454 protein-coding genes, 7 tRNA genes, 5 pseudogenes and 3 riboswitches (1 of these 469 cut by a window edge) are annotated in these 453126 nt (G+C 70.6%); of the genes and pseudogenes, 316 read left to right on the top strand and 150 right to left on the bottom strand.

What is annotated here, in order from left to right:
• The first annotated feature begins 195 nt into the window (after window positions 1-195).
• Window positions 196-507, top strand: coding sequence for an integration host factor, actinobacterial type (gene mihF, locus KALB_RS41530; RefSeq protein WP_025361590.1), 312 nt, complete (start codon window positions 196-198; stop codon window positions 505-507).
• A 103-nt stretch (window positions 508-610) separates the two neighbouring features.
• Here mihF and KALB_RS41525 read toward each other — a convergent pair whose 3' ends face one another.
• The 8 genes from KALB_RS41525 to KALB_RS41490 all read right to left on the bottom strand — a co-directional run bounded on the left by KALB_RS41525 (window position 611) and on the right by KALB_RS41490 (window position 9891).
• A complete protein-coding gene (locus tag KALB_RS41525) occupies window positions 611-1876 on the bottom strand; it encodes an ADP-ribosylglycohydrolase family protein (protein WP_025361589.1) in 1266 nt (421 codons plus the stop codon).
• The gene (locus KALB_RS41520) at window positions 1876-2835 is read right to left on the bottom strand and encodes a YbaB/EbfC family nucleoid-associated protein (protein WP_025361588.1); all 960 of its coding nucleotides are present in this window, start codon (window positions 2833-2835) and stop codon (window positions 1876-1878) included. The genes KALB_RS41525 and KALB_RS41520 overlap by 1 nt, the downstream gene beginning before the upstream one ends.
• A gap of 204 nt (window positions 2836-3039) precedes the next feature.
• Complete coding sequence (locus KALB_RS41515) at window positions 3040-4236, bottom strand: L,D-transpeptidase (RefSeq protein ID WP_035975574.1); 1197 nt, start codon at window positions 4234-4236, stop codon at window positions 3040-3042.
• Window positions 4237-4403: 167 nt separating this feature from the next.
• Window positions 4404-6086 (bottom strand): potassium channel protein, encoded by a 1683-nt coding sequence (locus KALB_RS41510; protein WP_025361586.1) that lies wholly within the window; start codon window positions 6084-6086, stop codon window positions 4404-4406.
• Between the two features lie 122 nt (window positions 6087-6208).
• The gene (locus tag KALB_RS41505; RefSeq protein ID WP_025361585.1) at window positions 6209-6529 is read right to left on the bottom strand and encodes a hypothetical protein; all 321 of its coding nucleotides are present in this window, start codon (window positions 6527-6529) and stop codon (window positions 6209-6211) included.
• A 493-nt stretch (window positions 6530-7022) separates the two neighbouring features.
• Window positions 7023-9224, bottom strand: coding sequence for a heavy metal translocating P-type ATPase (locus tag KALB_RS41500; RefSeq protein ID WP_081789759.1), 2202 nt, complete (start codon window positions 9222-9224; stop codon window positions 7023-7025).
• A gap of 95 nt (window positions 9225-9319) precedes the next feature.
• Window positions 9320-9529, bottom strand: a complete 210-nt coding sequence (locus tag KALB_RS41495; RefSeq protein ID WP_025361583.1) for a heavy-metal-associated domain-containing protein — start codon at window positions 9527-9529, stop codon at window positions 9320-9322.
• Window positions 9530-9585: 56 nt separating this feature from the next.
• Complete coding sequence (locus tag KALB_RS41490) at window positions 9586-9891, bottom strand: metal-sensitive transcriptional regulator (RefSeq protein WP_025361582.1); 306 nt, start codon at window positions 9889-9891, stop codon at window positions 9586-9588.
• A 218-nt stretch (window positions 9892-10109) separates the two neighbouring features.
• On the opposite strand from KALB_RS41490, the gene KALB_RS46125 reads away from it, so the two are divergent.
• Window positions 10110-10349, top strand: a complete 240-nt coding sequence (locus tag KALB_RS46125) for a hypothetical protein (RefSeq protein WP_081789758.1) — start codon at window positions 10110-10112, stop codon at window positions 10347-10349.
• A 76-nt stretch (window positions 10350-10425) separates the two neighbouring features.
• On the opposite strand, the gene KALB_RS46120 is transcribed toward KALB_RS46125, so the two are convergent.
• Window positions 10426-11400, bottom strand: coding sequence for a DUF222 domain-containing protein (locus KALB_RS46120; RefSeq protein ID WP_148309861.1), 975 nt, complete (start codon window positions 11398-11400; stop codon window positions 10426-10428).
• 563 nt (window positions 11401-11963) lie between these two features.
• On the opposite strand from KALB_RS46120, the gene KALB_RS41480 reads away from it, so the two are divergent.
• The 8 genes from KALB_RS41480 to KALB_RS41445 all read left to right on the top strand — a co-directional run bounded on the left by KALB_RS41480 (window position 11964) and on the right by KALB_RS41445 (window position 17878).
• Window positions 11964-12036 (top strand) — tRNA-Glu (locus KALB_RS41480).
• A gap of 13 nt (window positions 12037-12049) precedes the next feature.
• Window positions 12050-12123 (top strand) — tRNA-Asp (locus tag KALB_RS41475).
• Between the two features lie 33 nt (window positions 12124-12156).
• Window positions 12157-12230 (top strand) — tRNA-Phe (locus KALB_RS41470).
• A gap of 439 nt (window positions 12231-12669) precedes the next feature.
• Window positions 12670-14196, top strand: coding sequence for a sugar transferase (locus KALB_RS41465; protein WP_042221379.1), 1527 nt, complete (start codon window positions 12670-12672; stop codon window positions 14194-14196).
• The gene (locus tag KALB_RS41460) at window positions 14151-15431 is read left to right on the top strand and encodes a class I SAM-dependent methyltransferase (RefSeq protein WP_236650131.1); all 1281 of its coding nucleotides are present in this window, start codon (window positions 14151-14153) and stop codon (window positions 15429-15431) included. Before KALB_RS41465 ends, KALB_RS41460 begins: the two co-directional genes overlap by 46 nt.
• Window positions 15428-16204 carry a sugar phosphate nucleotidyltransferase gene (locus tag KALB_RS41455; protein ID WP_025361578.1) on the top strand — a complete coding sequence of 259 codons (777 nt, stop codon included), beginning with the start codon at window positions 15428-15430 and terminating at the stop codon, window positions 16202-16204. The genes KALB_RS41460 and KALB_RS41455 overlap by 4 nt, the downstream gene beginning before the upstream one ends.
• Window positions 16201-16851: a PIG-L deacetylase family protein gene (locus KALB_RS41450; protein ID WP_025361577.1), complete on the top strand. Its 651-nt coding sequence runs from the start codon at window positions 16201-16203 to the stop codon at window positions 16849-16851. The genes KALB_RS41455 and KALB_RS41450 overlap by 4 nt, the downstream gene beginning before the upstream one ends.
• Before the next feature lies 1 nt (window position 16852).
• Window positions 16853-17878, top strand: coding sequence for an NAD-dependent epimerase/dehydratase family protein (locus KALB_RS41445; protein WP_025361576.1), 1026 nt, complete (start codon window positions 16853-16855; stop codon window positions 17876-17878).
• 2 nt (window positions 17879-17880) lie between these two features.
• On the opposite strand, the gene KALB_RS41440 is transcribed toward KALB_RS41445, so the two are convergent.
• Window positions 17881-18417 (bottom strand): dTDP-4-dehydrorhamnose 3,5-epimerase family protein, encoded by a 537-nt coding sequence (locus KALB_RS41440; protein WP_025361575.1) that lies wholly within the window; start codon window positions 18415-18417, stop codon window positions 17881-17883.
• Window positions 18418-18437: 20 nt separating this feature from the next.
• Between KALB_RS41440 and KALB_RS41435 the strand changes: the two genes are divergently transcribed.
• The 12 genes and pseudogenes from KALB_RS41435 to KALB_RS41385 all read left to right on the top strand — a co-directional run bounded on the left by KALB_RS41435 (window position 18438) and on the right by KALB_RS41385 (window position 30981).
• Window positions 18438-19562 (top strand): class I SAM-dependent methyltransferase, encoded by a 1125-nt coding sequence (locus tag KALB_RS41435; RefSeq protein WP_236650130.1) that lies wholly within the window; start codon window positions 18438-18440, stop codon window positions 19560-19562.
• The gene (locus KALB_RS41430; RefSeq protein ID WP_025361573.1) at window positions 19559-20515 is read left to right on the top strand and encodes a glycosyltransferase family 2 protein; all 957 of its coding nucleotides are present in this window, start codon (window positions 19559-19561) and stop codon (window positions 20513-20515) included. Before KALB_RS41435 ends, KALB_RS41430 begins: the two co-directional genes overlap by 4 nt.
• A gap of 53 nt (window positions 20516-20568) precedes the next feature.
• Window positions 20569-21393, top strand: coding sequence for a Wzz/FepE/Etk N-terminal domain-containing protein (locus tag KALB_RS41425; RefSeq protein WP_025361572.1), 825 nt, complete (start codon window positions 20569-20571; stop codon window positions 21391-21393).
• Window positions 21390-22715 carry an O-antigen ligase family protein gene (locus KALB_RS48060; RefSeq protein ID WP_025361571.1) on the top strand — a complete coding sequence of 442 codons (1326 nt, stop codon included), beginning with the start codon at window positions 21390-21392 and terminating at the stop codon, window positions 22713-22715. The genes KALB_RS41425 and KALB_RS48060 overlap by 4 nt, the downstream gene beginning before the upstream one ends.
• Window positions 22712-23674 (top strand): glycosyltransferase, encoded by a 963-nt coding sequence (locus tag KALB_RS48960; RefSeq protein WP_025361570.1) that lies wholly within the window; start codon window positions 22712-22714, stop codon window positions 23672-23674. Before KALB_RS48060 ends, KALB_RS48960 begins: the two co-directional genes overlap by 4 nt.
• Window positions 23671-24489 (top strand): glycosyltransferase family 2 protein, encoded by an 819-nt coding sequence (locus tag KALB_RS41410; protein WP_025361569.1) that lies wholly within the window; start codon window positions 23671-23673, stop codon window positions 24487-24489. Before KALB_RS48960 ends, KALB_RS41410 begins: the two co-directional genes overlap by 4 nt.
• Window positions 24486-25952 (top strand): lipopolysaccharide biosynthesis protein, encoded by a 1467-nt coding sequence (locus tag KALB_RS41405; RefSeq protein ID WP_025361568.1) that lies wholly within the window; start codon window positions 24486-24488, stop codon window positions 25950-25952. The genes KALB_RS41410 and KALB_RS41405 overlap by 4 nt, the downstream gene beginning before the upstream one ends.
• 8 nt (window positions 25953-25960) lie before the next feature.
• A complete protein-coding gene (locus KALB_RS41400) occupies window positions 25961-26740 on the top strand; it encodes a WecB/TagA/CpsF family glycosyltransferase (protein ID WP_025361567.1) in 780 nt (259 codons plus the stop codon).
• A complete protein-coding gene (locus KALB_RS41395; protein ID WP_025361566.1) occupies window positions 26737-27879 on the top strand; it encodes a glycosyltransferase in 1143 nt (380 codons plus the stop codon). Before KALB_RS41400 ends, KALB_RS41395 begins: the two co-directional genes overlap by 4 nt.
• Before the next feature lie 97 nt (window positions 27880-27976).
• A pseudogene (locus tag KALB_RS50375) lies at window positions 27977-28540 on the top strand (GNAT family N-acetyltransferase); the annotation flags it as partial.
• 126 nt (window positions 28541-28666) lie between these two features.
• Window positions 28667-30022 (top strand): glutamate-1-semialdehyde 2,1-aminomutase, encoded by a 1356-nt coding sequence (locus tag KALB_RS41390; RefSeq protein ID WP_420811843.1) that lies wholly within the window; start codon window positions 28667-28669, stop codon window positions 30020-30022.
• A gap of 44 nt (window positions 30023-30066) precedes the next feature.
• Window positions 30067-30981 (top strand): SDR family oxidoreductase, encoded by a 915-nt coding sequence (locus KALB_RS41385; RefSeq protein WP_236650129.1) that lies wholly within the window; start codon window positions 30067-30069, stop codon window positions 30979-30981.
• Here KALB_RS41385 and KALB_RS41380 read toward each other — a convergent pair.
• From KALB_RS41380 to yczE, 3 genes are read right to left on the bottom strand one after another with little or no spacing between them, the layout of a single operon-like run.
• Entirely contained in the window at window positions 30978-31949 is a 972-nt protein-coding gene (locus KALB_RS41380) for a helix-turn-helix transcriptional regulator (protein ID WP_025361563.1), read from the bottom strand. The two genes, KALB_RS41385 and KALB_RS41380, sit on opposite strands and share 4 nt — an antisense overlap.
• Entirely contained in the window at window positions 31946-32689 is a 744-nt protein-coding gene (locus KALB_RS41375) for a protein phosphatase 2C domain-containing protein (RefSeq protein ID WP_025361562.1), read from the bottom strand. Before KALB_RS41375 ends, KALB_RS41380 begins: the two co-directional genes overlap by 4 nt.
• Before the next feature lie 11 nt (window positions 32690-32700).
• Window positions 32701-33318, bottom strand: coding sequence for a membrane protein YczE (yczE, locus tag KALB_RS48050; RefSeq protein ID WP_030110564.1), 618 nt, complete (start codon window positions 33316-33318; stop codon window positions 32701-32703).
• Window positions 33319-33379: 61 nt separating this feature from the next.
• Between yczE and yczR the strand changes: the two genes are divergently transcribed.
• Complete coding sequence (gene yczR, locus KALB_RS41365; protein WP_030110563.1) at window positions 33380-34837, top strand: MocR-like transcription factor YczR; 1458 nt, start codon at window positions 33380-33382, stop codon at window positions 34835-34837.
• A gap of 401 nt (window positions 34838-35238) precedes the next feature.
• On the opposite strand, the gene KALB_RS48045 is transcribed toward yczR, so the two are convergent.
• Window positions 35239-36096 (bottom strand): hypothetical protein, encoded by an 858-nt coding sequence (locus KALB_RS48045; RefSeq protein ID WP_158510900.1) that lies wholly within the window; start codon window positions 36094-36096, stop codon window positions 35239-35241.
• Between the two features lie 286 nt (window positions 36097-36382).
• Between KALB_RS48045 and KALB_RS48040 the strand changes: the two genes are divergently transcribed.
• Window positions 36383-36964 (top strand): RNA polymerase sigma factor, encoded by a 582-nt coding sequence (locus KALB_RS48040; protein WP_025361559.1) that lies wholly within the window; start codon window positions 36383-36385, stop codon window positions 36962-36964.
• Complete coding sequence (locus KALB_RS48035) at window positions 36961-37134, top strand: hypothetical protein (protein WP_158510899.1); 174 nt, start codon at window positions 36961-36963, stop codon at window positions 37132-37134. The genes KALB_RS48040 and KALB_RS48035 overlap by 4 nt, the downstream gene beginning before the upstream one ends.
• A gap of 59 nt (window positions 37135-37193) precedes the next feature.
• On the opposite strand, the gene KALB_RS41350 is transcribed toward KALB_RS48035, so the two are convergent.
• Entirely contained in the window at window positions 37194-38357 is a 1164-nt protein-coding gene (locus KALB_RS41350) for a pyridoxal phosphate-dependent aminotransferase (RefSeq protein ID WP_025361558.1), read from the bottom strand.
• Between the two features lie 155 nt (window positions 38358-38512).
• Here KALB_RS41350 and KALB_RS41345 point away from each other — a divergent pair, with 155 nt between their 5' ends.
• Window positions 38513-39712, top strand: a complete 1200-nt coding sequence (locus tag KALB_RS41345) for a DUF445 domain-containing protein (RefSeq protein WP_081790059.1) — start codon at window positions 38513-38515, stop codon at window positions 39710-39712.
• Window positions 39713-39852: 140 nt separating this feature from the next.
• Here KALB_RS41345 and KALB_RS41340 read toward each other — a convergent pair whose 3' ends face one another.
• Window positions 39853-40398 carry a CGNR zinc finger domain-containing protein gene (locus KALB_RS41340; protein WP_030110561.1) on the bottom strand — a complete coding sequence of 182 codons (546 nt, stop codon included), beginning with the start codon at window positions 40396-40398 and terminating at the stop codon, window positions 39853-39855.
• 87 nt (window positions 40399-40485) lie between these two features.
• Here KALB_RS41340 and KALB_RS41335 point away from each other — a divergent pair, with 87 nt between their 5' ends.
• Window positions 40486-40845, top strand: a complete 360-nt coding sequence (locus KALB_RS41335) for a VOC family protein (RefSeq protein ID WP_025361555.1) — start codon at window positions 40486-40488, stop codon at window positions 40843-40845.
• On the opposite strand, the gene KALB_RS41330 is transcribed toward KALB_RS41335, so the two are convergent.
• Complete coding sequence (locus KALB_RS41330) at window positions 40846-41391, bottom strand: D-alanyl-D-alanine carboxypeptidase family protein (protein WP_030110560.1); 546 nt, start codon at window positions 41389-41391, stop codon at window positions 40846-40848. It abuts the gene before it with no gap.
• 128 nt (window positions 41392-41519) lie between these two features.
• On the opposite strand from KALB_RS41330, the gene KALB_RS41325 reads away from it, so the two are divergent.
• The 5 genes from KALB_RS41325 to KALB_RS41305 are packed head-to-tail and all read left to right on the top strand — an operon-like array spanning window position 41520 to window position 48051.
• Window positions 41520-42044, top strand: coding sequence for a PadR family transcriptional regulator (locus KALB_RS41325; RefSeq protein ID WP_025361554.1), 525 nt, complete (start codon window positions 41520-41522; stop codon window positions 42042-42044).
• Window positions 42041-42748, top strand: a complete 708-nt coding sequence (locus KALB_RS41320; protein ID WP_236650128.1) for an ABC transporter ATP-binding protein — start codon at window positions 42041-42043, stop codon at window positions 42746-42748. Before KALB_RS41325 ends, KALB_RS41320 begins: the two co-directional genes overlap by 4 nt.
• A complete protein-coding gene (locus KALB_RS41315; RefSeq protein WP_025361552.1) occupies window positions 42745-45138 on the top strand; it encodes an ABC transporter permease in 2394 nt (797 codons plus the stop codon). The genes KALB_RS41320 and KALB_RS41315 overlap by 4 nt, the downstream gene beginning before the upstream one ends.
• Window positions 45139-45156: 18 nt before the next feature.
• Window positions 45157-45729 carry a hypothetical protein gene (locus KALB_RS41310; protein WP_148309858.1) on the top strand — a complete coding sequence of 191 codons (573 nt, stop codon included), beginning with the start codon at window positions 45157-45159 and terminating at the stop codon, window positions 45727-45729.
• A 24-nt stretch (window positions 45730-45753) separates the two neighbouring features.
• Window positions 45754-48051, top strand: coding sequence for an ABC transporter permease (locus tag KALB_RS41305; RefSeq protein WP_025361550.1), 2298 nt, complete (start codon window positions 45754-45756; stop codon window positions 48049-48051).
• A 4-nt stretch (window positions 48052-48055) separates the two neighbouring features.
• On the opposite strand, the gene KALB_RS41300 is transcribed toward KALB_RS41305, so the two are convergent.
• The 3 genes from KALB_RS41300 to KALB_RS41290 all read right to left on the bottom strand — a co-directional run bounded on the left by KALB_RS41300 (window position 48056) and on the right by KALB_RS41290 (window position 51795).
• The gene (locus KALB_RS41300; RefSeq protein WP_025361549.1) at window positions 48056-50083 is read right to left on the bottom strand and encodes an NACHT domain-containing protein; all 2028 of its coding nucleotides are present in this window, start codon (window positions 50081-50083) and stop codon (window positions 48056-48058) included.
• 114 nt (window positions 50084-50197) lie between these two features.
• Complete coding sequence (locus KALB_RS41295) at window positions 50198-50641, bottom strand: RpiB/LacA/LacB family sugar-phosphate isomerase (protein ID WP_025361548.1); 444 nt, start codon at window positions 50639-50641, stop codon at window positions 50198-50200.
• A 14-nt stretch (window positions 50642-50655) separates the two neighbouring features.
• Window positions 50656-51795: a methyltransferase domain-containing protein gene (locus tag KALB_RS41290; protein ID WP_025361547.1), complete on the bottom strand. Its 1140-nt coding sequence runs from the start codon at window positions 51793-51795 to the stop codon at window positions 50656-50658.
• A gap of 111 nt (window positions 51796-51906) precedes the next feature.
• On the opposite strand from KALB_RS41290, the gene KALB_RS41285 reads away from it, so the two are divergent.
• From KALB_RS41285 to KALB_RS41265, 5 genes are all read left to right on the top strand, one after another.
• Window positions 51907-52329: a helix-turn-helix domain-containing protein gene (locus KALB_RS41285; RefSeq protein WP_025361546.1), complete on the top strand. Its 423-nt coding sequence runs from the start codon at window positions 51907-51909 to the stop codon at window positions 52327-52329.
• Between the two features lie 5 nt (window positions 52330-52334).
• Entirely contained in the window at window positions 52335-53003 is a 669-nt protein-coding gene (locus KALB_RS41280; protein WP_025361545.1) for a hypothetical protein, read from the top strand.
• Between the two features lie 85 nt (window positions 53004-53088).
• Window positions 53089-53385, top strand: a complete 297-nt coding sequence (locus KALB_RS41275; RefSeq protein ID WP_025361544.1) for a DUF2516 family protein — start codon at window positions 53089-53091, stop codon at window positions 53383-53385.
• Window positions 53379-54119, top strand: a complete 741-nt coding sequence (locus KALB_RS41270) for an alpha/beta fold hydrolase (RefSeq protein ID WP_025361543.1) — start codon at window positions 53379-53381, stop codon at window positions 54117-54119. Before KALB_RS41275 ends, KALB_RS41270 begins: the two co-directional genes overlap by 7 nt.
• A 9-nt stretch (window positions 54120-54128) precedes the next feature.
• Window positions 54129-54683, top strand: a complete 555-nt coding sequence (locus tag KALB_RS41265; protein ID WP_025361542.1) for a YbaK/EbsC family protein — start codon at window positions 54129-54131, stop codon at window positions 54681-54683.
• On the opposite strand, the gene purU is transcribed toward KALB_RS41265, so the two are convergent.
• From purU to KALB_RS41245, 4 genes are read right to left on the bottom strand one after another with little or no spacing between them, the layout of a single operon-like run.
• Window positions 54680-55555, bottom strand: a complete 876-nt coding sequence (gene purU / locus KALB_RS41260; RefSeq protein WP_025361541.1) for a formyltetrahydrofolate deformylase — start codon at window positions 55553-55555, stop codon at window positions 54680-54682. The two genes, KALB_RS41265 and purU, sit on opposite strands and share 4 nt — an antisense overlap.
• 29 nt (window positions 55556-55584) lie before the next feature.
• Window positions 55585-56331: a maleylpyruvate isomerase family mycothiol-dependent enzyme gene (locus tag KALB_RS41255; protein ID WP_025361540.1), complete on the bottom strand. Its 747-nt coding sequence runs from the start codon at window positions 56329-56331 to the stop codon at window positions 55585-55587.
• A 10-nt stretch (window positions 56332-56341) separates the two neighbouring features.
• Entirely contained in the window at window positions 56342-57169 is an 828-nt protein-coding gene (locus KALB_RS41250; protein ID WP_030110845.1) for a class I SAM-dependent methyltransferase, read from the bottom strand.
• A 9-nt stretch (window positions 57170-57178) separates the two neighbouring features.
• A complete protein-coding gene (locus KALB_RS41245) occupies window positions 57179-57688 on the bottom strand; it encodes a DUF2505 domain-containing protein (protein WP_025361538.1) in 510 nt (169 codons plus the stop codon).
• Between KALB_RS41245 and KALB_RS41240 the strand changes: the two genes are divergently transcribed.
• The gene (locus KALB_RS41240; protein ID WP_081789752.1) at window positions 57675-58805 is read left to right on the top strand and encodes a UDP-N-acetylmuramate dehydrogenase; all 1131 of its coding nucleotides are present in this window, start codon (window positions 57675-57677) and stop codon (window positions 58803-58805) included. The genes KALB_RS41245 and KALB_RS41240 overlap by 14 nt on opposite strands.
• Before the next feature lie 152 nt (window positions 58806-58957).
• Window positions 58958-59959 carry a chymotrypsin family serine protease gene (locus KALB_RS41235; protein ID WP_025361536.1) on the top strand — a complete coding sequence of 334 codons (1002 nt, stop codon included), beginning with the start codon at window positions 58958-58960 and terminating at the stop codon, window positions 59957-59959.
• Here the strand turns inward: KALB_RS41235 and KALB_RS41230 are convergent.
• Window positions 59956-60696 carry an SDR family NAD(P)-dependent oxidoreductase gene (locus KALB_RS41230; protein ID WP_236650127.1) on the bottom strand — a complete coding sequence of 247 codons (741 nt, stop codon included), beginning with the start codon at window positions 60694-60696 and terminating at the stop codon, window positions 59956-59958. The two genes, KALB_RS41235 and KALB_RS41230, sit on opposite strands and share 4 nt — an antisense overlap.
• Window positions 60697-60861: 165 nt before the next feature.
• Here KALB_RS41230 and KALB_RS41225 point away from each other — a divergent pair, with 165 nt between their 5' ends.
• The 6 genes from KALB_RS41225 (at window position 60862) to KALB_RS41200 (ending at window position 67910) form a co-directional block, all read left to right on the top strand.
• Window positions 60862-61995, top strand: a complete 1134-nt coding sequence (locus KALB_RS41225) for a L,D-transpeptidase (protein ID WP_148309857.1) — start codon at window positions 60862-60864, stop codon at window positions 61993-61995.
• A 316-nt stretch (window positions 61996-62311) separates the two neighbouring features.
• Window positions 62312-63172 carry an alpha/beta fold hydrolase gene (locus KALB_RS41220; protein WP_051913295.1) on the top strand — a complete coding sequence of 287 codons (861 nt, stop codon included), beginning with the start codon at window positions 62312-62314 and terminating at the stop codon, window positions 63170-63172.
• 5 nt (window positions 63173-63177) lie between these two features.
• Window positions 63178-64446: a D-inositol-3-phosphate glycosyltransferase gene (gene mshA / locus KALB_RS41215; protein WP_025361532.1), complete on the top strand. Its 1269-nt coding sequence runs from the start codon at window positions 63178-63180 to the stop codon at window positions 64444-64446.
• A 43-nt stretch (window positions 64447-64489) separates the two neighbouring features.
• On the top strand, window positions 64490-65017 hold the full coding sequence (locus tag KALB_RS41210; RefSeq protein ID WP_030110848.1) for a type III secretion system chaperone family protein: 528 nt from the start codon (window positions 64490-64492) through the stop codon (window positions 65015-65017).
• Window positions 65018-65091: 74 nt separating this feature from the next.
• Entirely contained in the window at window positions 65092-65943 is an 852-nt protein-coding gene (locus tag KALB_RS41205) for a DUF4349 domain-containing protein (RefSeq protein ID WP_158510897.1), read from the top strand.
• 398 nt (window positions 65944-66341) lie between these two features.
• A complete protein-coding gene (locus tag KALB_RS41200; RefSeq protein ID WP_025361529.1) occupies window positions 66342-67910 on the top strand; it encodes a 4-coumarate--CoA ligase family protein in 1569 nt (522 codons plus the stop codon).
• 69 nt (window positions 67911-67979) lie between these two features.
• Here KALB_RS41200 and KALB_RS41195 read toward each other — a convergent pair whose 3' ends face one another.
• On the bottom strand, window positions 67980-68291 hold the full coding sequence (locus KALB_RS41195) for a putative quinol monooxygenase (protein ID WP_025361528.1): 312 nt from the start codon (window positions 68289-68291) through the stop codon (window positions 67980-67982).
• Window positions 68292-68413: 122 nt separating this feature from the next.
• On the opposite strand from KALB_RS41195, the gene KALB_RS41190 reads away from it, so the two are divergent.
• Complete coding sequence (locus KALB_RS41190; protein ID WP_148309855.1) at window positions 68414-68707, top strand: hypothetical protein; 294 nt, start codon at window positions 68414-68416, stop codon at window positions 68705-68707.
• 4 nt (window positions 68708-68711) lie between these two features.
• On the opposite strand, the gene KALB_RS41185 is transcribed toward KALB_RS41190, so the two are convergent.
• Window positions 68712-69890: a hypothetical protein gene (locus tag KALB_RS41185; protein WP_148309854.1), complete on the bottom strand. Its 1179-nt coding sequence runs from the start codon at window positions 69888-69890 to the stop codon at window positions 68712-68714.
• Window positions 69891-69996: 106 nt separating this feature from the next.
• Between KALB_RS41185 and KALB_RS41180 the strand changes: the two genes are divergently transcribed.
• From KALB_RS41180 to KALB_RS41115, 15 genes are all read left to right on the top strand, one after another.
• Window positions 69997-70734, top strand: coding sequence for a phosphoglyceromutase (locus KALB_RS41180; RefSeq protein ID WP_030110850.1), 738 nt, complete (start codon window positions 69997-69999; stop codon window positions 70732-70734).
• A gap of 64 nt (window positions 70735-70798) precedes the next feature.
• Window positions 70799-71671, top strand: a complete 873-nt coding sequence (locus tag KALB_RS41175) for an oxidoreductase (RefSeq protein ID WP_025361524.1) — start codon at window positions 70799-70801, stop codon at window positions 71669-71671.
• 132 nt (window positions 71672-71803) lie between these two features.
• Window positions 71804-73060, top strand: a complete 1257-nt coding sequence (locus KALB_RS41170) for a sensor histidine kinase (RefSeq protein ID WP_025361523.1) — start codon at window positions 71804-71806, stop codon at window positions 73058-73060.
• A 73-nt stretch (window positions 73061-73133) separates the two neighbouring features.
• Window positions 73134-73814 carry a response regulator transcription factor gene (locus tag KALB_RS41165; protein WP_025361522.1) on the top strand — a complete coding sequence of 227 codons (681 nt, stop codon included), beginning with the start codon at window positions 73134-73136 and terminating at the stop codon, window positions 73812-73814.
• An 82-nt stretch (window positions 73815-73896) separates the two neighbouring features.
• On the top strand, window positions 73897-74883 hold the full coding sequence (locus tag KALB_RS41160; protein WP_025361521.1) for a Ppx/GppA family phosphatase: 987 nt from the start codon (window positions 73897-73899) through the stop codon (window positions 74881-74883).
• On the top strand, window positions 74880-76184 hold the full coding sequence (locus tag KALB_RS44700; protein WP_025361520.1) for an Rv0497 family membrane protein: 1305 nt from the start codon (window positions 74880-74882) through the stop codon (window positions 76182-76184). Before KALB_RS41160 ends, KALB_RS44700 begins: the two co-directional genes overlap by 4 nt.
• Window positions 76185-76192: 8 nt before the next feature.
• The gene (locus KALB_RS41150; protein WP_025361519.1) at window positions 76193-76978 is read left to right on the top strand and encodes a sugar phosphate isomerase/epimerase family protein; all 786 of its coding nucleotides are present in this window, start codon (window positions 76193-76195) and stop codon (window positions 76976-76978) included.
• Between the two features lie 72 nt (window positions 76979-77050).
• The gene (locus tag KALB_RS41145; RefSeq protein ID WP_025361518.1) at window positions 77051-77977 is read left to right on the top strand and encodes a proline dehydrogenase family protein; all 927 of its coding nucleotides are present in this window, start codon (window positions 77051-77053) and stop codon (window positions 77975-77977) included.
• A gap of 73 nt (window positions 77978-78050) precedes the next feature.
• Window positions 78051-78896: a thioesterase family protein gene (locus tag KALB_RS41140; protein ID WP_025361517.1), complete on the top strand. Its 846-nt coding sequence runs from the start codon at window positions 78051-78053 to the stop codon at window positions 78894-78896.
• Between the two features lie 60 nt (window positions 78897-78956).
• Window positions 78957-79763, top strand: a complete 807-nt coding sequence (gene proC, locus KALB_RS41135) for a pyrroline-5-carboxylate reductase (RefSeq protein WP_025361516.1) — start codon at window positions 78957-78959, stop codon at window positions 79761-79763.
• A gap of 222 nt (window positions 79764-79985) precedes the next feature.
• Window positions 79986-80204: a helix-turn-helix domain-containing protein gene (locus KALB_RS41130; protein ID WP_025361515.1), complete on the top strand. Its 219-nt coding sequence runs from the start codon at window positions 79986-79988 to the stop codon at window positions 80202-80204.
• Window positions 80205-80357: 153 nt separating this feature from the next.
• Window positions 80358-80459, top strand: a complete 102-nt coding sequence (locus KALB_RS46105; protein ID WP_015105422.1) for a 30S ribosomal protein bS22 — start codon at window positions 80358-80360, stop codon at window positions 80457-80459.
• 204 nt (window positions 80460-80663) lie between these two features.
• Window positions 80664-81707, top strand: coding sequence for an NAD-dependent epimerase/dehydratase family protein (locus KALB_RS41125; RefSeq protein WP_025361514.1), 1044 nt, complete (start codon window positions 80664-80666; stop codon window positions 81705-81707).
• 13 nt (window positions 81708-81720) lie between these two features.
• The gene (locus KALB_RS41120; RefSeq protein WP_025361513.1) at window positions 81721-82689 is read left to right on the top strand and encodes a lysophospholipid acyltransferase family protein; all 969 of its coding nucleotides are present in this window, start codon (window positions 81721-81723) and stop codon (window positions 82687-82689) included.
• 68 nt (window positions 82690-82757) lie between these two features.
• Window positions 82758-83252 (top strand): dirigent protein, encoded by a 495-nt coding sequence (locus KALB_RS41115; RefSeq protein ID WP_081789751.1) that lies wholly within the window; start codon window positions 82758-82760, stop codon window positions 83250-83252.
• On the opposite strand, the gene KALB_RS41110 is transcribed toward KALB_RS41115, so the two are convergent.
• Window positions 83239-84213 carry an FAD-dependent oxidoreductase gene (locus tag KALB_RS41110; RefSeq protein WP_236650125.1) on the bottom strand — a complete coding sequence of 325 codons (975 nt, stop codon included), beginning with the start codon at window positions 84211-84213 and terminating at the stop codon, window positions 83239-83241. The two genes, KALB_RS41115 and KALB_RS41110, sit on opposite strands and share 14 nt — an antisense overlap.
• A 71-nt stretch (window positions 84214-84284) precedes the next feature.
• Between KALB_RS41110 and KALB_RS41105 the strand changes: the two genes are divergently transcribed.
• Window positions 84285-84761 carry a YbjQ family protein gene (locus KALB_RS41105; protein ID WP_025361510.1) on the top strand — a complete coding sequence of 159 codons (477 nt, stop codon included), beginning with the start codon at window positions 84285-84287 and terminating at the stop codon, window positions 84759-84761.
• A gap of 174 nt (window positions 84762-84935) precedes the next feature.
• Here the strand turns inward: KALB_RS41105 and KALB_RS41100 are convergent, their stop codons facing one another.
• From KALB_RS41100 to KALB_RS41090, 3 genes are all read right to left on the bottom strand, one after another.
• Entirely contained in the window at window positions 84936-85793 is an 858-nt protein-coding gene (locus KALB_RS41100; protein WP_182840478.1) for an HAD family hydrolase, read from the bottom strand.
• A 155-nt stretch (window positions 85794-85948) separates the two neighbouring features.
• A complete protein-coding gene (locus KALB_RS41095; protein ID WP_030108265.1) occupies window positions 85949-87073 on the bottom strand; it encodes a DUF5667 domain-containing protein in 1125 nt (374 codons plus the stop codon).
• A gap of 120 nt (window positions 87074-87193) precedes the next feature.
• The gene (locus KALB_RS41090; protein ID WP_025361507.1) at window positions 87194-87793 is read right to left on the bottom strand and encodes a sigma-70 family RNA polymerase sigma factor; all 600 of its coding nucleotides are present in this window, start codon (window positions 87791-87793) and stop codon (window positions 87194-87196) included.
• Between the two features lie 193 nt (window positions 87794-87986).
• On the opposite strand from KALB_RS41090, the gene KALB_RS41085 reads away from it, so the two are divergent.
• Together KALB_RS41085 and KALB_RS41080 are read left to right on the top strand one after the other, a co-directional pair.
• Entirely contained in the window at window positions 87987-89471 is a 1485-nt protein-coding gene (locus KALB_RS41085) for an AMP-binding protein (RefSeq protein ID WP_030108267.1), read from the top strand.
• A 37-nt stretch (window positions 89472-89508) separates the two neighbouring features.
• On the top strand, window positions 89509-89727 hold the full coding sequence (locus tag KALB_RS41080) for a glutaredoxin family protein (protein ID WP_035967882.1): 219 nt from the start codon (window positions 89509-89511) through the stop codon (window positions 89725-89727).
• Window positions 89728-90085: 358 nt separating this feature from the next.
• Here the strand turns inward: KALB_RS41080 and KALB_RS41075 are convergent, their stop codons facing one another.
• Window positions 90086-90526, bottom strand: a complete 441-nt coding sequence (locus KALB_RS41075; RefSeq protein ID WP_201771871.1) for an XRE family transcriptional regulator — start codon at window positions 90524-90526, stop codon at window positions 90086-90088.
• 314 nt (window positions 90527-90840) lie between these two features.
• Here KALB_RS41075 and KALB_RS41070 point away from each other — a divergent pair, with 314 nt between their 5' ends.
• The 26 genes from KALB_RS41070 to KALB_RS40945 all read left to right on the top strand — a co-directional run bounded on the left by KALB_RS41070 (window position 90841) and on the right by KALB_RS40945 (window position 117771).
• The gene (locus KALB_RS41070; protein WP_236650124.1) at window positions 90841-92361 is read left to right on the top strand and encodes a molybdopterin-dependent oxidoreductase; all 1521 of its coding nucleotides are present in this window, start codon (window positions 90841-90843) and stop codon (window positions 92359-92361) included.
• 122 nt (window positions 92362-92483) lie between these two features.
• A complete protein-coding gene (locus KALB_RS41065) occupies window positions 92484-93131 on the top strand; it encodes a fasciclin domain-containing protein (protein WP_025361502.1) in 648 nt (215 codons plus the stop codon).
• Window positions 93132-93601: 470 nt separating this feature from the next.
• Window positions 93602-94318 (top strand): redox-sensing transcriptional repressor Rex, encoded by a 717-nt coding sequence (locus tag KALB_RS41060; RefSeq protein ID WP_236650428.1) that lies wholly within the window; start codon window positions 93602-93604, stop codon window positions 94316-94318.
• Window positions 94315-95640, top strand: coding sequence for a glutamyl-tRNA reductase (locus tag KALB_RS41055; protein WP_025361500.1), 1326 nt, complete (start codon window positions 94315-94317; stop codon window positions 95638-95640). Before KALB_RS41060 ends, KALB_RS41055 begins: the two co-directional genes overlap by 4 nt.
• Window positions 95637-96575 (top strand): hydroxymethylbilane synthase, encoded by a 939-nt coding sequence (gene hemC, locus KALB_RS41050; protein WP_025361499.1) that lies wholly within the window; start codon window positions 95637-95639, stop codon window positions 96573-96575. The genes KALB_RS41055 and hemC overlap by 4 nt, the downstream gene beginning before the upstream one ends.
• Window positions 96576-96591: 16 nt before the next feature.
• Window positions 96592-98139 (top strand): bifunctional uroporphyrinogen-III C-methyltransferase/uroporphyrinogen-III synthase, encoded by a 1548-nt coding sequence (locus tag KALB_RS41045; protein WP_236650123.1) that lies wholly within the window; start codon window positions 96592-96594, stop codon window positions 98137-98139.
• A 63-nt stretch (window positions 98140-98202) separates the two neighbouring features.
• Entirely contained in the window at window positions 98203-99177 is a 975-nt protein-coding gene (gene hemB, locus KALB_RS41040; protein ID WP_025361497.1) for a porphobilinogen synthase, read from the top strand.
• 130 nt (window positions 99178-99307) lie between these two features.
• A complete protein-coding gene (locus tag KALB_RS41035; RefSeq protein ID WP_148309851.1) occupies window positions 99308-99766 on the top strand; it encodes a hypothetical protein in 459 nt (152 codons plus the stop codon).
• Window positions 99766-100167, top strand: a complete 402-nt coding sequence (locus tag KALB_RS44695) for a hypothetical protein (protein WP_025361495.1) — start codon at window positions 99766-99768, stop codon at window positions 100165-100167. Before KALB_RS41035 ends, KALB_RS44695 begins: the two co-directional genes overlap by 1 nt.
• Complete coding sequence (locus tag KALB_RS41025) at window positions 100164-100589, top strand: transport-regulating membrane protein Mce1N (RefSeq protein WP_025361494.1); 426 nt, start codon at window positions 100164-100166, stop codon at window positions 100587-100589. The genes KALB_RS44695 and KALB_RS41025 overlap by 4 nt, the downstream gene beginning before the upstream one ends.
• A gap of 351 nt (window positions 100590-100940) precedes the next feature.
• The gene (locus KALB_RS41020) at window positions 100941-101627 is read left to right on the top strand and encodes an aminotransferase class I/II-fold pyridoxal phosphate-dependent enzyme (protein WP_148309850.1); all 687 of its coding nucleotides are present in this window, start codon (window positions 100941-100943) and stop codon (window positions 101625-101627) included.
• Between the two features lie 115 nt (window positions 101628-101742).
• On the top strand, window positions 101743-101895 hold the full coding sequence (locus tag KALB_RS49705; RefSeq protein ID WP_236650122.1) for an acyl carrier protein: 153 nt from the start codon (window positions 101743-101745) through the stop codon (window positions 101893-101895).
• Between the two features lie 273 nt (window positions 101896-102168).
• Window positions 102169-102438: a hypothetical protein gene (locus KALB_RS44690; protein WP_025361492.1), complete on the top strand. Its 270-nt coding sequence runs from the start codon at window positions 102169-102171 to the stop codon at window positions 102436-102438.
• Between the two features lie 919 nt (window positions 102439-103357).
• Window positions 103358-103660: a hypothetical protein gene (locus KALB_RS41005; protein ID WP_025361491.1), complete on the top strand. Its 303-nt coding sequence runs from the start codon at window positions 103358-103360 to the stop codon at window positions 103658-103660.
• A 272-nt stretch (window positions 103661-103932) separates the two neighbouring features.
• The gene (locus KALB_RS41000; RefSeq protein ID WP_042221363.1) at window positions 103933-105252 is read left to right on the top strand and encodes an efflux RND transporter periplasmic adaptor subunit; all 1320 of its coding nucleotides are present in this window, start codon (window positions 103933-103935) and stop codon (window positions 105250-105252) included.
• Between the two features lie 15 nt (window positions 105253-105267).
• A complete protein-coding gene (locus KALB_RS40995; RefSeq protein ID WP_030109868.1) occupies window positions 105268-106002 on the top strand; it encodes an ABC transporter ATP-binding protein in 735 nt (244 codons plus the stop codon).
• Entirely contained in the window at window positions 105999-107228 is a 1230-nt protein-coding gene (locus KALB_RS40990) for an ABC transporter permease (RefSeq protein ID WP_025361488.1), read from the top strand. Before KALB_RS40995 ends, KALB_RS40990 begins: the two co-directional genes overlap by 4 nt.
• Before the next feature lie 14 nt (window positions 107229-107242).
• Window positions 107243-108058, top strand: coding sequence for a DUF5666 domain-containing protein (locus tag KALB_RS40985; RefSeq protein ID WP_148309848.1), 816 nt, complete (start codon window positions 107243-107245; stop codon window positions 108056-108058).
• Entirely contained in the window at window positions 108051-109577 is a 1527-nt protein-coding gene (locus KALB_RS40980; protein ID WP_025361486.1) for an efflux RND transporter periplasmic adaptor subunit, read from the top strand. Before KALB_RS40985 ends, KALB_RS40980 begins: the two co-directional genes overlap by 8 nt.
• 29 nt (window positions 109578-109606) lie before the next feature.
• The gene (locus KALB_RS40975; protein ID WP_025361485.1) at window positions 109607-110206 is read left to right on the top strand and encodes a DUF5666 domain-containing protein; all 600 of its coding nucleotides are present in this window, start codon (window positions 109607-109609) and stop codon (window positions 110204-110206) included.
• Window positions 110207-110247: 41 nt separating this feature from the next.
• Window positions 110248-110949, top strand: a complete 702-nt coding sequence (locus KALB_RS40970; RefSeq protein ID WP_030111489.1) for a response regulator transcription factor — start codon at window positions 110248-110250, stop codon at window positions 110947-110949.
• Window positions 110946-112436, top strand: a complete 1491-nt coding sequence (locus KALB_RS40965) for a sensor histidine kinase (RefSeq protein ID WP_051913392.1) — start codon at window positions 110946-110948, stop codon at window positions 112434-112436. Before KALB_RS40970 ends, KALB_RS40965 begins: the two co-directional genes overlap by 4 nt.
• 633 nt (window positions 112437-113069) lie before the next feature.
• On the top strand, window positions 113070-114398 hold the full coding sequence (hemL, locus tag KALB_RS40960; protein ID WP_025361483.1) for a glutamate-1-semialdehyde 2,1-aminomutase: 1329 nt from the start codon (window positions 113070-113072) through the stop codon (window positions 114396-114398).
• Window positions 114399-114418: 20 nt separating this feature from the next.
• Window positions 114419-115024 (top strand): histidine phosphatase family protein, encoded by a 606-nt coding sequence (locus tag KALB_RS40955; RefSeq protein ID WP_030111487.1) that lies wholly within the window; start codon window positions 114419-114421, stop codon window positions 115022-115024.
• Window positions 115021-115602: a TlpA family protein disulfide reductase gene (locus KALB_RS40950; protein WP_025361481.1), complete on the top strand. Its 582-nt coding sequence runs from the start codon at window positions 115021-115023 to the stop codon at window positions 115600-115602. The genes KALB_RS40955 and KALB_RS40950 overlap by 4 nt, the downstream gene beginning before the upstream one ends.
• 108 nt (window positions 115603-115710) lie before the next feature.
• On the top strand, window positions 115711-117771 hold the full coding sequence (locus KALB_RS40945; RefSeq protein ID WP_025361480.1) for a phosphocholine-specific phospholipase C: 2061 nt from the start codon (window positions 115711-115713) through the stop codon (window positions 117769-117771).
• 54 nt (window positions 117772-117825) lie between these two features.
• Here the strand turns inward: KALB_RS40945 and KALB_RS40940 are convergent, their stop codons facing one another.
• Window positions 117826-118632 (bottom strand): alpha/beta hydrolase, encoded by an 807-nt coding sequence (locus KALB_RS40940; RefSeq protein ID WP_051913391.1) that lies wholly within the window; start codon window positions 118630-118632, stop codon window positions 117826-117828.
• A gap of 252 nt (window positions 118633-118884) precedes the next feature.
• On the opposite strand from KALB_RS40940, the gene KALB_RS40935 reads away from it, so the two are divergent.
• The 4 genes from KALB_RS40935 to KALB_RS40920 all read left to right on the top strand — a co-directional run bounded on the left by KALB_RS40935 (window position 118885) and on the right by KALB_RS40920 (window position 123638).
• Window positions 118885-119664 (top strand): cytochrome c biogenesis CcdA family protein, encoded by a 780-nt coding sequence (locus tag KALB_RS40935; protein WP_025361478.1) that lies wholly within the window; start codon window positions 118885-118887, stop codon window positions 119662-119664.
• Window positions 119665-121230, top strand: coding sequence for a cytochrome c biogenesis protein ResB (gene resB, locus KALB_RS40930; protein ID WP_042221357.1), 1566 nt, complete (start codon window positions 119665-119667; stop codon window positions 121228-121230).
• On the top strand, window positions 121230-122198 hold the full coding sequence (gene ccsB / locus KALB_RS40925; protein ID WP_025361476.1) for a c-type cytochrome biogenesis protein CcsB: 969 nt from the start codon (window positions 121230-121232) through the stop codon (window positions 122196-122198). Before resB ends, ccsB begins: the two co-directional genes overlap by 1 nt.
• A gap of 105 nt (window positions 122199-122303) precedes the next feature.
• On the top strand, window positions 122304-123638 hold the full coding sequence (locus tag KALB_RS40920; protein WP_148309847.1) for a MinD/ParA family ATP-binding protein: 1335 nt from the start codon (window positions 122304-122306) through the stop codon (window positions 123636-123638).
• Between the two features lie 33 nt (window positions 123639-123671).
• Here KALB_RS40920 and KALB_RS40915 read toward each other — a convergent pair whose 3' ends face one another.
• Together KALB_RS40915 and KALB_RS40910 are read right to left on the bottom strand one after the other, a co-directional pair.
• Window positions 123672-123863: a hypothetical protein gene (locus KALB_RS40915; RefSeq protein ID WP_025361474.1), complete on the bottom strand. Its 192-nt coding sequence runs from the start codon at window positions 123861-123863 to the stop codon at window positions 123672-123674.
• A 113-nt stretch (window positions 123864-123976) separates the two neighbouring features.
• Window positions 123977-124210, bottom strand: coding sequence for a BldC family transcriptional regulator (locus tag KALB_RS40910; protein WP_025361473.1), 234 nt, complete (start codon window positions 124208-124210; stop codon window positions 123977-123979).
• 152 nt (window positions 124211-124362) lie between these two features.
• Here KALB_RS40910 and KALB_RS40905 point away from each other — a divergent pair, with 152 nt between their 5' ends.
• The 3 genes from KALB_RS40905 to cds1 are packed head-to-tail and all read left to right on the top strand — an operon-like array spanning window position 124363 to window position 126249.
• Entirely contained in the window at window positions 124363-124845 is a 483-nt protein-coding gene (locus KALB_RS40905) for an Lrp/AsnC family transcriptional regulator (protein WP_025361472.1), read from the top strand.
• A gap of 11 nt (window positions 124846-124856) precedes the next feature.
• Window positions 124857-125147 carry a DUF4229 domain-containing protein gene (locus KALB_RS40900; RefSeq protein ID WP_025361471.1) on the top strand — a complete coding sequence of 97 codons (291 nt, stop codon included), beginning with the start codon at window positions 124857-124859 and terminating at the stop codon, window positions 125145-125147.
• A 10-nt stretch (window positions 125148-125157) separates the two neighbouring features.
• Window positions 125158-126249, top strand: a complete 1092-nt coding sequence (cds1, locus tag KALB_RS40895) for an L-cysteine desulfhydrase Cds1 (protein WP_025361470.1) — start codon at window positions 125158-125160, stop codon at window positions 126247-126249.
• A 65-nt stretch (window positions 126250-126314) separates the two neighbouring features.
• Here the strand turns inward: cds1 and KALB_RS40890 are convergent, their stop codons facing one another.
• The 4 genes from KALB_RS40890 to KALB_RS40875 form a co-directional block, all read right to left on the bottom strand.
• A complete protein-coding gene (locus KALB_RS40890; protein ID WP_025361469.1) occupies window positions 126315-127199 on the bottom strand; it encodes a 1,4-dihydroxy-2-naphthoate polyprenyltransferase in 885 nt (294 codons plus the stop codon).
• A 37-nt stretch (window positions 127200-127236) separates the two neighbouring features.
• On the bottom strand, window positions 127237-128187 hold the full coding sequence (locus KALB_RS40885; RefSeq protein ID WP_148309846.1) for a DUF8814 domain-containing protein: 951 nt from the start codon (window positions 128185-128187) through the stop codon (window positions 127237-127239).
• A gap of 148 nt (window positions 128188-128335) precedes the next feature.
• On the bottom strand, window positions 128336-129517 hold the full coding sequence (gene menE / locus KALB_RS40880) for an o-succinylbenzoate--CoA ligase (RefSeq protein ID WP_025361468.1): 1182 nt from the start codon (window positions 129515-129517) through the stop codon (window positions 128336-128338).
• Window positions 129517-130428, bottom strand: coding sequence for a 1,4-dihydroxy-2-naphthoyl-CoA synthase (locus KALB_RS40875; RefSeq protein ID WP_025361467.1), 912 nt, complete (start codon window positions 130426-130428; stop codon window positions 129517-129519). The genes menE and KALB_RS40875 overlap by 1 nt, the downstream gene beginning before the upstream one ends.
• Window positions 130429-130446: 18 nt before the next feature.
• Here KALB_RS40875 and menD point away from each other — a divergent pair, with 18 nt between their 5' ends.
• Window positions 130447-132138 carry a 2-succinyl-5-enolpyruvyl-6-hydroxy-3-cyclohexene-1-carboxylic-acid synthase gene (gene menD, locus KALB_RS40870; RefSeq protein WP_025361466.1) on the top strand — a complete coding sequence of 564 codons (1692 nt, stop codon included), beginning with the start codon at window positions 130447-130449 and terminating at the stop codon, window positions 132136-132138.
• Window positions 132139-132269: 131 nt separating this feature from the next.
• Window positions 132270-133754 carry a M1 family metallopeptidase gene (locus KALB_RS40865; RefSeq protein ID WP_035972046.1) on the top strand — a complete coding sequence of 495 codons (1485 nt, stop codon included), beginning with the start codon at window positions 132270-132272 and terminating at the stop codon, window positions 133752-133754.
• A 66-nt stretch (window positions 133755-133820) separates the two neighbouring features.
• Here KALB_RS40865 and KALB_RS40860 read toward each other — a convergent pair whose 3' ends face one another.
• On the bottom strand, window positions 133821-135068 hold the full coding sequence (locus KALB_RS40860; protein WP_025361464.1) for an isochorismate synthase: 1248 nt from the start codon (window positions 135066-135068) through the stop codon (window positions 133821-133823).
• 63 nt (window positions 135069-135131) lie between these two features.
• Here KALB_RS40860 and KALB_RS40855 point away from each other — a divergent pair, with 63 nt between their 5' ends.
• Window positions 135132-135662, top strand: a complete 531-nt coding sequence (locus KALB_RS40855; RefSeq protein ID WP_236650121.1) for a hypothetical protein — start codon at window positions 135132-135134, stop codon at window positions 135660-135662.
• Here KALB_RS40855 and KALB_RS40850 read toward each other — a convergent pair.
• Complete coding sequence (locus KALB_RS40850; RefSeq protein ID WP_025361462.1) at window positions 135634-136464, bottom strand: inositol monophosphatase family protein; 831 nt, start codon at window positions 136462-136464, stop codon at window positions 135634-135636. The genes KALB_RS40855 and KALB_RS40850 overlap by 29 nt on opposite strands.
• 177 nt (window positions 136465-136641) lie before the next feature.
• Here KALB_RS40850 and KALB_RS40845 point away from each other — a divergent pair, with 177 nt between their 5' ends.
• The 3 genes from KALB_RS40845 to KALB_RS40835 are packed head-to-tail and all read left to right on the top strand — an operon-like array spanning window position 136642 to window position 139580.
• A complete protein-coding gene (locus KALB_RS40845; RefSeq protein ID WP_025361461.1) occupies window positions 136642-137769 on the top strand; it encodes a glycosyltransferase family 4 protein in 1128 nt (375 codons plus the stop codon).
• Entirely contained in the window at window positions 137760-138866 is a 1107-nt protein-coding gene (locus KALB_RS40840) for a glycosyltransferase (protein ID WP_025361460.1), read from the top strand. The genes KALB_RS40845 and KALB_RS40840 overlap by 10 nt, the downstream gene beginning before the upstream one ends.
• Before the next feature lie 27 nt (window positions 138867-138893).
• Window positions 138894-139580 (top strand): demethylmenaquinone methyltransferase, encoded by a 687-nt coding sequence (locus KALB_RS40835; RefSeq protein ID WP_025361459.1) that lies wholly within the window; start codon window positions 138894-138896, stop codon window positions 139578-139580.
• A gap of 97 nt (window positions 139581-139677) precedes the next feature.
• Here the strand turns inward: KALB_RS40835 and KALB_RS40830 are convergent, their stop codons facing one another.
• Window positions 139678-140427 carry an SDR family NAD(P)-dependent oxidoreductase gene (locus tag KALB_RS40830; RefSeq protein WP_025361458.1) on the bottom strand — a complete coding sequence of 250 codons (750 nt, stop codon included), beginning with the start codon at window positions 140425-140427 and terminating at the stop codon, window positions 139678-139680.
• Between the two features lie 101 nt (window positions 140428-140528).
• Between KALB_RS40830 and KALB_RS40825 the strand changes: the two genes are divergently transcribed.
• Window positions 140529-141494: a helix-turn-helix transcriptional regulator gene (locus KALB_RS40825; RefSeq protein WP_025361457.1), complete on the top strand. Its 966-nt coding sequence runs from the start codon at window positions 140529-140531 to the stop codon at window positions 141492-141494.
• Here the strand turns inward: KALB_RS40825 and KALB_RS40820 are convergent.
• Window positions 141466-141783, bottom strand: a complete 318-nt coding sequence (locus KALB_RS40820) for a hypothetical protein (protein WP_025361456.1) — start codon at window positions 141781-141783, stop codon at window positions 141466-141468. The genes KALB_RS40825 and KALB_RS40820 overlap by 29 nt on opposite strands.
• Before the next feature lie 92 nt (window positions 141784-141875).
• Here KALB_RS40820 and KALB_RS40815 point away from each other — a divergent pair, with 92 nt between their 5' ends.
• The 19 genes from KALB_RS40815 to KALB_RS48030 all read left to right on the top strand — a co-directional run bounded on the left by KALB_RS40815 (window position 141876) and on the right by KALB_RS48030 (window position 165096).
• Entirely contained in the window at window positions 141876-143171 is a 1296-nt protein-coding gene (locus tag KALB_RS40815) for a geranylgeranyl reductase family protein (protein ID WP_025361455.1), read from the top strand.
• A 598-nt stretch (window positions 143172-143769) separates the two neighbouring features.
• Window positions 143770-144171 (top strand): NADH-quinone oxidoreductase subunit A, encoded by a 402-nt coding sequence (locus tag KALB_RS40810; RefSeq protein ID WP_042223125.1) that lies wholly within the window; start codon window positions 143770-143772, stop codon window positions 144169-144171.
• A gap of 11 nt (window positions 144172-144182) precedes the next feature.
• Entirely contained in the window at window positions 144183-144839 is a 657-nt protein-coding gene (locus KALB_RS40805; protein ID WP_025361453.1) for a NuoB/complex I 20 kDa subunit family protein, read from the top strand.
• 102 nt (window positions 144840-144941) lie between these two features.
• Window positions 144942-145571 (top strand): NADH-quinone oxidoreductase subunit C, encoded by a 630-nt coding sequence (locus KALB_RS40800; RefSeq protein ID WP_236650425.1) that lies wholly within the window; start codon window positions 144942-144944, stop codon window positions 145569-145571.
• Window positions 145568-146887 carry an NADH-quinone oxidoreductase subunit D gene (locus KALB_RS40795; RefSeq protein WP_025361451.1) on the top strand — a complete coding sequence of 440 codons (1320 nt, stop codon included), beginning with the start codon at window positions 145568-145570 and terminating at the stop codon, window positions 146885-146887. The genes KALB_RS40800 and KALB_RS40795 overlap by 4 nt, the downstream gene beginning before the upstream one ends.
• A complete protein-coding gene (gene nuoE / locus KALB_RS40790; RefSeq protein ID WP_025361450.1) occupies window positions 146884-147639 on the top strand; it encodes an NADH-quinone oxidoreductase subunit NuoE in 756 nt (251 codons plus the stop codon). Before KALB_RS40795 ends, nuoE begins: the two co-directional genes overlap by 4 nt.
• Before the next feature lie 10 nt (window positions 147640-147649).
• Window positions 147650-148951 carry an NADH-quinone oxidoreductase subunit NuoF gene (nuoF, locus tag KALB_RS40785; protein ID WP_030108213.1) on the top strand — a complete coding sequence of 434 codons (1302 nt, stop codon included), beginning with the start codon at window positions 147650-147652 and terminating at the stop codon, window positions 148949-148951.
• Window positions 148951-151425 carry an NADH-quinone oxidoreductase subunit G gene (locus KALB_RS40780; protein ID WP_025361448.1) on the top strand — a complete coding sequence of 825 codons (2475 nt, stop codon included), beginning with the start codon at window positions 148951-148953 and terminating at the stop codon, window positions 151423-151425. The genes nuoF and KALB_RS40780 overlap by 1 nt, the downstream gene beginning before the upstream one ends.
• Entirely contained in the window at window positions 151422-152777 is a 1356-nt protein-coding gene (gene nuoH / locus KALB_RS40775) for an NADH-quinone oxidoreductase subunit NuoH (protein WP_025361447.1), read from the top strand. Before KALB_RS40780 ends, nuoH begins: the two co-directional genes overlap by 4 nt.
• A complete protein-coding gene (nuoI, locus tag KALB_RS40770) occupies window positions 152764-153294 on the top strand; it encodes an NADH-quinone oxidoreductase subunit NuoI (RefSeq protein WP_025361446.1) in 531 nt (176 codons plus the stop codon). The genes nuoH and nuoI overlap by 14 nt, the downstream gene beginning before the upstream one ends.
• Window positions 153295-153302: 8 nt before the next feature.
• Window positions 153303-154136, top strand: coding sequence for an NADH-quinone oxidoreductase subunit J (locus KALB_RS40765; RefSeq protein ID WP_030108381.1), 834 nt, complete (start codon window positions 153303-153305; stop codon window positions 154134-154136).
• Complete coding sequence (gene nuoK / locus KALB_RS40760) at window positions 154133-154432, top strand: NADH-quinone oxidoreductase subunit NuoK (RefSeq protein ID WP_025361444.1); 300 nt, start codon at window positions 154133-154135, stop codon at window positions 154430-154432. Before KALB_RS40765 ends, nuoK begins: the two co-directional genes overlap by 4 nt.
• A gap of 13 nt (window positions 154433-154445) precedes the next feature.
• Complete coding sequence (gene nuoL / locus KALB_RS40755) at window positions 154446-156404, top strand: NADH-quinone oxidoreductase subunit L (protein ID WP_025361443.1); 1959 nt, start codon at window positions 154446-154448, stop codon at window positions 156402-156404.
• Complete coding sequence (locus KALB_RS40750; RefSeq protein ID WP_030108379.1) at window positions 156404-157972, top strand: NADH-quinone oxidoreductase subunit M; 1569 nt, start codon at window positions 156404-156406, stop codon at window positions 157970-157972. Before nuoL ends, KALB_RS40750 begins: the two co-directional genes overlap by 1 nt.
• 1 nt (window position 157973) lies before the next feature.
• Complete coding sequence (gene nuoN / locus KALB_RS40745; RefSeq protein WP_025361441.1) at window positions 157974-159491, top strand: NADH-quinone oxidoreductase subunit NuoN; 1518 nt, start codon at window positions 157974-157976, stop codon at window positions 159489-159491.
• A gap of 111 nt (window positions 159492-159602) precedes the next feature.
• Entirely contained in the window at window positions 159603-160886 is a 1284-nt protein-coding gene (locus KALB_RS40740; RefSeq protein WP_025361440.1) for an AAA family ATPase, read from the top strand.
• The gene (locus tag KALB_RS48955; protein WP_025361439.1) at window positions 160883-161623 is read left to right on the top strand and encodes an HNH endonuclease family protein; all 741 of its coding nucleotides are present in this window, start codon (window positions 160883-160885) and stop codon (window positions 161621-161623) included. The genes KALB_RS40740 and KALB_RS48955 overlap by 4 nt, the downstream gene beginning before the upstream one ends.
• A 167-nt stretch (window positions 161624-161790) precedes the next feature.
• Complete coding sequence (locus KALB_RS40730) at window positions 161791-162813, top strand: polyprenyl synthetase family protein (RefSeq protein WP_025361438.1); 1023 nt, start codon at window positions 161791-161793, stop codon at window positions 162811-162813.
• Window positions 162814-162906: 93 nt separating this feature from the next.
• A complete protein-coding gene (locus KALB_RS48030; RefSeq protein WP_025361437.1) occupies window positions 162907-165096 on the top strand; it encodes a sunset domain-containing protein in 2190 nt (729 codons plus the stop codon).
• A 55-nt stretch (window positions 165097-165151) separates the two neighbouring features.
• Here the strand turns inward: KALB_RS48030 and KALB_RS40720 are convergent, their stop codons facing one another.
• From KALB_RS40720 to KALB_RS40705, 4 genes are all read right to left on the bottom strand, one after another.
• Window positions 165152-166213 carry a 2-oxoacid:ferredoxin oxidoreductase subunit beta gene (locus KALB_RS40720; RefSeq protein ID WP_025361436.1) on the bottom strand — a complete coding sequence of 354 codons (1062 nt, stop codon included), beginning with the start codon at window positions 166211-166213 and terminating at the stop codon, window positions 165152-165154.
• Window positions 166210-168093: a 2-oxoacid:acceptor oxidoreductase subunit alpha gene (locus KALB_RS40715; protein ID WP_025361435.1), complete on the bottom strand. Its 1884-nt coding sequence runs from the start codon at window positions 168091-168093 to the stop codon at window positions 166210-166212. Before KALB_RS40715 ends, KALB_RS40720 begins: the two co-directional genes overlap by 4 nt.
• A 310-nt stretch (window positions 168094-168403) precedes the next feature.
• Entirely contained in the window at window positions 168404-169156 is a 753-nt protein-coding gene (locus tag KALB_RS40710; RefSeq protein ID WP_025361434.1) for an enoyl-CoA hydratase, read from the bottom strand.
• A 5-nt stretch (window positions 169157-169161) separates the two neighbouring features.
• Window positions 169162-169608, bottom strand: a complete 447-nt coding sequence (locus tag KALB_RS40705) for an Lrp/AsnC family transcriptional regulator (protein WP_025361433.1) — start codon at window positions 169606-169608, stop codon at window positions 169162-169164.
• A gap of 75 nt (window positions 169609-169683) precedes the next feature.
• On the opposite strand from KALB_RS40705, the gene ddaH reads away from it, so the two are divergent.
• Entirely contained in the window at window positions 169684-170559 is an 876-nt protein-coding gene (gene ddaH / locus KALB_RS40700) for a dimethylargininase (protein ID WP_236650120.1), read from the top strand.
• Between the two features lie 71 nt (window positions 170560-170630).
• Here the strand turns inward: ddaH and KALB_RS40695 are convergent, their stop codons facing one another.
• Entirely contained in the window at window positions 170631-170984 is a 354-nt protein-coding gene (locus KALB_RS40695) for a hypothetical protein (protein WP_148309845.1), read from the bottom strand.
• A gap of 311 nt (window positions 170985-171295) precedes the next feature.
• Here KALB_RS40695 and KALB_RS47310 point away from each other — a divergent pair, with 311 nt between their 5' ends.
• Complete coding sequence (locus KALB_RS47310; protein ID WP_148309844.1) at window positions 171296-171568, top strand: hypothetical protein; 273 nt, start codon at window positions 171296-171298, stop codon at window positions 171566-171568.
• A gap of 10 nt (window positions 171569-171578) precedes the next feature.
• Here the strand turns inward: KALB_RS47310 and KALB_RS47305 are convergent, their stop codons facing one another.
• The 3 genes from KALB_RS47305 to KALB_RS40680 form a co-directional block, all read right to left on the bottom strand.
• A complete protein-coding gene (locus KALB_RS47305; protein WP_148309843.1) occupies window positions 171579-172412 on the bottom strand; it encodes an Rv1352/Rv1906c domain-containing protein in 834 nt (277 codons plus the stop codon).
• A 182-nt stretch (window positions 172413-172594) separates the two neighbouring features.
• Entirely contained in the window at window positions 172595-173890 is a 1296-nt protein-coding gene (locus tag KALB_RS40685) for an ATP-grasp domain-containing protein (protein WP_236650119.1), read from the bottom strand.
• A gap of 278 nt (window positions 173891-174168) precedes the next feature.
• Entirely contained in the window at window positions 174169-174549 is a 381-nt protein-coding gene (locus KALB_RS40680; RefSeq protein WP_148309842.1) for a hypothetical protein, read from the bottom strand.
• 72 nt (window positions 174550-174621) lie between these two features.
• On the opposite strand from KALB_RS40680, the gene KALB_RS40675 reads away from it, so the two are divergent.
• From KALB_RS40675 to htpX, 4 genes are read left to right on the top strand one after another with little or no spacing between them, the layout of a single operon-like run.
• Window positions 174622-175062: an NADH-quinone oxidoreductase subunit B gene (locus KALB_RS40675; protein ID WP_035976903.1), complete on the top strand. Its 441-nt coding sequence runs from the start codon at window positions 174622-174624 to the stop codon at window positions 175060-175062.
• Entirely contained in the window at window positions 175059-175643 is a 585-nt protein-coding gene (locus tag KALB_RS40670) for an NADH-quinone oxidoreductase subunit C (RefSeq protein ID WP_025361426.1), read from the top strand. Before KALB_RS40675 ends, KALB_RS40670 begins: the two co-directional genes overlap by 4 nt.
• Complete coding sequence (locus KALB_RS40665; RefSeq protein ID WP_025361425.1) at window positions 175640-176128, top strand: 4Fe-4S binding protein; 489 nt, start codon at window positions 175640-175642, stop codon at window positions 176126-176128. The genes KALB_RS40670 and KALB_RS40665 overlap by 4 nt, the downstream gene beginning before the upstream one ends.
• Before the next feature lie 5 nt (window positions 176129-176133).
• A complete protein-coding gene (gene htpX / locus KALB_RS40660; protein ID WP_025361424.1) occupies window positions 176134-176997 on the top strand; it encodes a zinc metalloprotease HtpX in 864 nt (287 codons plus the stop codon).
• Here the strand turns inward: htpX and rfbA are convergent.
• On the bottom strand, window positions 176977-177858 hold the full coding sequence (rfbA, locus tag KALB_RS40655) for a glucose-1-phosphate thymidylyltransferase RfbA (RefSeq protein ID WP_025361423.1): 882 nt from the start codon (window positions 177856-177858) through the stop codon (window positions 176977-176979). The two genes, htpX and rfbA, sit on opposite strands and share 21 nt — an antisense overlap.
• Window positions 177859-177886: 28 nt before the next feature.
• Window positions 177887-178378 carry a YajQ family cyclic di-GMP-binding protein gene (locus KALB_RS40650; RefSeq protein ID WP_025361422.1) on the bottom strand — a complete coding sequence of 164 codons (492 nt, stop codon included), beginning with the start codon at window positions 178376-178378 and terminating at the stop codon, window positions 177887-177889.
• A 127-nt stretch (window positions 178379-178505) separates the two neighbouring features.
• On the opposite strand from KALB_RS40650, the gene KALB_RS40645 reads away from it, so the two are divergent.
• Window positions 178506-178587, top strand: a tRNA-Tyr gene (locus KALB_RS40645).
• A 343-nt stretch (window positions 178588-178930) separates the two neighbouring features.
• A complete protein-coding gene (locus tag KALB_RS40640; RefSeq protein ID WP_025357383.1) occupies window positions 178931-179824 on the top strand; it encodes an IS982 family transposase in 894 nt (297 codons plus the stop codon).
• Between the two features lie 779 nt (window positions 179825-180603).
• On the opposite strand, the gene KALB_RS40635 is transcribed toward KALB_RS40640, so the two are convergent.
• Entirely contained in the window at window positions 180604-181059 is a 456-nt protein-coding gene (locus KALB_RS40635) for a helix-turn-helix domain containing protein (RefSeq protein WP_148309841.1), read from the bottom strand.
• A 61-nt stretch (window positions 181060-181120) separates the two neighbouring features.
• On the bottom strand, window positions 181121-182008 hold the full coding sequence (locus KALB_RS40630) for a GNAT family N-acetyltransferase (RefSeq protein WP_025361420.1): 888 nt from the start codon (window positions 182006-182008) through the stop codon (window positions 181121-181123).
• Window positions 182009-182039: 31 nt separating this feature from the next.
• On the opposite strand from KALB_RS40630, the gene KALB_RS40625 reads away from it, so the two are divergent.
• The 7 genes from KALB_RS40625 (at window position 182040) to KALB_RS40595 (ending at window position 187345) form a co-directional block, all read left to right on the top strand.
• Window positions 182040-182801, top strand: a complete 762-nt coding sequence (locus KALB_RS40625; RefSeq protein ID WP_025361419.1) for a PhzF family phenazine biosynthesis protein — start codon at window positions 182040-182042, stop codon at window positions 182799-182801.
• Window positions 182802-183053: 252 nt separating this feature from the next.
• A complete protein-coding gene (locus KALB_RS40620) occupies window positions 183054-185663 on the top strand; it encodes a putative bifunctional diguanylate cyclase/phosphodiesterase (RefSeq protein WP_025361418.1) in 2610 nt (869 codons plus the stop codon).
• Window positions 185664-185741: 78 nt separating this feature from the next.
• Window positions 185742-185814 (top strand) — tRNA-Thr (locus KALB_RS40615).
• Window positions 185815-185958: 144 nt separating this feature from the next.
• Window positions 185959-186031: transfer RNA gene (locus KALB_RS40610), tRNA-Met, on the top strand.
• 141 nt (window positions 186032-186172) lie between these two features.
• Window positions 186173-186337: a 50S ribosomal protein L33 gene (gene rpmG, locus KALB_RS40605; protein WP_025361417.1), complete on the top strand. Its 165-nt coding sequence runs from the start codon at window positions 186173-186175 to the stop codon at window positions 186335-186337.
• 77 nt (window positions 186338-186414) lie between these two features.
• Window positions 186415-186870, top strand: coding sequence for a MaoC family dehydratase N-terminal domain-containing protein (locus tag KALB_RS40600; protein ID WP_025361416.1), 456 nt, complete (start codon window positions 186415-186417; stop codon window positions 186868-186870).
• A 49-nt stretch (window positions 186871-186919) separates the two neighbouring features.
• The gene (locus KALB_RS40595) at window positions 186920-187345 is read left to right on the top strand and encodes a MaoC family dehydratase (protein WP_025361415.1); all 426 of its coding nucleotides are present in this window, start codon (window positions 186920-186922) and stop codon (window positions 187343-187345) included.
• Here the strand turns inward: KALB_RS40595 and KALB_RS40590 are convergent.
• Entirely contained in the window at window positions 187332-188561 is a 1230-nt protein-coding gene (locus KALB_RS40590; RefSeq protein ID WP_201771870.1) for a pyridoxal phosphate-dependent aminotransferase, read from the bottom strand. The genes KALB_RS40595 and KALB_RS40590 overlap by 14 nt on opposite strands.
• A gap of 182 nt (window positions 188562-188743) precedes the next feature.
• On the opposite strand from KALB_RS40590, the gene KALB_RS40585 reads away from it, so the two are divergent.
• From KALB_RS40585 to rplA, 5 genes are all read left to right on the top strand, one after another.
• Window positions 188744-188816: transfer RNA gene (locus tag KALB_RS40585), tRNA-Trp, on the top strand.
• Window positions 188817-188847: 31 nt separating this feature from the next.
• The gene (gene secE / locus KALB_RS40580; protein ID WP_025361413.1) at window positions 188848-189294 is read left to right on the top strand and encodes a preprotein translocase subunit SecE; all 447 of its coding nucleotides are present in this window, start codon (window positions 188848-188850) and stop codon (window positions 189292-189294) included.
• Window positions 189295-189368: 74 nt separating this feature from the next.
• Window positions 189369-190196: a transcription termination/antitermination protein NusG gene (nusG, locus tag KALB_RS40575; protein ID WP_025361412.1), complete on the top strand. Its 828-nt coding sequence runs from the start codon at window positions 189369-189371 to the stop codon at window positions 190194-190196.
• A gap of 85 nt (window positions 190197-190281) precedes the next feature.
• On the top strand, window positions 190282-190716 hold the full coding sequence (gene rplK, locus KALB_RS40570; RefSeq protein ID WP_025361411.1) for a 50S ribosomal protein L11: 435 nt from the start codon (window positions 190282-190284) through the stop codon (window positions 190714-190716).
• Window positions 190717-190794: 78 nt separating this feature from the next.
• Window positions 190795-191511: a 50S ribosomal protein L1 gene (gene rplA / locus KALB_RS40565; protein WP_025361410.1), complete on the top strand. Its 717-nt coding sequence runs from the start codon at window positions 190795-190797 to the stop codon at window positions 191509-191511.
• Window positions 191512-191578: 67 nt separating this feature from the next.
• On the opposite strand, the gene KALB_RS40560 is transcribed toward rplA, so the two are convergent.
• The gene (locus KALB_RS40560) at window positions 191579-192094 is read right to left on the bottom strand and encodes a hypothetical protein (RefSeq protein WP_025361409.1); all 516 of its coding nucleotides are present in this window, start codon (window positions 192092-192094) and stop codon (window positions 191579-191581) included.
• 287 nt (window positions 192095-192381) lie between these two features.
• Between KALB_RS40560 and rplJ the strand changes: the two genes are divergently transcribed.
• From rplJ to KALB_RS40470, 18 genes are all read left to right on the top strand, one after another.
• Window positions 192382-192927: a 50S ribosomal protein L10 gene (gene rplJ / locus KALB_RS40555; protein ID WP_025361408.1), complete on the top strand. Its 546-nt coding sequence runs from the start codon at window positions 192382-192384 to the stop codon at window positions 192925-192927.
• A 63-nt stretch (window positions 192928-192990) separates the two neighbouring features.
• Window positions 192991-193377: a 50S ribosomal protein L7/L12 gene (rplL, locus tag KALB_RS40550; protein WP_025361407.1), complete on the top strand. Its 387-nt coding sequence runs from the start codon at window positions 192991-192993 to the stop codon at window positions 193375-193377.
• Between the two features lie 302 nt (window positions 193378-193679).
• Window positions 193680-194897: an ABC transporter ATP-binding protein gene (locus KALB_RS40545; protein WP_025361406.1), complete on the top strand. Its 1218-nt coding sequence runs from the start codon at window positions 193680-193682 to the stop codon at window positions 194895-194897.
• On the top strand, window positions 194894-195682 hold the full coding sequence (locus tag KALB_RS40540) for an MlaE family ABC transporter permease (protein WP_025361405.1): 789 nt from the start codon (window positions 194894-194896) through the stop codon (window positions 195680-195682). Before KALB_RS40545 ends, KALB_RS40540 begins: the two co-directional genes overlap by 4 nt.
• A gap of 5 nt (window positions 195683-195687) precedes the next feature.
• Window positions 195688-196515, top strand: a complete 828-nt coding sequence (locus tag KALB_RS40535; protein WP_025361404.1) for an MlaE family ABC transporter permease — start codon at window positions 195688-195690, stop codon at window positions 196513-196515.
• On the top strand, window positions 196512-197852 hold the full coding sequence (locus tag KALB_RS40530; RefSeq protein ID WP_025361403.1) for an MCE family protein: 1341 nt from the start codon (window positions 196512-196514) through the stop codon (window positions 197850-197852). The genes KALB_RS40535 and KALB_RS40530 overlap by 4 nt, the downstream gene beginning before the upstream one ends.
• Window positions 197849-198883, top strand: a complete 1035-nt coding sequence (locus KALB_RS40525) for an MCE family protein (protein WP_025361402.1) — start codon at window positions 197849-197851, stop codon at window positions 198881-198883. The genes KALB_RS40530 and KALB_RS40525 overlap by 4 nt, the downstream gene beginning before the upstream one ends.
• Window positions 198880-199863 (top strand): MCE family protein, encoded by a 984-nt coding sequence (locus KALB_RS40520; protein WP_025361401.1) that lies wholly within the window; start codon window positions 198880-198882, stop codon window positions 199861-199863. Before KALB_RS40525 ends, KALB_RS40520 begins: the two co-directional genes overlap by 4 nt.
• Entirely contained in the window at window positions 199860-201044 is a 1185-nt protein-coding gene (locus tag KALB_RS40515) for an MCE family protein (protein WP_025361400.1), read from the top strand. Before KALB_RS40520 ends, KALB_RS40515 begins: the two co-directional genes overlap by 4 nt.
• Window positions 201041-202225: an MCE family protein gene (locus tag KALB_RS40510; RefSeq protein WP_025361399.1), complete on the top strand. Its 1185-nt coding sequence runs from the start codon at window positions 201041-201043 to the stop codon at window positions 202223-202225. The genes KALB_RS40515 and KALB_RS40510 overlap by 4 nt, the downstream gene beginning before the upstream one ends.
• Window positions 202225-203481, top strand: coding sequence for an MCE family protein (locus tag KALB_RS40505; protein ID WP_025361398.1), 1257 nt, complete (start codon window positions 202225-202227; stop codon window positions 203479-203481). The genes KALB_RS40510 and KALB_RS40505 overlap by 1 nt, the downstream gene beginning before the upstream one ends.
• 35 nt (window positions 203482-203516) lie before the next feature.
• Window positions 203517-204062 carry an Rv1363c family protein gene (locus KALB_RS40500; protein WP_025361397.1) on the top strand — a complete coding sequence of 182 codons (546 nt, stop codon included), beginning with the start codon at window positions 203517-203519 and terminating at the stop codon, window positions 204060-204062.
• Window positions 204063-204095: 33 nt separating this feature from the next.
• On the top strand, window positions 204096-204974 hold the full coding sequence (locus tag KALB_RS40495) for a hypothetical protein (protein ID WP_025361396.1): 879 nt from the start codon (window positions 204096-204098) through the stop codon (window positions 204972-204974).
• 57 nt (window positions 204975-205031) lie between these two features.
• Window positions 205032-205844, top strand: coding sequence for an SAM-dependent methyltransferase (locus KALB_RS40490; protein ID WP_025361395.1), 813 nt, complete (start codon window positions 205032-205034; stop codon window positions 205842-205844).
• Window positions 205845-206023: 179 nt separating this feature from the next.
• Window positions 206024-206575: a DUF2017 family protein gene (locus KALB_RS40485; RefSeq protein ID WP_158510895.1), complete on the top strand. Its 552-nt coding sequence runs from the start codon at window positions 206024-206026 to the stop codon at window positions 206573-206575.
• 632 nt (window positions 206576-207207) lie between these two features.
• Window positions 207208-207822 (top strand): hypothetical protein, encoded by a 615-nt coding sequence (locus tag KALB_RS40480; protein WP_025361393.1) that lies wholly within the window; start codon window positions 207208-207210, stop codon window positions 207820-207822.
• A 298-nt stretch (window positions 207823-208120) separates the two neighbouring features.
• The gene (rpoB, locus tag KALB_RS40475; RefSeq protein WP_025361392.1) at window positions 208121-211603 is read left to right on the top strand and encodes a DNA-directed RNA polymerase subunit beta; all 3483 of its coding nucleotides are present in this window, start codon (window positions 208121-208123) and stop codon (window positions 211601-211603) included.
• Between the two features lie 92 nt (window positions 211604-211695).
• Complete coding sequence (locus KALB_RS40470; protein ID WP_025361391.1) at window positions 211696-215595, top strand: DNA-directed RNA polymerase subunit beta'; 3900 nt, start codon at window positions 211696-211698, stop codon at window positions 215593-215595.
• 61 nt (window positions 215596-215656) lie between these two features.
• Here KALB_RS40470 and KALB_RS40465 read toward each other — a convergent pair whose 3' ends face one another.
• The 3 genes from KALB_RS40465 to KALB_RS44675 are packed head-to-tail and all read right to left on the bottom strand — an operon-like array spanning window position 215657 to window position 218288.
• Window positions 215657-216868: a WXG100 family type VII secretion target gene (locus KALB_RS40465; RefSeq protein WP_148309840.1), complete on the bottom strand. Its 1212-nt coding sequence runs from the start codon at window positions 216866-216868 to the stop codon at window positions 215657-215659.
• Window positions 216865-217698 (bottom strand): WXG100 family type VII secretion target, encoded by an 834-nt coding sequence (locus KALB_RS44680; RefSeq protein ID WP_025361389.1) that lies wholly within the window; start codon window positions 217696-217698, stop codon window positions 216865-216867. The genes KALB_RS40465 and KALB_RS44680 overlap by 4 nt, the downstream gene beginning before the upstream one ends.
• On the bottom strand, window positions 217698-218288 hold the full coding sequence (locus tag KALB_RS44675) for a YbaB/EbfC family nucleoid-associated protein (RefSeq protein WP_025361388.1): 591 nt from the start codon (window positions 218286-218288) through the stop codon (window positions 217698-217700). The genes KALB_RS44680 and KALB_RS44675 overlap by 1 nt, the downstream gene beginning before the upstream one ends.
• A gap of 552 nt (window positions 218289-218840) precedes the next feature.
• Between KALB_RS44675 and rpsL the strand changes: the two genes are divergently transcribed.
• The 38 genes from rpsL to KALB_RS40265 all read left to right on the top strand — a co-directional run bounded on the left by rpsL (window position 218841) and on the right by KALB_RS40265 (window position 242525).
• Window positions 218841-219215: a 30S ribosomal protein S12 gene (rpsL, locus tag KALB_RS40450; protein WP_025361387.1), complete on the top strand. Its 375-nt coding sequence runs from the start codon at window positions 218841-218843 to the stop codon at window positions 219213-219215.
• A complete protein-coding gene (gene rpsG, locus KALB_RS40445; protein WP_025361386.1) occupies window positions 219215-219685 on the top strand; it encodes a 30S ribosomal protein S7 in 471 nt (156 codons plus the stop codon). The genes rpsL and rpsG overlap by 1 nt, the downstream gene beginning before the upstream one ends.
• Window positions 219686-219766: 81 nt before the next feature.
• Complete coding sequence (gene fusA, locus KALB_RS40440; protein WP_025361385.1) at window positions 219767-221866, top strand: elongation factor G; 2100 nt, start codon at window positions 219767-219769, stop codon at window positions 221864-221866.
• A gap of 148 nt (window positions 221867-222014) precedes the next feature.
• On the top strand, window positions 222015-223208 hold the full coding sequence (tuf, locus tag KALB_RS40435; protein ID WP_025361384.1) for an elongation factor Tu: 1194 nt from the start codon (window positions 222015-222017) through the stop codon (window positions 223206-223208).
• Between the two features lie 436 nt (window positions 223209-223644).
• Window positions 223645-223950 carry a 30S ribosomal protein S10 gene (gene rpsJ, locus KALB_RS40430; RefSeq protein WP_003938093.1) on the top strand — a complete coding sequence of 102 codons (306 nt, stop codon included), beginning with the start codon at window positions 223645-223647 and terminating at the stop codon, window positions 223948-223950.
• Window positions 223951-223983: 33 nt separating this feature from the next.
• Entirely contained in the window at window positions 223984-224634 is a 651-nt protein-coding gene (gene rplC, locus KALB_RS40425; protein ID WP_025361383.1) for a 50S ribosomal protein L3, read from the top strand.
• Window positions 224631-225320, top strand: a complete 690-nt coding sequence (gene rplD, locus KALB_RS40420) for a 50S ribosomal protein L4 (RefSeq protein WP_182840472.1) — start codon at window positions 224631-224633, stop codon at window positions 225318-225320. Before rplC ends, rplD begins: the two co-directional genes overlap by 4 nt.
• Window positions 225317-225616 (top strand): 50S ribosomal protein L23, encoded by a 300-nt coding sequence (rplW, locus tag KALB_RS40415; RefSeq protein WP_025361381.1) that lies wholly within the window; start codon window positions 225317-225319, stop codon window positions 225614-225616. The genes rplD and rplW overlap by 4 nt, the downstream gene beginning before the upstream one ends.
• A gap of 22 nt (window positions 225617-225638) precedes the next feature.
• Window positions 225639-226472: a 50S ribosomal protein L2 gene (gene rplB / locus KALB_RS40410; RefSeq protein ID WP_025361380.1), complete on the top strand. Its 834-nt coding sequence runs from the start codon at window positions 225639-225641 to the stop codon at window positions 226470-226472.
• Window positions 226473-226490: 18 nt separating this feature from the next.
• Window positions 226491-226772 carry a 30S ribosomal protein S19 gene (gene rpsS / locus KALB_RS40405; RefSeq protein WP_025361379.1) on the top strand — a complete coding sequence of 94 codons (282 nt, stop codon included), beginning with the start codon at window positions 226491-226493 and terminating at the stop codon, window positions 226770-226772.
• Window positions 226773-226801: 29 nt separating this feature from the next.
• Complete coding sequence (gene rplV / locus KALB_RS40400; protein ID WP_030107789.1) at window positions 226802-227227, top strand: 50S ribosomal protein L22; 426 nt, start codon at window positions 226802-226804, stop codon at window positions 227225-227227.
• Entirely contained in the window at window positions 227227-228057 is an 831-nt protein-coding gene (rpsC, locus tag KALB_RS40395; RefSeq protein ID WP_025361377.1) for a 30S ribosomal protein S3, read from the top strand. Before rplV ends, rpsC begins: the two co-directional genes overlap by 1 nt.
• A 3-nt stretch (window positions 228058-228060) precedes the next feature.
• On the top strand, window positions 228061-228480 hold the full coding sequence (rplP, locus tag KALB_RS40390; RefSeq protein WP_025361376.1) for a 50S ribosomal protein L16: 420 nt from the start codon (window positions 228061-228063) through the stop codon (window positions 228478-228480).
• The gene (gene rpmC / locus KALB_RS40385) at window positions 228480-228728 is read left to right on the top strand and encodes a 50S ribosomal protein L29 (RefSeq protein ID WP_025361375.1); all 249 of its coding nucleotides are present in this window, start codon (window positions 228480-228482) and stop codon (window positions 228726-228728) included. The genes rplP and rpmC overlap by 1 nt, the downstream gene beginning before the upstream one ends.
• The gene (gene rpsQ, locus KALB_RS40380) at window positions 228725-229003 is read left to right on the top strand and encodes a 30S ribosomal protein S17 (protein WP_025361374.1); all 279 of its coding nucleotides are present in this window, start codon (window positions 228725-228727) and stop codon (window positions 229001-229003) included. Before rpmC ends, rpsQ begins: the two co-directional genes overlap by 4 nt.
• A gap of 64 nt (window positions 229004-229067) precedes the next feature.
• Entirely contained in the window at window positions 229068-229436 is a 369-nt protein-coding gene (gene rplN, locus KALB_RS40375; RefSeq protein ID WP_025361373.1) for a 50S ribosomal protein L14, read from the top strand.
• Complete coding sequence (rplX, locus tag KALB_RS40370) at window positions 229436-229750, top strand: 50S ribosomal protein L24 (protein WP_025361372.1); 315 nt, start codon at window positions 229436-229438, stop codon at window positions 229748-229750. The genes rplN and rplX overlap by 1 nt, the downstream gene beginning before the upstream one ends.
• Window positions 229751-229752: 2 nt before the next feature.
• Window positions 229753-230316 (top strand): 50S ribosomal protein L5, encoded by a 564-nt coding sequence (gene rplE, locus KALB_RS40365; RefSeq protein WP_025361371.1) that lies wholly within the window; start codon window positions 229753-229755, stop codon window positions 230314-230316.
• The gene (locus KALB_RS40360; RefSeq protein ID WP_025361370.1) at window positions 230316-230501 is read left to right on the top strand and encodes a type Z 30S ribosomal protein S14; all 186 of its coding nucleotides are present in this window, start codon (window positions 230316-230318) and stop codon (window positions 230499-230501) included. Before rplE ends, KALB_RS40360 begins: the two co-directional genes overlap by 1 nt.
• 99 nt (window positions 230502-230600) lie before the next feature.
• Window positions 230601-230999, top strand: a complete 399-nt coding sequence (rpsH, locus tag KALB_RS40355) for a 30S ribosomal protein S8 (protein ID WP_025361369.1) — start codon at window positions 230601-230603, stop codon at window positions 230997-230999.
• Between the two features lie 16 nt (window positions 231000-231015).
• A complete protein-coding gene (gene rplF, locus KALB_RS40350; protein ID WP_025361368.1) occupies window positions 231016-231555 on the top strand; it encodes a 50S ribosomal protein L6 in 540 nt (179 codons plus the stop codon).
• A gap of 2 nt (window positions 231556-231557) precedes the next feature.
• Window positions 231558-231959 (top strand): 50S ribosomal protein L18, encoded by a 402-nt coding sequence (rplR, locus tag KALB_RS40345; RefSeq protein ID WP_025361367.1) that lies wholly within the window; start codon window positions 231558-231560, stop codon window positions 231957-231959.
• A gap of 35 nt (window positions 231960-231994) precedes the next feature.
• Entirely contained in the window at window positions 231995-232603 is a 609-nt protein-coding gene (gene rpsE / locus KALB_RS40340; RefSeq protein WP_025361366.1) for a 30S ribosomal protein S5, read from the top strand.
• Window positions 232604-232608: 5 nt separating this feature from the next.
• Entirely contained in the window at window positions 232609-232791 is a 183-nt protein-coding gene (gene rpmD / locus KALB_RS40335; RefSeq protein WP_025361365.1) for a 50S ribosomal protein L30, read from the top strand.
• Window positions 232788-233234, top strand: a complete 447-nt coding sequence (gene rplO / locus KALB_RS40330) for a 50S ribosomal protein L15 (RefSeq protein WP_148309839.1) — start codon at window positions 232788-232790, stop codon at window positions 233232-233234. The genes rpmD and rplO overlap by 4 nt, the downstream gene beginning before the upstream one ends.
• Before the next feature lie 308 nt (window positions 233235-233542).
• Window positions 233543-234856 (top strand): preprotein translocase subunit SecY, encoded by a 1314-nt coding sequence (secY, locus tag KALB_RS40325; protein WP_025361363.1) that lies wholly within the window; start codon window positions 233543-233545, stop codon window positions 234854-234856.
• Entirely contained in the window at window positions 234856-235407 is a 552-nt protein-coding gene (locus tag KALB_RS40320; RefSeq protein ID WP_025361362.1) for an adenylate kinase, read from the top strand. Before secY ends, KALB_RS40320 begins: the two co-directional genes overlap by 1 nt.
• A 4-nt stretch (window positions 235408-235411) precedes the next feature.
• The gene (gene map, locus KALB_RS40315) at window positions 235412-236203 is read left to right on the top strand and encodes a type I methionyl aminopeptidase (protein ID WP_030107788.1); all 792 of its coding nucleotides are present in this window, start codon (window positions 235412-235414) and stop codon (window positions 236201-236203) included.
• Window positions 236204-236348: 145 nt separating this feature from the next.
• Window positions 236349-236816, top strand: a complete 468-nt coding sequence (locus KALB_RS40310; RefSeq protein WP_051912867.1) for a DUF1707 SHOCT-like domain-containing protein — start codon at window positions 236349-236351, stop codon at window positions 236814-236816.
• A gap of 240 nt (window positions 236817-237056) precedes the next feature.
• Complete coding sequence (gene infA, locus KALB_RS40305) at window positions 237057-237278, top strand: translation initiation factor IF-1 (RefSeq protein ID WP_005166804.1); 222 nt, start codon at window positions 237057-237059, stop codon at window positions 237276-237278.
• A gap of 97 nt (window positions 237279-237375) precedes the next feature.
• A complete protein-coding gene (gene rpmJ / locus KALB_RS40300; protein ID WP_010148647.1) occupies window positions 237376-237489 on the top strand; it encodes a 50S ribosomal protein L36 in 114 nt (37 codons plus the stop codon).
• Window positions 237490-237726: 237 nt separating this feature from the next.
• Window positions 237727-238107, top strand: a complete 381-nt coding sequence (gene rpsM / locus KALB_RS40295) for a 30S ribosomal protein S13 (RefSeq protein ID WP_025361359.1) — start codon at window positions 237727-237729, stop codon at window positions 238105-238107.
• Window positions 238108-238140: 33 nt separating this feature from the next.
• The gene (rpsK, locus tag KALB_RS40290; protein WP_025361358.1) at window positions 238141-238548 is read left to right on the top strand and encodes a 30S ribosomal protein S11; all 408 of its coding nucleotides are present in this window, start codon (window positions 238141-238143) and stop codon (window positions 238546-238548) included.
• Window positions 238549-238571: 23 nt separating this feature from the next.
• Window positions 238572-239177 carry a 30S ribosomal protein S4 gene (rpsD, locus tag KALB_RS40285; protein ID WP_025361357.1) on the top strand — a complete coding sequence of 202 codons (606 nt, stop codon included), beginning with the start codon at window positions 238572-238574 and terminating at the stop codon, window positions 239175-239177.
• Between the two features lie 124 nt (window positions 239178-239301).
• Window positions 239302-240360 carry a DNA-directed RNA polymerase subunit alpha gene (locus tag KALB_RS40280; protein WP_025361356.1) on the top strand — a complete coding sequence of 353 codons (1059 nt, stop codon included), beginning with the start codon at window positions 239302-239304 and terminating at the stop codon, window positions 240358-240360.
• A 53-nt stretch (window positions 240361-240413) separates the two neighbouring features.
• Window positions 240414-240950 (top strand): 50S ribosomal protein L17, encoded by a 537-nt coding sequence (rplQ, locus tag KALB_RS40275; RefSeq protein ID WP_025361355.1) that lies wholly within the window; start codon window positions 240414-240416, stop codon window positions 240948-240950.
• A complete protein-coding gene (truA, locus tag KALB_RS40270) occupies window positions 240947-241798 on the top strand; it encodes a tRNA pseudouridine(38-40) synthase TruA (RefSeq protein WP_025361354.1) in 852 nt (283 codons plus the stop codon). Before rplQ ends, truA begins: the two co-directional genes overlap by 4 nt.
• Before the next feature lie 241 nt (window positions 241799-242039).
• Entirely contained in the window at window positions 242040-242525 is a 486-nt protein-coding gene (locus tag KALB_RS40265) for a hypothetical protein (RefSeq protein WP_025361353.1), read from the top strand.
• Between the two features lie 84 nt (window positions 242526-242609).
• Here the strand turns inward: KALB_RS40265 and KALB_RS40260 are convergent, their stop codons facing one another.
• Complete coding sequence (locus KALB_RS40260; protein ID WP_025361352.1) at window positions 242610-243344, bottom strand: hypothetical protein; 735 nt, start codon at window positions 243342-243344, stop codon at window positions 242610-242612.
• Window positions 243341-244525, bottom strand: coding sequence for a type VII secretion protein EccE (gene eccE, locus KALB_RS40255; RefSeq protein ID WP_025361351.1), 1185 nt, complete (start codon window positions 244523-244525; stop codon window positions 243341-243343). Before eccE ends, KALB_RS40260 begins: the two co-directional genes overlap by 4 nt.
• Before the next feature lie 272 nt (window positions 244526-244797).
• Here eccE and eccB point away from each other — a divergent pair, with 272 nt between their 5' ends.
• The 3 genes from eccB (at window position 244798) to KALB_RS40240 (ending at window position 247917) form a co-directional block, all read left to right on the top strand.
• Window positions 244798-246489: a type VII secretion protein EccB gene (eccB, locus tag KALB_RS40250; RefSeq protein WP_025361350.1), complete on the top strand. Its 1692-nt coding sequence runs from the start codon at window positions 244798-244800 to the stop codon at window positions 246487-246489.
• A 64-nt stretch (window positions 246490-246553) separates the two neighbouring features.
• The gene (locus tag KALB_RS40245; RefSeq protein ID WP_025361349.1) at window positions 246554-246868 is read left to right on the top strand and encodes a DUF2563 family protein; all 315 of its coding nucleotides are present in this window, start codon (window positions 246554-246556) and stop codon (window positions 246866-246868) included.
• Entirely contained in the window at window positions 246868-247917 is a 1050-nt protein-coding gene (locus KALB_RS40240) for a WXG100 family type VII secretion target (RefSeq protein WP_042223120.1), read from the top strand. The genes KALB_RS40245 and KALB_RS40240 overlap by 1 nt, the downstream gene beginning before the upstream one ends.
• A 94-nt stretch (window positions 247918-248011) precedes the next feature.
• Here the strand turns inward: KALB_RS40240 and mycP are convergent, their stop codons facing one another.
• Both mycP and eccD read right to left on the bottom strand, forming a co-directional pair.
• Entirely contained in the window at window positions 248012-249481 is a 1470-nt protein-coding gene (gene mycP / locus KALB_RS40235) for a type VII secretion-associated serine protease mycosin (protein ID WP_236650118.1), read from the bottom strand.
• A gap of 17 nt (window positions 249482-249498) precedes the next feature.
• Window positions 249499-250893 (bottom strand): type VII secretion integral membrane protein EccD, encoded by a 1395-nt coding sequence (gene eccD, locus KALB_RS40230; RefSeq protein ID WP_025361346.1) that lies wholly within the window; start codon window positions 250891-250893, stop codon window positions 249499-249501.
• A 197-nt stretch (window positions 250894-251090) separates the two neighbouring features.
• On the opposite strand from eccD, the gene KALB_RS40225 reads away from it, so the two are divergent.
• The 11 genes from KALB_RS40225 (at window position 251091) to KALB_RS40175 (ending at window position 264767) form a co-directional block, all read left to right on the top strand.
• Entirely contained in the window at window positions 251091-255089 is a 3999-nt protein-coding gene (locus KALB_RS40225) for a type VII secretion protein EccC (RefSeq protein ID WP_025361345.1), read from the top strand.
• A gap of 1 nt (window position 255090) precedes the next feature.
• Complete coding sequence (locus tag KALB_RS40220; protein WP_025361344.1) at window positions 255091-256923, top strand: type VII secretion-associated protein; 1833 nt, start codon at window positions 255091-255093, stop codon at window positions 256921-256923.
• A gap of 14 nt (window positions 256924-256937) precedes the next feature.
• Entirely contained in the window at window positions 256938-257351 is a 414-nt protein-coding gene (locus KALB_RS44670) for a hypothetical protein (protein ID WP_148309838.1), read from the top strand.
• 138 nt (window positions 257352-257489) lie between these two features.
• Window positions 257490-257807 (top strand): WXG100 family type VII secretion target, encoded by a 318-nt coding sequence (locus tag KALB_RS40210; protein ID WP_025361342.1) that lies wholly within the window; start codon window positions 257490-257492, stop codon window positions 257805-257807.
• A gap of 84 nt (window positions 257808-257891) precedes the next feature.
• The gene (locus tag KALB_RS40205; RefSeq protein ID WP_025361341.1) at window positions 257892-258182 is read left to right on the top strand and encodes a WXG100 family type VII secretion target; all 291 of its coding nucleotides are present in this window, start codon (window positions 257892-257894) and stop codon (window positions 258180-258182) included.
• Window positions 258183-258474: 292 nt separating this feature from the next.
• Window positions 258475-258918: a 50S ribosomal protein L13 gene (gene rplM, locus KALB_RS40200; protein WP_025361340.1), complete on the top strand. Its 444-nt coding sequence runs from the start codon at window positions 258475-258477 to the stop codon at window positions 258916-258918.
• Window positions 258919-258932: 14 nt separating this feature from the next.
• The gene (rpsI, locus tag KALB_RS40195; RefSeq protein WP_025361339.1) at window positions 258933-259481 is read left to right on the top strand and encodes a 30S ribosomal protein S9; all 549 of its coding nucleotides are present in this window, start codon (window positions 258933-258935) and stop codon (window positions 259479-259481) included.
• 116 nt (window positions 259482-259597) lie between these two features.
• Window positions 259598-260935, top strand: a complete 1338-nt coding sequence (gene glmM, locus KALB_RS40190) for a phosphoglucosamine mutase (protein ID WP_025361338.1) — start codon at window positions 259598-259600, stop codon at window positions 260933-260935.
• 186 nt (window positions 260936-261121) lie between these two features.
• Window positions 261122-261439 (top strand): type VII secretion target, encoded by a 318-nt coding sequence (locus tag KALB_RS40185; protein ID WP_025361337.1) that lies wholly within the window; start codon window positions 261122-261124, stop codon window positions 261437-261439.
• Window positions 261439-264384 (top strand): WXG100 family type VII secretion target, encoded by a 2946-nt coding sequence (locus KALB_RS48145; protein ID WP_025361336.1) that lies wholly within the window; start codon window positions 261439-261441, stop codon window positions 264382-264384. The genes KALB_RS40185 and KALB_RS48145 overlap by 1 nt, the downstream gene beginning before the upstream one ends.
• Complete coding sequence (locus tag KALB_RS40175) at window positions 264381-264767, top strand: hypothetical protein (RefSeq protein WP_025361335.1); 387 nt, start codon at window positions 264381-264383, stop codon at window positions 264765-264767. The genes KALB_RS48145 and KALB_RS40175 overlap by 4 nt, the downstream gene beginning before the upstream one ends.
• A gap of 37 nt (window positions 264768-264804) precedes the next feature.
• Here KALB_RS40175 and KALB_RS40170 read toward each other — a convergent pair whose 3' ends face one another.
• Complete coding sequence (locus KALB_RS40170) at window positions 264805-265626, bottom strand: dienelactone hydrolase family protein (RefSeq protein WP_025361334.1); 822 nt, start codon at window positions 265624-265626, stop codon at window positions 264805-264807.
• A gap of 172 nt (window positions 265627-265798) precedes the next feature.
• Between KALB_RS40170 and glmS the strand changes: the two genes are divergently transcribed.
• The 6 genes from glmS (at window position 265799) to tsaE (ending at window position 272616) form a co-directional block, all read left to right on the top strand.
• A complete protein-coding gene (gene glmS / locus KALB_RS40165) occupies window positions 265799-267661 on the top strand; it encodes a glutamine--fructose-6-phosphate transaminase (isomerizing) (RefSeq protein ID WP_025361333.1) in 1863 nt (620 codons plus the stop codon).
• Between the two features lie 11 nt (window positions 267662-267672).
• Window positions 267673-269097 carry a bifunctional ADP-dependent NAD(P)H-hydrate dehydratase/NAD(P)H-hydrate epimerase gene (locus tag KALB_RS40160; protein WP_025361332.1) on the top strand — a complete coding sequence of 475 codons (1425 nt, stop codon included), beginning with the start codon at window positions 267673-267675 and terminating at the stop codon, window positions 269095-269097.
• Window positions 269094-269807, top strand: coding sequence for a hypothetical protein (locus tag KALB_RS40155; RefSeq protein ID WP_025361331.1), 714 nt, complete (start codon window positions 269094-269096; stop codon window positions 269805-269807). Before KALB_RS40160 ends, KALB_RS40155 begins: the two co-directional genes overlap by 4 nt.
• A 111-nt stretch (window positions 269808-269918) precedes the next feature.
• A complete protein-coding gene (alr, locus tag KALB_RS40150; protein ID WP_030112015.1) occupies window positions 269919-271061 on the top strand; it encodes an alanine racemase in 1143 nt (380 codons plus the stop codon).
• Window positions 271058-272158, top strand: coding sequence for an alpha/beta fold hydrolase (locus KALB_RS40145; protein WP_025361329.1), 1101 nt, complete (start codon window positions 271058-271060; stop codon window positions 272156-272158). The genes alr and KALB_RS40145 overlap by 4 nt, the downstream gene beginning before the upstream one ends.
• On the top strand, window positions 272155-272616 hold the full coding sequence (tsaE, locus tag KALB_RS40140) for a tRNA (adenosine(37)-N6)-threonylcarbamoyltransferase complex ATPase subunit type 1 TsaE (protein WP_035977767.1): 462 nt from the start codon (window positions 272155-272157) through the stop codon (window positions 272614-272616). The genes KALB_RS40145 and tsaE overlap by 4 nt, the downstream gene beginning before the upstream one ends.
• A gap of 138 nt (window positions 272617-272754) precedes the next feature.
• On the opposite strand, the gene KALB_RS40135 is transcribed toward tsaE, so the two are convergent.
• On the bottom strand, window positions 272755-274182 hold the full coding sequence (locus KALB_RS40135; protein WP_025361327.1) for an acyl-CoA synthetase: 1428 nt from the start codon (window positions 274180-274182) through the stop codon (window positions 272755-272757).
• Between the two features lie 55 nt (window positions 274183-274237).
• Between KALB_RS40135 and tsaB the strand changes: the two genes are divergently transcribed.
• The 4 genes from tsaB (at window position 274238) to KALB_RS40115 (ending at window position 278885) form a co-directional block, all read left to right on the top strand.
• Entirely contained in the window at window positions 274238-274918 is a 681-nt protein-coding gene (gene tsaB / locus KALB_RS40130; protein WP_025361326.1) for a tRNA (adenosine(37)-N6)-threonylcarbamoyltransferase complex dimerization subunit type 1 TsaB, read from the top strand.
• A complete protein-coding gene (rimI, locus tag KALB_RS40125) occupies window positions 274915-275400 on the top strand; it encodes a ribosomal protein S18-alanine N-acetyltransferase (protein WP_236650117.1) in 486 nt (161 codons plus the stop codon). Before tsaB ends, rimI begins: the two co-directional genes overlap by 4 nt.
• Window positions 275397-276452, top strand: coding sequence for a tRNA (adenosine(37)-N6)-threonylcarbamoyltransferase complex transferase subunit TsaD (tsaD, locus tag KALB_RS40120; protein WP_025361324.1), 1056 nt, complete (start codon window positions 275397-275399; stop codon window positions 276450-276452). The genes rimI and tsaD overlap by 4 nt, the downstream gene beginning before the upstream one ends.
• Before the next feature lie 216 nt (window positions 276453-276668).
• Window positions 276669-278885 (top strand): hypothetical protein, encoded by a 2217-nt coding sequence (locus tag KALB_RS40115; RefSeq protein ID WP_025361323.1) that lies wholly within the window; start codon window positions 276669-276671, stop codon window positions 278883-278885.
• 61 nt (window positions 278886-278946) lie between these two features.
• Here KALB_RS40115 and KALB_RS40110 read toward each other — a convergent pair whose 3' ends face one another.
• Window positions 278947-279291: a hypothetical protein gene (locus KALB_RS40110; protein WP_025361322.1), complete on the bottom strand. Its 345-nt coding sequence runs from the start codon at window positions 279289-279291 to the stop codon at window positions 278947-278949.
• 90 nt (window positions 279292-279381) lie between these two features.
• Here KALB_RS40110 and KALB_RS40105 point away from each other — a divergent pair, with 90 nt between their 5' ends.
• The 3 genes from KALB_RS40105 (at window position 279382) to groL (ending at window position 282018) form a co-directional block, all read left to right on the top strand.
• Complete coding sequence (locus tag KALB_RS40105; protein WP_025361321.1) at window positions 279382-279843, top strand: MarR family transcriptional regulator; 462 nt, start codon at window positions 279382-279384, stop codon at window positions 279841-279843.
• Window positions 279844-280011: 168 nt separating this feature from the next.
• The gene (gene groES / locus KALB_RS40100; RefSeq protein WP_025361320.1) at window positions 280012-280305 is read left to right on the top strand and encodes a co-chaperone GroES; all 294 of its coding nucleotides are present in this window, start codon (window positions 280012-280014) and stop codon (window positions 280303-280305) included.
• A 93-nt stretch (window positions 280306-280398) separates the two neighbouring features.
• A complete protein-coding gene (gene groL, locus KALB_RS40095; protein ID WP_025361319.1) occupies window positions 280399-282018 on the top strand; it encodes a chaperonin GroEL in 1620 nt (539 codons plus the stop codon).
• 119 nt (window positions 282019-282137) lie between these two features.
• Here groL and KALB_RS40090 read toward each other — a convergent pair whose 3' ends face one another.
• Both KALB_RS40090 and KALB_RS40085 read right to left on the bottom strand, forming a co-directional pair.
• Window positions 282138-282383 (bottom strand): PLD nuclease N-terminal domain-containing protein, encoded by a 246-nt coding sequence (locus tag KALB_RS40090; RefSeq protein WP_025361318.1) that lies wholly within the window; start codon window positions 282381-282383, stop codon window positions 282138-282140.
• A gap of 101 nt (window positions 282384-282484) precedes the next feature.
• On the bottom strand, window positions 282485-282784 hold the full coding sequence (locus KALB_RS40085; RefSeq protein WP_025361317.1) for a WhiB family transcriptional regulator: 300 nt from the start codon (window positions 282782-282784) through the stop codon (window positions 282485-282487).
• Window positions 282785-282997: 213 nt separating this feature from the next.
• Between KALB_RS40085 and KALB_RS40080 the strand changes: the two genes are divergently transcribed.
• The 5 genes and pseudogenes from KALB_RS40080 to KALB_RS40060 all read left to right on the top strand — a co-directional run bounded on the left by KALB_RS40080 (window position 282998) and on the right by KALB_RS40060 (window position 287560).
• Complete coding sequence (locus tag KALB_RS40080) at window positions 282998-284023, top strand: MerR family transcriptional regulator (protein ID WP_042221320.1); 1026 nt, start codon at window positions 282998-283000, stop codon at window positions 284021-284023.
• Window positions 284020-284877: a hypothetical protein gene (locus KALB_RS40075; RefSeq protein WP_025361315.1), complete on the top strand. Its 858-nt coding sequence runs from the start codon at window positions 284020-284022 to the stop codon at window positions 284875-284877. Before KALB_RS40080 ends, KALB_RS40075 begins: the two co-directional genes overlap by 4 nt.
• A 145-nt stretch (window positions 284878-285022) precedes the next feature.
• Window positions 285023-285618: pseudogene (locus tag KALB_RS40070) on the top strand (response regulator transcription factor).
• Between the two features lie 322 nt (window positions 285619-285940).
• Window positions 285941-286513, top strand: coding sequence for a sigma-70 family RNA polymerase sigma factor (locus KALB_RS40065; RefSeq protein ID WP_025361314.1), 573 nt, complete (start codon window positions 285941-285943; stop codon window positions 286511-286513).
• On the top strand, window positions 286514-287560 hold the full coding sequence (locus KALB_RS40060) for an anti-sigma-D factor RsdA (protein ID WP_025361313.1): 1047 nt from the start codon (window positions 286514-286516) through the stop codon (window positions 287558-287560).
• A gap of 91 nt (window positions 287561-287651) precedes the next feature.
• Here the strand turns inward: KALB_RS40060 and KALB_RS40055 are convergent, their stop codons facing one another.
• Window positions 287652-288038, bottom strand: a complete 387-nt coding sequence (locus tag KALB_RS40055) for a DUF5319 domain-containing protein (RefSeq protein WP_025361312.1) — start codon at window positions 288036-288038, stop codon at window positions 287652-287654.
• A gap of 114 nt (window positions 288039-288152) precedes the next feature.
• On the opposite strand from KALB_RS40055, the gene guaB reads away from it, so the two are divergent.
• From guaB to KALB_RS40030, 5 genes are read left to right on the top strand one after another with little or no spacing between them, the layout of a single operon-like run.
• Window positions 288153-289664 carry an IMP dehydrogenase gene (gene guaB / locus KALB_RS40050; protein ID WP_025361311.1) on the top strand — a complete coding sequence of 504 codons (1512 nt, stop codon included), beginning with the start codon at window positions 288153-288155 and terminating at the stop codon, window positions 289662-289664.
• A 48-nt stretch (window positions 289665-289712) separates the two neighbouring features.
• On the top strand, window positions 289713-290846 hold the full coding sequence (locus KALB_RS40045) for a GuaB3 family IMP dehydrogenase-related protein (protein ID WP_025361310.1): 1134 nt from the start codon (window positions 289713-289715) through the stop codon (window positions 290844-290846).
• Complete coding sequence (locus KALB_RS40040; RefSeq protein WP_025361309.1) at window positions 290843-291352, top strand: GNAT family N-acetyltransferase; 510 nt, start codon at window positions 290843-290845, stop codon at window positions 291350-291352. Before KALB_RS40045 ends, KALB_RS40040 begins: the two co-directional genes overlap by 4 nt.
• Window positions 291353-291399: 47 nt before the next feature.
• On the top strand, window positions 291400-293139 hold the full coding sequence (locus KALB_RS40035; protein WP_081789743.1) for a GMC family oxidoreductase: 1740 nt from the start codon (window positions 291400-291402) through the stop codon (window positions 293137-293139).
• Between the two features lie 58 nt (window positions 293140-293197).
• Window positions 293198-294769, top strand: a complete 1572-nt coding sequence (locus tag KALB_RS40030) for an FAD-binding oxidoreductase (protein ID WP_081790055.1) — start codon at window positions 293198-293200, stop codon at window positions 294767-294769.
• 62 nt (window positions 294770-294831) lie between these two features.
• Here KALB_RS40030 and KALB_RS40025 read toward each other — a convergent pair whose 3' ends face one another.
• Window positions 294832-296289: an aldehyde dehydrogenase family protein gene (locus KALB_RS40025; RefSeq protein ID WP_025361306.1), complete on the bottom strand. Its 1458-nt coding sequence runs from the start codon at window positions 296287-296289 to the stop codon at window positions 294832-294834.
• Between the two features lie 278 nt (window positions 296290-296567).
• Between KALB_RS40025 and guaA the strand changes: the two genes are divergently transcribed.
• Window positions 296568-298130: a glutamine-hydrolyzing GMP synthase gene (guaA, locus tag KALB_RS40020; protein WP_025361305.1), complete on the top strand. Its 1563-nt coding sequence runs from the start codon at window positions 296568-296570 to the stop codon at window positions 298128-298130.
• A 71-nt stretch (window positions 298131-298201) separates the two neighbouring features.
• Here the strand turns inward: guaA and KALB_RS40015 are convergent, their stop codons facing one another.
• Window positions 298202-298408 (bottom strand): hypothetical protein, encoded by a 207-nt coding sequence (locus tag KALB_RS40015; protein WP_025361304.1) that lies wholly within the window; start codon window positions 298406-298408, stop codon window positions 298202-298204.
• Window positions 298401-299669 carry a PspC domain-containing protein gene (locus KALB_RS40010; RefSeq protein WP_052360519.1) on the bottom strand — a complete coding sequence of 423 codons (1269 nt, stop codon included), beginning with the start codon at window positions 299667-299669 and terminating at the stop codon, window positions 298401-298403. The genes KALB_RS40015 and KALB_RS40010 overlap by 8 nt, the downstream gene beginning before the upstream one ends.
• A gap of 132 nt (window positions 299670-299801) precedes the next feature.
• Between KALB_RS40010 and KALB_RS40005 the strand changes: the two genes are divergently transcribed.
• Both KALB_RS40005 and KALB_RS40000 read left to right on the top strand, forming a co-directional pair.
• Complete coding sequence (locus tag KALB_RS40005) at window positions 299802-301124, top strand: ATP-binding protein (protein ID WP_025361302.1); 1323 nt, start codon at window positions 299802-299804, stop codon at window positions 301122-301124.
• A complete protein-coding gene (locus tag KALB_RS40000; RefSeq protein ID WP_025361301.1) occupies window positions 301121-301810 on the top strand; it encodes a response regulator in 690 nt (229 codons plus the stop codon). Before KALB_RS40005 ends, KALB_RS40000 begins: the two co-directional genes overlap by 4 nt.
• Here KALB_RS40000 and KALB_RS39995 read toward each other — a convergent pair.
• Both KALB_RS39995 and KALB_RS39990 read right to left on the bottom strand, forming a co-directional pair.
• Window positions 301753-301965, bottom strand: coding sequence for a hypothetical protein (locus tag KALB_RS39995; protein WP_025361300.1), 213 nt, complete (start codon window positions 301963-301965; stop codon window positions 301753-301755). The two genes, KALB_RS40000 and KALB_RS39995, sit on opposite strands and share 58 nt — an antisense overlap.
• Before the next feature lie 91 nt (window positions 301966-302056).
• Window positions 302057-302998 carry a DMT family transporter gene (locus tag KALB_RS39990; RefSeq protein WP_025361299.1) on the bottom strand — a complete coding sequence of 314 codons (942 nt, stop codon included), beginning with the start codon at window positions 302996-302998 and terminating at the stop codon, window positions 302057-302059.
• Window positions 302999-303080: 82 nt separating this feature from the next.
• Here KALB_RS39990 and KALB_RS39985 point away from each other — a divergent pair, with 82 nt between their 5' ends.
• Window positions 303081-303998 (top strand): LysR family transcriptional regulator, encoded by a 918-nt coding sequence (locus KALB_RS39985; RefSeq protein WP_025361298.1) that lies wholly within the window; start codon window positions 303081-303083, stop codon window positions 303996-303998.
• A 1-nt stretch (window position 303999) separates the two neighbouring features.
• Here the strand turns inward: KALB_RS39985 and KALB_RS39980 are convergent, their stop codons facing one another.
• From KALB_RS39980 to KALB_RS39950, 7 genes are all read right to left on the bottom strand, one after another.
• A complete protein-coding gene (locus KALB_RS39980) occupies window positions 304000-305667 on the bottom strand; it encodes a serine/threonine-protein kinase (protein WP_025361297.1) in 1668 nt (555 codons plus the stop codon).
• A gap of 238 nt (window positions 305668-305905) precedes the next feature.
• Window positions 305906-306826 (bottom strand): hypothetical protein, encoded by a 921-nt coding sequence (locus KALB_RS39975; protein WP_025361296.1) that lies wholly within the window; start codon window positions 306824-306826, stop codon window positions 305906-305908.
• Window positions 306827-307023: 197 nt separating this feature from the next.
• Entirely contained in the window at window positions 307024-307845 is an 822-nt protein-coding gene (locus KALB_RS39970; RefSeq protein WP_025361295.1) for a hypothetical protein, read from the bottom strand.
• Window positions 307846-308023: 178 nt separating this feature from the next.
• Window positions 308024-308992, bottom strand: coding sequence for a hypothetical protein (locus KALB_RS39965; RefSeq protein ID WP_025361294.1), 969 nt, complete (start codon window positions 308990-308992; stop codon window positions 308024-308026).
• A 205-nt stretch (window positions 308993-309197) separates the two neighbouring features.
• Entirely contained in the window at window positions 309198-309509 is a 312-nt protein-coding gene (locus KALB_RS39960; RefSeq protein WP_025361293.1) for a hypothetical protein, read from the bottom strand.
• 95 nt (window positions 309510-309604) lie between these two features.
• Complete coding sequence (locus KALB_RS39955) at window positions 309605-310687, bottom strand: IS110 family RNA-guided transposase (protein ID WP_025354812.1); 1083 nt, start codon at window positions 310685-310687, stop codon at window positions 309605-309607.
• A gap of 330 nt (window positions 310688-311017) precedes the next feature.
• Window positions 311018-311287, bottom strand: a complete 270-nt coding sequence (locus KALB_RS39950) for a chorismate mutase (protein ID WP_025361292.1) — start codon at window positions 311285-311287, stop codon at window positions 311018-311020.
• Between the two features lie 221 nt (window positions 311288-311508).
• On the opposite strand from KALB_RS39950, the gene pcrA reads away from it, so the two are divergent.
• Both pcrA and KALB_RS39940 read left to right on the top strand, forming a co-directional pair.
• The gene (gene pcrA / locus KALB_RS39945; protein WP_025361291.1) at window positions 311509-313872 is read left to right on the top strand and encodes a DNA helicase PcrA; all 2364 of its coding nucleotides are present in this window, start codon (window positions 311509-311511) and stop codon (window positions 313870-313872) included.
• Between the two features lie 92 nt (window positions 313873-313964).
• Window positions 313965-315116, top strand: coding sequence for a Fic family protein (locus KALB_RS39940; RefSeq protein WP_025361290.1), 1152 nt, complete (start codon window positions 313965-313967; stop codon window positions 315114-315116).
• A gap of 167 nt (window positions 315117-315283) precedes the next feature.
• Here the strand turns inward: KALB_RS39940 and KALB_RS39935 are convergent, their stop codons facing one another.
• Complete coding sequence (locus KALB_RS39935; protein WP_148309836.1) at window positions 315284-315583, bottom strand: DUF6191 domain-containing protein; 300 nt, start codon at window positions 315581-315583, stop codon at window positions 315284-315286.
• Window positions 315584-315777: 194 nt separating this feature from the next.
• Here KALB_RS39935 and KALB_RS39930 point away from each other — a divergent pair, with 194 nt between their 5' ends.
• The 3 genes from KALB_RS39930 (at window position 315778) to KALB_RS39920 (ending at window position 321908) form a co-directional block, all read left to right on the top strand.
• Entirely contained in the window at window positions 315778-316401 is a 624-nt protein-coding gene (locus KALB_RS39930; protein ID WP_025361288.1) for a helix-turn-helix transcriptional regulator, read from the top strand.
• A 160-nt stretch (window positions 316402-316561) separates the two neighbouring features.
• Entirely contained in the window at window positions 316562-319588 is a 3027-nt protein-coding gene (locus KALB_RS39925; protein WP_025361287.1) for an AfsR/SARP family transcriptional regulator, read from the top strand.
• Between the two features lie 67 nt (window positions 319589-319655).
• A complete protein-coding gene (locus tag KALB_RS39920; RefSeq protein ID WP_148309835.1) occupies window positions 319656-321908 on the top strand; it encodes a hypothetical protein in 2253 nt (750 codons plus the stop codon).
• Here the strand turns inward: KALB_RS39920 and KALB_RS39915 are convergent.
• Window positions 321898-323046 carry an FAD-dependent oxidoreductase gene (locus KALB_RS39915; protein WP_025361285.1) on the bottom strand — a complete coding sequence of 383 codons (1149 nt, stop codon included), beginning with the start codon at window positions 323044-323046 and terminating at the stop codon, window positions 321898-321900. The two genes, KALB_RS39920 and KALB_RS39915, sit on opposite strands and share 11 nt — an antisense overlap.
• Before the next feature lie 84 nt (window positions 323047-323130).
• On the opposite strand from KALB_RS39915, the gene KALB_RS39910 reads away from it, so the two are divergent.
• The gene (locus KALB_RS39910) at window positions 323131-323673 is read left to right on the top strand and encodes a TetR family transcriptional regulator (RefSeq protein WP_158510891.1); all 543 of its coding nucleotides are present in this window, start codon (window positions 323131-323133) and stop codon (window positions 323671-323673) included.
• Here KALB_RS39910 and KALB_RS39905 read toward each other — a convergent pair.
• From KALB_RS39905 to KALB_RS39880, 6 genes are all read right to left on the bottom strand, one after another.
• Window positions 323654-324043, bottom strand: a complete 390-nt coding sequence (locus tag KALB_RS39905) for a hypothetical protein (RefSeq protein ID WP_025361283.1) — start codon at window positions 324041-324043, stop codon at window positions 323654-323656. The genes KALB_RS39910 and KALB_RS39905 overlap by 20 nt on opposite strands.
• Before the next feature lie 147 nt (window positions 324044-324190).
• Window positions 324191-327028, bottom strand: coding sequence for an AfsR/SARP family transcriptional regulator (locus KALB_RS39900; protein WP_025361282.1), 2838 nt, complete (start codon window positions 327026-327028; stop codon window positions 324191-324193).
• A 452-nt stretch (window positions 327029-327480) separates the two neighbouring features.
• Entirely contained in the window at window positions 327481-328755 is a 1275-nt protein-coding gene (gene glyA, locus KALB_RS39895) for a serine hydroxymethyltransferase (RefSeq protein WP_025361281.1), read from the bottom strand.
• Window positions 328752-329138, bottom strand: a complete 387-nt coding sequence (gene gcvH, locus KALB_RS39890) for a glycine cleavage system protein GcvH (RefSeq protein WP_025361280.1) — start codon at window positions 329136-329138, stop codon at window positions 328752-328754. The genes glyA and gcvH overlap by 4 nt, the downstream gene beginning before the upstream one ends.
• Before the next feature lie 15 nt (window positions 329139-329153).
• Entirely contained in the window at window positions 329154-330263 is a 1110-nt protein-coding gene (gene gcvT / locus KALB_RS39885) for a glycine cleavage system aminomethyltransferase GcvT (RefSeq protein WP_025361279.1), read from the bottom strand.
• A gap of 24 nt (window positions 330264-330287) precedes the next feature.
• A riboswitch (glycine riboswitch) is annotated at window positions 330288-330376 on the bottom strand.
• Window positions 330377-330471: riboswitch (glycine riboswitch) on the bottom strand.
• A 132-nt stretch (window positions 330472-330603) separates the two neighbouring features.
• Window positions 330604-331227 (bottom strand): helix-turn-helix transcriptional regulator, encoded by a 624-nt coding sequence (locus KALB_RS39880; protein ID WP_025361278.1) that lies wholly within the window; start codon window positions 331225-331227, stop codon window positions 330604-330606.
• Window positions 331228-331500: 273 nt separating this feature from the next.
• On the opposite strand from KALB_RS39880, the gene KALB_RS39875 reads away from it, so the two are divergent.
• Both KALB_RS39875 and KALB_RS39870 read left to right on the top strand, forming a co-directional pair.
• Window positions 331501-332139: a hypothetical protein gene (locus KALB_RS39875; RefSeq protein WP_025361277.1), complete on the top strand. Its 639-nt coding sequence runs from the start codon at window positions 331501-331503 to the stop codon at window positions 332137-332139.
• Between the two features lie 159 nt (window positions 332140-332298).
• Window positions 332299-335004 carry an AfsR/SARP family transcriptional regulator gene (locus tag KALB_RS39870; RefSeq protein ID WP_051913114.1) on the top strand — a complete coding sequence of 902 codons (2706 nt, stop codon included), beginning with the start codon at window positions 332299-332301 and terminating at the stop codon, window positions 335002-335004.
• A gap of 95 nt (window positions 335005-335099) precedes the next feature.
• Here KALB_RS39870 and KALB_RS39865 read toward each other — a convergent pair whose 3' ends face one another.
• Both KALB_RS39865 and KALB_RS39860 read right to left on the bottom strand, forming a co-directional pair.
• Window positions 335100-335852, bottom strand: coding sequence for a M23 family metallopeptidase (locus KALB_RS39865; RefSeq protein ID WP_236650115.1), 753 nt, complete (start codon window positions 335850-335852; stop codon window positions 335100-335102).
• Between the two features lie 229 nt (window positions 335853-336081).
• Window positions 336082-337017, bottom strand: a complete 936-nt coding sequence (locus tag KALB_RS39860; RefSeq protein ID WP_025361274.1) for an esterase/lipase family protein — start codon at window positions 337015-337017, stop codon at window positions 336082-336084.
• A gap of 105 nt (window positions 337018-337122) precedes the next feature.
• Here KALB_RS39860 and KALB_RS39855 point away from each other — a divergent pair, with 105 nt between their 5' ends.
• The 7 genes from KALB_RS39855 to purH all read left to right on the top strand — a co-directional run bounded on the left by KALB_RS39855 (window position 337123) and on the right by purH (window position 346027).
• Window positions 337123-338847 (top strand): hypothetical protein, encoded by a 1725-nt coding sequence (locus KALB_RS39855; RefSeq protein ID WP_148309834.1) that lies wholly within the window; start codon window positions 337123-337125, stop codon window positions 338845-338847.
• Between the two features lie 166 nt (window positions 338848-339013).
• On the top strand, window positions 339014-340183 hold the full coding sequence (gene sucC / locus KALB_RS39850; protein ID WP_025361272.1) for an ADP-forming succinate--CoA ligase subunit beta: 1170 nt from the start codon (window positions 339014-339016) through the stop codon (window positions 340181-340183).
• Between the two features lie 3 nt (window positions 340184-340186).
• Window positions 340187-341077 (top strand): succinate--CoA ligase subunit alpha, encoded by an 891-nt coding sequence (sucD, locus tag KALB_RS39845; protein WP_025361271.1) that lies wholly within the window; start codon window positions 340187-340189, stop codon window positions 341075-341077.
• Window positions 341078-341242: 165 nt separating this feature from the next.
• The gene (locus tag KALB_RS48020; protein WP_025361270.1) at window positions 341243-342046 is read left to right on the top strand and encodes a DUF5336 domain-containing protein; all 804 of its coding nucleotides are present in this window, start codon (window positions 341243-341245) and stop codon (window positions 342044-342046) included.
• Between the two features lie 108 nt (window positions 342047-342154).
• Window positions 342155-343762 carry a cell division protein PerM gene (locus tag KALB_RS39835; protein ID WP_148309833.1) on the top strand — a complete coding sequence of 536 codons (1608 nt, stop codon included), beginning with the start codon at window positions 342155-342157 and terminating at the stop codon, window positions 343760-343762.
• A gap of 79 nt (window positions 343763-343841) precedes the next feature.
• A complete protein-coding gene (gene purN, locus KALB_RS39830) occupies window positions 343842-344456 on the top strand; it encodes a phosphoribosylglycinamide formyltransferase (protein ID WP_030111863.1) in 615 nt (204 codons plus the stop codon).
• Entirely contained in the window at window positions 344453-346027 is a 1575-nt protein-coding gene (gene purH, locus KALB_RS39825; RefSeq protein WP_025361267.1) for a bifunctional phosphoribosylaminoimidazolecarboxamide formyltransferase/IMP cyclohydrolase, read from the top strand. The genes purN and purH overlap by 4 nt, the downstream gene beginning before the upstream one ends.
• Before the next feature lie 66 nt (window positions 346028-346093).
• Here purH and KALB_RS39820 read toward each other — a convergent pair whose 3' ends face one another.
• Entirely contained in the window at window positions 346094-346273 is a 180-nt protein-coding gene (locus KALB_RS39820; RefSeq protein ID WP_148309832.1) for a hypothetical protein, read from the bottom strand.
• 276 nt (window positions 346274-346549) lie between these two features.
• Here KALB_RS39820 and KALB_RS39815 point away from each other — a divergent pair, with 276 nt between their 5' ends.
• The 3 genes from KALB_RS39815 to KALB_RS48015 are packed head-to-tail and all read left to right on the top strand — an operon-like array spanning window position 346550 to window position 348974.
• Window positions 346550-347236 (top strand): DnaE2-dependent mutagenesis accessory factor ImuA', encoded by a 687-nt coding sequence (locus KALB_RS39815; RefSeq protein ID WP_025361265.1) that lies wholly within the window; start codon window positions 346550-346552, stop codon window positions 347234-347236.
• Complete coding sequence (locus KALB_RS39810) at window positions 347233-348801, top strand: DNA polymerase Y family protein (RefSeq protein WP_025361264.1); 1569 nt, start codon at window positions 347233-347235, stop codon at window positions 348799-348801. Before KALB_RS39815 ends, KALB_RS39810 begins: the two co-directional genes overlap by 4 nt.
• Window positions 348802-348803: 2 nt before the next feature.
• Complete coding sequence (locus KALB_RS48015; protein WP_158510890.1) at window positions 348804-348974, top strand: hypothetical protein; 171 nt, start codon at window positions 348804-348806, stop codon at window positions 348972-348974.
• Window positions 348975-349101: 127 nt separating this feature from the next.
• Here KALB_RS48015 and KALB_RS39805 read toward each other — a convergent pair whose 3' ends face one another.
• The 5 genes from KALB_RS39805 to KALB_RS39785 all read right to left on the bottom strand — a co-directional run bounded on the left by KALB_RS39805 (window position 349102) and on the right by KALB_RS39785 (window position 352574).
• Window positions 349102-349731 carry an HD domain-containing protein gene (locus tag KALB_RS39805; protein ID WP_025361263.1) on the bottom strand — a complete coding sequence of 210 codons (630 nt, stop codon included), beginning with the start codon at window positions 349729-349731 and terminating at the stop codon, window positions 349102-349104.
• The gene (locus tag KALB_RS39800) at window positions 349728-350972 is read right to left on the bottom strand and encodes an RNA polymerase sigma factor (RefSeq protein WP_201772085.1); all 1245 of its coding nucleotides are present in this window, start codon (window positions 350970-350972) and stop codon (window positions 349728-349730) included. The genes KALB_RS39805 and KALB_RS39800 overlap by 4 nt, the downstream gene beginning before the upstream one ends.
• Window positions 350960-351316 (bottom strand): YciI family protein, encoded by a 357-nt coding sequence (locus KALB_RS39795; protein WP_025361261.1) that lies wholly within the window; start codon window positions 351314-351316, stop codon window positions 350960-350962. Before KALB_RS39795 ends, KALB_RS39800 begins: the two co-directional genes overlap by 13 nt.
• Window positions 351317-351405: 89 nt before the next feature.
• A complete protein-coding gene (locus tag KALB_RS39790; RefSeq protein ID WP_025361260.1) occupies window positions 351406-351906 on the bottom strand; it encodes a DinB family protein in 501 nt (166 codons plus the stop codon).
• Between the two features lie 11 nt (window positions 351907-351917).
• Window positions 351918-352574: a class I SAM-dependent methyltransferase gene (locus KALB_RS39785; RefSeq protein WP_025361259.1), complete on the bottom strand. Its 657-nt coding sequence runs from the start codon at window positions 352572-352574 to the stop codon at window positions 351918-351920.
• Between the two features lie 36 nt (window positions 352575-352610).
• Between KALB_RS39785 and KALB_RS39780 the strand changes: the two genes are divergently transcribed.
• Together KALB_RS39780 and KALB_RS39775 are read left to right on the top strand one after the other, a co-directional pair.
• Window positions 352611-353030 (top strand): nuclear transport factor 2 family protein, encoded by a 420-nt coding sequence (locus KALB_RS39780; protein WP_236650114.1) that lies wholly within the window; start codon window positions 352611-352613, stop codon window positions 353028-353030.
• Window positions 353031-353067: 37 nt separating this feature from the next.
• Window positions 353068-353535, top strand: a complete 468-nt coding sequence (locus KALB_RS39775; RefSeq protein WP_025361257.1) for a DUF5990 family protein — start codon at window positions 353068-353070, stop codon at window positions 353533-353535.
• A 9-nt stretch (window positions 353536-353544) separates the two neighbouring features.
• Here the strand turns inward: KALB_RS39775 and KALB_RS39770 are convergent, their stop codons facing one another.
• On the bottom strand, window positions 353545-353928 hold the full coding sequence (locus KALB_RS39770; protein WP_025361256.1) for a tautomerase family protein: 384 nt from the start codon (window positions 353926-353928) through the stop codon (window positions 353545-353547).
• A gap of 161 nt (window positions 353929-354089) precedes the next feature.
• Between KALB_RS39770 and KALB_RS39765 the strand changes: the two genes are divergently transcribed.
• The 4 genes from KALB_RS39765 (at window position 354090) to KALB_RS39750 (ending at window position 356276) form a co-directional block, all read left to right on the top strand.
• Complete coding sequence (locus KALB_RS39765) at window positions 354090-354467, top strand: DUF2089 domain-containing protein (protein WP_201771868.1); 378 nt, start codon at window positions 354090-354092, stop codon at window positions 354465-354467.
• Entirely contained in the window at window positions 354467-354724 is a 258-nt protein-coding gene (locus KALB_RS39760) for a hypothetical protein (RefSeq protein WP_035976767.1), read from the top strand. Before KALB_RS39765 ends, KALB_RS39760 begins: the two co-directional genes overlap by 1 nt.
• A gap of 11 nt (window positions 354725-354735) precedes the next feature.
• Window positions 354736-355158, top strand: coding sequence for an SHOCT-like domain-containing protein (locus KALB_RS39755; RefSeq protein ID WP_025361253.1), 423 nt, complete (start codon window positions 354736-354738; stop codon window positions 355156-355158).
• 323 nt (window positions 355159-355481) lie between these two features.
• The gene (locus KALB_RS39750) at window positions 355482-356276 is read left to right on the top strand and encodes an alpha/beta fold hydrolase (RefSeq protein WP_025361252.1); all 795 of its coding nucleotides are present in this window, start codon (window positions 355482-355484) and stop codon (window positions 356274-356276) included.
• 29 nt (window positions 356277-356305) lie between these two features.
• Here KALB_RS39750 and KALB_RS39745 read toward each other — a convergent pair whose 3' ends face one another.
• Together KALB_RS39745 and KALB_RS39740 are read right to left on the bottom strand one after the other, a co-directional pair.
• Entirely contained in the window at window positions 356306-356638 is a 333-nt protein-coding gene (locus KALB_RS39745; RefSeq protein ID WP_025361251.1) for a winged helix-turn-helix domain-containing protein, read from the bottom strand.
• On the bottom strand, window positions 356625-357125 hold the full coding sequence (locus KALB_RS39740) for a hypothetical protein (protein WP_025361250.1): 501 nt from the start codon (window positions 357123-357125) through the stop codon (window positions 356625-356627). Before KALB_RS39740 ends, KALB_RS39745 begins: the two co-directional genes overlap by 14 nt.
• Window positions 357126-357337: 212 nt before the next feature.
• On the opposite strand from KALB_RS39740, the gene KALB_RS39735 reads away from it, so the two are divergent.
• Window positions 357338-360637 (top strand): error-prone DNA polymerase, encoded by a 3300-nt coding sequence (locus KALB_RS39735; protein WP_025361249.1) that lies wholly within the window; start codon window positions 357338-357340, stop codon window positions 360635-360637.
• On the opposite strand, the gene KALB_RS39730 is transcribed toward KALB_RS39735, so the two are convergent.
• Window positions 360634-361806: an FAD-dependent oxidoreductase gene (locus KALB_RS39730; RefSeq protein ID WP_025361248.1), complete on the bottom strand. Its 1173-nt coding sequence runs from the start codon at window positions 361804-361806 to the stop codon at window positions 360634-360636. The genes KALB_RS39735 and KALB_RS39730 overlap by 4 nt on opposite strands.
• 108 nt (window positions 361807-361914) lie before the next feature.
• On the opposite strand from KALB_RS39730, the pseudogene KALB_RS50020 reads away from it, so the two are divergent.
• Together KALB_RS50020 and KALB_RS39725 are read left to right on the top strand one after the other, a co-directional pair.
• Window positions 361915-362085 (top strand): annotated as a pseudogene (locus KALB_RS50020) (TetR/AcrR family transcriptional regulator); the annotation flags it as partial.
• Between the two features lie 3 nt (window positions 362086-362088).
• Window positions 362089-362490: a hypothetical protein gene (locus tag KALB_RS39725; RefSeq protein WP_025361247.1), complete on the top strand. Its 402-nt coding sequence runs from the start codon at window positions 362089-362091 to the stop codon at window positions 362488-362490.
• A gap of 33 nt (window positions 362491-362523) precedes the next feature.
• Here KALB_RS39725 and KALB_RS39720 read toward each other — a convergent pair whose 3' ends face one another.
• From KALB_RS39720 to KALB_RS39710, 3 genes are read right to left on the bottom strand one after another with little or no spacing between them, the layout of a single operon-like run.
• Complete coding sequence (locus KALB_RS39720) at window positions 362524-362919, bottom strand: YciI family protein (RefSeq protein ID WP_025361246.1); 396 nt, start codon at window positions 362917-362919, stop codon at window positions 362524-362526.
• Entirely contained in the window at window positions 362916-363434 is a 519-nt protein-coding gene (locus KALB_RS44665; RefSeq protein ID WP_025361245.1) for an SRPBCC family protein, read from the bottom strand. Before KALB_RS44665 ends, KALB_RS39720 begins: the two co-directional genes overlap by 4 nt.
• Window positions 363431-363802 (bottom strand): VOC family protein, encoded by a 372-nt coding sequence (locus KALB_RS39710; protein WP_025361244.1) that lies wholly within the window; start codon window positions 363800-363802, stop codon window positions 363431-363433. Before KALB_RS39710 ends, KALB_RS44665 begins: the two co-directional genes overlap by 4 nt.
• 274 nt (window positions 363803-364076) lie before the next feature.
• On the opposite strand from KALB_RS39710, the gene KALB_RS39705 reads away from it, so the two are divergent.
• Genes KALB_RS39705 through KALB_RS39695 form a run of 3 tightly spaced genes read left to right on the top strand, consistent with a single transcriptional unit; the run spans window position 364077 to window position 366095 of the window.
• Window positions 364077-365027 (top strand): reverse transcriptase family protein, encoded by a 951-nt coding sequence (locus KALB_RS39705; protein WP_025361243.1) that lies wholly within the window; start codon window positions 364077-364079, stop codon window positions 365025-365027.
• Between the two features lie 13 nt (window positions 365028-365040).
• Window positions 365041-365499 (top strand): universal stress protein, encoded by a 459-nt coding sequence (locus tag KALB_RS39700; RefSeq protein WP_025361242.1) that lies wholly within the window; start codon window positions 365041-365043, stop codon window positions 365497-365499.
• On the top strand, window positions 365496-366095 hold the full coding sequence (locus tag KALB_RS39695; protein WP_025361241.1) for a pentapeptide repeat-containing protein: 600 nt from the start codon (window positions 365496-365498) through the stop codon (window positions 366093-366095). The genes KALB_RS39700 and KALB_RS39695 overlap by 4 nt, the downstream gene beginning before the upstream one ends.
• Window positions 366096-366099: 4 nt before the next feature.
• On the opposite strand, the gene KALB_RS48950 is transcribed toward KALB_RS39695, so the two are convergent.
• Complete coding sequence (locus KALB_RS48950) at window positions 366100-369180, bottom strand: glycohydrolase toxin TNT-related protein (protein ID WP_025361240.1); 3081 nt, start codon at window positions 369178-369180, stop codon at window positions 366100-366102.
• 265 nt (window positions 369181-369445) lie between these two features.
• On the opposite strand from KALB_RS48950, the gene KALB_RS39685 reads away from it, so the two are divergent.
• The 6 genes from KALB_RS39685 (at window position 369446) to KALB_RS39660 (ending at window position 374417) form a co-directional block, all read left to right on the top strand.
• Entirely contained in the window at window positions 369446-370699 is a 1254-nt protein-coding gene (locus tag KALB_RS39685) for an MFS transporter (protein WP_025361239.1), read from the top strand.
• On the top strand, window positions 370696-371682 hold the full coding sequence (locus tag KALB_RS39680; protein WP_025361238.1) for a DMT family transporter: 987 nt from the start codon (window positions 370696-370698) through the stop codon (window positions 371680-371682). The genes KALB_RS39685 and KALB_RS39680 overlap by 4 nt, the downstream gene beginning before the upstream one ends.
• A 22-nt stretch (window positions 371683-371704) precedes the next feature.
• Entirely contained in the window at window positions 371705-372565 is an 861-nt protein-coding gene (locus KALB_RS39675) for a bifunctional methylenetetrahydrofolate dehydrogenase/methenyltetrahydrofolate cyclohydrolase (protein WP_025361237.1), read from the top strand.
• Between the two features lie 29 nt (window positions 372566-372594).
• Window positions 372595-372894: a DUF3017 domain-containing protein gene (locus tag KALB_RS47285; protein ID WP_030108129.1), complete on the top strand. Its 300-nt coding sequence runs from the start codon at window positions 372595-372597 to the stop codon at window positions 372892-372894.
• 93 nt (window positions 372895-372987) lie between these two features.
• Window positions 372988-373236, top strand: a complete 249-nt coding sequence (locus KALB_RS39665; RefSeq protein ID WP_051912921.1) for a type II toxin-antitoxin system Phd/YefM family antitoxin — start codon at window positions 372988-372990, stop codon at window positions 373234-373236.
• A gap of 194 nt (window positions 373237-373430) precedes the next feature.
• A complete protein-coding gene (locus KALB_RS39660) occupies window positions 373431-374417 on the top strand; it encodes a malate dehydrogenase (protein WP_025361235.1) in 987 nt (328 codons plus the stop codon).
• Window positions 374418-374465: 48 nt separating this feature from the next.
• On the opposite strand, the gene KALB_RS39655 is transcribed toward KALB_RS39660, so the two are convergent.
• The 3 genes from KALB_RS39655 to KALB_RS39645 are packed head-to-tail and all read right to left on the bottom strand — an operon-like array spanning window position 374466 to window position 377830.
• Window positions 374466-375665: a cytochrome P450 gene (locus KALB_RS39655; RefSeq protein WP_025361234.1), complete on the bottom strand. Its 1200-nt coding sequence runs from the start codon at window positions 375663-375665 to the stop codon at window positions 374466-374468.
• A gap of 59 nt (window positions 375666-375724) precedes the next feature.
• Entirely contained in the window at window positions 375725-377113 is a 1389-nt protein-coding gene (locus KALB_RS39650; protein ID WP_030108130.1) for a sensor histidine kinase, read from the bottom strand.
• Window positions 377114-377116: 3 nt separating this feature from the next.
• Window positions 377117-377830, bottom strand: coding sequence for a response regulator transcription factor (locus tag KALB_RS39645; RefSeq protein ID WP_236650113.1), 714 nt, complete (start codon window positions 377828-377830; stop codon window positions 377117-377119).
• Between the two features lie 111 nt (window positions 377831-377941).
• Here KALB_RS39645 and KALB_RS39640 point away from each other — a divergent pair, with 111 nt between their 5' ends.
• On the top strand, window positions 377942-379915 hold the full coding sequence (locus tag KALB_RS39640) for an endo-beta-N-acetylglucosaminidase (RefSeq protein WP_081789740.1): 1974 nt from the start codon (window positions 377942-377944) through the stop codon (window positions 379913-379915).
• A gap of 56 nt (window positions 379916-379971) precedes the next feature.
• Here KALB_RS39640 and KALB_RS39635 read toward each other — a convergent pair whose 3' ends face one another.
• From KALB_RS39635 to KALB_RS39615, 5 genes are all read right to left on the bottom strand, one after another.
• A complete protein-coding gene (locus KALB_RS39635; RefSeq protein ID WP_025361232.1) occupies window positions 379972-380166 on the bottom strand; it encodes a DUF1918 domain-containing protein in 195 nt (64 codons plus the stop codon).
• Window positions 380167-380233: 67 nt separating this feature from the next.
• Window positions 380234-380593, bottom strand: a complete 360-nt coding sequence (locus KALB_RS39630; RefSeq protein ID WP_148309831.1) for a DUF8711 family protein — start codon at window positions 380591-380593, stop codon at window positions 380234-380236.
• Between the two features lie 4 nt (window positions 380594-380597).
• Window positions 380598-381566, bottom strand: coding sequence for an ABC transporter ATP-binding protein (locus tag KALB_RS39625; protein WP_025361230.1), 969 nt, complete (start codon window positions 381564-381566; stop codon window positions 380598-380600).
• Complete coding sequence (locus tag KALB_RS39620; RefSeq protein ID WP_025361229.1) at window positions 381563-382357, bottom strand: ABC transporter permease; 795 nt, start codon at window positions 382355-382357, stop codon at window positions 381563-381565. The genes KALB_RS39625 and KALB_RS39620 overlap by 4 nt, the downstream gene beginning before the upstream one ends.
• Window positions 382350-383150 carry an ABC transporter permease gene (locus KALB_RS39615; protein WP_025361228.1) on the bottom strand — a complete coding sequence of 267 codons (801 nt, stop codon included), beginning with the start codon at window positions 383148-383150 and terminating at the stop codon, window positions 382350-382352. The genes KALB_RS39620 and KALB_RS39615 overlap by 8 nt, the downstream gene beginning before the upstream one ends.
• A gap of 87 nt (window positions 383151-383237) precedes the next feature.
• Between KALB_RS39615 and KALB_RS39610 the strand changes: the two genes are divergently transcribed.
• Entirely contained in the window at window positions 383238-383855 is a 618-nt protein-coding gene (locus KALB_RS39610; RefSeq protein WP_042221301.1) for a DUF1707 SHOCT-like domain-containing protein, read from the top strand.
• A gap of 119 nt (window positions 383856-383974) precedes the next feature.
• Here the strand turns inward: KALB_RS39610 and KALB_RS39605 are convergent, their stop codons facing one another.
• Both KALB_RS39605 and KALB_RS39600 read right to left on the bottom strand, forming a co-directional pair.
• Entirely contained in the window at window positions 383975-384424 is a 450-nt protein-coding gene (locus tag KALB_RS39605) for a VOC family protein (RefSeq protein ID WP_052360518.1), read from the bottom strand.
• 3 nt (window positions 384425-384427) lie between these two features.
• On the bottom strand, window positions 384428-384769 hold the full coding sequence (locus KALB_RS39600; protein WP_030108159.1) for an ArsR/SmtB family transcription factor: 342 nt from the start codon (window positions 384767-384769) through the stop codon (window positions 384428-384430).
• 64 nt (window positions 384770-384833) lie between these two features.
• On the opposite strand from KALB_RS39600, the gene KALB_RS39595 reads away from it, so the two are divergent.
• Window positions 384834-386039, top strand: a complete 1206-nt coding sequence (locus KALB_RS39595; protein ID WP_025361225.1) for an MFS transporter — start codon at window positions 384834-384836, stop codon at window positions 386037-386039.
• Here KALB_RS39595 and KALB_RS39590 read toward each other — a convergent pair.
• The gene (locus KALB_RS39590) at window positions 385944-386786 is read right to left on the bottom strand and encodes a metal-dependent hydrolase (RefSeq protein WP_025361224.1); all 843 of its coding nucleotides are present in this window, start codon (window positions 386784-386786) and stop codon (window positions 385944-385946) included. The two genes, KALB_RS39595 and KALB_RS39590, sit on opposite strands and share 96 nt — an antisense overlap.
• A 137-nt stretch (window positions 386787-386923) precedes the next feature.
• Between KALB_RS39590 and KALB_RS39585 the strand changes: the two genes are divergently transcribed.
• The 3 genes from KALB_RS39585 to KALB_RS39575 all read left to right on the top strand — a co-directional run bounded on the left by KALB_RS39585 (window position 386924) and on the right by KALB_RS39575 (window position 389508).
• A complete protein-coding gene (locus tag KALB_RS39585; RefSeq protein WP_025361223.1) occupies window positions 386924-388147 on the top strand; it encodes an NADP-dependent isocitrate dehydrogenase in 1224 nt (407 codons plus the stop codon).
• 147 nt (window positions 388148-388294) lie between these two features.
• Window positions 388295-389074, top strand: coding sequence for an SGNH/GDSL hydrolase family protein (locus tag KALB_RS39580; RefSeq protein ID WP_025361222.1), 780 nt, complete (start codon window positions 388295-388297; stop codon window positions 389072-389074).
• A gap of 140 nt (window positions 389075-389214) precedes the next feature.
• A complete protein-coding gene (locus KALB_RS39575; RefSeq protein ID WP_035967694.1) occupies window positions 389215-389508 on the top strand; it encodes an SH3 domain-containing protein in 294 nt (97 codons plus the stop codon).
• Here the strand turns inward: KALB_RS39575 and KALB_RS39570 are convergent.
• Window positions 389475-391403, bottom strand: coding sequence for an APC family permease (locus KALB_RS39570; protein WP_025361220.1), 1929 nt, complete (start codon window positions 391401-391403; stop codon window positions 389475-389477). The two genes, KALB_RS39575 and KALB_RS39570, sit on opposite strands and share 34 nt — an antisense overlap.
• 161 nt (window positions 391404-391564) lie before the next feature.
• Between KALB_RS39570 and KALB_RS39565 the strand changes: the two genes are divergently transcribed.
• Window positions 391565-392362: an exodeoxyribonuclease III gene (locus KALB_RS39565; protein WP_025361219.1), complete on the top strand. Its 798-nt coding sequence runs from the start codon at window positions 391565-391567 to the stop codon at window positions 392360-392362.
• Window positions 392363-392553: 191 nt separating this feature from the next.
• Window positions 392554-395079, top strand: a complete 2526-nt coding sequence (locus KALB_RS39560) for a bifunctional FO biosynthesis protein CofGH (protein WP_025361218.1) — start codon at window positions 392554-392556, stop codon at window positions 395077-395079.
• Between the two features lie 113 nt (window positions 395080-395192).
• Here the strand turns inward: KALB_RS39560 and KALB_RS48945 are convergent, their stop codons facing one another.
• Window positions 395193-395741: a hypothetical protein gene (locus tag KALB_RS48945; RefSeq protein WP_182840338.1), complete on the bottom strand. Its 549-nt coding sequence runs from the start codon at window positions 395739-395741 to the stop codon at window positions 395193-395195.
• On the opposite strand from KALB_RS48945, the gene KALB_RS47280 reads away from it, so the two are divergent.
• The 3 genes from KALB_RS47280 to KALB_RS39545 all read left to right on the top strand — a co-directional run bounded on the left by KALB_RS47280 (window position 395731) and on the right by KALB_RS39545 (window position 397476).
• Complete coding sequence (locus KALB_RS47280; protein ID WP_148309830.1) at window positions 395731-395883, top strand: LPXTG cell wall anchor domain-containing protein; 153 nt, start codon at window positions 395731-395733, stop codon at window positions 395881-395883. The two genes, KALB_RS48945 and KALB_RS47280, sit on opposite strands and share 11 nt — an antisense overlap.
• A gap of 225 nt (window positions 395884-396108) precedes the next feature.
• Window positions 396109-396396 carry a hypothetical protein gene (locus KALB_RS39550; RefSeq protein ID WP_148309829.1) on the top strand — a complete coding sequence of 96 codons (288 nt, stop codon included), beginning with the start codon at window positions 396109-396111 and terminating at the stop codon, window positions 396394-396396.
• 48 nt (window positions 396397-396444) lie between these two features.
• On the top strand, window positions 396445-397476 hold the full coding sequence (locus tag KALB_RS39545) for a YhjD/YihY/BrkB family envelope integrity protein (protein WP_025361215.1): 1032 nt from the start codon (window positions 396445-396447) through the stop codon (window positions 397474-397476).
• 61 nt (window positions 397477-397537) lie between these two features.
• Here KALB_RS39545 and KALB_RS39540 read toward each other — a convergent pair whose 3' ends face one another.
• A complete protein-coding gene (locus KALB_RS39540; protein ID WP_025361214.1) occupies window positions 397538-398803 on the bottom strand; it encodes a D-alanyl-D-alanine carboxypeptidase family protein in 1266 nt (421 codons plus the stop codon).
• Window positions 398804-398997: 194 nt separating this feature from the next.
• Between KALB_RS39540 and KALB_RS39535 the strand changes: the two genes are divergently transcribed.
• The 3 genes from KALB_RS39535 (at window position 398998) to KALB_RS39525 (ending at window position 402841) form a co-directional block, all read left to right on the top strand.
• Entirely contained in the window at window positions 398998-399240 is a 243-nt protein-coding gene (locus KALB_RS39535) for an SCO4848 family membrane protein (RefSeq protein ID WP_025361213.1), read from the top strand.
• 61 nt (window positions 399241-399301) lie between these two features.
• Window positions 399302-399472: riboswitch (M-box (ykoK) riboswitch) on the top strand.
• A gap of 219 nt (window positions 399473-399691) precedes the next feature.
• On the top strand, window positions 399692-401386 hold the full coding sequence (locus KALB_RS39530) for an NRAMP family divalent metal transporter (protein WP_025361212.1): 1695 nt from the start codon (window positions 399692-399694) through the stop codon (window positions 401384-401386).
• A gap of 57 nt (window positions 401387-401443) precedes the next feature.
• The gene (locus KALB_RS39525; protein ID WP_042221295.1) at window positions 401444-402841 is read left to right on the top strand and encodes a S8 family peptidase; all 1398 of its coding nucleotides are present in this window, start codon (window positions 401444-401446) and stop codon (window positions 402839-402841) included.
• 90 nt (window positions 402842-402931) lie between these two features.
• Here the strand turns inward: KALB_RS39525 and KALB_RS39520 are convergent, their stop codons facing one another.
• On the bottom strand, window positions 402932-404053 hold the full coding sequence (locus tag KALB_RS39520; protein ID WP_025361210.1) for a trans-sulfuration enzyme family protein: 1122 nt from the start codon (window positions 404051-404053) through the stop codon (window positions 402932-402934).
• A gap of 59 nt (window positions 404054-404112) precedes the next feature.
• Here KALB_RS39520 and KALB_RS39515 point away from each other — a divergent pair, with 59 nt between their 5' ends.
• The gene (locus KALB_RS39515) at window positions 404113-404598 is read left to right on the top strand and encodes an Lrp/AsnC family transcriptional regulator (protein ID WP_025361209.1); all 486 of its coding nucleotides are present in this window, start codon (window positions 404113-404115) and stop codon (window positions 404596-404598) included.
• Here the strand turns inward: KALB_RS39515 and KALB_RS39510 are convergent.
• From KALB_RS39510 to KALB_RS47275, 10 genes are all read right to left on the bottom strand, one after another.
• Window positions 404585-405232, bottom strand: coding sequence for a DsbA family protein (locus tag KALB_RS39510; RefSeq protein WP_025361208.1), 648 nt, complete (start codon window positions 405230-405232; stop codon window positions 404585-404587). The genes KALB_RS39515 and KALB_RS39510 overlap by 14 nt on opposite strands.
• A gap of 126 nt (window positions 405233-405358) precedes the next feature.
• On the bottom strand, window positions 405359-406153 hold the full coding sequence (locus tag KALB_RS39505; RefSeq protein WP_025361207.1) for a succinate dehydrogenase iron-sulfur subunit: 795 nt from the start codon (window positions 406151-406153) through the stop codon (window positions 405359-405361).
• A complete protein-coding gene (gene sdhA / locus KALB_RS39500) occupies window positions 406153-407907 on the bottom strand; it encodes a succinate dehydrogenase flavoprotein subunit (RefSeq protein WP_025361206.1) in 1755 nt (584 codons plus the stop codon). Before sdhA ends, KALB_RS39505 begins: the two co-directional genes overlap by 1 nt.
• 50 nt (window positions 407908-407957) lie before the next feature.
• Window positions 407958-408368: a succinate dehydrogenase hydrophobic membrane anchor subunit gene (locus KALB_RS39495; protein ID WP_030110651.1), complete on the bottom strand. Its 411-nt coding sequence runs from the start codon at window positions 408366-408368 to the stop codon at window positions 407958-407960.
• A 2-nt stretch (window positions 408369-408370) separates the two neighbouring features.
• Window positions 408371-408814: a succinate dehydrogenase, cytochrome b556 subunit gene (sdhC, locus tag KALB_RS39490; RefSeq protein WP_025361205.1), complete on the bottom strand. Its 444-nt coding sequence runs from the start codon at window positions 408812-408814 to the stop codon at window positions 408371-408373.
• A gap of 159 nt (window positions 408815-408973) precedes the next feature.
• The gene (gene nfi, locus KALB_RS39485) at window positions 408974-409642 is read right to left on the bottom strand and encodes a deoxyribonuclease V (RefSeq protein WP_025361204.1); all 669 of its coding nucleotides are present in this window, start codon (window positions 409640-409642) and stop codon (window positions 408974-408976) included.
• 49 nt (window positions 409643-409691) lie between these two features.
• Window positions 409692-410528: a toxin-antitoxin system YwqK family antitoxin gene (locus tag KALB_RS46085; RefSeq protein WP_025361203.1), complete on the bottom strand. Its 837-nt coding sequence runs from the start codon at window positions 410526-410528 to the stop codon at window positions 409692-409694.
• 3 nt (window positions 410529-410531) lie between these two features.
• Window positions 410532-410879, bottom strand: a complete 348-nt coding sequence (locus KALB_RS39475; RefSeq protein ID WP_030110653.1) for a toxin-antitoxin system YwqK family antitoxin — start codon at window positions 410877-410879, stop codon at window positions 410532-410534.
• A gap of 2 nt (window positions 410880-410881) precedes the next feature.
• A complete protein-coding gene (locus tag KALB_RS39470; protein WP_025361201.1) occupies window positions 410882-411250 on the bottom strand; it encodes a toxin-antitoxin system YwqK family antitoxin in 369 nt (122 codons plus the stop codon).
• 5 nt (window positions 411251-411255) lie between these two features.
• A complete protein-coding gene (locus KALB_RS47275) occupies window positions 411256-412557 on the bottom strand; it encodes a YwqJ-related putative deaminase (RefSeq protein WP_148309828.1) in 1302 nt (433 codons plus the stop codon).
• A 260-nt stretch (window positions 412558-412817) separates the two neighbouring features.
• On the opposite strand from KALB_RS47275, the gene KALB_RS39460 reads away from it, so the two are divergent.
• The 6 genes from KALB_RS39460 (at window position 412818) to KALB_RS39435 (ending at window position 419636) form a co-directional block, all read left to right on the top strand.
• Complete coding sequence (locus KALB_RS39460; protein WP_025361199.1) at window positions 412818-413957, top strand: BMP family lipoprotein; 1140 nt, start codon at window positions 412818-412820, stop codon at window positions 413955-413957.
• Between the two features lie 102 nt (window positions 413958-414059).
• Window positions 414060-415634, top strand: coding sequence for an ABC transporter ATP-binding protein (locus KALB_RS39455; protein WP_148309827.1), 1575 nt, complete (start codon window positions 414060-414062; stop codon window positions 415632-415634).
• Window positions 415631-416707 carry an ABC transporter permease gene (locus KALB_RS39450; protein ID WP_025361197.1) on the top strand — a complete coding sequence of 359 codons (1077 nt, stop codon included), beginning with the start codon at window positions 415631-415633 and terminating at the stop codon, window positions 416705-416707. Before KALB_RS39455 ends, KALB_RS39450 begins: the two co-directional genes overlap by 4 nt.
• The gene (locus tag KALB_RS39445; RefSeq protein ID WP_025361196.1) at window positions 416704-417960 is read left to right on the top strand and encodes an ABC transporter permease; all 1257 of its coding nucleotides are present in this window, start codon (window positions 416704-416706) and stop codon (window positions 417958-417960) included. The genes KALB_RS39450 and KALB_RS39445 overlap by 4 nt, the downstream gene beginning before the upstream one ends.
• Complete coding sequence (locus KALB_RS39440; RefSeq protein ID WP_025361195.1) at window positions 417961-418350, top strand: cytidine deaminase; 390 nt, start codon at window positions 417961-417963, stop codon at window positions 418348-418350. It abuts the gene before it with no gap.
• Complete coding sequence (locus KALB_RS39435; RefSeq protein WP_025361194.1) at window positions 418347-419636, top strand: thymidine phosphorylase; 1290 nt, start codon at window positions 418347-418349, stop codon at window positions 419634-419636. Before KALB_RS39440 ends, KALB_RS39435 begins: the two co-directional genes overlap by 4 nt.
• Before the next feature lie 15 nt (window positions 419637-419651).
• Here KALB_RS39435 and KALB_RS39430 read toward each other — a convergent pair whose 3' ends face one another.
• Window positions 419652-420233, bottom strand: coding sequence for an SMI1/KNR4 family protein (locus KALB_RS39430; protein ID WP_025361193.1), 582 nt, complete (start codon window positions 420231-420233; stop codon window positions 419652-419654).
• Window positions 420234-420362: 129 nt separating this feature from the next.
• On the opposite strand from KALB_RS39430, the gene KALB_RS39425 reads away from it, so the two are divergent.
• Entirely contained in the window at window positions 420363-421580 is a 1218-nt protein-coding gene (locus KALB_RS39425) for a SatS C-terminal domain-containing protein (protein ID WP_025361192.1), read from the top strand.
• Here KALB_RS39425 and KALB_RS39420 read toward each other — a convergent pair.
• The gene (locus tag KALB_RS39420; RefSeq protein ID WP_042221291.1) at window positions 421525-422745 is read right to left on the bottom strand and encodes an MFS transporter; all 1221 of its coding nucleotides are present in this window, start codon (window positions 422743-422745) and stop codon (window positions 421525-421527) included. The two genes, KALB_RS39425 and KALB_RS39420, sit on opposite strands and share 56 nt — an antisense overlap.
• Before the next feature lie 85 nt (window positions 422746-422830).
• Window positions 422831-424231 (bottom strand): alpha/beta fold hydrolase, encoded by a 1401-nt coding sequence (locus KALB_RS39415; RefSeq protein WP_030110656.1) that lies wholly within the window; start codon window positions 424229-424231, stop codon window positions 422831-422833.
• Between the two features lie 147 nt (window positions 424232-424378).
• Between KALB_RS39415 and KALB_RS39410 the strand changes: the two genes are divergently transcribed.
• Together KALB_RS39410 and KALB_RS39405 are read left to right on the top strand one after the other, a co-directional pair.
• Entirely contained in the window at window positions 424379-425515 is a 1137-nt protein-coding gene (locus KALB_RS39410) for a sensor histidine kinase (RefSeq protein WP_025361189.1), read from the top strand.
• On the top strand, window positions 425512-426195 hold the full coding sequence (locus KALB_RS39405; RefSeq protein WP_025361188.1) for a response regulator: 684 nt from the start codon (window positions 425512-425514) through the stop codon (window positions 426193-426195). The genes KALB_RS39410 and KALB_RS39405 overlap by 4 nt, the downstream gene beginning before the upstream one ends.
• Before the next feature lie 64 nt (window positions 426196-426259).
• On the opposite strand, the gene KALB_RS39400 is transcribed toward KALB_RS39405, so the two are convergent.
• Window positions 426260-427348, bottom strand: a complete 1089-nt coding sequence (locus KALB_RS39400; RefSeq protein WP_025361187.1) for an adenosine deaminase — start codon at window positions 427346-427348, stop codon at window positions 426260-426262.
• Window positions 427349-427727: 379 nt separating this feature from the next.
• On the opposite strand from KALB_RS39400, the gene KALB_RS39395 reads away from it, so the two are divergent.
• The 3 genes from KALB_RS39395 to KALB_RS39385 all read left to right on the top strand — a co-directional run bounded on the left by KALB_RS39395 (window position 427728) and on the right by KALB_RS39385 (window position 430105).
• Complete coding sequence (locus KALB_RS39395) at window positions 427728-428894, top strand: hypothetical protein (protein ID WP_030110658.1); 1167 nt, start codon at window positions 427728-427730, stop codon at window positions 428892-428894.
• Window positions 428895-429002: 108 nt separating this feature from the next.
• Entirely contained in the window at window positions 429003-429536 is a 534-nt protein-coding gene (locus KALB_RS39390) for a Panacea domain-containing protein (RefSeq protein ID WP_025361185.1), read from the top strand.
• Window positions 429533-430105, top strand: a complete 573-nt coding sequence (locus KALB_RS39385; protein ID WP_025361184.1) for a Fic/DOC family protein — start codon at window positions 429533-429535, stop codon at window positions 430103-430105. The genes KALB_RS39390 and KALB_RS39385 overlap by 4 nt, the downstream gene beginning before the upstream one ends.
• Here the strand turns inward: KALB_RS39385 and KALB_RS39380 are convergent.
• From KALB_RS39380 to deoC, 3 genes are read right to left on the bottom strand one after another with little or no spacing between them, the layout of a single operon-like run.
• Window positions 430102-430962 (bottom strand): aldehyde dehydrogenase family protein, encoded by an 861-nt coding sequence (locus tag KALB_RS39380; RefSeq protein ID WP_025361183.1) that lies wholly within the window; start codon window positions 430960-430962, stop codon window positions 430102-430104. The two genes, KALB_RS39385 and KALB_RS39380, sit on opposite strands and share 4 nt — an antisense overlap.
• Window positions 430955-432394: an aldehyde dehydrogenase family protein gene (locus tag KALB_RS39375; RefSeq protein WP_025361182.1), complete on the bottom strand. Its 1440-nt coding sequence runs from the start codon at window positions 432392-432394 to the stop codon at window positions 430955-430957. The genes KALB_RS39380 and KALB_RS39375 overlap by 8 nt, the downstream gene beginning before the upstream one ends.
• A gap of 9 nt (window positions 432395-432403) precedes the next feature.
• Complete coding sequence (deoC, locus tag KALB_RS39370) at window positions 432404-433339, bottom strand: deoxyribose-phosphate aldolase (protein WP_025361181.1); 936 nt, start codon at window positions 433337-433339, stop codon at window positions 432404-432406.
• Window positions 433340-433398: 59 nt separating this feature from the next.
• Here deoC and KALB_RS44945 point away from each other — a divergent pair, with 59 nt between their 5' ends.
• Window positions 433399-434142: a DivIVA domain-containing protein gene (locus KALB_RS44945; protein ID WP_025361180.1), complete on the top strand. Its 744-nt coding sequence runs from the start codon at window positions 433399-433401 to the stop codon at window positions 434140-434142.
• On the opposite strand, the gene KALB_RS39360 is transcribed toward KALB_RS44945, so the two are convergent.
• The 5 genes from KALB_RS39360 to efeU form a co-directional block, all read right to left on the bottom strand.
• The gene (locus KALB_RS39360; RefSeq protein WP_025361179.1) at window positions 434117-434407 is read right to left on the bottom strand and encodes a CU044_2847 family protein; all 291 of its coding nucleotides are present in this window, start codon (window positions 434405-434407) and stop codon (window positions 434117-434119) included. The genes KALB_RS44945 and KALB_RS39360 overlap by 26 nt on opposite strands.
• Window positions 434408-434576: 169 nt before the next feature.
• The gene (locus KALB_RS39355; RefSeq protein ID WP_025361178.1) at window positions 434577-435194 is read right to left on the bottom strand and encodes a DUF1707 SHOCT-like domain-containing protein; all 618 of its coding nucleotides are present in this window, start codon (window positions 435192-435194) and stop codon (window positions 434577-434579) included.
• Window positions 435195-435219: 25 nt separating this feature from the next.
• Entirely contained in the window at window positions 435220-436452 is a 1233-nt protein-coding gene (efeB, locus tag KALB_RS39350) for an iron uptake transporter deferrochelatase/peroxidase subunit (RefSeq protein ID WP_025361177.1), read from the bottom strand.
• A 26-nt stretch (window positions 436453-436478) separates the two neighbouring features.
• Complete coding sequence (efeO, locus tag KALB_RS39345) at window positions 436479-437621, bottom strand: iron uptake system protein EfeO (protein ID WP_025361176.1); 1143 nt, start codon at window positions 437619-437621, stop codon at window positions 436479-436481.
• Complete coding sequence (gene efeU, locus KALB_RS39340; protein WP_025361175.1) at window positions 437618-438460, bottom strand: iron uptake transporter permease EfeU; 843 nt, start codon at window positions 438458-438460, stop codon at window positions 437618-437620. Before efeU ends, efeO begins: the two co-directional genes overlap by 4 nt.
• Window positions 438461-438683: 223 nt before the next feature.
• On the opposite strand from efeU, the gene upp reads away from it, so the two are divergent.
• Window positions 438684-439307, top strand: a complete 624-nt coding sequence (gene upp / locus KALB_RS39335; RefSeq protein ID WP_025361174.1) for a uracil phosphoribosyltransferase — start codon at window positions 438684-438686, stop codon at window positions 439305-439307.
• 125 nt (window positions 439308-439432) lie between these two features.
• Here upp and KALB_RS39330 read toward each other — a convergent pair whose 3' ends face one another.
• On the bottom strand, window positions 439433-440017 hold the full coding sequence (locus KALB_RS39330; RefSeq protein WP_025361173.1) for a TetR/AcrR family transcriptional regulator: 585 nt from the start codon (window positions 440015-440017) through the stop codon (window positions 439433-439435).
• Between the two features lie 82 nt (window positions 440018-440099).
• On the opposite strand from KALB_RS39330, the gene KALB_RS39325 reads away from it, so the two are divergent.
• The 5 genes from KALB_RS39325 to KALB_RS39305 all read left to right on the top strand — a co-directional run bounded on the left by KALB_RS39325 (window position 440100) and on the right by KALB_RS39305 (window position 443349).
• Complete coding sequence (locus KALB_RS39325) at window positions 440100-440300, top strand: ribbon-helix-helix domain-containing protein (protein ID WP_236650422.1); 201 nt, start codon at window positions 440100-440102, stop codon at window positions 440298-440300.
• A 4-nt stretch (window positions 440301-440304) separates the two neighbouring features.
• Window positions 440305-440697 carry a type II toxin-antitoxin system death-on-curing family toxin gene (locus tag KALB_RS39320; protein ID WP_236650112.1) on the top strand — a complete coding sequence of 131 codons (393 nt, stop codon included), beginning with the start codon at window positions 440305-440307 and terminating at the stop codon, window positions 440695-440697.
• 239 nt (window positions 440698-440936) lie between these two features.
• Window positions 440937-441335 (top strand): MerR family transcriptional regulator, encoded by a 399-nt coding sequence (locus KALB_RS39315; protein ID WP_025361170.1) that lies wholly within the window; start codon window positions 440937-440939, stop codon window positions 441333-441335.
• The gene (locus tag KALB_RS39310; protein WP_042221287.1) at window positions 441332-442318 is read left to right on the top strand and encodes an aldo/keto reductase; all 987 of its coding nucleotides are present in this window, start codon (window positions 441332-441334) and stop codon (window positions 442316-442318) included. Before KALB_RS39315 ends, KALB_RS39310 begins: the two co-directional genes overlap by 4 nt.
• Window positions 442319-442353: 35 nt before the next feature.
• A complete protein-coding gene (locus KALB_RS39305; protein ID WP_201771867.1) occupies window positions 442354-443349 on the top strand; it encodes an aldo/keto reductase in 996 nt (331 codons plus the stop codon).
• A gap of 51 nt (window positions 443350-443400) precedes the next feature.
• Here the strand turns inward: KALB_RS39305 and KALB_RS39300 are convergent.
• Window positions 443401-443655 (bottom strand): annotated as a pseudogene (locus KALB_RS39300) (flavodoxin family protein); the annotation flags it as partial.
• Window positions 443656-443804: 149 nt separating this feature from the next.
• Here KALB_RS39300 and KALB_RS39295 point away from each other — a divergent pair.
• The gene (locus tag KALB_RS39295) at window positions 443805-444221 is read left to right on the top strand and encodes a hypothetical protein (protein ID WP_148309825.1); all 417 of its coding nucleotides are present in this window, start codon (window positions 443805-443807) and stop codon (window positions 444219-444221) included.
• A gap of 53 nt (window positions 444222-444274) precedes the next feature.
• Here the strand turns inward: KALB_RS39295 and KALB_RS39290 are convergent, their stop codons facing one another.
• Both KALB_RS39290 and KALB_RS39285 read right to left on the bottom strand, forming a co-directional pair.
• Window positions 444275-444727, bottom strand: coding sequence for a flavodoxin family protein (locus tag KALB_RS39290; protein ID WP_025361165.1), 453 nt, complete (start codon window positions 444725-444727; stop codon window positions 444275-444277).
• A gap of 98 nt (window positions 444728-444825) precedes the next feature.
• A pseudogene (locus KALB_RS39285) lies at window positions 444826-445029 on the bottom strand (flavodoxin family protein); the annotation flags it as partial.
• 101 nt (window positions 445030-445130) lie between these two features.
• Here KALB_RS39285 and KALB_RS39280 point away from each other — a divergent pair.
• The gene (locus tag KALB_RS39280) at window positions 445131-445457 is read left to right on the top strand and encodes a hypothetical protein (protein WP_148309824.1); all 327 of its coding nucleotides are present in this window, start codon (window positions 445131-445133) and stop codon (window positions 445455-445457) included.
• Here the strand turns inward: KALB_RS39280 and KALB_RS39275 are convergent.
• The 3 genes from KALB_RS39275 to KALB_RS39265 are packed head-to-tail and all read right to left on the bottom strand — an operon-like array spanning window position 445454 to window position 449653.
• Window positions 445454-447097 carry a phospho-sugar mutase gene (locus tag KALB_RS39275; protein WP_025361162.1) on the bottom strand — a complete coding sequence of 548 codons (1644 nt, stop codon included), beginning with the start codon at window positions 447095-447097 and terminating at the stop codon, window positions 445454-445456. The genes KALB_RS39280 and KALB_RS39275 overlap by 4 nt on opposite strands.
• Window positions 447094-447915, bottom strand: coding sequence for a purine-nucleoside phosphorylase (locus tag KALB_RS39270; RefSeq protein ID WP_411931048.1), 822 nt, complete (start codon window positions 447913-447915; stop codon window positions 447094-447096). Before KALB_RS39270 ends, KALB_RS39275 begins: the two co-directional genes overlap by 4 nt.
• A gap of 19 nt (window positions 447916-447934) precedes the next feature.
• The gene (locus KALB_RS39265; RefSeq protein WP_025361160.1) at window positions 447935-449653 is read right to left on the bottom strand and encodes a serine/threonine-protein kinase; all 1719 of its coding nucleotides are present in this window, start codon (window positions 449651-449653) and stop codon (window positions 447935-447937) included.
• 94 nt (window positions 449654-449747) lie between these two features.
• On the opposite strand from KALB_RS39265, the gene KALB_RS39260 reads away from it, so the two are divergent.
• The 4 genes from KALB_RS39260 to KALB_RS39245 form a co-directional block, all read left to right on the top strand.
• Window positions 449748-449981, top strand: a complete 234-nt coding sequence (locus tag KALB_RS39260; protein WP_025361159.1) for a hypothetical protein — start codon at window positions 449748-449750, stop codon at window positions 449979-449981.
• Between the two features lie 184 nt (window positions 449982-450165).
• Complete coding sequence (locus tag KALB_RS39255) at window positions 450166-451371, top strand: M20 family metallopeptidase (protein ID WP_030111524.1); 1206 nt, start codon at window positions 450166-450168, stop codon at window positions 451369-451371.
• A complete protein-coding gene (locus KALB_RS39250; protein ID WP_025361157.1) occupies window positions 451368-452660 on the top strand; it encodes an amidohydrolase in 1293 nt (430 codons plus the stop codon). Before KALB_RS39255 ends, KALB_RS39250 begins: the two co-directional genes overlap by 4 nt.
• 142 nt (window positions 452661-452802) lie before the next feature.
• Window positions 452803-453126 carry the beginning of a DUF559 domain-containing protein gene (locus KALB_RS39245; protein ID WP_025361156.1) on the top strand. Its footprint extends 567 nt past the window's final position, so 324 of the gene's 891 nt are visible here — the first part of the coding sequence; the start codon lies at window positions 452803-452805; its stop codon lies beyond the right edge, outside the window.

Genomic DNA, 453126 nt, shown 5'->3' with positions numbered 1-453126 from the left:
AGCTGTGAGCTGGGCGTAAAGAGCCCTTCACCTGGATGAACTTCCCAGTGTCCCGCCACGTCACCCCGTCGGCTGGCGTAGCGTCACCCACGGGGTTGCCCCGACGCGCCAGGAGACGTGAACGCTGACGAAAGACGTGGTCAGCGTGCATGATGGCCGTCGAGCAGCTCCTTGTCGCAAGAAAGGACCATGAAGTTGGCTCTGCCCACACTGACCCCCGAGCAGCGCGCGGAAGCGCTGGCGAAGGCCGCTGAGGCCCGCAAGGCCCGCACGGCCCTGCTCGCATCGATCAAGTCCGGCGAGACGACCTTCGCCGAGGTGCTCAAGCGCGCCAAGGAGGACAAGACCGTCGGAAAGACCAAGGTCGCCCAGCTGCTCAAGGCCGTTCCCGGCCTGGGCGCCGTGAAGGTGGCCAAGCTCCTCGAGGAGACCGGCATCGACGTGGACCGCAGGGCCGCCGGGCTCGGTGACCGTCAGCGCCAGGCCCTCCTCGACGCGATCGGCTGAGCACGGTCATGTGCTCGATGACCGATAAAGGTCCGGTAGGCCGATATCGAGTCACTCCGGTCCGGTGGCGCAAGTACGTCACCGGACCGGAGAATTGCCGTTCTCACCAGCTCGGGTAGCGCTGCACCCAGCGGTCCTCGGTGGGTGGGTGGGCACTGAACTCCGTCAGTGCGTCCTCCCCCAGAGTGGTGATTACCTGCCGCAGTTCGAGCCGGTCGAGCCAGTCGGCCGGGATCGATCGCACCCCGTAGAGCGCGCCCGCCAGGTTGCCGCAGATCGCCCCCGTCGAGTCGCTGTCCCCCGAGTGGTTCACCGACACCAGCAGTGCGTCGGCCAGGGTGTCGGTCACCAGCATCGCGTAGACAGCGATCGCCAGCGCCTCCTCACCGATCCAGCCGCCGCCCAGCTCCTCCGCGATGCGCTCGGGGCTGACCCTTCCCTCGTCGGCCAGCCGAACCGCCCGCTCCAGGGCTGCGAGCTGCTCCTCGTGGCCTGCCCAGCGCTGCAACACCCTCGTCAGTGCCGCGATCGCCGCAGGCAGCGAGGACGAGGTGAGCAGACCGTGCACCAGGAAGGCCAGCGCCCCCGCCGAGATATAGCCGGTGGGGTGGCTGTGCGTCAGCGCCGCTGTCGCCGCACCGAGCGAGAACACCTCGACCGGGTCGGCGGACCACAGCGCCGCGGGTGCCGCCCGCATGACGCCACCGCAGCCCTTGGAGTCGTTGATCCGGTTGGTGAACGTGCCTGGTGGACTGCCCGCGGCGAACTTGCGCAGCGCGGACAGGCAGGTATTGCCGGGCGCGGCGACCTCGAACAGGCCCCGTTCGGTGATCAGCCAGCCGTCCGGATGCGGCACTCGCTCAGCGAACGGCCCGCCCGCCTGCGGCCACTCGACGCCCTGCGTGTGCAGCCAGCGCTGGTAGGCGTGCTGCACGATCGGCAGCGGATCTCCTGGTCCGGACACGCGGTCGCGCACGTGTGCCCGGATCAGTCCCTCCAGCGTGAACAAGGTCATCTGCGTGTCGTCGGTGATCAGGCCGCTCGCGCCAGGTCCGGTGACCCCCTCCGGGCCGTGCTGCCCGCGGATCGACTCGATCGAGAGGAACTCGATCGGCGCTCCCAGCGCGTCGCCCACCGCACCGGCCAGCAGGCTGCCCATCACCCGCTCCGACCAGGACGGGGCCTGGCTTGGCACCGGGAACTTCCGATCGGACTCGTCCAGACCGATCGGGAAGTCGTGACGGCTCGGATCGGCCAGTCGCACGCGCTGCTCCTGGGGCACGGCGAGGCTGTCCCGGTGGAACTTGATGATCTTCACCGTGTGGTCCACCGGGGTGCCCGGCGCCCACTCCCACTCGCTGACCGCCATCAGCCCAGCTCCTCCAGTGCGATGTCCCAGCCGCGCATGCTCGGGTAGTACCGCTTGCCGGTGATCCGGAACCGGCACCCCGGTCCGAAGACGACCTCGCCGAAGGCCTCGCCGTCCTGCGAGATGCCACCGATCAGCTTGCCGTTGTGCTTGGCCTCGATCGTGTACCTGACCAGGCCGTCCCCGGTGTAGGCCGGGTTGGCCGAGGTGCTCAGGAAGGTGCGCTCGATGATCGTTTCCCCGGGTACGTACTGACTGGCGATAGCCGCCGCGCGCTCCGGATCGCGGACGCCGAGCACCCTGGTCACGATGCCGGTGTAGGAGGGCAGGCGGCTCAGTGCGGACACGACGTGGTCGATCTGGCTGTTGCCGCTGTCCGGTACTACGTCGACCGGGCGTGGCGGCGGGTCCTGGATCGCCACCGGGGCGGGCACCGGTACGGGGTCGTCCGACAGCGCGGGTGGCGGAGCAGTGACGACCGTGCGTTGCTCGTCAGCTTGAGCCGACACCGCCACGGGCTGGTCGAGATCGACCGCGGTCGACGAGGTCGGCGTCGGCGGTTGTGGTGCGGGCGCGACGATCTGCTGCGCGGTCGCCGTCGACGACGGCTCGTGCGTTGCTGCAACGCTCACGCGTTCGAGCTCCGCGTCGTCATTGCTGGTGAGCTGACGCACTGCGTCACGCGCAGCCTTGGTGACCGCGCTGGCCAAGCTCATCGGCGTGTGGTGTTCGAAGGTGTCCCGGTCGAAGGAGACCTGCCTCAACGCCCCGGTCCCGTCGACGGTCACCGTGACCATCCGGTCCGGCGACTGCGCATGAGCGGTGCGCTCGCCCAGCTCCTGCGTCAGACGCGTGACCTCGGCCAACTGCTGCTGCGAGTTGGCCAGCAGCACTCGCATCGACTCCAGCGTCGCCGCGTTGGCGGCCAAGAGCGCGGCCACCTGTTCGGGGTCGGTCATCCTCTGCCTTTCTCATCCGGCAGGGTGACGCTACCCAGCCAAATCCACCATCGTGGGAATCTTGTCCCAAGTTCCCCGCGGCGCGGCTGTCGAGCTGCCCGAACACGGGGACGTGACGTCTGACACCTGGTGGATCTCTGGCTTGAACGCACTCGTGGGGTGGTCGCATCGCGACCACCCCACGAGGGGAAAACGGGTCTTGGTTCAGTGCAGCGCCGACTTGGCCTGCCACTGGTCCCACGGCACTGCCCAGTCGTAGAAGTCGCCGTCCTCAGGACCCAACTGCTCCGTGGAACCGCTGATCTCCACCGGGTCGCCCGGGATGACCTCGTCGAACACCGTCTTGGCGTTGTCGGGCGCCAGGTTCACACAACCGTGCGAGACGTTGGTGTTGCCCTGCGCCCAGATGCTCGGTGCGTAACCGTGCACGAATTCACCGTTGTTCGAGATGCGCACAGCCCAGGGCACGACCACGTCCTGGTAGTGGTACTTTGGGTTGGTCATCGAGAACGTGGTGCTCTTGGACATCACGACATGGATGCCGCTGTTCGTGACGCGACCCGGGTCGCTGTCGAGCCCGAAACTGGCCGGGTAGTCCGCCGTCACCTGGTTGTTGGTGATCACCTGGAGCCGGTGCGTCTGCGTGTTCCCACGCAGGATGAGCATGCGGCCGATGGTGAACGAGGTGCTGACATCGTCCATGCCGTAGGCGCCGCTGCCGAACGGCGTGCCGTGCAGCTTGGCGGTCACGGTCACCTTCGTACCGGGGACCCAGTAGTTCGTCGGCCGGTAGTGAACGGTCTTGTCGTCCATCCAAGCCCAGGACCCACTGGTCGGGACCGAGGTCTTCACGACGAGTGCCTTCTCGACCGCGGCCTTGTCCCGCACCGGTGAGCTGAAGGTGAGCACGATGGGCATAGCCACGCCCACGGTGTCCCCGTCGGCGATGTTGAGCTGGCCGCTGATCTGGTATGCGGGTTGCACCGTGCTGAACGTGCCCCCCAGCGAGACCTGCTTGCCGTCCGAGCCGACAGCACTACCCGCCCAGGTGTAGCTCCTGCCGTAGCCGAGCGGCTCGGACGCGGTCCAGGTGTGCTTGTCGGCCGCGAGCGTGCCGGCGACGTCCTTGCCCTGCTGGTTGGTGAGGTGGACCTCGGAGATCGCCCCGTCCTTGACCGTCACCTGCACGGCGTCGGCGGGCGAGACGTTCTGCGCCCCGTCGCCGGGGACCTGGGTCACCTTCGCGGGCTGGGACACCGCGGCGGGTGACACCTTCTGCTCGGTCGACTTGGGCGGCGTGGTGCTCGGCGAGGTGCTCGAACTGCACGAGGCCAGCCCGACCGTTGTGACCAGTGCCCCCAACACCACCAGCCAGCGCTGGACTCTCCCGGTCCGCCTCACGGTCACCCCTTCCCCCCGACCTGGTGCTTCTCCACTCAATCGACGCGGCGGGCAACTGCCACGTTGACTACCTCAAACGTGACTTGCGTCACAGTACCGGCGAGTGGTCCCTCTGCGCAGCACCGTACCTCCATCGTCCGACACCGGTGCTCTCGATTAGATCAAGATCAGGAGCCGGACTCCTGGCCCGCGTTGGTGCTCTTGAACAGCACGTGGCTCAGCCCTGTCCTGGTCGCGACCACCATCAGCCGGTCCTTGGGCTCCAACACGTGCGAGGGCGGCGGCTGCCAGTCGACCGTGTCGGTGTTGCGTCGTAGCAGCCCGATGACCCGCACCTCGCCCTGCTCCTCCGCCGCGCGGACGGTGCTGCTGTGCAGCACGGTGCCTGCCTTGATCGGAACCTCCGCGATCAGCAGCACGCGGCGTCCCACCGGGATCGTGCCGATCACCTGGTGCTCCACCATGGCGGCCGCGAAGGCAGGGGCGGCGAGGAAGGACACGCTGCGCGAGACGTCGATGTCGAAGCGCCGTTCCACGAGCTTGGCGAAGTCGTTGTCGAACAGGCGCAGCACCACGAGCAACTCCTCGCGGATCGCTCGTGCCGTCAGAGCTGCTTCCAGGTTCACGATGTCGTGCGAGCTCAGAGTGACCAGCGCCCGGCAGGTACCGATGTAAGCGGACCGCAGCGTGTCCTCGCGGCTGGCGTCTCCGAACACCACCGGCAAGCCGAGCCTGCGGGCCAACGGCACGCCACGTGCATTCTCGTCCTTGTCAACGCACACAAGAGGGACCCCGAGGTCGTGCAGCTGTGCGACCACCCTGGTGCCCACCTGGCCAAGGCCGACCACCACCACGTGGTCGTGGAACGGGCCTGTCGGGTCTCCCGCCGCCGCCAACCGTGCGCTCACCACGGCGTCCACCGCGACCGCGGTGATGATCGGGATGATGGAGATCCCGACTATGGTCACCATGACCTGGGTGATCTTGTTGATGGCGGGCATATCCGGCTGGGGCTGGGCTGCGCCCGCCGCGTCGAGAGCGGTCTCGTAGATCGCGTCCCACCAGGAGTAGCCGCCGAGCGTCGCGAAGGCGATCGTGCCGAGCGTGAGCAGCGAGAACAGCGCCAGCGCCGCGATGCCGACCTTGCGGTTGAACACTGTGCTGAGGTTGCGGCGAACTGAGGCGCCCCACGACCGCCGCCTGGGTTCCCGCTCGATCCGATTGGCCCCGCTCGCGAAGGCGAGCACCAGGTCATCGGAGTGCCGCTCGTGTGGCAGCAACTTCGGGCCGACCGGATCGGTGGTGTCCGCGAGGGTGCAGACCACTCGGTCGGCAGGTACGTCCTCTCGGCGCACGACGTAGAGGGTCCTGCCGGGGACCCTGATGTGCGTGGGGCCCTCTCGTCCGAGCACTGCGGCGACGAAGGACGGCGCGGCCATCGCGGCGTCGGAGAGCACGGCGCAATCGGTGAACAGCGTGCGGATCCGGTGGCCCAGGCTCATGTTGAACACGCGCAGCACCAGGCGCAGATCCGGATTCATGTCCTGGGCCCGCAGTGCGGCGTGGATGTTGCTGACGTCATCCGAGTCGAGCAGGGCGATCGCGCGGGCATTGATCAGCTTGGCTTGCGTGAAGGCCCCGGCATCGAGTTCCGGTGCTTCGATGATCTTTACTTTGCCCAGTTGAGCTATGCGCGGTCCGTGGTTGCGCTGCTTGGACCGGAGGATGACCGTGACGTCCTCGTCGTAGCGCGTGACCAGTTCGTCGATCAGCCTGTAGGCCAACGGACTGTCGCCGCACACCACGAGATGCCGACGCCGTTCGCCCCTGCGCAGTTGAAGCGTTGGCACGAGTTGATCGTAAGTGACCGTCTCGCTCGCCGAGTCCGGTTGAACTCGATATCAGGACGAACTTCTCGCGTCTGCCCTCGGAGCGCCGCTATGGCAGCGGCCTGCCCGTAAAGGCAAGCAGATCAGTACTGGGAGGACTGCTGGCCCTGGGTCTCCCAAGCCAGCCGCTGGGTGATCCACTCCTGCGCCAACGCCAGTGGGGAGGTCTGGTGCCGGGCTGCCAACTCGCGCAGCTGCTCGTTCGCGACCAACGAGAGCCGCAGCTGGTAGACCTGCGCGTTGCCGAATCGTCGGCCCGAGCCCGTGGTCTCGACGTCGCCTTCCGGCGCCAGCGCGGCCAGGTAGTTCTCCAGGTCGTGGTCCGGGGCCGCCTCGACCTGCTGCTCGCGCGCAGGTTCGCGGTGTTTGCCGTTCTTGGCACGTCCAAGGGAGGGAAGAGGCACCCGGATACGATAACGGTTCGGTTGCGACGAGGTGTCGGGTGTGTCCGGCGACACATGTCCCAGTCGTGGAGAGGCCCCCGCGCCAGGGGGAGGAACGCGGGGGCCGGAGGGGATCTCCACAGGCGCTGACCGGGGGTGTGTCAGCCAGCCAATTGTGACATGGGCCGCACCTGCGCGGGAGGGTTTTGGGCGGAAAAACCTCGCAGGATTCACCGCTTGAAAACCAGGTAGCCGGTCCCTGGAATCAAGATCGTTGCGGAGCCTGGCTGAGTGCGGATGCTCCGGACAGGGGTTGTGTCGGAGTGGACTCTGTGGCTAGTGCTGCCCTTTTGGTCTGCCAGGTTCGTCTGCACCGAGCGTGACCGTCACCTGCGCACACTCCGTGTTCGGCAGCGACCACCGCCCAAGTCTGATAGTCGCGAGCTTGTTGCCAACAACTGCCAGAAGTGGGCAAACGCTCACGGTTTCGCGAATGCTGGTCCTGTTTTCGGCCTCACCGAGTGCTTGATTGGAACCCGCGCAACCGAAGGCTGTTCGTCACGACGAACACACTGGAGAACGCCATCGCCGCGCCGGCGAGCATCGGATTCAACAGGCCGAGCGCAGCCAGCGGCAGCCCCGCGACGTTGTAGGCGAACGCCCAGAACAGGTTTCCCTTGATCGTCGCCAGCGTCCTGCGCGACAGCCTGATCGCGTCCGCGGTAGCTCGCAGGTCACCGCGGACCAGCGTGAGATCGCCAGCCTCGATCGCGACGTCAGTGCCGGTCCCCATCGCCAGCCCGAGGTCAGCGGCGGCCAGCGCGGGCGCGTCGTTGACCCCATCGCCGACCATCGCCACCGTGTGGCCCTCGGACTGCAACTTGCGTACCGCTGCGACCTTGTCGGCTGGCAGCACCTCGGCAATCACATCTGCTGGGCTGATGCCCACCTCGGCGGCGACCGCGTTGGCCACCGTGGAGTTGTCGCCGGTGAGCAGCACGGGGCGCAGACCAAGCCCGCGCAGCAGTCGGATCGCCTCGCCGCTGCCCTGCTTCACGGTGTCCGAGACGGCAATCAGGCCCTTGGCCGCGCCGTCCCAGGCAACCGCCACCACTGTGCGTCCGCTCGCCTCTGCCTCTCGTTGGACCGCCGCCAACTCGGCCGGGATCTCGATCGACCAGTCCGCGAGCAGCCGTGGGCGGCCAACCAGCACCGCGGTGCTGTCCACCACACCCACGACGCCGAGTCCCTCGGTGTTGCGGAAGTCCTCCACAGCAGGCAGGGACCCAAGCTCGGACTGCGCACCTGTGGTGATGGCTCGCGCGATGGGGTGCTCCGATGCCTGCTCGACCGCGCCGGCGAAGCTCAGCAGGTCCTGTCGGTCCACACCCGCAACCGGTCGGACCTCGACCAGGGCCATCTGACCTGTCGTCACGGTGCCGGTTTTGTCGAGCACCACGGTGTCGATCTTGCGAGTGGACTCCAGCACCTCGGGGCCCTTCACGAGAATGCCCAGCTGTGCACCACGGCCGGTACCCACCAGCAGGGCTGTCGGTGTCGCGAGCCCGAGCGCGCAGGGGCAGGCGATCACCAGTACGGCGACCGCTGTCGTGACAGCGAACTCCACTGGCTTGCCCGCGACCAGCCAGCCGGCCAGGGTGATCAATGCGAGCGCCAGGACGATCGGGACGAACACCGCCGAGATGCGGTCTGCCAGGCGCTGGACCTCGGCCTTGCCGGTTTGTGCCTGCTCGACCAGCTTGGCCATCTGCGCGAGCTGTGTGTCGGTACCAACCCTGGTTGCGCGAACGACGAGCCGCCCACCGACATTGACGGTGCCGCCGAGCACCCCGTCGCCGACGCCGACCTCCTCCGGAACTGACTCGCCGGTGACCATGGAGCGGTCGATTGCTGAGCTGCCGATCTCGACAGCACCGTCAGTGGCGATCTTCTCGCCGGGGCGCACTACGAAGAGATCGCCGACCACCAATTCAGCCACCGGGATGCGCAGTTCCCTGTCTCCGCGCAGGACCACGACGTCCTTCGCGCCGAGTGCGAGCAGTGCCCGCAGGGCCGCGCCAGCCTTCCGCTTGGAACGTGCCTCCAGCCATCGACCGAGCAACAGGAAGATGGTCACGCCGACGGCTACTTCGAGATAGACGTCAGCTCCGGCTCGCGCGGACGGCGCGATGCTGAACTCGTGGCGCATGCCGACCACACCAGCGCCGCCGAAGACGAGCGCGTAGACGGACCACAGGTATGCGACCGTCACACCCATCGACACCAGGGTGTCCATGGTGGTTGCGCCGTGGCGGAGGTTCACGGCTGCAGCTCGGTGAAACGGCCAACCGCAGACCCAGACCACCGTGGTCGACAGCGCGAGGACGACCCACTGCCACACTGGGAACTGCAGGACCGGCACCATCGAGATCGCCAGCACCGGCGCTCCCAGGAATGCTGCGATGACAAAGCGCAGTCGAAGATCAGTGGTGTGCTCGTCCTCGGCGGACTCTGGCTGGTCTTCGGGCTCGTCGTGTGACCGTGGCGGTGTCGCCTCATACCCTGCGGCCTCGACGATGGAGACCAACTCGTCCACGGTGACGTCTGAGCGGTGTGTGACGGTCGCTCGCTCAGTCGCGAAGTTCACCGTCGCCGACACGCCATCCCGCTTGTTGAGCTTGCGCTCGATGCGCGCAGCGCAGGAGGCACAAGTCATGCCACCGATAGCCAGTTCAACTCGTCCGTGCCCGGCCGGTGACTCCGTGGTCGTCACGATTCGCTCCTCCTGTGCTGCGCTGTGGCGGTCGGTGCTCAGCCAGCGAGCTGGTAGCCAGCCTCATCGACTGCTGCGGACACCTCGTCGGTCGTCAGCTCTCGTTCGCTGGTGACGGTCACCGCGCCCGTGTCGAGGCTCACAGACACGCCCTGCACGCCTGGAACCGCCGACAGCTCCTCGGTCACTGAGCTCACGCAGTGCTGGCAGGTCATGCCGGTGACGGTGTAGGTCGCGGTCACGCTCATCGCGGTTCCCTTCTGAATGGCGCACGGCCAGGTATGTGTGACTGCCGGTGGCGAGGTCAGGACTTGACGAGCCGGGCGATCGCGTCGGCCGCTTCGCGTACCTTCGCCTGCGCTGCCTCGTCGCTGTTGCGAGCCGCATCGACGACGCACCCAGCGAGGTGCTCCTCAAGCAGTTCCAGGGCGAAGGCCTGTAGTGCCTTCGTGGCCGCTGAGACCTGGGTGAGCACGTCGATGCAGTAGACGTCGTCGTTGACCATCCGCTGCAGTCCTCGAACCTGCCCCTCGACACGCCGCAGACGCCGCAAGTGGGCGTCCTTGCGGTGGGCGTAGGGCCACTCATGGCTCGTCTGCTCGTCCGGCATGGTGTCGAATATACCCCTACGGGGTAGTGGTATGTGGCAGTCGTGGTGGGCGCCTCACTTCTAGTGCATCGATTCAGGTCGTGAGCTCGCGGTGGTCCAGGGTGCCTGCGCATAACTCACGGTCACTCTCCGTCGGAGGGGAATCACTCTCCGGGGGGCTGCGGCTGGCTGGGTGCCTCGCTTAGCCTCGCCGCCGAGAGCCGAGTCGGGGAGGCACCATGAGCGGATCTTTAGAGGTCAGGAAGTTCCTCTGGCAACACGACGACGCCATGCCACGTGGTTCCACGGGCGTGCCGGCACAGCGGAACGACGAACCGTCCAGGATCTCGTCGGAGCAGGTCCACCAGGCGCGGCTGGCCGTTGCTCGTGGTGCGCTCGACGTCGAGGACTGCCGTCAGCTTCTCGAGATGCTCGGCTTGGTACCTGGTGAGGACGGAGTTCCGCCGGTACGTCGCTGAAAGCAGGCGTTGGCTGGGGCGGGTGGCCTTTGGGCTTGATGAGCCTGAAGGCTTCCTCGCTCACCGCGTATGCGTCTCATGCTGCGTGCTTGGCGCGTGCGCCACGACTGGCCGCTGCTGCGGGTGCGACGTGCCGGCGAGCGCGCAGCTCGGCGAAGTGGTGGTCGCACAGAGGGAGGACTGAGGCGAAAGCCGTCTCGGAATCGTCCTGCCACCGCAACGTGAAGTGCACCTCGCGCCAGTCTGCGTCCAACGCGCAGAGGTCGTGCACACAGCGTCGAGTCGGCTGACCAGGCTGTGGGGAGTACACCTGTGTGAGACCGAGCCCAATGACGAGTCGCGGCAGGGTTGCTTGATCTGTGCTGCGCCTGGAGGTCGTCAGTTCCAACTCGCCGCACTGCTCGGGGGGCGAGTCGCTCCACAGAGCCGTCCGTGCTGTTGGCACTTGGGCTGGAGCAATTGCCGCGGCACTGGGGTCAACCCCGAGTTGTTGGAACGAGTCAGGCGTCGGCCGCGGGGGAGCGGCGTGCGGCTCGTCCTGCACCTCTGAGGTGGTTGGCGGCTTGGTGGTCAAGCCGTTCTCCTCAACGTGCGCTCGAACGACCCGTTGCAAACGCTCCGGGCCGCTGTGGACCGCCACGTTGGCGATCCAAGCCTGCTCGTGTCGCCGTACCCGGTGCGCGCCGAGGTCCTCTTCTGCGCGGACCACTGTCGCTGCGTGATGCCAGTTGATCTGCCCTGTGCGGAGCGCCCTCGCTGTGTGCGGCAAGGCGTGTTCGAGTCGTTGGGCGTAGTTGGCTAGCTTTACTGCCTCGCGTCCTGCGTAGTGGCAACGCTGTGTGAGGAACTCGGCGGTGGTGCTGTGTCCCGCGATCTCGTGGGCCCTCCGCTCGGTCATCGCCGCGGCAAAGATCACGATCGCCGCCTGTGCCCGATTCGCATGTGCGACCAGGCTCTGCAGGGTGCTTGCGATGGCCTCGTCCGGCAGCGACTCGGGGTTGAGGTTGAGTACGGCGTCCATGGCCTGTGTCAATTGATCAAGGGGTTTCACTTGTCCTCGCTTTCACACTGGTTCTGCGCCTGCGTGGGGCCGCCCGTCACCGAATGGGTGAGTGGACGTACCTGTACCCGTCGAGCTGATCTTGAGCATGTTCCGCGCCTGCGTGTTTGAGCGCCCGGATGCCTGAAATTGTGTGCGTGGACCGCTCCTTGCGTGGAGCCGGTCAGCACTGTGTGTGATTGATGTTTGCCCCGCTGTCCCATATTTGGCCTATCGGTCCCCCTCGTGGGTGATTTGTAGTGGCGACTTTTGTTCGCCGCTCCTGGCGCAACGGGGCTTGTGAACCAGAGCGGGCAGCGGTCACCCTCGGGACAAGGTGTGTCCTACGCCACTCGCTCGAGTGAGGTGCTTGTGGCGGCCCCAGAGGTGGCTCGACCAGGCCCGTCGGCGTCGCACTCTGGAGTGGCTGGCGGCAAAACTGCTGGTGAGGGGCTTGGTGGACCCCCGTTTTGGAAGATGTGGGTGTCGTGTCATATGCTTGTCTCGCTTCCAACGGACAGCCGTTGGAGGGCCCGGTAGCCAAGGTCCCTCTTCGGAGGTTCGGAGGAAACCGAGTCCCCATCGTCTAGCGGCCTAGGACCCCGCCCTTTCAAGGCGGTAGCGCGGGTTCGAATCCCGTTGGGGGCACGAAAAACAGCAAGGCCCAGTGGCGCAGTCGGTTAGCGCGTCGCCCTGTCACGGCGAAGGTCGCGGGTTCGAGTCCCGTCTGGGTCGCAAGGAAATTCCCAGGTATCACCAGGGTTTCCTGGCCAGGTAGCTCAGTTGGTACGAGCGACCGCCTGAAAAGCGGTAGGTCGGCGGTTCGACCCCGCCCCTGGCCACAAGGCTGCGCTTGAGCGTAGTGGCAAGAATCCTTGGGGATTCAAAGTTTTGTAGAATCAGGTAGTGAGGGCCACCGACTGGTGGCCCTCGCTGCTTTTCTGAGGTATGGCATTGTGATGCCGGTGAGTATTTCAACTCGATCTTGATCATCGGCAGGTCACCGCTATGGGTGACTCCTTACGCTGGATTGTTACGTAGGGTTCAAAAATTCCGGTAACTTTTGCGTATCATTCGCACGAAAGGTGTAATGATCACCCGTGTGGGGCGGGACACCTTGGGTTGGTAGAACAGCCCCTGGTGTGCGCAATACCCTTTGCTGTTGAATCAACCGGGTTCATGGCTAGAGCGCCGACGTCATCGGTTCGACTCCCCCCGCTGAGGCGGCCCGTTGGGCTCTGTTCTCATTGTGGCCGAGTCAGCTGATCTTGGGAGACATGCATGCGGGATCGGGTGAGGCAGCTTCGGCGAGGCGTACTCGCGGGATCGGTGTCGATTCCCCGGCCCGCAGGCCCGACTCGTCCGTCTGTGCACGCCACTGGACCTCAGCCGACCAAGTCCCCGATCGCTGGGTGGGAGACGAAGTACCGGGCCGCAGTCCTAGTCGGCGACCTTCTCTCGTCCCTGTTGATCGTGCTGTCGGTCGGCTACACAGTGCGGCACCCCGCTGGGAAGGACGGCTACCCGCCGGTCCTCTTCGCTCTCGCGACGATGGGCTCCGTCGTCGGCTCCCTGATCGTGTGCCGCGCCTGGAGTCCGGTCGTGCTCGGCCAGGGCGCTGAGGAGTTCCGTCGCCTCGGCCGCGCACTGGGCGCAGCCGCCGTCGTGCTGGCGATGGGTTGCCTTGGTGCTGACATCCCTGGCTCTCGCGCCTGGGTCTTCGTCGTCGTGCCAGTCATCGCGTTGGTGCTCTTCCCACAGCGGTACGTACTTCGACAGTTGCTCCACCGTCGCCGCCGAGTGGGACGTTGCCTGCTTCCGGTGATGGTCGCCGGCAGCGCGGACACGGTCTCGGACCTGATCGCTCGTACTCGTCGCGAGCCGCACAACGGGTGGCGGGTCGAGGCCGTCTGCGTGGGTGGCAGGACTGATCAACTCGGCAGGGGCGAGATTGCGGGTGTTCCCGTGGTCGGCCGGCTCGACGAGTTGGCCGACCACGTTCGGCGCGGCGGCTATCGGGTTGTCGCCGTGACACCGGACCCGTACTGGACGCCACGCAGGCTCCAGCGGCTGGCGTGGCAACTCGAAGGGACGTCCACGGAGATGGTCGTCGCACCGGTGCTCATGGAGGTCGCCGGACCCCGCGTTCACGTGACCGGCGTGCTCGGACTGCCGCTGTTGCGCGTCACGGCGCCCACCTTCACCGGGGCGCGTCGAGTGGTCAAGGAGATCGTTGACAGGATCGGTGCGATAGCGCTGCTCACGCTGCTGTCCCCGGTCCTGCTGGGGGTCACCCTCGCGGTGTGGATCAGCGACCGGGGCCCTGCCTTCTATCGGCAGCGCCGGATCGGCAAGGACGGCAAGCCGTTCACGATCCTCAAGTTCAGGACCATGGTGGTCGACGCGGATCGGCGGCGATCGGACTTGGTCGCGGACAACGAGGCGGCCGGTCCGCTGTTCAAGCTGCGACGCGATCCCAGGGTGACCTCGGTGGGGGCAGTGTTGCGCAGGTTCTCCATCGACGAGCTACCCCAGCTGATCAACGTGCTGGCCGGGAAGATGTCGCTGGTCGGGCCTCGTCCGCCGCTACCGGAGGAAGTCGAGAAGTACGGTCCCGACGTGCGCCGCAGACTCCTGGTCAAGCCGGGTTTGACCGGACTGTGGCAGGTCAGTGGCCGCAGTGACCTGCCGTGGGAGGAAGCCGTCAGGCTCGACCTGCGCTACGTGGAGGACTGGTCACTCGCTCTGGACGCGTTGATCATGTGGAAGACAGTTCGGGCAGTCGCCCGCGGCCAGGGAGCGTACTGAGCGTGAAGTGCCGTCTGTGTGGTGCAGCCGACCTGCACAGTGTTGTCGATCTCGGGGCGACGCCGCCCTGCGAGCGGTTCCTGACCGCTGGGCAGCTTGACGAGGTTGAACCGAACTATCCACTCCACCTGCGCGTCTGTGGTGAGTGCATGCTCGCCCAGTTGCCGCCGCTGATCACGCCAGAGGACACGTTTACGGAGTACGCCTACTTCTCCTCGTACTCGTCAAGCTGGGTGGATCACGCCGAACGGTTCGTCGACGAGTCCGTGCGGCGGCTCGGGCTCGGAGCGGATTCATTCGTCGCCGAGGTCGCGAGCAATGACGGCTACCTGCTGCAGCACGTCGTTGCTCGTGGGATCAGGTGCCTGGGCATCGAGCCTGCGGCCAATGTTGGCGCCGTCGCCCGCGATCGGGGTGTGCCCACGTTGACGGCATTCCTGGACGCTGAGGCCGGCGCGAAGGTGCGGGCCGACCACGGTCCTGCGGACCTCGTCGTGGCCAACAACGTGTATGCGCATATCCCGGACGTCATCGGTTTCACGCAGGGGCTGCGGGAACTGGTCGCTGACGACGGGTGGGTGTCGATCGAGGTGCAGCACCTGCTGAGCCTGGTTCGAGACAACCAGTACGACACGATCTATCACGAGCACTTCCAGTACTACACCGTCGCATCTGCTCAGCGTGCGCTGTCGACCGGTGGCCTGACCGTCGTTGATGTCGAAGTCCTACCCACGCACGGCGGGTCGATCAGGGTCTGGGCCAGGCCCGACGCTGCGGCTGGACAGCCGACCGAGCGGTTGCGCGAGGTGCTCGCCGACGAGCAGGCCGCCGGGCTGCACGACCTGTCCGGTCACCAGGGTTTTGGTGAGCGGGTCGCAGGGGTGCGACGTGACCTGCTGAGGTTCCTCATCGCCGCCGCAGATCAGGGCAAAACGGTCATTGGGTACGGTGCTCCAGGCAAGGGCAACACCTTGCTCAACCACTGCGGAATCCGATCGGACCTGGTCAGGTACACGGTTGACCGGAATCCGTACAAGCACGGTCGCTTCACACCGGGCACCAGGATCCCGATCCACGCACCGGAACGCATTGCGCAGGACAGGCCGGACTACGTGCTCGTACTGCCCTGGAACTTGAGGGACGAGTTGGTCGACCAGTTGAAGTACGTGGGCCAGTGGGGTGGGCGGCTGGTCTTTCCCATCCCCGAACTGGAGATCGTCGAGGTGACCCCGTGAAGGTCGTGCTGTTCTGCGGCGGATACGGGATGCGTATGCGCAACGGCACGGCGGACGACATCCCCAAGCCGATGCAGTTGGTCGGTCCGCGCCCCCTGCTGTGGCACGTCATGCGCTACTACGCTCACTTCGGGCACACCGACTTCGTGCTCTGCCTCGGCTACGGCGGGCACCACATCAAGAACTTCTTCCTGGACTACCGGGAGACCGCCTCCAACGACTTCGTGCTGCGTGACGGCCAGGTGCAGCTGCTCTCCACGGACATCAGCGACTGGTCGATCACCTTCGTGCACACGGGGATCAACTCGCCCATCGGAGAGCGGTTGCGCAAGGTGCGCCACCTCGTTCAGGACGAGCAGGTCTTTCTCGCCAACTACGCCGACGTACTGACCGACGCGCCGCTTGACAAGATGGTCGACAGGTTCGAGGCCTCGAACGCGGGCGCGTCGATGATGGTGGTGCCGCCCCAGTCCTCCTTCCACTGCGTGGAGCTCGACGGCAACGACGGAGTGACGGGCATCACGCCTGTGAGCAATCTGCCGCTGTGGGAGAACGGCGGCTACTTCGTGCTCAGACAGGACGTGTTCGAGCACCTGCCTGAGAACGGCGACCTGGTGGAGGACGCCTGCGGAGCGTTGGCGAAGGACGGGCGGCTGATGGCCTACCCGTACCGCGGCTTCTGGCAGCCCGCCGACACGGTCAAGGAACGCGCGGCGCTGGACGCCGCATACAGTTCGGGTGACCGTCCCTGGATGCTCTGGGAGCAGCGATGAAGCACCTGCGACCCGGTCCGGTCCGATCAGTGGCTGTGCTCGGCGCACACTGCGACGACATAGCCATCGGTGCTGGAGGAACGCTGCTGCGCATCTCCACCGCTAACCCGGGCCTGACCGTGCACGCACTGGTGCTGACCGGGGGCGGCACGGCTCGTGCGACCGAGGAGTGGGCAGCTCTGACGGCCTTCTGCCCGGAGGCGAAGGTGGAGCTGACCGTGCTCGACCTGCCCGATGGCAGGATCCCGGCGAACTGGGCGGCGGCGAAGCAAGCTGTTGAGGATTTACGCACCAGAATCGATCCAGATGTGGTGTTCGCGCCGAGCGCTGGCGACGCGCATCAGGACCACCGCGTCCTCGCGGAGCTGGTTCCGACCGCGTTCCGCGACCACCTGGTCCTGGGCTACGAGATCCTCAAGTGGGACGGCGACCTGGGGCAGCCCACCTGCTACTTGCCGCTGACCGAGGAGCTCGCGCGCCGCAAGGTCGCCTTGCTACACGAGCACTACCCGTCTCAGGCGGCTCGCGACTGGTTCGACGACGAGGCGTTCCTCGGGCTCGCACGCCTACGAGGAGTGCAGTGCCGCAGCAGGTATGCCGAAGCGTTCTTCGTGGACAAGTTCGTACTGGATCTCGGTGGGGAGTGAGATGCGGGTTCTGCTGACCGGTCACCAGGGCTACCTCGGGAGCGTGATGGCCCCCGTGCTGGCCGCCGCTGGCCACGAGGTGCTCGGCCTGGACTCTGCGCTGTTCGCCGACTGCGTGCTGGGTCCAGCACCGGCGGACCCCGCTGGACCCCTGGTCGACCTGCGTGACGTCACCGCAGCTCAGCTGGCTGGCGTTGACGCGGTGATCCACCTCGCGGCTCTGTCGAACGACCCGCTGGGCTCGTTGGCGCCGGAGCTGACCTACGACATCAACCACCACGCTTCGGTCCGCCTTGCCCGGCTCGCCAAGGACAGCGGGGTCAGGCGCTTCCTGTACGCCTCGACCTGCTCGGTGTACGGCGCGGCAGGTGAGGACCTGGTCAACGAGGACGCCCCGCTGCACCCGGTCACCCCGTACGCGGAGAGCAAGGTCCGGGTCGAAGACGACCTGCTCGACCTGGCCGATGAGGACTTCACTCCGGTCTTCCTGCGCAACGCGACGGCATTCGGGTTCTCGCCGAGGCTGCGCGCCGACATCGTGCTGAACAACCTGGTCGGCCACGCCGTGCTCACCGGCGAGGTGCGTGTGCTCTCCGACGGCACGCCCTGGCGTCCCCTGGTGCACGCCGCGGACATCGCCGACGCCTTCGCCGCCGCGCTGGTGGCACCACGCGAGGCAGTGCACTGCCGGGCCTTCAACGTCGGCACGGAGGACAACAACCTCACGGTGGCGCAGATCGCCGCGGAGGTGGTCGAGGCGGTCCCCGGCTCGCGACTGGTGATCACCGGCGAGGCGGGCGCCGACCCGAGGTCCTACCGGGTCGACTTCTCCCGGATCCGGTCAGCACTGCCGGAGCACCGCACCCGCTGGACGGTCAAGGCGGGTGCGGTGGAGCTCTCCGAGCACTACAGGAGGCACGGCCTCACCCGCGAGGACTTCGACCGTCGGTTCACCAGGCTGGCCAGGCTCTCCGACCGCCGTGCGGCGGGGCAGATCGCCGCGGACCTGAGGCCGGTGCGCCAGTGACCTCAGCCCACCAGGTCCGCCCACGCCCCGGCGCCGGAGTCGCGGTGGCTGATCACCGACACCGGCAGCGGCCAGTGGATGCCCAGCTCAGGGTCGTCGAACCGGACGGCGACGTCCTCGCTGGGATCGTGCGGCCGATCGATGCGGTAGCACACGTCGGCGAAGTCGGTCAGCGCCTGAAAGCCGTGCAGCATGCCCGGCGGCACGTAGAGCTGGTGGAAGTCGTTGTCGTCCAGCCGGAACGCCTCGTGTCGGCCGAAGGTCGGCGAATCGGCGCGGGCATCGACCAGCACGTCCCACACCGCGCCGTGGGCACAGCGCACGAGCTTGGCCTCACCACGCCCGGAGCGGCCGTGCAGCCCGCGAACCACGCCAAGGCGCGAGCGGGACTGCGAGTCCTGCAGGAAGCCCCTCGCCTCGATGCCGTGCTCCGCGGCGACCTCGGCGTCGAACGTGCGGGTGAACAGCCCGCGGTCATCGCGGTGCGGGGTGGGCACGAACAGCAGAACGCCTGCCAGCGACGTGGTTTCTACCTGCACGTGTCCATCATGGACGAACCGTGCTGAGCCACGGCTGCCGGGCCTGTCACGGCACACGCGGTGAGCTGGTGCTCGACCTGGGGCGGCAGCCGGCCTGCGACGCGTTCCCGTTGGCGGTCGACCAGGGCCCGGATCCGGTCCACCCGCTGAGGATGTGGCTCTGCGCGGACTGCGGGCTGGCGCAACTGGTCGAGGACCCGACCACGCCCGACGAGCCGCGCGGCGTCGAGCCAGCGGCGTTGGTGGCGCAGGCGGAGGACGCGGTGCGCCGGGTGGCCGCGGCGGGTCTGCTCGGCGCGGGCAGGACGGTCGCGGAGTACGGCAGCCCGCACGGCGGGACGTGGTTGCCGATGCTGACCGGGCACGGACTCGTGGAGGTCGCGGACGGTGAGCCCGCGGACGTGGTGCTGGACTGCTTCGGTCTGATGCACCACGCGGACCAGGCGGCGGCGATCGCGGAGCGGGCCGCCCGCCTCACCTCGGGTGGAGTGCTGCTCGTGCAGTACCACTCACTCGCTACGATCATCCGAAGTGGACAGTGGAACGCTCTGCGACACGGGCATTTCGCCTACTACTCGACGCCGGCGCTGATCTCGATGCTGACCTCCGCTGGACTGGTCGCGCGGTCGGCGTGGCGGTTCGACCTGTACGGCGGCACGGTGTTGCTCGCGGCCGGTGTGGGCGGGACCCCAGACACGTCGGTCACCGACTTGATGGCGGAGGAGATCGAGGTGGGAGTGCTCGACGCCGAGGTCGTGGCCGGGTTGCAGCGCACTGCCCACCGCAGCGCCGGGGAGTTGCGGCGCTGGCTGGAGACGACAGATCGCAGGCCGGTTGTCGGCTATGGGGCGGCGTCCCGGGCCGTGGCCCTGCTCTGCCGCGCCGGTGTGGACGCGGACCTGCTGCCCGCGGTGGCCGATGCCGCACCGGGCAAGTGGGGCCGCCGGATGCCGGGCACCGCCATCCCGGTGATCAGCCCGGCGGAACTGGTCGAGGCCGACCCGGCCGCCGTGCTGCTCTTCCTGCCCGACCTGATCGACGAGGTCAGGGACTCGTTCCCGACCCTTGCCGATCGCTGGGTGGTGGCCGAACCTGTACCCACCATCCCGTACCCGCCGCGATCGGTACCCGAGGAGGCCCGGTGAACAGGGAAGCAGCGCCGAAGCAGGCGCCACCGCTTGTCCGGGTCACCCCGGCGCCGGTCTCGGTCGGCCTGCCCGTCTACAACGGAGAGCCGTACCTCGGCACCGCGCTGGAGGCGTTGCTGGCGCAGCGCGACGTGGACTTCGAGCTGTGGATCGGGGACAACTGCTCGACCGACGGCACCGAGGAGATCTGCCGCGAACTGGCCCGCAAGGACAAGCGGGTGCACTACCGCAGGCGCGAGCGCAACCTCGGCTCGACCGGCAACCACAACCTGCTGGTGCGCGAGGCGGGCGGGCGGTACTTCACCTGGGCCGCCTCCGACGACGCCTACGAGCCGGACCGGCTGCGCAAGATGTACGAGGCGCTGGTGGGCAACCCGGACGCGGTGCTGTCGTTCACCTCGGCCAGGCAGATCAACGCCGAGGGGCAGACCATCGGCCGCTGGCACAACCCGTGCCGCACCGACCACCCGGACCCGCTGGTCCGGCTGCGCGACCTGATCGGCATGCGGCACGAGAACTACCACTGCTACGGCCTGTACCACCGGGACGTGCTGCTGCGCACCCACCTGTTGCCGCCGGTGAAGAACAACGACCGGATCCTCATCGCCGAATTGGCCCTGTACGGGCGTTTCACCGAGGTTCGTGAGGAACTCCTGCTGCACCGGCTGCACGACCGGCGGCTGACCCAGTCGGTGTCCTCCCGCGACTGGTACCGGACCCAGCGCACCGACCGCAAGAGCATCGTCATGCCCAACGTGGAGGAGGCGGGCTGGTACCTGCGCGCCGTTACCGGGGCTCCCCTGCGAAGACAGGAGCAGGTACTGGCACTGTTGGCACTGCGCCCGTGGCTGCGCGAGAACGCGGCACCGATGGCGCGCAACGTGGCCCGCGCCGTGATCGACGGTGCGAGGATCGCCGCGGCCGGCCGAGGCCGAGCCGGGCACAAGTGAACTCCAGACAACAGGTCGCCACGGCGACGTGGTGAACGAAAGGGACGACGGACGTGGACGCCTTGGACATCGTGCGAGTGCTGCGACGGCGGTGGGAGCTGACCGCCGCGGTGGCGGCAGTGCTCGTGGTGCTCGTCGGCGCCGTGGTCTTCCTGGTGCCCCAGCAGTTCAAGGTCACCGCGATCAGCCTCGTCACGCCGACCAGCAACACCAACGTGCAGAACCCGTACACCTCGGCGGACAAGTCGCAGTCGCAGATGGCCGCACTGCTGGTGACGGTGCTGACCGCCCCGCAGACCGCTGACGAGTACACCGCAGCGGGCGCGACCGGGTCCATCCAGGTCACCAACGGCAACGGGGCCACCGACACCTCGCAGACCGACAGCCCGTTCATCACGATCACGGTGACCGACCGGTCCGCGGGCGGCGCGGTGAAGTCGGCGCAGGTCGTGCACCAGCGCGCGGTCACCGAGCTGAAGAACCGGCAGGACGCCGCCAAGGTGGACCCGACCCAGCGGCTGACGCTGACCGAGGTGCTGCCCGCGGCCGACGCGACCACCACACGCGCCTCGCAGTACCGGGCCGTCGGCCTGGTCGCGGCGCTCGGGCTGGTGCTCGGCGTGCTGGGCATCGTGGTGGCCGACCGCGTCCTGGCCCGCCGCAAGGCTGCCGCGGCCAAGGCCGTGGCGGAGAAGGCCACCAGCCTGTTCGGCAACACCGGGGCCAGGGCCGAGACCGAGCCGGAGCACCGGCAGGGCGTGCTGCCCCCGCTGCCGGACAAGCCGGTGGACGTGCCGGTGATCAGGGACGAGTCGCCGACGGTCAAGTTCTCCCCGGTCCGGGCGGACAACGGGCCCAACGGAGGACAAGACCGATGACCGCGGCAGCGACCCCGAACCGGTCCGCTGCCGGGACGCCCGGGGTCGCTTCGGTCCTCCGGCTCTCGCCGCAGGCCGTGCTCGCGGTCTACCTGCTCGCGCTCGCCCTGCCGCAGAACAACGTGCTGGCCGGCGGTGGTGGCGCGATCACCCCGGCCAGGCTGGTCGCCGGTGGCTGCCTCGTGTGGTGGCTGGCGGCCAGGTTCTTCGGCCGGTCGGGCATGGACACCAGCCCGAACCCGATGCGGCGCGTGCTGCTGCTCGCGCTCGTGCTGTTCGCCGCCGCGGACACGCTCGCCTTCCTCGGCGGGGTCGACGACTTCCGCATCGCTGCCGCTGACCGCGCCGCCATGCTGCTCGTGCTCTCCCTCGGCGCCGCGCTGCTCATCTGCGACACGATCCGCGACCCCCGTGCACTGCGCATCCTGTTCGGTGCCGCGGTCATCGGCTTCTCCGCCTCCGCGCTGGCCGCCGTGCTGCAGTTCGTGGTCGGCCTGAACCTGCGGCCCCTCACGGTCTTTCCCGGGCTCACCGCTCAGACGGTGAACATCCAGGACCTGTTGCGCGGCGGGCTCGCACGCGCTTCCGGCTTCGCCAACCACCCGATCGAACTGGCCGCCACCTCCGTGGTCGCGCTGCCGCTTGCCATCTACCTGGCGCGGCACACCAAGTACACGGTGTTCTGGTGGGCCTGCGCCGCCGTGCTGGTCGGCGGACCGCTGGTGTCGATCTCCCGAACCGGACTGCTCGGCCTGGTCGTGGTCGCGCTGTTCCTGTTGCCGCGCTTCGGCTTGGTGCGCTGGCTGCTCTCGGTCGGCCTGCTCGGCTCGGTGGTGCTGCTGGCAGGCGCCATCGAGCCGAAGCTGATCGACGTCCTGGTCAGCACGGTCGCCGGTTCCAGCAAGGACAGCAGCATCTGGTCGCGGCTGACCAAGTACGACTACGTCTGGACGCACTTCCTGGACAAACCACTGGGCGGGCAGGGCTTCGGCACCTACATCACGCCGGTCCAGCCCTTCCTGGACAACCAGTACCTGCTCACCACCGTCGAGTCCGGCGCGTTCGGGGTCATCGCCCTGCTCGGGCTGCTGTTCGTGCCGCTGCGGTGGATGTTCAAGGTGTGGCTGGGCAAGAAGTCCACGACCCCGGAGCCGCTGCGCGACGCCGCGTGGGCGCTGGTCGTCGCGCTGCTGGTCAGCGCCATCAGTTTCGGCACCTACGACGGGCTCGCCTTCCCACAGTTCGCGGGCATGTCCGTGGTGTTGACCGCCATGGCTGGTGCCGTGTACGCCATGGTCCGCCAGCAGGAAGTGACCCCGTGAGCAAAGTCCTCGTCGCCGTCGTCACGTACAACTCCGCGGCCGAGCTGCCCCGGTTGATCGACAGCCTGCCGGACGGAATGTCCGATGTGGACCAATGGCGGCTCGTCGTCGCCGACAACGCCTCCAGCGACGGCAGTGCCGACCTGGTGCGCGAGCTCGCGCCCACGGCGACCGTGATCGAGACCGGTGCCAACCTCGGCTACGCGGCGGCCATCAACGCCTGCGCCGAGCTCGCCGAGCCGGATGAGGCGCTGTTCGTGCTCAACGCCGATGTGCGGCTGCACCGAGGTTGTGCCCGTGCGCTGCTCGACGGTTGCGCGGACGGCACGACCGGGGTTGCCGTGCCCGTGGTGTGCCGTCCGGACGGCAGTGCGGAGCCCACGCTGCGCCGCCGCCCCACCGCCTCGCGGGCGATCGCCGAGGCGCTGCTCGGGGCCCGTGCCGGGCAGTTCGGCGAGCGGTTGGACCTGACCCCGCAGCAGCGCAACCGGATCGTGGACGCTGACTGGGCCAACGGCGCGGTGCTGCTCGTGCCCGCGCGGGTGCGCCGGCTCATCGGCCCATGGCAGGCGGATCTCTTCCTGTACTCGGAAGAGGTCGACTACTGCCGCCGCGTCATCGACGCGGGCTGGAAGGTGCGGCAGTTCCCCGCCGCGAAGGCGACGCATCGAGGCGGGGAGGCGGCGACCTCGCCCGCGCTGTGGGCGCAGGTCACCACGAACAAGGTCGTGCACATCGCCCGCTGGGAGAGCAGCCGGGACGCGGTGCTCGTGTGGGCGGTCCTGCTGCTGGCACAGCTGATCCGGCTGCCGCTGGGGCGTGGCACGCACCAGCGCGCGCTGACCGAGCTGTGGCGCGGGCGCGCCGCACTGGTCAAGGGGGTGCCTACCAATCCGGCGGCACCACAGGACTTCCGCGCCCGAGTCCGGGTGTCCGGTGCGATTGGAGGCCGCGTGTGAAGGAGTACGCTCTGCTGCCCAGGCCGGTGAAGAACCTGCTGCGGCAGTCGGTCGGGCGGTACGTGGTCGGCGAGAACTGGTGGCACCTGCGGTTCGCGGCCGAGCGGTTCGCCGCCGAGCGCGACGAGCACGCCGAGGTGTCCCGGCTCGCCCGCACCCTCACACCGCTGCCCTCGGCCCAGGTCTGCGTCGTGATGCCCACCTTCCGGCGTCCGGAGCGGTTGGCCGCGGCTGTACACAGCGCGCTCGGCCAGACCGAACGGGACCTGGTCGTGCTCGTGGTGGACGATGGCGGCGGCCAGGTGGCGGGCCTGCCGGAGGACCCCAGGGTGGTGCTGCTCCAGCTCTCCCGCAACCACGGCAGCCCCGGCCTCGCGCGCAACGTCGCGCTGCGGCTGAGCAGGTCGCCGTTCGTCGCCTTCCTGGACGACGACAACACATGGCGCCCGGACCACCTCGAGCGCTCGTTGACCGCACTGCGCTCCGGTGCGGGGCTGGTCTACACCGCGCTGCGCCGCATCCGTGAGGACGGCACCGAGCTCGACGTGCTCAGCAGGCCGTTCAACCGCGCCGCGCACCGCGATGAGTCCTGGGTGGACATCAACGCCGTGGTGGTCCGGCGCTTCGCCGGGCTGCGGTTCGACCCGTGGGCCCGGCCGCGCTCGGTGCACCCGCGCGAGGACTGGGAGTTCGTGCACCGGATCTCCGCCAAGCTGCGGGTGGAACACCTGCCAGTGCCCACTGTGGACTATTCCGTGCACAGTGGGAGCTACTTCACCGACTGGGACGGCAACGCAATCGGGGTCGCCACATGAGCGAGCTGCTCACCGACGCGCCGGACGCGGACACGGCACTGTCCGGACGATTCAAGGTGGGCCTGCGCTTCAGCTTGATCAACACGGTGTTCTCCAGGCTGGCCACGTTCGCAGTCGGTGTGCTGCTCGCCCGGCTGCTCGTGCCGGAGGAGTTCGGTCTCTACACGACCGCGCTGGTCGTGCAGACCCTGTTGTTGGCGTTCAACGACTTCGGCACCGCCTCCGCCCTGGTCCGGCACAAGGGTGATGTGCGGCCGATGCTGCCGACCGTGTGGACGATCTCCGTCGGTGGCGCCTGCGTGGTGTACCTCGCCTGCGTGCTCTCCGCCCCGGTGCTGGCCACCGGGCTCGGATCACCGTCCGCCGCGGACCTGATCAGGTTGCTGTCGTTGAACGTTCTGTTCGACGGGTTCGCCGCCGTACCGGGCGCGCTGCTCACCCGTGACCTCCGGCAGGCGCGGCGGCTGGTCGCCGACATCCTCGGCCTGGTCGCCAACCTCGTGCTGACCGCGACGCTGGCGGTCGCCGGGCTCGGCGCGTGGGCGCTGGTGATCGGCCACGTGGCCGGGACCGGTGTGGTCACACTCGTGCTGCTGATCGTCACCAGGCAGCGCCCGGTCTTCGGGCTGAGCAGGCAGCACATCCACGAGGTGGCCAAGTACGGCGGTGCCGTGGTGGTCGCCTCGATCCTGATGGTGCTGCTCCAGTACGCGCCGCAGACGATCACCGGGCGGATGCTCGGCGCCACCTCGCTCGGCTTCTTCTACTTGGCCTCCAACGTGTCCAGTTGGCCGGCGTCCGTGGTGACCACCACCATCGAGCGCGTTGGGCTGGCCACGTTCTCCCGCGCACGGGACGAGGGCGTGGACCTGGACCGGGCCGCGTCCGCGGTGATCGGCATGGTCGCCGTGGCGGTACTGCCCGGCGGCGCCACGCTGGCCCTGCTGGCGCCGCAGGTCGTCGAACTGGTCTACGGGGAGAAGTGGGCGCCCGCCGCACCGGTGCTCGCCGGACTCGCGGTGGCGACTGTCGCGCGGGTGTTGGCGGATCTGGTCTTCAACCTGATGATCACGGCTGGCTCGGCGCTGTCCTCGGTGCTGGTCCAGGTGATCTGGTTGGTGGCACTGGTCCCCGCGGCGATCTTCGCCACGGCGCACTGGGGCCTGGTCGGCATGGGCTGGGCCGTGGCCGCGGTCGCCTGCGTGGTGGCGTTGCCGGTGCACGCCTGGGGTTTGCGCAGGGCGGGAGTGCACGTGCCCGCACTGCTGCGCGGGCTCGCCGTTCCCGCCGCGGCAACGCTGGTCACCGTCGCCGCGTTGCTGGCGATCAGGCTCGTGGTGCACGACTCCCTGCTGTACCTGCTCGCGGGCGGTGTGGTCACCGCAGTGGTGATCGTCGCGGGCTGGTTCGCCGGACGGGACAGGTTGAACACCGCGCTGGACGCTCCGGCGCAGGTTGGGTGAGGGAAGGCATGACGACGATTCCGGCACTGCGGGTCGGCCCGGTCCGGGTGCACGACCTCGATTTCAGGGCGGCCACCGAGGAGGTCCTGCGGCTGGCCGAGGCCGAGGCGGGCGAGCGCTCAGTGGTCGTGACCCCCAACGGCCAACACCTCGATCTGTTGCGCACCAGTGCGAACCTGCGCAAGGCGTACGAGAGCGCCGAGCTGGTGCTGCCCGACGGTTGGCCGGTCGTGCTGGCCATGAAGTGGCGTGGCGCCACCGCGGGCGTCCGCGTCACCGGTGCTGATCTGCTTCCCGCGCTGTGTGCCAAGGCGGCTGAACGTGGTGTTCCGGTCGGCTTCCTCGGCGGTATGCCCGGTGTCGCTGCCCGTGCGGCCGAACGGCTCGCCCAGCAACACCCCGGGCTCAAGGTCGAGTTGGTGCACTCGCCCCCGGTCGGCTTCGAGCGCGACGAGCGGGAGTGCCGCAGGCTGGCCGAGGTCGTCGCGGATTCGGGCGCACGGCTGCTGTTCCTCGGCCTGGGCGCGCCCAAACAGGAGGACCTGGCGCACCGCTGGCTGCGCGCCAGCGGCCCCGGCGTGTCGATCTGCGTCGGTGCCGCCATCGACTTCGTTGTGGGCGAACAGGTTCGTGCCCCGAAGATCTGGCAGGACCTCGGCATGGAGTGGGCGTACCGCATGCTCGGCGACCCCCGACGGCTCGTCGGCCGGTACGCCAGGACGATGCCGGTGATCATCCGGGTCCTTGGCGAGGCCGGTGCCGACCGCGTGCTGAGGAGGGCCCGGTGAGCGCCGAGGTCTGCGTCGTCACGGCATACCCGCCTGGCCGCAAGGAGTTGGGCGGTGGCGGCTGGGTGGACCGGCGCCTGCTGGCCGCACTGGAGGCCAGCGGCACCTCGGTGGACCTGGTGACGGTCACCGGCCCCGAGGGGCGCTGGACCGAGAACGGGTACTCGGGTTCGTCGGCGGGCTCCGTACCGCTGGAGATGCGCGCCGACAAGCTCGGGCTGGCGCGAGTCGCCGCGGGCATGCTGTACAGCGCGGAGCCTTACCTGGCAAGGAAGTTCACGGTGTTCGGCGGCTGGCGGCAGGCTGTCGAACTGTTGCGGGCCCGTGCGGTGGGCAAGCCGGTGCTGACCAGCGGCTGGCCCGCGCTGCTGCTCGCCGACGCGGCGGGCGTGCCGGTGGCCGCGCACATCGCGCACAACGTGGAGTCGGTGATCGCCGAGGAGCACTCGCCGGGACCGCTGCGGCTGCTCGGTGAGCGGGTCCGGCTCCGGCGTGCGGAGCGGCGGCTGCTCGGCGTGCCACGTGCCGTGTTCGCCCTGTCCCGGACGGACGCCGCCGAACTGCGAACCTGGGGCCTTCCCGCGCAGGCGCTGCCGTTGCCCCTGCTGCCCAAGCAGGTCGACGCGACCGAACGCCCCAACACCGTGGGCTTCATCGGCAAGGCATCCTGGCCGCCGAACGCCAGCGCCCTGCAAGCACTGCTCGGACCGGTCCACGAGGCGCTGTCGGCACGCGAGGTTCCGGTCGGCTACGTGCTGGCCGGTCGCGGCACCGAGGAGTTCGCCGGCCACCAGCGCGTGGTGTCCAGCGGCTGGGTACAGGACGAGGCGGAGTTCTACACCCGGGTGGGCTTGGTCGTCGTGCCGCGGTTCGGCGCCAGCACGGGGATCAGCGTCAAGATGATCGAGGCCGCCGAGCACGGTGTGCCCGCTGTGGTGTCGCGTGCCCTTGCCGAGGCCGTGGACCCAGAGGGCCCGTGGATCACTGCCGACGACCCGCTGGGCATCGCCGAGGCCATCGCGAAGTGGTCCCAGGTCCGTGACTGCGCCGACGTGCGTGCATGGGTGGGGGCGCAGGACCTGGCAGTTTCCGGAGACACGCTCAACCGGGCACTGGCCTTCCCCGCTTCGGCGCAGTGACGCTCTACCCTCCGTGCCTCAAGTACCGCCCAGTAGGGGGATCTAGCCCGATTGTTGTAATACCGAGGGCTGGTCGGACGACACGCGCAGTGAGAGGATGCGCTGCTGTGTGAGCCCGTTCGGGGCGCGAGGAGGTGCGGTGCCGGGCCTGATCCGTCAGTCGCTGCGTACCAGGGCAACACCGGAGGAACTCGGTTGGCCGGTGGTGCTCGGACCGGTGCTGACCAGGGGGCGGATGGTTGAGCTGCGGCCTCCGGTCGCCGCCGACGGCAGGCAGTGGTCGGAGTTGGTGCGCGCCGACCAGCAACGTCTCGAACCCAAGTGGACGGTCAGCGAGCGCTCCTGGGACGCGCGGACGAGCGAGCGCGCTTGGCGCGACAGGTGCGGTGGACTGCGCCAACGGGCTCGCGAGGGCGGCGCGCTGCCGTTCGTGATCACTGTCGACGACGTGATCGCCGGGGAACTGGTGCTGGACCGTGTCGACCGCGCCCGCGGCAGTGCCGAGGTCGACGTGTGGATCGGCAGCCCGTTCGAGGGCACCGCCGTCACGGCCACGGCGCTGCGGGTTCTCGTCCGGCACGCGTTCGCACAGGTGGGTCTGCGCCGGTTGACCGCGCCTGTCCCTGCCGGTGACCACACCGCAGCCGCGCTGTTCGCCCGGTGCGGGTTCCGGCACGAGGGCTCGTTACGCGCGTTCCGCGTCAACAAGACAGGTCCGGTGGACTACGAGCTGTGGTCCCTGCTCGACACCGACCGCCCCGAGGAGTCCATCTCCGACCTCCCTATAGTGTCCACAGTGGACGTTCCTGGTGGTGGCAAGGGATTCGCTCGGTCGGATCGCCTGCAGCAGCGGCTGCACGAGCTGATCCCGGGCGGGGCGCACACCTATGCGCGTGGCTCCGACCAGTACCCCGAGGGCATGGCCCCGGTGCTCGTCCGCGGCAGTGGCAGCCGGGTGTGGGACGCCGACGGCAACTGCTTCGTCGAGTACGGCATGGGACTGCGCTCGGTCACCCTGGGCCACGCCTACCGGCCGGTGCTTGACGCGGTCCGCGGCGTGCTCGCCGACGGCCTCAGCTTCACCAGGCCCAGCGAGCTGGAACTGGCTGCCGCGGAGGACTTCCTCGGCCTGGTGCCCGGTGCCGACATGGTCAAGTTCGCCAAGAACGGCTCGGACGCGACCACCGCAGCGGTGCGCCTGGCGCGGGCCGCCACCGGGCGCGACCTGGTCGCCATCTGCGACCAGCCCTTCTTCTCGGTGGACGACTGGTTCATCGGGGCCACGGGTATGGACGCGGGCATCCCCGAGGTGACCGCTCGGCAGACCGTGCGGTTCCGCTTCAACGACCTGGACTCGCTGCGTGCGCTGTTCGAGGAGCACGAGGGGCGGATCGCCTGCGTGGTCATGGAGGCCGCCACCGCGCTCGCCGAGCCGGAGCAGGGCTTCCTCGAGGGCGTGCGTGCGCTGTGCGACCAGCACGGCACCGTGCTGGTCTTCGACGAGATGATCACCGGGTTCCGCTGGTCCGCCGGTGGGGCCCAGTCCGTGTACGGGGTTCGCCCCGACCTGTCCTGCTGGGGCAAGGCCATGGGCAACGGGTTCCCGATCTCCGCGCTGGCGGGCCGTCGCGAGCTGATGGAACTGGGCGGGCTGCGCACCGACTCGCGGCGGGTCTTCCTGATGTCGACGACCCACGGGCCGGAGACCGTGTCGCTGGCGGCCTTCCGCGCCGTGGTGCGGGCCTACACCGAGGGCGATCCGATCGGGATCATGGAGCGCCGTGGTGCGGTGCTCGCGGAGGGCGTGAACGCCGCTGCCGCCGAACTCGGCGTGGCCGATCAGGTGGCCGCCGTCGGCCGGCCGTCGTGTCTGATCTTCACGACCCGTGACGGCGACGGTGAGCCCTCGCAGGCGTACCGCACGCTGTTCCTACAGGAGTTGCTGCGCCGAGGCGTGCTCGGTCAGTCGTTCGTCATCTCGGCGGCGCACACCGCTGCCGACGTCGAGCACACGGTCAGCGCGGTGCGTGAGGCGCTGGCGGTGTACCGCGACGCGCTGCACGAGGGCGGCATCGGACAGTTCCTCGTCGGCCGCCCCGTAGCTCCTGCGCTGCGGCCGTTCGCCGCGCCACGTCGGCTCTAAAACCTTGACAGTTGGTGTCAGGGTTTGACACCACGATGTCAGGAATGATGCAGCTGAAGAGCAAGGTCGCGCTGGTCGCGGGCGGCACGCGCGCAGCAGGTCGGGCGATCGCGGTGGAGCTGGGCCGCGCCGGTGCGACGGTGTACGTCACCGGCCGCAGCACACGAGCGATGCGGTCGGAGATGAACCGGCCCGAGACCATCGAGGAGACCGCCGAGCTGGTGACCGCCGCCGGCGGGACCGGCATCCCGGTACAGGTCGACCACCTCGAACCGGACCAGGTGCGCTCGCTCGTCGCCCGGGTCGACGCCGAGCAGGGGCGGCTGGACGTCCTGGTCAACGACATCTGGGGCGGTGACATGTACCTCAAGTGGGGGACACCCCTGTGGGAGCTGTCGCTGGACAACGGGCTGCGCATGCTGCGCCTGGGCATCGACAGCCATGCCATCACCAGCCACAGCGCGCTGCCGCTGCTGAGCAGGCGGCCGGGCGGGCTGGTGATCGAGATGACCGACGGCACCACCGAGTACAACTCCAGGTACCGCAGCCGCGAGGGCTTCTTCTACGACTTGGTGAAAGTCGCCGCGCAGCGCATGGCGATGGCGTTGGCGGAGGAGTTGCGCCCACTCGGTGGAGCCGCGGTGGCGCTGACCCCGGGCTGGCTGCGCTCGGAGGCGATGCTCGAGATCTACGGCGTCACCGAGCAGAACTGGCGTGACGCGACAGAGCGGCAGCCGCACTTCTGCATCTCCGAGTCCCCGCTCTACGTCGGCCGCGCTGCTGCCGCGCTCGCGCAGGACCCGAGGGTCGCCCGCTGGTCCGGGCAGACCCTGTCCAGTGGCCAGCTCGCCCAGGTGTACGGGTTCACCGACGCCGACGGCACCCAGCCCGACGCGTGGCGATACCTGCCGGAGGTCGAACACGCCGGTCGTCCTGCCGGTGACACGGGCTACCGCTAGTCGACGGCGTTGCGGGCGGCGATCGCCCTGCCGTGCTGCGCGAGCGCCGCCCGCAACGACCTCGGTTCGAGCACCTCCACCGCCGGCCCGAGCCCGGCCAACTCGCTGACGGCCACCTGCTCGCTCTCCACCTCCAATTCGACCTCGCGCCACCCCTCGGAGTCCGGCTCGGAGGCGTTGCGGACCGCCTCGGCCGCCGCCTGCGCGTCGGTCACGTACCGCAGGCGCCTGATCCCGGACGGGCCCAGCCTCAGCCGAACCCGGACCCGGCTGAGTGAGCGTTCGAACCGCGCCGAGGACTTCGCCCACCAGGTCGGCAGGTCGAAGTCCGCCGGGCGGTCGAAGCGGGCCGCGTCGTCCTGGATCGCGGCGATGCGGCTCACCCGGTAGGTGCGGATGTCGTCCCCCACGCGGGCGACGAGGTACCAGACCGCCGCCTTCATCACCAGCCCGAGCGGATCGACGACGCGTTCGAGCAGTGCGTCGTCCTTGCTGTAGTGCATGCGCAGACGACGTTGCTCCCACACCGCCTGGGCGACGCCGATCAGGTGCGTCGCGTCCTCGGCGCGGTGGAACCAGCCCGGTGCGTCGAGGTGGAACCGCTCCGCGATCTGGCGGGCGTGCTCGCGCAGTTCGGCGGGCATGGTCGACAGGACCTTCGCGCGGGCCGCCGACATCGCGGTGCCCAGGCCCAGCTCCGCAAGCGCTTGCGGCACCTCGGCCGCGAACATCGCCCCGGCCTCGCGGGCGGTGAGACCGTCCAACTGGGTGCGCCAGCCCTCGACGAGCTGGACCCCGCCGTGGCGGCCCGGCTCCGACCACAGCGGTACGCCGGCGGCCTGCAACGCGGCGATGTCCCGGTAGATGGTCCGCTCCGACACCTCCAGCTCGGCCGCCAACTCCGCGGCCGTCGAGCGCCGCCGCCGCTGGATGGTGAACAGCAGCGCCACCAGTCGCTCGGCCTTCATCGGAACCGGATCACGGCGAGCGCCTGGTCGTCGTGCACCTTGTACCGCGGCCAGCGCTGCCGTTGCGGGTCGCCGCGCTCCGCGGCCTGGATCCGGTCGAGCACCGCGTCGGCGCCATGCTCGTCGGCGAGGCGCAGCGCCTGCTCCCAGCTGAACAGGCCGTACTCCTCGACCCCGCACGACACGCCGTCGGTCATCACCAGCACCGTGTCCACCGAACTGGTCGGCCAGCTCGCGGTTGCCGCGTGGTCGGCGGCCGAGGGATCTGCCTCCGCGACCCAGAAGCCGCCCTCGCGGTTGCGCAGCTGGGACAGGTCACGGCCGGAGGCCCGCAGTGTCGCCAACTGCTCGTCGACGAACACGTGCGGGTGCGGGTCGAACACGACGACCGGGCTGTCAGCCAGCACCAGTGCGTCCACGGTGGACTCCGACCAGCGCACCATGGCCACCGTGCTCGACGGCGAGTCGTGTGGAACGAGGTCGTGCGCCGCGGCCACCGCCCCGATGCTGTCCGCGAGCAGTGCTCGCAACTGTTCGCACGGTCGTTCACTCAGTTGTCGCGCCAGCTCGGCGGCCAACAGCGTGGCGTACCAACCGCCGTCGCGGTCCGGCGGACGTCGGGAGGTGACGCCGTCGAGCACGACCACGGCGTTCGAGAGCACGACAACGCGGTCCTCGCTCGGCCGCGGCACTCCTGCTGGGCCGACGCCGGGGCGCTCGGCAACCTCGATCTCCGGCACGCCCGCCGAGCCTAGTCGGACCAGATGAGCCAGCGCAGGAACAGTTGGGTCAACGGGCCGATCGTCACCGCGTAGAGCACCGTGCCGACACCAACCGTGCCGCCGAGCAGCCAACCGACCGCCAGGACCGTGAGCTCTATCGCTGTGCGGATCAGCCGCAGCGACCAGCCGGTGCGCATGTGCAGACCGGTCATCAGGCCGTCGCGGGAACCCGGCCCTAGCCGTGCGCCGACGTAGGTCGCGGCGGCGACCGCGTTCAGCACGATGCCCGCGACGAGGTAGGCCGCACGCAGCACCAGTGAGTCCGGCGTGGGCAGCAGCGCCAGGGTCGCGTCCACCGCGAAGCCGATCAGCACGATGTTGGACACCGTGCCGAAACCGGGGCGCTGCCGCAGTGGGATCCAGCACAGCAGCACCGCCAGGCCGACGAGCTGGGTCACCGCGCCGAAGCTGAGCACGCCGATCCGGTCGGTCAGGCCCTGGTGCAGCACGTCCCACGGGTCCAGGCCGAGGTTCGCCCTCACCAGCAGGCCCATGCTCGCTCCGTAGAGCGCGAGCCCACCGAACAGTTGGGGTAGCCGCCGCACGGGTCTCACCCGGAGTGGCACTGAGTCCAGACGTAACGCCATGTGCCCACCCTCCGGGGGGATTGGCCTTTACTTCAATGGCCAATCTTCAATAATTGGCCGCATGGATGCGGCGATACCCCTGGGAGCGCGGATAGGCGGTGCCCGGCTGGCCAGCCAGCTGGGCGAGTGGCGGATCCGCGGTGCACGCAGCGCCTCGGCCGACCTGTCCGCCGCGCTGCGCCTGCTGGTGCTCGACGGCAGGCTGCCCGCGGGGACCAGGCTGCCCGCCGAGCGTGAGCTGGCCCAGGCGCTCGGCGCCAGCCGGACCATGATCACCGCAGCCCTCGACCACCTCCGCACCGAGGGGTTCGTGGCCAGTCGGCAGGGTTCGGGCTCCTGGATCACGCTGCCCGCGACCGCCGCGAGCCCGGCCGCCGAACCGCCCGTCGAGCCCCGGCTGCTCAACCTCGCGCACGCCGCCCTGCCCGCCCCGCACGAACTCGTGGCCGCGGTGGACGCGGCCCGGCTCCGGCTGCCCGAGTACATGTCGGATCCCGGCTACCACCAGTGCGGGCTGGACCTGCTGCGCCGACGCATCGCCGACCGGTACACCGAGCGCGGTCTGCCGACCACCGCCGACCAGGTCGTCGTCACCAACGGCGCACACCACGCGTTCGTGCTCGTCCTGCGACTGCTCGTCGGCCCCGGCGACCGGGTTCTGGTGGAGCAGCCGACGTACCCCAACGCGCTGCACGCGATCAGGTCGGCGAGCGGACTGCCGGTGCCGGTGGCGCTGACCGAGGACGGGTGGGATCTCGACGGCATCGAGGCGGCGATCCGCCAGTCGGCACCTCGACTGGCCTACCTGCAGACCGACTTCCACAACCCGACCGGGCTGCGCATGTCCGAAGAGGACCGCGGGCGGCTGGTCGCGCTGCTGCGCCGCACTCGCACCTTCGCGGTGATCGACGAGACGATGGTGGAACTGGACCTCGGTGCCGACGGCCCGAGCCCACGGCCGCCGGTGGCCTGCTTCGGCGAGGACCACGTGATCACGATCGGATCGGCGAGCAAGACCTACTGGGGTGGGCTGCGGCTGGGCTGGGTGCGGGCTCCGGTCGAGCTGGTGCACCGGCTGGTCGCCGCGCGCTCCGCGGTGGACCTGGGCTCACCGGTGTTCGACCAGCTGATCCTCGCCGAGCTGCTGAGCGATCCCGAACCGGTGCTGCGCAGGCGACGCGGGGAAATCGCCGTGCTGCGGGACGCGCTCGTCTCGGCGCTGCGCCAGCACTGTCCTCAGTGGAGTTTCCGAGTGCCGGATGGTGGGCTCAGCCTGTGGTGCCGCCTCGACGCGCCGATCAGCAGTCGGCTCGCGGTCGCGGCACGGGGATTCGGGCTGCGGTTGGCGCTCTCGTCCGGCTTCGCGGTGCACGGTGGCATGGAGCGCCGGCTCCGCCTGCCCTACGCGCTGCCCGCCGAGGTACTCGCCGGGGTCGCCCGCGACCTGGGGCGGCTGGCCGCCTCGGTGGGCGGCGGGGGCAGCTTGTCCACAGTGGACGATGAACTGCCGGTTGCCTAGAAGTGGCTGGAAACAAAAGAGAGCGCTGAGCGGAACCGGTTCACGTGGACCCTGGTTCCCGCTCAGCGCATCTCGGTTGGCCACTCGCGACACCCAACCCGGCTCTGCCCCTCGTAGTGCCGGACGGGTGTCGTGAGTGACCAAGTTGGTGGAGCCCCGGCGTCACGGGGGCAACGCGACGCCGGGGCCAGCCCCCGACCTGACCGGGCGCGGTCGGCAGGTCGGGACGATCCGGGACTTCGGGGGAGGACCCACGTCATGCGGCACGACTGGACCGGGAGGACGTGCTCGACACGATCGTTGTGCGCCTGACGCGGATCCACATGGGGGCATCCCCGTGCCCGGATCGGCTCGGTACGGCCATGTCCGGGCACACGTGTGCCCGACGGCCGTGGGCGCGGTCAGTCCGGCGAGGTGCTGGGGAGTCCGGGGACACCGTCGCTGACGCGCTTGGCGTGCAGTTCGTCGGTGGAGGACCCCGGGGTCGGCTGGAAGCCGGTCTGCGGCGGGACCACACCGGTCAGGCCGCTGTTGCCGCCCAGGTCGTGACCGGACAGGCCGGTACCCGTGGACGGGCTGGAGATCGGTTGCGAGGCCGGCTGCGGCTGCAACGGGACGTCGCTGGGGCGTTGCGCGGGCTCGGGGGTGGTCACCGGCGCGCTCATGGATGCGACCACCGTCATCGGGGTCGCCGCGACCTGCTCGGTGACGGCGTGCCAGTCCGGGGTGGACTGGCTCGTGCGTGCCGGGGGCGGCGCCTGATGGGTAACCGGCGGTGCTTCCTCGGGTGCGGGCTTGACGACGGGCACGCTGACCGAGGTGGACCCGGTCCACACGCCGCCGCCCGAGGAGCCGCTGCCGGAGGACCCAGAGCCACTGCCGCCCTCGACCGGGGCGGGCAGGATGACCGTGCCCCCGCCGCCGGAGGTGCCGCCACCCGAGCCGGTGACGTCGATGGGCGGGATGACGGGGTCCTTGCTGGTCGAGGTGGAGCCGCCACCGGTGTCCTGGCGCTGCGGGCCGAGCAAGGTGGTGATCAGCCTGGAGAGCAGGCCGGGGTCGCGCTGGACGGTCTCACTGGTCGTCGGCTCGCTGGCCGCCGTCGGCGCGCTCGCGGTGGAGTCGGGTGCGGTCGCCGCGTTGGCCACGGCACTGCCCAGCAACCAGGCGAACAGGACCAGTCCGCCGGTGATCACAGCCCGGCGGGCGGCAGCACACAACACAGCGCCGACGCGCTGCGTCGTCCCCGTGCTGGCCACTCCCACCACCACCGTCCGCCTTACCGGCCGAAAAACAAGTGACGTTGTCGGACTCGGCGATGCGTCATGTTTAGCACTGGCGTGTCGATTTGCACACGTACTAGCCGGGAACCACCCGGATAGGCGCCAAGTCCGTCACTGTCTGACATCAGTCTTGCACAACTCGGCCACGGTGTGTTGCCTTGTTCGCTGGGCCACTCGTTTGAGGGTTTTCGGCCACTTGGCGGATCGGAACGGTGGCGCCCCACTTCTAACCCGTGTCGAACACACCGACCGGGAGGATCGGATGTACGAGAACTCACCGTCCGAGGGTGGGCGCGTCGGCCCGCTCGTGCTGGCGGCGATCGAGGGGGACCGGGGCGCGGCAGGGGAGCTGGTGGCCCGCTACTCGCCCACGCTGTGGGCCGTGGCCAGGGCGCACCGGCTCAGCCCCGCCGACGCCGCTGACGTCGTGCAGAACACCTGGCTCGCCTTCCACGAGAAGGCGCACACGATCCGCGACCGGGAGGCGGTAGCGGGGTGGCTGGCCACCACTGCCCGGCGCGAGTCGCTGCGGCTGCTGGCCGGTCGCCGCCGGGAAATCCCAGTTGAGGAGCTGAGAGAGCCCGAACCGAACTGGGACGGCCCCGAGCCGCGTGCGGTGCTGGCTGACCGCGACCGCACGCTGTGGCACGCCTTCGGGCAGCTGCCCGAGCGCTGCCAGCAGGTGCTGCGACTGCTCGCGCACAGCCCGGAGCTGACCGCCGAACAGGTCGGCACCGCGGTCGGGCTGGCGCCGGGCAGCATCGCCAAGACCCGGCTCCGCTGCCTCCGGGTGCTGCGGCGCAAGGCGGCACTCGCTGGTTTGTTCGAGGAGTGCGCGTCATGACTGGGACGCCGCTGTGGGAACTGCTCGGCGAGGAGGAACGGCAACTGCTGCGACTGCTCAGGTCGATGCTGGACCGAATCGATCCGGTACCGGTCGAGGTGCTCCGCGCGGCCACATCACTCGGTCAGCGTATTGCCGATCCGTGGGCCGCAATGCGTCTGGTGAGTTGACGTAATTAGGTGACAAAGGGGTCTCGATTGCGCCTGAGACCCCTTTGTCACGCCTGCGTTCAGCCGAGCTTGCGCAGCCGGGCGATCGCCTCGTCGATTACCTCGTCGCGCTTGCAGAACGCAAACCGGACGAGATGGCTCCACTCCTGCGGGGAGTCGGTGAACACCTGCACCGGCACACCCGCCACGCCGATGCGCTCGGGCAGCTGGCGGCACAGCTCGGCCCCGTCGGTGAAGCCCAGCGGCCGCACGTCCGCGCACACGAAGTAGGTGCCCTCGGTGGCGCGCACGCCGAAGCCCGCGTCGGACAGCCCCTCAGCGAGCCGGTCCCGCTTGCGTTGCAGGTCGTCACGCAACTGGTCGACCCAGGCCAACTCGGTGCGCAGGGCGTGCGCCACGGCGGGCTGGAACGGGGCGCTGCCGACGAAGGTCAGGAACTGCTTGGCCGCGCGCACCGCCGCGACCAGATCCGCGGGGCCGCACACCCAGCCGACCTTCCAGCCCGTGGCGTTGAAGGTCTTGCCGGAGCTGGAGATCGCCAGCGTCCGCTCGGCCATGCCCGGCAGCGAGGCCAGCGAGATGTGTTCCTTGCCGTCGAAGACCAAGTGCTCGTAGACCTCGTCGGTGATCGCGATCAGGTCGTGCTCCTGGCACAGCCTGGCGACCGCTTCCATCTCCTGGCGGTTGAACACGGTGCCGGTCGGGTTGTGCGGGGAGTTGAGCAGCAGGGCCTTCGTGCGCGGGGTGACGGCCGCGCGCAGCGCCTCGACGTCCAGCGCCAGCCGGTCGCCGTCCTCCACGAGCGACACGACCCTCCTGGTCGCTCCGGCCATCGCGACGGAGGCCGCGTAGGAGTCGTAGTACGGCTCGACCAGCAGCACCTCGTCGCCCGGTTCGACCAGCGCGAGCAGGGCCGCCGCGATCGCCTCGGTGGCGCCGACTGTCACCAGCACCTGGCTGTCGGGGTCGTACTCGGTGCCGTACCTGGTGCGGTGCTCGGCGATGGCCTGGCGCAGTTCCGGCCGTCCCGGGCCCGGCGGGTACTGGTTCACGCCCTCGGCGATCGCCCGCTGGGCGGCGGCGAGCATGGACGCGGGTCCGTCGGTGTCCGGGAAGCCCTGGCCCAGGTTGACCGCCCCGGTCCGGGTGGCCAACGCGGTCATCTCCGCGAAGATCGTCGAGGTGAAGGGGCGCAGCCTTGACACGAGCGCTGGTGTTCGCACATCCGGGATCCTCGCTGATCCGTCCCTGAGCTGTCATCCGGGTACGCCCGGGAAGTTGCCGCTCGGCGGGCCGCTCGGACTGTTGTGGGGGAACAATGGCGGGAGTGGAGCAACTCACGGCGGCCGACCAGGTGAAGCGCAGGGCTCTGCGGCGGATGAAGCTGGTCGCGGGTGGCCTGCTGGCCGTCGCGACGGTCATCTACGCGGTGACCAGCTGGCTGGGCGGTCCGGCCTGGCTGGGCTACGTCCGCGCAGCGGCAGAGGCGGGCATGGTCGGTGCGCTGGCTGACTGGTTCGCGGTGACCGCGTTGTTCCGGCGGCCGCTGGGCCTGCCGATCCCGCACACCGCGATCATCCCGACCCGCAAGGACGTGCTGGGCGCCAGCCTCGGCGAGTTCGTCGGCACGAACTTCCTGTCCGAGGTGGTCGTGCGGGAGAAGCTGCGCCGGGCGCAGATCGCCCGACGGGTTGGCGGCTGGCTCGCCCAGCGCGACAACGCCGAGCGGGTCACCTCGGAGCTGGCCAACGTCGCCAAGGGCGTCATCGCCGTGCTGCGCGACGAGGACGTGCAGGCGGTGCTGGAGCAGGCCGTGGTGCGCAGGCTGGTGGCGTTCCCGTGGGGGCCGCCGCTGGGCAAGCTGCTGGGGCAGGTGCTGGAGGACGGGGCGCACCACAAGCTGGTCGACCTGGTGTGCGACCGGGCGTACGAGTGGGTGCGCGACAACCACGAGACGGTGCAGCGGGTGGTGTCCGAGCGCGCGCCGTCCTGGTCGCCGCGGTTCGTCGACAGCCTGCTCGCCGACAAGGTCTACAACGAGGTGCTCGGCTTCGCCTGGGCGGTGAAGACCGACGTCAACCACCCGATGCGGCTGGCCGTCGACCGGTTCCTGGCCGAGTTCGCCGATGACATGCAGCACGACCCGGCCACCATGGAACGCGCCGAGCAGGTCAAGCGCCAGGTGCTCGCGCACCCCGAGGTGCAGAACCTGATCGGCTCCGCGTGGGCCACCGCCAAGCGCATGCTGCTCGACGCCGCCGAGGACCCGTCCAGCGAGCTGCGCAAGCGCGTGCTGGAGGGGCTGGTCTCGGTCGGCGGCCGGTTGGTCGAGGACGACACGATGCGCGAGAAGGTCGACGGTTGGCTGGAGGGGGCCGCCGCGTACGTGGTCGGCAACTACCGGGGCGAGATCACCACGCTGATCACGGACACGATCGAGCGCTGGGACGCCGAGGAGACCGCGCGCAAGATCGAGTTGCAGGTCGGCAGGGACCTGCAGTTCATCCGGATCAACGGCACCGTGGTCGGCGCGCTCGCCGGGCTGGTGATCTACGCCTTGTCACAGCTGTTCTTCTGAGGTTGTGCACAGGCGGCGAGTTGTCCACATGTGGATCTTGGCGAAGATCGACTGTCGGGGTGGGGCGGTAGACTGGTGTCGGGGTCGCCCCCCTGGGAGTGGCGGGGGATTGTCACCAGGTAGGCGGGCGATCGCGAGCGTCAGGAGGCGGCGCCGCGGGCGCGTTCCCGCCAGTTGCGGGCCTTCTCGCGGTTGCCGCAGACCCGCATCGAGCACCAGGTCCGCGAGCGGTTGCGGGAGCGGTCGCAGAAGGCCCAGCCGCAGTCGTCGGCGGGACAGATCTTGATCCGGTCCCAGTAGCCCATCACTGCCAGGCGGGCGGCAGCGGCCAGCACGGCGCCCAGCGCGTCGCTGGCGGTCAGCACGGGAACGCCGCCGCTGAGCTCGATCCGGATGGTGCCGCCGGCCCCGTCCACCGGGGGCGCGGGGCTCGTGCCCTGCTCGTTGTGGTGCGCCAGCACCACGCAGCGCAAGGCGTCGCGGACGGTCTTCACCCGGTCCGGAAGCCCCGGGGCGCCGAGACCGCGCTCGGTCACCCATCTCAGCCAGGAGCGCTCGTCATCGAGCACATCGGAGGCTTCTTCGACGCTCACGGTGTTCAGGAAGGCAAGTAGCAACTCCACGTCCCGTTCGGCGTCCCAGCCGGATTCCTGCACGGCGCGAGCGCCGGCGGCCAGACCAGTCACCACACCACTTTAGGCGCCAAACCGGTTGCCGTCTCGTGCCGTAACCGGCAAAGTCGTTTCACTGGTTTCGATCTGTGGAGGTGTGTGATGACCGTCTCGGTGCGGACGATCGTGCTGGACAGCCTGCGACCGAGGTCGCTCGCCGGCTTCTACGCCGAGGTGACCGGCTGGAAGCTGCGTGAGGACGAGGACGTCGACGAGTGGGCGGTGCTGGTCAACCCGGACGGTGGCGTGAACCTGGCCTTCCAGTACGCCGCCGACTTCAAGCCGACCACCTGGCCCGCGCAGGACCGGCCGCAGATGCTGCACCTCGACCTGGGTGTGGACGACCTCGACGCCGAGCAGGAGCGGGTGCTCGGGCTCGGCGCCCGGCTGCTCGACACCCAGCGGACCTTCCGCGTCTACGCCGACCCCGAAGGTCACACGTTCTGCCTCTGCGCCTGCTGATCAGGCGTGCGGCTGTCGGGCTGGGCAGCCGCCGGTCGCGTAGGACGGGTCGTACTCGAAGTGCCAGAACTCGTTGTCGTACCGGCGGCACCAGCCGTACTTGCCCCTGCTCTGCTCCAGCCACTGCGCTGACGCCCTGGGCTGCACGTCCGCGGCTGTGCCCTGCACGTGCATGGAGCGTTCCGGGGGTAGCACGTAGGTGGCGGCTACCTCGGCGCCGTACTTCCGCACGTAGTCCTCGAACTCCGCGCGCTGCTGCTCTGCGTCGCGCTTGCCGTCGTGCAGGCAGAGCGTCACTCCCTCGCCTGCCGCGATCCGCGTCACATCCAGCCATGCGGTGATCGCCGCGGGCTTCATGCCACTCGGGTCCTTGTCCTGGTAGGTGCCGTCCACCGGACACGGTCGGTCGGGGTGCCCGGCCGCCGACGAGATGTGCGCCGGCTGTGCTGATCCGCTGACGCGCGTCACCGCCTGGCCCGCGAACACGGTGATCACCCCTGCCGCCACCGCCGTGCCCAGCGCCGTGGCAACCCATCCGTATCGCATGTCGTCCTCCTGTTCACCGGGTGAGTAGTCACCCGCTGCCAGGGCAGACGACCGAGCAAAGTCGCAGGTTGCGTGGTATGCACAGGGTGTATAGACCGGGCGTATACACTCGATGTACAGTGGCTCGCATGTCAATCGGGCTCACGTTGCTGGGGTTGCTGGAGACCGGCCCTCGGCACGGTTACGACCTCAAGCGCGCCTACGACGAGCGCTTCGGTCACGATCGGCCGCTGCACTACGGCCAGGTCTACTCGACACTGTCGAGACTGCTCCGTGACGGCCTCGTCGAGGTCGAGGGTGTCGAGGCTGGCGGCGGTCCTGACCGGAAGCGCTACGCCATCACCGGTGCGGGCGTCACGGACGTGCACGAGTGGCTCGCCACGCCGGAGAAGCCCGAGCCGTACCTCCAGAACACGCTCTACACGAAGGTCGTGCTCGCCCTGCTGTCCGGTCGTGCCGCAGCGGAGGTGCTGGACGTGCAGCGCTCGGCGCACTTGAGACTGATGCGTGAGCTGACCCGCCGAAAGTCCGGCGGTGACCTGGCTGACCAGCTCATCTGCGACCACGCGTTGTTCCACCTGGAAGCCGACCTGCGGTGGCTCGAGCTCACCACCGCCCGGCTGAACCAACTCGCCAAGGAGATTCGGTCGTGAACGCCGGAGCACTGATCACAGACGAGAGCGTTGCTCTGCTCGAAGCGATCGACCTGCGCAAGTCCTTCGGGCCCACGCCCGCGCTCGACGGCGCGGGACTACGGATGCACGCAGGCGAGGTGGTTGCGGTGATGGGGCCTTCGGGTTCCGGCAAGTCCACGCTGCTGCACTGCCTGGCAGGCATCCTGCAACCCGACTCCGGCCAGGTCCTGTACCGAGGTGCCGAGCTCAGCGCCATGTCCGACGGCGTGCGCAGCGAACTGCGACGCACCGAGTTCGGCTTCGTGTTCCAGTTCGGTCAGCTCGTGCCCGAGCTGACCAGCCTGGAGAACGTCGCGCTGCCGCTGCGGCTCGGTGGCATGCGCCGCAAGGAGGCCGAGTCCAGGGCCACCGAGTGGCTGGAGCGGCTCGAGGTCGCCGACGTCGCCGCCAAGCGGCCGGGGGAGACCTCCGGCGGCCAGGGCCAGCGGGTCGCCGTGGCACGCGCACTGGTCACCGGCCCGAAGGTGGTCTTCGCCGACGAGCCCACCGGTGCCCTCGACTCGCTCAACGGCGAGCGCGTCATGCAGCTGCTGGTGGCCGCCGCGAAGGACACGAACGCGGCCGTGGTGCTGGTCACGCACGAACCCAGGGTCGCCGCCTACTCCGACCGCGAGGTCGTCGTCCGGGACGGCAAGTCCCGCGAAGTGGAGCTGGCTCGGTGAACTCCTCCGACAACCGTTCTCGGGAAACGGTTGGCGCCCGGTCTCGGGGGCCGGGCGCCCTGCTCACCCGCTGGGTGGGCGATCTCGCCCTGGGGGTCCGGCTCGCACTCGGGGGCGGCCGGACCTCCTGGGCGAGGCTCGCGCTGACCGCGGTCGGCGTAGGGCTGGGCGTCGCCGTGCTGCTCGCGGCGACCTCGTTGCCGCACATGCTCCAGGTCCGCAACGAACGGGGCAACGCGCGCGCCATCCCGTCGCACGGTTCTGTTGAGGCCCAGCAGCAGTCGGTTGCCGGGGTGGACCCGGTCGACATCGAACTGCGCAACGACGAGTACCAGGGCCGTGGCCTGCAGGGCTACGTGGTCCAGCTGAACGGCCCGAACCCGCCGCACGCCCCCGGCGTGGACAGGCTGCCTGGCCCCGGTGAGGTCGTGCTGTCCCCCGCACTGGCCGAACTGCTCAACTCCCCGGGCGGCGACCTGCTGCGACCCCGGTTCTCCCAGCGGGTCATCGGCACCATCGCCGACGAGGGGCTCACCGGGCCGAACGAGTTGTTCTTCTACGTGGGCCTGCCCAGCCTCGCTGGGCAGACCGAGGTCGGCCGCATCCACAACTTCGGCTGGCAGGAGGCCCCGCGTGAACTGCGTGGCATCGAATGGCTGCTGATCGCGCTCGGCGCGGCCACCTTCCTGATCCCGGTGGTCGTGTTCGTCGCGACCAGCACCAGGCTCGCCGCCTCCGCCCGGGACCGCAGGCTCGCCGCGCTGCGCCTGGTCGGCGCGGACGGCAAACAGGTGCGCCGGATCGCTGCCGGTGAGGCGTTCGTCGGTGCGATCGCCGGGTTGTTCGTCGGTGTCGCGATGTTCCTCGTCGCGAGGCAGGTCGTGCCCGCACTCAGCTTCTCCGCGTTGCGGGGTGGGATCTTCGCTGCGGACATCCGTCCTGAGTGGACACTCATCGCGCTGATCCTCGTGCTGGTCCCCCTGCTCTCGGTCGGTGTCGCCACGCTCTCCCTGCGCAGGACGATCATCGAGCCGTTGGGCGTCGTGCGCCGGGGCAGGCAGGGGCGTCGCAAGCTGTGGTGGCGGCTGATCCCGGTCGTGGTCGGTGTTGGCCTGCTGTTGTGGAAGTCCAAGTCGTTCGAACGGGCCGTGGACAACTCGAGCCAGGCAGCGGTCGTCGCGGGCATCATCCTGTTGCTGATCTCGGTTCCAGTGATCCTTCCGTGGGTCGTGGAGCGAGTCGTCGTGCTGCTGCGCGGTGGGTCACCGTCCTGGCAACTGGCCATTCGGCGCCTGCAACTGGACAGTGGGACCTCGGCGCGGGTCGTCGGCGGTGTCGCGGTGGTGTTGACCGGGGCGATCGCCCTCCAGACCCTGTTCATCCCGGCGCGCAGTGAGGCCACCCCCCGCAGCTCCGCCAACACCGAGCTCTGGGCGGGCATGCCGGCCACCAGCCTCACCGAGGTCGACGTGTTCCGGAGCGCACTGGGCGGGCTGGTCGGCCTGGGCAGTGCGAAGTTCGCCGTGAACGGACAAGTACAGGACGCCAAGGGCCAGCGGGTCAACCTCGAACTGGGCAGCTGCGAGGAACTCCGTGCAATGGTCAAGCTCGACCGCTGCGCGGAGGGAGACGCCTTCTACGTCCCCCTGCCTGGGGCGACGCGGCCTTCCCCGGACTCGCACACGTTCGTACCTGTTGCCGGGCAACAGGTCTGGTTCTCCGGTAGCTATGGGCAGGACCTCGCGAAGTTGCCCAAGTGGACGGTTCCCGCCAACCTTCGCTCGGTCGATCCCGTGAAGGACAGCGGTTCCGCGGTCGGCTCCCTGTTGGTGACCAAGGGGGCGATCGCGAAGGTCACCAACCCCGCCCTGTACGCCCACGCCTCGATCGCACCGAAGACGCCTGATCCGCAGTTCGTCGAGTACGCCCGCAACGCGCTGGCCCCGCTGGGCTGGAAAGCCAACGTCTACTCGAACAACCAGGACGGCAACGACATCTTCCTGTTGATCAGCAGGGTGCTCAACATCGGTTCGATCATCACCCTGCTGCTCGCTGCGGCGAGCCTGATGGTGGTGGCGCTGGAACAGATCCGGGAACGGCGCAGGGCGCTGGCCGTGTTGATGGCCAACGGTGTCCAGCGCAAGGTGCTGGCGGTCTCCCTGCTGTGGCAGAACACGATCCCGATCGTGCTCGGCGTGGTGATCGCATTGGCCACCGGTGTCGGGCTCGCCGTGCTGCTGCTCGGCATCAGCGGCAGGACAGTCGCACTGGACTGGCCAATGATCGCGGCCTACTGCGGCACCGGGGCGCTCGCCGTGCTCGCGGTGACGATGTTGACCCTGCCCTCCCTGTGGCGCGCGGCCAGCGTCGAGGGATTGCGGGGCGAGTGAGCCGTGCTGCGCAGGTCCGTGCTGCTCGCGGCGGCGATTGCCGCGGTGGCCGCCGCACTGCTGGTGCCACAGGTGATCGCCAGCCGCGAGGCCCGGACCGGGGCCTTGACCTTCAGTGCGGTTCAGCACCCGGTCGCCGGGGTCGAGCCGCTGTACCTGCGCGCACAGTTTGGTGACCACCACGGACAGGCGGTGATCGGGTACGCGGTACGACCCGGTGAGTCGAACACCGTGTTACCACCGGGAGTCAGCCGGTTGCCGGGGCCCGGGGAGGCGGTCGTCTCCCCGGGCCTGGAGGCCCTGTTGCTCTCCCATGACGGCGACGCGCTGCGACCGTTGTTCCCGATGGGCGTCGTCTCACTGATCGCTGAGGACGGCCTCGCCGAAGATGGTGAACTCCGCTACTACGTGGGAGACAGGACCGTCGGCCGCGACAACGCAGTCTACGAGTTCGGGGCTCCGACCAGTCCGGCACCGTCATGGCCATTCGAGGTCGTGGCAGCGCTGGCATCGGTGCTCGGCATCGCCTCATTGATCAGAACGCTGCCGATGTGGAGCTGGCGCATGTTCGGTGCACAGGCACAGCGCTGAACGCGACGTCAGGGGAGCGGACGAGTGCATACTTTCTTTTCCTGGCAACGAGACCTCGCACTCGGTGTGCGGCTGGCGGCCGGTGGCGGTCGGCGGGGCTGGATCCGCTTGGGGCTCACTGCGTTGGGGATCGGCTTCGCGGTGGGAGTCCTGCTGATCGGCGCTTCCGTGCCGACGATCGTGGCCGGGCAGTCCGCTCGCGGCATGGCGCAGAGCGCCAGCACGGTCGTGCTGCCAGGAGTGGACCCGCTCTACTTCCGCAACAGCGCGCTCGACGACTACCGAGGTGTGCGGCTCACCGGCTACTGGGTGTCGCCCAGCGGTCCCAGTTCCCCCAAGCCACCTGGTGTGGACAAGCTGCCCGGCGCGGGCGAAGCCGTGGTGTCGCCTGCGCTTGCCGACCTGCTCGCGTCCGAGGCCGGAGCGGCACTGCGCCCCCGGTTCCCCAACGGCGTCATTGGCGTGATCGCCGACAACGGGCTGAAAGGTCCCGCTGAGTACCGGTTCTACGTGGGGACGCCTGATCACGGCACGATTGATCAGGGTTGGAATCCGGTCTACTCGTTCGGCGACATGGACGCCGTACACGAGGTGGTGCCTGCGGTCTGGCTGCTGGCCGTCGTGGGGTTGGTCGCCCTGTTGTTCCCGGTGCTCGTGTTCGTCTCGACCAGCACCCGGCTTGCCGGGGCCGCCCGTGATCGGCGTCTTGCGGCGCTGCGCCTCGTCGGGGGCAGCGCGCAGCAGGTGTGCCGCATCGCAGCAGGTGAGGCGCTGCTCGGCGCGGTGGTGGGGCTGTTCGTCGGTGCTGTGCTGTTCCTGCTCGGTTGTGGGTTCGTCGAGCAGATCGACCTGTTCGGCGTGAGCGCCTTCGCCGCGGACGTACTCCCGGTGCCCGCGTTGGTCGGTGTGATCGTGGTGGCGGTGCCCGCGCTGGCGGTCGTCTCCTCGTTGATCGCCATGCGCCGCACCACCGTCGAGCCGCTTGGCGTCGTGCGCCTCGGTCGACCTGCACGGCGACGACTGTGGTGGCGGCCCGTCCCCGTGGTAATCGGCCTTGCCCTGCTGCTGAGCCAAGGCGGTGCGTCGGGCGCGATGCGCACAGATGCGCTCGTCGCGGGCGTGTGCACCTTCCTGCTCGGCGTGCCGCTACTGCTGCCCTGGTTACTTGAACGAACGGTCGTGCACCTTGTTGGTGGTGCTCCCTCCTGGCAGTTGGCGATCCGGCGCATGCAGCTCGACAGCGGCACACCGGCTCGTGTTGTCGGCGGCATCGCCGTGGTGCTTGCTGGCGGTATCGCGTTGCAGAGCGTCATCGCCGGAGTCGGCGCATCGGTTGGCGCACCCATGGAGCGGGCCGGGCTGACTGGTCGGTCAAACGTGCAGCTTGCAGACGTCTCGGTAGAGGACCTGGAAGCTTGGGCATCACGTCTTCGCGGGCTGCCTGCGGTTCGCGGTGTGCTGCCGCAGACCACCTTGCAGGTGAGTGACCCGGGTTCGGGTGAGTCCACACAGCTGACGATCGCCTCGTGCGAGTCGTTGCTCGCCCGACTTCCGCTGGGGCACTGCTCGGACGGTGACGCGTTCCTCGTCGGCAGCGGCTGGTCACCCAGGCCGGGGCAGCAGGTGGTGGTGCGCAGCTACGGCCAGAGTCGCAGCACTGCTCCATGGATGCTGCCTATCTCCACTGCGTCAGCGGTGCAGATAGGCAGCGGCACAGCTGCACCGCAGACGCCGCTGTTCGGTGTGCTCGCCACGCCCGGGGCGTTCCGCGGCATGACGGTGCCGCCGGGCGACATGTCGATCCAGGTGCAGTTGCGCGACAGCGACCCGGCCGGCGCCGACCAGGTCGCCAACGCTGTGACGGCACTGGGCTGGCGCGCCCAGGTCGACGACGGCGGCGCGACCACTGTGAGCGACCAGGTCCGCCAGTTCCGCACGGTGCGCAACGCCGTACTGCTCGGTTCCGGCATCACTCTGCTGCTCGCGGGCGCCAGCCTGCTGGTGCTCGCGGTCGAACAGGTGCGCGAACGTCGTAGGCAGTTGGCGGTGCTCGCGGCCAGCGGTGTGCCTGTGCGGACCCTGGCCAGGTCGATCCTCTGGCAGAACCTCGTGCCGGTGCTCATTGCCACCGCCGTCGCGGTGCTCACCGGGCTCGTCCTCGGCGCATTCCTGCTCGGTGTCATCTCCCGGCCGGTGGTCTTCAACTGGGCTGGAGTGGTGCTGCTCACGAGCTCCGCCGCGGCGTTGGTGCTGGGCGTCACCGCAGCAACACTGCCGACGCTGCGCAGGGCGAGCAGGCCGGTTGAGCTGCGCGCCGAGTGAGTTGTCAGGGTTTCTTGTCAGGTTTGATTGCGCCGTGCTCGTCCGCCGAGTCCTGAGCCAAGTGCTCCTGCACACGAGCATGGCGGAACTGGTAGCGCGCTCCCACCTGGCGCAGCACGCCCAGCTGGTGGGCGTCCTCCAGGAACTCCAGCAGCCGGTACGGCAGCCGCCCGCGCATCGCCAGCCAGGCCCGCGCCACGCTGAACCACCACCAGTTGCGCGACATCGCCGACAGCACGAACCCGAGCAGTGCACCCGCGCTGAAGCCGAGCCACACCATCCCAGTACGGCCCGCGCCGAACAGCAGCGCCGCGGCCGATCCCACGCCGATGCCGAACACGAGCACCACCAGGCCGACGAGCGCGCGGTCACGGGACATGGTCGCCTCCGCGCTGGGCGGCCTGCTCAGCTCCACCGGGCTGCCCAGTGAGAAGCGCAGGGCGGTGGCGATGGCCACGCTCAGACCTGAGATCAGCCCGGGATCAGCGCCGAACAGCGCGCCGAAGACCAGCCCGACCGCCGTACCGCTGATCAGGCTGACCACCAACATGCTGCGTGCCGCCCCGAAGCGCACCGATGCCGAGGCGGCACGTCCACGTGAGGTCGTGCTGAACAGCGTGCCCGCGGTGGCCAGCGTGCCCGCGATCGAGCCGGTCACGGTGGCGGTGCTGAGCACGGTCAGCCGGTTCACCAGCGCCACCATCAGCCCCACGCTCAGCGCCGTCATCAGCCCCAGCGAGACCGCGCCGAGCACGGTCAGCCAGTACCGGTGGACCAGGCGCCGCAGCTCCCACCAGGGCAGTTCCCGGTGCTGCATCCTGGTCGCCAGGAAGACCAGCCACCGCCTGGCCTGCTCGGGTTCCCACATGTCCGAGGTGGCGGGCAGGTGGTCGGTGCGCGCGCCCTCGTCCGCCAGCGAGGGGAACACCGCGGTCACCAGCCCGTCCAGCAGGAACTCCTCGATCGAGGCGCGGTTCGGGAACCGGCCCGGGTCGAGCAGTTCGGTCGGGTTCGTGGCCACGTCGGCGTAGCGGGTCCTGGCCAGCCACACCATCAGCGGGCTGCTCAGCGTCTCCGCCAGCGGGCCGTCCGGGTCGTGCCGCAGGTGCAGCAGCAGCGGTTCCCAGCGGGACGCCGCCACGCGGGTCGAACTGCCACGCAGCACGGTGGCCAGCGCGTCCTGCTCGACCGGGTCCAGTTCGATCACCGAGGCGTTGCGCAGCGGCCCGACCCGGGACACCGCGGAGCCGTACGCCGTGGGGCGCGAGGTCAGCACGAGGGGCGTGGCCGGGGGCACCGCCTTGTTGATCCCCTGCAGCGCCGCGACCCGCAGGTTCGCCGGGATCTCGTCGAACGCGTCGAGCACGGGCAGGACGCGGCGCTGGTCGACGAGCAGTTCCGCGGCATAGCTGCCGTACAACTCGGTGTTGCGCAGTGCCGGGTAGTCCTCGCGCAGGCGTTGGGTGATCCACGTCCGCAGGTCCACCCGGGGGTTCCACGAGCCGAGCGGCAGGAGTACCGGTAGCTGGTCGTGCGGGCCGAAGTCCTCCAGCAGGCCCAGCGCGAGCAGCAGCGCCAGCGAGCTCTTGCCCGAACCCGCAGGTCCGAGCACCACGACGCGCCTGCCGGGCAGAGCGCGGAACCAGGGCACCACGGCGTCGACCGACCCGGACAACTGGTCCGGGGCAGCGGGGTTGTCGGCGGGTACCAGCGGAGTCGCCGACCAGGTCAGCGGCAGCTGGTAGGGCCGACTGAGTTCGCGCACCTCGGACTCGGCACGCAACTGCGCGCTGACGGCCTGGGCCAGCCCGGTCGATGCGCTGGCCAGCTGCGCCGGGGTGCTGGGATCGGTGGAGGCCGAGTTGCGCATCCACGGGTCGAGCACGCCGATGAGCACGATGAACAGCGCGGTCACGGTCGACAGCCACAGCGTCGGGTTGATGCCGTTGTCGGTCCACACCAAGCCGATCGTCGCCAGCACGGCGATCAGCACACAGGCCACGACTACGGCACGCTGCCGGGAGATGGACACCGCTGAATCATGACCGACGCCCCGTCACGGACCGTCCAGGGTCGGTGGCGCGTCGTCACGCGGTGCGCCGAATCGTTAGCCGCGCGGCCCCCGGGGGAGCCGCGCGGCGGGCGGTCAGCGCTGCTCCATCTCCGTGACGTGCTTGATGCTGGCCAGGTCGTTCGCGTCATCGGTGACCTCGGCGGCGAACCAGGAGTCCAGGATCTCGTCGAGCACCGGCAGCGAGGTCGTGCGCAGGCTCAGCGCGAGCACGTTGGCGTCGTTCCAGCGCCGCGCGCCCTGGGCGGTGTAGGCGTCGCCACACAGCGCGGCCCGCACACCCGGCACCTTGTTCGCCGCGATCGAGGCGCCCGTGCCGGTCCAGCAGCACACCACGGCCTGGTCGGCGCGGCCCTCGGCCACGTCACGCGCCGCGGCCTCGCTGGCGTGCGCCCAATCGTCCGGTTCGCCCGGGTTGATCGCACCGTGCGCGAGCACCTCATGGCCGCGCCGCCGCAGTTCGTCGGCGATGTCGGCGCCGATACCGTCGAGCATGTCCGCGGAAACCGAGATCTTCACGTGGCACACGGTACTCAGGCCAGCGGCCACCGGTGAGGGCTGTCCGGGGTGTCCAGCCAGAAGTACTGCGCCTCGGGGGTCACGGTGAGCCCGAACCTGTCCCTGCACGGCCGGTCCAGTGCATCCCACTGCTCGTACGCCGTTTCGGCCAGGTCCCACAGACTGCGCGGACCGCCTTGCACGACAACGCCTTCGACGTAGTTCGCCCAGGATCCGTCGGCGTGGGCCAGCCAGGTGCCGCCCTGCTCGTCGGTCCAGGGCATGACCCCGGGTAGCAGCAGCCCCGCGTAGAACTCGAACCGCAGCCCCGGTCGCAGCAAGGTCCGCGCGGACAACTCGGTCTGCCGACGCGAGGTCTGCGGGCCGCGTGGCCAGCCACTCCAGGCGGTTCGGTGTGCGCGCAGCGGCATGAAGCGCCCGTCGTCGAGCAGTACTCGACCCTCCGCGTGCGGTCCGCCGGTCGCGGTCAGCCGTACCAGTCCGGCGCCGATGGGGCGGTTGAGGGTGGTCACGACCTGGCCCCCCGGAACGGTCTGTTCCAGCCAGGGCAACGGAATCCGGGACACGGAGCAGGTGCAGAGCACGCGGTCGTACGGCGAGTTGGCGGCATGGCCGAGCGCGCCGTCGCCGATGACCGACGCCGGTGCGTACCCGGCACGGCTGAGGTTTTCCTCTGCTCTGGCAACGATGTCCGGGTCCACGTCCACGGTGCTGACCAGGTCCCCGCCGAGCCGGTGGCACAGCAGTGCCGTGTTGTAGCCGGTCCCGGTGCCGATCTCCAACACGTTGTGTCCACTGTGGACGTCCAGCGCCTCGAGCATGATCGCCATGATGGTGGGCATGCTGGACGAGCAGGTGGGCGTGCCGCTGACCGGGCCGAGTGCTGCTGCCTGCCGTGCGATCTCGGTGCCGTCGAGTTGGGTGACGAGCACGCGGTCCTGGTACACCGAGGGGAGCCACCGCTCGTCCAGGCTGGTGACCAGTGACCAGTCACCGCTGCTGAGCCGGTTGAAGAACCAGGGTAGGAAGAGGTGCCGGGGCACCTCCTGGAACGCCGCCCGCCAGTGTGGGGCGGTCAGCAGGTCCTCGGTGAGCATGGCGTCGACCAGCTGACGACGCAGCACCGCCGCCTCGCGTTCGAGGTCATCGCCCATGCGGCACAACGTAGTCGCTGTGACCGCAAGCACGCTCGAATGGTGCAAGCAGTCCGCTTGCAACTGCTAGCACTGCGGCGTACCGTGGGTATGACGACAGGGAGTGGACGGATGGACAAGGGCGTCAACCAGGCGGTCGAAGCGGTCGCCGACCTCGGACGCGACATCGGTGAGTACATCCGCCAGCAGCGCAACACCGCACAGATCTCGTTGCGGCAGCTGGCGAAGCTCGCCGGGGTCTCCAACCCGTACCTCAGCCAGATCGAGCGCGGCCTGCGCAAGCCGAGCGCGGAGATCCTGCAGCAGATCGCCAAGGGTCTGCGCATCTCCGCGGAGGCGCTCTACGTGCAGGCCGGGATCCTGCAGGAGCGCGCGGGCGGCGCCGTGGTGGACGCGGTGCTCGCCGACCACGACCTGACCGAGCGGCAGAAGCAGGTGCTGCTCGACGTTTACGAGACCTTCCGGCGGGAGAACGCAATGACGCGCTCCGCACAAGGTGAACACCCCGCCGAGACCGAGGACACCGAGGAGTGATCAGTATGCCCACCCTTCCCACCACCGAGGACGTGCGCAAGGTCGGCGAGCAGGCCGTCGCGGCCGTCGGCACCGTGCTGGAGCAGGCCCGCACCCCGCTGCTGGCCGCCCTGGGCGCCGGCGACCTGGCGGGCAAGGCCGTCACCGAGGCGCTGGCCAAGGCCAGGACCCAGGTGAACGAGCGCGCCGAGGCTGCCCGCACCGCCGTGGACGAGCTGCCCTCCGACCTGGGTGGCCTGCGCGAGAAGCTGGACCCGGCCGAGCTGCGCAAGCTGCTGGACACCTACACCACCGCCGCGTCCAACCTCTACGAGTACCTCGCCGAGCACGGCGCGGAGACCCTGGGCAAGCTGCGCGCGCAGCCGCAGGTCAAGCGGGCGCTGGACCAGGTCGAGGCCGCGCAGCACCGCGCCGAGGACCTCGCCGCCGACGCCCGCGGCCTGGCCGACGACGTGCTGGGCAAGGTCGCCCGGCGCACCCGCTCGGTGGGCGAGCAGGCCGCCGAGAAGGTAGAGGACCTGGCCGAGCAGGTCGCCGAGGACGTGGTCGAGGCCGGTGGCGAGGTCGCCGCGGAGACCCGCAGCGTGACCCGCAAGGCCGCGAACAAGGCCGCCGCCCCGCGCAAGCCCGCGACCCCGGCTGCCACCGCGAAGAAGACCACCGACGAGAGCTGACGCGGCGCCGCGGCAGTGCTCCCGCCCAGGAGCACTGCCGCGGCCTTCGTGCGCTCTCGTGCCTTCTGGACGTAGGCTGGTGTCCGTGCCCCTCCGTCTCGACTTCCTGGTGCTGCAGACGATCTGGTTTGCGGCCATGCCGGTTGGTGCCTACGCCCTGCTGCACGCGCTCCTGCAACGTGCGGACGCCTTCACCGCCATCGACCGCATGACGAAGGTCTCCTGGTCGCTGATCACCGCGGGCGCCATGGCGGGGTTGCTGCTGTTCACCCCAGGCGGCGCCGGCTTCGTGTTCTGGATGGCCGCGCTGGTCGCATCCCTGGTCTACATCGTGGACGTGCGCCCCAAGCTGAACGAGGTGCAGCGCGGCAACAAGTGGTGATCCGCTGGCGGTCGCACGGCCGCGGCTCGCCGGTCACCCTGGTCGCACCGGGACTGGGCGCCACCGAGGGCGAGGCCCGCATCCCAGCCTCGGGGCTGTCGGGCACCCGGGTCGTGGCCACGCTGCCCTCGCACGGTGACGCCCCGGACGCCCCTGATGACTACTGGAGCTACTCCAGGATCGCCGCCGATCTGCTCGGCGTCGCCGACGAGATCGGCGCGAGCAGAGCAATCGGCACCTCGCTCGGCGCGGGAGCGCTGACCTCCATCGCCGCCGCGCATCCCCACCGATTCGATCGACTCGTATTGCTGCTGCCCGCCGCGCTCGACCGGCCTCGCGCGCCTGCCGCGATGTGGTCCTACGAGCGGCTCGCTGACGCAGCTCAAGCCGGTGACGTGCGAGAACTGCGCGAACTGGTCGCCGCCGAGGTCCCTACGGGCATGGACGTGGGCGATCACGTCGACCGACGCACTGCTGCACTGCTGCGGCTCAGCTCGGCGTTGCGCGCCATCCCCGAACAAGTCCCCGTTGCTGATGCGACGCAGCTCAGCTCCGTGGCCGCACCCGTGCTGGTCATCGGAGCTGTGGGCGATCCGCTGCACCCCGAGCAGGTCGCCAAGGACGTGGCCAGGGCCTTCCCCGCAGCGCACCTGGAGCTGTTCGACTCCGCCGCGCCGCTGATCACGCACCGCAAGGAGATCCGCTCACTGCTGGTGGACTTCCTGGCTGGTTAGTGTGGGGTCATGACGACGGTGTGGACGATCGCGGGCAGCCTGGACGTCGGGCCGGTGACCGAGCGCATGGACCTGCTCGCCGCGCCGGTCGCCGAGGCCGTGCGCCGACTGGACCCGGCCGAGGCGGACCGGATCGGTGCGGTGCGGATCGACCCGGAGCTGGCCGACACGGCGGCGTTCTGCGAGCACTACGGCTCACCGATCGAGGCCTCGGCCAACTGCGTGGTGGTCGCGGGCAAGCGCGCCGGTGAGGTGCGCTACGCCGCGTGCCTGGTGCTGGCGACCACGCGCGCCGACGTGAACGGCCTGGTCAAGCGCAGGCTCGACGTGCGCAAGGCCTCCTTCGCGCCGATGGCGGACGCGGTCGGGCTGACCGGCATGGAGTACGGCGGCATCACCCCGATCGGCCTGCCCGCGGACTGGCCGCTCCTGCTCGACGCGCGCGTCGCGGCGGCGCCCGAGCTGGTGATCGGCAGCGGTGTCCGCGGCGGCAAGCTCCTGGTGCCCGGCGACCTGCTCGCCAAGCTGGCCGGTGCCGAGGTGATCGAGGGCCTGGGCGGCTAGAACACGACCGTGCGGTTGCCGTGCACGAGCACCCGGTCCTCCAGGTGCCAGCGCAGCCCGCGGGCCAGCACGACCTTCTCGATGTCCCTGCCCTTGCGGACCATGTCGGCGACCGAGTCCCCGTGGTCCACCCGGATCACGTCCTGCTCGACGATCGGCCCCGCGTCCAGCTCGGCGGTCACGTAGTGGCAGGTCGCGCCGATCAGCTTGACCCCGCGCGTGTGCGCCTGGTGGTACGGCCGGGCGCCGACGAACGAGGGCAGGAAGCTGTGGTGGATGTTCAGCGCCTTGCCCGCCCATGCCGCGCACAGCTCGTGCGGCAGCACCTGCATGAACCGGGCCAGCACGATGGCGTGCGGGTGGTGCCCGTCGACGAGCTGCCGCAGCTGGGCGAAGGCCGCCGCCTTGCCCTCGCCGTCACCAGCGGGGAAGGGCACGTGGTGGAACGGGATGCCGTGCGCCTCAGTGATCTTGGCCAGGTCCTTGTGGTTGCCGATCACGCTGGTGACCTCGACGTCGAGCTCGCCCGAGGCCACCCTGCCCAGCAGGTCGTACAGGCAGTGCCCCTCCTTGGACACCAGCAGCACGACCCGGCGCCGCTCCGCGGTGTCGGTGATCTGCCAGTCCACCCTGGGACCGAACTTGCGGACCACGTCGGTGAAGCGCGCACGCAGCTCCGCGGGGCCGAACGGCAGCGAGTCGGCCCGCACCTCCTGCCTGGTGAAGAACCAGTTCGTGACCGGATCTGTGTGGTAGGCGGCCCCGACGATCCAGCCGCCGGCCTCGGCGAGGAAGCCGGATATCCCGGCGACGATCCCGGTCCGGTCAGGGCAGCCCAGGGTGATCACGTATCGGCGTTCAGGCAGTGGCACAGCCGGTCATTCTCCCAGACGGGAGGGGGTCACGGGGCGAGCGCTTTGAGCAGTTCTGCCTCGCCGGTGATGATCGCGTTGCTGGGCCGTCCCCACACCGCGCGGTACAGCGCGTCCGCGGTGCCCGCCACGGTCACGTCCACGTCGGTGCCCGAACCCGGGGCCGGCCCGACAACGGCCGGGCTGCCCGCGGTCAGCGTCACCTGCCAGGTCCGGCCCGCGTCGGCGGCGTGGTAGAGCACGCGCCCGTCGACCTGGACCCCGCCCGGCTTGCGCTGGCTGAGGATGGGCGCCAGCACCGACAGGTACTCGTCCACCCCGTCAGCGGCCATCTCCGGGTCGAACACCAGCGGAGGCAGCGCGGTGCCCTGGGCCAGCGCGGCCTCGGCGTCCAGGCGGTGGATCGCCGTCTCGTGGGCCTGTCGACGGGACCAGAAGCCGACCTTCCCGTTGACCCCGTTGAACGCCCAGGTCGGCGTGTCCGGATCGGCCTTGGTCAGCTCCCCGGCGAGCTGCTCGGTCACGCCCTGCCAGTGCGTCAACAGCTCGGACCAGTCCGAGGGCACGCTGTCGGGGAAGGGCGGCCGCTGCGAGGTGTCCCCGCTGGTGACCGCGGTCAGCGCCCAGCCGTGCACCTTGGCCGTGTGCTCGACGAGGTCCCGGACGGTCCACTCCGGGCAGGTCGGCACCGGCGCGTCCGGACCGGTCTGCCGCACCGCGGCCCGCATCGCTTCCGCCTGCTCGGTCAGCTTCGCGACCAGTTGCAAGTGATCCACAGCCCTGACGCTAGTCGATGGGGCCGGGTGCGACAGCCGTCCAGGGAACGGTCAGTTCGCCCAGCCGCCACCGGCGCCGGTCGTCCAGCACCGGCCAGCCCCGCGCGGCCAGCAGCCGGACCGATTCGACCCAGCGCGCCCGCGGCCCGAACGGCACGAACGGCGCCGCGGTGGCCCAGCAGTCGTCCAGTTCGGACAACAACCCGTGCACCCGCTCACCGGGCACGTTGCGGTGGATCAGCGCCTTCGGCAGCCGTTCCGCGAGGTCGGTGGGGTTCTCCAGGTCGGCGGGCTTGCACGCCAGCGTGAAGGTGCGCGGGCCCTCGGCGTCCAGCAGCACCCAGCTGCACCGTCGGCCGATCTCGTCACAGGTCCCCTCGACCAGCAGGCCGCCTGGGGCCAACCGCCCGCGCAGCCTGTCCCACGCCTCGGTGGACTGCTCCTCCGTGTACTGCCGGAGCACGTTGAACGCACGCACCAGCGTCGGCCGCAGCCCGGCCAGCTCGAACCCGCCACGCCGGAACAGCAGGCGCGGCGGGTCGTTGGCGTGCTCGGCCGCGGCCACCCGCTCGGCGTCCAGTTCGAGACCGACCGTGCGGATGTCCGGGCGCACCGCTCGCAGCCTGCCGGCCATCTCGACCGTGGTCACCGGCGTCGCCCCGTAGCCGAGGTCGACCACCAGCGGATCGGCCGCCGACCGCAACGCCTCGGCGGTGGCCTGGGTGCCGACCACCCACCGGTCCACCCTGCGCAGCCGGTTGGGATTCGTGGTGCCCCGGGTCGGCAGGCCGAGCGCGCGGGCCCGCCCGGCAGCCAGCCGGGGCTTCTTCGTCGCCATCGTGCGAGGTCAGGAGCTGCGCTCGGCCAGCCAGCCCGCGGTGTGCTCGGACTCCTTCTGGAGCAGCTTGACCACCTGGGCCGCGATGGTCTCCTCGATCTTGCCGCCGAACAGCGGGATGTTCACCACGACCTCGCCGCGCATGCCCAGCACGCTGCCGCCGTCGGCCCCGTCCACCAGCAGCATCTGCCCCTTGATGTGACCAGGCACACCGGGGATGCCCGCCTGGACCGTGCCCTGGTAACCGCCGTTCGTCGCGGGCTGCCAGGTCTCCGTGCGCTCAATCACAAGATCGCCCTTGAGGAAGCTGCGCACCGCGGGCGGCAGGTCCGCCGACGCGACCCCGTGCCGCAGCCGGAACCGCGAGTTCCCGTTGTCGGAGCTGTGTTCCAGCAGCGTGGCGCCCTTGCCCCCGAGCACCGTCAACCGGTCCTGGAGGTAGGTCGGATCGACCAGTGCTGCGTGCACCTGGGCGGCGGTCCACCGGGTGGTCGCCCGGTGCTCAATGCGGCGTGCCATGTCGCGGAGGCTACCGTTGACGTCTGTGACCACCCCGCTGTCCAGTGCCGAACTGCGCAGGTCCGTACCGCTGTCCGGGTACACCACCCTGCGTCTGGGCGGCCCTGCCGCCCGTTTCCTCCGTGCCACCAGCTCCGCCGAGGTGGTGGACGCGGTGCGTGCCGCCGACGCCGATGGCGATCCGCTGCTGGTGCTGGGCGGCGGCTCGAACCTGGTCATCGGTGACGAGGGCTTCGACGGGCTGGTGGTACAGGTCGCCAACACCGGGCGCGGGGTGGACCGGGTCGGCGACGGTCTCGTGCAGCTCACGGTCGAGGCCGGTGAGGACTGGGACGCCACCGTGGCCAACGCCGTCGAGCAGGGCCTCGGCGGCCTGGAGTGCCTGTCCGGCATCCCCGGCCTGGTCGGTGCGACCCCCGTGCAGAACGTCGGCGCGTACGGGGTGGAGATCGCCGACATGCTGACCTCCGTCGACCTGCTGGACCGCCGCAGCGGCCGGGTGCACCAGGTCCGCGCCGAACAGCTCGGTCTGACCTACCGCAACAGCGTGCTCAAGGGCACCGACTCCGCGGTCGTGCTGCGCGCCCGCTTCGCCCTGCGCGACGGGGGTGAGTCGGCGCCGATCCGCTACGCCGAGCTGGCCAGGGTGCTGGGCGTGCAGATCGGCGAGCGGGTCCCGGTCGGCGCGGCCCGCGAGGCGGTGCTCGAGCTGCGCCGGGGCAAGGGCATGGTGCTGGACCCCGCGGACAACGACACGTGGAGCGCGGGCTCCTTCTTCACCAACCCGATCGTTGCCGACGAGGAGCTGCCCGAGGTGCTGCGCCGCATCGGCGAGCGCGTCGGCGCGGACACCGCCGTTCCGCGCTACCCGGCCGACACCGGCAGCACGAAGCTGTCGGCGGCCTGGCTGATCGAGCGCGCGGGGTTCGGCAAGGGCTTCAGCGCGGCCGGTGACAGGGTGTCGCTGTCCACCAAGCACACCCTGGCGCTGACCAACCGCGGCCAGGCGTCGACCGCCGACCTGCTCGCACTGGCCGGGCAGGTCCGCGACGGGGTGTTCGCAGCCTTCGGCGTGCGCCTGGCAGCCGAGCCCGTGCTGGTCGGTTGCGCCCTGTGAGCTGATCGCAGCAGCGCGCACTGCTCCGTTCCGGGCAACCGGTTCGGGAGGACCCGTTCGGCCCAGCGGCTGAACGGGTGACGCCGAGTGACGTCCTACTCACCACGCGTGTTACATGGTAGATGGGGGATTCGCGCGTCGAGGAGGTCGCCATGACCAGCGCGGACGAGTTGGTCCGGTCGGGCATCAGACCGGTCAAGCGGCGGGTCGAGGACGACCTGCTCGCGCTGCGGGGAGTTGTCGGCGTGGACATCGCCGAGAAGATCACTGCCGGTGAGCGCACCGGCCAACTGGGGATCACCGCCTACGTCAGGGAGAAGCTGCCGCTCGCCCGCATCGCACCCGGCGAGGTGCTCCCCGCCGAGGTCGAGGGCGTCGCCGTGGACGTGGTCGCCGACGAGTTCGTGCTGCACCGTGCGCTGCTGGCCCAGGACGCCGAGTTCCCGGACGCCCGGGGCGCGGAGCGGCACAAGGTGGTGCTCGGCGGCATCAGCATGGGGCCGGCGCGATCGATCCTGTTGTGCCCGCCGGACGCGCCGCGGACCGGGGAGTACGTGATCGTGGGCACGCTCGGCGCGCTGGTCACCGACCGGTCCGGCAATGGCCAGGTCATGGGCCTGACCACCTTCCACGCCGCCTGCGTGGACGACGCCTGGTCGGTCGGCGACTCGATGGTGCACCCCTCGCGGGCCGACGGTGGTGGCCAGGACGACTCGATCGGCACGCTCTGCCGCGCCGCGCTGTCCGGCTCCGTGGACGGGGCCGCCGCGCTGCTGGTGACCAGCCACCCGCACCGTGCGTCCATCGTGGACATCGGCCCGATCACCGGCACCGCGGTCGCGACCCGTGGCGCCGTGGTGCGCAAGCGCGGCCGTACGACAGGGCTGACGATGGGCCTGATCACCTCGACCGACGCCACGCTGAAGATCGACTACCGGGACGGGCTCGGCGTCCGCGTACTGCGCAACCAACTGCGCGTCGAGGTCGTCGGCGGCGGGGTCATGGGCGACTACGGGGATTCCGGCGCCGTCCTGGTCGACGTGGACAACCGCGTCGTCGGCCTCTACTTCGCGGGCAACCTGTCCGGCACGGCCGCGTTCGCCAACCCGATCGACCGGGTTCTCGACGAGCTCGACGTAGAGCTGATCACCTAGGGCTCGCGGTGAGCCCTGGTCGCCGACGCCTGGGCGCGCGGCTTCATGACGATCTGGTCCAGGTTCACGTGCGCGGGCCTGGTGACCGCGAACGCGATCACGTCCGCCACATCCTCGGCGACCAGCGGGACCAGTCCCTTGTAGACGTTGGCCGCGCGCTCGGCGTCACCGTCGAAGCGGACCAGCGAGAAGTCGGTCTCCACCATGCCCGGCAGGACCTCGGTGAAGCGCACCGGCTTGCCCAGTTCCTCGCCGCGCAGGGTGCGGTGCAGCGCCGACTGGGCGTGCTTGGCCGCCGTGTAGCCGGCGCCGCCGTCGTAGATCTCCTGCGCCGCGATGGAGGTGACCGTCACCACGTGGCCGTCCCCCGACGCGACCAGCTTCGGCAGCAGCGCCTTGGTGAGGCGGAGCGTGCCCAGCACGTTCGTCTCCCACATCCAGCGCCAGTGGTCCTCGTCCGCGGCGGCGACCGTCTCCAGGCCCGCGGCGCCGCCCGCGTTGTTCACCAGCACCCGGCAGTCCTGGACCTGCTCGCAGAACGCCGCGACGGACTCGGTGTCGGTGACGTCCAGTTCCAGTGGCGTGCCGTCGATCTCGGCGGCGATCTTCTCCAGCCGGTCGAGGCGGCGGGCGCCGAGCACGACGTGGAACCCCTCGGCGGACAGTCGGCGGGCGGTGGCCTCGCCGATGCCCGAGCTGGCTCCGGTGACGATGGCGGTGGGGCGATCGGTGCTCACACGCCGATCCTGCCTCCTCCCGACTCGGGTTGCGAAGCGACCTCCGGTGAGCAAGCTCACAGGCGGAAACGATGACTGATTCACCCGGCCGAACGTCCCCCAGAACGGAAGCAACTTCGGGGAGGTAAGTAAGTGAGAGCGCGGACACGCTTGGCGGCCACTCTGGTGACAGGCGCTGCGTTGCTGCTCACGGCGTGCTCCGGCGGAGCTGGTACGCCGCAGACGCCAACCAAACCACCGGCCCCGCCCGCCAAGCTCACCTCGGCCATCGCCGACGGCAGCAAGGACATCACGGTCAACACCAAGCTCACGCTGACCGCGAGCGACGGCAAGGTCGGCGAGGTCAAGCTGGTGGGCAAGTCCGGGACACCGGTCGAAGGGCGGCCCTCGGACGACGGCAAGACCTGGACGAGCACCGGTCGGCTGGAGTTCGGCGAGACCTACAGCTACGAGGGCAAGGCCCTCAACGCCGACGGCAAGGCCACCGAGTTGCGCGGCAGTTTCAGCACTGTCGCGCCGGGCACACTGGTGCGCGGCATGCTCAACATCGACGACAACGGGACCGTCGGCATCGCCGCGCCGATCATCATCCAGTTCGCCGGGCACGTGGAGGACCGGGTCGCGGCGGAGAAGGCCCTGTCGGTGAAGTCCGAACCCGCCACGACGGGGGCCTGGGGTTGGCTGCCGGACAACGACACCGGCTCGCGCGTGCACTGGCGGCCGCAGAACTACTGGGCGCCCAACACCAAGGTGACCGTCACGGCCAACCTGTACGGCGTGCCCTACGGCCAAGGCCGCTACGGCAAGGACGACGTCACCTCGACGTTCACCATCGGCCGCTCGCAGATCGTCAAGGCCGACGTGAACACGCACCGGATGACCGTGATCCGCGACGGCGCCGAGGTGGCCAGCTACGACGCCAGCATGGGCTCGGGCGCGAGTCAGGACCGCGTCACCAGGTCCGGGATCCACGTGGTCACGGAGAAGTGGGAGGACAAGGTCATGTCCAACCCGCCCTACTACACCGATGCCCGCGAGCGCTGGGCCGTGCGGATCTCGAACAACGGTGAGTTCATCCACGCCAACCCGAACACCATCGGCAACCAGGGCAACAGCAACGTCACCCACGGTTGCATCAACCTGTCCACGGCCAACGCGCAGGAGTACTTCGGCACCGCGATCTTCGGAGACCCGGTGGAGGTCACCGGCTCCTCGGTCGCGCTGTCCTCGGCCGACGGGGACATCTACGACTGGGCACTGGACTGGGGCCAGTGGCAGGCACTCTCGGCGCTACGGTGACACTTTTTGTCAGGGTTTGACACGGGCGTGTCAGCAATGATTCGTCGTTGCTCGAGTGCCTGCGCGCTGCTGGAGCGCTGCTGCACAGCTCGACTGCGGCGGCACAGCTGGAGTGCGTCGGCGCTGCTCAACCGCTGTGGCACAGCTGCGGTGCGTCAGCGCTGCTCGATCGCTGTGGCACAGCTGCAGTGGGTCAGCGCTGCTCGACCGCGGCGACACAGCTCGACTGCGTCAGCGCAGCTCGACCGCTGCCGCCTAGCTCGAATGCCTCAGCGCAGCTCAATCGCCGCCGCCCAGCTGAAGCGCAGCGACACAGATGGGAAGAACACGCCATGGTGCAGGTGTTGTGCACAGGGTGAGGGTGACCACGCCAGACGGAACACAACTCGCCGTGCACGAGACGGGTCCACACGGCGCGCCGGCAGTGGTGCTGCTGCACGGGTGGGCGGCAGCCGCAACGGCCTGGCCAGAGCAGATCAGCGACGAGCTGCGAGTGCTCGCCGTCGACCTGCGTGGCCACGGTGAGTCGGACGTGCCCAGCGGCGGCTACGACGACCCGGACGCCTGGGCGGGCGACGTGTCGGCGGTGCTCGACCACGTCGGCGCTCCAGCAGTGCTGGTGGGCTGGTCGTACGGCGGCCTGGTCATCACCGACTACCTGCGCCGTCACGGCACACGAGGAGTCGCGGGTGTCGTGCTGGTCGGCGCGATCACGGAGATAGGCCGCGGCCGATCGGGTGGGCACATCGGCCCCGCCATGCGCGCCGCGCTGCCCGACGCCCTGTCGGACGACCCGTCCCGAGCGGTGCCAGCGCTGCTCGACCTCACGGTGAGCATGACGGCCGACCCCGCGCCCGGCGCTGACGTGCAACGCGCGCTGGCGACATCGCTGCGGGTGCCCCCGTCCGTGCGTGCTGCCCTGTTCCGCCGCGATGTCGCCAGCGCGGACGTGCTCGAACGCGTCGACGTACCCGCACTGCTGGTGCACGGCACGAAGGACGCGGTGGTCGACCCCAAGGCCACGGACTACGCCGCCGGGCTCATCCCCGGCGCCGAGGTCAGCTGGTACGCCGACACCGGGCACATGCCGTTCGTGGAGCGCGCGGACCAATTCCGTGCTGACCTCGTCACGTTCGTGCACCGCTGCGCCACCACGGCGAGCAGGATCGAGTCGTGACACCGCTGCGCAGGATCGCCGTGCTCTCGGTGCACACCTCGCCGCTGGAGCAGCCGGGCACCGGCGACGCGGGCGGCATGAACGTCTACATCGCGCAGACCGCCACCAGGATGGCCAACCGCGGTGTGGCGGTCGAGGTGTTCACCAGGGCCACGTCCTCGGACCTCCCGCCGGTCGCCGAGCTGGCGCCAGGCGTCACCGTCCGGCACGTGGTCGCGGGTCCCTTCGAGGGCCTTGCCAAGGACGAGTTGCCCGGCCAGCTCTGCGCGTTCACCGCGGGCGTGCTGCGCGCGGAGGCTCGCCAGGAGCCCGGGCACTACGACGTCGTGCACTCCCACTACTGGCTGTCTGGCCAGGTCGGATGGCTGGCCAGGGAGCGCTGGGGCGTGCCGCTGGTGCACACGGCGCACACCCTGGCCAAGGTCAAGAACGCGGCGCTGGCCGAAGGCGACACCCCGGAGCCGAGGATGCGGGTCATCGGCGAGGAGCAGGTCGTCGCGGAGGCCGATCGGCTGGTCGCCAACACGGCGGTCGAGTCGCGCGAACTGGTCGACCTGTACGACGCGGATCCCAGCAAGGTGCTGGCCGTGCCACCGGGCGTCGACCTGGAGCGGTTCACCCCGGGCAGCCAGGCGGAGGCCCGTCAGCGGCTCGGTCTGCCCGCGGACGCGGTGGTGCTGGCCTTCGTGGGCCGTATCCAACCGCTCAAGGCCCCGGACGTGCTGCTGCGCGCGGCGGCGCGGATGGTCGCCGACGCACCTGGTCTGCGCGAGCGCCTTGTGGTGCTCGTGGTCGGCGGGCCTTCGGGCTCGGGCCTGGAGCAGCCGCGCGCGCTCCAGGAGTTGGCCGGGGAGTTGGGGCTGCTCGACGTGGTGCGGTTCATGCCTCCGCAGCGGGGTGCGGCGCTGGCGCAGGTGTACCGGGCGGCGGACGTGGTCGCGGTGCCCAGCCACAACGAGTCGTTCGGCCTCGTCGCGCTGGAGGCCCAGGCGTGCGGCACGCCGGTGGTGGCAGCGGCGGTGGGCGGCCTGCCGATCGCGGTGGTCGACCAGGTGACGGGCCTGCTGGTGCCCGACCACGACGCGGGAACCTGGTCCAGGGTGCTGGGCGAGGTGGCGCTGCGACCGGCACTGCGCGAGGAGTTGGCGAGCAACGCGGTGGGCCACGCGCGCAGGTTCTCCTGGGACCGCACCACCGAGGCGCTGCTTGACGGGTACGTCGAGGCACGTCGTGATTTCCTGTCGGCATTCGATCGACGGGAGGTGGCGGTGTGAGCGAGCTTGCGAGCGGATCATCGGGCGCCAGCGAGGTGTGCCGATGAGTCCGACGCTGGACGAGCTGGACGGCGTCATCGGTGACGTGCTGCGCGAGAACGAGATCAGCCACGACCGCAAGGGGCCGGGGCGCTACTTCGTCACGCTGCCCGGGACCAAGAAGCAGCAGACGAACTGCTGGCTGCTGGTGACCGAACACGCGCTCGTGGTAGAGGCGTTCGTGTGCCGCCAGCCGGACGAGGCACACCAGGACTTGTACCGATTCCTGTTGCGGCGCAACGCTCGCCTCTACGGGGTGCACTACACGCTGGACAGCAGGGGCGACATCTACCTGGTCGGCAGGATCGGCCTGGGCGCGGTCACGCCGGAGGAACTGGACCGCGTGCTCGGCCAGGTGCTGGAGGCCGCGGACGGGGACTTCAACACCCTGCTGGAGATCGGCTTCGCCTCGGCGATCCGCAGGGAGTGGGACTGGCGGGTCTCCCGCGGTGAGTCGCTGGCCAACCTCAACGCCTTCCAGCACCTGGTCGGCGCGGGACGGGACGAGCCCTCGGTGGCCGACGAATCCTGATTGTGACTTTCCACGGGCAACGCCCGCTCGGGCCGGCACCGTCACCGGTGCAGACCTGAGTGGGGAGGATTGTCGTGAAGTTACCGAGAACCCTGGTGCTCGCCGTGGCAGCGACCGCACTGCTGGCCGGGTGCACGGCGGGCGGGCGGTCGGAGTCGTCGGTCGCGGTGGCGCCGGGGGTGGGCAAGGCGGACGCCTCGGGCGGCTCGCCGCAGCAGAAGCAGCCGGTGGCCAGCACCTTCGCGCCCGCGGGCACCGGGCGGCAGATCGTGCGGACCGCCAACCTGGCGGTCAAGGTCCCGGACGTGCCCTCGGCGGTGAACAGCGCACGCAAGATCGGCACTGACGCGGGCGGCTACTCCAGTGATGAGAACAGCGGCGGCGGGCACGCCACGCTGACCTTGAAGGTGCCGGTGGACAAGACGGGCGCGGTGCTCGACCGGCTCGCCGCGCTGGGCGACACGACCAGTCGCACCGAGCACGCCGAGGACGTGACCGAGCAGGTCGTGGACGTGGACAGCAGGCTGGCGGCCCAGCGCACCAGCGTGGACCGGGTGCGCGCGCTGTTGGAGAAGGCGAACTCGATCGCGGACATCACGGCGGTCGAGAGCGAGTTGACCAAGCGCGAGGCCGACCTGGCCTCCCTGCAACAGCGGCACGACGCGCTGGCCGGGCAGGTCGGCATGTCGACGATCGCGGTCGACCTCAGCAAGTCCGAGGGCGCAGCGCCGCCCGCCGAGCAGCCGGGGTTCCTCAACGGGCTCGGCGCCGGGTGGACGGCTCTGCTCGGCACGTTGCAGGGCATCGGCCTCGCGCTGGGCGCCGTGCTGCCCTTCGCAGTGGTGATCGGCATCCCGGGGGCCGCGGTGTGGTGGCTGCTGCGCAGGCGCCGGGTGGTGGCACCCGAGGTCGCCGAGCAGGACTGAGGCGGAACACGCGGGGCGGCTGGAGTTCGAGGGGGAGTCGCAGCTCCCGCCGCCCCGCGTCAGGTTCCCGCCGCTGCGGCAGTCCTGGGCGAGGGGTGCCTCAGGAGGCCGGACGGGGCGTGTGGTCCGACGGGGGTGACGAACCACACGTGCTGCTTCCCGGCTCGGGGAGTGCGTGAGAGCCGATCCGGGCAGCCACCACAACTTGGCAGATCCCGGAACGACACCACAAGTAGATTCGCTGGTCTGTTCGAGTGAAACGACTCAGCTGGCGTAACGATTCGGTGAGAGAGATCATTTCTTGACCCCCTCGTGTGGGCTCGCTCACGATGGGGTGCTTGTGGCAGCGTCTGCCACCAATGACGCTGCAGGTGCCGAGGCGAACGAGGCAGGTAGGCATGGTCTTCCGCAGTCCCTTCCCTGATGTCGACATCCCGGACCTCCCAGTCCACGAACTGCTGTTCGGTGACGTCTCGGCCCGTGCCGACCGGCCCGCGATGATCGACGGGCCCTCCGGCCGGGTCATCACCTACGGCGAGCTGGCCGGGGCCGTCGACCGGGTCGCCGCCGCGCTGGCCGAACGGGGCGTGCGCAAGGGGGACGTGGTGGGCATCTTCAGCCCGAACACGCCTTACTACGCCGTGGCCTTCCACGGTGTGCTGCGCGCGGGCGGCACCGCCACCACGATCAACGCGCTCTACACGCCGAACGAGATCGCCAGCCAGCTCACCGACTCCGGGGCCAAGCTGCTGTTCACGATCTCGCCGTTCCTGGACCGCGCGGTGCCCGCCGCCGAGCTGGCCGGCATCTCCGAGATCGTCGTGCTGGACGGGGCCGAGGGGCACACCGGGCTCAGCGACCTGCTCGCCAGCACCGCTGCCGCGCCCCAGGTGGAGTTCGACCCCGCCGAGGACCTCGCGGTGCTGCCGTACTCCTCGGGCACCACCGGGCGGGCCAAGGGCGTCATGCTGACCCACCGCAACCTGGTGTCCAACCTGGTGCAGACCGGCCCGATGATGCACGTCGGCTCGGACACGCGGGTGCTGGCCGTGCTGCCGTTCTTCCACATCTACGGCATGCAGGTCACGATGAACCACCCGCTGTCCATCGGGGCGACCGTGGTCACGATGCCCAAGTTCGACCTGCCCGAGTTCCTGCGCATCATCGCCGAGCACCGCACCGACCGGGTCTACATCGCGCCGCCGGTCGCGGTGGCGCTGGCCAAGCACCCGATCGTCGACAACTACGACCTGTCCGCGCTCAAGGTGCTGTTCTCCGGTGCCGCCCCGCTGGACGAGGAACTCGCCGAGGCCGTGCACAAGCGGCTGGGCTGCGTGGTGCGGCAGGGCTACGGCATGACCGAGATGAGCCCGGTCAGCCACAGCATCCCGGATGCCCGCGAGGACATCCGCATCGGCAGCGTGGGACTGATCCTGCCGAACATGGAGAACAAGATCGTCGACCTGGCCACCGGCGAGGAGGTCGGCACCGGCGAGCGCGGCGAGTTGTGGTGCAAGGGCCCCAACGTGATGAAGGGCTACCTGAACAACGCCGAGGCCACCGCGGCGACCCTGGACGAGGACGGCTTCCTGCACACCGGGGACGTCGCCGTCATCGACGAGCGCGGCGTGGTCACGATCGTCGACCGGGTCAAGGAACTGATCAAGTACAAGGGCTACCAGGTGCCGCCCGCCGAGTTGGAGGCGCTGCTGCTGACGCACCCGAGCATCGCCGACGCCGCGGTCATCGGGGTCATCGACGCCGAGGGTGAGGAGGTGCCCAAGGCGTTCGTGGTGCGCCAGGCCGATGCCGAGCTGAGCGAGGCCGAGGTCATGGGCTTCGTCGCGGAACGCGTTGCCCCACACAAGAAGGTCCGCGTGGTGGAGTTCCTGGAGGCGATCCCGAAGTCCGCCGCGGGCAAGATTCTGCGCAAGGACCTGCGCAGCCGCGAGGCCGCCGCGAAGTGAGCCGACGGGGAACGCCCTGCGTGGTCGGGGCGTTCCCCTGACACCGAAAAGCGTTGCGCTGAGCGGGATTCAGGAGCTGGGCGTACCCTTTCCGTCCACAAAGGACAGGAACTCCACGCGCACGCCCGCGAGGTACTGCTCTCGCTCGGCGAGGAAGTGGCGCACGTGCGGCTGCTCCTCGTGGGCCTCGAACGCGGCCCGGTCGGAGTACAGCTCGTAGAAGACTCGGGCGAGCGGATCGCCGGCGACCTCGTGCACGGCGTACACGAGGGTGCCGGGCTCGGCCGACTTGATCAGCGGCAGCGTGCGGGCGGTGAGCGCGTCGAAGCCGAGGGCGGCTGATTCGTCGTGCAGCGTGAACAGGGCGGTCAATCCGAACACATGATCTCCTCTGGTCGTTCGGGCTTCACCGGATCGGTGCCAAGATCCGTCTGTCGGAGCTGATCAGCGAGTTGTACCGTGCCCAGCAGGCAGACGAGGCCGGTCGTCGCCGGACGGGAGTGGTGACCGTGCACAGCGACGAGGACGAGCCGGAGGGCTTCCAGGACGAGTTCGGCGACGACCTCGAGGACGACGAGGACTTCGACGAGGAGTACGACGAGGACGAGGACGAGGAGGACGCCGTCCCCGCCTACCGCGACCCGCGCACGGTCTGCCACTTCTGCGGCGGGGTCGGCGAGATCGCGCACCCGGTGCTCGGCCTGATCGCCGGGGTGCCCAGGACGATCAACTCCGGACGGGTGTGCCCGCTGTGCGAGGGCGCCTCGGCGCTGATCGGGCTCACCCCGCCGGTGTAGCGCCTCAGCCCACGTCGGCGGGGCACAGGCGGGGGCGCCAGCCGGTGCTGGTCCCGCTCGCGGGGAACACCTGGCGCGCCGAGCCGTTGCGCGCGTCCACCGACTGGATCAGGTAGTGGTCGGCCTGGTGCGGGCTCATCCACGGGCTCGTGCGCAGCAGGTACACCTGGTTCGGGTCGGCCACCGACCAGGCCAGCGACTCCAGTCGCGGCACCGAGTCGTCCAGCAGCGGGTAGGTGCTGGTCTGCCCGGAACCCAGGTCGGCGACGAGCAGCTTCGTGGGCTCCCCGGGACGCGGACCGGACACGCCGAGTGCCACTGCCCGGCCGCCCGCGGCCAGTGCGGCGGCGGCACGGGGCAGGAAGGCGGCGGCCACCTCGGTGAAGGCGGCGGCGGGCAGGGCGGTGAACTGGTCGCCGTCGATCCGCCAGTAGCTGTCCGAGGTGGTGCGGACCAGGGCGATCCCGTCGGCGGCGAGCAGGAAGCCGGTGGCCTCGGCCCCGTCCGGGGCGTGCACCACTGCGAAGTCCTGGCCCTCGGCGGCCCAGACGACCCGGGCCGCCGCATCGGACCCGGCGAGGCTGAACAGGCGTCCCCGGCCGTAGCCGAAGGGCAGGCCCACGTTGGACTGACCACTGCGGAAGGCGCCCTGGTACTGCCACGGGGTCGGGTTGAACGGCTTGGGCAGAGCAGCTGGGTACACGCCCAGCAGCACCGCCGCGTCGTTGCTGCGGCGCCGCAGCACAAGAGCACCGTCACCGCGCTGCTGGAGCGTGAGGACCTGCTCCCCGGAGCGGTCCAGGTCGATCGGCACCTCGCCCGCACCGACCACGAGCGTGCGTGCGGGCACCTCGGTGGCGCCGAGCGGGCCGATGCCCAGGGTGAGCGTCCTGCTGCCGTCGGGGTTGTCCCGGTCCAGGTCGAGCGCGTCGTAGAGCACCTGGCTCGCGCCCTGTGCGGCTCCGCTGACCGCCGCCGCGCTGTCCACCCCGCCGAAGCGCAGTCGGCGGCTCTCCCTGTTGTTCTCCGACACGGCCGAGCCGCCGGTGTACTGGGTCAGCACCGTGCCGCCGACCTCGTAGTACTCGGCGGTGCTGACCAGGTGGTCGGCGGACTGAGCCGGTGCGGTCAGCGTGCTGCCTGCCAGTAACAGCCCGATCGCCGGTGCGACCTGGTGCGGCATGTGGCCCACGGGGTTCCCCCATTCAGGCGGTGCGTGCGCACAAGGTATCGGTACCCGGTCGGGGCCGGGGAGCGTGCAATCGGGGGTGCCTGGCAGGCTGGGCGGCATGAGCCTGGTCCTGCTGCGTCACGGCGAGAGCGTCTGGAACGCCGAGAACCTGTTCACCGGTTGGGTGGACGTGCCGCTGTCCGAGAAGGGGCTGACCGAGGCCAAGCGCGGCGGTGAGCTGCTGCGCGAGGCGGGTCTGCTGCCCGATGTCGTGCACACCTCGCTGCTGCGCAGGGCGATCTCCACCGCGAACATCGCGCTGGACGGCGCCGACCGGCACTGGATCCCGGTGCGCCGCGACTGGCGGCTCAACGAGCGCCACTACGGCGCGTTGCAGGGCAAGAACAAGAAGCAGACCCTGGAGCAGTACGGCGAGGAGCAGTTCATGCTGTGGCGCCGCTCCTACGACACCCCGCCGCCGCCGATCGAGCTGGGCGGCGAGTTCAGCCAGGACGCCGACCCGCGCTACGCCGACCTCGGCCCGGCCCTGCCGCGCACCGAGTGCCTCAAGGACGTGGTGGAGCGGCTGCTGCCGTACTGGGAGTCGGCGATCGTGCCGGACCTGCGCGCGGGCAGGACCGTGCTGGTCGCCGCGCACGGCAACTCGCTGCGGGCGCTGGTCAAGCACCTGGACGGGGTCTCCGACGAGGCCATCGCCGGGCTGAACATCCCGACCGGCATCCCGCTGTGCTACGAGCTGGACGCCGACCTGAGGCCGACCAATCCCGGCGGCACCTACCTGGACCCGAACGCGGCTGCCGACGCGATCAAGGCCGTGGCCAGCCAGGGCCGCTGACCAGTTCTGCGACAGCCCCCGCGAGCGTGCTGCTCGCGGGGGCTTCATGCGTCAGGCTGTGGCCATGACGATGCAGATCACCGCGGCCAAGGCGGGTCACTGGGAGTTCGGCGGGGACCGACCGGTCGCCCGCCTCGGTTACGGCACGATGCAGCTGACCGGTCCCGGCGTGATGGGCCCGCCCGCCGACCGCGAGCAGGCGGTCCAGGTCCTGCGCAGGGCCGTGGAGCTGGGTGTCAACCACATCGACACCAGCGACTTCTACGGCCCGCACGTGGCCAACGAGATCCTGCGCGAGGCACTGCACCCCTACGGCGAGGACCTGGTGCTGGTCACCAAGGTCGGCGCGCGCCGCACCCCGGAGGGCGGCTGGCCGGAGGCGCTGGGCACGGAGGAGCTGCGCGAGGCGGTGCACGACAACCTGCGCAGGCTGGGCGTGGACCAGATCGACGCGGTCAACCTGCGTATGCCCGGGGTGCACGGTCCGGAGGAGCGCTCGCTGGAGGAGCCGTTCACGGTGCTGGCGCAGCTGCGCGAGCAGGGGCTGATCCGGCACCTGGGCGTCAGCAACGTCACCCCGGCGCAGGTCGCGCAGGCGCAGACCATCGCCCCGGTCGTGTGCGTGCAGAACTACTACAACATCGTCCAGCGCTCCGACGAGCAGCTGGTCCGCCAGTGCGCTGAGCAGGGCATCGCCTACGTGCCGTTCTTCCCGCTCGGCGGCTTCCAGCTGATCACCGACGAGCGCATCGGGGCCGTCGCCGAGCGGCACGGCGCCACGGTGCCGCAGATCGCGCTGGCCTGGCTGCTCCAGCGTTCACCCAATCTGCTGGCGATCCCCGGCACTTCCTCGCTCACGCACCTGTCGGACAACGTGGCGGCCGCTTCGTTGCGACTGTCCGAACAGGACGTGGCTGAGCTGGACGCTCTCGGGTGAGCGGCTTAGGACACGAGTGGGTGAACACGGGCTGACCGGAGGTAGAACAATGCCGTCCGCAGGTGTAGTCGGTGTCACGGTTGGCGCCTGTGGGCTAGGCCGGTAGGCCCCTGACCTGCTTACGATGCGAACGTGACCGCATTGGGCTACATCGCCCTGTCGATCGGCCTGCTGCTGATCGGCGCCTTGGCTGGTTCCTTGATCGCCCGATCGGCGGCACGGAGAACGGCAGGCAAACCAGCGGTGTTGACCGTCTCCGACCTCGTCCAGCGCGTCGTGCACTCCTCGCACAACGGCGTCGTGGTGCTCAACAGCTTCGGCGACGTGGTCCTGCACAACCCCAGGGCCGCGGCGCTGGGCGTGGTCAAGGGGAGCCAGGTCGACGACCGCGCGCGCAAGGCCGCGGAGCTGGTCAGCCAGTCCGGCGAGGTGATGGAGGTGGACCTGTCCCCGCTGCAGTCCCGCGTGGGCAGGCAACCCGAGGCCGTGCGCGGCGAGGTGCGCCCGCTCGGTGACGGCTTCACCGTGGTCGACGCCTCCGACGAGTCCGACGCCGTGCGGCTGGAGGCCATCCGCCGTGACTTCGTCGCCAACGTCAGCCACGAGCTGAAGACCCCGGTCGGTGCGCTGGCGCTGCTTGCCGAGGCGGTGCTCGACGCCGCCGACGACCAGGTCGAGGTACGCCGGTTCAGCAGCAAGATCCTGCACGAGGCGACCCGGCTGGGCAGGCTGGTGACCGAGCTGATCGCGCTGTCCCGGCTACAGGGCGCCGAGCAGTTGCCGGAGATGACCCCGGTGCCGGTGGACGAGGTGGTCCGCGAGGCCCTGGGCCGCAGCAGGCTGGCCGCCGAGTCCGCGGGCATCGACATCGACACCGACGGGCCGAGCGAGCTGGTCGTGGACGGGGACCGCACGCTGCTGGTCACCGCGCTGAGCAACCTGCTGGACAACGCGCTGGCCTACTCGCCGCCGGACAGCCCGGTCTCGGTCAGCCGCCGCAGGGACGGGGACTTCGTGGAGATCGCGGTCACCGACCGGGGCATCGGCATCGCGCTGGACCAGCAGCACCGCGTGTTCGAACGCTTCTACCGGGCCGATCCGGCGCGTTCGCGCGCGACCGGCGGCACCGGCCTTGGCCTGGCCATCGTCAAGCACGTGGCCGCCAACCACGGTGGCGAGGTCCGCCTGTGGAGCCGTCCTGGCACCGGCTCCACCTTCACCCTGCGCATCCCGGCACACGGCGCCTCGGCGTCGTCGGCCGGTGACGAGGAGCAGCCACGCGCCGAACAGGACGCGGCTGACCGAGACACCACACTCGTCCCGACCGGAGCGGACGGTGTGGACACCGGCAACGGTGTCGGTAGTCCCGATCATGGAGGAAAGCTGTGACCGAGCTTGCGAGGGCACCATTGGGCGCAGAGACGCTGGTCGCGGACTCGACGAGCGTTAGCGAGGAGGGTCTGTGACCAGGGTGCTCATCGTCGAGGACGAGGAGTCCTTCGCCGACCCGCTCGCGTTCCTGCTGCGCAAGGAGGGCTTCACCGCGGCCGTGGCCATCACCGGCCAGGAGGCGCTGGAGGAGTTCGACCGCAACGGGGCCGACATCGTGCTGCTCGACCTGATGCTGCCCGGCATGAGCGGGACCGACGTGTGCAAGGCGCTGCGGCAGCGCTCCGCCGTGCCGGTGATCATGGTGACGGCGCGGGACAGCGAGATCGACAAGGTGGTCGGCCTGGAGCTGGGTGCCGACGACTACGTGACCAAGCCGTACTCGGCCCGCGAGCTGATCGCCCGGATCCGGGCCGTGCTGCGGCGCGGCGGCGAGTCCGAGGAGCTGCTGCCCCAGGTCCTGGAGGCGGGCCCGGTGCGGATGGACGTGGAGCGGCACGTGGTCACCGTGGACGGCGGCGAGGTCTCGCTGCCGCTCAAGGAGTTCGACCTGCTGGAGTACCTGTTGCGCAACGTGGGCCGGGTGCTCACCCGCGGCCAGCTGATCGACCGGGTGTGGGGCGCGGACTACGTGGGCGACACCAAGACGCTGGACGTGCACGTCAAGCGGCTGCGCTCCAAGATCGAGCCGGACCCGTCCGCCCCGCAGCACCTGGTCACGGTGCGTGGCCTCGGCTACAAGTTCGAGTCCTGACCGTGGGGTCCCCCCATCCGTGTGCCGTGTCACCGGATGGGGGATTACGGGATCGTCACGCCAGCCAGGTACGGTGCTCGACGTGCGCCTAGGGGTGCTTGACGTCGGTTCGAACACGGTCCACCTGCTGGTCGTGGACGCGCATCGTGGTGCCCATCCAACGCCGATGAGCTCCGAGAAGACGATGTTGCGCCTGGCCGAGCAGATCACGCACAACGGCCTGCTCTCCAAGGCGGGCTCGGACGCGCTGGTCAGGGCGGTCGCCGACGGCAAGGCCTCGGCCCTGCAGTTCGGCTGCGAGGACCTGATGGCCTTCGCCACCTCGGCGGTGCGCGAGGCGGGCAACAGCGCGGCCGTGCTGGACCGGGTCCGCGCGGAGACCGGGGTGGACCTCCAGGTGCTCTCCGGCGAGGACGAGGCCCGCTACACCTTCCTCGCCACCCGCCGGTGGTACGGCTGGTCGGCGGGCAGGCTGCTGGTGCTCGACATCGGCGGCGGCTCGCTGGAGCTGGCCGTGGGCCGGGACGAGAACCCCGACCTGGCCTGCTCCATCCCGCTGGGCGCGGGCCGGGTCACCAGAACGCGGTTCAAGCACGACCCGCCGAGCAGGCACGAGCTGCGGGACACGGTGGAGTGGCTGGACGAGCAGATCGCCCCGGTGGCCAAGCGGGTCCGCCGGATCGGCGACCCGGACCTGGTGGTCGCCACCTCCAAGACCTTCCGGACGCTGGCCAGGCTGACCGGCGCGGCGCCCTCCTCGGAGGGACCGCGCGCCCGCCGGGTGCTGACCGTGTCCGGGCTGCGACAGCTGATCGCCTTCATCTCCCGGATGTCGGCCTCCGACCTCGCCGAGTTGGAGGGGGTCAGCTCCAGCCGGGCCCACCAGCTGGTCGCCGGTGCGCTCGTGGCTGAGGCCACCATGCGAGCGCTGTCACTGTCGGAACTGGAAATCTGCCCCTGGGCACTGCGCGAAGGTGTCATCCTTCGACGGTTGGACCGCTCGGACGGCTCGGACGGTGCCGGTGGCACTGGACGGACGGCCCAGTTCGGGGCACGGTGGAATCAATGAGTCGAGAAAGCGGTTCGGAGCACACCCAGCGCACGGTCGCGGAGTTGCTCGCGCAGTACGGCGGCAAAGCCGAGGAGGCCGCACCCGCGCGCAGGCGCAGGCGCAGGGCCGACGAGCCGAGCGAGACAGCACCCCAGACGATCATCGACCGGGTGCTGTCCGACAGCGGGCGCATGCTGCCGATCAGGGACGACCCGGCCGAGGAGACCAGCGTCAGCGGTCCGCCGGTGCGCCCCCAGCAGGCGCCCGCGCCGCCCCAGACCCCGCAGCCGCCGCAGGCCGCGGTGCAGCAGCCGATCCGGCCGCCGCAGGCCCCGCCGCCGGTGGCGCCGCCACCTGGCGCGCCCGCGCAGCAGCCCTCCGGCGCGCAGCCGCTGCCCAACCGCCCGGGCAGGCCCGCGCCCGGCCGCACCCCGCCGCCGCGTATCGAGTCCTCGCGGACCAACCTGTCGCGTTCGGACCTGGGACCGAGACCCCCGCAGGGACCGCCGCCGGGCGCCCCGCAGGGCCAGCCGCCCGCACCCCAGCCCACCGGCTACTTCCGGCCGGTCGGGCCCGGTGGCGTGGACAACGTCGGTGACACGACCCAGCACCGCCCGGTGCCGCCGGAGGCCGGTGGGCTGTCCGCGCGGCTGGCCGGTGCCCCGCCCGAGTCGGCGACCGAGCAGCTGCCCCGGATCACCGAGGAGCCGCCGCAGGCCCCTGGGCGCCCGCAGCCCCGGCGGCCCGAGGCGGTCGCGGAGAGCACGCAGGCGCACCCGGGTCCGCTGGTGGACACCGGGGAGCACACCCAGGCCCACCCCGGTCCGCTGCTCGACGAGGACGAGTACGACTCGGCCGAGGTCACTCCGCAGGAGAGCACGCAGGCGCACCCCGGCCCGTACGTGGACGGCGAGTACGAGGAGTACGAAGAGGACTACGAGTACGCCGAGGGCGACGCCTTCGCGGGTTACTCGGTGGCGCCCGACGCGGCTCCGGCCGGGGTGGATGCCCCGCTGGAGACCGACGAGGAGTCCGCGGAGGAGGCCCCCGCTGCCTCGCCCGGCCGCGAGTGGCTGATGATGGCCGTGCAGCTCGGGGTCGGCCTGGTCGGCGGCGCCGCGCTGTGGCTGGGCTTCCAGCTGCTGTGGAACGCGCTGCCCGCCGCCGCGCTGGCCGCCGCGGTCGCGGTGATCATCGGGCTGGTCATCGTGGTCCGCAAGATCCGCAAGGCGGACGACCTGCAGACCATGGTGCTCGCCGTGCTGGTCGGGCTGATCGTGACGGTCTCACCCGCCGTGCTGCTGCTCGTCGGGCACTAGAGCTCGCCTTGGGCAGGATCCCGGTCGGCCTGTCGACCGCCTCGGTCTGGCCGCAGCCCGCGGCGGCCGCCTTCGAGCTGGCCGGTGAGCTGGGCTACGACGGGGTCGAGGTGATGGTCTGGGCCGACCCGGTCAGCCAGGACATGGACGCGCTGCTGGAGTTGGCCGACCGGCACGCGGTGCCGGTCCTGGCGGTGCACGCCCCGTGCCTGCTGATCAGCCAGCGGGTCTGGTCCCCCGACCCGGAGGTCCGGCTGCGCCGCGCGGTCATCGCGGCTCAGGTGCTCGACGCGCCCACGGTGGTCGTGCACCCGCCGTTCCGCTGGCAGCGCCGCTACGCCGAGCGCTTCAGCGACCTGATCGCCGAGCTGGAGGAGTCCACCTCGGTGGCCATCGCCGTGGAGAACATGTTCCCGGTGCGCCCGCTGGGTGCCGAGGTCTCGGCGTTCCGGCCCTCGGTGGACCCGACCGAGGTCGGCCACCGGCACTACACCCTGGACCTGTCGCACACGGCCGCCGCGCAGTCCGATCCGCTGGCCATGGCCGAACGCATGGGCTCCGGCCTGGTCCACGTGCACCTCGCCGACGGCAGCGGCGCGCCTCGGGACGAGCACCTCGTGCCCGGTCGCGGGGTGCAGCCCTGTGCCGCGCTGTGCGAGAAGCTGGCCACCAGCGGGTTCGAGGGACAGGTCGTGCTGGAGGTCAACACCCGCAAAGCACGCAGCGCCACCGCACGTGCCGCCGAACTGGCCGAGGCACTGCTGTTCGCACGGTTGAACCTCGGACAGGACTGAGCTCTGTGACAACAGCCTGGTGATTGCGAACACCTTTCACCACCGGTGCGCTCGCCGACGTAGAGTCACGCCGTGCACCCGCTGCGAACGTTGATCTTGGCCGCAGGGGCCAACGACGCCGTCCGCCGCCTGGTGGCGACCGCGCCGGTGGCCCGTGACGTGGTCGCCCGGTTCGTCGCCGGGGAGACCGCCGACCAGGCGGTGACCGTGACGAGGACCTTGGTGGACGGCGGCCTGTCCGTCTCGCTGGACTACCTGGGCGAGGACACCACCGACCGCGCGCTGGCCGAGCAGACCGTGCAGTCCTACCTGCTGCTGCTGGACCGGCTGCACGCCGAGGGGCTGGCCGGGCACACCGAGGTGAGCGTCAAGCTCTCGGCTGTCGGCCAGGCGCTGGACGAGCGGCTCGCCCTGGACAACGCCTCGCGCATCTGCGCCGCCGCCGAGCAGTGCGGCACCACGGTGACCCTCGACATGGAGGACCACACCACCACCGACTCCACCCTGCGCGTGCTCGCCGAGGTGCGGCGCAGCTGGCCCTGGGTGGGCGCCGTGCTCCAGGCGTACCTGCGCAGGACGCTGGACGACTGCGTCGCGCTGTCCGGGGCCGGTTCGCGCGTGCGGCTGTGCAAGGGCGCCTACGCCGAGCCAGAGGGCGTGGCCTACGCCGACCGGCACGAGGTGGACCTGAACTACGTGCGCTGCGCGAACGCACTGCTGTCCGGCAACGGCTACCCGATGTTCGCCACGCACGACCCCCGGCTGGTGTCGGTGATCTCGGAGCGGGCGCTCTGGTACGACCGCGAGCCGGGCAGCTACGAGTACCAGATGCTCTACGGAATCCGACCCGACGAGCAGCGAAGGCTCGCGGACTCAGGTGAGGCGGTGCGCGTCTACGTGCCCTACGGCGAACAGTGGTACGGCTACCTCATGCGGCGCCTGGCCGAGCGACCGGCCAACACCGCCTTCTTCCTGCGCTCGCTGGTGGGTACGGCATGAGCGAGCTCGCGAGCGAGTCATTCAGCGCGGTGCCGGGGCTCATGTCCTCGCCGAGCGCTAGCGAGGTGCGGGCATGAGCCCCGAACAGACGCCGGTGCTCCGTTCCTTCGCCGCGGCCACGGCGGTGCGCCCGCTCGGTGACGGCACAGCCATCGCCGACCTGCCCGCCGATTGGACCGTCGGCCCCAAGCCGCACGGGGGCTTCCTGCTTGCGCTGCTGGCCAAGGCCGCCGTGCTCGTGGCGGACGGCTCCGGTGCCGGGCAGTTGGAGCCGCTCTCGGTCAGCGCCCAGTTCCTGCGCCCGCCCTCGGTGGGCCCGGTGATGCTGCGCACCGAGGTCCGCAAGGCCGGGCGGACCGTGACCGTCGTGCGCGTCGCACTGGAGCAACGGGGCAGCACCTGCGTGGAGGGCATGGTCACCGTCGGCCGCCTGCCCGAGGAGCGGCCCGCCTGGCGCGACCTGCCCGATCTGCCCGTGCTGCCGCCGCCCGGGGCCATCGACATCGGCGCGCTGCCCAACCTGGTCGGCGTGTTCAAGCTCGCCCGCGCCTGCGAGGTGCTCGTCGACCCGGTCGGCGCGGGCTTCCTGGAGCGGCGCACCGGTGATCCGCTGCGCCTGCGCCTGTGGGTGCGCCCGCGTGACGGCGAACAGCCCGACCCGTACTTCGCGCTGGTCGCCGGGGACATCTCCATGCCGGTCACGTTCAACCTCGGCCGGGTGGGCTGGTCGCCGACCGTGCAGCTGACCGGCCTGGTCCGCTCGCGCCCCGAGCCGGGCTGGCTGCGTGTGCAGGTCGACTGCCGAGCCGTCTACGGCCAGTGGTTCGACCAGGACGCCACCATCCTGGACAGCACCGGCCGACTCGTCTGCCAGGCCCGCCAGCTCGCGCTGAGCCCCCAGGAGACGAACAGCTCCTGAGGTGGCCATGTCGTGGGCCGCTCATCCGCAGGTGGGCGGCTGTCTGGCAGGCTTGTCGGCATGACGACGATCGCGGTGTTGGGGGCTGGCAAGATCGGTGAGGCGCTGCTGTCGGGCCTGCTGCACGGGGGCTGGTCGACGGCGGACCTGATGTTCACCGAGCGCTACCCGCAGCGCTGCGAGGAGCTCACGGCGCGCCACGGGGTGCGCGCGGTGTCGGTGCCGGACGCGGCCGCCACGGCGGACGTGCTGGTGGTGGCGGTCAAGCCCCAGGACATCGAGCCGCTGCTGGGCGAGCTGTCCCCGGTGCTCAAGCCGGGGGCACTGGTCGTGTCGCTGTGCGCGGGCCTGCCCACCAAGCTGTTCGAGCGCGAGCTGCCCGAGGGCACGCCGGTGGTGCGGGTCATGCCGAACACCCCGATGCTGGTCGGCGAGGCGATGAGCGCGATCTCGGCGGGCGCGCACGCCAGGCCGGAGCACCTGGAGCTGGTGGAGGGCCTGCTGGGCAGCGTGGGCAAGGTGCTGCGCGTGCCCGAGTCCCAGCAGGACGCGGTGACGGCCCTGTCCGGTTCCGGGCCCGCCTACTTCTTCTTCCTGGTCGAGGCCATGATCGACGCGGGCATCCTGCTCGGCCTGCCCCGGGCGGTCGCGGCCCAACTGATCATCCAGTCCGCGGTGGGGGCGGCCACGATGCTGGCCGACTCGGGGGAGCACCCCGTGACCCTGCGCGAGGCCGTGACCTCACCGGCGGGCACCACGATCATGGCCGTCCGCGAGCTGGAGAGGCACGGGGTGCGCGCGGCGCTGCTGGCTGCCATCGAGGCCGCCAGGGACCGCTCTGAGGAGCTGGGCCGCGCCCACGACTAGGGTTCACCTGATCTGTGGGCGGTGTCCGCCGGGCAGCCGAACGGGCTCAACCGCGCAGATCAGTGGTGCCTTCGGGTGTATCCGGTGGCCACTGGGCGCACGGGCAGTCGCGGACGTCGCAGGAGCCCCACCTGTCCCGCTACGCTCAGGTGAGCACGTGCGTGTCGATACCGCCGGTGGGGAAGCCGACGGCGCGACACGTGTTTAAGGACGCGGTGATACATGCCGGCGCAGCAGAAGGAGACCGAACACCCCGGCCTCGCACAGGTGCAGTTCCTCACGGTCGCCGAGGTGGCCACCCTCATGAGGGTGTCCAAGATGACGGTGTACCGCCTGGTGCACTCGGGCGAGATGCCTGCCGTCAGGGTGGGCAAGTCGTTCCGGGTTCCCGAGAAGGCGGTGCACGCCTACCTGGAGAACGCCTACTACGACGCGGGCTGAGAGTGTCCGCTGAGCGCCCGGCTGGTGCTGGTGCCAGCCGGGCGCAGGCGTGCGGGTAACATGGAAGGCCGTTCGTGCCTGGAGCCGGCCCCGTCAGGGCGGCGAGGCACCGGGCACACCAAGAACCACACCGTCTAGAGCTAAGGATGCCGCATGGGCTCGGTCATCAAGAAGCGCCGCAAGCGCATGTCGAAGAAGAAGCACCGCAAGCTGCTTCGCAAGACCAGGGTGCAGCGGCGCAAGCGCGGCAAGTGACGCGCGACACCCGAGCTCAGGCGGCACTCGTCCTCATCGGACGGGTGCCGTTCTGCGTTACTGGCCGGTACCAAAATCCGGCCGAACGGGTGAGAACCCCGTAAACCCTGCGTGACCTGCGTCAATGCGGCGTGCTTGGCCCCTGTTCCGGTCGTTGGCCGGGAGTAGCATCGCCAGCGTCACCGCCACCTGCCAGGGAGTCCCATGGCGCCCACTGTGGTCCTCGTCACCGGAGTAAGCCGCTTCCTCGGCGGCCACCTCGCCGCGCGCCTGGCCGCCAACCCGGCCATCGAGCGCGTGCTCGGCGTGGACACCGTGCCCCCGCCCCGGGACCTGCTGCGCAGGATGGGCCGAGCCGAGTTCGTCCGCGCCGACATCCGCAACCCGCTGATCACCAAGGTGATCGCCAGCGCCAAGGTCGACACGGTCGTGCACGCCTCCGTCACCGCCAACCCGGCAGGCCCCACCGGCCGGACGGCGATGAAGGAGATGAACGTCATCGGCACCATGCAGCTGCTGGCCGCCTGCCAGCGCTCGCCGCTGGTGCGCAAGCTGGTGGTCAAGTCCACCAGCGCGGTGTACGGGGCCAGCTCCCGCGACCCCGCGATGTTCACCGAGGAGATGGCGCCCAAGGACCTGCCCCCCAGCGGGTACGCCAAGGACGCCGTCGAGGTGGAGGGCTACGTGCGCGGCTTCGGTCGGCGCAGGCCCGATGTGGACGTCACCACGTTGCGCTTCACCAACTTCATCGGCCCGCGCATCGACACCGTGCTGACCAGGTACTTCGCCCTGCCCGTCGTGCCGACGGTGCTCGGCTACGACGCCAGGATGCAGCTGCTGCACTCCGAGGACGCGCTGGCCGTGGTGGAGCGGGCCACCCTGCACGACCTGGCGGGCACGTACAACGTCGGTGGTGACGGGGTGCTGATGCTGTCCCAGGCGATCCGCAGGGCGGGCCGGGTCGCGCTGCCGGTGCCCAGCATGGCGGTGCCCGTGGTGGGCCGCGTGGTGCGCAGTGCCCGGCTGGTCGACTTCTCCCCGGACCAGATGCGGTTCCTCAACTTCGGCCGGGTGGTGGACACGACCCGGCTCAAGCGCGACTTCGGCTTCGCACCGAGGTGGACCACCACGCAGGCGTTCGACGACTACGTGAGCGGCCGGGCGCTGCGCCCGGTGTTCGACCCCGACAGTCTGGTGGCCGCCGAGCGGGGGATCCTCGACCTCGCCGCCAGACTCCCCATCAGGTGAGGAGGTGCACGCGATGCCGGATGCGCGAGTGATCCCGCTGCACGGAACCGACCGACCGGTGCCCGCGAACTCGGCGGCACGGCCCAGGATCGAGCAGGTGCCGCCCGCCGGGCAGGAGGAGCGCGAGACCGGGCAGCAGCCGGACTGGGAGCGCAGGCTGGCCGATCTGCTGGCGTTCCTGCGCCGCAGGGTCTCCGGTGAGTACCAGGTCGACGAGTTCGGCTTCGACCGCGAGCTCACCGACAACGTGCTGATGCCGCTGCTGCGCCCGCTCTACGAGAAGTGGTTCCGGGTGGAGACCATCGGGCTGCACAACGTGCCGTCCGACAGCGGCGCGCTGCTGGTGGCCAACCACTCGGGCACGCTGCCGATGGACGCGGTGATGACCGCCTACGCCGTGCACGAGCACCACCCGGCGAACCGGCACCTGCGCATGCTGGGCGCGGACCTGGTGTTCCGCCTACCCATGATCAGCTCGTTGGCGCGCAAGACCGGGCAGACCCTGGCCTGCAGCCCGGACGCCGAGCGACTGCTGCGCGGTGGCGACCTGGTCGGCGTGTGGCCCGAGGGCTTCAAGGGCATCGGCAAGCCGTTCAAGGACCGCTACAAGTTGCAGCGCTTCGGCCGGGGCGGCTTCGTCTCCGCGGCCCTGCGCACCGGCACGCCGATCATCCCGGTGTCCATCGTCGGCGCCGAGGAGATCTACCCCAAGATCGGTGAGATCAAGCTGATCGCCCGGTTGTTCGGGCTGCCGTACTTCCCGGTGACCCCGCTGTTCCCGCACCTGGGGCTGCTGGGCGCGGTGCCGCTGCCCTCGAAGTGGTACATCGAGTTCGGCGAGCCGATCCGCACCGACGAGTTCGAGCCCAGCGCGGCCGACGACCCGATGCTGGTGTTCAACCTGACCGACCAGGTGCGCGAGACGATCCAGCAGAGCCTGTACCGGCTGCTCACCCAGCGTCGAAACGTCTTCCTCGGCTAGCTCACTCGAACGCGTGGCAGTGCGGGCGCTGGCGGGCAACGCTGCCTGCCTGTGCCTACGCTCGGTTCATGGCTACCCCCGCTGAGCTGTCCAGAAGGGCAGCGCTGTTCGCGGCACCGGCAGTGGCCGCCGGTGGGCTGGTGCTCGCCGGGTCCTCGCCCGCCGCGGCCTCCGCCAACGAGACGATCAAGCTGGTGGCCGCCCGCTCGAAGAACTCGCTGTCCGCGACCCCCGCCTTCGGCACGCCCTTCGCGATGCAGCTGGAGCTGTTCGACGCCAACGCGGCGGCCGCGGGGGACGGCTCGGCGCACGGCATCGTCGTCAACGTCACCCCGGACACCCCGCCCAAGGTCATCGTGCAGATGAGCCTCGTGCTGAAGCTGGGCTTCAACGGGGAACTGCACCTGAGCACCGAGCACCCGCTGGTGCTGCCCTCGCCGGTGGACAACCCGCTCGCCATCGTGGGCGGCTGCGGCAAGTACGCCACGGCACGCGGGGAGGGCACGATCAGCTACCCGTCCCCGGACCGGATCAACCTGACGCTGAACGTCAGGACGGACTGAGCCGGTCCGGGGCCGCCAGCGCGGCAGCCTGCCGCGCGCTGCCCCAGGACAGGGTCACGCCCAGCCCTCCGTGGCCGTAGCAGTGCACCAGCCGCGCGCCGCCCAGCTCGGTCGCCTCCACCCTGATCGGCGCACGCGTTGGTCGTGTGCCGACGCGGTGCTCGACCACCTCGGCGTTGCTGAACAGCGGCTGCACAGCTGCACAGCGCGCGAGGATCTGCTCGGCGACCGCCGGGTCGGGCTCGGTGCTCCAGTCGCCCTCCAGGCTGACCCCGCCCAGCACCACGTGCTCGCCGTGCGGGAAGTAGCAGGTCATCTCCTGCTCGTTGCTGACCTCCACGAAGAACTCGTGCACGCCCGGGTTGGTCACCACCACCGACTGCCCGCGCACCGCCTGGAGGGCCAGGTCCGGTACCAGCCTGCGCGCGCCGGCCCCAGCGCAGTTGACCAGCACCGGTGCGAGGTCGACCAGGTCGAGCAGCCGGGCCACCGACCTGATCTCCAGCGTGCCGCCCGCGCTGCGCAGGCGGCCGGTGAGGTAGCGCAGGTAGCGCGGCATGTCGATCAGCGGGACCCGGCACCACTGGCCGCTGAGGTAGCCCTCGGGCAACTCCTCGGGCAGGCAGTCGGCCAGTTCGGGCACGACGGCCACCTGCGGGGGCAACTCCCCGTCCAGCGGCAGCGGGAAACGGGCCGCCATCCGGCCGCGGACCAGGCTGACCCCGGTGGTCTCGTCCCCGGCCAGCGCGGTGAACTCGGCGAGCCCCGTGCGGCTCCAGCTCAGCACCTGCTCGGCGGGTTCGGCGAAGGCGGGGCCCCACATCGCGCCCGCGGCCACGGAGGTGGTCGCGACGGGCGGCTCGGCGGCCAGCACGCGGACCCGCAGCCCCGCCTCGGCCAGGCACACGGCGGTGGTCAGGCCGATCACACCCGCGCCGAGCACGAGCACGTCGTCGCGCATGGAGGTCACGGTAGGCCATTCCCACCCGAATGCCGAGTCCACAGAGGATGGTGCGGCTACGATTCGCGGCCATGGGTCAGCCCACTCCTCCGCCTCAGTTCCCGATCCTCATCTCCACGATGAACGACGTGCCCGGCTGCCGGGTCGCGCACGTGTTCGGTGAGGTCTTCGGCCTCACCGTGCGCAGTCGTGCGATCGGCGTGAACTTCGTCGCCGGCCTCAAGTCACTGGGCGGCGGCGAGATCACGCAGTACACGCAGATGCTCACCGACTCCCGCAACGAGGCCGTCGGCCGCATGGCCCAGATGGCCATGGGCTACGGGGCCAACGCGGTCCTGGCGATGCGCTTCGACTGCAACGAGATCGCGCAGACGATGAGCGAGATCGCCGCCTATGGCACCGCTGTGTTCATCGTGCCGCTGGAGCAGCAGCAACAGCAGGTGGGTCAGGCCGGGGCACAGCCGCACGCGGCGCCCGCCCCGCAGGCCCAGCCGCAGCAGCAACAGCAGCCCCCGCAGCCGCCGCCCGGTTACGCCCCCCAGCGCTGAGACCGACGACCGGTCCGGGCCGCCCCCGAACGCGGTCCGGACCGGTCAACCGACCTCAGCGTTGCGCACCGACGCCAGGTCGGCGCGGAACTCCTTGAGGTACAACAACAAAGCGCCGCAGTCCGTCCTGTCACAGCACAGGACGCACATGGTCGGTGTTGGTTGCGTGGACGGTCAGGAACGCTCGCGCCGCCGGTAGGCCAGCCCCGCGGCCACCGCCCCGGCGAGCACGCCGGCGCCGAGTACCGAGGGCACGCCGATGCGCGCGGCCTTGCGTCCGGTGCGGAAGTCGCGGATCTCCCAGCCCCGTGTGCGGGCCAGCTCGCGCAGCGCGGAGTCCGGGTTCACCGCCACCGCGGTGCCCGCCGCGGACAGCATCGGCACGTCGTTGATCGAGTCCGAGTACGCCGTGCAGCGACGCAGGTCCAGGCCCTCGCGCGCGGCCAGTGCCCGCACCGCGTGCGCCTTGGCCTTGCCGTGCAGCAGGTCGCCGACCAGCCGCCCGGTGTAGACCCCGTCCCGGCTCTCCGCCACGGTGCCCAGCGCCCCGGTCAGGCCCAGCCGCCGCGCGATGATCGAGGCCAGCTCCACCGGGGTCGCGGTCACCAGCCAGACCCGCTGCCCGGCGTCCTGGTGCATCTGCGCGAGCGCCCTGGTGCCCGACCAGATCCGGTTGGCCATCAGCTCGTCGTAGATCTCCTCGCTGAGCGTGACCAGCTCCTGCACGCTGCGGCCCGCGACGAAGGACAGCGCCTGCTCGCGGCTCTGCCGCACGCTCTCCGGGCTCTCCTTGCCACCGATCCGGAACTTGATCTGCTTCCAGGCGAAGCCGGCCAGGTCGGAGGTGGTGAAGTACTTGCGCGCGGCGAGGCCGCGGGCGAAGTGGAAGATCGAGGCGCCCATCATCATCGTGTTGTCCACGTCGAAGAAGGCGGCCGCGGTCAGGTCAGGGGGTACGGCGAGGGACGCCTCCAGCTCGGCTGCCGCGGCGACCGCGGCCTCGGCGGACGCCTGGCCCGCCTCCTCTGCCATGCGGTCGAGCGCCTCGTCCTCCGTGGAGAACAGCCGCTTGCGGGGCTGTGCGTCCGCTCCGTCACGGTTGCGGTACACCGCAGCGCCTCCCGGTCAGGTTCCGCCGGTCCGTCATCGTGCAAGGGTAGCGATCTACCTCTGGTGATGAACTCAGGTCAGCCGCCGAGCACCAGACCCGGCAGACCGGGCAGCAGGGGCGGCAGGCTGCCCAGTGGCAGCGGCAGCGGGACGGTCAGCACCGACGGGGTGTCGCCGCCACCCGGTACAGGCGGGAACGGCGGGGTCAGCGGCCCGCCCTGGCTGGTCGGCGTGGGCAGCGCGAGCGAGGGCAGGACCGTTCCCGGGGTGCTACCGGGCACGGGCTTGGCCGCCGAGGAGCGCACCGGGTCGTGCGGGGCCGTGGGGGCCGGTGAACCCGGTACCGGCGTGACGGGCGGTGGCGCGGTCGTACCTGGCTTGGCGCAGGCACCGCTGGCGGGCAGCGGGCCGATCTCGTCGCTGGTGCCCGAGGTGATGGCGTAGCAGCCCAGCCGTGCGCTCAGCGCCTCGGAGCGCTCGGCGATGGAGGTGAGCACGCTCGTGCTGCTGGCGGCGCGCTGGCCAGCGGGGTCGGGCAGCCTGGGCCGCAGGGCGGTCAGCCGGGCGGACTCGGTGCGAGCCCAGTCGCGCAGCACGGTGAGCGTGCTGCCGTCCCCGTTGGTGGCCTCGGTGGTGAGCAGCCGCGATCCAGCTGCGGCGTCGGTGTCCAGGTCGGTGAGCGCGGTCAGCGCAGGTCCCGAGGGCGGCCCCGCCGGAGTTGGGTACTTGTCGACCAGCGCGGTCAACTCGTCGAGCCGGGCCGAGGCGAACTCCAGGTGCTTGCGGCCCTTCGAGCCCTCGCCGAAGGTCAGTCCGAAGGAGGCCGACTCGGCAGTCCGCTTGACGGCGTACAGCGCGTCCCCTGGCAGCGCGTCCCTGCTCATCAGCAGGCTCATCGCGCCAAGGGACAGCACCAGGCACAGCGCGGCGGCCAGTGCGACCACCAGCCGCCCCGAGGCGCCCAGCCGCCGGACCCGCTGTGGCGCCAGCGGGGTGACGGCCGGGGTCGGGTCCGGTTCGGTGTCCTCGACGCCCAGTTCGACCAGCAGCTTCGCGCGCATCCGGCTGCGTGCCTGCGGAGTGGGGTCGAGCGCGGTCGCGGCCTGTCTGAGCATCGCCACCACGGCGAGTCCGGGGTCGGCGGGCACCGGGCCGTCGCCGGGGATCTCCTCGACGGCCCGAGCGAACCGCTCGTCCTGCATGCCCACGCCCACCTCGCTCGTTTCCTGTTTCGAGAAACGACTGCCAGGCTGCATCGGTTACGCATCGTCGCGCTGCGACACGTGATGTTCACAACCACGGTGATCACTAGCCGGAACGGGTTACCGCAGCTCCGTCGGGAGCAGCTGTGCGAGCCGCCGCACGGCCCTGTGCTGGAGCGCTTTGATGGCGCCCTCGTTACGGCCCATCTGGCTGGCCGTCTCGGCCACCGACAGGCCCTGCAGGAAGCGCAGCACGATGCACTCGCGCTGGTCGGAGTTGAGCTGGCCCACGCAGCGCAGCAGCTCGCTGGTGGTGGCCTCGGTGAGCACCGCCTGCTCGGGCCCCGCGGTGACCTCGCGGTTGTCGTCCAGCTCGGCGGTGGTGACCTCCAGCCGGTAGCGGCTGGACTTCACGTGGTCGAGCACCAGGTTGCGGGCGATCGTGACGAACCAGGCGCCCACGTCGCGGCCCTGGTAGCTGACCGAGCCGATGCGGCGCAGCGCCCGTAGGAAGGTCTCGCTGGTGACGTCCTCGGCCAGGGTCCGGTCACCGACGCGGAACAGCACGTAGCGGTAGACCGAGTCCACGTAGCGGTCGTAGAGCAGGCCGAACGCCTGGGTGTCGCCTGACTGGGCGGCGTGCACCAGGTCCCACGCCTCGCCGGGTTCGTCCATGACGGGGTCGGGGTCGGTCTGCTCGGAGCGGGCAGGGCTGCTCATAGGGGTAGCAGCACCTCCCTTGGTCGACGCAGCGGATGGGCGGGGGCACCCGAGGCGTATCGGCAGCATACGGGTTGTTACTCGGAAGTAGGTAGCGATGTCTGGGTCATATATGAGACGCGGCGGTGCCGCGGTGCATGACGCGCGAGGGGCGTGCCAAAATCCGACGATCGCTTCGATGAGGAGGTCGAGCATGACCCCAGCGGGCAACGTCGCCGATCTGGTCAGCGTGGCCGCCCAGCGCGGACCCGACCACCCGGCGTTCATCGATGCGAGCACCGGGGCCACGCTCAACTGGCGGCAGTTCGACGCCCTGACCAGTGCTGAAGCCCGTCGGCTCATCGGTGTCGGCGTCGCACCCGGTGACCGGGTCGCGGTGCGGCTGCCCACCTCGCCGGAGTTCTGCGTCGCCGTGTTCGGCGCGCTGCGTGCCGGGGCCGTGGTGGTGCCGGTCAGCCCCAGCGCGCCCGTGCGTGAGCTGGCCCGGATCGTCGAGGACAGCGGGTCGCGGGTCCTCGTCGGCGAGGGCGGGGGCGTGCCCACCGTGCTGCCGCCTCCCCCGGTTGAGGGAGTCGAGGGCCAGGAGCCCTTGGGCTCGGTTCGTGGTGGTGAACACATCGCCGTGCTCGCGTACACCTCGGGCACCTCCGGTGTGCCGCGCGGCGCGATGCTCTCGCACCGCGCGCTGCTGGCCAACGTCTCGCAGTGCGCCGCGCTGCGGCCCGCCCCGGTCACCGCCGCCGACCGCGTGCTGCTCGCCCTGCCGCTGTTCCACTCCTACGGCCTGGGCCCCGGTCTGTTCCAGGTCGCCGCCGCCGGCGCCACCGCCGTGCTGCTGGAGCGGTTCGAGGCCGAGCGCGCCGTGGACGTCATCGAGCGGCACCGCGTCACCACCGTGGTCGGCGTGCCGCCCATGTACCAAGCGATGCTCCAGGTCGGCGCCGCGCGACTGCGCGAGGCGTTCATGACGGTGCGCCTGCTCACCTCGGGTGCCGCCCCGCTCGGCCCGGCGCTGCTGGACGCCGTCGAGCACGCCACGACCCTGCCGGTGTACGAGGGCTACGGACTGACCGAGACCGCTCCGGTGCTGACCTCCACGCTGGTCGGCGGCAAGCCCAAGGCCGGTTCGGTGGGCAAGCCGCTGCCCGGTGTCGAGCTGCGCCTGGTCGACAACGACGGCCAGCCGTTCGTGGAGGACGAGGAGCTGGAGTTCCCCGACGACGACGCGGGCCTGGTGTCCGTGCGCGGGGCGAACCTGTTCAGCGGCTACTGGCCGGACGGGGCGCACGGCCCCGACGCGGAGGGCTGGTTCCGCACCGGTGACGTGGGCTACCTCGACCCCGACGGCGACCTGCACCTGGTGGACCGCGCCGGTGACCTGATCATCGTCAACGGGTTCAACGTGTACCCGCACGAGGTGGAGAAGGTGCTCGCCGAGCTGCCCCAGGTGGCCGAGGCCGCCGTGGTCGGCATCCCGGACGAGAGCACCGGCGAGGCGGTCAAGGCCGTGCTCGTGCTCGGCGCCGACGCTCGGCTGAGCACCGAGGACGTGCTCGCGCACTGCACCGAGCACTTGGCCAAGTTCAAGGTGCCGGTCAGCGTGGAGTTCACCGATGTGCTGCCGCACTCGCCCACCGGCAAGCTGGTGCGCAGCAGGCTCCGACTGCCCCAGGACTGACGCCTAGGCTGGTGCCGTGACGCACCACGTGACCCTGATGACCAGGGTGGACTGCCACGCCTGCGAGCAGGCCGCCGCCGACCTCGACCGGATCTGCGGGGAGCTCGGCGTGCCCTGGTCGAGCCAGGACGTGGACAGCGACCCCGAACTGCGCGCCGAGTACGGCGACCGGGTGCCGGTGATCCTCGTGGACGAGGCGGAGCACGGGTACTGGAAGGTGGAGGAGAGCCGGCTGAGGGCGGCACTGCTCGCCTGAGCTGTGCCGCCGCACTCGTGGTGGGGTGATGCGGACGAGCTGTGCGTCGGCGTATCTCGTGCGCGTCGGCGGTGGAGCACTGTCTCAGCAGCGGAGCAATGCGCGAGCGCTGGAGCAGTGAGTCAGCGCTGGAGCTGTGCCGCGGCAGTGGAGCAGTGCGTCAGCGGTGGAGCAGTGCTGCGGCGTTCCTCGACTGCGTCAGCGGATGAGCAGTGCTGCGGCGGTGGAGCAGTGCGCGAGCGGCGGAGCTGTGCTGCGGCGTTCCTCGACCGCGTCAGCAGATGAGCAGTGCGTCAGCACAGCAGCACGGCACACGCAGATCAGCTGTCGATGAGGCGTTGCGCGGCCACCTGGGCCGCTAGGGCTGCTGTTCCTCGTCCTCGGCGAGCAGCACGTCGATCATCTTCAGCACCTGCTTGCGCACCGCCGGTGTCATGTCCCCGGCGCGCATGGCGATCATCCGCACGTGCCGGTCGGCCAGCTTCGCGCGCAGCTCGCGCTCCTCGGCGTCCTCGGGCTCGTCGCCGAGCAGGTACGCGGCGGTGATGTGCGGGGTACCGGGTGCGCGGTGCTCGTCGAAGAACTTCGCCAGCGCGCGGATCACGGCGATGGTCGGGTTGGTGTTGGCGCCGGACCGCAAGGTTGCCAGGTAGACGCGGGACACCGTGGTGTCGTGCGCGGGGTCCTCGCTGATCGTCCGCGCCACGTGCGGGGTGGAGTACTCGCGACGCCTGCCGTGCGCGTCGACCTGCACAACGGTGGCGAACAGGGTGTTCAGTCGCTCCGCCAGGGTGGCCACGGCACACCTCCTCGTATCGCGAAGCCTCTGCACCCGATCTTCCCAGTTAACAAAACGACCGGGAAGTTCACTGGAAGGGCTTGTTTGGTTAAATATAGTGTACGTATCATCCAGTTGGCTGTACAGCCGTCAAGGGGTCCGGGCGTCCTGGGGGTCGCTCGGACCTTTTTTCTGCCCTGGTGGACGGGCCGTCACACATCCGTAAGCCGGTCAGGCTTGAACCGATCCCCCTGCGCGGACGAACTTGAGGTGTGAACGCATCAGCTCCGACAGTCGAGCGCCGTCCCTCAACGACCCCCACGCTGAGCTGGCCGGTGGCTCTGCTCGTCGGCGTGCTGGGCGTCGCGGCCGCCCTGGCCTCGGGCCACCTGGTCGCTGGCCTGATCGACCCGAACGCCTCGCCGTTCCTGGCCGTGGGCAACACCTTCATCGATCTGACCCCGTTGCCGCTCAAGGACTTCGCGGTCCGGACCTTCGGCACCGCCGACAAGGTGGTGCTGCTCGGCGGCATGGCGGGGTTCCTGCTCGTGGCCGCCGTGCTCGCCGGGCTGGTGTCCCGGCGCGGCCCGCTGCCGGGCTCGATCTTCGCCATCGCTCTGGGCCTGGTCGCCGTGGCGGCGGTCTACGCGCGGCCCGACCTGGGCCAGCTCGCCGTGCTGGCGCCGATCACCAGCCTGGTGGCCGGCCTGCTGGTGTTCCGCGGGCTACACGGCCTCGCCCTGCGGCAGGCCGTGGCGGCCACCGAGCCGGGGCAGGCCGCCGAGGGCCCGGACCGGCGCAAATTCCTGCTCGGCTCGGTCGGGGTGGCCGTCGGCTCCGGGCTGGCCGGGCTCGGCGGGCAGTTCGTCGCGGGCAGCGTGGACGTGGAGGGCTCGCGCGCACAGGTGAGCAAGCTGATCGCGCACTACCCGCAGCCCGACATCGCCCCCGGCGCTGACTTCGCGCGCCAGGGCACGCCCACCTTCCTGACCTCCAACCAGGAGTTCTACCGGATCGACACCGCTCTGTCGGTGCCCAGGCTGCGCGCCGAGGACTGGTCGCTGCGCATCCACGGCATGGTCGACCGCGAGCTGCGGCTGAGCTTCGACGACATCGCCAAGCGCCAGCTGGTGACCAGGACCATCACGATGACCTGCGTCTCCAACGAGGTTGGCGGCCCGTACATCTCCACCGCCAACTTCACCGGGGTGCTGCTGCGCGACCTGCTCGCCGAGGCGGGCATCCAGCCTGGCGCGGACCAGGTGTTCTCCACCAGCGTGGACGGGTACACGGCGGGCAGTCCGGTGTCGGAGACGATCGACCCCGGCCGCAACGCCATGCTGGCCATCGGCATGAACGGCCAGGCGCTGCCGCCCGAGCACGGCTTCCCGGCCCGCCTGGTGGTTCCCGGCCTGTACGGCTACGTGTCGGCCACGAAGTGGGTCACCGACATCGAGCTGACCACCTTCGCCGCCAAGCAGAGCTACTGGGTGCCGCGCGGTTACACGGCCAAGGCGCCGATCAAGACCGAGTCGCGCATCGACATCCCGCAGGGCCTGTCCACCGTGCCCGCGGGCACGGTCGTGGTCGCGGGCATCGCCTGGGCGCAGACCAAGGGCATCGCCAAGGTCGAGGTGCAGATGGACGGCGGGCCCTGGCAGGAGGCCGAGCTGACCACCGAGGTCGGCAAGGAGACCTGGCGCATGTGGCGCAAGGAGTTCGACCTCAAGTCGGGCAGCCACACCGTGCTGTGCCGTGCCACCGACAGTTCGGGCTACACGCAGACCGCGGACCGGGTCAGCCCCATCCCGAACGGGGCGACTGGCCTGCACACGATCGTTTTCGTCGCTCAGTGACCGAACCGTTACCAACCGGGATCGAACCGATCGCGAGGTTGTTTCGAACATCTCAGTGAAGGTCGAGATGTTCTCTTAGCCCGAAATATCCGGGTTCTCGCAATCACTGAGGAGTGATCCAGGTGAGGAAGTTCCACCGACTGGCAGCCGCCGGTATCGCTGTCGCCGCCGCCGTCTCGCTCGCCGCCTGCAGCGGTGGTAGCTCCAACTCCGCGGGCTCCACGACGACCACCAGCGCCGCCGCGGCGACCACCACGTCCGAGGCCATGTCGAGCGACGGCGTCACCAAGGTCACCGACACCTTCGGTTCGGCCTGCAGCTCCATCCCGGCTGACGGCAAGGGCTCGCTGAACGGGATGGCCAACGACCCGGTGGCCACCGCCGCCAGCAACAACCCGCTGCTGACCAAGCTCGTCGCCGCCGTCAAGGCCGCGGGCCTGGTCGACACGTTGAACTCGCAGAAGGCCATCACGGTCTTCGCCCCGGCCGACCCGGCCTTCGCCGCGCTCGGTGACGACGCCTTCAACGCGCTGGCCAAGGACCCGGCCAAGCTGGGCAAGATCCTTCAGTACCACGTGGTCGCCAAGCGCCTCAACGGCGACCAGCTGATCAAGGACGGCGCGGAAGCCACCCTGCAGGGCGGCACCGTCAAGATCACCGGCGACAAGTCGAACCTGATGGTCAACGACGCCCCGGTGCTCTGCGGAAACATCCCCACCGGCAACGCCACCGTGTTCGTCATCGGCAAGGTGCTGACTCCGGCCAGCTGAACTGGTTGATTGTTCTCCTCGATGGGAGTGGCCGTCACGGCCACTCCCATAGTGCTTTTTCCGACTCCTCTGCCGTATTCACTGTCTCCTCGCAGGTGGTGCGCACCTGGCGGAACAGGTTCGGCATGTCCCGGTCCGGGGCGAGAGGACGTGAATTCGACATCTGGCGAGTGGCTGTCAACGATGGTGATCCGGCGTTTTTCGTGCATTCTTGTCGACTGTCGGCCGCAGAATTGGGGCCCGGTGGCGACGGATTGCCGGCCGGGGACCACTGACCCGCTCTGCCGTGTCATCCGAACCGGTGAACCGTGTGCCCCAGCTCGCTGTGTGCCGTCCCACGCCCCCGTCCGGCGACTTTGTGCATCCGTTCACAAGCGACTACCGTTGCGGTGTCGATGGGGCGGATCGCCTGGACGAGCAGCTGAGGAGCTACCAGCGTGGGTGCACGACGGGGTGAGGCTGACGAGGTCGTGAGCGCCCCCGGGTCCGCAGTCGACGAACCCGCCGTCCGCGAGCGGGCCAGGGCCATTCCGGAGGCGGCCGTCGCCAGGCTCGCGGTCTATCTCCGAGTGCTCTCCGGCATGGCCGAGCAGAGCGTGACGACCGTCTCCAGCGAGGAGCTCTCGGCCGCCGCGGGGGTCAACTCGGCGAAGCTGCGCAAGGACCTGTCCTACATCGGCTCGTACGGCACGCGCGGGGTCGGGTACGAGGTCGAGGTGCTCGTCGGGCAGATCGAGCGCATCCTCGGGCTGACCCGCAAGCACAGCGTCTGCGTGGTCGGCATCGGTAATCTCGGTCACGCCCTGGCCAACTACGGCGGCTTCCCCGGACGCGGGTTCCCGGTCTCCGCGCTGTTCGACGTGGACGAGGACCTGATAGGCGTGCCGGTGGGCGGCATCCTGGTGGACCACATCGAGGACATCCCCCGCGTGTGCGCGGAGCGGGAGGTCTCGATCGGGGTCATCGCCACCCCGCCCCCCGCGGCACAGGGCGTCTGCGACCGTTTGGTATCCGCGGGCGTGCAATGCATCCTGAACTTCGCACCCGTCGTGCTCCAGGTTCCTGACCACGTCGAGGTGCGCAAGGTTGACTTGGCGGTGGAGATGCAGATCTTGTCGTTCCACGTGGCGCGGCGGGCGGACGAGGCCGCCTACGCGGACGAGGGCGGAATGGTGGTGCCGGGGTGAGTCTGCTCGCAGTCGGTGTGTCGCACCGAACGGCCGGGGTGGGGCTGCTGGAGCGGCTTGCCGTCTCCGGTGACGACCACGGCAAGCTGCTCGACGAGTTGCTGCGGTGCGAGCACGTGTCCGAGGCTCTGTTGCTGTCCACGTGCAACCGCATCGAGGTCTACGCGGTGGTGGAGGCGTTCCACGGCGGTCTCGCCGACGTCACCTCGGTGCTGAGCAGGCACTCCGGGGTCGAGGTCAACGGCCTGTGCGACCACTTCTACGTGCACTACGCGGCCGCGGCGGTGGAGCACCTGTTCTCGGTGGCCGCCGGGCTGGACTCCATGGTCATCGGCGAGGCCCAGATCCTCGGCCAGCTGCGCTCCGCGTACGCCACGGCCGACGAGGCGGGCACCGTCGGCAAGACCCTGCACGAGCTGAGCCAGCAGGCGCTGCGCGTGGGCAAGCGGGTGCACAGCGAGACCGGCATCGACCACGCGGGCGCCTCCGTGGTGTCCGAGGCGCTGTCCGACGCCGAGCGCGTGCTCGGCGGCCTGGCCGGGCGCACCGCGGTGCTGGTCGGCGCGGGCTCCATGGGCGGGCTGGCCGCCGCGCACCTGCGCCGCGCGGGCATCGGCGAGGTGGTCATCGCCAACCGGACCGCCGTGAACGGGGACCGGCTGGCCGCCTCGCTGCGCGCCGAGGGCGTGCGCTCCCGTGCGGTGGCGCTGTCCGGGCTGGCGGCCGAGCTGCCCGCCGCGGACGTGCTGCTGGCCTGCACCGGGGCCACCGACGTGGTGGTCGGCCCCGGGCAGTTCGCGGGCAGGCCGGACCGGCCGCTGGTGGTGTGCGACCTCGGGCTGCCCCGCGATGTGGACCCGATCGTGCAGTCCCTGCCGGGGGTGACCCTGGTGGATCTGACCAGCCTGCAACAGCGGCTGGCCGACGCCCCGGTGGCGCTGGACTCCGCGCGGGCAAAGCAGATCGTGGCCGAGGGCGTGCGCGACTACCTGGCGGGCCAGCGGTCGGCGGAGGTCACCCCGACGGTGACCGCGCTGCGCCGCAGGGCCGCCGAGGTCGTGGACGCCGAGTTGCTGCGATTGGACTCACGGCTCCCGGACCTGGATGATTCCACTAGGGCGGAGCTGGCCAGGACGGTCCGCAGGGTGGTGGACAAGTTGCTGCACACCCCGACCGTGCGGGTCAAGGAACTGGCCTCGGCCCCGGGCGGGGCCGGCTACGCGGACGCACTGCGCGAGCTGTTCGGGCTCGACCCGCAGGCACCCGCAGTGGTCAGCGCACCACGCAACGTCACGACAGAGCACGGCGGTGGAGACCGGTGAACCGGACCCTGAGGATCGGCACGCGAGGCAGCGCGCTCGCGCTCGCGCAGACCGGAACGGTCGCGCAGCAGCTGGAGCGCGCCGGTGCACGCGTGGAGATCGTGACCGTGTCCACCCCTGGTGACCGCAGCTCGGCGCCCATCGCGGAGATCGGCATCGGCGTGTTCACCTCGGCCCTGCGCGACGCGCTGGCGGCCGGCGAGGTGGACATCGCGGTGCACTCCTACAAGGACCTGCCCACCGCGCCCGACCCCCGGCTGTCCATGGCGGCCGTGCCGACCAGGCAGGACCCCCGGGACGCCCTGATCGCCCGGGACGGGCTGACCCTGGGCGAGCTGCCCAGCGGGTCCACTGTGGGCACCGGCTCGCCGCGCAGGGCGGCGCAGCTGGCGGCGCTGGGCCTCGGCCTGAACGTGGTGCCGATCCGCGGCAACGTGGACACCCGCATCGGCAAGGTCACCAAGGGCGAGCTGGACGCCGTGGTGCTGGCCCGCGCGGGCCTGGCCCGCATCGGCCGCCTCGAGGTGATCACCGAGGTGCTGGACCCCCTGCAGATGCTGCCCGCGCCCGCACAGGGTGCGCTGGCGGTGGAGTGCCGGGTCGACGACGTCGACACCGAGCACCTGCTCCGATCTTGTTTGGACGATCAGGCCAGTAGGGCCGCTGTCACCGCAGAGCGCGCGATGCTCGCCGCGCTGGAGGCGGGGTGCAGCGCGCCCGTCGGCGCACTGGCCGATGTGGTGGAAGACCTCGACGACGCGGGAAGGTCGGTCCTCCGACTGTCCCTGCGCGGGGTTGCCGCGACGCCGCAGAACGACCTTCTGCGAGCTTCGGCCACCGGTGACTTGACCGCAGCTGAGCAGTTGGGCCGTGCGCTGGCGGCCGAACTGCTCGATCTCGGCGCCACGGTGCTCAGTGGCCCTGGGAGCAAGTGATGGCCAGGAGCAAGTGATGGGAAACGCCCAGATGACGACCCGCGCACGAAAGACTCCCGGACGCGTCGCGTTCGTGGGCTCAGGCCCCGGTGACGCCGGGTTGCTGACCGTCCGGGCCAACGAGTTGCTGGCCAGGGCGGAACTGGTGGTGACCGACCCCGACGTACCCGCCGAGGTGCTCGCCATCGCGGACGGCGCCGAGGTGCGCCCCGCCGTCGGTGAGTCCGCCGACGTGGCGAGGGACCTGGTGGCCGAGGCCAAGGCCGGGCGCAGCGTTGTGCGCCTGGTCGCCGGTGACCCGCTCACCCTCGACTCAGTGGTCAAGGAGGCTCAGTCGGTCGCGAAGTCCACTGTGGACTTCGACGTGGTGCCGGGAGTTCCCGGTGGCACAGCGGTTCCCGCCTACGCGGGCGTCGCGCTCGGCGCGGTGCACACCGAGGCCGACGTTCGGTCCACTGTGGACTGGGTGGGGCTGGCCTCCGCGCCCGGCACGCTGGTGCTGCACGCGACCGGCAGCCACCTGGCCGAGGCGGCCTCATCTCTGGTGGAGCACGGCCTCGCCCCGCAGACCCCGGTCGCGGTGACGGTGGACGGCACCGCCTGCTCGCAGCGCACCGTGGACACCTCGCTCGCCTCGCTGGCCGCCGACGCCGGTGACCTGCTCGGCCAGCTGGTGGTCACCGTGGGCGGCGCCGCCGCGAACCGGTCCAAGCTGTCCTGGTGGGAGTCGCGGGCCCTGTACGGCTGGCGAGTCCTGGTGCCCCGCACCAAGGAGCAGGCCGGTGCGATGAGCGAGCGGCTGCGCGAGCACGGTGCGATCCCGGTCGAGGTGCCCACCATCTCGGTGGAGCCGCCGCGCAGCCCGGCGCAGATGGAGCGCTCGGTCAAGGGGCTGGTGGACGGCCGCTACCAGTGGGTCGTGTTCACCTCCACCAACGCCGTGCGCGCGGTGTGGGAGAAGTTCCGCGAGTTCGGCCTGGACGCCCGCGCGTTCTCCGGCGTGAAGATCGCCTGCGTCGGCGAGAGCACGGCGGCCAAGGTGCGCTCCTTCGGCATCATCCCCGAGCTGATCCCCTCCGGGGAGCAGTCCAGCGAGGGCCTGCTCGCCGACTTCCCGCCCTACGACGACATCCTGGACCCGGTGGACCGGGTGCTGCTGCCGCGCGCCGACATCGCCACCGAGACCCTGGCGGCCGGTCTGCGCGAGCGCGGCTGGGAGATCGACGACGTGACGGCGTACCGCACCGTGCGGGCCGCGCCGCCGCCCGCCGACACCCGCGAGATGATCAAGTCCGGCGGGTTCGACGCGGTGTGCTTCACCTCCTCCTCCACCGTGCGCAACCTCGTCGGCATCGCGGGTAAGCCGCACACCAGGACCCTGGTGGCCTGCATCGGCCCGCAGACGGCCGAGACCGCCCGCGAGTTCGGTCTGCGCGTGGACGTGCAGCCCGAGTTCGCCAACGTGCCCTCACTGGTCGACGCACTGGCCCAGCACGCGGCCAGGCTGCGGGCCGAGGGCGCGCTTCCCCCGCCGCGCAAGGCAAAGCGCCTGCGCCGCTCGTAGTACCCGAGGTGCCGTGACGGCTGGTCCGTCACGGCACCGCCCACATTCGAGGGAGTACAGCCGGTGTTCCCGACCCACCGCCCGCGCCGCCTGCGCACCACCCCGGCCCTGCGCCGCCTGGTCAGCGAGACCACTGTCGAGCCGAGGCAGCTGATCCTGCCGATGTTCGTCAAGGAGGGCGCGGCCGAGCCGGTGCCGATCGCCTCCATGCCCGGGGTCGTCCAGCACACCAGGGAAAGCCTGCGCAAGGCCGCCGTCGAGGCCGTACAGGCCGGGGTCGGCGGGCTGATGCTGTACGGCGTGCCGCAGACCCGGGACGCGGTCGGCTCGGGCGCGACCGACCCGGACGGCATCCTCAACGTGGCGCTGCGCGACCTGCGCGTCGAGCTGGGCGATGACACCGTGCTCATGTCGGACTGCTGCCTGGACGAGTTCACCGACCACGGGCACTGCGGGGTGCTGGACGAACATGGCGGCGTGGACAACGACGCCACCCTCAAGTTGTACGCGGACATGGCCGTGGAGCAGGCCCGCGCCGGGGCGCACATGGTCGGCCCCAGCGGCATGATGGACGGCCAGATCGGCGTCATCCGCGAAGCCCTGGACGAGGCGGGCTTCGTGGACACCGCGATCCTGGCCTACACCGCCAAGTACGCCTCGGCCTTCTACGGGCCGTTCCGCGAGGCGGTCGAGTCGCAGCTCAAGGGCGACCGCAAGACGTACCAACAGGATCCGGCCAACGCCCGGGAGGCGCTGCGCGAGCTGTCGCTGGACCTGGCCGAGGGCGCGGACGTGGTGATGGTCAAGCCCGGGCTGCCCTACCTGGACGTGGTGCGCGCGGTGGCCGAGGTTTCCGAGGTGCCGGTGGCCGCCTACCAGGTGTCCGGTGAGTACGCGATGGTCGAGGCCGCGGCCGCCAACGGCTGGCTGGACCGCGAGCGCACGATCCTGGAGACCCTGACCTCGATCCGCAGGGCGGGCGCCGACATGGTGCTCACCTACTGGGCGGTCGAGGCCTCCCGCTGGCTGCGTCCCTGAAGCCAGCCCGCTGGCGCCCGGTCCTGTTCTTGTCCAGCCGGTGATCGCTCTGGCGGTCCTGGTGCTGTTCCACGTGCGCAGCTCGGCCGCGCACTTCGCCAGGGCCGCCGACGCGCGCTAACGTGCGCTCGTGACCACACCTGAATCGGACCAGCCAGCCGTCCCCGTGCGGCCCAGGGCGGTCCAGGTCGGCATCGTGCTGTGGGCGGTCGACGCGGCCCTGTACCTGGCGACCGCCGTGCTCCTGATCGCCTCGCACAACACCGTCGTGCAGGAGTTCGCCAAGCAGCAGAAGAACACCACGCTCACCCCCGAGCAGGTGCTCGACGCGCTCAACGCGCAGCTCATCGTGTACGAGGTGGTGTTCGTCCTGCTCGCGGTGCTTGCCGGGCTGTTCGCGTACATGCTGCGCGCACAACGCCGTTGGGCGCGCGTCGCGTTCGTCGTGCTCGCTCTGGTGCAGCTCGCGTCGATCGCGCTGGCGCCGACCACGCCGACCCAGTTGGGCACGCTGGCGGGTCTGGTCGGTCTGCTGATGCTCTTCCTGCCCAAGAGCAGCGCCTACTTCACCGAGTTGAAGCAGGGCTGATGGTGCGCGTCGCGGTGGGGTTGTGGCTGGGGCTCGCACTGCTCGGTCTGCTCAGTGGCGGCTACCTGTGGCTGCTGCGGTCCGAGGTGCGCACCGCTGTGATCGCGCGCAACGTGGTGCGGCCCGAGCAGGTCGAGGACGCCGTCACCAGCGTGTTGATGAGCAACACCGTGGTCGCCCTGTTGTTCGCCGCCGCCTACAGCGGGTTCGCCCTGGCGTTGCGCGCGGGCAGGCGCTGGGCGCGGGTCGCGCTCAGCGCCGTGGCCGCGCTGCAACTGGTGCTGCTCGTGCTCAGTGGTCTGGGCAGCGTGGCGAACCTGGTGTCGATCGTGCTGGTGGTCGCCGCGCTCGTGGTGACCTGGCACGGCGCCACCTCGCGCTGGCTCGCGGAGAAGGCATGACCGAGGTGTACGCCGAACCGGGCTCTTCGTACTGGCCGGTGCTCTGGGGCCCGGTGTTCGCCCTGCTCGGGCTCGCAGTGGAGGCGCTGAGCGGGCCGGTGCACCCGCTCGGCTGGTCGCTGGCCGGGCTCGGGCTCGCTGCCGCCGCGGCGATGTGGGTCCGCGCGCGCCGCAGCGTGTGCAGCGTGTCGCTGACCGCTGAGTCTCTGCGACAGGGCAAGGAGGAACTGCCCGTGGCGCGCATCGCCGAGGTCCTCGACGGGGAGGAATCGCTGGGCGCCAGGGTGCTCGGCGGGGGCTGGCTGGCGCCGAAGGGGACCACGGGCGTGCCGCTGCGACTGGAGGACGAGAGCGTGGTGCTCGCCTGGGCACGGGATGCCGGAGCGTTGCGCGAAGCGCTGACCGGGTTGATTTCGCAATAGTGTTTCCCGTCACTCGGGTAAACCATTTCCGTGACGCTTTCATTGCGGGAATGGGAAGCGTGCTGGCTTGCTGAACCGTTTCATTTCTCACTTGTATGAGTGAATGTCGAAGCGGTTTTCCGGTGTGACACAAGGTCGTTCGAGTGGCTTCCACCTGCGAAAACTGGGCCAGTAGTGTCTGGTAGGTGGCCTTGTCGAACCTCTGTCCGAGTTCGCAGAGGTGCTTCGCCGACAGGGCAACGGTGTGATGATGTCGGGCGTTTTCACCGGTGAGCACGACCCGCACCGCGAACTGGAACGTCGGCTGGCCCGGTTCCTGGACGCCCCGGCGACGATGCTCTGCCAGTCTGGGTGGACCGCCAACGTCGGGCTCATCCAGGCCGTCGCGGCACCCGGCAGCCCGTCTACGTGGACGTCACCGCGCACGCCTCGCTGCTGGCCGGTGTCCTCGCCGCCGACGCGGTGGCAAGGCCGTTCGCACACAACGACTTCGAGCACCTGGAACACACGATCGGCAAGCACGGCCCAGGGCTGATCGCGTTCGCCACCCTCTACGGCGTCACCGGGGACCTCTGCCCACTGGTCGAGTACGTGGACCTGGCCGAGCGGACCGGGTGCGCGCTCATCGCGGACGAGTCGCACGCCCTCGGTGTGCTCGGCCCGAGCGGCGCCGGGCTGGGTCTGATCCTGGTGGCCGACGATCGGAGGAGCAGGCGCGCCCGCAACGCGCTGATGGTGCGGGACGGGCTCACTGGGCTCGGCTACAACATCGCGCCGAGCGGGAGCCAGATCATCCCGTTGCAGCCGGGCAGCGAGCAGGCGTTGTGCCTGCTCCAGCGGCTGCTCGACGCGCAGGGGGGCTTCGGGGCGCCGTTCGTGCCGCCGGCGGTACCGGCGAACCGCTGCGCGCAGCGGCTCTCGGTGCACTCCGAGCTCGCCGAGTCCGACTTGCAACGCGTCCTGGACACCTGCGCGGCGGTCCGGGACGAGGCCGGGCTGCGCACCTGGAAGTCCACCCGCCGCCTGGTCGCGGCCTGAACAGAACTGGGGAAACCCGTGCAGATCACCGAAGATCGCGACGCCAGGATCCTCGAGATCGTCTGCGACCGCCTGGAGATCGAGCTCGAGGAGCTCGGCGAGACCCGACCGGTTCGTGGAGGACCACGGAGCCGACTCGCTCTCGCTGATCGGCGTGCTCGCCGCGCTGGAGAAGGAGTTCGGCATCTCCATCAATCAGTCCGAAGTGGATGGAATGGCCGACCTGCGCAGCGTGCGTGCAGTGCTGGCCAAGACAGCCGGTTGGTAACAGGACACATGAACACCTTGCTACGCAAGCGGGTTGTCGCCACCGGCCTCGGCGCGGTCTCCAGCATCGGCGCCGGGGCTGTGGAGTTCACCGAGGGCCTGCGTACCGGTCGCAGCGGAGTCAGCCCGATCACTGCCTTCGACACCACCGGCTACGCCCACACCAACGGCTGCCAGGTCCCCGAGTTCGAGCCTGAGCGCTGGCTGCGCAGGCTGTCGGTGCCGCAGTGGGGCCGGGCCAGCCAGTACGCCGCAGCTGCGGGCCGGGATGGCCATGGCCGATGCCGGACTCACCGAGCAGGACCTGTCCGGCGCCCGCTGCCAGGTCTGCGTCGGCACCACCGACGGTGAGTCCCACGACCTGGGCCAGTTGACGGCCGTCACGGTCGAGCACGGTCCGCAGGCGATGGAACCTTTGCGCACCAGGAGGATTCCCTCCTCGCGGTTGTCCATGGCGGTGGCCTGCGACGAGCACTTCGACCCGTTGCGGATTTCCCGTGGCCATTCGCGCCGGGACGCCAGGGGACTGGCCCGTATCGGCTGACCCGGGATCGGTCACGGGCAGAGCATGACCCGGCTGCCTCGCCTGACATGGCGGAGTGGGCGGGCCGGACATTTGGTTTCCGGGGGCTACCCCGCCTCGCACACGACCTCCGAGTCGCGATTTCCAGAGTATTCGCGCATCTGCTCGGTGGTGCCCACCGAGAACTGTGCGGGCAGCCTGGCAGTAGCGCAGCGTGATCGACCAGTAGCAGAATTGGTATTGCTCATTTGTGCGCCTGTCGCACGTCCGGAAAACCGACGATTCCTTCATGCGGCCGTCCGGAGCAGTTGGGTGCATGCTCGCCGCGCACGTCCCAGCAGGAATGCGGCCGCACAGCTCGACGAGCGGGTATTGGCAGCACGCTCCGCGAGGTTCGAGGGGGCCGCAGCCGGTCTCGTCTGCTGTGGCGCACGAGCAGCGCTGCCGCCTAGCTCGTCGGCTGCGGCGCAGGAGCGATGCTGAGGCCTGGCTCGTCGGTGGCTGCGCATGAGCAATGCTGACGCCTAGCTGGACGGCTGCGGCGCATGAGTAACGCCGAGGCCTAGCTCGTCTGCTGTGGCGCACGAGCAGCGCTGCCGCCTAGCTCGTCAGTGGCTGCGCATGAGCAACGCCGCCGCCTAGCTGGACGGCTGCGGCGCAGGAGCGATGCTGAGGCCTGGCTCGTCGGTGGCTGCGCAGGAGCAATGCTGCCGCCTAGCTCGACGGCGGCACCCTTCCTGGATCGACGTGCGATCGCACTCAGCTCGCCGGCCGTATGCAAGCTGAGCAGCGCTGTGAGCACGTGGCGCAGCCCGTCGGCGGCCGCCCACGAGCTGCGCGGCACGATCGCGTCACAGGTGATCGGCTGAGGTGGGGCGTGTGCGAGGGGCACGGCGCGCGCGGACGTGAGACGCTTTCGGGCGTGAGCAGAGGAACCCGGTTGAACCAGCCGTGGCGTGCCGCGGTCGCCGCCGTCGAAGTGCTGGTCGCGGTGCTGCTGGTGTTCGCGGCGGTGTGGTGCTGGAACCGCGGGGTCATCACCATGGTGGTTCCCAAGAACGATTCGCACCCCGAATTGGTTTCCACCCGGTTCATCGGGAGTTGGGTCGCCGGTTCCATTGGGATAGCCACGCTCGCCGGGCTGCTATTGCTGGGGGCGATCCGCCAGCTCCTGCTCGCGCTGCGCACCAAGGACCGGCAGGCACTGCCATTGGTCCGAACCGTGGAGTTGCCGCCGGCCTGATCCGTTCAGTCGGACACTGTTCCTCCTTTCTCCCGCCGAATCCTCACAACTCGGGCACCCCGCTCGCTGAGAGTCAGCGAACTCACAGGTTTCTGCCAGAGCCGCGACAGGCTGTTCGCGAAAGATCGTGGGGTATCAACCGCGCACCCTCCTGCGAGGATTGCTGTCGTAGTTGACAGGCGATCGACAGCGTTCTCTCAGGGAAATCCTGCGTGGCGTGACGAGGATGTCTGCCGGGTCCGTCGCGCTCGTCAGGTGACGGTGGGAGAAGAATGAGGGACTTCGTGCTGTCGAGAATCCGACTGCGGTTCACCAGACGGCGGGTGATCATCCTGGCGGTGGCCGTCGTGGTCATCGCCGGGGGCGCCACGGCCTGGGGGGTCACCCGCCCCGCCGCCGCCCCGGCCACCCGCTTCGCCACCGCCTCCACGACCACGCTCAAGCAGACCGTGTCCTCCTCGGGCACGATCCAGCCCGCTCAGCTGGAGAACCTGAACTTCGGGGTGTCCGGTCAGGTCACGGCCGTCAACGTGACGGCGGGCCAGCAGGTGACCCAGGGCCAGGCGCTGGCCACGGTCAACTCGGCCGCGCTGGCAGCCAGTGTCGCCGAGGCACAGGCCACCGTGTCCGCCGACCAGTCGAGGCTGAGCTCCGACCAGTCCTCGGGGGCCTCCGCCGCCCAGGTCAACGCCGATCAGGCGGCGCTCACGGCGGCGCAGAACCAGCTCACCAGCGCGCAGAACGCGCTCGGCCAGGCCACGCTGACCTCACCCATCACCGGCACGGTCGCCTCGGTCTCCCTCACCGTCGGCCAGCAGGTGTCCGGTTCCTCGGGCTCCGCCAACTCGGGTTCCGGCGGCGGCACAGGCGGCTCCGGTAGTGGCGGTGGCGGCACAGGGTCGGGTGGCGCGGGGTCGGGCGGTTCGTCGAGCACCTCGTCCAGTTCCGCCAGCAGCGCGCAGGTCGTGGTGATCTCCAACGGCTCCTACGTGGTCAACGCCAGCGTGGACGACACGCAGGTCGGCCTGCTCAAGGTCGGCGAGCAGGCCACGATCACGCCGAACAGCAGCACCACCCCGGTGTACGGCACGGTGACCTCGGTGGCCCTGCTCGCCAGCAGCTCGGCCTCGGTGCCCAGCTACCCGGTGACCATCGCGGTGACCGGCAGCCCGACCGGTCTGCACCCGGGTGCCAGCGCCACCGTGGCGATCACGGTGAAGCAGATCAGCGACGCACTGGTCGTGCCCTCGGCGGCGATCCACTACAGCAACGGCAAGTCGGCGGTCTACCAGGAGGTGGACGGCAAGCAGGTGGAGCGCGAGGTGACCACCGGCATGGTGCAGGGCGGGCAGACCCAGATCCTGAGCGGGCTGTCCGAGGGCGACCAGGTGGTGGAGCCCGGCGTGGCGGGCGGTACCCGCGGCGGCACAGGCGGTACCGGTACCGGTGGCGGCACGCGAGGCGGCGGCACGGGTGGCACCGGTACCGGGGGCGGGCGGACCGGCGGCTTCGGCGGCGGCACGGGCGGTACCGGCGGCACGGGCGGCGGCTTCGGTGGCGGCGGGGTCACCCGCGGCGGGACGGGCGGCTGAGCCATGACCCTGGACATGACCGCACCACTGCCGACGGCCGGTGACACGGCCGGACCGGTGATCGACATCTCCGAGGTGCGCAAGGTCTACAAGACCGGTGCGCTGGAGGTGGAGGCGTTGCGCGGCATCACGTTGCGCATCGAGCAGGGCGAGTACGTGGCGATCATGGGGCCCTCCGGCTCCGGCAAGTCCACGCTGATGCACATCCTGGGCTGCCTGGACGTGGCCACCACCGGCACGTACCTGTTGGCGGGGGAGGACGTCAGCGGTCTGACCGAGGCCGAGCTCGCGGTCATCCGCAACAGGCGGATCGGCTTCGTGTTCCAGCAGTTCAACCTGCTGCCCTCGCTCACGGCGTGGCGCAACGTGGAGCTGCCGCTGTGCTACGCGGGTGTCGCCAAGGCGGAGCGCAAGCAGCGCGCGATCGAGGTGCTGGCGCGGGTCGGCCTCGGCGACCGGGTCGAGCACAAGCCCACGGAACTGTCCGGCGGGCAGCAGTCCCGCGTGGCGCTGGCCCGCGCGCTGGTGAACAAGCCCGCGCTGATCCTCGCCGACGAGCCGACCGGGGCGCTGGACTCCAAGTCCACCGCGGACGTGCTCAGCGTCTTCGCCGACCTGCACGCAGCAGGCCACACCATCGTGCTGATCACGCACGAGGAGGACGTCGCCGAACACGCCGAGCGCACCGTGCGGCTGCACGACGGCCTGATCTCCTCTGACGCCAGGCGGACGGGCGGGGTGTTCGCATGAGCTGGATGGAAACCCTGCGCACCAGCTTCGATGCGATACGATCGCATCGATTGCGCTCGGGTCTGACCATGCTGGGCATCCTGATCGGCATCGCGGCGGTGATCCTCACGGTCGGGCTCGGCGAGGGCGCGCAGCAGCAGGTGGCCAGCGCGATCAACTCCCTGGGCACCAACCTGCTCGTGGTCTCACCGGGCAGCACCACGACCGGTGGTGTGCGCGGCGGCCAGGGCTCCTCCTCGGCGCTGACCGTGAGCGACGCGACCGCGCTGTCCTCGAAGGTCGCGGCGCCGGACATCGCCGCCGTCGCACCGACGACGAGCCGGTCCACCGCGCTGACCGCGGGCTCCACGAACTGGACCACCTCGGTGGTCGGCACCACGCCCGCCTGGCAGTCGGTGCGCGCGCGAACCCTGGCGGAGGGCCGGTTCCTCACCGAGCAGGACCTCACGAGCGACGCCGCGGTGACGGTGCTCGCCGCTACCACCGCGCAGGAGCTGTTCGGTGGCGCCGATCCGGTCGGCAGGACCGTGGCGATCGGCAGCACCCCGTTCACCGTGGTCGGCGTGCTCGCCTCGGCGGGCAACTCGGCCGCGCAGAACGAGGACGACCAGGCCGTGGTGCCGATCAGCACCGCCGCCGACCGGCTCTTCGGCGGCAGCACGCGTACCTCGGTGCAGTCGATCTACCTGGAGGCCACCTCCTCGGACACGCTGTCCGCGGCGTACCAGGAGGCCAACCAGCTGCTGCTCAACCTGCACCACGTCACGGACCCGGCCGCCGCCGACTTCACCATCGCCAGCCAGCAGTCCCTGCTGAGCACGGCGACCTCGGTGAGCAAGACGCTGACGATCCTGCTCGGTGGCGTGGCCGCGCTGTCGCTGCTGGTCGGCGGCATCGGGGTCATGAACATCATGCTGGTGTCGGTCACCGAGCGGATCCGCGAAATCGGGCTGCGCAAGGCCTTGGGCGCGAGCCCGGTGGTGATCCGCAGGCAGTTCCTGGTCGAGGCCTCCGTGCTGGGGCTGGCCGGTGGACTGCTCGGCGCGGCGCTGGGCGTGATCGGCGCGCTCACCCTGCCGCAGCTGATCTCCAGCACCATCACGATCTCCCCGACGGCCACCGCGGCCGCGATCCTCACCTCGATCGCGATCGGGCTCGCCTTCGGCGTCTACCCGGCCAGCAGGGCGGCCCGGCTGGCGCCCATCGACGCCCTCCGCAGCGAATGACCTGGAGCCCACCGATGTCCCTTCACCCCGCAGCACGACGGTCCGGCCTGGTGCTGGTCGCGGGCGCGCTCTCCGTCACCCTCGCCGCCTGCGGTGGCGGCTCGTCGGCCACGCCCTCCGGCGGCACCCAGGCACCCAGCTCCTCGCGCGGGCCGGGGCAGGGCGGCACCCGGCCCGGGGCCTTCGGCACGGTCGCCGCCGTCACCGGGTCCACCGCCCAGGTGCAGAACCCGCAGAATGGCCAGGTAGCGGTGACCTTCAGCGACAGCACCACGTTCACCGAGACCGTGTCCGGCGCGTTGCGGGACGTCACCGCCGGTTCCTGTGTGGAGGTCACCGGTACGGGTCCTGCCGTCGCGGGCCAGCCGCTGACGGCCAAGTCGGTCACGATCACCCAGGCTGGTACGAGCGGCTGCCGGGTCCCGGGCAACGGCGGTGCGAGCCGCACGCCGAACCCGAGCCGGACCCCCGACCCGAGCCGCCAGCCCAGGCCCAGCGGCAGCGCCTCGCCCTCGGCGGCAGGCCGCGCGTTCGGCACGGTCAGCGCCGTGTCCGCCAACGGGTTCACCACGCACGGCACGAGCCCGGCAGGCGGCCCCGCCGTGGACACCGCGGTGACGGTGGACTCCGCGACGACCTTCACCAAGACGGTCAGCGCCAACTCCAGCGCCGTGGTCGTCGGGGTCTGCGTGGCCGCCTTCGGCACCGCCGACGACACGGGGGCGATCACCGCGAAGTCGATCACCGTCAGCAAGCCGGGGCCGAACGGGTGCAACACCGGGTTCGGTCAGGGCGGGCGCCGCGGTGGCAATGGGGGCAACGGTGGCTGAGCGCAAGAACCGCCGCTGGCTGCGCGGCCCCAAACTCGTCGTCGGCGGAGTCGCGGTGCTGCTCGTGGCGGGCGCCGCGGTCGCGTGGGCCTCGACGCAGCCCAGCTCGCCGAGCTACCGGAGCGTGGCGGCGGCACCGGCGACCGTCACGGACACCTTGCAGGCCACCGGCACGATCCAGCCGGTTTCCCAGGCCACGGTCGGCTTCCCGGTCGCCGGTCAGGTCGCCTCGGTGGCCGTCGCCGTGGGGCAGAAGGTGACGGCCGGGCAGTTGCTGGCCCAGCTGAACACGACCACGCTCGCCGGTCAGGTCAGCTCGGCACAGTCCACTGTGGCCACTGCGCAGGCCAAGCTCGCCACCGACCAGAACAGCCAGACCACGGTTGCCAGCACCGCGCCGAAGTCCTCGTCCAGCAGCGCACTGTCCACAATGGTCAAAGGGCTCGGCGACAGCCAGGACGCGGTGCGCAAGGCCCAGCAGCAGGTGGACGCCGACCTGACCCTGGTCAGCGCCGCGGTGAAGCAGTCCAAAGCCTCCTGCCCGACGGTGGTCTCCGCGCTGGGTGACCAGCACGCACCACCCGAGCAGAGCCAGGTCAACGACTGCTCGGCCCTGTTGCAGCAGGTGCTCGACGCCCAGACGAAGACGGCCACCGACGAGCGCGCACTGGCCGATGCCGAGACCAAGCTGTCCCAGGCCCTTGGCAAGGCCGTCAGCGCGGTGAACACCCCCGCGAGCACGAGTTCCGGTAACGCGGGCCGTTCCGGTGGCCAGTCGCAGGGACCGGCCAGTGCCGAGCAGATCGCCGCCGACCAGGCCTCCTTGGACGCGGCCAGCGCGCAGTTGGCCGCCGCGCGGCAGAACCTGGCCGCGGCCGACCTGGTCAGCCCGATCGACGGCACGGTCGCACAGGTGAGCCTGGTCGCCGGGCAGTCCTCCGCGCAGGCGCACGTCGTGGTGCTCGGCGCGGGCGCGTCCCAGGTCACCACGGCCGTCAACGACACGCAGGTCGGCAAGGTCAAGCCCGGTCAGCAGGCCAGCATCACCCCGGACGGCGCGAGCAGCCCGATCAGGGGCAAGGTGACCTCGGTCGGCGCGCTGTCCAGCACCACCTCGGGCGGTGCGCCCAGCTATCCGGTGACCATCTCGCTGGAGGGCACCGGGCAGTCCCTGTTCGCCGGGGCCACCGCCACCGTGTCGATCACGCTCGGCTCGGCGCAGGCCGCTGTCGCCGTGCCGACCTCAGCCGTGCACTCGGTCGGCGGTTTCAGCTTCGTCACCAAGCTGGTCGACGGACAGACCGGCCAGGTCCGGGTCACACTGGGCGTGACCGGTTCGGCGCTGACCCAGGTCACCGGGGGACTCCAGGCCGGTGACCAGGTGGTGCTCGCCGACCTGGGCCAGGAACTGCCGACCGCCACCTCCAACCGGGGGCTGACCGGCGGCGGCGCCCGCGGCGGCTTCGGCGGCGGTGGCGGCACGGGTGGCGGCGGTCGCACGGGCGGGCCGACCCGGTGACGCTCGACGAGAACAGCACAGGAGACGACGTGTCCGAGCAGCAGCCCGCGGGCGGCAAGCCCAGCCCGGAGCAGCCCGCGGTGCAACCCCAGCCCGGGGCGACCGCCACCGAGCCGCCGGCGGCGGCCTTCGCGTTCGGCGAAGGGCAGCCGCTGAGCCCCCCGCCGCCGCCAGCGCCGAAGCAGGGCGTCAGCAAGTTGACGATCGGGTTGGGTGTCGCCGTGCTGGTGCTGGCGGCCTTCGGCGGTGGCGTGTGGCTGGGCAAGGCGACCTCCGCCCCGTCGGGCAACCCGCGCGGCGAGTACGGCGGCAGGCAGTTCCCGGGCGGTCCCGGCGGCCAGGGTGGCCAGCAGGGCCCCGGCGGTCAGGGCGGTCAGAACGGCCGCGGCGGGTTCGGGCGCGGCACGGCGGGCACCGTCGACCACGTGGACGGCACCACCGTGTACGTCAAGCTGCCCAACGGAACCCTGGTCAAGGTGTCCACTTCGGAGTCGACCAAGGTCGAGGTCAGCAAGCCCGGCTCGCTGTCCGATCTGACCCAGGGCAGCCAGGTCGTGGTGCAGGGACAACCCGGTCAGGACGGGACGGTGAGCGCGCAGACCATCACGCAGCGCCCGGCGTCCGGGTGACACCCGTCGAGGCCACTTGCCCCTCCGTGGAGGATGTGCACATGGCCGAGCCAACCAAACGCAGCAGGCTGCTCGTCGTCGAGGACGAACCGAGCATCCGCGAACTGCTGGCAGCCAGCCTGCGCTTCGCGGGGTTCGAGGTGGACACCGCGGCCACCGGCACCGACGCGCTGCGGGCTGTCGAGCGCCAGCGGCCCGACCTGATCCTGCTCGACGTGATGCTGCCCGACCGGGACGGCTTCGAGGTGGTGCGCAGGCTGCGCTCGGGCGGCAAGGGCGTGCCGGTGCTGTTCCTGACCGCGCGCGACGCCGCCGAGGACAAGATCACCGGCCTGACCATCGGCGGGGACGACTACGTCACCAAGCCGTTCAGCCTGGAGGAGGTCATCGCCAGGGTGAACGCGGTGCTGCGCAGGACAAAGGCCCAGCCCGAGCCGCCGGACAACCGGTTGCGCTACGCGGACCTGGAACTGGAGGTGGAGAGCCACGAGGTGCGCAGGGCGGGCCGCCTCGTGCAGCTCTCGCCCACGGAGTTCAAGCTGCTGCACTACCTGCTGCGCAACGCGGGCCGAGTGCTGTCCAAGGCGCAGATCCTGGACCAGGTGTGGCACTACGACTTCAACGGTGAGGCGGGCGTGGTCGAGTCCTACATCTCGTACCTGCGCCGCAAGGTGGACGACGTGGAACCCCGACTGATCCACACCGTGCGCGGTGTCGGGTACGTGCTGCGGCAGTCCACGTGAGAGCCGTCAAGCTGACCAAGGACGCCTTCGGCCGGCTGCCGCTGCGGGTGCACCTGGTGGCCGGCCTGGTGCTGATGGTCGCCGTCGCGCTCTTCGGCGCGTGGATCATCAGCTCCGAGGTGCTGGAGAACTACCTGCTCGACCAGACGGACACCAAGCTGCGCGGGCAGAGCCTGTTCTACGAGCGCCAGTTGCGCGACCAGCAGCCGCTCCCGCGCGGGACGGGCGGCGCCCGAGGGGGACGCCCTCGCCCACCCATGCTGGGCAGCCTCGCCTACATGCGCACGCCAACGGAGAGCCGCTACCTGCTGGCGCCCAGCGAGGTGGGCACGGCCCGCCCGCTGTTCCCGCCACTGGGCGCCATGCAGCCGGGCAAGGCGATGACCGTGGGCTCGCAGGACGACTCGGGGCTGCGTTGGCGGATCGCGCTCACCCAGGTCGGCAGCACCGAACTGATCGTCGGCACCGACCAGGGCGACCTGGACCAGGCCGTCAACGACCTGCGGATCAACTCGCTGCTGATCAGCATCGGCGCGCTGCTGCTGGTCGCCGGACTGGGCTACGCGCTGGTCCGGGGCAGTCTGCGCCCGCTGGAGGAGGTCGAGTCCACGGCGGAGGTCATCGCCACGGGTGAGCTGTCCCGCCGGGTACCGGTGCGCAGGCCGGGCAGTGAGGTCGGGCGGCTGGCCAACGCGCTCAACGTGATGCTGGAGCGCATCGAGGACGCGTTCGTGGCGCGCAAGAACTCCGAGGCCGCCGCCAAGCGGTCGGAGAGCAAGATGCGCCAGTTCGTCGCGGACGCCTCGCACGAGCTGCGCACCCCGCTGACCTCCATCCGCGGCTACGCCGAGCTGTACCGGCAGGGCGCGGCCACCTCGCCCACCGAGGTGGCGGAGGTGCTGCGCCGCATCGAGGACCAGGCGGCCCGGATGGGGCTGCTGGTCGAGGACCTGTTGCTGCTGGCGAGGCTGGACCAGCAGCGCCCGCTGGAGCAGCGGCACGTGGACCTGGCGGTGATCGCCGTGGACGCCGTGCACGACGCGCGGGTGCTCGACCCGGACCGGCGGATCGGCCTGCAACTGGAGACCTCCTCCGGTGCGGACGAGGACTCCGGTGCCGAACTGGCCGTGCTGGGCGACGAGGCGCGGCTGCGCCAGGTCGTGGGCAACCTGGTCAGCAACGCGCTGACGCACACGCCCGCGGGCACCCCGGTGGACGTGCGGCTGCGCAGGCAGGGCGTCAACGGGGAGCGGCTGGCCGTGCTGGAGGTCGCCGACCAGGGACCCGGGCTGTCCGCCGAGCAGACCGACCGGGTCTTCGAGCGGTTCTACCGGGCCGACGCGGCACGCAGCAGGCAGAACGGCGGCACGGGTCTCGGGCTGGCGATCGTGTCGGCGCTGGTGGCCGCGCACGGCGGCCGGGTGGAGCTGGACACCGAGCCCGGCAACGGGGCCACCTTCCGCGTCCTGCTGCCGGAGTCCGGCTGAGCGACACGCGAGTCCCGGGCTCAGGAGCGCGAGTCCCGCTCGCAGGCATGCGAGTCCCGGGCTCAGGGGTGTGAGTCCCGTTCTGAGGGGTGTGAGTTCCGGGCTGACTGCGTGTCGGCGCTTGCGGGGCTGCTCGGGTCGCCCGCTGGAAAGACGCGGGCTCTCCCGAGCGGGCGTGGACTCGGTCGGGGACGGCTGTGCCCGCTTCGCTCTTGGCGCTCCTCCGGAGCGCGGCGTCTTCGCTCTGACCCGGTCTCTTCCCTTGTCCCACGATGATCACTGAACAGATGTGATCATCTTGGGCCCGCGGTCCAGAGACCGGCGCGAAGACGCGGGACCGGCGCGAAGAGGCGGGGCGAGGGGTGGGGGAGTCAGGCCGGGACTCACGCTCCGCTGGCCGGGACTCGCCGACCTCAGGGCGGGACTCGCGCACCCCAGAGCGGGACTCACCCCAGCCCGGCGCGTGTCGGCGCTTGGTGACCCGCGTGTCGGACGTTCCCGTGCGGTGTGTCGGCGCAACACGGCGTACCGCGAGCGCCGACACGCGGTACCGCGAGCGCCGACACGCGATGTGGGCCACAGCGGGGTGCCCCGGGGCGGCGGGGGCGGGCGGGGCGCTGCAAGACTGGGGGTGTGACGACCGAGCAGGCAACCAGCGTCGAATCCTCGCGAGCACTGTTCGCACGGGCCGCGCAGGCCACGCCGGGTGGGGTCAACTCCCCGGTGCGGGCCTTCCACTCGGTGGGCGGCACCCCCCGGTTCATGGTCCGGGGCGAGGGCCCGCACCTGTGGGACGCCGACGGCAACCGCTACGTGGACCTGGTCAGCTCCTGGGGGCCGATGATCCTGGGCCACGCGCACCCGCAGGTCGTGGACGCGGTGCGCAAGGCGGCCCAGTACGGCCTGTCCTTCGGCACGCCCACCGAGGGCGAGGTGCTGCTGGCCGAGGAGATCATCGCCAGGGTCGAGCCGGTGCAGCGGGTGCGGCTGGTCAACTCCGGCACCGAGGCCACGATGAGCGCGATCCGCCTGGCGCGCGGCTTCACCGAGCGCCGCAAGGTCGTGAAGTTCGCGGGCTGCTACCACGGGCACGTGGACGCGCTGCTCGCGCAGGCGGGCTCCGGGGTGGCCACGCTCGGGCTGCCGACCACGCCCGGGGTCACCGGGGCGCAGGCCGCCGACACGATCGTGCTGCCCTACAACGACATCGAGGCGGTCCGTGCCGCGTTCGCGGCCAACCAGGGCGAGATCGCGGCGGTGATCACCGAGGCCGCCGCGGGCAACATGGGGGCCGTCGCGCCGGAGCCGGGCTTCAACGCCGCGCTGCTGGAGCTGTGCCACGCGCAGGGCGCGCTGCTCGTCATCGACGAGGTGATGACCGGCTTCCGGGTCTCGGCCGCCGGTTGGTACGGCCTGGAGGGTGTCGCGGGCGACCTCTACACCTTCGGCAAGGTCATGTCGGGCGGGCTGCCCGCCGCGGCCTTCGGCGGACGGGCCGAGGTGATGTCCAGGCTCGCGCCCGAGGGCCCCGTCTACCAGGCGGGCACGCTGTCCGGGAACCCCGTTGCCGTGGCGGCGGGTCTGGCCACGCTCCAGGCCGCCGACGAGGACGTGTACCGCGCGCTGGACCGCAACGCGCGCAAGCTGGGCCAGCTGTTCACCGAGGCGCTGACCGCCGAGGGCGTCGCGCACCGCGTGCAGTACGCGGGCAACCTGGTCAGCGTGTTCTTCACCGAGGAGCCGGTCCGCGACTACACGGGTGCCCAGGCCGCGCAGACCTGGCGCTTCCCGCCGTTCTTCCACGCGCTGCTGGCCCGCGGGGTGTACCCGCCGCCCAGCGCGTTCGAGGCCTGGTTCGTCAACGCCGCCATGGACGACGAGGCGTTCGAGGTGATCGAGCAGGCCCTGCCGCACGCCGCCGCGGCTGCCGCTGCCGCCACTGCCCCGGAGGCCGCCAAGTGACCACCACCGTCGTCCACCTCATGCGGCACGGTGAGGTGCACAACCCCAGCGGGATCCTCTACGGCCGCCTGCCCGGGTTCCGGCTGTCCACGCTCGGTGAGAAGCAGGCCCTGCGTGTGGCCGAGCACCTGGCGGACCGGGACATCGTGCACGTCGTGGCCTCCCCGCTTGAGCGGGCGCAGCAGACCGCCACCCCGATCGCGGACTCGCACCGTCTGGAGCTGGCCACCGACGACCGGCTGATCGAGGCGGGCAACCAGTTCGAGGGCCTGAAGGTGGCCGTGGGCGACGGGGCGTTGCGCTCCCCGCAGCACTGGCCCAAGCTGCGCGACCCGTTCACCCCGTCCTGGGGCGAGCCGTACCTGAAGATCGCGCACCGCATGCTGGGCGCCGTGCAGCGGGCCCGCGCGATCGCCGCCGGGCACGAGGCCGTGTGCGTGTCCCACCAGCTGCCGGTGTGGACCGTGCGCCGGTTCCTGGAGGGCAAGCGGATGTGGCACGACCCGCGCAAGCGGCAGTGCTCCCTGGCCTCGCTGACCAGCCTGACCTTCGAGGACGAGCAGCTGGTGCGCATCTCCTACAGCGAGCCCGCTGGCACGAGCAACGCGCGGGTGACCGGCGCATGAGGCGCGCACTGGTGCTGGCCGTGGCCGCCGTGGCCGCGCTGACGGCGTGCTCCACCGGCAAGGACGCCGCGCAGTTCGGCGGCGGTGGCGGCTTCCAGTTCGTGGCGCCCGGCGGGCAGACCACGATCGACTACGAGGGCACGCAGCGGCAGGCGCTGACCGAGTTGTCCGGGGACAGCCTGCTGGAGGACGGCAAGCAGGTGAAGCTGAGCGACTACCGGGGCAAGGTGGTCGTGGTCAACATCTGGGGCTCCTGGTGCGGGCCCTGCCGCACCGAGGCCCCGGAGTTGCAGAAGCTCTACGCGGACAACAAGGCCGCCGGGTTGCAGGTGATGGGCGTGGACGTGCGCGACGACAAGGGCGCCGCGCGGGACTTCTACCACAACCAGAGCCTGGACTACCCGTCCATCTTCGACCCGCCCGCCCGCTCCCTGCTGGTGCTCCAGGGCTATCCGCGCACCACCACGCCCACCACGCTGGTGCTCGACCGCCAGCACCGGGTGGCCTGGGTGTCCCTTCTGCCCGTCAAGCCCGATCAGCTCAACGCCAAGGTCAAGGCGCTGCTCGCCGAGAAGTAGGCCGAAGTTTGCTGATTGTTTCCGTTCTTATGACGGGTTTTCCGCGCACAATCGCTCACCTATAGTCCCCTCCAGCCCGTGCCACCCACCACGGATGGAGGCCCCACCATGCCCGAACTCCCGCCCGGAGTGACCCGTCGCCGGTTCATCGGCGGAGTAGCCGGAACCGTCGCCACCGCCGGTGCGCTGGGCTCGCTCGCACCCGGCATGGCCGAGGCGCTGGCCCAGCCTCGCCTGCGCGGCCGGATCGAGGACGTCGAGCACGTGGTCGTGCTCATGCAGGAGAACCGGTCCTTCGACCACTACTACGGCACGATGAGCGGGGTCCGGGGCTTCGGGGACCGGTCCGCCGTGGTGCAGCCCAACGGGCTGGACATCCTGCGCCAGTACGACGGCGGGCGCTCAGACGGCAAGTACCTGCTGCCCTTCCACGTGGACACCGCCAAGGTGGACGGCCAGGACATGGGCGACCTCGGGCACGGCTGGGACGACCAGCACCAGGCGATGGCCGATGGGGCCAACAACGCCTGGATCGCCGCCAAGGGTGAGAACACCATGGGCTACTTCACCGACGCGGACATCCCGTTCCACCGGGCGCTGGCAAACGCGTTCACCCTGTGCGACCACTACTTCTGCTCGGTGCAGGGCCCGACCACGCCCAACCGGCTCTACCTGTTCACCGGCACCATCGACGCCGACGGCAAGGCGGGCGGCCCGGCCAACTACAACCCGGCCGACTACAAGCCGGTGTTCCGCTGGACCACCTACCCGGAACGCTTGCAGGCCAACGGGATCTCCTGGAAGGTCTACGCCAACGACGAGGTGGGCGACAACGGTTCGCACCCGTTCGTCGGCGACTACGGGGACAACCCGCTGTGGCTGTTCGACGCCTACCACAAGGACTACAACAGCGAGTTGTCCCAGCGCGCCAAGGTGTTCGGCGCCAACAACTGGAAGGCCGACTCGGGCAAGGGCAAGGACGTCAGCCACGTGCTGTCCGACTTCGTGGCCGACTGCAAGAGCGGGTCGCTGCCCAAGGTGTCCTGGGTGGTGGCGCCCTACGGCTACTGCGAACACCCCGAGGCCCGGCCGGTGGACGGGGCCGTCTACACGCAGACCGTGCTGAACGCCTTGTGGGCCAACCCGAAGCTGTGGGAGTCCACCGTCGTCTTGATCAACTATGACGAGAACGACGGCTTCTTCGACCACGTGCCGCCGCCGATGGCCCCCTCGGGCACCGCGGGCGAGTACATCAGCGGCAAGTCGATCGGGCTCGGCGCCCGCGTGCCGATGACCGTGATCTCCCCGTGGAGCCGGGGCGGCTGGGTCAACTCCGAGGTGGCCGACCACACCTCGGTGATCCGCTTCCTGGAGCAGTGGACCGGGGTGCAGGAGCCGAACATCACCGCGTGGCGCCGGTCCATCTGCGGGGACCTCACCAGCTGCTTCGACTTCGCGCAGCGCAACACCTCGATCCCGACCCTGCCGGACACGGCGAAGCTGCGTAAGCAGGCCGACGACACGCAGACCAAGCTGCCCGCGGTGAAGCCGCCCGCAGTGGGCAAGCAGGTCGTGCCGGTGCAGGACGCGGGCACCCGGCCCGCCCGTCCGCTGCCCTACGCCCCGCTGGTGGCCTTCGCCCTGAGCACGGACAAGAAGACCGTCACCACCACGTTCACCAACCAGGGCAGCGCCGACGTGCAGCTGTGCGCCTACCGGGCGGACGGCCGCGGCGACGGGCCCTGGTTCTACGACGTGCCCGCGGGCAAGCAGGTCACCGACACGTGGAACGCTCAGCTCAACGGCGCCAAGATCGGCATCGCGGTGCACGGCCCGAACCGCTGGCGCTGGGAGTACCAGGCCAACTCCAACGCCGCGACCTCCGGCGTCGAGGTGACCGCGACCTACACCGCGGAGCACAAGCTGCGGCTCACCTTGCAGAACAGCGGCAGCAAGGCCGTGAAGTTCACCGTGAAGGCCAACCACTACCGCGGTGACGGGCCGTGGACCTACACCGTGCAGCCGGGCAAGGCAACCGGCGACGACTGGAACGTGCTCAGCTACGGCAACGGCTGGTACGACCTGTCGGTCACCGCCGACCTCGACGCGGGCTTCCTGCGCCGGTTCAGCGGCCACGTGGAGAATGGCCAGCCCAGCGTCACCGGCTGAGCCCCCATGTCCTGAAAGTGCCGTATGAGACATCAGATGTCTCATACGGCACTTTCAGGACACCCCGATCGCGTGGAGCAGCATCGGCAGCGAGCGGTGCAACTCCCGTTGCCAGTAGGCCCAGTTGTGCCGGCCGGGGCCGTAGAAGTCCTTGGTGACCGGGATCCTCAGCTCGTCCAACCGGTTCAGCAGCACGGTGGACTCGGCGTGCACGACCTGTTCGATGCCGTCGTCCAGCAGTGCGCAGCACGGGTCCAGCGGCCCGGCCTTGCCGTTGCCCGAGGACATGAACAGCGTGGTGTGGCGCAGGTTCCCGGCCAGCAGCGGCGGGCTGTGCTGCTGCCACAGCTCGCGCTGCGCGGGCACGGCCGGGTCTCCCCACAGGTTCTGCCAGATCGAACCGGGGCAGAGCAGGCCCATCGCCTTGGTGGCGTCCGGGAAGTCCAGCGGGTCGACCGCCCCGGAGTAGCTGGCGGCGGCGCGGATCAGGTCGGGGTGCCGGGCCGCGTAGGTCATCGCGCCGAAACCGCCCATGGACAGCCCGGCCACGGCGATCTGGTCGTTCGCGCGGTAGTGCTCGCGCAGGTAGTGCGGCAGTTCGGTGAGGTGGAAGGTCTCCCAGGCAGGTGTGCCGCCGCGGCCCTGGTTCCACCAGTCCGAGTAGTTGCCGCACTTGCCCGCCTCGGGCATCACCACGATCGCCTCGGTCGTGGCGGTCAGCGACGCCACGTCCGTGTGCTCGGTCCACGCGCGGTAGTCGTCACCGGAACCGTGCAGCAGGAACAGCATTGGCCAGGTCCGCGCGGAGTTCGCCGACCAGTCGGGTGGCAGCAGCAGCCGCACCGGGACCGCGTAGCCCATCGCCTGGGACGGCACGTGCGCGTCGACCGATCTCGTGGCCGCCTGCGCGTTCGGCGCCAATGCGCAGCACAAGGTCAAAGCAGCGCAAAAAGCCAGCATTCTTCGCATTCTGACCCGCTCCCCGGTGGACAACCGAATGCCCAATCGGAATAACCGGGACGGCGCTGTACGAATGACGCACGAACGGGTGGGTGAATGCGCGGAACGGACCCGGTCGTGCGGTGATCTGGACCACTACCTACCCTCGACAGAGTGACCTCGCTGGAGCAGTTGGCCGCGTCGGGGCCGCTGGTGCTGGCCGCCGCAGTGGCGCTGCTGGCCGGTGCGGTCTCCTTCGCGTCCCCGTGCTGCATCCCGCTGGTGCCCGGGTACCTGGCCTACCTGGCCGGTCTGGTCGGCGCCGAGGCACCGGCCGTCGCCGAGGGCGAGGTGCCCAAATCGGGGCGCTGGCGCGTCGTCGGCGCAGCCCTGCTCTTCGTGCTCGGTTTCACCGTGGTGTTCACGGTCGGCACGGTGACCCTGTTCGGGCTGACCGATCTGCTGCTGCTCAACCAGGAGTTGTTGCAGCGCATCGGCGGCGTGGTGACGATCGGCATGGGGCTGGTCTTCGTCGGGCTGGTTCCCGCGCTGCAGAAGGACCTGCGCCCGCACCGCACACCCCGGCTCGGCCTGCTCGGCGCCCCGCTGCTGGGCGCGGTGTTCGGGCTGGGCTGGTCCCCGTGCATCGGCCCGACCCTGGGCGGGGTGCTCTCGCTGACCGCGGGCACGCCGATCGGCCCGCTCGCGCTGCGCGGGCTGCTGCTGATGCTCGTGTTCTGCCTGGGACTCGGCCTGCCCTTCGTGCTCATCGCGATGGGCGCGCGCTGGGCCGTGCGGGTCACCGGCTGGGTGCGCAGGCACGTGCGGGCCGTGCAGCTCACCGGTGGGGTGCTGCTCATCGCCGTGGGCGTGCTGCTGGTCACCGGCCTGTGGGGCGAGCTGGTCGCCCTGATCCAGCAGAACCTCGTCACCGACTCCTCGGTGCCGCTGTAGATGGGGGCCAAGATCCGCGACTTGCTGGCGTTCCTGCGCAACACCTGGCGCGGTCTCACGGCCATGCGCACCGCCCTGATCCTGTTGGCCCTGCTGGCATTGGGCGCGCTGCCCGGCGCGCTGCTGCCGCAGCGGCAGCTCAACCAGTTCAAGGTGACCCAGTACCTGAACGAGCACGGCTGGTGGGGCAGCCTGCTGGACCGGTTGCAGTTCTTCGACGTCTACTCCAGCGTCTGGTTCTCCGCGATCTACTTCCTGCTGTTCATCTCGCTGGTGGGCTGCCTGACCCCGCGCACCTTCGAGTACCTGAGGCAGTCCACGGCCAAGCCGGTGATCACCCCGCGCAACCTGGCCCGGCTGCCGCACCACGCCCGCGGCACGGTGGACCTGGACGTGGACCAGGTGGTCGAGGCCTCACGCAAGCGCTTGCGCGGTTGGCGCACCGTGGTGCGCGAGGAGGAGGACGGCGGTCGCAGCATCAGTGCCGAGCGCGGCTACCTGCGCGAGACCGGCAACCTGGTGTTCCACTTCGCCCTGCTGGGCCTGGTCGTGTCCTTCGCCATCGGCAAGCTGTTCAGCTACGACGGCCAGGTGGCCGTGGTCGCCAACGGCACGCAGTTCTGCAACTCCGGGGTGCTGTCCTACGACGAGTTCCACCCCGGCCTGAAGGTGGACGGCACCCAGCTGGACCCGTTCTGCGTGCGGGTCAACAGCTTCGCCGCCACCTACCTGCCGACCGGGCAGGCCGACAAGTTCCACGCCGACGTGGACTACCAGTCCGGCGAGGACCTGGCCACCGGCACCTGGCGCCCCTACGACCTACAGGTCAACTCCCCGCTGCGCACCGCGGGGGACCGGGTGTACCTGCTCGGGCACGGCTACGCCCCGGTCTTCACGGTGACCTTCCCCAACGGCGAGCAGCGCACCAAGGTCACCCCGTGGCCGCCCGCCGACGGCACCACCCTGCTGTCCTCGGGCACCACCACCTTCGACCCGCCGGACACCACCGACCAGGGCGAGCTGCGCAAGCACCAGATCGCGATCACCGGGCTGTTCGCGCCCACCGCCGCGTACCAGGGAACCGTGCTGTCCTCGCAGTACCCGGCGCCCAACGACCCGGCCGTTGCCGTGGACGTCTACCAGGGCGACCTGGGCAACAACTCCGGCCTGAGCCACAACCTGAACAGCATCGACCAGTCCATGGTGGACCAGGGCAGGCTGGTCAAGAAGGTGCGCAAGAACCTCAAGCCCGGCGAGGAAGTCAAGCTCGAGGACGGCACGAAGATCCGCTTCGACAAGGCCGAGCAGTTCACGCAGTTGCAGGTCTCGCACGACCCGACCCAGACCTGGGTGCTGGTCTTCGCCGTACTGGTGCTGGTCGGGCTCGCCGGTTCGCTGGCGATCAAGCGCCGCAGGGTGTGGGTCCGCGTCACCCCCGCGGGTGAGGACGAGCCGGGCGGACGTACCGTTGTCGAGGTCGGTGGCCTGGCCCGCACCGATCAGGCTGGTTACGGCGAGGAGTTCACCAGGCTCGCCGCGGAGCTGCTGACGGGGAAGGAAACCTGATGCCGGTCAACGAGACCCTGGCCCGCTACAGCGACTGGGCCTACGCCTCCGCTGTCGTGATCTACGTGCTGGCCATGGCCTTCTACCTGGTCGAACAGGGCATGACCAAGCCGAAGCGGCAGCGCGAGCGGGAACTGGTCATCGCCGTGGCCTCGGGCGGCGAGACGGTCGTCACCGAGGGGCCGCGCGCGCTGCCCCCGGAGCGCGGGATCAGCCGCGCCGAGCGCATCGGCCGCATGGGCATGGCGCTGAACGTGCTCGGCGTCCTGCTGCACGGTGCCGCCGTCCTGCTGCGCGGGCTGGCCACCGAGCGCGTGCCGTGGGGCAACATGTACGAGTACGACTCGGCGATCTGCCTGGTCGCCGTGGTCACCTGGCTGGTGCTGGCCCGCAAGTTCGACCTGCGCAGGCTCAGCGCGTTCGTGCTGCTGCCCATCGTGATCCTGCTCTTCCTCGGCGGCACCGCCCTCTACAGCACCGCTGCCCCCGTGCAGCCCGCGCTACAGTCCTACTGGCTGGTGGTCCACGTTTCGGTGATCGCCGTGTCCAGCGGCATGCTGCTGGTCGCCGGGGTGGCCAGCGTGCTGTACCTGCTGCGCAACGCGCACGAGCAGAACCCGGGCCGCTTCGCCAGGCTCGCCGCCAGGCTGCCCGCCGCGGACGTGCTGGACCGGCTCGCCTACCGGGTCACCGTGCTGGGCTTCCCGCTGTTCACCTTCGGGGTGATCTGCGGGGCCATCTGGGCCGAGTCCGCCTGGGGCCGGTTCTGGGGCTGGGACCCCAAGGAGACCTGCGCCTTCGTGGCCTGGGTGGTGTACGCGATCTACCTGCACGCCAGGGCCACCGCGGGCTGGCGCGGCAACCGCGCCGCCGTGATCAACGTCGTGGCCTGGGTGGCCATGGTGTTCAACCTGTTCTTCATCAACCTGGTCACCTCCGGGCTGCACTCCTACGCCGGCGTCGCCTGAGCCTGATCACGACTTGACACCCCGTGTCGACCCTGCCGGTGTGGCCCACTACCGTCGTCACCGGACGGGGAGGTCTCGATCCGCTTCGCAGGGAGGACCCCAGCGGTGACTGGACGTTATGACGACCCGGAGCCGTGGAAGGCTCCTGGCCAGGAGCAGGCCGTCCAGAACCAGGGGCAGCAGGCGCCTGATCCCTCAGCCTCCGGCTCGTACCAGGTGAGCGGCGGCCAGTCCGGCCCCTACCAGGTCGGCGGGGGCCAGTCCGGTCCGTACCAGGTGAGCGGTGGCCAGTCGGGGCCCTACCAGGTCGGCGGCGGGCAGTCGGGGCCCTACCAGGTGGGTGGCGGCCAGTCCGGTCCGTACCCGGTGGACCCCGCGTCCTCCGGCTCGTACTACGTGGACCAGGCCGCCCAGCAACAGCAGCCCCAGCAGCAGTACCCGCAGCAGCTCTACCCCCAGCAGTACCCGTCCCAGGGCCAGCAGCAGCCCCAGCAGGGCAGGCACGCCGCGGGCAACGGGCTGTCCGCCCAGGAGCTGATCAAGCAGCAGAAGCGCCCGCCGCAGACCGGCTGGCGGCGCACCCTGCACTCGGTCTCCGGCGGCCTGATCAACCTCGGTGAGAGCCCCGCGGACCTGCGCCGCCGTGAGCTGATCGGGCGGATCAACCAGCCGCTGCGCGGGTGCTACAAGATCGCCATGCTGAGCCTGAAGGGCGGCGTGGGCAAGACCACGACCACCACCACGCTCGGCTCCACCTTCTCCTCGCTGCGCGGGGACCGGGTGATCGCGGTGGACGCGAACCCCGACCGCGGCACGCTGAGCCAGAAGATCCCGCTGGAGACCACCGCCACCGTTCGGCACCTGCTGCGCGACGCCAAGCGCATCACCCGGTACTCCGACGTGCGCGCCTACACCTCGCAGGGGCCGAGCCGCCTGGAGGTGCTGGCCAGCGAGCAGGACCCGGCCGTGTCCGAGGCGTTCAGCGAGGACGACTACCGGCGCACGATCGACCTGCTGGAGCACTTCTACAACATCGTGCTCACCGACTGCGGCACCGGCCTGATGCACTCGGCCATGGCCGGGGTGCTGGACGTGGCCGACTCGCTGGTGATCGTGTCCTCGGGCTCGGTGGACGGCGCGAACAGCGCGTCGGCCACCATCGACTGGCTGGAGGCGCACGGCTACCGGGACCTGGTCCGGCGCTCCGTCGCGGTGATCAACTCGGTGCGCCCCAAGTCCGGCAAGGTGGACCTGGACAAGCTGTCCCAGCACTTCTCCACCCGCTGCCGCGCCGTGGTGCGCATCCCGTTCGACCCGCACCTGGAGGAGGGGGCCGAGATCGAGCTGGACAGGCTCGGCCCGGACACCCGCCTCGCGCTGCTCGAGCTGGCCGCCACCGTGGCCGACGACTTCCCGAACGAGGCCGGTCGCGCGCGCTGAACCCGCGCGGTGCGCACCGCCGTGTCGCCGCGATCAGGGTGCGGAGTCGGGACCGTCCTTGTCGCGGCGTGTCTGCTCACCGAGTTTGCGCAGGAAGTCGGGGTCGTCGTCAGGCGCGACGGACCGCGATGTTCGCGAGCCCACCCGCACCTGGTCGGGCCCGAACGCGCGCCACAGCAGCACTCCCACGGTGATCGCACCGATCAATGCGAGCAGGTAGACCATCCGCCACCTCCCGGTTGCACTTCACGAGGGTAGCCGCTGAAGGTCACGACTGGGACGAACGACAAGACCGCCCGAGCCAGGAGCAGGCTGCGGGCGGCCGTGGGCCGGGTGGCTCAGGGGTTGCGTACCGGCTCGGTGGCCTCGGTGGTCAGTTCGGCGAGCAGGGTCTTGACCTCGGACTCCCGGAAGCGGCGGTGGCCGCCGGGCGTGCGGATGGAGCCGATCCGGCCCGCGGTCGCCCAGCGCGTCACGGTCTTCGGGTCGACCCGGAACAGGGTGGCCACCTCGCCGGGCGTGAGCAGACGCTCGCCGGCGTGCTGACGGGGGTGCTGCACGGTCGCTGTCACTCTCGACCTCCTGTACGGGCTGGTTCCGACGTTCCGGTCGCATCGTGTCATCCCACCCGGTGGGTACTCGAACACTTGGCTGATGGTAAAGAGGTAGTAAGGGACGAAAACCGCGCTTCGGACACCGCGCGCCAAGCCCCTAGGCTAGGTGTGTGGACGCCCTAGACCGCCAGATCATCGCCGCGTTGCGCGCCAACGGCCGCGCCACCTACGCCGAGCTCGGGAGGCAGGTGGGCCTGTCCGCCTCCGCCGTGCACGAGCGGGTGGGCAAGCTGGAGGGAGCCGGTGTGATCACCGGCTACCACGCCGTGGTCGACCCCAGGCTGGTCGGCCTCGGGGTGACCGCGCTGGTCGGCATCCACCCCTCCGACACCGGGGATGACGACGACGTGGCCGCCGCACTGGCCAGGCTGCCCGAGGTGGAGTCCTGCTACGCAGTGGCCGGTGACGAGGCGTTCGTGGTCAAGGTGCGGGTCGCCACCGTGGACGACCTGGAGCGCACCCTGGGCAGGCTGCGCCGCATCGACGGCGTGGCCCGCACCCACACCACGGTGGTGCTCTCCACCCGGTTCGAGAGCCGCCCCAACAGCCCCGAGGAGGTCGCCGGGGCGCTGCTGGCCTCGCGCGCCGAGTAACCTGGGCAACCGTGACCGACACACCCGAGGCAGCGCAGGACACCGGCAGCTTCGGCCGGGACCTCGCGCTCTACACGGCCGCGCGGGTGGGCCTGCTCGCGGTGATCACCGCTGTGCTGGCCCTCGCCCACGTGCCGCTGCTGATCGCACTGGCCGTCGGCCTGGTGCTCGCCATGCCGCTGGCCATGGTGCTGTTCCGCGGCCTGAGCGCCCGCCTGTCCGCGGGCCTGCGCGTGCGCCGTGAGCAGCGCCTCAGGATGCGCGCCGAACTTCGCGGTGAGGGCGGTCAGCACCCCGCCTAAGCTCGGGGGCGTGACCGCCGTCGACCGTTGTTGTGACCGGACCAGGACCTGGGTGCGCGAGGCCGTGCGAGTGATCGAGGCCGATGCCAACCGCAGCGCCGACACCCACCTGCTGACCTTCCCGCTGCCCACCGAGTGGGGCATCGACCTCTACCTCAAGGACGAGTCCACCCACCCCACGGGCTCGCTCAAGCACCGGCTGGCCCGCTCGCTGTTCCTCTACGCCATCTGCAACGGCTGGGTCACCGCTGGCACCCCGGTGATCGAGGCCTCCTCCGGGTCCACCGCCGTGTCGGAGGCATACTTCGCGCGCCTGCTGGGCCTGCCGTTCATCGCCGTGATGCCGCGCTCCACCAGCCGCGAGAAGATCGCGCTGATCGAGCGCCAGGGCGGCCGGTGCCACTTCGTGGACCAGCCCGGCGCCATCTACGACGAGTCCCGCAGGCTGGCCGCCGAGCTGGGCGGGCACTTCATGGACCAGTTCACGCACGCCGAGCGGGCCACCGACTGGCGCGGCAACAACAACATCGCCGAGTCGATCTTCGAGCAGATGGCCGCCGAGGCGCACCCCGAGCCGGACTGGATCGTGGTCGGCGCGGGCACCGGCGGCACCAGCGCCACCATCGGCCGCTACGTGCGGTACCGCAGGCTGGAGACCCGGCTGGCCGTGGTCGACCCCGAGCACTCCGTGTTCTTCGACGCCTGGCGGGACACCGCCCCCGCGCTCACCGGTGAGAAGGGCTCGCGCATCGAGGGCATCGGCCGCCCCCGGGTGGAGCCCTCCTTCGTCGGCGAGGTCATCGACCGCATGATCAAGGTCCCCGACGCCGCCTCCATCGCCACCATCCGGTACGTGGAGGACCTGCTCGGCCGCAAGGTCGGCGGCTCGACCGGCACCAACCTGTGGGGCGCCTTCGAGGTCATCGCCGAGCTGCGCGCCACCGGGCGCAGCGGCAGCGTCGTGTCCCTGCTGTGCGATGGCGGCGAGCGCTACGCCCACACCTACTTCAGCGACGACTGGGTCGCCGCCCAGGGCCTCGACCTGCGCCCGTACACCAAGACCCTGGACCACTTCATGGCCACCGGGGAGTGGAACGCCTGACCCAGGTGCCATGAAAGTGCCGTTGCTGGCGTTCAACGCCAGCAACGGCACTTTCATGGCACCGATCAGGTCCCGGTGCCGCCCAGGACCAGTGCGGCGGCGGTGAGCACGGACCAGGCGAGCATGGCCAGGCCGGTGTCGCGCAGCACGGGGATCAGGGCCTTGCCCTTGGCGCCGGTGACCATCTTGCGGGCGCTGACGATCAGCAGCGGCAGGGCGAGCAGGCCGAGCAGCAGCAGGCCGTTGCGGAAGGCGCCGACGCAGCTGATGACGAACGGCACGACGATCAGGGCGAGGTAGAGGTTGCGGGTGTCCTGCTCACCGATGAGCACGGCGAGCGTGCGCTTGCCGGACTCGCGGTCGGTGGGGATGTCCCGCAGGTTGTTGGCGACCAGCACCGCAGCGGAGAAGCAGCCGACGGCCACGGCGGAGCCAATGCCGTACCCGCTGAACTCCCCGGCCTGCACGTACAGGGTGCCGAGCACGGCCACGAGCCCGAAGCAGATGAACACGGCGACCTCGCCGAGACCGGCGTAGCCGTACGGGCGCTTGCCGCCGGTGTAGAACCAGGCCGCGGCGATGCACACGGCGCCCACGGCGAGCATCCACCAGACCCCGCTCAGCGCGACCAGGGCGAGCCCGGCCACGGCGGACAGGCCGAAGCAGGCGAACGCGGCGGTGCGCACCTGCTTGGGCTCGGCGGCCCCGGAACCGACCAGCCGCAGCGGGCCGACCCGGTCGTCGTCGGTGCCGCGCACCCCGTCGGAGTAGTCGTTGGCGAAGTTCACGCCCACGATCAACGCCAGCGCCACGACCAGGGCCAGTGCCGCGCGCACCGGGTCGAACGCACCCAGTGCGGCGGCCGCCCCGGTGCCGACCAGCACCGGGGCGATCGCGTTGGGCAGGGTGCGCGGGCGTGCGCCTTCGATCCACTGTGCGACCGTCGCCATGGCGACATCTTGCGTCACGGCCGATCGCGACCCGCTATCAGGTCCACAGGTAGGTGACGGTCACCCAGGAGTTGTCGGTCAACTTCAGCCCGTCCCAGAAGGTGCCGTCGGCCAGGTCGATGCCCGCCGGGTTGGCCACCTTGCGGCCGAACTGGTCCTTGCCGCCGTTGTAGCCGTTCTGGTAGGCCGCCTGCGCCTCAGGCCTGCCCTGGGCGAGGTCCTTCCAGGACTGCCTGGTCGAGCTCGGGTTCCAGTAGTCGTCCTTGGTGTTCCACGGGCCCACGTCCCACACCGGGGCGGTCTCGCAGCGGCCGTTGGCCGCGCACACCTTCACCGAGTAGGTGGTCTTGCCGTTGGGCGAGAGCGCCCGCCCCGAGGGCAGCGCCACGAAGTGGTCCCGCGACTTGATCTTGTGGCCGTTCGCGGTGGTGCCGCCGACCAGGCCCTCACGGGTCGCGTAGACCTTGTACGACCGTGCGGCCAGCGGCCTGGCCACCGACTGGGCCCGCGCCGCCGGGGTGCTGGTCGCGGTGAGCGACAGGCCCCTGGCCTGCGGGCCGGTGGTGCCGTTCGGCGCGGTCATCATCATTCGCACCTGCACGGTTGCGGTGGCCTCCGGCAGCACGGCGGGACCGGCCGAGCTGGACTCCACCCACTCCGTCCACTGCCCGTCGGCGCGCTGCCCGCGCACGTCCACGGCCAGTTCCGAATCGGCGGGCACGGTGCCGTCCAGCGTCGCGGACACCGTGTTGGCCGGGCTGGCCAGCTGGTGCGGCTCGAACATCATGATGCCCATCCGGTCGCCGAGCCGGTCGGTGGAGGCGTGTGCCTCGTCCCCGCCGACCTGCACCGCGCCACCGGCGCGCAGCACGTTGTTGCTGTCCGGGTTGCTGCTGGACAGGTCGGCGGCCCAGGTCTGACTCGTCGGGGCCGCGATCGCGGGTAAGCCGCTGACCAGGGTCAACGCGGTCGCGGCAACCAATAGCACGGACGTTCGCATAGTTGTGCGCTCCGATCACGGAGTGCGGCGCGGACGGGTCCCGTCCGCGGCAGGGTTTCCGCACATCCGTCAGGTACGGCACAGCACAGCGGTCGTTTCGTGACCTAGCAACCAGATGCGCAGCTATGCCCGTGAATTACTCGCTCTGCCGCCGAACGGCTGCACCCGATCGGTCGAAAAAAGCACGAACGTTCGTCCGGTCGACCTTGCCCGGCCCCAGCAGCGGCAGGGCCGTCACGAACCGGAACGCCTTGGGCACGGCGGCCCTGCCCACCGACTCGCGTACGGCGCCGCGCAGCTCGGGCTGGGCAGGCGGGTTCGCCGGGTCCGCGGCCACGACGGCCGCGGCCACGGTCTGCCCCCACTCGGGATCGGGTACGCCAACGACGCACACCTGGGCCACCCCGGGTACCGCCGCCAGCGCCCGCTCGACCAGCACCGGGGGCACCTTCACCCCGCCGGTGTTGATCAGGTCGTCCAGGCGGCCCAGCACCTCCAGCCGCCCGTCCCCGGTCCAGCTCCCGTGATCGCTGGTGTGGAACCAGCCGTCCACGAAGGCCGAGTCCTCCCCGCTGCGGTAGCCGTGCGCCAGCACCGGCCCGGACAGGTCGATGCGGCCCTCGGTGAGCCGCACCCGCACGCCGTCCAGCGGCACGCCCGCGTAGACGCAACCGCTTGCGGTCTCGCTCATGCCGTACGAGGGCACCGGCCGCACCCCTACGCCGCGCGCGCGGTCGAGCAGTGCCGCGGGCGCCGCCGCACCGCCCAGCACGACGGCGTCGAAGCCGCGCAGCGCGTCCAGGCCCGCACCACCCGCGTCGAGCAGGCGGCTCAGCTGGGTGGGCACCAGGGCCGTGTAGTGCGGCCCCGACGCCCCCAGCACGGGCTTGGCGGCCCTGGCGAACTCCTCCGGCCGGAAGCCACCGGTGAGGTCGGCGACACCGGGTTCGGTGCCCGCCAGCGCCGCGCGGACCAGCACCTGCAACCCGCCGATGTAGCGGGGTGACATCGCCAGCAGCCAGGTGCCGGGACCGCCCAGCCGCGCGTGCGTGGCGTTCGCCGACGCCAGCACGGCGGCCGAGGACAGCAGGGCGCCCTTGGGCACGCCGGTGGACCCGGAGGTGCCGATCACCAGCGCGGTGCGGTCCTCGACCGGCTCGTGCACGGCCATCGCCGCGATCAGCGGCCGCCACTCGTCCGGGGTGACCGGCAACAGCGCCGGGCCCTCGTCGGCCAGCGCCGAGCGCAGCGCGGGCAGCAGGGCCAGCACCTCGTCCGGGGCCGTTGGGATGAGCAGCGGCTGGAGTGGGCGCCCCATCAGAAGTAGTGGGGGAAGGGCGACCAGTCGGGCTCGCGCTTCTCCAGGAACGCGTTCTTGCCCTCCACCGCCTCGTCGGTCATGTAGGCGAGGCGGGTGGTCTCCCCGGCGAACAGCTGCTGGCCGACCAGGCCGTCGTCGATGAGGTTGAACGAGTACTTGAGCATGCGCTGGGCGGTGGGGGACTTGCCGTTGATCTCCCTGGCCCACTGCAACGCCGTGTCCTCCAGCTCGGCGTGCGGCACCACGGCGTTGACCATGCCCATCTGGTGGGCCTGCTTGGCGGTGTAGGGGCGGCCGAGGAAGAAGATCTCGCGGGCGAACTTCTGGCCGACCTGGCGGGCAAGGTAGGCCGAGCCGTAGCCGCCGTCGAAGGAGCCCACGTCGGCGTCGGTCTGCTTGAAGCGGGCGTGCTCGGCGGAGGCGAGTGTGAGGTCGGCCACCACGTGCAGGGAGTGCCCGCCGCCCGCGGCCCAGCCGGGGACCACCGCGATGACGACCTTGGGCATGAACCGGATGAGCCGCTGGCACTCCAGGATGTGCAGGCGTCCCGCGCGGGCCTTGTCCACTGTGTCCGAGGTCTCGCCGGAGGCGTACTGGTAGCCGTCGCGGCCGCGGATGCGCTGGTCCCCGCCGGAGCAGAAGGCCCAGCCGCCGTCGCGGGGGGACGGTCCGTTGCCGGTGAGCAGCACGCAGCCCACGTCCGGGCTCATCCTGGCGTGGTCCAGCGCCTGGTAGAGCTCGTCCACGGTGTGCGGCCGGAAGGCGTTGCGCACCTCCGGGCGGTGGAACGCGATGCGGACGGTGCCCTGGTCCACGGCGCGGTGATAGGTGATGTCGGTGAAGTCGAAGCCCTCCACGGCACGCCAGCGAACGGGGTCGAACAGCTCCGAGACGGTGTCATCAGCCACGCCTGGGACAATAGGCCCGTGAACCCGTCCACCGCGCAGGCCCGTGTCGTCGTCGACGAGCTGGTGCGCAACCAGGTGCGGCACGTCGTGCTGTGCCCAGGGTCACGCAACGCGCCGCTGGCCTTCGCGCTGCACGACGCTGCCGTGGCCGGTCGACTCCAGCTGCACGTGCGCATCGACGAGCGCTCGGCGGCCTTCTTCGCCCTCGGCCTGTCCAAGGGCCTTGGCTCGGGTGCGCGACGTCACGGCTACGCGGCTGTGGTGTGCACCTCGGGCACGGCCGTGGCGAACCTGCACCCCGCCGTGCTGGAGGCCCAGCACGGGGGCGAGCCGCTGGTGGTGCTCACCGCCGACCGGCCGCCCGAGTTGGTCGGCTCCGGGGCCAACCAGACCACCACCCAGCACGGGGTGTTCGGCAGCCTGGTGACCACCGTGGACTTCCCGGTCGCCGAGCGGCGCGCCGGGCAGAACGGCGTGTGGCGCGGCGTGCTGTGCCGGTCCATGCCGGTGGACCGGCCGGTGCACCTGAACCTGCCGTTCCGCGAACCGCTGGTGCCCGAGTCCGACCTGGACTGGCCCGAGTCGCTGGAGGGCAGGCCCGGCGGCGCAGCGTGGACCTCGGCCACGCCCCTCGCACTCGCCCGCGACACCGGCGAGGAAGCCGGTCACCTGACCGCGCGCACCGTGGTCGTGGTCGGCGAGACCCGGTGGCAGCCCGCGTACTCCGCCGCGGAGCTTGCCGCCAAGGCGGGCTGGCCGGTGATCGCCGAGCCGCTCGGCGGGGCCCCGGCCACCGCCGCGGGCGCCACCGTGATCAACGCCGGATCTGCCGTGCTGTCAACGGGTTCGCTGCCGCGGCGACTGCGTCCGGACTCCGTCGTGGTCGTCGGCAGGCCGACGCTGAGCCGGGGCGTGCAGCGCCTGCTGCGCGAAACCCCTGTGGTGCACGTGGCTGCTGACGGTCCTGAGTGGACTGATCCGCAGTACCTCGCCTCGCACGTCTCCGGTCCGCTGCACGCCGGGGTGACCGCCCCGCACGCCGATCCCGGCTGGCTCGCCGAGTGGCAGGCCGCCGACTCGGCCGCCCGCGCCGCCGTGGACCGGGTGCTGTCCGCGCAGCCCTGGCCCAGCGGCCTGCGGGTCGCGCGCGAACTGGTCGAGGCGCTGCCCGCCAACTCCGCGCTGTTCCTCGGCTCCTCCAACCCGGTCCGCGACGTGGACCTGGTCGGCGGCCACCGGGAGGACGTGCGCGTGTTCGGCAACCGGGGCCTGGCCGGTATCGACGGCACCGTGTCCTCGGCGCTGGGCACCGTGCTGGGCGGGGAGTTCGGCGCGGGCTACGCGCTGCTCGGCGACCTGACCTTCCTGCACGACGTGAACGGCCTGCTGATCGGCCCGCACGAGCAGCGCGCGAACCTGACCGTCGTGGTGGTCAACGACGACGGTGGCGGCATCTTCTCCTTGCTGGAGCAGGGATCCACCGAGCACGCCGGGTCCTTCGAACGGGTCTTCGGCACGCCGCACGGAGCCGATCTCGCCGCGCTGTGCGCCGGGTACCACGTGCCGCACACCGCGGTCACCGACCTGGCGGGTTTCCGAGCGGCGCTCGTGCCCGCGCCCGGGCTGCGGGTCGTGGAGGTGCGCACCGACCGCGCGCTGCTGCGCGACCTGCACGCCCGGCTGCGCGCCGAGGTGGCCGCCGCGCTCTGAGCTGTCAACCCCTTCTCGCAGCGTAGGACCCTACTAACGTTGGGTAGTGCCTGGTCAGCGCGACCTCCTAGGTTCGGGGCTCCGAAGCCTGAAATGGGGAGGTTCGAGCGAACGTGGCGCTCCGTTCGAAGATGCTCGTCGCGGTGGCGACGATGGCCGCTGGGGTGTTGCTCGCGGCACCGGCCGGGGCGGGTACCGGCAGCGCCGGAGGGCAGTCCCTCGGCGACCCGTACTACCCGGCCGACGGCAACACCGGCTATGACGTCAAGCACTATGACCTGAGACTCAAGTACCAGCCCGGCGCCGACCAGTTGTCGGGCACGGCGACGATCCTGGCCACCACCACGCAGGACCTGTCCAGTTTCTCCTTCGACTTCGGCCTGACCGCGAAGTCGGTGCTGGTGAACAACCGCCCCGCGCAGTTCACCAGCAAGGACGCCAAGCTGCTGATCACCCCGGCGGCCACCCTGGCCAAGTCCACGCCGATCACCGTGGTCGTGGAGTACTCGGGTGTGCCCTCGGAGGTCACCATCCAGGGCGAGAAGGACTGGGTGAAGACCCCGGACGGCGCGCTGGCGGTGCAGGAGCCGCACATCGCCGCGTTCTGGTACCCGGCCAACGACCACCCGCTGGACAAGGCCACCTACGACGTGTCGATCGCGGTGCCCGACGGCACCGAGGCGATCTCCAACGGGGTGCTCGCCAGCAAGTCCAGCAAGGCGGGCTGGACCAGGTGGAACTGGCGCAGCACCAAGCCGCAGGCCACGTACCTGACCTTCCTGACGATCGGTCACTACGACATCCGCAGCTCGACCGCGCCCAACGGCCAGCCGGTGATCACCGCGTACCACAAGGACCTCGGCGCCAGCACCGATGCCGCCGCGGCCAGCCTGGAGCGGACCCCGGAGATCCTGGACTGGGAGTCCAAGCTGTTCGGGCCCTACCCCTTCGAGGCGCAGGGCGGGGTGGTGCCCGCGACCGGGATCGGCTTCGCGCTGGAGGACCAGACCCGTCCGGTCTACAGCCCGAAGTTCTTCGCGGGCGGCTCGAACACCTCGGTGGTCGTGCACGAGAACGCGCACCAGTGGTTCGGTGACTCGGTGTCGGTGGCGAACTGGCGCAACATCTGGCTGAACGAGGGCTTCGCCAGCTACGCCGAGTGGCTGTGGTCGGAGGCCAAGGGCGAGGGCACCGCCCAGGAGCTGTTCGACTACTACTACAACTCCAAGCCCGCCAGCGACCCGTCCTGGCAGATCCCCACCGGCGACCCCGGCCCGGACGGCCAGTTCAACAGCTTCGCCGTCTACAACCGTGGGGCCATGGCCCTGCACCAGTTGCGGCTTGCCGTCGGTGACGACAAGTTCTTCGAGATCATCCGCACCTGGACCGCCCAGCAGCGCTACGGCAACGCCACCAACGAGCAGTTCATCGCGCTGGCCGAGAAGGTCTCCGGCAAGCCGGTGTACGGCCTGCTCAGCGAGTGGCTGTTCACCAAGGGCCGCCCGGTTGTGGCCACCAAGTCGGCCGCGCGGTCCTTCGCCGCGCACACCGTGACCGTGCCCAAGTCGGTGGCCGTGCTGGACCGCACCCACGAGATCCTCGCCTCACAGCACTGACCGACGCCCCGAAGGTGCCCTTCACGACGCCCAACGTCGTGAAGGGCACCTTCGAGACATGTCAGGTCAGTGGTCGACGCCTTCGAGCGCGTCCCGGATCGGGATCATCTTCGCGGCGGCCTCGGCCACCTCGGTGTCCGGATCGGACTCGGGCACCATGCCGCCCCCGGCGAACAGGCGCACCGTGCGCCCGGACACCTGGGCACACCGCAGCGCGATGCCGACCTCCCCGTCCCCGTTGGCGTCCACCCAGCCGACCGGTCCCGCGTAGCGCCCGCGGTCCATGCCCTCCAACTCGCCGATCGCGGCCACGGCGGCGGCCCGCGGCGTGCCGCCCACCGCGGCGGTGGGGTGCACGGCGGCGGCCAGTCTCAGCAGCGAGGCGTCCTCGGCGAGGGCACCGGTCACGTCGCTGGCCAGGTGCACCACGTTGGGCAGGCGCAGCACGTAGGGCTGCGGGGAGACGGTCATCGAGCAGCAGTGCGGGGCCAGCGACTCGACCATCGAGCGGATGGCGAACTCGTGCTCCGCGCGGTTCTTCGCCGAGCCGAGCAGTTCGGCGGCCAGCTCCTCGGCGGTCACGCCGGGACGCGGCCACATGGTGCCCGCGAGCACCCGCGAGAACACCGCGGAGTCCTGTCTGCGCAACAGCATCTCCGGGGTCGCGCCGACCAGACCGTCCACTGAGAACACCCAGCAGCTCGGGTAGCGCTGGGCCAGGCCGTGCAACAGGAACCGGGCATCGACCTCGACGTCGGTGGTGGCGACCAGGTCGTGCGCGAGCACCACCTTCGCCAGCTCACCGGACCGCATCCGGCGCACGGCCTCGGCCACGGCCCGCCGGTAGCCGGTGACCGCCAGTTCGCCCTCGGAGTAGCGCACGACCTCGGGCCGCCGCACCGGCTGCACGCTCTGGAACGCCCCGCCGCTGGGCTGCCCGATCTCGGTGACCCAGGTCACGCCGTCCCGGCGACCGACGATCACCTCGGGCACCACGAGCACCGAACTACCCGGCTCGTCGGCGAAGGCCAGGCTGACGAAGGCCACCGGTCCGGTGCCGGGCAGCCGCACCTCGTCGGTGCAGGTCACGGACTCGGCGAACTCCCGCCACCACTGGTCGGCCAGCTCGAAACGCCGGGGCCCGGCGGGCTCGAACCGGGCCGCCTCACCCCAACCGACCAGGCCCTCACCGCGCATCACCCAGGCCAGCGCGCCCGCGGAACCGGGCAGCAGGCGCAGCAGTTCGTCGTCGGAGGCGACGACCCTGGTGTGCGCACGCAAGGTGGTGGGCTGGGGTGTGTGGACCGTCGTCACGGTTCGAGGGTAGAGCGGCGATCCTGAGACCCGCCGCTTGGCGCGGGCCTAGACTCGGGCGTTGTGGTGGAGAACGCAGCACTGGTGGAGCACGTCGAGTGGCCCGGCTCGACCGAGCCGCCCGTACCCACCCGCTGGGCGCGGTTCGGCCTGGACACCCTGCCGGTGAACCGCCGACGTTGGCTGATCGCGGTGGTCGTCATCGCCCTGCTGATCACCCTGATCGGGCTGCTACTGGTGGTTGGTGCCTGGCGCGACGACAAGTGGATCGAGAGCAGGCCCGGGGTGCAGACCGCCGAGGTGCTCTCCACCGCCTTCGACCGGACCGTGGTGAGGTTCAACACTCCAGACGGGGCCGTGCACATCCCGATCGACGGGGTGCTCTACCCGCAGGGCCTGTCCGCGGGGCAGCTCGTCCGGGTCGAGTACGACTCCCTGCACCCCGACGCGCTGGTTCGCGTTGCCGGGCGCACCTACACGCTGACGTTCCTGCCGGTCGGCATGATCCTGGCCATCACCTGGGCGATCGCCGCCGGGCTGATCTGGTGGCTGCGCAGGCCGACACCTACTGGGCCGACTCCTGCCACCAGGTGAGGACCTCCTCGGCCACGCTGGGTGCGGCGACCAGCAGGCCGTCCACCGGCAGCGGCGAGCCCTCGCCCCGCCGGTCCAGCACCACGGCCCCGGACTCCACCGCCAGCGCGACCGCACCGGCCACGTCCCACACGTGGTAGCTGTGCAGCACGGCCGCGGCGGCGTGGCCCAGCGCCACCTGCGCCACGGACAGCGCCGCCGAACCCAGCACCCGCACCCCGGTCCGCGCCCGCGCCGCCCGCGCGATGAACCGGTCCATGCCGGGCCACGGACCGGTCTTGGTCCACTCCGTGCACATCACGGCGCCCGCGACCTCGCCCTTGTCCACCAGCTTCACCGGGGTCCCGTTCGCCCGGGTCCCGCGTCCCCTGGCGGCGGCGTAGATCTGCGCCCGGTACGGGTCGGCGACCACGCCCACCACGGGCCCGTGCTCGTCGAGCAGGGCGAGGCTGTACGCGCACCAGGGGATGCCCGCCACGTAGTTGGTCGTGCCGTCCACCGGGTCCACCACCCAGCGGTACTGGGCCTGCGCGGCGCCCTCGTCGGCGCCGAAGGCGTCGCCGAGCACCGGTATGCCGGGGAACTCCGTGGCCAGCACGCGGCGGGTGTGCCGCTCCAGCGTGCGGTCGGTGTCGGTGACCCAGTCGAAGGGCGAGTCCTTGACCTCCGGGCGCACCCCACGTCCCGCGGTCGCCGTGATCACATCAGAGGCGTCGTTGGCCAGCCTGCCTGCGACCTCCAGGGCTCTGGAGAGCAGGCCGGGATCCACCGGCTGGATCGAGCGGGAGGGCAAGACGGTCACGCCATCCGAGCGTGAACGCGATCGGTGTCCGTCGTACGACGCAGAGGTGACATCACGGGGATCACCAGATCAAGTCTGCGGGCGGGCGTGCCCCGGCGGTATCCCCGACCGGAGGTGTTCGGTCACCGTTCCCCGATCCGTCACGTGCGAGACGTGGGGGCGGCGCACGCTGGGTCGGTGCGCGTCGCGATCGTCACCGAGAGCTTCCTGCCGCAGGTCAACGGGGTGACCAACTCGGTCATCCAGGTGCTGGCGCACCTGCGTCGGCACGGTTTCCCCGCCATGGTCGTCGCGCCCGGCATGGGCGGCCCCGACCGGCACGAGGACACCCCGGTGGTCCGCGTGCCCGCGGTGGACTTCCCGTTCGTCACCTCGCTGCCGGTCGGCCTGCCCACCCGGCGGGTGCTGACCGCGCTCACCGAGTTCCGCCCCGACGTGGTGCACCTGGCCTCCCCGTTCGTGCTCGGCGCGCGCGGGCTGTCGGCGGCCCGCAAGCTGGGCATGCCGACCGTGGCCGTGTACCAGACCGACGTGGCCGGGTTCGCCAGCTCCTACGGCCTCGGGCTGGGCGCGCGGACCGCCTGGCGCTGGATGCGCCGCCTGCACACCCTGGCCGACCGCACGCTGGCGCCCTCCACCTGGGCGGTGCGCGAGCTGATCGAGCGAGGCGTGCCCCGCGTGCACCGCTGGGGCCGCGGGGTGGACGTCGAGCGCTTCCACCCGCGCAAGCGGGACGAGGCGCTGCGGGCCGAGCTGGCCCCCAACGGGGAGCTGCTGGTCGGCTTCGTGGGCAGGCTCGCGCCGGAGAAGCGGGTGGACCGGCTCGGCGCGCTGGCCGACCTGCCCGGGGTGCGGGTCGTCGTGGTCGGCGCGGGCCCGGAGGAACAGGCGCTGCGTGAGCAGCTGCCGGACGCGGCGTTCCTGGGCATGCGCACCGGTGAGGAACTGGCCAGGGTCTACGCCAGCCTGGACGTGTTCGCGCACACCGGCCCGCACGAGACGTTCTGCCAGACCGTGCAGGAGGCGCTGGCCTCCGGCGTGCCCGCGCTGGCGCCCGAGGCCGGTGGTCCCACCGACCTGATCGACCACGGGCGTACCGGGTTCCTGCTGCCGCCCTGGCCCACCGAGCGCTTCACCGAGGCGCTGCGGCAGTCCGTGCTGGACCTGCGGGACAAGACCACGCGGGCCGCCATGGGGGTGGCTGCCCGCCGATCCGTGCTGGCCAGGACGTGGCCGGTGGTGTGCGAGGAGCTGATCGGCCACTACGCCGAGGTCCTCGACCAGCCGGAGCTGAGGTGCGCGTAGTCCAGCTGGCGAACTTCTACGGCCCCCGGTCGGGCGGCCTGCGCACGGCCCTGCACCACCTCGGCGCGGGCTACGCGCGGGCCGGGCACGAGGTCGTGCTGCTCGTCCCGGGCAGGCGCGCCGCCAGCGAGCTGCTGCCCACCGGGGTGCGCCGGATCACGCTGCCCGCGCCGGTGATCCCGGGCACGGGCGGCTACCGGGCGGTGGACCCGTGGCGGGTCCGCGCCCTGCTGGAGCAGGTGCGCCCGGACCGGCTGGAGGTCTCCGACCGGCTCACCCTGCGCGGCATGGGTCACTGGGCGTCCCGGCACGGGGTGCCCAGCGTGGTGATCTCGCACGAGCGGCTGGACCGGCTGCTGCGGCAGTTCCTGCTGCCGGGGGCCACCGCGGAGCGGGTCGCCGACTGGGCCAACGCCAGGATGGCCGCCAGCTACGACACGGTGGTGTGCACGACGAGCTTCGCCCGCGAGGAGTTCGACCGGATCGGTGCGACCAACGTGCGCCGCGTGCCACTGGGGGTCGACCTGCGCGAGTTCACCCCGCGACGCCGTGACCGGGGACTGCGCGCCGACCTGGCCCGGGGCGCGCACACGCTGGTGGTGCACTGCGGGCGGCTCTCCCCGGAGAAGCACGTCGAGCGCAGTGTGGACACGGTCGCGCGGCTGCACGAGGAGGGCCACCGGGTGCGGCTGGTCGTGGCCGGTGACGGCCCGCGCCGGGAGGCGCTGGAGCGCAGGGCGGGCCGCCTGCCGGTGACCTTCCTGGGCTTCGTGCAGTCCCGCGCCCAGGTGGCGACCCTGCTGGCCTCCGCGGACGTGTCGCTGGCGCCGGGGCCGCACGAGACCTTCGGCCTGGCCGCGCTGGAGGCGCTGGCCTCGGGCACGCCGGTGGTGGTGTCGGCCTCCTCGGCGCTGCGGGAGATCGTCGCGCCGGGGTGCGGCGCCGCCGTGGACGACCACGCGCCCGCCTTCGCCACGGCCGTGTCCGAGCTGCTGGCCGACCCGGAACCCCAGCGCAGGGCGGCCGCGCGGGCCAGGGCCGAGGAGTTCCCCTGGGGGTCGGCCGTGACCGGGATGATGTCCGCCCTGCGCATGTGACCGGGTGTAGCGGCATAGGCTGCCCCCATGTCGCGAGCCGGCTTGGACAAGAACCCGCGTGAGGTCGCCGAGATGTTCGACGGCGTGGCCAAGGGCTACGACCGCACGAACTCGGTCATGACCCTGGGCTTCGACCGGCGGTGGCGCGAGTGGACCCGCCGGGCGCTGGACACCCGGCCCGGTGAGCGGATCCTCGACCTGGCCGCGGGCACCGCGGTGTCCACGGTGGAGTTCGCCAGCTCCGGTGCCTGGTGCGTGGCCGCCGACTTCTCGCTGGGCATGCTGCGCAGCGGTGCGCGCCGCGAGGTGCCCAAGGTCGCCGCCGACGCCCTGCACCTGCCCTTCGCCGACGAGTCCTTCGACGCCGCCACGGTGTCCTTCGGCCTGCGCAACTTCCAGGGCACGGTGGCCGCCCTGAGTGAGATGGCACGGGTCGTGCGGCCCGGTGGGCGGCTGGTCATCTGCGAGCTGTCCAAGCCCAGCTGGAAGCCGCTGCGTGAGCTGTACCGCAACGTGGCGCTGCGCATCCTGCCCGCGATCGCGCGGCCGGTGGCCTCCAACCCCGAGGCCTACGCCTACCTGGCCGAGTCGATCCGGGACTGGCACGACCAGCGCACCCTGGGCGAGCTCATCGAGCAGGCCGGGTGGACCGACGTGGCCTGGATGAACCTGACCGGCGGGGTGGCCGCGATCCACCGCGCCACCAAACCCTGACCGCGAGTCCCGCCCACCGGCCGGCGAGTCCCGTTCTGGGGCGCACGAGTCCCGTTCACAGGCCGGCGAGTCCCGCCCTCGGGCGCACGAGTCCCGCTCACACGGCGGTGCGGCCCCCGTCCACGTCGAGGATCGCGCCCTGCACGAAGGACGCGTCCTCGCTGGCCAGGTAGGTGATGGCGGCGGCGATCTCCTCGGGCGCGGCCGTTCGCCCGGCGGGAGCCAGCGCGGCGAGCTGGTCCAGCCCGTCGCCGAACTGCGCCGTGCCCTCGGTGCGGGTGGGTCCTGGGCTGACCGCGTTGACCCGCACGCCCATGGGCCCGAACTCGGCCGCCCAGGACTTGGTCAGCAGGCCCAGCGCCGCCTTGCTCGCCCCGTAGAGCGCCATCCCGGCTACCCCGAGCCGGGAAGCGGTCGTCAGCACGTTGACGACCGACCCGTGGCCGCGCTCGGCCATCGCGGGAGCCAGGTCGGCGACCAGCAGGAACGGTGCCCGGACGTTGACGGCGTGCACCAGATCGATGTCCTCGGCGGTGGTCTGGGCGGTGGGGCCGCCGGGGACCATCAGGCCCGCGTTGTTGACCAGGACATCGACGTGCCCGCCACCGAGCTCCACCGCGCGGCGGGCCAGTTCCCGCACCGATCCGGCGTCCCCGAGATCGGCCTGGAGGAAGTCGGCCTTGCCGCCCGTCGAGCGGATCTCGGCCACGACCGCGTCACCCCGGTCCCGGTCTCGTCCGTGCACGAGCACGTGGGCGCCGCGTTGGGCCAGCGAGGTGGCCACCGCCCGACCGATACCGCTGGTGGCGCCGGTGACCAGGGCGGTGGCGCCTGCGAGCTTCGTCATCTGTCGTCCTTCGTCGTGGGAGGCCGGTTTTCCGGCACGAGCAGGACGCTAGGAGCAATACTGGACACAATCCGCCCGGTATCGGAGAGGGAATTCCGGACATGTCCCGACCGACCGCCCGCGTGCTCGCACTGCTGGAGATCCTCCAGTCCGGTGGCACCCGCACCCTCGCCGAACTGTCCGACCGGCTCGGCGTGAACGAGCGGACCGTCCGGCGCTACCTCGACCACCTGGTCGACCTGGACGTCCCCGTGCGGGCGGTGCGCGGCCGGTACGGCGGCTACCGGTTGGCCCCCGGCTTCCGGATGCCCCCGCTGATGCTCACCGGCGACGAGGCGCTGGCGGTGCTGCTCGGCCTGGTCGCTGGGCGGCGGGCCGGGCTGGTGACCACCTCCGCCGCGGCCGTGGAGAGCGCCACCGGCAAGGTGCGGCGGGTGCTGCCCAAGGCGCTGGGCCGCAGGCTGGACGCGCTGCTGGCCACCGCGGATTTCACCGTGCGGGCCCGTCCGGTGGTCACCGCGGAGACCGAGGTCCTGCTGACGTTGGCGGAGGCGGCGCGGCACCGCCAGCCGGTCGACCTGCGGTACACCGCGTGGGGTGGGCGCCGCAGCGAGCGCACCGTGCACCCGTACGGGATCGTCGCCCACTCCGGCCGCTGGTACGTGACCGGTGCCGACTCGGCCAGCGGCGAGGTGCGCACGTTCCGGCTGGACCGGATCGAGTCCGCGGCGGTGCGGCAGGGGGAGTTCGACGTGCCCTCCGGGTTCGACCCCAGCGCCCAGGTGCTGTCCGGGCTGGCCCAGGCCCGCTACGCGCACGAGGTGTCGGTGCGGGTGCGGTGCACGGCCGAGCACGTGGGGCTCCGGCTGCCGGCCGGGATCGCCACCGTGGCCGAACTCCCCGACGGCTGGGTCCGGGTCCGGCTGTGGGCCGAACGGCTGGACTGGGTCGCCGCCGCGATCGCCTGGCTGGACCGGCCGTTCGAGATCGAGCACCCGCAGGAACTGCGCGAGCACGTGCGGGCACTGGCCGACCGGCTCAGGGCAGCAGCAGGTGACCACGCGTGAACGAGGAATCGCGCAGGTCGACGCCCTCTGCGGTGGACCGGGCCAGGCGCAGGTCCAGGGTGCTGTCGGCGAACGAGGCCCTGGCCGCGCCTAACTCCGCCTCGGTGAAGTCGGCGGCGCCCCCGCTGAACTTGACCTCACTGAAGTCCACCTTGCTCTTGCTGAACCCGACCCTGGTGAACGTGACCATGCCGGCGGCGAACTCGGTGCCCGCGAAGGACACGTTGCCCTCGCCGAGGTCGGCGTCGGTGAAGTCCCCGCCGCCCAGTCCAGGGTCGGGCAGCCGCAAGTCCTACCGCACGCCGCGACACGTCCGGTGCCCCCGAAGAGCACCGTTAGACTCGATGCGAGGTTAGTGAACGAATTCACAAGGGAGCGCGCATGACCACGCCCAGCCGACGTCGGGCAGGCGAAGACGCCGAGGTGATCGTGGTCGGTGCCGGCCCCGCCGGGTCCACCGCCGCCACCTACCTGGCACGGGCCGGGCTGGACGTGCTGCTGCTGGAGAAGTCGAACTTCCCGCGCGAGAAGGTCTGTGGTGACGGGCTGACCCCGCGTGGGGTCAAGCAGCTGATCGACCTGGGCATCGACACCCGCGAGGAGGCCGGCTGGCTGCACAACCGCGGCCTGCGGGTGGTGGGCGGCGGCATCACCCTGGAGCTGGACTGGCCGGAGCTGGCCAGCTTCCCGCCCTACGGCGTGGTGCGACCCCGCCAGGACTTCGACGACCTGCTGGCCCGCAACGCCCAGCGGGCGGGGGCCCGGCTGCTGGAGGGCACCGCGGTCACCGGCGGCATCACCGACGAGCGCACCGGCCGGGTGGTCGGCGTGACGGCCAAGGTCGGCCCGGAGAAGACCCCGGTCAGCTACCGGGCGCCGCTGGTGCTGGCCTGCGACGGGGTGTCGGCGCGGCTGGCGCTGTCGGTGGGCATCGAGAAGCGCGAGGACCGGCCGATGGGGGTGGCGGTGCGCCGCTACTACACCAGCCCGCGCACCAAGGACGACTACCTCGAGTCGCACCTGGAGCTGTGGGACCGCACGGACCCGGCCAACCCGGTGCTGCTGCCCGGTTACGGCTGGATCTTCGGCATGGGTGACGGCACGGTCAACGTGGGCCTGGGCATCCTGTCCACCTCCAAGGCCTACGGCACCACCGACTACCGCGCGCTGATGCGGTCCTGGTTGGACGGCACGCCCGAGGAGTGGGGCTTCCGCGAGCACAACGCCACCGGCAAGATCGGCGGCGCCGCGCTGCCGATGGGCTTCAATCGGGTGCCGCACTACCGCAATGGGCTGGTGCTGGTCGGGGACGCCGGCGGCATGGTCAACCCGTTCAACGGCGAGGGCATCGGCTACGCCATGCAGTCCGCCAGGCTGGCCGCCGAGTGCGTGGTGCAGGCCCTGGCCCGCCCGGCCGGGCCCTCCCGCGAGCACGCGCTGCACGCCTACCCCGCCCGGCTGCGCGAGGAGCTGGGCAGCTACTACCGGCTGGGCAACATCTTCAGCAAGCTCATCGGCAACCCGGTGATCATGCGCACGGCCACCAAGTACGGCATGCCGAGGACCACGCTGATGAAGCTGGTGCTCAAGCTGCTGGCCGGGCTGTACGACGAGAAGGACGGGGACGCGATGGACCGGGTGATCACCCTGGCCACCAGGCTGGCGCCGACGGCCTGAGATGATCATCACACCGGCGTTGTCGGGAATTGTGAGCCCGGCCACTCCGAAGTGTTCCCGAGCATTGATTTTACGCGCCGGTAACATCGCGCTCACCGCTCGCCAGGCGGTGATCACGCAGAGTTGCGGAGTGTGGCTCCGGTCACGTTCCCGCTGGTGAGAGCCCTGTAAGTTCGGACAAATGCCCCCTCGGTCGAGGGGGCATTTGTTTTTTCGAAATAGCGTCCTACGTATTTGCGGGAGCGCTTGCACGAGTTTGCACCAAATAAGCGCACCCACCCGTTCGGAGTAATCGCCGGAGCGTTCGTGAAGGATTCTCGCGGGGGCCTCTGGGCGGCCCGGGGGAGGGGGCTTACACTCGGGCTCGCTTGTGAAGTACTTCACAAGCTTGTGAACAATTTCACAAGCCGGGGGCGGTAACGGTCGGCGGGTGTCAGGGCGAACCCGCAGGTCGGAGCTGGGAAAGTTAGGGCTGCCTTACCTCGAACGAGGCGAAGCTCACCCCTAGTGTCTCCGGCGACGACGGCTCTCGCGCGCGTCCTGCGCGGGCACGGTGAGCCCGTCGGCGGCAAGAGGAAAGGACACGGACAAGGTGCTGATGCTCGAAGCCTTCGAGGCCGCAGCCCCCTCTTCGGGACTGGATCCCTACGTTCCCCTGGTGGCGTTGTTCGTGCTGGCCGCCGCATTCGCGGTGTTCTCGGTGGCGGCCGCACCGCTGGTCGGCCCGCGCCGCTACAACAAGGCCAAGCTGGACGCCTACGAGTGCGGCATCGAGCCCTCGCCCCAGCCGATCGTGGGTGGCGGCAGGATGCCCGTCGCCTACTACCTGACGGCGATGCTGTTCATCCTCTTCGACATCGAGATGGTCTTCCTCTACCCGTTCGCCGTGACCTCCGACCAGCTCGGGTTCTTCGGCGTGGTGGAGATCGTCCTGTTCATCGCAACCGTCGGGTTCGCCTACGCCTACGTCTGGCGTCGCGGCGGCCTGGACTGGAACTAGGGGAGAGCGCCATGGGCCTTGAGGAGAAGCTCCCCAACGGCATCCTGCTGGCCAGCGTCGAGAAGCTGGTCAACTGGACCCGCAAGTCCTCGCTGTGGCCTGCCACCTTCGGGCTGGCCTGCTGCGCGATCGAGATGATGACCACCGGTGCGCCGCGCTACGACCTGGCGCGCTTCGGCATGGAGGTCTTCCGCGCCTCACCGCGCCAGGCCGACCTGATGATCGTGGCGGGCCGGGTGACCAACAAGATGGCCCCGGTGCTGCGCCAGATCTACGACCAGATGCCGGAGCCGCGCTGGGTGCTGGCGATGGGCGTGTGCGCCTCCTCGGGTGGCATGTTCAACAACTACGCCGTGGTGCAGGGCGTGGACCACGTGGTGCCGGTGGACATGTACCTGCCCGGCTGCCCGCCGCGCCCCGAGATGCTCATCGACGCGATCCTCAAGATCCACCAGAAGATCATGGACGAGCCGCTCGGCCCCAAGCGCGCCGCGCTGCTCGCGGAGAGCGGCCACCGCACCGAGCTGCTGCCCTCCTCCGTGCGCTACGCCAAGGCGGGCAAGCTCGACAAGTTCCAGGGCCCCAGGGACCCGCGCACCGCGGCCAGCCCGCTGGTGGTCGGACCGGCAGCGGCCCGTCAGGCGAAACAGATCGAAGCCGGGGAGTGAGCTGAACCCGTGACTGACGAGAATCCCACCACCCCCGAGACCGGTCTGGAGCCCGCCGCCAACGGCGCGGCACCGGTCGTCTCCGGCCGCGCCCGCCAGGGCATGTTCGGCATCCACGGCTCCGGTGACACCTCGGGCTTCGGCGGCCTGCGGCTGCCCGCACACGTGGCCCCGCCCTCGGAACGGCCCTTCGGCGGCTGGTTCGACGAGGTGGCCGACGAACTGCTCGGCGCGATCGCCGAGGCCGGTCTGCCCGCCGACACCGTGCAGCAGATCTCCGTGGACCGCGGCGAGATCACCTTCTACCTGCGCAGGGAGAACCTGCTCGAGGTGGCGAGGATCCTGCGCGACGACGAAGCGCTGCGCTTCGAGCTGTGCAGCTCGGTGTCCGGTGTGGACTACGGCGCCGAGGTGGCGCAGCGGCTGCACTCGGTCTACCACCTGACCTCGATGACCTACCGGCGGCGCATCCGCCTGGAGGTCTGCGTTGACGTGGACGACGCGCACGTCCCCAGCGTGGTCCCGGTCTACCCGACCGCGGACTGGCACGAGCGCGAGGCGTGGGACATGTTCGGGATCGTCTACGACGGACACCCGGCGCTGACCCGCATCCTCATGCCGGACGACTGGGACGGCCACCCCCAGCGCAAGGACTACCCGCTGGGCGGCATCCCGGTCGAGTACAAGGGCGCCGAGATCCCGCCGCCCGACCAGCGGAGGTCCTACTCATGAGCACCGAACACGAGACCTATGCCCACGAGCGGGAGACCACCGAGGGCCCGGTCTTCACCGTCACCGGCGGGGACTGGGACGAGGTCATCGAGGAAGCCGCCGGCAACGAGCGGATCGTGATGAACCTCGGCCCGCAGCACCCGTCCACGCACGGCGTGCTGCGGCTGGTGCTGGAGCTGGAGGGTGAGACCGTCACCCAGGGCCGCACGGTGATCGGCTACCTGCACACCGGTATCGAGAAGAACGTCGAGTACCGGAACTGGACCCAGGGCGTCACCTTCGTGACCCGCATGGACTACCTGGCCCCGCTGTTCAACGAGGCCGCGTACTGCATGTCGGTGGAGAAGCTGCTCGGCATCACCGTGCCGCAGCGGGCCCAGACCGCCCGCGTGCTGCTGATGGAGATCAACCGTATCGGCTCGCACCTGGTGGCCCTGGCCACCGGCGGCATGGAGCTCGGCGCGCTGACCGGCATGACCGCCGGGTTCCGCGAGCGCGAGGAAGTGCTGCACCTGCTGGAGCACCTGACCGGTCTGCGGATGAACCACGCGTACATCCGGCCGGGCGGGCTCGCCCAGGACCTGCCCGCCGACACGGTGCAGAAGGTCCGAGAGTTCACCAAGCTCATGCACAAGCGGCTGCCCGACTACGACAAGCTGCTCACCGGGCAGCCGATCTGGCGCAACCGCATGGCGGGCGTCGGCGTGCTGCCGGTGGACGCCTGCCTGGCGCTGGGCATCACCGGGCCGATCCTGCGCTCCGCGGGCCTGGCCTGGGACCTGCGCAAGACCGAGCCGTACCTGGGCTACGAGAACTACGAGTTCGAGGTGCCCACCTCCACCGACGCGGACTGCTTCGCGCGCTACCTGCTGCGGCTGGAGGAGATCCACCAGTCGCTGCGCATCATCGAGCAGGCCGTGGACCGCCTGGAGCCGGGTCCGGTCATGGTGGAGGACGCCAAGATCGCCTGGCCCGCGCAGCTGACCATCGGCGCCGACGGCATGGGCAACTCCCTGGAGCACGTCCGCAAGATCATGGGCCAGTCCATGGAGTCGCTGATCCACCACTTCAAGCTGGTGACCGAGGGCTTCGCGGTGCCCGCCGGGCAGGTCTACGTGCCGGTGGAGTCCCCGCGTGGGGAGCTGGGTTACCACGTGGTCTCCGACGGCGGCACCAGGCCGATGCGGGTGCACGTGCGGGAACCAAGCTTCGTGAACCTGCAGTCGATGCCGCCGATGAGCGAGGGCGGCATGGTCGCCGACGTGATCGCCGCGGTGGCCTCGATCGACCCGGTGATGGGTGGGTGTGACCGATGACGACCTTCGACGAGCGGCCCGCGACGGCCGCCGAGACCGAGGTGTTCGGCCAGGACACCGTGGACAGGGCGCGGGCGATCATCGCCCGCTACCCCCGGTCCCGGTCCGCGCTGCTGCCGATGCTGCACCTGGTGCAGTCCGTGCAGGGGCACGTGAGCCAGGCGGGCATCGCGTTCTGCGCCCAGCAGTTGGACCTGTCCAACGCCGAGGTCAGCGCGGTCGCCACGTTCTACACGATGTACAAGCGCAAGCCCTGCGGCGAGCACCTGGTCAGCGTGTGCACCAACACGCTGTGCGCCGCGCTGGGCGGTGACGACATCTACGCGAAGCTGCGCGAGCACCTGGGTTCGGACGGCAAGCCGCTGGGCCACGAGGAGACCTCGGGCACGCCGGGTGAGCCGGGCTCGATCACCCTGGAGCACGCCGAGTGCCTCGCGGCCTGCGACCTGGGCCCGGTGTTGCAGGTCAACTACGAGTACTACGACAACCAGACCGCGAGTTCCGCGCTGGAACTGGTGAAGGCCCTGCAGAGCGGTCAGAAGCCCGCCCCGACCCGAGGTGCCCCGCTGAGCGACTTCCGCAAGGTGGAGCTCCAGCTGGCCGGGTTCTTCGAGGACAACGAGTCCGATGTGGACGGTCCTTCGGCGGCGGCCGAGACCGTGCGCGGGGCCAAGATCGCCAACGAGAAGGGCTGGACCGCTCCGCGCGAGCCCGACTCGGTCGAGTTCCCCGCCCTGCCCGAGAAGAAGTGAGGGGCGCACGATGACCAACGAAGTGAGTCCCCTCACCCCCGTGCTGACCAAGCGCTGGCTCTCGCCGCGGTCCTGGACGATCGGGACCTACGAGCAGTTGGAGGGCTACACCGCGCTGCGTAAGGCGCTCAAGGCCCACCCGGACCAGCTCATCCAGCTGTGCAAGGACTCCGGGCTGCGCGGCCGTGGCGGTGCGGGGTTCCCGACCGGCATGAAGTGGGGCTTCATCCCGCAGGGCGACGGCAAGCCGCACTACCTGGTGATCAACGCCGACGAGGGCGAGCCGGGTACCTGCAAGGACATCCCGCTGATGATGGCCGACCCGCACTCGCTGGTCGAGGGCATCATCATCACCTCGTACGCGATCCGTGCGAACTTCGCCGCGATCTACGTGCGCGGTGAGGCGCTGCACTGCATCCGCAGGCTCAACGCCGCGGTCAAGGAGGCCTACGCCGCCGGGTACCTGGGCAAGGACATCCTCGGCTCCGGCTTCGACCTCGACGTGGTGGTGCACGCCGGTGCGGGCGCCTACATCTGCGGGGAGGAGACGGCGCTGCTGGACTCCCTGGAGGGCCGTCGCGGCCAGCCCAGGCTCAAGCCGCCGTTCCCCGCCACCTCGGGGCTCTACGAGTCGCCGACCGTGGTGAACAACGTGGAGACCATCGCCAGCGTGCCGTTCATCGTCAACGGCGGCTCGGACTGGTTCCGCACCATGGGCCGTGACCGCTCACCCGGGCCGAAGATCTACTCGCTGTCCGGGCACGTCACCAACCCCGGCCAGTACGAGGCCCCGATGGGCACGACCCTGCGGGACCTGCTGGAGCTGGCCGGTGGCATGAAGGACGGCATCCCGCTGAAGTTCTGGACCCCGGGCGGCTCCTCCACCCCGCTGTTCACGGCCGAGCACCTGGACGTGCCGCTGGACTTCGAGGGCGCCGCCGAGGCCGGGTCCATGCTGGGCACCACCGCGTTGCAGATCTTCAACGAGACGGTGTCGGTGCCCTGGGCTGTCATGAAGTGGACCGAGTTCTACAAGCACGAGTCCTGCGGCAAGTGCACCCCCTGCCGGGAGGGCACCTACTGGCTGACCCAGATCCTGCAGCGCATGGTGCGCGGTGAGGGCACCCCCGCCGACATCGAGACGCTGCTGGACATCTGCGACAACGTGCTCGGCCGCTCGTTCTGCGCCCTCGGTGACGGCGCGGTCAGCCCGATCACCAGTGGCATCAAGTACTTCAAGGACGAGTTCCTGGCACTGTGCGAGACCAACGCGGTCAGCACGGGCAAGCACGCACTGGCGGGAGCCCACTGATGACTGTCGCACCAGAGAAGTCTGCCGAGCTGGTGGTCCCCGAGGGCCACGTGAAGCTCACCATCGACGGCCTGGAAGTGGTCGCTCCCAAGGGAGAACTGCTGATCCGCACGGCCGAGCGGCTGGGCATCGTCATCCCGCGGTTCTGCGACCACCCGCTGCTGGACCCGGCGGGCGCCTGCCGCCAGTGCCTGGTCGAGGTCGAGATGGGCGGGCGCCCGATGCCCAAGCCCCAGGCCAGCTGCACGATGACCGTCGCCGAGGGCATGGTGGTCAAGACCCAGCACACCTCGCCGGTGGCCGACAAGGCGCAGCAGGGCGTGATGGAGCTGCTGCTGATCAACCACCCGCTGGACTGCCCGATCTGCGACAAGGGCGGCGAGTGCCCGTTGCAGAACCAGGCGCTGGCGCACGGCCGCGCGGACTCCCGGTTCCACGAGACCAAGCGGACCTTCCCGAAGCCGATCCCAATCTCCACCCAGGTGCTGCTGGACCGCGAGCGCTGCGTGCTCTGCCAGCGCTGCACCCGGTTCTCCAGCCAGATCGCCGGTGACCCGTTCATCGAGCTGCTCGAGCGCGGTGCGCAGCAGCAGATCGGCATCGCGCAGGAGAAGCCGTTCCAGAGCTACTTCTCCGGCAACACGATCCAGATCTGCCCGGTCGGCGCGCTCACCAGCGCGGCCTACCGGTTCCGCTCCCGGCCGTTCGACCTGGTGTCCACGCCGAGCGTGTGCGAGCACTGCTCCTCCGGCTGTGCCGAGCGCACGGACTGGCGGCGCGGCAAGGTGATGCGCAAGCTCGCGGGCGAGGACCCCGAGGTCAACGAGGAGTGGATCTGCGACAAGGGCCGTTTCGCCTTCCGCTACGCCACGGCCGCCGACCGGCTGCTGCGGCCGATGGTCCGCGACGCGGACAGCGGGCAGCTCCGCGAGTCCTCGTGGACCGAGGCGCTGCGGGTGGCCGCCGAGGGGCTGGCCAAGGCCCGTGACGAGGCCGGTGGGGTCGGCGTGCTGGCCGGTGGCCGGCTGACCGTCGAGGACGCCTACGCCTACGGCAAGTTCGCCCGCGTCGCGCTGCGCACCAACGACGTGGACTTCCGCGCCCGGCCGCACTCCGCTGAGGAGCTGGAGTTCCTGGCCGCCAGCGTGGTCGGCACCTCGCCGGAGTCCGGGGGCGTGACCTTCCGGCAGCTCGAGTCCGCGCCCGCGGTGCTGTGCGTGGCCTTCGAGCCGGAGGAGGAGGCGCCGATCGTCTTCCTGCGGCTGCGCAAGGCCGCCCGCAAGGGCCGCACGAAGGTCTTCCACCTCGGGCAGTGGACCTCGCCCGCGGTGGACAAGACCTTCGGCACCCTGCTGCCCTGCGTGCCCGGTGGCGAGCCCGCCGCGATCGAGGGCCTGTTCTTCAACTCCGGTACGGCCGAGGCGTTCGAGGCCCTGTCCGGCAGCGGCTCGGTGATCCTGGTCGGCGAGCGCGCCGCCGAGGTGCCGGGCCTGTTCTCCTCGGTGCTGCGGCTGGCCGAGCGCACCGGTGCCAAGGCGGCCTGGATCCCGCGCAGGGCGGGGGAACGCGGCGCGCTGGACGCCGGTGTGCTGCCGAACCTGCTGCCCGGCGGCCGTCAGGTCACCGACGGCACGGCGCGGGCCGAGGTCGAGCAGGCCTGGGGCCTGGCGGCGGGCGCGCTGTCCGCCGAGCCGGGCCGCGACACCGACGCGATCCTCGGCGCCGCGGCGGCCGGTGAGCTGGGCGGCCTGCTGGTCGGCGGGGTGGACCCGTACGACCTGGCCGACCCGGAGCTGGCCCTGCGCGCGATCGAGCGGGCCGGGTTCGTGGTCAGCCTGGAGCTGCGGCCCAGCGCCGTCACCGAGCGGGCCGACGTGGTGCTGCCCATCGCGCCGTCCACGGAGAAGTCCGGCAGCTACCTGAACTGGGAGGGCAGGCGGCGCGAGTTCGGCACCACGCTGGACGGCACCGGCGCCCTGCCGGACTGCCGGGTGCTGGACACGCTCGCGGTGGAGATGGACGCCGACCTGTTCACGCAGACCCCGGCCGCGGCCAGGGCGAACCTGGAGCGGCTTGGCGCCACGGCGTCCACGCGCCGCGCCGAGCCGCCCGCCGTGCCCGCACCGCCCGCACCGGGCGCGGGCGAGGACGGGGTGCTGCTGGCGACCTGGCACCAGCTCATCGACAACGGCTCGTTGCAGGACGAGGAGCCGAACCTGGCCGGTACCGCCCGCACCCCGGTGGCCCGGCTGTCCGCCGCCACCGCGGAGCAGTTCGGCGTGGTCGCGGGCGAGCAGGTCACCGTGGCCACCGAGCGCGGTTCGGTGACGCTGACCGCGGAGCCCGCCGACCTGCCCGACGGTGTGGTGTGGCTGCCCCTGAACTCCGGGGTGTCCCGGCTGCGCCGTGAACTCGGTGCGGGCCACGGCGCCACGGTCTCGCTGCGCCCGCAAGCTCGCGGAGGTAACTCATGATCGCCCACGCCTCGGCGCCGCGCCCGGACACGGCGCAGCTGCTGGCCGGTGACCCGTTCTGGCTGATCGTGGTCAAGACGCTCGGGATCTTCGTGCTCCTGGTCGTGATGACCCTGTTCATGATCTGGTTCGAACGCCGGGTCGTGGCCCGCATGCAGCACCGCCCCGGCCCCAACCGGGTCGGGCCGGCGGGTCTGTTGCAGTCCCTCGCGGACGGCCTGAAGCTGGCGTTCAAGGAGGACATCCGGCCGGTTCTGGCCGACAAGTGGGTGTTCTTCCTGGCCCCGGTGATCTCCTGCGTGCCCGCCTTCCTCGCCTTCGCGGTCATGCCGCTGGGCGGGGAGGTGGACCTGTTCGGGGTGCACACCGCGCTCCAGTTGGCCGACCTGCCGGTCGGCGTGCTGGTGGTGCTGGCCTGCTCCTCGGTCGGGGTCTACGGCATCGTGCTCTCCGGCTGGTCCTCCGGCTCCCCGTACCCGCTGCTGGGCGCGCTGCGCTCGGCCGCGCAGGTGATCTCCTACGAGATCGCGATGGGCCTGTCGATCGTGGCGGTGATCCTGTCCGCGCACTCGCTGTCCACCGCGGAGATCGTCAACGCCCAGCAGGACTTCTGGTACGGGATCGTGCTGATCCCCAGCTTCCTGATCTATCTGGTGTCGATGGTCGGTGAGACCAACCGCGCGCCCTTCGACCTGGCCGAGGCCGAGTCGGAGCTGGTCGGTGGCTTCCACACCGAGTACAGCTCGCTGAAGTTCGCGCTGTTCTTCCTCGCCGAGTACATCAACATGGTCACCGTCTCGGCCTTCGCCACCACGCTGTTCCTCGGCGGCTGGCACGCCCCGTTCTTCCTCTCCGAGGTCGGCGGCGGGGTGCTCAACTCCGGCTGGTTCGGTCCGCTGTGGTTCATCGCCAAGATGATGGTGCTGCTGTTCGCGTTCGTGTGGCTGCGCGGCACGCTGCCCCGCATGCGCTACGACCAGTTCATGAAGCTGGGCTGGAAGGTGCTGGTCCCGGTCAGCCTGGTGTGGATCGTGCTGGTGGTCTGCGTGCGCGCACTACAGGCCGGTGGTCAGACCACGCTCAACGTCAGCATCATCGTGGGCATCGTTGTGCTCGCCATCCTGGTGCTGGTCATGATCATCCCGGACCGCAAGCCCGCCTCCGACCCGAACCGGGTCATGGTGACCGGCAGTGGCTACCCGCTGCCCCCGCTGGACCTGAAGGTCCCCAAGGCACCCAAGCGTCAGCGCCGATCCCCGGTCGCGCAGGCGGCAGAGCCCGAACCGACAGCACTCACCCCTTCCGGGGTAGCTGCGTCCACCAGCAAGGAGGCCAGCGATGGGGGTGTTTGATCCCCTCAAGGGCTTCGGCGTGACCTTCTCGACGATGTTCAAGAAGGTCGTGACCGAGCAGTACCCGGAGGACTACCGGCCCACCGCGGCCCGCTACCACGGGCGCCACCAGCTCAACCGGCACCCGGACGGGCTGGAGAAATGCGTGGGCTGCGAGCTGTGCGCCTGGGCCTGCCCCGCCGACGCGATCTTCGTGGAGGGCGGCGACAACACCGAGGACGCGCGCTTCTCGCCCGGTGAGCGCTACGGCGCCGACTACCAGATCAACTACCTGCGCTGCATCGGCTGCGGCCTGTGCATCGAGGCCTGCCCGACCCGCTCGCTGACGATGACCAACTTCTACGAGCTGGCCGACGACGACCGGCAGAGGTTGATCTTCACCAAGGAGGACCTGCTGGCCCCGCTGCTGCCCGGCATGGAGCAGCCGCCGCACGCCATGCGGCTGGGCGAGAACGAGCAGGACTACTACGTCAACGGGCCCGAGCTGGCCCGCAAGGCGGGGGAGGTGGCCCAGTGAGTGCACTGATGAGTTTGCTTGCACAGGCCCCGGCCGCACCCGCCGCCGACCCGGTGACCACCGGCGAGGCCGTCGCCTTCTGGATCCTCGGGCCGCTGGCCCTGGCCGGCGGTCTGGGCATGCTGTTCGCCCGCAACGCCGTGCACTCCGCGCTGTGGCTGGTGCTGTCCATGCTCAGCCTGGGCATCCTCTACATGATCCAGCAGGCGCCCTTCCTGGGTTTCGTGCAGATCATCGTCTACACCGGCGCGATCATGATGCTGTTCCTGTTCGTGCTGATGCTGGTGGGCAGGGACAGTTCCGACTCGGTGGTCGAGGTGCTGCGCGGTCAGCGGCTGACCGCCGCGGTGTTCGGCCTGGGCTTCGCGGGCATCGCGGTGGCCGCGCTGGTGCGGGCCCTCAACCAGGTGCCCTCCGCGGGACTGGCCTCGGTCAACGCGCAGAACGGCGGCAACGTGGCCAACATCGGCCGCGCGCTGTTCACCGACTACCTGTTCCCCTTCGAGCTGACCTCGGCGCTGCTGATCACCGCGGCGGTCGGCGCGATGGTGCTGGCCTTCGCGGGCAAGGAGCGGCAGGCCCGCAAGACCCAGCGGGAACTGGTCATCGAGCGGTTCCAGGGCGACCGGCCCTCCCCGCTGCCCGGCCCCGGTGTGTTCGCCACGGCCAACTCGGTGGCCACCCCGGCGCTGCTGCCCGACGGTTCGGTGGCGCCCGAGTCCCTGTCCGAGCTGATCGAGGGCACCTCCGCCGAGCTGTTCGGCGAGGAGCGCGCCTCGGTGGCGGGCACCGGGCACGCCGCCGACGCGCACGCGCTGACCGGTGAGGAGGCCGCGCGATGACCCCGACCTACTACCTGCTGCTGTCGGCACTGCTGTTCAGCATCGGCACGATCGGTGTCCTGGTGCGCCGCAACGCCATCGTCGTGTTCATGTGCATCGAGCTGATGCTCAACGCGGTGAACCTGACCCTGGTCACCTTCGCCCGGGTCAACGGCCAGCTCGACGGCCAGGTGATGGCCTTCTTCGTGATGGTCGTGGCCGCCGCCGAGGTCGTGGTCGGCCTGGCGATCATCATGTCCATCTTCCGGACGCGGCGCTCGGCCTCGGTCGACGACTCGAACCTGCTCAAGTACTAGAGGGGCACCGGGAATGACGCACACTCTGCTGGCCGCCGAAGGGGCTCTCCCGGCGGCCGGGGTAGCACAGTCTGCCTGGCTGCTGCTCGCACTGCCGCTGTTCGGCGCCGCCGTGCTGCTGCTCGGTGGCAAGGCCACCAACAAGTGGGGGCACCTGCTCGGCTGCGCGACGGTGATCCTCGCCTTCGTGTACGGCCTGACGCTGTTCCTGTCCACGACCTCGCTGAAGGCCGCGGACCGGATCCAGGAACTGCACCTGTTCTCCTGGATCCCGGTGGACTCGCTCAGCATCGACTTCGGGCTGCGGCTGGACCCGCTGTCGCTGACCTTCGTGCTGCTGATCACCGGGGTCGGCTCGCTGATCCACGTGTACTCGATCGGCTACATGTCGCACGACACCGACCGCCGCAAGTTCTTCGCGTACCTGAACCTGTTCGTGGCGGCCATGTTGCTGCTGGTGCTGGGCAACGGGTTCGTGACGCTGTACTTCGGCTGGGAGGGCGTGGGTCTGGCCTCCTACCTGCTCATCGCCTTCTGGCAGCACAAGCCGGCCGCGGCCACCGCCGCGAAGAAGGCCTTCCTGATGAACCGGGTCGGTGACGTCGGCCTGGCCGTGGCGATCTTCCTGATGTGGGCGAACCTCGGCACCACGCAGTACACCGAGGTGTTCGCCAAGATCGGCACCCTGGACGGCGGCACGGTGCTGGCGATCAGCCTGCTCCTGCTGCTGGGCGCCTGCGGCAAGTCCGGTCAGTTCCCGTTGCAGGCCTGGTTGCCCGACGCCATGGAGGGTCCGACCCCGGTCTCCGCGCTGATCCACGCGGCGACCATGGTCACCGCCGGTGTGTACCTGATCGCCAGGTCCAACCCGATCTACGACCTGACCGCCGACGGCAGGCTGGTCGTGACGATCATCGGTACGGTCACCCTGCTGATCGGGTGCGTCATCGGCTGCGCCTACGACGACATCAAGAAGGTGCTGGCCTACTCCACGGTCAGCCAGATCGGCTACATGATCCTGGGTGTGGGCCTGGGCCCGGTGGGCTACGCGCTGGGCATCACGCACCTGCTCACCCACGGCTTCTTCAAGGCGGGCCTGTTCCTCGGCGCCGGTTCGGTCATGCACGGCATGAACGACGAGGTGGACATGCGCCAGTACGGCGGCCTCGCCAAGAAGATGCCGATCACCTTCGCCACCTTCGGCCTCGGCTACCTGGCGCTGATCGGCTTCCCGTTCCTGTCCGGCTTCTACTCCAAGGACGCGATCATCGAGGCCGCGTTCGGCCAGGAGGGCTGGCGGGGCTGGGTGTTCGGCGGGGCCGCGATGCTCGGTGTGGCGCTGACCGCGTTCTACATGACCCGGCTGATGCTGATGACCTTCTTCGGCGAGCAGCGCTGGAAGAACCTGAAGTCCAGCGACGGCAGGGACTACCACCCGCACGAGTCCCCCGCGGTGATGACCGTTCCGATGATCATCCTGGCGGTCGGCTCGGTGTTCGCCGGTTTCCTGCTCACCAACGGCAACTTCCTCGCCAACTGGCTGGAGCCCTCGCTGGGTGAGCTGAAGGAGGCGGGCCACCCGCCGCTGCCCGCGGCCGCCATGACCGCGCTGTCGCTGGGGCTGATGGTGGTCGGCGTGGGCCTGGCCTGGCTGTTCGTCGGCCGCAAGCCGGTGCCGGTGACCAAGCCCGAGCGGGTGTCCTGGGTCGTCCGGGCCGCCCGCGCCGACCTGTACGGCAACAAGCTGAACGAGACGCTGTTCGCCAAGCCCGGTGAGGCGTTGACGAAGGGCCTGGTCATCGCCGACGACAAGGCGGTGGACGGCACGGTGACCGGGATCGCCGGTGCGCTGGCCTTCCTGTCCTCGCGGTTGCGGCGCACCCAGACCGGGTTCGTGCGCTCCTACGCGCTGACCATGCTCGGCGGCTCGGTCCTCGTGGTCGCGGCACTGCTGATGGTGAGGTTCTCCTGATGGGAACGGGTTTGCTGCTCGCGCTCCTGCTGCTGCCGTTGCTGGGCAGCCTCGGGGTGGCGTTCCTCAAGCACGACGACCTGCTCGCCAAGCGGGTCACCCTGGGCGTCACCCTGCTGGAGCTGGTGCTGGCCGTGCTGGCCTTCACCGCGTACAGCCCTGGTGGGGCGCGCATCCAGTTCGCCAGCTCGGTGGACTGGATCTCCCAGGTGGGCGTGCACATCTCCTTCGGCGTGGACGGCATCGCGCTGGTCATGATCGGCGTGATCGCCCTGCTGGTGCCGATCGTGGTGCTCGCGGGCTGGGCCGACAAGCTGCCGCAGGGCCGCAGCGCCGCGGGCTTCCTGTCCCTGGTGCTGGTGCAGGAAGCACTGATGGTCGGCGTGTTCGCGGCCACCGACGTGTTCCTGTTCTACGTGCTGTTCGAGATCATGCTGATCCCGATGTACTTCCTCATCGGCGGCTACGGCGGCGCCCGCAGGCAGTACGCGGCGGTGAAGTTCTTCCTGTACTCCTTCCTCGGCGGCCTGATCATGCTGGCCTCCGCGATCGGCTGCTACGCGCTGGCCGCCGACAAGCTGGGCAAGGGCACCTTCGACTGGGCCACGCTGGTCCAGGTCGTGCACGACGCCCCGCTGGAGACGCAGATCTGGCTGTTCTTCGGGTTCTTCATCGCCTTCGCGATCAAGGCCCCGCTGGTGCCGCTGCACACCTGGCTGCCCGACGCCGCCGAGCAGGCGCCCGTGGGCATCGCGGTGATCCTGGTCGGCGTACTGGACAAGGTGGGCACCTTCGGGTTCCTGCGCTACAACCTGCCGATGTTCCCCGACGCCAGCAAGGCACTGGCCCCGCTGGTGATGGTGCTGGGCGTGCTCGGTGTGCTGTACGGCTCGCTGCTGGCCACCGGTCAGCGCGACCTCAAGCGGTTCATCGCGTACGTGTCCATCGCGCACTTCGGCTTCATCGCGATCGGCATCTTCGCCTTCACCGCGCAGGCACAGGTCGGCGCGGTGTCGTACATGGTCAACCACAGCCTGGCCACCGGCATGCTGATCCTGGTGATCGGCATGGTGATCGCGCGCGGCGGCTCCACCTCGATCGCCGACTACGGCGGCATGGCCAAGCTGACCCCGTTGCTGGGCGGCATGTTCCTGATCGCCGGTCTGTCCACGCTCTCGCTGCCGGGCACCAACTCCTTCGTCAGCGAGTTCCTGGTGCTGCTGGGGTCCTTCCCGACCCAGCCGGTAGCCGCGGTGCTCGCCACGATCGGCATGATCCTGGCCGCGCTGTACGTGCTGTGGCTGTACCAGCGGATCATGCAGGGCCCGGTGCGCGGCACCGCGCTCGTGGGCATCTCCGGTGGCCCCGGTTCGGCCACCGACCCGGAGAAGGCCAAGGTGCTGGACCTGTCCGGCAGGGAGATCGCGGTGCTCGCCCCGCTGGTGGCGTTGATCGTGCTGCTGGGCGTGTACCCCAAGCCGGTGCTCGACGTGGTCAACCCGTCGGTCACGGCGACACTGACCTCGGTGGGGGCGGCCGTTCCGGCCGCCGCGCAGGAAGGCAAGTGACGTGCAAGAACAATTCCTCGCGCAGGCCCAGCAACAGGTCAACGCCCCGGACATCGCCTACGGGGCGATCGCACCGGTGCTCATCGTGCTGGGCTTCGCCTGCCTGAGCGTGCTGGTCGAGGCGTTCGTGGCCAAGGAACGCCGCTGGGGCCTGCAGATCGGCGTGGCCGCCGCGGCGATCGTGCTGGCCGGGGCCTCGCTGGCTGCCTTCATCAGCTCCAACGACGCCGCGGGCGGGCCCACCGGCAAGACCGGGGTGACCACCCTGGCCGGTGCCGTGTCCGTGGACAAGCCCGCGCTGTTCCTCTGGGGCACCCTGCTGGCGCTGGGCGTGCTCGCGCTGCTGCTGATCGCCGACCGCACCGTCGGCGGTGACATGCAGACCGAGGTGTTCCCGCTGTTCCTGTTCGCCCTCGGCGGCATGATGGTGTTCTGCGCGGCGAACAACCTGCTCACCATGTTCATCGCGCTGGAGGTGCTCAGCCTCCCGCTGTACCTGATGTGCGGCCTCGCTCGGAAGCGCCGTCTGATCTCCCAGGAAGCCGCGGTCAAGTACTTCCTGCTCGGCGCCTTCGCCTCGGCCTTCTTCCTGTACGGCCTCGCGCTGCTCTACGGCTACGCCGGTTCGGTCAAGCTGGCCGACATCGCCACCGCCGCCGTGGGCACCGACCGCTCCGACACCCTGCTGTTCGGCGGGCTCGGGCTGCTCGTGGTCGGCCTGCTGTTCAAGGGCTCGGTCGGTCCGTTCCACACCTGGACCCCCGACGTGTACCAGGGCGCCCCGACTTCGGTCACCGCGTTCATGGCCGCCTGCACCAAGGTCGCGGCGTTCGGCGGCATCCTGCGCGTGCTCACCGTGGCCTTCCAGTCCACCCAGTGGGAGTGGCGTGGGGTGCTGTGGGGCGTGGCCATCGCCTCCATGGCCATCGGCGCGATCTTCGGCCTGACCCAGACCGACGTGAAGCGCATGATCGCCTACTCCTCGGTGGCGCACGCCGGGTTCCTGCTCGTCGGCGCCATCGCGATGAACACCGATGGGCTGTCCTCCACGCTGTTCTACCTGCTGGCCTACGGCTTCACCACGATCGCCTCCTTCGGCGTGATCAGCCTGGTCCGTTCCGGCAGCGGCGAGGCCACCGACCTGTCCCAGTGGGCCGGTCTGGCCAAGCGTTCGCCGCTGCTGGCCGGTGTCTTCACCTTCCTGCTGCTCGCGCTCGCCGGTATCCCGCTCACCAGCGGGTTCATCGGCAAGCTCGTGGTGTTCTCCGCCGCCCTGCGCGACGGCATGGCCCCGCTGGTGGTCATCGCGCTGGTCTTCAGCGCCGTGGCCGCGTTCTTCTACCTGCGCGTGGTGGCGCTGATGTACTTCGGTGAGCCCGCGGAGGACGGTCCGACCGTCAGCGTGCCCGGCGCGTTCACCACGGTGGCCATCACCCTGGGCACCTTCGTGACCCTGTTGCTGGGCGTGCTGCCCGGCTTCGTCCTCAACTGGGCGAGCTCGGGCGGCTTCCTGTCCTGAGCTCCGGTCCCACCCCGCATGTCCTGAAGGTGCCCTTCACGGCGTTCAACGCCGCGAAGGGCACCTTCATGTCGGACTGACACCCCGCGGGTCCGCGACTAGGGTCGACACATGTACGTCGCCAGGGTGCGGGTGCGCGACATCCGGGGATTCACCGGCGCGCGGGAGGTGGACCTGACCCTCACGCGGCCGGACGGCACGCACGCCGGGTGGACGGTGCTCGCGGGCGACAACGGTTCGGGCAAGACGACCCTGTTGCGGGCGGTGGCGCTGGCGGTCCGCGGGGAGCGTGCCGCGCTGCGACTGCACTCGCATGACGGCTGGCTCACCCGCGGGGCGGAGCGCGGCGAGTGCACGGTCGACCTGGTGCGGGATCCGGTGGCCGATCAGTTCAGCGAGCAGGTGGGCGCGGACCTGCCGGGTGTCCGGGCGCGGATGTCCTGGGACGAGGAGATGGGCCCGACCGGCGAGCCCTCGGTGCTGGCGAGCGCGGGGCCGTGGCGGGACGAGCCGCAGGGCTGGCTGTGCGCGGGCTACGGCCCGTTCCGGCGGCTGGTGGGCAAACCGCTGCGGCACCCGGCGACGATCGGTGCGCTGGCCACCTTGTTCGACGAGGAGGCGACTCTCGTCGAGGGCGTGGAGTGGCTGGTCTTCCAGTACCTGCGGTCCCTGGAGTCGCACGGCGGTTCGGCGCGGCTGATGGCCACGGCGCTGCGCGTGCTCGGGGACGGCCTGCTGCCGGATGGCTATGAGGTCGACCGGGTCGACTCGGCGGGCCTGTGGGTGACCCGGGGCGGGCAGCGGTTCGCGCTGCGCGAGATGAGCGAGGGCTACCGGACGGTCGCGGCCCTGGTGGTGGACCTGATCAGGCAGGTGCACGAGGCGTTCGGCGAGCTGCCCACCGAGGGCGCGCGGATCACCGCCCCCGGGGTGGTGCTGATCGACGAGGTCGGCGCGCACCTGCACGTGTCCTGGCAGAAGCGGATCGGCGGCTGGCTCACCGAGCACTTCCCGAACGTGCAGTTCATCGTGAGCACGCACAGCCCCTACGTCTGCCAGGCGGCCGACCCCGGCGGGCTGATCAGGCTGCCTGGGCCAGACGAGGACGTACCGCCGCACGTGGCGGACGAGCAGCTGTACGGCCGGGTCGTCTACGGCAGCGCGGACGACGCCGTGCTGTCGGAGCTGTTCGGCCTGCGGAGCGGCTACTCGGACCGGGCGCAGCTGTTGCGCAGGGAGTTGACCAGGCTGGAGATCGAGGTGGTCTCGGGCAGGGCGGACGAGGAGCAGGTGCGGCGCTACCGCGAGCTGACCGGGCTGCTGACCAGCTCGCCCTCGGCTCGGGTGGACGAGGTCACCGCCCGGCTCGTCCTGGAGCGGATCACCGGCGAGTGATCAGGATCCGCAGGCTGCCGCTGCCCACCGCGGCCACGGGGCAGCTGGCGGCGCAGACCGCCGCGATCGGTGCCGTCCGCGAGCACGCCGAGCGGGTCAGGTTCGCGCGCGAGCGCTGGCGGCGCGGATCGGCTCTGCGCAAGCCGATCCGGGAGACCCTGGCCAGGATGGCGCCCGGCCTGGAGCGCTGCATGTACTGCGGGGACAACCAGGGCTCCAGCGTGGACCACCACGAGCCGGTCAGCCGCAACCCGCTGCGCACCTTCGACTGGCTCAACCACCTGCTGACCTGCTCGTTGTGCAACAGCCACTACAAGGGCGACAAGTTCCCGCTGGACGCCCGGGGTGAGCCGCTGCTGATCGACCCGTCCGCGGAGGACCCGCTGGACCACATGGTGCTCGCGCTGAGCACCGGCGAGTACCTGCCGCTGTCGGAGAAGGGCCGGGTCACCATCGAGGTGTGCGGGCTGTCCCGCCCGGTGCTCAACCGGGGGCGCGTGCTGGCCAGGAGCCTGCTCACCAGCAGGCTGCGGGACTGGGGCCTGGCCCAGCGGGCGCGGGACTCCCGGCGGATGGCCGAGGTGGTGCGGGACGTGCACACCCAGCCCTTCGCCGACGTGTGCCAGTCCATGCTGCGGCAGGCAACCAGCCCCGGGGCGGAGATCGTCTTCGAGCGGGATCCCGGCACGCTGAAGCTGTTGCGCAGACCGGATCTGCGCGAGGCGCTGCTCATCTGACGGTGCGTGTCGTTACGACTTCAGGGGGTGATCAATCCGTCGTCCGGCTGTTCTCCTGGCCACTCCCCGGCGAGATCCACAGCTCGGCGATTACGCTGCTGGTGACGTGATGGTCCTGCTGGGGGAACGCCGCCCGGCAGCCGACTGCTGTAGGGGACGACGCCACCGTGACGGAGAACCAGGGTTTGCCTCCCGCAGGGGAGCAGGGAGTCCGGCTGGACTTCGCCGATCCCGCGCTCGCTGCCGCGGTGCGCGGCGGCCTGACCAGGGTCGAGGACCTGTTGCGCTCGGTGGTGCAGAGCGACTTCCAGTTCGTCACAGACACCTCGCTGCACCTGGTGGTGGCCGGGGGCAAGCGTTTCCGGCCGCTGTTCACGCTGCTGGCCGCGCAGTTCGGCGACCCGGACGCCGAGGACGTCATCAAGGCGGCGGCCGTGGTGGAGCTGATCCACCTGGCCACGCTCTACCACGACGACGTGATGGACGAGGCGACCATGCGGCGCGGCGCGGTCAGCGCGAACGCCCGCTGGGACAACACGGTGGCGATCCTGACCGGGGACTACCTGTTCGCGCACGCCTCCAAGCTGGTCGCCGACCTGGGCACCGAGGCGGGCCACATCATGGCCTCCACGTTCAGCCAGCTGGTCACCGGCCAGATGCGCGAGACGATCGGTCCGGCCGAGGGCCAGGACCCGATCAAGCACTACCTGACGGTGATCGACGAGAAGACCGGTTCGCTGATCGCCACCGCGGGGCGCTTCGGCGGCATGTTCTCCGGGGTGACCCCCGAAGGGGTGGACGCGCTGACCACCTACGGGGACGCGTTCGGCACCGCCTTCCAGATCTCCGACGACATCATCGACATCGCCTCGCCCGCCGCCGAGTCGGGCAAGACGCCCGGCACCGACCTGCGCGAGGGCGTGCGCACCCTGCCGATGCTGTACGCGCTGGCTGACGAGGACCCGCAGGGCGACCGGCTGCGCGAGCTGCTCGCCGGGCCGATCACCGAGGACGCCCTGGTCGAGGAGGCGCTGAAGCTGCTGCGCGAGTCCTCGGGCATGGAGCAGGCCCGGCTCACCCTGCGCAGCTACGCCGACCGTGCCAAGGACGCGCTGGACGCGTTGCCCGCCTGCCCGGCCCGTGAGGCGCTGGAAGGCCTCACCGACTACGTGGTGGCTCGCACGTACTGAACGTGTCACCCGTTAGGGTCTAGCTGGCCTGAGCAGGCAGCATCGCGGCGGTTACGCTGCCGCGGAGCAGTTCAACAGGAGGCTAGTGCGGTGATGTGGTTGTTCGGGCAGGTGTGGCTGTTGTGCCTGCTCGCCTTCGTGATCGGCGCCGTACTGGACTCCGTGCTGTTCACACGCCCGCAGCGCAACCGTGTGCGCGAGCTGGAGCGGCAGCTCGCCGAGGCCCAGCGCGAGCCCGTGGCGCTGGCGTCCGCGCCGGAAGTCCCTGCTGAGCGCACCAGCCACGTGGTCGAGGAGCCGGTGCGGGAGCCGGAGCGGGTGCCCTCCTGGGAACGCCAGGAGCGCACCGAGCCGGAGCCGGAGCAGCGCCCGGTGGCGGCCGTGCCCTCGTGGGAGCGCGAGGAGCCGGAGGAGCAGGAGGAGCCGGTCACCCGGCTGCTGCCCCAGCAGCAGGAGCAGCCCGAGCCGCCCGGGATCCCCAACCCGAGCCCGGCCGAGATGGGCCTGGCAAGCCGCCTCGCGGGCGAACCCGTTGCCGCCGCGGCCGAGACGACCAGCATCCTGCCCCCGGTGGCCCGCGAGGACATCGACCCGGCTGACACGGAGCTGGCCGACCACGAGGGCCAGTTGGCCTACGTGCCCTCCGACGAGTGGGACGAGGACCGCTACCTGGTCGACGACGTGGTGGACGACCTGTCCGAGGAGGACCGGGCCGCCGCCGCCGAGACGACCGGCCCGGTGTCCGCCGACCTGGTGCGCCGGGCCGAGGAGGCGGTGGCCGCACGGGCCGCTGCCGCCGCCGAGGACGAGCCGAGCTGGACCGGCGAACTGCCCGTGATCGTGGACGAGCCGGACTCGGACGGTGCCGAGGGGCAGCCGAGCGCCGCTGAGGAGCCCGAGCCGGTGGCGGGCTACCTGGAGCAGGTCGCCGACCCCGAGCACGCCGAGGTCGAGCCGGATGACGCGCTCGACGGGGAGCACAGCTTCACCGAGTCCGCGCAGGACGAGGAGCGGCGGCAAGCCGGTCGCGAATCGGCGGAGGACCACGAGGAGCCCCACGACGCCGACCGGGAGTCGGCGACCGAGGGCTACGCCGAGTCCGAGCCGGCGACTGGCTATATGGAGCGGATTTCCGAGCCGGAGGGCGTTGACCGCGGCTATGCCCGGTCTGCGGCTGAGGAGCAGGACCGCGCCGACCGGGAGTCGGTGGCCGAGGGCTACGCCGAGTCCGAGCCGGTCACCGGTTACATGGAGCGGATTTCCGAGCCCGAGGACGCTGACCGCGACTACGCCGAGTCCGCGCACGCCGAGCCTGAGCCGGAATCCACGAACCGCCACGCCGTGGCCCAGGACGACGAGGACCACGCCGAGCCGGAAGCCGCCGCCCGCCACGCCGAGTCGGCCGCCGAGGAGCTGGCACCGGCCGCCCGCCACGCCGAGCCGGAGTCCCAGTCCTCCGGGTTCGTCGAGCCGGAGCCGCAGCAGCCGGAGCACCGCTCCGAGGCGGTGACGCACTCCGCCCCGATCCCGGTGCCGGTGCGGCCCGAGCACTTCGGCCGCCCGATCCCGCCGGGACCGGCCGCCGAGGCCGTGCAGCCGCAGCCGGAGCCGGTGGCCATCGCCGACGCGGCCCCGCCGCAGCCCCCGACCCGGCCCGCGGCCGCTGCGGCGGAGCGGCCCCGCTCGCTGTTCGAGCCGGTGATCGACCCCGACTACGACGGCTCCTACGACGACGGTCCGCACGGGCTCCCGCCCCTGCAGGAACCCATCCAGCCCCGCCAGCAGGCCAGCTCCGAGCCGTTCGTGCCGACCCTGGCACCCGGCCTGCTCGACGGCACCGCACCGAAGCCCCCGATGCCCACCGGCCCCGCCGGGCTGCCGAAGCGGACCGTGGGCAGCGAGGCGTGGCCGCGTATGGACACCGGCAGCCGCTCACCGCTGCCGCAGGACGCCCCGCAGCCGTTCACCCCCCAGCCGTTCACCCCGCAGCCCGCACCGTTCCGGCCGAGGGCCCAGTTCAGCCCGTTGCCGCGCACCGGGGACAAGGCGCCGATCCGCCGCCCCTCCGGCGGCGGTCCGCGCACCCCGTTCGGCCCGGGCTCCGCGCTGCCCAAGCCGGACGGCTCGGCCCCGTCCCCGGAGTACGTGGTGAAGGCCTCGGTGGCCGCGCGCCGCTTCTACACCTCCGACACGGAGGGCTACAGCTCCACCCGTGCCGAGGTATGGTTCCGCAGCGTGGGGGACGCCACCCGCGCCGGGTTCACCGCGCACGGCCGCTCCTGAGCAACGCGGAAGGGCGGCTCCCCAGCTGGGGAGCCGCCCTTCCGCTCGTTCTGGCTCAGTCGGCGAGCACGGTCCAGGTGTCCTTGCCCCGCAGCAGCGAACCCAGGTTGGCGGGCTTCTGCTTGGCCTCGTTGACCTGCGCGCGGGCCAGGTCGTCGTAGGTCGCGCGGCGGACCGAGCGGAACACGCCCACCGGGGTGTGGTCCAGGTCGTGGCTGCCCAGCCGGGACAGCGCGAACGCGTAGGAGGGGTCCTCGATGGTCGCGTCGTGCACGACCAGCGCGTCCAGCCCGACCTCCGCGACCTCGGCGATCCGCAGGGACCCGGTCTTCGGGTCGCGGACCACGCCGTGCTGTCCCTCTGAGCCGAACCGGATCGGCTGGCCGTGCACCAGCGGGATGATCCGCTCGTCCTTGGCCTCGGAGTCCTTGAGCACGTCGAAGGCGCCGTCGTTGAAGATCGGGCAGTTCTGGTAGATCTCCACCAGCGCCGACCCTCGGTGCTCGGCGGCGGCCCGCAGCACCTCGGTGAGCTGCTTGCGGTCGGAGTCCAGCGCCCGGCCCACGAAGGTCGCGTCCGCGCCCAGCGCCAGCGACACCGGGTTGAACGGGTGGTCCAGCGAGCCCATCGGGGTGGACTTGGTGACCTTGCCCTCCTCGGAGGTGGGCGAGTACTGGCCCTTGGTCAACCCGTAGATCCGGTTGTTGAACAGCAGGATCTTCAGGTTCACGTTGCGGCGCAGGGTGTGGATCAGGTGGTTGCCGCCGATGGACAGCGCGTCGCCGTCACCGGTGACCACCCACACCGACAGGTCCTCGCGGGAGGTGGCCAGGCCGGTGGCGATGGCCGGGGCGCGGCCGTGGATGGAGTGCATCCCGTAGGTGTTCATGTAGTACGGGAACCGCGAGGAGCAGCCGATACCGGAGATGAACACGATGTTCTCGCGCTTGAGCCCCAGCTCGGGCAGGAAGGACTGGACCGCGGCCAGCACGGCGTAGTCCCCGCAGCCGGGGCACCAGCGGACCTCCTGGTCGGTCTTGAAGTCCTTGGCCTTCTGCGCCTCGGTCGTGGTGGGGACCCCCGCGAGGCCGGGCAGACCCAGGTCGATGGTCGTCACGCGTCCAGCCCCTTCACGAAGTCAACCAGCACGTCCTGCAGTTCCTCGGCCTTGAACGGCAGCCCCGCGACCTTGGTGTAGGACACGGCGTCCACCAGGTACTTCGCGCGGATGAGCATGGCCAGCTGGCCCATGTTCATCTCCGGCACGACGACCCGGTCGTAGCGGGCGAGGACCTCACCCAGGTTCTTGGGGAACGGGTTGAGGTGGCGCAGGTGGGCGTGGGCGATGTCCATGCCCAGCCGCCGGACCCGGCGGCAGGCCGCGCCGATCGGGCCGAAGCTCGACCCCCAGCCCAGCACCAGCACCCGTGCCCGGCCCGAGGGGTCGTCGACCTCGACGTCGTCCACGGTGATGCCGTCGATCTTGGCCTGGCGGACCCGGACCATGCGGTCGTGGTTGTCGGGGTCGTAGGAGATGTTGCCGGTCCGGTCGGCCTTCTCCAGGCCGCCGATCCGGTGCTCCAGCCCCGGCGTGCCCGGCACCGCCCAGGGCCGGGCCAGGGTCTCGGGGTCGCGCAGGTAGGGCCAGAACTCCCCGGACCCGTCGGTGGCGTTGGGCTCGGTGGCGAACTCCACGCTCAGGTCGGGCAGGGTGTCCAGGTCCGGGATCAGCCAGGGCTCGGAGCCGTTGGCGATGTAGCCGTCGGACAGCAGCAGCACCGGCGTGCGGTAGGTGAGCGCTATCCGGGTGGCCTCCAGCGCGGCGTCGAAGCAGTCCGCGGGCGAGCGCGGGGCCACGATCGGCACCGGGGCCTCGCCGTTGCGGCCGAACATGGCCTGCAACAGGTCGGCCTGCTCGGTCTTGGTCGGCAGCCCGGTCGAGGGGCCGCCGCGCTGCACGTCCAGCACCAGCAGCGGCATCTCGGTCATCACCGCGAGGCCGATGGTCTCCGACTTCAGCGCGATACCGGGACCCGAGGTCGAGGTCACGCCCAGCGCGCCCCCGAAGGAGGCCCCCAGCGCGGCGCCGATACCGGCGATCTCGTCCTCGGCCTGGAAGGTGGTCACGCCGAAGTTCTTGTGCTTGGCCAGCTCGTGCAGGATGTCGGAGGCCGGGGTGATCGGGTAGGTACCCAGGAACACCGGCAGCTTCGCGCACTGCCCGGCGGCGACCACGCCGTAGGCCAGCGCGGTGTTGCCGGTGATCTGCCGGTAGGTGCCCGGGGACAGCTTGGCGGGCGCCACCTCGTAGGTCACCGCGAAGGACTCGGTGGTCTCGCCGTAGTTCCAGCCGGTGCGGAAGGCCAGGATGTTGGCCTCGGCGATCTCGGGCAGCTTGGCGAACTTCTCCCGCAGGAACCGCTCGGTGCCCTCGGTCTCCCGGTTGTACATCCAGGACAGCAGGCCCAGCGCGAACATGTTCTTCGCGCGCTCGGCGTCCTTCTTCGACAACCCGGTGGGCTCCAGCGCGGCACGGGTGATCGTGGCCATCGCCACCTGGTGCACGTGGTAGGCCGACAGCGACTCGTCCTCCAGCGGGTTGGCCTGGTAGCCGACCTTGGTGAGGTTGCGCTTGGTGAACTCGTCGGTGTTGACGATCAGGGTGCCGCCGGGGGGCAGGTCGGCGATGTTGGCCTTGAGCGCGGCCGGGTTCATCGCGACGAGCACGTCGGGGCGGTCGCCGGGGGTCAGGATGTCGTAGTCGGCGAAGTGCAGCTGGAAGCTGGACACGCCGGGCAGGGTGCCCTGTGGCGCGCGGATCTCGGCCGGGAAGTTGGGCAGCGTGGCCAGGTCGTTGCCGAAGGCCGCGGCCTCGGAGGTGAACCTGTCGCCGGTCAGCTGCATACCGTCGCCGGAGTCCCCGGCAAATCGGATCACGACCCGATCCACCTTGCGGACCTCGACCGGTCGTGTCCCCCTACCCACGTCGATGCTCATGGGTGCGGCAATCCCTCTCTCGCATGGGGTGGCCGTGGCCACCGTCGTGGCGGCCTCGACCGTCCGGATCGGTGCCGCGCTATGACGCGCCCCCGGCATAGCGACACCGTTGAGTGCTACCTCCGAGCGTAGTCGTCGGTCAGATCCCGGTGTGGCGGTGCTTCCAAGTCTTGGGAACTTCGGCCCCGTCCCGTGCCCGTCACAACCGCTTCACCTGGCATTAACGGTACTTACCGGCAGTAGGTGAACCGGTCCGAGTGCGGTACACCTCACACCGGGATCTGTCGTGATCCGACATACCGCCGGTAGATCACCTGCTGGAGATGCGGTTCTTCAGCGCGGCCAGCCGCTGCGCGAACGCCGGGGACTCGATCGATTCCAGCTGCGGTGCGAGCTCCAGCTCCACCGCCTCGCGGTGCAGCTCGGTGGCCGCGGTGGCCCGCATCGTGCTCTTGGTCCGCACCGCCAGCTCGCGCGGGGCCGAGGCCGCACCGGCCGCCAGCCGCACCGCCTCCGCCACGACATCACCCGTCGTCACGTCCAGCACCAGGCCGGTCCGCTTCGCCTCCGCCGCGTCCAGCACCGCGCTGAACAGGGTCATCGCCTTGGCCGTCTGCGGGCCGACCAGCCGCTGCAACATCCAGGTCATTCCACCGCCCGGGTGAATCCCCAGCTGGAGGAAGCGCGCGTCGAAGCGGGCCCGCTCACCCGCCAGCCGCACGTCGCAGGCCAGCGCGAGGTTGAGCCCCGCGCCCACCGCCGCCCCGTTCACCGCGGCCACCGTGGGCAGCGCGCACTCCGCCACCGCCAGGAAGCCCGCGTAGATCCGGCGCAGGCCCTGCTCCCTGGCCTCGCCGAGCTGGCTCAGGTCCGCGCCCGCGCAGAACGCCGGCGGGGTGCCGGTGACCACCAGGGCGCCCACCTGCTCGTCGGCCTCGCAGGCCGCCACGGCCTCCGCCAGCTGCTCGGCAAGCGGCAGGGTCAGGGCGTTGCGCCGGTCCGGGTCGTGCACCGTGATCACGGCGACCCGGTCGCGCCGTTCGAGGAGGATCTCACCACTCATGCCGCTCAGTGTTCCGGAGCCGGCGGCCGGTCCAGCAGGGTGGACAGCACCACCGTGGAGATCGTCCGGTCGATGATGTCCACCGCGCGCAGCCGCTCCAGCACCGTCTCCAGGTGGTGGATGTCGGAGGCCCGCAGGTGCACGATGGCGTCGGCCGCCCCGGAGACCGTGTAGGCCGCCACCACCTCGGGCAGCGGGTCCAGGCGCGAGCGGATCTCGCCGGGGGTGATGTTGCCCCGGCAGTGCACCTCCACGAACGCCTCGGTGCCCCAGCCCAGGGCCTCCGGGTCGACCACCGCCGTGAACCCGCGCAGCACCCCCGTGTCCAGCAGTTTGTCCACCCGGCGCTTCACCGCCGGAGCCGACAGGCCCACCGACTTCCCGATCTCCGCGTAGCTCGACCGGGCGTCGGAGACCAGGCACGAAATGATTCGCTGATCGATGGCGTCCATACGCAACATATTGCACCAAGTTCTGCAACGCAGCGGCGTTGTTCGCTGGTCATGGGGGCACATACATTTCGATCCATGTCCGCCACGTTCGACACGCAGCTGCCGCTCCCCACCGCGGAGCAGGCCTCCCAGGTCCGCGTGCCCACGCGCCGCCGGTACCTGATGTGCGCGCCGCAGTACTTCACCGTCGAGTACTCCATCAACCCGTGGATGGACCCCGAGCAACCTGTGGACACCGGGCTGGCCCTGGCGCAGTGGACCGCGCTCAAGGAGGTCTACCAGCAGCTCGGGCACACCGTCGAGACGATCACCCCCGAGCCCGGCCTGCCCGACATGGTGTTCGCGGCCAACTCCGGCACCGTGATCGACGGGGTCGTGCTGGGCTCGCGGTTCCGTGCCGAGCAGCGCGCAGCCGAGGCCGAGCACTTCCGGCGCTGGTTCCTGCGCAACGGCTACCGCGACGTGGTGATGCCCACCAGCATCAACGAGGCCGAGGGCGACTTCACCTGGACCGGCACCGTGCTGCTGGCCGGTACCGGCTTCCGCACCGACCCCGGGGCGCACGCCGAGGCCCAGGAGGTGCTCGGTGTGCCGGTGGTCTCGCTGAACCTGGTCGACCCGCGCTACTACCACCTGGACACCGCGCTGTTCGTGCTCGACGACCAGTCCGACCGGCCCCAGGTCTGCTACTTCCCCGGCGCGTTCTCCGCCGGTTCGCAGAAGGTGTTGCGCAGGCTGTTCCCCGACGCCGTGATCGCCACCGAGGCCGACGCCGCGTGCCTGGGCCTCAACGGGGTGTCCGACGGCCACAACGTCGTGCTGCCGCTGGAGGCCACCGCGCTGGGCGGCGCCCTCGCCGAGCGCGGCTACCAGCCCGTCTACGTGGACATCTCCGAACTGCGCAAGTCCGGCGGCGGCCCCAAGTGCTGCACCATGGAACTGCGCGGCTAACCCCCTGATGCCATGAAAGTGCCGTTCCTGGCGTTCAACGCCAGGAACGGCACTTTCATGGCATGGGCCGGTCAGCCTGCCGTGTAGTAGTAGTGCGTGGCCAGCACCTGGTTGCTCGCGTCGCGGTGCAGCCGGAACACGTGGAACGGCACCGGGTGCCTGGTGATGTACGCCGCGGCCGACTGGAACTCGCTCTCGCTGGCGGCCCATTTCGCCACCACGCTCTCCAGCGGGTCCCCGAACCGCTCCGCCGTCTTGAACGCGAACGTCCGCGCGGTCTTGTCGATCTTGATGTCGCCCATCGCGATCAGGTCCTTCGGTGTCCTGCCGATCACGCTGGACACCTGGCCCGGCGCCGCCATCGCCTGCGGTGCCACCAGCACCGTGAGCAGACCGGCCACCAGTACGAGAACGAGCTTGCGCATCAGCACCCCAGAGTGTTGGTCGGAATGAGCCTTTTGTCCACTTTATGGGTGACGATCGTCGGCCGCGACCCCCTGCGCCCGCTGACGTAACGAAGGTGCCCGTCGAGACGACGGAAGTCTCGACGGGCACCTTCGTGGCACCGGGCCGGAGTCGTGCTCGCTGTATGCTGGTGCACAGTCAGTCGGGTGCGTCGGGCACTTGGTGCGCAAGAGGGGAGGTCGATCTGCATTGAACTGTTGGATGTTCGTTGCGGAAAGCCTCTCCAAGTCAGACCTCATTACCTGAACCTGCCCAAAATCCAGGTCGGTTTTTGCTCGATGGATTTCTTTTCGCGCTGGTCATCGCCGGTATCTCGTTCGCTGCCGTGGTTGGCGGCGGGCTTGCTCGACTGGTTTTACGCAAAATTGGTGCAGAAAAGTCCGAAGGCTTGTCGAGCGGAGCGGTGGGCAACACTGTCGACGGGGAAGTGGCTGGCAATGTCATCCAGGTTGTCGAGCTCAACGGCGACCTGAATGTGCGGGCAGCGTGTTGTTCGTGCGAGTGCTCGGAGAACGGTTCGAGTTCGGGCGGTGTTGTCGATTGATGTTGTGCGGCTACTTGACCAGTTGCCAGGTGCCGCAGCGTTCGCTGGTGAAGCTCCCGTCGGACGGGCTGATCGTCACGGTGATCGAAGTCGCGTGTGTCGCGAAGTTGTTGTCGATGATTTCGCCGTTCGGTCGAGTGCGTTCCCAGTAGCAGTTGTCGACGCTGCCGGTGGTCCGGTAGGTGCCGGGCTTGATCTTCCTGTCGCCAGCTCCGATTTCGTACGTGCCGTTGCCGAACGGAATGTTGCCGTCGATGACGTCCTGGAGCGCTCCCTGGAGGTCTGGGCAGAGCGCCGGGATCCCGATCTTGAGGATCTCGAGTTCCTGGCTGTTCCCGCTGACCTGCGCCGCGAGGAACTCGGTCGGCGACAGGGTCTTCCCGCCCAGGCCCGCGCTTCGGCACACGTCGGTGACCAAAGCCGAGGCCGATGCGTAAGACGCTGGCAGTGTTGGTGTGATTCCCGCTTGGTCTACCGCCAGGTCGACCTTCTCTGCCGGGGTCGGATCGGCATTCTTGACATACACCGAGGCCATTCCAGTGTAGCGGGACGTGAGTATCGAGACGACGCGCCATCGTGAGAAGTCCGTGGTGATCGCCTGTTTGTCACTGTCCTTGATTACCGTGGCGGAATAGCCCTTCTCCGTCAGGTCGTGGACGGCCGCGTCCGCGAGATTGCCGAGGTAGTGTGATGCGTCGAAGATCTCCGCCTTGGGCTGATCGACAGTGGTCGTGGTCGTAGTTGTCGTCGGCATTGGTGCTGCGGTTTCCGTGCTTCCGCAGGCTGATGCCCCGGCCATGACGGCGAGTGCGAGGAACCCAACAGTTGGAGTGGACCGGTTCATGCCGCCCCTTCGCCGAGCAGTCTGAGACAGTTGCCCGGTACTTCGGCGAATGGCTTCCGGCGTTAGCGCTGTGCCTCGCAGAACGTTCTGATCGTGATGCGAGTGTATGACTCTGATGACGTCATGAAGGGCACCTTCGGGACGGTGGACGTCTCGAAGGTGCCCTTCATGACGGGCGAACCTCAGGCGGTGACGGCCTCGAAGGCGACCTCGGCCTCGACCTCGCGCTCACAGGCCATGGCGATGGCGGGCTCCAACCGGCCGACCCCGGTGCCCCAGTCCTGGTCCGCCAGCGCGAAGGCGGAGACCACGAGCGGGGCCGCGGGCCGACCGGGGCGCACGGCCTCCTGGTACAGCTCCAGTTCCAGCCGACCGCCGACGGGGCCGGGGCGCAGTCGCAGCGAGCCGTGCGCGGGCTCGTCCTCGTGCGCCCAGCGGCACGCCCATTCGGTCCAGACCACCGGACGCTCCACTTCGGACTCCGGGCGGACGGCCTTCACGTTGGCGCCGATCGCGCTGATCCGCGTGGTGTCAGCGGCGCTGACGAGCAGGTCCTCGAACTCGATGGAGCTGATGCCCGCCTCGTGCCCGGCGACCAGGGCCACCTGGAGCAGCGCCAGCGGCAGCTGCGGCAGCGCGTCCTCGAAGCAGGTCATGGCCCCGCCGTAGCGGGTGTTGACCTCGGTGGGGCGGAAGCCGTCCGCGGTGGCCACACCGTCCAAAGTGAACGTTCCGCGGTAGCCGACGGTGCCGCGCAGCTGCTCGCCGACCCGGCGGGCCAGGTTGCGCATCTCGTCGCGGATCGCGGCGGGCGGGTCGTAGTAGCTGGCGCAGCCCGCGTAGAGGAACTTGGCCGACTCCGTCCGGCGCGGCACGACCATCTCGATCGGCCGCAGCACGGCGGTGCCGTCGGGGAACACGATGCCGTGCACGGACACCGGAATCCCTTCCAGGAACGGCATCACGCGGATGTTGGTGCACTTGGGCGCGAGGTAGCGGTAGACCCGCCGCGCCTCGGCGTGGGTGCGCACCCGGCGCACGAAGTTCGCGCCGCCGTTGATCGCCGGGCCGTCCCCGGACCAGACCACGCCCCAGCCGCTGTCCATCAGCTCGCTGACCTGCCACAGCCGCCACAGCGCGTCCTCGGCCACGTCGACCACGTGGGCGGGCGCGTGCGGCACCGACAGCTCCGACCACAGCTGGTCGATCGTGGTCTTGTTCTCCAGCTCGATCCACTCGGGACGGCGGTGATTGAGCACCGGCCGGCCCGCGACCTCCGGCAGCCCCATGTAGTTGGAGCCGATCACCAGCGCCTGGCCGGTCGGGTCGAACTCCTCGAGCACCGCCCTGACCTCGGCGGAGTCCAGTGCGTTCTCCAGGCTGCTCTGCTCGGAGGCGACCAGCCCGGTGATGCCCAGCGTCACCCAGCGGGCGACCTCCGGGTCGTGCAGCGGGGCGTGGTCGTCGGTACTGATCACCAGTGTGCGTTCGGCTTCCAGACTACTGAGTTCCTGCACGCGCGCGGACAACCGCGACCCGCCAGCGAGGACGATCCTGCGACCGCCGAACAGACCACGGAGGCGCTCTGAGAGCGCGGCAAAGACATGATCCATAGCCATGGACTCACTTAGATGAGAAGCCGAAAAAGGAGCCGGCGAGCGCCGGATGCGGGAAGCATAAGCCCACCCCGGTCCGGCCCAAAAGCACGGTCCCACAACGGTGTGGCGAACCCTGTCCGCCGGTCGCCTGGCCGCGGTCAGCCCAGCAGGCGCTCCGCCCTCGGCGTGGGCATCAGCATGATCATGCGGTTGGCGCTGCCGGTGGACTTGATCCACGAGGCCGGGTCGGCCAGCACCTCGGTGACCTCCCGGTCGTCCAGCTCGGGCGCGTTGTCCCACAGCGCGGTGCCCGGCTCGCGGATCTCCACCAGGTCGCGCTCGATCAGGTCGTGTACGACGGTGCGGAAGGTGGGCACCAGTTCCTCGATCGCGGCCTCGTCCCCGCTGGGCACCCACACCGCCCCGCAGCGCTCGGAGTGGCCCAGGTAGTCGGCTATCACCCCGTGCAGGTACGCCTGTTCCATCGTGTTGAGCATGACGAAGTACTCCTCAGCAGTGAGGTCGTCCCAGTTCGTCACGAGGCCCATTGTGACCAGCGGGCGGGTGGCATCCAAGGGGCAATTCGGCGCACCGGGCTAGGCTTCGGCCCTGTGAGCACAGTGACGCCGACCCTGCGACTGGACTGGGGAACCAGCTACCAGGTGACCGTGCTGGACCTCGGGCTGGCCTGCTGCGGGGTCGAGGTGATGGCGGCACTGGAGGGCCGGGGCGGGGCCGATGCGCTCGCCGAGCTCGGGGTGACCGCGGTGCACGGCGGCCCGGAGCAGGCGCACGTGCTCGTGGTGTCGGGCACCGTCACCGACGTGATGCTGCCCGCCGTGCTCGCCACCTACGAGGCGATGCCCGAGCCGAAGTACGTGCTGTCGGTCGGCGCGTGCAGCAACACCGGCGGCCCGTACTGGGACTCCTACAGCGTCACCAAGGGCATCGACCAGGTGCTGCCGGTGCACGTGGCCGTGCCGGGCTGCCCGCCCCGTCCCGAGGCGCTGCTCGGTGGGCTGGTCGCTTTGCACCGCATGGTGACCTCGTGACCGCCGCGTCACCCGAACTGGCGGCCCGACTGCAGGAGCTGCTGCCCTCAGGTGTCACGAAGGCCGCCTTCGGGCAGTCCTGGGTCCAGGTCGAGCCCGCCGAGTGGCACACCGCCGCCGCGCTGGCCCGCGACGAGCTGGGCTGCCTGATGTTCGACTGGCTCGGCGCCGAGGACGCGGGCCGTCCCGGCGACCTCGGCCGCAGGCACACGGTGCTGCTGCACGTGGTGAACCCGTTGCAGCAGCGCGGTTTGTCGGTGCGTACCGAGCTGGGACCCGAGGACGAGCTGCCCAGCATCGCCGGGGTCTGGGCCGGTGCCGCCTGGCACGAGCGCGAGGCCGCGGAGATGTTCGGGCTCGCACTGGCCGGGCAGCCCGAACCGGCCCGCCTGCTGCTGCCCGACTCCTTCGTGGGCCACCCGCTGCGCAAGGACTTCGTGCTGGCCGCCCGCGTGGTGCGGCCCTGGCCGGGCGGTCTGGAACCGGGTGAGTCCAGCTCGGCGCCCAGCCGCCGCAGGCTCGCCCCGCCCGGGGTGCCCGACCCCTCCTGGGGGCCACGTCGTGAGGAGGATCCGCGATGACCGCCGATCAGCCGCTGCCCCCGAGGTCCAGGGGCGTGATCGCACTGCTGGAGGCCAACTGCACGGTGTGCATGCTGTGCGCGCGGGAATGCCCCGACTGGTGCATCCACATCGCCTCGCACACCGAGACCGTGCAGCAGGCGGGCTCGGCCCGGCCCCGTGCGGTCAACGTGCTGGACCGGTTCGCGATCGACTACGGGCAGTGCCTGTACTGCGGGATCTGCATCGAGGTGTGCCCGTTCGACGCCCTGCACTGGGCCGCCGAGCACGACTACCCCGGCACCGGCGAGAACGCCGTGGCCGAGCTGGTGCACGAGCGGGACCGGCTCGGCGAGTGGGTGGCCGAGGTCCCGCCGCCACCACCGCTGGACCCGGCCGCCGAACCAGCCCCGGAACAGGCCTCGGGGCGTCCGGCACGCCCCGGTTCCGGAACCGCGGCCCGCCCCGGGGCGTTCTCAGGTAGGACGCGACGACCCGGAGGCTGAGACAGGTGCACAAGCACGTCAACGGGTTGAAGACGGCTCTGCTGCTGGGCGCGCTCAGCGGGCTGATCATCCTGATCGGCGGGTTCTTCGGCAGCACCGGCCTGGTGATCGGCTTCGCACTGGCCATCGGCATGAACGCCTACGCCTACTTCAACTCCGACAGGTTGGCCCTGCGTGCGATGCACGCCAGGCCCGTGTCGCAGGTGGAGCAGCCCGCGATGTACCGGATCGTGCGGGAGCTGGCCACCTCGGCCCGCCAGCCCATGCCCCGGCTCTACGTCAGCCCCACCCAGGCGCCCAACGCCTTCGCCACCGGCCGCAACCCGGCCAACGCCGCTGTGTGCTGCACCACCGGCATCCTCGAACTGCTCGACGAGCGCGAGTTGCGAGCGGTGCTCGGCCATGAGCTGTCCCACGTCTACAACCGGGACATCCTGATCTCCTGCGTCGCGGGCACCCTGGCCAGTGTGGTCAGCCTGCTGGCCAACCTCGCCATGTTCGCCGGGCTGTTCGGCGGGGACGAGGAGGACCGGCCCAACCCGGTCGCGCTGCTGCTGATCGCCCTGGTCGCCCCGCTGGCCGCGGGCATCGTGCAGATGTCGGTCAGCCGGTCCCGCGAGTTCCAGGCCGACGAGTCCGGGGCCCAGCTCACCGGGGACCCGCTCGGGCTGGCCTCCGCGCTGCGCAAGCTGGAACTGGGCACCCAGCAGGCCCCGCTGGCCCCCGAGCCCGCGGTGGTCTCCCAGTCGCACCTGATGATCGCCAGCCCGTTCCGCGCGGGCGAGCACGCGGCGAGGTTGTTCGCCACGCACCCGCCCATCGCCGAGCGGATCCGCAGGCTGGAGGAGCTAGCCCGCCGCACCGGCTGAGCGGGCCACCTCCTGCACGTACTGGCCGTAGCCGGACTTGGCCAGCGCCGAGCCCAGCTCGAAGCACGCCTCCGCGTCGATGTAGCCCATGCGCAGCGCGATCTCCTCAAGGCAGGCGATGCGCACGCCCTGCCGGTGCTCCAGCACCTGCACGAACTGCCCGGCCTCCAGCAGCGAGTCGTGCGTGCCGGTGTCCAGCCAGGCGAAGCCCCGGCCCAGGTCCACCAGCCGGGCCCGGCCGCGCTCCAGGTAGGTCCGGTTGACGTCGGTGATCTCCAGCTCGCCACGCGCAGAGGGCTTGAGCGCCTTGGCGATGGCCACCACCTCGTTGTCGTAGAAGTAGAGACCGGTGATCGCCTTGTTCGAGCGCGGCTTCTCCGGCTTCTCCTCGATCGACACGAGCCTGCCCTGGCCGTCCACCTCGCCGACCCCGTAGCGCTGCGGGTCGCGCACCGGGTAGCCGAACAGCACACAGCCGTCCAGGCCCGCCGCGTAGTGCTGGAGGGTGGTGGCGAAACCCTGCCCGTAGAAGATGTTGTCGCCGAGCACCAGCGCGACGCTGTCCCCGCCGATGAACTCCTCGCCGATCACGAACGCCTCGGCCAGCCCGTTGGGCTGCGCCTGCTCGGCGTAACTCAGCTGGAGCCCGAACTGCCCGCCGTCACCCAGCAGGCGCCGGAAGTTGGGCAGGTCGGTCGGCGTGGAGATGATCAGGATCTCCCGGATGCCCGCCAGCATCAGCACGGACAGCGGGTAGTAGATCATCGGCTTGTCGTAGACCGGCAACAGCTGCTTGGACACGGCTTGCGTGATCGGGTGCAGCCGGGTGCCACTGCCACCGGCCAGGACGATGCCCTTCACGTGCTCCCCCTCGTACGACCGCCTGGGATCAGCGGTAGTTGGTGAACTGCAGGGCGATCTCGAAGTCCTTGCCCTTCAGCAGGGAGATCACCGCCTGCAGGTCGTCCTTCTTCTTGGCCGACACGCGGAGCTGGTCGCCCTGGATCTGCGCCTGCACACCCTTGGGGCCCTCGTCGCGGATCGCCTTGCTGATCTGCTTGGCCTTGTCCGAGGCGATGCCCTGCACCAGGGTGCCGGTCACCTTGAAGATCTTCCCGGACACCGAGGGCTCACCGACCTCGAACGCCTTCAGCGAGATGCTGCGCTTGATCAGCTTCTCCTTGAAGACCTCGATCGCAGCCGAGCAGCGCTCCTCGGTGTCGGCCTGGATGGTGATGGCCTCCTCACCCGACCAGCTCACCTGCGCCCCGGTACCGCGGAAGTCGAACCTGGTGGACAGCTCCTTGCCGGCCTGGTTCACCGCGTTGTCGACTTCCTGCCTGTCGACCTTGCTCACCACGTCGAACGACGGGTCCGCCACGTGCCCTGCACCTCCGCGTAATGGTTGGGTAGACCCACGAATGCTACTCCGGGGGTATCCGGTTGGAGTCTGGCCCCAGGGGTTATGTATGCTTCACCCCGCAGGCAGCGACAGGGTCTGCGAGCCCGCCAGGTTGCCCGAGCGGCCAAAGGGAGCTGACTGTAAATCAGCCGGCACAGCCTACGGAGGTTCGAATCCTTCACCTGGCACAGGCGGATTGGGCGGCCTATGCCTGCGGAGAGCGCAGGCGTAGGCCGCCTGATTTTGTTTCTGGGGGGCGACCCCCAGACCCCCGGTAGGGGGCGCTGCCCCCAAGCCCCCGAGGGGGGTGGGCGGCCTTCGTCACGCGGGCGTTGCCTCCAGGCTCCCCGGTCAGGGGTGCTGCCCCGGGCCTAGAGGGGTGGGGCGGCTCCTAGCTCCCCGGTCAGGGTGCGCTGTTCCCAGGCTCTTGGTGGGCCCCATGCCTCCGGTGTTGGGGCGCTGCCCCTAGACGAGTAAGTCCTAAGTCCGGGCGGTGGCTGAAGACGGACGAAGGGTGTTCAAGATCAGTTTGTGAGGACCGACCTGAACACCCTTCTGACCGCACTCTACGTCAAGATCGATGACCACCTCGGCAGGCCCGCCCGGACCGGACGCCCGCCCAAGCTGACTGACGCCGAACTACTCACTCTGGCCGTGGCCCAGGCTCTGCTCGGCATCCGCTCCGAGGCCCGCTGGCTCCGGTTCCTGCCCCGCCACCTGCCCGGCGCTTTCCCGTATCTGCCCCAGCAGTCCGGCTACAACAAGCGGCTGCGCACCGCCGTCCCGCTGCTCAAACGGATCATCCGGCTGCTGGCCCTGGACACCGACCTGTGGACCGACGCGACCTGGATTGTCGACTCCACCCCGGTCGAGTGCGGCCGCTCCCGCGAGACCACCAAACGCTCTGAACTCGCCGGCTGGGCAGGCTACGGCTACTGCTCCAGCCACTCGCGGTTCTTCTGGGGACTGCGCCTACACCTGATCTGCACCCCGGCAGGACTCCCCATCACCTGGGCGCTGGCGCATCCGAAGCTCGACGAACGCCAGGTGCTGATGGCGATCCTGGACCACGACCCCACCGTGCTGGCCGACCGACCCGGTCTGCTGATCATCGCGGACAAGGGCTACGTCTCCCGCGAGCTGGACGCCTACCTGGCCGAGCGCGGGGTGCGGCTGTTGCGCCCGTCGTATCGCAACCGCACTCCGCATCCGGCCCAGCACCTGCTCAAACCCGTCCGGCAGTTGATCGAGTCGGTCAACGACAGCCTCAAAGGTCAGCTCGACCTGGAGTTGCATGGCGGCCGCACCATCGACGGCGTGACCGCGCGCATCGCCCAACGCCTGCTCGCACTGACCGCTGCGATCTGGCACAACCGGGCCACCGGCCAGCCCGTCACCCGATCCCTGATCGCCTACGACCACTGATCAGTTAGGACTTACTCGTCTAGGTCTCTGAGGGGGTGGGGTGGCCTTCGTCCCTTCGGGCGTTGCCCTCAGGCTCCCGGTGTGGGGCGACCCCACGTACCCCGGCCAGAGCGCTGCCCCCAGACCCTCGGACGGGGGCGATCCCCGGCCACCCCGAACTGGGGGCGCTGGCTCCAGGCCCCTGGTGGGGCCCATGCCGCCGGTGTGGTGCCCCCAGGTTCCTGAGGGGGTGGGCGGCCTAACGCGAGACGTGACAACGGCGGCGCCCCCACGCAGGTTCCTGAGGGGCGGGGTGGCCTTCGTCCCCCGAGCCCCCCGGTGTGGGGGCGACCCCCATGTCCCTCGGGCGTTGTCCCCAACGCCCCCGAGAGGGTGGGCGGTCTTCGTCTCCTCGGCCAGGGGCGCTGTCCCCAGGCTCTCGGTGGGGACCCCACGCCTCCGGTGTGAGGGCGCTGCCCTCCAGGTCCCTGAGGGCAGGGCTGCCTTTGCCCCCAGGTGTTGCCTCCACGACTCCCGGTGTGGGGCGCCACACACCCGGGCGTTGCCCCCCTGCGCCCCGAGGGGGCTTCGCATCTGGGCTGGGTGGTTTTGCCTGTGGTTGTTTGGTGAGTTGGCTTTGGGGCGCGGCGTTGGGTATGTGCGGACATCGCGAGGGCCCGTGGGTCGCGGCGGATTGCGCGAGCACGGGCCCTCCCGGACCGAACGCCTGGGGCTTCCCCACCCGGTGGCGTCGGCCACGGTTTCACCGTAGCAGACTTCGAACATGGGTTCGAGTGTGGTCATTCGTTCGTGATCTCCGTGTCGGTGGCGTACTCCCGCTCGGGGTCCAGGCCGAGGTGGATCAGCCTGGCTCGGATGGACCACCTGCTCCTGGCGAACTGCAAGGCCAGTTCGGGGATCGCGGCGCCGCCCTCGGTCCACAGCCGGGCGAGTTCGGCGTCCTGCTCCTCGGTCCACGGCCGCCCGGCGTTGGCGGGTGCGCTGCGCGACTTGGCCAGCGCCTTTCCGTTGCCCTGCATGACCGACAGTCCGCGCAGGGTCTGCTCCAGCAGCCGCCCCGCGGTCATCAGGTCGCCGACGGGCAGCACGAGCCCGCCCTCGGCGATCACGGTCCCGTCGGTCAACTCGCCCGCGATGTCGACGATGACCGACTCCTCGGCGTCGGCCCGCACCTCCACCGCGTAGATCCGGTCGCCGACCTGTTCCTCACCCCTGAGCTGAATGCTCGTCTTCATGGTGACCTCCCTCACCACCCGACGCTAGAACCCACCACCGACAATCCGGGGAAAGCTCAGGTCAGGCGGGCAGTGCGGGGCGCCGCTGCCAGATCGTCCACAGTGGACGATAACCCTGGGCGGCCCAGAACGGCGCCGACCGGGGATTGGGCACCGCGTGGTGCAGGATCGTCAGCTCGACGCCCGCCTCGTCCAGCACCCGGTGCGCGTGGGCGACCAGTGCGCTGCCGATGCCGCGACCGCGCGAGCCGGTGGCCACGCTCGTGGCGCCGAGGTAGGCCACCGGCGAGGCGGAGGTCAGCTCGGCGGCCCAGTCGGAGTGCGGCGGCAGGTCGACGGTCAGCAGGCCGAGCACCTCGCCGTCCCGCTCGGCCAGCCAGGCGAGCCGTCCCTCGACCCCGAGCTGCTCCGCGAGGTGAGCGCGGCACGACTCCTCGAAGCCGGGGCGTGCGGTGACCACACCGAACTGGTGGTCGTAGCGCACGATGGCGGCCCACAGGGCGCCGCACGCCCCGAGATCCGCCATGGTGACATCGCGGATGACCAGATCGTTCGCGGGCGGCGGAGCGGCAGCCGCGCCACGCCTGCGGGCCGCGAGCGCCAGCAGCGGGGCGAACCCGCGCAGGGCCAGTTCGCGCACGGGCCCGGTGTCCCGGCTCGGCCACGTGATCATGGCGGCGTGCTCCGGGTCGCCGGGCGGCACGGTCTCGCGCAGGTGCTCGGTCCAGCGGTCCAGCAGCGGCCCGAGTTCGGCGCCGGGCAGCCGCACGGTCAGCCGGTGCCGGTTCAGCGCGCCCCACAGCGCGTCGAAGGAATCGGGCTCGACGCTCACCAGTGAGACGGCGCCCACCGCGGAGTCGGTGACGAGCACCGTACCCTCCAGGTCAGCGGGTTCGGGCAGCAGCGGGTCGAGGGCCGCCAGGCGGGCGGCGTGCTTCGCCAGGTCCATGGGCGCCATGCAACACCACTAGATTCGGGCCGTGGACGTATTCGTTGTGGACGCCTTCACCGACCAGCCGTTCCGGGGCAACCCGGCCGGAGTGGTGCTGATGACCGAGCCCCGCCCCGACGAGTGGATGCAGCAGGTCGCCGCCGAGCTCAAGCACGCCGAGACCGCCTTCGTGGACGTGACGGGCGGCGAGGTGCTGCCGCTGCGCTGGTTCACCCCGCTGGCGGAGGTCGACCTGTGCGGGCACGCCACGCTGGCCGCGGCGCACGTGCTGGGCGGCACCAGGCGGTTCAGCACCCGCAGCGGGGAACTGGTGTGCAACGCGAACCGGGACGGCTGGGTGGAGATGGACTTCCCGGCCGACAACCCGCTACCGGCCGAACTGCCCGCCGAGGTGCTGCCCGGGGTGGCGCCGGTGTCGGTGGCGCGCGGGGTGTCGGACTACCTGGTGGAGGTGGGTACGGCGGCCGAGGTGCGCGCGCTGGCGCCGGACCTGGACGCGGTCGCGGCCCTGCCGGCGCGCGGGCTGATCGTCACCGCGCCGGGGGAGGCCGAGGGCATCGACTTCGTCAGCCGCTGCTTCTACCCGGCGGTCGGTGTCCCGGAGGACCCGGTGACCGGTTCGGCGCACTGCGCCCTGGCCCCGTGGTGGGCCGCCCGCACCGGTCGCAGCACGCTGGTCGGCGAGCAGGCATCGGTACGCGGCGGTGTTGTACGCGTGACGCTGCGTGACGACCGGGTAGGCCTGAGTGGTCGAGCCGTGCAGGTTCTTCGGGGTGTTTTGTCCGTTTAATCGATTCAACAGGGCATCAGCGAGTGCAAATTGCTGATTCTGTCTCCAAGTTGTTCACTGCGAGTGTTGCCTTCGTCAACTGGACGAGCCACACTCGCTCAACCGGGGTAAACTGCGCTCTGAGGGGTCCTGGCGCACCTGGGACCCCTCAGTCGTGCCAGATGCCTCAGCCCGAGACGACGCTGGGACCTGTCAGAACTCGATCCGAACGAGCAACGGCAGACACAGCTGTGTGGCCGACGAGGAGGGTGGATGACCGACCACCGCCGTGCCGTCCAACCCGAGACGCCACGTCCGCCCGTCCGCGCCCAGCTTGATCCACAGCGTACTAGGCGCTACCGGCTCTTCTCACTCGTGGTCCTCGTCTGCGGGTTGAGTTCCGTCGCGGCCGTCGTCTCGGCGAAGCCGATCACGCCCCAACTGGACCTGCTGTTCGCGGGCGCGCTGCTCGCCGTCGGCTTCCTGTTGTCCGAGCAGCTGTCGATCGACTTCGACGTGCGCCAGGTCAGCTGGACCATCACCTTCGCCGAGATCCCACTGGTGCTCGGCCTGGTCACCGTGCCCTTCGAGGTCGTGCTCGCGGCCTACCTGATCGCGGGCCTGGGCATCCAGATCAGCAGGCACAAGTTCCGCCACCTCAGCTACCACGTCGGCATCATGTGCCTCGAGGTCGCGATCCCGTACGGCGCGCTGTACCTGATCCAGAGCACGTTCAGCGGCCTGCCGCTGTGGGCCGCCGCGCTGGCTGCCGTGCTCACCTCCCCGCTGGTCAGCACCGGGCTGGGCCTGGCCGCCATGCACGTGCTCGGCGGTGAGCTGCGGCTGTCCGCCGCCGCCCGGCTCGGCCTGCGCACCCTGGTCGTCGGCCTGATGAACACCACCGTGGGCCTGGTCGCCTACGTGCTGGTGGACGAGGCGCCGTGGGGCTGGGGTCTGGCCGGGCTGCTGTCCGCCGCGATGGTCGCCCTCTACCGCGCCTACTCCGGCCTGCTGCGCGAGCAGCGCGACCTGGAGACCCTCTCCGACGTCAGCCTGAACGTGGCCCGCTCCGGTCAGGACGTGGGCAGCCGGTCCTCGGTGCTCAGCGCGGTCGCGCCCACGGAGGAGCCCGCGGACTGGCAGTTGATCGTCGAGCGCATCCGCGACCAGCTCAACGCCAAGCGTGTGGTGCTGCACCTCAAGTTGGACGCCGATGTGCGCACAGTGGTTGCCGGTGTCGCGCTGCCGACTGACATCACCCCGTCCCCGGACATGCGCGACGACCCGATCCTGCAACTCGCGGGCAACCACGTGCGCTACTTCAAGCTGTCCGACGCCACCGAGGACGTGCAGGAGGCGCTGCGCAAGCGCGCGGTCTACGAGGTGCTGGTCGTGCCGCTGCGCGGGGCCAACCAGTTGCTCGGTGCACTGGAAGTGCACGACCGGGTCAGCCGCTGGCGCGGGTTCGGCAGCGCCGACGTGCGCCTGCTGCGCACCCTGTCCAGCCACCTGGCCACCGCCATGGACAACCGCAGGCTGTTGGGCAGGCTGCGGCACGACGCGTACCACGACTCGCTGACCGGGCTGCTCAACCGCACCGGGTTCCGCGAGGTCGCCTCCGGGCCGGTGCACGAGGACGAGCACGCCGTGGTCATGCGCATCGACCTGGACGTGCTCTCCGGGGTCGCCGACGCGCTCGGCTACGCCTGGGGCGACCGCATGGTGCTGGCCGCGGGCCGCCGGCTGCGCGACGCGCTGGGCGCGGACGTGCCGCTGGCCAGGCTGGAGGGCGGCTCCTTCGCGGCGCTGCTCGTTGGGCGCACCCCCGAACAGGCCCAGGAGGTCGGCGAGAAGCTGCGCGCCGGGCTGTCCATGCCCTACCCGGTGGACAAGCTGACGGTGGAGGCCAGCGCGCTGGTCGGCTACGTGTCCAACACCGTCGAGGCCAGTGACGAGGGCGTGGACGTGGACACCATGTTGCAGCGCGCCGACGTGGCCGTGCAGGCCGCGCGCAGCGGCAGCGACCCGGTCCGCGGCTACGCGCCCAGCATGGGCCAGATCTTCCTGCGCCGCTTCCAGCTGGTGACCCAGTTCCGCTCGGCGCTGGAGACCGGCCAGGTCACCGTGCACTACCAGCCCAAGATCGCGCTGCCGAGCCGCCAGGTGGTCGGCGTGGAGGCGCTGGTCCGCTGGCGGCACCCCGAGTTCGGCCCGCTGGACCCGGACGAGTTCGTGCCCGCCGTGGAGGCCACCGGCCTGGTCGACGCGCTGACCTCCTTCGTCATGGAGCAGGGCCTGCGCCGGGTCCGCCAGTGGCTGGACCGTGGGCTGCGCATGTCCACCGCGGTCAACCTGTCGGTGCGCAACCTCGCCGACGCCAACTTCCCCGACCTGGTCGCCGAGGCGCTGCGCCGCCACGACGTGCCCCCGCAGCTGCTCACCTTCGAGCTGACCGAGTCCGGGGTCATGTCCGACCCCGAGCGGGCCCTGCCGGTGCTGCGCAGGCTGCACGCGATGGGCGTGGTGCTCGCCGTGGACGACTTCGGCACCGGCTACTCCTCGCTGGCCTACCTGCGCCAGCTGCCGGTGGACGAGGTCAAGATCGACAAGTCCTTCGTGCTCGGCATGGGCACCGACCTCGGGGACATGGCCGTGGTCCGCTCCATCGTCGAACTCGGCCACTCCCTCGGGCTGACCGTGGTCGCCGAGGGCGTGGAGGAGGACGCCGCCCGCGAGCAGCTGGTGGCCATGGGCTGCGACGTGGCCCAGGGCTACCTGATCTCCCGGCCGCTGTCCGAGGAGCGCTTCGAGGCCTGGTTGCGGGCCCGCACGATCCGCGCGCGGGGCCTGCGGGATGAGACCGTGCTCACCCTCGTCAGTTAGCCCAGGTCGGGAGGGACCCCCCGATTTCGCGATCCGGGGGGTCGTCTTGTAGAGTTCTAATCGCTCCGCAAGAGCAAGGCCCCAATAGCTCAGTCGGCAGAGCGTCTCCATGGTAAGGAGAAGGTCTACGGTTCGATTCCGTATTGGGGCTCAGCGGTGGGGAGGCCATGTTCGCGGAGAGCGCGGACATGGCCGCTTCGCTGTGTATTCTGGGGCTCGCGCCCCAGACCCCCAGCCAGGAGGGCTTCGCCCCCTGGACCCCCATCACAGGGGGTGGGGAAGTGGTTGTTGGTATGGCGGTGTAGCTCAGTTGGTAGAGCAAGCGACTCATAATCGCTGTGTCGCCGGTTCAAGTCCGGCCATCGCTACGCGACGGGGGACCCGTGTTCGCGGAGAGCGCGAACCAGGTCGCTCCGCCCATCCTGGGGCTCGCGCCCCAGACCCCAGGCCAGGGGGCAAGCCCCCTGGACCCCCAGCACGGGGGAACTAGACGTTAGGAAGGTGACCCCGTGGCGGCGACCGACGTTCGGCCGAAGATCACCCTCGCGTGCGAGGAGTGCAAGCACCGCAACTACATCACCAGGAAGAACCGGCGCAACGACCCGGACCGCCTGGAGATCAAGAAGTTCTGCCCGAACTGCGGCACGCACCGTGCGCACAAGGAAACCCGCTGACCCGGGTTACCGCAGACCACCGAGCAGGCCGTCCCGCGAGCAGCGGGGCGGCCTGCTCGTTTGTGTAGCCTCACCCCGTGCCACTGGACCAGTCCTTCGTCGGGCGCAGCTATGCGCCGACCCCCGCCTACGAGGTGGGCCGGGAGAAGATCCGCGAGTTCGCCGAGGCCGTCGGGGCCACCAGCCCGCTGCACCGCGACCCCGAAGCCGCCCGCGCCGCCGGGTACCCGGACGTCATCGCCCCGCCCACCTTCGCGGTGATCATCTCGATGAGCGCCAACTCGGTGATCGTCGACGACCCGGAGCTCGGCCTGGACTACAGCCGGGTCGTGCACGGGGAACAGACCTTCGTGCACCACCGGCCGATCACCGCGGGCGACCGGCTCCGCGCCGTCGCGCACGTGGACGACATCAAGACCCGGATGGGCAACGACTTCCTCACCGTGCGGGCGGAGATCAGCACCGAGTCCGGCGAGCACGTGACCACCGCGATCGGCCTGCTGGTCGCCAGGGGAGAGGACGAGGGCCAGTGAGCACAGTGACCGCGCGAAGCGCCGCATCGAGCGCCGGCGAGGTGCGGCGATGACGAGGCTGACGGCGGCACAGGTGGCCAAGGGCGACGAGCTGCCCGCGACCCAGGTGCACGTCACCAGGGCCGACCTGGTGCGCTACGCGGGCGCGTCCGGGGACTTCAACCCGATCCACTGGAACCAGCGCTTCGCCGAACAGGTCGGCCTGCCCGGGGTGATCGCGCACGGCATGCTCACCATGGCCCTGGCCAACCGGTTCGTCGCCGACTGGGTGGGCGACCCCGGCGCGATCGTCGAGTGCGGCACCAAGTTCACCCGCCCCGTGCCGGTGCCCGACGACGAGCAGGGCGCGTTGCTGGAGATCAGCGGCAAGGTCACCGACCTCAGCGAGGACGGCACCGCGAAGATCACCGTCACGGTGGCCTTCGAGGGCAAGTCGGTGCTGGGCAGGCCCGTCGCCCTGGTCAAGCTGGGCTGATCTCCGCCAGCAACTCGGCCATCCTGGTCACGCCGGTGACCAGGTCGGCGTCACCGAGGGCGTAGGACAGCCGGAAGTAGCCCGGGGTGCCGAACGCCTCCCCGGGCACCACGGCCACCTCGGCGTGCTCCAGCACCAGCTCGGCCAGCTCGGCGCTGGAACCGGGCCGCCGCCCGCGCAGCTCCCGGCCCAGCAGGGCGCGCACCGAGGGGTAGGCGTAGAACGCGCCCTGCGGGGTCGGGCAGTGCACCCCGGGGATCTTCGCCAGCAGCTCCACGATCGTGCGCCTGCGGCGGTCGAAGGCGGCGCGCATGTCGTGCACGGCGTCCAGCGGGCCGGAGACCGCCGCCAGGGCCGCCCGCTGCGCCACGTTGCACACGTTCGACGTCAGGTGCGACTGGAGGTTCGTCGCCGCCCTGGTCACGTCCAGCGGGGAGATCATCCAGCCGACCCGCCAGCCGGTCATGGCGTAGGTCTTGGCCACCCCGTTGAGCACCACGCAGGTGTCCGCCAGCTCCGGCACCAGCACCGGCAGCGAGGCCGCGCGGGCCCCGTCGTAGACCAGGTGCTCGTAGATCTCGTCGGTGACCACCCAGATGCCGTGCTCCAGCGCCCACCGGCCGATCCGCTCCGCCTGCTCGGCCGGGTACACCGCCCCGGTCGGGTTGGACGGCGAGCAGAACAGCAGCACCTTGGTCCTCGGCGTGCGCGCGGCCTCCAGCTGCTCGACGTCCACCAGGTAGCCGGTGGACTCGTCGGCGGTGACCCGCACCGGGACGCCCCCGGCCAGGGACACGGCCTCGGGGTAGGTGGTCCAGTACGGGGCGGGCAGCAGCACCTCGTCGCCCGGGTCCAGCAGGGTCGCGAACGCCTGGTAGACCGCCTGCTTGCCACCGTTGGTGACCAGCACCTGCTCGGGCCGCACCTGGTAGCCGGAGTCGCGCGCGGCCTTCGCCGCGATCGCCTCGCGCAGCTCGGGCAGACCGGCGGCCGGGGTGTACCTGTGGTTGCGGGGCTCGGCGGCCGCCGCCACCGCCGCCGCGACGATCGGTTCCGGGGTGGGGAAGTCCGGCTCGCCCGCACCGAACCCGATCACCGGGCGGCCCGCCGCGCGCAGCGCCTTCGCCTTGGCGTCCACCGCCAGGGTCGCCGACTCGGCGATGCCGCCGATCCTGGCCGAGACACGTCGGGACGCGGGTGCGTGAGCTGTCGCCATGGTCGACATCCTGGCACGCCCGCGCCGCCCGCCCCAGCGAAAAAACCGGCTCTGACCTGTGCGGTTGCAGTCCACACCCGTTCGTGCCGTAGACTCTCCGAACTGGGACCTCTAGTCACCCGATCCCACGCCACAACGTGGGAGGGTGGAAGTTGTCCTTGAGCGGCTGTGAGAGCAGCCAAAGGGGCGTAGCTCAACTGGCAGAGCAGCGGTCTCCAAAACCGCAGGTTGCAGGTTCAAGTCCTGTCGCCCCTGCTTTGGTGCGTGATGGTGAGCGGAGGATGGCGTGAGCGAGGACCGCGAGCAGGCCGAGGAGCGCGACGGCGCGGCTCGTCCGGTCACCGCCGCGGCGCGGCGCGAGCGTCGCGCCTCCGCCCGTCAGGTCGCGCCGAAGTCGGGCAGCGGCCAGACTGGTGCGGCCAGCGCCGACGCGAAGGCTGCGAAGCCGAAGGCGACCGCCACCACCGAGGACGAGGGTGCGGTCGCGGAGGGCAAGAAGGGCAGGCCGACCCCGGCACGGGACCGCAAGCAGAAGCGGCCCAACGTGTTCAAGCGGCTGCTCCGCTTCCTCCGCGAGGTCGTCTCCGAGCTGCGCAAGGTCATCTGGCCCACGCGCAAGATGCTGGTGACCTACACGATCGTCGTGCTGGTGTTCGTCGCGGTGATGGTGGCTCTGGTCTACGGACTGGACTTCCTGTTCGTCGCGGGCATCTCCTGGCTGTTCGGGAAGTAACCGGCAGGCAGGGGGCGGGTCGCCGGCGCGTGCGACCGGGACACGTGATGCACGAGAGGAAGCGAGACCTAGCTGTGACCTCCGAGAACGGCGTCGCCGCCGAGGAGCTGACCGCGCCGACCGACGAGCAGATCGCGGAGACCGAATCTGCCGAGCTGGTCGACGAGGCGGCCGAGGACACCGTGGCGGAGATCACCGACGAGGACGAGGCCGACGAGGCTCTCGCCGAGGAGGAGCCCGCCGCCGAGGAGCAGGCCGAGCAGGCCGCTCCGGCTGAGGCCGTGGAGCTCGACCCGGCCGAGGAGATGCGCGCCGCTCTGCGTAACGCCCCCGGCGACTGGTACGTCGTGCACTCGTACGCCGGCTACGAGAACAAGGTCAAGACCAACCTCGAGACGCGCATCCAGACCCTGGACATGGAGGACTTCATCTTCCAGGTCGAGGTGCCCACCGAGGAAGTCACCGAGATCAAGAACGGCCAGCGCAAGCAGGTCCAGCGCAAGGTGCTGCCGGGCTACATCCTGGTCCGGATGGAGCTCAACGACGGCTCCTGGGGTGCGGTTCGCAATACCCCCGGCGTGACCGGTTTCGTCGGCGCCACCTCCAAGCCCTCCCCGCTGACCCTGGACGAGGTGCTCAAGTTCCTGCTGCCGCAGGTCGAGCAGGACGCGTCCAAGCAGGCCGAGGGCGGCAAGAAGACCGCGACCGCCGCAGCCAAGCCGACCGTCGAGGTCGACTTCGAGGTCGGCGAGTCGGTCACCGTCATGGACGGTCCGTTCGCCACGCTGCCGGCCACGATCAGCGAGGTCAACGCGGACGGCCAGAAGCTGAAGGTGCTGGTGTCGATCTTCGGCCGGGAGACCCCGGTCGAGCTCTCGTTCACCCAGGTCTCCAAGATCTGACCGGTTCCCGCAAGGGAGCCGCGCAGCCACGCGGGCGGCGGGCAGGGCCTCCGCGCGGAACCACACACAACACAGGACACGCGAAATGCCACCCAAGAAGAAGAAGCTCGCAGCGATCATCAAGCTGCAGATCAAGGCCGGTATGGCCAACCCGGCGCCGCCCGTCGGCCCGGCACTGGGCCAGCACGGCGTCAACATCATGGAGTTCTGCAAGGCCTACAACGCCGCGACCGAGTCGCAGCGTGGCACCGTGGTGCCGGTCGAGATCTCCGTGTTCGAAGACCGCTCGTTCGACTTCAAGCTCAAGACCCCGCCGGCCGCGAAGCTGCTGCTCAAGGCCGCCGGTGTGGAGAAGGGCAGCGGCGAGCCGCACAAGACCAAGGTCGCCAAGGTCACCATGGACCAGGTCCGCGAGATCGCGCAGTCCAAGATGGTCGACCTGAACGCGAACGACATCGACCAGGCCGCCAAGATCATCGCCGGTACCGCCCGCTCCATGGGCATCACCGTCGAAGGCTGACCCAGAACTCTTTTTCCGTGGGAGAGCCAGCGCTGGCTCGGTACCACACCTGATCCAGGAAGTTAGGGACAGATAGTCATGAAGCGCAGCAAGGCCTACCGTCAGGCCGCCGAGCTGGTGGACCGCGAGCGGCTGTACACGCCGCTGGAGGCCGCCGGGCTCGCCAAGGAGACCTCCAAGGTCAAGCTGGACGCCACTGTCGAGGTCGCGATCCGTCTTGGTGTCGACCCCCGCAAGGCCGACCAGATGGTCCGCGGCACCGTCAACCTGCCGCACGGCACCGGCAAGACCGCCCGAGTGATCGTGTTCGCCACCGGTGACAAGGCCGCCGAGGCCGAGGCCGCCGGCGCCGACGCGGTCGGCAGCGACGACCTGATCGAGCGCATCCAGGGTGGCTGGCTCGACTTCGACGCCGCCATCGCCACCCCCGACCAGATGGCCAAGGTCGGTCGCATCGCCCGCATCCTGGGCCCGCGTGGCCTGATGCCGAACCCGAAGACCGGCACCGTGACCCCCGCGGTCACCAAGGCCGTCTCGGACATCAAGGGCGGTAAGATCAACTTCCGCGTGGACAAGCAGGCCAACCTGCACCTGGTGATCGGCAAGGCCTCCTTCGACACCAACAAGCTGGTCGAGAACTACGCCGCGGCGCTGGACGAGGTCCTGCGTGCCAAGCCGTCCGCGGCCAAGGGCCGGTACCTGAAGAAGGTCACCTTCTCCACCACCATGGGCCCCGGCATCCCGGTGGACCCGAACCGTACCCGCAACCTGCTCGGCGACGAGGCCAACGCCTGATCAGGCGGAACCGACTCGCCGAAGGGGCGCATCCCACCCGGGATGCGCCCCTTCGCCGTGTGCGGGCTCAGCCGGTCAGGCAGTCGGGTGGGTTGCTCGGCGCGTGCCCGGTGATGGCCCAGCTCAGGTCCGGCTGTTTGGTCAGCGTGAACACGCCCAGGCGCTGGCCCCCGGCGATGGTCATCTGGCACGAGTCCACAGTGGAGGTTGCGCCGCTCGTGGTGACCGCGGCCTCGGGCACGACCGCGGTGTCGTAGCCAGCGGTGTTGGTGACCTTGGCCGCGGCGTCCTGGCAGTTGGCCCCGTGCAGATCGCTCGCGAAGGGCAACTGCCCGTCGGGCAGAAACATCGCGCAGGCCAGCGACGGGTTGTGGGCCGCGATGTAGTGGTAGACCGCGCGCACCGTCTCCTGCGGGGAACGCGGACGGATCGGGTTCTGCTGGACACCGCCCGCCGAGCCGCCGCTGCCGGTGCCGCCGGGTACGGCGGTCGAGTCGGCGGGCGCGAAGAAGTAGTTGACCCCGCCGAGCACGGCCAGGATCAGCATGCCGGTCGGCACCAGTGCTCGCCGTTGCTTCGCCACGTGCGTCAGGCTATCGGCTCCGCCGTTTTGGTGTTGACCTGCAGTGCTTGCTAGACTCGTGCCAGTTCTACCGAAGACCGCTGGTTTCCGGTCGCCTCCAGCAGGTGTCCGGACGAAGGTCCCGCAACGAGCGGGCGGCCCGCGCAGGAGGACGAGGCAAGTACCGCGTGACCCTGGTGGTCGCGATCGTGACTGTGACGCCCCGTGCCGAATGCGCCGGGGCGTTTTTCGTTGCCCTCCTTCGCTTCCTGGCGGTCTCCCCGCTACCAAGCAGAGAGGAGGCGACCATGGCGAAGCCCGGCAAGGTTACGGCCGTTGCTGAGATCTCGGAGAAGTTCAAGTCCAGCTCGGCTGCGGTTGTCACTGAGTACCGCGGTCTGTCCATGGCGCAGCTCACCACGCTGCGGCGTGCTCTCGGCAAGGGCGCCACGTACACCGTTGCGAAGAACACCCTGGTCAAGCGTGCCGCCGAGGACGCTGGTGTGCAGGGTCTGGAGAGCCTGCTGGTCGGTCCGACCGCCATCACCTTCGTCGAGGGTGAGCCGGTGGACGCGGCCAAGGCGCTGCGCGACTTCGCGAAGGACAACAAGGCCCTTGTCATCAAGGGCGGCTACATGGACGGCCGCGCGCTGTCCGTGGACGAGGTCACCCAGATCGCCGACCTCGACTCGCGCGAGGTCCTGCTGGCCAAGCTGGCCGGTGCGATGAAGGGCAACCTGGCCAAGGCTGCCGGCCTGTTCCAGGCTCCGGCCTCGCAGGTCGCCAGGCTGGCCGCCGCGCTGCAGGAGAAGAAGGCCGCGGACGCCCCGGCCGAGGCTCCGGCCGAGAGCTGAACCACCCCAAGCCATTCCCGCCAGCATGGCGGCCCGTTGTGAAGTACAGGAAGGAACGCCATCATGGCTAAGCTCAGCACCGAAGAGCTGCTCGACGCTTTCAAGGAGATGACCCTCCTGGAGCTGTCCGCGTTCGTGAAGCAGTTCGAGGAGACCTTCGAGGTCACCGCCGCTGCTCCCGTCGCCGTCGCCGCCGTCGGTGGCGCCCCGGCCGCCGCTGAGGCCGCCGAGGAGCAGGACGAGTTCGACGTCGTCCTGGAGTCCGCTGGCGACAAGAAGATCCAGGTCATCAAGGTCGTCCGCGAGGTCGTCTCCGGCCTGGGCCTGAAGGAGGCCAAGGAGCTGGTCGAGTCCGCTCCGAAGCCGGTCCTGGAGAAGGTCGCCAAGGAGGCCGCCGAGGCCGCCAAGGAGAAGCTCGAGGCCGCTGGCGCCAAGATCACCCTCAAGTGATCTCAGGGGCCCAGCGCCCCACGAAGCCCCCTGTCCGCGTTGCGCGGGCAGGGGGCTTTTGCTGTGTGGCCACTCGCCCGTTCGGGTGGCCGGATTTGTCGGGTTCGCGTCCCGTTTGGCTGGATTGACTGAGCTGAGAGGTGGATAACAGCTGAGCAACGCCTCCCGTTTGGACGAAACTGGCCAGTAACCTCTGCCCGGCGTGTTCGTTGCACTTCAGTGACGCCGCCCTTGCGCGGCGTCGCGGCGCTGCGGGTGTGACAATCCGCACCCAGACCGTTCCGGTTCGTCGAGGAGGTGCGATGGGCGTCGAGGTGGTCGTGGAGGGCCTCAGCAAGTCCTTCGGCAAGCAGACCATCTGGCGGGACGTCACGCTCACCCTGCCGCCAGGGGAGATCAGCGTTCTGCTCGGCCCTTCGGGCACGGGCAAGTCGGTGTTCCTCAAGTCGCTGGTCGGTCTGCTCAAGCCGGAGTACGGCAAGATCGTCATCAGCGGGACCGACATCTGCCGGTGCTCCGAACACAAGTTGTACGACGTGCGCAAGCTGTTCGGAGTGCTGTTCCAGGACGGCGCGCTGTTCGGGTCGATGAACCTGTTCGACAACATCGCCTTCCCGCTGCGCGAGCACACCCGCAAGGGCGAGGCGGAGATCCGCCGCATCGTGCTGGAGAAGATGGAGATGGTCGGCCTCATCGGGGCCGAGAAGAAGCTGCCCGGCGAGATCTCCGGCGGTATGCGCAAGCGCGCCGGTCTGGCCCGCGCACTGGTGCTGGACCCGGAGATCATCCTGTTCGACGAGCCGGACTCCGGCCTGGACCCGGTCCGCGTCGCCTACCTGAACCAGCTCATCGTCGACCTCAACGCGCAGATCGACGCCACGTTCCTGATCGTCACTCACGACATCGGCACCGCGCGCACCGTGCCGGACAACATCGGCATGCTGTTCCGCCGCGAACTGGTCATGTTCGGGCCGCGCGAGGTGCTGCTGACCTCCACCGAACCGGTCGTCGAGCAGTTCCTGATGGGACGGCGCGAAGGGCCGATCGGCATGAGCGAGGAGAAGGACGCGGGCCAGGCCGCCGCCGAGCTCGCCGCGCTCAAGGCCAACGGTGGCGGCGGCCCCCTGGGCGGCCCCAAGGGCGGTGGCGGCACCGGCATCGTGCCGCAGATCGAGCCCACCGAGGGCCTGCCGATCCGCAAGGCCGTCGAGCGGCGCAAGGACCGGGTCATGCAGATCCTGCACACCCTGCCGTCCAGCGCCCAGGACGCGATCATCGCCAGCCTGACCCGTGAGGAGCAGGTGCACTACGGGGTGTTCGCCGGTGCCGGGGCGCACGCGGTGCGCGAGCCCGCCGTGAGCACCTCGACCGCGCAGCTGCCCACCCCGTACCCGAGGGCGGCCGAGTTGCCGGAGACCCAGTGGCAGCCCAAGCAGGGCTCCATCGTGGACGAGCCGCCGCAGCAGCCCACCGCGCAGCGCTCCCGCAGGAGCTGGCTGCGCCGCGGAGGTAGCCAGTGACCGTCAAGCCGGCCACCTTCCCCGGGGCGGGAGCCCTGCGGGAGACCGGGAAGCTGTTCGCACTGGGTCTGGACACCACCCGTGCGGTGTTCCGCAGGCCCTTCCAGGTGCGCGAGTTCATCCAGCAGTGCTGGTTCATCGCCAGCGTCACGATCCTGCCGACCGCGCTGGTGTCCATCCCGTTCGGCGCGGTCATCGCACTGCAACTGGGCTCGCTGACCCGGCAGATCGGCGCGCAGTCCTTCACCGGTGCCGCCAGTGTGCTGGCGATCATCCAGCAGGCCAGCCCGATCGTGACCGCTCTGCTCATCGCGGGGGCCGGTGGCTCGGCGATCTGCGCCGACCTGGGCTCGCGCAAGATCCGCGACGAGATCGACGCCATGGAGGTGCTGGGCGTCTCCCCGATCCAGCGCCTCGTGGTGCCGCGCGTGCTGGCCTCGATGTTGATCAGCCTGCTGCTCAACGGCATGGTCAGCGTGGTCGGTGTGCTGGGCGGCTACTTCTTCAACGTCATCCTGCAGGGCGGCACCCCGGGCGCCTACCTGGCCAGCTTCTCCGCGCTGGCCCAGCTGCCCGACCTGTGGATCAGCGAGATCAAGGCGGTCATCTTCGGCTTCCTGGCTGGCATCGTGGCCGCCTACCGCGGGCTGAACCCCGGCAGCGGCCCCAAGGGGGTCGGTGACGCGGTGAACCAGTCCGTGGTGATCACCTTCCTGCTGCTGTTCTTCGTGAACTTCGTGCTCACGACGCTGTACCTGCAACTCGTCCCGGCGAAGGGGATGTGAGTCCGGTGGCATCCCTCAAGCGCGTGGTCGACCGTCCACTTCAGACACTGGACGGCTTCGGCGACCAGCTCTCGTTCTACCTGCGGGCGCTGGCCTGGACCCCGAGGACACTGCGCCGGTACGTGCGGGAGATGCTGCGCCTGCTCGCCGAGGTCAGCTTCGGCAGTGGCGCGCTCGCGGTGATCGGCGGCACCATCGGCGTGATGGTCGGCCTGTCGGTGTTCACCGGCACCGTGGTCGGTCTCCAGGGCTTCGCCGCGCTCAACCAGATCGGCACCTCGGCCTTCGCGGGCTTCGTCTCCGCCTACTTCAACACCCGCGAGATCGCCCCGCTCGTGGCCGGGCTGGCGCTGTCCGCGACGGTCGGCTCCGGTTTCACCGCGCAGCTGGGCGCCATGCGGATCTCCGAGGAGATCGACGCCCTCGAGGTCATGGGCGTGCCCAGCCTGCCCTTCCTGGTCACCACCAGGATCATCGCGGGCTTCATCGCGGTCATCCCGCTGTACGTGATCGGCCTGCTCACCTCGTACGTGGCGGCCAGAACGATCACGGTGCAGTTCTACGGGCAGTCCGCGGGCACCTACGACCACTACTTCAACCTGTTCCTGCCACCGGTGGACGTGCTCTGGTCCTTCGGCAAGGTCCTGGTCTTCAGCGTGGTGATCATCCTCGTGCACTGCTACTACGGCTACCGCGCCAGCGGAGGCCCGGCGGGTGTCGGTGTGGCCGTCGGCCGCGCGGTGCGTACCGCCATCGTCACCACCGCCGTGCTGGACCTGTTGCTGAGCCTGGCGATCTGGGGCACCACGACGACCGTCAGGATCGCGGGATGAGCGCGGGCAAGGTGGTGCGTCGGCGCCTGATGGGCGTGGCCTTCGTGCTGGTGATCGCGCTGGTGTTCTGGCTGACGATCTCCATCTACGCGGGCACCTTCACCCGGACCGTGAAGGTCCTGCTACGCACCGACCACATCGGCAACCAGCTGCTGTTGCAGTCGGATGTGAAGGTGCGCGGCCTGATCGTCGGCGAGGTCGGCAAGATCTCGTCCACAGGGGACGGTGCGCAGCTGGAGTTGGACCTGCAGCCGGACAAGATCGACATGATCCCGGCCAACGTCAGCGCCCAGCTGCTGCCCAAGACCCTGTTCGGCGAGCGTTACGTCAACCTGGTGCTGCCCGAGCAGCCCGGGGACCAGCACCTGGTGGCCGGGGACGTGATCGGCCAGGACCGGTCCAGCTCGGCTCTGGAGCTGGAGCGGGTGCTGTCCGACCTGATGCCGGTGTTGCAGGCCGTGCAGCCGGAGAAGCTGTCCACCACGCTGACCGCGATGTCCCAGGCCCTGTCCGGCCGGGGCACCCAGCTCGGCCAGACCCTGGTGCAGCTCAACTCCTACCTGGGGCAGATCAACCCGCAGCTGCCGAACCTGACCGCCGACCTGCAGAAGCTGGCCACGGTCTCGGACACCTACAGCAAGGCGGCGCCGGACCTGATCAACGCGCTCTCGGACCTGACCGTCACCAGCAAGACGATCGTGGACCAGCGCAACAACCTCCAGGCGCTCTACGCCAGCGTGACCACGGCCAGCCAGGACCTGACGGGTTTCCTCAACGCCAACAAGAACAACCTGATCCAGCTGGTGTCCACCAGCAAGCCCACCCTGGACGTGCTGGCCAAGTACGCGCCGGAGTACCCGTGCCTGCTCCAGGAGCTGGCCGACTTCGTGCCGCGCATCAGCCAGGCCTTCGGCCAGGGCAGCACCGAACCCGGTCTGCACGTGACCATCGAGATCACCGCGAACCGGGGCAAGTACATCCCCAACCAGGACGAGCCGCGCTACGAGGACAAGCGCGGTCCCCGCTGCTACAAGCTGAACCCGAGCCCCGTGCCGTTCCCGCAGTACCCACCGGACGGCCCGATCAAGGACGGCTCCAAGCCGCCGCCCGGCTCGCGCAGCGTCAACGACGGCATCATCCCCGCGGAGACGGCCACGAACGTGATCACCACCAGCCCGCAGTCCGCCTCGGTGGGCATGCCCAACTCGCCCGCGGAGTTGGCCCTGCTCGCCGCACTCGTCGGCCCGCAGCTGGCCGTGGCCCCCGCTGACGTGCCCGGGGCCAGCGGCCTGCTGCTCGGCCCGCTGTACCGGGGTTCGGAGGTGACGCTCAAGTGAGGTCGATCGTCGGACCCCTCACCAAGCTGCTCGCCTTCATGCTGGTGACCGTGCTGGCCACCAGCCTGCTGGCGCTCACCATCGCCAACGTGGACCTGCGCTCGGCCAACGACTACACCGCCCGCTTCACCGACGTCACCTCGCTCAACCCCGGTGACGACGTGCGCATCGCCGGTGTTCGGGTCGGCCAGGTGGACAAGATCAGCGTGGTGGACCGCAGGCTGGCCGAGGTCAGCTTCTCCGTTGACGGCGGCAAGAAGCTGCCCGCCTCGGTGACCGCCACGATCAAGTACCGCAACCTGGTCGGCCAGCGCTACGTGTCCCTGGAGCAGGGCGCCGCCGGTGGGGACGCCAACGCGGTGCTGCCCGTCGGCGGCACCATCCCGCTGGACCGCACCAAGCCCGCGCTGGACCTGACGGTGCTGTTCAACGGCTTCAAGCCGCTGTTCCAGGCGCTGTCCCCGGACGACGTGAACAAGCTGTCGTACGAGATCATCCAGGTGTTGCAGGGCGAGGGCGGCACGATCGACAGCCTGCTCGCGCACACCGCCTCGCTGACCACCACGATCGCCGGCAAGGACCAGGTGATCGGCCAGGTGATCGACAACCTGAACTCGGTGCTGGACACCGTGAACTCCCGGGGCGACCAGCTGTCCACGTTGGTCGTGCAGTTGCAGCAGCTGGTCTCCGGCTTCGCGGCGGACCGCAAGCCGATCGGTGACTCGATCAGCGCGCTGGGCGACCTGGCCACCAGCACCGCGGGCCTGCTCGACCAGGGCCGCCAGCCGCTCAAGGAGGACATCGCCGGGCTCGGCGCGCTGTCCAAGAACCTGGGCGACAGCTCCGAACTGCTCGACCACTTCCTGAAGTTCCTGCCGGGCAAGGTGGAGGCCATCGGCCGCACCGGCAGCTACGGCTCGTTCTTCAACGTGTTCCTGTGCAAGGCCAGCGGCACGATCGCGGTGCCCCCGGTGATCCCGCCGGTGACCCTGCCCGTGCTGCCGGTGACCCAGCAGAGGTGCAAGGCATGAAGCCATTCCGCGAACGCAATCCGATCACCATCGGGGCCGTCGGCCTGACCGTGATCGCGCTGACCCTGCTGGCCACCTTCTTCTCCGACGACCTGCCGATCGTCGGCGGCGGCACCACCTACGCCGCCGACTTCACCGAGGCCGCCGGGCTCAAGCCCAGCGACGAGGTGCGCATCGCCGGGGTGAAGGTGGGCAAGGTCCGCACGGTGGCCCTGGACGGGGACCACGTGAGGATCGAGTTCCGGGTGGACGGCACCTGGGTCGGCGACCAGACCACCGCCGCGATCAAGATCAAGACCTTGCTCGGGCAGAAGTACCTGGCGCTGGACCCGCAGGGCAACACCGCGCTCAACCCCGGCACGGAGATCCCGCGCAACCGCACGCTCTCGCCCTACGACGTCAACGAGGCGTTCAACGGGCTGGCGACCACGGTGGGCCAGGTGGACACCAACCAGCTCGCGCAGAGCTTCACCGTGCTGTCCAACACCTTCAGCAACACCCCGCAGGACGTGAAGTCGGCGCTGACCGGGCTGTCCTCCCTGTCCAAGACGATCTCCACCAGGGACCAGCAGCTGGCCAAGCTGCTGGGCAACACCAGCCAGATCACCAAGACCCTGTCCGACCGGGACGCGCAGTTCCAGACCCTGCTCTCGGACGGCAACCTGCTGCTCGGTGAGATCAACAACCGGAAGAACGCGATCACCGCCCTGCTCAAGGGAACCAAGGCGCTGTCCCAGCAGTTGCAGGGCCTGGTCGCCGACAACGCGAGCCAGCTCAAGCCCGCGCTGCAACAGCTGGACCGGGTCAGCACCGTGTTGCAGGCCAACCAGGACAACCTGGAGCAGGGCCTGGCCAAGCTCGCCCCGTTCTACCGGGTCTTCACCAACACGCTGGGCAGCGGCCGGTGGTTCGACATGTACCTCTGCGGGCTGCTGCCGCCCTCGGTCGGCCCGATCAACCCCGAGGGGTGCTCGCCGTGACAGCAACCCGAGCGCGACTCAGCCTCGCGCGTGCCGTGGCCCTGTCCTGCGTGCTCGCGCTGGTCGTGGCCACCGCCGCCTGGTGGCTGTTCTCCGCGGCCACCAGCACCAAGGTCACCGCCTACTTCTCCGCTGCGGTCGGCGTGTACCCCGGCTCGGACGTGCGGGTGCTCGGCGTGCGGGTGGGCAGCATCGACTCGGTGACCCCGCAGGGCACCACCGTGAAGGTGGAGCTGTCCCTGGACCGCTCGGTCTCGGTGCCCGCCAACGCGCAGGCCGTGGTGGTCGCGCCCAGCGTGGTCAGCGACCGGTACGTGCAGCTGACCCCGGCCTACACCAGCGGTCCGAAGCTGGCCGACAACGCGACGATCCCGCGTGAACGCACCGCCACGCCCGTCGAGCTGGACCAGTTGTACGACAGCCTGAACAAGCTCACCACCACGCTGGGCCCCAACGGCGCGAACAAGAACGGCGCGCTGTCGGACCTGCTGAACACGGCGGCGGCCAACCTCAAGGGCAACGGGCAGAACCTCGGCGACACGATCAAGCAGCTGGGTGAGGCCACGAAGACCCTGTCCGGGTCCAAGGACGACCTGTTCGCCACCGTGGACAACCTGCAGAAGTTCGTGACCACCCTGGCCAACAGCGACCAGCAGGTGCGCAGCTTCAACACCCAGCTCGCCCAGGTGTCGGGCAACCTGGCCGGGCAGCGCGCCGACCTCGGTGACGCGCTGCGCGAGCTGTCCGGTGCACTGGGCCAGGTGCAGTCGTTCATCAAGGACAACCGGGACGTGCTCAAGTCCAATGTGGACAAGCTCACCGGGGTCACCAAGGTGCTGGTGGACCAGCGGGCCGCGCTGGCCGAGATCCTGGACGTGGCGCCGACCGGCATCGGCAACGTGGCCAACGCCTACAACGCGGCCTCGGGCACGCTGGACGCCAGGGCCGACCTGAACGAGCTGAGCCAGCCGCCGATCGTGATGGTCTGCAACCTGGTGCGCCAGGTGACGCCGAAGAACCTGCCGCCGGTGCTCTCCGACGCCTGTGGGCAGCTCGCCCCGGTGCTCACCGGCGTGCTGCCGCTGCCCTCGTTCCAACAGATCCTCACCTCCATGCAGCAGGGCAAGGTGCCGCCACTGCCGGTGCCGCTGCTCGGCCAGATGTTGGGGAGCGCCAAGTGAAGCGCCGCGTGGGAGTCGCCATCGCCTCGGTGCTCGCGCTGACCGCCGTGGGCGGCTGCGGGGTCGGCGAGTTCGGCGGGGTCTACAACCTGCCGCTGCCCGGTGGTGCCGACCTGGGCAGCCACCCGTACCAGGTGCACGTGGAGTTCAAGGACGTGCTCGACCTGGTGCCGCAGGCCGGGGTGAAGGTCAACGACGTGGCGGTCGGCAAGGTCACCGAGATCGGGCTGGCCAAGGACGGCTGGACCGCCGAGGTGACCGTCGCGGTCAACGGGGACGTGAAGCTGCCCGCGAACGCGAGCGCCCAGCTGCGCCAGTCCAGCCTGCTCGGCGAGAAGTACGTGGAGCTGGTCGCGCCGAACAACGGCACCGGCGCGCTGGCCAACGGCGCGACGATCCCGCTGGACCGCACCAACCGCAACCCCGAGGTGGAGGAGGTGTTCGGCGCGCTGTCCCTGCTGCTCAACGGCGGGGGCGTCGGGCAGATCCAGGACATCACCAAGGAGCTGAACAACGCGCTGTCCGGCAACGAGCCGCAGATCCGCTCGCTGCTGACCAACGTCAACTCGCTGGTGAGCAACCTGGACGCGCACCGGGGCGACATCACCCGCGCGCTGGACGGGCTCAACCGGCTCTCCGGCACGCTCAACAGCCAGCGGGACCAGATCGCGGGCGCTATCGACAACCTCGGGCCCGGCCTCGCGGTGCTGACCCAGCAGCGCGACCAGCTGGTGACGATGCTCCAGTCGCTGAGCACGCTGTCCGGGGTCGCGGTGGACACGGTCAACAAGAGCAAGGACGACCTGATCGCCGACCTGAAGGACCTGCAACCCACGCTGACCAAGCTGGCCGCCGCGGGGCAGGCGCTGCCCAAGTCGCTGGAGATCCTGCTGACCTACCCGTTCCCGGACGCCGCGGTCGCGGGGGTGAAGGGCGACTACACCAACCTGTACGCCAACCTGGACCTGAACCTGGGCGACGTGCTGGAGAACCTGGGCCGGTCCCGGCAGAACGCCATCCCGAACCTGCCCGGCCTGTCCGGGCTGACCGGGGGCACGGTCGGCGGGCAGCCGGTGACCCCGTTGCCGCTGCCGAACCTGCCGGTGACCCCGCAGTCGGGCGGGTCGAACACCAACGGGCTGGGCGGACTGCTCAGCGGACTGCTGGGGGGTGGGCACTGATGCTGACCCGCAGGGTGCAGCTGCAGATCGTCGGCTTCGTGCTCATCGCGCTGGTGGGCGTCAGCTACGCGGGCTTCCGCTACGCCGGGGTGGACCGGCTGTTCGGCCCGCGCGGCTACGCGGTGACCGTGCAGCTGGCCGACTCCGGCGGCATCTTCACCGGCGCCGAGGTGGCCTACCGGGGCTGGACGATCGGCCGGGTCGGCCCGCTCACGTTGACCAAGGACGGGGTCAAGGCGGAGCTGGACATCGACTCCAACGACACGCAGATCCCGGTCAGCGCGGAGGCGGTCGTCGCGGACCGGTCCGCGGTCGGTGAGCAGTTCGTGGACCTGAGGCCCAGCAAGGACGGCGGCCCGTACCTGGCGCCGGGCGCGGTGATCCCGCAGGCGAGGACGAAGACCCCGCCCTCGGTGCAGGGCCTGCTCACCAACCTGGACGCGCTGGCCGCCTCGGTGCCCACCGACTCGCTGCGCACCGTGGTGAACGAGCTGGACTCGGCTTTCCAGGGCGCGGGCCCGAACCTCCAGGTGCTGCTGGACACGACGAGCAGTTTCACCAAGTCGGCGCAGCAGTACCTGCCGCAGACGAAGACGCTGCTGGCCGACGGCAGGACGGTGCTACAGGGCCAGGTCGACACCTCGAACGCGATCACCTCGTTCAGCGGCAGCCTGCGCCAGCTGGCCGGGCAGCTGCGCGCCTCCGACGGGGACATCCGCTCGCTGATCGCCAACGCCCCGCAGGCCGCCAACCAGGTGGACGGGGTGCTGCGGGACAACGGGGTGAACCTGGGCAACGTGGTGGCGAACCTGCTCACCACGTCGATGATCATGTTGCCCCGCAAGGACGGGCTGGAACAGGTGCTGGTCACCTACCCCGAGCTGGCCTCCGGTGGCTTCACCGTGGTGCCCGGCGACGGGGTGGCGCACTTCGGGCTCGCGCTGAACATCTTCGACCCGCCGCCGTGCACCAAGGGCTACGAGGGCACCCAGAAGCGCCCCGGTGACGCGACGGGCCCGCAGCCGCTGAACACCTCGGCGTACTGCGCGGAGCCGACCGGCAGCCCGGTCAACGTGCGCGGCTCGCAGAACGCCCCCTACGGTGGCAAGCCTGCGACCCCGGTCGTCAGCGCGGGCCAGTACCCGGCGAACGGGCAGTCCTCCCAGCAGGGCGGCCTCGCCGCACTGGTGCCGGGCCTGGCCGGTGGTGGCCTCGGGCCCGCGGGGCTGCCGCAGCTGCTCGGCCTGCCCGGCTGAGCACACCTGAACCCATTGCGACATTCTGGAGCGGCATGGAAGACCAGCAGACCGAGTCGACGCGGCGATCGCGCAGCCCGCTCGTGGTGGGCCTGGCCGTCGCGGTCGTGGTGGCGTTCGTGTTCGCCGCGGTGACCGGCTGGCAGTGGTTCTCGGCCACCAACGACGACAACCTGACCTTCGCCAGCGCACGGGACGACGTGTTGCGCATCGGCCAGCAGGAGATGGTCAACTTCTACTCGCTGGACTACAAGGACCCGGAGAAGTCCTTCAACCAGATGGTGGACCAGGCGACCGGTGCGCTCGCGGACACGCTCAAGCAGAACAAGGACAGCTGGAAGAAGCAGATCCAGGACGGCAAGGCCAGCCTGACGGTGAAGGTGCTCGACGCCGCGGTCAGCGACCTGGACAACCGCGCGGGGCAGGCGACGGTGGTGGCGATGCTGGAGTTCGTCACCACGCCCAGCCAGGGGCAGCCGGTGAGCTCGCGGGTGCCCATGCAGAGCGCGCTGACCCGCACCGACTCCGGTTGGAAGCTCAGCCAGGCCGCCCGCATCGCGCTGGGCGCCCCCACCCAGTAGCGACCCAGGCCACCCGCCACGGAAGGACCGTCAGTGCCACCTCCCCGCCGTCACCCCGCGCAGCCGGCGACGCGCCGCCCCAGGGTCGCCGGTACCCGCAACCGCTCCGGTGCGCCGGAGCCGGGGGAGCAGCGCGCTGAGTCGCCAGAGGACACCCAGGTCAGCCCGCCGTCCACGGTCCGGTACCCGGGCTTCGAGGTCCCGGCGAGCACCCGGCCGGAGCCCGAGCCGGTCGCCGAGGACGAGGCACCGACCGAGCCCGAGCAGGCGCCCGCGGCGGACTTCCTGGTCGAGCCGTCGAGCCTGGACGTGAGCGAGGCGGAATCCGAGCCGGCGGGGGACGAGCCCGCGGCGGCAGCGGCCGAGCAGCAGGAGGAGCAGGCCGCCGAGCCCGCCGCGAAGGCCATGCCGAACCTGGTGCTGCCGGTGGTGCTGGCAGTGGTCTTCCTGCTGCTGGTGGGCGTGGGCACCTGGTTCCTGGTGCAGACCCGCCAGCTCACCGAGGACGGTCCAGGGGCCAACCACGCGCTGGTGGACACGGGGGCGACCAGTGAGGTGACGGCCCAGGTCAGCCGGGCCATGGAGACGGTGTCCTCGTACAAGTACACCGACCTGGACGCGGCGCAGAAGGCCGGTCAGGCGGTGACCACCGGCAAGTTCCAGGGCGAGTTCAACCAGCTGTTCACCCAGGTCAAGGCGCAGGCGCCGGCGCAGAAGGCGGTGGTGACCGGGCAGGTGGCCAAGTCCGCGGTGCGCATGCTGGCGGGCGACAACGCCATCCTGCTCGTGTTCCTGAACCAGACCACCACCAGGGCGGACAACAACCAGACCACCACGATCGGGTTGGTTTACACGGTGAACGCCCAGCGCCTCGACGGTAAGTGGAAGATCAGTGATCTGACGCCACGCTGACCGCAGTATCGTGATCATCGTGGCCGGAGTCCTGCTCCAGACGCAGTGAGGTGCGCGGTGACCGATCCGTTGAACTGGGTGCCCGAGGACGTGGACGTCGACACACCCAGCGCGGCGAGGCTCTACGACTACCTGCTCGACGGCAGCTACAACTTCGAGGCCGATCGTGCGCTGGCCGCGAGGTTCATGGCGGCCCTGCCCGGTTCCCGCGACGTGGCCAGGTTGAACCGGGCGTTCCTGCGCAGGGCGGTGCTGTTCCTGCTGGAGGCGGGTGTCCGCCAGTTCCTGGACATCGGCTCGGGCATCCCGACCGCGGGCAACGTGCACGAGGTCGCGCAGCACGTGGATCCGGCGGCGCGGGTGGTCTACGTGGACAACGAGCCGGTGGCGGTGGCGCACAGCCAGTTGATCCTGGAGGACAACCCGAACGCCACGGTGATCAAGGCGGACCTCACCGAGCCGGAGTCGATCCTGCACGCGGAGCCGACCAGGCAGCTGCTGGACTTCAGCAGGCCGATCGGGCTGCTGATGGTCGGCGTGTTCCACTTCGTGCCGCTCGAAGCGGACGCGGCCGGTTTCGTCCGGCGGTACCGGGAGGTGCTCGCGCCGGGCAGCTACCTGGCGATGTCGCACTTCACCGCGGACAGCAAACCGGCGGAGATGGCGTCCATGGTCGAGGTGATGAGGCACAGCGCCAATCCCATCCACCCGCGTTCGAGGGCGCAGTTCGCGGAACTGTTCGCGGATTTCGAACTGGTCGAGCCGGGCATTGTGCCGACGGCCCTGTGGCGGCCGGAGGCCCCGGAGGAGCTCGGGCCGGACGTGGCCCACGACGAGATCCTGGCCGGTGTCGGCCGGTGGACCGGGTAGCTCGCACGGGTGGGCTCCTGCATTCGGCCGTCACGGTGTGGCTCCGGTGACGCCTCGGTGTTCGCAAATGCCACCAGTACGCGCGACGCGGTCACGACTAGTGCCGCCTTGGTCACCCGCACCCTGCGTGAGCTGGTAAATATTGATCAACCGTTCGGGTGGCAGGGGAGGTCGAGTCCGTGATCAAGTGGCATCGGGATGACGGCGTCGTGGTCGGCACTCTCGAGCCCGAGCGCGTCGCGTGGCTGCGCAGCAGGTTGGCCGAGTTCCACGCGCTGCTGGACTGGCGGCTGAGCCAGTACACGACCGACTACCCGCTGGGCGAGGTGCTGGGCATCGCGCTGCCGACCGAGCCGACGGACCACCCGCCGCTGCAGGCGGTGCTGCGGCTGCACGTGGCGGAGAGCGAGCCGACCGAGGTCCGCCTGTGGTGGGAGCCGGAGCTGATCGGCGGGCTGCGCTCCGCGGTGGCCGATGCCTGGCGCAACCTGCCTACCGAGGGCGGGGTGGTCCGGCTGCCGGACGACCCGCACCGCCTCCGGGCCTGGACCAGGGTGCTGCTCAGCCTGCGCATCGCCTACCTGGCCACCTGGGTGCCCGAGGCGCTGTCCGCCCCGCTGCCCGAGGACGCGCCCGCGGACCAGCGCCGCCGGTACGACCGGGCCTGCTGGCTGCGCGCGGTGGTGGACACGCTGGGCGAGTTCACCGGGCTCGGCGCGTCGAGGGGCTGACCGAACGGGAACCGGTCGCGCCGGGGACCCGGCGGCAGCGGCCCGGTCATCAGCAGCTGCCGGTCCTGCTCGGGCATCCGCTGCAGGTCGGCGAGATCGGCCAGTTTCGTGGGGCTGCACCCGTTGCCGTAGGCCCGGGCGAGCCCCATCAGGTACTGCGCGGAGGGCCTGCTGCGCGAGGACGGCCAGTTCTCGCACTCGCAGACCCGTTCACTGCTGACCGAAGCACCGGGATTGGCCCGGTTGTACCGGTGCGCGAGCTGTACCTGGGTCCAGCCCAGCGCATAGCGCCAGGCGAGCCGGGGCCGAGCCCCGAACCGCTGGGCCATCTCCACGGCGATCCGCTCGATCGAGCACCCCAGCTCCAGCATCCACCCACGCACCTCGTCACGTTCGGCCTTGCTCGCCATCACAGCCCCCGGTTTCCTCGACCCCCGCACAGCTCCTTTCCACCCGAAGCTAGCCCCGCACACCGACAATTCCGCCCCACCCCCAGGAGAACCGAGACCAATTCCCGAACTTCTTCGCTATTTGATCTCCGATTCCGCAGCTCGCAGGCACATTCGCAGTCCAGCAAAAGATTGGTGTTCGGCACGGGGTCGATCCACCGAATTCCAGCGCAGACTGACACCATGACCGACATCTCGCTCACGAAGACCGTCGTGGTCCTCGCGGCCAGCCCAGCAGACCACAGCACAACGACACACGAGCTGACCCAGCGCCTGCGGGCCCACGGTCGCAACCCGGTGCGAGTGGGCAGGGCGGGCCCAGCGGAGCCCGAGCTCGACCGGTTGCGCAGGGCGGACTGGTCGACGGCGGTGGACAGCGTGCTCGACGCGTGCACGAAGGAGCGTGACGCGCGCCGCACGGCGGCAGCAGGGGACGTGCTGGTGGTCGGCGGCTCGCCCATCGGGGCGCTGGCCTGGTACCAGGCGGGGCTGTCGCTGCGGGGCGAGCGCTGTGACCCACGCATCAGGGGCTGGCTGGAGGGGCCGACGGTCGGCGCGGCAGCCCATTACGGTGCGGTACTGCACGTGCGCCCAGCGTCCGGGGCGGGCAGGGCGGTGACCCTGGTCGACGAGGCGCTGCTGGCGGTGCTCGAGAGACTGGGCATACCCACTTTCGCGATCTTCGCGAGCCCATCTGACTGTGAGCTTGGACACACTCTCGACGGGCTGTTCGCGTCACCTGGTCACCCCGCCGTGCCCACCTCCTCGGCGGCCCGCTGTCTGACCGGTTGGCCATAATCACTGGTCAAGGGGGTCGGGGCGGCTGGACCTGCTGTCCGCCACTGGAGTGATCGGTGCGTGGCATCTTGACTGTGGGCTTGCGCAGGGTCACTCTGTCGGTGAGCACTGATGTGGTCCTTCCAGGGGCCCCTCGACAGTCGCCGTCTTCGTGGCTAGACTGCCCCTTTGCGCTGCCCTATGTCCGCACGCCCTTCGCCGAGAGCTGGGATTTCGGGCACCACCGCACCCCAGACAGTCGTGTTAGTCCCTGCTAGCTCGGCTGCCGCCAGTTCATTAGTCCCTGGAAGGACGCATCTTGGCAGTCTCCCGCGCGACCAAGGCCACTGCTGCGACCAACTCCACCTCGGGGATCCCCGGAGCGCCCAGGCGGGTCTCGTTCGCGAAGATCCGTGAGCCGCTCGGGGCGCCCAACCTGCTCGAACTGCAGACCCACTCGTTCGAGTGGCTCACCGGCAACGAGGCGTGGTTCCAGCGCCGCATCGACGCTGGTGAGGAAGCCCCCACTGGTGGCCTCGAAGAGGTCCTCAACGAGATCTCCCCGATCGAGGACTTCTCGGGATCGATGTCACTGTCCTTCTCCGACCCGCGCTTCGACGAGGTCAAGGCCTCCGTCGAGGACTGCAAGGACAAGGACATGACGTACGCGGCCCCGCTGTTCGTCACCGCGGAATTCACCAACCACACCACTGGCGAGATCAAGAGCCAGACGGTGTTCATGGGTGACTTCCCGATGATGACGGACAAGGGCACGTTCATCATCAACGGCACCGAGCGGGTCGTGGTCTCCCAGCTCGTGCGGTCCCCGGGTGTCTACTTCGACACCGCGATCGACAAGACGACCGACAAGGACGTCTTCAACGTCAAGATCATTCCGAGCCGGGGCGCCTGGCTGGAGTTCGACGTCGACAAGCGCGACACCGTCGGCGTGCGCATCGACCGCAAGCGCCGTCAGCCGGTCACCGTGCTGCTCAAGGCGCTCGGTTGGAGCACCGAGCAGATCAGGGAGCGGTTCTCCTTCAGCGAGACGCTGCTGGCCACGCTGGAGAAGGACCACACGGCCGGCACCGACGAGGCGCTGCTGGACATCTACCGCAAGCTGCGCCCGGGCGAGCCGCCGACCAAGGAGAGCGCGCAGGCCCTGCTGGAGAACCTGTTCTTCAAGGAGAAGCGCTACGACCTGGCCAAGGTTGGCCGCTACAAGGTCAACAAGAAGCTGGGCAGCAACATCCCGGTGTCCACCGGTGTGCTGACCGAGGACGACATCGTCACCACCATCGAGTACCTGGTTCGCCTGCACGCCGGCGAGACCACGATGCCCGCTGGCGATGACGAGATCCCGGTCGAGGTCGACGACATCGACCACTTCGGCAACCGGCGCCTGCGCACGGTCGGCGAGCTGATCCAGAACCAGATCCGGGTCGGCCTGTCCCGCATGGAGCGCGTGGTCCGCGAGCGGATGACCACCCAGGACGTCGAGGCGATCACGCCGCAGACCCTGATCAACATCCGCCCGGTGGTCGCTGCGATCAAGGAGTTCTTCGGGACCTCCCAGCTCTCGCAGTTCATGGACCAGACCAACCCGCTGGCCGGTCTGACCCACAAGCGCCGCCTGTCCGCGCTGGGCCCGGGTGGTATCTCCCGTGAGCGCGCCAGCATGGACGTCCGCGACGTGCACCCCTCGCACTACGGCCGCATGTGTCCGATCGAGACGCCGGAAGGCCCGAACATCGGTCTGATCGGCTCGCTGTCCTCCTTCGCGCGGGTCAACCCGTTCGGCTTCATCGAGTCCCCGTACCGCAAGGTCGTCGACGGCCGGGTCACCGACCAGATCGACTACCTGACCGCGGACGAGGAGGACCGCTTCGTCAAGGCGCAGGCCAACACGCCGATCGACGAGGACGGCAACTTCCTCGAGGACCGCGTCATGGTTCGCCGTAAGGGCGGCGAGACCGACCTCGCCGACACCGCCGACGTGGACTACATGGACGTCTCGCCGCGCCAGATGGTGTCCGTGGCGACCGCCATGGTGCCCTTCCTGGAGCACGACGACGCCAACCGCGCGCTGATGGGCGCCAACATGCAGCGCCAGGCGGTGCCGCTGCTGCGCAGCGAGTCCCCGCTGGTGGGCACCGGCATGGAACTGCGCGCCGCGGTCGACGCGGGCGACGTGGTCGTGGCCCGCAAGTCGGGCGTGGTCGAGGAGCTGTCGGCCGACTTCATCACGGTCATGGCCGACGACGGCAGCCGCCAGACCTACGCGATGCACAAGTTCCGCCGCTCCAACCAGGGCACCTGCATCAACCAGAAGCCGATCATCAACGAGGGTGACCGGGTCGAGGTCGGTCAGGTCATCGCGGATGGTCCGTGCACCCAGAACGGCGAGATGGCGCTGGGCAAGAACCTGCTCGTCGCGATCATGCCGTGGGAGGGTCACAACTACGAGGACGCGATCATCCTGAGCCAGCGCCTGGTGCAGGACGACGTGCTCACCTCGATCCACATCGAGGAGCACGAGATCGACGCCCGCGACACCAAGCTGGGTGCCGAGGAGATCACCAGGGACATCCCGAACGTCTCCGAGGAGGTGCTCGCCGACCTCGACGAGCGCGGCATCATCCGGATCGGTGCCGAGGTCCGCGACGGCGACATCCTGGTCGGCAAGGTCACGCCCAAGGGCGAGACCGAGCTGACCCCCGAGGAGCGCCTGCTGCGCGCGATCTTCGGTGAGAAGGCCCGCGAGGTGCGCGACACCTCACTGAAGGTGCCGCACGGTGAGACCGGCAAGGTCATCGGCATCCGCGTGTTCAGCCGCGAGGACGACGACGAGCTGCCCCCGGGTGTGAACGAGCTGGTCCGCGTGTACGTGGCCCAGAAGCGTCGCATCCAGGACGGCGACAAGCTCGCGGGCCGCCACGGCAACAAGGGCGTCATCGGCAAGATCCTGCCGGTGGAGGACATGCCCTTCATGCCGGACGGCACCCCGGTCGACATCGTGCTGAACACCCACGGTGTGCCCCGTCGTATGAACATCGGCCAGGTGCTGGAGACCCACCTCGGGTGGATCGCCAAGCAGGGCTGGAGCATCGAGGGCGAACCGGACTGGGCCGCCAAGCTGCCCGAGGACCTGTACGAGGTGGAGCCGAACACGAACACCGCGACGCCGGTGTTCGACGGTGCCCGCGAGGACGAGATCATCGGCCTGCTGGGCTCGACCACCCCGAACCGGGACGGCGAGCGCATGGTGGGCCAGAACGGCAAGGCCACGCTGCTGGACGGCCGCAGTGGCGAGCCGTTCCCGTTCCCGGTCGCAGTCGGCTACATGTACATCCTGAAGCTGCTGCACCTGGTCGACGACAAGATCCACGCCCGGTCGACCGGTCCGTACTCGATGATCACCCAGCAGCCGCTCGGCGGTAAGGCCCAGTTCGGTGGCCAGCGCTTCGGTGAGATGGAGTGCTGGGCCATGCAGGCGTACGGCGCTGCCTACACCCTGCAGGAACTGCTGACGATCAAGTCCGACGACAAGCTCGGGCGCGTCAAGGTGTACGAGGCGATCGTCAAGGGTCAGAACGTGCCGGAGCCCGGTGTGCCCGAGTCGTTCAAGGTCCTGCTCAAGGAGCTGCAGTCGCTCTGCCTCAACGTCGAGGTGCTGTCCAGTGACGGCGCCGCGATCGAGATGCGCGACGGCGACGACGAGGACCTGGAGCGGGCCGCCGCCAACCTCGGCATCAACCTGTCCCGCAACGAGTCGCCCTCTGTTGACGACGTCGTGAACTGACCTCGCCGCAGTCGGGGGCGTGGCCCCGATCCACGCCCCCGACTGCGCCCCGACCCCCAGGCAGCACTCAACCAAAGGGGAGAAGAACCGACGTGCTCGACGTCAACTTCTTCGATGAGCTCCGCATCGGCCTCGCGACGGCTGATGACATCCGCCAGTGGTCCTACGGCGAGGTCAAGAAGCCCGAGACCATCAACTACCGCACGCTCAAGCCCGAGAAGGACGGACTCTTCTGCGAGAAGATCTTCGGTCCGACCAGGGACTGGGAGTGCTACTGCGGCAAGTACAAGCGTGTCCGGTTCAAGGGCATCATCTGTGAGCGCTGCGGCGTCGAGGTGACCCGCGCCGAGGTGCGCCGTGAGCGGATGGGCCACATCGAACTGGCCGCTCCGGTCACCCACATCTGGTACTTCAAGGGCGTCCCCAGCCGGTTGGGCTACCTGCTCGACCTGGCCCCCAAGGACCTCGAGAAGATCATCTACTTCGCCGCGTACGTGATCACCTCGGTGAACACCGAGCAGCGTCACGCCGACCTGCCCACGCTGGAGAGCGAGATGCAGGTCGAGCGCAGGCGCGTGGAGAACCGCCGCGACGCCGACGTGGAGGCCAGGGCCCAGAAGCTGGAGGCCGACCTCGCCGAGCTCGAGGCCGAGGGCGCCAAGAGCGACGTGCGCCGCAAGGTCAAGGAGGGCGGCGAGCGGGAGATGCGCCAGCTCCGCGACCGCGCCCAGCGCGAGCTGGACCGGCTCGACGAGATCTGGAGCACCTTCACCAAGCTCGACATCAAGCAGCTGATCGCCGACGAGCTGCTCTACCGCGAGCTGATCGACCGCTACGGCGACTACTTCACCGGCTCGATGGGTGCGGAGTCGATCCAGCAGCTGGCCAAGGACTTCGACGTCGACGCCGAGGCCGACCTGCTGCGGGAGACCATCCGCAGCGGCAAGGGCCAGAAGAAGCTGCGCGCGCTCAAGCGGCTCAAGGTCGTCGCCGCGTTCCAGCAGACCCGCAACTCGCCCATGGGCATGGTGCTGGACTGCATCCCGGTGATCCCGCCGGACCTGCGTCCGATGGTGCAGCTGGACGGTGGCCGCTTCGCCACCTCCGACCTGAACGACCTGTACCGCCGCGTGATCAACCGCAACAACCGGTTGAAGCGGCTGATCGACCTCGGTGCGCCCGAGATCATCGTCAACAACGAGAAGCGGATGCTCCAGGAGGCCGTCGACGCGCTGTTCGACAACGGCCGCCGCGGGCGTCCGGTGACCGGCCCGGGCAACCGGCCGCTCAAGTCGCTGTCCGACCTGCTCAAGGGCAAGCAGGGCCGGTTCCGCCAGAACCTGCTCGGCAAGCGCGTCGACTACTCCGGCCGTTCGGTCATCGTGGTCGGCCCGCAGCTGAAGCTGCACCAGTGCGGTCTGCCCAAGGCGATGGCCCTCGAGCTGTTCAAGCCGTTCGTGATGAAGCGGCTGGTCGACCTCAACCACGCGCAGAACATCAAGTCCGCCAAGCGCATGGTGGAGCGTGCCCGGCCCGCCGTGTGGGACGTGCTGGAAGAGGTCATCACCGAGCACCCGGTGATGCTCAACCGCGCACCCACGCTGCACCGCCTCGGCATCCAGGCCTTCGAGCCCCAGCTGGTCGAGGGCAAGGCGATCCAGCTGCACCCGCTGGTGTGTGAGGCCTTCAACGCCGACTTCGACGGTGACCAGATGGCGGTCCACCTGCCGCTGTCGGCCGAGGCGCAGGCCGAGGCCCGCATCCTCATGCTGTCCAGCAACAACATCCTGTCGCCCGCCTCGGGTCGCCCGCTGGCCATGCCGCGTCTGGACATGGTCACCGGTCTGTACCACCTGACCCGGATCAAGCCGGATGCCGAGGGCGCCGGTCGCGCGTTCTCCTCGGTGGCCGAGGCGATCATGGCCTTCGACCGCAAGGTCATCGGCCTGCAGGCGCCGATCAAGGTGCGGCTGCTCGACCAGGTCCCGCCCGCCGGCGCCGAGCCGGAGGAGTGGGAGCCCGGCCAGGCTTGGCTGGCCGAGACCACCCTGGGCCGGGTGCTGTTCAACGAGCTGCTTCCCTCGGACTACCCGTTCATGAACGAGGAGATGCCGAAGAAGCGGCAGGCGGAGATCGTCAACGACCTCGCCGAGCGGTACCCGATGGTCACCGTGGCGCGGACGCTGGACAAGCTCAAGGACGCCGGCTTCTACTGGGCGACCCGCTCGGGCGTCACCGTGGCCATCTCCGACGTGCTCGTGCCCGAGGAGAAGAAGGCCATCCTCAACGAGTACGAGGGCAAGGCCGAGGCCGTCGAGAAGCGCTACCAGCGCGGTCAGCTCTCGCACGCCGAGCGCAACAACGAGCTGGTCAAGGTGTGGCAGTCGGCGACCGACGAGGTCGCCAAGCTGATGGAGACCGCGTTCCCCGAGGACAACTCCATCCGGGTCATCGTCAAGTCCGGTGCCGCCGGAAACATGACGCAGGTCCGCTCCCTGGCCGGTATGCGTGGTCTGGTGACCAACCCGAAGGGTGAGTACATCCCGCGGCCGATCAAGAACTCCTTCCGCGAGGGGCTCTCGGTTCTGGAGTACTTCATCGCCACGCACGGTGCCCGCAAGGGTCTGGCCGACACCGCGCTGAAGACCGCCGACTCGGGTTACCTGACCCGTCGTCTGGTGGACGTCTCGCAGGACGTGATCATCCGCGAGATCGACTGCGGCACCACCCGCGGCGTCACGATGACCGTCGGCGAGAAGGCCGGCGACAAGGTCGTGCTGCACGAGTACGCGCGGACCAGCGTGTACGCCCGTGCGCTCGCCGAGGACATCACCGACTCCGACGGCAACCTGGTGCTCAACCGGGGTGCCGACCTGGGTGACCCGGCTCTGGACACCCTGGTGAAGGCCGGCGTGCTGCGCGTCAAGGTGCGCAGCGTGCTGACCTGTGAGTCCGCGGTCGGTGTGTGCGCCAGCTGCTACGGCCGCTCGATGGCCACCGGCAAGCTGGTGGACGTGGGCGAGGCCGTGGGCATCGTGGCCGCGCAGTCCATCGGTGAGCCGGGTACGCAGCTGACCATGCGTACCTTCCACCAGGGTGGTGCGACCGGTGCGGACGACATCACCCAGGGTCTGCCCCGTGTGCAGGAGCTCTTCGAGGCCCGCGTGCCCAAGGGCAAGGCGCCGATCGCCGATGTGGACGGTCGCGTGCGCATCGAGGACGGCGACCGGTTCTGGAAGATCACCCTGGTGCCGGACGACGGCAGCGAGGAGATCATCTTCGACAAGCTGTCCAAGCGTCAGCGCCTGGCGATCACCCCGGACGGCCCGCTGCAGGACGGCGACCACGTGGCCGTCGGCCAGCAGCTGCTGGAGGGCACCCCGGACCCGCACGAGGTCCTGCGGGTGATGGGCCCCCGCGAGGCCCAGCTGCACCTGGTCAACGAGGTGCAGAAGGTGTACCGCTCGCAGGGTGTGTCCATCCACGACAAGCACATCGAGGTGATCGTGCGGCAGATGCTCCGCCGCGTGATCATCATCGACTCCGGTGCGACGGAGTTCCTGCCCGGTGCGCCCATCGAGCGCAGCGAGTTCGAGCAGTCCAACCGGCGCGTGGTGGCCGAGGGCAACGAGCCCGCCTCCGGCCGTCCGGTGCTGATGGGTATCACCAAGGCCTCGCTGGCCACCGAGTCGTGGCTGTCGGCGGCCTCCTTCCAGGAGACGACCAGGGTCCTCACCGATGCCGCGATCAACGGCAAGAGTGACAAGCTGATCGGCCTGAAGGAGAACGTGATCATCGGTAAGTTGATCCCGGCCGGTACCGGTATCAACCGCTACCGCAACATCCAGGTCCAGCCGACGGAGGAAGCGCGGGCCGCGGCCTACGCCATCCCGTCCTACGACGACGGCTACTACACGCCGGACGTCTTCGGCACGGGCACGGGTGCGGCGGTGCCGCTGGACGACTACGACTTCGGTCGCGACTACCGCTGATCGTCAGTCAGCTCAACGGGAAGCCCCCGGCCACCTTGGTGGCCGGGGGCTTCCTCGTTCCTCAGTACACGGGCCGGTTGCGGCCGTGCTCGTAGCTGCCCGGCGAGACGGTCAGCTCCTCGTTGATCTCCTCGGCGGACTGCTCCGGAACCGGTAGCGAGTCCACCGTCTCCTTGGCCTTGTCGTAGATCTCCTTGGCCCCGTCCTTGACCTCGCCCTTCCAGTCGAAGCCCTCGTCCTGCTCGGCGGGCCTGGCCCCCGGCCGGTGCACGTTCTTGGCCGTGTCCACCACACGGCCCGCCTGGTCGCCGAACTCCTTGGCGTGCTCGGCGAACTTCGTCCCGTCGTGGGCGATCAGGTCGTCACCCATGCGCCCCAGCGTGGTGCCCGCCTCGTTCATCCGGGATCCCACCTTGCCGACGTTGCCGCCGATCTCGGTGACCTTCTCGCCGGCCTTGCCCAGGCCCTTGCCCGCGAGCTTGCCCAGCGGCCCAGCCTTGTCCACGACCTTGGCCGCGGTCTCACCCAGCTTGCCGCCGACCTTCTGGATGCCCGCGCCGAACTTCTTCAGCAGCCCGGCGATCTTGCGGATCAGCTCGACGATCTTCTTGAGGACCGAGCCGACCTTCTCGATGATCTTGCCGACCTTGCTCACCGCCGAGCCGGCCCTGCCGACCGCCACCCCGGCCTCGGCCACGGTGGCGCCCATCGCCGCGGCGTCGGACAGGCCGAAGGTGAGGATCGTGCCCGCGGCCCCGATCGCCCAGGTGACCAGCATCTGCTCGGCGAAGTCGGCGATGATGCCGATGATGATGTCCTTGGCCGCCTGCATCATCGAGGCGCTGGCCCTGAGCACCTGCACCATGTAGCCGGCCAGGGTGGCGGTGCCGTGGATGCCGTCCAGGAAGTGGGCCATCTCCTGGTGCGCGGCCTCGGAGGCCTCGCCCTGCCACTTGCCGAACCCGGTCTTCAGCTCGTCGTGCAGCTGCTGGCCCAGCGCGTCGATGTCGGAGCTCAGCTGCGCGTAGGTCCCGGCGGCCGCGTTGAGCGCGTCCGGGCTGCCGGTGACCAGCTCCAGCGCCTCCTTGACCGGCGCGATGTGGTCGATGACGAACCCGAGGCCCTTGTTCAGCAGGGTGCTGATCGGGTCCCAGCCCGGGTCGGCGGCCTCCTGGGAGTACTGGTCCATCTCCGCGACCACGCCCTGCACCTCGGTGCCGGTGCTGTAGACCGCGTCCAGGACGTCGCTCTGCCCCACTGGAAGCGAGGTCATGCCCGCTGCCCCTTCCGTTGCTCGGCCGCGGGCACGTCGAGCGTGCCGCTGAGGTGCTGGAACTGGTCGTCACCCTTGAGCGCGACCTTGGCGTGGCCCGAGGCGTCGGTCCGCGCGTGCACGTCGAGGTGCTCCGTGGCGCCGCCCGCCTGCCGGATGTCGCCCTTGACCTCGACCTCTTCCGCGGCCTCCCCGGTGACCTCCACGGTGACCGGGCCGCCGCCCTCCACCTCGACGGTGATCTTCCCGTGCGTGGGGGACGTGCCGCCCGCGACGTGCTCCCCGGCCCTGGCTGCCGCCTCGGCCGCAGCCTTGGCCGCTGCCGCCTTGGCCGCGTCGGCCGCCGCGGTCTGTGCGCCCGTGGGGTTGCTCACGGGCGGGTGCGGCTTCTCGCCCGCGCCCACCGGACCGTGCCCCCCGCTCGGGTGGTGGCCGCCACCCCCACCCGTACCGGTGTCCCCGCCGGTACCGCTCTCGGTGGGGCCGCCACCGGTGTGCTCCGGCGGCTTGCTGTTCTCCTTCTCGCCGATCCTGTCCAGTTCCCTCTTGTGCTCCTCATCGGTGGATTTGTACAACTCGGCCGCACCGGAGATCTTGCTGCCCGCGTTGTGCAGACCCGTTGTCATCGCGCCGAGGTGATCGGTCAGCTGGTTCTGCATTTCCGAGTAGCGGCTGTGCGTTGTCAATTCCCCGAGCAGGCCCCAGGAGCGTGAAGGGACCTCTGCCGAGGTGGCGCGGCCGTGCAGTGATTGCGCCTGTGAGGACATCGCCGAGACGCGCTGGCCGCATTGCGCCAGCTGTTCGTGGTCGACCTGGAAGGAGCCGCTCATCAGTACTCCTCAGCGCCGAACCGGTAGACCGCGTCCTCGTCCTCACGCCGGGCGGGCGCGGCGGGCTGTGCGGGGCCGGGCTGCCTCCCGGTGACCATGAAGCTGCCCGCGGGCTCCTCCTCGGCGGGGGCGGGACGCCGGGCCTGTGGGGCCTGCGGGGCGGGTGCCTGCGGCCGCCGCACCGGGGGCTCGGCACGTGCCGTCCAGGAATCCTCTTGCGGTGCAGGGGGATTGGCCAGCTCCTCCTGCAACTTGGTGACCTTGTCCAGGATGTCGGTGCGATCACCGACGTACCGCTGAACGATCTCCGCCTGCTTGCGCGCCGCCGCTGCCATGCCCTGCTGCACGGTCCTGGTGACCGACTGGGAGAGCGCCTGCGGGCTCAGCCGCATGCCCGCCGGTGTGATCGTGATCGAGCGCACCGCGCCGGACGGACCGGCCACCACCGTCACCGCGCCCTCGCGGGAGTTCTCCACCACCTCGATGGCGACGATCTCCTCCTGCATCACCGAGTAGCGCTCGACGTCCTTTTCCGCACGCTTCACACTTTCCTGGAACGCGGTAATGCGCGCCCCGGTGTCCTGGTTCATGTCCCCGTCGCTCCGTCATGCCGTACCGCAGGCGAGGTTGCCTCGGAAAACCAGGCATACCGCATGCGGTCGAGTCGTGTCTCGCGAACCGGTGCATTTGCGCACCGCACTGCTTGGCAATTACCTTGTTGGGGTATTGACGCGGCCAAGGTGCCGCTGAGTGTCAGAACGCCGACGGGGGCCGCGCGTGACAGCCGCCACTCGACCAGGTGACCGACGTGGCGGTCGGCGGCCCGCTGCGGCAGGCTGAACACGGCCCCGTGCACGCCTGCGAGGCCCCCGTTTTGACCCCTGGGCGCCGGGGCGGGTATCTTTGTTATCCGTGCCCGACCCATGTCGGGCCGCTCCGCGTGCCTGTGAGGGGTGGTCTCGTACTCCCCCTCCGCGACCGCGGCGAGAGTCCTCCGGAATCCGCTGGGACGTAGAGTTGGTCTCTCGCGGGTCCGAGAAGCGGGCGACACGCCCGACCTCGGGGGGCGGAGGTCCCAAGTACACAGAGTCAGCGGTGCTGGTCAAAGGCACCAAGACGCGAACGGAAGAAGCAGCCGGTCTATGCCCACGATCCAGCAGCTGGTCCGCAAGGGCCGCCAGGACAAGGTCGCGAAGACCAAGACCGCGGCTCTCAAGGGGAGCCCGCAGCGGCGCGGCGTGTGCACCCGCGTCTACACCACTACGCCCAAGAAGCCGAACTCGGCGCTGCGCAAGGTCGCCCGTGTGAAGCTGACCAGCGGGATCGAGGTCACGGCCTACATCCCCGGTGAGGGCCACAACCTGCAGGAGCACTCGATGGTGCTCGTTCGCGGTGGCCGTGTGAAGGACCTCCCCGGTGTCCGCTACAAGATCATCCGTGGCTCGCTGGACACCCAGGGCGTGAAGAACCGCAAGCAGGCTCGCAGCCGCTACGGCGCGAAGAAGGAGAAGAGCTGATGCCCCGCAAGGGCCCGGCCCCGAAGCGGCCGCTGATCTCTGACCCGGTCTACAGCTCCCCGCTGGTGACCCAGCTGATCAACAAGGTGCTGGTCGACGGCAAGCGCTCCGTCGCCGAGAAGATCGTGTACAACGCCCTTGAGGGCGCTCGCGAGAAGACCGGCACGGACCCGGTGGTCACGCTCAAGCGTGCGCTGGACAACGTGAAGCCGGCCCTCGAGGTGAAGAGCCGCCGTGTCGGTGGCGCCACCTACCAGGTGCCGATCGAGGTCAAGCCCGGCCGCTCGACCACGCTGGCCATGCGCTGGCTGATCGCCTACTCCCGGCAGCGCCGCGAGAAGACGATGATCGAGCGCCTGATGAACGAGTTGCTGGACGCCAGCAACGGCCTCGGTGCGAGCGTCAAGCGCCGCGAGGACACCCACAAGATGGCCGAGTCGAACAAGGCCTTCGCGCACTACCGCTGGTGATTCGGGGCGGCACCCCTGCCGCCCTGGATCGGCGCCACTGCCCACAGTGACTTTTGCCGTACTAAAGCAAGGACGAGACTCGTGGCACGCGACGTGCTGACTGACCTGGCCAAGGTCCGCAACATCGGGATCATGGCCCACATCGACGCGGGCAAGACCACCACCACCGAGCGGATCCTGTTCTACACCGGGATCAACTACAAGATCGGTGAGGTCCACGACGGCGCGGCGACGATGGACTGGATGGAGCAGGAGCAGGAGCGGGGGATCACCATCACCTCCGCAGCCACCACGTGCTTCTGGAAAGACCACCAGATCAACATCATCGACACGCCGGGCCACGTCGACTTCACCGTCGAGGTGGAGCGGAACCTGCGCGTGCTCGACGGCGCCGTCGCGGTGTTCGACGGCAAGGAGGGCGTCGAGCCCCAGTCCGAGCAGGTGTGGCGGCAGGCGTCCAAGTACGACGTCCCGCGGATCTGCTTCGTCAACAAGATGGACAAGATCGGCGCGGACTTCTACTTCACCCGCGACACCATCGCCGACCGGCTGGGCGTGAAGCCCCTGCCGATCCAGCTCCCGATCGGTTCGGAGAGCGAGTTCACCGGCGTCGTCGACCTCGTCGAGATGCGTGCTCTCACCTGGCGTGGCGAAGTCCAGATGGGTGAGGACTACAAGGTCGAGGAGATCCCGGCCGACCTCGCTGACCGCGCTGCCGAGTACCGGGAGCAGCTGATCGAGGCCGTCGCCGAGACCGACGACGAGCTGATGGAGCGCTACCTCGCTGGCGAGGAGCTGACCGTCGCCGAGATCAAGGCGGGCATCCGGAAGATCGTTGCCGAGGGCACGGCCTACCCGATGCTGTGTGGTTCCGCGTTCAAGAACAAGGGCGTGCAGCCCATGCTCGACGCGGTCATCGACTACCTGCCCTCGCCCGCCGACCTGCCCCCGGTCGAGGGCACGCTGCAGGACGGGGAGACCCCGGCCTTCCGCGCGCCCAACACCGAGGAGCCGTTCGCGGCCCTGGCGTTCAAGATCGCGGCTCACCCGTTCTTCGGCAAGCTGACCTACATCCGGGTGTACTCGGGCCGGGTCGCCTCCGGCACCCAGGTCATCAACTCGGTGAAGGACCGCAAGGAGCGCATCGGGAAGATCTTCCAGATGCACGCCAACAAGGAGAACCCGGTCGACGAGGCGATGGCCGGTCACATCTACGCCGTGATCGGTCTGAAGGACACCACCACCGGTGAGACGCTCTGCGACCCGCAGGCGCCCATCGTGCTGGAGTCCATGACCTTCCCCGAGCCGGTCATCCAGGTGGCGATCGAGCCGAAGACGAAGGCCGACCAGGAGAAGCTGGGCACCGCGATCCAGAAGCTCGCCGAGGAGGACCCGACCTTCCGGGTCAACCTGGACGAGGAGACCGGCCAGACGATCATCGCCGGCATGGGCGAGCTCCACCTGGACATCCTGGTGGACCGCATGCGCCGCGAGTTCAAGGTCGAGGCGAACATCGGCAAGCCGCAGGTGGCGTACCGGGAGACCATCCGCCGCAAGGTGGAGAAGTACTCCTACACGCACAAGAAGCAGACCGGTGGCTCCGGCCAGTTCGCGAAGATCCTGATCGACATCGAGCCGCTGCAGAGCACCGAGGGTGCGCTGTACGAGTTCGAGAACAAGGTCACTGGTGGCCGCATCCCGCGCGAGTACATCCCCTCGGTGGACGCCGGTGCCCAGGACGCCATGCAGTACGGCGTGCTGGCCGGGTACCCGCTGGTCGGGATCAAGGTGACGCTGCAGGACGGTGCCTACCACGAGGTCGACTCCTCCGAGATGGCGTTCAAGATCGCCGGTTCCATGGCGCTCAAGGAAGCCGCTCGCAAGGCCGACCCGACGATCCTTGAGCCGCTGATGGCGGTCGAGGTGACCACGCCCGAGGCGAACATGGGCGATGTCATCGGTGACCTGAACTCCCGTCGTGGCCAGATCCAGGAGATGGGTGAGCGCAGTGGTGTCCGCGTCGTCAAGGCGCTGGTCCCGCTGTCGGAGATGTTTGGGTATGTCGGCGACCTGAGGTCCAAGACCCAGGGTCGCGCGAACTACTCGATGGTGTTCGACTCCTACGCCGAGGTTCCGGCCAGCGTGGCGAAGGAAATCATCGCGAAGGCGACGGGGGAGTAACCCCCTCAACCGGAGCACCGCATTCAGCGGCTCTCTGGGGTTCTCCCCCAGGGTCCGCACAACCGACCCTGATGACCCAACCCGCTGCGGCGAACCCACAAGCACGACGCACGCGGCGGAAGCATCACAAGTCCAGGAGGACAATCCAGTGGCGAAGGCGAAGTTCGAGCGGACCAAGCCGCACGTCAACATCGGCACCATCGGTCACGTCGACCACGGCAAGACCACGCTGACTGCGGCAATCACCAAGGTCCTGGCTGACAAGTACCCGGACCTGAACGCGGCGTTCGCGTTCGACCAGATCGACAAGGCGCCGGAAGAGAAGCAGCGCGGCATCACGATCAACATCTCGCACGTCGAGTACCAGACCGAGAAGCGTCACTACGCGCACGTCGACGCCCCCGGTCACGCGGACTACATCAAGAACATGATCACCGGTGCCGCCCAGATGGACGGCGCGATCCTGGTGGTCGCCGCGACCGACGGCCCGATGCCGCAGACCCGTGAGCACGTGCTGCTGGCCCGCCAGGTCGGTGTGCCCTACATCGTGGTGGCCCTGAACAAGGCCGACATGGTCGACGACGAGGAGATCCTCGAGCTCGTCGAGATGGAGGTCCGCGAGCTGCTGTCCGCCCAGGAGTTCCCTGGCGACGACGCTCCGGTCGTGCGCGTCTCCGGCCTGAAGGCCCTGGAGGGCGACGAGAAGTGGGCCCAGTCCGTCCTCGAGCTGATGGACGCGGTGGACGAGAACGTGCCGGAGCCGGTGCGTGAGGTCGAGAAGCCCTTCCTCATGCCCGTCGAGGACGTCTTCACCATCACCGGCCGCGGCACCGTGGTCACCGGCCGCATCGAGCGCGGCATCATCAAGGTGAACGAGGAGGTGGAGGTCGTCGGGATCAAGGAGAAGGGGATCAAGACGACCTGCACCAGCATCGAGATGTTCAAGAAGTTCCTCGACGAGGGCCAGGCCGGCGACAACGCCGCCCTGCTGCTGCGCGGTGTCAAGCGCGAGGACGTCGAGCGCGGCATGGTTGTCATCAAGCCGGGCACCACGACCACCCACACCGAGTTCTCCGGCAACGTCTACATCCTTGCCAAGGACGAGGGCGGTCGCCACACGCCGTTCTTCAACAACTACCGCCCGCAGTTCTACTTCCGCACCACCGACGTGACCGGCGTCGTGACCCTCCCCGAGGGCACCGAGATGGTCATGCCGGGCGACACCACCTCCATGACCGTGAAGCTGATCCAGCCGATCGCCATGGACGAGGGTCTGCGGTTCGCCATCCGCGAGGGTGGCCGCACCGTGGGTGCCGGTACCGTCGAGAAGATCATCAACTAGTTGAAGCCGAGGGCCAGGTACCTGTTACCTGGCCCTCACTTCGCTGGCCCCGATTTGGTCCGCCACGCCTCGGTGTGGCATCCTTAACGGGTTGCTCGTTGCGTGGGCGGCTGGTCGCTGATTGTCTCGCGTCCCAGCCGCCCCGCTACGAGGAGCCGGCGCCCTGAAGCCCGCAAGGGGACACACTGCATCGAGTGTGGGCAGTCTGCAAAGGCTGAGTCAGGGTGCACAGGGTCTGTCCGGACCCCTCCCGAGTGCGAGAGTTCGTTCTTGGGACCGGTATGTGCCAGTAGGGCGACACGCCCGACCGCGTGGACCGGAGACCCCGGCACCCGAAAGACATTGACTCGTGAATAGGGGAGCGGCACAGCCAGCTGGGCCCCGGGCCATCACGAGTTAGCCCGCAGCGGTACGAGAAGAGGAACGGCAAGCCATCATGGCGGGACAGAAGATCCGCATCCGGCTCAAGGCCTACGACCACGAGGCGATCGACGCGTCCGCGCGCAAGATCGTCGAGACCGTGACGCGCACCGGCGCCCGGGTCGTCGGGCCGGTGCCGCTGCCGACCGAGAAGAACGTCTACTGCGTCATTCGCTCGCCGCACAAGTACAAGGACTCGCGCGAGCACTTCGAGATGCGCACGCACAAGCGCCTGATCGACATCCTCGACCCGACGCCGAAGACGGTGGACGCGCTCATGCGCATCGACCTGCCGGCCAGCGTCGACGTCAACATCCAGTAAGCGCGCGGCGAGCGGCGGAGAGTAACGAGACCCATGTCTGACAAGCAGATCAAGGGGATCCTGGGCACCAAGCTCGGTATGACCCAGGTCTTCGACGACAAGAACCGCATCGTGCCGGTGACCGTCGTCAAGGCCGGGCCGAACGTGGTCACCCAGATCCGTACCACTGAGAAGGACGGCTACTCGGCCGTTCAGCTGGCCTTCGGCGCCATCGACCCGCGCAAGGTCAACAAGCCGGAGACGGGCCACTTCGCGAAGGCCGGCGTCACGCCGCGGCGGCACGTCGCCGAGCTGCGCACGACCGACGCGGACAGCTACGAGCTGGGCCAGGAGATCACCGCTGAGGTGTTCCCCGAGGGCACCGTGGTCGACGTCGTCGGCACCAGCAAGGGCAAGGGCAACGCCGGTGTCATGAAGCGCCACGGCTTCAAGGGCCTTGGCGCCAGCCACGGCACGCAGCGCAAGCACCGCTCGCCCGGCTCCATCGGTGGCTGCGCCACCCCGGGCCGCGTGTTCAAGGGCCTGCGCATGGCGGGTCGCATGGGCTCGGCCCGCGTGACCACCCAGAACCTGACCGTGCACCGGGTGGAGGCCGAGTCCGGCCTGCTGCTCATCAAGGGCGCCATCCCCGGCCCCAAGGGCGGCCTGGTGTTCGTCAAGACGGCCGCGAAGGGCGGTGCCTGATGACCACCCTGGACGTTCGCACCCCGAACGGCAGCACCGACGGCAGCGTCGAGCTGCCCGCCGAGCTGTTCGACGCTCAGGCCAACATCCCGCTGATGCACCAGGTCGTGGTGGCCCAGCTGGCCGCCGCCCGCCAGGGCACGCACAGCACCAAGACCCGCGGTGAGGTCTCCGGTGGCGGCAAGAAGCCGTACCGGCAGAAGGGCACCGGCCGGGCCCGCCAGGGTTCGACCCGCGCGCCGCAGTTCACCGGTGGTGGCGTGGTGCACGGCCCGCAGCCGCGCGACTACTCCCAGCGGACCCCCAAGAAGATGAAGGCCGCCGCCCTGCGCGGTGCCCTCTCCGACCGGGCCCGCGCCGGCCGCGTGCACGTGGTCACCTCGCTGGTCGAGGGCGACAAGCCCTCCACCAAGGCCGCGCGCATCGCCCTGGAGGCGCTGACCGAGTCCCGCCGCACGCTGGTGGTGCTGGGCCGCTTCCAGGAGCAGGACTGGCTGAGCGTGCGCAACCTGGGCAACGTGCACCCGATCGCGCCTGACCAGCTCAACACCTACGACGTGCTCGTCAACGACGACGTGGTGTTCACCAAGGACGCGTACGAGCTGTTCGTCGCCGGCCCCGCCAAGGGCCGCTCGGTGACCGCTTCCGCGCGTTCCTCCGAGATCAGTGAGGAGACCGCCAAGTGATCCCCGACCCGCGGGACATCCTGCGCGCTCCGGTGATCTCCGAGAAGAGCTACAGCCTTCTCGAGGAGAACAAGTACACCTTCCTGGTGGACCCGCGTGCCAACAAGACCGAGATCAAGATCGCGGTCGAGAAGGTCTTCGGCGTCAAGGTCCTGAGCGTGAACACGATCAACCGCCAGGGCAAGCGGAAGCGGACCAAGTCCGGTTTCGGCAAGCGCAAGGACACGAAGCGCGCGATCGTCACGCTCTCCCCGGAGAGCAAGGCGATCGAGATCTTCGGCGGCCCGACCGCCTGATGACGACGAGGACTGCGTAGAGATGGGCATTCGCAAGTACAAGCCGACGACGCCTGGCCGTCGTGGTGCGAGCGTGTCCGACTTCGCCGAGATCACTCGGTCGACGCCGGAGAAGTCGCTCGTGCGCCCGCTGCACGGACGCGGCGGTCGCAACGCGCACGGCAAGATCACCACGCGGCACAAGGGTGGCGGCCACAAGCGGGCCTACCGCCTGATCGACTTCCGCCGCGCTGACAAGGACGGCGTGCCCGCCAAGGTCGCTCACATCGAGTACGACCCGAACCGGACCGCCCGCATCGCGCTGCTGCACTACGCGGACGGCGAGAAGCGCTACATCATCGCCCCGAACAAGCTCAGCCAGGGCGACCGCATCGAGAACGGCCCCCGCGCCGACATCAAGCCGGGCAACAACCTGCCGCTGCGCAACATCCCGGTCGGCACCGTGGTGCACGCGATCGAGCTCCGCCCCGGTGGCGGCGCGAAGATCGCCCGCTCCGCCGGCGCCCGGGTCCAGCTGGTGGCCAAGGACGGCCCGTACGCCCAGCTGCGGATGCCCTCGGGCGAGATCCGCAACGTGGACGTGCGCTGCCGCGCCACGGTCGGCGAGGTCGGCAACTCCGAGCACGCCAACATCAACTGGGGCAAGGCAGGCCGCATGCGCTGGAAGGGCCGCAAGCCCACGGTGCGTGGTGTCGCCATGAACCCGGTCGACCACCCGCACGGTGGTGGTGAGGGCAAGACCTCCGGTGGTCGCCACCCGGTGAACCCCGCTGGTAAGCCCGAAGGTCGTACCCGCCGCCGCAAGGCAAGCGACAAGCTCATCGTCCGGCGTCGTCGCACCGGTAAGAAGCGCTGAGCAGGAAGGGAGTGAAGGATGCCACGCAGCCTGAAGAAGGGCCCCTTCGTTGACCACCACCTGCTCAAGAAGGTGGACACGCTCAACGAGTCGGGCAAGAAGACCGTGATCAAGACCTGGTCCCGCCGGTCGACGATCATCCCCGACATGCTGGGGCACACCATCGCGGTGCACGACGGCCGCAAGCACGTTCCGGTGTTCGTCAGCGAGGCCATGGTGGGTCACAAGTTGGGGGAGTTCGCCCCGACGAGGACCTTCAAGGGTCACATCAAGGACGACCGGAAGTCGCGCCGCCGCTGAGCGGGCCAGGAAGCAAGGGATAAGAAGCGATGGGTAACAACGCGACCGGCGCGGAAGAACTGCCGCGCGCCGTGGCGCGGGCCCGCTACGTCCGCCTGACCGCCATGAAGGCGCGTCGCGTGGTCGACCTCATCAGGGGCCGCAACGCGCAGGAAGCTCTGGCGGTGCTCCAGTTCGCGCCGCAGGCGGCCAGTGAGCCGGTGGCAAAGGTGCTCGCGAGTGCCATGGCCAACGCCGAGAACAACCTCAGCCTCGACCCTGACACCCTCTGGGTGAGCAGCGCGTACGTGGATGAGGGGCCGACGCTGAAGAGGTTCCGCCCGCGCGCTCAGGGTCGTGCGTACCGGATCCGCAAGCGTACGAGCCACATCACGATCGAGGTCGAGTCCCGCCAGGTTGAGAAGAAGGCCGGCAAGTCTCGCACCAAGACCAGTGCGAAGGGGAGTGCCCGCTAGTGGGTCAGAAGATCAACCCGCACGGCTTCCGGCTTGGGATCACCACGGACTGGAAGTCGCGCTGGTACGCCGACAAGCAGTACGCGGAGTACGTGGCGGAGGACGTCAAGATCCGCAAGATGCTGGGCCGCGGCATGGAGCGCGCCGGCATCTCGAAGGTGGAGATCGAGCGCACCCGTGACCGGGTCCGCGTCGACATCCACACCGCTCGTCCGGGCATCGTCATCGGTCGCCGCGGCGCCGAGGCCGACCGCATCCGCGGCGAGCTGGAGAAGCTGACCGCCAAGCAGGTCCAGCTGAACATCCTCGAGGTCAAGAACCCCGAGTCGGACGCCCAGCTGGTGGCCCAGGTCACCGCCGAGCAGCTGTCCAACCGCGTGTCCTTCCGCCGCGCGATGCGCAAGGCCATCCAGTCGGCCATGCGCTCCCCGCAGGTCAAGGGCATCCGGGTGCAGTGCGGTGGCCGTCTCGGCGGCGCCGAGATGTCCCGCTCGGAGTTCTACCGCGAGGGTCGGGTCCCGCTGCACACGCTGCGCGCGGACATCGACTACGGCTTCTTCGAGGCCAAGACGACCTTCGGCCGCATCGGCGTGAAGGTCTGGATCTACAAGGGCGACATCGTCGGGGGCTTCCGCGCCCGCGAGACCGCCGTCCCGGCCGGCGAGGGCCGTCCGCAGCAGCGTCGTGAGCGTCCCAACCGGGCCCGCCGCTCCGGTGCCACCGGCACCACCGCGACGAGCACCGAGGCCGGGCGTGCCGCGGCCGAGGCTCAGGCCGCTGTCGACGCCCCCTCGGCGGAGGCAACCACTTCTGGCAATGGGGAGGGCTGAGTAGTGCTCATCCCACGTAGGGTCAAGCACCGCAAGCAGCACCACCCCAAGCGGTCCGGTGCTGCCAAGGGCGGCACGAAGGTCACCTTCGGCGAGTTCGGCATCCAGGCTCTGGAGCCGGCCTACGTGACCAACCGGCAGATCGAGTCCGCTCGTATCGCCATCAACCGGCACATCCGCCGTGGCGGCAAGGTCTGGATCAACATCTTCCCGGACCGCCCGCTGACCAAGAAGCCCGCCGAGACCCGCATGGGTTCCGGTAAGGGTTCCCCGGAGTACTGGGTGGCGAACGTCAAGCCCGGCCGGGTGCTGTTCGAGATGACCTATCCGAACGAGACGGTTGCTCGTGAGGCGCTGCGTCGCGCCATCCACAAGCTGCCGCTGAAGTGCCGGATCGTCACGCGTGAAGGTGGTGACTTCTGATGGCGTCGGGCACCAACGCCGCGGAGCTGCGTGAGCTGACCGACGAGGAGCTCGTGCTGCGTCTGAAGGAGTCCAAGGAGGAGCTGTTCAACCTCCGCTTCCAGATGGCCACCGGCCAGCTGGACAACAACCGCCGGCTGCGCACGGTCCGCCACGAGATCGCCCGTGTCTACACCGTGATGCGGGAGCGGGAGCTCGGTCTTTCCGTGTCCCCCGACGGAGTTTCCACTGGTGAGGGTGCGGCATGAGCGAGACGAAGACTGAGACTGTGGACAGGAACGACCGCAAGGTCCGCGAGGGCTACGTCGTGTCCGACAAGATGGACAAGACGATCGTGGTCGCTCTCGAGGACCGCAAGAAGCACCCGCTGTACGGCAAGGTCCTGCGCACCACCACCAAGGTGAAGGCGCACGACGAGCAGAACAGCGCGGGCATCGGCGACCGCGTCCTGCTGATGGAGACCCGACCGCTGTCGGCCACCAAGCGCTGGCGCCTGGTCGAGGTCCTCGAGAAGGCCAAGTAACACCGAAGCGACCGAGCCTGTCAGGTCGGAAATCTGGCAGGCCACCGATGGTCAGGAGTTGTAAGTGATCCAGCAGGAGTCGCGACTGCGAGTCGCCGACAACACTGGTGCGAAGGAGATCCTTTGCATCCGTGTTCTCGGTGGTTCCTCGCGTCGCTACGCGGGCATCGGCGACATCATCGTCGCCACCGTCAAGGACGCGATCCCCGGTGCCGGTGTGAAGAAGGGTGACGTCGTCAAGGCCGTCATCGTCCGCACCGTCAAGGAGCGTCGTCGCCCGGACGGCTCGTACATCAGGTTCGACGAGAACGCCGCGGTGCTCATCAAGGCTGACAACGAGCCGCGTGGCACCCGCATCTTCGGCCCGGTCGGCCGCGAGCTGCGCGACAAGCGTTTCATGAAGATCATCTCGCTGGCGCCGGAGGTGCTCTGATGAAGGTGCGCAAGGGCGACACGGTCGTCGTCATCGCCGGCAAGGACAAGGGCGCCAAGGGCAAGGTCATCCAGGCCTACCCGGAGAACGACCGCGTGCTGGTCGAGGGTGTCAACCGGATCAAGAAGCACACGCGGGTCACGCAGACCCAGCGCGGTGCCCAGTCCGGCGGCATCGTCACCCAGGAAGCGCCGATCCACGTGAGCAACGTGATGGTCGTGGACGCCGACGGCAAGCCGACCCGGGTGGGCTCTCGCACCACCGAGGACGGGCGTCGCGTTCGGGTCTCCCGTCGCAACGGTAAGGACATCTGATCATGACTACGACTGAGAAGGTCCTGCCGCGGCTGAAGTCCCGCTACCGCGAGGAGATCATCCCCGCGCTGCGCGAGGAGTTCACCTACGACAACGTCATGCAGATCCCCGGCGTGGTCAAGGTCGTCGTGAACATGGGTGTCGGTGACGCCGCCCGCGACGGCAAGCTGATCGAGGGTGCGGTCCGCGACCTCGCCACGATCACCGGCCAGCGTCCCGAGGTCCGCAAGGCCCGCAAGTCCATCGCGCAGTTCAAGCTGCGCGAGGGCATGCCGATCGGCGCCAGGGTGACCCTGCGCGGCGACCGCATGTGGGAGTTCCTCGACCGCCTGCTGACCATCGCGCTGCCCCGTATCCGCGACTTCCGCGGCCTGTCCGGCAAGCAGTTCGACGGCAACGGCAACTACACGTTCGGCCTGAACGAGCAGTCGATGTTCCACGAGATCGACCCCGACTCGATCGACCGTCCCCGTGGCATGGACATCACCGTCGTGACCACGGCTATCAACGACGACGAGGGTCGGGCGCTGCTCAAGCACCTCGGCTTCCCGTTCAAGGAGAACTGATGGCCAAGAAGGCGCTGATCAACAAGGCGGCCCGCAAGCCGAAGTTCGCGGTCCGGGCCTACACGCGGTGCCAGAAGTGCGGTCGCCCGCACTCGGTGTTCCGCAAGTTCGGCCTGTGCCGTATCTGCCTGCGGCAGATGGCCCACCGCGGCGAGCTGCCCGGCGTGCACAAGTCCAGCTGGTAAGCACCAGCAGGGCGTTCGACCCCGCACCACCCCCCATTTCGCCGTAGGCCCTCCGCTCTCGCGGAGGGAACCCCGGCGAGAAAGGTTGACAAGGTCACCATGACGATGACCGACCCGATCGCAGACATGTTGACCCGTCTGCGCAATGCGAACTCGGCATACCACGACCAGGTCGTGATGCCGCACTCCAAGCTCAAGGCGAGCATCGCCGAGATCCTCAAGCGCGAGGGCTACATCTCCGGCTACCGCGACGAGCAGGGCGAGAACTGCAAGAACCTGGTCGTGGAGCTCAAGTACGGGCCGAACCGGGAGCGCAGCATCGCCGGCGTCCGGCGCGTGTCCAAGCCGGGTCTGCGCGTCTACGCGAAGTCGACCAACCTGCCCAAGGTCCTGGGCGGGCTCGGTGTCGCGATCATCTCGACCTCCGGTGGTCTGGTGACCGACCGGCAGGCCGGCAAGCAGGGTGTGGGCGGGGAAGTCCTCGCCTACGTGTGGTGAGGAAGGGGGACTGACGATGTCGCGCATTGGAAAGCTGCCCATCACCGTCCCCGCCGGGGTCGATGTGAACATCGACGGCCAGGTGGTGAACGTGAAGGGGCCGAAGGGCGCCCTGGCGCACACCGTGGCCGAGCCGATCGCCGTGGAGCGTGCCGAGGACGGCACCCTGCAGGTGACCCGGCCCAACGACGAGCGGCTGTCGCGCTCGCTGCACGGCCTGTCCCGCACGCTGATCAACAACCTGATCATCGGTGTGACGCAGGGCTACGAGAAGAAGATGGAGATCACCGGCGTCGGTTACCGCGTGCAGCTCAAGGGTTCCGACCTGGAGTTCGCGCTGGGCTACAGCCACCCGGTCCCGGTGAAGGCGCCGGCGGGCATCACCTTCGTGGTGGAGACCCCGACCAAGTTCTCCGTCCAGGGCATCGACAAGCAGTTGGTCGGCGAGGTCGCCGCCAACATCCGCAAGCTGCGCAAGCCCGACCCGTACAAGGGCAAGGGCGTGCGGTACGCGGGCGAGAAGATCCGCCGCAAGGTCGGGAAGACGGGTAAGTGATCATGGCTGAGTCCACTGCTACCAAGAGGAAGCCGGTTGGCAAGGACGTGTCCACGACGCGTCGCGTTGCCAGGGCCCGCCGTCACTTCCGTCTCCGCAAGAAGATCAGCGGCACGCCCGAGCGTCCCCGCATGGTCGTCAACCGGTCCGCGCGGCACATCGTCGTGCAGGTCATCGACGACCTCGCCGGCCACACCCTGGCCTCCGCCTCGAGCCTCGAGGCCGACGTCCGGGCGATGGAGGGCGACAAGAAGGCCCGCGCCACCAAGGTGGGCCAGCTGGTCGCCGCCAGGGCCAAGGAGGCGGGCATCGCCAAGGTCGTGTTCGACCGCGGTGGTTACGACTACCACGGCCGGATCGCCGCGCTGGCTGACGCCGCCCGCGAGGCGGGGCTGGAGTTCTGACAGATGTACACCACTGGAATTGAGAGGGACGCCTGATGCCAGGACGCACGCGTCGCGAAGGCGGCGGTGGCGAGCGCGGAGAGCGCCGCGACCGTCGTGACGGTGGCCGTGGCGGGGCGGCCCAGGAGAAGACCCCGCACCTCGAGCGCGTTGTCGCCATCAACCGCGTGGCGAAGGTCGTCAAGGGTGGTCGTCGCTTCAGCTTCACCGCGCTGGTGATCGTCGGTGACGGCGACGGCATGGTGGGCGTCGGCTACGGCAAGGCCAAGGAAGTTCCGGCCGCCATCGCCAAGGGTGTGGAGGAGGCGAAGAAGAACTTCTTCCGCGTCCCCCGCATCGGCGGCACCATCCCGCACCCGGTCCAGGGCGAGAAGGCCGCCGGCGTGGTGCTGCTGCGCCCGGCCAGCGCCGGTACCGGTGTCATCGCCGGTGGCCCGGTCCGCGCCGTGCTGGAGTGCGCGGGTGTGCACGACGTGCTGAGCAAGTCGCTGGGCAGCGACAACGCCATCAACATCGTGCACGCCACCGTGGCCGCCCTGAAGGGCCTGCAGCGCCCCGAAGAGGTCGCCGCCCGTCGTGGTCTGCCGCTGGAGGACGTCGCTCCGGCCGGCATGCTGCGCGCTCGTGCAGGGCAGGGGGTGTGACGGCCGTGGCACAGCTCAAGGTGACGCAGGTCAAGAGCACCATCGGTACCAAGCAGAACCACCGCGAGTCGCTGCGGACTCTGGGGCTGCGCAAGATCCGCCAGTCCGTCGTGCGTGAGGACGACGCGGTCACCCGCGGTCTGATCCACACCGTGCGGCACCTGGTGGTCGTGGAGGAGGTCAACTGATGACCATCAAGATCCACCACCTCCGCCCCGCTCCCGGCGCCAAGACGGCGAAGACCCGGGTCGGCCGCGGTGAGGGTTCCAAGGGCAAGACCGCTGGTCGCGGTACGAAGGGCACCGGGGCACGCAAGAACACCCCCGCGCGCTTCGAGGGTGGCCAGATGCCGCTGCACATGCGGCTGCCGAAGCTGAAGGGCTTCCGCAACCGCTTCCGCACCGAGTACCAGGTGGTCAACGTCTCCGACATCGCCCGGGTCTTCCCGGAGGGTGGCTCGGTTGACGTGGCCAAGCTGGTCGAGGCCGGTCTGGTCCGCAAGGGCCAGCCCGTCAAGGTCCTCGGCGACGGCGACCTGGACGGCGTGAAGCTGGACGTCACCGCGAACAAGTTCTCCGGTTCCGCGGTGGAGAAGATCGCCGCTGCGGGCGGGACCACCACCACGGTGTGACCCCCGAGCGCTGTGCAACGGCCGGCAGGGCCTCGCCCTGCCGGCCGTTGCCGTTCTCGGCTCTTCCGCAGGACGCAAACGCTTGCCAGGCGGATTTCCGCTGGTTGTGCCAAGGGTGGGGCGGCCATTGCGGGGTTTATCCACCTGGCGGGGTCCGTAGCGCCCGGTGGGCCTGTTAGAGTCGTGAGCACGCTTCGGGCCAGACGGCGCGAAGCGTTCCTGGCTTGTCGCCAGGTTGTCATCAGCCGACCAGTGGTCGGACAAGCCGTTCATCGGTCTGGAGACCGGTGACGCCGAGGAGGTCACGCGTGCTAGGCGCCTTCCGCTCGGCTCTCGCGACGCCGGACCTGCGCCGCAAGATCCTGTTCACGCTCGGGATCATGGCGTTGTACCGGTTGGGCTCGCACGTGCCTTCCCCGGGTGTGAACTTCGCGAACGTCCAGCAGTGTGTCAGTCAGCAGGACCAGAGCGGTGGGATCTACGGCCTGATCAGCCTGTTCAGCGGCGGTGCGCTGCTACAGCTGTCGGTCTTCTCGCTGGGCATCCTGCCCTACATCACCGCGAGCATCATCATCCAGCTGCTCACCGTGGTCATCCCGCGGTTCGAGCAGCTGAAGAAGGAAGGCCAGTCCGGTCAGAACAAGCTGACCCAGTACACGCGCTACCTGACCGTCGCGCTGGCCATCCTGCAGTCCACGGGCATCGTGGCGCTGGCCGTGCGCGGGCAGCTGTTCCAGGGCTGCGCCGTGCAGCCGATCCCGAACCAGGACGTGTTCACCCTGGCCGTCATCGTCATCACCATGACCGCGGGCACCGCGATGATCATGTGGTTCGGCGAGCTCATCACCGAGCGCGGCATCGGCAACGGCATGTCCATCCTGATGTTCACCAGCATCGCGGCCCGCATCCCCACCGAGGGCCAGAACATCCTGAGCAACAGCGGCGGCCTGGTCTTCGCCGTCATCTGCGTGCTCGGCCTGCTGATCATCGGCTTCGTCATCTTCCTGGAGCAGGCGCAGCGCCGGATCCCGGTGCAGTACGCCAAGCGCATGATCGGCCGCAGGATGTACGGCGGCACCTCCACCTACCTGCCGCTGAAGGTGAACCAGGCCGGTGTCATCCCGGTCATCTTCGCCTCCTCGCTGCTCTACCTGCCGCAGCTGATCATCTCGCTGACGCAGGGCTCCGCGGTGGATGGCAGCTGGCAGCAGTTCGTGCAGACCTACATCGTGGACCCGTCCAGCTACGGCCACATCGCGCTGTACTTCGCTCTGATCATCTTCTTCACCTACTTCTACGTCGCGATCACGTTCAACCCCGATGAGCGCGCTGACGAGATGAGGAAGTTCGGCGGCTTCATCCCCGGTATCCGGCCCGGTCGGCCGACCGCGGAGTACCTCAGCTTCGTGCTCAACAGGATCACGCTGCCGGGCTCGCTCTACCTGGGCCTGATCGCCGTGCTCCCGAGCTTCTTCCTGAGCATCACCGGTCCGGGAGGACAGAACAACAACTTCCCGTTCGGTGGCACCGCTGTGCTGATCATGGTTGGCGTCGGTCTCGACACGATCAAGCAGATCGAGAGCCAGCTCATGCAGCGCAACTACGAAGGGTTCCTGCGGTAGTGAGACTCGTCCTCGTCGGCCCGCCGGGTGCGGGCAAGGGTACTCAGGCGTCGGTGCTGAGCGAGAAGCTCTCGGTACCCCACATCTCCACGGGTGACCTGTTCCGGGCCAACGTGCGGGAGGAGACGCCACTCGGGGTCGAGGCGAAGAAGTACCTCGACGCGGGTGAACTGGTTCCCGACTCGGTGACCAACGCGATGGTGCAGGACCGGCTGGCCGATCCGGACGCCCGCGAGGGCTTCCTGCTCGACGGCTTCCCCCGCAACACCGCGCAGGCGGACGTGCTCGCCGGCATCCTCGCCGAGGCGGGCACGAAGCTGGATGCCGTGCTGGAGTTCGACGTCCCCGAGGACATCGTCGTGCAGCGGCTGCTCTCCCGCGGCCGTGCCGACGACAACGAGGGGGTCATCCGGCGCCGCCAGGAGGTCTACCGCTCGGAGACCGCTCCGCTGCTGGACTACTACTCCGAGATCCTGATCACCGTGGACGCCGTGGGCGCCGTCGAGGAGATCACCGAGCGGGCGCTCAAGGCGCTGCGCGCGGAGGCCTGAGCCGGTGTTGAAGCGGGGCCGTGGGATCGAGATCAAGACTCGGTCCGAGCTGGAGGCGATGCGGGCGGCCGGGATCGTGGTCGCCCGCGCGCTGAGGCTGATGACCGAGCACGCCGCCGCCGGGGTGAGCACCGGCGAGCTGGACGAGTTGGCCGAGCAGACCATCCGGGACGCCGGGGCCGTGCCCTCCTTCAAGGGCTACCACGGCTTCCCCGCCTCGATCTGCTCCTCGGTCAACGAGCAGGTGGTGCACGGCATCCCGGCGCGCGAGCAGGTGCTCGCCGACGGCGACCTGGTGTCGGTGGACTGCGGGGCGATCCTGAACGGCTGGCACGGCGACGCCGCGGTCACCATCCTGATCGGTGCCGCGAGCGAGGCCGACCGCAAGCTGTCCGAGGCGACCAGGGCCTGCATGCTGGCCGGTATCGAGGCGGCGGTGGTCGGGGCCAAGCTGACCGACATCTCCTTCGCCATCGAGTCCTCGGTGCACCGCTCCGACGAGGCCGACGGGGTCGAGTACGGCATCGTCACCGACTACGGCGGCCACGGCATCGGCACCCAGATGCACATGGAGCCGTTCCTGCCCAACTACGGCAAGCCCGGCAAGGGGCCCAAGCTGCGCGCGGGCATGGCCATCGCCATCGAGCCGATGCTGACCCTGGGCACCGACCAGACCACCGAGCTGTCCGACGGCTGGACCGTGGTCACCGCCGACGGCACGCGGGCCGCGCACTGGGAGCACTCGGTGGCCATCACCGACGAGGGCCCCTGGGTGCTCACCGCCCCCGAGGACTGAGTCACACCACCTACCCGGCTCGGCACCGCCACCACCTGCGTGGGGGTGCCGAGCCGTTGGTGTCCCTGCCCGAGCACCGGAATCACGCTGGTGCGTTTGTGCGGAGACGCGCCCCCGGCCGGGTGCGGCGTGCCAGGATGGAGCCGTGGACCAGCCAGTGCCGCAGGAGAACATGCGGGTGTCGGACGCCGACCGCAAGCGGGTGGCCAAGCAGGTGGAGGTCGCGCATGCCGAGGGGCGGCTGAACCTGGCTGAGTTCGACGAGCGCACGGCGCAGATCTGGGCCGCGCGCACCTACGGTGAGCTGGCCCTGCTGACCGCCGACCTGCCCGACGTCTCGGTGGTCCGGCCACCGGTCGTCCAGGTGCAGCACCCGGCGCCCACCCCGCCGCCCGCTCAGCCACCCGCCCGCAGGTCTCGGCGCGGTCGCGTCGTGCGGGCCGCCGTCGGCGCGTGGCTGACCGTGAGCGTGCTGAACGTGGTCATCTGGGGCATGGTGCAGCTCACCACCCCGCACTGGGTGTACCCGTGGTGGATCTGGGTCGCCGGGCCCTGGGGTGCGCTGCTCGTGATGGGCTGGCTGCTGGGCTGGGGCCGCTCGGACCGCGACTGACCAGCGCCCGATTTGGGTTGTGCCCCCGACCTGCGTACACTGGGTTGACGGCGCACTCGTCGCGCCGGTTCCGTCGTGCCTGTGGAGCTGCGAGCATGGCCTCTGGCCTGCCCGTTCGCCACGTACCAAGATCGAGAGGCCCCTCGGAGTCGGGGCGGTGTGTGCCCGCGCCCGGTTTCCGGCCCAGTCCGGCGACCGGGGGTCATGCCAGATATACCACCGTCACGAAACGCGGAGGACATGGGCAAGAAGGACGGGGCCATTGAGGTCGAGGGCCGCGTAGTCGAGCCGCTCCCCAACGCGATGTTCCGCGTCGAGTTGGAGAACGGTCACAAGGTTCTCGCACACATCAGCGGCAAGATGCGGCAGCACTACATCCGCATCCTGCCGGAGGACCGCGTTGTCGTGGAGCTGTCGCCCTACGACCTGTCCCGCGGCCGAATCGTCTACCGCTACAAGTGACCTCCACGGTGTCCGGATCTTCACGACCCGGGCACGCGGCATCGCCCTCCCGCACACGCGCGGGGGAGCGTAACGAGCACAGCAGGAGTGCACGACCGTGAAGGTCCAGCCGAGCGTCAAGAAGATCTGCGACAAGTGCAAGGTGATCCGCCGTCACGGCCGGGTCATGGTGATCTGCGAGAACCTGCGCCACAAGCAGCGCCAGGGCTGATCGCCGGGGCCTCGGCCCCGAACGCACGAGTCGCCGTCTTCCACGACGCGACATATGAGTACAGAGCCTCCTCGACCCTGTCGGGCAGCGCCCAGCGCGTCGCCCGGCTCACCCCCGGACTCCAGGCCGGGGCTGGGACAGCGCCCGCGAGAGCGAGCGTGATCGGCACAGCGAGTCGGTCCCAGAACGGACGAGGAGCAGACCTGGAGTGAAGACAGTGAGGAGCTAGAACGCCGCATGGCACGACTCGCTGGCGTAGACCTCCCCCGCGAGAAGCGGATGGAGATCGCGCTGACCTACATCTTCGGCATTGGCCGTACCCGCTCGAAGGAGCTCCTGGCAGCGACCGGCGTCAGCCCGGACCTGCGCGCCAAGGACCTCTCCGACGAGGACCTGGCCAAGCTGCGCGAGCAGATCGAGAGCAGCTACAAGGTCGAGGGTGACCTCCGCCGCGAGATCCAGGCCGACATCCGTCGCAAGATGGAGATCGGCTGCTACGAGGGGCTTCGGCACCGTCGTGGGCTTCCCGTGCGCGGTCAGCGGACGAAGACCAACGCCCGCACCCGCAAGGGTCCGAAGAAGACGGTGGCCGGCAAGAAGAAGGCCGGTAAGAAGTAACCCCGCGTCGCTAGCTAGGAGATCACCGAAGACATGCCACCCAAGACCCGCTCCGGCGCCGGGGTCAAGAAGGTCCGGCGCAAGGAGAAGAAGAACGTCTCTCACGGGCACGCCCACATCAAGAGCACGTTCAACAACACGATCGTGTCCATCACGGACCCGACCGGCGCTGTGATCGCGTGGGCCTCCGCCGGCCACGTCGGTTTCAAGGGCTCTCGCAAGTCCACGCCGTTCGCCGCCCAGATGGCCGCTGAGAACGCCGCCCGCAAGGCCGCCGAGCACGGCATGCGCAAGGTGGACGTGTTCGTGAAGGGCCCCGGTTCCGGCCGGGAGACCGCGATCCGTTCGCTGCAGGCCGCTGGCCTCGAGGTCGGCACCATCCAGGACGTGACCCCGCAGCCCCACAACGGCTGCCGCCCGCCCAAGCGGCGCCGGGTCTGAGGCACGGGGAGGAGTAAGCACAGATGGCTCGTTACACCGGCCCCGCGACGCGCATCTCGCGTCGCCTCAAGGTCGACCTCGTTGGCGGCGACCAGGCTTTCGAGCGCCGTCCGTACCCGCCCGGCCAGCACGGCCGCGGGCGCATCAAGGAGAGCGAGTACCTCCTGCAGATGCAGGAGAAGCAGAAGGCTCGCTACACCTACGGCGTGCTCGAGCGCCAGTTCCGCAAGTACTACGAGGAGGCTGTGCGCAGGCCCGGCAAGACCGGTGAGAACCTGCTGCAGATCCTCGAGTCGCGGCTGGACAACGTGGTCTACCGCGCTGGCCTGGCCCGTACCCGTCGGCAGGCCCGCCAGCTGGTCAGCCACGGTCACTTCATCGTGAACGGCCACAAGGTCAACATCCCCAGCTACCGGGTCTCCAAGTGGGACATCATCGACGTGAAGCCGAAGTCGCTGCCGACGCTGCCCTTCGAGGTGGCCAAGGCGACGATCGGTGACCGTCCGATCCCCGCGTGGCTGCAGCTCGTTCCGTCCAGCCTGCGCGTCCTGGTGCACCAGCTCCCCGAGCGGGCCCAGATCGACACGCCGGTCACGGAGCAGCTGATCGTCGAGCTGTACTCGAAGTGATCCGCTCCGGGGCGGTCGCCGTTCGCGGCGGCCGCCCCGGACTCGGCGGTGCGCACACCGGACGTGCGCACCGCGTTCGCCCCGGCGTCAAATAGCGGGCGTCGGTGGAGGAAGAAGGTAAGCAGTGCTCATTTCACAGCGCCCCTCGCTGGCCGAGGAGCCCATCAACGACACCCGTTCCCGGTTCGTCATCGAGCCGCTGGAGCCCGGCTTCGGCTACACGCTGGGCAACTCGATCCGCCGCACGCTGCTGTCGTCCATCCCGGGCGCCGCGGTGACCAGCATCCGGATCGACGGCGTGCTGCACGAGTTCACCACCGTTCCCGGGGTCAAGGAGGATGTCACCGACATCATCCTGAACCTCAAGGAGCTGGTCGTGAGCTCCGAGGAGGACGAGCCGGTGACGATGTACCTGCGCAAGCAGGGCCCCGGCGCGGTGACCGCCGGTGACATCGTCCCCCCGGCGGGTGTCACGGTGCACAACCCCGACCTGCACATCGCCACTCTGAACGCCAAGGGCAAGCTGGAGATCGAGCTCGTCGTCGAGCGCGGTCGCGGCTACGTCCCCGCGGTGCAGAACAAGCAGGCCGGCGCCGAGATCGGCCGGATCCCGGTCGACTCGATCTACTCGCCGGTGCTGAAGGTGACCTACAAGGTCGAGGCCACCCGTGTTGAGCAGCGGACCGACTTCGACAAGCTCATCCTGGACGTGGAGAGCAAGCCGTCCATCACGCCGAGGGACGCCGTGGCCTCCGCGGGCAAGACCCTCGTCGAGCTGTTCGGCCTGGCTCGCGAGCTCAACGTTGACGCCGAGGGCATCGAGATCGGCCCGTCGCCCGCCGAGGCCGACACCATCGCGGCCTTCGCGATGCCGATCGAGGACCTCGACCTCACCGTGCGCTCGTACAACTGCCTCAAGCGTGAGGGCATCCACACCGTCGGCGAACTGGTCTCGCGCAGCGAGGCCGACCTGCTGGACATCCGTAACTTCGGCGCGAAGTCGATCGACGAGGTCAAGCTCAAGCTCGTCGGCCTCGGTCTCGCGCTCAAGGACAGCCCTCCCGGGTTCGACCCCTCGGCTGCCGCTGCCGACTTCCCGGCATCGGACACCGGGTGGTCCGACGGCGGGCTGGACGGCCACCACGACGACGGCCAGGACTACGCAGAGACCGAGCAGCTGTAACAGGCTGCCTTTCCGGCCCTGTCGGCCGGAGCCCATGCTGAGGAGCAAGAGAGATGCCCACCCCTACCAAGGGCGCCCGTCTCGGCGGGTCCCCGGCCCACGAGCGGATGCTGCTGGCCAACCTGGCCACGGCTCTGTTCACCCACGGCCGGATCAAGACCACCGAGGCCAAGGCCCGCAAGCTGCGCCCGCTCGCCGAGCGCCTGATCTCCAAGGCCAAGCGCGGTGACCTGCACAACCGCCGCGAGGTCCTGAAGGTCATCCGCGACAAGGACGTGCTGCACAAGCTGTTCGCGGAGATCGGCCCGTTCTTCGCCGACCGCAACGGTGGCTACACCCGCATCGTGAAGACGATGCCGCGCAAGGGTGACAACGCCCAGATGGCCGTGATCGAGCTGGTCGCGGACAAGCTGGTCACCACCGAGGCCGAGGCGGCCCGTGGCACCAAGTTCGCCAAGGACGAGGCGGCCGTCGCGGCCCCCGCCGTCGAGGCGACCGAGGAGGCCCCGGCTGCGGAGGCCACCGCCGAGACCCAGGCCGCTGCCGAGGTCGAGGCCACCGACGAGGCAAAGGCCGAGAAGGCCGAGTGACCTCTCGTTCACCGGACGAGCCCGTCACCCCCACCGGGGATGGCGGGCTCGTCCGCATTCGGCTCGATCTCGGTTACGACGGGACCGAGTTCTCCGGCTGGGCGCGTCAGCCCGGCCGCCGCACGGTGTGCGCGGTGCTGGAGGACTCGATGTCCCAGGTGCTGCGCCACGACGTGCGGCTGACCGTGGCAGGGCGCACCGATGCCGGGGTGCACGCCACCGGGCAGGTGGCGCACGCCGACCTCCCGTCCACTGTGGACGTCGACGGCCTGGTGAAGCGGCTGTCCCGCTTCCTGCCGACCGATGTGCGGGTCTTCCGGGCCAGTCAGGTGCCCGCCGAGTTCGACGCCCGCTTCTCCGCGCTGCGGCGACACTACGTGTACCGGGTCACCGACGCCCCGCACGGGGCGGACCCGATGCGCAGGCTGGACACCCTGGCCTGGCCCCGCCCGCTGGACCTGGACGCGCTCAACGAGGCCTCCCGCAGGCTGCTCGGCGAGCACGACTTCGTGGCCTTCTGCCGTCGCCGCGAGGGCGCCACCACCATCCGCGAGCTTCAGCGCCTGGACTGGCGGCGGGACGCCGAGGGCGTGCTGCTCGCCTCGGTGTCCGCCGACGCCTTCTGCCACTCCATGGTGCGCAGCCTGGTCGGCGCGCTGCTGGCCGTGGGCGAGGGCCGCAAGCAGGCGGACTGGCCCGCCGGGCTGCTCACCGCCACGGAGCGGACGAGCTCGGTCACGGTGGCCCCGCCGCACGGACTGGCCCTGATCCGGGTGGACTACCCCGCCGACGGGGAGTTGGCCGCCCGCGCCGAGGTGACCCGCAATGTGCGCTGTGGTGGGCGTTAGGTCACCGAACTCGTGCCGCTGCTGCTGAAAGGGTGACGGATTACTCTTTGTGGGTAAGCCTATTCGTCACGCAATTGGCATGTGGTGCGTATCACATCCACAATTGTAACCTCGCGAAATGTGTTGACAGTGAACGCATTCTGCGGCCATTCGGGTTCTTGGTGGGGAATGAGCGGCGGCGCTAGCGTCCCAACTGCTTGTTTTCCGCAGTCTCCTGACCCCCGCGAGGAGTTGGATCTCCGTGAGCTTCAAGCGCGTTTTCGCCACCGTGTGCGCCACCCTGGGCCTGCTGCTGTCGGCCTCCCAGGTCGCCTCCGCCGAGCCCGTGGCCGACCCCATCACGGTCACCCAGAGCGCGACCACTGTGGCCCCCGGCGGCGCGGTGACCTTCACCTTCACCTTCACCAACACGGAGAGCTCCGAGGTCGTGTTCAGCTACCTCGGCCTGCACCGCAACTGGGCGAGCTCGACCGCGTGGGGCTGGACCTCGTGCAGCGGTGACATCTCCGGCTGCACCTTCACACCGAACGCGACCACCGACCTGAGCCTGACCTTCAACGTGGTCATCCCGCCGAATGGCACCAAGAGCGCCAATGTCACCATCACCACGGCCGCGGGTGCCCCGGCGAATCCGCTGATCGCTTTTGACACCTACACCTATTACGAGACGGCGACTGCCCACCCGTCGCAGCTGCGCTCGCAGAACCCGAGCGTGCACGTCGGCTGATTGTCGTCGGAAACAACAAGTGCCCCTCGCGACTGTCAATGTCGCGAGGGGCACCTTTGTGGCACTTCCGGGTCGGAATCGATTTCAGTCGCCTCGGCGGACCGGCCCCAGGATCTGCTGCTCCATCGCCTGGCTGACCAGTCGAACCGGTAGCCACAGGTCCCGGCCCAGCGCGATCACCTGGTCGTCCTTGAGCCCGGCCAGCTCGTTGACCATCTGCGGGCGCAGCCGCCAGATCCGGCCCGCCAGCTGCGCCTGCGCGGCCTGCAGGCGCTGTATCAGCACCAGGTCCGCGTTGAACGCCACGGTGCTGGCCTGCGGGTGCAGGTAGGGCAGCACGTACATGGTGGTCTGCCACGGCGAGCGCGGCGGGAACAGCTCCACCGGGGTCGCGCCGCCGTCGTGCACCACGAGCAGCGGGCTGTCCTCGGTGCCCTGCGGCAGCTCGATCGGGGAGAGCCTGCGCAGCTGCACCAGCGGCAGCGGGCGGCCGTCCGGGGTGGTGCCGGCGGCCCGGCTGAGCACCTGCCAGGCCTGCGGGCGCCCGGTCGCGACGATCACCCACGCGCCCGCGGCCATCGCCCGAAGCGCGATCTGCCTGGCCAGGTACAGCCCGCCCAGCGCGACCACGCGGGTGGGCAGGTTGCGCAGCAGGGCGACGCTGGCGGGCTCGTTCTTGGGGTCCGAGCCCAGCAGCACGCCGCCGCTCTCCGCGGACGGGCTCACCGCGTCGAGCATCGCCGGGGACACCAGGTACTCCGGCGCCAGCGCGGTGTTCTTGCCCAGCGTGTCCTGGGCCCTGCTCTGACTTGCGGTCATGCTGAGCCTCCGTAGGGCAGCGTCGCGGCGAGCCCGGCGGCCTGTAGGCCCCGCAGCGGGGTCAGGGACAGCCCGATCCGCTCGCCCAGCTTCTCCAGGCGGCTCTCGGCGCTGGACAGCTCGCTGGGGGTGCGGGCGCTGACCCGCACGAGCCCGCGCAGACCCACCTCGCCCTCCTGGGCGCCCGGCGAGATCGACATCGTCACCGTGGAGGACAGCGCGCGGATGCTGGTGAGGGCGTTCAGGCTGCCGCTGATGCCCTTGCCTGGCCAGTTGGTGATCGCGTAGCTGGAGTGTCCGATGCCCGCGGCCGTCACCCCGGCCCACTTCTCGCGCAGCCCGACCTCCCCGTCGGCGCCCAGCGCGGTGGTCAGCTCGGCGGCGGACAGGCCCGCGGCCATCAGTTCGTCGGGGTCCAGCGGGCTGGTCTGCACCCCGCGGGCCTCCAGTGCGCTGCGGACCCGGGACAGCGCCCCGATCAGCGCCCGGTGCGCGCCGACCACGCCGCCGCCCCGCTCGCGCACGGCCTCCCCGCAGCGGCGCGGGTCCAGCCGGACGGCGACCAGGGTGGTCCGCCGTGCCGAGGCGGGCAGCGGGCCGAGCACCTCCAGGTAGGCCGACAGCGCGTCCGAGGAGGGCGGCAGCACGGCGCTGCCCGGGTAGCAGTGCCACAGCACCTGGATGGCGTCGAGCACCACGCCCCGGTCCTCCAGACAGGGCGCGAGCGCACCGAGCGGCAGGTTGGGCGCCTTGCCGATCGGGGTCACCAGCTGCGGGGCGGGCTCCACGCGCAGCACTGCGGTCCAGGTGCCCTCGTGCCAGGCGAGGCCGAGCGGGCGTCGCTCGTGGTCGGTGCCGTGCGCGATGACCAGGTCCGGCACGGCCAGCCGGAGCAGGTCGACCCTCGGGTCCTCCGGACCGGTGATGCGCTCGTCGTCGTCCACCCAGTCGGGGTCCGCGGCGGGTACCGCCGACGGGGTCGCCGCGCGGGCGTGCGAGCGGAACAGGTAGCGCAGGGTGAGGCCAACCCATTGGGTGAACCAGCGGCCACCCCAGCGCAGGAAGGCCACCAGCAGCGCGAGCACCGCGATGCCGCCCGCGACGGGCAGCAGCGAGTGGTTCACCGCGAGCAGCAGCAGCCCCAGGCCCAGCCCCACCTCGAGCACGACGAGGTTGGCCACCGGCAGGCCGCCGAGGCTGGCGCCGACCTTGCGGCGGCGCACCGTCAGCGCGGCGCGCGGGGCGCCTGCCGCCGCAGCGGGCGAGGGCAGGCCCGTGTTGGGCGGTCCCGGATGTGGAGTGGTGACGGACATCCGCTCGGTCTCTTCCCCTCGGCGTTGCTCTCGGTGCTGCGCAGGTGATCCGATCGGGTCCGTCGGAACGGCACCCGGGCGGATCACGGTCCCGCTATCCTGCGGAACCGTACCGCGACCGGGAGAGCTGCGAGCCGAGAATGCCATCAACACCCACCAGCAAGTCGCAAGTCCAGGCGTACCGCTTCATGCTGCGGAGGATGGAGTCGGCTCTCGTCCGCAAGGACGCGGTCATGCTGCACGACCCGATGAGCTCACACATCAGAGCCGTGGCCGTCGGCGTGCTGGTGGCCATGGTCATCAGCATCGGCTTCGTGATCTTCGGGGTGCTCAACCCCGCGGGATCGCTGCCCAGTGAGCAGGGGGTGGTGATCGGCAAGCAGTCCGGCGCCGTCTACGCGCTGATGGGCCAGGCCGCGCAGAGCAACCAGCGGCTCGTGCCGACCTTCAACGTGACCTCGGCTCGGTTGCTGCTGCTCGCCCAGCAGCAGAACGGCGCGCAGGGCGGCGGTGCGGCGCAGGGCGGCGGGCAGAACGCGAGCGCGCCCCCGGTCGCCGCCGTCACGGTGGTCGACGACGACGCGCTGAAGAACGTGCCCCGGGACAAGAAGCAGGGCCTGGTCGACGGTCCGCAGCTGCTGCCGGGCGCGGGATCGAGTCAGCGCGTCAGCAATGACTGGGCGCTGTGCGACACGGTGAACCTGGCGAACACGCCGACCCCGGTGACCGGCAAGGTGACGGTGACCGTGCTGGCGGGCATGTCCAACCTGGGCACGGAGCTCGGTGACTCACCCATCCTGATGGTCACCCCGGACAAGACCTACTACCTGGTCTACAAGCGACCCGCGCCGCTGTACGCGCCCACCCAGTCGTCCCGGGTGGAGACCAACTCGCGGGCCGTGCGGGCCAAGGTCTTCCTGGACGACCCCGCGATCAAGGCCGCCTACCGGCTCGACCCCGCCTACGCGACCCCGGTGAGCACGGCGATGCTCAACGCCATCCCGCAGGTGGCCGACCTCAAGGCCCCGGAAATCCCCTCGGTGAACCAGCCCTCCAAGTTCAACGTCAAGGGCGCGGTCATCGGCTCGGTGCTGCACGTGACCAACGGCAGCGACGTGGACCAGCGCTACGTGCTGCTCAAGGACGGCACGCACAAGATCTCCCCGGCGGCGGCCCACGTGCTGGAGTTCAGCAACCAGGTGTCGGGCTCCGAGATCCAGGCGCAGCCCTTCGACATCAGCCAGATCCGCGAGGACACCAGCGAGCAGCCGTTCGACAACTTCCCGCAGCAGGCGTCCAACCCGGTCGACCCGACCCAGAACCAGACCAGCTGCGTCACCTGGACCTACCAGGGCAACGAGCAGCACTCCACGGTGACCGTGCTGCCCAAGGACACCAACCCGGTGCCGCTGGACAAGAAGGCCCAGCCGATCGGCACGCCCAGCACCGACGGGCAGTTGGTGACGCAGTTCTACATGCCCACCGGTCAGGCCGCCGTGGTGCGGGGCAGCGTCTCGGACCAGGACAAGGCCTTCGGGACGAACGCGGGCTACTCCGGGCCGATCTACGTGATCTCCGACCTGGGTGTGAAGTACGGGGTGGCCTCCTCGACCAAGGGCATGACGGGCACGCAGGTGGCGCAGGGCCTCGGCCTCGGCGACCCGGCGACCTTCCCGCCCGCGCCCGCGCAGATCGTCGGGTTGCTGCCCTCGGGCACCCAGCTCGACCCGGCGCTGGCCACCAAGACCTACGACTCGGCATCGCCACCGGCCAACGTCGGCTCGTTCGGGTCCCCGCAGACCTCCGGTACCCCAGGCACACCCGGCAACTGAGGGGAACCGGGCGGGGGCCGCGCGGCGTCGGAGGGGAACAGGTTCGCGAGCAGGAGGTACGGGCGTGACCGGTATCAAGGTCGATCCCGAGTGGATCAAGGGTTACGCCAGTACCGTGGCCCGCTCGGGCAGTGAGCTGGGCACCGCGCGCGACACGCTCCGGTCCGGGCAGCTGCCCGCCGAGGCGTTCGGCGAACTGGGCCGCAACACCGGGACCGACAAGGCGTACCAGCAGGCCGCCAAGACCCTCCAGGACCAGCTGAGCCGGGCCGTGGACGCACTGAACTCGGCCTCGGCGGCGCTGTCCAAGACCGCGGAGCACTTCAGCTCGCACGACGAGGACGTCGCGGCCTCGATCCGCAGGGCGGGTGGTCGGTGATGGCCGTCAGCCAGGGGCACCTGGACTACCTGTCCCAGATCAGCCGCCAGCTCGGGGTGACCGACCCGGTGGAGCAGTACTACGCCCCGGTGGTCGGCAAACCCAGCGCGCTGCACGAGGAGGCGGAGCGCTGGCGTGCCGCCGCGAAGGTCGCCGCCGAGGTCACCGACTCGCTCAAGCGCTCGCTTGGTGGGCTGGACGCGGCGTGGCAAGGCAAGGACGCGGACTCCTTCGTCGCCTACATGCAGGGGTTCGGCCTGTCCGGCAACGACCTGTCCGATGCCATGAACGCCATGGCCGACGCGCTGGACCAGACCGCGGACGGCGTGCACAAGCTGGTGACGGAGATGGGCGAGGTGCTCGCCGACAGCGCCGAGTCGGTGTCCGGCGCGATGGCCGTGCCGGTGCACGGGGACAAGCGCGCCGCCGAGTACCTGGACGACCAGCACCGGCCGACCCGCCAGCTGTTCGAGGCGGTGCGGGACGTGCTGGAGGCCTTCACCAAGCTGTGCGACGGGGTGCACGGCGAGGACCCGTTCTCGAAGATCACCGTCAAGCACGAGGTGCCCGCGCGGAACTGGTCCTACGACTACGGGGACAAGCCGAAGCCCCCGCCACCCGCCGCGGCCCAGCCCACCGCGGCCGCCGCCGCTACGGCAGCGGGCGCGCACGCCGGTGGCGGTGGTGGTGCGGCCCCGCACGCCGGTGGCGGTGGCGGCGGGTTCGCCATGCCCGCGGCGGCCGGTGCCGGTGCCGCCCCAGCAGCGCCAACCGGTCCCGGTTCGATGACAGGTGCGACCCCGCCCGCCGCGGAGCCGTTCACCGCACCGCCCGCTGCCGCCGCGGCCCACGCGGGTGCGCCCGGCCAACCCGGTGCGCCGGGCGCGGGCGGCATGATGGGCGGCGGCATGATGGGTGGTGGTCAGGGCGGCGGCAAGGGCGGCGAGGACCAGGAGCACAAGGCCAAGATCCGGCTCAGCGGGGACCTGAGGGACCTGCTCGGCGCCCCGGAGAAGACCGCGCCGCCCGTCATCGGCGAGGAGCGCTGACCCCTCCCACCCGCGAGTCCCGTTCTCCCGCAAGCGAATCCCGCTCTGAACACACCGAAGGCGGCTCACCACGTGAGCCGCCTTCGTGCTGTGCTCAGATGCGCAGCCGCGAGGGCTGCACCGCCTGGCGCCGTTTGCTGGTGTTCACCGCGTGCACCACGAACAGGGTGATCAGCAGTAGGGCCACGCCCGCCGCGGTGCCGAGCATCGCGATGACCATCGGCGGGAGCCCGTTGTCCCCGGGCGAGCCCAGGTCCGAGGCGATCTGCTGGCCGCTGGCCACCTGCGGGCTGCCCGGCTCACCGGGCACGATCGCGGTCAGCGCGGCCACCGGGTCGATCATGCCGTAGCCGACCTGGTTGTTGCGCCCGCCGGGTGCGGCCGGGTGCTGGGCCGTCATCTCGATGCGCCGGATCACCTGGTGCGCGTCCAGGTTCGGGAACTTCTCCTTGACCAGCGCGGCCAACCCGGCCACGTAGGGCGCGGCGAAGCTGGTGCCCTGGATGCTCTGCGTCTGACCGCCCTCGATGGTCTGGTTGGCCATGCCGTCGGTGGAGCCCGGGTCCAGCGAGATGATCTTCGTGCCGGGTGCGGCCACGCCGACCCACGGTCCCCACATGGAGAAGCTCGCGGGCTGGCCGACCTGCTCGCCGTTGCTGCTGTCGGCGGCGAGGGCGGCCACCGAGAGCACGTCCTCGGCGAACCAGGCCGGTGACTCGATCCACTTGGGCGCGTTCGGGTCGGGGTTGTCGTTCTGCGTGCCGCAGTTCTGGCCCTGCTGCTGGAGGTTGCCCGCGGCGGCCACGATGACGACCTTGTTCTCCACGGCCTCGTGGATGGCGGCCTGCAACTGCTTCTGGTCGGAGGTGAAGCTCATGTTCGGGCTCACCTGCAAACAGGAGGCCAGCGAGATGTTGATCACGCTGGCGCCCTGGGAGACCGCCCACTTGATCGCGTAGGCCAGTGTGGTCGGGCTGCCCGCGGTGGCTTCCTGGTTCTCCTTGCTGCGCTTGATGACGCTGCTGGACTGGCGCACCGACATGATGTTCGCGTCCGGGGCGACGCCCTGGAAGCCGACCTTGGTGTTGTCCGGGTGGGCGGCGATGATGCCCGCGACCTCGGTGCCGTGGCCGTCGCAGTCGCGCTTGCCGGGGCCGAGTCCCGGGGTCTGCCCGAGGTAGTCCCCGGACTTGGTGACCTTGATGTACTGGTGGTCGTTCACCCCGGTGTCGATCACCGCGACGGTCTGGCCCTTGCCGGTGGCCCAGCGGTGCGCCTCGTCCAGCCGCAGCCACGGCTGTCCCAGCGGGAACTCGGAGATCGTGGCCTTCTTGAACGAGGTCACGCACTGCGTGGTCGGCGGTTTGAGGGTCCAGCCCTCGGCGCCCACGCCCGGGCCGGGGTTCGGGTTGTCGTTGATCCGCGCGCCGTCCCAGCGCGGCGGCACCCCGGCGGTCAGTCCGCCCGCGGGCGCCTGCTGCGCCGCCGCCGGTGCCAGGCCGGGACCCAGCACGCCCACCAGCACGGCCCCGGCCACGGCCGTGAGCCGACGCGTCCTCCCCATGCGCATGTGAGTGGTCCTCAGAAGTTCAGGTGCCGCAGCGTGTTGTACAGGTCCATCACGGCCAGTGCCAGCGGCACGACGGCGGCGATGCAGATCGCCTCGAAGATGTCCACGGAGCGACGCAGCACCGGCGAGAACTTCTGCTTGGGGAAGACCGCGCCCAGCACCAGCGCGGCGGCACCGAGCAGCGCGAGGGTGCCGAACACCCACAGCAGCCTGCCGACCGGGTCGGAGTTGACCAGCCAGCCGATGAGCACACCGGCGGAGGAGACTATGCCGCTGGTCAGCAGGGCCACCGCCTGGCTGCCGTTGGCGTAGGTGCGCGAGCGCAGCAGCATCACCAGGGTCACCACCACGGCGAAGACCGGGCCCCAGATGGTGCCCGAGGTGGCGGCCAGCACCGAGGCCACGGCGGCGGTGATGCCACTGCCGATGATCATGCCGGTCATGAACTCGTGGGCCAGGCCCGCGCGCCGCTCGATCACCGCGTAGTCGGGGAAACCGCCGTCGTCCTTGAGGTCCTCGGCGTTGCCCGGCACGGTCGGCAGCGGCAGCTTCGCGAGCTGGATCGTCATGCGCGGCAACCAGGACAGCGCGACCAGGCCCACCGCCGCGGCGCCCGCGGCGATGCCCGCGATCGGCTGGGTGTCCAGCAGCGCGCCGACCAGGAAGGCCAGCGCGCCCAGCGTGGAGAAGGTCACCGCGGCGATGAACACGGTGACCCCGGAGCCGACGACCAGGATGCAGGCCCAGGACACCACCATCACCAGCGCGCAGGCCAGCAGCAGGCTCCACCGGCCCGGGGTGCCCGGCACCACGTACAGCCCGCAGACGAAGGCCATCGGCAGACCGCCCGCCGCGGCCACGATCAACCCGGTGATCGGGGCGGCGTAGACCCTGGCGAGCACGGCGCCGACCGCGACGAAGGCGATCATCGCCACGCCGGCGGCGATCGCGGCGGCCAGCCCGTTGCCGCCCAGCAGCGGACCGGCCAGCAGCACGGCCACCGCCGAGCCGATCAGCGCCAGCGCACCGGCCACGTGCCCGATCCGCCGTGCCGTCTCGGGGGTCCACGGCCGGAAGCTGTCCGGATTGGACTCGGCGATCGCGTCCACCACGTCGTCGTACAGCGGTGGCGGCGGGTTCTCCGAGCGCTTGCGCAGCTGGAGCATGTCCCCGTCGACCACGCCCAGCGAGGCGAGCGTCCTGCTGGGATCCAGCGGGCTGTCGCCGAGCTTGGCCAGGCACCAGCCACCGTGCCGCGCGCCACCGTCCGGTGTGGCCTCACGGGCCATCTCCAGCAGCATGGGCATCAGGTCGGCAACCGCGACGTCCGACGGCAACGCGACGTCGATCCGCGTTCGCGGCGCGACCACCGTCACCCGGCTGAACACCGTCGTTCCGGTCGCCACGAGCGCCCCCTTCACTGTTCGTCTCCTGTGGACAGCCCACCGCGCGGGCACCCGATCGGGACGCGTATCCCGGAACCGCCCCCGCGCTGTCGGTGAGCGCCCCTAGTATGGCCGCACCGGACAGCCGGGGAACGCCGGTTCCGGTGAAGACGTTCAAATGGGTTTACCTACCCCGACCCGATAGAGGTGTGAGACCGGTGAGCACGCTGCAGTTCAGGCGTTCGCCCCGCCTGGCCGCCCCGCGGCCGCCGGGTGGCGAGGTCCACCTCGAACCGCCGCCCGAGCTGCCCAGGGTCATCCCCGGCAACATCGTGATGAAGGTGTTGCCGGTGGTCATGATCGTGGCCTCGGTCGGCATGATGGGCTACATGTTCATGGGCCCCGCCTCGGGCCGGAACCCGCAGACCCTGATGATGGGCGGCTTCTTCCTGCTGTCCACGGTCGGCATGATGGCCGGTGGCGGCGGTGGCCGGGGCGGTGGCCAGAAGAAGGCCGAGATGAACGAGGACCGCAAGGACTACCTGCGGTACCTCGGGCAGATGCGCGAGCGGGCCAGGGAGGCCGCCGACGACCAGCGCGCCTCGCTGGAGTGGAACCACCCCGACCCGCAGTCGCTGTGGTCGCTGGCCACCAGCCGCCGCATGTGGGAGCGCAGGCAGGCCGACCCCGACTTCGGCCACGTGCGCATCGCGCGCGGCTCGCAGCGGCTGGCCACCCGCCTGGTGCCGCCGCAGACCGGGCCCGTCGACGAGCTGGAGCCGATCGCCACGCTGGCGCTGCGCCGCTTCGTGCGCGCCCACTCGATCGTGCCCGGCCTGCCCACCATGATCACGATGCGCGGGTTCGCGGCGATCTCCCTGCAGGGCGAGCGCGAGCTGACCCGCGGCCTGGCCAGGGCCATGCTCGGCCAGCTGGTGACCTTCCACTCCCCGGACGACCTGCTGGTGGCCGTGGTCAGCACGGGCCGTGCCAAGGAGCAGTGGGAGTGGGCGAAGTGGCTGCCGCACACCCAGCACCCCACCGCCGTGGACGGCATCGGCCAGCTGCGCATGATGGTCGGCTCGCTGGAGCAGGTCGAGCAGTGGCTGCACGAGTACATGAAGGACCGCCAGCGGTTCCAGCGCAACGCGCCGCCGCTGACCGACCAGCCGCACATCGTGGTGGTGATCGACGACGGTGAGGTCACCCGCGAGGAGCAGATCGTCCTCGACGAGGGCCTGGTCGGCGTCACCCTGCTCGACCTGTCCGACTCGCTGGGCAACCTGCCCGCGCGCCGCGGCCTGCGCCTGGTCGTGGAGCCGGACCGGCTCGGCGCGCGCAGCGCCAGCGGGGTGGAGTGGTTCGGCAAGCCGGACACGCTGACCGTGCCGGAGGCCGAGGCGCTGGCGCGCCGGCTCTCCCCGTACCGGATGGGCGGCCAGCAGGCCGACGCCGGTGGCGACGACCAGCCGCTGCTGACCGCCAACCCGCCGATCCTCGAGCTGCTGGGCATCCCCGGCGACCCGATGACCTTCGAGATCGCCCAGGCGTGGCGGCCGAGGCCCAAGTCGGACCGCTACAAGATCCCGTTCGGGGTCGGTGAGTTCGGCCAGCCGGTGGACCTGGACATCAAGGAGGCCGCCGAGGGCGGCATGGGCCCGCACGGCCTGTGCATCGGCGCCACCGGTTCCGGTAAGTCCGAGTTCCTGCGCACCCTGGTGCTCGGCCTGCTGGCCACGCACTCCTCCACCGCACTGAACATGATCCTGGTGGACTTCAAGGGTGGTGCGACCTTCCTCGGCCTGGACGACGCCCCGCACGTGGCCGCGGTCATCACCAACCTGTCCGGGGACCTGACCCTGGTCGACCGCATGAAGGACGCGATCGCCGGTGAGGTCGCCCGCCGCCAGGAGATCCTGGCCAAGGGCAACTACAAGAACGTCTGGGACTACGAGAGCGCCCGCGAGAAGGGCGCCGACCTCGACCCGCTGCCCGCGCTGTTCATCTGCATCGACGAGTTCTCCGAGATGCTGACGGCCAAGCCGGACTTCATCGACATCTTCCTCCAGATCGGCCGGGTCGGCCGCTCGCTGCAGATCCACATGCTGCTCGCCTCGCAGCGCCTGGAGGAGGGCAAGCTCCGCGGCCTGGACACCTACCTGTCCTACCGGATCGGTCTGAAGACCTTCTCCGCCTCGGAGTCACGCGCCGTGCTCGGTGTGCCGGACGCCTTCGAGCTGCCGCCCATCCCCGGTTCCGGCTACCTGGCCATCCAGGGCGAGCCGATGACCCGGTTCAAGGCGGCCTACGTCTCCGGGCCGTACCGCCCCGCGGGCATGATCGCCGGACCGGCCACGCCCTCGGGCATCAGCGGGGACCGCAGGCCCAAGCTGTTCGTGCCGGACTACGTGGAGATCCCGAAGGAGCCGGAGAAGCCGAAGGAGGTCGTGCCGGAGAAGCCCAAGGACGAGGACAAGATCGAGCCCAGTGTGCTCGAGGTCATCGTGGGCCGGCTCAACGGCCAGGGCGCTCCCGCGCACCAGGTGTGGCTGCCCCCGCTGAACGAGCCGCAGTCGATGGACATGCTGCTGCCCCCGCTGGTGGCCACCCCGGACCGCGGTGTGCAGCCGCAGGGCTTCCAGGGCTACCTCCAGGTCCCGATCGGCCTGGTGGACAAGCCCTTCGAGCAGCGCCGCGACCCCTTCTGGACCGACTTCTCCGGTGCCGCGGGCCACGGGGCCGTCGTCGGCGGTCCGCAGTCGGGCAAGTCGATGCTGCTGCGCACGCTGATCATGTCCATGGCGCTCACGCACACCCCCGAGGAAGTGCAGTTCTACTGCCTGGACCTCGGTGGTGGAACCATGGCGCCGCTGGAGAACCTGCCGCACGTGGGTGGCGTGGCCGGTCGTCTCGACCCGGACAAGGCCCGCCGCATGGTGGCCGAGCTGACCACGCTGATCTCCGACCGCGAGCAGCGCTTCCGCGCCGCGGGCATCGACGGCATGGTCGAGTTCCGCAACCGCAAGCGCCGCGGGGAGATCAAGGACGACCCGTACGGCGACGTGTTCGTGATCGTGGACGGCTGGCTGAACTTCCGCCAGGAGTTCGAGGTCCTGGAGCAGTCGATCCTGAACCTGGCCGCACAGGGTCTGTCCTTCGGCATCCACGTGGTGATCTCGGCCAACCGGTGGGCGGAGATCCGGCCCGCGCTCAAGGACCTGCTCGGCACCCGGTTCGAGCTGCGGCTGGGTGACCCGAGCGAGTCGGAGTTCGACCGCAAGGTCGCGGTGAACGTACCGGTCGGCAGGCCGGGCCGCGGGCTGACCCCGGACAAGCTGCACTTCCTCACCGCACTGCCGAGGATCGACTCCTCCTCCAACACGGGCGATGTCGCGGCCGGTGTGCAGGACGCCCTTGCCAAGATCAACGCCGCCTGGCGCGGACCGGTCGCCCCGGTCGTGCGGCTGCTGCCCGAACTGCTGCCCTACGAGCAGCTGCCGGTGCCGCAGCAGCAGGCCAACCCCCGGCTGGTGCCGCTGGGCGTCAACGAGGACGGGCTCGCCCCGGTGTTCCTCGACTTCGACGCCGACTCGCACTTCATGGCCTTCGCCGAGGGCGAGTCGGGCAAGACGAACCTGTTGCGCACCATCGTGCGCGGCATCATGACCCGGTACACCACCAACGAGGCGGTCATCCTGCTGGTGGACTACCGGCGCACGATGCTCGGCTTCGTGGACACCGACCACCTGCTCAGCTACGTGGTCTCGGCCAACCAGCTGACCGACACCATCAAGGACATCCGCGGCTCGCTGGCCGGGCGCCTGCCCGGTCCGGACGTCACGCAGGAGCAGCTCAGGGCCCGCTCCTGGTGGAAGGGCCCCGAGGTGTTCGTCGTGGTGGACGACTACGACCTGGTGGTCACCCAGAGCGGCAATCCGCTCCAGCCGCTGTCGGAGTTCCTGCCGCAGGCCAAGGACGTGGGTCTGCACATGATCCTGACCAGGCGCTCCGGTGGCGCCAGCCGCGCGATGTTCGACCCGATCATCGGCAAGCTGCGCGAGATCGCGGCCCCCGGCATGGTGATGAGCTGCAACAAGGACGAGGGTGTGCTGCTGGGCACGTACAAGCCGAAGGTGCTGCCCCCGGGCCGAGGCATGATCATCACGCGCAAGCTCGGCCAGCAGCTCATGCAGACGGCCTGGTTGCAGGCTGACTAGCTTGACGATCCACGTAGCGGTCGACTTCGGCACGTCCAGCACGTGCGTCGCGGTGGCGGTGGACGGCAGGGAGCCGCAGCTGGTCGTGCTCGACGGCGGCACCCCGGTGATGCCGTCCGCGGTCTTCGCCGACCGCGGCGGCACCCTGTTCGTCGGGCAGGAGGCCGAGCGCCAGGCGGCGGTGGACCCCTCGCGCTACGAGCCGCACCCCAAGCGGCGCATCGACGAGGGGCAGCTGCTGCTCGGCGACACGGTGCTCAACGTGCTGGACGTGATCAGGGCGGTGCTCGTCCGCGCGGTGGGCGAGGCGCGGCGGCTGGTCGGCGGTGCCGCGGTGGACCTGCTGGTGCTGACCCACCCCGCCGACTGGGGCGCGGTGCGCACGCGGCTGCTCCGCCAGGCGGGGCAGGGGCTGGCCACCGAGGTGTCACTGGTGCCCGAACCCGTTGCGGCGGCGGTGTTCCACTCGGCCTCCACGGCGATGCCCGACGGCGCGGCGCTGGCCGTGCTGGACATGGGCGGCGGCACCGTGGACGCCAGCGTGGTGCGTCGGCGCGGTGCCTCCTTCGAGGTGCTGGCCACCAAGGGCGATCCGGGTTTCGGCGGCGCCGACATCGACCAGGCCCTGCTGGAACACGTCGGCAGCCTGGTGTCGACCGGCGGGCAGGAGGCGTGGCAGGCGCTGGTGGAGGGCCGCGAGCTGGCCGACCGGCGCAGGCGGCGGGTGTTCCGCCAGGACGTGCGCGGGGCCAAGGAGACCCTGTCCCGGCACGCCTACACCGACGTGCCGATGCCACCGCCCTTCCCCGACGCCCACATCACCAGGACCGACCTGGAGCGGCTGATCGGCCCGCAGCTGGGCCGCACCGCCGAGTTGGTGGCCGACACCGTGCGCGCGGCCGGGCTCGCCCCCGGCGACCTGTCCACCGTGTTCCTCGTCGGCGGGTCGAGCCGGATCCCGCTGGTCGCCCGCCTGGTGCACGAGCGGACCGGCGTGATGCCGACCACCCTGGACCAGCCGGAGACGGTGGTCGCCCGCGGCGCCCTGCGGGTGGTCACCATGGACCCGCACCGGACCGGTGCGCTGCCCGGCGTGCGCCCGCCGCACCCGATGCACCAGCCCCTGGAGTCCCCGCCGCGTGGTTACCAGCCGGTGCCCGTCGGCGGTGCGGGCCCCGTGGTGACCCCGCCGGGTGGACTGCCCGCGCCGCCCCCCGGCGCGACCACCCGTCTGCCCCCGCTGCAGCAGAACTTCCCGCAGGTGCCGCCACAGGCCGCCAGCGCGGCGCCGCCCGTGCGCAATCGCTTGCGGTCACGGCTGCCCTGGCTGGTCGTCGGCGCCGTGGTCCTGGTGGTGGCCGTGGCCGTCACGCTGTTCCGCGTGCTGGGCAGCGGGCCGTCCGGCAAGCAGATCGCCCAGTACGACTACCAGTTCACCGCCCCGGTCGGCTGGAGCCAGGTCGGCGGGGACGCCACCAAGCGCGAGGTGCAGATCACCCCGGACGCCGCGCCCTCGGGCGACGACCTGATCGCGGTGCAGGAGCTCGCGCTGACCTACGACAGCTCCGGCCAGCGGGACCGCGCGGTGCGCGAGATCCGCGAGGCGGTGCAGGGTGCCGGTTCGGCCTTCTCCGGCTTCGCCGATCGGGTGAGTTTCGCGGGCAGGGACACCGTGTACTACCGCCAGCAGCGCGGGGGTGCGATGGTCGACTGGTACGTGGTGCTCAAGGGCAAGGCACAGGTCAGCGTCGGCTGCCAGTACACCGACGCGGGGCGCGACAAGGTGCAGGCGGCTTGCCAGCAGGTCGTGAGCGGCCTCACCGTCAACGCCTGATCCAGGAGGGAACCATGTCTTCAGCACAGATGTCTTCGGGGTCGGGCTTCGGGGCCGCCGCGTCCCGGTTCCGGGCCGAGGTGGACGCGGCGGTGGACCGTGGTGCCCGTGCCAGCGCCGCCGCCCGCGAGCGCAGTGCCGCCTTCGCCGGCCGCACCAGGGAGCTCGCCGAGGCCGTGCGATCGGGCCAGGCCAAGCCGGTCGCGGGCGAGCTCACCTCCGAGGACCTGCGCCGGTCGGCCACCTCGTTCCGCACGGACAACGGGCTGCCGGTCGACCGGTTGCCCGCGGGGGCGGACCTGCTCGCGGCAGCGCCCCCGGCGACTACTCCCAGTGCGACCCGACCACCCGCTCCGGGGAGGCGGTCTCCTCGTCCGAGTGACGATGACGAGGACTTTTCGCAAGAGAAAATCCTGTTCCGCGGCTAGTTCCACCCGGCCGCGTTTACTGGAGCAACTGTTTGCCACGAACTCGCGACGAGGCGGAACCGGACATGGCACTGTCGACGTCGCAGTGAACGTACGAACCAAGCAGGCACGACACCCACGTATGAAGGGGGCCTTCCAATGAGCGGCGGCTACGGGACCAACTACCAGGACATGGCGAACCTGGCCAAGGACATCGAGAACGTGGAGCAGGAAGTCAGCGCCTCGGTGAGCAAGCTCGCCTCCGACGTCGCCCCCCTGCAGAGCAGCTGGAAGGGCCAGGCCGCCACGGCTTTCCACAGCCTCATGGAGCGTTTCGACGCGGACGCCAAGAAGCTGAACCAGGCGCTGTCGGACATCGCCAACCAGATGAAGACCAACTCCGCCGGTTACGCCGCGCAGGAAGAGGAGCAGAGCCACAGCCTGAGCAACGTGGCCAGCCGCCTCGCCGGCAACTGATTCTTCTGGGATCGCTTTCGCGGTTCAGTTTCACCTTCGCGCAGATCACACGACCTTTTTCGACTTCATACAGGGGAGATACCAATGGGCGGGCACGTACAGGTTACTTTCGCTGAGGTCGCGCAGGCGGCTTCTGACATCAAGAGCATCCACCAGTCGATCGAGAGCCACCTCGACCAGCTCAAGAGCAAGCTGGCCCCGGTTGTCGGCGAGTGGACCGGTGAGGCCTCGGAGTCCTACCAGGAGGCGCAGCGCCGCTGGGACCAGGCCGCCGCGGACCTGTTCGCCACGCTGGCCGCGATCGGCTCCGCCGTGCAGCAGGCCGGCGAGGGCTACCAGAACGCCGAGGGCGCGGCCAAGAAGCTCTGGGGCTGACGGGTCGTTCACCCGAGCACGCCTTCGTGGACCCCGGCCCGGCCGGGGTCCACGCGCGTGTGCGGGGTGGACCACCCGTTTTGACCCTGCCGGGTGGCACCCGGTATCTTCTTACGTTGTTGTGCGGTATGCGGCGCGACGGTTGTTGCCGCGCGTGCACCAGCAATGCTCCACCACGCTGGCGCAGACGCCGCAACGACACCCCATGACGACCAAGACCTGCTTGAACTACTGCTCTGCGGCCCGTCCGCTCCCGAGCGAAGCATGTCTGCAGTGACGACGAGGTAGATCCGTGCGCACGTACAGCCCGAAGGCCGGCGAGGTGAACCGCGCCTGGCACGTCATCGACGCCCAGGACGTGGTGCTCGGCCGGCTCGCCACGCAGGTCGCGACGCTGCTGCGCGGCAAGCACAAGCCGACTTACGCCCCTCACGTGGACACCGGCGACTTCGTCGTCGTCGTGAACGCGGACAAGGTGGCGCTGACCGGTAGCAAGCGCGACCAGTCCTTCGTGTACCGCCACAGCGGTCACCCGGGTGGTCTCAGCAAGCGCTCCTTCGGCGAGATGCTGGACAAGCACCCCGAGCGCCTGGTCGAGAAGGCCATCAAGGGCATGCTGCCGCACAACAGGCTCGGTCGCGCCATGGCGACCAAGCTGAAGGTGTACGCGGGCCCGGCCCACCCGCACGCGGCCCAGGCGCCGCAGCCGTTCGAGATCACGAAGATCGCCCAGTGACCGAGGAAGCACCAGTGACCACTCCTGACATCGAGCCCGCCGTCGAGGCCGAGCTCGCCGAAGACGCCCAGTCGGCCGTCGCGGCCGAGGCTGACGCCGTCGCCGAGTTCGATGCCGCGGTCGACGCTGACGCTGAGGTCGAGGCCGCCGTCGAGGCTGCCCCGGTCGTCCTGCCCAACCGCCTGATCCAGACCGTCGGCCGCCGCAAGGAGGCCATCGTCCGCGTGCGCCTCGTGCCGGGCTCCGGTCAGTTCAAGCTGAACGGCAAGACCCTGGAGCAGTACTTCCCGAACAAGGTGCACCAGCAGCTCATCCGTGAGCCCCTGGTGACCGTGGAGCGGGCCGAGTCCTTCGACATCATCGGCAACCTGGTCGGTGGCGGCACCTCCGGCCAGGCCGGTGCGCTTCGCCTGGCGATCGCCCGTGCGCTGATCGAGTTCGAGATCGACGACCGCCCGGCCCTGAAGAAGGCCGGCTTCCTGACCCGTGACCCGCGGGCCAAGGAGCGCAAGAAGTACGGTCTGAAGAAGGCCCGCAAGGGCCCGCAGTACAGCAAGCGCTAACGCGCGAACCACAACGGGCGGCGTGTGTCTGCGAGAGCAGACCACGTCGCCCGTTGTGCTTGTGGCCCCCGTAGGCTGCCGCAGTCCTTCCCCACACTCAGGAGGTAGCAGCGCCCATGGCTCGCCTGTTCGGCACCGACGGCGTACGCGGTCTCGCCAACGCGGACCTGACCCCGGAACTCGCTCTCTCGCTGGCTTCCGCAGCCGCCCGGGTTCTGGCCGAGCACGACCGCTCGCACCGGCCGGTCGCCGTGGTCGGCCGGGATCCGCGTGCCAGCGGCGAGATGCTGGAGGCCGCGGTCACCGCAGGGCTGACCGCGGCCGGGGCCGACGTGCTGCGGGTGGGCGTGCTGCCCACGCCCGCCGTGGCGTACCTGGTGTCCGCGCTGTCCGCCGACCTGGGCGTGATGATCTCCGCCTCGCACAACCCGATGCCCGACAACGGGATCAAGTTCTTCGCCGACGGCGGCCACAAGCTGTCCGACTCGGTGGAGGACGAGATCGAGGCCACCCTCGGCGAGCAGGGCGGCGACCGGCCCACCGGTGCCGGGGTCGGCAGGGTGCGCGAGGTCACCGACGCGGTCCAGCGCTACACCGACCACCTGCTGCTGTCCACTCCGCACGATCTGCACGGGCTCAAGGTCGTGGTGGACTGCGCGAACGGGGCCGCCGCCACCGTGGCGCCCGAGGCGTACCGCAGGGCCGGTGCCGAGGTGATCGCGATCCACGCGGACCCGGACGGCCTGAACATCAACGACGGTTGCGGCTCGACGCACCTGGAGGTGTTGCAGGCCGCGGTGCTGGAGCACGGCGCCGACCTGGGCATCGCCCACGACGGTGACGCCGACCGCTGCCTGGCCGTGGACGCCTCCGGCGCGCAGATCGACGGCGACCAGATCATGGCCGTGCTCGCCCTGGCCATGAAGGACGCGGGCGAGCTGGTGGACGACACGCTGGTCGCCACCGTGATGAGCAACCTGGGGCTGCACCTGGCGATGCGCGAGCACGGGGTGAGCCTGCGCACCACCGCGGTCGGCGACCGGTACGTGCTGGAGGAACTGCGGGCCGGTGGCTTCGCGCTGGGCGGCGAGCAGTCCGGCCACGTGGTGCTGCCCTCGCACGCGACCACCGGGGACGGGCTGCTCACCGCGATGCGGCTGATGGCCAGGATGGCGGCCACCGGCCGGTCGCTGGCCGAGCTGGCCGGGGTGATGCGGCGGCTGCCGCAGGTCCTGATCAACGTCAGGGTCACCGACAAGGCGGCCGTCGCGGTGGCCGAGTCGGTCAGCAAGGCCGTGGCCGAGGTCAGCGCCGAGCTGGGGGAGACCGGCCGGGTGCTGCTGCGACCCTCCGGCACCGAGCAGCTGGTCCGGGTGATGGTCGAGGCGCCCAGCCACGACGAGGCCGAGTCCGCCGCCCAGCGGCTGGCCGGTGTGGTGTCCGCGGTCCACTAGTCGCCCGCTCCGTCGGGGTGGTCCTGGTTCGTTCGGCCGCACTGGTCGGTGCCGGTGTGGGATGGTGTTTCCCGGTGCGAATCGTCCCTATTCGGTGAATGGGGAACCAGGCGGGCCCCGGCGGAGTCCTAGTGGTCACCTGCACGGGCTCAAGGGGAGGACGACGGAACATGGGCGGTGGGGATCATGAGCGGTAGCGTCAAGGTCGATGGGCAGTCGCTCACCACGCTCAGCAACTACTTCCGCGAACTGGACGAGACAGCGGCCAACGGTTATCGGACCCGGCTGGACTCGGTGCACATCAGCGGAGACCTCACCGGCCGGGCCTGTCCCCAGGCGGGGGACGCGGTGAAGAAGGCCATGCAGGCGTTGAGCGCCAACGTGAAGGACTTCGGCAGCCACGCCGAGGACATCTGCGCGGGGCTGCGCAACACGGCGAAGAACTACTCCGACACCGACTCGGCGCACGCCGCCAACCTCAGCAACCAGGGTGGTGACCTCTGATGGCCAAGGGAGGACGCGGCGGCCCGCCGCACTCGCCATCAGGTGGGCACAACCCGCCCGGCGGCGGCCACAACCCGCCGAACCACCCGCCGCCCAACCCGCCTGGCGGTGGGCACAACCCGCCGAACCCGCCGAACAATCCGCCCGGTGGTGGCCACAATCCACCGAACCCGCCCAACCCGCCTGGCGGTGGGCACAATCCGCCAAACCCGCCTAACCCGCCGGGTGGTGGGCACAATCCGCCGAACCCGCCCAACCCGCCGGGTGGCGGCCACAACCCGCCGAACCCGCCCGGTGGTGGGGACGACCACCACGGCAACGGGGGCAAGGACGGCAGCGGCGGGGTCAGTGTCAACACCGGTGACATCAACGTCAACTCCGGTAACACCACGAACTCCGGCGATTCCGGCAACACGAACGGTTCCGGTAACACCGGTGATTCCGGGAACACGGGCAACACCGGGAACACGGGCAATACTGGCAACACCGGAAACACGGGCAATTCCGGGAACACGGGCAACAGCGGGCAGACCGCGAGCTTCGGTTCCGGTCGTTCCGACGACGTCTGCGACCAGAAGCTGGACAAGCTCGACGGGTTCAACCACTACCTCGGTTGGTACAACCTCTACACCGACAAGAACCTCGACTTCCGCAACGACATCTGCTCGAAGTACGACGCCGTGCGCGGCATCGACTACGGCCAGTTGAGCCAGGCGGCCTCCGACATCACCTCGGTGGGCACCGACTTCCAGCACACCCGCGACGAGATGGGCAGCAAGGTCGCCGGGGTGGTCGGCAGCGCGTGGACCGGGGACGCGGCCAACGCCTTCGGCACCTACGCCCAGCAGTTCGGCGCCAAGGCGCAGACCATCGACGGGGACATCGCCAAGGTCAGCGCCGCGCTGAGCTCCTCGACCGAGGCCGCCAAGAAGATCGTCGACGCCTACGGGCAGACCCTGGACCAGATCAAGTGGCCCATCGACATCGCCGACGGCGACCTGGTCGTGCTGATCGGGATCTACAAGGGCGCCAGCAGCGCGGCCGACATCATCCAGAAGCTGTTCAACGGCCTGGGTGACCTGATCGGCTTCCGGATGCCCAGCGGCGGCCTGCTCGAGATGGCGATGGACCTGCTCGGTGACATCGTCGACGCGGTGCTGCACGTGCTCGGCTGGACCGAGACGATCTTCCTGAAGGCCGTGGCCGCCGCCGTCAAGGCGTACCTGGACCCGGCGTTCAAGGACAAGTTCGAGCAGAACCTGCAGCTGCTGACCCAGGGCGCGCAGACCGCCGACCAGGGCATCAAGCAGGCGTTCCAGCCGCTGATCCAGGCGTGCGACGCGGTCAACAAGACCCCGTTCAGCGGGCTGTCCACGGTGCCGGAGGGCTCCCCGCAGCAGGACCAGCCCAAGGGCAAGCCCGGTGGCGGCGGCCACCAGCAGGGCGGCGGTGGAGGTGGCGGCCCCAGCGGTGGCGGTGGCGGCGGCCCCAGCGGAGGCGGCGGTGGTGGCGGCATGCCGCAGACCCCGCAGCCGCCCACCCCGGAGATGCCCAAGATCCCGGACCCGGCCTCGACCGCCGCGGCGCACGCGGAGACCGTCAAGATCCACGACGGCTCGAACAACATCGAGGTCGACAGCCCGGACGGCCAGGGCCACGTCAAGATCAAGGTGGACGACGGCTCCGGCAAGGCGCCCAAGACCTACGACGTGGACTTCAACAAGATCGCCAACGACCCGGCGGTCGCCGGGCTGGCGGGCCAGCACGGGGGCACGCCCCAGCTGGGGCCGGACGGCAAGCCGCTGCCGGGCCAGACCGGGTTGCCCGGTCAGCCGGGCCAGACCGGGGTCACCGGCCAGCACCCGACCGAGGTGCCCGGTCAGCCGGGGCAGCACGGGGTCGCCGGGCAGCACCCGACCGGGGTGCCCGGTCAGCCGGGCGCGCCGGGGCAGCCCACGGCCAACCCCGACGGCTCCATCCCGACCCACGCGGGCCCGGACGGCAAGGCCGTGATCCACGACGGCGACCTGACGATCACCGCCGAGCAGGGCGGGGTGCCCGGCGAGGTCAAGATCAGCGTCGACGACGGCTCGGGCAAGCCGCCGCACAACTACACGATCGACTACAACGACACCTCGGGGCCCAAGGCCTCGCCGGTGGACCCGGCGCACCCGGGCGGCACCCAGCCCTCCGGTGCCGGGACCATCCCCGGTCAGGCCACCGGCCAGCACGGGGCCGCCCAGCAGGTCCCGCTCAGCGGGCAGTCGCCGGTCGGAGATGTCCCGGTCGGCGCGGGTCAGGGCACAGGTGCGGCCGGGGCGTGGACCCCGCCCGCACAGGCCCAGCCCGAGCAGATGCCCACCTGGAGCGCGCCCGCCGCGGCGCACACCGAGGTGGCCGGTTTCGACGCGGGCGCCCCGGTGGCCGCCGACCAGGGCCGGTTCTCCGGCAGCCTGTTCGACGCCCCGGCCAGCACCACGGTCTCGGCGGCCGGGTTCGGGGTTGGCTCCGCGACCGGTGACACCGCGGGAGGCCCGTTGTCCTGGGGCGGCGGCTCCGGGGACCACGGCATGGTCGGCGGCCCCGACACCGGCCAGCACAGCGCAGCCCCCGCCGGGGCCCAGCAGTCGAGCGCCTGGGGCGCCGCGCACGGCGGTGCGGTGCAGGCCGGTGCTGTGGACGCCGCCGGTCACCCGACCGGTCCCGGCAACGCCGGGCTGGCCTCGGTCGGCGACAGCGCGCACGCCGCGCAACCCGGTGCGGGCGCGCCCGCGGGCATGATGGGTGGCGGCGGCATGGGCATGATGGGCGGTGGCCAGGGCGGCGGTGGCGGTCAGGGCGGTGACCAGGAGCGCACCAGCAACCCGTGGCGCACGCAGAGCGCGCTGTTCGACGACGCCAAGCAGTCCGCTGTGGACAGTGTGCTCGGGGAGGACAAGCGATGACCGTGGACGAGGCGACCGCCGCCGCGGACGAGGCCGTCGAGAAGATGGCCAAGCTGCGCTCGACGGTGCAGCAGCAGCGCGCCGAGAGCGATCGCAAGCTCGCCGAGGCGAAGGAGCAGAACCAGCAGGTCGTCGACAAGGCGATCGCCGAGGCGAAGGCCAAGCGGGAGGGCAAGCGCACCGCCGTTCCCGCGCGGGACCCGCGCCCCGAGGCGGGTTTCACCTTCTTCGACACCGAGGACGAGTACCAGGCCCCGCAGCGGCCCGCAGCCCCGGTGGCGCCGGAGTTCACGCCGCCGCCCAAGCCGACGCCGAGGCGGCACGCCCGCCCGGTCGCCGAGGACGAGGACGAGGACTACTCGAACCAGACCTGGATGCAGTGAGCACAGGGCGGGCCGGTGTTCCGGCCCGCCCGTCTGGTCAGAGGTGGCTGCGGACCTGGTTCGGGCCGCGGCGGTACTCGATGGCGGCCCGCTTGGTGTCGTTGTCCAGCAGCGCGTCGTAGCGGCGCTCGTCGGTGAGCACGCGCAGCAGGAACGCCGTGATCAGCGCCCTGGCCACCACGTGCGTCCTGGCGGCGCCCTTGCCGTGCAACAGCAGTTCGCTCCAGTGCCTGCCCTCGGTGAAGCCGAGGTGGTTGGCCCCGGACACCGTGCGGTACTGCACCGGACCGGCCCAGTTCTGCGCGATGGCCTCGCTGTGCCCGACCGGCGGCGCGATCAGGTCCTCCTCGGCGGCCAGGTGCAGCCCCGGCATCGCGCAGTGGCGCGCGGCATCCAGTGCGGAGGGCCTGGTCTCCGAAGCCGCCAGGGTGAACACGGCGCGCACCCGCTCGTCCTGCGAGGCGGTCAGCACCGCGCAGCCGCCACCGATCGAGTGGCCGCCCAGCGCCAGCCGTTCGCGGTCCACGGTGACCTCGCCCTCGCCCAGGCGCACCCCGGCGCAGACGTCCAGCGCGGTGCCCAGGTCGGCGGCGAACAGCCGGGGTGAGGCCAGCGGGCCGGTGTGTGTGGTCGGCGCGGCCACCACGAAGCCCCAGGACGCGAGGTGGCGGTACAGACCGGTGTAGCGCTTGGCCGGTTGCAGCCAGCCGTGGCCGAAGGCCAGCGCGGGCCTGCCGCGGCCCGCGCGCGGGGTGTACAGGCTGCCGGGCAGCCCGACCAGTGCGAGGTCGCCGCGGCGCACGCCCTCCGGCCCCGGCCTGCTGAGCTCGGTGAACGCCTGCTTGGCGGTCAGGGCCATGCGTCGCGACATACCCGTGGACGGTAGTCGATCGCGGCCGGTCGGGCCGCGCTGGCTCCCGCCCACAAATTGGTCTACACCACAGCGGGTGCGATCACGGTGCTGACCTGCGCCGACGTGCGACCGGGCGGGCGTCGGCAACCTCCCGGTGGTCTAGCTAGTCTGTACTCCCGTGTGCGGAATCGTGGGATACGTGGGACATCGCCCCGCTCTGGACGTCGTCCTGGAAGGACTGCGCCGACTGGAGTACCGGGGCTACGACTCGGCGGGTGTCGCCGTGCTCGACGGCGCGGGCGGCCTGGCCGTGGAGCGCAAGGCGGGCAGGCTGGCCAACCTGGAGGCCAGGCTGGACGAGGTCGGCCGCGACCACGTGTCCGGCACGACCGGCATGGGGCACACCCGGTGGGCCACCCACGGTGCGCCGATCGACCGCAACTCGCACCCGCACCGCGACGCCACCGGCCGCCTGGCCGTGGTGCACAACGGCATCATCGAGAACTTCGCCCTGCTGCGCGCCGAACTGGAGGCCGAGGGCGTCGAACTGGCCAGCGACACCGACAGCGAGACCGCCGCGCACCTGATCGCCCGCGCCTACGCCGCCGGGGACACCGCCGGTGACCTGCCCGCCAGCGTGCGGCTGGTGTGCCGCCGCCTGGAGGGCGCCTTCACCCTCGTGGTGACCCACGCCGACCAGGCCGACAAGGTGGTCGCCGCCCGGCGCTCCTCCCCGCTGGTGGTCGGCGTCGGCGAGGGCGAGACCTTCCTCGCCTCCGACGTGGCCGCGTTCATCGAGTTCACCCGCAACGCCGTGGAGCTGGGCCAGGACCAGTGCGTGGTGATCACCCGCGAGGGCTACGAGGTCACCGACTTCCTCGGCGAGCCGGTCGCCACCAAGGCGTTCGAGGTCAACTGGGACCTGTCGGCCGCCGAGAAGGGTGGCCACGACTACTTCATGCTCAAGGAGATCGAGGAGCAGCCCGAGGCGCTGGCGAACACGCTGCGCGGGCACTTCGTGGACGGCCGGATCGTGCTGGACGAGCAGCGGCTGGCCGACCAGGACCTGCGTGACGTGGACAAGGTCTTCGTGGTGGCCTGCGGCACCGCGTTCCACTCCGGGCTGGTCGCCAAGTACGCCATCGAGCACTGGACCCGGCTGCCCGTGGAGTGCGAGCTGGCCAGCGAGTTCCGCTACCGCGACCCGGTGCTGGACCGCGACACCCTGGTCGTGGCGATCTCCCAGTCCGGGGAGACCGCCGACACGCTGGAGGCCGTACGGCACGCCCGGGAGCAGAAGGCCCGCGTGCTGGCCATCTGCAACACCAACGGGGCGCAGATCCCGCGCGAGTCCGACGCCGTGCTCTACACCCACGCCGGGCCGGAGATCGGCGTGGCGGCCACCAAGACCTTCCTCGCCCAGATCGCCGCCAACTACCTGGTCGGGCTGGCCCTGGCCCAGGCCCGCGGCACCAAGTACCCGGACGAGGTGGCGCGGGAGTTCCACGAGCTGGAGGCCATGCCCGACGCCGTGCGGCACACGCTCGGGGTGGTGCCGCAGGTCCGCGAGCTGGCGCGCGAGCTGGCCGACTCCAAGGCGATCCTGTTCCTGGGCCGCCACGTGGGCTTCCCGGTGGCGCTGGAGGGCGCGCTCAAGCTCAAGGAGCTGGCCTACATGCACGCCGAGGGCTTCGCCGCGGGCGAGCTCAAGCACGGGCCGATCGCCCTGATCGAGCAGGGCCTGCCCGTGGTCATCGCGATGCCCTCGCCCAAGGGGCGCGCGGTGCTGCACGCCAAGCTGCTGTCCAACATCAACGAGATCCAGGCCCGCGGCGCGCGCACGATCGTCATCGCCGAGGAGGGCGACGACACGGTCAAGCCCTTCGCGGACCACCTGATCGAGGTGCCCGCCGTGCCCACGCTGCTGCAACCTCTGGTGTCCAGCGTGCCGTTGCAGGTGCTGGCCGCGGAGATCGCGCGCAGCCGCGGCTACGACGTGGACAAGCCCCGTAACCTCGCGAAGTCCGTGACCGTCGAGTAGAGGCAGGCGCTGTGCGTGGCGTGTGGACGACCGACCGGGTGCGAGCCGCCGAGCAACGGGCGTTCACCCGCGTGCCGGAGAGCAGGCTCATGCGGGCCGCGGCCTTCGCGGTGGCCGGTGAGGTCGCCGCACTGCTCGCCGAGCGCACGGGCGGGGTCGCCGGACGACGGGTGGCCCTGCTGGTCGGCGCGGGCAACAACGGCGGTGACGCGCTCTGGGCCGGTGCCTTCCTGCGCAGGCGCGGGGTGGCGGTGACCGCCGTGCTGCTCGCACCCGAGCGGGCGCACGCCGAGGGCCTCGCCGCGCTGCGCAGGGCGGGCGGCCGGGTCGGCACCGAGCTGGTCGAGGCCGACGTGGTCGTGGACGGCATCGTCGGGCTGTCCGCCCGCGGCCCGCTGCGCCCGGACGCCGCCGCGCTGGTCGAGCGGGTGAGCGCGCCCATCGTGGCCGTGGACCTGCCCAGCGGGGCCGATCCCGACACCGGCGCGATCGAGGGCCCCGCCGTGCACGCCGAGGTCACCGTGACCTTCGGCGGGCGCAAGCCGGTGCACGTGGTGGGGCCCGGTGCCATCGCCAGCGGCTGGGTGCGCGTGGTGGACATCGGGCTCGGTGCCGAGCTGGGCGAGCCGGACGCCGTGCTGCTCGACCGCGCCGAGGTCGCGCGGGCGTGGCCGGTGCCCGGCCCGACCGACGACAAGTACAGCCAGGGCGTCACCGGGGTGGCGGCCGGGTCGGCAACCTATCCCGGTGCCGCCGTGCTCGCTTCCGGTGCCGCCGTGCTCGCCACCAGCGGCCTGGTCCGCTACGCGGGCACCGCTGCCGAGGTGGTGCGCACGCGCTGGCCCGAGTCGGTGGCCACCGGCTCCGTCACCGACGCGGGCCGCGTGCAGTCCTGGGTCGTCGGGCCGGGACTGGGCACCGGCAAGGCAGGGCGCGGGGTCGTCGCCGAGGTGCTCGGCGCGGGCGTGCCCGTGTGCGTGGACGCCGACGCGATCACCCTGCTGGCCGCCGACCCCGCGCTGTGGGACGCCCGCGACCCGGACACGCCGGTGGTACTGACCCCGCACGACCGCGAGTTCGCCCGGATCGCCGGGGAGGTCGGTTCCGACCGGATCGGGGCCACCAGGCAGGCCGCGCGCACACTGGGCGCCGTGGTCCTGCTCAAGGGCAACAGCACCGTGGTCGCCGCCCCGGACGGGCGGGTGCTGGTCAATCAGGCCCGCTCCGCGTGGCCCGCGACGGCCGGTTCCGGTGACGTGCTGTCCGGGCTGATCGGCGCGCTGCTCGCCAGCGGCATGGACCCGTGGCTGGCCGCGGGCTGCGCCGCCCACGTGCACGAACTGGCCGCCGAGATCGCCGCCGACGGGGCTCCCGCGCCCGCCTCGCACATCGTCGACGCCATTCCCGCTGCCATCCGATCGGTGCGTGCCTCGTGATCCGCAAGCTCGTCCCGGTGCTCGCCGCGCTGCTGCTCGCCGCGAGCCCCGTGCCCGCCTCCGCCGTCACCTCGGCCGAGGACTACGGCGCCTACTCGATGATGTTCAGCCAGCACGCGGGGCAGTTCACCCCCGACGGGGTGAATCTGTACCAGTGGGCGTGGAAGCCCACCTCGCCCACCGAGTCGCGGATCTACTGGGGCGAGTCCAAGTCCTGGCCGCCCAGCTACGGCGAGCGCTTCCTGCGCGACGGCGACTGGGTGCTGCTCGACGGCTACGACGCCCCGGACAACGGGTTCAACCCGCAGCGGGTCACCAGCGAGTCCGTCGGGGACGCCAACTGCGCCAACCTGAGCCCGATCCCGTCCAACGGCGGCCGCCAGCACTACGTGCGCTGGACCATCCCCAGCACCGCGTACTGCCTCCAGGCCACCGGGACCATCACCGTGCCCGCCAACGGCGCCGTCGTGCACTTCCAGCACAACCAGGTCTGGTACCCGCCCGCACCCTGTGAGGCCCCCGGGCACCCCGGCCAGACCTGCATCCGCCAGCACGAGCAGTGGTTCGACGACAAGGACCAGCCCTTCGGCCTCGTGCTGGAGCGTGACCAGTACATCGCCCGGGGTCACGGCATGGCATTCCTTATCGACAAGACCCGCCCCGACCAGTGGCACGCCCACATCACCAGCGACTGGTCCTGGCCGGCCTGACCGGGTGGCGTGAAGGTGGCTTTCACTGCGCCCAGCGCAGTGAAAGCCACCTTCACGGCAGCTCCCGCGGCGAGCGGCCCGCGGTACGGCTGTGCCACCATGAACGGTGTTATGGCTGACCAGCACAATCCGTTGCCGCGCGCTCAGGTCCAAGTGGACCTGGACGCCATCCGGTACAACGTCGACCAGTTGACCCGGCTCGCCGCGCGTACCGGCGCCCAGACGATGGCCGTGATCAAGGCGGACGCCTACGGGCACGGGGCGCTCGCCGTGGGCAACGCCGCACTGGCCGCGGGCGCGTCCTGGCTGGGCGTGGCCTCGGTGGACGAGGCGCTGGCCCTGCGCGGGGCGGGCATCCAGTCCAGGGTCTTCTGCTGGCTGCACACGGTGGACGACAACTTCGGCCCGGCCGTGGCCGCGGGCATCCACCTGTCGGTGGCCTCGCTGCGCCAGCTGTGGGCGGTCAACTCCGCCGCCCGTGCGGTGGGCGTCGAGGCCAAGGTGCACCTCAAGATCGACACGGGGCTGACCCGCAGCGGTTGCCAGCCCGCCGAGTGGTCCGCGCTGGTGGAGGCGGCGGCCACGGCCCAGGCCGAGGGCAGCCTGGAGGTCGCCGGGGTCTGGTCGCACCTGGCCTGCGCGGACGAGCCCGGCCACCCGAGCGTGGACCGCCAGGCGGCGCGGCTGGACGATGCGTACAAGGTGGCGGCCAACGCCGGTCTGAACCCGATCCGGCACATCGCGAACTCGGCGGCCACGCTGACCCGCCCCGACCTGCACTTCGACCTGGTCCGCCCGGGCATCGCGGTCTACGGCCTCAACCCGGTACCCGGCTCGGCCACACTGCGCCCCGCCATGAGCTTCCGCTCCACGGTCTCGCTGGCCCGCCGCGTGCCCGCGGGCGAGGCCGTCTCGTACGGCCACACCTGGACCACCGAGTCGGAGACCACGCTCGCGCTGGTGCCGGTCGGTTACGCCGACGGCATCCCGCGCACCCTGTCGGGCCGGATGGAGGTCTGGCTGGGCGGCCGCCGCAGGCCGGTGGTCGGCCGGGTCTGCATGGACCAGATCGTGGTGGACTGCGGGGACGACCCGATCACCGACGGGGACGAGGTGCTGCTGTTCGGCCCCGGTGACCGAGGCGAGCCCACGGCCCGCGAGTGGGCCGACACGATCGGCACGATCGACTACGAGATCGTCACCGGCATGTACCGGCCGAGGGTGAGCCGCAGCTACGTCGGCGGCCGGCGGTGAAGCCGGTCTGGCGCGCGCTGGGTGTCGCGGGCGGCATTCTCGGCGCGGCGGCCACGGGCGTCGCGGTGAGCGCTGTCGCCCACGGGGCAAGGGTGTCCGCCCAGCGGCGCAAGGCCGAGGACAAGTACGCCGACGAACCGCTCGGCGCACTGGAGCCCAGCCGCGAGTCCACAGTGGCCGCCGACGACGGCTTACCGCTGGCCTGCGAGGAGGTCGACCCGGCCGAGGGCGGCGAGCCCGAACTGACCGTGGTGCTGGTGCACGGCTACACCCTGGACCGCCGCTGCTGGCACTTCCAGCGCCGCGACCTGGCCCAGCTGACAGGTCCTCGGGTTCGGCTGGTGCTCTACGACCAGCGCAGCCACGGCCGTTCCGGGGCCGCCAACTCCGAGTCCAGCACCATCGAGCAGCTGGGCCGCGACCTGGACGCCGTGGTGCGCGCGCTGGTGCCGAACGGGCCGATCGTGCTCGTCGGGCACTCCATGGGCGGCATGACGATCATGGCCTTGGCCGAGCAGCGGCCCGAGCTGTTCGTGGAGCGGGTCCGGGGTGTCGCGCTGATCGGCACCTCGGCGGGCGACATCGGGCGCTCGGGTCTGCCCCGGCCCGTGCTGTCCCGGCACAACCCGGCGGCCAGGGGGCTCGGGGTGATCGCCGAGTGGCAGCCCGGTCTGGTCGAGTGGGCGCGACGGGCGGGCGGGCACATCACCTGGAGCGCGATCAGGGCGCTCGCCTTCGGGGACAACAAGGTCAGCCCCTCGCTGGTGGACCTGATGGAGCTGATGATCGACGGCACCTCGGTCAAGGCGATCACCGACTTCGTGCGGACCCTGGGCACGCACTCGCGCTACGCGGCGCTGGCCGGTCTGCGGCACTGCCGCGTGCTGGTGCTCAGCGGGGACCGCGACCGGCTGACCCCGTTCTCGCACGCCGAGGCGATCGCCGCGCACCTGCCCGACGCCGAGCTGGTGCTCGTCGAGGGCGCGGGGCACATGGTCATGCTGGAACAGGCCGACCTGGTCACCGGCCACCTGGTGGAACTGGTGCGCGGCTGCACCTCCAAGAACGATGGGCGAGGTTGGTGGAAACGAGCGTGACGACGGTGGAACTGCCCACCGTGGAGGACACTGTCCACTTCGGACAGAGGCTGGGCGGCCTGCTGCGCGCGGGCGACCTGGTGCTGCTGTCCGGGCCACTGGGCGCGGGCAAGACCGCGCTGACCAGGGGAATCGGCGACGGGCTCGGCGTGGTGGGCAGGATCAGCTCGCCGACCTTCGTCATCGCCAGGGAACACCGCGCCGCCCCCGACGGACGCGGTGTGCCGCTGGTGCACGTGGACGCCTACCGGCTGGGCGGCCACCTGGACGAGCTGGACGACCTCGACCTGGACACCGAACTGGTCGAGGCCGTGGTCGTGGTCGAGTGGGGCGAGGGCCTCGCCGAGCGCCTGTCCACCGACCACCTGCTGATCCGCCTGGAGCGGCGCGAGGACGACGTCCGGCTCGCCCACCTGCTGCCGCACGGCTCCTGGACCAGCAGGGAGCTGCCCGCCTGAGGGGTCGTCCACAGGCGGCCAGTTGTCCACACCTGGATCTTCGGCAAGATCAACTGTCGGGGTGGGGCGGTAGACTGGTACCGGGGTCGCCCCCCTGGGAGTGGCGGGGGATGCACTAGTCGTTACGACTTGGCCCCCTCACTGTGGCAGATCCCGCTTCTTGACCTTGCCCAGCTCGTTGCGGGGCAGGGAGTCCACGAAGTGCACGAGCCGGGGGCGCTTGTGCGGGGTGAGCAACCGGGCCACGTGGTCGATCAGCTCCTGGGCCTGGGGGCGCTGCTGGGCGGGCACGACCCAGGCCACGATCCGCTCGCCCAGGTCCTCGTCGGGGCGTCCGGCCACCGCCACCTCGGCGACCCCGGGGTGTTCCAGCAGCGCGTTCTCGATCTCGCCCGCGCCGATCTTGAACCCGCCGCTCTTGATGATGTCGGTGGCCCGCCTGCCGACGATGCGGATGTAGCCGTCGGCGGCCCGGGTGGCCATGTCCCCGGTGCGGAACCAGCCCTCGTGCAGCGCCTCGGCGGTGGCGTCGGGCCGGTTCAGGTACTCCAGGAACAGGTTCGGACCGCGCACCTCGATCTCGCCGATGGTCTCGTCGTCGCTGGCGGTGATCACGGCACCGGCCTCGTCGACCAGCCGCACCTCGACCCCGTCCACGGGCAGCCCCACGGTGCCGGGGCGGCGCTCGCCGTCGAACCGGACGCTGGTGTTCATCAGCGTCTCGGACATGCCGTAGCGCTCCACGATGCGCTGGCCGGTGGCGCGGGCGATCCGGTCGTGGCAGGTGGCCGGCAGTGCGGCGGAGCCGGAGACCAGCAGTCGCGCGGCGGCCACCCCCTTGGCGACCTCGGGGTTGGCCTCGGCCTCGGCGGCGAGCCGGTGGTACATCGTGGGTACGCCGAACATCATCGTGGCCGGTCCGGCCAGCTCGGCGGCGGCGGCCTCGGGCCGGAACTGCCCGAGGTGGTGCACGGCCCCGCCGCGGCGCAGCGGCCCGAGCACCCCGACGATCAGCCCGTGCACGTGGAACAGCGGCAGACCGTGCACGACCACGTCCTCGGCGGTCCACTGCCAGGCGGCGGCCAGCGCGTCCAGGTTGCTGGCGATCGCCCGCCTCGGCAGGACGACGCCCTTGGGCGGTCCGGTGGTGCCGGAGGTGTAGACGATGAACGCGGGCGACTCCCCGTCGGCCTCGGGCGGCAGCTCACCGGTGCCGCGCGCGTCCGGGTCCACGTCGACGCGCGGCAGCTCGGCGAGGCCGCCGGGCAGCTCGACCCCGGCCGCGGCCAACACCAGCTCGGGCTTGCTGTCGGCGAGGATGTGCTCCAGCTCGCGCTCGCCGACCTTCGGGTTGATCGGCACCACGGGCACGCCCGCGACCAGCGCGCCCACCACGGCCACGCAGGTCTGCACGGTCGGCGAGGCCCACACCGCCACCGAGCCGGTGCCGAGCCGGCCCGCGAGTGCGGAGGCGGCACCTGCCAGGTCCCGGTAGGTCAGCACAACTCGATCACCGAAGCGAATGGCCTCGGCCTCCGTCGGGTCCGCCAGCGCGGGCAGCAGCATCCGATCACCCCTCAGGTCGTCGTCCCCGCCGATGATGGCCGTACCCTTGACCACCGTGCTAGTGCTCGCCATCGACACCGCCACCCCCGCCGTCACCGCCGGTGTGGTCCAGCTCGACCCCGACAGCGCGCCCGTCACCCTCGCGCAGCGGGTCACCGTGGACGCCAAGGCGCACGGCGAGCTGCTGATCCCGCACGTGCTGGCCTGCTTGGCCGAGATCGGGCGTGAGCTGTCCGCAGTGGACGCGATCGTGTGCGGCAGCGGCCCTGGCCCGTTCACCGGGCTCCGTGTGGGCATGGTCACGGCGGGCGCGCTGGGGCAGGCCCTGGACCGCCCGGTGTACCCGGTGCCGACCCCGGACGCGCTGGCCATCGACGCCAACACCGGGCACGGCCTGCTCGTGGCCACCGACGCGCGCCGCCGCGAGGTCTACTGGGCGGCCTACGACGCGGCGGGCAGGCGCAGCGACGGCCCGCACGTGGAGCGGCCCGCCGAGCTGGCCGAGAAGCTGCCCACCCTGGGCGTCGCCGCCGCGGCGGGTGAGGGCGCCGAGCTGTACGCCGAGGTGCTTGGCCTGCCGCTGGTGCCGGTGAAGTACCCGAGCCCGGCAGGCCTGGTCGCCGCGGCGGCCGTGGAACTGCTCGCCTCGGCCCGGCCCGGCCCGCTGACCCCGCTCTACCTGCGCCGCCCGGACGCGATCGAGCCGGTGGGCCGCAAGCGGGTGACCCGGCCGTGACGGCGGGCTTCACCCTGGAGCCGCTGCGCCACCGCGACGCCCGACGCTGCGCGGAACTGGAGCGCGAGCTGTTCCCCGAGGACGACCCGTGGCGCGAGCGGGCCTTCCTGTCCGAACTGGACCAGGGCCACCACTACCTGGCCGCCCGCGACGAGCAGGGCGAGCTGATCGGCTACGCGGGGCTGGCGGTGGCGGGCCGTGCCCCGGACTTCGAGGCCAGCGTGCAGACCATCGCCGTATCGGCCCACTGGCAGGGCAGGGGCGTGGGCAAGGCACTGCTGCGGGCACTGCTGGAGCGCGCCGACCAGTTCCGGGCACCGGTGTTCCTGGAGGTCCGCACGGACAACGCCACGGCGATCGCGCTGTACCGGGCGCACGGATTCGAGCAGTTGGGGCTGCGTCGCCGCTACTACCAGCCCTCTGGGGCGGACGCCTACACGATGGGCCGCCCGATTCAAGACCGTCAGGAGAGCACCCTATGAGTCGCGAGCGCATCGTCCTGGGCATCGAGAGCTCCTGTGACGAGACCGGTGTCGGCATCGTGCGGATCAGGCACGACGGCACCCTCGAACTGCTCGCCGACGAGGTGGCCTCCAGCGTGGAGGAGCACGCCAGGTTCGGCGGGGTGGTGCCGGAGGTGGCCAGCCGGGCGCACCTGGAGGCGATGCTGCCGACGATGCACCGGGCCCTGGGCGCCGCGGGTGTCGCGCTGAAGGACGTGCACTCGATCGCCGTGACGGCCGGGCCGGGGCTCGCCGGTGCCCTGCTGGTCGGGGTGTCGGCGGCCAAGGCCTACGCCGCCGCGCTGGGCAAGCCGCTGTACGGGGTGAACCACCTGGCGGGCCACGTGGCCGCCGACACGCTGGAGCACGGCCCGCTGCCCTCGCCCTGCCTCGCGCTGCTGGTCTCCGGCGGGCACTCCTCGCTGCTGCTGGTCGAGGACCTGGCTGGCAAGATCACCGAGATCGGCGCGACGGTGGACGACGCCGCGGGTGAGGCGTACGACAAGGTCGCCAGGGTGCTGGACCTGCCCTACCCGGGCGGGCCGCCGATCGACAAGCTGGCCAAGCAGGGCAACGGCTGTGCCATCGCCTTCCCGCGCGGGCTGACCGGTTCGCGGGACGCCAAGTACGACTTCTCCTTCTCCGGGCTGAAGACCGCGGTGGCGCGCTGGGTGGAGCGCTGCGAGCGGTCCGGCGAGCAGGTGCCGGTGGCCGACGTGGCCGCGTCCTTCCAGGAGGCGGTGGCCGACGTGCTGACCGCCAAGGCGGTGCGCGCGGCCAAGGACCTGGGCGTGGACACGCTGGTGATCTCCGGCGGGGTGGCGGCCAACTCGCGGCTGTCCGCGCTGGCGGCGCAGCGCTGCGAGGCGGCGGGCATCCACCTGCGGGTGCCCCGGCCCCGGCTGTGCACCGACAACGGGGCGATGATCGCCGCGGTGGGTGCCCACCTGGTCGCCGCCGGTGCCGAGCCCTCGGGGCTGGAACTGGCCACCGATCCGGGCCTTCCGGTCAGCACGGTGCAGATCGTGTGAACATTCCACCGGGAATTCACAGGGATTCGTTGTGAACCTGCCATGGGTATTCCGGCGAATCGGTGAACATCTGGTGGCGCGTAATGCTCCGTCGGGATTGAGCGATGTGGGGGATGGTCGGCCGCCGGGTGGCGGCCCTTCCCTTGCCCCCCGATCCCTGTCGTGAACGTGGTTCACCAGACGGAGGAAGCCTTGTTACGTCTCAGGAACGTATTGGTGGTCACGGCCGCCACCGCCGCGGTGGTGGCCGCCTCCGCCCCGGCGGCGTTCGCGGCCACCGCCGCATCCCCGAAGATCGATCTCAAGGTCCTGGTCGTCACCGACGGTGGGCCTGCCGTTTCCGCGATCAGCCAGCAGTTGTCGCTCGAAGGCGTGCCGCAGACGATCGTCGACCTCAACAACGCCTCGCGCCCGCAGCTGACCGCGGCGTTCCTGTCCGGGACCGCCGAGGCCAAGTTCCAGTCCGTGGTGCTGCCCAACCAGGCGCCCGCCGGGCTGAGCGCGGCCGAGCTCACCGCGCTGACCACCTACGAGTCCAGCTACGGCATCCGCCAGGTCGACGCGTACGTGTACCCGACCGCCGCGGTCGGCCTCAACGCCCCGTCCTACTCCGGTCAGCTCGACGGTGTCACCGCCTCGGTGACCGCGGCGGGCAAGGCCACCGGCGCCTTCCCGTACCTGTCCGGCTCGGTGAAGTTCGAGGACCGCAGCCCCGCCGTCGCCGAGTCCTACGGCTACCTGTCGACCCCGGCCACCCCGGCCACCGGCACCAGCTTCACCCCGCTGGTGACCGCGCCGATCGCGGGCAGCTCCACCGCGGGCGTGCTGTCCGGGGTCTACACCTCCGGCACCCGCTCGGAACTGGTCAACACCTTCGTCTACAACGCCAACCAGCACCAGTTCCAGGCGCTGGCGCACGGCATGGTGACGTGGATGACCAAGGGCGTCCATCTGGGACTGAACCGGAACTACTTCAACGTCGACATCGACGACGTGTTCCTGGCCGACGACCAGTGGAACACCGAGGCCAAGTGCACCCCCGGTGACGTGGACTGCCCGATCCCGACCCCGGGCCAGAACGGCCCCGCCGCCAACCCGGTGCGGATGACCCCGGCCGATGTGGACTACCTGGCCAACTGGCAGAAGCAGAACAACTTCAAGTTCGAGATGTTGTTCAACGGCGGCGGCAGCGCGGACGTGATCGCGGACAGCGGCTCCGACCCGACGCTGACCCAGTTCAAGAAGTACGCCAACCAGTTCCACTGGGTGAACCACACCTACACCCACGAGTTCCTCGGCTGCACCCAGAACGTGACGGTCGTGCCGTGGCAGTGCACTGTGGACGCCAGCGGCAACACCGTCTACATGTCCCAGGCGGACATCTCCAGCCAGATCAGCCAGAACAACACCTGGGCGCAGCAGAACGGTTTCAGCGGCTACCAGGACCGCTCCGAGCTGGTGACCGGTGAGCACTCCGGCCTGTTCGTGCTGCCGCAGCAGCCCAACGACAACCCGAACCTGGCGCCCGCGCTGAAGGCCAACGGGATCAAGTGGGCCGGTGCCGACGCCTCGCGCCAGCCCGTGCAGCGCCAGCTCACCGGCAGCTCCGCGCTGACCGTGCCGCGCCACCCAGTGGACGTGTACTACAACGTCTCCACCGCGGCGCAGGAGATCGACGAGTACAACTGGCTCTACACCTCGCGGGCCGACGGCGGCAGCGGCATCTGCACCGACAACCCGGCGACCACCACCTGCATCGCCCCGCTCAACGCCACGACCGGGTTCACCGACTACATCGTGCCGCTGAACACGCAGATCGTGGTCGGCCACCTGCTCGGCAACGACGCGGACCCGCACTACATGCACCAGTCCAACCTGGCCGGTGACCGGCTGGCGTACTCGCTGGTCGGCAGCGTGCTGGCCGCCTACCGCGGCGAGTTCGCCGCGAACACCCCGGTGGTGCAGCAGAACCTGGCCGCCGCGGGCCAGACGATGGCCAACCAGGCCGCGTGGCAGAAGGCGCTGCTGGGCGGCACCGCCTCGGCCTACACGCTCAACGGCCGGGTCTACGTCTCCGCCCCGAGTGGCCTGCAGGTCCCGATCACGGTGCCGGACGGCACCACCGACTGTGGCCTGCTGTGCACCGGCATCCTGGCGCAGCCCTACGGCACGGCCTACTCCGCGGAGAAGTCGCGGTGGCAGAACGGCAGCGTCACGCTGATCCTGCCCAAGAGCGCCACCACCGCGAGCACCACCAGCACGACCGCCACGCTGCCCAGCACCACCTCGGCCGCACCCAAGGCGTACGTGCCGCCCGCCGTGGTGACCACGCCGGAGCAGGCGACCCCGTTGCAGCCGACCAAGCGCGGCCTGTCCGTGCCCACGGCCAAGTCGGGCAAGCCCCAGCTGACCCTGCCCAAGCACCACAGGTAGTCCGCTGACCCGGAGCGCCGACACGTCCCCGCACGGGGTGCGTGTCGGCGCTCCGCGCGTTCTAGGCGGCCGGTTCCGCGAGGACGAGCACCTGCACGTGTTCGCGGACGTGTTCGCCGAGCACCGCCGCTGCCGCGTCGGTGATCAGGGTGATCAGGCGGTCCACCGCACCGGGTACGCGCAGGGCGGGCTCGCGCAGTTCCAGGCTGATCGTCACCAGTTCCGCCGGCGCGGGAGCACCGGCCAGCCCCCAGCGCCGGGGTGGCACGCCGACCAGTCGCACGGCGGCGACCGCGCTCAGTTCGCCGTAGACCTCTGCGACGACCGCGACCAGTTCCCGGGTGAGCCGCTGCTCGACGGTGTCGTCGAGGGCGTCCTCGGCCAGGTACGCGGTGAAGTGCGGCATGCGGCTGCCCTCCGGGTAGCATCGACGAGAAAGCTACTTTGCTTTGAAAGCAAAAGCATTTGTTCGCAAAGGTATGCGCGGGTGGGGTGGATGTCAACGGAACTGGCGGTGGACGAGGCGATCCGGGCGCTGCTGCTGATGATGCCCAGGCTGGTCGCCAGGGCCAAGCGCATCCCGGTGCCCGAGGAGATCCAGTCCCTGGAGCTCTCGCCCAGGCACCTGTCGCTGCTGTCCTACCTGCTGTTCGACGGGGCGATGACGGTGAACGAACTGGCCGCCCGGCTGGAGGTCGCGCCGACCACGGTGAGCCTGCTGGTGGCCGAGCTCAGTCGCAAGGGCGTGCTGCTGCGGCGGGAGGACGAGGCGGACCGGCGCCGCAGGATCGTCAGCATCGCCGAGGACAGGCTGCCCGTGATCGAGGGCTGGCTCGCCCGCGGTGCCACCGCCTGGCGCGCCGCCCTGGAACCGCTCACCCCGGGGCAGCGGCAGATGTTCGTGAACACCCTGCGGATCTACGAACTCGGTGTGCGGGACGCGGCCGAACCCCGCTGAGACCTGCGTTCGAGTGCCGGTGACCCCACCCCGTTGAACCGTTGGCACTCAGGTGGGTAGAGTGCTAGTCGCACGGCACCATCTACCGCCCCGGCTCCCGCGACGGCGGGGTGGCAGGCGCCGTCGGTACCTGCCAAACGCGTTCGACGACCCGTGGAGGTCACCCCGGTGAGCGTGAACATCAAGCCGCTCGAGGACAAGATCCTCGTCCAGGCCAACGAGGCCGAGACGACGACGGCGTCTGGCCTCGTCATCCCGGACACCGCCAAGGAGAAGCCCCAGGAGGGCAAGGTCCTGGCTGTTGGTCCGGGCCGCATCGACGACAAGGGCAACCGCGTCCCGCTGGACGTCGCCGTCGGCGACGTCGTCGTGTACTCCAAGTACGGCGGCACCGAGCTCAAGCACAACGGTGAGGAGTACCTCATCCTCTCCGCCCGCGACGTGCTGGCCGTCATCAACTGACGCTAGGCGTCCGCGCGACACCAGGCGCCCCGGGGGCCCCACACCGGGGCTGCCGGGGCGTTTGTCATGCACAAGTCCTGAGAAAGGCTCGCAATGCCCAAGCAGATCAGCTTCGACGAGGACGCTCGTCGGGCACTGGAGCGCGGCGTCAACAAGCTTGCCGACGCGGTGAAGGTGACCCTCGGCCCGCGCGGCCGGCACGTCGTGCTGGACAAGAAGTTCGGTGGCCCCACGGTCACCCTGGACGGCGTCACCGTGGCCCGCGAGGTCGAGCTGGAGGACTCCTTCGAGAACCTCGGCGCGCAGCTGGCCAAGAACGTCGCCACCAAGACCAACGACATCGCCGGTGACGGCACCACCACCGCCACCGTGCTGGCCCAGGCGCTGGTCAAGCACGGCCTGCGCAACGTGGCCGCCGGTGCCAACCCGACCTCGGTCGGCCGCGGCATCCAGGCCGGTGTCGACCACGTCGTGGAGTTCCTCAAGGGCAAGGCCACCCCGATCAAGGGCCGCGACAACGTGGCCCAGGTCGGCACCGTGAGCTCCCGCGACGCCTCCATCGGCGCGCTGCTCGGCGAGGCCATCGAGAAGGTCGGCGAGGACGGCGTGATCACCATCGAGGAGGCCAGCACCCTGGCCACCGAGCTGGAGATCACCGAGGGCGTGCAGTTCGACAAGGGCTACATCTCCGCGTACTTCGCCACCGACCCGGAGGCGCAGGAGGCGGTCTACGAGGACGCCTTCATCCTGCTGCACCGCGAGAAGATCTCGGCGCTGGCCGACCTGCTCCCGGTGCTGGAGAAGGTCGCCCAGGCGGGCAAGCCGCTGGTGATCGTGGCCGAGGACGTCGAGGGCGAGGCCCTGTCCACGCTGGTGGTCAACTCCATCCGCAAGACGATCAAGATCGTCGCGGTGAAGGCCCCGTACTTCGGCGACCGCCGCAAGGCGTTCCTGGACGACCTGGCCATCGTCACCGGCGGCCAGGTCGTGGCCGCCGAGGTCGGCCTGAAGCTGTCCGAGGTGGGCCTTGAGGTGCTGGGCAGCGCCCGGCGCATCACCATCACCAAGGACAACACCACCATCGTGGACGGCAAGGGCCGTTCCGAGGAGGTGGCGGCCCGCGTCGAGCAGCTCCGCAAGGAGATCGAGGCGACCGACTCCGACTGGGACCGCGAGAAGCTGCAGGAGCGGCTGGCCAAGCTGTCCGGCGGCGTGGCCGTGATCAAGGTCGGTGCCGCCACCGAGACCGAGCTCAAGGAGCGCAAGCACCGCATCGAGGACGCGGTCGCCGCCACCAAGGCCGCGGTCGAGGAGGGCATCGTGCCCGGCGGCGGTTCCGCGCTGGTGCAGGCCGCCAAGGAGCTCGAGGGCAACCTGGGCCTGACCGGTGACGAGGCCACCGGTGTCGCCATCGTGCGCGCCGCGCTGTCCGCCCCGCTGTTCTGGATCGCCAGCAACGCCGGTCTCGAGGGCGCCGTCGTGGTGTCCAAGGTCGCCGAGCAGCCGTGGGGCCACGGCTTCAACGCCGCCAAGCTGACCTACGGCGACCTGGTCGGCGAGGGCGTCATCGACCCGGTGAAGGTGACCCGCTCCGCGGTGGCCAACGCCGCTTCCATCGCCCGCATGGTGCTCACCACGGAGAGCGCCGTCGTGGAGAAGAAGGAAGAGGAGCCGGCGGCCGCCGCCGGTCACGGTCACGGCCACGGGCACTGAGCCGACCCGCTGAGCGGGACTCACGGCAGAACCGGCGAGTCCCGCTCAGCGGAGCGCGAGTCCCGCCCAGGACGTGCTGAAGGGGGGCCTCCCACCGGAGGCCCCCCTTCGCGTTTCGGCTAGACCTGCTGCCACTGGGCGCGCTGCTCCTGGCGCCCGACCAGGAACCAGAGCACGCTGCCCACCAGCGGCACGGCGCAGACAAGCAAGGACCAGACGAGCTTGGCACCGGGGCCCTGCGCCGACCGGAGGATCCCGGACAGCGCGAGCACGGCGATCAGGACGTGGGCGATGGCCAGGCAGCCCAGGCCGATGGCGCCCAGCGCCTGGAGGACCTGGCTGAACTGAACTGCCGCGAGCTGCATGCTGACCCCTCTCCTCCCACTCCGAACCGTCATCGACGGTAGGTGGCGCGGTCCTCATCGGACGTCGGCCGGGAAGATGGTCAGCTGGTCATACCTGAGGACTAGGACGTGAGCGCGAGTTGACGACGGCGGGTCTTGATGATGTTGTCCCGCTCGGATTCCGACATGCCGCCCCAGATGCCGTAGGGCTCCTGCACGGCCAGGGCGTGCCTGCGGCACAGGTCCAGCACAGGGCAGCTGTGGCAGACAGCCTTGGCCCTGGCCTCGCGGCGGGAGCGGGCCGGGCCGCGTTCCCCGTCGGGGTGGAAGAAGAAAGCGCTGTCCATACCGCGACAGTTCCCCTGCAGCTGCCAGTCCCACACGTCAGCGTTGGGACCGGGAAGCCTCCTGGTATCCGCCATCGAGACCGCCTCCTCGCCGGGTTGGTGCCTCAGGTGGTTGCTCCGTCTGGCTTAACGTCGATCACGGTAGAACCGCGTCAAAACTTGTTCAAGAGTGTTCGGGGCATAAGTTGTTCATTCCTGCCTATGGGTGAGGTGCCCGATCACCTGTCGTGGCCTGGGTCACAGCCAGTCACGCGATCTGAGTTGCCGCATGGATGAGGTGAACGGAACATGTCCCTCGTGACGACGCAGCCGGAGCACAAGCACGGTGCTGCCGTCGCCGAACCGATGCTGTCCGTGGCGGCCGTCGCGCGGCGGCTGGGCATCGCCCCCGCCACGCTGCGAACCTGGGACCGCCGCTACGGATTGGGGCCCACCGACCACACCACGGGGCGGCACCGGCGCTACGGCGCACAGGACATCGCGCGGCTGGAGATGATGCAGCGGGCGCTGCTGCGCGGGGCCTCTCCCTCGGAGGCGGCCCGGTACGCGCTCACCTCGACGCTGCCCGACCAGCGCGTCACCGTGGTGACACCGGTCGAGTCACCCGAGCTGCTGGCGATCACGGGCGGTGACGTCGACGAGGACCACGACGAGCTCTCGGGCACCGGCGGGCGGGTGCTGAGCCTGCCCGGAGCCAGTAGACGGGCCCGCGGGCTGGGGCGTGCGGCGCTGGCCATGGACGCGGTGAGCGTGCAGTGCCTGCTGGCCGACGCCATCGCCGAGGACGGCGTGCTGTCGGTGTGGAACACGATGATCCGCCCGGTGCTCACCGCGATCGCCCAGCGCTGGCGGCACTCCGGCGAGGGCGTCGAGGTGGAGCACCTGTTCAGCCAGTGCGTGACGGCGGCGTTCAGCGCGGCGGCCGTGGGCACCCCGGTGCCGGTCAACCCCCGGCCGGTGCTGCTGGCCTGCGTGCCCGAGGAGCAGCACACGCTGCCGCTGCACGCGCTGACCACGGCGCTGGCCCAGCGCGGGGTCGGCTCCCTGATGCTGGGCGCGGCCCTGCCCGCCGAGGCGCTGTCTGCGGCCGTTCGGCGCATCGCGCCCGCGGCGGTGTTCCTGTGGGCGCAGCTGCCCCGCTACGCCGACAGCTCGCTGCTCGGTCAGTTGCCGAGGACCCGCCAGCGGATCCGGTTGTTCGTCGGCGGCCCCGGCTGGTCCCCAGGCAAGCTGCCCGCGCACGCCGAGCCGCTGGACTCGCTCTCGGCCGCGGTGGACCGCATCTCCTACGTCCTGCTCGGCCGGGAGTCGTGAACCTGCTCGAGGCCGCGTTCGGCGCCGACCCCGGCGCCCAGGTGTGGTCGGCGGCCACGGGTACCGCGCGCGAACGCTGGCTGGCGGCCGTGGTGCTGGGCGGCCAGGGCCACTACGCGGCGGCCACCTCCCTGCTCGGTGCGCTGCAGCGCGAGCCCGATCCGGTGCTCGCCTCGCTGGCGGCCAGCACCCTCGCCTCGCACCGGCGCCAGCTCGGCGGGCACGCCGCGGCCCGGCTGCTGGACGGCGAGGCGCTGGCCCGCCTGGCCGGGCTCCGCCCCGAGCTGACCGACCCCAACGCCGTGGACTCGGGCGGCGCCCTGGTCGACGCCCTGGTCGGGCTGGCCGCCGACGCCATCGGCACGGGACAGCTCGCGCTGGCCCGCAGGCTGCACGCGGCGGCCGCCGCGGCGTTCGACGGGCTCCCGGTCCGGGCCCCGGGCCGCTGGCGGCCGCTGACCCGGCTGCACTGGGTCGCCGCCGAGATCGAGCTGGCCCGTGGGCGGCACGCCGAGTCCGTGCCGCTGGCGGAGCGGGCGCTGGCCGCGGCCACCGGTGCTGGGGCGCTGCGGCACGTAGCGAAGTCACGCCTGGTGCTCGCGGCGGGGCTGGCGAACCTGCCGGGAGCCGCCGAGAAGGGCCGGGCTGAAGCCCTGCTGGAGTGTGACTTGCATCACAACAAGGGGTTGTCGCTGCACCCCCTGGTGTGGCCCTGTGCCCTCCTGCTGGGGCACCTGCGACCCGATGGTGCGGCGAGGTGGCACGAACGGGCTAAAGGGGTGCTGAGCTGCGTGTTGCTCCATGCGGACCCGGTCGGGCGACGGCTGGCGGAGGCCTCTGTGTGGGTTCCGTGACGGCGCTGCTCCGTTCCGGGGAACCCGTCCGCGCGGACATCCGGGCGAACTACTTGACGGATTAAGCACCGGATCGTGTCAAGGTTCGCCTCGCGGCGTCCGATAGGGGAAGTGGAACGTCACTCGGCTGCAGGAAGGAGTCCCCGTGACGACGGTCTTGATTTGCGACGACCGCCGCAGTGTGCGGGAGGGGCTGACCCGTGTCATGTCGGCAGTCCCCGGGGTTAGTCGCATCGACTGCGTGGCACACGGTGACGAGTTGTTGGCGCGATTCTCCCGGCAGCCTGTCGACGTCGTACTGGTGGGAACCCAGCGCGCCGTGCCGACCGGTGTTGAGGCGACCCGGCGGCTCGTCTCCGCGAACCCCCAGGCGAACGTGATCGTGTTCGGCGCCCCGACGACGCCGGCAGCATCGCCGCCGCCATCGCCGGTGGTGCCCGTGGCTACCTGCGCTGGGACGCCTCGCGCCCCGAGCTGGTCGCCGCGTTGGCACACACCCTGGCCAGCACCTCGGTACCCGCACCCCGGCAGCCCTCCGACCCCGGTGTTCAGCTCACCGAGCGGGAGCTGCAGGTGCTGCGCGGCATGAGCCAGGGCAAGAGCAACGGGCAGATCGGGCGCGAGCTCTACCTGTCCGAGGACACCGTCAAGACCCACGCCCGCCGGCTGTTCCGCAAGCTCGGCGTCCGTGACCGCGCCCAGGCCGTCGCGCACGGCTTCCGCCGCGGGTTGGTCTCCTGACGGTTCTGCAACGGGGGGCACCGGCTGTACGGCGGGTGTCCCCTTCAGTTGTGTCCGGAGTCACTGCTGTGGTCGAGCTCTTCGGGGCCTCGCTGCCCTTCGTCACAGTGCAGGTGGCCCGGTTTAGCCCGCCTCAGCTAACTGCTGCTCCGGGCTGGCTCATCCGTGTGCGCGGATGCGACACTGGGTGACGAAGGCAGGCCGTCCCGTCACACGGCATCTTCAGTGTCGCCCGGTACGGTGAGTCGTGACCTGAGCGACCCAAACTCGCGCGCCGACCGAGTCGGTGTGCCCAGAAGTAACACCAGGGCTGTTGTCTGCGATGAGCAATACGGGGGACGGGCTGGACGCCACGGTAGGCGCGGCCGTTGACGGCGATCGCCAGGCCGTCGAGCGTCTGCTGGCGTCGATCCGTCCTCTCGTGGTGCGGTACTGCCGCGCTCGTGTCGGTAGGCAGGAGAGGTCGTTCGCGTCCGCGGACGACGTCGCCCAGGAGGTGTGTCTCGCGGTGCTCACGGCATTGCCCGGCTACCGCGACCAAGGTCGGCCATTCCTCGCTTTCGTGTACGGCATCGCCGCGCACAAGGTCGCCGACGCGCACCGGGCCGCGGCCCGCAACAGGGCGGAGCCGGTGCCCGAGGTGCCGGACGCCCCCGAAACCGACGCGGGGCCGGAGCAGCGCGCCATGCACGGTGAGCTGTCCGACCGGATGGCTCAGCTTCTGCGCATACTGCCTGCCAAGCAGCGGGAGATCCTGTTGCTGAGGGTGGTCGTGGGACTGTCGGCGGAGGAGACGGCCGACGCGGTGGGTTCAACGCCGGGGGCGGTGCGAGTTGCCCAGCACCGCGCGCTCGCCCGGCTACGCAAGACATTGGCAGCGGAGGAGGTGGTCTGAGTGGCCGAGCAGCACGGGCCCGGCGATGCAGATGCCGCCAGGAGAGACCGGCGAGGTAGACGCGTCCTGATCGGTGATGACCCGCTGGGCAGCACCGCCAGGTGGGACACCGCGCAGGAGAACAACCCAGTGCTGGGGGAGCACGGAGCCCGGTACGGCACCGTGGTCGCGCCCGGCCTTGATGAGGACGACCCCGCCCACGAGGCACCGGTCGACCTCGCCGCGCTGCGGGCCGACGACGCCCTGCTCGACGCGCTCGGGGGAGCGAACCCCGACGGGCACCCCGCGGTGTCCGCACACGAACTCGACTCACTGCTGCTGTCCTGGCGCCGCGACGTCGACAGCGAGCCCTTCGGTGAACTGGTCTCCACCGAGGCCGCGGTGACCACGGTGCTCGCCGCCAGGCAGGCGGCCCGCCGCAGGCCCCGGCTGATCGGACCGCTGGCCGCGGCCGCCGCGGTGCTGGTGATCGCCTTCGCCGGTGTCGGCATGGCCGCCCGTGACGCCAAGCCCGGTGACGCGCTCTGGGGCATCACCCAGATGCTCTACACCGACCACGCCCACTCGGTCGAGGCCGCCGTGGCCGTGCAGACCGACCTGAACGCCGCGCGCTCGGCGCTGAGCCAGGGCCGCATCGGCGACGCCCGGTCCGCGCTGGCCAACGCGCAGAACTCGTTGCCGCTGGTCAACAGCGAGGACGGCAAGCAGGACCTGTCCCGCGACCACGCGAACCTGGTCCAGCAGCTGAACACCAGCAAGACGGAGCCCACCCCCTCCGTCCCGGTGCAGCCGCCCGCACAGACCTCTGTCGCCGGGGCCACGACCACGACGACCACCACGACCACCGTGCCGACGACCACGACCACGGTGCCGACGACCCCGCCCACGAGCACCACGCACGGGGCCACCTCGCCCGCCACCCCGCCGAGCACCCCGGCCAGCGGCGAGAACAGCAGCCCGAAGGGCGACCCGCCCTCGACCGACCCGTCGCCCGCCAACCCGGGCACCGGCAGCTCGGCGGCGGGCACGCAGAGCGCCCACCACTAGTCAGCCGCACCACGCAGTGGGGGCCGGATCACACGTGATCCGGCCCCCACTGCTTTTCACCGTCTGTGACCGGCGCGAGGACGCCAAGAGTTCAGCGTGCGCTCTCCCGGTCCCGCACCCCGTCCGCGTAGCCGCGGCAGTACTCCCAGCTGACGTAGCTGGCCGGATCCGGGTCGAAGGCGGGTTCGTGCGGGCGCATGCGCCCGTCGTGGAGCAGCTGTTCCAGGCTTGACTGCAACAGCGCCCAGTCGTGGTAGTGAGGTTCGTCGCACTCGCCGCAGTCCACGACCACGCCGCGGATGCCCCGCGGCTCCAGCAGGGCCTGGTACACGGCCAGGTCGCTGAGGTCGTTGATGAGCTCAGTGCGCTCTTCCTCGCCGATGGGCGCGGGTTCGTCCTCGTCGGGCTCAGCCAGCGCCCGCGCGGGGTCGTCGGGATCGCCCGCGAAGGGGTCTGGGGGCAACGCATCGTGCGGCACGACCTCGCACGGTACCGGGCTGCGGCCCAAACGGCGCCAGATACCATGGTTCGAGGCGTCCCGCCTGCGAAAATCCACCCTTTGTCGCGCCATAGGAAGGCCCGAGGCACCCAGATGACCAGCGAGACCGTCGCGCAGGAAGTCCCGACCAAGTTCGCCATGCTCGGATTGACCTTCGACGACGTGCTGCTGCTGCCCGCTGAGTCGGACGTCATCCCCAGTGGGGTGGACACGTCGACCCGGTTCTCCCGCAACGTCCGGCTGCGGGTGCCGCTCGCCTCCGCCGCCATGGACACCGTGACCGAGGCGCGCATGGCCATCGCCATGGCCCGCCAGGGCGGCATCGGCATCCTGCACCGCAACCTGTCCATCGAGCAGCAGACCGCGCAGGCCGAGGTGGTCAAGCGCTCCGAGGCGGGCATGGTGACCGACCCGGTGACCTGCTCCCCGGAGGCCACGCTGGCCGAGGTGGACGCGCTCTGCGCCAAGTTCCGCATCTCCGGTGTTCCGGTGACCGACCCGGACGGCCTGCTGGTCGGCATCATCACCAACCGGGACATGCGCTTCGAGGTGGACCACAACCGCCCGGTCAGCGAGGTCATGACCAAGGGCCCGCTGGTCACCGCGCAGGTGGGCGTGTCGGCCGACGCCGCGCTGGGCCTGCTGCGCCGCCACAAGATCGAGAAGCTGCCGATCGTGGACGGCAACGGCAAGCTGCGCGGGCTGATCACGGTCAAGGACTTCGTGAAGACCGAGAAGTACCCGGACGCCACCAAGGACCCGGACGGCCGCCTGATCTGCGGTGCCGCGGTCGGTGTCGGCGAGGACTCCTACGCCCGCGCCATGAGCCTGTCCGAGGCGGGCGTGGACGTGCTGATCGTGGACACCGCGCACGGCCACTCACGCGGGGTGCTGGAGATGGTCGCCCGGCTGAAGAAGGAACTGGGCGAGGGCGTGGACGTGGTCGGCGGCAACGTTGCCACCCGTGCGGCGGCCCAGGCGCTGGTGGACGCCGGTGCCGACGGCATCAAGGTGGGCGTCGGGCCGGGCTCGATCTGCACCACCCGCGTGGTCGCCGGGGTCGGCGTGCCGCAGATCAGCGCGATCTACGAGGCCGACCAGGCCGCGCGGCCCGCGGGCGTGCCGGTGATCGGCGACGGCGGCATCCAGTACTCCGGGGACATCGCCAAGGCCATCGCCGCCGGTGCCAGCTCGGTGATGCTCGGCGGCCTGTTCGGCGGCACCGCCGAGGCCCCCGGCGACCTGATCCTGGTCAACGGCAAGCAGTTCAAGGTGTACCGGGGCATGGGCTCGCTGGGCGCGATGTCCGGGCGCGGGGAGCGCAAGTCCTACTCCAAGGACCGCTACTTCCAGGACGACGTGCTCAGCGAGGACAAGCTGGTGCCCGAGGGCATCGAGGGCCGGGTGCCCTTCCGCGGGCCGCTGTCCCAGGTGGCCTACCAGCTGGTCGGCGGGCTGCGCATGGCCATGGGCTACACCGGCTCGCGCACCATCGCCGAGCTGCAGCGGGCCCAGCTGGTGCGGATCACCGCGGCCGGGCTCAAGGAGAGCCACCCGCACGACGTCGCGATGACCGTCGAGGCACCGAACTACACCACCCGTTAGTCGGGCTACGCTCGTCCGGTTTGTTCAGCTCCAGGGAAGGGACGGCACGTGCGGGATCTGGTCGAAATCGGGATGGGACGTACCGCGCGCCGCGCCTACGAACTGGATGACATCGAGATCATCCCGTCCCGTCGGACGCGCTCGTCCAAGGATGTCTCGACCACCTGGCAGATCGACGCCTACCGGTTCGACATCCCGCTGATCACCCACCCGTCCGACGCGGTGGTGTCCCCGGGCACCGCCGTGGCGGTCGGCGAGCTGGGCGGTCTGGGCGTGCTCAACGCGGAGGGCCTGTGGGCCAGGCACGCCGACGTGGAGGAGGCGCTGTTCCGCCTCACCACGGCGGCGGCCGAGGACGACGACCCGCTGGCGGTGACCAAGCTGCTGCAGGAGCTGCACGCCGCGCCGATCCAGGCCGACCTGCTGGCGGCGGCGATCAAGCAGGTGCGCGACTCCGGGGTCACCGTCGCGGTGCGGGTCAGCCCGCAGCGCGCCGCCGAGCTCACCCCCGACCTGCTGGCCGCGGGCGTGGAGATCCTGGTGGTGCAGGGCACGATCATCTCCGCCGAGCACGTGGCCCGCGACGGTGAGCCGATCAACCTCAAGCAGTTCATCGCCGACCTGGACGTGCCGGTGATCGCGGGCGGGGTCGGCGACTACCGCACCGCCATGCACCTGATGCGCACCGGCGCGGCCGGGGTGATCGTCGGCTACGGGCACAGCACCGGGGTCACCACCACCGACAGCGTGCTGGGCATCGGCGTGCCCATGGCCACCGCCATCGCCGACGCTGCGGCGGCGCGGCGGGACTACCTGGACGAGACCGGTGGCCGGTACGTGCACGTGATCGCCGACGGCGGGGTGCACACCAGCGGGGACATCGCCAAGGCCGTGGCCTGCGGGGCGGACGCCGTCATGCTGGGCGAGCCGCTGTCGGCCGCGACCGAGGCGCCCGGCCAGGGCCTGTACTGGACCGCCGCGGCGGCGCACCCCTCGGTGCCGCGCAGCCGGGTGGCCGTGGGGCCCGACGCCGAGGTGGACCTGCGCACCCTGCTGTTCGGGCCCTCCTCCGACCCGGACGGCGCGATCAACCTGTTCGGCGCCCTGCGCAGGGCGATGGCCAAGTCCGGCTACTCCGACCTGAAGGAGTTCCAGAAGGTCGGCCTCACGGTGCGCGGGTGAGCACCGGCCGCACCGTGGTGGCGGCGCGGGACGGCGTGGCCCTGGCGGAACCGACCCAGGCGGACCTGGACCTGGTCAACGCCGGGTCCGACGGGCCCTACGACCCGGACGAGGACCCGCGTCCCGGGCTGTACCTGCCGCCGGTGCACCGCCTGCTGGTGGTGGACGCGGAGACCGGCGAGCCGCTCGGCAAGGTCAACTGGCTGCCGGTGACCTATGGCCGCACCCTGTCCTGCCACGCCTGGAACATCGGCATCGGGCTGGTGGCGGCGGCGCGCGGCCGGGGTGTGGGCACGCTGGCCCAGCGGCTGCTGGTGGAGCACCTGTTCGCCACCACGGAGCTGGACCGGGTCGAGGCGGACACCGACGTGGACAACCTCGCCGAGCAGCGCGCGCTGGAGAAGGCCGGGCTGCGCAGGGAGGGCGTGCTGCGCGGGGCCCAGCTGCGCGGCGGAGTGCGCCGGGACATGGTCAAGTACGGGGTTTTGCGCGAGGACTTCCAATAGGTGGTCCATCCCTGGTGGAACTGACCAGTTCCGCTTACCCTCGCTGAATGGGCCTACTGACGGGTAGCACTGTGCACCGCGGGACACCCGCACCCGGGTGTCCTGTCGTCGACTACGACGTCGTGGTGGTCGGCTCTGGCTTCGGCGGCAGTGTCGCGGCGCTGCGGCTGACGGAGAAGGGCTACAAGGTCGCCGTCCTCGAGGCGGGCCGCCGCTTCGCCGACGACGAGTTCGCCAAGACCTCGTGGAACCTGCGCCGCTACCTGTGGGCGCCCGCACTTGGCTGCTACGGCATCCAGCGCATCCACACGCTGCGCAACGTCATGGTGCTGGCCGGTGCCGGGGTCGGCGGCGGCTCGCTGGTCTACGCCAACACCCTGTACCGGCCGCTCAAGCCCTTCTTCACCGACCGGCAGTGGGCGCACATCACCGACTGGGAGGCTGAGCTCTCCCCGTTCTACGACCAGGCCAGCCGCATGCTCGGCGTGGTCACCAACCCCACGGTCACCCCGTCCGACGTGGTGATGCAGCAGGTCGCCAGGGACATGGGTGTGCCAGACAGCTACGGCCCCACCCCGGTCGGCGTGTTCTTCGGCGAGCCGGGCAAGCCCGCGGAGGACCCGTTCTTCGGTGGGGCCGGGCCGCGGCGCACCGGCTGCACCGAGTGCGGCTCCTGCATGTCCGGCTGCCGGGTCGGCGCCAAGAACACGCTGGTCAAGAACTACCTGTACCTGGCGGAGCAGGCCGGGGCCCAGGTGCTGCCGCTGACCACGGTGACCGGGCTGAACCAGCGCCCGGACGGCACCTGGCTGGTCAGCACCCGGCGCACCGGGGCCAAGGTCGGCGGCCGGTCCTCGATCAGTGCGGGCCAGGTCGTGCTCGCCGCGGGCACCTGGGGCACCCAGCAGTTGCTGCACAAGATGCGGGACACCGGCGCGCTGCCCGGGCTGTCGGCCAAGCTGGGCGAACTGACCCGGACCAACTCCGAGGCCATCGTCGGCGCCGGACGGCTGTCGGTGGACCCCGAGCGCGACTTCACCCGGGGCGTGGCGATCACCTCGTCCATCCACCCCGACGAGACCACGCACATCGAGCCCGTCCGGTACGGCAAGGGCAGCAACGCCATGGGCCTGCTGCAAACCCTCGCCACCGACGGGGCCGCCAGCACCCCGCGCTGGCTTCAGTTCCTGCGTGAGGCCGTGCGCCACCCGCTGACCACGCTGCGGCTGCTGTCGGTGCGCAACTGGAGCGAGCGCACCGTGATCCTGCTCGTGATGCAGAGCCTGGACAACTCGATCACGACCTACACCAAGCGCGGGCTGCTGCGCCGCAAACTCGTGTCCAAACAGGGGCACGGCGAGCCCAACCCCGCGTTCATCCCCGCCGGGCACAAGGCCAACCAGCTCGCCGCCGAGCACATCGGCGGTATCGCGGGCGGCACCTGGGGCGAGCTGTTCAACATCCCGCTGACCGCCCACTTCATCGGCGGCTGCGCCATCGGCGAGGACGCCCAGCACGGGGTGATCGACCCGTACCACCGGGTGCACAACTATCCAGGACTGTCCATTGTGGATGGTGCGGCCATCTCCGCCAACCTCGGCGTGAACCCCTCGCTGACGATCACCGCCCAGGCCGAGCGGGCCTTCTCCCTGTGGCCCAACAAGGGCGAGGAGGACCAGCGCCCCGCCCAGGGCTCCGGCTACCGGCGCCTGGCCCCCGTCGCCCCCAGGAACCCCGTCGTGCCCGCCGACGCCCCCGCCGCACTCCGCCTCCCGATCGTGTCCTGAGCCGCGCCGTGCCATGAAAGTGCCGTTCCTGGCATTCAACGCCAGGAACGGCACTTTCATGGCACCTGCTGGTGGGGTTGGCGGGCAGGGCTGCGAAGCTGGACGGGTGGGTCTGACTCGACGGACGTTCCTGCACGCGGCAGGATTCGGGGCCGCCGCGGCGGCGTTGTCCGCCTGCACGCCGAGCGGATCGGGCGCCCCGCCATCGAGCGGCACCACCCCGCCGCCGACCACCTCGTCGGCAGCGGTCCCGCCGGACTGGCCGAAGCTGCGCTCCTCCTTGGCGGGCAAGCTCTTCCTGCCCGAGGACGAGGGGTACGGCACGGCGAAGCTGGCCTACAACCCGCTGTTCGACTCGCGCACGCCAGCGGCCGTGGCCAGCTGCGCGCGGCCGGAGGACGTGCAGGCCTGCGTCGGTGTGGCCGCGTCCTCGCGCATCCCGATCGCCGCCCGCAGCGGGGGGCACAGCTACGCCGGGTACTCCACCCCCGACCACGGACTGGTGGTCGATCTCGGTGGTATGAAAGGGGTCGAGGTCCGCGCGGACGGCACGGCGGTGATCGGTGCGGGCGCACGCCTGATCGAGGTCTACTCCGCGCTGGCCGACCAGGGGCGCTGCCTGCCCGGCGGGTCCTGCCCGACCGTGGGCATCGCCGGGCTCACCCTCGGCGGCGGGGTCGGCGTGCTCACCAGGAAGTTCGGCCTCACCTGCGACCGGCTGGTGTCGGCACAGGTGGTGACCCCGGACGGCCACCTGCGCACGGCCTCCGCCGACAGCGAGCCGGACCTGTACTGGGCGTTGCGCGGCGGCGGAGGCGGCAACCTGGGCATCGTCACCTCGTTCACGTTCAGCACCGAACCGGCCCCGCAGCTCACCGTGTTCCAGCTGCACTTCCCGGGCGGCTCGGTGGCCGAGGTGCTCGGCGGCTGGCAGTCGTTCACCGCGGACGCCCCCGACGAGCTCTGGTCCACGCTCGCGGTGTCCGGTGGCACCCCGCCCACCAGCAGGGTCACCGGCTGCTACGTGGGTTCCGCGAGCGGGCTCGCCCCGTTGCTGAACAGCCTGATCGCCAAGACCGGCGCCCAGCCGACCTCGCGCTACGTGCAGGGCAAGTCGTACCTGGAGGCGATGCTCTGGTTCGGCGGCTGCTCGGGCAAGCCGGTGGCCCAGTGCAAGCCGAGCTGGAGCGGTTCCGGTGCGCTCGGCCGTGAGTCCTTCGTGGCCACCTCACGGGTGTTGACCAAACCATTGGACGACCCGGCGCAGCTCGCCTCACTGATGCGCGGCCGCACCGGCATGGACGTGCTGATCGACAGCCTCGGCGGGGCCGTGAACCGGGTCGGCGCGGGGGACACGGCCTTCCCCTACCGGTCGGCGCTGGCCACCGCGCAGGTCTACCAGGGCGCCACCGCGGCCTCGGCGCGCAGCGCGGGCCAGACCGTCGGCGAGGTGCGCGGCCAACTCGGGGACCTGTTCGGCGCCAACGGGTACGTCAACTACATCGACCCGGACATGCCGGACTGGGCCGGTGCCTACTACGCGGGCAACCTGGCGCGGTTGCGCCAGGTCGCCCGCAAGTACGACCCGGACGGCATGTTCGCCTTCGCCCAGGGCCTGACCAAGGCCTGAGGCCTCAGGACCGCACGCCGGTCGGGGCTCGGCGGCGCGGTGTTCCAGGCCAGGTTCCGGGTCTAGTACCTGATCCCGGTCAGCACCAGCACGCGCTCCTCGGTGAAGTCGGCCATGGCCGAGCGCAGGCCCTCGCGACCCACCCCGGAGCCCTTCACCCCGCCGTAGGGCATCTGGTCGGCGCGGTAGGAGGGCACGTCACCGATGATCAGGCCGCCGACCTCCAGCTCCGCCGAGGCGCGGAAGGCCAGTTGCAGGTCGTGCGTGAACAGCCCGGCCTGCAAGCCGTAGGCCGACTCGTTCACGGCGGCCAGTGCGGCATCCGTGCCGTCCACAATGGACACAGCGAGTACCGGGCCGAACACCTCCTCCGACCAGACCTTGGCGTTCGCGGGCACCCCGGTCAGCACGGTGGGCGCGACGCTGGTGCCCTCGCGTGTGCCGCCGACGAGGACCTCGGCGCCCGCGCTCACGGCCTCGCCCACCCAGGACTCGATCCGCTCCGCCGCCGCCTCGTCCACGACCGGGCCCACCTCGACCTCGGGGTCGTGCGGGTCGCCGGTGCGCAGTGCCCGCACGGCCTCGGTCAGTCGCGGCAGGAACTCCTGTGCCACAGCGGAATCCACGATCACCCGCTGCACGGCGATGCAGGACTGCCCGGCCTGGTAGTTGGCGAACAGCGCGATGCGCTTGGCGGCGAAGTCCAGGTCCTCCGGCGAGTTCCAGTCGGCGGCGACCACGGCCGCCGCGTTGCCGCCCAGCTCCAGCACGACGTGCTTGCGCGGCACCGAGTCCATGATGGACCAGCCGACCGGTCCCGAGCCGGTGAAGGACACCACCGGCAGCCGCTCGTCGCGCACCAGTGCCACGGTCTCCTCGTTGCCGACCGGCAGCACGGAGAACGCGCCCTCGGGCAGATCCGTCTCGGCGAGCAGCTCACCGAGGATCAGCGAGGACAGCGGGGTGCGCGGCGCGGGCTTGATGATGATCGGCGCACCGACGGCGATCGCGGGCGCCACCTTGTGCGCCACCAGGTTCAGCGGGAAGTTGAACGGGGCGATGCCCAGCACGGGGCCCCGGGCCACCCGGCGCACCAGCGCGAGCCTGCCCTCGGCGGCGGGGTCGGTGTCCAGCCGCTGCATCTCCCCGGTGAACCGCCGTGCCTCCTCGGCGGCGAAGCGGAACGTGGAGATCGCGCGGTTCACCTCGCCCTCGGCCCACTTCAGCGGCTTGCCGTTCTCGGCGGTGATCGTCTCCGAGATCTCCTCGTGCCGGGCGGCGAGCTGCTCGCTCACGTGCATCAGCGCGGCGGCCCGCAGGTGCGCGGGCGAGCTGCGGAAGCTCGGTGCGACGGCGGCAGCCGCGGCCACCGCGCGCTCGACCTGATCGGGGCCGGGCACGGCGATGGTGGCCACCTCGGTGCCGTCGTAGGGGTGGCGGACCACCAGCTCGGTGGGGCCTTCCTCGGCGGTGCCTGCGATCCAGCAGGGGCGGGGCTTGGCCTCGATCGCGTCGTCCATGTGTACCACCGTAGGCCCACTACAGCAGGTCACGCTGGATGCCATTCAGTACAAGATGACCATGCGTCAGGGACACAGTGTCCAAGTCGGTTCGGCGCTGATCGCGGCCACGTGAGCCCGGTGGAGCAGCCCGCCCCCGGCGAGACGGGCGTCACCTGGGACAATTGGCCCCTAGCCCCGTTCGTCCAGGAGGAACACCGCATGAGCGAGCTCGCGAGCTCATCAATGGACACAGTGCTCCGGCTCCCGGGGACGCCGAGCGCCAGCGAGGTGTCCGCATGAGCCGACCCGTGCTCGTCGTCGACTTCGGTGCCCAGTACGCCCAGCTGATCGCCCGGCGGGTGCGTGAGGCCCAGGTGTACTCCGAGGTGGTGCCGCACACCGCGACCGTGGCCGAGCTGATCGCCCGCGACCCGGCCGCGATCGTGCTCTCCGGCGGCCCGTCCAGTGTGTACGCCGAGGACGCCCCGCAGGTGGATCCGGCGCTGTTCGAGCAGGGCGTGCCGGTGTTCGGCATCTGCTACGGCTTCCAGGCGATGGCCCAGGCCCTGGGCGGCACCGTCTCGCACACCGGTGCCCGCGAGTACGGCCGCACCGAGCTGGGCGTGTCCAGCGAGGGCGGGGTGCTGCACCAGGAGCTGCCCGGGCACCACCCGGTGTGGATGAGCCACGGGGACAGCGTCACGGCGGCGCCGGAGGGCTTCGCGGTGACGGCCAGCAGCGAGGGCGCCCCGGTGGCGGCCTTCGAGCACGTGCGGCGCCGCTTCGCCGGGGTGCAGTACCACCCGGAGGTGGGCCACTCCCCGCACGGCCAGGAGGTGCTGCGGCGCTTCCTGCACGACATCGCGGGCATCCGTCCACAGTGGACCACCGCCTCCATCGTGGACGAGCAGGTGACCAGGATCCGCGAGCAGGTCGGCACCGGGCGGGCGATCTGCGGCCTGTCCGGCGGCGTGGACTCCGCGGTGGCGGCGGCCCTCGTGCAGCGTGCCATCGGCGACCGGCTGACCTGCGTGTTCGTGGACCACGGCCTGCTGCGGGCCGGGGAGCGGGCGCAGGTGGAGCGGGACTTCGTGGCCGCGACCGGGGTCAACCTGGTGACGGTGGACGCCCGCGAGCGCTTCCTGGGCGCGCTGGCCGGGGTGACCGACCCCGAGCAGAAGCGCAAGATCATCGGCCGGGAGTTCATCCGGGTGTTCGAGCAGGCCGCGCAGGACCTGCAGGACAAGGCGGGCGCCGAGGGCGAGCGCTACGACTTCCTGGTGCAGGGCACGCTGTACCCCGACGTGGTGGAGTCCGGCGGCGGCACGGGCGCGGCCAACATCAAGAGCCACCACAACGTGGGCGGCCTGCCGGAGGACCTGCAGTTCGCGCTGGTCGAGCCGCTGCGCGCGCTGTTCAAGGACGAGGTGCGCCGGGTGGGCACCGAGCTGGGCCTGCCGGAGACCATCGTGCAGCGCCAGCCCTTCCCCGGCCCCGGCCTGGGCATCCGGATCATCGGCGAGGTGACCGCCGAGCGGCTGGAGATCCTGCGCTCGGCCGACGCGATCGCCCGCGAGGAGCTGACCTCCGCAGGGCTGGACCGCGACATCTGGCAGTGCCCCGTGGTGCTGCTCGCCGACGTGCGCAGTGTCGGTGTGCAGGGCGACGGCCGCACCTACGGTCACCCGGTGGTGCTGCGCCCGGTCTCCAGCGAGGACGCGATGACCGCCGACTGGACCCGGCTGCCCTACGACGTGCTGGAGCGGATCTCCACCCGCATCACCAACGAGGTGAGCGAGGTCAACCGCGTGGTGCTGGACGTGACGAGCAAGCCGCCGGGCACCATCGAGTGGGAGTGATCCACCGGGTCATGACATGAAAGTGCCGTATGCGACATCAGATGTCGCATACGGCACTTTCACGACACCGGTCAGCGGCCCCGGCTGCCGGGTCGCACCGTCCACGCCAGGATGAGCACGCCCACCAGCAGCGCGGCCCCCGCGAGCAGCCCGGTCGGCCCGAAGGGCAGGCGCTCCACGGCCCCGTCGGTCAGCGCGTAGCCGCAGCCGAGCAGACCCACCAGCCCGATCAGCAGGGTGAAGACCCTCGGCCCTCCCCGGTTGCCGTACTCAGCCACGGCTGACCACCACATCTCCCAGTCCGTTGTTCACGGTCAGCCGGATGGTGCCCGCGGACTGCCCGCTGTCTGCCTTGCTGGTCAGCTGCCTGCTGACGTTCGAGCCGTTCTTGTGGAAGTCCAGGCACCGCGCGCTGCCCAGCCGCACCCCGCAGGTCAGTTCCACGTCGGCGTCGTGCGGCACGACGACCCTCGCGTCGCCGACGTCCACGTTCACCGAGGTGGTGATCGGCTTGTCCTTGCTCAGCGGCACCTTGGTCAGGTCCAGCCGCACGTCGCCGACCGACACGGTGTAGGCCGAGGCCACGTTCCCGGTGGGCGTCTCGTTGATCGAGCCGACACCGGCCCCGCCGTGTGAGGGCGCCGAGGTCAGCACGAAGGCGGCCAGCGCGGACACGATGGTCGGCGCGATCAGCCCCCGGCCGCCCCTGGTGAACGCGCCGACGACCATGCCGAGGCCGAACACCCCGGCCACGATGCCGACGATGTGGCCCGGGGTCAGCCAGGGCGTCACGGTGGACACCGCGGCGAGCACCGCGCCGGTCACCAGGGCCAGGCCGAAGGTCACGCCGGTGACGTGCGAGTGGTGGCCGGGACCGGTGGGTTGCAGCGGCGGTGCGGGCGGGGGCGGCGGCGGTGGGGCAAGCGGCTCGGTGGCCGAGGTGGCCGGCGCGGGCTTGCTGTCGAAGGGGTCGGGCAGGTCCCAGCCGCCGGGCGCCGCGCCGAGCGGGTCCCAGTCCGGCGAGAGCGTTTGCGAGGACGAGGTCATCGCTCCTCCAGCGGTGGTCGAGTTCCTGGGCGTGGTCGGTGCGCCCGGCGTGCCCAGGTGGGCCCTGCCGTTGTGCAGCACCACGAGTCCGGCCAGCAGGGCCAGCAGGCCGAAGAACCCGCTGAACCCGCCGAACGGGTTGTTGAACAGGTACGAGATCGCCACGGCGCCGAGCACGGCCAGCACCACGGTGAACCCGCGCGAGGAACTGCTCGAGCCCCGGCCGAGCACCGACTCGGCCGGTGAGACCTCGTCGTCCTCCTCGGCCAGCACCAGCCAGCCCGCCAGGTACAGCAGCACCCCGGCGCCGCCGTAGATCGCCGACACGACCAGCAGCACCCGCACGAGCACCGGGTCGACGGCGTAGCGCCGCGCGATGCCGGTGGCCACGCCCGCGATCAACCGGCCCTGCTTGGGCCTCCTCGGCCTGGTGGCCCAGAAGTCCTTCAGCAGTTCCTCGACGTTGATCGCCTGGCCCTTCGTCCCGTTCACAGCACAAAGCATGCTGGTCGCGGCCCTCCCGGTGCATCCGGGAGTCCCCTGAGACCGTCCCCCAGCCACCCCAGCGCGGGGTGGGGGCGCTTCCCTGATGACCGGCGCCCGCGCACGTGTGACGATTCAGGGGTGAGTTCGCAGGTAGCCGAGGGTGAGACCGCCGCACCGGCCGATCAGGACTGGGCCGCCGGCCTGCTCGCGGGGAGTTTGCAGCGCAGCAGGTCCCGGCGGGTGGTGTCCGGTGTCGCCAGCGGCGTGGCCCAGCACCTCGGCGTCGAGGTGCTGTGGGTGCGCGTCGCCTTCGCCGCGCTGGCCGGTCTGGGCGGTGCGGGCATGCTGGCGTACGGCCTGTTGTGGGTCTTCGCCAGGCAGGAGCCGGAGGACGCCAACGCCGCACCGCTGCCCGCCAGGGAGCGGCAGCAGGCGCTGGGCCTCGCCGCGGTCGGTATCGGCCTGTTCGCCGCCGTGACCGCGCTCAGCGGGTTCGCCGGTGGCTGGTACGTGGTGCCGCTGGTGACCGGTCTGGGCGGCGCCGCGCTGGTGTGGCGCGAGGCCGACGAGGTGCAGCGCCGCCGCTGGCGGGACGGGGCCCGCACCGGGGTGAGCGAGGTCGTCGGCGGGGTCACCAGGACGATGGTGGTCCGGGTCGTCGCGGGCGTGGTGCTGCTCTGCGGCGGCATGACCCTGTTCCTGGTCCAGAACGTCACCCTCGACCAGCTGCCCGGGGTGCTGCTCGCGGTGGCGGCCACCCTGATCGGGGTCGCGGTGATCACCATCCCGTGGTGGCTGCGGCTGATCCGCGAGCTGGACGAGCAGCGCAGGGCCAGCGTGCGTACCAGGGAGCGCGAGGAGATCGCGGCCCACCTGCACGACTCGGTGCTGCAGACCCTGGCGCTGATCCAGAAGCAGGCGGAGAACCCGCGTGAGGTCGTGCGCCTTGCCCGCGGGCAGGAGCGGCAGCTGCGCAGCTGGCTGTACGGGCCCAGCGGGTACGGCGGGGGAGACCGCCCGGTCACCGACCCGAGCGACCCGGCGCACGGTGAGGCGCCCAGCGCCACGATGTCGGCGGCGGTGGCCAGGGCCTGCGGCGAGGTGGAGGACACGTTCGCGGTGGCCGTGCAGCACGTGGTGGTCGGCGACTGCCAGCTGGACGAACCGCTGACCGCCCTGGTGCAGGCCGCCCGCGAGGCGATCGTCAACTCGGCGAAGCACTCGGGCGAGGGTGAGGTCAGCGTGTACGTGGAGGTGGAGCCGGAGGAGGTCACGGTTTTCGTGCGCGACCGGGGCAAGGGCTTCGACCCGGCGCAGGTCTCCGCGGACAGGCATGGGCTGGCCGACTCGATACACGGCAGAATGGAACGCAACGGCGGGCGGGTGACGCTGCGCACCGCGCCCGGTGAGGGCGCCGAGGTGCAGCTGTCGATGCCCCGGAGGAAGGAGAGCAGGACGTGACGACCGACAGTGGTGCCGCGCAGGCGCCGACGGGTCCGGTCCGGGTGTTCCTGGTCGACGACCACGGGCTGTTCCGGGCCGGGGTGCGTGCCGAGTTGGAGTCCCTTGCGCAGGACCAGGTCCAGGTGGTGGGTGAGGCGGGCTCGGTTGGCGAGGCCGTGGCGGGCATTGGGCATCACCAGCCCGACGTGGTGCTGCTCGACGTGCACATGCCCGACGGGGGCGGCGCCGAGGTGCTGCGCAGGGTCCGGCCAACGCACCCGTCGGTGGTCTTCCTCGCGCTGTCGGTGTCCGACGCCGCCGAGGACGTGATCGCGGTGATCCGGGCCGGTGCCCGGGGCTACGTCACGAAGACGATCTCCAGCCAGGAGCTGGTCAAGGCCGTGCGCAGGGTGTCGGAGGGGGACGCGGTGTTCTCCCCGAGGCTGGCCGGGTTCGTGCTGGACGCCTTCTCCGACCGGCCGGGTGCCGCCCCGATCAGCGACCCCGAGCTGGACCTGCTGACCCCGCGCGAGCGGGACGTGCTGCGCCTGCTGGCCAGGGGCTACGCGTACAAGGAGATCGCCTCGGAGCTGTTCATCTCGGTGAAGACCGTGGAGACCCACGTGTCCAGCGTGCTGCGCAAGACTCAGCTGTCGAACCGGTACGAACTCTCCCGCTGGGCCACCGACCGCCGCTTGGTGTGACGGCCGGTCGGCTCCAGTTCGAGCTCGATGGTGTCGATCAGGTGGGACACGGTGTGCGTGCCCTCGGGGCCGCCGCCCGCGTGGGCCCCTCGCCGGGGGCGCCACACGAGCGCACCGATGAACACGATGCTGGAGACGATCGTCAGGGTGAGCATCCGACACTCCCGGTGAGGTGGAAAAGCCGCCGCCTACATGAGCAACGGATCCTGACCCGGCGCGGTTCACCCTGTCCGCGTTCGGTCCCGGTCAGCTGGTGGATTGGTCAGCCACGGCATAGTCCCGGGTCGGCGTATTGGCAGCGGGTGAGTCAGTGGCGACCCGGCGGCGGTACCGGGTGAGCCCGACGCCGACCAGCACCACGGCCATGCCGAGCACCACTCGCAGGGTCAGCGCCTCGTGCAGGAACACCGCGCCGAGCAGCACCGAGACCACCGGCAGCAGGTAGCCCACGGTGGCCGCCGCGGTCGGGCCCTCGTGGGCGATCTGGGCGTGCTGCAACAGGAAGGCGATGCCCGTGCCGAAGACCCCGAGCACGACCACGGCCAGCAGCCCCGCGAGCTCGAACCGGATCGGCGGGGCACCGGTGAAGGGCAGCACCAGGGCGCTGAGCACGGTGGCGGTGAGCATCTGCGCGGCGGCCAGCGCGATCGGCGGCACGCCCCGGTTGGACAGGTGCTTGCCCGCGTAGACGATGCCGACCCCGTAGCTGGCGGCGGCGACCAGGCAGATCAGTGCGCCGCCCAGGTCCAGCGAGGTGACCTGCCAGGGCGCGAAGATCACCAGCACCCCGGCGAAGCCGAGCAGCAGGCCGACCAGGTTGAGCGGGCCGAAGCCGCGCTGCTGACCGGCCAGGAAGGCGAAGGGCACCGCGAACAGCGGGGTGGTCGAGTTGATCACGCCGGTGAGCCCGGAGTCCACGGTCTGCTCACCGATCGCGAACAGGGTGAACGGCAGCACGTTGGCCACCACCACGTACAGCAGCAGGTGCGCCCAGATACGCCGGTTGCTGGGGAGCGGAGTACGGCGCAGCGCGGCGATCGTGACCAGCACCAGCGCGCCGAGGGCGACCCGCGCCAGCACCATCTCGGAGGGGGAGAGCGCGGCCAGGCCGAGCTTGATCCACAGGAAGCTGGAGCCCCAGATCAGGGCCAGGGCGATAAGTCGGAAGAGACTGCCTGAAGAACCCACGAGAGTTACTGTGCGCGTGACAACCAATCAGATCAAGTGAAATAAAATTCGCGACGCTTAAGCTCAGCTGTAGAGTCACGGCATGCTCGACGTGCGCAGGATGCAGGTGCTGCGGGCCGTGGTGACCAGCGGCTCGATCAGCTCGGCCGCGACCAACCTGGGCTACACCCCCTCGGCGATCAGCCAGCAGATCTCCACCCTGGAGCGGGAGGCCGGGGTGGCCCTGCTGGAGAAGGCGGGCCGCGGGGTGCGGCCGACCGCGGCGGGCAAGCTGGTCACCGACTACGCCGCCGACATCGCGGAGAAGCTCAGCGAGGCCGAGGCGGCACTGGCCGACCTGCGCACCGGCCGCACCGGGCGGCTGCGGGTGCGCTACTTCGCCACGGCCGGGGCCGCGCTGGTGCCGCCCGCGGTGGCCTACTTCCGCGACCAGCACCCGACCGTCCGGCTCGACCTGTCCATGGTGGAGCCGCACCCGCCCATGGCCGAGGTGCAGGCGGGCAAGGTGGACGTGGCCATCGTGGTGGTGGTCGACGGCAGCCCGCGCGGCCTGCCCGGGGTGCAGCTGGTGCACCTGCTCGACGACCCGTTCCTCGCGGTGCTGCCGCGCGGCCACCGGCTGACCCGCAAGCGGGTGCTCGACCTGGCGGACCTGGCCGGTGAGCCCTGGGTGGACACCGAACTGCTGCCCTACGGGGCGTGCCGCAAGGTGCTGCTGGACGCCTGCGCCAGCGCCGGGTTCAGCCCGAACCCCGCCGTGGAGTGCGACGACTACCAGACCGCGCAGGGCTTCGTCGCCGCTGGACTGGGCTACAGCCTGATCCCGAGGCTGGGCCTGGGCACCGTGGCGCCGGGGGCCGTGGTCCGGCCGGTACGCCACCCCGAGCCGGTCCGCCAGATCTACGCCGCCGTGCCGGAGTACACCGCCGAGCACCCGGCCACCGCCAGCCTGCTGCACGGACTGCGGGTGGCCGCCGCCCAGCACGCCGTGCTCGGCTGACTCAGCTGTCCCCGGGGTCCCCGCCGCCGGGCAGCTGCTGCGCGGTGCTGCTGTCGATCAGCAGCTGACCGTCCTTGTTCACCAGGGTCAGCGTGACCCGCTCGGCGCTGGTCTTGCCGCCCTTGACGTAGGTGACCGTGGTGGTGACCTTGTTCTTGCTGGTGGCCTTCACCTTGCTGGCCTTGACGCTGGTGACGCTCGACCAGAACGCCTTGTAGCCGGCCGCCCCGCCCGAGGAGCTCTGCATCTTCGGGGTCAGCATCGCGAACGCCTGGTCGGTGCCCTGCGGCAGCAGCCCGTAGTAGGAGGACACCGCCTGCTCCAGGTCCTCGCTGGAGGGCGCTTCGGCGGTGGTCGTCGTCGGCTCGGTGGTCGTGGTGGTCGTCGGCGCCGCGGTGGTCTTGGGGGGCTTGTTCGGCGCCGCGGTGGTCTGCTCGACCGAGGGGGACGTGGAGGTGCTCGACGGGGGCGAGGACTCCCCGTTGGCCTTGGAGCCGTTGGGGGTGAGCATGCTCGCCAACAGGATGCCCACGGCGGCCGCGGCGACCACGGCCAGCCCCGCCAGCACCATCGGCTTGTGGGACTTGGGTTTCGGCGGCTCCGGGGGCCTGGTCGACGGCGGCCGGGTGTGCGGGCCGGAGCCGACCGGACCCGAGCCGACCCTGGTGCCGCCAGGGGAGCTGAACGGCCGTGCGTCCATCCGAGTGGGCGCGGGGCCCTGCGCCATCGGCGGCGGGGCCATCGGGCGCGGCGGGGTGGGCGGTGAGATGGGACGGGTGGCGGCCGTGGGCGGGCTGACCCGCCAGGTCGGCGCCGCGGCGGGTCCCAGCAGGGCCGGTGGGATCGGTCTGCCCGCGGCCACGGCGGCCAGGGCCTCCCGGGCCTGGCCCATCGTGGGCCGCTCGGTGGGTTCCGGGGACAGCAGGCGCATCAGCAGCGGGTGCAGCGGGCCCGCCTGCCTCGGCGGGTTCACCTGGCCCGCGGCCACGGCGTGCAGCAGGGCCAGGGTGTTCTCGTTCAGCCCGAACGGGGGCTCGCCCTCCACCGAGGCGTAGATGGTGGAGCCCAGCGAGAACACGTCGGAGGGCGGTCCGGGGTCGTAGCCCTTGGCCACCTCGGGGGCCAGGTAGGCGGGCGTGCCCGCGAGCATGCCGGTCGCGGTGACCGTGACGTCACCGGTGGCCCGCGAGATGCCGAAGTCGGTGATCTTCACCACGCCGTCGTCGCCGAGCAGGATGTTGCCCGGCTTGATGTCGCGGTGGACGATGCCCGCCGCGTGCGCCGCGTCCAGCGCGGAGGCCGCCTGCGAGGCGATCCTGGCCGCCTCGTGCGGGGGCAGGGTGCCGCGCTCGGCCAGCACGGCGGACAGGCTCTTGGACGGCAGGTACTCCATGATCAGCCACGGGTTGCCGTCTTCCTCGGCCACGTCGTAGACGGCGATGGCGTGCGGGTGCTGCAGGCGGGCGGCGATGCGCCCCTCGCGCATGGCGCGCTGCTTGGCCTCGTGTGACTCGGCGGCGCTCATCGTGTTGGACAGCAGCAACTGCTTGACCGCCACCACGCGGTGCAGGCGCTCGTCCCGGGCGGTCCACACCACGCCCATCGCGCCGCTGCCGATGCGGCTGGTCAACCGGTACCGACCGGCTATGAGGCGACCGTCGTCACTCAAAGGTGCACTCTCTCCTCAGTTGCACTGGTCGACGGGGCTGGACCTGAGGTCTGGTCCCCCGACACCGAACTCGGCGTCCAGGTTAGGGGGTGACCCCGTCAGTCCCCGGTCAGCCCAACAGTGCGCTGGGACACGCCGCTCCGGCCATGGTGGCCGTGGTTGACAGCCAGTATTCCACGCTCGGACGGGTGTCACCCGAATGGAGGATTGGCGCCTCGTGGTGCGTGTGTGATCGGCCTCAGCCGAGCAACCCGGTGATCGGGTCGAGCACGCCACCGATCGTACCGAGCAGGCCACCGCCGCTGTTGTGCGCGGGCGGCGGGGCGGGGTTCGAGGAGGAGGGCGGGGTGGCGCTGGGCGTGCTGGGGGTGCTCGTGGTCGGGGTCTTGTCCGAGCTGGTGGGCGGGGTGGAGCTGCTCGGCGTGGTGGTCGGGGCCGGGGCGCTGCTGCTGGGCGCGGGGGCCTGGCTGCTCGGCGCGGTGCTCGACGGCGCGGCGGCCTTGGTCGAGGCGTTCACGTACGGCGCGACCCGCGGGCCCTTCGTGGTGGGCTGTTCCGTGCTGGACTGGGTCGGCGGGATGAGCACGGTGCCGTTCTGGTTGGTGCTCATCGGGACGTCCTGCCCCTGCCCGCGCGGGCCACCGTTGTCCACCACGGTCAGCGGCACGCCGGGCGTGCCCGCGCTGAGGTTCTTGGTGTCGTCACCGGCCTGGATGTGCAGCACGCTCGCGGTCACCGCGCCGCACAGCGCGGCGACGCCCGCCGCCGCGGCGGCGATCTTCGGGACCTGCTTGCGGCGCTCCTCGCGGGGCAGCTTGCCCTCGCGCTGCAGCAGCTCGCGGATGTAGAGCTCACCGCTGGGGGTGTCGGCGGCCAGCCGCAGTCGCTCGGTCTCCGCCTCCGCGGGCGCCTCGACGGGCTCGACCGGGGTCTCGGTCTCGAACTCCGCCTCGAACTCGTCCACGTCGCCGCCGCCGTAGACGACGTCCTCGTACTGCTCGTCCCGGTAGACCGGGATCTCGGTGGTGACCTCGTTCATGGAGGGGTGCTGCCACTGCGGGCTCGGCGCCTGCTCGGTGCGGTGCCTGGCGAGCAGCTCGGACACGGGGATCTGTCGGGTCGCCACGGACTGGCTGCCCCGTTTCGAGTCCTCGTACACCGTCTTGTCACCTCTCCGTCGGATCACTGACCGTGATATGGGTACCGGCTCCGGGGGAAGGTGTCACCAGTTTGGGGTAGGAACCCCGGGTATTTGCTCCACTTGCCGAAGGCTGTTGATCTGTTTGGCCTAAACAGGTCGGCTTGGTTGCCGTTTCGATACCGACCCGTGACTGGACGCCGGGCAACGCGGGGAACTCAGCCGCGCTGCGCCGACAGCACCTCGGCGCCGACGATCTTCGGCGGGCTCTGCCCGTTCAGCCGCAGCAGCTGCTCCACACGCAGCCAGCTGCCGTCGAGCTGCTGGAAGGCGATCACGCCGAGCACGGAGTCGGCGGAGATCGCCTCGACCCGGTCCGTGCGCAGCGAGCGCACTCCTGACCAGGACCGCGCGAAGTCGTTCTGGGTCACGCCCATCAGCGTGCTGTCCACCCAGTCGTTCAACGCGTCCTGCGGATCGGTGCGGACCGTGTTGTAGAACTGCCGCACCGCGTCGACCGGGCTCTGCGCCACCGCCGTGGACACCGCGGCCGAGGTGAGCCGGCTGCCCGTGACCTCCGAACGCCCCGCTTTGGCCACGGCCGTCGGCTGCGTGCTCGTCGAGGCGGGCACCGTGCCCGTGGCCGGGGTGGACCCGTTCACCTCGGAGCTGAGCAGGTCGGGGCGCAGCGCGGCGGCGCCGGTGATCACGGACGGGACCGCGTTGTGCCGCGCGGGGGCCGTCGCGGCCGGCTGGCGGTTGCCGGTGATCATCGAGGCGGCGGCCACGGTGGCGCACAGCGAGGCGGTGCCGAGCACGAGGGCCGCCAGCTTGACCGCGGGGCTGCGGCGCGGCTCCGGCTGGTCGACCAGCGGCGCGGTGCCGAGCAGGTCGGTGACCAGTCCGTCGGTGCCCGCCTCGTCGCGCGAAAGGATGCGCCGGGGCGGCGGCTGCTTCCTGATCAGCTCGGCGACGCTGATCGCGCCACTGCGGCTGGACTCACCGCGGTTGTGCCGCCTTCCGCTGGACGGAGGCTCCACGCCTGAACTCCTCGTGTGCGTACCCGAAGACCCGTGAGCGGGGATCGCGAACCCGCTTGGTCGGCAGAACTCGAACCGCCAGCGGTCGCCCCGACGCCACCCCTGACGCAGAGTTCATCGGGTCGGGAGAGGGCTGACTAGAGGTACTCACTCGAAAGGATGAACGTTTGTCGCGTTCTCAGTTCTTTCTGCTGTCGTCGCTGATCAAGGGCAGGTCGTCGGTGGAGAAGCGCAGCACGTGCTGTTCGGTGACGGTGCTGCCGTCCTTCTTGGTGAGCAGCACGGTGCTGATCGTCAGCGACTTGCCGGGGTCCACGGTGATGCCCTGCAACCGCACGGCGCTCACCTCGGCGTAGCGCTGCTCCAGCGCCGCCTGCCCGCCCGCCCGCAGTGCACCGGTGGTCAGCTGGTAGGCCTCGCCGACGTTGGTGTCGATCGCGGCGAAGAAGTGCTGGGTCTGCTGAACGATCTTGGTCGGGTCCACGTCCGGCGTGCCCGGCACCGTGGTGATCGGCGGCAGCGGCAGGGTCCCGGTCGGCTTCGGGGCGGCGGTGCTGCCGTGCGAGGCGCTCGGTGGTGCGGGTACCGCGCTGCCGGGGACCCGGCCGGTCGCGGTGGGCTCGGCGGTACCGGTCTGCGCCACCGAGACCGGGTCGCCGGGCAGGCCGTGCCGGGAGGTCGCGCTCGGCGTCACGCTGGGCAGCGCCACCTGCCACTGGCCGGGGAAGGACTCGATCTGGGTGCGCAGCTTGGTCGGCCCGATCAGCGCCGCGGCCACCACCAGCACACCGATCAGCGCGGCGGCCGAGGAGCACACGGAGAACCAGGCGGCCTTGCGCCAGGTACGCGGTGGGGTCACCGAGGCGGGCACGCTGCCGATGTCGAACTTGCGCAACCCCACCGGATCGGTCTCGGCGATGTCGGCGACCGGCAGCAGCGGCTCGGTCGGCTCCTCGCAGGGCCAGACGATGCCGCGCGCGGACAGCGGGTCCTCCGTGCGCGGCTGGACCGGGATCACCGGGCGGGCGTGGGCGGGGCGGCGGTCCAGTGGTGAGGCGGGTTCCGGCATGGCCACCGTGTCGCCGGCCACCCTGCGGTGCCTGCCGTGCTGTGGTTGCCGCTGCTGGGATCCCGCCTCGGTGTCCATGCCTTTCAGACCCTCCCCAACTCCCGTCCTGACGCCGGTTCTCGCTGGGTACACCCGTTTGCCGGATCTGTACCGCTCAAGCCGCGTCCGGGAGTGGCCGCCGTCATCAAGGGGTCAGGGTAGGGCGTGTCAGGGCGTGCTGCGCCCCCGGTCCCACTCGTGACTGCGCAGTGTCGCCCGGTCGAGTGAACGACGGTGCGGTGCGTCAGCCCTGCCCGCCGCTGCGCAGCTGCCTCTGCGCCGCCTGCAGCCCGCGCGCGGCCGCGGCCCCGGCCCCGACGGAGAGCAGGATCGCCAGCACGGCGGGGAAGTCCCCGGCGGAGGCCATCAGCAGGGCGAGCAGCGAGCCGACCGTGGTCGCCCCGGCGACCGGCCAGCGCGAGCGCACGTACTGCGCGACCGGCTCACCGCCCGCCCGCCTGCTCGCCGCCGAGCCCAGCATGAACAGGTACCCGTCGTAGCCGATGGCAGCCACCAGGCTGGCCAGTGCGAGCACGACCGCGATGAACGTCAGCATGTGACCAGTGTGCGCGCACCAGCCCGGTGGTGTGCATCGGTGACATCCCCGTCAGGGGCGGGTCAGCGGTGCCGTGAAGGATGCTCCTATAGAAGTCAAGTGGTGGTTGCGAGGTGGGTCATGTCTGTGGTCAGGGCGTGGAAGACCTCGCGGGTGACGTAGCGTTTGAGGCACCGGATGATGTGCCGTTTGGGCAGGCCCTCGGCGGTGCGTCGGGCGAGGTAGGCGCGGGTGCGGGGGCAGTGGCGCAGGCGGACGATGACCACGCGGTAGAGCGCGGCGTTGGCTTGGCGGTCACCGCCCCGGTTGAGGCGGTGACGGTCGCGGCGGCCGCTGCTGGCCGGGATGGGGGCGGTGCCGCACAGGTGGGCGAAGGCGGCGTCGGTGGTGATGCGGTGGGGGTTGTCCCCGGCGGTGATCAGCAGTTGTGCCGCGGTGTCGGGGCCGACTCCGGGCAGGGCGGTGGTGCGGGGCAGGACCCGGTCGAGCACGGCGGTGAGTTCGGCCTTGGCCTGGTCGATCTCGGTGGTCAGCCGGTGGATCCGGTGAGCCAGGCGGCGCAGCGCGGTCTTGGTGGCCGCGGTGGGGCAGGTCAGGTCGTGGGTGGGGCGGAGCCGGGCGCAGGTGGTGATCAGTGCCCGCCGGGGCAGGCCGGTCAGGTGTTCGCGCAGCGTGGTGGGGGCGGTGACGATCAGGCTGTCGAGCTGGTTGAGCGCGGCGGTGCGGGCTTTGACCGCGCTGGTGAGCACGGTGCGCAGGACGGCGGTGCTGGTGGCGGGGCCGGTGCTGGTTTTGGGGGTGGTGGTGGCCCTGCCGGACTGGACCGCGTGGGCGGCGTTGATCGCGTCCTGGGTATCGGTCTTGCCCTTGCGGCGGCGGGTGTGCCGGTCGGGCTGGTTGACCTCGATCACCTGGATGCCGTGGTCGGTGAGGTGGCTGGTGAGCCCGGTGCCGTAGGAATGGGTGCCTTCCACCCCGACCGCTTCCAGGGTGCCGAAGCCGGTCAGCCAGCGTGTCAGGGCGGTGTAGCCGGTGTGGGTGGCGGGGAAGGTCTGGGTGCCCAGGAGTTGGCCCAGGGCGTTGAGCGCGGCGGCGGTGTGGGTGTCTTTGTGGGTGTCGACTCCGCCGGTCACCAGGTCTGTGTGGCTGGTGTCGACGGGGGTGTGCTGGTCGGTCATTCTGGTCTCTGCCATCCCTGTGTGGGGTTCGGGGTGGCACGCACCGGGCCGGTGGGGTGGACGGCACAGTGATGGGTGTCCTGCTGGCACAGGCTCCTATCAGGTCACATCCCCTGGTCTGGTGACGTGCGTGGAGGGCGAGCACGGGGGTCGGCGGATCCCTCACAAGACAGCCCACCCCCGCAGGGGGCCGGCGTCAGTGGCTTTCCGGGACAGACTCCCCACGCTCGCCATCCACACACATCATCACTGTGGCTTTCACTGCGTTGAACGCAGCGAAAGGCACTTTCGCGGCATGGGGCGCTGCCCTCACGGACGTCCTGCGGTCGATCAGCGGCCCAGCGCGCCCCGGCCCATGCGCAGCAGCGCCATGGCCAGCTCCCGGCCCTCCGGGCCCAGCTCGCGGTAGCGGGCGATCACGTCGATCTCCCGGTTGTGCACGATCTTCGTGCCGCCCGCGGCCATGCGCGCCGCGCCGATCGTGCGCGAGACCTCGGCTCGCCGCTTGACCAGGCGCAGGATCTCGGCGTCCAGCCAGTCGATCTCCTTGCGCAGCTCGGAGATGTCGGTGGTGGGGCCCTCGGCGGACTGGGTGTTCACGGTTCCTCCTGGTGGACGGGTCCCCGGCCCCGGCAAGCGAAAGCCCCGGGGTCCGTGGACTCCGGGGCTCTGCTGTGGTCTGTTCGCGCGCTAGGCGACCACGGGAGCCGGAGTCCGGTTCCCGTAAAAAAACAGGTAGCTGTGGGCGCGCACGCAGGGAGTCTCGCACAGCGGAGCCACCCGCGTCGACCTGTCGGTGCGCACGAGTAGCGTGGTTCGCGATGAGCGCTCTGTTTGATCTTCCCGCCAGCCCCCGGTCCGCCAGCCCCCAGCACGGCGGGCCCGCGGGCCCCGACGCGCTGCTGGAGGGGCTCAACCCGGAGCAGCGCGAGGCCGTGACGCACGCCGGCTCGCCGCTGCTGGTCGTCGCGGGCGCGGGCTCGGGCAAGACCAGGGTGCTCACCAGTCGCATCGCCTACCTGCTCGCGGCCCGCGGCGTGCACCCCGGCGAGATCATGGCCATCACCTTCACCAACAAGGCCGCCGCCGAGATGAAGGAGCGGGTGGCCGGGCTGGTCGGCAAGCGGGCCAACGCCATGTGGGTGTCCACCTTCCACTCCATGTGCGTGCGGCTGCTGCGGCGCGAGGCCAAGACCCTGGGCATGTCCAGCAACTTCACGATCTACGACGGGGACGACTCCCGCCGCCTGGTCACGCTGGTGGCCAGGGACCTGGACCTGGACCCCAAGCGCTACCCGGCGCGCACCCTGGCCGTGCACATCTCCAACCTGAAGAACGAGCTGGTCGACGCCGAGGGCGCCAAGGACCGCGCGAGCAACGACCTGGAGCGCAAGGTCGCCGAGGTCTACCAGGCGTACCAGCAGCGGCTGAACCTGGCCAACGCCATGGACTTCGACGACCTGATCATGCGCTCGGTGGAGCTGCTCCAGGTGTTCCCGGCCGTGGCCGAGCACTACCGGCGCCGGTTCCGGCACGTGCTGGTCGACGAGTACCAGGACACCAACCACGCGCAGTACGTGCTGGTGCGCGAGCTCGTGGGCACCGGGGCCGACGGGGTCGAGCCCGCCGAGCTGTGCGTGGTGGGCGACGCCGACCAGTCGATCTACGCCTTCCGCGGCGCCACGATCCGCAACATCGTGGAGTTCGAGCGGGACTACCCGCAGGCGCGCACCATCCTGCTGGAGCAGAACTACCGGTCCACGCAGAACATCCTGACCGCGGCGAACTCGGTGATCTCGCGCAACCCCGACCGCAGGGACAAGCGGCTGTGGACCGACTCCGGCGCGGGCGAGAAGATCGTCGGCTACGTGGCCGACAACGAGCACGACGAGGCCGCGTTCGTGGCCGGTGAGATCGACCGGCTGGTGGACGGCGGGGACGCCAACAACGCCGACATCGCCGTGTTCTACCGCACCAACAACCAGTCGCGCGTGTTCGAGGAGATCTTCATCCGGCTCGGGCTGCCCTACCGGGTCGTCGGCGGGGTGCGCTTCTACGAGCGGCGCGAGGTGCGCGACGCCCTGGCCTACCTGCGCGTGCTGGCCAACCCGGACGACGCGGTCAGCCTGCGCCGCATCCTGAACGTGCCCAAGCGCGGCATCGGCGACCGGGCCGAGGCCTGCGTGTCCGCGCACGCCGAGCAGCAGCGCATCGGGTTCGCCGCCGCGCTGCGCGAGGCGGCCGCGGGCAAGGTGGCGCTGCTCAACCCGCGCTCCCGCAACGCCATCTCCGGCTTCGTGGAGCTGCTCGACGAGCTCGCCCAGCCCGTGGAGCGCGGGGAGGACGTGGCCGACATCCTGGAGCTGGTGCTGGAGCGCACCGGCTACCGGGGTGAGCTGGAGGCCAGCGACGACCCGCAGGACGCCTCCCGCCTGGACAACCTGACGGAGCTGGTGACCGTCGCGCGGGAGTTCACCCAGTTCGGCGCGGTGGAGGTGCCGATCGAGGACGCGGACCCCGATCCGGACCCGATCGCCCAGGGCTCGCTGGACGCGTTCCTGGAGCGGGTGTCCCTGGTTGCCGACTCGGACTCCGTGCCGGGCTCGGACGACGGGGTGGTCACGCTGATGACCCTGCACACCGCCAAGGGCCTGGAGTTCCCGGTGGTGTTCAGCACCGGCTGGGAGGACGGGGTGTTCCCGCACTCGCGCGCGCTGGGCGATCCCGCCGAGCTGGCCGAGGAGCGGCGCCTGGCCTACGTGGGCATCACCCGCGCCCGGCAGCGGCTGTACCTGACCCGGGCACTGGTGCGCTCCGCGTGGGGCCAGCCGATGACCAACCCCGAGTCCCGGTTCCTCGGTGAGATCCCGACCGACCTGATGGAGTGGCGCCGGATCGGCCCCGAGCGCTCGGCGCCCACCGTCACCACCACCTGGGGCGCCCGGCGCGGGGGTTTCGGCTCCGACTCGCTCGGCCGCGGCGGCAACTCGCCGACCAGGGGCTGGCAGCAGACCCCGGCCGTGGAGCTGGAGGTCGGCGACCGGGTCAACCACGACAAGTACGGGCTGGGCACCGTGGTGGCCACCGACGGCTCCGGTCCGCGCGCCACCGCCACCATCGACTTCGGCTCCTCGGGCACCGTGCGCCTCATGCTGATCGGCGGCGTACCGCTGGTGAAGCTGTAGCAGTGCTACTTGAGTACCACGATCGGCTTGTTGTGCTACAGAAAACGGCTTTTGGTAGCATAGCGGCCTGATTGTGGGAATGAGGTAACACCGTGCGGACCGCCCAGTTCAGCCCTGACCGGCGTGGACACCTGGTGCGCGGTGAGCGTGGCTACCAAGCCTTCGTGCCGCCACCCCTGCCGCCGGAACTGGTCTTCGACACGAACCTGGTGGGCAGGCTGTCCACGGCCGACCGGGCGCTGGGGCAGCTCGCCGGGGTTGGGCACACCCTGCCGAACCCACACCTGCTCGCCAACGCGATGATCCGGCGCGAGGCCGTGCTCTCCAGCCGGATCGAAGGGACCCAGGCGACGCTGTCCGACCTGGTGCTGTTCGAGGTCGAGCGTCCGGTGCGGCCCTCGCCCGGCGATGTGCAGGAGGTGTTCAACTACGTCGCCGCCGTCGAGCACGTGCTGGACCCGGGGCGACGTCTTCCGCTGAGCCTGCCGCTGCTGAGGGAGGCGCACGAGATCCTGCTGACCGGGGTCCGGGGCGGCTACGCCACACCGGGCGAGTTCCGCCGGAGCCAGAACTGGATCGGCGAGCCCGGCTGCGTGCTGGACACGGCGACCTACGTACCGCCACCCCCGGACCGGTTGTGGGAGTGCCTCGACGCGTTCGAGAAGCACCTGCACGCCGAGCACGTGCTGCCTCCGCTGGTGACCATCAGCTGCCTGCACTACCAGTTCGAAGCCATTCACCCGTTCATCGATGGCAACGGCCGGGTTGGCCGCCTGCTCGTGGTGCTGCTGCTCGTGGAGTGGGGGCTGCTGCCCGCGCCGCTGCTGGACCTCTCGGCCTACCTGGAACCCCGGCGCGAGGAGTACTACGCACGCCTGCTGGCGGTCACCACGCAGGGCGACTGGGCGGGGTGGATCTCCTTCTTCCTGGACGTCTTCACCCACCAGGCCGGTGACGCACTGCGCCGCGCCCAGCTCCTGCAGGCGCTGCGCGAGGACTTCCGGGCGAGGGTAACGACCGCGCGTTCCTCGAGCCTGGTCTCGCTGCTGGTGGACGCGCTGTTCGAGACGCCCGCGATGACGATCAACCGTGCCAAGGAGATCCTCGGCGTCACGCACCGCGCCGCCACCGTGAACGTGGAGAAGCTGGTCGCGGCGGGCGTGCTCACCGAGATCGAGACGAGCCGCCGGACGCGCCTGTTCCTCTGCACGGAGGTCCTGCGCGTGCTTGACGGCAACACCTGACGAGTGGCTCGCCGGCGACCACTCAGCCGCGCCAGCCGACGCGGTCCGTGTCATGAAGGTGCCGTTCAGGACGCTGGATGTCCCAAACGGCACTTTCATGACACCGCAGCCTCGGCCCGGACCGGATACCAGGTCAACGATGCGCGACGCGCCACTAGAACACCGCACTAGCTTCCGGCGCGCGGCAACCGCAGGCTGACCATCCCGGAGTCCAGGTCCACCTTGGTGCTGGGCGGGGCACCCGCCTCGTCCTCCTCGCGCAGCAGCGACTGGGTGTGGCGCTGCGCCAACTCGGCGCGCTTCCCGGCGTAAAGAGTGGCGTGGAGTTCGTCGAAGGCGGTGCCGCCGATCGGGGTGCCGGTGCGGTTGCGGCGCCAGGGCAGCCAGGTCACCCCGCGGAACAGCAGGCCGAAGCGTTCCAGGGCTGCGAGCACGATCAGCAGTACGACCAAGCCAGGTAGGGACATCGCCCACAGCACCGCCATGTCCCGGCCAACGCGCGAGAGGCGCGGCGGGTTCCGCAGATACACCTGGTTGCCGGTGCTGGCAAGGGTGCATCGGGCACCACTTGATGCCGTGGAGTCACCATGAAGAGTTCAAGAAGAGACGCCGTTCACACTGGGTACAGGGGGAGACACGGGGGTATCTCCAAGGAGGAGCGGTGGAGCGAGTTCGTGTAGGGGTCCACGCGGGCGATCCGATCACCTTGGCCGGGTTGAGCAGCCACCTGCGGGCCCGTCCGGAATTCCAGCTGGTGGGGGAGCGCCAGTTCGGAGAGGCCAATGTTCTGGTGGTGTGCGCGGACGCGGTGACGTCCGAGGTGATGTCTGCCTTGCGCAGATTCACCGAGCACTCGACAGCACGGTGCGTGCTGGTGACCAACGAGTTGCGGCAGGCCGATCTGCTGGCTGCCGTGGAGTGCCGCGTGGTGAGCGTGCTGCCACGTGCCGAGGCCACCGGTGACCGGCTCGCCGGTGCCGTGGTCGCCGCGGCCAGGGGGCGCGGCGACCTGCCGCCCGACCTGCTGGGCGAGTTGCTGTCGCAGGTGGAGAAGTTGCAGCGGGACGTGCTGGGGCCGAGGGGGCTGACCACGTCCGGACTGGCGCCGCGCGAGGTGGATGTGCTGCGCCTGATGGCTGAGGGCTGGGACACGGCCGAGATCGCGGAGAAGCTGTCCTACTCCGAGCGGACCGTGAAGAACGTCGTGTACGCCGTGATGAGCAGGCTTGGCCTGCGCAATCGGCCGCACGCCGTGGCCTACGCCCTGCGGGCCGGGGTCATCTGACCCCACCGAGCGCCGTGTGGGACCGGAGGTGGGAGCCGGTCCCACGCGGTAGCCCGGGGGTTACGCACCGCAGTCACGGGTCCGTACCGCTGGGCCGAACGAGTGGGCACTCGATCACGATGTTTGGCCGTTGGCGTGTTGGACGTCCACAATCGCTTGCGTGCCGAGTTCCACGACTGCGCCCGAGCAGCTTCGGTTCGCGCTGCTCGGACCAGTGCGTGTCTGGCGGGGCGATCGTGAGCTCGCGCTCGGACCGCCCCAGCGCAAGGCAGTGCTCGCGATCCTCCTGTTACGTGCCGACCAGGTCGTGACCACCTCCGAACTGGTGGACGCGGTCTGGGGGGAGAACCCGCCGGCCAGCGTGCACGGTGTGGTGCAGACCCACATCTCGATGCTGCGCGGCGTGCTCGAACCGAACCGGCCACGACGTGGTCAGGGCGAGGTCCTGCGCTCGGTGGGCAACGGCTACTCGCTGGCGCTGGGCGGAGCCCGCTACGACTGGCGCGAGTTCGAACGCACTCTGGAACTGGCCCGCCAGCACCGCGACGAGGGCAACGCCCGCGCGGCGGTCGAGTGGTTCGGCAACGCGCTGCGCATGTGGCACGGCGAACCGCTCGCCTCGGTGCCCGGCCCGCTGGCCTCGGTGGAACGCGCGCGGCTCAACGAGATCAGCCTCGGGGTGCAGGAGGAGCGGCTGGAGCTGCTCGTCGCGCTGGGCAGGCACACCGCGGCCGTCACCGAACTGGCCGCGCTGACCTCGGCACACCCCGTGCGGGAACGCCTGCGCGCACTGCACATGAAGGCGCTTTCACGCTGCGGGCGCCGCGCCGACGCGCTGGCCGTCTACACCGAGACCCGGCGCGTCATGGTGGACGAGCTGGGCATCGAGCCCGGTAGCGAGCTGCGCGAACTGCACCAGCGCCTGCTCGCCCACGACGAGCCCGAGCGAGCCCAGCAGGCAACGGCCGCGCCGCCCGCGGCACCGCCCGCGCCGGTGCGCCGACCTGTCGTGCCGTTCATGGACGAACCGGTGCGGGCCGCCATCTCGCCCGCGCAGCTGCCCGCCGACCTGGCGGACTTCACCGGCCGCACCGCACTGGTCAAGAAGCTCACCGCGATGCTCACCCCCAGGACGCACCGCACGGCGCCGCCGAGGGGGCTCGTCGCGGGCATCGGCGGTGTCGGCAAGACCGCGCTGGCGGTGCACGCCGCGCACCAGGTGCGCCAGCACTACCCGGACGGCCAGCTCTACGTGGACCTGCGCGGTGCGGGCCCGGACGCGGCGGACCCGCTCAACGTGCTCAGCGCGTTCCTGCGCGCGTTCGGCGTCTCGCCCAACGCGACCCCGGCCGACCTGGACGAGCGGGCCGCGATGTACCGCTCGGTGCTGGCCGCGCGCCGGGTGCTGGTGGTGCTGGACGACGCCGCCGACGTGGCGCAGATCCGCCCGCTGCTACCGGGTGCCGCCTCCTGCGGGGTGCTGGTGACCAGTCGCCGGCGGCTGCCCGAGGCGCAGTGGGACGAGCAGGTCGAACTGGAGGGCATGTCCCGCCAGGAGGCGCTGACCCTGTTCAGCCGCACGATCGGCGCGGAGCGGGCCGGTGCCGAGCCGGATGCCGTGGAGGCCGTGGTCGACGCCTGCGGCAGGTTGCCGCTGGCGCTGCGCATCACCGCGGCCAAGCTGGTGGACCGCCCACAGTGGACGGTCAAGTCCATGGCGGACAAGCTCGCGCGGGAACGCGGCAGGCTCTCCGAGTTACGGGTCGGCAACCTGGAGGTCGAGGCCACCTTTCACCTCGGGTACGGCCAGCTCGACCCGGACTGCGCGCGGACCTTTCGGCTGTTAGCCCTGCCCGAGGGACCCGCGCTCTCGCTGCCCGCCGCCGCCGCGCTGGTCGGCAGCGACCCGTCGCTGGCCGAACCCCTGGTCGAGCGGCTGGTGGACCTGAACATGCTGGCCAGCCCGGCCCCGGACCACTACGCGTACCACGACCTGCTGCGGCTGTTCGCCAGGCAGCGGGCCGTGCAGACCGACCCGCACCCGGAGCGGGTCGCCGCGATGAGCCGCCTCGGTGAGTTCTACCTGGCCACGGCTGCCACGGCGGGCTGGCTCATCCAGGCCCCGCTGCTGGACCGCGAGCGCTTCCGCCGCCAGTACCAACACTCGACCCCGCAAGCAGGTCCCCGGCCCTACCCGGGTGGCGTGCCGCTGACCGACCTCAGGTCCGCCTTCGACTGGGTCGGCGAGCAGCAGGCCACCCTGCTGGCCACGGCACGGCAGTTCCTGATCGACCCCGACCTGCCCTCGGGCATGGTCGTGGACCTGATCTCCTTCCTGGAGCTGTACCTGGCCAACGGCACGCACTTCGGTGAGATCGGGCAGATCGGCGCGCTGGCGGTGCGCGACGCGCAGGTCACCGGGGACCGCCGGGTGGAGGCGTGGGGCAGGCGCAAGGTGGGCGAGGCACACCTGCGCCGGTTCGAGCTGCCGCAGGCCGAGCACGAGCTCACCGAGTCCGTGCGGGCCGCCACCGAGGCCGGGGACAACAGTGCCCTGGCCACTGCACTGGACCTGCTGGGCACGGTGGAGTTCCGGCTCGGCAACGGCGAGCAGTCCCTGGCCCACCTGGAGCAGGCGCTGGCGCTGTCCCGCGCCGAGGGCGACCTGGTGCGCGAGGCGTACGTGCTGGGCACGATCGGCCGCACCCAGTCCGAGCGCGGGCAGTTCGACCTGGCGCTGGAGGCCTGCGAGAGCAGCCGCGGGCTGCACGAGCAGTTGGGCAACGACACCGGCCTCGCGCGGACCCTCTACCTGGTGGGCACGGTCTTCCAGCGGGCGGGCCGCCTGGTGGAGTCGATCGACCCGCTGGAGGAGTCGCTGGCGGTGTGCCTGGGCATCGAGCAGACCTTCGGTGAGGGGCACAACCTGGTGATGCTGTCCCGGGGCTACCTGGCCGACGGCCGCGCCGAGCAGGCCGCCGCCGCTGCCGCCCGTGCCAAGGAGGCGGGCGAGGCCATCGGGGACGCGCACATGCACGCGATGGCCGTGGCCGAGCTGGGCCGGGCGCTGCACGCCCTTGGCAAGCACGACCGCGGTGACGAACACCTGCGCAGCGCGCGCACCATGCTCACCGACCTGAACTCACCCCAGGCAGCCGCGGTGAGCGCCTTGCTGGACCGGAAGTGAGCAAGTACTGAACTCCATCGGCCTGGATGGGGTGCCATATCGCGTGCGATGCGGCAATGTGCACGGTGTGCCGATCAGCAACGAACCCGGCGAGGGGAACGAGGTCATCGAGTTCGACTGCCGCCAGGTCGGCTCGGCACTGGTGGTGTGCTCACCGGCTGGCGCGAGCAAGGCGGCCAGGGTGCTGGCCGCCGCCCTGCCCGCCGACCCGCTGCGCACCGTCGTGGTCGCGGACTTCCCGCCCGACTCGGGGCCGGAGGTCTGGACCGCGCTGGTCGCCGCGCTGCGCAGGCGCGGGCCGGTGCGGCTGGCGGTCTCCCGCGCGGGCAGCGGCGAGCTGTCCTCACCGGCACAGTGGCTGGCCGACCAGCTGAAGGTCGAGGTCGTCGCCCCGGACGGGGTGCTGCTGCCGGTGCCGGGCGGCTCCGCGTTCGTGATCGACTCGCACGGGGCTGGCTGCTGGTTCCGGTTCCGGCCCTCGCACCCGCCCGAGCCGCTGGGCAGCCGCTTCCCCGCGCCCGACTGGGAGCCGATGACCCCGAGCAAGCCCTGGGCCTCGGGCCGGGCAGGTGTGGCCGAGCCGATCCCGGCGGGGCTGTGGATGCACGCGATGCCCTCGGTGCGCAGCGGCCCGAGCCGCGAGCACGCCCGGCCGGTGTTCGCGCTGCCGTGCCGCCCCGACGTGCTCACCGTGGTGCTGGGCGGTCCCGACGAACGGCCGGTGCCGCCGGACGAGGTCCGCGCGCTGCTCACCGCGCTGCCCGTGCCCGCGCGCACCCGGGTCCGCATCGCGCCCTACGGCGTGAGCCCGCTCGGGGACGCCTACCTGGGCGAGCCGCTCGGTCAGGTGGTCGCCGACCTGGTCGGTGAGCACGTGGTCGTCTACTCGGGACTGCCCGTGGTGGGCTCGGACGGGGTGGACATCGTCGCCTACGACGCGCAGGGCCAGCCGTCCTGGCGCCCGTTCACCACGGAACTGGGCTACTGGCCACGCAATCGCGGTTCGGCCAGCGCGCCGAGCATCATCGGCCACCGGCCGCCGATCAGCGGCATGCCCACGCTGCGGCCCGGTGTCTACCAGTTGGCCGAGGCGGCCGTGGTCGAGTTGGTGCACAGTGGACTGTGGGTGCGCGAGCCCGCCGAGCCCGCCGACGCCGTGCAGGTCCGGGCGCTGCCGATGGACCCGTTGTGGGCGCGCATCACCGTGGGCGTGCCCGGACAGCCGACCTCGCCGGAGCTGTTCGCGGCGGCCACCGACCTGTACTCGCGGCTGGACCCGGACACCCAGCGGGCCGTGCGCTTCGTGTTCAGCGACGCCGCGCAGTTGCAGGAGGACAAGCCCGTGCCGGTCGCGGTGAGCGCGCCCGCGCCCGAGGTCGCCGCCCCGGCGCCCGCGCCCACACCGGAGCCCGAACCCGAATCCGAGCCCGAGCCCGAACCGGTCGCGGTGGCCGCCGCGCCCGCCCCTGCCGCCGCCTCCTCCGCCGAGGACGAGCCGCCGCGGCACGGTCGGCACTCCGACGACGGCCCGACCGCCGTGGTGCGGGCGCACGAGATGCGCGCGCTGACCGAGCAGTCGGTGGACCAGGAGATCGACCCCGAGCTGGACCTGCTCGTGGAGCTGCCGGAGGAACCGGAGCAACCGCCTGCCGAGGTGGTCGTGGAACCGCGCAGCACGCAGGCCGACCGGGACTGGATGCGGCACACCCTGGGCGCCAACTACGACAGCCACGCCGCCGCCGTGCTGCGGATGATCGCCAGACACCCCGAGCTGCGCAGCCCGCAGGACGACAGCCTGGAGACCGTGGTCACCGAGCTGGTGTCGGCCCAGGTCTACCTGGTCGCCAAGCAGCAGCGGGTGGACGCGTCGCTGCGCTCGGGTGACCTGGGCCAGCTGATGCCCTTCGCCAGCTGCGCGGTGTCCGGGATGCGCAGGCTCGCCCCGTACGGCGGGGTCGTGCTCTGCTGGGGCGAGTACCTGCCGCAGGTCGGCGCGGTGCTCACCGAACCGGCCTTCCTCAACACTGTGTCCGATGTGGACAGTGAGTCGGGCGGCCCGGTGGAGTACCTGATCTGGTCGGTGACCGGGCGCAGGGTCGACGAGCTCGGCCGCACCCAGGACCGGGTCGTCTTCCTGCCGGGGGCCAAGTTCCGGGTGCTCGCCGTGTCCGGTCGGCGCGTGCTGCTGGCGGAGGACGGTGCACCGGGCGGGGTTCTGTCCACAATGGTGCGAACCGCCGCGGTCCGGGACGCGTTGCCCGCGGACCGGCGGCGGCGCCCCGACGCGCGGCTGTTCGCCAGGTGGCCGGTCAGGCCGTAGTGCGCAGGTGCTTGAACGACTCCAGGGTCTTCATCGCCTCGGCCAGCGCCTCGGTGGCGTACTCGCACATGTCGCGCTCGTAGTCGGCCAGCGCCGCGATCAGCCCGACCTCGCCGTCGCGCACGGCGATCAGCTTGGCGCACAACAGTTCCCCGTCGATGAACGCCAGGTTCGCGCCGAGCCCGCCGGGTGGCGCCGGGTGTGCCGCGTCGCCGAGCAGGGTCACCGCGCGGGTCGGCCACGGCCGGACCGGGTCGGTGCCGCGCAGCGGGCCGATCCCGCTGTTGTGCTTGTCCGCGTTACGGACCAGCGCGCGCAGCTCGGGGTGCCAGTCCGCCATGAGCTCCAGCACGGCGGCCAGCCCCGCCTCGGGATCTCCTTCCAGGGAGCGGAAATCCCCCGGGTGGTCGTGCGGGATCATCATCACCCAGCGCAGGTAGCTCGGGGTCGCGGGCAGTCGCACGTCCGGGGCCAGCTCGGCGGCGGCCTCGTGCGGCGGCCGCCGGAACGGCATCTTGCCCAGGAAAAGCTGTGCCTGCTTGGTGTTGACGATCGTGCTCCACCCGGGCACCAGCCCGGCGAAGCGCTCGGTCAGCGGGGTGCGGCCGATGGCGCCCCACACGTCCAGCTCGTAGACCTGGACGGAGGGCACGAGTTGGCGGCGCACGGTCGATCCCATGCCGTCGGCGCCGACGACCACGTCCCCGGTACTGCTGGAGCCGTCGGCGAACCAGGCGCGCACCCGGCCGTCGGCCAGTTCCTCGTAGCGGTCCAGCTTGCGGTCGAACCGCACGTGCCCGGACAGGCCCGCCAGCAGCAGGTGGCGCAGCACGTGCCGGTCGAACAGCCTGCCCTCGTCACGCGGCGGGGTCTCGGCCAGCAGGTTGAGCTGGGCGTCCACCGCGCGGCCGGGTCCGGCCACGTCCCCGCTGACGGCCTCCAGCAGGGGCAGCAGCCGTGGCTCCAGGCAGCCGCGCAGCGCCGCCAGCCCGTGCCCGCCCAGGCCCACCCGGTAGCCCTGGAACCGGGCTTCCACCGCGGAGTCCCGCTCGTGCACCTCCACCTCGAAACCCGCTCTGATCAGCCGGTGTGCCAGCCCCAGTCCGCCCAGTCCCGCCCCGATCACGATGACCTTCACGGTGCCCCCTCGGTCGTGTGAACTAAGTTCACGTGAACTTAGTTCACTGTAGGTCCGGTCAGGCGGGGTGGCAAGCTTGTGCCCGTGTCACGACGGGACGAGGTGCTCCAGGCCGCACTGGACCTGCTGGACGAGGTCGGACTGGACGCGCTGACCACCCGCAGGCTCGCGGAGCGGCTGGGCGTGCGGCCGGGCGCGCTGTACCGGCACTTCGACAGCAAGCGCGCGCTGCTCGAAGCGATGGTGCAGCACCTGCTCACCAGCGCGCCCGAGACCCAGGTGGCGGGGGACTGGGCCCAGCAGGTGCGCGCCGTGGCGGGTGCCGGGCGGGCCGCCATGCTCACCCGGCGCGACGGGGCCCGTCTGCTGGTGAGCCACCTCGCACCGAGCGAGGCGGCGCGGGCCGGGTGGGAGCGGTTCGTCGGCGTGCTGCGGGGCGCGGGGCTGGACGAGCCGGGTGCGCTGCTCGCCGCCGACACGGTCTTCAGCTACGTCAACGGGTTCACCATCGAGGAGCAGACCAGGGACGGCTTCCCGCAGACCGCCGAGCGCAGGGCCTGGCGGGACCAGGTGTTCCAGGCCGGGCTGGAGCTGATCGTCGCGGGGATCAGGACCAGCCTGAGCTGACCGAGCAGGTGCGGCGGGCCGCGGCGACCACGGCCTGCCAGGGCGGCAGCGGGCGGTCCTCGCGCGGGGCGCTGACCCAGCGCACGATGCCGCCGTCGTGTGCCGAGGGCAGCGCGAGCAGCGAGCCGGTGGAGAACAGGACCACCCGCATGCGGACCAGGTCGCCGAGCACGGTGTGGGAGATCGCGGTGGCCGGGCCGGTGAGGAACACCCAGCGCTCCGGGGACCCGGTGTAGGCCAGCACGGGACCCGACAGCATGGCGATCGACAACAGCGCGTTGACCTCGGCGCCGAGCCCGGCGCGCATCCCGATCGCGGAGACCGGCTCACCGATGGTGATCACCGGGGCGGTCCAGTCCAACACGGTCACGGCCGACCTACTTCCCTGTGGTGCAAGGGAACGGGGTACGCGGGCGGACGGCGTGTGGGGGGCGTTGGAGGAGACAGCCGCCCGTCCCGCGTACCGGTGGTGGGAAGGCACCACCCATCAGCACGACGCGTCCGGCGGCGCGGCGGTTCAGCCCAGTTCCGCCAGCAGCGCGCTGATCTCCTCGGCCTGCGGCGCGCCCAGCTCGTCGAAGACCTCCAGCGCCCTGGTCCAGGACTGCCGTGCGGCCTCCGGTTCCCCGCTGTCGCGCTGCACCGCGCCCAGCGTGCGCAGCACCCGGGCGGCCCCGTGCCGGTCACCGAGCTCGTTGAAGATCTCCAGCGCGTGCACCGCCTGCGCCCGCGCCTCGTCCAGCCGCCCGATCACGTGGTGGATCGCGGCGAACTCGGTCAGCCCGGCCGCCTCGCAGCGCCGGTCCCCGGTCTGCCGCACCAGGTCCAGTGACTCGCACAGGTGGCCAAGCGCGGTGTCGAACTGCCCGAGCCCCTGGTGGGTCTTGGCCATGTTGTACATCGCCATGCCCTCGCAGCCGCGGTCTCCGAGCTCCGCGAAGATCTCCAGCGACTGCCGGAAGTGCTCCAGCGCCTCCTCGGCCCGGTCGGTGTCGGCGTAGGCCGCGCCGAGGTCGTTCAGCGCGGTGGCGGTGCACTGCCGGTCACCGATCTCCCGCGACAGCCGCAGCGCCTCCTCGTAGCACCGCAGGGCCTCGTCGTACTGGCAGTGGTGCCAGTACGCGCCGCCCAGGCTGGTCAGCAGCACCGTCACCGCACCCGGCTTGTTCACCGCCCGCGCCGAGGCCAGCCCGGCCCGGTGGGTCACCGCCCAGTCCTCCCAGTGCGAGCGGAGCTGGAAGAAGCCGTGCAGCACCGAGGCCAGCCGCCACGCGGTGTCGTGGTCCCCGCTCTCGTGCGCGTGCAGGCAGATCGCGACCAGGTTCATCCGCTCGGCGACCAGCCAGGCCAGCGCCTGCTCGTAGTTCTCCAGCCGCTGCGGCAGGCAGTGCTGCACCGGCTGCTCCAGCGGGACCGGCCTGCGCTGCGGCATCAGCAGGCGGTCCGCCAGGTGCGCGGTGTGCAGGTACCACTGGACGAGCCGGTACACGGCAGCGCGCCGCTCCGCCTCGGTCTCCTCGTCCTCGGCCCGCTCCGCGGCGTAGACCCGGACCAGGTCGTGCAGCCGGTACCGGTCCCGGCCGACCTCCTCGATCAGGTGGCCACCGGCCAGCCCGTCGAGCACCCTGCGGATCACCGGCACCGGGCGGCCGGTCAGCGCCGCCGCCGCTGCCGTGCTGATGTCCGGCCCCGGGTGCAGGCCGAGCAGCCGGAACGTGCGCGTCGCCTCCGGCTTGCACGCGTGATAGGACCAGGAGAACACCCCGCGCACCGCGGTGGACTCGTCGTCGGGTGCGGACAGCACGTCCAGCCGGTCCTGCTCGATGGACAGGGACTCGACCAGGTCGTCCACGGTCAGGTGCCTGCGGTCGGCCAGGTTCGAGGCCACGATGCGCAGCGCCAGCGGCAGGTGCCCGCAGCGGGCCACCAGCGCGGACACCGCGGCGGGCTCGGCGGCCACCCGCTGCGCGCCGATGCTGTGTTCCAGCAGGGAGACCGACTCCGCCTCGGACAGCACACCCAGGGTGATCCGGTGCGCGCCGTCGCGGGCCACCAGCCCGCCCAGCCGGTTGCGGCTGGTCACCAGCACCACGCAGCTGGCCGAGCCGGGCAGCAGCGAGCGCACCTGGTCGGTGCTGGCCGCGTTGTCCAGCAGCACCAGCATCTTCTTGCCCGCCACCATGCTGCGGAACATGCCCGCCTGCTCGTCCGGGTCGGTGGAGACCTGCTGGGCGTCCACCCCCAGCCCGCGCAGCAGCTGCCCCAGCGCGTCCCCCGGCACCAGCGGCGGCTGCTGCGGGTCGAACCCGCGCAGGTTCACGTAGAGCTGGCCGTCCGGGAAGCGCTCGGCGATCCGGTGCGCGAAGTGCACCGCCAGCGCCGTCTTGCCGATGCCGCCCGAGCCGTCGATGGCCGCGATCCGCACCACGTTGTCGTCCCCGGCCAGGAACTGCTCCAGCTGGACCAGTTCCGCCTCGCGGCCGGTGAAGCCGCCCATGTCGTGCGGCAGCTGGGCGGGCACCACACGGCGCGTGGTCACCCGCTCGGTGGGACGGGGCGTCGAGGTGCCGCTGAGCGCCGCCTCGTTGGTCAGGATCCGCTCGTGCAGCCCGCGCAGCTCGGGACCGGGCTCGACGCCCAGCTCCTCGGCCAGGTGCCGACGGGTCTCCCCGTAGACCTCCAGCGCCTCGGCCTGCCGCCCGCTGCGGTACAGGGCGGTCATCAGCAGGCCGCGCAGCTGCTCGCGCAGCGGGTGCTCGTGCACGATCCGGGACAGCTCGGCGACGACCTCCGCGTCCCGGCCGGTGCGCAGCATCAGCTCGGCGCGCTGCTCCAGCGCCGTCAGGTACATCTCGGTGAGGCGGGTCCGCTCGAACTCCGAGAACGGTCCGGGTATGCCCGACAGCGGGGTGCCCCGCCACAGGTTGACCGCGGCCTCCACGTTGCGCAGCGCCGTGTCCACGTCGTCACTGGTGGCCGCCAGCCTGGTGCGGCGCAGGTGCTGTTCGAAGGCCACCAGGTCCAGCTGCCCGTCGGCCAGCCGCAGCACGTAGCCCGAGCCCGCGTTGGCCAGCACCTTGGCCGGTGCCCGGTGCGTGCGGTCCGGCTCCAGCGCCCGCCGCAGGCCCGCCACGTAGGTGTGCACACTGCCCTCTGCGCTGACCGGCGCCTGCTCGCCCCACAGCCCGTCGATCAGTTCGCCCCTGGCCACCGGCCTGCCCACCCGGCTGGCCAGCACCGCCAGGACCGCCCGCTGGCGTGGCGCACCCAGGTCCAGTTCCACCTCGCCGTTCCAGGCGCGGACCGGCCCCAGCACTTCGACCCTGATGAGGCCGTTGGCTCCCTGTGGGTGCATCCAGGCTCCTCTCCCACCACCAGTGTGGCTGGTTCGGAGCCCTTCTGTCTGTGCGGCTGGCCCATTCCGAGTGGTGTCGAATGGGCGGGACGGCTGTTCGGAGCAGACATGGGATGTTCAACGTGAGAGCGCGAACACCGCTGGTACGGGTGGTCATCCCGCTGAAACCGCAGGCCCAGGTCGTCTCGCGTGCCGCGGGCTGTGAGAGCGCTCGCACATTCATGATCGACTACTGGGAACTCCTTACGGATCCCTTGCGCTCGAAGAAATTTTCTGGGAAGTCGATCACATTGGCCTGTAAACGTTTACTTCATGACGATTCCTCGTGTTCGGCACCCAGGTAAAGCGAATCGAATTCGTCTTTACTGATGAATGACAACAGTGTCATGAAGGTGCCGTTCACTGCGTTCAACGCAGTGAACGGCACCTTCATGACCAGGCGGAACCGCGCTCTACAGCGTCGGGTAGAGCGGGAACTTCTCGGTCAGCACGGTCACGCGGCCGCGCAGTTCCTCGCGCAGTTCCTCGCCGAACTCCGGGGCGAGCGCGCGGGCGAGGATGTCGGCGACCTCGCGGAACGCCTCGTCGTCGAAGCCGCGGGCGGCCAGCGCGGGGGTGCCGATGCGCAGGCCGGAGGTGACCATCGGCGGCCTCGGGTCGAAGGGCACCGCGTTGCGGTTCACGGTGATGCCGATCTCGTGCAGCCGGTCCTCGGCCTGCTGCCCGTCCAGCTCGGACTTGCGCAGGTCGAGCAGCACCAGGTGGACCTGGGTGCCGCCGGTGAGCACGGTGGCGCCAGCCGCGGCCACGTCGTCACCGAGCAGGCGCTCGGCGAGGATGCGCGCACCGGTCAGGGTGCGCAGCTGGCGCTCGCGGAACGCCTCGCTGGCGGCGACCTTGAAGGCCACGGCCTTGGCGGCGATCACGTGCTCCAGCGGGCCGCCCTGCTGGCCGGGGAACACCGCCGAGTTGATCTTCTTGGCCAGCTCCTGGCGGCACAGGATGACACCGCCGCGCGGACCGCCCAGGGTCTTGTGCGTGGTCGTGGTGACGATGTCGGCGTGCGGCACCGGGTTCGGGTGCAGCCCGGCGGCCACCAGCCCGGCGAAGTGGGCCATGTCCACCATCAGGTAGGCGCCCACCTCGTCGGCGATGCGCCGGAACGCCGCGAAGTCCAGCTGGCGCGGGTACGCCGACCAGCCCGCCACGATCATCTTCGGCTTGTGCTCGCGGGCCAGCCGCTCCACCTCGGCCATGTCGACCTGGTAGTCGGACTCCCGCACGTGGTAGGCGACCACGTTGTACAGCTTGCCGGAGAAGTTGATCCGCATGCCGTGCGTCAGGTGCCCGCCGTGCGCCAGGTCCAGGCCCAGGATGGTGTCCCCGGGGTTGAGCAGCGCGAACATGGCGGCGGCGTTGGCCTGCGCCCCGGAGTGTGGCTGCACGTTGGCGTGCTCGGCGCCGAACAGCGCCTTCACCCGGTCGATCGCCAGCTGCTCGATGACGTCCACGTGCTCGCAGCCGCCGTAGTACCGGCGCCCCGGGTAGCCCTCGGCGTACTTGTTGGTCAGCACCGAGCCCTGCGCCTGGAGCACCGCCAGCGGGGCGAAGTTCTCCGAGGCGATCATCTCCAGGGTGCCGCGCTGGCGGCCCAGTTCGGCGTCGATGGCCGAGGCGACCTCGGGGTCGAGCTCGCCAAGCGGGGTGGTCAGCTCGGGCGGGGTCATTCCGCGGCCTCCTCGATCAGCGCGGCGTACTCGTCGGAGCTGAGCAGGCCGTCCTGGCTCTCCTCGGCGCGCACTGTGAACAGCCAGCCGTCGCCGAACGGGTCGGTGTTGACCACGGCGGGGTCGTCGGCGACCTTGTCGTTGACGGCCACGACCTCACCGGTGACCGGGGCGAACAGGTCGCTGACGGACTTGGTGGACTCCAGCTCCCCGCAGGGCTCGCCCGCGGTGACGGCGGAGCCGACCTCGGGCAGCTGCACGTACACGATGTCGCCGAGCGACTCGGCGGCGAACGCGGTGATGCCGACCTTGGTGAGCCCGTCGGTGACCGACACCCACTCGTGCTCGGCGGTGTACTCCAGGTGTTCGGGAACGGCGGTCATCAGTTGTGCACCCTTTCAGGCGGATCGGCGGTAGAACGGCAGCGCCACGACCTCGACGGGGGACATGGTGCCCCTGATGTCGACGGCCAGCGCGGATCCCGGTTCGGCGCGTTCGGTGTCGACGTAGGCCATGGCCACGGCGTGTCCCAGGGTCGGCGACGGGGCGCCACTGGTGACCACACCCAGCTCGGCACCGGACTCGGGATCGACAACACGGTAGCCGTGCCTTGGCGCCCGGCGACCCGGTGCCACCAGGCCGACCAGGCTCCGGCTCGGCGTGGACTTGGCGGCCACCTCCAGCGCGGCCCTGCCCACGAAGTCACCCGGCTTGTCCAGCTTCACCACCCGGCCAAGACCCGCGTCGTACGGGGTCAGCTCGGCGGTCAGCTCGTTGCCGTACAGCGGCATGCCCGCCTCCAGCCGCAGGCTGTCCCGGCAGGACAGGCCGCAGGGCACGACCCGGCCCGTCTCGTGCAGCGCCGTCCACACCGCCTGCGCCGAGTCCGGGGCCACGAACAGTTCGAAGCCGTCCTCGCCGGTGTAGCCGGTGCGCGCGAGCAGCACGTCCACGCCCGCGACGGTGGTCGGGTACGAGGCGTAGTAGCGCACGGTGGACAGGTCGGTGGGGGTCAGCGCGGCCAGGATCCCGGCGGAGTCCGGGCCCTGCACGGCCAGCAGGGCGTAGCCGGTGGACTCGTCGCGGACCTCGGTGTCGAACCCGGCACCGCGGGTGATCAGCGCCTCGGCGACGACGGTGGCGTTGCCCGCGTTCGCGACGACCAGGTACTCGTGCTCACCGGTGCGGTAGACGATCAGGTCGTCCAGGATGCCGCCGTTCTCGGCGCAGATCATCGTGTAGCGGGCCTTGCCCACGGCGATCGCCGAGGCGTGGCCGACCAGGGCGTAGTCCAGGGCGGCACCGGCCTGCGGGCCGCTGAGCACGATCTCGCCCATGTGCGTGAGGTCGAACAGACCCGCGCTGCCGCGGACCGCGTTGTGCTCGGCGAGGTCGCCCTCGTAGCGCAGCGGCATCTGCCAGCCTGCGAAGTCGGTGAACTTCGCGCCGAGCTTCTCGTGCACGTCGTGCAGCGGTGTGCGCCTGGTCACGGCGTCCGCGGAACTCATGGAGACCCCTCGCTGTCGGAGTGAGCCTCCCCCTCTGTCATGGGCCTGAGAGTTTCGCCGCGCGAGCGGCTTTCACCTTCGGCGAGGTGCGAGCACCTGCTTTTCAGAGTCGCCTGGTCCGAGCGGTGTGGGTGCCTGAGAGATTCCGGGGAGGGATTGCTCCTTCGGCGCCTGCCCGGCTTCGGCAGGACTCTCCCGCACGGCGTCAACGGCGCGAGCGTGAAGTTGTCGGTCTTGCGGGGGGCAACGGTATGTGGCCGCGCCCCGCAGCGTCAACCACGGCGAAGCCCCTGGTTCCAGGCGCCCCTCCGCGCCTGGAACCAGGGGCTTCGACCGATCTCTAGATCACACCCGCGCGCATCGCATAGGCCACGGCGTGCGGCCGGTTGCGCAGGCCCAGCCTGCTCATCACGGCGTACACCACGTTCTTCACGGTCCGTTCCGAGTACGACAGCTTGGTGGCGATCTGGGCGGTGTCCCAGCCCTCGGCCATCAGCCGCAGCACGTCGATCTCCCTGGGTGCCAGCCCCGAGGCGGTCAGGCCGTTGGGGCGCAGCACCTCCTTGTGCAGCCGCTCCACCTGTGACAGCAGCGAGCCGAGCAGCGTCGGCGGCATGTCGCCCATGCCACGCTTGGCCGCCAGCACCGCGTGCACCAGTCGGTCGCCACTGGCGGCGGCCTTGGGCAGCACCCCGACCACACCGCACTCCACAGCGGTGAGCAGGTCGGCGTCGTTGAAGCGGTCGGTCACCAGCACGATCTTGACTGAACCCTGGTCAGCGGTCCTGCGCAGCAGACTCATCACATCGGCGTTCACGGTGTCCACGCACACCACGAGCACGTGTGCCTCGGACAACCGGCTCGCCGGGACGACCTGCACCTCGCTACGGGCACGCAGGTAGCTGATGGCCCCAGCCAGCGTGATCGGATCGCCCGCATGCACGGCCACCCACACTCTGTCCATCTGCTTCCTCCTCGACGGTGATCCCCCGGGTACACAGCGTGCAACCGCTCTCTTCAGAGGATCTTCACGCCGCCTCCACGCCATGTAGACCGGCGCTGACCTGCGTGTTCGCTCCACGTTGCGCCGCATCGGCCCGGCGCAAGGGGTAATCGGGCACAGAGTTTGCCCGTCCGTCGAAACCTTCAGCTTCCCGCCAGCCAGAGACCTGTTGACCAGCAATTGGCTGTCGTACCCTTGCACAATTGCATTTGCCTCGGGGAGGAGGATCGCCAGGTGCTCGTCGCGGATGCCGTGATCGTGTCCGATGCCCCGCCCCAGGTCGATTCCACGCCGCTGCGCACCGCGCTGGCCGCACTCGCCGGGCAACTGCCCGACGACCTGCTCTGCACCGCACGCCGCTGGCTCGCCGAGGGCCGCACCACCGAGGTGGCCAGGTCCGTGGCCTTCGCCGCCGTCCACCAGCGGGTACCGCTGACCGAGACCAACCAGGACGCACTGGTCCGCGCCCTGCTGTCGGCGGGCGAGGACCCCGTTGCCCTGCGCGGGCTCGCCCCCGCCGACCACCCGCCCGCACTGCCCTACACCTTCGGGCTGGGCGGCTGGTCCGCCGAGGACACGGTGGACGACGCCGCCGTGGCCGCGGTGAGCGGCGAGCCCGGCGCGGAGGGCCTGTGGCGGGCGTGGCGCGCACCGATCGACGGCGCCCCGTGGCCCGAGCCCAAGCGGGTCTACCTGGTGCAGGCCGCCGAGGAGACCGACCTGGTGGCGCTGACCGCACGCGCGCAGCGGGCCATCTGCGCGGCCGGCGAACCGCACCCGCAGGTGGAGATCTACTGCTACGGGGAACAGCTCCCCGCCTATCAGTACACCGTCCGGCGCAACGGTGAGCTGCTCTGGGTGCGCCCTGCCTGAACTGGGCCAGGTTTTTGCCCAGTCATCCCCGCTTGGCTATCCCGTGGTGACCAGCGACACTGTTCACTGGGGGTACGTCCCCGGTGACCCGTATGGCGGGCCGCCGGGCTGGGAGGACGCTGGATGGCCGAGGGCCTGGGCACGGTTTCAGGTGTGGGAGTGGGGATCAGGGTCGCGCTGCTGGGACCCGTTCGTGGCTGGGCCGCGGAGCGCGAGCTGGAGCTGGGCGCACCGATGCAGCGCGCGCTGTTCGGTCTGCTGGCGGTCAACGCCAACCGGATGGTGCCGCGCTCGGAGCTGATCTTCTCGCTGTGGGGTGAGCAGGCTCCGGCCAGTGCCGAGGGCAGCGTGCACACCTACGTGGCTGGTCTGCGCAGAACGCTGGAGCCCAACCGGACCCAGCGCGCGCCGTCCACGGTGCTGATCAGCACCGGGGCGGGCTACCTGCTGCGGATGAACGAGGAGCTGCTCGACGTCACGGCCTTCGCGGCGCACCGCGAGCGGGCGAGGTCGCTGCGGGCCGAGGGCAGGCAGACCGAGGCGGTCGCCGAGCTGGACCGGGCCGTGGCCCTGTGGCAGGGCACCCCGTTCGACGGACTGGCCTGCCCCTACGTGGACAGCGAGCGGGCCAGGCTCAGCGAGCTGCGGTTGCAGGTCGTGGACGAGCGCGCGGAGCTGATGCTGGCGTTGGGCCGCCACCACGACCTGGCCGCCGAGCTGCCCGGGGTGGTCCGCGAGCACCCGCTGGGTGAGCGGCTGCGCTGGCTGCTCATGCTCACCCTGTACCGGTGCGGGCGGCAGGCCGACGCGCTGGAGGTCTACCAGGACGTGCGCCGGGTGCTGGCCGAGGACCTGGGCGTGGAGCCCTCCGCCGAACTGCGCCAGCTGCACGCCCAGATCCTGCGCAACGACCCGGGGCTGGCCGCCCCGCGCGCCGTGGGCGGGCAGTTGACTGCGGGCGCGGTGGTACCGGCGCAGCTGCCGCACGACGTGCCGGGCTTCACCGGGCGTGAGGCGGAGCTGACCCAGTTGACCGAGCTGCTGGACGAGGCGGGCCGCGGGGTGCTGATCACCGCGGTGGACGGCTCGGGCGGTATCGGCAAGACCGCGCTGGCGGTGCACTTCGCACACCGGGTGAGCCCGCGTTTCCCGGAGGGCCAGCTCTACGTGAACCTGCGCGGGTTCGACCCGAGGCTGCCCCCGCTGATGCCCACCGACGCGCTGGGCTACCTGCTGCGCGGCCTCGGTGTGCCGCCCAGGCAGGTGCCCGCCGACCTGGACGACCAGGTCGGCATGTACCGCAGCCTGGTCGCGGGCCGGCGCATCCTCGTGGTGCTGGACAACGCGGCGACCACCGACCAGGTGCGCCCGTTGCTGCCCGGGGACGGGTCCTGCGCGGTGATCGTGACCAGCCGCAACAGGCTGAGCGGGCTGGTGGCCCGCGACGGGGCCAGGCGGATCACCCTGGACCTGCTCAGCACCGAGGAGTCCCTGCGGCTGATGGCCGCCATGCTGGGGCCAGGCCGGGTCAACGCCGAGCCGGACGCGGCCGAGCAGCTGGTGCGGCTGTGTGGCTACCTGCCGCTGGCGCTGCGCATCGCGGGCGACCGGGCGGCGACCCACCCGCACCTGCTGCTGGCCGACCTGGCCGCCGAGCTGTCCGACGAGCGCGACCGGCTTGACGTGCTGGCACCGGAGGACGACGAGTCCACCGCGGTCCGGGCGGTCTTCTCCTGGTCCTACCACGCGCTCAAACCCGAGACGGCACGCGTGTTCCGCATGCTGGGGCTGCACGTGGGGCCGGAGATCAGCACCCCGGCCGCCGCGGCGCTGGCCGGCCTGTCGGTGCCGACCACCCGGCGGCTGCTCACCGACCTGACCGACCGGCACCTGCTCGACGAGGTGGACCGGGACCGGTACCGGCTGCACGACCTGCTGCGGGTCTACGCCGCCGAGGAGGTGCTGCACGGGGAGGACGCCCGCGACCGGGACGCGGCCGTGGACCGGATGATGGACTTCTACCTCTACACGGCGGACAACGCGGACAACGCGCTGCGCGGCCAGGACTGCGACATGCCGGTGGGCAACCCGCCGCCGGAGTGCCGTCCGCTGACCTTCGACGGCTACCTGGCGGCCTTGCAGTGGTTCGACGTGGACGGGGTGAACCTGTTCGCGCTGGACCGGCTCGCCGCGCAGACCTGGCGGGACCTGACCGTGTGGCGGTTCGGCGTGGTGCTGTGGGAGTACATGCGCCTGCGCCGCGACTGGGAGCGGATCATCGAGGTGTCCGAGTACTCCATGGCCGCGGCCCGCCGCATGGGCGACTCGGTGGGCGAGGCGCTGTCGCTGAGCTCGATCGGGGCCTCCTACGTGCACCTGGGCCGCCCACAGGAGGCGATGGAGCACGTGCGCCGTATGCCCGCGGTGCGCTACGGGCCGGAGGACGCGCACCGCGAGATGTCCACGCTGAGCAACCTGGCCGAGGCGTACCGAGGGGCGCAGCGCCACGACGCGGCGGTCCGCTGCTACGAGCGCGCGCTGGTGCTGGCCAGGCAGACCGGCAGTTCGTGGCACGAGGGGGACCTGCTGCGCGGGCTCGGCGAGACCCGGCTGGCCGTCGGCGACCTGGCCGAGGCGCTGGCCTGCTGCACGCCCTCGCTGGAGATCTTCCGCGAGCTGGGGGACCTGTACGCGCAGAACGTGGTGCTACAGGACCTCGGTGCGATCCAGTTGGCGATGGGCGGGCACCGCGAGGCGGCCCGGCACTACGCGGACGCCGTGACCCTGGCCCGCCGGATCGACCACCGGCACGCCGTGGACCAGGCCCTTGCCGGCCTGCGCACCGCCGAGTCCCTGACCACCTGACCGCGAGTCCCGCCCACAGGCACGCGAGTCCCGTTCTCCGGAGCGGGACTCACGTGCTGGAGGGCGGGACTCGCGGGTGGGTGTGGGGTGGGTCGTCAGACGGTGATGCCGCGGGCGTTCAGCCAGGGCACGGGGTTGATCTTCTTGCCGGACGGGTCCCAGACCTCGAAGTGCAGGTGCACGCCGGTGGACTCGCCCCGGTTGCCCATGCGCGCGATCTGGTCGCCCGCGCGGACGTGCTGGCCCACGTGCACGGAGAACGTGTCCATGTGCCCGTAGACGTTGATCGTGCCGTCGGCGAGCTGGATACGCACCCACAGGCCGAAGCCGCTGGCGGGGCCCGCGTCGATGACCACGCCGTCGGCGGCGGCCACGATCGGCGTGTCCATCGCGTTGGCGATGTCGATGCCGTAGTGGAACACGCCCCAGCGGCCACCGAAGCCGGAGGAGAAGGTGCCCTGTGCGGGCTTGACGAACAGCGGTCGCCGTGCCTCGGCCTCACGGGCCGCCTGGGCGGCCAGCCGGTCGGCGGTGATCTTCTCGTTGGCCGCGAGCTTCTGCGCCTCGGCAGCCGCGTCGGTGGTGCGCACGATCGGCAGCACCTCGGGGCTGCCGCCGCCGTTGCCGACGCCGAACGCCGCGTTGGCGTCCCTGGTGTCGGCCAGCGGTGTGATGCCACCGGTGGAGTGACCGTGCTGCAGCGTGTTGCCCGCGGCGGCGGCCGCGAAGGCGCCGATCGCCACGGCCGCGACCGCGACCCTGCCGCGCAGGGCGGAGGGCGGCGGCGGGAGCCGGTGTGCGCCGCGAGCCCGTGCGGGGGCCTCGGGGGAAGCCTCGCGCTCGAGCACTGCGGATCGATTCTGGCCGCCGGGGGAGCGGTGCTGAACCAAAGCCTGACCTTCCGCCTCGGGGAGTCCGGGGCACAGCGACACCGGGCGGGGGACCCGGGGAGTCGGTTTCGGGGTGCCGACTCCACGTCGTTCCTGCTGTGACCAGACCGTGACAACGGACTGCGGGAACGTAACGAAGACCGACCCCTAGGGGCAAGCCCTGAGCCCGGTGCTCCCCCGTTGGGGGTCAGCTCGGCAGCTCCAGCGAGGCACTATGACGGTGGGTGATCCCATGATCACGTGGTTCGCGCCCGAAAGGCTCTACCTGGCCGGTAGCCGGGTGATCCAGGCGGACCAGTGAGTTGAGCACCAGGCGGGACACGCGTGAGTCCACCGGCAGTGCGAGGTGACCAACATCACGCAGGCGCTGCTCGGTGACATCCAGGTCCGGGTGCTCCAGGCGGGCGTTGCTCTGCGGCAGCACGACCTGGTCCATCTCGCTCCACACCACGACGAACCGGGTCCGGCAGCCCGGCGCGGGCTGCTCCAGCTCGCCCATCAGGCGCGACCCCGGCCGCAACTGGCGGGCCAGGTGTGTGGGCAGCACGTAGGCGGACAGGGTCCCCCGGTGCGGGGTGCCCAGCGTGACCAGGGTGTCCACTCGCTGGTCACCGCCCGCGCGCTGCACGTAGTACCGCGCGATCAGGCCGCCAAGCGAGTGCCCGACCACGTGCACCCGGTCGGCGCCGGTCTGCTCGCAGACCCGCTCCACCTGCTCCCCGAACAGCGCCGCCGCCCGCCGCACATCCCCGCTGACGGCGGTCAGCACGCTGTAGTTCACCGCGTGCACCACCCCGAATCCCCGTCGGCGCAGCGCGGCTGACAACACGGTGAACACCGACCTGTTGTCACCTATTCCGTGCACGAGCAGGATCGGGGTGCCCGCCGACTGCATGGCCGAAACCACCAGCCCGCGCTGGAGCGGGGGCAGGGCGTCGGTCCGGTAGTGGGTGTACGCACCGTCCGGACGGAGTCGCTCGGCCACCGCACCCCAGGGGTAGAGTGCGGCGTGCGCGGCCAGCCAGGCCGTCTCCACGGCCACCCCGCGCAGCCCGCCGGGGCTGATCACGGCACTGAGCGCCCTGACCGCCTCGGCACCGATGCGCGAGACACCGTTCCCCATACGGGTGACGGTATGTGAGTCGTGCAACATTCGCGACACATCTCCGCATTCGGTTGGTCATCTTCCTGTCCGTCCTTGCCCGTTCGGGTTGCTAGCGTGACCACGGTGACTGGGCAGCGCATCTGGCTAGCGACGGGTTCGGCAGGTCTGGGCGCGGTGCTGCTCGTGCTCGGACCTCTGGTCGGCGTCACCGGGGCCGCCGCCCCGCCCGGCTTCACCTCCTGGCCGCTGCTGGCCCTGCTCTCCTTCCTGCCCGTGCTGCTCGCCATCGGCCTCGTGCGCGCGAACCGCCCCGCCGCGGCCTCGGCCCTGCTGGTGGTGCTGGCACTGGCCGGGCTCGGCCGCCTGCTCGCCGACCTGCAACTGCTGGTCGACCCGAACCTGCTCAGCCGCCCCGAACTGCTGGTCGCCACCGGCGTCAGCCAGCTGCACGCCGGTGCCGGGACCTGGCTGCTGCTCGCCGGGCACGTGCTGACGATCGCCGCGGGCGTGCTCGCCGTGGACCCGGCCATCGAGCGCGACACCAGCCGGGAGCCGCGCCGCGGGCTGGTGCTGCTGACCCTGCTGCCCTCGGTCGGCGCACTGGGCCTGCTGTTCGCGCCGTACACCTCGGACAACCCGTACCTGCCCGGCACCGGCGCGCTGGGGGCGCCCGCGCTGGTCTCGGTCGGCAGCCTGGTCATCACGGTGATCGCCGTGGTGTGCGCCGTGGTGTGCGCGAGCAACCGCGACGCCGAGACCAGCCAGGGCGGCCTGCTCGGTGCCGGGCTGGTGCTGCTGGCCCTGTGCGTGCCCGCGCTGGCCTCGGCCTTGCTCGTGCCGGGGCTGCACCCCGCGGCCGGTCCGGTCGTGGTGCTGGTCGCCGCGGCGCTGTTCCTGGCGCTCGGCGCCACGGTCGACCACCTGCCGGACCCCGGGCTGGGCGCGGCCCGGTTGCCCGCCGGGCGCGGCCTGTACGTGACAGCCGGGGTGCTCGGTGTGCTCGCCGGGCTGCTGGCCTGGCTCGGCGCCCGGCTTCCCCAGGTCGAGCTGCCCGCGACCGGTCCCTCGCCGACGCCCGTGCCGCCGGACCTGTCCGCCTCCGCGGCGACCCCGTCGACCGGCTCGCTCGTACTGGCCGGGGCGCTGGTCGCCGCGCTGGCCTGCACGCAGTTCGCCGGGGCCGTGGCCAACACCTGCCGCCCCGCCTTCGCCGTGCTGTGCCTGCTCGTGCCCCTGGCGGGCATCGGCGTGCTGGACGCCTCGGCCGAGTCGATCACGGCGCTGAACTCCCTGTACCGCACGGGCGCGCAGTCCGGGCCGGGCGCGCTGGTGATCTGGCTGGCCGCGTTCCTGGCGGTGGCCGCCGCGGTCGTGGCCGCCGTGGCCGGTGCGGTGGAGCGCGACGAGGTCGGCGAGCAGGTCGAGACCGCGCCCGGCGCCGTGCCGGTGGCGGCGGTCGCGCTGGCCGGTCTGCTCGCGGTGCTGGCCTTCGCGCTGCCCACCGTGTCCGCGCCCGACTACCAGGCCCCCGGCCTGGTGACCAACGTGCGGCTGTTCGCGTTCTCCGGGCTGCTGCTCGGTGTGCTGACCATCTGCGCCGCCGCGGTGCTTGCGCTGCGTTCGCGGCCCGCCCGCGCGAGTGCCCTGTTGCTGGGGGCCGCGGGCGTGGCCGGGCTGCGCGCGCTGGACTACCCGTTCACCGCCTCCGGGGTGCCCGGGGCCGGTGCCGGGGTGGGCACCTGGCTCGCCCTGGGCTGCGCGTTCGTGCTGGTCCTCGCGGTGTTCGCGGTGCGCTCGGGAGGGCTCCGTTCGGAGCACCGTGATGGACTTCACGCGCACGGTGACTGACCTCACCGCTCCCACGTACACCCGTTGGGCTCGCGGCCGATAGGGTCTGTCCTGGCTGTTGTCCAGTGGTTTTCACGTGGGGTTTTCGGGTGTTCGCGATCCCCGAGGCGTCATGGGCCACCGTGTGCACGGCCCACGCCCGACACCGACGTCGCAGGAGACCCGAGTGGACCTGTACGAGTACCAGGCGAAGGACCTCTTCGCCGCCCATGGAGTACCGGTGCTGCCGGGCTCTGTGGCCCAGACCCCCGACGAGGCTCGCGCGATCGCCGAGCAGCTCGGTCAGACCGTCGTCGTCAAGGCGCAGGTCAAGACCGGCGGCCGGGGCAAGGCCGGCGGCGTGAAGCTGGCCGAGACCCCCGAGGAGACCAAGGCCAAGGCCGAGGCCATCCTCGGTCTGGACATCAAGGGGCACATCACCCGCCGCGTGCTGGTGACCCCCGCCTCGGACATCGCCGAGGAGTACTACGTCTCCTTCCTGCTCGACCGGGCCAACCGCACCTTCCTGGCGATGGCGTCGGCCGAGGGCGGCATGGAGATCGAGCAGCTCGCCGTGGAGCGCCCCGAGGCGCTGGCCAAGATCGCCGTGGACCCGATCAACGGGGTCGACCTGGCCAAGGCCAAGGAGATCGTGGCCGCTGGCAAGTTCCCGGCCGAGGTCGCCGACCAGGTGGCCGAGGTGCTGGTCCAGCTGTGGCAGACCTTCGTGGGCGAGGACGCCACGCTGGTCGAGGTGAACCCGCTGGTGCGCGACCCGCAGGGCAAGGTCATCGCCCTGGACGGCAAGGTCACCCTGGACGAGAACGCCTCCTTCCGGCACCCGGCGCACGCCGAGCTGGTGGACAAGCAGGCCGAGGACCCGCTGGAGGCCAAGGCCAAGGAGAAGCACCTCAACTACGTCAAGCTCGACGGCCAGGTGGGCATCATCGGCAACGGCGCCGGCCTGGTCATGTCGACCCTGGACGTGGTGGCCTACGCGGGTGAGAAGCACGGTGGGGTCAAGCCCGCCAACTTCCTGGACATCGGTGGCGGCGCGTCCGCCGAGGTGATGGCCAACGGCCTGGAGATCATCCTGGGCGACCCGGACGTGCGCAGCGTCTTCGTCAACGTCTTCGGCGGCATCACCGCCTGCGACGCGGTGGCCAACGGCATCGTGCAGGCCCTGCAGATCCTGGGCGACGAGGCCAGCAAGCCGCTGGTGGTCCGCCTCGACGGCAACAACGTCGTCGAGGGCCGCCGCATCCTGGCCGAGGCCAACCACCCGCTGGTGACCGTGGTCGACACGATGGACAACGCGGCCGACAAGGCCGCCGAGCTCGCGAACGCGGGGGTGTGACCGGTGGCGATCTTCCTCACCGAGAACAGCAAGGTCATCGTCCAGGGCATGACCGGCTCCGAGGGCATGAAGCACACCAAGCGCATGCTCGCCTCGGGCACCACCATCGTCGGTGGCGTCAACCCGCGCAAGGCGGGTGAGAAGGTCGACTTCGACGGCACTGTCGTGCCGGTCTTCGGCACCGTCGCGGAGGCCATGGAGGCCACCGGCGCCGACGTGACCGTCGTGTTCGTGCCCCCGGCCTTCGCCAAGGCCGCCGTGTTCGAGGCCATCGACGCGGGCATCGGCCTGGCCGTGGTCATCACCGAGGGCATCCCGGTGCACGACACCGCCGCCTTCTGGGCGCACGCCGTGGCCACCGGCAACAAGACCCGGATCATCGGGCCGAACTGCCCCGGCGTGATCAGCCCCGGCAAGTCCAACGCGGGCATCATCCCGGCCGACATCTCCGGCTCCGGCCGGATCGGCCTGGTGTCCAAGTCGGGCACGCTGACCTACCAGATGATGTACGAGCTGCGGGAGTTCGGCTTCTCCAGCGCGGTGGGCATCGGTGGCGACCCGATCATCGGCACCACGCACATCGACGCGCTGCAGGCCTTCCAGGACGACCCGGAGACCGCCGCCATCGTGATGATCGGTGAGATCGGTGGCGACGCCGAGGAGCGAGCCGCGGCCTACATCGCCGAGCACATCACCAAGCCGGTCGTCGGCTACGTGGCGGGCTTCACCGCCCCCGAGGGCAAGACCATGGGCCACGCCGGCGCCATCGTGTCGGGCTCCGCGGGCACCGCCGCCGCGAAGAAGGAGGCCCTGGAGGCCGCCGGGGTCAAGGTCGGCAAGACGCCGAGCGAGACCGCCGCCCTCATGCGGGAGATCATGACCTCGCTGGGCTGAGTTCTGCGACGTGACGACGGGGCGGTCTTCGTGACGAAGATCGCCCCGTCGCCGTTTTCCGGCCGCACGGCAGAACCGGCAACGGTCGACGAGCGTCCTTCCTCGCAGATCCGATAGCGTTTTTCCACACGCACCTGCGCTCGTCTAGCCAAGGGAGAGCACGCGATGACCTTCCCCACCGGTGGTCCGGCCCCGGCCCCGGCGAAGTCCGGCCAAGAGCTGGACAAACTCCTCTACCTGGCCACGGCCGGGCTGGGAGTGCTGATCCTCTTCCTGGGCTTCCTGCCGTTGACCTCCTCGACCACCCAGCTGCCCGGCGGTGCCGCCATCACCGCCTCCGCGACCTTCTTCACCGGCGCGGGCTGGATCCAGGCGGGCCACCTGATCGCCGGATTGCTCGCGGCGCTGGTCGCGCTGCCGGGCAAGGACGTGCCCAAGCCAGGGCCGTTCCCCGGGCTGGTCGCGGTCGGCACCGTGCTGCCGTTCCTGTTCACCGTGTTCTCCGCGAGCGGGGTCGGCTTCGGCGGCATCATCGTGCTGATCCTGGGGGTCGTGCAGGCCGGTGCCGCCGTCGCGGCCTTCCTGTTCGGCGCGGGCATCCTCAAGCCGCCCGCACCGCGCCCGCAGCCGCAGCCCGGCGCGTGGAGCCCGCAGACCGGTGGCTTCCCGCAGCCCCAGCAGGGCCAGCCCGGCCAGTTCGGCCAGCCCCAGTTCGGGCAGCCCCAGCAGGGCCAGCCGCAGCCGGGCCAGCCGCAGCCGGGCCAGTACGGGCAGCAGCCCGTCCAGCCGCAGGGCCAGCCCTACGGCCAGCCCCAGCAGGCCCCGCAGCCGCAGCCCACGCAGTTCATGTCCCAGCCGGGCCAGTTCAGCCAGCCCATGCCGCCCGGCCAGGCCCCGCAGCCCGGCCAGTACGGGCAGCAGCAGCCGGGCACCCCGCCCGGCGGGTTCGGCGCCCCGCCGCAGGGCTGACCTGCGACCGGGAGGCGCCGGGAACTCCCCGGCGCCTCCCGGTCGTGTTCGGATGACTACGGCGTGGCGCTCACCTGGACGGCGCAAGGCGATGCGAAGGTGTGAATCGTGCCGGTTCTCGAGTCCCCACCACAGCGCACGAGCCCGCCAGCCAGGCGGACCGCGCGGCCGAGGCACGGCCGGGGCCGCGTCCTGGTGTCCACCGCGCTGGTCCCGATCGCCGTCGGCTACCTGTCCGTTGCCACGCTGCTGGCCGTGGTGACCGCGATCGCCGCCAACGCCGAGTTCTCCGCCGAAGCCGTGCTGGCCATGGCCGTACCCGGCTGGCTCGCCGCCTACCACGTGCCCCTCGGGCTGGGCACCCACTCGCTCGGCGTGCTGCCGCTGCTGCCCACGGCGCTGGTCATGTTGCTGATCGCCCGCTCCGCCGCCAGCGGCGCGCAGCGCCTGCGGCTGTCCGAGCCCGCTCAGGCCAGGCAGATCGTGTTCCCGGTCGCGGGCGCGCACGCCGTGGTCGGCGTGACCGTCGCCCTGCTGCTGGGCGGCAGCCCCGTCACCGCCGCGCCCGCCGTGGCGTTCTTCGGCTGCGGCGCGATCTCCGGCCTGGCCGCCACGATCGGCCTCGCCCGTCGCTGCTGCCTGCTCGAGGTGCTGCTCAGCCGGGTCGACCCGGTGGTCGTGCGCGGCCTGCGCGCCGGAGCCATGGGTGTGCTCGCCATGTTCGCCGGTGGCGCCTTCCTGTTCACCATCGGCCTGGTCGTGCACTGGACCACGCTGGCCGAGGTCTTCGCCAAGACCGGCGCCAGCTTCGGCAGCGCCGTGGGCATCCTGCTGCTGTGCGTGGGCTACCTGCCCAACGCCGTCATCGCCAGCCTGGCCTTCGCCATGGGCCCCGGCTTCACCATGGGCGGCGCCTCGGTCAACCCGTTCCACTTCACCCTGGACAAGGTGCCCGCGGTCCCGCTGTTCGCCGCCATGCCGATCGGACAGGGCCGCCTGCTGCTGGCGACGCTCGCCGTGCCGCTGGCGGTCGGCCTGTTCCTGGGCTGGGCGTGCCGCCGCATCGCTCCCAGGCCGCTGACCAGGATGCGCGCGGTGCTGGTCGCCGCCGCCGTGGTCGGCGGGGTGTTCTTCGTGCTCGCCGCGCTGGCCGGTGGCCGCCTGGGCGGTGGGGTGTTCAGCCCGATCACGGCCCCGGCCGGGCTGATCGGTGTCGTGGCCTTCGGCTGGGTGCTGCTGCCCGCGCTGCCCGTGGCCTGGCTGGCCGGTCCGAAGGCCGAGCCGGTCACCGAGGAGGCCACCGCCGAGCCGCCAGCCGAGGCCGAGGCTGAGGCCGCGGTTGGCGCTGAGGACGGCACGGACGAAGAAGCCGTTGCGCAGGACGAGGAGTCCGCGGCGGACGTGCCCTCCGATGAGGGGGAGTTCGCCGAGGAGGACGCCGAGGACCTGGACGCCGGGGACCACGAAGAGGACTACGAGGCCGAGGACTACGAGGACCTCGAAGGCATCGAGGGCTCCGAGGACTTCGAAGAGGAGGACCTCGACGGCGAGGACCTGGTTGCCGAGCAGGACGGGCAACCCGTCGGCGAGGAACTGGACGAGTTGGACGAGGAACTCGCCGAGCTCGAGGCCTACGAGCGGGAGTCGGAGCAGGACGCCGAGGCGGCGGTCGGGCCCGAGCAGCCCGGCGCGGCGCGGCCCCGCGACCAGGAGTAGCCGGGGACCTGGCGGGCGAGGTCATCTGGGCACCGCTTACGCTGGTCACGCCCGTGACCCGGCTCGCCAGGAGATTACCCTGAGCACTCCCGACCCAGCCCGTGTCGTCGTTCTCGTCTCCGGTTCCGGCACCCTGTTGCAGGCCCTGCTGGACGCCGCCGCGACCCCCGGCTATCCCGCCGAGGTCGTCGCCGTCGGAGCGGACCGCGAGGGGATCGAGGGGCTCGCCCGCGCCGACCGCGCAGGCGTGCCCACCTTCACCGTGCGCCTGCGCGACCACGCCGACCGCCCGGCCTGGGACGCCGCGCTGGCCGAGGCCGTCGCCGCGCACGAGCCGGACCTGGTCGTCTCGGCGGGTTTCATGAAGATCCTCGGACCGTCCTTCCTGGACCGCTTCGACAAGGTGGTCAACACCCACCCCGCGCTGCTGCCCGCCTTCCCCGGAGCACACGCGGTCCGCGACGCGCTGGCCTACGGGGTCAAGGTCACCGGCTGCACCGTGCACCTGGTGGACGGCGGGGTGGACACCGGGCCGATCCTGGCCCAGGAGGCCGTGACCGTGGCCGAGGGCGAGCACGAGGACCAGCTGCACGAGCGGATCAAGACCGTGGAGCGGCGACTGCTGATCGACGTGGTCGCCGCACTGGCCCGACAGGGCTGCACCATCGATGGACGAAAGGTGAGCATTCCGTGACCGAGGCAGGAGTGGACACGCGACGTCCCGTGCGCCGTGCGCTGATCGGCGTTTCGGACAAGGCGGGGCTGCTGGAGCTGGCCACCGGCCTGCACGCGGCAGGCGTGGAGATCGTCTCCACCGGGGGCACCGCGAAGGTGCTCGCCGACGCCGGTGTCCCGGTGACCCCGGTCGAGCAGGTCACCGGGTTCCCCGAGTCCCTGGACGGCAGGGTCAAGACCCTGCACCCGAGGGTGCACGCGGGCCTGCTCGCCGACACCCGCAACCCCGAGCACGTCGAGCAGTTGCGCCAGCTCGACATCGCCCCGTTCGACCTGCTCGTGGTGAACCTGTACCCGTTCGCCAAGACCGTGGCCTCCGGGGCCGGTCCCGACGAGTGCGTGGAACAGATCGACATCGGCGGCCCCGCCATGGTGCGCGCCGCCGCCAAGAACCACGCCAGCGTGGCCGTGGTGGTCGACCCGAGCCGGTACGAGTGGGTGCTGGACTCGGTGCGGGCCGGTGGCTTCACCCTCGCCGACCGGCAGGGCCTGGCCGCCGCCGCGTACCGGCACACCGCCTCCTACGACGTGGCCGTGGCCTCCTGGATCGGCAGCACGCTGGCCGCCGATGACCAGGGCACCGGCTTCCCCGGCTGGGTCGGCGCCACCTGGCAGCGCGCCAACGTGCTGCGCTACGGCGAGAACCCGCACCAGCGCGCCGCCCTGTACGTCTCCGGCCACGGCCCCGCCGGGCTGGCCACCGCCGAGCAGTTGCACGGCAAGGAGATGTCCTACAACAACTACGTGGACGCCGACGCCGCCTGGCGTGCCGCGCACGACCACGACCAGCCCTGCGTGGCGATCATCAAGCACGCCAACCCGTGCGGCATCGCCGTGTCCGGGGACATCGCGCAGGCGCACCGCAACGCGCACGCCTGCGACCCGGTGAGCGCGTTCGGCGGGGTGATCGCGGCCAACCGTGAGGTCACCGTGCAGATGGCCGAGCAGGTCGCGGAGATCTTCACCGAGGTGATCGTCGCGCCCTCCTACGCCGACGGCGCCGTGGACGTGCTGGCCCGCAAGAAGAACGTGCGCATCCTCGTGGCGGAGCCGCCCACGCGGGGCGGCACCGAGATGCGCGCGGTCTCCGGTGGGCTGCTGGTGCAGACCGTGGACACGATCGAGGCCGAGGGCGACGACCCGGCCAAGTGGACCCTGGCCACCGGCTCCGCCGTGGACGAGGCCACCCTGGCCGACCTGCGCTTCGCCTGGCGGGCCTGCCGCGCGGTGAAGTCCAACGCCATCCTGCTCGCCCACGAGGGCGCCACGGTGGGCGCGGGCATGGGCCAGGTCAACCGGGTCGACGCGGCCCGGCTCGCCGTGGCCAGGGCCGGTGACCGCGCCAAGGGCTCGGTGGCCGCCTCCGACGCGTTCTTCCCGTTCCCGGACGGCCTGCAGGTGCTGCTGGACGCCGGGGTGCGTGCCGTGGTGCAGCCCGGTGGCTCGGTCCGTGACGCCGAGGTCATCGCCGCCGCCGAGGCCGCCGGTGTGTCCCTCTACCTGACGGGCACCCGCCACTTCGCCCACTAGCCCACACGTCATGAAGGTGCCGTTCGAGACACTAGATGTCTCGAACGGCACCTTCATGACACCGGGCTACAGCTCCAGCACGAACTCGGCGGCGCAGGCGGCCTTGCAGGGCCACTGCTGGCCGCACACGACGCACTGGGCATTGGCTCGTTGGTGCGTGGCCAGCACCTCGGCGGCGAGGTGCCGGTACCGGATGAGTGAATCGGTCCAGTCCTCAGCCGTTCTCGGCTTCGTGGGCTCCATCATGATCACTTCCCACCAGTTCGTCGGGCTTGCCTCCAGTGTGCGCCAGATCACTTCTTGTTGTCTGGATGATCGCTCCACAGGCGTGTCTGTCAGTCCTTCGAGTGGCTTGACGCGACGGTTCGCCATGGTGTCTACTTGATCCATCGGTTCGAACACAGTTTCGAACGAGACGGAGTGGACGGCTCGGGGGTCGGACACTTCGAGGTACCGCCGTCTTCCCCACGGTGGGCCGCAGCGCAGGGGTGCGTGCGCGGTCACGAGTGTGGGAGGAGGTGGCTGGTGCCCAGGTCGGCAACGGCGTCGTTGGCCGCGCTCAACGGGGTGAGCAGGCTCAGCGAGCTGACCAGGACACCAGCGGACCAGACGGTGGGGCGGGTGCTGCCGGTCCTGGACGGACTGGCCGACCTGTTGCCGTGGGGCGGCCTGCGGCGGGGCAGCACGGTGGTGGTGCGCGGGTCCACCACCTTGCTGCTCGCGCTGCTGGCCGCGGCCACGGTGAACGGATCCTGGGCCGCCGTGGTCGGCGTGCCCGACCTGGGCCTGCTGGCCGCCGCCGAACTGGGGGTCGTGGTGCACCGGCTGGCGCTGGTGCCACAGCCGGGAGAGCAACTGCTGGCGGTGACCGGGGCCCTGCTCGACGGGTTCGACCTGGTGGCCGTGCGGCAGGCGGGCGAGCTGCGGGAGGCGGACGCGCGACGGCTGTCCGCGCGGGCCCGCAACCGGGGAGCCGTGCTGGTGCCCTTCGGCCAGTGGCCGGGGGCCGATCTCGAACTGGACTGCACGGGCCGCTGGTCCGGGCTCGGCGAGGGCCACGGCTACCTGCGGCAGCGCGAGGTCGTGGTGCGCTCACGGGGCAGGGGCGCCGCCGCACGGGGCAACCAGGTGCGGCTCGTGCTACCGGGCCAGGACGGCATCGCCCTGCCCGTGCCCACCCAGGCCGAGCTGCGCAGGGTGCTGCCATGACCGTGCGCACGCTCGTCGTCTGGTGCCCGGACTGGCCGGTGACCGCCGCGCTGTCCACGGCGGGACTGGACCAGCAGGTGCCCGCCGCGGTGTTCGCGGCGAACCGGGTGGTGGCCTGTTCCGCGGCGGCCAGGGCCGAGGGCGTGCGGCGCGGGGACCGGCGGCGCACCGCGCAGGGGCGCTGCCCGGAGCTGGTGGTGTTCGAGGAGGACCTGGAGCGTGACGCCCGGGTGTTCGAGCCGGTGGCCGCGGCGGTGGAACGGCTCGCCACCGGCATCGAGGTGGTGCGGCCCGGTCTGGTGGCGCTGCCCGTGCGCGGGCCGGTCGGCTACTTCGGTTCGGAGCAGGCCGTGGCCGAGCGACTGATCGACCAGGTGGCCGGCGAGCAGGGTGTGGAGTGCCAGGTGGGCATCGCCGACGGGCTGTACGCCGCGACCTTGGCCGCGCGCACCGGTCTGGTGGTGCCCGCGGGCGGCAGCGCCGAGTTCCTGGCCCCGCTGGGCATCGCCGAACTGGACCAGCCCGCCGAGCGCCGTGGGCCGGAGCGGGCCGCGCTGGTAGACCTGCTGCGCAGGCTGGGCCTGCGCACACTGGGCGCCTTCGCGGCGCTGACCGAGCGCGACGTGGCCTCCCGGTTCGGCGCGGACGGGGTGTGCGCGCACCGGCTGGCCCGCGGTGCGGAGGAACGCCCGCCGTCCAGGAGGCGGCCGCCGGATGACCTGGGCGTAACGCAAACGCCCGATCCACCGCTAGACCGCGTGGACGCCGCGGCCTTCGCGGCGCGGGCTCTCGCGGAGTCGCTGCACGACAAGCTCGCCGCGGTGGGGCTGGCCTGCACCCGGCTGGGTGTGCACGCGAGGACCGAGCACGGTGAGGAGTTGGGGCGGGTGTGGCGGTGCGCCGAACCGCTCACCCCGACCGGCATCGCGGACCGGGTGCGCTGGCAGCTCGACGGGTGGCTGCGGGCCGAGGACCGGCCGACGGCGGGGCTGGTGCGGCTGTGGCTGGTGCCCGAGGAGGTGGTGGACGCCACCGCGTTGCAGCTGGGGCTGTGGCACGGCGGCGCGGAGGACCCGGGAACCGGGGCGGAACGGGCGGGCAGGGCGTTGGTCAGGGTGCAGGGGCTGCTCGGCCCCGAGGGGGTGTTCACCGGCGTGCTCGGTGGCGGACGCGGCCCCTCGGACCGGGTGCGGGCCGTGCCGTGGGGCGAGCAGCGGCTGCCCTCGGCCGACCCGGACGCGCCCTGGCCGGGCCGGCTGCCCGCCCCGTCCCCGGCGACCGTGCCCGCCGAACCGGTGGCCGTCGAGGTGCTGGACGACTCGGCGGCCCCGGTCGGCGTGACCGGTCGGCACGTGCTGACCGGGGCGCCCGCACAGGTGGTGCTCGGCGGTGGACCGCCGAGGGCGGTGCTGGCCTGGGCCGGGCCCTGGTCGGCGGAGGAGCGGTGGTGGGAGCGGGAACGACGCAGGTCCCGGCTCCAGGTGGTGCTCGACGATGCGGAACAGACCGCGCTGCTGCTGGTCCGCGAGGACAAGCGGTGGACGGTGGAAGGGATCTACGACTGACCATGCACGAAAACCACTCCTCCGGGGAGTTCCACGGACCGGCCGACGAGTCCTGGTTCGGCGAGCCGAGCTGGCCCGTCCGCCGCTCCGTGCTGCCACCGTGGTCGGCGCGTGAGTTCGGGCAGCAGGCGCTGATCCCGCTGCCCCGGCGCTCCGAGGAGTGGCTCGACTAGTCCGGGAGGCCGGGACTCGCGGGCCCCAGGGCGGGATTCGCGGGTCCCAGGGCGGGACTCGCGTGCGGGAGAGCGGGACTCGCGCACCTCAGGCCGGAACTCGCGCGCCTCAGGGCGGGACTCGTGGTCAGCCTGCGGTCCAGCCCTGGCGTTGGGCCTCGGCGATCACGTGGTCGCGGGCGGTACCGAGGGTGGCCGAGGCCTCGTTGATCGAGGACGTGTGCTCGCGCACGTGGTCCGCGCTGGCGTCGAAGGCCAGCCAGGTGCCGCCGCGCGCCATCCAGTTGTGCAGCACCGGCAGCAGCCGGTCCATGGCCTTGGCGAAGCGCGCCTCCGGGGTGCGCCGCGCCTCGAACTCGTCCCACAGCTCGCGCATCCGCTGCGACTGGTCGGCGGGCAGCAGGGCGAACAGCCGGGCCGCTGCCGCCTCCTCGCGCTCCTGCTGGCTCTCCCGCGCGGCCAGGTCGTACAGCGGGGTGTCGCCCGCGTAGATCTCCACGAGGTCGTGCACCAGCACGAGCTGTACGGTGCGCCCGACGTCCACCGGCTCGTCGGCGTGCTCGGCGAGCACCACGACGGCCATGGCCAGGTGCCAGGAGTGCTCGGCGTCGTTCTCCCGGCGCGGTGCGGCGGCCAGCGGGGACTGCCGCAGCACCGTCTTGAGCCGGTCCACCTCGATCAGGAAGGTCAGCTGGTCGCGCAGCCTGCCGCTGATTCCCGCGGGCAGGGGGTTGGTGTCGACGAGGAGTTCGCTCACGCCCCCATCGTGTCACCCGTGCGCAGCAGCGCCACTCGGTTATCCAGTAGCGCCCGCTCTGCCGGGTTCTCGGTGCGGGACGCCGCCGCCTCGTACGCGGTGATCGCCTCCTCGGTACGACCCATGCGCCGCAGCAGGTCCGCGCGCACCGCGTGCCACAGGTGGTAGCGGTCCAGTTCCAGACTGTACACAATGGACAGCGCGGCGGCCGGGCCGTCCACCTCCGCCACGGCGACGGCCCGGTTGAGCGCCACCACGGGAGTCGGCGCCAGCGCCATGAGGTGGTCGTAGAGCTGCACGATCTGCCCCCAGTCGGTCGCCGCCGCGGTGGGCGCGTCGCTGTGCACGGCGTTGATCGCGGCCTGGACCTGGTACGGCCCCGGCCGGTCACGCCGCAGGCAGCGCCGCACCAACCGCTGGCCCTCCTCGATCAGCGCGCGGTCCCACCGCCCGCGGTCCTGGTCGGCCAGCAGCACCAGCTCCCCGTCGGCGGTGACCCGTGCGGGCCGCCGCGACTGGACGAGCAGCATCAGCGCGAGCAGCCCCAGGACCTCGGGCTCGTCGGGCATCAGCTCGGCGAGCAGCCTGCCGAGCCGGATCGCCTCCGCGCAGAGCTCCTCGCGCACCGGCTCCGCGCCGGAACTGGCCGTGTGCCCCTCGGTGAAGACCAGGTAGACCACGGCCAGCACGGCGCGAAGCCGGTCGGGCAGCTCGGCCTCGCCGGGCACCCGGTAGGGGATGCGCGCGTCGCGGATCTTGCCCTTGGCCCGCACGAGCCGTTGCGCCATCGTGGGTTCCGGTACCAGGAACGCCCGCGCGATCTCCGCCGTGCTCAGCCCGCCGAGCAGGCGCAGGGTCAGCGCGACCCGGGCGCCGGGCGCCAGCGCGGGGTGGCAGCAGGTGAAGATCAGCCGCAGCCGGTCGTCGCGCACGGGTCCCTCCTCGGCCGGTTGCTCGCGGGCGTACAGCAGTTCGGCCTGGGCGTGCCGGTCCGCGCGGGTGGACTCCCTGCGCAGCCGGTCCAGCGCCTTGTTGCGGGCCGTGGTGATCAGCCAGCCCGCCGGGCTCGGCGGCAGCCCCTCGGCGGGCCACTTGAGCAGGGCGGCGGCGAAGGCCTCCTGGACCGCGTCCTCGGCGAGCTCGATGTCGCCGAGGACGCGGACCAGCACGGCGACGGTTCTGCCGTGCTCCTCGCGGAACACGCGCTCGACCGCCGCGGGGTCGGTGCTCACCCGCCGCAGGTCCCGTCCCGCAGCGGCCGGACCTCGATCGGCAGGGTGATGGCGCGGGCGAGCTTGCCGCCCCACTCCAGCGCGGCGTCCAGGTCGGGCGCCTGGATGACGGTGAAGCCGCCGATGTGCTCCTTGCCCTCCACGTACGGGCCGTCGGTGGTGAGCACGTCCTCGTCCTTGAGCCGCAGCACGGTGGCGGTGCTCGGCTCGTGCAGGCCCGCGGTGAAGACCCAGGCGCCCGCGGCCTGCATCTCCTCGTTCACCGCCGCCACGTTCCGCATGATCGGCTCCAGGAACTCGGGCGGCGGGGTGGGGCCGTCGGGCTGGTAGATGCTGAGCAGGTACTGCTGCACGGTGTGCCTCCTCGGGCTTGCTGTGCCGGATTCTCACCCCCTACACGAACGGCCGCCGCCCGGATCGACACAGCTCCGAAAAAATTTCTTCAGGCCCCGGTGACCCCGTCGATCGCCTCGCGCAGGAAGTCGGCGTGACCGTTGTGCCTGGCGTACTCGTGCATCATGTGCAGCATCACCAACCGCAGCGAGACCTCCTCGCCCGACTTGCGGTTCACCCCGGTCACGTCCAGCGACTCCGCTCGCGCCTCGATCCGCCGTGACTGCTCGACCTCCGCCTGCCAGGCCTCGAAGGCCGTGGACCTGGTGGCCGCGCTGGCGTCGTAGGCCACCTGGTAGTCGCCGGAGTCCGACCACACCAGGGGCACGTCCTCGGCGTTGATCACCCGGCGGAACCAGGCCCGCTCCACCTCGGCCATGTGCCGCACCAGTCCCAGCAGCGACAGCGTGGACGGGGGCGAGGCCCGGCGCCGCAGGTCCTCCTCGGACAGGCCCTCGCACTTCATGGCCAGGGTCGCGCGGTGGTAGTCCAGGAAACCGCGCAGCGTCTCGCGTTCGCCCGCGGTCAGGGGCGGGCCGATCCGTTCCATGACCGGCGACTCTAATCCCGCGGTTTGCGGGCCACGACCGCGATTCCCTCGCGCCCCGGCCTGTCCTCGTTCTCCTGCACCAGGCGAGCGGTCACGTGGAAGCCCGCCGCGGACAGCAATTCGGCGATGCGGTCCGCGGGCAGCAGATGGGACTCGAACGACACCGGGTGACCGCCGTACCCCTCGGTGGGGCGCCGGATCTCGTAGTTCCCGATATGGCTGCCCAGCAGCAGGTGCCCGCCAGGTGCGAGCGTGCGGTGGAACTCGGCGAACACGGTCGGCAGGTGCTCGGGCGGCGTGTGGTGGGTCGAGTACCAGGCCAGGATGCCGCCGAGTTCACCGTCGCTGAGGTCTAGCGCGGTCGTCGAGCCCACGGCGAACCGCAGGTCCGGGTGGGCCTGCCGGGCGAGTGCGACCATCTTCGGTGACAGGTCGATACCGAACGCGGACAGGCCCAGTGCGGTCAGGTGTGCCGTGATCCGGCCGGGGCCGCAGCCCAGGTCCGCGACCGGCCCGAGGTCGGCGGTCCGCACGAGTTCGGCGAACGCGGCCAGCATCGCGCGGGACAGCGGGTCCATGCCCGCAGGGGGTACGACGAGTTCGACGTAGGCCTCAGCGACGGTGTCGTAGGACTTCCTGATGGCGTCAAGGAATGCGGGCTCGGTCACCCGTGTGACCCTAGGGGATCCGTGGCACACTGAGGTGTGTCCACACCCATCGCAAACCTGATCGCCACCTACGCGGAACTCGTGGACGACGGGGACTTCGCCGGTCTTGGCGAGTTGCTCGCCGAGGCCACGTTCACCGGCAGCGGCGAACCGGTGCGCGGTCGGGACGCGATCCGGAAGATGTTCGAGGACACCGTGATCCGCTACGGGGACGGTACACCGCGGACCAAGCACGTCACCACAAACCTGATCATCGAGGTGGACGAGCAGGCGGGCACGGCCTCAGCGCGCTCGTACTTCACCGTCCTGCAAGCACTTCCCGACTTCCCGCTGCAGACCATCGCCAGTGGCCGTTACCGCGACCGGTTCCGTCGTCGTGACGGGCAGTGGTTCTTCGTGCAGCGGGAGGCCCGCGTCGACCTGCTCGGGGACCTCAGCCGCCACCTGCGCCGCTAGTCACCCACTGCCCGCGCACAGGCCCCATCCTGGTCGTGTGCGGATCCGAATCGAAGCCTCCGACCTGCCGGGGCGCACCTGCCCCGCCGCCCCCGGCTTTCCCGGCTACAGCAACATCCACGTCGGCGTCCAGCGGCGGAACCGGCCGGGGGAACTGCTCGAACTCCACACCGGCGACGCGCCCTCGGCCACCTGGGTCGTGGACTGCGTCGCGACCGCCAACTCGGCAGGCGTCGACATCACGGGCGCGTACGTGCAAGGTCGACCTGGCGGCCGGTTCATCTACCTGTCCTGGGGCACCGTGGACGAGGCTGGCACCTTCGTCCTGTTCCGCAGGGCGAAGCTGATGCTCGACGCAGTCGACCCGGACCTCGTGCGTGCCGCCGCGCAGTCCGGACAGCTCGTCGCCCGCCTGCGGCTCACCGACGCCAAGGGGCACCCGCTGTGCGCCGCGGTGCGCCCGCCACTGGTCGAGTGGTCCACCGCTGTCGGCACCGGCCCGTGATCGCCGACCTCACAGGACGTACTGCGCCACCCCGTTGCCGAGCGACCAGTCGGCCGACTCGTTCTCGGTCAGGGTGATGAACACGTTGCGAGGCTCGGTCCCCGCGTACTCCTGGGCGAGTTCGGCGATCCGCCGGTACAGCGCCTGCTTCTGCGCGGTCGTGCGGCCGGCGCGCATCGTGATCGCGACGTACACGATGCCCTCGTCGCGGTGCACGCCGAGGTAGTTGTCGAAGCGCAGTGTGCTGCTGGTGCCGTCGTGACCGGTCAGGATCTGGAACCGGTCGTCGGGCGGGATGCCGATCGTCTCGACCAGGGCGTCGTGCACGGCGCGGCCCAGCGCGTCGAGCCGTTCGCCGGTGGCCCTCAGCGCGTCAACTCGGACAAGTGGCATGTCAGCGGTTCTCCGTGTGCTCGATGGGTCGGCCTGATCTGTACATACTAGTAGGTACATTTTGCTCGATCTGGGTGGTGACCGGCGGCGCGATGTGCGAACTTAAGAAAGTTAAGATCGACTTCTTGAAAATTGAGGATGCTCAGGGTCATACTTGAGATATGACAGAGCGGGCGATGGACTGGCAGGAACTCACGAACCTGACCCAGGGCCAGCCGTTCGTCGTTGAGCGGGTGCGCCTGGCCGGCAACGGCGTCGCGATCGAGGGCGAGTTCGAGCTACCGCAACTGGCTCAGCTCACCGTCGCGGACCAGGTCTTCGTCACGGCGTTCGTGCGGTGCCACGGCTCCATCAAGGAGATGGAGCGGATCTTCGGGGTGAGCTACCCGACGATCAAATCGCGACTGAACCGGATCACGCAGATGCTCGAGTTCGTCGAGACCGATCCGGCGCCCTCGCGGGCCGAGGTCATCGATCGGTTGCGACGCGGCGAGATCACCACACAGCAGGCACTGTCCGAACTGGAGGGTCGGACGTGATGCCGCAGTTGTTGACCGTACGGGTCGCGCGCCCGGACGGCCGTCCCATCCGGATCTGGGTCCCGGTACTGCCCGTAGTGCTCGTGTTCTCACCGGTCGTGGTCCTGGCCGTACTGGCGGCGGCCGTGGTCTGCCTCGTGTACCGCGTCAGCGTGGTGCGGGCACTGGGCACCGGTTGGCGCGTCATTTCCGCGTTGCCCGGCACCAGGTTCGACATCGAGCAGGGTCGTGCGGCTGTGCTCGTCACTATCCGATAGGAGAGGTTCCGATGAACGAACAGCGCAAGGACGTCCTCGACATGCTGGCCGAGGGCAAGATCACCGCAGCGGAGGCGGAGCGGCTCATCGCCGCGCTCGAACGGGACCAGCCAGCGGCGCCGTCGAGTCTCGAGGCCCGACCGAAGGGCAGGGCGAAGTACCTGCGGGTGGTGGTGGACACCCTGGAGGACGGCGAGCCGACGCGGGTCAACGTGCGGGTACCGCTGCAACTGCTGCGGGCCGGCGTGAAGCTGGCGGCCCTGATCCCGCCGCGGGCACTGGACAAGGTCAATGCCGAGCTGAACGAGTCGGGCCTGCCGTTCGACCTGACCCAGCTCAAGCCCGAACAGCTCGAGGAGTTCGTGGACCAGCTCGACGAGCTGACCGTGGAGGTTGACCAGGCCGATGGCACCGTGCGTGTCTTCTGCGAGTAGGCGCCGTCCCATTGGACGGACCCTCGAGAGGGTGCTGGAACACCCTCCCGAGGCCGCGTCCGCTACAGCAGAGCACGGTTGAACTGCCACCCCGAAGTCTAGCCGCTCATCGGCGCGCCGCCGCGGACAGGCGGCTGGCCAGCCCAGGAAAGTGCGGCAAGCTCGTCTTTCTCCCGTACCCAGGACCGCAAGCTCCGGACCTGCCAGCCGCGGTACCGGAATCGAACGGCGCCCTGGAGCGCCGCACGCGCCTGCGTCACCGAGTACCGGCGACCCGGAGTCGAGTCCACATCTCGTACGGCGACATGAAGAAAGGAAAAGCCATGACCAGCAAACAATCCGCCTGGACCGGCATGCTGTCGGTCGAGGACACCGCGCTGTACGTGAGCGACACCGGCGGCCCCGGCCGTCCCGTGGTCTACCTCAATGGTGCCTATGCCGACCAGTCGCACTGGAAGCGCGTGCTTGCCGACCTCGGCAGCGGTTACCGGCACATCACCTACGACCAGCGCGCCCGCGGCAAGTCGAAGCGCTCGGCGGACTATTCGTTCGAGGCGTGTATCCGGGACCTGGACGCCGTCCTCACGGCGCGAGGCGTGGACCGGCCGCTGCTGGTGGGCTGGTCCTACGGGGGGATACTGGGGTGGCACTGGGCCGACCGGAATCCGGACCGCGTCCTGGGGGTGGTGACCGTGGACGCCTTTCCGGTCGGTCTGACCGGCGAGGCCGGCCGGGAGCGGATCCGGAAGCTGTTCCGCCGGATGCGGTGGCTGTTTCCGATTGCCAGCCGGCTGGGCCTGGCCGCGCGGATGACCGCCGACCAGCACGCCGAGGTCAACATCGAGTGCAACGAGATCGCCGCCGCCAGCGTGCCGGTCCTCGACCGCCTGACCTGCCCGGTCCGGTTCGTGCTGGCCACGGGTGACAGCCTCGGGAGCAAGGACGGGGAGATGGAACAGGGGCGGACCGTGCTCGATCCGCTGCTCGCCAGCAACCCGAACCTCAAGGTGAGCGCGAAGGTCGCGAGCAACCACAGCAAGATCCTGCGCAATGACTCCCCGGCCGTCGCCGACGCCGTGCGCGAGTTCGCCGTCACCCGCGGCCCCGCTGTCGGCTGAGCCGATGGCGGACGGCGTGGCTGGGCCGGTTAGGCGCTCGGTTCCTCCGCGCGGTGCGTGCTGCCCGCCCGTTGTGACTGCTCCACGATCTGGTTCAGGGCCGCGACGTGGGCGCGCAGCGCCTGGTGCCCGGAATCGCTGAGGTTGAGCCAAGTTCGCGGGCGTTTGCCCACGTACCCCTTCTTGACTTCCACGTATCCCGGGTTGGCCAGGTTCGTGATCTGCTTTGACAGCGCGGAGTCCGACAGCCCGACCAGGTCGCGGACCCACCTGAACTCGGCCCACTCGGTGCTGGCCAACAGTGCCACGATGGACAGCCGGGTGGGGTCCAGCAGGAGTGGATCCAGGTCAGGCGTGGCCATCTGCCGCGCCTCCTGAGCGGCTGCGCCGGACCAGTGCGGCCAAGCCTCGCCGCAGGTGTTGCCCGAACACGACCAGCACGATCGCCAGCACCGCGCCCATGATCGTGCTCCCGTAGGGGATCTGCACGTGCAGCGGCCGCACCGCGAACATCGCCGCGCACACCGCGACGAAGACCAGCCAGACACCAAGCACGAACCTGGGTGGGATCGCCGACCTGTCCACCCGCGCGCTGTGACCCAGCCACGCCGCGCCCCGACGGGTGCGCAGCAGCAGTCCGTAGCCGAGGGCCAGCACGGCCATCGTCAGGCCGCTCCAGCCGGCGGCACTCGGCAGGAAGTCCGTCGAGGCCAGGCACAGGAAGATCACGAGGGCGAAGGTCAGGTCCACCCACTTCGCCCCGTGCAGGGAACCCAGCGCCTGATCCCTGCGGCGGTCGACGTCCCGCAGGGCGCGTGCCGCCTCTTCGGCGGAGGGGTGCTCGACCATGACCGTCTCCTTGCCTTGCCGAAATCACTTTTCCGAGAGGAAAGTACCTCGCCACTTTCCTTCTGGGCAAGTACTGGCTTGGTGGGGAGTGTCACCAGTGCCGACCGGTGATCACTCGTGGCCGCCCAGGTCTGGTGCGACTCGCGGCAACTTGTTGACGGCTCAAACGTCCATAGTGCACACTCGAACACGAGTTCGATTGTGGAGGGTCTGTGGGCTGGAACAACCCGCCGGTGCGCTGGAAGGAGCTGCGGCGAGCACTGGAGGGCAAGCCGGTCACCGGGGACGGCGGGGACGCACCGGGCTTCGGCCGCCACCGGGAGCGCTACGAGGCGCCGAGGTCGGTGCGGGAGCGGCCCGCCAGGGACGACGCGAGCAGTGCGGAGCGGGTGCCCTACGCGGAACTGCACTGCCACTCCAACTTCAGCTTCCTCGACGGCGCGAGCCACCCTGAGGAGTTGGTCGAGCAGGCGGCCCTGCTGGGGCTGGACGCCATCGCGATCACCGACCACGACGGCATGTACGGGGCGGTGCGCTTCGCCGAGGCGGCAAGGGAAGCGGGGGTGCGCACGGTGTTCGGCGCGGAGCTGAGCCTGGGGCTTTCCGCGCCGCAGAACGGGATCGCCGACCCGGAGGGCACACACCTGTTGGTGCTGGCGCGCAACTCCGCTGGCTACGCGAGCCTGTGCCGGACGATCACCGCGGCCCAGCTCAAGGGCGGGCAGAAGGGCAAGCCGGAGTACGACTGGGACCGGCTCGGCAACGAGGCGGGCGGGGACTGGGCGGTGCTCACCGGGTGCCGCAAGGGGGCGGTGCGGTCCGCGCTGGCGGCGCAGGGACCGGCCGGTGCGGAACGGGAACTGCGCAGGCTGATCGACACCTTCGGGCGGCACAACGTGTTCGTGGAGCTGACCGACCACGGACTGCCGGAGGACACGGTGCGCAATACCGCCCTGTACGAGCTGGCGGGGCGCTGCGGGGTGGCGGCGCTGGCCAGCAACGCGGTGCACTACGCGGCGCCGCGGCGGCACCGGCTCGCCTCGACGCTGGCCGCGGTGCGCGCCCGGCGCAGCCTGGACGAGATGGACGGCTGGCTGCCCGCGGCGAGCGCCGCGCACCTGCGCACCGGCCGAGAGATGGCCGACCGGTTCGCGCACTACCCCGGTGCGGTGTTGCAGGCCGCCCTGCTTGGCGAGCAGTGCGTGACCGAGTTGGAGCTGATCAAGCCCAAGCTGCCGCCCTTCCCGGTACCGCCGGGGCACAGCGAGGACAGCCACCTGCGCCAGCTCACCCTGGCGGGCGCGCGGGAGAAGTACGGTTCACCGGCCGCCAATCCCAAGCCGTACAAGCAGATCGAGCACGAGCTCGCGATCATCAGGGAACTGGGCTACCCCGGCTACTTCCTGATCGTGCACGACATCGTGGAGTTCTGCCGCAAGGCCGGGATCCTGTGCCAGGGCAGGGGATCGGCGGCCAACTCGGCCGTGTGCTACGCGCTGGGCATCACCAACGTGGACGCGGTCAGGTACGAGCTGCTGTTCGAGCGCTTCCTCGCACCGGCCCGCGACGGCCCGCCCGACATCGACCTGGACATCGAGTCCGACCGCCGCGAGGAGGCCATCCAGCACGTCTACCGGCGTTACGGCAGGGAGTGCGCGGCCCAGGTGGCCAACGTGATCACCTACCGGGCCAAGTACGCGGTGCGGGACGTGGCGCGGGCGCTGGGCTACTCCGCGGGCCAGCAGGACGCCTGGTCCAAGCAGATCGACCGCTGGGGGCCGGTCAGGTCCACGATGGGGGACAACGACCACGACATCCCCGACCTGGTGCTGGAGCTGGCCGACGAGCTGGAGGGTTTCCCGCGCCACCTGGGCATCCACTCCGGCGGCATGGTCATCTGCGACCGCCCGGTCGGCGAGGTCGTGCCGGTGGAGTGGGCGCGCATGGCGAACCGCTCGGTCGTGCAGTGGGACAAGGACGACTGCGCGAGCGCGGGTCTGGTCAAGTTCGATCTGCTCGGGCTGGGCATGCTCTCCGCGCTGCACTACATGGTCGACCTGGTCGAGCAGTTCGAGGGCGAGCGGGTCGACATGTCCAAACTGGACCTGGCCGAGACCGCCGTGTACGACATGCTGTGCCGTGCCGACACGGTCGGTGTGTTCCAGGTGGAGTCCCGCGCCCAGATGGCCACCCTGCCGCGGCTGCGGCCCAGGAAGTTCTACGACCTGGTGGTGGAGGTGGCACTGATCCGGCCGGGGCCGATCCAGGGCGGTTCGGTGCACCCGTACATCCGGCGGCGCAAGGGGCTGGAGCCGCCCGACTGCGATCACCCCAAGCTGGCGAACGCACTGAAGAGAACCCTTGGTGTGCCGCTGTTCCAGGAACAGCTGATGCAGATGGCCGTGGACGTGGCGGATTTCAGCCCGGCCGAGGCCGACGAGCTGCGCAGGGCCATGGGCGCCAAGCGGTCCACCGAGCGCATGGAGCGGCTGCGCGGCAGGTTCTACGCCGGTGCCGCCAAGAACGGGATCACCGGCGAGCTCGCCGACAAGATCTACGTGAAGTTGCTGGCGTTCGCCAACTTCGGCTTCCCGGAGAGCCACGCGCTCAGCTTCGCCTTCCTGGTCTACGCCAGTGCTTGGTTCAAGCTGCACCACCCGGCTGCCTTCTGCGCCGCACTGCTTCGCGCGCAGCCCATGGGTTTCTACTCCCCGCAGTCCCTGGTGGCCGACGCGCGACGGCACGGGGTGGTGGTGCACGGACCGGACGTCAACGCCAGCCTGGCGCACGCCACGCTGGAGCAGCCCGGGTTGGCGGTCCGGCTCGGGCTCGGTTCGGTGCGCGCCATCGGTGCGGACCTCGCCGAGCGGATCGTGCGGCTGCGCGAGCAGGACGGGCCGTACCGGGACATGGTCGACCTGGCCGGGCGCGCGAAGTTGACCGCGCCGCAACTGGAAGCACTGGCCACGGCGGGTGCCTTCGGCTCGTTCGGGCTGGACCGCAGGCGGGCGCTGTGGGCCGCGGGCGCGGCGGCCCGCGAGCGCGCGGACCGCCTGCCGGGCACCGTGGTCGGCACGGACGCGCCGATGCTGCCCGGCATGAACGAGATCGAGACGGCCGCGGCCGACGTGTGGGCCACCGGCGTGTCCCCGGACAGCTTCCCGATCCAGTTCGTACGCGGCAGGCTGGCGGAGATGGGGGCGCTGGCGGTCTCCGCGCTGGCCGGGGTGCCCAGCGGGACCAGGGTGCTGGTCGGCGGCGCGATCACCCACCGGCAGCGCCCCGCCACCGCGGGCGGGGTCACCTTCCTCAACGTGGAGGACGAGACCGGCATGCTCAACGTGGTGTGCACACCGGGTTTGTGGCAGCGGTACCGCCGGATCGCGCGCACCAGCCAGGCCGTCGTGGTGCGCGGCACGCTGGAGAACGCCGAGGGCGTGCTGAGCCTGCGGGCGGACAAGCTCAGCACGCTCGACATCAAGGTCCCTTCCACCTCAAGGGATTTCCGCTAGCGGCGGTACGCGGCCGCGCCCTCCTGGTAGCGCCGGTGCTCGGCCTCGTGGTCCGGGGCGGGGGCCTGCCCGGGGGCGAAGAACCGTGCGATGGCCTGGTTGGCCTGCACGGCGAGCTCGCCGGAGCGGGGCAGCATCACCGACTCGTACCGGGTGATGGCCGCGTCGGTGCTGGGCTCCTCGGCGATGGCGCGGGCGAGTTCCGCCCCGTCGAGCATGGCGAGGTTCGCCCCGAACCCGCCGAACGGGGACATCAGGTGGGCCGCGTCGCCGATCAGCGTGACCCCGGGCCTGTGCCGCCAGGTGAGCGGAGCGGGCAGGGTGTGGATGGGGCGGTTGACGTACTCGCCGTCGCTGTCGGTGATCAGCGGCAGGAGTTCCGGGGCCCACCCCGCGTACTCCGCGAGCAGGTACCGGCGCACGGAGGCGGTGTCCGCCAGGTCGACCCCGGCGGAGGCGGCCCAGTCCAGTTCGGTGCGCAGGCCGAGGTAACCGCGGACGCGGCCCTCGCTGTTGCGCTGGGCGATGATGGCCCGGCCGTCACCGTCGTTGGCGAACACGTGGCCGTCACCGACGAGCGCGGCGATGCCGGGGTGCCTGCGATCGACCTCATCGAAGCGCACGTCGAGGAACGAGACCCCGCTGTACTGGGGCACCGCCTCGCTCAGCAGCGGGCGCACGCGTGACCAGGCACCGTCGGCTCCGATCAGCAGGTCCACGGTGGCGCTGTGCCCGTTGGCGAACTCGACGCGGTGCTGGCCACCGCCCAGGGAGGTCGCCGAGAGCAGCTTGTGGCCCCACCGCACGGTTGCGGGCCGCACGTGCTGGTCGAGCATGATCCGCAGCTGGCCGCGGTCGATCTCCGGTGCCGCGAGGTCGCCCTCCTCGGGCACGAAGGAGGAGAGCACGGTCCCGTGCTGGTCGAGCCGGGACTTGGCCTGGCCCTCCGGCCTGGCCAGCTCGCTGAAGGCCGCCAGCAGTCCGGCGTCCTCCAGCGCGATCTGACCGGAGTCGGCGTGCAGGTCCAGGGTTCCGCCGGGATCTCGGGAGTCCACGGCGGTGTCGGCGTCGTACACGGTCACCTCGATCCCGCGCAGTTGCAGCACGCGGGCGCACAGCAGGCCCGCGGGGCCCGCGCCGATGATCGCGATTCGTGGGGTGGTGGTCATGGCAGTTCTCCTTCACTCAGTGTTACTGAACGGGCGCTCGGTAAGTGACCGTAGCTGAACGGGCGGTCAGTCAGCAAGTACCCTGGGGCCTGACGAGAGGAGTGGGCGATCAGCACCAACGACCGGCGCCCCGGTGGGCAGACGCGGGCGGAGATCCTGCGCGTCGCGCTGAAGCTGTTCACCGACAAGGGGTACGAGGCCACCACGACCAGGGACATCTCCACCGCGGTCGGGATCACGAAGTCGGCGCTCTACTACCACTTCCAGAGCAAGGAGGAGATCGTGGCGAGCCTCATGGCCAACCGCCGCCACGACCTCGACGAGTTCCTGGAGTGGATCGCCGCGCAGCCGAGGACCGCCGACCTGCCCCGGCGCGCGGTGCGGCACTGGCTGGAGCGCGTCACGCCCGAACACCTCCAGGCCATGCGCCTCGCGCACGCCAACCAGCCGCTGATGCGGCGACTGGCCAGCAGCGGCCGGGACGTTCGCGCGGAGTTCGGGCGCGTGGTCGACCTGCTGCTCGGCGAGGGGGCGGGTGAGCAGGACCGGCTCCTGCTGCGCATGGCCTTCGACACGGCCAGCGCCGCGCTGCTGGCCAGCCTTGGCGCGGACACCGCCCCCGACGTGGTCCTCGCCGTGGCCCGCAAGGCGAGCGACGCGCTGGCCCAGACGATCACGGATTAGGGACCCGCGGCACGGGGCCGCGGGTCCCCGCGGTCAGGCCTGCCGCTCGGTCATGTCCAGGATCGGGCGCACCTCCACCGCGCCGAACCGGGCGTCGGGGAACCGGGCCGCGATCTCGGCAGCCCGCTCCGGGCTCGCGCAGTCGAGGACGAAGTACCCGGCCAGGTGCTCCTTGGCCTCCAGGTACGGCCCGTCCGTGGCCACCGGCACGCCCTCGCGCACCCGCACCGACCTCGTGTCGGCCGGGGCGCCGAGCGCGCTGCCGAGCACGAACTCACCGGAGGTGGTGATCTCCTCGAACAGGTCACCTGCCTGCGCCGCCAACGTGTCCTGCTCGCCCTGGGGCAGCGCGCGGAACCCCGGCGCCTGCCGGAACACCGGATGCGACCAGTTCTCGGGGTTGCTGTAGATCAGGAGCAGGTACTTCACCTCGGGACCTCCCGGTACCGTTCGCCGTCGAGCATCGCGGCCAGCGAGGCCGCCATGTTGTGCCGCAACTCCGCCAAGCGCCGGTCCAGCGCGGCCGGGTCCTGCCGCGCCAGCACGCGCAGCCCCGTCTCGCCCGGCCCGTGCACGAAACTGTGCCGCAGCGAGGTCTGCCCCGCCCCGGCGCCGGGTGCGAGTTCGTACCGCCAGACCGACCCCGGCCGGTCCACCTCCCCGCTGCCGTCCAGCACCACCCACGCGAAGACCTCGGGCCGGGACAGTTCGGTGACCACGCTGACCACCGAGGTCACGAACCCGCCGCCGAACCGGTTGCGCCCGGCGAACCGGTCCCCGACCCGGCCCGTGGCACCGCCCAGCCAGGCGGTGTGCTCGCACTCCGGGCTCCACCGCCCGTACCCGGGCACGTCGGTGACCAGTTCCCACAGCCGCTCCGGCGGCAGGTCCACCAGCAGTGACAGTTCCACACCCGCGCCCGTCACGGCGCTGTCCGCGCTCATGCGACGGCCGGACCCGCGACGCCGACCAGGTTGCCCTCGGGGTCGGTGAAGTGCCCGACCGCGAAGTCCCCGCCCAACCGAGGCTCCGGCCCCATCAGCCGGGTCCCGCCGAGCCGCTCGGCCCGCTGGAGCGCGGCCTCCACGCCGGGAACGCCCACGTAGAACAGCACCCGGCTGGGGTAGCCCTGGCCGCCGCACACCCCGCCGTTGATCCCCGCCCGGAGGGATCCGTACTCGCCAGGCCGGGAGACCGCCTCGGTGGCCGCGTCCCCGAGTTGGAACGCCCACCCGAACAGCTCGCCGTAGTAGCCGCGCAACCTCGCCGGATCGCTGCCGCTGATCTCGAAGTGCACCACTGGATCTGCCATGTCCGTCCTCTCCTGTGCGGAAGCCGTCACCGCGGAGGTCGGTGCCGTGGCACGGGGCTCGACATCGCCGGTTCGGGTAGCTTGGACGAGGTGCGACGGCGTGGCAGCGAGCAGGCGGGCAACCGTCACTCCGGGGCAACCCCGGGGAGCACCACCACAGCGGGGCATGGCGCCCCGCGCGCAACACCACCGCTGCACGCTCCGCGTGACCACCGCGCGCGGCCGTGGCGAGAACAGGTCGCCGCCACGCCGTCGCACCACCCGGGAGTCCACTGTGGATGACTGGCTTCGCTTGCTGCGCATCGATTCCGGGGAGTTCGCCTGGTTCGCCGACGACCGGGGCTGGAACCGTCGAGCGGCAGAGCCGTTGCGGCACTACAGGTATCGCTGGATGCGTACCCGGTCCGGTGGCCTGCGGCTGATCGAGGCGCCCAAGCCGCGACTGGCCGAGGTGCAGCGAACCCTGTTGCGGCACCTGGAGCTGCCCGTGCACGAGGCCGCGCACGGCTTCCGCCGGGGGCGGTCGGTGCACACCTTCGCCGCGCCGCACGCCGGGCGCGATCTGGTGCTGCGCATGGACTTGGAGGGCTTCTTCGCCTCGGTGACGGCCACGCGGGTCCGCGCACTGGTCGGCGACCTGGCCGGGCTGGTCACCACGGCGGCACCGGTCGCCGTTCTCCGCGCCGCGCCACCCGCGCCCGATGTGGAGGTGCGGCGGCGGCTGCTCGACCGGCTGGCCCGCCCGCACCTGCCGCAGGGCGCGCCCAGTTCGCCCGCACTGGCCAACGCCGTCGCGCACCGGCTGGACCGCCGGATCACCGCGCTGGCCGACGTGCTCGGCGCCACCTACACCCGGTACGCCGACGACCTGGCGTTCTCCGGTGACGCCGGTCTGCCGCTGCACAACCTGCTGCGCGGCGTGCGCCGGATCGCCGCCGACGAGGGCTTCCAGGTGCGGCCGGACAAGACCCGCATCACCCCGGCACACCACCGCCAGCGGCTCACCGGCCTGGTGGTCAACGACTCACCCGCCGCCTCCCGCGCCGAATACGACGAACTGCGCGCGGTGCTGCACAACTGCGTGCACAGCGGACCGTCCACGCAGAACCGCGGCGGCCACGCGGACTTCCGCGCGCACCTGCTCGGCCGGATCGGCTGGGTAGGCGAGAACCGCCCGGCGCGCGCCGCCAAGCTGCGGGCGCTGTTCGACCGGATCACCTGGTAGCTACGATTCCGTCGTGCCAGAAGAACCCGCGCGGACCGGCTTCGAGATCGGCAAGGACGGGGTCGGCAGCATCGTGGTCGGTGTGGACGGCTCGCCGCCCGCCGTGCACGCCGCCGCCTGGGCCGCGGGCCTGGCCCGGCGTGAGCGCGCCAAGCTGGTGCTGGTCTACGTGGAACCGCTGGCCAGCGCCGCCTACTGGACCTCCATCGGCATGATCAACGCCGCGGAGGCCGCCAACGACTACGTGGCCGAGGTCCGGCAGGAGGCCGAGCGCTCGCTCAGCCCGTACGGCATCGAGTGGGAGCTGGTCCACCATCGGGGCGATCCGGCGATCGCGCTGGAGCAGATCGCCGCCGAGCGACGTGCCGACTGCATCGTGGTCGGCCGCTCCCGGCACGGCGGCGGGCTGCTGGGCTCGGTGCCCAAGGCGCTGGTGACCAAGGCCGCGCGGCCGGTGGTGGTCGTGCCGTGACGGCCGACACCGAGACCCTCGGCGAGGACTTCAGCGATGCCGTGCTGGCCGGTCAGGACTGGACCAGGCGGGCCTTCGTCGGCTGCTCGTTCACCGAGGCGGACCTGCGTGGGCTGAGCACCACGGCGTGCAGCTTCACCGAGTGCGACTTCACCCGCACCGACCTCGGCGACAGCACCCACCGCGGCACGGCGTTCCGCAACTGCGCCTTCACCGCGACGGTCTTCGCCGCCAGTACCTTCCACGGGTGCAGCCTGCTCGGCTCGCGGTTCACCGACTGCCGCCTGCGCGGGTGCACCATCCGGGACAGCGACCTGACCCTGGCCGGGCTGAGCCGGGTGGACCTGCGCAAGCTCAACCTGTCCGAGCTGCGCCTGCGCGAGGCGAACCTGGTCGAGACCGACCTGCGCGAGGCGGACCTGCGCGGCGCCGACCTGACCGGGGCGCGGGTGCAGGGCGCCCGCCTGGAGGGCGCCGACCTGCGTGGCGCCCGGCTGGACGCCAACTCACTGGTGCAGGCCGGGTTGCGCGGCGCGCGGGTGGACCTGGACCAGGCCGTGGCCTTCGCGGCGGCGCACGGCCTGGTCGTCGGCTAGAACCTCACTTGCCGGTCGGCGGCGGGGTGCCGTGCCGCACCTCGACCAGCGTGCCCTCGGCCAGCAGCTCGTCGATGGACTTGGCCAGCATGTAGGCGGTGCCGCCGCCGGGCTGCCCGAACCAGGGCACGGCCACCCCGGCCAGTGCCTGCACGGGCTGCTGGAGCCGGTACACGTGGTACGGCCGGTTCACCCAGTCGGGCACCAGCGACCGCAGCGGGAACGGCGTGCCACCCGCGTAGGTGAGGTTGCCGTCCGGCTGGCCGAAGCGGTCCACCTCCACCCCGATGGGCAGCTCGATGATCCGCTTGCCCCGGAACAGGGTCAGCGGCGGCTCCCCGCGCAGCGGCTGGATCGCCCACTCCTCCGGACGACTCGGCTGCTGCTGTTGTGCCTGCTGGGCCGCCAGGGACTGCTGCGGTGCGGGCGGCCTCGGCGGGGTCTGCACCGGTGCCTGCTGCTCGCCCCTGGGCGGCTCGAACCCACCCTGCTGCTCGGCCCGCTGCGGGTCGAACCCGCCGCCGTGCTCGGGCCGCTGCTGCTCGGCGCGTTGCGGGTCGAACCCGCTGGCCTCGCTGCGGGGCTGGTCGCCGCGCTGGTGCTCGAAGCCGCCGTGTTCGGTGCGTTGGTCGCCCCGTTGCTGGTCGAAGCCGCCTGGCTCCGGCCGTTGCTGGTCGCCGCGCTGCGGGTCGAACCCGCCGCGCTGGTCGCTGCGTTGCTGGTCAGCATGCTGCGCGTCAAAGCCGCCTGGCTCCGGCCGCTGCTGGTCGCCGCGAGGCTGGTCGAAGCCGCCGTGCTCGCCGCGTTGCTGGTCAGCCCGCTGCTGCGGGTCGAACCCGCCCTGGTCGGCGCGCTGGTGCTCGAAGCCGCCGTGCTCGCCGCGTTGCTGGTCAGCCCGCTGCTGGTCGAAGCCGCCGTGCTCGCCGCGTTGCTGGCTGGCGCGTTGCTGGTCGAAGCCGCCGCCGTGTTCGGGCCGCTGCTGCTCGGCGCGTTGCGGGTCGAACCCGTTGGCCTCGCTGCGGGGCTGGTCGGCGCGCTGGTGCTCGAATCCGCCGTGTTCGGGTCGCTGCTGGTCGCCGAGGGGCTGGTCGAATCCGCCGTGCTCGGCGCGCTGCGCATCGAAGGTGCCTGGCTCCGGCCGCTGCTGGTCGAAGCTTGCGGGTTCCCCGTGCTGTGGCTCGAACGCGCCCGGCTCTGGCCGTTGCGGGTCGAAGCCACCGTGCTCGCTCCGCTGCGGCCCGAATCCGCCCGGCTCCGGTCGCTGGTGCTCGAAGCCGCCGTGCTCGTTGAGGGCCTGCTGCTGGTCGCTGCGAGGCTGGCCGAAGCCACCCGGCTCGGGCCGTGGCGGCTCGAACCCGCCCTGCTCGGGCCGGGGCGGTTCGAAGCCACCGTGCTCGCCGCGCTGCTGGTCACTGCCGCCGTGCTCGGGCCGTTGCTGGTCGAAGCCGCCCTGGTCGTTGCGCTGGGCCTCGAACGCGCCCGGCTCCGGCCGTTGCTGCTCGAACCCGCCGTGCTCGGGGCGCTGCGGCTCGCCGTGCGGAGGCTCGAAGCCGCCGGGCTCGGCGCCGAACGCGCCTGGCTCGGGCCGCTGGAACCCGCCCTGCTCGGGCCGTGGCGGTTCGAAGCCGCCACGGGGCTGCTCGAAGCCGTCCTGCTGGTCCGCGCGCTCCTGCTCGGCGGCCCTGGCCTGCTCGACCCGGCTCAGGTCGGCGGCCAGCGCGTCCGGGATGCCGGCCAGCGCGGGCGTGACCGGTGGGATCGGCACCGGGACCGGGGCGATGTCCACCTTCGGCAGCTCGGGCTCGGCGGCGACCGGCTCGGACGGCGCCTCGGCCCTCCGGTCCAGCAGCAGCTTGCCGAGCAGGAAGGCGGCGGCGTCGTTCTCGTCGTCGAACAGCATCGGCGTGGAGTAGCCGTGCTCGTACCAGCCGACCTGCCAGCCGTCCTCGACCCGCTCCAGGTACCAGGTGTTGGGCTCGGGCTCACCGATCCGGTAGGCCGACTCCGGCACGTCCAGATCGGCCAGCAGGTGACGCAGCTCGGCCACCCCGGCGCTGCGGTGCCCGGCGGACGGCGAGCTCTGCGGTGCGGGCTCGGCCGCCTCGGGCTCGGGCGGGCGCACGGCCACCGGCTCCTGCGCGGGCGGTTCGGGCGCCGCGGGCGGCTCGGGCTCGGCCACCGGCTGCGGGGTCGGCAGCACCTGGGTCGCGGGGGCCTGCGGTGGGGCGGGCGGCTGCGGGGGTCGCCCCGCCACCATCGTGCCCAGCAGGCCCGCCGCCGCCGACCTGGTCGGCTCGTCCACGTCCGGCGTCTGGAAGTTGTTGGCCCGGATGTGCTGCACCAGCTCCGGCTCCGGCGGCACGTTGTAGCGGGCCAGGTAGAAGATCACCGCGGCCGGCCAGATCCACGCGCCGTCGGTGTGGAAGGCGATCGGGATCGCCTCCGGGTTCTCGTGCGCCAGCCGGTCGGAGTCCATGCCCTGGGTGGTCAGCGCCACCGGCGCGGCCTCCAGGTAGTCCAGCACCTTGTCGACCTCGCCGGGGTCCAGCGGCGGGCGGTTCACCGAGGGACGGCCGTCCGGCCCGGGGCCGTCGAAGATGCGCGCGGTGCGGAAGCGCTGTCCGACCCCCGGCGGCGGTCCCGCGGGCCGGGCACCGGCCTGCAACCGGCGCGCCAGCCACTCGGGCACGTTGTCATCGGTGCGCGGGAAGAACCGGACCTCGTCGGTGTAGGCGGGCGGCGGTGGCGGGCTCTGCCACTGCGGTTCCTCGCGGTCGAAGTCGAGGTTGTAGCTGGAGGGCCGGTCCAGCTGGTACTTGGCGTTGAACCAGGTACCCCTGCCCTCCCGGTACATGCCCGCGCGCAACCTGGCGAACAGGGTGGCGGTCTCCTGCGGCGCGGTCCAGGCCCTGACCTGCCCGTCCTGGGCGGTCACCTCGGCCGAGAGCTCGAAGTAGCGGCCTGCGGCCCGGTACTCGGCCCTGACCTGCTCCCAGTCCTGCGGAGCGGCCTTCATCAGGGCCAGACCGATCTGCTTGACCAGTGCGTCCTGTTCGACGGGGTTCAGCGGGGTCGGCTGTGACACTGGGACATCCTCTCGCGTTCGCAACCCGTCCGGCACCCGGCTTGCCTGCGGTGTGGCCCAGACCTCCTCGGTCCGGCCGTTGGCCTGCTCAGACACGACAGCGCGTGCCCCATCGCTCACTCAGCATGACGGCCAACTCCTCCGCGTCTTCGTCACCGTCCAGCATCGATGATGGCCGGTCGGGTCGCCCAGCGGGGCTGGATCGCCCCACAACCGGCCAGCTGGGCGCCCCCGAATTGTCAGACCCTCGCGGGACAGTGTTCGCATGTTCCGCCCTTATCGCCAACTCGCGGGTGTGCCCAGGCTGGCCTCGCTGCTCACCTGGTCGCTGGCCGGGCGCCTGTACATCACCGGCACCGGTCTGGCCCTGTCCTTCCTGATCGCGGGCTGGACCTCCTCCTACGCGGTGGCCGGGGTGGTCGGCGGGGCGCTGACCCTCGGCCAGGGCGTGGCCGGTCCGCTGCGCGGCAGGGCCGCCGACCGCAGCCCGGCCTCCCGATTACTCCTGTTCAGCTCGCTGGCCTATGGGGCTGGGCTGCTCGGGCTGGCCCTGCTGCCCGGCGCGTTTCCCCCGTCCGGGTGGCCCGTCGCGGCGGTCCTCGCCCTGGTCACCGGCGTGTTCCTGCCCCCGGCCACGCAGATCGGCCGGGCGGTGTGGCCGCGCATCACCCAGGGGCCCGCCAGGGAGGCCCTCTACACGGTGGAGGCCACCCTGCAGGAGCTGATGTTCGTGGTCGGGCCGGTGCTCACCGCCACGGTGGTCGCCGTGCTCGGCCCGCGAACCGCGGTGCTGGGCATCGCCGGGTACGCCGTGCTGGGCAGTTGCGGCTTCGCGCTGGCCCTGCGGCGGGTCGGGCTGGACGTGCCGCCACCACCCGAACAGGCGCACCTGGGCAGGCGCAGGTCCCTGCTGACCGTGCCCGGTGTGCTGCCCTCGGTGCTGCTGGCCATGTGCCTGGTCGGTGCGCTGGTGTCCACCGATCTGGTGATGGTCGCCTGGGCCCGCGACCAGGGCAGGCCGGAGCTGGCGGGCGTGCTCGGCGCGGTGTGGGCGGTCGGCTCCACGATCGGCGGCCTGGTCGTCGGCGGCTTCGCCGGGCGGCCCAGGCTCGCGCTGCGCCTGCTGCTGGCGGCGCTCGGCGTGCTGGCCCTGGTGCCCGCACTGCCCCCGCTGCTGACCCCGTCCTCGCCCTGGCTGATCGGCGCGATCCTGCTGGTCGGCGGCACGGCGATCGCCCCGTCCTTCGCCGCGGCCAACTCGCGGCTGAGCGAGCTGTCCCCGGCCGACCGCCGGGGTGAGGCGTTCGGCTGGCAGTCCACGGCGATCACCGCGGGGTCCTCGCTGGTGCTGCCGCTGTCCGGCGGGCTGCTGGACCGGTCCGGGCCTGCCGCCGGGGTGGCCTGTGCCGCGGGCGTCGCCCTGCTGGCGGCCCTGCTGGCGCTGGCCGTGCCGCGTGCAGCGAACCAGGACCTGGCGATGGCAGAGGTAGGAGGTGCGGATGACACGCTGACCGCGTGACAGTGACGAGCACCGCGGGTACCGGGCGGCTCCAGCGCCTCGGCGGCGTGCTGCTGGCCGGGGCGGGTGGCGTGGGCCTGGCCGTGCAGGGCCAGCTCAACGGCAGGCTGGGCCAGCGGCTGCACGACGGGCCGACCGCCGCCCTGGTGTCCTTCGGTTCGGGCCTGCTGGTGCTGGCCGTGCTGCTGCCGGTGTTCCCGGCCGGGCGCAGGGGGCTGCGGGCCCTGTGGGCCACCGTGCGCGGCGGGCTGCCCAACCCCGGGGACGGCCGCAGGCTGTGGTGGTGGCAGTGCCTGGGCGGGGTGTGTGGGGCCTTCCTGGTCACCTGCCAGGGGCTGACCGTGGCCGCGCTCGGCGTCGCGGTGTTCACCGTGGCCGTGGTCGCCGGGCAGGCGGTCAGCAGCCTGGCCGTGGACCGGCTCGGCGCAGGGCCCGCCGGGGTGCAGCCGCTCACCTGGCTCCGGGTGCTGGGCGCCGCACTGGCGGTGCTGGCCGTGTTCGTCGCCGTGTCCCGCCAGCTGGGTGATCCGGCGGCGCTGGGGCTCGCGGTGCTGCCCGCGCTGGCCGGCATGGCCACGGCCTGGCAGCAGGCCGTCAACGGGCGGGTGCGGGCCGCCGCGGACAGCACCTTCGTGGCCACGCTGCTCAACTTCGCCACCGGCGCCGCGGCCCTGCTGCTGGTCACGGCGGTCCGACTGCTGGTCACCGGCCTGCCCGGCGAGCCGCCACCGGGCCAGTGGTGGCTGTACCTGGGCGGCATCATGGGCATTGGCGTGGTGGCCACCGCCGTGGTCGCGGTGCGCCTGGTCGGGGTGCTGCTGGTCGGCCTGGCCTCGGTGGCCGGGCAGCTGGTCGGCGCCCTGCTGCTGGACCTGCTGCTGCCCGCGGGCGCCGGACACGTCGCGAGCAGCACGCTCGCGGGCACGGCGCTGATCCTGGTCGCGGTGGCCGTGGCCGCGCTGCCCGCACGTCGGCGGCGCTGAGCGGTTCTGCGAGAATGGGCCTGTGAGCGCCACGATCCTGGACGGCAAGGCAACCCGCGACGCGATCTTCGAGGACCTGCGGGTCAGGGTCGCTGCACTCACCGAGCGGGGGGTGGTCCCGGGGCTGGCCACCGTGCTGGTCGGTGACGACCCCGGCTCGCACGCCTACGTGCGCGGCAAGCACTCGGACTGCGCCAAGGTCGGCATCACCTCGATCCGCCGCGACCTGCCCGAGGACATCTCCCAGGCCGAGCTGGAGGGCGTGCTCGACGAGCTGAACGCCGACCCGGCCTGCACCGGCTACATCGTGCAGCTGCCCGTGCCCAAGCACCTGGACACCGGCGCGCTGCTGGAGCGGATCGACCCGGCCAAGGACGCCGACGGCCTGCACCCGGTCAGCCTGGGCAAGCTGGTGCTGGGCGAGCCCGGCCCGCTGCCGTGCACGCCGAGCGGGATCGTGGCCCTGCTGCGCCGCTACGAGGTGCCGCTGGCCGGGGCCAACGTCACCGTGATCGGCCGCGGGGTCACCGTGGGCAGGCCGCTCGGGCTGCTGCTGACCCGCCGCAGCGAGAACGCCACCGTGACGCTCTGCCACACCGGCACCAAGGACCTGGCCGCCGAGGTGCGCCGGGCCGACATCGTGGTCGCCGCGGCCGGTGTCGCCGCGCTGATCACCCCGGACATGGTGCGGCCCGGTGCCGCCGTGCTGGACGTGGGCATCACCCGCACCGAGGAGGGCCTGCGCGGGGACGTGCACCCCGACGTGCGCGAGGTCGCGGGCTTCCTGGCGCCGATGCCCGGCGGGGTCGGCCCGATGACCAGGGCGATGCTGCTGGCCAACGTGGTCGAGGCGGCCGAGCGCTCACTGGCCGCGCAGTCGTGAGCGGGGGCTCGGTCAATGGCGTGGTCGAGGTGACCGGGCGCAAGCGGCGTCGACTGCCCGTGGCCTACGTGCCGTTCACCCTGGTGCTGCTGACCGTCGTGATCGGGGCGCAGCGCATGCTCGCCTACCACTGGCGGCAGGGCGCGGTACTGGTCGGCGGCGCGCTGCTGCTGGCCGCCGTGCTGCGAGCCGTGCTGACCGAGGACCGGCTCGCGCTGATCGCCATCCGGAGCAAGCGCACCGACGTCGTGATCTACGGGCTGCTCGGGCTGGCCGTGACGGTGGTCGCCTTCTCCATCGTCGGCGGGCCGTTCGACCCGAACAACTGACGAGCACTCACCGTGCCGATTCGGTAGTCAATTCGTGTGCAGAATCCGGCTGGGTGCTCCCGCGACCGCACCCAGCCGGTACACGTGGGAGTTGTGAAGCGCAACGAGGGGGATCCGTCGGCGCTCTCGGTCGGTGAGGCGCGAGTCCGGCTCAGCCAGCTGCTGCGGACCTGCCGCGAGCAGGGGGTGGAGGCGGAGCCGGTGCACATCGGCGCCCGCAGGCACCCGGAGGCGGTCCTGCTGAGCGTGGAGCGGTTCATGGAGTTGTCCATGTGGGCCGACCGCGGACTGCACTTCCGGTGGTACTTCGAACCAGGTCAGGACAACGGCGGTCAGCGCTGATTCCCGGCGAGACCCTGCTCACCGTGGCCGCTGCGGGTCGCGCTCCGCTTGGTAATCTGCGGCCACCGGGCGAACCGCCCGGTGCGCGGTCCCGGTGCTGAGGCCGCCGCTGACAGGCCAGCTCACCTGCCAACCTGGCCGTGGTGGTCGCACCCGAGGGCGCGAGTCTGCCTGCGGATCGGGAGGATCTTCCCTTGGCACGCCCCGTCAACGTGACCGTCACCGGTGCGGCCGGTCAGATCGGCTACGCCCTGCTGTTCCGGATCGCCTCTGGCCAGCTGCTCGGCAAGGACACCCCGGTGCGCCTGCGCCTGCTGGAGATCACCCCGGCGCTCAAGGCCGCCGAGGGCACCGCCATGGAGCTGGCGGACTGCGCGTTCCCGCTGCTGGACGGCATCGACATCACCGACGACGCGAAGACCGCCTTCGACGGGGTCAACGTGGCGCTGCTGGTCGGTGCGCGGCCCAGGACCAAGGGCATGGAGCGCGGTGACCTGCTGGCCGCCAACGGTGGCATCTTCAAGCCCCAGGGCGAGGCCATCAACGCCGGTGCCGCCGAGGACGTGCGCGTGCTGGTGGTCGGCAACCCGGCCAACACCAACGCGCTGATCGCCCAGTCGCACGCCCCGGACGTGCCCGCGGAGCGCTTCACCGCGATGACCCGGCTGGACCACAACCGCGCGCTGTCGCAGCTGGCGACGAAGCTGGGCGTGTCGGTGTCCGAGATCACCAAGATGACGATCTGGGGCAACCACTCGGCCACCCAGTACCCGGACCTGTTCCACGCCCAGGTCGGTGGCAAGACCGCCGCCGAGGCCGTGAACGACCAGGAGTGGCTGGCCGGGAACTTCATCCCGACCGTGGCCAAGCGCGGTGCGGCGATCATCGAGGCCCGCGGCGCCTCCTCGGCCGCCTCGGCCGCGAACGCCGCCATCGACCACATCTACGACTGGGTCAACGGCACGCCCGAGGGTGACTGGACCTCCATGGCCGTGCCCTCCGACGGCTCCTACGGCGTGCCCGAGGGCCTGATCTCGTCCTTCCCGGTGGTGTGCAAGGACGGCAAGTACGAGATCGTGCAGGGCCTGGAGATCGACGAGTTCTCCCGCGGCCTGATCGACGCCTCGGTCCGCGAGCTTGCCGAGGAGCGCGACGCGGTGCGCGAGCTCGGCCTGATCTGAGGCTGGACCCAGTGGGGCCGCACCCTCGGGTGCGGCCCCACTGTTGTGTCAGGCCCAGGCGACGGGCAGCGACTTCACCCCGTAGACCACGGCGTTGTGCCGCAGTTCCACCTGATCGGGCGTGGTGTTCAGGCGCAGGCCGGGCAGCCGCTTGAACAGCTCGCGGAAGGCGATCTGCATCTCCACCCTGGCCAGCTGCTGGCCCAGGCACTGGTGCACGCCGTGCCCGAAGGCCACGTGCGTGGACTGCTTGCGGCCGACGTCGAGCTGGTCGGGCTCCGCGAACCGCTCCGGGTCGCGGTTCGCGGCGGCCAGCGAGGCCACCACCGTCTCACCGGCGCGGATCACGTGCCCGCCCAGCTCCACGTCCTCCAGCGCGCCGCGGATCGTGCCGAACTGCACCACCGACAGGTAGCGCAGCAGTTCCTCGACCGCGGTGGTGACCACGGCGGGGTCCTCGCGCATCGCCGCGATCTGCTCGGGGTGTTGCAGCAGCAGGAACGTGCTGAGCCCCAGCATGTTCGCGGTCGTCTCGTGGCCCGCGATCAGCAGCAGGAAGCCCATGCCCGCGATCTCGTCGTCGGTCAGCTCGGCGTCCGCGGCGATCAGCCCGCTGAGCATGTCGTCGCCCGGCTCCACCCGCTTGGCCTGGACCAGTGCCGTCATGTAGCGGCGGATGCTCTCTGAGGCCTCACGGGTCCGCTCGATCGGCAGGTCCACCTGGAGCAGGACGTTGGACCACTGCTGGAAGTCGGCCCGGTCGGCGTAGGGCACGCCGAGCAACTCACAGATCACCAGCGAGGGGATCGGCAGCGCGAAGTCGGCGACCAGGTCGGCGGTGCTGCCCGCGGCCTGCATCGCGTCCAGGTGCTCGGTGACGATCTGTTCGATCCTCGGCTCCAGCGCGCGCATCCGCCGCACGGTGAACTGGCCGGTCAGCAGCCGCCGGTAGCGGGTGTGGTGCGGCGGGTCCATGGAGATGAACATGCCCGGCGGCACCTGCTGGCGCTCCTCCGGCGGGATGTAGCGGAACGGCGAGGTGAAGTTCTCCGGGTTCGAGCTGAACCTGGGGTCCGACATCACCGCACGCGCGTCCTCGTAGCGGGTGACCAGCCAGCCTGCGGTGCCGTCGGGCAGTGCGAGCCTGCTGACCGGCTGGTCCTCACGCAGGCGGCGGTACTGCTCCGGCGGGTCGAACGGGCAGGAGCGCCCGGTGGGCAGTGGTGCGGCAGGCAGTGTTTCTGTCACGTGTCTCTTCCCTTCGCGGTGGCAGTTCCAGCAAACTCGGGTCGGCTGACTCCTGACTCTCACGGAGCTGACGAAAACCTGACAGTGAAGACGCTTCCCTCACCTGGTCCAGTGCACAGCCCGACCGTGCCCCCGTGCGCCCGCACGATCGACTCCACGATGCTCAGCCCGAGTCCGCTGCCCGCGGTGCCGGGGCTGCGCGACTGGTCGCCCCGGAAGAAGCGCTCGAACGCCCGCGCCGCCGTGTCCGGGTCCATGCCGGGGCCCTCGTCGGCGACCACGAGCTCCACCGCCCCGTCCTGCCCGCGCACGCTCACCCGGACGGAGGTGTCCGAAGGCGTGTGGTTCAGCGCGTTGCCGACCAGGTTCTGCACCACCTCGCGCAGCCGGTTCTCGTCGCCGAGCACGGTCATCTCCCCGTGCAGCTCCGCCTCGACCCGGCGCTGCTGGTCCACCGCCCGCGCGTCGGCGACGGCGTCCACGGCCAGTGCGCCGAGGTCGACCGGTTCGCGGGCCAGCCGGCGGCCCTGGTCCAGCTCCGCCAGCAGCAACAGCTCGCCGACCGTGGCCTGCATCCGGGTCGCCTCGTGCTGGATGCGGGACATCGCCCTGGCGGTCAGCTGCTCGTCGGCCAGCCCGTGCTGGTGCAGCTCCGCCCAGCCGCGAATGGTCGTCAACGGGGTGCGCAGCTCGTGCGAGGCGTCCGCGACGAACTGCCGCAGCCGCTCCTCGGAACGGCTCCGTGCGTCGAACGCCTCGTTCAGCGCGGTCGCCACCTGACCGATCTCCGTGGTCACGTCGGCGACCTCCATGCGCTGGCTCAGGTCGCCCGCGGCGATCCCGCTCGCCGTCGCCGCCATCTCGCGCAGCGGGCGCAGGCCCACCCGGAGCGCGCCCAGGCTGAGCAGGGCGATGCCGACCAGCGCCACCCCGGTGGCGGCCAGCTCGAACAGCAGCAGCTGGTTGAGCACCTCCGCGGTGGGGCCCAGGCTCTCCGCGAGGATCGCGGCGCTGACCCGCACCGGCGGTCCGGCGTCGGGCACGAACTGGATGTGCTCGCCCAGCGCGAACTGCTGCGCGCGGTACTCGGGGCCCGCGGAGGACAGCGTGATCGGCTCGGCGGCGAACCCGGTGTCCACGGTCGCGGGCAGTTCGGGCGGGTCCGCGGACCGCGTCCTGGTCACCGCCCGGCCGGAGTCGTCCAGCAGGACCACCACGAAGCCGACCGGCACCAGGTCCTGCAACTGCCCGGAGTTGATGCTCAGCGGCCGGCCCCGGACCTGGTGCGCGATCCGGCCCTGCGCCGCGGTGAGCGAGGTGTCAGCCAGCGAGCGGAAGTACACCCGCAGGGCCACCAGCGAGGCTGTGTCCACGATCGCCATGCCCAGCGCGGCGAGCACGATCACCCCGCAGACCAGGCGACCGCGCAGGGAGGTGCCCGCACGCACGGCTCAGCCCTCCACCGGCAGCCGCAGGCTGTAGCCGAAGCCCCGTACGGTGTGGATCAGCGGCTCACCCACCGCGTCCAGCTTCTGCCGCAGCCGGGAGACGACCTTCTCCACCACCCCGTCGCCGAACTCGTGCTGCCACACGTTGTCCAGCACCTGGGCCTTGGACACCACCCGGCCGCTGTTGACCAGCAGGTAGCGCAGCAGCCGGTACTCGGTGGGGGACAGTTCCACCGCGCGCCCCGCCCTGGTCACCCGGCGGGTGCCCTCGTCCATCACCACGTCGGCGAAACACAGCACCGGGTCCTCGGCCGCCTGCCCGCGCCGCACCCTGCGCAGCAGCACGTGCACCCTGGCCAGCACCTCGGGGATGCTGAACGGCTTGGTCAGGTAGTCCTCCCCGCCGATGGTCAGCCCGGTGACCTTGTCCAGCACCGAGTCCCGCGCGGTCAGGAACAGCACCGGCGGGGCCTCGTCCTGCTCGGCCAGCCTGCGGCAGACCTGGAAACCGTCCATGTCGGGCAGCATCACGTCCAGCACCACCAGGTCGGGGCGGACCTCCGCCGCCAGCCGCAGCGCCGCCGCACCGTTGGCCGCCACCCAGACCTGGTACCCGGCCAGGCCCAGGGTGGTCTCCAGCACCTCGGTGATGCCCGGCTCGTCGTCCACGACCAGCAGTCGCTGGCCCTGGCCGTACACCAGTGGCGGCCCCTGCACCGGCCACCTCCCCACGTTCGGTTCCAGGTGCTCAACGTACTCACCCGGTGAACCGGTTCCCGCCTTCCGCGGGGTTCCCCGCCCTTTCGGGCGGTCCTAGGGTCGTGCACCATGGGCATGCTCAGCAGAAGAGGATTCCTCGTCCTGTCGGGTGTTTCCGGTGCCGCGCTTGCCTTCGGGGCACCGAGGGCCCATGCGGACAAGGTGCCCGAACCGCCCGCGGGCGCGCACGAGCCCTTCGTGCACGGCTACTCCGCGAGCGACCTGCTCACCTGGCGGCCCGAGACCGACCCGTTCGCGGCCCACTTCCGGTCCAGGGTGCCGCTGGCCACCCGGATCCCGGCCTTCGCCGCCACGCAGGCGAACCCCGCGCTCAGCGCGGCGCCCAAGCTGTCGGTGGTCTCCTCCGACTACGGCTACGGCGAGGACCTGTTCCCGCGCCGCCACTACGACGTGTTCTCCGCCAACACCGACCGGTTCTGGCAGTACCTGGACGTCTACTCCTCCTGGCACGGCGCGCGCACCGCGGGCCCCTCGCACGACTGGGGTGTGGTGAACCTGCCCAACCCCGCGTGGACCGACTGCGCGCACCGCAACGGGGTGCTCAGCCTCGGCTGCTGGTTCTGGCCTCGTGACAACAACGAGTTCGACGACCTGGTGCGCCGCGCCGGGGACGGCAGCTATCCGGTGGCCGACAAGCTGATCGCGATGGCCGGGTACTTCGGCTTCGACGGCTACTTCATCAACCAGGAGGCCTCGATCAGCCCGGCGCAGGCCACCGCGCTGATGGCCATGCTGACCTACCTGCGCCACAAGGCGCCGACGATCTACCTCCAGTGGTACGACGCCGACCTGCCCGACGGCACGCTGGACTACCAGAACCGGTTCAACGCGGCCAACGCCCCGTGGCTCAAGGCCTGCGACAGCATCTTCGTCAACTACGCCTGGAGCCGCAGCGGGGTCACCGATTCCGCCGCCTACGCAAGGAAAATCGGGCTCGACCCGTACCGCTCGGTGTTCCTGCCCACCGATATCGAGGACTACGGCTTCGGGCAGCCCCAACCGCCGACCGACCCGCGCTGGGTCTTCCCCGAGGGCGGCACCGCACCAGCCAGCTACGGCATGTTCCAGCACTCGCAGTTCTGGAACCACGGCAACTACGGCAATGCCGTCACCCCCGAGCAGCAGCAGCCGTACTTCCGAACCGAGCGGCACCTGTGGGCCGGGCCGAACGAGAACCCGAGCCGCACCGGACGCCTGCACACGCAGAAAGCCGGTGCCTTCACCGATTTCCAGGCCTGGGACGGCATCGCCCACTACGTGGTGGAGAAGTCCGTCATCGGCTCGCTGCCGTTCACCACGCGGTTCAACACCGGCAAGGGCACCGGCTTCTGGTTGGCGGGCAAGCAGAGCAGCACCTCGCCCTGGGCCAGCGCCAGCGCGCAGGACATCCTGCCCACCTGGCAGTGGTGGACCACCGGCTCCGCCTCCGCCGACTACGACCACTCGCTCGCTTACGACGGCGGCACCTCGCTTCGCCTGTCCGGCAACGGCGAAGTGCGCCTCTACAAGACAAAACTGTTGCTGGACAGGCGAACCCGGCTGGCGGTCACCTCACTCGGCGCTGGGCTGGACGTTGGGCTCACCTTCGCCGACGGCGCCACCGAGTGGGTCCCCGTGCCCGCACACCCCAGCGCCTGGGCCACCAGCGTGCTCCCACTCGCCGCCAGCTCCGGCAGGACGATCGCCGCCATCTCCTTGCGCGCCAACGGGATCGTGCATGTGGGTGAGCTCGCACTGAACTCCGGTGTTGCCGCCAACCCTTTGCAGCCCAAGAACTTCCGGATCGACAAGGCGTACTTCTCCGGCGATACCGCCGAGTTGCTGCTCGCCTGGGACTTCGAGCCGGTCTGGTACTACGACCTGCGCTCCGAGGGCCGCTGGCTCGGCCGTGTCCTCAACGACGTGCACTACGTGAAATCGCTCCAGCGCACCGGCCCGTCCACCCCAGTCGACCTCGTGCCGGTCGCGTTCGACGGCACCGAGGGACCCGCCGCCCGGGTCGGCCTGAACTGGCCGGGTTGAACGGTGGCCTCGGTGCACCGGCTCTCCAGCGGGTGCGGCTGGAGAGCCGACGAGGATCAGTCCTCGGGCGTGCGGGGCTCGATGAGGCAGTCGGGGCCTGGGAAGACCAGGCTCTCGTGGCCGTCGGAGAACCGGACGACGTACGGCGGCTCACCGTTGGTGCCGCGCACCTCGATGATCTCGCCCTGACGCTGGGTGGCCCCCACCGACCGGCTGTGCACGTGCAGGCAGTCGCCCACTGTGGCTCGCATCACAACACCTCCTGGTTACGAGCGTAGGCCCAGGTGGTCACTGCTGGTAGTCGACCGTTTGGGGGTGTCAGAGGCAGAGTTTGCGCAGGGTGTCGAGGCGTTCGCCCTGCTCCTTGGCCCACTGGGTGAGGTTCTGCTGGGTGAGGTCGCGCGTGGCGACCTCGGCGGCCTTGTCGGCGACGGCTCCGAGGGCCTTGGCCAGGGTGAGGTCCTGGCTCTGCCCCGCGAGTTGGCGGAACAGGGCCGCCGTGTCCTTGGCGTGCTGGACCTTGCGGTCGAGGTCCTCGCCGAACTGGGTGAGCAGCGCGCTGCCGAGCGCGCGGGCGCAGACCTCGGACTTGCTGCCGGTGGGTACCGCCGTTGGCACCGAACTCGAGCAGCCGACGAGCAGCAGCGCCGTTGCGAAGACAAGGATCCCCACCCTCATCTGTTCAGGCTACCGGCGAGCGCCGCTGGTACAGGCGTTTCACGACCTCGTCGATGTCCGGCTCGATGACGGACACGTCGTGTACGGGGGCGCGGTCGGCGACCAGCGTGATCAGGCGGGCGGCGGTGGTGGCGTCGCGGCGGAACGACAGGAGCTGGCGCAGGCCGCCGGCCTCGGTGCGAACGGACACGACCCCGGGCAGGCCGTCGAGCGGGGCGGCGGGGCGTTCGAGGTCCACGACGAGGGTCCGCTCGGGGCTGACCTCCTCGCGCAGTTCGGCCAGCGGCCCGTCGGCGAGCACCTGCCCGTGGTCGATGACCATCATGCGGCGGCACAGCCGTTCGATGTCGTCGAGGTCGTGCGTGGTGAGCACGAGCGTGGTGCCCCGGCTGGCGTTGAGCTCGGCGAGGAACTCGCGCAGCCGCTCCTTGGACTCCAGATCGAGGCCGATGGTGGGCTCGTCGAGCACGAGCAGTTCCGGCGCGTGCAGCAGGGCGGCGGTCACCTCGCCGCGCATGCGCTGCCCCAGGGAGAGCTGGCGCACGGGGGTAGCGGCGAACTCGTGCAGCCCCAGCAGTTCCGTGCACTCGGCGAGCCGCCGGGCGTGCGCGGCGGGGTCGACCCGGTAGATGTGCCGCAGCAGCTCGAAGCTCTCGACCAGCGGCAGGTCCCACCAGAGCTGGCTGCGCTGCCCGAACACCACGCCGATGCGCTTGGCCAACTCGGTTCGCTGCCGTGACGGGTCGAGCCCGCAGACCCGAACCCGGCCGGAGGTCGGCACGAGGATGCCGGTGAGCATCTTGATGGTGGTGGACTTGCCCGCCCCGTTGGGGCCGATGTAGCCGACGGCCTCGCCCGCGTCCACCCGGAAGGACACCGAGGTGACCGCGGCGACCTCCTCGCGGGAACGGCGCAGCAGCCCGGTTTTCCTGCGCACCACGAAGGTGCGGCCCAGGTCCTCGACCTCGATCATGATCCCGTCCCTCGGTAGTGCCGGATCGCGAACCGCCAGACGGTGCCCGCCGCGAGTGCGGCCAGCAGGGCGACGACCGGTGCGGAGAAGCGCAGCCAGTCGGGCCCGCCGAGCGGATCGGCCCTGCCCAACAGGGCCAGCGCGGGGTAGTAGGAGACGAAGGCCCCGCCGATGACGTAGGCCAGGAACACGCGCAGCCAGCCGGAGAACACGGTCACCGGGTAGGAGGTGAAGTAGTTGCCGCCGTAGGTCACGGTGTTGGCCAGTTCGCGGCCGTCGATCAGCCAGAAGCTCAGCGAGTTCGAGGCGATGAAGATCGAACCGAAGATCACCGCACCGGCTACGGGGGTGATCACCAGCAATAGCAAGGTGATCGGTGTCCAGTGGATGTCCGAAATGGACAGAACATAGACGAGCACGCCCAGCGCGGTGACGACGCGACCGAGCCTGCGCAGCTGGAAGTCGGAGGCGCACAGCTGGGCGAGCGAACCCATCGGGCGCATCAGGACCACGTCGAACCGGCCGGTGCGGATGTACTGCGGCAGCTGCTCCACGTTGCCCACGACCATGTCGGCCAGGCCGAAGGCGATGCCGGACAGGGCGTAGACCAGCAGCACCTCCTGCACACCGAAACCGCCGAGGCTGGCGACCCGGCCGAACAGCACGACGATCACGAGCAGGTCGTTGGCCTGCGCGAGCATCTGCGCGAGGCAGTTGAGCAGGAACGAGGTCCGGTAGCTCAGCTGCGAGCGCAACTGGGCCCGGATCAGGCTGCTGTAGGCCTCAGCCACCCTGGACCACCACCTTGTGCACGGCCCTGCGCAGCACGACCTGGCCCGCGACGGTCAGCAGCACGGCCCACAGGGCCTGGTGCGCGAGCAACGCGGCGGCAGATCCGTGCTGTACGAACACGTCGATGGGGGACTGCATCATGCCGGGGAACGGGGTGAACCAGAGCGCGGTCTGCGCCCAGGAGGGGAAGTAGTTGAGCGGGATCTCCAGTCCGGCGAGCGTGGCGCCGCCGACCCGGTACAGGCCGGACACCCCGCGCGGGTCGAGCAGCCAGAACGTGGACAGGCTGAGCAGGAACCGGATCCCCTGGCTGATCACCACGGCGAGCAGCGCGCTGAGCGCGAAGAAGGCCAGGACCGCGGGGTCGGTGGGCCAGCGGAAGGGGAACAGCAGGGCGCCGATCGCCAGCGGGGGCACGAAGCGCGCGAGCGAGGCGAAGGCGGCACGGCCCAGGTCCTCGGCGAGCAGCGCCATGCCCAGGTTCCAGGGCCGGGTCAGGTCGATCACCACGTCCCCGGTGCGGATCCTGGTGTCCAGGTCCGCGTCGCCCCAGAACTGGACCACGCTGAGCAGGCCCTGGCCCAGCCATACATAGGTGATCGTCATTGTCAGGTCGTAGCCGCCGACCGAGCCACCGCCCTGCGCCGCATACACGGCGGACAGGATGCTGATCTTGATCAGCCCGAACACCACGTTGGTGGCCGTGCCCGCGAGCGCGGCCTGGCGGTAGGTGGCGTACCTGCGGAACCCGGCGAGCGCGATGCGGAGGTAGCAGCCGATCAGCGCACACACGTCTGTCCACGTTAGGGGCGGCGGCAAGCGATTATCAGGGGATCTCCCGGATCCCCCGAGGGGGTTGCCCTGAATACGATGGCTGCCATGACGACGGGGGAGCCGTTCGGCCAGAAGGTCGACAACCGGGAGCTTCGGGTCTCCGACTCGGAGCGCGAGCACGTGGTCGCTCTGCTACAGAAGGCGATCGGGCGCGGGCTGCTCACCTTGGAGGAGTTCACCGAGCGCACCGACGTGGCGCTGGCCGCGCGGACCCGGGGTGAGCTCAACGCGGTGCTGATCGACCTGCCCGGCATGGTGCACCCGGACGCCCCGGTCCGAAGTGGACCGTCGGCGGTGGGGGCCTCGGTGTCGGGGGACACCGTGGAACTGGTCGGCGGCAGCATGTCCCCGCTGACCCGCAGCGGTCGCTGGGTGGTGCCGCGCAACGTGGTCGTGCGCGCCAAGTTCGGCACCACCGACCTGGACTTCAGCGCGGCGCAGTTCGAGCACGCCGAGGTGTCGCTGCGGGTGTACGCCACCGGCGGGCCGGTGCTGCTGCGGCTGCCCGAGACGGCGGCGGTGACGATCGCCGACCTGGACACCAAGTGGGGCGCCACGGTGCACGACCGGGTCGGCTTCCAGGGCAGGGCGGGCAACCCGCACTTCACGATCAGCGGCGAGGTGAGCATGGCCCCGCTGACGATCAAGGGGCCGCGCCGGTAGGGGGGATTCGTGCGCTGGTGGCCGGGGCTCGCGCACCCCAGACCGGGACTCGCCCGCCACAGACCGGGACTCGCGGTCCGGCGACCGGGACTCGCGCGCATCCCAGGACCGCGCGGAGGTCAGGCTGGGGGCTGGATGAGCTCCAGGGTGGTGCCGTCCTGGTCCTGGACGTAGACGAACCGGGTGCCCGCGCGGGGGCCGGTGGCCATCACCTGCGGGCTGCCGGGCGGGCGCCAGCCGAAGGGTTCGACGGCGGCGAGCACCGCGTCCAGGTCGTCCACCTCGAAGGCGAGGTGCGCGGCGCCAGGGTCGTTGGGGCGTGGCGGGGCCTGCCCGTGCCTGGCGGGGCTGAGGTACTGGAGCAGTTCGATGCGGTGGCCGGGAGCCTCGACGACCGCCATGGCGATCTCGGCGCCGGGCACACCGGTGACCTGGGCGGCGAACTCCCCGGCCATGTGCGCCCTGCGCAGCTCGCGAAAGCCCAGCGCCTCGGTGAACAACCGCACGGCCTGGTCGAGGTCGCGCACGGTGAAGCCGGTGTGCTCGGCGGCACGCACGGTGAAGCCCACGAATCAGTCCCTCGGGGCGGCGAGCACACCGTCCATCAGGCCGGGGAACAGCGCGTCCAGGTCCTCCTTGCGCAGCGTGTTCATCCGTGAGGTGCCCACGCAGCGCTGGTGGATGACCCCGGACTCGCGCAGCACGCGGTAGTGGTGCGTGCAGGTGGACTTGCTGACCGGCAGGTCGAGCACGCCGCAGGGCAGTTCGCCCCGGTCGGCGATCTCGCGGACGATCCGCAGCCGGATGGGGTCGGCGAGGGCCTGGAGCACGGCCTCGACGCGGATCTGCTCGCGCGCCGGGTGGTCCAAGGCCCTGCCGGTGTCGGGATTGGCGACCGTCGTCACAAGCACCATCCTACTAGTTCGAAAACATTGGTAGTACGATCCCTATCGAACCAGTCGGAATCGAGGGGGATTCATGTCGGTCCGCACGTCCGCGCTCGCCCTGGGGGCCTTCGCGGTGGGCACCAGCGGTTACATCGTCGCAGGGGTGTTGCCCGCGCTGAGCAGCGAGCTGTCCGTGTCGGTGTCCACCGCGGGACTGCTGACCACCTCGTTCGCACTGGCCTACGCGGTCGGTTCGCCGCTGCTGGCCGCGCTGACCGGCCGCTGGGAACGCCGTCAACTGCTCGTGGCGGCCCTGCTGCTCGCCGCGCTGGGCAACGCCTTCGCGGCCGTGGCCCCCGACTTCACCCTGCTGATGATCGCCAGGATCGTCACGGCACTGGGCGCGGCCGTGTTCACGCCCGCGGCCACGGCCGTCGCCGCCGACCTGTCCGAACCGCACCACCGGGCCCGCGCCGTGGCCCTGGTCTTCGGCGGCCTGACCATCGCCACGATCGTCGGCGTGCCCGCCGGGTCGCTGCTCGCGGGGCCGATCGGGTACCGGGGCGTGTTCTGGCTGGTGGCGGCGTTCTGCCTGCTGGCGTCCATCGCGGTGCTCGTGGCGGTGCCGAAGGTCGCCGCCCCGCCGAAGGTCACGCTGCGCCAGCGGTTCGCCGCGGCGGCCGACCGCAGGGTGCTGGCGGTGCTGAGCATGACGCTGCTGGCCTGCCTGGGCGTGTTCACGGTCTACACCTACGTCGGCCCGCTGCTCGCGCTGACCGCCGGGGTGCACGGCGGCACGTTGAGCCTGCTGCTGTGCGGCTACGGGGTCGGCGGCGCGATCGGCAACGCCCTGGGCGGGGTCGTGGCGGACCGGTTCGGGTTCCGGCTGCCGCTCATCGTGTCGATCAGCGGCAGCGTGCTGGCACTGGCCCTGCTGCCGGTGGCGGGCAACGTGCCGCTGGTGGCCGTGCTGCTGTTCGTGTGGGGCCTGGCCACCTGGGCGTTCAACCCGCCGGTGCAGCAGCGGCTGATCGAGCTGTCACCGGGGGCCAGCGGCCTGCTGCTCGCGCTGAACGCCTCCGCGATCTACCTGGGCGTCGGCCTGTCCGGGGTGGTCGGCGCGGTCGTGATCGACACCTCCGGCCTGACCGCGCTGCCGGTGGTCGCCGCCGTGCTGACCGCGGTCGTGCTGGCCATCCACCTAGTTGCCAGCCGCGACCGGGGGCGCGGGCGGCAGGTGGTGCAGCGTGAGCAGGTCGAAGGGCACCCACGGAGCAAGGCCGGTGCGCTGCAGTGAGGCCGCGGACAGCCACACGCCCAGCGCGGTGAGCACGGGCAGCACCAGGCCCAGCTCCACCTTGCCCCCGGTGCGCATGCGGAACACCTTGGGCGGGGCCACCGGGTACCAGGTCTTGTAGGCAACCGGCAGCGGCCAGAAGATCGGGCAGCCCTGCTCGGTGATGGCGTCGCCCAGGCAGTGCGCCAGGCACCCGGCGGCCACCGCCACCCCGCACCACAGGGCCTGCTCGGACGGGCCCACGTCGATCCAGTGCCAGACCGCCACGGTCAGCCCCGCCGACAGCACGGTCACGCCCAGCACGTGCCCCTTCGGGGTCCAGTCGTGCAGCAGCCCGCGCACCGCCAGCGCGCAGAACAGGAACAGCAGCGGGATGAGCGCGAGCTTGTGCCCCCACTGCACCACGCCGACCGTGCCCAGGCCCGCCAGCAGGGCGAACACCAGCGTGTGGGTGAAACCGCGGTGGCCGCCGTTGCGGTTGGCGTCCTTGCTCGTCCTGGTGGAGCGGTACACCACGTGGCTGAACCAGTGCACGCCCTTGGAGGCCGCGTGCGTCACCGGCCCGAAGGTGCGCGCCACGGTCGCCTCGGGGTGGTCCAGGTCGGGTAACAGGGCGGCGCCGGTGCACAGGGCCGCGCCGACCACCCAGGACTGCGGGGTGATCGGGAACCCGTTGGCCACGGCCGCCACCGACAGGCCGCCCCAGGCGAGCAACCCGCTCATGGCGTGCGTGGGTCCGGTCGACATCGCGCCCCCCAAATCAAGATCCAAATTCCCGGCGAGGCAGAGTAACTGGTGTCCTTGGCCACCACCCCCGGCAAGTCACGGACTGTTAGCAGTACGCTTGTACCGGTTGAGAGAGTCCTGAGAGGAGAGCCCGGCGCATGGGCAAGATCAAGGTCGAGGGGACCGTCGTCGAGCTCGACGGCGACGAGATGACCCGCATCATCTGGCAGTTCATCAAGGACAAGCTGATCCACCCGTACCTCGACGTGAACCTGGACTACTACGACCTGGGCATCGAGCACCGGGACGCCACCGACGACCAGGTCACCATCGACTCCGCCAACGCCATCAAGCGGCACGGCGTGGGCGTCAAGTGCGCGACCATCACCCCGGACGAGGCCCGCGTCGAGGAGTTCGGCCTCAAGAAGATGTGGGTCTCGCCCAACGGCACGATCCGCAACATCCTGGGCGGCGTCGTGTTCCGCGAGCCGATCATCATCTCGAACATCCCGCGACTGGTGCCCGGCTGGACCAAGCCGATCATCATCGGCCGCCACGCGCACGGCGACCAGTACAAGGCCACCAACTTCAAGGTGCCCGGCCCCGGTGAGCTGACCATCACCTTCACCCCGGCCGACGGCTCCGAGCCGATCCAGCACGTGGTGGCGAACTACCCCGAGGGCGGCGGCGTCGCCATGGGCATGTTCAACTTCCGCAAGTCCATCGAGGACTTCGCGCGCGCCTCGTTCTCCTACGGCCTGCAGCGGAACTACCCCGTCTACATGTCGACCAAGAACACGATCCTCAAGGCCTACGACGGCATGTTCAAGGACGTGTTCCAGGAGATCTTCGACGCCGAGTTCAAGGCCGAGTTCGACAGCAAGGGCCTGACCTACGAGCACCGCCTGATCGACGACATGGTGGCCGCCGCCATGAAGTGGGAGGGCGGCTACGTCTGGGCCTGCAAGAACTACGACGGTGACGTGCAGTCCGACACCGTGGCGCAGGGCTTCGGCTCGCTGGGCCTGATGACCTCCGTGCTGATGACCCCGGACGGCAAGACCGTCGAGGCCGAGGCCGCGCACGGCACGGTGACCCGGCACTACCGCCAGCACCAGCAGGGCAAGCCCACCTCCACCAACCCGATCGCCTCGATCTACGCGTGGACCGGTGGCCTCAAGCACCGCGGCAAGCTGGACGGCACCCCGGCCGTCACCGGCTTCGCCGAGGCCCTGGAGCAGGTCGTCATCTCCACCGTGGAGAGCGGCAGCATGACCAAGGACCTGGCCCTGCTGGTGGGCCCGGACCAGGCGTGGCAGACCACCGAGGACTTCCTCGGCACGCTGGACGAGAACCTGCAGAAGCGCATGGCGTCCTCCTGACAAGGCAGTTCTGAGAAAGGGGCCCGGCACTCGCCGGGCCCCTTTTTCACGCGGTCAACAACAGGCCGCTTCCTGTTCCTGCGGAAATCAACCAGTGGGCGAGCGCGCCCACTACCTTCCGGGCAGATGGACAAGGGAGGACCAGGCATGTCCAAAGCTCGGAAACTGCTCACAACCCTGCTCGTGCTCGCCACGACCGCACTGGCCGGTGCCGGTGTGGCCCAGGCGGCGGCGCCCGGCTACGTGGCGCTCGGCGACTCCTACGCCTCAGGGGTCGGCACGAGGCAGTACACCGACGCCAACTGCAAGCGCTCGGCCGCGGCCTATCCGTCGCTGATCGCGCCGAGGATCGGCGCCACGCTGAACTTCCAGGCGTGCAGCGGCGCGAAGACCGCCGACGTGCTCAACAACCAGGTCGCCGCGCTGAACAGCACCACCAAGTACGTCTCGATCGCCGTGGGCGGCAACGACATCGGCTTCGCCAGCGTGATCGAGAAGTGCGCGCTGCCGTTCTACGACTGCACCGGTGACATCAACAAGGCGCTGGACGCCGCCCGCAACACCCTGCCGGGCAGCCTCAACGCGGTCTACACGCAGATCCACAACCGGGCGCCGAACGCCAAGGTGGCGGTGGTCGGCTACCCCAGGCTGTTCAACGGCCAGGAGTGCAACCTGCTGGCCAGGATCAGCTCCAAGGAACAGGGTCAGCTCAACGCGGGCGCCGACGTGCTCGACGAGGTGGTCAAGGGCCGGGCCGCCGCGTACGGCTTCACCTTCGTGGACATCCGAGGGCCGTTCACCGGGCACGCGGTGTGCGACAAGGCTGAGTGGATCAACGGTCTGTCCAACCCGATCAGCGAGTCCTACCACCCCAACACCAACGGGCACGCCGCGCTGGCCGACCTGGTCCAGCCCGCTCTCACCTAGCGTCATCGGGGTGCGCCGGGCCTACGCCCGGTCGAGTGGAATCCGGCGCACCCCGTTCTGCCCCGCCCGATCGTCCGGTACTGCTGGATTTGTCCGATGTGCTGGCAGGTGATCGGAGGGCTGAGGTGTTCGGCATCCCCGTGGGCAAGCTGGTTGTGGTCGGCGGGGTGGGCGCTGTCGCCGTGCTCTACCTGATCTCCGGCAACAAGGGAGCCGGTGCCGCGCCCGGTGGCCCGCAGTGCCAGTACCAGGTCACCGCCGACGCGCTCAACGTGCGCTCGGGTCCGGGCACCGGCAACAGGATCGTGGACAGCTACCGGCACGGTGCCGAGATCACCGCGGACCGGTTGGCGCAGAACGGCTGGCGCCGGGTCGACGACACGCACTGGGTGTCCAACGACTACCTGACCCCGGCCCCGGGCAAGTCCTGCTGAGCCTCCGGGGTGAGCCAGCCCTGGTCCTCCGCGCCGAGGTGGAACGGCACGTTCACCACGACCACGCCCCGCGTGAACAGCAGCCGCGCCTTGAGTCGCAGCGCGCTCTGGTTGTGCAGCAACTGCTGCCACCAGCGGGACACCACGTACTCCGGGATGAACACGCTGACCAGCCCGCGCGGGTCCCGCCCGCGCACCCTGGCCACGTGCTCCAGGATCGGCTTGCTCACATCCCGGTACGGCGAGGACAGCACCACCAGCGGCACCTGCACACCCCGCCGCTCCCACTCGCGTTGCAGCTGGCGGGTCTCCTCGTCCTCGCTGGCGACCGTCACCGCCTCCAACCGGTCCGGCCGCGTGGCCTTGGCGAACGCGAGCGCGCGCAACGCCGGCTGGTGCAGCCGTGAGACCAGCACCAGCGCGTGCACCGTGGGCGGCAGGGTCTGCACCGCGCGGGTCGTGGCGACCTCGGCCTCGAACCAGCGGTAGTAGCGGCTGATCGCGCGCATCACCAGGAACAGCACCACCATCGCCAGCACGGCCAGCCACGCGCCGTGCACCACCTTGGTCGCGAACACCACGACCAGCACCGCCCCGGTCAGCACCGCGCCGAACGCGTTGATCGCCTGCGAACCGCGGACCTTCCTGCGGCGGACCGGGTCCTGCTCCTGCGTGAGCACCCGGCGCCAGTGCACCACCATGCCCGCCTGGCTGAGCGTGAAGCTGGTGAACACCCCGATGATGTAGAGCTGGATCAGGCTGTCGATGTTGGCGTCGAAGCCGATGATGAGCAGCACCGCGAACGCGGCCAGCAGCAGGATGCCGTTGCTGAAGACCAGCCGGTCGCCCCGGTTGTGCAGCTGGCGTGGCAGGTAGCGCTCGCGGGCCAGGATCGAGGCCAGCCCGGGGAAGCCGTTGAACGCCGTGTTGGCGGCCAGGATCAGGATGCCCGCGGTGGCCGCCTGGAACAGCAGGAACAGCGCCGAGCCGTGGCCGAACACGCTGGCCGCGACCTGGGAGATCACCGAGGGGTTGCCGTCGGGCATCGCGCGGGCGTTGAGCGAGACGGCCAGTGCGGTCAGCCCGCCGAACATCACCACCGCGATCGTGCCCATCATGACCAGGGTCAGTGCCGCGTTGTGCGACTTGGGCTTGCGGAAGGCGGGCACTCCGTTGCTGATCGCCTCCACACCCGTCAGCGCCGTGCAGCCGGAGGCGAACGCGCGCAGGCCAAGGAACACCGTGGCCAGGCCGCCGACCTGCTCGGTGGCGTGCACCGGCAGACCTGCCGTCGACGCCTGCGGCAGCCCGCCGCCGAGCCCGCGCACGGCGGCGACCGCGAACAGCAGGAAGGTCAGCGCGATGAAGGCGTAGGTCGGGATGGCGAAGGTCCGGCCGGACTCCTTGACACCGCGCAGGTTCGCCAGGGCGATGACCGCCACGAAGCCCACCGAGATGGCCACGGCGTGCGGCGCCAGCACGGGGAAGGCCGAGATGATCGCCACGACCCCGGAGACCACCGACACCGCCACCGTCATGACGTAGTCCACCAGCAGGGCCGCGGCCGCCGTCAGCGCCGCCGTCTCGCCCAGGTTCTCCTTGGCCACGACGAACGCGCCGCCGCCGCTGGGGTAGGCGTAGCAGGTCTGCCGGTACGAGGCGACCACCACGATCAGCACGATCGCGACGCCCGCGGCGACCGGGGTGGACAGGCTCAGGTAACCCGCGCCGCCCAGCGCCAGGGTGAGCAGGATCTGCTCCGTGGCGTAGGCGACCGAGGAGATCGGGTCCGAGCAGAACACCGGCAGCGCGAGCCACTTGGGCAACAGGGTGTCGCCCAGTCTCTCGCTGCGCAGCGGGCGGCCGACCAGCAGCCGCTTGAGGACCTCGAACACGCTCGTTCTCCCTGTTCAGGCTGCGCGGCCGCAGCGCCCGTCAGCGTGCGGTCCGTTCACACGTGTGCGGCCGTCCCTGATGCCGTCTTGACGCTCGGCGCCGCCTTGTTGACGCGTCCTTGACGCGGCCGGTTGTCGGTGGTGCCCGCTAGGCTCGCGGCGTGCTCACCGTGTCCACCGTGAACGTCAACGGCCTGCGCGCCGCCGCCAAGAAGGGCTACGTCGAGTGGCTGGCCGCCACCAAGGCCGACGTGGTCTGCCTCCAGGAGACCCGCGCCGAGCCCGACCAGCTCGCCGCCGAGCTGCGTGAGCCGGAGGGCTGGCACGCGGTGCTCGCCGAGGCCGAGGCCAAGGGGCGCGCGGGCGTGGCGCTGCTGTCCCGCACCGCGCCCGAGGCCGTGCGCGTCGGCTTCGGCTCCGAGGAGTTCGACCGCAGCGGGCGGTACCTGGAGTTCGAGCTGCCCGGGCTCGTCGTGGCCAGCCTGTACCTGCCCAGTGGTGAGGAGCAGACCCCTCGGCAGGACGAGAAGTACCGGTTCATGGACGAGTTCCTGACGCACCTGGCCGAGCTGCGCGACAAGGCCGCCGCCGACGGCCGCGAGGTGCTCGTCTGCGGGGACTGGAACATCGCCCACCGCGAGGTCGACCTGAAGAACTGGAAGACCAACCAGAAGTCCGCCGGGTTCCTGCCCGAGGAGCGGGCCTGGCTGGACCGCCTGTACACCGAGGTCGGCTACGTGGACGTGGTCCGCGCGCTGCACCCCGAGGGCCCCGGCCCGTACAGCTGGTGGTCCTACCGGGGCAAGGCCTTCGACAACGACTCCGGCTGGCGCATCGACCTCCAGGTCGCCACCCCCGGCCTGGCCGCCCGCGCGCGCACCGCCGTGGTCGAACGCGCCGAGACCTACGAGGGCCGCTGGTCCGACCACGCCCCGGTGACAGTGAGCTACGAGGTCTGACGCCCGCCGGTGTCACGAAGGTGCCGTTCGCGACGTCCAACGTCCTGAACGGCACCTTCATGGCACGACGGGGCGAGCGAGCCGCCGCCCTACGGCGACCCAGGCCAGCGGTTTATTCCCGCTCTCCCTGTGAGAGTGGTCTCCGCGCCGCGAAACGGGGCGCTCGCGGCGCTGCGTCCTACGCTCGCTCGGTGGCCCAAGACATCACCGAGACGCCCGCGCCGAGCCGGTCCGCACTGCGCAGGGCGCTGCGCCGCGCCGCCGACGGTTCCGCCCTGGACGTGACGGAGGCGGCGGTCCTGCTGCACGCGCGGGGCGAGCACCTGGACGAGTTGCTGCTCGCGGCGGGCAAGGTGCGCGACGCCCACCTGGCAGCCGAGGGACGCTCGGGGATCGTCACCTACAGCCGCAAGGTGTTCATCCCGCTGACCAGGCTGTGCCGGGACCGGTGCCACTACTGCACCTTCGCCACGGTGCCGCACCGGCTGCCCGCCGCGTACCTGGAGCGCGACGAGGTGCTGGAGATCGCCAGGCAGGGCGCGGCGGCGGGCTGCAAGGAGGCGCTGTTCACCCTGGGTGACCGCCCGGAGGAGCGCTGGCCCGCGGCCCGCGAGTGGCTGGAGGCCCGCGGCTACTCCTCGACCCTGGACTACGTGCGAGCCTGCGCGATCGCGGTGCTGGAGGAGACCGGGCTGCTGCCCCACCTCAACCCCGGCGTGCTCAGCTGGGAGGAGTTGCAGCGGCTCAAGCCGGTGGCGCCGAGCATGGGCATGATGCTGGAGACCACCGCCACCCGGCTGTGGAGCGAGCCGGGCGGTCCGCACTACGGCAGCCCGGACAAGGAGCCCGCGGTGCGGCTGCGGGTGCTCACCGACGCGGGCCGGGTCGGCGTGCCGTTCACCACCGGCATCCTGATCGGCATCGGCGAGACCATCGACGAGCGGGCCGACTCGCTGATGCGGATCCGCCGCGTGGCCAAGCAGTACGGCAACATCCAGGAAGTCATCATCCAGAACTTCCGTGCGAAGCCGGACACGGCGATGCGCGGTATGCCCGACGCCGACCTGCACGAGCTGGCGGCGACCATCGCGGTGGCCCGTCTGCTGGTGCCGACCGGGGTGAGTGTGCAGGCCCCGCCGAACCTGGTCGGGGACGAGCAACTGCTGATGCTGCGTGCCGGGATCGACGACTGGGGCGGGGTCTCGCCGGTGACCCCGGACCACGTCAACCCGGAGCGGCCGTGGCCGCAGATCGACGACCTGGCCGAGCTGACCGGCCGTGCCGGGTTCGCGCTGCGCGAGCGGCTCACCGCCTACCCGCGCTACGTGCGCCAGGGCCAGCCGTGGATCGACACCCGGGTGCTGGGCCACGTCACCGCTCTTGCCGACCCCGCAACGGGTCTGGCCGACGAGTCGGCGGTCCTGAGTGGACGGACGTGGCAGGAGCCGGACTACGCCCTGGAGTCGCAGGGCCGCACCGACCTGCACGCCACGATCGACACCGATGGCCGCACCGGCGATCGTCGCGGCGACTTCGACAGCGTCTACGGGGACTGGGAGGCGCTGCGCGAGCAATTGTCCACTTCGGACGTGCCGCGTCTGCCCAGTGACGTCATGGCGGGTTTGCGGCTGGCTGCCGAGGATCCCGCCGCGCTGCTCGACGAGTCCAATGCGGACGCGGCGCTGGCGCTGCTGACCGCGGACGGTGAGGCGCTGGAGACGATGGTGCGCCTGGCCGACGAGGTGCGTGCCTCGGTCAACGGCGAGGACGTCACCTACGTGGTGAACCGGAACATCAACTTCTCCAACGTCTGCTACGTGGGCTGCCGGTTCTGCGCCTTCGCCCAGCGCGAGCGCGATGCCGACGCGTACCGGCTGACCGTGCAGGACGTGGCCCAGCGCGCGCAGGAGGCCTGGGACCTCGGCGCCACCGAGGTGTGCATCCAGGGCGGCATCGACCCCAAGCTGCCGGTGACCTTCTACGCCGACATGGTGCGGGCGATCAAGGCGCAGGTGCCGGGCATGCACGTGCACGCCTTCAGCCCGATGGAGATCGTCAGCGCGGCGGCCAAGGCGGGCGTGAGCGTGCGGGAGTGGCTGACCGAGCTGCGCGAGGCGGGGCTGGACACGATCCCGGGCACCGCGGCGGAGATCCTGGACGACGAGGTGCGCTGGGTGCTCACCAAGGGCAAGCTGCCCACCGCCACCTGGCTGGAGGTCGTCGGCACCGCGCACCAGGTGGGCATCCGCTCCTCCTCGACCATGATGTACGGCCACGTGGACCACCCGAGCCACTGGCTGGGGCACCTGCGCACGCTGGCGAGGCTCCAGGACGAGACGGGGGGTTTCACCGAGTTCGTCGGGCTGCCCTTCGTGCACCGCAACGCCCCGATCTACCTGGCCGGTGTGGCCCGCCCGGGCCCGTCCCGGCGGGACAACCGCGCGGTGCACGCGATGGCCAGGCTGGCGCTGCACGGCCGGATCCACAACATCCAGTGCTCCTGGGTCAAGCTCGGCGACGAGGGCACCGCCGAGGTGCTGCGCGGGGGCGCCAACGACCTGGGCGGCACGCTGATGGAGGAGACGATCAGCCGGATGGCCGGGTCCGAGCACGGCTCGGCGCGCACCATCGAGCAGTTGGAGTCGATGGCCGCTCTCGCGGGCCGCCCGGCTCGGCAGCGCTCCACCACCTACGGGGAGCTGCCCGCGGTGCGTTGACTGGGCCAAATGGACCCATTCGAGTGAGCGTTTTGGTGGTTCATCGTTATGCCGTTTGGGTACCTTCCGAGTTTGCCCCCGCAAACCCCCGCCGGAAGGACTACCCCCATGCGCTACACCAGAAGAGTCGCGCTACCCGTCGCCGTGGTGGTGTCGGGGATGATCGTCACAGGCGCTGGGGTCGCCCTGGCCGCCACGTCAACCCCGGCAGACCCGGTGCGGACCGTGCAGGAACGGGGCAACCCGCCGGAGACCACCTGTGTGCCGGACGGGGCGGTGGAGCGCGGCCTGCCGCACTGCACGACCACCCCGACCACCCCGTCGACGACCACTCCGTGCACCACCACGACGACGCCGGTGACGACCACCACCACGCCGGTCACCACGACGACCACCCCGGTGACCACGACCACCACGCCGGTCACGACCACCACCACGCCCGTGACTACCACGACGACCCCGGTCACCACGACGACCACGCCGGTCACGACGACTACGACGCCGGTCACCACCACGACCACGCCCGTGACCACCACGACCACCCCGGTGACCACCACCACGACTCCCGTGACGACCACGACGACGCCGGTCACCACGACGACCACCACGCCCGTGACGACCACCACGACGGGCTCCTCGACCACCCCGCCTGTGATCACCACCACTACGTCCCCGTACGGCGGCGGGCTGGCCTACACCGGCACGAACGGCAACACCGGCGCGATGATCGCGGTCGGCGTGCTGCTCATCGTGTCGGGCGGCCTCATGCTCGTGATCAGGCGCAAGCCGATCCTGGAGAAGTAGTCCGGACGGGTGTCCCGGCCGTCGGGCCGGGACACCCGCCAGGGCCGTCGGCGATCTGCCGCACCCCGCAGGAGGGTCAGGTTTATGGCGCCGTTATTCTCGCTCCTCGTGACAGGACGCCTGCGTCACCACATCGGTGGGGTTGACACGTTCGGTAGCTTTCCGACCGACGGTTCTTCTCGCCGTCACTCGTTCGGGGTGAGCCCACTCTCGGGAGACGTCGCTGTGCGTAACAACGTTCGCCGCCTGGTTCGAGGCACCCTGGCCGTGTCCGGCCTGGTGTCGGCCCTCGCGTTGACCGGTGCCGGTACCGCCGCCGCCGACACGATCGAGAGCAAGGTCCCGGTCGCCATCGACGGGCCGGTGGCCGCACTGGCCATCCTGCTCGGGGTCGGCGGCATGGTCGCCGGTCTGTGGCGGCACCGCAGGCGGGTCGTCCAGCAGGCGCGGGAGCAGGCCGCCGAGGCCGCCGCCGCCATTGTGGACCCGACCCCCGCGCCCACCCAGGTCTGAGCGCCCGCCCGCGTTGCGGGCTGATCTTGACGCGGTTAGCGTTTTCGCGTGACCGCCCCTGTCAAGTCCGAGAAGAACCTCGTGGACCGGCTGCGCGCGAAGTACCGCTGGCTGGACCACCTGGTGCGGGCGGGCGGCAGGTACGTCGAGCGCTACGGCGACCACTACGCCGCCGCCATCACGTACTACAGCGTGCTCTCGCTCATCCCCATGCTGATGCTCGGCTTCTCCATCGCGGGCTACGTGCTCGCGGGCAACACCGAGCTGCTGGACAAGATCAAGGACGGCATCACCACCGCCGTGCCCGGTGAGTTCGGCGGTGAGCTGAACAAGGCGATCACCGGCTTCATCGGTGCCCGCAACTCGGTCGGGATCTTCGGTCTGCTGGCCGCCGCGTACTCGGGCCTTGGCTGGATGACCAGCCTGCGCGACGCGCTGACCGCCCAGTGGACCCGCTCCCGCCCCGAACTGCCGTTCTTCGCCACGATCCTCAAGGACCTGCTGGTCCTGCTCTGCCTTGGCCTGGCCCTGCTGGTGTCCTTCGGCATCACGGCCGCGGGCTCGGTGGTCGGGCCGGTCCTGCTCGACCTGGTCGGCCTGGCCGACACCGGGTGGGCCACCGCCCTGCTGACGATCGGCTCGGTGCTGCTGGGCCTGCTCGCCAACTGGCTGGTGTTCCTGTGGGTGCTCACCAGCCTGCCCAGGTACCACGTGGGCGTGCGCAGCGCGATGCGCGGCGCGGTGGCCGGTGCGGTCGGGTTCGAGCTGCTCAAGCAGATCGGCAGCATCTACATCGGGCTGATCAAGGGATCGCCCACCTCGACCGTGTTCGGGTCGGTGCTGGGTCTGCTCGTGTTCGTCAACCTGGTGTCCCGGTTCCTGGTGTTCATCACCGCCTGGACGGCCACCGCCACCGAGAACCTGGCCCGCTCCACCGAGCCGGAGCCCGAGCCGCTGCCGGTGTTCCTGCGGCCCACCGTGCGCGTGGGCGGCTCGCCGGACGTCACCGCCGCGGCGGGGCTGCTCGGGGTCGGTGCCCTGGCCGGTGTGGTCCTGAGCCGCCTGTTCCGCCGCCCCTGAACCGCCAAGCGGGACCCACCGGCTCACCGGCGAGTCCCGCTCTGGGTCGTACGAGTCCCGGTCAGCTCATCCGGGTGCGGGCGGCGCGCGCCGCCTTGGCGCGCTTCTTGCGCAGGTACATGGCCAGCGCCGCGAGCAGGAACACGCCCGCCACGGCGGTCAGCGGCATGCCCACGTTGCCGAACGCCGCGTACATCGGGCCGCTGCCCTCGGCCTCCTCGCGGCTGGCGGTCTCACCGGCCGCGGAGGTCTTGGTGGCCGACTCGGAGGGCTGGGGCTGCGGCGGCGCCTGGTCCACCAGCTGGCCGACCGGGTGCACGTTGGCGTCCTTGAGCGAGAAGCCGTAGTCCAGCAGCTTGCCCGCCTGGCGGTAGGGCTGGCCCTGGTCCACCTCGGCGCGCAGCATGACGCTGACCAGCCGGTGGCCGCCGCGGGTGGCCGCCGACAGGTTGGTCCAGTGCGCGTTGGTGGTGTTGCTGGTGGTGGCGGCCGTCGCGCCCGTGTAGCTGGTCAGCAGCGGGTCGGGGTTGCGCACCGACACGCCGCCCAGCAGCACCGTCTTGGCCGTCTGCGCCTCGGCGAACGCGGGCAGCTGCATGGCGTGCCGGTAGATCAGCGCCAGGTCGTAGGCGGAGGTGGACATGCCGGGGCCGTCCAGGCCCGAGGGCGTGGCCACGCGGGTGTCCAGCGCGCCCATCTGCTTGGCCAGCGCGTCCATCTTCTGCACCGTCTTGGGCACCCCGCCCAGCGCGCGGGCCAGGGCGTTGGGCACGTCGGCCCCCGGCTTGAGCAGCATCGCGCGCACGAGCTGGTCGGCGGTGTACCGGGCGCCGGGCACGATGCCCACGGTGGCGCCGCCCCTGGCGGCCTGCACGTCCTCGGCGGTGGCCAGCACCTGGGTGTCCGGCTTGAGCTCACCCAGCACCACCATCGCCAGCAGCACCTTGACCAGTGCCGCCGGGCGCTGCCGCGCGTGCGGGCCCTTTGCGGCCAGCACCTGCCCGGTGTCCAGGTCGGCGAGCACCCAGGACGCCGCGTTGACGTCCGAGGGCGGGGCCTTGGCGGTGGCGTCGGCGGGCAGCACGAAGCCGCAGTTGCCGAGCTGCTCGCCGCCGACCGGGTCGGAGGGCACCGGCAACGGGGTGGGCGGCGCGCTGTCCGGTGACGGGTTCTCCGAGTCGTCCTCGGCGGCGGGCGGGGACTGCTTGTTCGGGCACAGGCTGGAGCCGGTGCCCCCGCTGGACGTGGTGGTGGTCGGCGCCGGTGCGGCGATCGCGACCGAGGCGTTCACCGGTGCGAGCACGGCGGCGGGGACCAGTGTGCTCATGGCGAGGACCACGGCAGCCAGGGGCCGGCGAGCGGGGAGAGGCACCCTGGCAGGCTAGTGCCTCACGGGCAGTGCTCGCCGGGGTCCCACTGTCGGGGCCTTGCCGGTACCCGTGCCCGTACTCTGCGTGACGACCTCGATCGGGCCGCCACCCCGCCGATCGATGCGGGACTACCTGGGCGGATACTGCACGGGTGAAGCTCTCCCGTGGCGCCTCGCTGTTCCTGCTCGCCTTCGGCGCGTGGTCGTGGGTGATCTGGGTAACACTCATGGTGAACGTGGCCAAGGACCCGCGCGCCTTCTCCGCCGCGGGCTCGCCGACCGGCTTCCTGATCGTGCACTGGGTCCTCGCCGTGATCTCGCTGGCGCTCGGCACCGCGATCGCCGTGCTGGGGCTGCGCGGCCTCTCGGCACTGCGCCGGGAAAAGGCCGAGTAAAAAACGTGATCGGCGACTCGGTGGATTGACATTCGATTCGGCCGGGCGTTTACTTTTCACTGCGGCACCTCGTTCGGTGAGGCGTCTGCACGGACACAGGCCACTGACCTCACCCGTCGAGAGACGCTCCAGGTCAGGACAGGTCTCCCCGGCACAAGGGGTGACCCCAAGTGGCTTCCCGTACGTCAGGGATAAGCCGTGCAGTGCCAAAGCTCTGACGAGGAGGGGTGTACCGCACGGCGTCCCACGGGCGTCGGCACCCTCACGCGCGCGCTGATCAGGCATGGTGAGGGAGGTGGTGGGAATGAGTCCCGACGGCAGTAGTCCGGCGCGGTGGACCCCCACCGCTCCCGCGTATTCACACCTTCACTGACCGGTAATTCGCGTATTCGCGACCGGTCTGTATTCGCGCGCCTTTTTTCTCTTCCGCTTCGTTCTGAGGGGGACGATCATGTCCGCACGCCCGGAATCGGCCGACCGCACTTCGGCCACGCTCGACACGGCGCACACCGGCGACATCGTCGGTGCGCTCGGCACCATTCGCACGCACGAGGACGGCAGGCGCAAGTCCGTCTGGCAGCGGCTGCGCGCCCTGCTGGTGATCATGGGACCCGGCCTGATCGTGATGGTCGGCGACAACGACGCCGGTGGGGTCGCCACCTACACCCAGGCCGGTCAGAACTACGGCATGGCCCTGCTGTGGACCCTGGCCCTGCTGGTGCCGGTGCTCTACGTCAACCAGGAGATGGTGGTCCGCCTCGGCGCGGTCACCGGGGTCGGCCACGCGAAGCTGATCTTCAACCGGTTCGGCAAGTTCTGGGGCGCCTTCAGCGTGGGCGACCTGTTCGTGGTCAACGCGCTGACCATCGTCACCGAGTTCATCGGCGTGGACTACGCGCTGTCCTACTTCGGCCTGCCCACCTGGGTCTCCGTGCCGCTGGCGGCGGTCCTGCTGTTCGCGGTGGTCGCGGGCGGCTCGTTCCGGCGCTGGGAGCGGTTCCTGTTCTGCCTGGTCGCGCTGAACGTGCTGATCTTCCCGATGGCGCTGATGGCGCACCCCAAGCCGGGCGTGATCGCGGCCGGGCTGGTGCCGCAGTTCCCCGGCGGGCTGAACTCCACGCTGCTGCTGCTCATCGTGGCCATCGTCGGCACCACCGTCGCCCCGTGGCAGCTGTTCTTCCAGCAGTCCAACGTGGTCGACAAGCGGATCACCCCGCGCTGGATCCGCTACGAGCGCGCCGACCTGTGGATCGGCATCGTCGTGGTGATGCTGGGCGCCATCGCGCTGATGTCGGTCACCGCGTTCGGGCTGGGCGGCACCGAGGCCGCGGGGCAGTTCACCGACGCGGGGGCGGTCGCCGACGCACTGCGCGAGCACGCGGGCCCCGGGGTCGGCGGCCTGTTCGCGATCCTGCTGCTGGACGCCTCACTGATCGGCGCGAACGCGGTGGGCCTGGCCACCACGTACACGCTGGGCGACGTGCTGGGCAAGCGCCACTCGCTGCACTGGAAGCCCTCGCAGGCGCCGATGTTCTATGTGGCCTACGCGGCGCTGATCGGCTTCGCCGCCGCCGTCGTGCTCATCCCCGGCGCCCCGCTGGGCCTGATCACGCAGGGCGTGCAGGCGCTGGCCGGGGTGCTGCTGCCCGCCGCGAGCGTGTTCCTCGTCCTGCTGTGCAACGACAAGGCCGTGCTCGGGCCGTGGGTCAACTCGACCAGGCAGAACATCGTGTCCGGGGCGATCGTGTGGGCGCTGGTGCTGCTCTCGCTCTCGCTGACCGCGGCCACGTTGTTCCCCGACCTGTCCACCGAGGCCCTGCAGACCTTCTTCCTGGTCGGCGGCGTCATCGGTGTGCTCGGCGGGCTGCTCATCGCCGTCTCGCGCAACACCGCGGCCCGGCGTGCGGCCGCGCGGACCGCCTGCGAGCTGGGTGGCCTGGACACCGACCAGGTCGCCGACCTCCAGGACGAGCGCAGGTCCCTGGCGGAGCAGGACCGGATGAGCTGGCGCACGCCCGCGCTGGAGACCCTGAGCAGGCCGGTGATGTCCCCGCTGCGCAGGGCCGGACTGCTGACCCTGCGTGTCTACCTGGTGGTCGCGGTTGTACTCGTTGTGGTGAAGGTGGTCCAGTTGGCCCTCGGATAGTCGGATTGCACCTTTCTGCCCTGTTCCGGACGGGTGCTCTGGACTACCTTCCGGCCAATGAGATCCCTCCTGACCGTGCTGACCGCCGTCGGCCTCGCCGCGATCGCGCTGGCGCCGACGGCGGGCGCGGCGCCAGCGGCCCCGGCGCACGCCTGCGACACGACCAGTACCGAGTACACCTACGTCGTGCTCTACCCCCAGGGCACGCCGAGGTTCGTGGCCAACACCGAGGTCGGCTTCGACTGCGGCAAGCTGGTCACCTACTACCAGAGGATCGGCGTGGCGGTGGCGACCTCCCGCAACGCCGACTTCGCCGCCAGGCTGGGCACCGACCGCGCCTACAGCGCGCGCAAGGACCTGCCCACGGCCGCGGCACTGGCCTCGCGCAAGTCCTCTGTGGAATCCGTGACCTCCACTGTGGACGCCGCGCCCGCCGCCGACCTGAGCGGCCAGCAGTGGGACATGGACGCGATCGGCGCGAAGAAGGCCAACAAGCTCAACCCGGGCAGCCGCAGGGTCACCGTGGGTGTGCTGGACTCCGGTGTGGACGCGACCCACCCGGACCTGGCCAAGGCCGTCGACCCGAGCAAGTCCGCGGGCTGCCTGACCGGCAAGCCGGACACCACCCCGGCTGCCTGGGCGCCGACCACCTCGGCGCACGGCACGCACGTGGCGGGCACCATCGCCGCCGCGGACGACGGCAGCGGGGTCTCCGGCATCGCCCCCGGCGTGCGCGTGGCCTCGGTGAAGGTGGTCAGCGACGACGGCTACATCTTCCCGGAGTCGGCGGTCTGCGGCTTCATGTGGGCGGCCGAGAACGACATGCAGGTCACCAACAACAGCTACTACGTGGACCCGGGCTTCTACTTCTGTGACAACAAGCCCGGTGACTCCGCCGCGTACGAGGCCATCCGCCGCGCGGTGGCGTACTCCACCCGTGAGGGCGTGCTGAACGTGGCCGCCGCGGGCAACGAGGCGCTGGACATCACCAACCCCACCACCGACCCGGTGCGCACGAAGAACCCGGTGGACAAGCACTGCAAGACCCTGCCCGGCGGGCTGTCCGACGTGGTCTCGGTCTCGGCAGTGGGCTACAACGGCACCAAGTCCGGCTACAGCGACTGGGGCGGCGTGGACGTGACCGCGCCCGGTGGTGACGGCGCCCAGGTGCCGCCAGCAGGCAAGGGCCCGGCCTGCCCGGTCTCCACGCTGCCCGGCGGCAAGTACGGCAGCATGTGCGGCACCTCGATGGCCTCCCCGCACGCGGTGGGCGTGCTCGCCCTGCTGGCCAGCAGCCACCCGTACGCCGGTCCGTCCGAGCTGAGGTCCCTGCTGCACCGGCAGGCCACCCCGGTCGCCTGCCCGTCCGGCGTGGCGACCTGCACCGGCCCGGCCGCCAACAACAGCTACTACGGGCACGGCCTGGTCAACGCCCTGGCCGCCGTCCAGCGCTGAGCCAGAGCGGGACTCGCGCGCCTGTGGGCGGGACTCGCGGTGAACTGCCGCGTGTCCCGCCCGCAGGACGGCGAGTCCCGCTCTGCTGTGTCAGGACTTGGCGTTGTGCAGGGCCTGGTCCAGGTCGGCCCACAGGTCGTCCACGTCCTCCAGGCCCACCGACAGGCGCAGCAACTGGTCGCTGATGCCCGCCCCGTGGCGATCCTGCTCGGTCATGATGTGGTGGCTGATCGAGGCCGGGTGCTGGATCAGCGTGTCGACACTGCCCAGGCTCACCGCGGGCGTCACCAGGCGCACGGCGCCGACCACGGCGGCCGGATCCCCGTGCACCTCGAACGACACCATCGGGCCGCCGATCCCCGGCCGGTGCACCCGGCTCACCACCGGGTGTGCGGCCAGCCGGGTGGCCAGTTCCTCAGCGGTCCGCGAGGCGGCCCTGATCCGCACCGGCAGCGTGGCCAGGCCGCGCAGCAACAGGTATCCGGCCAGCGGGTGCAGCACCCCGCCGGTGGCGAACCGGATCTGGCGCAGGGCGCGGGCGAACTCCTCCCCGCAGGCGACCACACCGCCCATGACGTCACCGTGCCCGCCGAGGAACTTCGTGGCGCTGTGCACCACGATCCGCGCGCCCTGCTCCACCGGGCGTTGCAGCACCGGCGTGGCGAAGGTGTTGTCCACCAACAGCGGCACGTCCCCGCAGGCGGCCGCCAGCGCCCGGATGTCCACTTCGGACAGGTTCGGGTTGGCCGGTGACTCGGCGATCACCAGGCCGGTGTCCGGCCGGATCGCCGCCGCCACGCCGTCCACAGTGGACCAGCTCACCTGGTTGCCGAGCAGCCCCGAGGCCACGAGGTGGTCCGTGGTGCCGTAGAGCGGGCGCACGGCGACCACGTGCGGCCTGCCGCTCGCGACGCAGGCGAGTAGGCAGGCGCTCAGCGCCGCCATGCCGCTGGCGAAGGCGACCGAGGTGTCGCTGCCCTCCAACTCGGCCAGCGCCCGCTCGAAGCGGCCCACGGTCGGGTTGCCCAGCCGGGCGTACACCGGCTGCTCGCCGAGGTCGGTGCCCTCGGCGGCCTCGTCCAGCCGGGCGGCCTCGGTCAGGCAGTCCCGGGACGGGTAGGTGGTGGACAAGTCGATGGGTGCCGCGTGCAACCCGAGGTCGACCAGGTCTTCGCGGCCGGCGTGCACTGCCTTCGTGGACAGACTCGTCATGCCGTGAAGACTGGAGGAAAACCGGTGAGCTGGGATCATGTCCGTACTAAGTTCGGCGTATGACCGCTCCAGCGCAGCTCGATTCGGTTGATCTCGCAATTCTGCGGGCTCTCCAGAACGACGCCCGGATCACCAACCGGGACCTGGCCGCCGCTGCGGGCATCGCCCCGTCCACCTGTCTGGACCGGGTGGCCCGGCTGCGCTCCTGCGGGGTGATCACCGGCAGCGCGACCAAGATCGATCCAGCCGCGCTCGGCCGACCGTTGCAGGCGATGCTGTTCGTCCGCGTGCAGCCGCACCGGCGCGAGCTGGTCGACCCGTTCGTCCAGCACGCGCTGGCCCAGCCGGAGACCCGCGCGGTGTTCCACCTGACCGGTCCGGACGACTTCCTGGTCCACGTGGCCGCCACCAGCGCCGCCGACCTGCAACGGCTCGTGCTCGACGAGTTCACCGCCCGCCAGGAGGTGGCGCTGGTGCACACCACGCTGATCTTCCAGCAGTGGGACGGCGGCCCGCTGCTGCCGCCGCGGGTCAGCCGGCCGTGAGCCAGTCGCTCTTCGCCCAGTTCGCGATCTTGTCGTTGACCAGGATGGTCGGCGTGCCGAAGATCATCTCGCCGCCCTGGCCCTTCTGCTGGAGCTTCGGGTCCTGCTGGGCGAGTTCCACGTTCGCCCTCGCCTTCTCCGCGTAGGACCTGGCCTTCACCGCCTCGGCCAGCTTCGGGTCGCTGACCCCCGCCTGCTTGGCGAAGTCCACCAGCTGCTCCTCGGTGTAGCCGGGGCCGCCCTCGGCGGGCTGCCTGCCGAACAGCAGCGCGTGGAAGGCCGCGAAGCGCTCGGGCGCCAGCTTCGCCACGGTCAGCGCCGCGTTGGCCGCCAGCGTGGAGTAGCCGGCCGGCCGCGAGTTGTTGTCCAGCAACCCGAGCAGGTGGTACCGGACCTTCACCGAGCCCTCGTTGAGCTTGCCGTTGACCAGGTCCGCGCTGGTCTGCTCGAACCGCTGGCAGTACGGGCACAGGAAGTCCTCGTACACCTCGATCGTGGTCTTCGCGTCCGGCTTGCCCACCAGCACCGTGCCCGCGTCGGCCTCGAAGCTCACCGGCACCGTGCTGCCCACGCTCTGTGCCGAGCCGCTCGTGGGCGTCGAGCAGCCCGCGACGAGCACCCCAGCCAGTGCCACCCACGCAAACCTGCGGAAACCGAGCACCGCACACACCCCCTGATTGACCTGAAGAGGCACCCAGGGTAGCGGGAAGAACACAGGGCCCCGCACGCGACGCGTGCGGGGCCCTGCCGAACCCGTGGGTCAGACGCGCTTGAACAGCAGCGCGCGCTTGACCTCCTGGATCGCCTTGGTCACCTGGATGCCGCGCGGGCAGGCGTCCGTGCAGTTGAACGTGGTGCGGCAGCGCCACACCCCGTCCACGTCGTTGAGGATGTCCAGCCGCTCCTCGGCACCCTCGTCACGGCTGTCGAAGATGAACCGGTGCGCGTTGACGATCGCCGCAGGGCCGAAGTACGAGCCCTCGGTCCAGTACACCGGGCACGAGGTGGTGCAGCACGCGCACAGGATGCACTTGGTGGTGTCGTCGAAGCGGGCGCGGTCGGCGGCCGACTGGATGCGCTCGCGGGTCGGCTCGTGGCCGGTGGTCATCAGGTACGGCTTGACCGCGCGGAACGCCTCGAAGAAGGGCTCCATGTCGACCAGCAGGTCCTTGTGCACCGGCAGGCCCTTGATGGGCTCCATGGTGATGGTCGTGGCCTTGCCGCCACCGGACAGCAGGTCCTTGACCAACACCTTGCAGGCCAACCGGTTCACGCCGTTGATGCGCATCGCGTCGGAGCCGCAGATGCCGTGCGCGCAGGACCGGCGGAAGGTCAGCGAGCCGTCCAGGTACCACTTCACGTAGTGCAGCAGGTTGAGCACCCGGTCGCTGGGCAGCGCGGGCACCTCGAAGGACTGCCAGGTGGGCTCCTCGTCGACCTCCGGGTTGAACCGGCGGATCCGGAGGGTGATGGTGATCGCTCCCGGCGGCACGGGCGGCTGGGAGCCGCGCGAACCTGCGGCCGCGGTCTCGGGGTTCTCGGTGGTCGCGGTCATCAGTACTTGCGCTCCATCGGCTTGTACCGGGTAAAGGTCACCGGCTTGTAGTCCAGCCGGATGTCGGCGCTCAGGCCCTCGCCCTGCTTGTACGCCATGGTGTGGCGCATGAAGTTGGTGTCGTCCCGGTTCGGGTAGTCCTCGCGGGCGTGCCCGCCGCGGGACTCCTTGCGCACCAGCGCACCCTGCACCAGGATCTCCGCCAGCTCCAGCAGGAAGCCGAGCTCCACGGCCTCCAGCAGGTCGGTGTTGAAGCGCTTGCCCTTGTCCTGCACCGAAACCTGTGCGTAGCGCTCCTTGAGCTGCTGCACGTCGTGCAGGGCGGTCTTGAGGGTGTCCTCGGTGCGGTACACCGCCGCGTTGGTGTCCATGGTGTTCTGCAGGGCGATGCGCAGGTCGGCCACCCGCTCCGAGCCGGTGGACTCGCGCAGGCCCTCGACCATGGCCACGACCCGCTCGGCCGGGTTCTCCGGCAGCTCCACGTGGTCGTGCACGGTGGCGGCGTACTCGGCGGCGGCGATGCCCGCGCGGCGGCCGAACACGTTGATGTCCAGCAGCGAGTTGGTGCCCAGCCGGTTCGCGCCGTGCACCGACACGCAGGCGCACTCCCCGGCCGCGTACAGGCCCGGCACGACGTTGTCGTTGTCGCGCAACACCTCGGCGTGCACGTTGGTGGGGATGCCACCCATCGCGTAGTGCGCGGTCGGGTAGACCGGCACCGGCTCGGTCACCGGGTCCACACCCAGGTAGGTGCGGGCGAACTCGGTGATGTCGGGCAGCTTGGTCTCCAGCACCTCGGCGCCCAGGTGCGTGCAGTCCAGCAGCACGTAGTCCTTGTGCGGGCCCGCACCGCGGCCCTCCAGCACCTCGAGCACCATCGACCGGGCGACGATGTCGCGCGGGGCGAGGTCCTTGATGGTGGGGGCGTAGCGCTCCATGAAGCGCTCGCCGTCGGCGTTGCGCAGGATCGCGCCCTCGCCGCGGGCACCCTCGGTGAGCAGGATGCCCAGGCCCGCCAGGCCCGTCGGGTGGAACTGGTAGAACTCCATGTCCTCCAGCGGCAGGCCCTTGCGGAACACGATGCCCATGCCGTCACCGGTGAGGGTGTGGGCGTTGGAGGTGGTCTTGAAGACCTTGCCGAAGCCGCCGGTGGCGAAGACCACGGACTTGGCCTGGAACACGTGGATCTCGCCGGTGGCCAGCTCCAGCGCGACCGCGCCGGTGCAGACCTGGCCCTTGGGCGTGTCGGTGAGGCAGATGTCGAGCACGTAGTACTCGTTGAAGAACTCGATGCCGTGCTTGACGCAGTTCTGGTACAGCGTCTGCAGGATCATGTGACCGGTGCGGTCGGCGGCGTAGCAGGCCCTGCGCACGGCAGCCTTGCCGTGGTCGCGGGTGTGCCCGCCGAAGCGCCGCTGGTCGATGCGGCCCTCGGGGGTCCGGTTGAACGGCAGACCCATCTTCTCCAGGTCCAGGACGGCGTCGATCGCCTCCTTGCACATGATCTCGGCGGCGTCCTGGTCGGTGAGGTAGTCACCGCCCTTGATGGTGTCGAAGGTGTGCCACTCCCAGTTGTCCTCCTCGACGTTGGCCAGCGCGGCGCACATGCCGCCCTGGGCCGCGCCGGTGTGGGAGCGCGTGGGGTAGAGCTTGGTGAGCACGGCGGTGCGGCTGCGCTGCCCGGCCTCGATGGCCGCGCGCATACCGGCGCCACCGGCACCGATGATCACGACGTCGTACTTGTGAAACTGCATCCGGCTTCTCCCTGACAGGGCCGCCAACGGGCTGTGGTGGGACGGCCTGCTCAGCCGCTGATGTTCGGGTTGAAGGTGAAGATCACGAAGGTGCCCAGCGAGACGATCAGCACCATCGACACGTAGAGCAGGATCTTCAGCCAGAAGCGGGTGGCGTCCTTGCGCGCGTAGTCGTTGATGACCGTGCGCAGGCCGTTGCCGCCGTGCAGCTGTGCCAGCCACAGCATGGACAGGTCCCAGAACTGCCAGAACGGGGAGGACCAGCGGCCCGCCACGAAGGCGAAGTTGATCTTGTGCACGCCGCCGTCGAGGATGTTCATGATGAACAGGTGGCCCAGCACCAGGACCACCAGCAGCAGGCCGGACAGCCGCATGAACAGCCAGCTGTAGAGCTCGAAGTTGCTGCGGCGGGCCGAGCGGCGCTGCGGGGAGCGGGGTGCGGCCAGATCGAGCGTGCTCATGGTCAGTGCCCCCCGCCGAAGACCGTCTGGATGGAACGCTGGAGCATGAAGTAGGCGCCGGGGACCATCACGACGACCCAGATGCCGATGATCGCCCAGAGCATCGGCCGCTGGAAGCGCGGGCCCTTGGACCAGAAGTCCACCAGCATGATCCGGATGCCGTTGAGCGCGTGGTACAGGACCGCGGCGACCAGGCCCAGCTCCATCAGGTTCACGAGCGGGTTCTTGTAGAGCTCGATGACCTTGTCGTACGCGTTCGGGGAGACGCGCACCACTGCGGTGTCCAGCACGTGGGCGAAGAGGAAGAAGAAGGTCAGCACACCGGTGATGCGGTGGGCCACCCAGGACCACATGCCGAGGTCCCCGCGGTAGATCGTGCCGCCGCGCCGGGAACCCCCCGTTCCTTGGTGCGCGCCCGCGTCCGGGGGTGCGGTGGTACTGGCCATGGTGCGACGGCCTCCAACGTCAGTGGTGGGCTCGGCCTCGGTTGCGATCACGGGGCCTTGACCCACCGGATGCTATCCCCGCCGAGTTCGCGTGGCCCAACGGCGAGGGCCGCTCTGTGATCGATGAGACACGCCCGAGCGAATACTGAATCGAGCAAGTCAAGCCAGGGCGTCCCGGCAGAGCCGATCGGCCCGCCGAGTCGTCTCGGGCAGGCGGTAGCGCGGGCACAGCCGCAGCGCCTCGGCGCAGGCCCGGTCCAGATCGATCCGGTGGCCGACCGAGACGAACACCGGCTTGACCCCGGACTGGCTGCGCAGCGCCCTGCCCAGCACCTCCTCGCCGTCCAGCAGCGGGGTCCACGCGCCGCGCTCGGCGGCGGGCGGCTCGAACTCGCCCATCGAGTTCTTCGCCACACCCATGCTGGGCAGCCCGGTGAGCACGCCCAGGTGACAGGCGAGCCCGAACCGGCGCGGGTGGGCCACGCCCTGTCCATCACACACCAGCAGATCGGGGGTGACCGTCAGCCGTTCGAGCGCGGCCAGCAGCGAGGGGAGTTCACGGAATGCGAACAGCCCTGACACGTAGGGGAAATCCGTGTGGCCCACGGCCACCGCGCTGTCCACCTGTTCGAGTGAGTCGGCGTCCAGCACCACCACGGCGGCGGCGACCCGGTTCGTGCCCTCCTCGTACGCCACGTCCAGCCCGGCCACCGTGCGCGGCTCGAACCCGGCCGGGGTCGCCTGCTCCACCAGCGACCGCAGCCGCAGCTGGATGGCCACCGCCTCCTCGGGCGTGTCCGGCCACTCGTGGGGGACCCTCACCTGCACGTGCTCACTCCTCGGTGCTCCGGCTCGGGGTGGATCGTAGGGTGCCTGGTCACCACTCGCCGCCGTGCAGGCCATCAGAGGTCTCGTCCTTGGTCAACGTTCCGTCGGTGTCCCAGCACTGCCTGCGCCGGACATCGCCCCACCTGTCGAAGACGGTGCGCTCGGCCAACTGCCCGTTGGGGTGCCATGCACGCCACTGCCCGACCGCCCCGCCCCGTACGCACTGACCCTCCGACCGCAGTCGGCCGTCCGGGTACCACTCCCACTGCGGCCCGTCCTCCATGCCCCCGCTGTACCCGGTGATCGCCTCCACCCGGCCGTGCTCCCAGGCGACCTGCTCACCGGTGAACCACGTGCCCTCGTGCTCCACCAGCAGGCCCGGGGTCAGCACCGTGTCCTCGAAGTCCACGCTGAGGAAGTCCTCGTCCCGCCACCGGACTTCCGCACCGTCCGGCCGCCGCTCCCACGCGGGACGCCCGCTCGGGTACCACTCCCGCCACAGGCCCACCCGCTCACCCGCCCGCAGGTGCCCGGTCCGCCGCGGCCTGCCGTCCGGGTACCAGTCGGTCACCGGACGAGCCGCCGTCCCCGGCACCGACTCCTCGGCGAAGTCCACGCGGCACGCCAGGTAGTGGCGCTCCGCGAATCCCCGCAGTGCGCCGATCGCCTTGAGCCGCAACCACTCCGTCCCGTTGTCGTACGCCGCGTCCGCCCCGGCCGCCAGCGCCGTCGCGAGCCGCTCGACGACCTCCTCCGCCCCGCGGCTCGGATCGGTCAGCGAGTCGTACCACCACGTCGGGCCGCCCTGGGCCGTTGCCTCGACGATCGCCTCGTAACCCCGCGCCTGGCCCCGGCGCGCCAGCTCCGCGATGTCATTCGCGTGCATCGGTCAGCTCCTGGGGACGGGGTGGCCGTTCTCGTCCCACTGGCACTCCGTCGTGAGGTTGCCACGTTCGTCGAAGTGCCGTTCCCTTGCCAGTTGGCCGTTCTCGTGCCACTCGCGGGCGGTGCCCTGCACGATTCCCCTGTGCACCAACAGTTCTGACTTGAGCTGCCCTTCCTCGTACCACTCGCGTCGGAGGCCGTCCTCAAGGCCGTCGAGGTAGGTCACCAGCGAGACCACCGCACCGGACCAGCCGTGCACCACCGCTTCGCCGGTGAACGGCTTTCCGTTGTGCGGCAGGCGTTGCCCGTCGTCCCAGCCGACGTCGTCCCCCTCGACGTCGATGCGCCGCACCGCTACCACTCGCCGCCGTGCGCGCCGTCCGAGGTCTCGTCGTCGGTCAGCGTCCCGTCCGCGTCCCAGCGCTGCCTGCGCCGGACATCGCCCCACCTGTCGAAGACCGTGTGCTCGGACAACTGCCCGTTGGGGTGCCACTCACGCCACTCGCCGACCGCCGAGCCGTAGTCGCACTGGCCCTCCAGCTGCGGACGGCCGTCGGGGTACCGCTCCCACTGCGGCCCGTCCTCGATCCCGTCCCGGTAGGTGGTCAGCCCGGTGACCGTGCCGTCCGCCGCCACATCCACGAGTTCCCCGGTGAACGGCTGGCCATTGTGGACGACGACCAGTCCCGGGGTCATCTCCGTCTCGTCTCGATTGACACGCATTGCCGTCACCAGTCCGCAGTCGAATGCCGGTTGTACCGATGGTCTTGGGGGTGGTAGGAGAAGCGGCCAGAGTAGCTGGGCACGTTGTGCAGGATGTTGTCGCAGTTCCCGCACGCCGCAGCGGAGCCGCCGACCTGCATGTGCTCGCCGCTGTTGCGGATGAACCGCGGGTCGAAGCGGAGCTCCTTCAGCGTGCTCTGATCCAGGGGCGGGTCATTCGGCCCGCGGTTGCGCTCCCGCTCCCACAACAACTCGTTGGTCGCCTTCACCTCGGCGTGCCGCAGCGGCTTGTCGTGGTGGACCTGGCCGTCGAAGGTGTGCGTCACGCTGCCGTCCTTGTCGACAACGGGGTGCTTCCAGTCGGCCATGTTCTTGTAGTTGTCCTGGAGGAGTGGGTGCAGGTCCTCCTCCTTGAGCACGTGGTTGGGCCGGCCGTTCACGCCCTCCGTGATCGTGCCGGTCTTCAGGTCCATCGCCAGCGCCGAGCACGGGCCGTCCTTCTTGTGCGCGTGTTCGCCGATCACCGACGCCCGCTCCTGGGCCCGCCCGTCGAGGTAGTCCTTCACCGGCTTGCCGTCGACCGTCCGGATCAGCCCGTTCTCGTCGGTCGTCACGCGGTGGCTCTTGGGGTCGATCCGCTCCAGGACCGCGCCGCGGCTGGGGTTGGTGGGGCCGTGCTCGCCGGTCTGCGGTGCGTGCCCGGGGTCCTTGGCGGGGGGCAACTGCTTGATGTCGTCGGACCGCTCCGTGGCCGATGGTGGCTTGCGGGTGCCGGGCGTGGGGTCGTTGAGGTCCCCGCGCAGCCGCTGCGGCTGGTGGTCCTTGCCACCGCCACCGCCTGAGCCTTCACCCCCGCCGTGGTGCCCCTCCCCGCCGCCCCCGGTGGGCAGCTTGGGCGGCTGCTTGCCGCCGCCGCCACCTCCGCCGCCGGAAGCCGAGGAGGGTTTCGTCTCGCCGCCGGAGCCCTTCACGTGCGGGTCCTTGGCCGACTTCTCGTGCGCCTTGAGGCCGCGGGCACCCTGGTGGTCTGCCTCTTCGTGCAGATCGGCGGTGGTGCCCAGGTGCTTGCCCGCGGTCGAGGTGACCCGGCCGCCCTCCTTGAAGACCTTGCCGCCGATCTCCAGTCCGCGCCCGAAGCACTTGGTGATGACCGAGCCGAACCCGGAGCGGTCCGAACCGGCGTGGGAGAGCAGCCGCTGGCCAGCGGACTCCATCTTCTCGCCGCCCGCGGAGATCTTCTCCCCGAAGCTGACGAGCTTGTTCCCGGAGCGCCTCATGTGCTCCGGATTGGTATTGATCTTGCTCACCAGCGCCTCCCCGCCATCCCCCTCATCCTGCCGCACCTCCGATGCGCAGGCCGTCCCACCGGTTCCACGTCACTCTGCGTGACACCACACGTTCGGATGGTTCGAGTGGCGCCAACGATTCGGTCACACGCACCGTGACCAGTGTCGGCTCTTGGCTACCGAGGGGTACGGTTTCGCCCTCACCAAGCTAGGCATGCCGACGACAGTGGTCGGTGCATCGCTGCTCGACGAGCAGACAGAGAGGGGCAACCGTGCGTCGTATGCGTGGAGTGGCGGTCATGGCGGTCGCGCTGACCAGCGTGGTCTCGCTGGCCGCTTGTGCCAAGGACAGCGGGGGGACCGGTGGCGGTGGCACCAACTCCGCCCAGGGCAGTGGCTGCACCCTGGCCACGCCGCCCGCCGACGCGGCGGCCACGACCAGCACGACGACCTCGGACAAGAAGGTCGACGCCAGTGCGCTGAAGGTCGGCCTGGCCTACGACATCGGCGGGCGCGGCGACGCCTCCTTCAACGACGCGGCGGCGGCCGGCCTGGACAAGGCCAAGTCCGACCTGGGCGTCAAGGAGATCAAGGAGACCACCGCGGCCCCCAACGAGGCCGACTCGGCCAAGGAGGCCCGCCTGCGCCAGCTCGCGCAGGACGGCTACAACCCGATCATCACCGTCGGGTTCGCCTACGCCCCGGCGCTGGGCAAGGTCGCCAAGGAGTTCCCGAACACCAAGTTCGCCATCGTGGACTCCGCGGTGGACGGCGCGGCCAACGTGACCCCGCTGACCTTCACCGAGGAGCAGGGCTCCTTCCTGGTCGGCGTCATCGCCGCCTACAAGAGCAAGTCCTGCCACGTGGGCTTCGTCGGCGGCGTCAAGGTGCCGCTGATCCAGAAGTTCCAGGCGGGCTTCGACCTGGGCGCCAAGACCGCGGCCAAGGACATCAAGATCGAGGAGCAGTACATCACCCCGGCCGGTGACTTCACCGGGTTCCAGGCCCCCGACAAGGGCAAGCTGAAGGCCGAGGGCGAGCTGGCCGCGGGTGCCGACGTGATCTACCAGGCGGCGGGCAACTCCGGCAAGGGCATCTTCGACGCGGTCAAGGCCAAGTCCGGTGCCTGGGCCATCGGCGTGGACTCCGACCAGTACAAGCAGCCCGGCGTCGCCGACGACAAGGACATCATCCTGTCCTCGATGATGAAGCGGGTCGACGTCGCGGTGTTCGACTTCCTGCGGGCGGTCGCGGGCAACGACCTGAGCGCCCTGCCGAAGGTGTTCGACCTGGCCGCGGGCGGTGTGGACTACTCCACCTCCGGCGGCAAGGTGGACGACATCAAGAAGGTCGTCGACGCCTACAAGGCGCAGATCGTCTCCGGCGCGATCAAGGTCCCGACCGTCCCGGCAGGTAGCTGAGCGCAAGCACAGGTCACGCGCGGTCACGCCGCCTGCGTAGCGACACCACCGCGGGTCCGGGCTACCCTGCCCGGGCCCGCGGTCGTGCTCTAAGGAGTCAGATTGAGTTCCCCTCCCGTGACGGCCGGTGGTGCGACCGAGCACCCGGCCGTCGTGCTCACCGGGATCACCAAGCGGTTCCCCGGTGTCGTCGCCAACAGTGACATCGCACTGACCGTCCGCCGGGGTGAGGTGCACGCCCTGTGCGGTGAGAACGGTGCGGGCAAGTCCACCCTGATGAAGATCCTCTACGGCATGCAGCAGCCGGACGAGGGCACCATCGAGGTGGACGGCGAGCAGGTCCGGTTCAAGTCGCCCGCCGAGGCCATCAAGGCCGGTATCGGCATGGTGCACCAGCACTTCATGCTGGCCGACAACCTGACCGTGCTGGAGAACGTCGTGCTCGGCGCCGAGTCCCTGCACGGCATCGGCCGGCGCGCGCGGGCCAGGGTCGCCGAGCTGGCCGGGCGCACCGGACTGCGGGTGGACCCGGACGTGCTGATCGAGCAGCTGGGCGTCGCCGACCGGCAGCGGGTGGAGATCCTCAAGGTGCTCTACCGCGGCGCCAAGATCATCATCCTGGACGAGCCGACCGCGGTGCTCGTGCCGCAGGAGGTCGACGAGCTGTTCGACACCCTGCGCGGCATGCGCGAGCAGGGCTTCACGTTCCTGTTCATCTCGCACAAGCTGGACGAGGTGCGGGCCATCGCGGACAGCGTGACCGTGATCCGCAGAGGCACCACCGTGGGCACCGCCGACCCCAAGTCGGTGACCTCCCGCCAGCTGGCCGAGATGATGGTCGGCAGCGAGCTGCCCAGCCCGGAGACGCGCGACTCCACGGTCACCGACCGGGCCGTGCTGACCGTGGCCGGGCTGCGGCTGTCCGCCGAGGACGGCTCGGGCCGACCGGTGCTGGACGAGATCGACCTCGCGGTGCACGCCGGTGAGGTCGTGGGCATCGCCGGGGTCGAGGGCAACGGCCAGACCGAGCTGGTCGAGGCGATCATGGGCATGCGGCACGCCGACTCCGGCAAGGTGCTGCTGGTCGACCGGGACGGCAAGATCAACGACCTGACCGGGCAGGGCACGCTCAAGCGCCGCGAGGCAGGCATCGGCTACGTGCCCGAGGACCGCCACCGGCACGGGCTGCTGCTGACCCAGTCCCTGTGGTTCAACCGGATCCTGGGCTTCCAGACCCGCAAGCCCACCTCGACCGGCCGCTGGCTGGACGTGGAGGGGGCCAGGGCCGACACCCGGCGCATCGTGGAGCGCTTCGACGTGCGCACCCCCGGCATCGAGGTGCCCGCGGCGGCGCTGTCCGGCGGCAACCAGCAGAAGCTGATCGTGGGCAGGGAGCTGTCCGGCGAACCGGTGCTGCTGATCGCCTCGCACCCGACCCGCGGCGTGGACGTGGGCGCGCAGGCGCTGATCTGGGAGCAGATCAAGCAGGCCCGCGCCGAGGGGCTGGCGGTGCTGCTGGTCTCCGCCGACCTGGACGAGCTGATCGGCCTGTCCGACACGATCAAGGTGATGCTGCGCGGGCGGCTGGTCGCCGACGCCGACCCGGCCACCGTGACCCCCGAAGACCTGGGCAGCGCGATGACCGGTGCCGGCGTCGCGGGAGGTGAGTCAGAATGACCGCGTTGCGGGGCAAGTTGCTGCCGCCCGTGCTGGCGATCGCCTTCTCGGCGCTGCTGTGCACCATCGCGCTGCTGATCTCCGGCGGCAGCCCGGGCAGCGCGCTGGCCGCGATGGTCACGCAGGTGGGCAAGGGCACCACCGCCGTGGACATCGTCAACAGCGCCACCATCTACTACCTGATCGGCATCGCCGTGGCGATCGGGTTCAAGATGAACCTGTTCAACATCGGTGTCGAGGGCCAGTACCGGATCGGTGCCGTCGCGGGCGCGATCGTCGGCGGCTCGACCAACCTGCCGCCGGTGCTGGAGCCGCTGCTGATCATCGTGACGGCGATGGTCGCGGGTGCCGCCTACGCGGCGATCCCGGCGATCCTCAAGGTGACCCGTGGCGTCAGCGAGGTCATCACCACGATCATGCTCAACGCGCTGTCCATCGGCATCATCGCGCTGCTGATCAGCCAGCGGGCCTTCGGCGTGCTCAACGGCAACAACATCGGCACCAGGAACGTGCCGCAGTCCGGCTGGATCCCCGGCATCTCGCTCGGTGAGCACGGCACGATCTTCGGGTTCGTCGTGATCGCGATCCTGGCCGGTGTCGGCTACTGGGTGATGCTCAACCGCACCCGGTTCGGTTTCGAGCTGCGCGCCTCCGGCGAATCGCCCACGGCCGCGACCGCCGGTGGCGTCAACGCCAAGCGCATGATCGTCATCGCGATGCTGCTGTCGGGCGCGATCGCCGGGCTCACCGCCCTGCCGGAGCTGCTCGGCCGAGACCACACCTACACCCAGATCTCCCCGCAGGGCTACGGGTTCACCGGCATCGCGGTCGCGCTGCTGGGTCGGAACAACCCCGGCGGCATCGCGTTCGGCGCGCTGCTGTGGGCGTTCCTGGACCAGTCGGCCGTGTCCCTGGACAACGTCGGCGTGCCGAGGGAGATCGTGACGATCATGCAGGGGGCCATCGTGCTGTCGGTGGTCGTGTCCTACGAAGTCATCCGCAGGCTGGAGCTGGCCGCCGAGCAACGCAGGGTCGGCAGGCAGCTCGCGGCGGCGGCAGGAGGTGCCGCATGATCACGATGCCGGAGACCACGGTCCCGACGACCCCACGCGGCAGTCGCCTGCCCAGCTGGGGCCGCGGCGTGCTGTGGACCGCGCTGGCCGTGGTGATGCTGACCGTCACCGCGGACCTGACCGGGCTGCCCTCGATCACCGCCTCCTCCACGGTGCAGGCCGGTGTGCAGCTGGCCGTGCCGATCCTGCTCGCCGGGCTGGGCGGTCTGTGGGCCGAGCGCGCGGGCGTGGTCAACATCGGTCTCGAGGGCATGATGATCCTCGGCACCTGGGGAGCCGCCTGGGCCGGTTACCACTGGGGACCGGTCGCCGCGGTGATCGGCGGTGCGGTGCTTGGTGCGCTCGGCGGCCTGCTGCACGCGGTCGCCACGGTGTCCTTCGGGGTCAACCACATCGTCTCCGGTGTGGCCATCAACCTGCTCGGCGCCGGCGTGGCCAAGTACCTGTCGACGCTGATCTTCTTCCCGGTGTCGCACAACCCGAGGCAGTCGCCCAGGGTCGAGCCCTTCGACACCTACTCGGCGCAGCCGCTCGCGGGCTGGCTCGCCGACCTGGAACAGCAGCAGCGCTACGTGCTCTCCGACGTGGCCGGGGTGCTGCGCGGGCTGGTCAGCGGGGTGTCGCCGCTGACCATGCTCACCGTGGTGCTGCTGGTGGCCAGCTACCTGCTGCTGTGGCACACCCGGTTCGGCCTGCGGCTGCGGTCCTGCGGGGAGAACCCGGTGGCCGCCGAGTCGCTGGGCGTCAACGTGTACCGGCAGAAGTACCTCGCGGTGATCGTCTCCGGCGCGCTGGCCGGGCTGGGCGGCGCGGCCATGGTGCTGGCCCCCGGCCAGAACGGGTACCTGGAGAACCAGACCAACGGCCGCGGCTACATCGGCCTGGCCGCGATGATCTTCGGCAACTGGCGGCCGGGCGGGCTGCTCGGCGGCGCCGCGCTGTTCGGCTACTCCGACGGCCTGCAGACCCTGACCAACGGCAAGACGGTGCTCGGCCTGTTCTACGGGGTAGCCCTGTTCTGCTGGGTGATCATGCTGGTGCAGTTGTTCCGCAAGCGCTGGATCATGGCCGGTGTCGCCGGGGTGAGTGGGCTGGTGCTCTACGGGATCTACCTGGCCGTTGACGACCTGCCCACCGAGCTGACCGCCTACCTGCCGCACATCGTGACGATCGTGGTGCTCGCGGCCTCGGCCCAACGATTGCGAATGCCCGCGGCCGACGGGCTGATCTACCGACGAGGACAGGGCAGCTAGATGTCCACTGTGGACTGGGATGTGCTGAGGGCCGCCGCCGTCGAGGCGGCGGCCAGCGCCTACTGCCCGTACTCCGGGTTGCAGGTCGGCTCCGCCGCGCTGTGTGAGGACGGGCGCGTTGTCGTTGGCTGCAACGTGGAGAACGCCGCGTACGGGGTGGCCCTGTGCGCCGAGTGCACCATGGCGGGCCAGCTCCGGCTCACCGGCGGCGGCCGGTTCGTCGCGGTCGCCTGCCGCAGTGGCAAGGGCGAACTGCTCATGCCCTGTGGCCGCTGCCGTCAGGTGCTGTACGAGTTGGGTGGCCCCGACTGCCTGGTCGACACGCCGCGCGGCGTGCTGCCCATGCGTGATGTGCTGCCCGACGCCTTTGGACCAGAGGACCTGCCGTGAGCCGTTTTTCCGCCGTTGATGTCATCCGGGCCAAGCGCGACCGCGCCCGGCTCACCGAGGAGCAGATCGACTGGGTCGTCGCCGCGTACACCCGCGGTGAGGTCGCCGACGAGCAGATGTCCGCGCTGGCCATGGCGATCCTGCTCAACGGCATGGACGCGGGGGAGACCGCGCGCTGGACCCAGGCCATGATCAACTCCGGCGAGCGGCTCTCGCTCTCCGTGGACCGGCCCACCGTGGACAAGCACTCCACCGGCGGGGTCGGCGACAAGATCACGCTGCCGCTGGCCCCGCTGGTGGCCGCGTGTGGCGCCGCCGTGCCGCAGCTGTCGGGCCGCGGGCTGGGCCACACCGGCGGCACCCTGGACAAGCTCGAATCCATCCCGGGCTGGCGCGCGCAGTTGAGCACCGAGCAGATCAGCGCCCAGCTGTCCTCGGTCGGCGCCGTGATCTGCGCTGCCACCGAAGGACTCGCCCCCGCCGACCGCAAGCTGTACGCACTGCGCGACGTGACCGGCACCGTCGAGGCCATCCCGCTGATCGCCAGCTCGATCATGAGCAAGAAGATCGCCGAGGGCGCCGACGCGCTCGTGCTGGACGTGAAGGTCGGCTCCGGCGCGTTCATGAAGAACCTCACCGACGCCACCGCCCTGGCCCACGCCCTGGTCGGGATCGGTGACGAGCACGGCGTGCGCACCAGCGCGCTGCTCACGGACATGTCGGTGCCGCTGGGCAACGCCGTGGGCAACGCGGTCGAGGTGGCCGAGTCCGTGGCGGTGCTGCAGGGTGGCGGGCCCGCCGACGTGGTCGACCTGACCGTGGCGCTGGCGACCGAGATGCTCGCGCTGGCCGGACTGTCCGATGTGGACCCGGCCAAGGTGCTCGCCTCGGGGCAGGCCTACGAGGTGTGGTGCCGCATGATCAGCGCACAGGGCGGCGACCCCGAGGCCGCACTGCCCACGGCCGGTCACGTGCACGTGGTCGAGGCGCCGGAGGACGGAGTGCTCGTCGAGCTGGACGCCTACGCGGTGGGCGTCGCCGCGTGGCGGCTCGGCGCGGGGCGGGCGCGCAAGGAGGACCCGGTGCAGCACGGCGCTGGCGTGCTCTGCCTGGCCAAGCCGGGTGAGCGGGTCAGCAAGGGCCAGCCGCTGCTGGAGCTGCACACCGACACGCCCGAGGCCGTGCCCAGCGCCGTGGAAGCGCTGGCCGGGGGCGTGACGGTGGCCGAGAGCTCGACCGCGCGCGGCCCGCTGTTGATCGACACCCTGCGGGGCACCGCGTCCTGAGCTGGTCTGGCGCACTCAGTTCGTGCGCCAGTCCAGCCGGCCGTCTGTGGTTGTCTCGGGGAAGCTGTGCCGCACCTTGGAGCGCTCCTCCAGTGCTGTGGCCACCTGGTCGAGCATCTCGCCGATGCTGGTCCACTCCGGCTCGCGGGCCTGGCTGAGCTCGTGGTCCCACTCCAGCACGCAGCCGCGCAGCTCGCCGGGGCGCAGGTCGATCACCAGCGCGTCACCCAGCCCGTCGAAGGCGAAGGGCACCCACAAGGGGTGGAAGCTCCGGCCGGGTGACCCCGCCTCGACCCCGCAGTCGGGGGTGTCCCAGGTGTCGGCCCACAGCTTGCGCTGCACGCGCCAGGCGTCCAGCGCGGCCTGTGGGCCGTGTGGTGTGTAGAAGGGTGGGATCACCTCGGCGAAAGCCGACTGCTCCGTTCCACCGCACACCGACCACCACTCGATCAGGGCGTCGGGAAGTTCAGTCCCGATCTCCTGCTCCAGGATCACCACGTCTTCCCTGTCCGCCATGCTGCGCAACAGAGAACCCGTGGTGGGCGCGTAGAACGAAAGCCAGCGCACGATCCGACCCCATGCATCGGCCACCGCCATCCGTCCATGATCGAGTATTCCGCCGTCAGGCGGTACCGCCCAACGGGTCAGTGCCGAGCCCTGGAGGGTGACCACGTAGGCTGCGATCGTTTCCGCCGACGACGCTGGTCGTGACCGGGAGGTCTCCAGATGGCTCAGGACATCGTCCCGATCGAGCTCGGGCTGCCGCAGGGCGACGTGATCACGCTGTGGGCGCCGCGCTGGCGCGAGGACGGTGAGGAGTGGGAGGCGTTCCTCGGGCACGAGGAGGACCTCTACGCCTTCCCGGACGCCGCCGCGCTCGCCGCCTTCGTGCGCACCGAGACCGAGCACGATCTCGCCGACCACCCGGCCTGGGACATCCTGCCCGGCCTGTCCGCCGTGGAGCTGGTCCCGGACGACAACCACCAGTTCGACCTGGTGGGCGTGCCGGAGCTGGTCTCCAACGACCCGGACACCTGGACCCTGGGTGAGCTGGCCGACGTGGTGGCGATCCTCCGCTCGCTGGCCGACGTGTGTGAGCTGGACAAGGTCAACGAGGTGCTCGACGCGGCGGACGGCTTCGCGCTGCTGCCGCAGGGCACGTTCCCGTTCACCGGTCGCGACGGCGAGCGCCGCTGGACCGAGCTGGCCAAGGTCGTCGTCGAGCGCTGGGACGAGGTGCTCGACGCGGTTGACGCCGTGGTGTCGGTGCCCGAGGTGAACGCGGAGGCCAAGGCGCGGGCCGAGGCCGAGTTGGCCGCCTTCGAGGAGGCCGCCGAGGCCGCGCCTGCCGAGGACGACGAGGAGCAGGACCGTCCGGAGGAGCCGGTCGGCTTCTGGGGCGAGGTCGGCATCGACCCCATCAAGATCATCAGTGGTGACAACGAGTACTACTCGCTGCGCTGCTACCTGGACGACAAGCCGGTCTTCCTCGGTTCCGAGGGCGAGATCGACGTGTTCTCCTCGCCCAAGGCGCTGGCCCGTTTCCTCAGCGAGAAGGGCGAGCTGTCCAGCAACGACCTGGTCCAGGTGTCGACCTGGGACGAGGTCGCCACCAAGGCCACCGCCGGCGAGCTCGAGGTCGAGGTGCACGAGGACAACGTCTACGTGCTCAACGGCATCGCCGACGACATCGCCGAGGGCCCCGAGTCGGTCGACCCGGTGCAGCTGGAACTTGCTGTGGAACTGCTGGAGGACGCCGCTGACTGGGCTGGCGACGAGTCGGTCGGCACCGCGCTGGCCACCTCGGAGACGCTGGGCTGGCTGGTGTCCTTCGTGCTGCGGCCCGACCCGACCCGGCTGGCGCCCAGCGCTCCGTTCGACGCCGAGGTCAGCGTGTGGCGGGGGCTCGTCCAGGACTTTGAGGACCGTCTTCGTACGCACTGATCCGCTCCGAGCTGACCGGTGTGACCAGCACGGCGAGCAGCGGGAACACGGCGGCCGTGAGGAATCCGACCGCGTAGCTCGTCCCGCCGATGAGCAGTCCGAGCATCGGCGGGGTGAGCGCGGCGGCGATGTTCTGGGCGGTGTTCTGCGCGCCCAGTGCCCGCCCCGCCCAGGAACTGCCCGCCAACTCGGCCGCCGCCGTGAAGCCGAGGCCGTTGTCCGCCACGGTGATCACGGCACCGACCGCGATCACCGTGACGACCAGCCATGGCGCCGCGAGGTCACCCAACGCCAGCAGTCCCATGACCAGTGCGCTGGCCACCGCCAACTGCCGCATGGGGCGCAGTCTGCTGCCGACCCGGTCCGCCCACACGCCGGTGACGATGCGTCCGCCCGCGCCCGCGGCCTGCACTGCGCCGAGGAAGCCGCCCGCGGCACCCGGTGTCCAGTGCAGCACGCTCACCAGGTAGTCCAGGCTGAACGCGGAGATGACGAACTGCGGCACCACCAGCAAGGTGCTCGCGCCGTGCACCCGCCACAGCGCGGGCTGCCGGTACGGTGACCGCGCCCGTTCACCGGGCTTGACCGCAGGTCGCGGCGGGTCCTGCACGAGCACTGCCACCAGTACCGCCACCACCACGCACAGCACTGCCGGGAACACCAGTGCGGTCCGATACCCGAAGTGCTGGGACAGCAACGGCAGGGAGAGCGCCGCGATGCCGACCCCGACCGGCTGGGCGGTCTGCCTGATGCCCATCGCGAGGCCACGTTCCTCCGGGCCGAACCAGCCCATCACCACCCGCCCGCTGGCGGCGTTGACCGAGGCGCTGCCCGCGCCGGCCAGTACCAGCACCACGACCAACGGGGTGACCCCGTGCAAGCCCAGGGTGCCCACGAGCAGCAGTACCCCCGCGAGGCCCAAGCCCAGTGCCATCACGACTCGCTCACCGAACCGGTCAGCCGCTGCTCCCCAGGCGATCAGCGTGAGCAGCAGGCCGACCGTCGGCGCGGAGACGATGACGCCGGTTTCGGCAAGTGAGAGACCCTCGACGGCGCGAATGTCCGGCACCAGGAAGGCAATGCCGTACACGAAAGCGCTGGCTGATGCCTGGGCGAGCAGACCGAGTGCGAGGATCAGCCACCGGCGGGACATCGCGACTCCCATGATGTGGACGACAACTCCTGCATGATGGACGCTAGTCCCAGTACTTCGGGTAGGGCAACAAACTTCCGGATACTGGGAGTGACCGTCAGCAGGCGTGGCCGGGCACAGGTAAGACGCGATCCAGGAAGTACCGGTCGACCTCGCCGATCACACACGCGTTGCCCGTTGCGTACAACTCGTGGCCGGGACCGTCGTGACGGATGGTGGAACTGCCCGGGACACGGCGTGCCACCCGCTCCGTGGCGGGGAAGTCACCCCAGGTCCCCACACCGAGCAGTGGCGGGACCCCGGTGGGCAGTGGCGTTGGTGGGTTGTCCACAGAGCCTGTCCAGCCCACGCAGGTCAGCAGGGACGGGACCATCGTGCCCGCGGCACCGCTGACCGGGTCGATGCGGTCCAGCCGAGCCACTGTGGAGGCCAACTCGGCGTAGCTGTGCAACCGTGGCCACTCCCGGCACTCCGACACCGGGTATCCGATCGACGGGTACGGGTGTTCCGGGGACACGGCGAACCCAGACGCGTCACCACGGCTCGCCGCGGCGATGTCGGTGGCCAGCCTGCCCCAATCCTGTTCGCCGGAGCGGATCAGCCGTCCAGCCAGCAACTGCTGCAGGGTCCAGCGGTTGAAGGTGGCGTGCACAGAAGGGGCGGGGATCGGTGCCTGTGTCAGGACCTCCTGCCACACCTGCGCCGTCGCCCTCCCGTGCAACGCACACGAGGTGTTCTGGTTGCACCAGTCCGCGAACCGTCGCATGCGGACCTGGTTGTCGCGTGCCAATTCCTCCTGTGATCGCTGAAAGTTCCCGCTGTGATCACCGGTCCCGTCGAGCACCATGGTGCGCACGCGGCTCGGGAACCGGGTGGCGTAGGACTGGCCGTAGACCCCGCCGTAGGAACCCATGTACAGGTTCAGTTGTGGTTCGCCCAACGCCTGGCGGATTGCCTCCATGTCCCGCACGTTGGCCGCGGTGTCCATGTGGTCGAACAACTCCGGGTCCTGCTTGCGGCACGCCTGCTCCTCTGCTCTGCTCTCAGCCACCAACCGGTCGAAGGCGGCCTGGTCCGCGGGCAGGTCCGGGATGCCGTGCATCGGTCCTTGGGACAGGCAGGACCAGTCCAGTGCGGGCGTGCTCAGCCCGCCCGTCCCGTAGCCGCGGGGGTCCCAGGTCACGACGTTCATCCTGTGCCGTAACCGGTCGAACGGCTGCTGGCCCGGCGACGCAACGCGGTCGCGCAACATCAGGGTGCCTGGTGCACCAGGGCCGCCGTAGTTGACCAGCACGGACGGGGCTGGCCCGTCCGCGCGCAGCCTGCCGAGCATGAGAGTGACCTGCCGCCCCTGGGGATTCGCCCAGTCCAGGGGGACGGACAGCGTCGCGCACTCCATGCCGTCCACCCCGCCACCGCCTGGGCACTCGCGCCAGGACAGGGTGGTGGCCGCTGTTGCCGTCACCGCGGTCAGCGGGAGGAGTGCTGCCGCTGTCATACCTGCGAGCAACGCTCGCATTCCTCGCCTGTTCATGCCTCCACGCTGGCCCAACCGGACCCCGTCGCACATCTGCCCAGGGACAGAGCTTGGATCTCTGTCGCAAGACAGAGGCGGACTGTCAGTGCCCGGAGCTACGGTCGTCCCGTGGTCCAACTCGACGCCCCATCACTGTTCTCCCGGCAGCTCAGCCGAGGGCAGCTGATAGCGCTCGACCTCGTGTGGGCGCTGGTGTACCCGGTCGTGTTCCAGCAGCCGGGGCACTCGGTGCTGCCCCTGGTCGCGCTTGGCCTACCGATCGCGGTGCGCAGGATCTGGCCAGTGCCGGTGTTCCTCCTGGTCATGGTCGGTTCGGTGGCGGTCATGCTCGCGGGTGAGTTGCCCGATCCGTTCCTGCCCGCCGCGCTGGCGATGTACGCGGTGTCGGTCAGTAGGCCGAGGCACTGGTGGCCGCTCGCGTTCGCGCTCGGCCTGCTCTGCGCCACCGCCGTGCTGGCAGGCCGGACCACGGAGACCAGGCTCTGGTCGATCAGCCCAGCCGGTCTGCTGCTGCTCGGCTCGACCGCCATCGTCTCGGCCTGGGTACTGGGCGGGGCCGTGCGGCAGCGACGGGTCTACGCGGCGCGCGCGGCGGAGCGGCTGGCCGAGCAGGCGGTGGCCGACGAGCGCCTGCGCATCGCACGTGAGTTGCACGACATCGTGGCGCACAGCATGGGCGTGATCGCGGTCAAGTCCGGAGTCGCCAACCACGTGCTGGCGAGTCGCCCCGACTCCTGCGCTGTCACGCGTGAAGCGCTGGACGCAATCGAGACGGCCAGCCGAAGCGCGCTGACCGAACTCCGGTACATGCTCGGCGTTCTGCGCTCCGATGTGGAGGACGCGGGCGGACTGCGGCCCGCACCAGGACTGGCTGATCTGCCTGCGCTGGTGCGGCAGGCCGAGGCCGCCGGTGTCCGGGTGGACACGACGGTGCGCGGAGCAGACCGATTACCGGAGGGCGTGGATGTTGCGGTGTACCGAATCCTTCAGGAGGCGCTGACGAATGTGGTGCGACATGCCGCCCCGACCGATTGCCGGGTGGTGGTCGAAGCAGACGGTTCGGGGGTGGAAATCGAGGTGACTGATACTGGAACGACCCGGCCGACCCGGAATGCGGGCTCGGGGCACGGGTTGATCGGGATGCGTGAACGAGTCGCCGTGTACGACGGCAGCTTTGCTGCGGGGCCACGTCCCGAGGGCGGGTTCACTGTGTCGGCGCGACTGCCTTGTGTGGTGGCGCGGTGACCGAAGCCACCCGCGTTCTGATCGCCGATGACCAGTGGCTGCTGAGGGACAGTTTTCACACCCTGATCGCTGCCGAACCCGACCTGGTCGTTGTTGGCGAGGCGAGGACCGGGAGCGAGGCGGTCGAGCTCGCGCGCAGCAAACATCCCCACGTTGTGCTGATGGACGTGCGGATGCCCGAGATGGACGGGGTGGAGGCCACCCGGCTCATCTGCGGTGATCCGTGTACCGCAGCGGTGCGGGTATTGATGCTGACGATGTTCGACCTGGATGCCTACGTGTACGCGGCGCTGCGGGCAGGGGCCAGTGGCTTCCTGCTCAAGGACACCCGCCCCGTCGACCTGCTGGCCGGGATCAGGGTCGTGGCTGAAGGAGAAGCACTGCTGGCGCCCACGGTCACGCGCAGGTTGATCGCTGAACTGGCGCGCAGCCCCGGGCCCGCGGTGGCACCCGAGGCACTCGACAGCGTCACCGGCCGCGAGCGTGAGGTGTTGGAACTGATCGCCCGCGGCATGTCCAACGCCGAGATCGCCGAGCAGTTGTACGTGGGCACCGGCACGGTGAAGACCCACGTCAGCCACTTGCTTGCCAAGCTCGGCGCGCGTGACCGAGCCCAACTCGTCATTGCTGCCTACGAAACGGGGGTGGTCAGTCTGACAGCTCGGCGCAGTCCGGTGTGACCGGCCGCCGGGCGAGTCACGGGAACCGTCAGCACGATGCCCGGACCCGCCCGCACGGTGGTGGTCAGTCCATCAGCGCGGCGTAGCCCGGCTTGATCACGTCGTTGATCAGAGCCAGCCGCTCGTCGAAGCCGATGAACGCCGACTTCATCGCGTTAACCGTGAACCACTGCAGTTCCGACCAGCCGTAGCCGAAGGCGTCCACCAGTGCGGCGAACTCGCTGGACATGCTGCAGCCGCTCATCAACCGGTTGTCGGTGTTGACGGTTACCCGGAAGCGCAGCTTGGTGAGCAGGCCGATCGGGTGCTCGGCGATGGACTTGGCAGCGCCGGTCTGCACGTTGGAGGAGGGGCACATCTCCAGCGGGATGCGTCGGTCGCGGACGAAGCCGGCGAGGCGCCCGATGTGGACCGAACCGTCCGGGTCCACCTTGACGTCGTCGACGATGCGCACGCCGTGGCCGAGCCGGGCCGCACCGCAGTGCTGCACGGCCTCCCAGATCGAGGGCAGTCCGAACGCCTCGCCCGCGTGAATGGTGAAGTGCGCGTTCTGCTGGCGCAGGTACTCGAAGGTGTCCCTGCCCCTGGTGGGCGGGAACCCGGCCTCCGGGCCGGCGATGTCGAAGCCGACGACGCCCTCGTCCCGGTAGCGCACCGCCAGCTCGGCGATGCGCAGCCAGCCCTCGTTCTGGCGCATCGCGCAGAGCAGGGTGCCGACCCGGATCGTCCTGCCCGCCTCGGCGGCCCGCCGCTCACCGAGCCGGAAGCCCTCCTGCACGGCCTGTACGACCTGCTCCAGCGACAGGCCGCTGGGCTCGAACAGTTCGGGGGCGTAGCGGACCTCGGCGTAGACCACACCGTCGGCGGCCAGGTCCTCGGCGGCCTCGGCGGCGACCCGCACCAGGGCCTGCTCGGACTGCATGACCCCGCAGGTGTGGGCGAAGGTCTCCAGGTAGCGCTCCAGCGAGCCGGAGTCGGCCGCGTCGCGGAACCAGGTGCCCAGCTGAGCAGGATCGGTGGTGGGCAGGTCTCGGTAGCCGATGGTGTCGGCCAGTTCGATCACCGTCTGCGGACGCAGCCCACCGTCGAGGTGGTCGTGCAACAGCACCTTCGGGGCGCGGCGGATCGCATCGGGGCTCATCGGGGTCGCCATTGCGACACGGTACCGCTGGCGGTGCGTGTTCCTCGCACATGTGATCCAGGCCCGGTATGATCATGTTCGCCGTTCAGGCGAAGACCACTCACTCGTATGGCGTGCCGTGCGGTGGGGTGGTAATTGATCAGCGGTGAGCGACCAAAACGGGGATGTGCCTCACTCGAACGGGGAATGTCGGTTTCGTTCAGCAACCACTTGAAGATCAACTGAGTCGTGGACGGGCCCGTCCTTGCTCCGAATGGCCCAGTCCAGAGCACCTCTCGGTCAAGATCCGTGGGGGCGATTCGTGTTGCCGTGCGTAGCTGGCTAGGCTCGCTGAGTCTCCCCATCCCCATGGACGAAGGTCCCAGCCGTGAACGAGAACAACCACTCCACGATGTCCTTCGATCGGATGCGCAACATGTTGACGCGCGCCGCCGAGATCCGTGAAAGCGAGCAGCAGCAGATCTTCGACGCGCTGGACGAGATCCACGCGCGGATGTCCCCGCTCGAGTCGCTGGGTTCCGTTCGCAAGCGGCTGTCCGAGCTGCCCGACCGCACCGAGGTCAGCGTGCTGGCCGAGCGCCTCGACGAGGCCCTGGCCAAGCTCGAGGCCCAGGACGGTGCGATCTCCGAGCTCGGCCGCGCGGTTGAGGGCCTGGTCGACAAGCTGGCCAAGCCCTTCGCGCAGCTGGACGGGCGCCTGGACGGCGTCGGTGGCCGGTTCGAGGGTGTGGCGGGCCGGATGGACGGCCTCGAGGACAAGCTGTCGCACATCCACAAGCGGCTCGACGACGTCGACCTGCACCTGGACAAGCAGGACGGCAAGTCCGACCTGCTGCCCTCGGCGCTGCACGGTCCGATCCGCGAGCGCCTGGAGGCCCTCGAGGTGGCCCTGCGCAGCCGCATCGACGAGGTCGACGAGGGCGTGCACGAGCACCTGGACGGCACCAAGGAGGCGCTGCAGCGCTCGGTGGCCGACAGTGGCGACGGCGTGCGCAACTCCCTGACCGACGCCCGTGCGGCCCTGGACGCCAAGCTGGCCGAGGTCAACAACACGGTGCACGACAAGCTGGACGCCACGAGCGACACCGTGCACGCCAAGCTGGACAGCCTGCTGGTCCGCCCGGCCGTGGACCCGACCGACCGGCTGGAGGCCCTGGCCCGCAGGCTGGAGGACGTCAACTCCCGTCTGGACGCGGTCGGCGGCCGCGTGGACGAGGTCGAGCAGAGCGTGCACACCCGCATCGGCGACCTGGACGGCTCCGTCCGCGATGGTCTGCAGGACGTGCACGGCACGCTCTCGGCCCGCCCGGACAACGACAAGCTGGTCTCCCTGGTGCGGGGCGCCAACGAGGAGTCCGAGCGTCGCAACGCCACCCAGCTGGACGAGGCCATGGCCACCTTCGCCGAGCTCATCCTCGGTGGCGGTGCCCCGACCCCGCCGCCGCCCACCGCGCTGCCCCGGCCGCAGCGGCGGGCCCGTGCCCCCAAGGGTGCGATCGCCAAGGCGGACAAGGGCGTGGACCTGGACGGCATCGACCTGGCCGCCGAAGGCGCCTGAGTCACCTCCTCCCGTGGCGCTCTCCCGGTACTGCCGGGAGGGCGCTACGGTGCTTTCCTGGGGTAGAATTCAGGGAGTTTCTGCTGGTCAGCGGGGAGGTGGCGGGGCGTGGCGAGAGTCGAGGACGTCATGGCCGCGGTGCGGGCCCGCACCGGTCCCGAGCCGCTGGCGAAGCTGCGGACGCTGCTCTACTACGCGCAGGCCTGGCACCTGGCCACCCATCGCCGCCCACTGTTCGGTGCCGCGATCGAGGCCCGGCGGGAAGGCCCGGTCGTACCTGAGGCCGGGGACCGGCAGGGCGATCCGGCGGCGCTGACCGAGCAGGAGCAGGAGGTGGTCCGGGGCGTGGTGGCGCGCTACGGCTCGTTCAGCCCCGCCGAGTTGAGCGCGATGGCCCGTGAGGAGCAGCCCTGGCGCGCGACGGGTGCTGGGGAGCCGCTGTCGCACGAGGTCATGGCGCGCTACTTCGGCCGTCAGGTGAGCGAGCACGACACCGCCATCGAGGAGGCCAGGGCAGGCGCGCGGCTGGAGGGGGTCGAGGTCACGGCGGGCTGCGTGGACTCGATGCGGGAGGTCGCCGAGGGGCGGCTGTCCACTGAGGACGCGATCGAACGACGGGTACGGGCGTTGCTGTCGCGGTGACGGATCCGTACTGCGGCGCCGACGGGGTGCTGCTCAACCGCTACGAGATCGCCGACGCCGAACTGCTGCGCCAGGTCGAGTTCGACGTGACCACCTTGCGCGCCCAGCAGTTGGCGCTCAACCCGCTGCCGGGCCGGTACGACCTGGCACACCTGTGCCGGTTCCACCGCCACCTGTTCCAGGACGTCTACGACTGGGCGGGCGAGCCGCGCCGGGTGGACATCGCGCGGTCGGCGGCCTTCGCGCACTGGCGGCACATCCGCTCGTACGGGGAGCTGCTGCTCGGGCGGCTGCGTGAGGAGCAGCTGCTGACGGGCCTGGGCCGGGACGAGTTCCTGGACCGGTTCACGCACTACTTCAGCGAGGTCAACGCCCTGCACCCGTTCCGCGAGGGCAATGGTCGTTCGCAGCGGGCGTTCTTCCGCCAGCTCGGGTTGCAGGCGGGCTGGCGGCTGGACTTCGCGGGCATGGACCCCGCCGAGTACAACGAAGCGTGCCGGTCGAGCATGGTGGACTCGACCGACACGCTTCGCGCGATCTTCGACCGGGCGCTGGTGGAGCTGGACTAGACGCCCATCGGGTGCCAGACGGTCTTGGTCTCCAGCACCGCGCGCATCCGCGCCATGTCCGGCTCGCGGGTCCAGTCCGGCTCGGTCCTCGGTGCCCGCAGCACGCGTTTCACGGTGCCCGCGGCGGCCTTCTCCAGTTCGGTGCGCGTGGAGTCCGGTGCCCCGGTCAGGTCCAGCGCGTTCACGTCGGCGTGCGCGGCCAGCCACGGGGCCAGCTCGGCCGTGCGGCCGGTGAGCACGTTGACCACGCCGCCCGGCACGTCGGAGGTGGCCAGCACCTCGGACAGGGTGATCGCGGGTAGCGGCCGGTCCTGGCTGCTGACCACCACGCAGGTGTTGCCCGCGGCGATCACCGGTGCGAGCACGCTGACCAGCCCGAGCAGGCTGGAGTGCTGCGGGGCGAGCACGGCGACGACCCCGGTGGGCTCGGGGGTGCTGAACGAGAAGTACGGCCCCGCGACCGGGTTCGAGGACCCGAGCACGGCGGCCAGCTTGTCGGTCCAGCCCGCGTACCAGACCCAGCGGTCGATCGCGGCGTCCACGATCGCCTCGGCGCGCTTCACGCCCTCGCTGGCGGTGACCTCGTGCACGAACTGCGCGCGACGGCCCTCCAGCAGTTCGGCGACCCGGTAGAGCACCTGGCCCCGGTTGTACGCGGTGGCGCCGGACCAGCCCGGGAAGGCCTTGCGCGCGGCGGCGACCGCCTCGCGCGCGTCCTTGCGGCTGGCCTGGGCCGCGTTGGCCAGGAAGCCGCCGCGCGAGTCGGCGACCGGGTAGACCCGCCCGGACTCCGAACGCGGGAAGGCGCCGCCGATGTAGAGCTTGTACGTCTTGGCCACGGTCACGCGATCAGACATCGAGGTACGCCTCCAGACCAGCACGGCCACCCTCGCGGCCGAAGCCCGACTCCTGGTAGCCGCCGAACGGGGCGGTGGGGTCGAAGCGGTTGAACGTGTTGGACCACACCACACCGGCGCGCATGCGCTGCGCGGCCCACAGGATCCGGGAGCCCTTCTCGGTCCAGATCCCGGCGGACAGCCCGTACGGGGTGTTGTTGGCCTTGGCCACGGCCTCTTCGGGGGTGCGGAAGGTCAGCACCGACAGCACCGGCCCGAAGATCTCCTCGCGGGCGATGCGCATGGACTGCTGCACCCCGGAGAACACGGTGGGCGCGAAGAAGAAGCCCTTGTCCGGCACGGGGCACGGGCTGGTCCAGCGGTCGGCGCCCTCGGCGTCCCCGGACTCGGTCAGCTCGCGGATCCTGTCCAGCTGGGCCTTGGAGTTGATCGCGCCCACGTCGGTGTTCTTGTCCAGCGGGTCGCCCAGCCGCAGCGTGGACACCCGCTGGCGCAGCTTCTCCAGCAACTCCTCGGCCACCGACTCCTGCACCAGCAGCCGGGACCCGGCACAGCACACGTGGCCCTGGTTGAAGAAGATGCCGTTGACGATGCCCTCGACGGCCTGGTCCAGCGGGGCGTCGTCGAACACGATGTTGGCGGCCTTGCCGCCCAGCTCCAGGGTCAGCTTCTTGCCGCTGCCCGCCAGCGAGCGCTGGATGAGCTTGCCCACCTCGGTGGACCCGGTGAAGGCCACCTTGTCGACACCGGCGTGGTTGACCAGCTCGCTGCCCACGTCACCGGCCCCGGGCAGGATGTTGACCACCCCGGGCGGCAGTTCGGCCTGCTGGCAGATCTCGCCGAGCACCAGCGCGGTCAGCGGGGTGGTCTCGGCGGGCTTGAGCACCACGGTGTTGCCGCAGGCCAGCGCCGGGGCGATCTTCCACGCGGCCATCAGCAGCGGGAAGTTCCACGGGATCACCTGACCGGCCACGCCCAGGGACCTGGGCGAGGGGCCGAAGCCCGCGTAGCCCAGCTTGTCCGCCCAGCCCGCGTGGTAGAAGAAGTGCGCGGCGGCCGTGGGCACGTCCACGTCCCGGGATTCCTTGATCGGCTTGCCGTTGTCCAGGCTCTCCAGCACGGCCAGCTCGCGCGAGCGCTCCTGCACCAGCCGCGCGATGCGGAACAGGTACTTGGCGCGCTCGGAGCCGGGCATGCGGCCCCAGACCTTGTCGTGCGCCCGGCGGGCGACCTTCACCGCGTTGTCCACGTCGGCGGCCGAGGCGGTGCTGACCTCGGCGAGCACCTCCTCGGTGGCCGGGTTGACGGTCTTGAGCGGCTCACCGGCGCCGTCGACGAACTTGCCGTCGACGAACATCTGGTAGTTGGCCTTGAGGTTGGCGATGTCCCGCGATTCAGGTGCGGGCGCGTAGTGCCAATTTTCTGGGCCCATCGTCATGTGTCAGTCCACCGTCACGTAGTCCGGGCCGCTGTAGTGGCCTTCGAGCTGAGTGCGTCGTTGCATCAGCAGGTCGTTGAGCAGGCTGGAGGCGCCGAAGCGGAACAGGCTCGGCGTGAGCCACTCCGGTCCGGCCACCTCGTGCACGGCCACCAGGTAGCGGATGGCGTCCTTGGTGTTGCGGATGCCGCCCGCGGGCTTGACCCCGCGCAGCTGCCCGGTGCGGTCCCGCCAGTCTCGGACGGCCTGCAACATCACGTGCGTCACCGGCAGGGTGGCGGCGGGGGAGACCTTGCCGGTGGAGGTCTTGATGAAGTCCCCGCCCGCGAGCAGGGCCAGCCAGGAGGCGCGGCGCACGTTGTCGTAGGTGGACAGCTCACCGGTCTCCAGGATGACCTTGAGGTGCGCGTCCCCACAGGCCGCCTTCACCGCCACGATCTCCTCGTACACCTGGCCGTAGCGGCCGGACAGGAAGGCGCCGCGGTCGATCACCATGTCGATCTCGCTGGCGCCCGCGGCCACCGCCATCTCGGTGTCGGCGATCTTGACCTGACGGTTGGACCGGCCGGAGGGGAAGGCCGTGGCCACGCTGGCCACGCCGACCCCGCTGCCGACCAGCGCGGTCACGGCCGTCTCCACCAGGTCGGGGTACACGCAGACCGCGCCGACGTGCGGGACCTCCGGATACTCGGCGTCCGGTCGGCGGGCCTTGGCTGCCAACGTTCGGACCTTGCCGGGCGTGTCCGCGCCCTCCAGGGTTGTGAGATCCACCATGGAGATGGCTGTGTCGATGGCCCACAGCTTGGAGGCCTTCTTGATGCTCCTGGTCGCCAGACCCGCGGCCCGCTGCTCGACTCCCACCTGGTCCACACCGGGAAGCCCGTGCAGGAATCGGCGCAGGGACGCGTCGTCGCGCGTGACCTCCGACAGCTCTGTCATGAGTATCGAGTCTAAGTGGCCACTTGGTGCGTACCTACTCAGGACAGCGAGGAGGCACCGTGACACTCACCCCTGACGAAGTGCGAGAAGTCCGGTTCAGCGCACCCCCATCGGGCCGCCGCGGCTACAACGCCGACGAGGTGGACCGGTTCGTGGACCGCATCGAGGCGACCCTGCGCGGGCGGGACGGCCTGACCGCCGAGGACGTGCACTCGATCCGGTTCCGCAAGCCGCCGCGCGGCGAGCCCGGCTACTTCGACGCCGAGGTGGACGTGTTCCTGAACCTGGCCGCGGAGACCCTGGCCGGGCTGGGCAGCGGCTACGACATGGCCGAGGTGGACGCGTTCATCGATCGCGTGGTCGCCGCCCTGCACGGGGCCGACGACCTGACCGTGCAGGAGGTGCGCGAGGTCAAGTTCGCCACCGCCGCGGTCGGCAGCGACGGCTACGAGGAGGAGGGTGTGGACTCGTTCCTGCTCGTGGTGGCGATGGCACTGGAGAAGCTGGCCGACCGCAGGCTGGACCCGCCGCACCTGCTCACGGCCGGGGACGTGGAGCGGGTTGGCTTCCACGCGGCGAAGCTGGACGAGTTCGGCTACCAGGAGGACGAGGTGGACGCCTTCCTCGACGCGGTCGCGGCGACCCTGCGCGGCACGGGCGGGCTCACCGCGCGGCACGTCCGCGAGATCACCTTCGGCGAGCCTGAGCAGCGCGGTCGCGGCTACGACCAGGACGAGGTGGACGCCTTCCTGGACTTGGTCGAGGCGCAGTTGGCAGCTAGTCCCGCCGCCAGTCGGCGGTGATCGTGCAGGTGGCCTCCGAGGCGGCCGTCGCACTGAACTTGATGCCGAACTGGAGGCTGACCTCGGTCGGCGCCTCCGAGCCCTGCTGGATGCTGGCCAGCGCCGCCAGCAGGGTCGGCTGCACGCGCTCGAACGCCTCCCGCAGCGCCCCGCCCGCCTGGCTGACCAGCTGTTCGGAGCGACTCACCCCGCCGCTGGCGTCGTCGTCGACCTCCACCAGCACGTGCTGACCGCCATCCAGGGTCAGCGCGACCACGTTCACCATAACGACCCCCGTCGTTCGCCGCGGGTTCAGTCTAGGTGTGCCAGTGGACTCCGTGAGGGTGAATGTCGTGCGGCGACACGCTGACGCCAGCGGGTGAGCTTGGGCCGTTCGAGCGGGACTCGCGTGCCTGTGGGCGGGACTCGCGCGTGGGTGAGCGGGACTCGCCGGTTCAGCGGGTGAGCTTGCGGCGGTCGGACTTGCGCGGCTTGCGCTTGATCTGCACCCCGCCCCAGAACGCCAGCCCGTTGACGCGCAGCACCGGCCCGTTCGGGTCGCCGACCCCGGCCGCGTCCCGGTCGAAACCGCCCATCACGCCGATGCCCTGGACCTGCACGGTCAGCTCGGGCGGCACGATGATGGTCACCCCGCCCATGATCGCCGTGGCGGTGATCGTGCACTCGCGCTGCTGGAACGTGGCCGCACGCAGGTCCAGGTCGACCCCGCCCCAGAAGGCGAAGACCGTCAGGTGCGCGGGCACCACCCAGTTGCCCCTGCGGCGCACCCCGCTCATGATCGCCACGGCGTTGGCGGAGTCGGGCTGGCCGCCGATCAGCGGCGACCGTCCACTCGGGACGGGCACCGGCGCGGGAGTGCCCTGGGTGGGCAGGTCCCTGGTGAAGACCTCCAGCTCACCGAAGGTCCGCGCCTGGTACAGGCCGCTCAGCCGTTCGTCCAGCTCGCCGACGGTCAACCGACCCTCGGACATGGCCTCGTGCAGCACCTTGGCGACCTTCTCCCGGTCGGCGTCGGAGGCGCGCAGTTCGCGGGGATCGGGCTGTTCGGTCACGGCGCAAGCCTAGAGCGCGCGGGCCTCAGGCGAACAGGGATTGGCCCCAGTGCTGGCCGGCGCCCACCCCGGGTGGGCAGGCGAACAGCCCGCCGCCGATGTGCTGGATGTACTCGTTGAGCGCGTCGCTCTCGCCGAGCTTGCGCTGCACCGAGATGAACTGCTCCGGGCTGCGCATGAAGGCGATGAAGAACAGGCCGCCGAGCAGGTTGCCGGTCGGGTCGATGCCGTCGGTGAACGAGTAGCCCCTGCGCAGCAGCCGGGTGCCGTTGTTGTGCTCCGGCGCGGCCAGCCGCACGTGCGCGTCCTCGGGGATGACCAGCCCGCCCTCGGCGTCCCTGGCCGCGAAGTCCGGGGTGTCGAACTCGCTCACCCCGGTCAGCGGGGCGCCGCTGCCCTTGTACCTGCCGAACACGTTCTGCTGGTCGCCCAGGTAGTCCCGGTCCCAGGTCTCGATGAACATCCTGATCCGGCGGGCCACCAGGTAGCTGCCACCGCGCAGCCAGGGCTGGTCGGTCTCCGCGCCCACCCACACGTGCTGGTCGATCAGCTCGGCCTGTTCGGCGCGCAGGTTGCGGGTGCCGTCCTTGAAGCCCATCAGGTTGCGCTGGGTGGCCTGCGCGCTGCTGGTGGACGCCGTGCGCCCGAAGCCCAGCTGCATCCAGCGCAGCACCACGGTGCCCGCGCCCAGCCGGGCCAGGTTGCGGATCACGTGGAAGGTCACCTGCGGGTCGTCGGCGCAGGCCTGCACGCACAGGTCCCCGCCGGTGTAGTGCGGGTCCAGGTCCTCCGGCGGCAGCTTCGGCAGCGGCCGCAACAGCGCGGGCCGCTTGGCGGCAAGGCCGAACCGGTCGTCGAACAGGGAGGGGCCGAAGCCGATCGTCACGGTCAGGTTGCCGGGTTTGAGCCCGGCCGCCTCACCGGTGTCGGCGGGCGGGGCCTGCAACTGCGAGGCGCCACCGGGAACCTGCTGGCCCCTGGTCATCGACTCGGCCGCCGCCGTCCAGGTGCGCAGCAGCTCCACCAGCTCGGACCGGTTCCTGGTCACCACGTCGAAGGCGGCGAAGGTGAGCCGGTCCTGCTGCTGGGTGACGATGCCCGCCTGCCGCTGGCCGCGGAAGGGGACGATCTGCGGTGCGGGCGCCGTCGGCGCGGCGCTGCCCGCGGCGTCGGCGGCGACCAGGCCGCCGACCCCGACCGCGCCGACACCCAGCGCCCCGATCCCGGTCAGCAAGGACCGCCGTGACACCGAGGACATCGGATTCCCCTTCCGCGACAACAAGATCAGGCGACCTTGGCGGCGACCTTGGACATGGCCTCGCCCAGGGCGTTGACCGACTGGGACAGCGCCTTCTGCTGGTCCTTGCCCACCGTGGAGTAGTCCACGTAGCCGGTCTCCAGGTAGCCGGGGCTCTGCACGTAGGGCCGCAGGGCCTTGTCCACCTCGGCGGCACGGTCCTGCACGGTCTTGGCCAGGTCGGCGTCGATCTTGCTCAGCGCGGGCTGCAACAGGCTGAACGCCTTGACCGAACCCTCCAGGTTGGCCTTGAAGTCCACCAGGTCGATGTGCGAGTAGCGCTCCTCCTCGCCGGTGACCTTGGTCTTCTGGATCTCGTCGATCAGCTCGGTGGCCCCGTTGGCGAGCTCCGCGGGCTGGAAGGTGGCCTTGGCGACCAGGTCCCTCAGCTTGCCCACGTTGGTGTAAAGCTCGTCGGCGACCGGGACCGTGCCGTCCAGGGACCTGGCCTCGAACAGCGCCTGCTCCAGCTTGTGGAAGCCCTTGAAGTCCTTGGCATCGGGGAAGTCGTCGGCCCGGCCGTCGATGTTCTTGTCCAGGTCGCCCCAGATCTCGGCCACCGGCTCGACGCGCTCGTAGAACACGCGGGCCTTGCCGTAGAGCACCTTCGCCCGGTCGGCATCGCCCGCCTTCACGGCGTCGGTGAAGTCCTTGGTACCGCTCACCAACTGGCCGACCTGCTCGTTGACCCAGGTGCCGTAGTCGGTGGTCGCCCTGACCAGGTCGGGGTTGTTCTTCCAGTTGTTCTTGGCGTCACCGGTGACCTTGAAGTCCCAGTGGTCCTGCTTGGCGCCGGGGCAGTAGACCTGGTAGTCGCCCTGGGACAGTTGGAGGGTGAAGCTGCCGTCCAGGCCTGGGGTCAGGTTCTCCTGCTCGCCCAGGATGCGCCCGCCGGAGAGCAGTTCGGCCTCGCTCACCGCTGCGGCGTCCTTGTTGGACACCTTGAAGTTGACCACGCCACCGTTGACCGTCCCGGGCTGCGGCTGGCAGCCGTCGGCGGTGATCTGGACCGTGACGTCCCCGCCCTCGCCCGAGGGCTGGCTGGCCTGGGTGGTCGGGCCGCCGCCGCACCCGGTGACGGCCAAGCCGACCACCGCGGTGATCGCGATGAGGCCGTGCGCTGTTCTCACGAGCTGGTCGCTCCCATCTTGCTGTCCTGATTGGATTTGGCCGTCCTGGGCCACAACACGTACGCCAGCATCGGCACGGCGTAGACCAGCCAGCCGGTGAGCTCGATGACCGAGGGCTTGGGCTGCACCCCGAGCACCCCGCTGAACAGCGAGTACAGCGGGGTTCCCTGCACCACCAACCAGGACAGGTCCAGTGCGGGCTGCTGGCCGATGGTGATCCAGTCCGCCTCGTACGCCGTGTGCAGGGAGGACATCACCAGTCCGGCGGCCACGATCACCAGCACCACACCGGTGATCCGGAAGAACCGGGACAGGTTGAGCCGCACGCCACCGCGGTAGATGCCGTAACCGATGGCGGCGGCCACCAGCACGCCGAGCGCTGCGCCGAGCGTGGCCAGTGCCGCGTTGCCGCTGGAGTTGAGCAGTGCCAACAGGAAGACGGCCGTCTCGAAGCCCTCGCGCAGCACGGCGAGGAACGCCATCGCGACCAGCGCGAAGGTCGAGCCCTGGGCCAGTGCGCTGGCCGCGGCGCCCTCCAGTTCGCGCTTGAGCCCGCGCGAGTGCTTGGCCATCCACAGCACCATGTAGGTCACCATCACCACGGCGAGCGCGCCGATGACCGTCTCCAGGCCCTCCTGCCCGCGCTGCGGCAGCCGCTGCGAGATCACCTGGAGGGTGATGCCGATGCCGATGCACAGCAGCACGGCGATGCCCACGCCCAGCCACACCTGGCGCAGTGCGTCGCGCCTGCCCTGTTGGCTGAGGAAGGCCGCGATGATGCCCACGATCAACGCCGCCTCGAGACCCTCGCGCAGTCCGATGACGAAGGTGGGGAGCATCGATCGCCGCCCTTCCCGTGAGATCAGGTGTGCCTTACCTGTAGTTAAGGCCAGGCTATCTAAATTGGGTGCGCGGACACTGTCAACCACACGAGGGACCGGGGATAGCGCAGGTCACGTGCCCAATTGAGAAATGGTGCGAATCGCCCGCGCACAATCACGCTCCGGTGTCCACCCGTCGCAGAACGAACAGGTCAGGGAAAACCGGCTACGGTGACCCGTCATGGACGTTCTCGTCGTCAACCACCCCCTGGCCAGGGCGCGGCTGACCACCATGCGCGATGCCCGCACGGACAGCGCCGCGTTCCGTGCCGCACTGCACGAGCTGACCGTGATGCTGATCTACGAGGCGATGCGGGAGGCCCCCGTGCGGGTGGAGCGCATCCACACCCCGGTGGCCCGCACCGACGGCTACCGGCTGGCCAACCCGCCGCTGCTGGTGCCGGTGCTGCGCGCCGGGCTGGGCATGGCCGACCAGGCGCACAAGCTGATCCCGGACGCGCAGATGGGCTTCGTCGGCCTGGCCCGCGACGAGAAGACCCTGCAACCCACCCCGTACATGGAGTCGCTGCCCGACAGCCTGGCCGACCGCCCGGTGCTGGTGCTCGACCCGATGCTGGCCACCGGCGGCTCCATGGTGCACACCATCCAGTTGCTGGCGGAGCGCGGCGCCACCGACGTGACCGCGGTCTGCACCCTGGCCGCGCCGGAGGGCGTGCGCCGGTTGGAGGAGTCCGGGCTGCCGGTGCGCGTGGTCACCGCGAGCGTGGACGAGCGGCTCAACGAGTCCGGGTTCATCGTGCCCGGGCTGGGCGACGCCGGGGACCGCCAGTACGGCGCGGTGTAGCTGGACCGCTTCACCTCGGCTGTTGAGTGTGAAAAGTGGTCTAGACCTTGACGAAAGGTGGTCTGGACCACATTCTTTCGGTGGGGCTCGGGGAGGTCACGTGGCGGCCACCTCCCCGGGCTCTTTCACCGCCTGCGCCAGCCGTCCACCGCGGCGCGCAGGGCCAGCTCGTAGACCGGGGCGACCTCGGCGCCCGGCGGCATCTTGCCCCGCAGTTCCAGGGACACCAGCCCGTGCACCAGTCCCCAGGCCGCGATGGCCACCGCGCGCGGCTCGACCGGGCGGAACACCCCGGCCACGACCGCCGCGTCCACGGCGTCGACCAGCACCTGGAAGGCGGCCAGCGCCACCTCCTGCACCTGTTCGTCCTGCTCGATGTCCCCGGTGAACAACATGTCGTACAGGTGCGGTTCGGCCAGCGCGTTCTCCCGGTAGGCCAGTCCGAGCCGCACCACGTCCTCGGCCGCGTCCCCGGTGCCGCCCACCGCGCGCAGCCGCGCGCCGAACCGCCGGTACGCCTCCAGGTAGACCGTTCTGACCAGCCCCGGCTTGCCGCCGAACAGCGAGTAGACGGCAGTGGTCGAGGTGTCCACGTCGGCGGCCAGCCTGCGCAGGCTCAGCGCGTCCACGCCCGAGCTGGAGATGAGCTCTCCCGCTCTGGCGAGCAGTCGCTGGCGCAGGGCCTCGTCGTGGGTCTTGGGTCGTGCCACCGGGCAACCCTACGGTGACCGAGGGCTCACCTCGACGACCTGGACCGGCGTGATACCACCTCGGTACCATCCGCTGGTGGCGATGACCCTGCGCTTGAGCGACGAGGAGAACCGGCAGCTCGACGAGCTGGCCGCCGCCGAGGGCCGCTCCAAGCAGGAGGTCGTGCGCTTGGCGCTGGCCGAGCGCTGGGCGCGGCTGCGCAAGGAGGAGCAGCTCGGCGAGGTGCTCGGCCGGGTGCTGCCGCGCTACCAGGGGCTGCTGGACAGGCTGGGTCCGGCCTGAGTTGGTGGAGTACCTCGACGCCGGTGACCTGCTCGTGCTGGCCACGGCCGTGACCGGCGGTGACCTCGTGGTGCGCGACCTCGGCCTGCTCGACTCCGCCGCGCACCGGCCCCGCGCCACCGTGCTCGGCGTGGAGGCCTACTCCTCGCTGTGGCTCAAGGCCGCCGCGCTGCTGCACTCCGTCGTGCGCACCCGCCCGCTCGCCCAGGGCAACTGGCGGCTCGGCTGGGTCGCCGCGGTCGCGCTGTGCGACATCAACGGCTGGTGGATCGACGCCGACGAGGACGAGGCGCTGGCCGTGGTCCGCGGCGTCGCGCACGGCCGCATCGAGGTGCCCGACCTGGCCGCCCGCTTCGACACCTGGGCCAGCCCCAAGGACGGCGCCTGGCCGGAGTAGGGGCGGGGCGGGCCCCACCTACCCATGTGCGTCCCCGCCACTCCCTGGGGGGCGTCCCCGTCACCAGTCTACCGCCCACCCCCGACACCTGATCTTGCTCAAGATCCACATGTGGACAACTCGCCGCCTGTGGACAAACGTTTGCGCCGCTACTTGCCGGCTGCCTGCCCACTGCCCGCAACCGCGTGGCCGGGTGAAGCGCTTGACCTGGAGTGCACTCCAGCTCCTACCGTCGTGGTGTGACTTACTCGATCGCCCAAGCAGCGGAGCGCAGCGGCCTGTCCATCGACACGCTCCGCTATTACGAACGAATCGGGCTGGTCGACCCGCCAGCCCGCGACTCAGGGGGGCGTCGTCTGTACTCGGACAACGACCTCGCGTGGTTGGGCTTCCTCACCAAGCTGCGGACCACCGGCATGCCGATCAGGCTGATGCGGGAGTACGCGCAACTGCGCCACAAGGGGTCGGCCACGGCGGGCCGGCGCAAGCAGATCCTCTTCGAGCACCGCGCCGACGTGCGCCAGCGCATCGCCGAGCTGCACGCCTGCCTCGAGGTGCTCGACTGCAAGATCACGAACTACGCGGAGATCGAGGCCAAGATGGCCGGTCAGCAGCTCATCCAGGAGGCATCGGCATGACACTGTCCACCAGGCGTCTCGGTCAGCTCGAAGTCGGTGCACAGGGCCTGGGCTGCATGGGCATGAGCCAGGCGTACGGCGTGGGGGACGAGGCCGAGTCGATCGCGACCGTGCACCGCGCCCTCGAACTGGGTGTGACCCTGCTCGACACCGCCGACCAGTACGGCAACGGGGCCAACGAGGAACTGGTCGGCCGGGCGATCGCGGACCGCCGCGACCAGGTCGTGCTGGCCACGAAGTTCGCCTTCGTCAAGAACGAGGACGGCTCCATCGCGGGCCTCCGGGGCGATGCCGAGTACGTGCGTCAGGCGTGTGACGCCTCGCTGCGCAGGTTGGGCGTTGACCACATCGATTTGTACTACCAGCACCGGGTTGACCCGAATGTTCCGATCGAGGAGACGGTCGGGGCGATGGCGGAGCTGGTGGAGGCGGGCAAGGTCCGTTACCTGGGGCTGTCCGAGGCTGGGGCGGAGACGATCCGGCGGGCGCACGCGGTGCACCCGATCACCGCATTGCAGAGCGAGTGGTCGCTGTGGACCAGGGACATCGAGGGCGAGATCCTCGGCACCTGCCGTGAGCTGGGCATCGGCCTGGTGCCGTTCTCCCCGCTGGGGCGTGGCTTCCTGACCGGCCAGGTCACCTCCGTGGACAACCTGGCCGCCGACGACATGCGCCGCGGCCTGCCCCGGTTCACCGACGGCAACCTGGAGCGCAACCTGGCGATCGTCGCGGCGCTCAGGGCGCTGGGCGAGCAGCGCGGGGTCACGGCGGGGCAGTTGGCGCTGGCCTGGGTGCAGCACCAGGGCGCCGACGTGGTGCCGATCCCGGGCACCAAGCGCCGCAAGTACCTGGAGGAGAACGCGGCGGCGGCCCAGTTGGAGCTGTCGGCCGAGGAGCTCGCAGCGATCGAGGCCGCCGCACCGGCGGAGCAGATCGCGGGCGACCGCTACACCGCGGCGATGCAGGCCCTCTCGGGCCGCTGAACCGCACACGCGACGAACTGAGGGGTTTCACCATCATGGGAGCAACACTGCCCACGCGCAGGCTCGGCCAGTTGGAGGTCTCCGCGCAGGGTCTGGGCTGCATGGGGATGAGCGAGTTCTACGGTGCCGGTGACGACACCGAGTCGATCGCCGTCATCCACCGCGCCCTCGAACTGGGTGTGACCCTGCTCGACACCGCCGACATGTACGGCAAGGGCCTCAACGAGGAGCTGGTTGGCCGGGCGATCGCGGACCGCCGCGATCAGGTCGTACTGGCCACCAAGTTCGGCATCGTCCGCACCGACGACCCGACGGTGCGCGGCGTCCGCGGTGACGCGGAGTACGTGCGTCAGGCGTGTGACGCCTCGCTGCGCAGGTTGGGCGTTGACCACATCGATTTGTACTACCAGCACCGAGTTGACCCGAATATTCCGATCGAGGAGACGGTCGGGGCGATGGCGGCGCTGGTGGAGGCGGGCAAGGTCCGTCACCTGGGGCTGTCCGAGGCTGGGGCGGAGACGATCCGGCGGGCGCACGCGGTGCACCCGATCACCGCGCTACAGACCGAGTGGTCGCTCTGGTCGCGCGACCTGGAGCAGGAGATCGTCCCGGCCTGCCGTGAGCTGGGCGTCGGTGTCGTGGCCTACTCCCCGCTGGGGCGTGGCTTCCTGACCGGGCGCTACACCTCCGCGCAGGACTTCACCGAGGGCGACTTCCGGCAGGTCGGGCAGCCGCGCTTCGCCGAGGAGAACCTGGCCAAGAACCTCGCGATCGTCGAGGCGCTCAAGTCGCTGGCCGCCGACCGGGGCGTCACCGCGGGTCAGCTCGCGCTGGCCTGGGTGCAGCACCGCGGCTCGGACGTGGTGCCGATCCCGGGCACCAAGCGCCGCAAGTACCTGGAGGAGAACGCGGCCGCGGCCCAGTTGGAGCTGTCGGCCGAGGACCTCTCCGCCATCGAGTACGTGGTGCCGCTCAACGCCGTCGCGGGCAGCCGCTACCCCGAGGCTGGCATGGAGCTCGTGGGCCGCTGACAGGTCGCGTGAAGGTGGCTTTCCCTGCGCCCAGCGCAGGGAAAGCCACCTTCACGCCATCAACCCGGCCGCCAGCGTCGCGCCGAGTTCCCAGCACGCCTCCCGGGCCGCCTTGTCCAGCGCCCCGAGGACCGACACGGGGCTGGCGGCCCGCGTCCAACCGAGCCCAGTGGTGATCATCTCAACTGACTTGACCGCGCCCGAGGTGTCGTTGTCCCCGTGCACGTAGAGCCCGTACGGCTTGCCGCGCGTGGCGTCCAGGCACGGGTAGTACACGGTGTCGAAGAAGTGCTTGAGAGCGCCTGATCCAGTGTCCAGCTTTTGAGTCAAAATCCTACGACGGTATGTGATGCGGTGTGCCATCATCTGCGGGCGATGCTGGGCTAACCGCATGAGTATCTCCAGCGTCGAACCGACCGATTCGGCAGGTGGTGAAGTGCCAAGAGGGAGGCGACATGGCGACCGAGGTCATCGCCGACGTCCCGGCGATGTTGTGGGCCAGGCGGGTCGACGGCAAGGTATATGTTTACCGATCAGTCTTGGTTCGAGAAGACCATGCGTTGTATGCGCCGGTTCGTGATGTCCTGACGAAGATCGAGGCCCGGTTGGTGCATCGGCAGGTCGACGATGACGTGAACATGATGTTTCACCAAGCCGAGACACTGTGGTACCACGCCCCCGACGTCAGCGATGACGAAGTGTGCTCGATAGCTGAGATGGCCTGGTTCCTGGGGATCTCCCTGGAAGGGTGCATCGACCAGCTCGTCCGTGACAGCCTGCTGATCGCATACGACGACGGCACGTATCTGCCGACTAACTACGCGATCCAGTCAGGAATGCTGATGCCCCGGGAGCGCGGCCCGATGTCATGAAGGTGCCGTTGAGGACGCCGAACGTCCTGAGGGGCACCTTCATGACGTCCGAACTATGGCATCAGCCCGGCGGCCGTGGTCGCTCCAAGTTCCCAGCATTCTTGTAGATCTTGTTTGGTGGGCTCACCGGCGACGAGAACGTGATTGGTCGCCTTGGTCCAACCCATGCCTTTGGTGATGCTTTCCACGCTTCTGACTGCGCCGGTCATGTCGTTGTTGCCGTGTACGTACAGCCCGTACGTGCGACCTTTGGTGCTGTCGAGGCACGGGTAGTAAACAAGATCAAAAAAGGTCTTCAACGCGCCCGACATGTACCCCAACGCGGCCGGAGTGCCCAACAAGAAGCCGTCTGCCTCAAGCGCATCTATGGCGGTCGTGGCGAGCGCGGCCTTGCGGACGACCTCCACGCCTTCGACCTCCGGCGTTGTGGCACCTCTCACAACAGCCTCGAACATGGCTTGCAGGTTGGGGGACGGGGTGTGGTGAACGATCAGCAGTCGGGGCACATGCCCAACGATGCTCAGGTGGCAGTCGGGGCGCAACGTGACGCTCCGCAACCGGCGTTTGCCCAGGTCAAAGGCAAACACTGCTTCTACACGTTGACACCGGACATGTACCCGATGTTGGCCGGGGTGCCGAGCAGCACGGCATCGGATTCGAGCACGTCAACGGCGTTGGCGGCCAGGGCGGGGCGGCGCACGACCTGCACGCCGGTGATCTCCGGATCGGACGCACCGGACACCACCGCCTCCAGCATGGCCTGCGTGGCGGGTGACGGTGTGTGGTGCACGATCAGCAGTCTGGACACGGAAAGCGAGCGTGCCGGGCCCGCGCCGGACACGCAACCCGGCCCGCACCCCACACGTCCTACGTACAGGAAACGCTGATATACCTGGACGAACTGTGGACGTGACTTCTTCTCTGGTATCGGGCAGCCGCCGCAAGCGGATCTTCTACTTCGGCTGGCTCGCCGTCGGCATCGGCCTGATCGGCCTGCCGCTGGTGGTCGTGGCGCTGTGGCCGGGCATCGACCACACGCCGTACTCGGCCAACATCGTGCTGATGGCGTTCGGGCTGAGCCTGACCTCGGTCAGCTACGCGTTCGGCCGCGCCTCGATCGCGGGCATGACCGAACGACGGCCCCGACCCGTGTCGGGACCGTCGAACGTGCCGTACCTGCTGGCCGGGGTGTTCCTGCTGGTGGCCGTGATCGCGCTGATCGTGGCCGCCGCCTAGACCAGCAGCGCGCTGATCTCCCCGTGCAGCTGGGCCAACCGGGCGCGAGCCTGCTCGCGGGCGGCGCCGAGATCGCCGCTCACCGGCTGCACGACCTCCAGGTACGCCTTGACCTTCGGCTCGGTGCCGGACGGGCGGATCAGCACCCGCACGCCCGCACCGCGCAGTGCGAGCACGTCGGCGCGGGGGCGCAGGTCCTCGGCGGTGACCGTGACCGAACCCAGTTGTGCGGGCGGGTCGGCGCGCAGCTCGGACATCAGTGAGCCGATCCGGCTGAGGTCGTCCACCCGCAGCGACACCTGGTCGGTCAGGTGCACGCCGTGCGCCACCGACAACTCGTCCAGCACGTCGAGCAGCGTCCTGCCCTCGGCCTTGAGCGTGGCGGCGAGGTCGCAGGCCAGCACGGCGGCCGAGATCCCGTCCTTGTCCCGCACGAAGTCCGGGTCCACGCAGTGCCCGAGCGCCTCCTCGTACGCGTAGACCAGCCCGGTGCCCAGCCCGTCCCCGGCCCGGACCAGCCACTTGAACCCGGTCAGCGTCTCGTCGTAGCTCGCGCCGTGCGCGGCGGCCACCGAGGACAGCAGCGAGGAGGACACGATCGTGGTCGCCACCAGTGCACCCGCACCGTCCACAGTGGACAGAACGTGCTCGCCGAGCAGCACACCGGTCTCGTCCCCGCGCAGCATCCGCCACGAACCGTCCCGCTCGCGCACGCCCAGCGCGCAGCGGTCGGCGTCCGGGTCCAGGGCCACCGCCAGATCGGCGTCCACAGTGGACGCCAACTCCAGCAGCAGGTCCGTGGCGCCGGGCTCCTCCGGGTTCGGGAAGGACACGGTGGGGAAGTCCGGGTCCGGCTCACGCTGCTCGGCCACGAAGTGCACGTCGGTGAACCCGGCCGCGCCCAGCACCGAGGCCAGCGTGTCGGCGCCGACCCCGTGCATCGGGGTCGCGGCCACGCGCAGCTCGCGGGCCGTACCGCGCGGCAGACCGGCGGCCCGCGCCACGTACTCGGCGACCTCGGCGGCGGGCACCGTGGACCAGTTGGTGGAACGCGGCACCGAGACGGCCGCGGCCACCGCCTCGATCGCCGCCTCGATCTCGCGGTCGGTCGGCGGCACGATCTGCGCGCCCTGCTGCACGTACAGCTTGTAGCCGTTGTCCGCGGGTGGGTTGTGCGAGGCGGTGATCTGCACCCCGGCGACCGCGCCCAGCCGCCGCACCAGGAAGGCCGTGACGGGCGTGGGCAGCGGACCGCCCAGCACGCGCACGTCGAACCCGGCCGCCGCCAGCACCCCGGCCGCCGCCTGGTGGAACTGCTTGGAGCCGTGCCGCGCGTCCCGGCCGACCACCACCAGGCCACCGGCGTGGCCGTTGCGCCGCAACCAGTCCGCCAGCCCGGCCGTGGTGCGCACGACCACGGCCTCGTTCATGCCGTTGGGCCCGGCGCGGACCGGCCCGCGCAGCCCCGCCGTGCCGAAGGTGAGCGGCCCGGCCATCCGGTCGGCCAGTTCCTCAGCCGCGGCCGGGTCCCCGGCGATGGCCTTGGCCAGCACGGCCTGCAACTCGGCGCGCGCCGCCGGGTCCGGGTCGTCGGCGATCCAGCGGAACGCGGCGTCGCGCAGCGCGGGCCGCACCGTCATGCCCGGCTCACCAGCTCGCGCAGCAGCGAGCCCATGCCGGTGGCCGCGGCCTTGCCCGCCTCCAGGACCTCCTGGTGGTTGAGCGGCTCACCGGTCATGCCCGCGGCCAGGTTGGTCACCAGGGACAGGCCGAACACCTCGGCCACCCCGGCGGCCCGCGCCGCGATCGCCTCCAGCACCGTGGACATGCCCACCAGGTCGGCGCCCAGCGTGCGCAGCATCCTGATCTCGGCGGGCGTCTCGAAGTGCGGGCCGGGCAGCGCCGCGTACACGCCCTCCTCCAGCGCGGGGTCGATCTGCCTGGCCAGCTCGCGCAGCCTCGGCGAGTACAGGTCGGTCATGTCCACGAAGTTCGCGCCGACCAGCGGGGAGCGCGCGGTGAGGTTCAGGTGGTCGCTGATCAGCACCGGCTGGCCCACCCGCATGCCGTGGCGCAGGCCGCCCGCGGCGTTGGTGAGCACCACCGTGCGGCAGCCAGCGGCGGCCGCGGTCCGCACCCCGTGCACGACCGTCTCGATGCCCTTGCCCTCGTACAGGTGGGTGCGGCCCAGCAGCACCAGCACCCGGTTGTCCCCGGCGCGCACGGACCGGATCGTGCCGCCGTGCCCGGCCACCGTCGGCGCCAGGAAGCCCGGCAGCTCGGCGACCGGCACCTCGACCTCGGCCTGGCCGATCACGTCCGCGGCGGGCCGCCAACCCGAGCCGAGCACCACGGCCACGTCGTGCCGCTCGACCCCGGTCCGCTCGGCCAGTGCCGTCGCGGCCCGCGCGGCCAGCTCCTCGGGGGTCACGCTGATGTTCTCGCTGATACCGGTCACGTGGTCGAGCCTAAAACCTTCACGCCGTGACCCGGAAACTCGCGGTGACCGTGGTGAACAGCTTGTTCGGGAGGGAGCCGCCCTCCTCCTGGGTCGCGGTCGCCAGCGTGACCACCCACAGGTCCCGGTCCTTGGGCAGCGTGGCCACCAGGTAGCTGCGCTGCTGGCGGTCGTTGCTGCGCACCTGCGGCCCGCCGTTGTCGTCGGTCCGGTAGACGAACTGCTGGGGGTTGGTGAAGCCGGTGACCCCGTTGAGCGAGGTGGTCAGTCCGGGCTTGCGGTAACCGGGCTGGGTCTTCTCCAGCATGTCCAGGTACGGCTTGATGTCGCTGCCCGAGGAGTACCGCGGGTAGCGCTGCACGCTCAGCTCCTGGCTGCCGTCGCGGCTGACCCAGTGGTGCACCACGCTCGCGGGCAGCGTCATGACCGCCAGGCGCTGCTCCACGAAGTGCTGCCAGTCCTGCGGGATGGTGATCGCGAAGGCCCCGCCGGTACCGCCCGCGGCGATCTCCGCGTTGTCGGTGACCTCGCTCATCGGCGGCAGCGAGGCGGTGGTGGTCGGGCTGGGCCCGTCCACCTGCACCGGCGCGGGTACCAGCGGCTGCCCACCGGCCACCCTGGTCAGCGCGAACCCGCCCACCGTGGACAGGGCGAACAGCAGGAACGCCACCAGGCCCACCACCGCGATGGCCAGCCCGCCGCGCGGCCCGGGCACGTGCTCCCGGGGCGGCGCGGGCCGCTCGGTGGGGCCGGTCATGAACGGCAGCGGGCCGGGGTCGGCGGCCAGCGGGGTGTCCGCGGGCGGGTCCACCCGCTTCGGCTTGGGCATGGTGGGCCGCATCGGGGCCGGTCGCGGCACCTCCAGGTGCGGGAAGGTCACCGCGTCCAGGTCGGCGACCAGCGGGCGCAGCCGCCTGCGCACCTCGGTCAGCGGCATCCGGGCCGCCGGGTCCTTGACCATCAGCCCGGCGATGACCGGCTCCAGCACCCCGGCGGCGCTGGGCCTGGGCACCTCGCCGTGCACCACCTCGGTCACCGTCGCGAGGGGGTCGTCGTCGGCGTCGTAGGGCGGGCGGCCCTCCAGCACCGAGAACAGGGTGGCGCCCAGGCTCCACAGGTCGGCGGCCGGGGTTACCTGCTGACCGGAGGCCACCTCCGGTGAGATGAAGGCCGGTGAGCCCAGCATGATGCCGGTGCTGGTCATCGTCGTCTCGGCCACGTTGCGGGCGATGCCGAAGTCGGTCAGCTTGATCTGCCCGCTGTCGCCGACCAGCACGTTGCCCGGCTTGACGTCGCGGTGGGTGATGCCCGCCCGGTGCGCGGCCTCCAGCGCGGCGGCCACCGCGTCGGCCACGGTGATCGCCTGGTCCAGTTCCAGCGGCCCCTGCTGGCGGACCACCTCGGCCAGGCTGCGCGAGGGCACCAGTTCCATCACCACGAACGGCTCCCCGTCCTGCCTGGCGATGTCGTGCAGGGTGACCACGTTCGGGTGGGACAGCACGGCGATGGCCCGGGCCTCGCGCAGCGTGCGCTCGCGCAGCGCGTCGGCCTCGCCCGCGGGGATGCCCGGCGGCAGCAGCATCTCCTTGACCGCCACCTTGCGGTGCAGGAACTCGTCGTAGGCCGCCCACACCGTGCCCATCGACCCGTTGCCGAGCACGTGCTGGAGCCGGTAGCGGCCCGCGATGACCCGTTCTGCGGCTGGCGTGGAGGGCTCCTGCGCGGACATGGCGCCCATTGTCCACCAACACCGCTCAGCCGGTGGATGTGCGCCGGGCTGGGGCATCATTAGGCTCAGTAGATCAACACCCGCCCCGGCGAGGAGGCAGTCGATGTCCCGTGTGCTCGCGCTCGGCACCGTGTTCCTGTGGGCCGTGCTGACCGCGCCGACCGCGTGGGCGGACGACCCGACCCCGCAGCCCGGCCCCTCGCTCAACCCACCGCAGAACCAGGGGCTCGGTGAGGACGCCAAGCAGAAGCTGATCATCGTGGTCGTGGTGGCCGCGCTGCTGGCGATCGTCTGGTACGGGCGCAGGGTGCGCAAGAGGAACCAGAGCGCGGGCTGAGCCGACCCTCCCACATCGTGGGACAGACTTCGCCGCCCGCCGACGATTTCATGATCATTAACTGAACGGCGGGTACAGCCAGGCATAACTTTCCCGCGATCGGCCCGCCGCTCGGCGCATTCTGGGCACCGGCCAGCCCCCAACGCGCAAAACTCCACCGGACAGGAAGGACCGGTGGGGCAGGATGGCGCAAGTGAGTACCGACCCCAAGGCGACCTGCCGCGCAGTGCTGCAGCGGTACGAGGACGCACTCGTCGGACTCTCCCGCAGCATCCATGCGGAACCGGAGCTGGCGTTCCGCGAGCACCGCAGCGCCGCGAAGATCGCCGACCTGGCCGAGCGCGAGGGCTTCCAGGTGGAGCGCGGGGTCGCCGGACTGGACACCGCCTTCACCGCCACCTACGGCACCGGTGAGCTGGTCGTGGCCCTGTGCGCCGAGTACGACGCGCTGCCCGAGGTCGGGCACGCCTGCGGGCACAACGTCATTGCCGCCTCCTCCACCGGCACCGCGCTGGCCCTGCGCGAGGTCGCCGACCAGCTGGGCATCACCGTGAAGCTGATCGGCACGCCTGCCGAGGAGGCCGGTGGCGGCAAGGTCCTGATGCTGGAGCGCGGTGTCTTCGACGACGCCGCGATGGCGATGATGGTGCACCCCTCGCCGGACGAGACCTGCGCCTCGCCCTCCCTGGCCATCGTGGACCTGGAGGTCACCTACCGAGGCAAGGAGTCGCACGCCGCCGCGGCGCCACACCTGGGCGTGAACGCCGCTGACGCGGTTACCCTTGCCCAAGTGGCAATCGGGCTGGCCCGCCAGCACCTCGAGCCGAAACAGATGGTTCACGGCATCGTCACCAACGGCGGTGCCGCGCCCAATATCGTTCCCGCGAGGACGTCTGCGCTGTTCTACCTGCGTGCGGCGGACCTCGAATCGTTGCAGCGCCTGGACAACCGCATCCGGGGTTGCTTCGAGGCCGGTGCCGTGGGCACCGGGTGCGCCCTGGAGGTCGAGCAGGTCTCCCCGGTGTACACCGAACTGGCGCCGGATGAGTGGCTGGCGCAGGCGTACCGCGCCGCCGCCACCGAACTCGGCCGCTGCCTGCTGAGCCCGCAGGAGGAACTGCTGCGGACAGCGGGCAGCACCGACATGGGCAACGTCACGAGGGCGTTGCCCGGGATCCACCCAACCATTGCAATCGATTGCGGAGACGCGGTGAACCACCAGCCGGAGTTCGCCGCGGCCTGCGCCTCGCCATCAGCGGACAGGGCCGTGCTCGACGGCGCCCTGTCGATGGCGTGGACCGCGGTGGCCGCGGCGACCGACTCCGACCAGCGGGCAAGACTGCTCGACGGGGTGCGGCACCGAAGCGGATCCGCTGGAGGTGTGGCGTGACCGTGCTGGACTCGCGGCCCGAGCTGCCCCTGGAGGGCGAGGGCGACCGGCGCGAAGCAGGTTCCGAGATGCTGATCACCGACTCCGGGGTCAGCATGTCAGACGTGCAGGACCTCGGTGCCGGACGTGGCCCGTCCTGGCTCGACGAGTGGCTGGGCAGAGGGCTCGCCGACGTCGTCGCCTGGCGGCGGCACGTGCACGCGCACCCCGAGCTGTCCTACCAGGAGCACCAGACCACAGACCTACTCGTCAGCCAACTGCGCTCGGCGGGCCTGCACCCGAAGGTGCTGCCCGGCGGGACCGGTCTGCTCTGCGACATCGGCACCGGCGAGCGCTGCGTGGCGCTGCGGGCCGACATCGACGCGCTGCCGCTGACCGAGGCCACCGGCCTGCCATTCTCATCCACAGTGGACGGTGCGTGCCACGCGTGCGGTCACGACGCGCACACCGCGGTGCTGCTCGGCGCGGCCCTGGCCCTGGCCTCCGCCCCCGAGCTGCCCGGCCGCGTGCGGCTGGTGTTCCAGCCCGCCGAGGAGGCCATGCCCGGCGGAGCGCTGCGCGTCATCGAGGCGGGCGGTCTCGAGGGCGTGGAGCGGATCTTCGGCCTGCACTGTGACCCGAGGTTGCAGGTCGGCAGGGTCGGCACCCGTGTCGGGCCGATCACCTCCGCCGCCGACATGCTGGAGCTGCGGCTGACCTCACCCGGTGGGCACACCTCGCGCCCGCACCTGACCGCCGACCTGGTGCACGCGCTCGGCACGGTGATCACCGGCCTGCCCGCGCTGCTCAACCGCCGGGTCGACCCGCGCTCGGGCACGGTGCTGACCTGGGGTGCGGTGCACGCGGGTGAGGCCGCCAACGCCGTGCCGCAGAGCGGAGTGCTGCGCGGCACCCTGCGCACCGGGGACCACCACGTGTGGGAGGACCTGGAACCGCTGGTCAAGGACCTGGTGCAGTCGCTGCTGTGGCCGACCGGGGTGGGCTTCGAACTGGTGCACACCCGCGGGGTGCCGCCCGTGGTCAACGAGGCGGAGAGCACCGCGCTGCTGCGCGCGGGCGTGGAGGCGGCACTGGGCGAGGACGCGCTGGCCGGGACCGAGCAGTCCTCCGGCGGCGAGGACTTCGCCTGGTACCTGGAACACGTGGCCGGCTCGTTCGCGCGCCTGGGCGTGTGGAGCGGCGAGGGGCGGCAGTACGACCTGCACCAGCCGACCTTCGTGCTCGACGAGCGGGCGATCCCCGTGGGCATCCGGCTGATGGTCCACACCGCCCTGACCGCCCTGGCCTGAGCTGTTCCACACCGCGTGTCGGCGCTTCCGGTACGGCGTGTCGGACGTTCCCGTGCGGTGAGTTGTCCACAGGCAGGGTAGTTGTCCACAAGTCGAGAAATGCCTGGTGACAGGGTGATCTGGCGCCCACATCGTCAGATGTATGACCAGTTTGCCCACAGGCCTGTACGGCGCCTTCACCCGTGACCAACTTCGGCTCGCGCTGGGTGATCGCGGAGCGCGAATCGCGCTCCGCGATCACCGTGCGCTGCACTTCACGCGCGACGTCCTGGTCGATGCGCGACGCGCACTCTCCTTGCACACGAGATGCGCCGCCTCTGTGCTCGCGGCCACGCCGCCTGTGACGCTCACCAGTTTCACCGCCGCTGCCCTGCATGGCTGCGCTGCCGCCTTGCACGTGCCGGTCCACCTACATGTCCGCTACGACCGCCAGATCAGGTCCAGGGCCGGGCTGCGCGTCCACCAG

This window comes from Kutzneria viridogrisea DSM 43870 (genome assembly GCF_000525635.1).
GTDB lineage: Bacteria > Actinomycetota > Actinomycetes > Mycobacteriales > Pseudonocardiaceae > Kutzneria > Kutzneria viridogrisea.
The sequence above is the reverse complement of the archived record's forward strand: the minus strand, read 5'-3'. Positions and strand labels throughout refer to the sequence as shown.

What these genes read in the sequence shown, in the direction of transcription:
- KALB_RS39995 (WP_025361300.1), bottom strand. Translation starts at nt 301,965, where the DNA reads ATGCTCACCCTGACGATCGTCTCCAGCATCGTGTTCATCGGTGCGCTC.
- KALB_RS40750 (WP_030108379.1), top strand. Translation starts at nt 156,404, where the DNA reads ATGGGAACGGGTTTGCTGCTCGCGCTCCTGCTGCTGCCGTTGCTGGGC.
- KALB_RS39445 (WP_025361196.1), top strand. Translation starts at nt 416,704, where the DNA reads ATGATCACGATGCCGGAGACCACGGTCCCGACGACCCCACGCGGCAGT.
- glmM (WP_025361338.1), top strand. Translation starts at nt 259,598, where the DNA reads ATGGCTCGCCTGTTCGGCACCGACGGCGTACGCGGTCTCGCCAACGCG.
- KALB_RS40260 (WP_025361352.1), bottom strand. Translation starts at nt 243,344, where the DNA reads ATGACCGCAAGTCAGAGCAGGGCCCAGGACACGCTGGGCAAGAACACC.
- KALB_RS41330 (WP_030110560.1), bottom strand. Translation starts at nt 41,391, where the DNA reads ATGCGATACGGATGGGTTGCCACGGCGCTGGGCACGGCGGTGGCGGCA.
- KALB_RS41405 (WP_025361568.1), top strand. Translation starts at nt 24,486, where the DNA reads ATGAGCGAGCTGCTCACCGACGCGCCGGACGCGGACACGGCACTGTCC.
- KALB_RS44700 (WP_025361520.1), top strand. Translation starts at nt 74,880, where the DNA reads ATGAGTCGAGAAAGCGGTTCGGAGCACACCCAGCGCACGGTCGCGGAG.
- resB (WP_042221357.1), top strand. Translation starts at nt 119,665, where the DNA reads ATGGGGGCCAAGATCCGCGACTTGCTGGCGTTCCTGCGCAACACCTGG.
- KALB_RS41235 (WP_025361536.1), top strand. Translation starts at nt 58,958, where the DNA reads ATGACCAGCGCGGACGAGTTGGTCCGGTCGGGCATCAGACCGGTCAAG.
- KALB_RS39255 (WP_030111524.1), top strand. Translation starts at nt 450,166, where the DNA reads ATGGCGCAAGTGAGTACCGACCCCAAGGCGACCTGCCGCGCAGTGCTG.
- KALB_RS39600 (WP_030108159.1), bottom strand. Translation starts at nt 384,769, where the DNA reads ATGGTGCTTGTGACGACGGTCGCCAATCCCGACACCGGCAGGGCCTTG.
- KALB_RS39640 (WP_081789740.1), top strand. Translation starts at nt 377,942, where the DNA reads ATGGGCATGCTCAGCAGAAGAGGATTCCTCGTCCTGTCGGGTGTTTCC.
- KALB_RS39595 (WP_025361225.1), top strand. Translation starts at nt 384,834, where the DNA reads ATGTCGGTCCGCACGTCCGCGCTCGCCCTGGGGGCCTTCGCGGTGGGC.
- KALB_RS41280 (WP_025361545.1), top strand. Translation starts at nt 52,335, where the DNA reads ATGCCCACCCTTCCCACCACCGAGGACGTGCGCAAGGTCGGCGAGCAG.
- rplL (WP_025361407.1), top strand. Translation starts at nt 192,991, where the DNA reads ATGGCTAAGCTCAGCACCGAAGAGCTGCTCGACGCTTTCAAGGAGATG.
- KALB_RS41105 (WP_025361510.1), top strand. Translation starts at nt 84,285, where the DNA reads ATGGGTCAGCCCACTCCTCCGCCTCAGTTCCCGATCCTCATCTCCACG.
- KALB_RS39460 (WP_025361199.1), top strand. Translation starts at nt 412,818, where the DNA reads ATGCGTGGAGTGGCGGTCATGGCGGTCGCGCTGACCAGCGTGGTCTCG.
- mycP (WP_236650118.1), bottom strand. Translation starts at nt 249,481, where the DNA reads ATGGGGAGGACGCGTCGGCTCACGGCCGTGGCCGGGGCCGTGCTGGTG.
- KALB_RS40090 (WP_025361318.1), bottom strand. Translation starts at nt 282,383, where the DNA reads ATGCAGCTCGCGGCAGTTCAGTTCAGCCAGGTCCTCCAGGCGCTGGGC.
- KALB_RS40810 (WP_042223125.1), top strand. Translation starts at nt 143,770, where the DNA reads ATGCTCGAAGCCTTCGAGGCCGCAGCCCCCTCTTCGGGACTGGATCCC.
- gcvH (WP_025361280.1), bottom strand. Translation starts at nt 329,138, where the DNA reads ATGACCGCCGTTCCCGAACACCTGGAGTACACCGCCGAGCACGAGTGG.
- rplQ (WP_025361355.1), top strand. Translation starts at nt 240,414, where the DNA reads ATGCCCACCCCTACCAAGGGCGCCCGTCTCGGCGGGTCCCCGGCCCAC.
- KALB_RS39495 (WP_030110651.1), bottom strand. Translation starts at nt 408,368, where the DNA reads ATGAGCACGCTCGATCTGGCCGCACCCCGCTCCCCGCAGCGCCGCTCG.
- KALB_RS41490 (WP_025361582.1), bottom strand. Translation starts at nt 9,891, where the DNA reads ATGCCGGACGAGCAGACGAGCCATGAGTGGCCCTACGCCCACCGCAAG.
- KALB_RS40865 (WP_035972046.1), top strand. Translation starts at nt 132,270, where the DNA reads ATGCTCGTCGCGGTGGCGACGATGGCCGCTGGGGTGTTGCTCGCGGCA.
- guaB (WP_025361311.1), top strand. Translation starts at nt 288,153, where the DNA reads ATGACCAGCGAGACCGTCGCGCAGGAAGTCCCGACCAAGTTCGCCATG.
- tsaD (WP_025361324.1), top strand. Translation starts at nt 275,397, where the DNA reads ATGAGTCGCGAGCGCATCGTCCTGGGCATCGAGAGCTCCTGTGACGAG.
- sdhC (WP_025361205.1), bottom strand. Translation starts at nt 408,814, where the DNA reads ATGGCCAGTACCACCGCACCCCCGGACGCGGGCGCGCACCAAGGAACG.
- KALB_RS40240 (WP_042223120.1), top strand. Translation starts at nt 246,868, where the DNA reads ATGGCCGTCAGCCAGGGGCACCTGGACTACCTGTCCCAGATCAGCCGC.
- KALB_RS39770 (WP_025361256.1), bottom strand. Translation starts at nt 353,928, where the DNA reads ATGCCACTTGTCCGAGTTGACGCGCTGAGGGCCACCGGCGAACGGCTC.
- KALB_RS41220 (WP_051913295.1), top strand. Translation starts at nt 62,312, where the DNA reads ATGGGAAGAACACGCCATGGTGCAGGTGTTGTGCACAGGGTGAGGGTG.
- KALB_RS40990 (WP_025361488.1), top strand. Translation starts at nt 105,999, where the DNA reads ATGAGCTGGATGGAAACCCTGCGCACCAGCTTCGATGCGATACGATCG.
- KALB_RS41335 (WP_025361555.1), top strand. Translation starts at nt 40,486, where the DNA reads ATGACCGTCTCGGTGCGGACGATCGTGCTGGACAGCCTGCGACCGAGG.
- KALB_RS39960 (WP_025361293.1), bottom strand. Translation starts at nt 309,509, where the DNA reads ATGCTGACGTTCATCGCGGTCGTGCTCGCACTGGCCAGCCTGGTGGCT.
- ccsB (WP_025361476.1), top strand. Translation starts at nt 121,230, where the DNA reads ATGCCGGTCAACGAGACCCTGGCCCGCTACAGCGACTGGGCCTACGCC.
- KALB_RS39810 (WP_025361264.1), top strand. Translation starts at nt 347,233, where the DNA reads ATGACCGTGCGCACGCTCGTCGTCTGGTGCCCGGACTGGCCGGTGACC.
- rplR (WP_025361367.1), top strand. Translation starts at nt 231,558, where the DNA reads ATGGCTGAGTCCACTGCTACCAAGAGGAAGCCGGTTGGCAAGGACGTG.
- KALB_RS39520 (WP_025361210.1), bottom strand. Translation starts at nt 404,053, where the DNA reads ATGACGAGTCTGTCCACGAAGGCAGTGCACGCCGGCCGCGAAGACCTG.
- groL (WP_025361319.1), top strand. Translation starts at nt 280,399, where the DNA reads ATGCCCAAGCAGATCAGCTTCGACGAGGACGCTCGTCGGGCACTGGAG.
- KALB_RS41175 (WP_025361524.1), top strand. Translation starts at nt 70,799, where the DNA reads ATGACGATGCAGATCACCGCGGCCAAGGCGGGTCACTGGGAGTTCGGC.
- KALB_RS41465 (WP_042221379.1), top strand. Translation starts at nt 12,670, where the DNA reads ATGCGGGATCGGGTGAGGCAGCTTCGGCGAGGCGTACTCGCGGGATCG.
- KALB_RS41285 (WP_025361546.1), top strand. Translation starts at nt 51,907, where the DNA reads ATGGACAAGGGCGTCAACCAGGCGGTCGAAGCGGTCGCCGACCTCGGA.
- rplV (WP_030107789.1), top strand. Translation starts at nt 226,802, where the DNA reads ATGGGTAACAACGCGACCGGCGCGGAAGAACTGCCGCGCGCCGTGGCG.
- KALB_RS39760 (WP_035976767.1), top strand. Translation starts at nt 354,467, where the DNA reads ATGCCGCAGTTGTTGACCGTACGGGTCGCGCGCCCGGACGGCCGTCCC.
- nuoI (WP_025361446.1), top strand. Translation starts at nt 152,764, where the DNA reads ATGGGGGTGTTTGATCCCCTCAAGGGCTTCGGCGTGACCTTCTCGACG.
- rpsM (WP_025361359.1), top strand. Translation starts at nt 237,727, where the DNA reads ATGGCACGACTCGCTGGCGTAGACCTCCCCCGCGAGAAGCGGATGGAG.
- rplK (WP_025361411.1), top strand. Translation starts at nt 190,282, where the DNA reads ATGCCACCCAAGAAGAAGAAGCTCGCAGCGATCATCAAGCTGCAGATC.
- KALB_RS41000 (WP_042221363.1), top strand. Translation starts at nt 103,933, where the DNA reads ATGAGGGACTTCGTGCTGTCGAGAATCCGACTGCGGTTCACCAGACGG.
- KALB_RS40480 (WP_025361393.1), top strand. Translation starts at nt 207,208, where the DNA reads ATGACCGACATCTCGCTCACGAAGACCGTCGTGGTCCTCGCGGCCAGC.
- rplC (WP_025361383.1), top strand. Translation starts at nt 223,984, where the DNA reads ATGTCTGACAAGCAGATCAAGGGGATCCTGGGCACCAAGCTCGGTATG.
- nuoF (WP_030108213.1), top strand. Translation starts at nt 147,650, where the DNA reads ATGACCAACGAAGTGAGTCCCCTCACCCCCGTGCTGACCAAGCGCTGG.
- upp (WP_025361174.1), top strand. Translation starts at nt 438,684, where the DNA reads ATGGACGTTCTCGTCGTCAACCACCCCCTGGCCAGGGCGCGGCTGACC.
- KALB_RS39610 (WP_042221301.1), top strand. Translation starts at nt 383,238, where the DNA reads ATGACGACGGGGGAGCCGTTCGGCCAGAAGGTCGACAACCGGGAGCTT.
- yczR (WP_030110563.1), top strand. Translation starts at nt 33,380, where the DNA reads ATGGATGCGGCGATACCCCTGGGAGCGCGGATAGGCGGTGCCCGGCTG.
- guaA (WP_025361305.1), top strand. Translation starts at nt 296,568, where the DNA reads ATGAGCCGACCCGTGCTCGTCGTCGACTTCGGTGCCCAGTACGCCCAG.
- KALB_RS39310 (WP_042221287.1), top strand. Translation starts at nt 441,332, where the DNA reads ATGACACTGTCCACCAGGCGTCTCGGTCAGCTCGAAGTCGGTGCACAG.
- KALB_RS39415 (WP_030110656.1), bottom strand. Translation starts at nt 424,231, where the DNA reads ATGACAGCGGCAGCACTCCTCCCGCTGACCGCGGTGACGGCAACAGCG.
- rpmC (WP_025361375.1), top strand. Translation starts at nt 228,480, where the DNA reads ATGGCGTCGGGCACCAACGCCGCGGAGCTGCGTGAGCTGACCGACGAG.
- KALB_RS41520 (WP_025361588.1), bottom strand. Translation starts at nt 2,835, where the DNA reads ATGACCGACCCCGAACAGGTGGCCGCGCTCTTGGCCGCCAACGCGGCG.
- KALB_RS48030 (WP_025361437.1), top strand. Translation starts at nt 162,907, where the DNA reads ATGTGGTTGTTCGGGCAGGTGTGGCTGTTGTGCCTGCTCGCCTTCGTG.
- KALB_RS39880 (WP_025361278.1), bottom strand. Translation starts at nt 331,227, where the DNA reads ATGGACAGAGTGTGGGTGGCCGTGCATGCGGGCGATCCGATCACGCTG.
- KALB_RS40795 (WP_025361451.1), top strand. Translation starts at nt 145,568, where the DNA reads ATGAGCACCGAACACGAGACCTATGCCCACGAGCGGGAGACCACCGAG.
- KALB_RS41380 (WP_025361563.1), bottom strand. Translation starts at nt 31,949, where the DNA reads ATGAAGGCCGAGCGACTGGTGGCGCTGCTGTTCACCATCCAGCGGCGG.
- KALB_RS48020 (WP_025361270.1), top strand. Translation starts at nt 341,243, where the DNA reads ATGACCTTCCCCACCGGTGGTCCGGCCCCGGCCCCGGCGAAGTCCGGC.
- KALB_RS41090 (WP_025361507.1), bottom strand. Translation starts at nt 87,793, where the DNA reads ATGAGCAGCCCTGCCCGCTCCGAGCAGACCGACCCCGACCCCGTCATG.
- KALB_RS40105 (WP_025361321.1), top strand. Translation starts at nt 279,382, where the DNA reads ATGTCAACGGAACTGGCGGTGGACGAGGCGATCCGGGCGCTGCTGCTG.
- KALB_RS40915 (WP_025361474.1), bottom strand. Translation starts at nt 123,863, where the DNA reads ATGGTCTACCTGCTCGCATTGATCGGTGCGATCACCGTGGGAGTGCTG.
- KALB_RS41095 (WP_030108265.1), bottom strand. Translation starts at nt 87,073, where the DNA reads ATGCAGGACGAGCGGTTCGCTCGGGCCGTCGAGGAGATCCCCGGCGAC.
- KALB_RS41495 (WP_025361583.1), bottom strand. Translation starts at nt 9,529, where the DNA reads ATGAGCGTGACCGCGACCTACACCGTCACCGGCATGACCTGCCAGCAC.
- KALB_RS40940 (WP_051913391.1), bottom strand. Translation starts at nt 118,632, where the DNA reads ATGGGCTACGCGGTCCCGGTGCGGCTGCTGCTGCCACCCGACTGGTCG.
- KALB_RS39530 (WP_025361212.1), top strand. Translation starts at nt 399,692, where the DNA reads ATGTCCGCACGCCCGGAATCGGCCGACCGCACTTCGGCCACGCTCGAC.
- KALB_RS40030 (WP_081790055.1), top strand. Translation starts at nt 293,198, where the DNA reads ATGGCACCTGCTGGTGGGGTTGGCGGGCAGGGCTGCGAAGCTGGACGG.
- rplJ (WP_025361408.1), top strand. Translation starts at nt 192,382, where the DNA reads ATGGCGAAGCCCGGCAAGGTTACGGCCGTTGCTGAGATCTCGGAGAAG.
- KALB_RS40780 (WP_025361448.1), top strand. Translation starts at nt 148,951, where the DNA reads ATGACTGTCGCACCAGAGAAGTCTGCCGAGCTGGTGGTCCCCGAGGGC.
- KALB_RS40500 (WP_025361397.1), top strand. Translation starts at nt 203,517, where the DNA reads ATGGAAGACCAGCAGACCGAGTCGACGCGGCGATCGCGCAGCCCGCTC.
- KALB_RS40085 (WP_025361317.1), bottom strand. Translation starts at nt 282,784, where the DNA reads ATGGCGGATACCAGGAGGCTTCCCGGTCCCAACGCTGACGTGTGGGAC.
- rpsL (WP_025361387.1), top strand. Translation starts at nt 218,841, where the DNA reads ATGCCCACGATCCAGCAGCTGGTCCGCAAGGGCCGCCAGGACAAGGTC.
- KALB_RS40635 (WP_148309841.1), bottom strand. Translation starts at nt 181,059, where the DNA reads ATGAAGACGAGCATTCAGCTCAGGGGTGAGGAACAGGTCGGCGACCGG.
- KALB_RS39750 (WP_025361252.1), top strand. Translation starts at nt 355,482, where the DNA reads ATGACCAGCAAACAATCCGCCTGGACCGGCATGCTGTCGGTCGAGGAC.
- KALB_RS40985 (WP_148309848.1), top strand. Translation starts at nt 107,243, where the DNA reads ATGTCCCTTCACCCCGCAGCACGACGGTCCGGCCTGGTGCTGGTCGCG.
- KALB_RS48060 (WP_025361571.1), top strand. Translation starts at nt 21,390, where the DNA reads ATGACCGCGGCAGCGACCCCGAACCGGTCCGCTGCCGGGACGCCCGGG.
- KALB_RS46085 (WP_025361203.1), bottom strand. Translation starts at nt 410,528, where the DNA reads ATGCACGCGAATGACATCGCGGAGCTGGCGCGCCGGGGCCAGGCGCGG.
- KALB_RS40595 (WP_025361415.1), top strand. Translation starts at nt 186,920, where the DNA reads ATGACGAGGCTGACGGCGGCACAGGTGGCCAAGGGCGACGAGCTGCCC.
- rpsG (WP_025361386.1), top strand. Translation starts at nt 219,215, where the DNA reads ATGCCCCGCAAGGGCCCGGCCCCGAAGCGGCCGCTGATCTCTGACCCG.
- KALB_RS41085 (WP_030108267.1), top strand. Translation starts at nt 87,987, where the DNA reads ATGACCCCAGCGGGCAACGTCGCCGATCTGGTCAGCGTGGCCGCCCAG.
- KALB_RS39740 (WP_025361250.1), bottom strand. Translation starts at nt 357,125, where the DNA reads ATGGTCGAGCACCCCTCCGCCGAAGAGGCGGCACGCGCCCTGCGGGAC.
- KALB_RS48035 (WP_158510899.1), top strand. Translation starts at nt 36,961, where the DNA reads ATGACTGGGACGCCGCTGTGGGAACTGCTCGGCGAGGAGGAACGGCAA.
- KALB_RS41110 (WP_236650125.1), bottom strand. Translation starts at nt 84,213, where the DNA reads ATGCGCGACGACGTGCTCGTGCTCGGCGCGGGTGTGATCGGCCTGACC.
- KALB_RS39470 (WP_025361201.1), bottom strand. Translation starts at nt 411,250, where the DNA reads ATGCGTGTCAATCGAGACGAGACGGAGATGACCCCGGGACTGGTCGTC.
- KALB_RS40835 (WP_025361459.1), top strand. Translation starts at nt 138,894, where the DNA reads ATGTCGCGAGCCGGCTTGGACAAGAACCCGCGTGAGGTCGCCGAGATG.
- KALB_RS39685 (WP_025361239.1), top strand. Translation starts at nt 369,446, where the DNA reads ATGTTCCGCCCTTATCGCCAACTCGCGGGTGTGCCCAGGCTGGCCTCG.
- KALB_RS39955 (WP_025354812.1), bottom strand. Translation starts at nt 310,687, where the DNA reads ATGACCGACCAGCACACCCCCGTCGACACCAGCCACACAGACCTGGTG.
- KALB_RS41345 (WP_081790059.1), top strand. Translation starts at nt 38,513, where the DNA reads ATGAAGCTGGTCGCGGGTGGCCTGCTGGCCGTCGCGACGGTCATCTAC.
- KALB_RS40740 (WP_025361440.1), top strand. Translation starts at nt 159,603, where the DNA reads ATGTACGTCGCCAGGGTGCGGGTGCGCGACATCCGGGGATTCACCGGC.
- rpsK (WP_025361358.1), top strand. Translation starts at nt 238,141, where the DNA reads ATGCCACCCAAGACCCGCTCCGGCGCCGGGGTCAAGAAGGTCCGGCGC.
- KALB_RS41025 (WP_025361494.1), top strand. Translation starts at nt 100,164, where the DNA reads ATGACCGAGGTGTACGCCGAACCGGGCTCTTCGTACTGGCCGGTGCTC.
- KALB_RS46125 (WP_081789758.1), top strand. Translation starts at nt 10,110, where the DNA reads ATGAGCGGATCTTTAGAGGTCAGGAAGTTCCTCTGGCAACACGACGAC.
- gcvT (WP_025361279.1), bottom strand. Translation starts at nt 330,263, where the DNA reads ATGAGTTCCGCGGACGCCGTGACCAGGCGCACACCGCTGCACGACGTG.
- KALB_RS40035 (WP_081789743.1), top strand. Translation starts at nt 291,400, where the DNA reads ATGGGCCTACTGACGGGTAGCACTGTGCACCGCGGGACACCCGCACCC.
- KALB_RS39295 (WP_148309825.1), top strand. Translation starts at nt 443,805, where the DNA reads ATGGCGACCGAGGTCATCGCCGACGTCCCGGCGATGTTGTGGGCCAGG.
- KALB_RS48040 (WP_025361559.1), top strand. Translation starts at nt 36,383, where the DNA reads ATGTACGAGAACTCACCGTCCGAGGGTGGGCGCGTCGGCCCGCTCGTG.
- KALB_RS39420 (WP_042221291.1), bottom strand. Translation starts at nt 422,745, where the DNA reads ATGGGAGTCGCGATGTCCCGCCGGTGGCTGATCCTCGCACTCGGTCTG.
- KALB_RS41140 (WP_025361517.1), top strand. Translation starts at nt 78,051, where the DNA reads ATGAGCCCCGAACAGACGCCGGTGCTCCGTTCCTTCGCCGCGGCCACG.
- rpsS (WP_025361379.1), top strand. Translation starts at nt 226,491, where the DNA reads ATGCCACGCAGCCTGAAGAAGGGCCCCTTCGTTGACCACCACCTGCTC.
- KALB_RS44695 (WP_025361495.1), top strand. Translation starts at nt 99,766, where the DNA reads ATGGTGCGCGTCGCGGTGGGGTTGTGGCTGGGGCTCGCACTGCTCGGT.
- KALB_RS40110 (WP_025361322.1), bottom strand. Translation starts at nt 279,291, where the DNA reads ATGCCGCACTTCACCGCGTACCTGGCCGAGGACGCCCTCGACGACACC.
- KALB_RS41445 (WP_025361576.1), top strand. Translation starts at nt 16,853, where the DNA reads ATGCGGGTTCTGCTGACCGGTCACCAGGGCTACCTCGGGAGCGTGATG.
- KALB_RS39985 (WP_025361298.1), top strand. Translation starts at nt 303,081, where the DNA reads ATGCTCGACGTGCGCAGGATGCAGGTGCTGCGGGCCGTGGTGACCAGC.
- KALB_RS39935 (WP_148309836.1), bottom strand. Translation starts at nt 315,583, where the DNA reads ATGTCCCTACCTGGCTTGGTCGTACTGCTGATCGTGCTCGCAGCCCTG.
- KALB_RS39590 (WP_025361224.1), bottom strand. Translation starts at nt 386,786, where the DNA reads ATGTCGACCGGACCCACGCACGCCATGAGCGGGTTGCTCGCCTGGGGC.
- menE (WP_025361468.1), bottom strand. Translation starts at nt 129,517, where the DNA reads ATGGGGCGCCCACTCCAGCCGCTGCTCATCCCAACGGCCCCGGACGAG.
- KALB_RS39755 (WP_025361253.1), top strand. Translation starts at nt 354,736, where the DNA reads ATGAACGAACAGCGCAAGGACGTCCTCGACATGCTGGCCGAGGGCAAG.
- KALB_RS40815 (WP_025361455.1), top strand. Translation starts at nt 141,876, where the DNA reads ATGACCACGCCCAGCCGACGTCGGGCAGGCGAAGACGCCGAGGTGATC.
- KALB_RS41185 (WP_148309854.1), bottom strand. Translation starts at nt 69,890, where the DNA reads ATGCCGCACCAGGTCGCACCGGCGATCGGGCTGTTACTGGCAGGCAGC.
- rplX (WP_025361372.1), top strand. Translation starts at nt 229,436, where the DNA reads ATGAAGGTGCGCAAGGGCGACACGGTCGTCGTCATCGCCGGCAAGGAC.
- KALB_RS39425 (WP_025361192.1), top strand. Translation starts at nt 420,363, where the DNA reads ATGGCTCAGGACATCGTCCCGATCGAGCTCGGGCTGCCGCAGGGCGAC.
- nuoL (WP_025361443.1), top strand. Translation starts at nt 154,446, where the DNA reads ATGACGCACACTCTGCTGGCCGCCGAAGGGGCTCTCCCGGCGGCCGGG.
- KALB_RS39505 (WP_025361207.1), bottom strand. Translation starts at nt 406,153, where the DNA reads ATGACCGCGACCACCGAGAACCCCGAGACCGCGGCCGCAGGTTCGCGC.
- KALB_RS40825 (WP_025361457.1), top strand. Translation starts at nt 140,529, where the DNA reads ATGTCCCGACCGACCGCCCGCGTGCTCGCACTGCTGGAGATCCTCCAG.
- KALB_RS40465 (WP_148309840.1), bottom strand. Translation starts at nt 216,868, where the DNA reads ATGACCTCGCTTCCAGTGGGGCAGAGCGACGTCCTGGACGCGGTCTAC.
- KALB_RS44690 (WP_025361492.1), top strand. Translation starts at nt 102,169, where the DNA reads ATGGCCGATGCCGGACTCACCGAGCAGGACCTGTCCGGCGCCCGCTGC.
- KALB_RS41245 (WP_025361538.1), bottom strand. Translation starts at nt 57,688, where the DNA reads ATGGCACGCCGCATTGAGCACCGGGCGACCACCCGGTGGACCGCCGCC.
- KALB_RS44670 (WP_148309838.1), top strand. Translation starts at nt 256,938, where the DNA reads ATGTCTTCAGCACAGATGTCTTCGGGGTCGGGCTTCGGGGCCGCCGCG.
- KALB_RS40530 (WP_025361403.1), top strand. Translation starts at nt 196,512, where the DNA reads ATGAGCGCGGGCAAGGTGGTGCGTCGGCGCCTGATGGGCGTGGCCTTC.
- KALB_RS39730 (WP_025361248.1), bottom strand. Translation starts at nt 361,806, where the DNA reads ATGACCACCACCCCACGAATCGCGATCATCGGCGCGGGCCCCGCGGGC.
- nuoE (WP_025361450.1), top strand. Translation starts at nt 146,884, where the DNA reads ATGACGACCTTCGACGAGCGGCCCGCGACGGCCGCCGAGACCGAGGTG.
- KALB_RS40705 (WP_025361433.1), bottom strand. Translation starts at nt 169,608, where the DNA reads ATGGACGCCATCGATCAGCGAATCATTTCGTGCCTGGTCTCCGACGCC.
- KALB_RS41525 (WP_025361589.1), bottom strand. Translation starts at nt 1,876, where the DNA reads ATGGCGGTCAGCGAGTGGGAGTGGGCGCCGGGCACCCCGGTGGACCAC.
- KALB_RS40955 (WP_030111487.1), top strand. Translation starts at nt 114,419, where the DNA reads ATGCGGCACGGTGAGGTGCACAACCCCAGCGGGATCCTCTACGGCCGC.
- KALB_RS41400 (WP_025361567.1), top strand. Translation starts at nt 25,961, where the DNA reads ATGACGACGATTCCGGCACTGCGGGTCGGCCCGGTCCGGGTGCACGAC.
- KALB_RS40590 (WP_201771870.1), bottom strand. Translation starts at nt 188,561, where the DNA reads ATGGCGACAGCTCACGCACCCGCGTCCCGACGTGTCTCGGCCAGGATC.
- KALB_RS41210 (WP_030110848.1), top strand. Translation starts at nt 64,490, where the DNA reads ATGAGTCCGACGCTGGACGAGCTGGACGGCGTCATCGGTGACGTGCTG.
- KALB_RS39630 (WP_148309831.1), bottom strand. Translation starts at nt 380,593, where the DNA reads ATGAGGGTGGGGATCCTTGTCTTCGCAACGGCGCTGCTGCTCGTCGGC.
- KALB_RS41450 (WP_025361577.1), top strand. Translation starts at nt 16,201, where the DNA reads ATGAAGCACCTGCGACCCGGTCCGGTCCGATCAGTGGCTGTGCTCGGC.
- KALB_RS39440 (WP_025361195.1), top strand. Translation starts at nt 417,961, where the DNA reads ATGTCCACTGTGGACTGGGATGTGCTGAGGGCCGCCGCCGTCGAGGCG.
- KALB_RS41115 (WP_081789751.1), top strand. Translation starts at nt 82,758, where the DNA reads ATGGCTACCCCCGCTGAGCTGTCCAGAAGGGCAGCGCTGTTCGCGGCA.
- KALB_RS41180 (WP_030110850.1), top strand. Translation starts at nt 69,997, where the DNA reads ATGAGCCTGGTCCTGCTGCGTCACGGCGAGAGCGTCTGGAACGCCGAG.
- pcrA (WP_025361291.1), top strand. Translation starts at nt 311,509, where the DNA reads ATGAGCGCTCTGTTTGATCTTCCCGCCAGCCCCCGGTCCGCCAGCCCC.
- KALB_RS40970 (WP_030111489.1), top strand. Translation starts at nt 110,248, where the DNA reads ATGGCCGAGCCAACCAAACGCAGCAGGCTGCTCGTCGTCGAGGACGAA.
- KALB_RS39305 (WP_201771867.1), top strand. Translation starts at nt 442,354, where the DNA reads ATGGGAGCAACACTGCCCACGCGCAGGCTCGGCCAGTTGGAGGTCTCC.
- nuoH (WP_025361447.1), top strand. Translation starts at nt 151,422, where the DNA reads ATGATCGCCCACGCCTCGGCGCCGCGCCCGGACACGGCGCAGCTGCTG.
- glyA (WP_025361281.1), bottom strand. Translation starts at nt 328,755, where the DNA reads ATGACCCCGCCCGAGCTGACCACCCCGCTTGGCGAGCTCGACCCCGAG.
- sdhA (WP_025361206.1), bottom strand. Translation starts at nt 407,907, where the DNA reads ATGCAGTTTCACAAGTACGACGTCGTGATCATCGGTGCCGGTGGCGCC.
- rplB (WP_025361380.1), top strand. Translation starts at nt 225,639, where the DNA reads ATGGGCATTCGCAAGTACAAGCCGACGACGCCTGGCCGTCGTGGTGCG.
- KALB_RS41130 (WP_025361515.1), top strand. Translation starts at nt 79,986, where the DNA reads ATGCCGGCGCAGCAGAAGGAGACCGAACACCCCGGCCTCGCACAGGTG.
- KALB_RS39745 (WP_025361251.1), bottom strand. Translation starts at nt 356,638, where the DNA reads ATGGCCACGCCTGACCTGGATCCACTCCTGCTGGACCCCACCCGGCTG.
- KALB_RS40520 (WP_025361401.1), top strand. Translation starts at nt 198,880, where the DNA reads ATGAAGCCATTCCGCGAACGCAATCCGATCACCATCGGGGCCGTCGGC.
- KALB_RS40695 (WP_148309845.1), bottom strand. Translation starts at nt 170,984, where the DNA reads ATGCGCAAGCTCGTTCTCGTACTGGTGGCCGGTCTGCTCACGGTGCTG.
- KALB_RS41385 (WP_236650129.1), top strand. Translation starts at nt 30,067, where the DNA reads ATGATGCAGCTGAAGAGCAAGGTCGCGCTGGTCGCGGGCGGCACGCGC.
- KALB_RS40175 (WP_025361335.1), top strand. Translation starts at nt 264,381, where the DNA reads ATGACCGTGGACGAGGCGACCGCCGCCGCGGACGAGGCCGTCGAGAAG.
- KALB_RS40545 (WP_025361406.1), top strand. Translation starts at nt 193,680, where the DNA reads ATGGGCGTCGAGGTGGTCGTGGAGGGCCTCAGCAAGTCCTTCGGCAAG.
- KALB_RS39515 (WP_025361209.1), top strand. Translation starts at nt 404,113, where the DNA reads ATGACCGCTCCAGCGCAGCTCGATTCGGTTGATCTCGCAATTCTGCGG.
- KALB_RS41240 (WP_081789752.1), top strand. Translation starts at nt 57,675, where the DNA reads ATGCGGCGTGCCATGTCGCGGAGGCTACCGTTGACGTCTGTGACCACC.
- KALB_RS39395 (WP_030110658.1), top strand. Translation starts at nt 427,728, where the DNA reads ATGTCCTTCGATCGGATGCGCAACATGTTGACGCGCGCCGCCGAGATC.
- KALB_RS40135 (WP_025361327.1), bottom strand. Translation starts at nt 274,182, where the DNA reads ATGCTGCTGCCCGCGCTGGCGGACCCGACGGAGGCCGAGGCCATTCGC.
- KALB_RS39265 (WP_025361160.1), bottom strand. Translation starts at nt 449,653, where the DNA reads ATGGGCGCCATGTCCGCGCAGGAGCCCTCCACGCCAGCCGCAGAACGG.
- eccB (WP_025361350.1), top strand. Translation starts at nt 244,798, where the DNA reads ATGCCATCAACACCCACCAGCAAGTCGCAAGTCCAGGCGTACCGCTTC.
- ddaH (WP_236650120.1), top strand. Translation starts at nt 169,684, where the DNA reads ATGTCCGCCACGTTCGACACGCAGCTGCCGCTCCCCACCGCGGAGCAG.
- KALB_RS48015 (WP_158510890.1), top strand. Translation starts at nt 348,804, where the DNA reads ATGCACGAAAACCACTCCTCCGGGGAGTTCCACGGACCGGCCGACGAG.
- KALB_RS39625 (WP_025361230.1), bottom strand. Translation starts at nt 381,566, where the DNA reads ATGATCGAGGTCGAGGACCTGGGCCGCACCTTCGTGGTGCGCAGGAAA.
- KALB_RS40665 (WP_025361425.1), top strand. Translation starts at nt 175,640, where the DNA reads ATGACCGCCGATCAGCCGCTGCCCCCGAGGTCCAGGGGCGTGATCGCA.
- rpsE (WP_025361366.1), top strand. Translation starts at nt 231,995, where the DNA reads ATGCCAGGACGCACGCGTCGCGAAGGCGGCGGTGGCGAGCGCGGAGAG.
- KALB_RS40205 (WP_025361341.1), top strand. Translation starts at nt 257,892, where the DNA reads ATGGGCGGGCACGTACAGGTTACTTTCGCTGAGGTCGCGCAGGCGGCT.
- rpsQ (WP_025361374.1), top strand. Translation starts at nt 228,725, where the DNA reads ATGAGCGAGACGAAGACTGAGACTGTGGACAGGAACGACCGCAAGGTC.
- KALB_RS39260 (WP_025361159.1), top strand. Translation starts at nt 449,748, where the DNA reads ATGTCCCGTGTGCTCGCGCTCGGCACCGTGTTCCTGTGGGCCGTGCTG.
- KALB_RS39580 (WP_025361222.1), top strand. Translation starts at nt 388,295, where the DNA reads ATGTCCAAAGCTCGGAAACTGCTCACAACCCTGCTCGTGCTCGCCACG.
- KALB_RS39860 (WP_025361274.1), bottom strand. Translation starts at nt 337,017, where the DNA reads ATGGGGAACGGTGTCTCGCGCATCGGTGCCGAGGCGGTCAGGGCGCTC.
- alr (WP_030112015.1), top strand. Translation starts at nt 269,919, where the DNA reads ATGGCTGACCAGCACAATCCGTTGCCGCGCGCTCAGGTCCAAGTGGAC.
- KALB_RS41325 (WP_025361554.1), top strand. Translation starts at nt 41,520, where the DNA reads ATGTCAATCGGGCTCACGTTGCTGGGGTTGCTGGAGACCGGCCCTCGG.
- KALB_RS40765 (WP_030108381.1), top strand. Translation starts at nt 153,303, where the DNA reads ATGAGTTTGCTTGCACAGGCCCCGGCCGCACCCGCCGCCGACCCGGTG.
- KALB_RS40360 (WP_025361370.1), top strand. Translation starts at nt 230,316, where the DNA reads ATGGCCAAGAAGGCGCTGATCAACAAGGCGGCCCGCAAGCCGAAGTTC.
- KALB_RS41045 (WP_236650123.1), top strand. Translation starts at nt 96,592, where the DNA reads ATGGGAAACGCCCAGATGACGACCCGCGCACGAAAGACTCCCGGACGC.
- KALB_RS39275 (WP_025361162.1), bottom strand. Translation starts at nt 447,097, where the DNA reads ATGACGGTGCGGCCCGCGCTGCGCGACGCCGCGTTCCGCTGGATCGCC.
- KALB_RS40185 (WP_025361337.1), top strand. Translation starts at nt 261,122, where the DNA reads ATGAGCGGTAGCGTCAAGGTCGATGGGCAGTCGCTCACCACGCTCAGC.
- KALB_RS40065 (WP_025361314.1), top strand. Translation starts at nt 285,941, where the DNA reads ATGAGCAATACGGGGGACGGGCTGGACGCCACGGTAGGCGCGGCCGTT.
- proC (WP_025361516.1), top strand. Translation starts at nt 78,957, where the DNA reads ATGACGACGATCGCGGTGTTGGGGGCTGGCAAGATCGGTGAGGCGCTG.
- efeB (WP_025361177.1), bottom strand. Translation starts at nt 436,452, where the DNA reads ATGTCCTCGGTGTCACGGCGGTCCTTGCTGACCGGGATCGGGGCGCTG.
- KALB_RS39450 (WP_025361197.1), top strand. Translation starts at nt 415,631, where the DNA reads ATGACCGCGTTGCGGGGCAAGTTGCTGCCGCCCGTGCTGGCGATCGCC.
- KALB_RS41500 (WP_081789759.1), bottom strand. Translation starts at nt 9,224, where the DNA reads ATGACTTGTGCCTCCTGCGCTGCGCGCATCGAGCGCAAGCTCAACAAG.
- KALB_RS40890 (WP_025361469.1), bottom strand. Translation starts at nt 127,199, where the DNA reads ATGGCGACGGTCGCACAGTGGATCGAAGGCGCACGCCCGCGCACCCTG.
- KALB_RS41080 (WP_035967882.1), top strand. Translation starts at nt 89,509, where the DNA reads ATGACCAGGGTGGACTGCCACGCCTGCGAGCAGGCCGCCGCCGACCTC.
- KALB_RS39635 (WP_025361232.1), bottom strand. Translation starts at nt 380,166, where the DNA reads ATGCGAGCCACAGTGGGCGACTGCCTGCACGTGCACAGCCGGTCGGTG.
- yczE (WP_030110564.1), bottom strand. Translation starts at nt 33,318, where the DNA reads ATGGCGTTACGTCTGGACTCAGTGCCACTCCGGGTGAGACCCGTGCGG.
- KALB_RS40945 (WP_025361480.1), top strand. Translation starts at nt 115,711, where the DNA reads ATGCCCGAACTCCCGCCCGGAGTGACCCGTCGCCGGTTCATCGGCGGA.
- KALB_RS41200 (WP_025361529.1), top strand. Translation starts at nt 66,342, where the DNA reads ATGGTCTTCCGCAGTCCCTTCCCTGATGTCGACATCCCGGACCTCCCA.
- KALB_RS44680 (WP_025361389.1), bottom strand. Translation starts at nt 217,698, where the DNA reads ATGAGCGGCTCCTTCCAGGTCGACCACGAACAGCTGGCGCAATGCGGC.
- KALB_RS40210 (WP_025361342.1), top strand. Translation starts at nt 257,490, where the DNA reads ATGAGCGGCGGCTACGGGACCAACTACCAGGACATGGCGAACCTGGCC.
- KALB_RS40800 (WP_236650425.1), top strand. Translation starts at nt 144,942, where the DNA reads ATGTTCGGCATCCACGGCTCCGGTGACACCTCGGGCTTCGGCGGCCTG.
- KALB_RS39325 (WP_236650422.1), top strand. Translation starts at nt 440,100, where the DNA reads ATGACCCTGCGCTTGAGCGACGAGGAGAACCGGCAGCTCGACGAGCTG.
- KALB_RS40505 (WP_025361398.1), top strand. Translation starts at nt 202,225, where the DNA reads ATGCTGACCCGCAGGGTGCAGCTGCAGATCGTCGGCTTCGTGCTCATC.
- KALB_RS40710 (WP_025361434.1), bottom strand. Translation starts at nt 169,156, where the DNA reads ATGAGTGGTGAGATCCTCCTCGAACGGCGCGACCGGGTCGCCGTGATC.
- KALB_RS44665 (WP_025361245.1), bottom strand. Translation starts at nt 363,434, where the DNA reads ATGAGCGCGGACAGCGCCGTGACGGGCGCGGGTGTGGAACTGTCACTG.
- KALB_RS40715 (WP_025361435.1), bottom strand. Translation starts at nt 168,093, where the DNA reads ATGAGCATCGACGTGGGTAGGGGGACACGACCGGTCGAGGTCCGCAAG.
- rpsJ (WP_003938093.1), top strand. Translation starts at nt 223,645, where the DNA reads ATGGCGGGACAGAAGATCCGCATCCGGCTCAAGGCCTACGACCACGAG.
- KALB_RS44675 (WP_025361388.1), bottom strand. Translation starts at nt 218,288, where the DNA reads ATGAACCAGGACACCGGGGCGCGCATTACCGCGTTCCAGGAAAGTGTG.
- rplA (WP_025361410.1), top strand. Translation starts at nt 190,795, where the DNA reads ATGAAGCGCAGCAAGGCCTACCGTCAGGCCGCCGAGCTGGTGGACCGC.
- KALB_RS46105 (WP_015105422.1), top strand. Translation starts at nt 80,358, where the DNA reads ATGGGCTCGGTCATCAAGAAGCGCCGCAAGCGCATGTCGAAGAAGAAG.
- KALB_RS48145 (WP_025361336.1), top strand. Translation starts at nt 261,439, where the DNA reads ATGGCCAAGGGAGGACGCGGCGGCCCGCCGCACTCGCCATCAGGTGGG.
- KALB_RS41290 (WP_025361547.1), bottom strand. Translation starts at nt 51,795, where the DNA reads ATGGGCGATGACCTCGAACGCGAGGCGGCGGTGCTGCGTCGTCAGCTG.
- KALB_RS40620 (WP_025361418.1), top strand. Translation starts at nt 183,054, where the DNA reads ATGACCGACCACCGCCGTGCCGTCCAACCCGAGACGCCACGTCCGCCC.
- KALB_RS39400 (WP_025361187.1), bottom strand. Translation starts at nt 427,348, where the DNA reads ATGGCGACCCCGATGAGCCCCGATGCGATCCGCCGCGCCCCGAAGGTG.
- KALB_RS39765 (WP_201771868.1), top strand. Translation starts at nt 354,090, where the DNA reads ATGACAGAGCGGGCGATGGACTGGCAGGAACTCACGAACCTGACCCAG.
- deoC (WP_025361181.1), bottom strand. Translation starts at nt 433,339, where the DNA reads ATGACAGAGCTGTCGGAGGTCACGCGCGACGACGCGTCCCTGCGCCGA.
- KALB_RS39900 (WP_025361282.1), bottom strand. Translation starts at nt 327,028, where the DNA reads ATGCACCCACAGGGAGCCAACGGCCTCATCAGGGTCGAAGTGCTGGGG.
- KALB_RS40995 (WP_030109868.1), top strand. Translation starts at nt 105,268, where the DNA reads ATGACCGCACCACTGCCGACGGCCGGTGACACGGCCGGACCGGTGATC.
- efeU (WP_025361175.1), bottom strand. Translation starts at nt 438,460, where the DNA reads ATGCTCCCCACCTTCGTCATCGGACTGCGCGAGGGTCTCGAGGCGGCG.
- KALB_RS40630 (WP_025361420.1), bottom strand. Translation starts at nt 182,008, where the DNA reads ATGGACCTGGCGAAGCACGCCGCCCGCCTGGCGGCCCTCGACCCGCTG.
- KALB_RS41250 (WP_030110845.1), bottom strand. Translation starts at nt 57,169, where the DNA reads ATGGCGACGAAGAAGCCCCGGCTGGCTGCCGGGCGGGCCCGCGCGCTC.
- rpsH (WP_025361369.1), top strand. Translation starts at nt 230,601, where the DNA reads ATGACGATGACCGACCCGATCGCAGACATGTTGACCCGTCTGCGCAAT.
- KALB_RS39965 (WP_025361294.1), bottom strand. Translation starts at nt 308,992, where the DNA reads ATGGACACCGAGGCGGGATCCCAGCAGCGGCAACCACAGCACGGCAGG.
- KALB_RS39710 (WP_025361244.1), bottom strand. Translation starts at nt 363,802, where the DNA reads ATGGCAGATCCAGTGGTGCACTTCGAGATCAGCGGCAGCGATCCGGCG.
- rplF (WP_025361368.1), top strand. Translation starts at nt 231,016, where the DNA reads ATGTCGCGCATTGGAAAGCTGCCCATCACCGTCCCCGCCGGGGTCGAT.
- KALB_RS41265 (WP_025361542.1), top strand. Translation starts at nt 54,129, where the DNA reads ATGACGACGGTGTGGACGATCGCGGGCAGCCTGGACGTCGGGCCGGTG.
- rplE (WP_025361371.1), top strand. Translation starts at nt 229,753, where the DNA reads ATGACTACGACTGAGAAGGTCCTGCCGCGGCTGAAGTCCCGCTACCGC.
- KALB_RS40025 (WP_025361306.1), bottom strand. Translation starts at nt 296,289, where the DNA reads ATGGACGACGCGATCGAGGCCAAGCCCCGCCCCTGCTGGATCGCAGGC.
- KALB_RS39430 (WP_025361193.1), bottom strand. Translation starts at nt 420,233, where the DNA reads ATGGCGGTGGCCGATGCATGGGGTCGGATCGTGCGCTGGCTTTCGTTC.
- KALB_RS41125 (WP_025361514.1), top strand. Translation starts at nt 80,664, where the DNA reads ATGGCGCCCACTGTGGTCCTCGTCACCGGAGTAAGCCGCTTCCTCGGC.
- KALB_RS41120 (WP_025361513.1), top strand. Translation starts at nt 81,721, where the DNA reads ATGCCGGATGCGCGAGTGATCCCGCTGCACGGAACCGACCGACCGGTG.
- KALB_RS39585 (WP_025361223.1), top strand. Translation starts at nt 386,924, where the DNA reads ATGGGCAAGATCAAGGTCGAGGGGACCGTCGTCGAGCTCGACGGCGAC.
- KALB_RS39380 (WP_025361183.1), bottom strand. Translation starts at nt 430,962, where the DNA reads ATGTCTGATCGCGTGACCGTGGCCAAGACGTACAAGCTCTACATCGGC.
- KALB_RS40830 (WP_025361458.1), bottom strand. Translation starts at nt 140,427, where the DNA reads ATGACGAAGCTCGCAGGCGCCACCGCCCTGGTCACCGGCGCCACCAGC.
- KALB_RS39790 (WP_025361260.1), bottom strand. Translation starts at nt 351,906, where the DNA reads ATGGAACGGATCGGCCCGCCCCTGACCGCGGGCGAACGCGAGACGCTG.
- KALB_RS40080 (WP_042221320.1), top strand. Translation starts at nt 282,998, where the DNA reads ATGTCCCTCGTGACGACGCAGCCGGAGCACAAGCACGGTGCTGCCGTC.
- KALB_RS39360 (WP_025361179.1), bottom strand. Translation starts at nt 434,407, where the DNA reads ATGGTGAACGTGGTCGCGCTGACCCTGGATGGCGGTCAGCACGTGCTG.
- KALB_RS39820 (WP_148309832.1), bottom strand. Translation starts at nt 346,273, where the DNA reads ATGATGGAGCCCACGAAGCCGAGAACGGCTGAGGACTGGACCGATTCA.
- infA (WP_005166804.1), top strand. Translation starts at nt 237,057, where the DNA reads ATGGGCAAGAAGGACGGGGCCATTGAGGTCGAGGGCCGCGTAGTCGAG.
- KALB_RS39540 (WP_025361214.1), bottom strand. Translation starts at nt 398,803, where the DNA reads ATGAGCACACTGGTCCCCGCCGCCGTGCTCGCACCGGTGAACGCCTCG.
- KALB_RS39375 (WP_025361182.1), bottom strand. Translation starts at nt 432,394, where the DNA reads ATGGGCCCAGAAAATTGGCACTACGCGCCCGCACCTGAATCGCGGGAC.
- KALB_RS40170 (WP_025361334.1), bottom strand. Translation starts at nt 265,626, where the DNA reads ATGGCCCTGACCGCCAAGCAGGCGTTCACCGAGCTCAGCAGGCCGGGG.
- KALB_RS40805 (WP_025361453.1), top strand. Translation starts at nt 144,183, where the DNA reads ATGGGCCTTGAGGAGAAGCTCCCCAACGGCATCCTGCTGGCCAGCGTC.
- KALB_RS39525 (WP_042221295.1), top strand. Translation starts at nt 401,444, where the DNA reads ATGAGATCCCTCCTGACCGTGCTGACCGCCGTCGGCCTCGCCGCGATC.
- nuoK (WP_025361444.1), top strand. Translation starts at nt 154,133, where the DNA reads ATGACCCCGACCTACTACCTGCTGCTGTCGGCACTGCTGTTCAGCATC.
- rpsD (WP_025361357.1), top strand. Translation starts at nt 238,572, where the DNA reads ATGGCTCGTTACACCGGCCCCGCGACGCGCATCTCGCGTCGCCTCAAG.
- KALB_RS41100 (WP_182840478.1), bottom strand. Translation starts at nt 85,793, where the DNA reads ATGGCAGAGGAGGCGGGCCAGGCGTCCGCCGAGGCCGCGGTCGCCGCG.
- KALB_RS40950 (WP_025361481.1), top strand. Translation starts at nt 115,021, where the DNA reads ATGAGGCGCGCACTGGTGCTGGCCGTGGCCGCCGTGGCCGCGCTGACG.
- KALB_RS47305 (WP_148309843.1), bottom strand. Translation starts at nt 172,412, where the DNA reads ATGAACCGGTCCACTCCAACTGTTGGGTTCCTCGCACTCGCCGTCATG.